Source organism: Niallia sp. FSL R7-0648, assembly GCF_038007005.1.
Classification (GTDB): domain Bacteria; phylum Bacillota; class Bacilli; order Bacillales; family Cytobacillaceae; genus Niallia; species Niallia circulans.
Map to the genome: position 1 here is coordinate 3,516,161 of NZ_JBBOWE010000001.1, position 461,373 is coordinate 3,977,533.

The following is a 461,373-nucleotide window of genomic DNA, read 5'->3' on the forward strand; positions in this document are numbered from 1 at the left end:
TTTCCTCTAGTTTCTTTCATTTTCCGCATCTCCCCTTTGCATTTAGCGTATGAAAGCAAGAGATTGTCCGATGTCCTTAATTAATTTCAAGCGATAATCTTAATGGCAAAATAAAAAGTCCAAATCAAAAGTGATTTGAACCTTTTACCTATCTATCAGCCTAATATACTACTGAAACTAAAATTGAACTTTCACAGTAATATCGATTATTTTGCCTTTACATATTCAGCAGACTTCACACCAGCCTGACGACCAAAGATAATTATTTCTGCAACAGAATTACCGCCAATTCTATTTTCTCCGTGAAGTCCACCGGTAACTTCCCCTGCTGCAAATAAGCCTGGGATTGGTGCTCCTTCTTTATTAAGGACTTCTGTGTTTGTATTAATTTTTACTCCCCCCATTGTATAATGGATACCTGGGGCAATTTTAATAGCATAGAATGGAGCTGAAGATAAATCATTGTCTATTCCTGTTGTTCTTCCGAAAGCTTGATCATCCTTATTCTTAACGGCACTATTCCATGTTTCTAGCGTTGAAGTTAACTCGTCAGCAGAAACATTCATCTTTTCTGCTAGAGCCTCGACTGTTTCTCCTTCTAATACAAATCCCATTTTTTTATACTGATCAGTAGCTTTTACACGAGATTTCACCCCAGCATCAAACACTAAAAATGCCGCTTTTTCTGGAAGCTCATTGATTGCCGCAGTAACTTTATCACGCGTGTCTAATTCGTTTGTAAATCTTTTTCCTTCTGCAGAGACCATTATCCCACCTTCTCCACGAACCGCTTCTCCTATTAAATAGGATTCATCTTGCTGTACAGTTGGATGGACTTGGATTTGATCTAAATCAACGGTTGTCCCACCTAATTTTTCAATCATTTTAATTCCGTCACCTGTACTACCAGCTTGGTTTGTTGTCACATAGTCCCCTAAATCACTTCTTACTTCTTTAATCATTTCCATATTGGCGCCGAATCCACCAGTAGTGATAACAACGGCTTTTGCAGCAATTGCTTTTTCATCTGTTTGATTGAATAATACACGGACACCATTTACATTCCCGTCTTTTTCTGTTATTTCTTTCACATCTGCATTAACGAATAGTGGTATATCCTTTTCTTGCACATTTTTCAGTAATCCATCTACAATGTACTGCCCAACTGCTGAGCCATCTTCAGGACGATGTGTACGTTTTTCGCTCATTCCTCCTGTAATCGTTAAATTATTCAAACGGATACCAATGGAATCTAACCAATCAATAGCACTCGCTGAATGATCAACAAAGAATCGTAACATCTCTTTATTATTCGTTCCATGACCACCCTTTAATGTCTCTTCATAAAAACTATCATTATTATCCTTAATGCCTTGCTCTTTCTGAAATTTTGTTTCTGATGCATTCATTCCAGAAGAAGCCTTTGTTGTATTTCCTCCTGCAACCGGCATTTTTTCAAGGATAACCGGATTTAATCCTTTGGCCTTCGCTTCCAATGCAGCAGTCATTCCAGCTCCGCCAGCACCAACAATGATAATATCATAGCTCTCTTTAAGTTCTTCATATGGCGTATAACTAGTTTTTGATGCTCCTGATACCGCTTCTGCTTCCTTATCCTTTTTTTCTTGCTTTTGCGTGTTACTTGCTTTGTCGTTTCCACAACCAGCAAGGACAAGCACTAGGGAAAAAACTAAGATAAGCATAGATGTTATTCTTTTTTTCATCTTATTACCTCCATATAGCACCTACTCTATTCATTACTCCGGTACTTTCATCTACCAAAGTATAGCATCAAAAACATAGTTTGTGCATAAGTTCACAAAAAAGTTAAAAATTCATTTTACCTGTTACAATTAGGTATATCAAAAAGGCTGCCGATACTCTTACAAAAAGCATATCGACAGCCTAATTTCATCTTTTTATCGTTTTATTAATACAGATAATTCCCCTGCAAATACTTGCTCTTCTTTATCATTGTACGTCTTAAGCAATACAGTAAGAATACCGGTAGCACTTTTATTAGCTTTTTTTTCAAGAACTTTTACAATCGTATACAACTTATCACCGGGATATACAGGCCTAATAAATTGTATATTGTTCATCCCGGTACCGGCAATAACATCCTCACCATATTTCTCTTCTTCGACCCATAGTTTAAAGGAAATAGCTAAAGTATGAATACCTGAAGCAATTATGCCATTAAATCTTCCTTCTTTCGCCTTCGCTTCATTTACATGCAAATATTGCGGGTCAAATTCGCCTGCAAACTTTATAATCTCTTCTTTCGTTAATGTAAGCGCCTTTGTCCGAAAAATTTGTCCGATTGTAAATTCATCTAGTTTCATCGTTACTTACCTCTTCTTCTAATAAATACTATTTTTTCTCTAAACCAACGTACTGGATTCACAATTAATAATGATTATACTAATTTTTATCAATTGAAATTACTGATCTTATTCTTTTTATGAATATCTTCTGTCCCTGCTTCGATAGCTTTCCTATAATAATTGCATTTATGATTAACAACTTCCATGGTCTGTTTCAACTCTTCTATCTGTGCTTCTACTGCAGCTTTTCGTTCCAGGAACATCTCATATCTTTGCTGTAAAGTGGAATCCCCTTCCGAACACCAAGCGATAAAATCTTTTATCTCCTTAATCGGCATTCCTGTTGCTTTTAAACATTGAATAACTTTTAATGCCTCTATATCTGATTCTTTAAACAATCTGTTTCCATTAGCATCACGAGTTACAAAAGGCATCAGTCCTTCCTTGTCATAGTATCGTAAAGCATATATAGTAAGATTTAATTTTTTGGCTGCTTCACTGATCGAATATGTTTTCATTCGCTTTCCCCTTTCCACCTACGGATCAAGATTTTGCATTAACTCTGTGATTTAAGCAGAATCCTATCATGACAGATGACCCCTGTCAAAGATTTACGAAGAAAGAACTATTTATATAACTATTGATACTTTTCACTTGCCCTAGAGTTAACTATAGGGGCTATGCTAATTTTGTACGGAAAAAAGAGAAGGAACTTTTATCTACTATCAAATTATTGGAGGTTTTAGAATGATTTCAGCTAAAGCAAGAGCAGTATATGGTGCAGATAAACCATTTCAAGCAACCGAAATTAAAAGACGTGACCTAGATTTACACGATGTTCTCATAGAAATTAAGTATGCAGGCATTTGTCATTCAGACATCCACACAGCTCATGGGGAATGGGGACCTGTTAATTATCCTCTTGTACCAGGGCATGAAATTGCAGGAATTGTTACAGAAATCGGACCGGAAGTAACAAAGTATAAAATCGGCGATCGTGTGGGTGTCGGATGTATGGTGGACTCATGTGGAGAATGCGAGAACTGCCTAAAGGGGGAAGAACAATACTGTCTTAAAGGTAATATTCCTACATATGCTGGAGTAGACAAATACGGAGAGCCTACACAAGGCGGCTATTCAACCCATATTGTTGTAACAGAGGAGTTCGTAGTAGGAATCCCTGATAACATCGAACTGGATGCTGCGGCACCATTACTATGTGCAGGTATCACCACTTACTCTCCATTAAATCGCTGGGGAGCTGGTCCAGGTAAAAAAGTAGCGATTGTCGGAATGGGTGGTCTTGGCCATATGGCTGTTAAGATTGCACATGCAATGGGAGCAGAGGTAACGGTCCTGTCTCAATCATTAAAGAAAAAAGAGGATGGTTTAGAATTTGGAGCGGATCATTATTACGCTACAAATGATCCAGAGACATTTGAAAAACTTGCTGGCTCCTTTGATTTAATTCTTAACACTGTAAGTGCAAAAATCAATCTTGATGCGTATTTTTCTTTACTTACCCTTGATGGTACGATGGTAAATGTCGGTGCTCCTGGGGAACCATTGTCATTAAATGTGATGTCATTGATTGGACACCGCCGTTCCTTTGCCGGTTCCCTGATTGGAGGCATTCGGGAGACACAGGAAATGCTGGATTTCTGCGCGAAGCACGATATTGTACCAAAAATAGAAGTAATTTCCGCAGACCAAATTGATGAGGCTTATGAGCGTGTCTTAGCTTCTGATGTAAAATATCGTTTCGTTATAGATACGAGTACTATGTAGCAGATGAAAAAGTGGGGGAGTGGATATTACCCGCAGACTGAATCCTATAGTATTCAATCTGCTAATTCCCCCTCATCTTTACAAAGTTTCAAAACAAATAACTTTTCATTTTTTCCTTAAAGCAAGCTTTCTTCTAGTACCTTCATTTGATAAAAATAACCTTTCTTTTCCATTAAATCCTTATAAGAACCGTACTCCATAATTTCGCCATGATTCATTACAATAATTTGATCCATAGACTCTAAACCTTTTAAGCGATGGCTGACCATAATAAATGTATCCTGATCGGCATCTTTAAAAATTTCTTTGTAAATAGTTTGTTCTGTCTGTGCATCAAGTGATGAGGTTGGCTCATCTAATAACCATAGATGTCCTTTTTTCAAAAATGCTCTAGCAAGTGCTAAGCGTTGTTTTTCTCCGCCTGAAAGATTTTCTCCTTTTTCTAACACGCGATGATCTAGGGAAAAATGTTCTAGCTGCACCTTTGCTAATGCTGCTTCCATTTGTGTGTCATTAAGTTCTGATGCTGCTAATTGAAGATTTTCACGAATTGTTCCATAAAAGTAATAATTCTCCTGCAAGACAACTTTCGTTTGTTCCCATATAGCCTCAGAAGATACAGACGATGTGTCCAAATCTCCCCAATAAATCTTTCCGGCATCAACTTCTTGCAGCTTTAAAATCAGCTGAAGGACAGTGGATTTTCCAGAGCCACTGGCACCGACAATTGCCGTCTTTGACCTAGCTGGTATCGTAAATGATATGTTAGGAATCGTGCTGCGCCAATCCCCCATGTAAGTGAATTGTACATCTTTAAATTCTAATGACGGCGGGAGACTAGATAACTTATTAATATCAGGATCACTATGATTCTTTGTATAACTAGGATCTTCTACCACTTCATATAAGCGTCTTGATGCATCTCTACTTTCTTGCATATAAATAGGAAATACAGCCATTGACGCTGCAGACTCGAAGACAGTTAAAGAAATCATAACAAGCATTGCTAAAAATATCCCTTCAAGCATGCCATTCGCAACTAAATAGGCTCCAACTCCTATGACAAACCAACTTGTAACCAACGTGATAAAACCATTAAATGATTGACTCGATACTTTATTTAAATTTTCTCGTTTTTGTTCATTAATATACGATTCAGAACGATTTAATAGCTGCTGTTGTTTATGTGGTAATTGATGGAACAGCTTTAATTCACGAAACCCATACATCATCTCTGTAATATGGGTGGATAAATCACCACGCTCCTGCCTAACTTTCCCTTTAATGTTGACTTGCTTTAAGGAAAATAGTGCTGGAATGATAATCGTCGTCAGGAAAAAACCAAGTAATAGAATCAGCGCAATGGCGATGGAATAAAAACTAGTAAATAAGATCGTGCTGACAAAAACAAGTAAGAGCACAAGCGGTGGGTAAAACACTCTTAAAAAGAAATTTTGCAAACTTTCTACATCTCCAACTACACGCGCAAGCAGGTCCCCGCTTCTATATTTATGAAATATTTGCGGAATAAGCGGCGTCAATTTTTCAAAGAAAGCCACTCGCAAATTACTTAAAATCGTAAAAGTAGCTCGATGTGATGAAAGGCGCTCTCCATATTTTGCTCCTGCTTTCACAAGACCAAGTAACTTAACGGTTGAAGTTAGTATAATTAAAGTATAGAAGGGAGGAATTAATGCAGACTTAGATATAAGATAACCACTTGCAGCAAATAAGCCGACACTGCTAATTCCAGCAATAAAACCACATACTACAGCTACGCTAATGTCTTTTTTCTCTATTAACATTAATCTCATTATTTTCTGCAGTGCACTCATTATTGTTCCCTCCCTTTTTGAATCATTACTAACTCCTTATATGCAGGTGAAATTTCTAATAATGATTCATGTGTCCCAACAGCCTGGAGTCTCCCATTTTCTAAAAAAAGAATTTGGTCGGCATTTTTGATCGTATGCAAACGATGGGCAACGGTAATCACCGTAGCTGTCTCCTTTAATTTTTGAATCGACTGCTGCAATATTTTTTCAGTAGCTAAATCAAGCCCGCGCGTTGGTTCATCCAACAATACAATGTGAGGCTTTTTAAGAAAAGCACGTGCTATCGAAACTCTTTGTTTTTCACCGCTAGAAAGCCCTCTGCCAGCTTCGCCAATTCGAGTATCAAAGCCATGTTCTAATGAAGCAACTAGCGGTGCAATTCCCGCTAATTGTGCTGCCTTTTTAATTGCTTCCATCCCAACTTTCTCTGTCGTTCCCATCGCAATATTCTCGCCAATCGTTCCTGAAAAAATATAAGGAGTTTGCGATATATAAGAAATCCTTTCTAACCAAGCGGCTTCTGCAAATTTAGTGAGTGCTTCTTGATTAATATAAATCGTCCCTTTTTCAGGAGTAATCATACCTGCTAATAAGTGAAGCAAGGTTGTCTTTCCAGCACCACTTGCGCCTACAATGGCAATTTGCTGGTTAGGTAAAAAAGTTGCTGTGATCGACTCTAATCGGAAATTAGTATTCGTATAAGCAAAGTCAACTTGATGAAGCTCAATCGTTGGGGGCACTTTCCACTTAGGAAAGGTTTGTTTTCCCCATAAAGTAGGTTCATCTTCCTCTTCAAACACCTCTAATACCTTTTGTGCAGCTCCCATGCTGCTTCTGCCATTATGAAACGTTACACCCAGTTCTTTTAGGGACGTATAAAATTCTGGAACCAATATTAAGATCAAAAAAGCCGTGAAAAAAGAAATACTTTTATAAATAATTAATTGAATAGCAAGTTCTAAAGCCACAATTCCAATACTTAGCATTGATATAAGTTCAAGTGCAAAGGATTGTGTAAAAGCAATCTTCAATATTTCTAGTGTTGTATCACGAAAGCTTAAACTACTTTTTTCTAATTCTCCTTTTTGCCGATTTGTTTGAGCAAATAGTTTTAAAGTTACTAGCCCTTGTAAAGTTTCTAAAAACTTACCGGAAAAAGAAGCTAGTTTTTCCAGCTTCTCCTCCGATTTTTTTTGGGTTCTGATTCCAATTACGATCATATAAATTGGAATAAACGGGGCAGAAACCATTAAAATAATCCCTGAATTTACATGCTGAGTAAGAATAACCAGCAGCATTAAAAGCGGTACAAATGTACTCTGCATAACCTGTGGAATAAACTGGCTATAAAAACTATCCATCTCATCCACACCATCAAGTAGCATACTTACTTTTTCGCCTGTCTGTCCTTTTTCATTCAGCTGGACAGAATTAGCAGTATATTTTGCCAATAAATTCTTACGTGTTTCCCCTTTTACCTTGCTCGCAATCGAAACACCAATCCGTTTACTTATATAATCGGTACTAGACCTTACAAATAGGATAACAAGCAGCAGCATCAACCACGGTATAATCGCTGAAAACGACTGTTTTTTTAGGAAAACACCGTCGACAATGGACGTCATCACATAGGCCTGGGCAACAATTGCAAGCCCTAGTATCAAGGTTAGTCCAAATAACCAATAAATCTTTTTCTTATGCATCCAAACTGTTTTCTTTATATTTTGCATAATGATTCCGCCTTCTTATTTTTTTCCCTTGGCATAATCTGCATCAAATAAAAACAGGCGCATCAATAAGATTAGGGACGGAATTAGCAGTAAGAGTCCCCCTATGAAGGCAATGATAAGCGCCATTGCCATGGATGGATTTGTGGCACTATCCTCAATATTGATGTATGGATAGAGCAAATAAGGATATTTAGCCATTCCGTATCCGAAAAAGGCAAAGAGAAACTGCAGCATAATGGCAATAAAAGCAATCCCATAATTCCTGCCTATATATAATAGACCAATCCCAATAATAAAAAAGCCCATTGATAAGCCAAATATCCACCATAAATCCAGCATATTTTCGTAATTAACTTGGTTTCTCTGACTTAAAGCAATCATCGTTGTCAACGCCATAATAATGGTTGGCGTTGCCCAGAATAATGCCCATTTACGTACTAACTGAAGTGCAGCTATATCTTTTGCCCTTGATGCATAATAAGTAATAAAGCTTGCACTAATAAATAGAACAGATACAATCGCCAGCGCAACAATACTCCAAGCTAACGGGCTCGTAAATAATTCGAAATACTTTAACGAAACTTGGCCGTTGTGTTCAGAAATATATCCTCCTTCTGATATCGTTAAAGCGACCGATAATGAAGCTGGGATAAATAGGCCTGTCGCTCCATATAGAAACATATAAACATTACTTTGCTTAGAACCATAGTTTTCAAAAGCATAAAAGGAACCCCGAATAGCTAGCAAAACGATCGCAAAACTTGCAGGTACCAGCAATGCGGAGCCATAATAATAGGCTGAAGAAGGAAAGAAACCAACAATACCTACAAAAAAGAAAACTAAAAATACATTTGTTACTTCCCATACTGGTGATAGGTAACGCGAAATGATTTGATTAATGATATGGTCTTGCTTGGTAATCTTTGCATAATATGCAAAAAATCCTGCGCCAAAGTCAATCGATGCTACAATTAGATAACCGTACAAGAACAACCATAGTACCGTAATCCCGATTACCTCATAACTCATTTTTCAATCCCCTCTTTCCATTCAGGGTAATTCTTTTCTAACTCCAATTCTGCTGGATTATCTTTAAATAATTTTCGTAAAGTGATCGTAAATAGAGTGCCAAGGACTATATACAGTGCTAGAAATAGAAAAAACATATGCAGAATATAAGGAGATGATGTAGCTGCCTCGTCTACAGTCATATATCCTCTTACTATCCATGGCTGTCTTCCCAACTCTGCAAAAACCCACCCAAGTTCTACAGCTAACATTGCTAATGGCCCACTTATTGCGATTAACCATAGCATTAATCTACTATGCTGATTCCAGCGTTTAAACCTAGCTAATACAATATATATAAACGAAATTCCTAAAAGGAAGAATCCAATAGATACCATCGAATCAAATAAATAATGGATAACCAATGGCGGTCTTTCTCCTTCTGGTGTAACTTCTAACCCCGTTACTTCGCTTGTAAAATCACCATGTGCTAAAAAGCTTAAAAAGCCAGGTACTCGAATCGCTCCCACGACCTCATTCTCATCATTCAACCATCCAAATAGAAGGAGATCTGCATTCTCTTCTGATTCAAACAGCCATTCTGCAGCAGCTAACTTTTCCGTCTGATGTTTCGCTAAATATTTGGCTGATACATCCCCTGCTAATGCTGTAATCACGGAAAAGACAAACATAGCGATAACCGTCATCTTTAATGCTTTTTTATGATATTCCCGTGCACCTTTATTTCGCAATAACGCAATCGCAGCAATCGTTGCTAATATAGCTGCTACCGTCAAATAAGAACCTCCTAAGACGTGAAAAATTCTAGTCGGCGATGATGGGTTTAACATTGCTTTTAACGGATTAACCGCAGCAAATTCTCCATCAACCATGCTAAATCCATTTGGCGAATTCATAAAAGAATTTACTGTCGTTATAAAAACCGCAGACATCCCTGCACCGATTACAACTGGTAATGTTAATAGCCAATGCGTATATTTTCCTTTAAAGCGATCCCAAGTATATAAATAAATTCCTAAGAAAATAGCTTCAATGAAAAACGCAAATACTTCCATAAATAGCGGCAGTGCTATGACATTACCTGCAAGCTGCATAAAATTGGGCCATACTAAAGATAGCTGTAAGGCAATGGCTGTTCCTGTCACTACTCCAATTGCAACCGTTATCACAAATCCTCTAGACCATCTTTTGGCTAGCAATTCATAGTGCTTATCTTGCTTTCTAATACCGATGAATTCAGCAATAGAAATAAACAATGGTACTCCGACCCCTAAGGTAGCAAAGATAATGTGAAAGGTAAGGGTCATTGCTGTAATCATTCTGCTAATGGTGACTGTATCAAACTCCATGTTTCTCCCTCCTGTTTTTCTTAGTGAAATATTGAGCAAGTTTAAGCTATATTTTTAACTATTTTGGAATTTAATACACAGGTACTATCTATACTTCTTTATTAATACCCAAATTATTAAGTACTTATGTACTTATCCAAAATATACGAATACTAATATTAACACTACGTTTATAATGTTAACATAGAAGAATAAATTAATATGTGTACACTTTTAGAAGGATTTTTTTCCCATTTTCCCAGTGGCATTTTTACATAAAAAAGAACCAACTCCATTTTAGAATTGGTTCTTGCTGGCTTATTTATTTTCTTCTACTTGAAATGGTTAGTAAAATTAATTTGCTTGAACATTCAGCAGGCGGTACACTTTTACACTGCTTCATTCCCATGAACTTTTTCATCTGGAATCAATAACAAACCTAATTCATGGTGATCGCCCTCAAATAGAGCTCTTTGCACGAAACGAATTTCGCCATGAGTATCAAAGACCTCCAGCTTACAATGGGCAGAATTCTTCTGTAATGCTTTGTATAATTGAATTTTATCTTGAACTGGAATGCTATTTACTTTCGAAATCATTTCTCCGATTCTAAGTCCCATTTTATCAGCGGGCGAATCTGGTACAATTCCCAAAATTACTACCCCATTATTTTTTCTAGAAAAATAAAAAGATCTGTTTTTTTCTTTATTTCTCTGTTTTAAAGTAATCCATTCCCGACCGATAATGGCTACAATCACTAGGGCAAGCGATGCAAGCGGGTATAAATAAGCTGCCGCTCCACCTACTATGACAAAAGAACCAAGAATAATTAGATTTCGTCCCACATTTCTAATAGCAATAATAGGGTGCTCTCCTTGTACTTCTAGTTTTGCACCAATCAAGAACGGAACGAAAATTAAAGAATAGGTTTGATTTGCAATAGTAAACATTGGCCACCATTCAAATGGAATCGTCAGTACGCCTGATGGGATAAATAAAAATACCGGCATAATCCATGCTCTTTCAAGTAAATGAACACCTATAACTTGACCTCGCTTACTTTTCTTCAATCGCGGCGAAGTCCCCTTTACTCCGTTTCCACGAACAAATATTCCCTCGGAAATAATCAATAAGCCTAATAAAATAATGGCAGTTGGAAAAATATACTCAGAAGGCTGAAGATTGCTTTTAGAAAACAAGAAATAATCCAAGCCAAGGAAAACAGATACACTACTTGCGATAATGCCTAAACCAGCCGTGTATACAGGTGATAATATTCTTGTTTTTCCAATTAAAGCAAATATTATGGTGAAAATTCCTGTGAAAATAATAAATTCCATTGGAACTACTAAAACAAGGCCAATTGAAAGAACAGAAACACATAGCCCTACAATTATCCCTCGTGGAAGTAATTGTTTCAGTTCAAAATAAGCATCCTGTGCTCTTACTGTGAAATTTCTTCTTTCCTTTTTCACTCTAGAAACCCCTAAAAAAGCGGCAAATAAAAATGATAAATAAAAAACAGGATTTAAAAATAATTTACCAAATCCTTTTAATAGTTCAAGCAGCCAATCTTGCCACATAAAACTTCCCCCATCCTTACAATAAGCTTTCAATCTATTCATTCCTCGAAATAAAGGAATTTAATCTTTTTGCTAATATAAATCTATTATATTCTACTAATATGGTAATAGAAAGACTATGTGGAAGAAATATCTATCTTTTTATCAGTATTTCTAATTATATACTAGTTTTTTCATACTAAAAAAGCTAACAACTTATTACAGTCGTTAGCTCGTATTCATTAGTGTTTAGTTTTTTGCCATGGAAGCTTTCACCTTAGCAACAACATTTTCCACCGTAAATCCATACTCTTGGAAAAGTTTATCTGCCGGAGCTGAAGCACCAAAATGATCAATTGTGATATGTTCCCCTTTTGCACCGATATATTCTCTCCAGCCAAGAGAGGCCCCAGCCTCGATAGCAACACGTGCTTGAACGCTTTTCGGCAGTATTCTTTCTTTATATTCAGGAGATTGCTTTTCAAAAAGATCCCAGCTTGGCATACTTACCACATTTACAGAAATTCCTTCATCTGCTAAAGCTGCTTGTGCCTTGATTGCAAGAGAAACTTCTGATCCTGTTGCTAAAATTAATGCCTGCGCTTCCTCTGAAGCCCGGGAAATAATGTATGCACCTTTTTTTACCCCTTCGTATGCTTCTTCTTTCGTTATGTCGAGAGTCGGCAGGTTCTGACGTGTCAATACTAGCGCTGTTGGTGCATCTGTACTTTCTAATGCCAGCTGCCATGCAGCAGCTGTTTCTTTGGCATCTGCTGGACGAATAATCGATAATCCTGGCATTGCCCGTAGGGAAGCTAATTGTTCAATTGGCTCATGGGTCGGCCCATCTTCTCCGACAGCAATACTATCATGTGTGAATACATATGTTACTGGTAGTTTCATTAATGCTGCTAGACGCATAGCTGGACGTAAATAATCAGAGAAAACGAAGAATGTTGCGCCAAATACTTTTACTCCGCCATGCAGTGCTAATCCATTTAATGCTGCACCCATTGCAAATTCACGTACACCAAACCAAATATTTCTACCAGCATATCCATCGATGGCAAAGTTCTTTTCAGCATTCATTAACGTCTTATTGGATCCTGCTAAATCAGCTGAGCCACCAAATAAAAATGGAAGTTCTTTTGCTGCTGCTTGAATTGCTTTCCCTGAAGATTCTCTTGTTGCCATCGATTCCCCTACAGTAAATTCAGGTAGCTTTGCTTGCAAATCAGCTGGTAACTTCCCTTTGATTGCGGATTCTAATTGGCCAGCTAATTCTGGATAGGCTGCTTTATACTTTTCATAACGTTCATTCCATGCTTTCTCTTTTTCTGCGCCTGCTTGCGCTAATGCCGCAAAATGATCCGATACTTCTGCTGGAACGCAGAATGCTTCTTCATATGCCCACCCATACGTTTGTTTTGCTAATTGTGTTTCTGAAGCTCCAAGTGGTGCACCATGCGATGCAGATTTTCCACCTTTATTTGGAGAACCGTATCCAATTATGGTTTTCACCTCGATGAGAGTAGGAATCTCTGATTGTTTCGCCTTTGTAATAGCCTTATGAATTTCTTCTATATTATTTCCATCTTCCACACGGATAACTTCCCATCCATATGCTTCAAAACGTTTTTGAACACTTTCAGAGAAAGAAAGATGCAAATCACCATCTAACGAGATATCATTGGAATCATATAATACTACTAATCTACCTAATTTTAAATGACCTGCAAGCGATGCTGCTTCTGCAGATACGCCTTCCATTAAATCGCCATCACCGCAGATGCTGTACGTATAGTGATCTACTACTGGATAATTTTCTTTATTATAAGTTTCTGCCAAGTGTCTTTCTGCCATTGCCATTCCTACTGCCATCGCAATTCCTTGTCCTAATGGGCCAGTAGTTGCTTCCACACCTGGAGTATGGCCGAACTCTGGATGACCTGGCGTTTTACTTCCCCATTGACGGAAATTTTTCAAATCATCAATGGTTACATCATATTGAAATAAATGTAATAAGCTATAAAGAAGCATGGAACCATGTCCTGCTGATAAAACAAACCGGTCACGATTAAACCAATTAGGATTAGCTGGATTATGATTCATTTCCTTTGCCCATAGTGTATATGCCATTGGTGCTGCCCCCATTGGCATACCTGGATGACCAGAATTTGATTTTTCAATGGCATCAATGGATAATGTTCGAATTGTATTTACTGCTAGTTTTTCTACGTTTGCAACAACTGTATTAGTCATACTATCATTCCTTCGTATTTTTTATTTAAATAAAGAACTCCCTCTTTTTTCACTGCTATTTCTCCTGTCGGATTATCATTTTTTATCCATAATAATATGGTTTCCGCTATTTCATTTGCTAATATTCGATCAATTGTTGTTGGATTGGTTCCCATGCATAGAGCTTCATCAATTTCCGTGTATTTCCAATCCACATTTAAAGAGCGAATCAGCTTCTTCTCTACACTTGCTTTATTTAAATGGCTGTATACTAGTACTGAAGAAGTTTGAAGAGAATTAAAACTATTATCGATTTTATTACATAAAAGCTCTACTTCTTCTAATTCAAACGTATTTGCTAAAAAATGGCCATCTACCGCCATGGAAATATCTTGGAGCATATGATTCGAAGGGTATCCATTTATAGCAATGCCAAACAATCTTGGTTTTTCGTATTTCAGAGAATGAATGGTATCTTTTACCTTCAGAACCATTTGTGTAATACTGTTAATAGCGGTGTCATAGCCTAAAGACCAATCTGAACCTTTGATATTGTTATAAATAGAAACGGGAACGTATAAGGAATGAATCGTTTTGCTCATTGCAAATGTCTGCGCCCACCGTTTTTTTGCCTGTGCATCGCCAATAAAAATTATACTATCCATCGGGGAACAGATTTCTTCCCATCTAATATTGTCTAATAATGGAGTTGGCTTCAATACAGAATCACTTAAATAGGGAGAATCATTATTAACAATAAATTCAAGATAGTCCGCTTTCCCTGTTTCTTTATTCACTTCAATCCCAAATAATTGGTGAGTTGGAGTCAATTCATTAAATATTTTATAAATAATCTGCTTTACTCCCCCAGGCAGTACTCCTGCAATCATGATACCTACCTTCAAATTGGATGCCTCCTGTTTCCCCTTATTTAGTCTTATAGATTTCTATTTGTTAGCTGTTTTACATCCTTTTATCTTTATACTCTTTATCTATCAACATAGATATTTTTCTAATTCCCCAATAGCTCCGACTCTTCTTTCATGTCTTCCTCCTAAAAACTTCGCCTGAAGCCATGTTTCTACTATTAGCAAGGCCAACCCTTCTCCTGTCACTCTCTCTCCTAAACATAGAACATTACTATTATTATGTTCCCTAGTAGCTTGCGCGGAAAAAACATCTCCAACTACAGCTGCTCGAATTCCTTTTATTTTATTTGCCGCAATACTCATTCCAATGCCAGTTCCACAACAAAGAATTCCTAAATCATTTTGACCTCTAACAATCGATTCTCCCACTTGTTTGGCGTAGTCTGGAAAATCTACACTTTCTCGACTGTGACAACCAAAATCTTCTACTTCAACTTCTTGTTCTAATAAATATTTCTTCACTGCTTCCTTTAGCAAAAATCCACCATGATCACATGCAATGGCTAACTTCATGCTCTTCATCCTCTCTATTAGTCAACTCTATTAATCGGGAAAAAACGTATTATTTCCTTCCAGGAAGAACCAAATAATAGAATCTATCATGAAACAATCAACTCTCATGCCCATTACATTTTGTTAGTTCCTTTTTGGCATGTTCATTTTATCACATAAACCCTAGTTATCTGTATACGTTTTCATCTTCAATATTGTTATTTCTTTTGTGCCATCTAGTGATGAAAGATAATTAATAATAAAGTAAATAGATAAAAATACCCCGCTTTATGATGTAAGTGGAGTATTCTTATCTGACAGCTGCTTAAGATTCAATTAAAACTTTTATCTCATCACCAGCCATTACTTTTTCAAAACCAGTGCGCCATTCAGCGAGTGATACGATCTTTGTAATCATTTTATCTGTATCGATTTTTCCATCCTCTAGTAATTTCAGTGCAATATCCCAAGAACTAGGTTTTTGAGAACGACAGCCGATATAGTTAATTTCGCGTTGAATAATGGACTCTTGATCGATTTCATTTGCTTTCTTTGCAAATAATCCTACTTGAACGAATGTTCCTTTTTTCTTTGTTAGTGCAAGACCTTGGTTTACAGCTGGAACCGCTCCCGAACAATCGAATACTTTATCCGCACCATAGCCATCCGTATATTGGTAAACCATTTCGTTCAAATCTTCTTTTAAAAGATCCACGACAACATCTATTCCTAATTCCTTTGCAAGATCTAATCGCTTTCTATCTTTTGTAATGCCAGCCAATATAACGAAGGCGCCTTGTGCTTTTACTACTTGACTTAATAACAATCCAATGGGACCAGGACCAAATACTAAAACAGTATCGTTTTCTGCAATCATTGTTTTTTCTAACGCAGCATGAACACAACAAGCTAATGGTTCTGTTAAAGCAGCTGCTTCTAAACTAACCTTTTCGTTTAATACATGTATGCTCTCTTCCCTAGCAATCACATATTCTGCCATACTACCATTTACTTGTGTACCAAGACCTGTTCTATTTGGACAAAGATTATAGTCCTTTTCTTGACAATAGATACATTCTCCGCAAGTTGTAAAGGTCGTTTCACTTGTTACTCGATCTCCGACTTTTACTCTTGTAACATCTTTGCCGACCTCCACTACTACACCAGAAAACTCATGTCCTAATACTACTGGAGTATTTTTACTATTGTATTCTCCTTTAAAGGTGTGAATATCTGATCCACAAATCCCTGTGTATGCAACTTTTATTTTTACTTTATCGTCATATGCAGAAGGCTCATCGATTTCGATTAGCTCCATTTCATCATAACCAGATTTTAATTTTGTTACAGCTTTCATTTAATTCTCACTCCCATTTGGTAAAATTAACACTTTTCCATAGTTCTCCTCACGATTAATAATTAGATTAAAAGCCGCTTGAGTATCTTCTAAAGAAAATCTATGAGAAATTAAATCTTTTAACTTAATTTGTCCCTTTTGTAAAAATGAAATGCTTTTTGTCCATTCTTCACCAGGGAAAGGAGCTGAATAGGAATTCCAAAATCCCTTTAAGGTTAACTCTCTTCTAAAAATATTTTCGAATGCTTTCTGTGATAAAGTTACATCAGAATATGCAATGCCTAAATATCCGATCTTTCCCTTCTTACGTGTAATCAATAAACATTGTTCTTGTGTAATTTTTGAACCTGCACATTCTAAAGCTATATCTACACCAAGGCCATTGGTATATTCTTCGATTTTTTGATATAAGTCTTCTTTTTTTGCATTAATAGTTTTTTCACAGCCAAATGCTCTTGCTTCTGCTAACTTTTCATCGGAAATATCAATAGCTATTATTTCTTTAACCCCGGCTATTTTTAACCACTGAATAACGAGCATACCAATTGTTCCTGCACCAAAAACTGCTACTACATCACCTAAATGCGGCTTAATATTTAATACTCCATGTAAAGCAACTGCCAGTGGTTCAATCATTGCTGCCTCTTCAAAATCCATTTCGCCAATTGATAAAATATTCTTAGCAGGAACATTACAATACTCTGCAAATCCTCCATAAGATTTTGATCCTATCATTCCATGATTTTCACACAATGAAAATTGTCCCTTTAGACAATATTCACATTCGTTACAAGGTATAAAAGGAATGACAACAACTCTTTCACCAACTTTCACATTTGTAACCTTAGATCCAATTTCAGTAACAATTCCTGAAAATTCATGTCCCATTATTGCTGGTAATGGATATTTCCAAACACTTGTCATTTTATGTGTATCAGATCCGCAGATACCAGCAGCCATTACTTTGACCTTAACTTCTGTGGCATTACAAGATTCTAACTCTATATCTTCATAAATTATTTTGTTTTCAGCGTGGAGAACTGCTGCTTTCATCGTTTAAACCTCCATTCATTATTTTCATTTCAAAATAAAAGCAGACGCACCAGCCTAATTGCTTAAATCATCTGCTTTTATTCATTAAGTTCTAATTATTTTCCAAACAAAAAGGCAACCGCTTCAGAGAATTTTAATATTAACCAGTTAAATAAGTTACCTCCTAGATCTAAACTAGAAATTTTGGTAGCACCCTCAGGTAAAGTAAATTGTGCACCAGAAATCATCTGAGTATGAACCTCCGCAAAATTAGTAGCCATATATAGTGATAACGCTACCATTACGATTCCAGCTAAAACAGAGTGAATGATATTTCCTTTACGAGATCCTACAACAAACGCAATATAAAATGGAATTGTCGCTAAATCACCAAATGGCAGCACTTTATTACCTGGTAAGATTACAGCTAAAAACAATGTAATTGGAACTAAAATAAGTGCAGTTGCCATCACTGATGGATGTCCTACAGATACTGCAGCATCCAATCCTATATAAATCTCTCTATCACCATATCTCTTTTGCAAAAACGACCGTGCTGACTCTGAAATTGGTATTAAACCTTCCATTAAGATCTTAACCATACGCGGCATCAATAACATTACTGCTCCCATTGAAATACCTGTTTGTAATATTTTTCCGATATCATAACCAGCAAGTAATCCAATAAGTGCACCAAGGATTATTCCCATCATCATTGGTTCACCAAAAATTCCAAAACGCTTTTGAATGGTTTCAGGGTCTGCATTTAATTTATTTATTCCGGGAATTTTTGCGATAGCCCAGCCTACTAATATACCAATTGGTCCGAAAGCCGCTGTAGAACCAGTTGGTAATGAAATTCCATCAAGCCCATAAAATTTTTGAACCATAGGAGCCGTTTTATCAGCAACAAACAGTACTGCATATTGATAAATAATTGCACATAAAATTGCAAACCACCAACTATCTGTTACAATATAGCCAGTTGCACCAGCTGCAATAAAGTGCCAGTAGTTCCAAATATCAATATCCAAAGTTTTTGTCATCTTTGTTAATAAGAAAAAGATGTTTGCAAATAAACAAATCGGAATTAAAATTGCTGCAACAGGTGATGCCCAAGATAGAGCTGCTGCTGAAGGCCACCCTGTATCAATAACTGTTAGATTTAATCCAAAACGCTCAACCATCTGCTGTGCAGCTGGTCCAAGAGTACTAACAAGCAAATCAATAACTAAGTTAATCCCTACAAATCCAATCCCAATAGTTATTCCCGCTTTTAATGCCTTTTTAAAGCCTGTCTTAAATGCAAGACCCAATAGAATGATAGCAATAGGTAAAATTACAGTTGGTCCAAGATTTAGTACATACTGAACGCCATCTAATAGCTTTTGCATATTTTTCCCTCTTTTCTTTTGTTATATATTAGAATTAATTACTGTTTATTGTTATATAACAACAAACAGTAATTTCACCCAAATTCACTTAACTTCTTTTCATTATTGCAAGTGATCAAGTATTTTTTTATCTAAACTTTCCATTCCAATTCCAGTGATATAAGCCGTAGCTATAATTGCTGGTATCTGATAAGTTGTAGGAAGAATAGTAGTTGAAACGATAATATCTGCCTCACTTTGTTTTGAAGCTACTTCTGCTATTTTACATTGAATAACTTCTGCATTAATATTGTTATCCTTCACCAAATTCTCCACTCGATTACAAACTACAGTTGAAGTTGCGATACCTGCTCCACATGCTACTAAAATTTTATATTTTTTCATTTTTAAAATCCCCTTCCATTCTTTTAACTTATTAATTGGCTTGTATTTAGATTGTTTTGTTTGTTTTTTCAAAATAACTTAGAATCTCTTTATCTAGTTTTTCTATACCTAACCCACTAATATAAGCAGTAGCACTGATTGCTGGGACTTTATATTTTGTCGGCAAGATAGTAGTTGATATAATTAAAAACGCATCATCTTGTAAAGATGCCACTTCTGCTATTTTACATTGAACAAGCTCTACCTTTAGATTTTCTCGTCTAAATAATTCTTCTAAATGATCTAAAACAACTGTTGATGTAGCAATCCCTGCACCACATGCCACAAGTACTATTGGCTTGTTCAATCTACTCACCACCTTTCATAAAATTTTAATGCTTTCAAATAATGCTGTTATATCAGATTTATCCTTTGCATGAATAAGCTTTTCAAGATGCTCTTCTACTTGGATGACTTGCATTAATTCCTGAAGAACTTCAATTTGGCTATGTGGCTGATTTAAGCCAAGCATTAATACAGCTTGCACCTCCGTTGTTTTTGTATTATCTTCCATTAAATGAAAGGATACTGGTTTTTCTAAAACAGAAACGGCGATAAATTGCTCCACTACATGTTCCGGATCTGTATGAGGGATAGCGATACTATAATTATTGACACTGAGCCCTGTTGGGAAGATCGATTCTCTCTCCTTAATTTTCGGTAGAAATGTTTCTTTTACAAACCCCTGCTTGTATGCCTTTTCGAACATTGCGTTGAAAAGCTCATCTTGATTTTCTACCTTTAATCCGACGTTTATTAAGCTTTCTTTAATAAATGAAGCAACTGCCATTTTAAACTCCTCCACTTTCACTTAACTTTAAGAATATTTTTTAATGATTTCATATATTTGATTGGAATCATTACTGTTTTTTAAATTGCTGATATCTTCTTCATTTTTCGATAAACTCATCAGCTGTCTTAATGCATAAAGATGTTTATGCTTATCTGTAGATGCCAGTACCACGATAAAATGCACGCAAATATTATCATTAAATGGGATACCTTCTTCTATTTTTAATAAGCTCATGCCAACTTTATTTACACCATCTTCTGGACCTGCATGAGGAATGGCTATCACGTTTCTTAGTAAGATATGCTGGACCATTGTAGGATACTGTTTCACCATTTCTGCAATATAATTTTCTGTGATGCTGCCATTATTCAACAGCTTTTCTGCTGCAAGTTGGATTCCTTGCTGCCAACCTTCTATTCTTTTCACCACGGTAATCATATCTGGTGCTAAGAGAGAGGAAAGGGATAAATCTGTCTTCGCTATTGATTCTTGTGAATCAATAGTTGTTGTAATAGAGAAATGTTCTTGTAAGGTACTGCGCAAAGACTCTTTATCTTTTATTGAAGCATATTTCTCAATTTTCCCCATTAACTGTTCAATGTTGATCACACTAGTATTTAAGTCAAATATTTCTCTTAATACTCGTTGTCTAAGCTGAACTTTTTCAAAATCTGTTAATATGCGATTAATGACAAATTGCTTTGTATCCGTTTGTAAAGGTACTGGTGAAAAAATAATATCCACTTGGTAATTAAGTTGTTGAAATTCCCGAATAGATAAAGCTTGATAAAAGTAAAATTCAGGGAATAACTCACGTAATGTGCTTTCCATTAGGCGTGATATAGATACACCATTTGGACAAACAACTACCGCTTTCTTCTTCTTCTGGATTGTTTCTCCTGAGCTGATTAAATGGCCGCCAATGAAGATGGTGATGAACATTAATTCGCTTTCTGGTATGGGACAGCCGATATATTCTTCTACAGGAGAAATCGAATCCTTTACAATAAAATGAATCGTTTCAAATTCTTCGCTTACTTTTTCCATCATCGTGTAATTCGTCGTTAAATTATATTTCATTCGATAATAAGCAGGCTTCATATGAAGAACCAATCTTTCAAGTAATGCCGCTTTATCTTTGAAGGTTATACACGCTTTATATTCAAAAGTATGAAGAAAGTGTTCCAAGGTCCTCGTCAGCTCTGGTATTTGATGATCAGCTAAAAACTGGGCTGATAATATCTTGGATGTAAGCAGCTGCAAGGTTAAAAACAGATGCTCTTCTTTCGGAATAGATTTCATGTCTTTAATTAAGATTTCTGCAGCAATAAATTCTTTCGTATCAGACAAGGCTCGATAATCAATATGGTAAAAATCTTGAATTACTTTCCCTTGTTGAATACGCTTTAGTATGACTGCTAAAATATATGGCAAAAGATTAATTCGTTCATCAATAAACTGAAGGTGTAAACTGCTTTCGACTTCTGCAAGTCTTTCTTTTATCGTTGTCAGATTGTCTTTTGATATATCAATAAACTTTTGAATATAAACTTCGCCATTATAAATCGATAAGATATTTTCCAATACTTCCACTAATAATTTTCGGACATCCCATTCCTTTCCTTTTAATTCATATCCTTTCATTCTTGAATAACTAACCTCAAGTTCGTATGGCTCAATCATTTGCTGAACATTTTTCATATCACGAAGGACCGTATTTTTACTTACACCTAATGCGGTAGTAAAATGCAGTAGGGAAAGCTCTTCACTGCTACTAATAATATATAATAGAATAAATTGAGCTCTTTCCGTTTCAGATGGAATATAATGTTTATCTACTTGTTCGTCTGTCTTTTCAGCAAATAATTCCATAATGACTGGGCTAATAATGAATTTTCCGCCATTTGTTCTTTTGATAGCTGGATAATTATTCGATTCAAGCCAATCATTAATCTTCTGAAAACTGTAACTAACTTGCCTTCTAGATAACTGAAATTTTTTCTCTAGCTTTATGTTAGAAGTATCCGGATTGCTCAATACTTCCTTTAATAAGATATTACTTCTTTCGTCAAGATACATTATCTATCACCTCTTAACTTGATTTCATTGTAGCATGTAAAAATAAGATATTGTATCCGTTTTCATTTCCATTACTAGTTTGTGAATTGTGTCACTAAGTGATTAACTTGCACAAATCCCAATCTATTCTCCTTCTTTCCTAAAGACAAACTTGTTGCCAAGATTAATCTGATTATGTATGTACAGCATAAAGCATATTTCTTTATTGTGACTGTATTTAACTACTTTTGCTACTTAAACTAATGATAAAGTTGACACCGATTCCTAAGACAAAATTTAACTATTCTATTTTTTCTTTGGTGCCTACTTCTTTTTCTTTGTACAAAAAAGAAGCTAATAACCATCTCACATGGTTATTAGCTTCTGCCCTTTTCACCTAGAACTTTCGGATATTATTTTGCTTTTGCGATAGATGATTTTACTTTTGCTACCACATTCTCAACAGTAAATCCATACTCTTGGAATAGTTTATCTGCTGGAGCAGATGCCCCGAAATGATCAATTGTAATGTGCTCTCCTTTAGAACCGATGTATTCTCTCCAGCCTAGAGATGCACCAGCCTCAATTGCAACACGTGCTTGAACACTTTCTGGCAATACACTTTCTTTATATTCAGGAGATTGTTTTTCAAAACGATCCCAGCTTGGCATACTTACTACATTTACAGAAATTCCTTCTTCTGCTAAAGCTGCTTGTGCCTTGATTGCAAGAGATACTTCGGAACCAGATGCTAAGATTAAGGCCTGTGCAGCTTCTTTACCAGCTGCAACTGTATAAGCACCTTTTTTCACACCTTCATATGCTTCTGCTTTTGTTAAATCTAATGTTGGTAAGTTTTGACGAGTCAACACTAGGGCTGTTGGAGTATCTGTGCTTTCAATTGCCAGTTGCCATGCAGCAGCTGTTTCTTTGGCATCTGCTGGACGAATGATAGAAAGCCCTGGCATTGCACGTAAGGAAGCAAGTTGTTCAACAGGTTCATGTGTTGGACCATCTTCCCCAACTGCAATACTATCATGTGTAAATACATATGTTACTGGTAATTTCATTAATGCTGCTAAGCGGATTGCTGGGCGTAAATAATCAGAGAACACGAAGAATGTTGCGCCAAATACTTTTACTCCACCATGCAGTGCTAATCCGTTTAATGCCGCACCCATTGCAAATTCACGTACACCAAACCAGATATTTCTGCCGGCATATCCATCGATGGCAAAGTTTTTCTCACTAGTCATTAATGTTTTGTTCGAACCAGCAAGGTCTGCAGAACCACCGAAGAAAGCAGGAACCGCACTAGCAATTGCTTGAATTGTTTTACCAGAAGAATCTCTTGTCGCCATAGAATCTCCAGCATTAAATTCAGGTAATTTTTCTTGTAAATCAGCAGGTAGTTCTCCTTTAATAGCTGTTTCTAATTGAGTAGCTAATTCTGGATATGCTGCTTTATAATTTTCATAAAGCTCATTCCAAGCTTTCTCTTTTTCTGCACCTTCTTGTGCTAATGCCGCATAATGCTCCGATACTTCTGCTGGAACGTGGAATGCTTCTTCATATGCCCAACCATATGTTTGTTTTGCTAATTGTGTTTCAGAAGCTCCAAGTGGTGCACCATGTGATGCAGATTTTCCGCCTTTATTCGGAGAACCATAGCCAATAACTGTTTTCACTTCAATTAATGTCGGTACATCTGATTTTTTCGCTTGAGCAATTGCCGCTTGAATTTCAGCTAAGTCATTGCCATCTTCTACACGAATAACTTCCCATCCATATGCTTCAAAGCGCTTTTGAACACTTTCAGAGAAAGAGAGATTTAAATCACCATCTAAAGAAATATCATTGGAATCATATAATACTACTAGTCTTCCTAATTTTAAATGACCTGCAAGAGACGCTGCTTCTGCAGATACGCCTTCCATTAAATCACCATCACCGCAAATGCTGTACGTATAATGGTCAACAACTGGATAATTTTCTTTATTATAGGTTTCTGCAAGATGTCTTTCTGCCATTGCCATCCCAACAGCCATCGCAATACCTTGTCCTAATGGACCAGTAGTAGCTTCCACACCTGGTGTGTGTCCAAATTCTGGATGTCCTGGAGTTTTGCTTCCCCATTGACGGAAGTTCTTTAAGTCATCTACAGTAACACCGTAATTGAAAAGGTGCAGCAAGCTATATAGAAGCATAGAACCATGTCCAGCTGATAAAACGAAACGGTCACGGTTGAACCAGTTAGGATTAGCAGGATTATGATTCATTTCCTTAGCCCATAATGTATAAGCCATTGGCGCTGCCCCCATTGGCATTCCTGGGTGACCAGAATTAGATTTTTCAATTGCATCAATGGATAAAGTACGGATTGTGTTAATAGCTAATTGTTCGATATCTGTTTTTACTTGATTACTCATTTTCCTCATCCTTTTTTGATTTATTTAATGCTAACCCTAAATTAGTAAAAGAATTTATTCATTTTGGCTTAGCGTTTATTTAAATTGAATTCCATCCTTTTGAACGGTGAGTTCACCTGTTAAACAATTATTTTTTATCCATCGCAAGATTTCATCCGCAAGTTCATTTGCAAGGATTCGATCGATGGCTGTTGGGTTTACTCCCATACATAGTGCTTCGTCAATTTCTGTATATTTCCAATCTACCTCTAGCTTACTAATAACTGAATTTTCAATTACCTCTTGTAAAGCTTGGCTATATATTAGAACATTAGAAGTTTTAGTATATGTATAGCTTTTCTTTATCGCATCACATAAAGTGGTAATTTCTTCTTCCTCGTAATCTACTGCTAAATAGTTACCATCCACCGCAAGAGAGATATCCTGCAGCATATTAGTCGATGGGTTCCCCTCTATTGAAAAACCAAATAATCTTGGCTTATCATATTTAAGAGAATGAATGGTATCTTGCACCTTTAACACATTCTGAGTAATACTGTTAAGTGCGGTATCATATCCTAGAGTCCAATCATTTCCTTTAATATTATTGTAAATGGAAACTGGGACAAATAATGTACGCAGCGCTTCTTTATCGGCTATAGAAGTCTGCCATATTTCTTTTGCCTGCGCATCTCCCAATACAACAGTCATATCCATCGGAGCAAGTGTTTGTTCCCATTGATTATTTACTGGTGCAGCGCTTACCTTTAAGATAGTATGGCTTAAGTATGGTGAATCACTCACTTCTTTTATCTCCGTATAATTGACTTCACCGGACCCTCTATCTATTTCCATTCCAAATAGTTGATGCTTAGAAGATAACTCCTCATATAATCGATGAAGAATTTGCTTTACTCCCGAAGGCAAACAACCTAAGACAATTACACCAACCTTCAACACCTTACCCCCTAACCTTTACAAGCTATAAGTAACTAATAATATACAGAAAAAAAGTACATACTTTTTGAAGAAAAAGGACTAATTTTCCCTTTTCTTCTCCATGATATATTTTTCCAAAACCATTATAGCATACAACTTCCCAAGAATAAACCATACATATTTAGTATAACCTATTAATAGTACGTACAAGTTATAATATGTTTCATTTAACAAATTCGAGGTTAATTTGTCCTACTATTAACGATAATATGATTCTAATTCTTTAATTCCACTGATACGCTTTTCATGTCTGCCGCCTAGAAATTCTGCATTTAACCAGGTATCTACTATTAGACACGCTAATCCTTCCCCAGTCACTCTTTCTCCTAAACAAAGGATATTACTATCATTATGCTCTCTTGTTGCCTTTGCTGAGAAGACATCACCAACAACCGCTGCACGAATTCCAGTGATTTTATTGGCAGCAATACTCATGCCTATTCCTGTTCCACAGCATAAAATACCTAGTTGGTTTTCACCATTCACAATTGATTCACCAACACTTTTTGCATAATCCGGAAAATCCACACTTTCTCTACTATAGCAACCAAAATCTTCTACTTCCATCCCCGCATTATGAAGATGGGCTTTTACTGCTTCTTTTAACTGATATCCACCATGATCACTGGCTATTGCAATTTTCATAAACTCATCCTTTCTAGATAAGATGGTTCTATTTCAGATGTATTCTAACATAAAAACTACTATTTGTATTCGGTTGCATGTGAAAACTTTATTAATTTTCAGCCACAAACTAATGGGAATAAGATCTATACCTAAACAATTCCCAGATCATATAGAAATTTGTGTGATAACATACTTTAGTCAACCCAATGTATTTAGTAATATTTAAAAACAAACAAAGAACGATGAATTTTAAAATTCTCTCGTTCTTTGTTTGGATGTTTTCTTGTGAACTAAATATATTAGTTTACAAGAAAGCATTACAGTTATTTATTCATAGGATAGCTGAACTAGGAATGTCTTGTTCTTTTACGAATAAAATAAAACCAGATTAATTGGACTATAAGGATAAATACAAATGGAACAGCCAAAATTATAAATGTAATAATTCTGATTTCAGGAGTTTGCACAGCCCCCGATCCATCTATTTGCCTTGTTGCGATGATAATCGATAGTATTGAAAAAACGACTACCCAAAAAACATTTGCAATCCACCAGAGTTTCACCTTTTTTCTCCTTCCTCCATTACTATTTTCTGCACAAATTGTATTACGGTAATTCGAGAGAAAGGTTACATTTTTTTTAGATTCCCACCATGATTTTAAAATATAAGTAAGTGATATAATGACTTATTAGCTGTTATTATACTAATTTGGTTGCGAATTTATTTGTATGAATAAGACGAACAATCTCTAATTTAGTGGTGAAACCAATTCATTCCATTACACTCCGTTTTTAAAGATTATTTGTTTTTCAGCAAACTAAAATTACTAGGAAAAAACAGAGCAGCCTGAATACACGTAGACTCCTATGGGAGCTGCGAGGAAGTCCAAGACCCCGCAGGAACGTAGTGACGCTCGCCCCATGGAAAGCGAAGTGTATTCAGGCTGCGGGTGATTACCTCAAACCTTCTTTCCTAAATTTAATTAACCCCCGAACAATTATACGAATATTTTTTAGTGTGTACATATAATTGTTCGGGGCTATATTTGATTGAAATACTTATGGCCCACCCTTTTGTACTACTTCTATTTGTTTCTTTTCAGAAATGGGATTAACGCTCCATTAAAAATCGAAATTATCTGGATCAGGACCAACTCGTTGATCCAAATTTAAGGCATCAATTTGTTCCATTTCGTCTTTTGATAATGTGAAATCAAAAACATTTCCATTTTCGATAATACGGTGCTCTTTAACGGATTTAGGAATCGTAATAATACCATTTTGCAAGTCCCAACGAATAATTACTTGTGCAACAGATTTCTGATGTCTTGCAGCTATTTCCACTAATTCCGGCTGATCGAATAATTGTCCTTGCATTAACGGAGACCATGCTTCCACTTGTATACCTTTCTCTTGGCAATAAGCTATTAACTCTTTTTGTGTAAGCCTTGGATGCAATTCGATTTGATTAATCATTGGTTTCACTTCCGCATCTTTCATCAAGTCTTCTAAATGATGGATTTGAAAATTACTTACTCCAATTGCTTTAACCCTGCCTTGTTTATATAGTGTTTCTAACGCTCTCCATGCGTCTTTATATTTTCCTTCTTTTGGCCAGTGAATAAGATATAAATCTAAATAATCGAGTCCGAGCTTTTCTAAACTTACTTCATATGCCTTTATTGTTTCTTCATATCCTAAATCGTCTGTCCATACTTTTGAAGTAATAAATAAATCATCTCTTGTAATGCCTGCTTCTTTCATGCCTTTCTTTATTCCTTCGCCTACCCCTGCTTCATTAGCATAAATAGCCGCTGTATCAATACTACGGTAGCCATTCTTAATTGCAGAGCTTACAGCATCCACAAGCACTTGCCCTTCCTCCACTTTAAATACACCTAATCCTAGCCAAGGCATTTTGATTCCGTTTGTTAGTTGAACTGTATCTTGTAAGTTTTTCATCGTGAAATAACTCCTTTTTTCAATGAATTTTTTTCTAAAATTAAGCTGAAACCAGTTAGGAGAATAGCGGCAATAACCATGATTCCGCCTACCCACGAAGTATGGATAAGCCCTAGTGAATTGGTCACTATCCCTCCCAAGTAAGAACCGATTGCTATTCCTGCGTTAAAAGCTGCAATATTTACAGCAGAGGCTACATCTACTGCACTTGGTACATAACGTTCTGCGAGCATTACTACATAAACTTGCAGCCCCGGAACATTCATAAATGCTAATAAGCCCATAAAAAGAATACTTATTAAGCCAATTACCTTAAATGGAAGGGTAAAGGACAAAACAAATAGGATAATAGCTTGGATAATAAACATAAAAAATAATGCCCGAAGCGGGTTTTTGTTTGATAACTTGCCGCCAATCATATTACCAATGGCAATTGCTACACCATACAATAGTAAAATTCCTGCTACTGTATTTTGCTGAAAGCCTGTTACTTCATGCAGTAATGGAGAAAGATACGTGAAAACCACAAATGTTCCTCCATAGCCTAATGCTGTAATTAAAAAAAGCATTAGTAGTCGTAGGTTTGTAACTAACTGCAACTGATCTTTAAAGGTTGCACGGCCACCTTTCGATAAGTTATTTGGCACAAGCAAACTATTGGCGATAAACGCAATGATTCCAATAATAACAATGGTGATAAATGCTAATCTCCAGCCAAAGTGCTGACCGATAAATGTCCCAAAGGGAACACCTGTTACAGTGGCAACCGTTAATCCGGAGAACATGATAGAGATAGCACTTGCTCTTTTTTCTTTCGCTACTAGATCTGCTGCAATCGTGGAACCAATCGACATAAATATACCGTGAGCAAAAGCTGATACAATACGTGCAATCAGTAAAATAGTGATATTGGGAGCAAATGCAGCCATACTATTACCAATAATAAAAACAATCATGATCCCCAATAATAAAGATTTTCGTGAAATATTAGAGGTAATAGCTGTCAAAACAGGTGCTCCAAATGTAACGCCTAGTGCATAAATAGAAACAGTTAATCCTGCTGTTGTAATCCCTACCCGAAAGTCATCGGCAATCAAAGGTAATAATCCAACGCTTATGAATTCAGTAGTACCAATAGCAAAAGCACTAACAGCCAAGGCTATTAACGCAAATGTATTCATATTTTGCTTCAACTTCCTTTTCCTCCTCTTACATATATCGCTAACCACTAGTGGTATTTTTTGTAGTTTTGCATTTTAACCGGCTAGTGTTATTATGAATCATATAAGATAAATAGAAAAGTACGTACTTTTTTGTAATGTAGGAACCTAAAGGTAATATAGGTACAAAAAAGTTCCTATAAAAAATGGAGGATATTATGGAAAATAAAAAATACAATATATCAGTTGAAGCCACTTTGGAAGTAATCGGCGGTAAATGGAAGTGTGTAATTTTGTGCCACTTAACACATGGCAAAAAAAGAACAAGTGAATTAAAACGCTTAATGCCAAATATTACGCAAAAAATGCTTACACAGCAATTAAGGGAATTGGAAGAAGACGGTGTTATCAATCGTATAATCTATCAACAAATACCACCAAAAGTAGAATATGAATTAAGTGACTATGGAAAAAGTTTAGAGCCCATTTTAAATGCTCTTTGTGAATGGGGAGATACTCATATCACAAAAATATACGGAGATAAGAACTTAATGCTGGAAGATAGTGTGTTAAATAAATAAAACATTATTGAGACTGTGGACAAAACAAAATATAAAATGAGTAAAAATGAACATCCTCTAACTTAGTAGGAAAACCATTTTTTCCATTGCGCTGCAACCACTCTATGCGCCGGAGAGCAAGTTTTAGAACGCTGTATTCTTTAGGTGAAGAAGACAGGCTATTTCTTTATTATTTTGGTCAGCATGAGGGGGTTTTGCACTTTTTCTTCTGGGAGCGGGCACAGCTAATGTTCCTCTGTTACTTTTTTGCTCTGCTCCTCTTCCTTTTTGGCACAGAGCACGTTCCTCTGTTACTTCTTCCTTTTATCTATGTAAAATACTTACTTCTTTCAAATTTTCTTCTTTCCTCTTTATTATGAACCTACTTTTTCATCATGCACAATGCAGTGATAAAGAAGTTCAAGCGCAGCCCCATGGAAAGCGAAGCATATTCAGCCTGCGGGTGATTTCCACAACTCTTCTTTCTTTAAATTAAATAACCCGAACAATTATCCGAAAAACCTAATAGTATCTTAAGGATAATTGCTCGGGTTTATCTGGTTGAATTCTTTGTGCCCTACGTTTTATTAATGAACTAAATAGCGGATAGCTGTTTGTAATTGAATATCGTTTTCGTCCTTTTGTTTTTCTATCCTAACTGCTTCCTCCATCTTTGCAGCTGTTTTTCCATCTATCACACCAGTAACCTCCAGTGCATTTTTGCTTTGAAATGCTCTTACAGCTACTTCTGTTTGCGGACTATAATAGCCATCTTGCCTATCTGTTGTGAATCCTAAGCTTGTTAAAATTTCTTGTGCATATTGGACCTGTTCATCATTATCCTCAGGCTTAAGTGAATCTACAATCTGCAATGGGTGGGTATGATATAAGTCCGTTTGCTCGACTTCGATAGTGGGCTTTATTCCTTGTCTATGAATCCAATTTCCATCAGGAGTAAGCCATTTAGAAACCGTTAGTTTGATTTCACTGCCATCATCCATTAATATAGGCTGTTGGACGGTTCCTTTTCCAAATGAATTTTCGCCAATTAGCGGATATCCAGCTCCCTCTTTTAAGGCAGCAGCTAAAATTTCGGACGCCGATGCACTTCCATTATCAATCAATACTACAACTGGATATTCCTTTTGTTTCTTCAAATCAGAATAAAACTGTTCACGATCTCCATTTCGATTCTCTACTTGCACATAAGGTTTTTTATTTGTTAAAAATTGTTCTACGATCGCATTTACACTTGTTAGCAAGCCACCAGGATTACCACGTACATCTAAAATTAGACTTGAAATACCATTTTTCTCTAATTTGCTTAATTCCTTTTCAAACTCACTTGCTGTATCTTTAGAAAATGATGTAATTTCTATATAACCAATCTTTTCTCCACCGTCTTTTATGATATTAGAATAAACCGTGATTTGAGGCACTTCATCGCGGACAATTTCCAATTTTAATGGTTTATCGACTGTTGCTCGCTTTATTTCTAATTCTACCTTTGATCCTTTTTCCCCTCTGATTTGGCTGATAACGTCATTAAGATCTTTTCCTTCTACGTTTTCTCCATTTACTGAAATTATTTGATCTTGAGGTTTAATACCTGCTTTTTCTGCTGGAGACCCTTTTATTGGTGACACAATGATCATTTTATCTTCTTCTATACTAATTTCTGCACCAATTCCTTCAAAAGAAGAATCAAGAGCTTGTTCAAATTGCTTTGCGGCTTCTTGATCCATGTAAACAGAGTATGGATCCTCCAATGTAGCCAGCATCCCTCTTATTGCACCATCTTCTAACTTTTGCTTGTCTACATTTTCCACATAGTTTTGCAAGATTATTTGATAGGCTTTATCCAATTTATCAAGCGAACCAGCCTCCATTGATTGATTATTTAATTGTTCCTCCTGTCTTTTTTCCAACACGTTTATTCCTATATATGTCATTCCTGATCCTGCTAATAAGGAGCCTGCCATATAAATAGCCAACCACTTCCGATTCATTGCAATCGTCCCTTCTTCTGCCACGATGTATTTATCCTTTTTTTATGTATATGAAGGGCTCGGACAACTTATGATTGAAACTATTTTTCAAACTGGACACGTACCTATAAAGAAAGCATGCATAGTATATAAAGAATTATGAGGAGGGGAACCAATGTTTTTTCACATCAAAGAGCTGGCCTATGAAGCAAAACCTGAGAGGCCGGATCCCGTTTTCGCTAAAAATTTACAGGAACTAATCGGTGGACAATTTGGAGAAATGTCGGTCATGAATCAATATTTATTCCAAGCTTGGGGAACAAGAAAAAATGATAAATATCGTGATTTATTATTAGATACTGGAACAGAAGAAATTGGCCATATTGAATTACTATCAACCATGGTAGCAAGGTTATTAGATGATGCCCCCGTTACCGAGCTTGAAACAGCAGCTGCAAGTAATCCCGCAATGGCGGCTATTATTGGTGGAACTAATCCACAGCATGCGATCGTTTCAGGACTTGCCGCAATGCCAAAGGATAGCGTAGGTGTACCTTGGAATGGAGGATATGTGGCTGCAAGCGGAAATCTACTCGCTGATATGCGCGCAAATTTAAATGCAGAATCGCAAGGCAGGCTCCAAGCAGTCCGGTTGTTTGAGCAGACCGATGATCGAGGCATTAAAGATATGTTATCGTATTTAATTGCACGGGACACGATGCATCAAAACCAATGGCTTGCCGCTATTTACGAATTAGAGCAACAAGAAGGCGTAGTTGTACCAAACACTTTCCCTAGAAAATTAGAAAAGACAGAAGTATCTTATCTCTTTCTTAATCATTCAATGGGAGATGAAAGCAGTAAGGGGAGATGGGCATCGGGACCAAGCATGGATGGTATGGGAACATTCCAATATGTCCGAGATGTACCACCATTTGGCTCTGCACCTAAATTAAAGCCTGCTCCTCCAGCTGAACATAATACTCCTCCTAATCTTAAATAGGGGTCAATTTCATTCAAATAAAAACGGAGCCAGTGGTAAGTATACTAGCTCCGTTTTTTCTTTGGAAATGAGTCCCCTCTCGGAAATTCTCTCTTTATAACCCTTTCACATGCAATACTCTCATTGCATTAAGAACGGCAAGAACAGTAACACCTACATCAGAGAAAACTGCTTCCCACATCGTTGCAATCCCAAATGCGCCTAGTAGTAAAAAGATTGCTTTAACTCCTAAAGCAAATATTATGTTCTGCCACACGATTCGGCGTGTCCGTTTTGCAACAGACAGTGCTGTTGCTATTTTAGAAGGCTCATCTGTCATAAGGACGATATCTGCTGCCTCTATTGCTGCATCAGCACCTAAACCTCCCATTGCCATTCCCACATCTGCTCTTGCCAGAACAGGTGTATCATTTATGCCGTCTCCAATAAAGAGAATTTTTTCCTTTGCTTGCTTATGCTGATCAAGCTTTTCGATTTCTTCTACTTTGTGCTGTGGCAATAATTTTGCATGAACTTCATCTATTTTTAAAAGAGTCCCAATCTTAGAGCCAACCTTTTGAGCATCACCAGTTAACATCACCGTTTTCTTAATTCCTTGTTCTTTTAATAGTTGGATGGCTTTCTCTGCATCCTCTTTTATCTGATCAGAAATAACAATAGAACCGATGAATTCTTGATTTGCTGCCACATAAATAACTGTTCCGACTTCTTCGTTTGGTAAATAGCTGATATTTTCTTTTATCATCAGTTTTTGATTACCTGCTAATACTTTTTTTCCATCTAGCTCTACCATAATTCCATGACCCGATAATTCTTGATATTCTCCTATGCGTTCCTCCATGATCTGTCCCTGATATGCTTTGCGAATGGATTCAGCAATTGGATGATTAGAATGCACTTCTGCATATGCTGCATATTCCAGCACTTCTTTTTCTGCAAATCTAGGTGCTGGGTGAATGGAATCTACTTCAAATACTCCTTTTGTTAAAGTACCAGTTTTATCAAAAACAACATACTTCACATCATTTAAAGCTTCTAAATAATTGCTTCCTTTTACTAAAATTCCTTTTTTAGATGCTGCGCCAATTCCACCAAAGAATCCTAATGGAATAGAAACAACAAGCGCACAAGGACAAGAGATAACAAGAAAGACAAGGGCCCGATACAGCCAGTCTGAGAAAGTAGCACCACTTATTAAGAGTGGTGGTACGATAGCTAATAATGCAGCTGTTATTACTACTACTGGTGTATAATATCTTGCAAATTTAGTAATAAAATTTTCAGTAGGAGCTTTGCGGTTACTGGCATTTTGAACAAGCTCCAGTATTTTCGTAACAGTTGATTCTCCAAAGTCCTTTGTTACTTCGATTGTTAATACACCCTGATTATTAATATAACCACTAAGCACCTCATTGCCGATTTCTATATCTCGCGGAATGGACTCTCCTGTTAAAGCGGATGTATCGACAGAAGAGCTTCCTTCTATCACTCGCCCATCAAGCGGAATTTTCTCTCCAGGCTTTACGATAATAATATCTCCGATGTTCACTTGCTCTGGAGATAGCTTCTTCAGTTCAGAGCCAACTTTTACATTGGCATAGTCTGGTCGTATATCCATTAAGCTAGTAATCGATTTTCTAGAACGATTGACAGCTATCCCCTGAAATAACTCGCCTATTTGATAAAAAAGCATAACAGCTACGCCTTCAGGATATTCCTGAATAGCAAAAGCTCCTAATGTAGCGATAGACATAAGAAAATGCTCATCAAATACTTGCCCACGTAAAATATTTTTTATCGCTCTAAATAAAATGTCTCCTCCAACAATTAAATAGGCCAAAAAGAAAAGAGCAAATTCCGATATTCCGGTTAAAGGAGCAAAAAATCCAATTGCTGCTACAATCGTTCCAGCTGCTAATCTTCCAACTAATCTCTTTGTATTCCCTGTACCATGGTCATGGGAATGCTCATGACCATGAGCGTGATCGTGGTAATGCGGATGATCAGGAGATGGGGGGGAAGTAGCTTTTTTCCTCTTTTCTACCATCTTTACATGTGGCTCTAGTCTTGTAATTGTTTTTTCTGCTTTTGCTAATATACTCTTTTCGTCTATTTCATCCATCTGTAAATGTAATGTTTGTGTAGCAAAGTTAACCGTGCATTCTCTGACTCCATTAATGGCTGCTATTCCATTTTCTATTTTCATTGCACAATTTGCACAGTCCAAGCCTTCTAATATAAATTCTTTTTTCCGCAGCTGCTTCTCTTCCTCCATTTCTTTCCCTTCTTTCCTTTAATTTTGATCTATTATATACAATTACTTCTACTTTTAATATATGCACAAATATTCATATACTCATATTTATATTATATGAATAGTCTAATAAAAGTGTCAATCCACTTTCAGATTTTTTGTATAAAAAATACCATTAAAATTTAGAGTAAAAACACTTTAATCAGAAATGGCTATAAAAAAACTGTAGAATTCATCTATCTATTATAGAAGCTTCTACAGTCCATCTAATTGGTATTTTTTTAATGATGTCTTGCGTGATCAATCATTTGTTTTAACACGCCCATTACATGCTCATCATCACATGAATAAATCATAGTAGTTCCTTCGCGTTTATATTTAACTAAACGCAAATTCTTTAGAAAGCGAAGCTGATGAGAAACCGTGGATTGAAGCATACTTAGGCTTTCTGCTATTTCATTAACTGAATGTTGTTTTTTTGATAATAGATGGAGAATTTTTATTCTGGTAGGGTCTGATAATGCTTTAAATGTTTGAGAAACAATAAATAATGTTTCTTCATCCAATTCAAACTTATTTATGGAACTCATTGATTCCTTTTTCTCATTAAATTCGCTCATCTCTATTCTTACCCCTTTATTATTACAAACCTTTCCATCTATTATAGCATAGAAATGATTGCTTTCTGTAGTAACATGATTCTTGCTAAAATCGGTTCTAACAACAAAAAACAATGGCGTTCATTTAAAATGAACGCCATAAAGTCAGGTTTCGGAGAACAAAGAGATTAGGTTTAACTCTCCTTATTTCGGATAAACTAATACTATACTATTCTATTACAATGGAACAATTCCAACTGGGTTAATAGCATTGGATTTCGCTTGATTCCAAGGCCCTTTATGCAATTCGAAATGTAAATGCTGACCAGTAGAATCACCTGTATTACCCATTGTACCGATTTGTTGTCCTTTAGAAACGACATCACCTGCATTTACTAAACGGCTGCCTTCTCTCATATGTGCATACACTGTTGTGTATTGTTGACCATTAATATAATGACTAATAAAAATAACTTGTCCATAACTGCTTGAAGGATATGATCTAATAACTACTCCATCAGCAGCTGCGTATATTGGAACTGTTCCAGTCGCTGCAATATCAACACCTGCATGGAAAGTCCCCCAGCGATGACCTAGCCCTGAAGATAAATATCCTCCACCTGCTGGACGGGTAAAGCTGCCAGATGATACAGAAGTTTTTGGCTTGGATGCAGGAGAATTGCTTCCGCTATTAGATGAAGCAGTTGTTTTTGAAGCTGCTTGAGAAGTAGCTTTTGTATTATTAGCCGCTTGCTTTTGTGCTGCAGCTCTTTCAGCCGCTGCCTTTGCTTCTGCTGCTTTTCGTTGTTTTTCTGCTTCTGCTGCTTGTCTTGCTAATTCAGCTTGTCTTTCCTTCTCTAACTTGATTGCTTTTTCCATCGCCACTTGTTGATCCTTCAATAGCTGTTCTTCCTCTTCTAAAGAGAGCATTTCTGCATGAACATGATTTTCTTCTTTTTCCAATTGAGCCATTAATTTATCTTTTTCTTTTTTCTCTGCGTTCAATTGAGAACTCAGTGATTCAAGATCAGCAAGCATGGTTTCAAGTGCATTTAATTTTGACTTTAGCTCAGCTTTGGATTGTTCCAATAACTTTTTATCTGCTTCTTGTTCTTTAATGATTGTTTGATCAGCTTCTACGATTGTTGCTACTGCACCAACTCTATCAATAAAATCACTGATGCTTTGTGAACCCATTAACACATCTAGGTAATTAACCATACCACCTGTTTGTTGATAAGATCTTGCACGTTCCTTCAATAATTCATTTCTTTTTTCAATTCTTGCTGTTACTTCTTCAATTTGCTTCTCTAATTTTTTTACTTCTTCTTTCGTAGTGGAAATTTGTTCTTTTTTCTCTGTAATTTTGACTTGTGTACTAGAGATAGAAGTATTTATTCTTTTAATCTCTGTTTCTACTGAATCTTGTTTAGAATGGATATCATCTAATTTATTGGATGAATCATCTAGTTTTTTCTTTACGTTACTATGCTTATTTTCAATATTACTTTTTTCCTTATTCAATTCACTGAGTGAACCTTGGGCAGATACTGGTGATGCCGTAATAGATGTATAAGCGATCATACTACTTACACTTAGTGTAGATACAAGTGTTAATTTTGCTAGTTTCTTTTTCATTTAGTACAAGCTCCTCCCCCGTATACCAATCGTAAAGTTGGTAAACCTGATGCTTTCTCTCTTTTTTATTACTTAATCCCCAAGTCTAAACAATAGCCAACAAATCTTTAGAAAACAGCATTTTTTCCAATATAATAGCTTGAAGCACTGTAGTTCTCGCTCTTCAAGCTATTGACCATAAGACTAATTTATTTAACGACAACTACTTTACACTCTTAAAAACTTGCGGATACTCATTACGGAACCCCATATTCCAATCACCGCTCCCATTACTAGAAGTAATCCGGATACTTGGAATACAAATGGAGTATAATCCAGAATTTTAATATAGCTTCCTGCTAATTTTGCAATTAAGAACTGATATGCATAGTAATATATTGCGCTAACTGCAGCTATCGGGATAATCGACCCTAATAGGCCCAGCCACATACCTTCTAAGAAAAATGGCCAGCGGATGAACCAGTTAGTCGCTCCTACTAAACGCATAATTTCAATTTCTTTTCTTCTTGCTACAATTGTAATCTTAATTGTATTAGAGATTAGGAACATCGCTGTAAATAGCAATCCAATAATCAGGACAATTCCTACGTTTCTACTCAAATTAATTGCGCTAAACAACTTTTCAACCGTGCCTTGTCCATACCTTACTTTTGCAACATGTTCAAATTTCTCAATCTTCTTTACTACAGCTAATGTATCCTCCGGATCTTTTGTTTTCACCACAAATACGTCATTCAACGGGTTATCCTGTTCAAAAAGTTTAAAGGCATCCCCATCTTCTCCTAGACTAGTGATTAAGTTGTCCAGTTCTTCTCCTTTAGGTGAGAAGATAACACTACCAACTTCAGGAATCCCCTTAATTTCTTCTTCTAGAGCGCTTTTCTCTTCTTTCGTTGCTGCCACATCAATATGCACTCTGATCTCTACATTTTCTTCAATGGAAGTCGCTACATGATTTAAATTCATCATAATAACGAAAAAAACACCAACAAGAATTAATGTGATCGTTACCGCACTGACAGAGGCAAATGTCATCCAACCATTACGAAGAAGGCTTTTAAAACTTTCTCTTGTATGTCTCGCTACTGTTCTAGCCTTCATAGCCGTATTCACCTCTCGTTTCGTCCCTTACAATTCTGCCGCCCTCAATAGCAATAACACGATGCTTAATCGTGTTAACAATTTCACGATTATGTGTTGCCATTACAATGGTTGTTCCTCTATTATTTATCGTTTCAAAAATATTCATAATATCCCATGACGTTTCGGGATCCAGGTTACCTGTAGGTTCATCTGCAATTACCAGTTTAGGAGAATTAACGATCGAGCGTGCAAGCGAAACACGCTGCTGCTCTCCTCCAGATAATTCTGTTGGCAGCATTCTTGCCTTATGCTTTAATCCAACTAGCTCTAAAGTATCCATGACTTTTTTCTTTATATTTTTTGGGTTTTCTTCAATAACTTCTAATGCAAAAGCCACATTTTCAAAAACAGTTAACGTGGGAAGAAGTTTAAAATCTTGAAAGACAACTCCCATGTTTCTTCTTAATAACGGAACTTTCTTATCTTTTAATTTTTCTAAATTAATACCATTTATTCGAATACTTCCTTGTGTGGGCTTTTCCTCACGATACATCATTTTAATGAACGTAGACTTCCCTGCACCACTTGGTCCTACTACATAAACAAATTCACCTTGATTAATCCTAACATTTATTCCATTAGCGGCTATTACACCGTTCGCATACTTCTTCATTACATTTTTCATTTCTATCATCTATTATCACACCTGAATTATTTTTTGTATGGATTATTGAAAAGCGAAGAAGGTACATATGAGTTTGAAAACATAAACGAATCACTGAAGAGTTATGATAGAAGTGATTTGGTTTATGAATTTATCCCCTAGCAATAAGTTTTATTTCTTTCACTTATTCCTTCCACTTTTCCATATGATTCAAAAACCAAAATTCGACAAGTTTCAACCGACTAAAAGTGACAATCTGCAATCTCTGCAGGTTGTTCCTTTTCTTACTTAAATTATTATATCATCATAATACGACAAATTAATGTAAAAAATTATTACATTTTCTTTTCAAACATAACATAAAGTACTATTGATTTCAGCACATACCAGCATTTCCTATTAATATAGTACTACAAATCGACCTATTTCCCCTTTATTTTTGTAATTTTCCTTGATAAATAGTATTATATACCTAAAAACACACATTAATATATCCAGTATTTACATAATGAAGGGATGCTTTTAGGCGGCAAAAAAGTTCATAAAATTAATTTTGTCTGCTTTTATAGGAGCAAAAAGAAAAATTCGACAAAAACAGGTCAGCTTTTTTCCCTTTCTCTGTTAAAATCAACATAAAAAAATATCTTTTTTAGTCCAATTCCTATTTCACGAATCAAATCTAAAAAAGATACTCTCATTTACTATTTATTTAAACCCTCTCCCGAGAACCTCTGAAGCGTCTGTTACAACAACAAAAGCTGTTTCATCGATTGATTGTACTAATTGCTTGAGCTTGATAAATTGAGATTGGTCTACGACACACATTAAAACAGGTCTTTCTGAATCTGTATAACCACCATGCGCTGTTAATCTTGTTACGCCACGATCAATCTTATTTAAAATCCCTTCTCTTACTTCTTCTTGCTTATCTGTAATGATTAAAGTCATTTTGGAACTGCCAAAGCCCACTTGAACCAAATCAATGGTTTTGCTCGTTACAAATAGGGCAATTAAAGCATATAAACCTTGTTCAATACTGAAGACGATAGAAGCGGTGATGACGATTACGCCATCGATCAGAGCTACACACTTTCCTAACGAAATGCCTGTATATTTGTTGATAATTTGTGCGGCTAAATCTGTGCCGCCAGTAGATGCTTTGCCTCTAAAAACAATACCAATCCCCAGGCCAATACCGATTCCGCCATATATCGCAGCTAATAAAGGTTCATTGGTCCATGGCTCCAATCCTCTAGAGAGATACACAACAAATGGCAAAAATACGGTACCTATTAATGTTTTCACTCCAAAGTTTCTTCCTAATAATATAACCCCTAACACAAATAATGGAATATTAAAGGCCCACTGTACATAGGCTGGCTCCCACTTGAATACCGCCTTCGTAATAGTGCTTATTCCACTTACACCGCCAGATGCAATATTATTAGGTAATAAAAATAAATTAAAGGATAAAGCGACAATAGCCGACCCTATTAGCACATAAATATATTCGCGCCATTTCATTTTTTTACACCTCTATTTTCTTGTCAGTTTATGTCATATTTACTTGGTGTTCGTATTCGACAATCTTTTTTATGTTAAAAAGTATAATCAAGAATATGACATGGTTTTACTATTCAGCTTATTCTATAGAAAAAATCCACATAAAAAAGAGGAAGCGATGTGCATTTCCCCAGTTTTCTGCTTCTAAAAAACAAAATGATTCTTCCAAGCAGAGAGTATATCATCTATTATTTGAAGTGTAAATGGTGGCAAATTAGCGTGGTAAAGCGATGAAATAATGAAAATCTTCTTCAGAGGGGTTTTGTTATTTGCCGTATTTCTGTATGAAACTAAACAGACCTTTACGAACAGTTTGGATAGAAAAATGGGACCTCACAACAAAAGTACTGCGAGGCCTTTCTTCCAGCTTATAAAATAAAAATCCAAAAGAGGAAGGCAAGTACAAAACGATAATAGGCAAAGGGTGCAAGTTTAATTTTATTGATCAGTTTCAAAAAGAATTTGATTGCTAATAATGCAACAACAAAAGCAGTGATAAATCCAGTCAAGAAAAGAGGAAGATCCTGTGGGGATAAATAGTTCCAGCTTTCGAATAAGTCTTTTCCTGTTGCTGCTGCCATAATAGGAATGGCCATAATAAATGTAAATTCAGATGCTGCTTTATGGCTCATACCAGCAAGAATTCCGCCAGATAAAGTCGCTCCAGAACGAGAAAATCCTGGTACTAACGCAAAACACTGAAACATTCCAACTGTAAAGGCTTGCTGATACGTAACCTGATTGAGTGTTTCTGCTGTAGGGCTACGGGGCTTCCATTTCTCGGCTACAAGCATCAGTAAGCCGCCAATTATAAGGGTGATCACGACCGTTCCTGACCGAAAAAGCACTTCCTTAATAAAATCATAGAACAGGATGCCACCTACCCCAAACGGGATAATGCCAATTGCGATATGAAAAATACTTAATGTCCCAACATCCTCTTCTGCCTGCCATTTTTTTATTCCAAGAATACTTAAAATTCGTCTCCAAAATACAAATACAACAGCAAGAATGCTTCCTAGTTGAATAATAATCTCAAATGTTTTTGCTTTTTCCCCTGTGAATTCCAGTAAATGTGCTACCAATATAAGATGTCCCGTTGATGAAACAGGTGCAAACTCGGTTAATCCTTCCACTATTCCTAATATAATAGCAATCATAATCTCCATGAAGCTCCTCCTATAAGAAAGGTATGTGTAAAAATGCTTATTAACGCCTGTCCATTTTAATATATTTTTTTAAATTCCTATCTAGAATCAAAAATAAAAAAATGCCTGACTTCTTCTTGATAACGAGAAGTCAGACATTCTTTTACATCACTTTATATAAATAAATATGCCAATTGCTATTTTTGGATTCGAAGTCCTTCATAAAAGTGAGATTAGTTTCTGCTGCATTATTTATCGGAACGGCTGAGAGAATATATTGGCCACCCATCTCTTTCAACGCCTCAACATTTAGTTGTAAATGATTGATTTCTTTATTGGACCGCTTCGAGTATTGATAATTCTTACCCAATTCATCGACGAAAATATAACATCTTCCACCCCAGTCATCATAGTAGGTTCTCAATGCTTTATTTTTATTAAGCTCTGGCTCTATTATTTTCCTGAATTGAAGCTTGTAATCTAGTGGATAAATATTGCTATAAGAATCAAGAGTATACAAGCCATTGTATTGTGCAATATTCGGATGGATGCCGATGCTCACTACTCTATATTGGTCGAGCGGTTTTCCAATATATTTCTTTATGTCAGTAAACTGTTCTGTAGCAAAGTATGCTTTATAGCTTGGTTGATTTTTGTACATGATTTGTTCATTTGTCGGTACTAAAACAAGTAATTGACCAATAATCAGCACATAGACTAACTTTCGGCCCATGTTACGGTACTTCCATAACATTTTTAAGGTAAGAGCAAATAAAACATAAATAATCATTGGGCGCAGATAATGGAAGCGCGCAAAGTTGAAGCTTGTTAAAATACCAAACTTCTCTTTTAATGGCTGCCAGCCTTCAAAAAACCAAAAAGCATACCATGTGGATAAGACAATATTCAATAGGTGAAGACCGATGTATAGTTTATTTTCTCGCCACTGTTTTTTCAAAAGAACAAAGAGTAATCCAATTAAAGTCACCGGTAAAATAATAAATTGGTGAATAGTTCTATCTTGATTATGACTGTATACATAATTTTTACCTACAAGCTTTAAGGTTTGTACAAAATTCAACTTTGACTGGTAAAATACATCTCTGTTCGTTAATTCATCGGATATCGGGGCAATCATCGAAACAACAAGACGATAATCGATTGCCAAATAAACCATTGTCATATACAAAATGGCGAAAAATAATGGCCAGTTGCTTTTTTTATTCCGCACGAAGTCATATAGCCAGAACAACCCCAGAGCAGCTAGGAAATAGAAAAAGCCGATCACAAAGGTGGAAAAGAAAGGAAGCAGCGTTAAAACAGCTAGATCTTTCCAGCTTCTTTCCCCCTTATAAATATTCAGCATACTCCATAAAGCAAGAGGCATTCCAAGAATACTAAGCATTCCTGATGGCCAATAAGGTGTTAAGCTAAAGGCAAGCGCCACCCCAATAGTTAGGATATAAGCTTTATTATGCTCTTCTTTCATCACATATTTTTTCAATAATAGATACATGCCAATAAAAGCAACAAAATGTGTTATTGCTTGGCAAAGGCCATAGGCAATAACAGGTGGCAAGAATTGAAATAGAAACACCATTGCATAATACTCTGAATAATAGGTGTCTCTCAAAAATTCCCCATTCATAATTTGTTCCACTGGTGCATGTAATGGCGAGAAGGCAATTCCGTTATCTTTCATCACCTCATACCAGCCCAAATTAGAATCTAGATTATCATGCACACGCATATGTGCATCTTCATTTAACACAAAATAAGGAAGTACCCATACGAAAATAATGGCAATTGCTATATAAAAAAACGTTCTTTCTCTTTTTAGATAATTCATTTGACGCTCCTAGCATTTTGTTGATATCTTTTTGGAAAAACAAAATATTTTTGTCCAGCATAATTTAACAAGGTATAGAAGCCACTTCCAAACAGAACGGCGATTTCATCTGTATAGGAAGCGAAAATGTTCCATTCACCAAGCAGCATTTCAACCAGCACTAACCCAGCTTTATATGCCAGCAGATAAGAGGCTAAAATTACGGCAATAAAGCGAAGTCCACTGCTTCCTAGAGCGGCATTGCTTTTGAATGTAAATCGCTTATTTAAAAAGTAGCTCACACATGCTCCTACAGCATTACCGATAAAAGTTGCGGCCCAATAGTCGAAATGAAAGGCGTTTAAGCATAAATAAATCATCGTTAAACCAATAAAAGTATTCATAAGACCAACTACTAAAAATATAAGAAATGATTTATCCTTCATCTAGATTGTACCTTTGATCTATTTTCTATTTTTTTGCATAGGTTGCTTTCAATAATATAACGGGGCCGCTGCTTCACTTCTTCATAAATTTTTCCTATGTACTCACCGATTAAACCGATACTCATAAGCATTAATCCACCAAGCAGCCAAACAGAAATCATTATAGAAGTCCATCCCGATTCTGTATGCCCCATGAATTTTTGGACGATGGCATATACACCAGCAAATACGCTAATAACAGAAAATAAGAAACCTAGTATGGTAATAAGACGGATTGGCTTGACACTAAAAGAAGTGATTCCATCTAAAGCAAAAGCAATCATCTTACGGAAAGGATATTTGGATTCTCCTGCCGCTCGTTCCTTTCGCTCATAATAAACCTTTGTTGATTTAAAGCCTAGTAAAGGGACAATCCCTCTTAAAAATAAGTTAGACTCTTTAAAGCGCAGCATTTCCTCAATCGCTCTTTTACTTAACAATCGGTAGTCAGCATGGTTATAAACAAGGGATAATCCCATTTTCTCCATTAAACGATAAAAGCCCTGGGCAGTATTTCTTTTGAAAAAAGTATCTGTTTCTCTCTTACTTCTTACCCCATAAACTATCTCATTGCCTTTTAAATACTCTATTATGAAATCTCTGATTACACTCGTGTCATCTTGAAGATCAGCATCGATGCTTATTACACAATCTGAAAACTTCACAGCCTCCTCTAAACCAGCTAATAATGCCCGCTGATGACCAAAATTTCTAGATAGCTTAATTCCACTAACTAACGGGTCAAACAAAGTAGCATTTTCTATTTTCTCCCATGTCGCATCTTTACTGCCATCATCAATAAACAATAATTGGCTTTGTTCACTGATTAAATTTTCTTCCATTAAATCGCGCAAAACAGTACGTAAATTCCCCATTGTCTGCTCAAATACCTCTTCCTCATTGAAACATGGTACTGCAATGGTTAATATTGTTTTTTGCATTTGTACTACCTCTTTTCTTTCCGTTTATTGCTCAAAATAAAATATCCCTTTTAAATTATCCCACTTAAGTAAGACGAACAAACTGTAGAATAGTTTCATAAATTGGAAAAAATTATATGAAAAATATGTAAAAAATAGTGAATAGCTAGTGATAACGGATACATTTTCCTGAACTCCCAATAAAAAAGGCCAAATTCTAGGATAGATTAGCACATACTAATCCATCCAGAATTTGGCTCCATTTATTAAGCATTAATTTTTGAACGAAGATAAGCATTAATAAAGATATCAAGGTCACCATCCATAACAGATTGTGTATTCCCGACCTCTGTATTTGTGCGGTGATCTTTCACCATGGAATATGGATGGAAAACATAAGATCTGATTTGGCTGCCCCAACCGATTTCTTTTTGTTCTCCACGGATTTCCGCAAGCTTCTCTTCTTGCTCTTCAATTTTACGTTGATACAATTTCGCTTTTAACATCTTCATGGCTGTTTCTCTGTTTTTTATTTGGGAACGTTCTGTTTGACAGGAAACAACAACCCCTGTAGGAATATGTGTAATACGTACAGCAGAGTCCGTGGTGTTAATGTGCTGACCACCTGCTCCACTTGCACGGTACGTATCAATTTTTAAATCTTCTGTGCGCACTTCGATTTCGATTTCATCATTAAACTCAGGCATTACATCACAAGAAACAAAGCTTGTATGTCTGCGTCCAGATGAATCAAATGGGGAAATACGAACTAAACGGTGCACCCCTTTTTCTGCTTTTAAGTACCCATAAGCATTATGGCCTTTAATTGCCAATGTTACACTTTTAATCCCAGCTTCATCCCCTGGCAAATAGTCCAAAGTTTCCACCTTGAAGCCTTTTTTCTCTGCATATCTTGTATACATACGTAATAGCATGCTGCCCCAGTCTTGAGACTCTGTTCCACCAGCTCCTGGATGAAGTTCCAAGATGGCATTGTTTTTATCATATGGTCCACTTAATAATAAATTTAATTCGAACTGGCTTAAACGACCAACTAATTCTGTAAGCTCCTCTTCTAACTCCGCACGAAGTTCAGCATCGTCTTCTTCTTTCACCAATTCATATGTTAACTCAAGATTTTCAAAAGTTTCCACTAATTTATAGAACTCATGAACTTGATCTTTTAATGCATTGCTTTCTGATATGACGGTCTGAGCAGCCTGCTGATCATTCCAGAAATCAGGATGAAGCATATCATCTTCTAACATAGCAATACGTGCCTCTTTGTTTTCTAAGTCAAAGAGACCCCCTAAAGTTTTCTAGTGTTACATTTATCTTTTCTAACTCATTGCGAATATCTGCTAATTCCATTCATGTCACCCTTTATATAAATTATAGTACTAGGTAGTTTACTACTTCCTTTATGTATTATATGGCTTTTTGCAAAAAAATGCATGTTTTCCTGTTAATTTCATGGTGGATAATGTTTTTACTGGAGGAAAAAGAGAAATAGTTGTGCGTTTTTTTTATATGCTTGCGGCTTCTCCACCTTTACTTGCGACTCTCCCTTTCACCTACAAACTTGCTCCGCAAACCAAAACCAAGAAAAAAAACCTATCCTTCCTTAAAAGGAAAGATAGGCTGCTCACGAAATTCTTTTATAAATTTGCTCCATGGCAATTTTTATATTTCTTGCCGCTTCCACAGAAGCATGGTGCGTTACGTCCAATATCTAGTTGTTTTACTGCTGGCTTTTTCTTTGGTTTCTTGTCGCCGCCTTCTTCTTTCGGGTTTACTGCTTGGCCTTTTGCCACTTCTTCCCTTTCCAGATTATTGCGGATTTCTGCTTTCATGATATATTTAGCGACATCTTCTTCAATGGCAATAACCATTGCTTCAAACATAGCAAAACCTTCTGATTGATATTCACGAAGCGGGTCGATTTGTCCATATGCACGAAGGTGAATACCTTGGCGTAACTGATCCATTTGGTCAATATGGTCAATCCACTTGCTGTCTACTGCACGAAGCACGATAACTTTTTCAAATTCGCGCATTTGCTCAGGAGAAAGCTTCTCTTCTTTTTCATTATAGCTTTGTAGTACTTTCGCAAAAATGAATTCAACGATTTCATCGCCTTCTTTTCCGCGAAGATCACTTACTTCTACTTCGCCTTCGTTAAGAAGATTTCCACTTACATAATCCACGATCGCTTGTAAATCCCAGCTTTCTCTATCAGCATTATCTGGAGTATGCGCTTGGATATTTCTCTCTAATGATGATTTAATCATATTTTCTACAATAGAGCGCAGATTTTCCGAAGTTAATACCTCGTTACGTTGTGAGTAGATAATCTCACGTTGTTGACGAAGAACATCATCATATTGTAGCAATTGCTTACGTGAGTCAAAGTTATTTCCTTCAACACGTTTTTGGGCAGATTCTACAGCACGAGAGACCATTTTACTTTGAATTGGCTGAGAATCATCCATGCCTAGTCTTGTCATCATATTTTTCATATTATCGGAACCAAAACGGCGCATCAATTCATCTTCCATCGAAAGATAGAATTGTGTTACCCCTGGATCTCCTTGACGACCAGAACGACCACGAAGCTGATTATCAATACGTCTACTTTCATGACGCTCTGTACCGATAACGGCTAATCCGCCTAATTCTTTTACACCTTCACCAAGTTTAATATCCGTACCACGACCTGCCATGTTCGTTGCGATTGTGACGGAACCTTGTTCTCCGGCAGTTGCAATGATTTCCGCTTCTCTTTCATGGTTTTTCGCGTTCAAGACATTATGTGGAATGCCCTTTTTCGTCAAATATTTAGAAATAATTTCAGACGTTTCAATCGCAACTGTACCGACAAGTACCGGTTGGCCTTTTTTGTGGCGCTCTGCAATGTCCTCCACTACTGCTCTAAATTTCCCATCCATAGAAGCATAGATTAAATCTGCGCGGTCATCACGAACGATCTCACGGTTTGTTGGAATAACAACAACATTCATATTATAAATGTTGCGGAATTCTTCTTCTTCTGTTTTCGCTGTACCAGTCATCCCTGCAAGCTTTTCGTACATACGGAAATAGTTTTGGAATGTGATGGTTGCAAGGGTCATACTTTCATTTTGAATCTCTAAGTTTTCCTTTGCTTCAATTGCTTGATGCAAACCATCGCTGTAGCGGCGACCTTTCATCAGACGACCTGTAAATTGGTCAACAATGACAATTTCACCATCTTGAACCACATAGTCTACATCCTTATGCATACTTGCATGGGCTTTTAACGCTTGGGTAATATGATGATTAATCGCAACATTGGAAACATCAAAGAGGTTTTCAATTTGGAATACACGCTCTGCTTTGGACATTCCTTCTTCTGTTAATTGAACACCCTTTGTTTTTTCATCATACGTATAATCTTTTTCTGGTTTTAAGCTGCTGACAAAAATGTTGGCACGAACGTACAGCTGTGTTGATTTTTGCGCAGAACCGGAAATGATAAGCGGTGTACGTGCTTCATCAATTAAAATAGAATCGACTTCATCGATTACGGCATAATACAATGGTCTTTGTACCTTCTGCTCATTATAAAGAACCATGTTATCACGCAAATAGTCAAAACCAAACTCATTATTTGTTCCATAAGTAATATCTGCATTATACGCAGCTTGCTTATCTTCTCTTGAAAGGCCATTTAAGTTAAGGCCCACGGTTAAACCAAGAAAATTATATAATTGTCCCATTTCTGCCGCATCACGAGTAGCAAGATATTCGTTGACTGTAACAACATGGACCCCTTTACCGGAGAGAGCATTTAAATATACAGGCATTGTCGCAGTTAACGTTTTACCTTCCCCCGTTTTCATCTCTGAAATATTACCTTCATGAAGGGATGCTCCCCCCATTAACTGGACAGGGTATGGATAAAGTCCAAGCACACGCTTTGCTGCTTCTCGAACAACTGCAAATGCTTCTACCAATAAGTCGTCTAATGTTTCCCCTTTTTGGAATCGCGCCTTGAATTCTTCTGTTTTTCCCTTTAATTGCTCATCCGATAATGCTGCTGTTTCATCTGCAAGCAATTCAATCTTATCCGCAATTTTAGTTAATTTTTTAATATCGCGTTTGTTTTGATCAAATACTTTATTTAAAATTCCAAGCATTAAAAAACGCTCCTTTTTCTATTATAATGAGAAATCGCACTAGTTATTGGGAAGATTATCTTTTTATCATTAAAAACAGATGAAAAATATTTGTCTTCTTTGTTAACTTATCCTGTGATTTCATCCTTTAAAATCCATTTTTTGATTATTTATCTATAAGACTGACGTAATACTATATATTATAGAAGAAAAATGATCGCTAAATACCCATTTTTCTTTAAAATGAAACTAGTATCATCTATACATCTTACCATTTCCACAATAGCGTGACAACTTATACCTAGTAAAACAAAGCACTCTATCAAGCAAACGGACACAAAACAAATAAAACGAGAGGCATGAATATTATTCTGCACTCTCGTTTTATTTGTTTTGGCTATCGCCAATTCACTAACACTCTTTTAATCGACCTATTCGATTTTTATCGCTTTTTCCTGTGCTTCAATACATAATGCCGCAGCAGTAAAGGCATGTTCCTGTGTCATCGCATTTTCTGTGCCATTTATGCAATCTAAAATAAATTGACCGAAAAATGGATAGCCTACTTTACCGCTTAATTGATAGTATTTTTCTCCTTCTCCATTTACCAAAAATAAATGATTCCCCTCCTTGCTGCGTGCTATATCAATATACTTTCGCACTTCAATATAGCCTTCTGTCCCAATAATTGTCACACGGCCATCTCCCCAAGTTCCCAGCCCATCCGGAGTAAACCAATCGACACGGAAATAAAAGGTAGCGCCATTATCTGCCACCAAGGTTGCATCCCCATAATCCTGAAATTCTGGGTATTGCTTATAGTGATAGTTAGCAACCGTACTATGGAGGACTTTCGCACTTTTCGCATTTGCATAATGCAAAAATTGCTCGATTTGATGACTGCCAATATCCGTTAAAATTCCGCCATATTGCTCTGGATCAAAGAACCAGTCAGGTCGGCTATTTACATTAGCACGATGTGGCCCTGTGCCCATTACAGAAATAACCCGGCCAATCGCTCCTTCTTCTATTAATTGACCAGCAAATACGGCACTTTCTACATGTAATCGTTCACTATAATAAATCCCCCATCTTAGACCTGTCTCTGCTACCTTTTGCTTTGCTTGCTCGACTTGTGCCATTGTAGTAAAAGCAGGTTTATCCACAAAATAGTGTTTCCCAGCATCTAATACTCTTAACCCTAGTGGGCCACGCTGGACTGGAATATTCGCACTTGCTACAAGCTGAATCGTTTTATCTTGGAGGATTTCCTCTTCTGACGCTGCTGCCCTTGCTTGTGGATAGATTTGGATAAATTTTTGCACTTTTTCAGCATATAGTGATAGGTAAACCTTTGAGGCCATCTCCAGCTTTTCCCCCACTTCACACCGTGCATGAGACTTTCATCTCACACGGCGTTCCATTGAAAATTCCAAAAGAATCGTGTGTTATTTATTATGTATCTAGCATTCTTGGAAATTTCCAACTAGAGCCTATCCCTCCCCCATTTATTATCATGGTTTCATAGGTACTGTGACTCCACTCTCACGAAAGGCTACTCTGTTTTAATAGGTTAGATTCTTCCCCTTTATATACAGAACTGCTTCATAAGCAGGTTAATGCCTCCACATCCTTCCGCTTTCCACGTTCCAATTTCTCTATCCTTCCCATATATCCTTAGGTCTCTCCTATGGTCCTGTATGTATAACTTGCCTGTAACAAGCTATGGGCTTTCATAATCCAGATTCTTACTTACCCACCCATACGATCGCAATTTTGCCACCTGCTGCATTTCTACAGCATTTATGTCTAGAACCGTACATTCGGAGATTTGTCAGTATATCCCTATTCATTCTAACCATAGATACTTTATGGACTCCCGGCATATAGGATACACCATCTACCGCTAGACAGCTTTCGTGATTGACAAGGAATGCCCCTTATCAACTTACGGTATCTCTCTGCCGACTTCACCGAGCTTCATACCAATCTATTTAACCATAGAAATGGCATGTCGGAGTATTAGAGTAGGCGTTTCAGAGCGTTACCTCTTCATTCCACCTATCGAGAAATTAGTTCTCCTAAGGTGATTAAAGTACCTTAGTGTCTAACCTTTTCCGTTAGAAACGTGTCGCACCTGGATCATAAACAGCTACTAACGTGCCGCCTGCTTCTATTAATCCATTACACATCCCATAGATATGCCCATGGTCTAAGCCAATCGCAGCAAACAGAAATTCCCCTTCTGCGACTACCTTATTTACTTGACCTTTCGGCGCATAATTCATTCCATCATTTTTATTCACATTTTTCTCCTCCTTCATATTACTCATATTTACCGCCTACCGTAATATCATTATCTTCAAAATTTTCAATGGCTGTTTTCTTTTCGTAAAAATGAATTGCATTTGTCTGTGTACCTTCTCTTGTGTAGAATAAATTATCTTTTGTTAATGGCAGCTTAATGGTTTTCCCTGTACTCGCAGATTCATAGATTGCTGAAATAAGCTCAAGTGTTTGTCTGCCTTGTTCTCCATCTACTAGCACTGCTGTTCCTTGTTCCAACGCTGTTAACACATCATCGATTTGCCCATGGTGCCCTTCATATGGAATATCATTTCTGCCGCTGCATTCATAGCATCACACTCTTCTAAAGAAGAAGCCATTGGTTTTTCCACCAATACATTTTTTCCAGCATCAAGAAAATCAATGGCAATTTTTGCATGAGTATAAGGCGGCGTACACACCGAAACTAAATCAATGTCTGTTCGCTCCAGCATCATTTGATAGTCTTCGTACACGGTTGCATTCAAATGGAATTCCTCGGCCTGTTTTTTTGCCTTTTCAGGATACAAATCACATAAGGCAACAATCCTACAGCGCTCAGGAAATTGTTGATATGCTTCAATATGAGCAGATGAAATGGCTCCTGAACCGATAATAGCTACGTTTAGCACAAAACCCTCTCCTTTTCCTTAATCTATTTATTCTTGTTAAAAGAGATTTAGAATCGTTAATCTCCTAGAAATACCTTCTTTACGTTTCATATAAGTCTAGCAGTCTTCTTTGTTTGAAATGCTTCTAAGTAATTCTATGCGACTATTTCACATAAATATTTTTTTCGGAATCAGCGAATTATCATTTTATTTTTTACCAAGCCGTCTTTGGGTAAAGCTGGAAATCCATAAACTAATAAAAGCAAATAACAACAATGGAAACATTAATGTTAATGCTAGTGAATTAAGCATAGGCTGCGGCTGGGAACCTGCTCCTTGAAGGACACTGAATACCATAACACTTAGCGTCTGTGTCTTCGGTCCGGAGATTAATAGGATAATGGTAAATGTGCTAAACATACGAATGAAAATATTAATGGCAGAAGCCGTTAACCCAGGGACTAATTGCGGGATAACAATTCTACTAAATAATTTAAATTTAGTTGCACCTAAGGATTCAGCAGCCCATTCCAATCTTGGATCCAGCGATTCCATAAATGGCAGCAAAATGAAAACAGAAAACGGAATACCGACAATTAAGTTAACTAATATTAAGCCAGGAATTGTTTCCGCTAGACCTGTTGAATAAAAAATGGAAGCAACAGGTATGGCATAAACAAGTTCTGGTAAGGTAAAAGGCATCTGAAAGAAACTAATCAAGCCTTCTTTAAAAGGAAAGGACTTACGCCCCAATACATATGCAGTTGGAATACTTAGCAACAATGATATAATGGTCGCAGTTACAACAATTTGTAAAGTTATTTTATAAAAGTGACCTATTTCATAAACCTGCCAAGCCTGAACAAACCAGTCCACTGTGTACCCTGCTGGAAGGAAAGTACCATACCATTCTGTTCCGAAGGCAGTTAGTAATACAGCGATCGTCATACCAATAATGGAGGTGATACATACTATTATTAAAAGCCATGTTAGAAATTTATAGAGCAGTTTTAGTAATCCTGCCACTTTACTATTCTTAGGTACACTTGCTTCCGTAGGATTGTTTATACCACCCTTAATGGTATTCTCCACAATTCTCACTACATTTCACCTCTTTGTTATTTAAATGTACTTGCTGAACCGACGAATCCTCTTTTACGTAAAGCAAACACAATTGCCAGAATTACTAATTGCGTAATTGCCATTACTACAGCAACTGTATTAGCCATACTGTAGTTAAAGTTTCGCATTGCTTCCTCGAAAGCAACTACAGCAAATGTCCTGGTTGCCGATGCAGGATTACCTACAATCACAGCAGAAGTATACACACCAATCTGCATAATAATATTTAAAGCAAATACCCTTAAAACCCCACCACGAATAAGTGGATAAAATACTCGTCTAAATGTAACCCATTCGCTGGCTCCAAGCGATCTGGAAGCTTTTTCTAAATTTGGAACAATGGAATCCATCATCCCAATGAAATTAGTAGCAAGGAATGCCACACCCAAAATAACACAAGCAATAAATGCACCAGTATCGTATTATAAGGTCAGCCAGAGAATTCTGGTTGACTATTTTTTATTCAATTTATAGATTGATAGTAGCCGGGGAAGAACGGACGCACCCGTGGGACTTGATCCCGACAACTAAACTGTTCTCCCTCTACTTGTTAACACATGATTAGGCTGGTTGGGACATGATGATCCCGTATAACAAGCGAAGATATGAATGACAAGCTAGATAGAGGTTACCGGTCAATCCACTACACTAGGAGGAGATAATTTATGAATCCAGTTGTTGGTCTGGATGTCGCTAAAGGTGAAAGTCAGGTTCAAATGTTCTTGGATAAAAAAATGCCCTATAAAAATAGTGTGAAAGTTGAACATACGGTGGATGGTTTAAAAGAGTTATACTCTTATTTACTAGATTTAGAGCATCAAACAGGGATGAAACCACCAGTTGTCTTGGAATCAACGGGTCACTATCATGCCCCAGTTGTACAGTTTTTAGAAGCAAGAGAGTACATTGTCATTATCGTAAATCCATTGGTATCTTACCGAGCAAAAAGTTCTAGTTTAAGAAAAACCAAAACAGATGCCATTGATGCTTATCACTTAGGCGAACTGTATTACAAAGAGGATTTAGAGCCGCAGAAAAAGCGTGGTGTTCAGTTATTAAACCTTCGGCATCTGACAAGACAACATGAAAATATGACGGGAATTATGGTTCAAACAAAGCTTCAATTTCAATCTGTATTAGATCAAGTATTTCCAGAGTATAAAGGTGTTTTTGGCGATCTGTATGCCGAGGTTTCATTAAGAACTTTACAAACTTTCTCTACCTCGGAGACTGTCTTAAAAACTTGTGTGGAGGAAATTGCACAATTTATTGATAGGCATTGTAAAGCAAGATCGTTTAATTGGGCGCTTGAAAAAGCAGAGGGATTAATCGCAGCTGCAGAACGCAACCCATTTCAGTCAACGCGTTATCAAAGCCTTCTTGTCAGTCTGAATATGTATATTGATTTACTTCAAGTGTACCACCAACAGCTTTCTACGTTGGAGGGTGAGATTGATCAGTTAGCAGTACAGCTCGAAGAATATGAACTACTCCAAACAATTCCCGGTGTAGGCGAAAAAATCGCTGCAACGATTATTTCTGAAATCGGGGAAATTGATCGGTTTAGTCATCCCAAAAAGTTAGTTGCCTTTGCAGGACTTGATCCTAGTGTATTTGAATCAGGTCGCTTTAAAGGCACGAAGAATCATATTACTAAACGAGGCTCTGCAAGGCTTCGCCACATGCTTTTTACAGCAGTTCGGTGTTCCATTCGAGATAGTCGTAAAAAGAAAACAACTGAAGAAACCATTGCACGAAATATGCGATTACGTGCCTTCTACGATTTAAAACGTGAAGAAGGTAAGCCTTATAAAGTAGCCATTATTGCATGTGCTAATAAGCTTTTACACTGGATTTATGCGATGTTAAAAACGAAAACACCATTCCAAGAAACTATTTAGTAACAACATTTTCCTATACAACTAAAACCTTCCAAATTGAATCAGGAGGGTTATTTGAGTTATGCATTTTTAGTATAGCATTTAGTAATTATAAATTTAAAATATATTTATTGACAAACTATTAGCTGGTTTAGTTATAGACAAGTCTGATTGGCTCATCAATAAGGCCAATTTGTAAAAGAATCGTGTTGAACCAGCCTGTTGGCTTGAAAAATGAAATAATCGCCATATCAATAATTAAGGAGCCTAATGTAAGGGGGAAAATAATTAATCCGGCTATTATTCCTTTGCCCCTCATCTTTCCTCTTATATAATAGGTAATCGCGAAGGCAATAAATAACTCCAGAAATGCTGCTGGAATAATTAAAGCAAGTGTTCGAAAAATGGTTTGATAATAATCTGGGTTTGTAAAAAACTCAATATAGTTACCCATCGTGAAATTAGAGGTTCCATTTTCTTGGAATGTCATCATAATCCCTCTTATTAATGGATAAACAAATATCAAAAGTACTGGGAGCAGACTCGGGAGAAGCATTAAATAATCACTTTTTTTCGGTTTTGCCTGTTGATTCATGTTTTCACCCCTCATCCAAAATAATAATCTTATCGGGATTCAAATAAAGCTTTACTTTTTGGTGTGCCGTATAAGGATCCAGCCCTAAAACACTAGTCTTTAAAACAGAACCATCCTTGATTTTAATTTCATAGCCAGTAGTGCTTCCAACATAATCCCCAACCAATATCTCCCCTTCTATTACATTGGCTCCAATTCGATCATTTGAGACAATTTCAATCATTTCTGGCTTAATTGTTAGAAGTACACTATCGCCTACCTGGTGGCGACCATTTCCTTTTATCTCTAAACGAAGCTTGGAATCTGACTCAAAAATAAGGTAATCATTATTTTTACTGACAATCTTTCCTTTAATAAAGTTAGCGTAGCCTAAGAAATTGGCAACAAAGTGATTTTTAGGCTTTCCGAAAATTTCCTTAGGAGTGCCTAGCTGTTGAATTTCTCCTTTAGACATTACTGCTATTTTAGTGGAAAGCGACAATGCTTCTTCTTGATCATGTGTTACATAAATGGTGGTGATCGCTAGTTCATCATGAATTTTTTTTATTTGAATTCGCATATCTTTACGAAGCTTTGCATCCAAATTACTTAATGGTTCATCTAATAATAGAACCTTTGGACGAATAACTAGTGCTCTTGCAAGGGCAACACGCTGCTGCTGTCCTCCACTTAACTCTTTAATAAATCTATTTTCCAGCCCATTTAGCTGAACCATCTCCACCGCCTCTTGCACTCTGCGCCTTTTTTCTTTTTTTTCTACTTTGCGCATATCTAAACCAAATGCGATGTTTTGAGAAACGGTCATATGGGGAAATAATGCGTAGTTCTGAAAAACCATGCCAATATCTCGCCTATTCATAGCAATATGATTAATCGGAGAGCCATTAAATAGAATATCTCCTGAAGTCGGCTCAAGGGTTCCTAATACCATCGATAAAATAGTTGTTTTCCCACAGCCGCTTGGACCAAGGAATGTCATAAATTCGCCGCTCTCAATTGTCAAATTTGCATTATTCACAGCTGTTGATTCACCAAATTGTTTCGTTAAATTCTTGATTTCAACCTTTGTACTTGTCGTGTTCTTGACTGCTTTAGATACTGCCGACTCCGTATTTGCCAATACTGATTGTTCCATACTAATTCCTCCTTATCTCCCTAGTCTCTAGTAAACAAGAGACTAGGGAAAATACTTCCTATTTGAGTGCTTGAATTTTTTCTTCCCAAAGACCGTATAATTCATTGGTCTCTTCTAAGTCTGGGAATAGTATCCATTCTCCGTCTGGAACTTTCATTTTGTCGCCTTCTTTAAACTCAGGCATTACGGCTTCCACGAGAGTTTCATATGATTTTTGATATTTAGGTTCTAGCATATCAGGTGTTGCTAGACTATTTGCTGGAAGGAAGCCTCGAACATATCCTTGTGCCTGTATTTCCTTCGATGTAGCAAACTTTAGAAACTCGAGCGCAGCATTTTTGCGATCTTCTGGTAAATCTTTTACCATTACATAAAATTGAGAATCGATAACTTGTTTGGCATCCTCCAATTTCACAGCTTCAATATGCGGCGGGATAGTTTTAATTGCTTTATTATCCGCATACCAGAATGGGATGTGCGGTACAATATCTACTGCTCCCTCATAGAGAAGATCAAACGAGTCAGATGTTTTTGCTGGGTAGGATTCAATCGTTTCTCCAATTTCTTCTAAATAACTCCACGTTTTATCTAATGAGCTTGGGTTATTTAAATCTTCTCCCATTGCTTGAATAAGACCAAAGAAGAATCCTCGTGCTGGACCACTAGATGGAACTGCAGGGTATGTAAATTTTCCTGGATTTTCTTTAATCCACTCTCTTAATTCTTCATATGTTTTCGGTGGGTTTTTAACTGTTTTTGTGTTATACATCAAGATAGGACCACCAGAACCAGTTGTAACTGGTGCACCATAGCCTTCGAATTTATCAATATACTCCTGACCAATTTCATTCCATTCTGCAGAATGAGTCTCTTCTGAGTATTCGGGTAATATCTTTTCCCATAAGCCTTCTTTAATGCCAAGTGGAAGACCATCTAAACCAGTCACCACTAGATCAATGGTTCCATTTTTACCTTGCGTTTTTATTTTGTTGATTACTTCTTGGGGTGTACCTCGACCATATTCCACGTTGTATTTTCCATCTGTTGCTTCTTCAAACATCGGTATAACAATATCCTTATAGTATTCATCTCCACCAGCGGCCGAATAAATCGTAAGCGTTATTTTACCGTTTTTACCTCCAGAACTTTTTTCAGCTCCTCCGCATGCAGATAGTAATAAACTAATTGTCATGATTATTGTTAAAAAAAGCCATCTATGCTTTTTCAAAATAATCCCCCCAATTCTCCTGTATTATTAATGCTCGCAAATAAAAATGCAGAATTGTTACTGGACTAAGATGTATTTTGTTTTGCTTCTAAAAACCACCTCCTTTAAGTAGCAACGGCACCGTATAGTGCTTAAATAATTGCAAGCGATTACAATTATACAAATTCAAGATATTCGTTCTATATCCTTCTTTCATTCAACAAGAATATACTAGTATGGTAGTTAGAAGTTTAATTGTTACTTATCGTACGATTTATGCTTAAAGTTTACTATTCTATTTTGAAAGATCGATGCACTGGTGTGAACAATGGGAGAAATGATTCGTTTTAAAACTACTGTTAAATGAATCTATTTTATTCAAAAGGAGTAGGTTCTTTGGATGATTTTGCTTTCACGATTTAACTTCTACTATTAATCATGATCAATCAGAGGGGTTGTTCCAACCCCCCACTTATTGAAGGGTGACCGAATTGGTCTTTTAAGCGCAGCTGTTCCTCCACCCTGGTTTTCTTTAAATGTAAAAAGTCGATTTTACTGTATAATGCGGGGATGAGAGGTACTAATTAATAGATCGTTCTATTTTTTTCATCGACAATTCCTGATTTTCTATAAAAATACGTATTAATACGGTCACGCCATTCTTTCGCATTTTCTAACTGCAGCTGTAAACGTTCTTGTACATTTTCAAAAACCCAATCTTCTACTTTTCCTTCTAATTCATTCCATTTCTTAATAAACATCTCCACTTCTTCTACCCCTTGAAAATGGGTGTTATAAATATGCTGAATGACTGTCTCTCCAGAATGAAGTTTATGTAAGTATGGGACATGGTGGAAAAATAGCAGAAGCTCATCTGGACAATCATCTAATGAGTTGTATCGTTGTGCATTTGGTCCAAAATATTGCCCAGTGTAGCCAGTTCCCGTTTCCATTGTACGATCTACCCCAATTCCATCACAATCTGCAAAGTGATAGGTACCCCATTTGGAATATTCGTATCCGTCAACATTTGGACCATAATGATGATCTGGATTAACCATCCAGCCAACACCAAGGGGTGCCGTATAATGCTCATATGTTTTCCAGGATGAAAGTAAAATATCTTTAACAACACTTGCAACTACTGGATTATTCCCAAATGTTAATTGAATCCATTCATTTGTGATTGTTTCTGTCGTTAAGTCAGGATTCCAGGTTAATCTGCCAAAGCCATAAAGATTGGCCTGTGCTAAAGTATTCCCAGTCCAATTTATATCATTACCAATATTGGAGACAGCAGCAATACCACTATGGCTATAGTTATAAAGTCTGCCAGCTACGATTGATTTTACGGTCGATCCTTCTCCATCCGAATAGGTATCGAACTCTAGCACCTCTTTCCATTGTGGTACTAAATAGCAAACATCCTTCTGTTGACCGGTATATTCCTGCGCAATTTGAAATTCTACTACTTGATTCGTTTCCTTCATGGCGCCTATTAATGGAGAGATTGGTTCCCGTACTTGAAAATCCATGGGTCCATTTTTAATTTGTAAAATGACATTATCAAGGAACTGCCCATCAAGCGGCTTAAAATGATCGTACGCAGCTCTGGCACGATCTGTTTTTCTGTCACGCCAATCCTGTAAGCAATTATAGACAAAACAACGCCATACTACTTTTCCATTAAAAGGCTGTAATGCTCGTGCTAAAACATTTGCCCCCTCGACATGGCCTCTGCCATAACTGAATGGTCCCGGTCTGCCCTCTGAATCCGCCTTTACCACAAAACCGCCGAAATCAGGGATATAGCGATAAATTTCTTCTGCCTTTCTCGCCCACCACTTTTCTACCTCTTGATCAAGTGGATCAGCAGTCGTCAAGTTTCCTAACTCTATTGGACTAGCAAAGTTTATACTCAAATAGGTAGTGATTCCATAAGACCTTAAAATATTTGCTACTTCTTTTACTTTAGGTAAAAACTCTTTTGTAAGCAGTTTCGTTTCTACCTTCCACACATTGACATTATTAATGGAAATAGCATTGACACCTACAGATGACAAAAGGCGAGCATAATCCTTTACCCTTGTTAAGTCCTCATTGAAGTCATTATCATTAAAAAAGATCGATTTTCCAGAATAACCACGTTCAATGGATCCGTTCATGTTATCCCATTGATTCATCATCCTCAACTGATTTTTCGGTGCTTCCTTTATTTCTAAGCCAATTAGCGGTTCTTCTTGCTGTAAAATCCTTAAGAAATGAAAAGCTGCATATAATGCGCCTCTATCTGTTTTTCCGATTAGTAGCATCTGTTTATTATCATCAGTGGTTTTTAATACATAGCCTTCATCATTTAAGTCATCAAATAACGTGGATGAGATGCCATAATCATTTAAGTTAACGCTTTCATTTGTACCTAAAATAATAGAGCTTTTCTTTGAATTATATGGTTGAAGAGTTGGATTAACGTCTAGCATGGATTTAAATCCATTCTGGAGTTCCCTTGCAGCAGAATTAATCATGGCTGTATCTCCTGCTATTCCAATCGTAGAGGTGATATTACTGTATTGATGAGCGTTTTCTATTTTACGATACTGCAGCCAACAATGATAACTATTGGTTACGAATTGTTGATTTTCTTTATCCACCATTTTTTCCATTTACATAACCCTCCTATAATTAACCAATACAGCTTGATTAAAATTCTGTGAAAAGGCTAGATTAGATCCTGTTAATTTTAACGAAAATAATCAGGATATGTCTTCTTTAGTTCCTCTTTTTCAAAGTTAACTAAGTTTAAATGTATCCCTATTAGTTTTTCTGCTTCGTTTGTTTTCTTTTCCTTTATAAAATGAAAGATATCTTTATGCTGAGAAACAAGCATATCCCATTCCAGATTGGATTCCAATCGAAGAACACGCAAGCGGTCAAAGTGACTATTCATTTTTCTAATCATCTTCCAAGTTCTCAGCTTGTTGCATCCTTCAAATAATAAACGATGGAACTGATCATCCAATTCCAATAATTGATGGCAGGATTGATTTTTTAAGCATAATTCCTGCATGGCAATATTAGATTCCAATTTAAATAACTGCTCTTGTTTAAAAACCTGACAAGCTTCTTTCACAACTGCTTTCTCCATATTTTCCCGGACAAACCTTGCTTCTTCCACAAGCTCTAAATCAATCAAGGAAACAATCGTACCAATTTGCGGATATATCCCCAGCAAATCTTCTTGTGAGAGCTTTAAGAAAGCTTCTCTTACCGGAGTGCGACTTACATTTAACTCACTTGCGATTTCTTGTTCAGAAATCTTTAGCCCTGGTTTTAACTCTAATTCTGTAATTCTATTTTTTAATGATTCATACACAAAATCCCTCGTAGAGATATTTTCCTTTTTCCGAATCGTAACGATTATACTCACCTTTTCCTCGGTATCCTAATTATACTAGTATGGTAGTTCGTATTTTCATTATAGAAGGTCTCCACTGGAATTTCAATCCCCTTTATTAGATTAATTTTTCATTTCTGACTATTTTAACTTTTATGGATAAAGGGAAAATAGGCGGTTGCCATTTTGAATCAAGAATTAAAATTTTTTAAAATCATAATTTATCACTAGTGTTGCGTAAATAGTGTCATAATTTTCAGTTTAATTGTTTACTCTACTTAGAGCCAAAAAAGTAATTACCTTTCTAAAGGCGGCCCCTGTCCATTTGGAAATTTATTTACAATTAGACCTGTGCAACGACAACAATTTGTTGATTAAGGAATGGCTTTTCCTTCAATTTTGCGAAGCCAGACATGTGCTGGTTTCCACAATGCTGCCCTTAAATAACGGCTAATTTGCAAGGTTTTCCGCTTACTTTTTGTTTCGAGTTGTACCAGAACATGAAGACAAAAAACAATAAGTGCGATAAACACTTGATTTTGAATCGCCCATTCACTTTGACCGTAGAATTTCTTGATATTGAGATGTTGTTTAATCCATTTAAAAAACAGCTCAATTGCCCATCGTGATTTATACATTTCCGATATTTCTTCGGCGCTTAAGTCAAAACGATTTGTGATTAAATGAAGTTCATTACCTTTTGAATCTATTATTTTTAGAAGTCGAAAATAGTTTTCAGCTCGGTTTTGAGTTGTACCAATCAACACCATTTGATCCGACAAAACAGATGAATCTTTGGGTAGTTTAAAATCATAAACCTCCCGTACGACTGCGTTTTTTCGTAGCCTAGAAAGAAAAAAGTAGCCTTCATCGGTCATGCGATCAAAACGCTCGTAGTCTAGATAACCTCGGTCAAACACATACATGCATTCTTTATCGTCAACCATAATCTCAAGTTGACCACGATCGTGTTCGCTTGCCGTTGTCATCACGGCTTTTTCGGGATAGGATTCTCCCTTTTCCATAAATACAAGGCGTAAGTGTAACTTTACGCCTGCCTTAGTTTTGCGGAACTTCGCCCATTTATGATTGGTCAAATTTAGTGGCAAAGTACTTGAATCAATAATTTTTAACGGCATGACAAGTTTTGTGTAGTGTGTTTTGGCGTGAATTTGTCCGACTAAATCAAGGAAAAGTCTTTGAAACAAATCTGGATTTAGACCATTTAAACGGCGCGAGAGCTGAGAAATGCTTATAGAATCAAGGTCGATTTCCTTTTGAAGATGATCATCAAAAAGGCAATCACTTAACGCATGAAGACTTTCAACTTCTTCTAATTGTGCAAAAAGTAATAGTTTTAGGAATGATTCTGTCGTTAACTTTTTCGTATAGCAATCTAATTTCAATGTTTTCACCTGTTCTTCAAATAATTGAAGATTAATTGGCGAAAACCATTGTCCAAATGAAGTTTTTCGTGTAATCTTGTCCATGAGATTGGTCCTTTTTTAGTGGATTTGGACGGGTTACCACCTGACTTATCCATTATAAAGGACTTTTTCTATGCATAAAATCACTAGTGTTGCAAAGACTTTTTAACCCATCAAAAGCCTAATACAAAGCTATCCAAACGCAAAAAAGTCCTTTATACTGTTCTCGGATGACTTATCCAAGACCAATAAAAAGGACTCACGCATGGATAAGTATAACGTAAAAACCTCATTTCAGAAATGGTTTTCTGCAATAAATTTTTCTGGTTTATCAGAAAACTCTCAAAGCTTAATTAGCGACTTTGATTTCTACAGTAAAAAACTAGACTTCCAAACGACGCTTAAAGTGTTACTTCATGCGGTTTATGAAGAATTGCCAAGCTATCGCGAGATTGATCGCGCCTTTTTAGATCAGCGCCTCTGCAAGGAACTTGGCATTGATTCCCTGTGTTACAGCTCGTTATCTCGTAGAGCGCCAGAAATCAAGCAAGAAGTATTGATGGAAATTTTTACGCAATTAGTCGCCAGAATTTCTGTTCAGCAGCCAAGCTCAAAAACAACCAGTCTACAATTGATTGATTCAACGACTATTCCGTTGAACAAAGCATGGTTTCCATGGGCCAAGTTTCGGAAAACAAAGTCTGGCATCAAGCTACATTTGAATCTCTGTTATCTTGATAAAACCAATCAGTATCCTGAAAGTTTTACGATGACAAATGCGAGTGAGCATGACCGTAATCACCTTGAAGTTCTTGTTGATAAAACGCAAGCAACGTATGTGGTGGATCGCGGCTACTTTGATTACAAGTTGTTAGACAAACTAAATCGTGACGGCTATTTCTTCGTTACACGGACAAAATCTAATACAAAAATTACCATCTTGGATCAAATTGAAGTAGCAGATACAACAACCCGTGATGGGACGATAATCAGTGACCAACAAGTGATTCTTGGCGGCGGTGTCAACCATGTGACAGAGCGTTTTAGGTTGGTAACGGTTCTTACCAAGGGACAAAAAATCCTGCGAATGGTGACCAATCGCTTTGATGTATCGCCAAACGAAGTGGCCGACATGTATCAAGCCCGTTGGCAGATTGAATTGTTTTTCAAACACTTAAAACAAAATCTGACCATTAAACGACTATATTCACATAGTGAACAAGGGGCGATAAATCAAGTCATCCTCACCTTAATCGCAACGCTTCTCACTTATGTGATAAAAATTGAGTTGAATACGACAGCGACGCTGTTTCAATTGAAACGTACCTTCCATTACTTAATGTTTGAGCCCGCAGAAGAGTGGTTCAAACGTTACAGACCTGGATGAGGATGTAGTTAATAGCTGTTGTCACGTTTGATTTTTGAATACATACTAAAATTTTCTGGAAAATAGTCATCCGCTGCGTCAGCACTTGACTTTTTTGAAATTTTTAGCAAGAAATAAATGTCAGACTATTCTGACGATATGTTCGCAACATTAGTGATAATTTATATTCTATTTTGCTCATTAATGGCTTTTTTCAGTTGCTTTAAACTATGATCGGTAGCATTAAAACAACTCCCATATTAATAGGGAGTTCTCTACCATCTTATTTTTGCTTTTTCATATACTCCAATACTTCTTTATCAATTAGACCTATCTTTTGTTCTCTTTCTTCAAAATTCTCCGTATGAATATAGCTTTTTAGTGCGTCTAATATTTTTGTGGTCGTTTCGTTTAGATAGCCTAATCTTTGTAAGTGAATCGTAAGTTCTTCTTTGGTCTTTCCTTCTATCGATACAATATTTTCTGGTTTAGATGGGGCGAAATAGAGCTGTTGTAATTGGTAGATACGTGTAAGTTCTTTAATTGGCTCTTCGTGATCTTCTACTCGCAAGTCAATATAACGATCATTGAAGCCGCCATAGCCGCCTTTTTCCTTTACAACAAGAAGTGCTGCTGATTGCTGTCCTCTGCTGTCGCCGCCTGCATCCTGACCTGCTTGCAATGCTGCAAGTAGTCGCACTGCCAAGCTTCCTTCCGTTTGTTGAAAAATAGCCCCCATGTCCTTTACTGTATTTTCATCCACGAGAATATTTCCTTGGGCTGCAAAATGAGGACCCGTTACTCCTCCTGCCCAGTCATAACATTCGCTTCCAGTGAAGGTTGCCGCATTGCCATTTGCATCAATAAAACCAACCTGTCTTTGTTCTCTTCCAGGATCTTGTGCTAATAACGCATGCAATGCCTCCTCTGCCGACCTTCCTTCCTCCATTAAACGCAAGCCTTCTGGACCAAAGGATGTGTTTGCATAAGATTGCGTTGCTACTGCTCCCGCGCCTGCTTTTGCCCATGGAACAACGGCTCCAACACCAAGAAACTTAGATTGGACTGCAATCCCCCATTCCTTCTCCTCTGGATCAAAGCCAACAATCGAAAATGTCATTATACAACCTCCTCCTTCATTTAAGCCAAGAATATTGCTCCATACACTAGGGAACCCGCTATTACATATGCTGGATGAATCTTTACCTTTTCCAATAAAATCAAGCTGATAGCACCTATAAATACAGTTTGCAAGATTCCTATTCCATGATAGGAATTCTGAAAAAAGCTAATCGTCATCATGGCAAGTAAGACAGCAATCACAGGTCTCACTAAGTTTGTCAGCAAACTCACTTTAGGTGAATCTTTAAAATTCATTAACAGCCGTAATAAGGCAATCATTAATAATAAGGACGGGGCAACCGTTGCAAAGACCCCAATACTCGCACCAATTATTCCACCTTCTTGAAATCCAATATAGCCTGCCATTTTAGTCGCAATCGGACCTGGCAATGCATTTCCCATTGCCAGTATTTCACTAAATTCATTTTCGGTTACCCAGCCATACCGATCGACCACTTCGTTTTCCACTAAGGGGATCGATGCTGGTCCACCTCCATAGCCGAGAATACCTGGAAGAAAGAATGCCCAAAAAATATGCCAATAGATCATGATGCCTTCACCTCTTTAACTTCCTCTTTCTGCTTCTTGCTAAGTAAAGAAACGACAATGACAATTCCTATGACAATCGCAGGATGGATTTGGAGAAGGACTAAAAGAATAAGACTTGCGGCCATCAACCCAATCGTCAGCGTCAGCCGAAAATGACTATTTACTTTCTTTAGAAAATCTACTGTCAATACTCCTAGCATTACACCAACCACAGGAACAACAGCCTTTGTCATTCCTAATACCCAAGGCTTATCTTTAAAGGAATTTAAAAAAGTTAATAATACAATCATTAATAGTATCGTCGGAACAACCGATGCAATAATAGCGTTTATCATCCCGAATACACCCTTTACTTGCCAGCCAATATAACCAGCCATTTTGGTGGCAATTGGGCCTGGCAACGCATTTCCTAATGCCAAAACATCAGAAAACTCATCATCTGTCATCCATTTATATTTATCCACTACTTCCTTTTTCACAAGAGGAATTGAAGAAGGACCACCGCCATATCCTAAAATCCCTACCCGAAAAAAAGCAAGAAATAGATGCCAATGTGTCATAAACTCAACAACCTTTCTGCAGCTTTACCAGGAGGCAATCGTTCCATCTGTTCTTGATTCTGTTCCTCCAATTAATACACCTGTTTCTTCATCTCTCCAGATAATCTGTCCTCTGCCGAAATGTCCAAACTCTGTAGCCGTTTGAATCTCATGTCCCCTCCTTGCAAGTGCTTGAGCTAAATAGTTAGGAAAATGCGGCTCTACTAGTATCTTCTTCCCTTCCGTCCACTGCCAGCGCGGTGCATCTAAAGCCGCTTGTGGATTCAAATGAAAGTCGATTGTATTGGTGACAATTTGAAAATGACCTTGTGGCTGCATATAACCGCCCATCACCCCAAAAGGTCCGATTGGCTTATTATCTTTCGTAAGGAATCCAGGGATAATTGTATGATAGGTTCTTTTCCCCGGTTTTAATGCATTGGGATGGGCTGGATCAAGGGAAAAATCATGCCCCCTGTTTTGCATGCTAATCCCTGTTCCGGGAATGACAATTCCTGAGCCGAAGCCCATGTAATTACTTTGAATATAGGAAATCATATTTCCTTCTTCATCTGCTGCGGCTAAGTAAACCGTTCCTCCCTTTGGAGGTGATAGTGGTTCAGGAGTAATAGCTTGATCGCCAATTTTTTCTCTTCTTAAAGCAGCATATTCTTCGCTTAATAATTCCTTTACTGTATGAGGCATTTCCTTTTCATCGGTAATAAATGCTTTCCCATCTGTAAATGCAAGCTTCATTGCTTCTATATGTTTATGGTATGTATCAACGGAATCCTTCTCTGTTAACTTGAAGCCTTTAGCAATATTAAGTGCCATTAATGCAACCAAACCTTGTCCATTCGGCGGAATTTCCCAAACATCATAGCCTTTATAAGAAACAGAAATTGGCTCCACCCATTCAGGATAATAGCGCTCTAAATCTTCTTTTTGAAGATAGCCATTATGCTCTTTCATAAACTGTGCTATTTTATCAGCTAATTCTCCACGATAAAAGCTTTCTGCATTTGTTTCTGCAATAGAGCGCAATGTAGAAGCATGACCTGGTGATGACCAAATCTCCCCGATTTGCGGTGCTTTTCCATTAGGAGTAAACGTATCAAACCAAGGCTTATATTCATCACCTTGAAAACTTTCTTTAAAGCGATTATAGGAAAGATCCCAATACTTTCCGAGAGTCGGGCTGACTGGATAGCCTTCTTCAGCAAGACGAATAGCTGGTGCCAATGTTTCTTTCAAAGGTAATTTTCCAAACTTTTCTGAAAGTGATGCCCAGGCAGATGGAGCACCTGGCACTGTTACCGGAATAACACCATGGGTTGGTATCTTTTCTAGCCCCTTTGCTTTTAACGCATCAATGGATATGGAACTTGGTGCAGGTCCACTTGCATTTAATCCATGCAGCTTATCCTTGACCCATACAAGCGCAAATGCATCTCCCCCGATTCCATTAGAAGTTGGTTCCACTACTGTTAATGCTGCGGCTGCTGCAATTGCTGCGTCAATCGCATTTCCGCCCTTTTGTAAAATCTCTAAACCAGCTTGAGCAGCAAGAGGCTGCGATGTAGCAACCATTCCCTTTTTTGCAAAAACAGTATTTCGCTGGGAAGGATAAGGGTGATACAAGTAATCTAGTTTCATCTTAATTCAATTCCTTTCCGACATAATGACAGGCAACAAAATGATCCGCTTCTGCTTCTTGCCACTTTGGCTTTACTTGTTTACATAGATCTGTTGCTATCGGACAGCGTGTATGAAATGGGCAGCCAGAAGGAGGATGAGCCGGATTAGGAATTTCTCCTGTTAAGCGAATTCTTTGCCCTTTTGCTCCCATTTTAGGACGTGGAATCGAGGATAACAACGCTTTAGTATAAGGATGAAGCGGATTTTCGTATAATTTTTCCGAAGAAGCAAGCTCCACTGTATTTCCTAAATACATAACTAAAACCCGATCACAGAAATAGCGAACAACCCCTAAGTCATGTGAGATAAATAGATAGGTTAATTGATATCCACTTTCATCTTTCACAAGGAAATCAAATCACTTTATTTGATTAACAAACGAAAGCAAATGATTAATATTCATGATTATAAGACAGTTACAAACAGAATTCTAGTTATTTTTCTAAAAAATTTAATAATTTTATATATTCAATATTTACAGAAAACGAGAAAACCTTTTCGTATCTCTAAAATTTATTTTATCGAAATAATAATATGTTTTTCACAAAGTAGTGGAGGGAAATTACTATAAGCATAAGAGGTGAATTAATTTAATAATCATTCGTTTTTTAGTATTTTTATACTTCCATTATTTTCTTATAGTAATTTAATTGCTTGAATTCTTCTTAATCTAGTAGAGATATAAAAAGATTAATACTATTTCAAGAAAGTAAATACGTTTATATTTTTTGTTGGGGATTTTTTTTAAAGAATTTGTAAATTTTCTTGGAGAGAATTGGTTGAGCTTTCTATTATTATACAATTAAGCTATATAAAAAGGTTGATTGGCTAGAAAACTTCTATAGTGGCAAGCAAGTGTTTTTACATGTAGTTCATTTATGTGAATTGGTTTGAAGGAGGGTTTATGGTAATTATCCGTTATACTCTGTTTTCGTCGGGGAGCGGAGGACACTAGACAAGTAGAAGAAAGCCAATGCCCCACCATATTTCTTTTCTTATTATGGTGCAAAGTCAATTTGCCCAGTAAACAATAGGATAAAAATGATTATCCAAAATATAAACAAAGAGGAGGAAAGTATTAAAGATATAACAGGGAGTATCTTTTTCTCTGTCTTCTTCAACAGGGCAATTATCGATAATAGGATTCCTGCACCCGTAAGAAAAAATGTGATATAGTCGCCAGCCACATTTCCGTTATTAGCTATTCTTGTCGGTGTGACAAAAACAATAAAGACGCAAATAATACCAATGGCAAGAGCAATATAACTAATTATACTGTACTTTATTGGTGTGTTAATTTTATTTTCCAAATATAAACAACCTTTCTAATTTTTATAATATACATGTATTTTATCATTAATTTCCTTAATTATGGAAATTAATTCGGAGAGACGTTGGAAAAAAAGAGGACAATAAAATACCAAACAAAAGATTAACATAATAAATTTGATCTTTGTTTGGTATTTGTATCAAATTTTTAAACCATTTCTACTTTTAAACCTTCTTAAAAGAATATGACTTTCTACTCTTGTGATACCTTCTAAGGAATATAATTCGTTGTTTGTAAAGCTTTCTAGTGCTTCGAAGTCTTCAACGAGAACATGCATATGTAAGGTGCTTGGACCCGTCATTTGATAGCAGCTGGCCACAACAGGATTTTCTGCTAGTGTTTGGGCTACTTGAATGAGGGAAGCTGGTTCGCAGTCTACTTCAAAAAAGGCAGAAACTGTTTTGCCTACTTTTTCCGAATTGATAACAGCACTGAATTTTTCAATCACTCCATTTTCGATTAGTTGGCTGACTCGCTCTCTTATAGCCACGCGGGATAATTGCAGCTCTTTGCCAATTTCCACATAGGAAAGCCTGCCGTTTTCTGTAAGTAATTCTAATATTTTTTTGTCTATTGCATCTAATTTCATTTAATCACCACGCATCTTCTGTTTTAAAATATGCTTCATTATAGCTTGTAGATTGGAAATAAGGAAGTTCTTTTTAGAATTTTCTAACCTTTAAAGGGGATGACAAAATCGGATGAAATATTTGGTTGAAATGTCTATTGACTTATGGGGTTTTAACGGATTATTCTCGTGTATTATATAAACAATAAGGACCACCCGTGAGAACGGGTGGTTTTCTCTGCGGCTGAAAGCCTTTATTACTGACCAAACCCTAAAGGGCTACTGAAAGGTTCGCCAATTGTACTACTTCTACTGGCCAGACCTCAAAGGCCTTCTCTCCTAATTTTTTCGTTTCTTTTTCTTCACTTCTTCCCCTGTAAATGGATCAATATATTCCATCATTGTTAATTGTTCTGCGACTATATCATCTTGTATTTGATTACGGATATATTCTTCAATTACCTTTTTGTTTCTTCCTACCGTATCTACATAATATCCTGTACACCAAAATTTTCGATTTCCATACTTATATTTCAATTGTGCATGTCGATCAAATATCATCAAGCTACTTTTCCCTTTTAGATAGCCTACGAATGCTGATACACTTAATTTTGGCGGAATACTCACTAACATATGTACGTGATCCTTACACGCTGTTGCTTCTATTATCTCCACGCCTTTCCTCTCACATAAGGTACGTAAGATTTGCCCAATATCTTTCTTTATTTTCCCGTAAATTATTTGTCTTCTATATTTTGGTGCAAATACTATGTGATACTTACAATTCCAAGTTGTGTGTGCTAAACTATTATTGTCTTTTGACATAAGGACTTCCTCCTGGCTATTTATTTTCGGTTGGCGAACCAAAAAATATTTTAGCACCAAGAGGAAGTTTTTTTAATACCACGCTGTAAGCTTTTTGGAACCCTAGGCATAGCCCAGGGTTTTCTTTTCTATAATAAAATAAAGCCTGCAATGTTTTAGACTGACCTAGCAATATGGGACAGTAATAAAACACCTTCTTAGGCTGCCATATTACCAAACTCTATTGGTGTGTAGTAGCCTAATTTTTCTTGAATACGTTCTTCGTTATAATATCTCATAAATTGATCTACACGCTCTTTTACTTCTTTTAAAGATAAAGAATGGAATTTAACATACTGAAATTCCTCTGATTTTAGATTAGAATGAAAGGACTCAATGACGGCATTGTCCCAACAGTTTCCTCTGCGTGACATACTACTGACTAAATTTTGCTCTCTGACCCGACTTTGATACGCATAAGAAGCATAGACACTGCCTTGATCGGAGTGGATGATTATTCCTTCAGGATTCCCTCGTTTTTCTAGTGCTTCATCCAAGGTATCCATTACTAAAGAAGTTTGTTGATGGGGATAAAGCTTATAGGCAACGATTTGATTGTTATACAAATCCATGATGGTAGATAAATATAAAGTATCTGGACCATATTGAATATAGGTAATATCCGTTACCCATTTTTCGTTAGGATTGCTTGCATAAAATTCTCGCTGTAATAAATTGGGCGCAACAATGACCGATTCCCCCTGTGATTTCCACCTTCTCTTTTGCTTTATTCTACACTGAAGATGATATTTTTGCATAATCCGTTGAACAGTATTACGGTTTAATTTAATTTGATAATTACGCTTTAACAGCTCTTTGATCTTCCGGTGTCCATATCGGTACTTTGTTTCTTTGCAGAGGGAAATAATTGTTTCCTCCTCCTTAGATAACTCCATTGGTTGCGAAGATGCCCAGCGATAATACGTAGATCTTGGAACATGTAAAGCAGATAAAATAGCTGATACAGTATATTTTTTTCGTAATGTCTGTACTAATTGGAGGACAATTTCCTTTTCAACTCCTTTTCGATTTCCAAATACTTTTTTAAGATTTCATTTTCCTGCTTTAAGTGATTCATTTGACGTTCTTTTTTATCTTCATCACTTGAATTATCTGGACCATGCCCGTATGAATACTGTTTTCCTATAGGTTGATCGAATCGATGAACTTGATTTTCCCGATACCATTTCATCCACGTTTTGATTTGAGAAACATTTTTAATTCCATATTTCTGCATGATTTCTTGATTCGTAAACTGACCACTCATCTTATCTTTAACAACTGCCCATTTAACCTCACTTGAATATATGTTTTTGCCCACGCAAAACACCTCCGAGTTAGTACTTTGTTTAAGTGTACCATTCGAAGGTGTTTTATAGTGTCTCATTTATTTAGGTTAGTCTATTTCACTGCAGGCTTTATCTTTATTATTGAGCTTCAATTAGACCGTATTTTCCATCTTTTCGTTTATAGACGATATTGGTGTTATTTGTTTCTGCGTCTGTATAAACGAAAAAGTTATGGCCTAGTAAATCCATTTGCAGGATTGCTTCTTCACTATCCATTGGTTTTAAATTGAAGCGTTTTTGGCGGACAATTTCTAGCTCCTGTTCTTCTTCCTCCACATTTGGTGTGCTTTCGTAAGAACCAAATAGTTCATTCAGATTTCCTTTTTCTCTATGCTTACGATTTACTTTTGTTTTATGTTTTCTTATTTGTCTTTCTAATTTATCAGAGATTAAATCAATAGCTGCATACATATCCATATGATCTTCTTCTGCACGTAACAGCAACTGGGACATTGGAATTGTAACCTCTACCTTGGAAGTTTTATCATTGTACGTTTTTAAATTTACATTTACTTGTGCATCTGGTGATTCAGAAAAATATCTTTCTAATTTAGAGATTTTCTTTTCGACATACTCTCTAATTGCTGGAGTTACCTCAATGTTTTCTCCTCTAATGTTGAAATTCATAAGTTACTCCTCCTTTATAGTTTCCAGTGCAAGTCTTATTTTTTCCTTATAGTAAATGAAAATATACCATATAAGGAATCATTTTGACTATACTATCTATTTCTATCATACCCTGGCAAAATCCTGCTAAAACGATAAGAAATTTCGACAAAATTGTGAACTTTTTAAATACAAACGCTTACTATTATTCTATCGAAAATTATTTTCAGCAAATTTTTATGTTAGAAAATGTTTCAAAACGATTAACAGCGGTTATATATACACCATAATCAAAACGTATAGCTCGTACGATAATAAAGTAACTGATTACTTAGTAAAAGAACTAGTTCTTTGAAAAAAGAAGATAGGCAAGTGTTAGTATAACCATTATTTTCTATTTCAAAAGTAGAGGCTATTGAAGTTAAATATCTATACAAAGATTCTCCCTTTTGAAAAACATTTCGACATAATGTAAGAGAAGAAGCCTATATTCCTAACAATAGATGGAATTATGAGTATTACTTATTCGGTCGGTGTCGAGTTTTAGCGAAATTAATCAAAATATTTTTACAATTCAATGTTTTATATTTGCTACAATGAACACATTAAGAATTTAACCTGGAGGTAAAAGAATGAGTGAAGCAATATTACAAAATCAGCCTGAATTAGAATTAAAAGAAATGGAAGAGGAAGAGTACTATTACAAGTTGTGGGAAGACGATCGTTTATAGGCCGAAATAGATCTACTTGATACGAAAAGGAAGAACATTTGCTTTTTTAAGAAGTGTTCTTAAAATTTGAAATCTTCCTGGTAAAATAAGTAATAAATTACTTTCTTTTGAATTTCTAACAAATGAACTTTGATAACGCATACTGGAGGGATCTATTTTGAATAAAAAATGTATTGCAATGCTATTGGCTGGCGGAAGAGGGACAAGACTAAAAAAACTAACAGAAGAATTAGCAAAACCGGCAGTACCCTTTGGGGGAAAATACCGTATTGTTGATTTTACATTAAGTAATTGCCGTAATTCAGGAATAGATACTGTTGGTGTATTAACACAATATCAGCCGCATGTACTGCAAAATTACATTAAAGACGGAAAAGATTGGGATTTGGACAGCAGAGATGGCGGACTAAGCATCCTCCCTCCATACCAATGTGGTACAGAAGAACGCTGGTATGATGGTACAGCCCATGCTATCTATCAAAATATATCCTATATTGACCAGTATAACCCGGATTATGTTCTCGTTATTTCTGGTGACCATATTTACAAAATGGATTATAATTTAATGCTGCAGCAGCATATCAAAACAGGGGCAGATGCAACAATTTCTGTTACGGAGGTTCCTTGGGAGGAAGCAAATCGTTTCGGTATTATGAACACAGATGGCACCAATAATCGAATCGTCGACTTTGAAGAAAAGCCATCTAATCCTAAATCAAATCTAGCTTCCATGGGTGTATATATTTTCAAATGGAAAACGCTTAAATCCTATCTACAAAAAGAAGAAAAGAACGAATTATCTTCTAAGGACTTTGGAAAAGATATTATTCCTGCCATGCTGACAGATAACCGCAAACTACATGCTTACACCTTTAAAGGTTATTGGAAGGACGTTGGGACAATCGACAGCTTCTGGGAAGCAAATATGGACTTATTATCAAAGGAAAGCAATATCTTTCTAAATGACAAAGACTGGACCGTATTTACCCACGAACAGTGCTACGCCCCGTCCTATATCGAATCTTCCGCTACCGTAAATCGCTCCATTATCAGTGAAGGCTGCGAAATTTATGGAACTGTTGAAAACTCTGTTATCTTCAATGATGTCATTATCGGAAAAGGAGCAATCGTCAAAGATTCCGTACTCCTGCCTGGAACCGTTATCGGCGAAAATGCTGTCATTGAAAAAAGCGTAACAGCATGCAATGTAACAGTGGGTGATCACAGCATTATTGCACCAAAGGACGCAGATTCAGAAATTATTTTGATCGGTGAAAGTATGGAGAATAAGCAGACCCGTGTTGGATTGTCGAGAGTGATTTGAATATAATATCAAATAAAAATGTTGTTGCCTTAATTGGCAACAACATTTTTATTTTTTCTTATCATAAAACATGCCATCTATGGAGATATTTCCACCATACGGATCATTATATTGATTAATCCTTTTCTTTCTCACTTGCTGCTGCTTTAAATCTGTTTTTATTTTCCCTTGCAAAGAAACCATCTTGTCATTCAGAAGTTTCTCTGAAGCGATCATTTCTTTTTTATCTGCTTCATTAATTTTCGGCCATAAAGGAAGCTGATTTAATAATTCTTCCCTCTTCTCTAATAACTCATTTATTTCCTTTATAACAGCTTCTCTTTCCTCTATCGTTCCTTCCTCTATCGTAAGAAGTCCAAGCAGCTTTTTCGTACACTCATTATAGTCAGTTAATAGACTCATTATGCTAATCCATTGGAAGGTCCAATATCTTTTTTCGCTATTTTTATTACTTCCTTCCAAGTATCACGAAATTCGATAACATAACCTTCGACTTCATTTAATATATTTATATCATTCTTAGTATTAGCTTCCACTAATCTTCTGTAAATATAATCGTACATTTGGAGCATATTTTTAGAAATATCAATCTCTAAATTTAATGTAATCATCAACTCATTAATGATATTTTGGGCTTTACCAAGATTTTCATTTCGTTTTTCAATATTTTTATCCTCAATAGCTCTTTTGGCTAATGTAATAAATTTCAAACAACCATTATACAGCATAAGAGTCAAATCACCGGGAGACGAAGTATTGACTGCATTCTGCTTATAGGTTTGGTATGGTTGATTAATTGCCATCTACTTACTCACCCCTAAGTTATTATGATCCATTTTGTGCAAAAAAGCCTGCTAATTGCGAAGATTGATTATTTAATTTCTGTATAGCCTTTTCCATTGCATTATACTGTGACCAATAACGATCTTCTATTTGCTTTAATCGATATTCCATTGATTCAATATTATCATCAATTCGCAGCATATCTTTACCAATGGTATAATTATATTCCGTTTTAAACGTATTACCAGCTTTTTCTTCAATTTGTTTCATAGTATCTGATATATCCGTTCTTAGCCTTCTCGCTAATCCTTGTTGATCAGTTGTTGGGCCATCCGCCATAAATAACTGGTATACCGCTTCTGGATTATCTTCGATTGCTGCTTTTAATTTATCTTCATTAATCTCTAGCTTACCACGTTCTAAATAGTCCTTCGAAGTAGTAATCCCAATTTCAGCCAACTGATTATATTTTTCAATTGTTTTTGTTTTATCATTAACTGTTACAGACGCATATAAGGAGTTTCTCATTTTATTTAAACCAGAGGTTAAAAGGGGATCTCTCTTCAGTAAGCCACTTTTCGCCTTTTCCTCCCATTGCTCAATCTCCTTTTCACCCATTGCCGCCTTCTGTTCTTCTGTAAGAGGCTGAAAAGCTGAATAACGCTGAGCAGTAAGTTCTGTATTAACAGCACCGATTGTTTCATTATATTTATCGACAAAAGATTTTATCGTATCAAAAATACTATCTGTATCAGTTTGAATATTTACATTCACACTTTCACCAGCAGCAGTATTTTTATTTAAATTAAAGGTAACATCGTTCATGGTAAAGGTATTGGATTTTCTAGATGTTTTTAATCCATTAATGGTGAATTCAGCATCAGACCCAGCCGTTTTTTCAGTTAAATTTAGAGTTTTAGTAAAAAATTCGGCATCCTTTCCCAAAAACTCAATTTCTTCTGCCCCATTATTTAGTATGCCAGTATCTGTGCGTTGTGCGACCACTTTATCAGTACCAGTGTCATAAAACATACTGATCCCTACATTAGAACTATTAATTTTACTAAACATACTATTTAATGAAGTGGAACCATCAATTTTAAAACTTTGCTTATTTTTTGTACCATCTTCATTTGTTGTTTGAATATCAAACTCAATGTAGCTGTTCTTCTTAAGATTGTCCCCACTCACTGTTACCGTGCTATTTTCTGGAAGAATTTCACCAAATGTCATTTTTCCAGTGGCTGGATTAACATATACAGTATCAGCTGCTCTAGTACCTTTCTCTGGAGCATCTCCTTCTATCAGCTGAACTTTAAACGTTTTATTGGTTCCTCCTGTTACAGTTATTGAATCAGGAAATCCAGATAAGGAAGTACCGCTTAGATATATTTCATCACCTTGTCCTGTTAAAGTCTGTGAAAAACTTTCTCCCTTCCATTGAATTCCAGAGTCATCAGAGAGTTTGCTTTGCTGGGAAAGTAAACTCTTGGTAGGATCTAGCGTACTATTACTAATTTTATCTGCACTTTGTACTTTAGCGGACTTTGCCATTACAACATCGGAGATATTATATGAAACATTCCCTGCATTCGCTTTTGCACTTACTGATACTATATCCTTGTTTGAAGAAACAGCAGTTCTTTTCATCATATTTGATTGTTTGGAAATACCTTCAAATATAAAAGTATCGAACTCTTTTAATTTTGCATTCATTGTTCGGTAATTATCACGTTGCCATTCTAAAATTTGCTTTTGTTGTTTTAGTTTGTCTAGAGGCATACGCTGCACTTTCATTAATGAATCGACAATCGATTGTGTGTCAAGTCCACTGGCAAGACCGGTGAATTTTATTGAATTTACACTCATTATAAATCCTCCTCTAATTTAAAGCTTTTTATCGATAAATATTCCGATAAACTCTGTCATTTTTGCATAGATGTCTAAAAGTTCTTTAGATGGAATTTCTCTTATAACCTTCTCTGTAGCTTTATCAACGACTTCTATATAATAGCGTTCTGTTTCATCATGGACCTTAAAATTTATAGAAGTATAATGTGGCTTTAAAAATTCATTGATACTCGTTACTATTTCTTCCGCTTTCTCTTTTTTCAGAATGTTAGTCGATTCTTCTGAAAGAGTATCCACCAATTTGGTGTAGTCCCTATTATTTAAGCTAATTTCATTATCATTTCTGGTTGAGTTCACTAAGTTAGATATAGTCGATTGTTGTTGATTCATCTCCAATTTCATCCATATAACAGCTCCTCTATCAGATCCTTTAATTTTTATATCGGATACTCTAAACATTTATTAACAAAAAGTTATTTCAATTGTAAATAAAATGGGATAACTAAGGAAAATTACCTTGCTTTCGAAAAATAGCCTATTACTTTCTGCACAGCTTTTATTACAGATCGCACATCTTCCTCTGTCATTTTCGGAAATAAGGGAAGTGTAATCGCTTCTTCATAGTAGAGTTCAGCGTTAGGACAAATCCCCTTCTTATATCCTAAGTTTTGGTAATAAGCTAAAGTATGGACTGGGATATAATGAACATGTACACCTATATTTTCAGCACGTAAAGCTTCAAATATAGTCTTTCTATCTACACTTAAACTGTCTAATCGCAATCGAAGCATGTATAAATGCCAACTTGATTCACCAGCTGCCTCTTGAAAAGGTACCACTACATTCGGAATGTTATGAAAAGCAGCTGTATATTGTTTAGCAATCTCTCTGCGTCTTTTTACAAAACTATCAAGTCTTTTTAATTGAGAACATCCTAAACTAGCTTGTATATCTGTCATTCGGTAGTTCATACCTAAATCAACCATTTCATAGCTCCATGGTCCCTCATTCTCTTTTAAAGTATCCTTCGTGATGCCATGTGATCGAAATAATCGAAGTTTTTTTGCATATTCTTCTGAATTAGTGACAATAATGCCACCTTCACCTGTCGTTATATGCTTGACAGGATGAAAGCTGAACATCGTCATATCAGCTTGAGAACCAACCTTTTCTCCCTTATAGGAAGCACCAATCGAATGTGCACCGTCTTCTATAAAAACTAAATGATGCTTTTTACATAACGCTTTGATTCCATCTAAATCCGCCGGCTGTCCTGTATAATCTACAGCAATAACTGCCCTTGTTTTAGAGGTAATCAGTTTTTCGATATTAACTGGGTCAATGTTATAAGTTTGTTTATCAATATCTGCAAAAACTGGTTTTCCTCCCATATAAAGAACACAGTTGGCGGACGCTGCAAATGTCATTGGGGTTGTAATGACTTCATCTCCATCACCTATGCCAGCTGCATAACAAGCACCATGCAGAGCAGCTGTGCCATTTATAAAAGCAACGGCATATTTTGTGCCGACATATTCTGCTATCGCTTGTTCAAATTGATCAATTTTAGGACCCTGTGTTAAATAAGGACTTTGCAATGTTTCTACAACTGCCTGTACATCTTCTTCTGTAATCCATTGTTGGCCATATGACAGAAACTCCTGTCTTACTGGTTGGCCTCCATACAATGCTAATTCCATTTCATTTTCCTCCTTTGGAAAAAAGCCACCTTACATCAGGTGACTTTTAATCCATTCTTCCGTTTCTCTTAATCCTGCTTCTAACGTATACTTAGGGCTCCAATTTAATAATTGTTTTGCCTTATCATAATTGCATAAAAGCTTTTGAATCTCACTTTGCGGATGAATATGTTCAATGTGTTTAATACGGTCCGAATCTCCAACAATTTTAAGGGCCAGTTCATTGATAGAAACGTCTCTTCCTAAGCCAGCATTTACAATTTCTCCGTTTACAGCATCTGAATATCCAGCATTCACAACAAACTCTGCACAATCTTCCACATATAATAAATCTCTTGTTTGCGTTCCCTCACCATATATATGAAGCTGCTCTCCAGCTATTTTTTTCTTCAGAAAAATGGCTACTACGCCACCTTCTCCTCCAGTTTTCTGAAAAGGTCCATATGTATTAAACGGACGGATTACAACAGTCGGCAAACCGTAAGCATGATAATAAGACAATACCATATTTTCCGCTGCAATTTTACTTCCTGCATAAGGAGAAGCTGGTTTAATTGCATGCTGTTCTGTAATCCCTGTTTCATCGGTACATTGATCATACACCATACATGTACTCATAAATACAACCTTTGTGTTGGTTTTTCTACACTGTTCCAATACATAGAAAGTCCCGATAGTATCGTTGTTAAAAGTTGTTCGAGGATCATCAATCGAATCTTGGACATTAATCGATGCTCCAAGATGATAGCAAATATCAAAGGATGTTTTAGCAAACAATTTCTCTAACAATGCCTCATCCTTAATATCGCCAATAATGAATTCCTCTAGTTGATCTTTAAATTCCTCAATATTTTTCTCACTGCCATTAGATAAATCATCTAAAATCCAGACTTTTTGTCCATCTGCCAGCAACTTCTTTGCTACAGCTCTGCCAATAAAGCCTGCTCCGCCTGTTAATAGAATATTCATAATGTCCCCTTTCTAAAGTAAATCCCATTGTAATGGAGTTCCTTTTTTTAAAGAACTCTTCGCTTTTTTTCCTAAAATAGTTTGTAAGTGTTTTGGGGGTAAACCGTACCCTGGACGGATAGGTCGGATGTTATCTTTTGTAAATAATTCTCCTTCTTCTATATCCTTAATAATATAAAGAGATCTTCTATCTTTTAATGATGGCAATTCATCTTTAGTGGGTCCATAACTAATCTTCCCTAAGCTTTTCCATGCTCTTTCAGTTTCTAAAACCAACGCCTTCATTTCATCAGGTTCCATTGAAAACGCAGCATCAGTTCCACCAGAGGATCTTGAAATAGTAAAATGTTTTTCAATGACTGTTGCTCCCAAAACTACACTTGCTACTCCTACTCCTATTCCCATCGTATGGTCACTCAAGCCTACTTCACATTGAAATAAATCTTTCATATGAGGAATCGTTAATAAATTTGAATTATCAGGAGATGCTGGATACGTACTTGTACATTTTAATAAAATTATATCTTTAGCTCCTGCATCCCTGGCAGCCTTTAACGTATCATCTAATTCCCCAGCAGTTGCTAAACCAGTAGAAATGATTATTGGTTTACCTGTCTTTGCAACCTTTTGGATAAGTGGAATGTCAGTATTTTCAAAAGATGCTATTTTATAACACGGGACATCTAGCGTTTCAAGAAAATCAACTGCTGTTTCATCAAACGGTGAACTAAAAGCAATTAATCCTAACTGATGACATCTTTCAAAAATCTCTTTGTGCCATTCCCAAGGAGTGTATGCTTTCTTATATAGATTATGGTAAGTTTGGCCTTTCCATAAACTTTCTGGATTATCAATCATAAAATCACTGTTATCTACATCTAATGTCATAGTATCTGCAGTATAAGTTTGCAGTTTTAAAGCATCAACTCCCGCTTCTGCTGCAGCTTCTACTATTTGAAGTGCCTTTTCAAGAGATTGATTATGATTGCCGGACATTTCAGCTATAATAAATGGTTTATGATTTTCCCCTATCATCCTGCCAGCAATATTTATTTCATTGTTCATGATTTTTCCTCCATAATAGCCTCAATTACAGGTTTTTTTACATATGTTTCATTAACATTCATCAGATTTCTTGCCTTTTCCTTAACTTTTCCCAACTTTTCTTTTCCTTTTAAAATATTTTCTAGCATGTGAGATAAATCATTTTCTTTGACTTCAGTATGCCACCCCATATTCCAAATTGCCCCATACTGAGAAGCCGCAACTACCGACGCTCTTTGATTTTCTTCTACTATAGTGACAATTGTTGGCAGACCAAGATAACATCTTTCCCACATGGTTACTCCTCCAGCTCCTAAAGAAAGATCTGCTTGTCTCATTAAATCAGCTAAGTAGTCAATTTGTAAATAATAGTAATAACCATTCATCTCACATTTTTCTCTAATATGTTCCTTATTAATATTTGATTGTCCGGTAACTACATGCACTTTTATTTTTGAAGTATCTAGATCAGATAAGGCATTAATAGCTTTATCTGTTTCATTTGTTGGATCAGAGCCTCCATAAAAAATTAATATATCATGAACTTGTTTATCTTTTTTTTGTTTTCCAGTGCCTTTTTTATAAAATTCTGGTCGTAAAAGTAAATATTTCGGACCTAATAACTGTTTGCATTCCTTTGGAACTAATTTTACATATCTGTTCGTAAAATCCTTAACATAGTTTTGATCAAGTAAGATATCACAATCATGCTTTCTATTTGCTAAATCATCAATTACCATAATTTTTATGTTAGGGAAGTTACAACGAATTTCTTTTTCCCATTTTATATCAATTTGATAATGATCAATTATTAGTAAATCACAATTTATTTTTTTTAATATTTTTACAACATGATCCGTTTTCTTACTATCATCAATAAGATTTAAATATACATTAAATCCTTGCTGAATAATTAATTCAGACAAATCCCCTTCTGCCTTATTGCATATAAAGGAAACTTTTATTCCTTCTTCTCTTAGCATATGGGCTAAAGTAAGGCAACGCATAACATGGCCAGAACCAATTAGATAAGATGCATCAGCTCGAATAACAACATCTTCTATCATATTAAATAACCGGCTTTTGTTTAATATGAGAATTAATTTTTGCAATATCTGGATGTTCTTTGAGGTATTTCACGACATCTGTTGCTGATATTAAAGTGTCATTGTAGAAATAATCGGCAATTTTACAACAAAGTTCATAATCCTCATTCGTATCCAAGGTTATTCTTAAGGATGGCTCTTGAATTGTTTTCAAAGCTTCTATCTCAGTCCATGTAAATTCAGATGAATTTTCATAAGCATAGTAGGTGACATGTTCTCTATGTCGTTCTTCCCTTCCATGCTGGTGTATATATAATAATGAAGAATAAGAACATAACTCTACAGCTAGGCCTCTCGGTAAGTTACCATTAATCCGTATAAAGTCTTTCCTATCCTTTGTCATTTTCTCAATCATTTTACTACCTAGATTATAATCAACAAAAGGACAATCCGCAGTCACTCTCATTACCATATCTGGCTGATATGGTTGTGCTGCCTTTACATATCTATCAAGCACATCCGTTTCAGATCCTCTATAACATAAAACATTTTGTTTTAAACACCATTCTTCTACAATATTATCTTGAGCAAGTGTTGAAGTCGCAATAATAACTTGATCAATTCCTCTGATTCTTTTACATCTTTCAACTACATAAGTTAAAACATTTACTTCTCCAAGAGGTTTTAATATTTTCCCGGGTAATCTTGATGATCCCATACGAGCCTGAATAATTACAATCGTCTTCATTTTTTACCACCTTACAATTATTGTTACAGAAAAAACTTTAAGTCCTGCAAAGTTTTTATCCGATCATCAGCCTCATATTCTTCTGGCATCTCAATATGCTTATGCTGTCCTGTCATTATACGAATTGTTTTAAAGCCAAGGGGCTTTATGCCAACAAAGTCTTTTCTCGGGTTATCTCCTACATAAACAATATCTTGTGATTCTACTTTTTCTTGTCTCATTATATGTGTAAAGCAATATGGCGAAGGTTTCGCATTCTTTTTTCCATATCGATGAGTTACATAACAATGCTTCATTATCGGATAAAGACCTAACGCTTCTAACTTATTATGCTGTACAATTTTATTTCCATCAGTCACAATATAAAGAGGATAATTAGAAATACTCTTTAAAAATATCAAAGTATTATCTGGCAAGGAAATATTAGGTTTATGAGTTCTATAAACCGATAGGCATTCTTTAGCAACTTTCTTTGTATAAATTCCATAATGTCTTAACACATCATCAAAAATACTACCTCTTCCGTGTGTTTGAAGACGTGACCACATCCATTTATTGGTTTCTACTTCAGCCACATTATATTTTTTTGCGATAAAAGAAGCAACTTCATGAAAACCACTCTTTACGTATGATAGCTCATCATAAAGCGTATCATCTAAATCAAAAACTATCACCTTCACATAATCAAATCCTTCTTATACCTAATTAATGTCAAGTCCTTGCTACATTGTATAAACGGATAATCATCTAAACTCTCGTTATTTGATTCTAAAATAAACCATTGAAAACTAGTTAAACCTGCTCTAACACTTAATGTTGAAGCACCACCTATTCTAGGATTACATTCAATTATCTGTGGATTATTATGCGTATCCAGTAAAATTTGAAACATAACATGACCACTTAACCCCAAATCTTCAGCTAAATTCATCGACAAATTAGTTAACTTTTCATTCTCTATGGTACGTGTAATTTGTGATTCACCGTCCACAACCATTACTCTTTCTCGTGCTATTGCTCCTTTACTTTTACCATTCCTATTAACATATACATCTACGCTATACTCCTTACCTTGAATAAAAGGTTGATAGATAGGACTTTCCAAATAATTTGCTCCACTTATGGCATCTTCTTTATTTATATTTATAAGCATATTTTTAGCCCCTGATCCATATCTCTCTTTCACTACAAATCTAGAGCATTTTAAAGCATTAATATCCCTTGTTGTTTCTATCACTGGATACCCCATCTTGCGTAACTCTTTAAAAAAAAGGAATTTATCTTGCGTTATTTCAATGCTTCTTTTATCAGAAACCATCACACTGATATTATTTTGTTTAAACTCCTGATAATGTTCGGCAAAGTATTTCAATTCACCATCTCTAGTAGGAAAGATTATATTCACACCTTTTTTTTTGCAAAAATTAAGTATTTCGTTTACAGACATATCTGCGAGTTTAGGCATATGCCAAAACTCATCAACGAAGTGACTTCCTACAACATGTTTATTTATATCAGCACCAATAATATATATTTCTTTTAAATTGGCAGAATCTCTGATTGAACTTATTAAAGGTACTTTACTTGAAATACTTGTTATAAGAATCTTATTCAATATATATCACATTCCTAAATTTAATTTCTTAAAGTTTTTTCCTTCTATAAATTATGGAAGTTTTTACACACTCCCATACTCTGTAAATCCAATCTATATTCTTCAAAATTATTAATAGATAGATAAGTATATCTAATTCATTCATTATCGCAAACAAAGAAATCAAAAAATAAATAGTAAATATATCAAAGGAAGGGATAACCCCTCTAGTTAAAAACCACTGTTTCCATTTCGACCGAATTACTCCGTATTTTCTAATAAATGGCAATATATAGGTTTGAACTGCTAGATGATCAATAATAAATGTCAAAATTAATAATCCATCTATCCACATAGGTTCATTTGTTGCTAGAATAATTCCAATTAAAACAACAGCTCTTACAAGCCGATCTGTATATGCATCTAATTTTGCTCCAAATACTGTACATTGGTTAGTTAATCGTGCTAAATTCCCATCAGCTCCGTCAATAATGTGGTGTAACTGCAATAGTATACCGGCCAATATTAAGTGTTGGAACATCATTGATATTCCTGATCCAACACCTAAAAGGCCCGATATAATCGTCACAGTATTTGGTTTTAACCGCAAATCATATACAAGCTTTGTAAAGAATGGATCAATTAAATGAGCGTAGTATTTATTAAAAAAATATTCTTCTGGTCTTCTTTTCTGAACTACATACCGAGATCTAAACGTCCTGTAATTACTGACTATTTTCATTACTATTTACACTCCGAAATACTGAAATAAAATCTTCTCCACTTCTTAAACCAGCGTTTTCTAAAAAAGAGATTATTTCTTTTTGATGACTCGCAACAGTTATTAATATCTTTCCTTTTACTTGCGGAGGAATGACCTCAGTGTTCTGCACCAATTTCCCGTGTTTATTTATATCTGAATCATAAATGCTAGAAATATTGAAGCCTTTTGCTGTGATCCAAGAATACAGAACCTGTCCAATTTCTCCAGCTCCCCAAATTGTTAAATGATCATTTTTATTGCGAAGAATAAAATGATCAATCTTTTCATCATCTAATATATGAAAATCTTTAGCATCCTTCGATTGTATTTCAGTAGAAGCCAATATCTCTTTCAATGCATTTACCGCTCTTTTAGGAGCTTTACTATCATTGAAGCTATATAATTCTTTTAAAAGACCAGAATAAGGAACTTCTTCATTTTTCATAGAAGTTTCTATCAAATCTTGTAATCTATTTATATCTTGTGTATGAGGAAGTATGTTTCTGACCTTTATATCAAGACTTTCTAAGTTACTTTCATCCTCTTTTTCTTTTGTGTATACCGCTATATTTTTCATATTTTGCAAATTGGTAAATCCAGTATTCACCTTATTTTGATAAGGGTCTAACAATACTATAGGCTTCTTAAAAAGCATTGCATCAAAAATTGCTCCACTATGATCACTGATTACAGCATCACATTGACTCAACAAATCAAAAAGGTCATACTGTTCATCAAATATAAAGACATCTTCTGACTTTAGAAATTCATCCATTTTTATCTTATTATCGGAAAGCACATTACCATGGTGCAATTTTATTAAAACTGTATAATTTTCTTTTAGTTTCTCAAGCGAGGTACTAAAAAGGTTTAAAGATGATAAATCTGCCCATGTAGGACAATAGACCACAACAGGCTTTTTTACTAGTTTTCGACTAAATAACTTACCCTGGATATCCAAGATTTCTTGTTTATAATTTACTCTATTTCTTGGATGACCTATGTTTATAACTTTGCTGAATTTTGATAATCTTTTTTCAGCATAGGGTCCATAACTTAAAATCAGATCAAATCCTTTATTCCATTCAGCATAATTCCAACGGTCCTTAGCATAACCATAAAGACATCTAACTTTTATTATCTTATTATCCAATAATTGAAATCCTGGTAAAAAATATGGGGCAATAATCATATCGAATGAAATTTGATTACCAAACACCTCTTCAAAGCTACAATAATTTATGTCATTATTCTGAAAGTACTCTTCCAGCTTTTCAAATCGACCATTTACGTGTCTAGGTGTATAAATGATAAACATTACTTCCATTTCATTTTTCCTAAGCTCTATAGCAATCCGTTTAAGATGTATATAATGGAAAATGTTTGTGCAAGCTATTCCTATTTGTTTCAAAATATAATCTCTTCCTTTTGTATTTATAATATTCTTATCTATATACCATGAAGTCCACTTCTGATTGATAATCAAATTGTTGAAGATAATCAATAATTTGAAACATTCCTGGCTGAGAAGCAACTATTACTTTATTAATTTTTTTATTATCGATAATATCGGGTGAATACACTTCCATGCCATCAATAAGCTTCCCTTGTAATTCAGGGTTCGAATCAATATACCCCCGTAAATGCCAACCTCGCTTAACTAATACCTCATTTACTGACTTTCCAAATTCTCCAGATCCCCAAATATAGATTGACTGATTATTTTTAAATCGATTTAATTGCTTTTCTTTGATTAAAAACGCACATTCATCTAATGTGTATTTTTTTCGGACAGTGGTAGAATTTAAAGATACTCTTATTTTAACTAAAAATTCATTTAAACTTCCCATTAACAACTTGTCCTCATTAAGTCGATAAAATAAATCATAATCCTCAAACAATGGAAGATTACGATAACGATACTTTTTTAATACCTCCAATTTAATCATCATTGTTGTATGAGATATACAACAAAACCACTTTAATCTTTCAGCTATTTGTTCTTCATTTAAAGTTGAATTTTTATATGGTTCTATATATTTTTTAAATGTCTTGTATCTTTGACTTTTTTCTATTTCCAAAGTATCTGGGAAGTACTCACAAAGAGTTTTAGATAGGGTCATTTTTGGAGTAGTTAACATAAAAGATAACTGCTTTTCAAATCTTTCTGGATGCTGAACATCATCGGCATCAATTTTCACTACATAATCTCCGATACTTTTATCAATACCAAAATTCAACGCTTTTGGTATACCAACGTTTTTTTCCAGAAAGAAAACTTTCATCCGATTATCCTTATAACTTTTGAGGATATCAACTGTTCCATCATTGGAGCCATCATCCACAACAATAAATTCAAAATCGGTAAAAGACTGGTTTAAAACACTATCAATTGTCTCTTTGATATGTTTTGCACCATTATATACTGACATAAGAGCTGTTAATTGTACCAATTAGCTTCACCCTCTTTTTATAGATTCAAAGGCTTTTTGCCATTAAGTATTCATCAATACTATCCCATACTCGCTGACTAGCTTTATTATCCAAAAACTTAAACACTAAATTCCTTATTCTCTCTCTATGATCAATATATGGATCAATACCATCTATTAAGGAATAAATATTACTCTTAAGCTCTTCAAAACTATTAACTGTAGGACCAGGAGTAAAATATTGATAAGGCTCTAACATGAATCCTCTATTTTCTGTATATTCATCCAAATCTGTTGGTGCAAAAATTACTGGTAAATCAATTAGTAAAGTGTCAAAAAATATGGATGAATAATCTGTAATTAATAGTTTTCCACAGCCTAATAATTCATATAGATGTATTTTATTCATCTTCAATATATCTTCTGAAAGTAGAAATATCCTTTTTTCTTTAAAAATCTCTAAATCTTTAAATTGGTTATACTCATAAGGGTGTAGTTTAACTATTAGAAAGAGATTTTTTTCTTCTAACATTTTAATTAGTTTCTTTTTACTTTCATCTTTAAACCCTATTAGCTTTTTCCATTCTTTATTAGTTTCAACTTGTGAATTTTTACCTTTCCGCCATGTTGGCAAATAGAAAACTATATTAGCAAAGTCTAAATTCTGCTCTACTACTTTTTCCAATTTTCCCAAACTGTTTTTTTCAAAAAGCAAATCATTTCGCGGCATCCCAGTTATCTTATATTTGTTAGAATTAGTTGGAAAACAACTATTAAAAAAGGTACTATAAAGTTGGGAATAAGACATAATTAATTGAATTTGGTCTGATCGTTGCTTTATATGATTAATTAAGTCTTCTGTTACTCCACTTTCCTGAAGATATCCCATTTTTTTCAGAGGAAACCCATGCCACATTTCAATATTTATATGACTTCCATCATACAAACCATCAAAGTGAGAAGAGCACAAAACATCAAAGTCCATAAGCTCTCCCACATTTTTTTCTTCAATTAAAGATACATCGTATTTCCCCTTAAATTCTATAGGCATATACTTATATAAAGCATATCCATTATAATTTGAATAATTGTAATTTATAATGCCTATTTTTATTTTTCGACCATTAGGTTTGTTATCGAGAGTAATAGACTTTAAGATTTCATTATAGTTTTTAGTCATATTATAATGATGGACAGCTATATCCATTGGAACTATTTTTTTATGATGGATTCCCATATCTAATAATTGGCTATATATCTCGCTTGAGAATTGACTTGCAATAACGACATAATCAAAATTTCGCTTTACTATTTCACTAGCTGAGAAAACAACATGGTTTCGAAAGGTCAAATTATGCTTACTTTCGTTATTATCACTAAAGCCAATAATATTCACTTTAGCAAAATCAAGAATCTCCAAGAGCTTCTCTGAACTACTACCAGTTCCAAAAATAATAATATTAAGTTTCATACATACACCTTCACTATTAATATAACGTTTAACGTATTTATTTTAAGGATATGACTTATTCAAGCAACTATTTCGTAATTAAAACACTTCCAAAATAATCACTAATTGGAGTATAACTGATGTTTTCATTTTCACAATAATCTCGCACAGCACTTTTTACACCCTTATATTTATCAAAATTATAGTCATGAATTAAAATATAGCCACCTTTTGATAAACGCTTATAAAAATATTTTAGCCCTTCTAATGTAGGCTGGTACAAATCTACATCAATGCTGACAAAGGCAAAGCATTCATCCTCTAATCCAATAGTAGTCTCAGGAAAGTAGCCTTTTCTTACAATAATATTGTCTGGATTTTTAATTTTTTTCAAAACAATTTCTAAATTAGTATCCTCAAATCTTCCAGCTTTAGCTATAGAATAATTATTTATTTCTTCCAAATGTATGTCTTTTTCTGAAAAGCCTTCAAATGTATCAAATAAATAGAATTTTTTTTGAGGAAATAGATCTCTAATAATTTTTGTAAAGTCGCCTTGATATACTCCTAATTCAGCTATGCTTCCTTTTACTTGCTTATATTCAAGTTCACGTGATAATAATTCAAGAGTAGATAAACGAACATAATCATTTCCCTTTAAGGCATAGTCTGGATATTCCATTAAATTGATCTTTCGACTTTCCCTAATACCTTGATTTATGGAGTATAGGCCAAAGTCATTAAATATCTCAGGCAAATATTCAGGTTTTAAGGCCTTTTTATATCTCTCATATTCTTGATTTTTTTTTACATAAAATTCTCTAAACTGTTTTTGCTGCATTGTTCGACGCAAAGGGATGATTATTTTTTTATTATCAATTCCCAATTTCAGCAATTGATTTTGCATTTCTTCAGCGTAAGTAGAACTTCCAATAATGATAAAGTCAAAATCATATAGCCCTAAATCGTTTGGTGATATGATTTGTTTATTATTATATTCCACTTTTTCAACTAACTTTTTATTATCAATATATCCTTCAATTGATACTTGATCTGTGTTGATATACTTTAAGATTTTTTCGGCTCCCAATCCTGTTCCGAAAATAAACACTTTGATTTTTTCCAATTGGATTACCATCTTTCATATTATACTTTTATTTTTTTATAATTAGCGCTGGTCTAAAACCCAATAGTCTCTGAATATCTTTTTCATCAATTTTAAAAAGGGTATTTTCTTTAATAATATTCATTTCGTTGTTTGTATAATAGCTATATGCAGCTGCTTTACCTTCCTCATCTATATAACTATGTAAACCATATGACTTATCTACATTTCTTTCATGATTCCAGACAGTTTCATCATTGGCTACGATAGTATTACTCAAATTTGAATTTTGGATATATAAAACCCATTCATCAATATCTCTAGTAACTTGGGGCAACCGAATTCTTGTATTCAATAAATTATCAATATGAACATTTTGATTCAGACCTTCTTTCAGCCTTTTAAAACTTACATAGTTTTGTATATTTCGATCAGCAATTAATTTTTTATTGGCCCCATCTTCATCTACCATAATAAAATAAAAATCTCCATTCGGATTTCCCATTGACTCATTTGAAATAAAATCAACTGTTTCTTTTCCAAGATTATCAAATGTTCCAATTCTATTATATGTTGCAGTATAGTGGCAGCGAATTTTTTTACCGATTTCTAGTTCGTCTATCGTAGTTACTTCATTTACATGTAGTACTCTTTCGTTTTCTTCCACTTCTACACCTAAAAACCAGAATATAGATCTCTCTAATAAACGGATCTCAACCTGATGCTCTTGGTTTTCAAGATTATTAATCTCAAAAACACTAGCTTTAATTCCGCTACTATTTTTAGTATTGCTATTAACAACCTCTCCATCAATTAATACTTGTATACTGTTATTGTCCGTTACTTTTCTACCTATAATTCGCAGATACTTACCGGTAAATCTAAACTTTATTGTGGAGTAATCAGTATTCATTTCTTCTTTAAATAAGTAAATTCCACTATTTCTATATCTCTTTTCTACATGCCCTGTAAAACTAAAACACCCATTATATACATCATAATATTTATAACACTTATGATTTATATTTTTATATAACTGGTAATGTTCTCTTAAAATAAGTTCAGTAATCCGCTCAATTGTTCCGTTACATCTCTCTAAAAACGGTCTAAAGGACTCAATTAAAATTTTTGCTTTTTCTATAACATTACTTTGTTTTCTTATATTTGCAGCTTTTAAGCTTAGTGATTGAAAATGAGAACGATTTATCGGATAAATATAAGTAACATAACACTCATTCATAATGATTTTTTTCATTATTTTATCAAATTTTTGGAATTTTTTTGGAAGTTGTGAAATGTTTTTCTTCACTAGTTTATTTTCAATCTCACTTAAAACTACTAAAATTTCCTTATATAACTTTTGAAAATTCTCCATGGATTGTTCCATTTTGTTAATATACTTCAATAAGTGTCCATCACTATATTCATTTTGTATAGTTTGAAACCAATTTTCTTGCACCACAGCAGAACACAGTCTATTTTTAATGAAATCTTTTAATGGTATAAATTCAGTACCTGCGATTGCAGCTCCACCATTTGTTGTATTTATTACCTCGACATTTTTATATTTTGCAATATAGTACTCCATATTCTCCAGCATATTAATGAAAGAAGGAGTGGATTCTATATCCCTTCCATATACATCTTTTACAATAATAGTGTTCGCTCGATCAGTTTCTTGTAATTGAAAAGACCTGCCTAGACCTTTGTACTCAACTTCTTTAGAATAATATTGATTATTTCTGAAAGCTAAATTTTGACCAACGAATACCACTGGAGAACATCCTAACTTAGCTGCTAATTGGAATGTCACAGAAGCAATTGTTGGAGCATCTTCGATAAATTCAAAGTTCATTCCATTTTGATTTTGCAAATAATATTTACTTACTGTATCTTGGCTTGTAAACATATGCAACTTCGGGCCACGATATAAATTTAACGTTTCAAAACCCACGCTCGTACCATATATCATGGGAATAGATTCAATCCCTTTTTCTATAATACTTGAATACACATTATGGTTATGGCCTTGTGGATCATAAGTAGTTACTGCATCTGGTATGATATCTTGAGCAATTAGAGCTTTATTAGCGGAACCAACGGCAAAAATATAGGCTAGTTTATGTTGTTTTATATATCTTAAATTTTCATATTCTTCTTCTAAAGACGGACCAGCTGAAACAATAATTAAAGGTTTTTGCTTAAAGAGTTTTTTATATGCCTGATTTAAGATATTTGGAGAATTTACCGTTGTAGAAAGATTTGAAAGACTATTTATTGTCCACCTTGTACTAAATTTAGTATCGATATAAAGTGATTGTTTTTTATATTCAACCGCCATTTTAAAGTCTTCCATAAAATCTGCAAATTCATCTTTAAAAATTTGTTGATAACTCGGTAAAATAATTAATAAAATTCTTTCCTGTATTTCTTCTGTTAATTTTATTAAAAAATTTTGGCCCGCTTCTCTGGATGTTTCGACAAATATATTCTTTATTCTGTATAAAGGTATTTCTACATGGTCAGCATATAATTTAAATATATTGATTTTAGGCTCATAAATAGAGAAATTAAACATGGGATTACGCTTTGTAAAAGCCTCAATATGATAACCTAAGCCAACACCATAGAATAATACATGGTCATAATCACCCATATTCTCTTGGAACTGCTCAATAAATTTTTCCGCTTCACTTTTCGGGTCATATTTGCTATGAAGAAATCGTGAACGGTCATCTTTATTTACTTGTATAGTAGGCATACCCGTTCGTGTTTCAATTACTTGATAACTGGTATCATCTTCTTCTATTGAATCTATTTTTATTAAATTGAAAAGACTTGGATTGTATTCTCTTAAAATAGATAAATTTTTGCTTTTCAAATTATCATATCCTTTATTATTAATTATTAATTAAAAAGTTTTTCATTCACCAAATCAGAGAATCATTTCCTTTAATATCCAATTTCTCAATATTTCTTTTTCTATTGCTTTTTCTTTTGAAACAATAGGTATTTCTTTCATTAGATAACTATCATGATTTGCCTTGTATTTGGTATATGTTGGAGGAATAATATACATATTATTTGTTTCATATGCAATTCTTATTTCATCTTCTGTCATGAGTTCTTCATACATTTTTTCCCCTGGCCTTAAGCCGATTTCTTTTATTTCAACTATATTGTTTAATTCGAATTTATTCGAAATTTCTTCCATTATAATCTCAGCTAGATCACCTAATTTAATTATTGGCATTTTTAATACAAAAACTTCTCCACCAATTGCTTTTTCATTTGCTTCGAGGATAAGGGAAATGGCTTGAGATGGAGTCATCATATAACGAAGCATTTCTTTATTGGTAATAGTTATATACCCTTTTTCCAAAATCTGCTTTTTAAACAACGGGATAACTGACCCCCTTGATCCCATTACATTGCCGAATCGAACCGAACTAAAAATGGTATTTTTAGGACCCTTTTGATAGTTGGCTGCAGAAACAAGCCTTTCAGCCGTCAATTTTGTGGCTCCATAAGCATTAGTAGGGGCAATCGCTTTATCTGTACTTGTAAACAAGACTCTTTTTACACCAGCATCTAATGCAGCTTGAATGACATTTTGTGTTCCGATGACATTTGTTTTCACTGCTTCAAAAGGATTATACTCGCACGCAGGTACATGTTTCATTGCTGCTAAATGAAACACAAAATCAATATCTTCCATTGCCATTAACAGCCTCTGCTGATCTCTCACATCACCAATTAAATACCTAATATTAGATATACTTCCCAACTCTTGCTGCAGTTCAAATTGCTTATACTCATCCCTGCTAAATATCCGAACAACTTCCGGCTCACATTTAAGAATTTCAATCAGCAGCTGTTTGCCAATTGTCCCTGTTCCGCCAATAATTAAAATCTTTTTACGATAGTATAGATTATTATCCATTTAATTAACTCTTTTCTATTTATTTATAACCTGAAATGTCTTTTCAGTGACTGATCCAATTGATTCAAATTGTGGAAGAATTTCATAAGAAATAATATCTCCAATTAAGATGTAATCATAATTTTCAATTGCATCCAGCAGGTTAGGCAATTCAACTTCGAAATGATTAGCGATATTCAATAGATTTTCCTTATACTCATTTAACTCCGTATTGCCAATACTCTTTATCGTACTATACACCCAATTTAAGCCTTCCAATAAATCTTGAAGCATGCCCCATGCTTCTTCTGTTGGGGTTTGATAAAATTGCTCTGTAAGCTGTTTAATACTTGGGATAGCACGATTACTATATTCGTTTAATGATACCGTTAAATCGTTAATAAATTCATCAATTGTTTTTGTTACTAATTCTATTTTTTCAATTGTATTGATTTGCTCCATAATTTGTTCTTCAAAATCACTATAAACTTCTTTTCCATTAATAATTAAGTGACTAAAGTATAATTTGTTTTTTTCTAAGTCCTCATTAATTTTTTGAATAAGCATATCTATATTTTCAACACTATTTTCATAAATAAGCATTTCACCGGATAAATATAATTCCATTTAGTAACCCCCAAAAACGTATTCTACTTACTATATCGGTATTATTTCAAAGAGTTGAATAAGAAATAGAAGATAAATAATGGAAGGAAAGGTATCGAAGAAAAATTAAGACAAAAAATGACTACCGAAATCTCGGTAGTCATTTGCCATTATTATTAACCTAATAATTGTAATACTGATTGTGGACGTTGGTTTGCTTGAGCAAGCATAGATTGAGATGCTTGAGAAAGGATGTTAGACTTAGTCATTTCCATCATTTCTTTCGCCATGTCTACGTCACGTACACGAGATTCAGCAGATTGTAGGTTCTCAGAAGAGTTACCTAAGTTGCTGATTGTATGCTCTAGACGGTTTTGGAATGCTCCAAGTTTAGAACGTTCAGCAGAAACTTGGTTAATAGCTGCATCGATAGTTGAAATTGCAGAAGTAGCTTTTTTATGATCACTGATATCTAAAGCATAAACTTCAGCACCAGTAGCATTACCAGCATCTGTAAGTTTATTTGCAGCACCTGAAGCAAATTTAGCATCAGAAGATTTTGCAACAAGCTCCGCACCAACAGTAGTTCCATTTTCTGTTAGTACTTTGTTTGCTCCTGTAACTTTTGCACCACTAGCTGAATTGTAGTCTTCAGTTCCAGCTGCACCGCCAGTTACCCATGCATTTTTTTGACCAGCTTGAGCTGATTGACCAATTTGAGCTGTAGATCCAGCTGTACCAGCAATTCCAAGTGCTTCTGCACGCATATCAAAAATATCAACAGTAAAGTTTTGTTGTGAGTTTGCACCAATTTGTAAGTGTAAACCATTTCCACTAGCTGTATTACCAGCAGTTGCAACTCTATTACCACTGCTTAAGCTTTGTGAACCATTCAATAATTTCTTTTGGTTAAACTCAGTGTTGTTACCAATACGGTTAATTTCAGAAGTTAATTGGTTTAATTCTTTTTGTAATTCTTGACGGTCTTGATCTGTATTTGTATCGTTCGCTGCTTGTGTAGCAAGTTCACGCATACGTTGTAGAATGGAATGCGTTTCGTTTAAAGCACCTTCAGCTGTTTGGATCAATGAGATACCATCTTGAGCATTACGTTGTGCTTGGTTTAAACCGCTGATTTGTCCACGCATTTTCTCAGAAATTGCTAGACCAGCTGCGTCGTCTCCTGCACGGTTAATACGTAAACCAGAAGATAATTTCTCCATAGATTTAGAAGCATTTGCTTGGTTTGCACCCATTTGGCGATATGTATTCATCGCTGATAAGTTATGATTGATAATCATTGTTTGTTTTCCTCCCTGAATATAAATAGTTCCACATCCATGTGGTTAGCCGGTCATTTCAAGTAGTCGGCCGCCTTCTTGAATTGCCGTTCTATTAAATATATCGTCAGGCAATGATTTATGTTTAGTATATTAACTATAAAAATCTAATTATTTTTTCCTAATTTGATTAGTAAGATTTTTTATAAACTCAACGGAGGCATCTCCAGCTTCATTATTTTCATTTTGAATAGCTACATAGACCTCTTTTCTATGTATTTCGATATTTTTGGGAGCCTCGATTCCGATTTTTATTTGCTCTCCTTCAATTGCAAGGATCGTAATTTCAATATCATTTGCGATTTTTATCGATTGATTTACTTTCCGTTTTAATACAAGCATTATTTAGAACCCTCCTTTTGTTCCTTAAAAAGAAAAAGTTCATGTTTTGTTTGGTAATCTGAATCTACTAATATGACTTGTTTTCCTCTTTTCAATCTATCGTTTATAACAATAGGGCCTTGAAGATTAGCTGTAATGCTTTTCAATTCTTCTTTAATAGTTAATAGAGAAAAGATAACTACTTCCTTTGTATCTTGTATATTCAATAACTCTTTCACATCTTCGGGAATTTTTACTGCGTATTCTTTAAAATACAAAAATGGATCAATCATTACAAAAGCTGATGAGGGGGTTGCTACTGATTGAAGTACAAAAAGGTCTGCTCCTCCTTCTAAAGGTAATATATAAAATTCCTTTTCCTCTTCAAATCCAGGTAATCCTTGTTCAAATCGAATTATTTTATCTTTTTCTATAGCAACATTCCCATGAAATTTCGTTTTAATTTCCACTTTATAACCACCATTCTTATTTTCAATTTATTCTTTGCATTTGCTAGAAGAAAAATTCCGTTTGATATCCTATCTATAGTTACTTCTATTATAAACGAAAAAAGCTATCCAATCGGACAGCTTATCGTAAGAAGTCTACTAATGATCTTTGAATAATTTGCGCTCCTACTTGAAGTGCTGCATTATGAACCATTTGCTGTGTTAAGTAGCCCATCACCGCTTCTTCAAAATCCATATCTTCATTCTCAGAAAGGGTTTTATTGGCAACAACTTCTTGCTGCTTCAATCTACTCTCTACCATTTCAGCACGATTCAATTGTGCTCCTAATTGGGATTGTGTAGAAACCACATTATTTATATATCCATCAATAGCATCTAATGATTTAGTTATTTCCTTCCCTGTTGCATCTGGATCCGAGATCATTTTCTTAATGGCCTCAATCCCGCCGAACATATCTAATGAAAAAGCTTCATTTGAAACGACATTAACAGGAATGGATACACCTTTCGAAACTTCTAATAGCACACGATTTGAATTCGTCGAAACAGCAGTATCTTTTGAAATAACGATACTTTCACTATCTAAATTCTTTTCTACAGCAACTGTTTCTCCATCTTTATATGCTAATTCTTCTTGATAGGTATACGTGATTTCTCCCGTACTTTCATCGATTTTAATCGAAGATCCATTTTTATCTTTATACATATTATCTGTGCTATCATAGGTGTAATTATTCCCTTGATAATTTATTACATATTCAGAAGGATTAATAGATCCGTCTGCTAAGCCAGCCTGGAATCCACCGAATTCCATATTTATTTGATTTAAATTCATTGGAGAAGACGCTGTATCAGTGCCATTAAAAATATACTTATCCCCTACTTTTGTTTCTGCCAACGTAACCAGCTGTTCTTGTAATGTTGTAATTTCATTTACGATATTCTTGCGTGCTGTTTCATCATAGGTATCATTTGATGCTTGTACTGTCAATTCTCTAATTTTTTGTAAAATTTGATTCGCGCTATCTAGAGCGGTATCAGCATTTTCCATCCAGTTATATCCTTCATTAAGGTTTCGCTGATATTGTTTTATCTCCGCTACTTGTGTACGATAACGCATCCCTTTCATGGCTACAACTGGATCATCAGAGGGTTTTGTTATTTTTTTTCCCGTTGTAATTTGATCAGAAAGTCTTTGTAAATCCGAATAGCTGTTACTAATGTATTTCAAATTATTATTAGTAAGCATTGATTGTGTTACTCTCATTTGCCCATTACACTCCTAGTTTTAATTAGTTAGGAAATGGAAATTTTTATCTTCCTCCAACACCCATTCCATTAATAACTTTATCAAGCATTTCATCCACGATTGTAATCATTCTTGCCGCTGAATTATATGCCTGCTGGTATTTGATTAAGTCAATCATCTCTTCATCAATTGATACACCACTTACAGACATTCTTGTTTGTTCAACAGAATCTCTTAATATTCCTGAAGTTCTTTCCATCCTATTTGCTTCAGAAGCTTGTTCCCCTAATTTACCGATAATCCCTTGATAAAAGGCTTGGACATTTGTTTTATTTCCGCCAAAATCAAGAATAGAATCTTTTACTTTCGCAAGGTTTAGTGCATTTGTTCCATTTCCAGCAGAGGCTTCTGTAGCAGCTGCTATATTCTCTACATCCTCTAAAATTTCCTTAGACAATACAATACTAGCAGCTGCACCTTTCGGGTTATCAGCTGTTATATTACTGTCTGTAAAACTAAAGAAGTCAATATCTTTTGCTACTCCATCTTGTATTTCATTTAAACTATATCCGCTTCGGTGAACTTCATTAAAGGCAGTTGCAAACGTATAGACCATTTCATCTAAATCGTCAAACATAGAATTATATATGCCCTTTATTTCTCCACCTTCCATGTAACCGTAACCCTCAATTACGCCTTTCAGCTTACCTTGACTATTTAAGGCCTTGAAATCGTTTAAAGTGTACAGGCCATTTACAGCATCCGCATCCGAATCTGTTTCTATTCCGTCAAACTTGCTTTTAGCAGTTGGATCATCATTCAGTTTAAAAAATTTAATAGAGGTAACAGGACTGTCTAATTCATCTCTACTATCAAATTGAATATGGATTCCATTTGCTGTTTTTGTTGAGGCATCTATAAGTTTTATAGGCTGGCCATTTGAATCTGTTAATATGTCACCTTCAGGCGTTGCCATGTATACATCATATAATCCCTCAGCACTTGCCCGAGCTAATCCGCCGCTTGACTTAGCTTCTACTTTAATATTCATCATGGTAGAAAGAGAATCTAGCAATCTATCACGTTCATCGTATAAATCGTTAGGCAAATAACCATTAGGCTCCACAGCACCTATTTGCTGATTCAATTGGTTAATTTGTTTTAACACACTATTAATATTATCTTCCGTATTTTCTAATTCACTTCTGTTATCTTTTTGAATTGCTTTTAATGAAGAATACATATATTTAAACGTATCCACAAGAGCAGAGCCGCGTTCTCTAACAACTCTTCTTGCCCCTTCATTTTCTGGCTCTGTCGCTAAATCCTGTAAGGAATTCCAAAATTGATCCATACTATTCGAAATTCCTGTTCCAGATAACTCATCCATAACATTTTCCATTTGTGATAGCATTTGTGCCTTTGAATCCCAATACCCCAATTTACTAGACTCTTTACGATATTGCATATCTACAAAGCTATCTCTTATCCGTTCGATCTGATCAGCTTGAACACCAGTCCCCAAATGACCTGGCATCACTGGACTATTCTGACCAACTGCTGGATATCCTTGTGTAGCAGCTAAACTTACTCTTTGTCTTGTGTAACCTAATGTATTAGCATTTGCAATATTATGCCCTGCTGTAGCAATAGCCGATTGCTGTGTAGTTAGAGCACGCTTTGCAGTTTCTAAGCCCATAAAGGTTGAAACCATTGATTCTCCTCCTAAACCTTTGATTCAAATATCGAATATCTTTCTTTTTCATAAGATGTTTTCGATTCTGAACGATTGTAATTATAGGTGTCTATATCGGGTTTTAATAAGTCAAGCGAGACCTCAATAAATTGCAGAGATTGATTAATAAGTTGTTGATTTGTCTCATTTTGCGTTTTTATTAACCCCAGCACTTCTACCAGTTTCTGTTTTATTTCCATTAATATATCTTTCGTTTGATCGTCAACCGTTTTTATAACATCATCTAATGTCGTCTGCTTTTGTTCACTACCTATAAAGCCATTACAATTCCATTGCAATTCTTGATCCTTTTTTTGAATAGCTTTTATTAACTTTTGTTCTTTTCCTGTTATTGCTCGTAATTGATCTGTATCCCCTTTAATAAGTATGTCTTTTTTTTCAAAAGAAAGTTTCAACAGATCTTCATGCAAGGAAAGTATGTCATTTAATGAAGCTTCAATCGTTTCGATCTGCATCCGAAATTCCACCTATCTTTCCTCAGCCCTTTTTCCAGAATGATAGAATTTTTTCGGCAACTTCTTTTGAGTCTACTTGATATGTTCCGTCACTAATTTGTTTTTTTAGCTCCTGAATTTTTTCAAGTCTAACTTCATCTTGTGTACCTTGCAGTTCTAACGCAGCTTTTGATATTTCCACTTTATCTTCTTTTTTAATATTTTGTGCAGCAGCATTTTTTTCCATTTGTTTTTTATATGGGTTCATATTTACTGGATTAAAATTATTAATTTTCATTTTTACACTCCTCTACAAAAAATTCGACCTTCCGTTTCATATATTGAATTTTAACTATAATCATCTTTCAGTTCTTGTTCTTCTATCTTCTATATCGGTCAAAAATTTTCCTTTTAAAGACTAAAACTTGTTTTTATAAAAATTAGACTGATATTCCTATTTCTATTCTAACCAGCCTATTCTTATTTCATGTTCTATTTAGGTAAATATCCCGATATAATAAAAAAGCAGCATAGAATCCCAGAGAATTCACTTGCCGCAATAGTTCTAAATACTTATTCAGGTATAAATATTAATTAAAAGCCCTTGAATTTCTCCGACTGATTGTAATATATCTAAACCGTTTTTTTCTTTGTCTAATAAGGTATTGGTTAATTCCAACAACTTTTTATCCACTTCTTTAACGATCTTGTATACTTTCGTTCTTCCTCTGCGATTAAAACCACTTTGCTCTTCTAATTTCAAGGCATTGTTAACTGCTTCATCCATAAAATCTTTTACCATTTTTTTATATCTACGCAAATCATCTACCGTACGATGTTCCGATAATTTCTTCCCTTGTCCCTCAATTTCTTCTACTAATTTTGATAATTTTTCATAAACAGCCTGCTGACGATTTTTAGAAATAACTTCTTGAAAAGAAATACTTTCCGCTGGCAAATTATCTTTACTTTTTATTTTATCCGTAGTTGTCCTCGAAACTCTCTGAACTTCCAAATATATACCTCCCTTTAATAATTATAAATATATTTAGATTTACAAGAGATGAAAAATTGTAATTAGGTTTATTGTTTTCCTTCTATATTATCATAAAACCAAAAGAAGAAAGCTAGTCCATCTTTTACCAGGACTAGCTTAGATTTAATAATTACGATTGTAGAAGCTGTAAAACTCCATTTGGTAATTGATTTGCTTGAGCCAACATCGCTTGCGCTGATTGATTCAAGATATTATTTTTTGTAAACTCGGTCATTTCTTGAGCCATATCTGTATCACGGATACGTGATTCAGCAGATGTTAAGTTCTCATTTGTTACTTGCAGATTGCTAATTGTATGCTCTAAACGGTTTTGTGTAGCACCTAGCTTAGCACGAATAGATGAAATCTGATTAATTGCTTGGTCAATATTGAAAATTGCTTTGCTTGCACTATCATTTGAAAGAATACTTAAATCATTTATTCCAAGTTTTACTGTGCTTAATTGCGGGATATCAATATTTAAATTCTGATTTGTATTGGCACCAATTTGGAATGTTAGGGCTTTGTTTGTTAAATCAAATTGCGATTCGCCTTCTTTAACATTTGCTCCAAAAGATAACTTCAATCCGCCGTGCTCTACTTCTCCATTTCTTGTAATGAGCTCTTTCGAGAAAGTAATTGGCGTTGTAGAATCATCTTCATTTACTTTAGATACAGATAATGTAACTTTAGATTCTATTTGAACTTTTGCTGTACCGTTTCCAGTGATTTGTGTTGTATCTATCTTTATTTGCTTGCCAGTTTCTGTTCCAATTGTCTCTTCTGCACCATCTTCACCAACTACTGCCGCAAGCTGTCCAATAGAAAATCCGCTTGGATCAAAAATTTCAATATTGGCGCTTCTTTTTGTTCCATCATCCTGATATCCTGTAACTACAACAGAGTATTCTCCTAATGCTAAGTCACTGTCTGAATCCATTGTAAGAACATCTGAGGAACTGATTCCAGCACCTGGCTGATTTAACGTATTAACAAATTGTGGAGTTCCCGAAACTGCCACTTCATATTTGCCAGTTGCTAAGGTAGGATCTACTACTGTCGGAACCTGCTTTAAATTTGTTTTATCCTGTTCTCCTACAAGGAATTGTGTATCTACCGCACTAGAACCATCTAATAGCTTACGCGTATTAAATTCAGTTTTAGCAGCAACACTATCAATCTCTTTTAATAACTGATCAATTTCTAATTGAATAGACTCACGATCTGAATCTGTATTTGTGTCATTTGCTGCTTGCACTGATAATTCACGCATACGTTGAAGCATGGAGTGTACTTCGTTCATTGCTCCTTCCGCTACTTGCATTAAAGAAACGCCATCAAGTGAGTTGCGTTCTGCCATAGATAAACCTTTAATTTGTGAACGCATTTTTTCTGAAATTGCAAGCCCTGCTGCATCATCGGCTGCACGATTGATTCTTAAACCAGAAGATAGTCTTTCTAGGTTTTTGGAAGTATTGAATTGGTTTTGATATAGATTACGGTAAGCATTTAGTGCCTGAATATTGTGATTAATTTTCATTTTAATATACTCCTTTTGTTTTAATTTTTATCATATGTCATGATATTTTTTTCGTATGCCAATGTTTTTTGGCGAAGACCAGTATTTATCTTAGGTGTTTTTTCTTTCATGCTTACAGACCAAGCTGCAAGTAGTTCTTCTATTATCGTTTTGACTTCTTGGATAATGGATATATCTTTTTTTAAATTGGCATCAATAAGTTTTCCTGCAATATAGTTATATAACATGTCTAGTTGATCGGCGATAATTCCTGCCTCATAGTTAATCCCAGCGCCAAGTCTCCAGACAATGTCATTAGCTTTCTTTAATTTTACATTCGCGAGGATATAATCCTTATTTTCTATGTTTTCAATTGCTTCTTCTAAATTATTTAGACATGCTTCATATAATAATGCTGTGAGTTCTTGTGGAGATTTTTGATAGAGTACTTCTTCTGAAATAAGGTTAGCCATGATTTTCCACCTCCAAAATGCTCCTGTTTTTTTTATCGGAACATCTTTTAATTTCTTTAATATTTTTTATTCATTTCTTCAATTAATAGAAGAATTTCTGCTATTACGGAATATAATTGAGGAGGAATACTATCTCCTAAGTCCATATCTAATAGATTGGCAACAAGAGAGGAGTCTTCTTGCATATGGATATTATTTTTCTGGGCCAATTCTATTATTTGTTGAGCAACTGCTCCCTTCCCTTGTGCAACAACAGAAGGGGCAGTGCTTTTATCGTCATATTTTAATACTGCTGCAACTGGTCCATTTCTTTCAAAGCGATTTTTTTGATTATAATATCTTGTCATGCTCATATTTGTAAGTTAACTCCTTTCTCTTGTATGAAATCATTAACGCTGGCAAGTCTTTTATTATCTTTTTTCTCTATTGTATCAGCTGAAGGATTTGTAAGATGCGTAAAATGGATATTTTGTACTTGATAACCAATCTCTTGTAAACGATCTACCGCAATTTTAGATAGTGGCGACATTTTCTTTTCAAAATCTGCTGAATCATTTTTTACGGTGATGGATAGATTGCGATCTGTTGCATTCAATAAAATTCCAACATCTCCTAATTTCTTCGTTTCTAAAAGAAAGTAAAGATTGCAATTTTCCCAATCTACTTGTTCCCCTTTTGATTTTGAATTGATAAATACTTGTATGTTCTCATTTTTCTCGCCTAACAGCATGGGCAAATTAAAGAACATACTTTGCAATTGGCTAGATGAATCTTGCTTATTTAATAATTGTTGTCCGTTAATATTGTTTAGTGCCTGTTCCGCCTGCCTGCTTACTGTTTCATCACCTAAATTTTCACTGCTAGCCAATTTTAATAATGTTGTCTTTAGATTATCTTCTTGTTCTTTGGTTGGTGTATGACTTGAAACAAGTTTATTGGCTACATCACTCTCTCGATTTAAACCGAGTGAGCGGATTTTTTCATACATTTGTCGCGAAGAAGGCTCTTCTCCTTCTAATATATAATTCCTTCCAATATCTTCAGATTGTCTTACCAAACTTTTCAATGGAGATACTTCTTCTAATAACGCACTACTTTTTGAAACATAGTGGACAATTTTTTGTTCAGACGGCTTATATTGAATACTATCAACCATCTTTTTCACCTCTGAAACAATTTCAGTTGCTTTTGCAGTATTTCCATTAGAGAGATATTTTTTTGCCTCTGCTAATTGAGAGCTCGCTTGGAGTAATCGTTTTTCGGTACGCATATCCGCATATAACATTAAATCACTTTTTAAAATTGTTTGATCTAATTTAGCGATTGTACTTTCAATTATTTTGGATGCTTGCGGAATACTTGAATCCTTATACTTTTCCATTAATTTTTGCGCATTATCTAAATTCCGATAGATTTCTCTCTTTATATCTCTAAACTCATGTGTTGCCTCTGCTAATTTTTGTGATATTTTTGTTACCAATATATCCTTTGAAGAGATGCCCATGGCTTGCAACTGACTATCCCATCGTTTTTCTTCCATCTCCACTTGTTTTAGAGAACTATCTTCTCCATAATTTTTGTTTTCTTGTTGTATTGCTGTTTCTACTTCCTGTAAAGCTTTAGAAATGTTTTGTCTTGATGCCATCTCTCTGCCTTTACTATTTAACTCTAATGAAGTATTAATTGCTTTTTCTATCTTTTCTTTTTTATCTGGACTTAAGTTTTCATTTTTACTAAGCTCAGATTTTAAATCATTTAGTGCCTTTTCTAGGATAGGCTCTTTTTGTATTTGTTTAGCAGCTTGTTTGATACTCTCCATCTGTAATTGAGTCGTGTTAGTCTTAGCAGCTTCTCTATTGCTCTCATTTTGTTGAACTTGACTTTTTAAATTATCCATATCGATAATCTGATTAAGTGCAGTTATTATACGCTCTTTGGCTGCTGCATTTAATTGATCTGCTTGATTAATAACCTGTACCACTTGCTTTACTACTTCCTGTGGCATTTTCGAATTGTTAATAATCGACTCTTTTACCGTTTCGATTGCTTTTTGTAGATTAGGCTCTTGCTTTATTTGGTCTTTCGTTTGAGTTAATTGATCCTGCACGGCTTTGCTTTGGTCTGTTGTTATTGGTTTGGATTGTTGGGCTGTTACGTCTTGTTCTGCTTTTGTGAGTGCTTGCACTAATTTCTCTCTGCCCGCATTTTCTTGGCCTAAACGCTGGCTTATTGTCGCTTCTCTTACCGCCTGTTCAACTTGTTTTACTACTTCCGGCGGCATTTTTGGATTGTTTATTATTGTTTCCTTTACTGTTTGGATTGCCTTTTGTAGATTAGGCTCTTGTTTTATTTGGTCTTTCGTTTGAGTTAATTGATCTTGCACGGCTTTGCTTTGGTCTGTTGCTATTGGTTTGGCTTGTTGGGCTGTTACTTCTTGTTCTGCTTTTGTGAGTGCTTGTACTAATTTCTCGCGCCCAGCACTTTCTTGGCCTAAACGGAGGCTTATTGTCGCTTCTCTTACTGCCTGTTCTACTTGTTTTACTACTTCCGGCGGCATTTTTGGATTGTTTATTATTGTTTCCTTTACCGTTTGGATTGCTTTTTGTAGATTAGGCTCTTGCTTTATTTGGTCTTTCGTTTGAGTCAATTGGTCTTGCACGGCTTTGCCTTGGTCTGTTGCTATTGGTTTGGCTTGTTGGGCTGTTACTTCTTGTTCGGCACGAGTCAGTGCTTGCACTAATTTCTCTCTGCCCGCATTTTCTTGGCCTAAACGCTGGCTTATTGTCGCTTCTCTTACTGCCTGTTCTACTTGTTTTACTACTTCCGGCGGCATTTTCGGATTGTTGATAATCGTTTCTTTTACCGTTTGGATTGCCTTTTGTAGGTTAGGCTCTTGTTTTATTTGGTCTTTCGTTTGAGTCAATTGATCTTGCACTGCTTTATCTGTTGCTATTGGTTTAGATTGCTGAGCCGTTACTTCTTGTTCGGCACGAGTCAATGCCTGCACAAGCTTCTCTCTGCCCGCACTTTCCTGGCCCAAACGCTGGCTTATTGTCGCTTCTCTTACTGCCTGTTCTACCTGTTTTACTACTTCCGGCGGCATTTTTGGATTGTTGATAATTGTTTCCTTTACCGTTTGGATTGCCTTTTGTAGGTTAGGCTCTTGTTTTATTTGGTCTTTCGTTTGAGTCAATTGGTCTTGTACGGCTTTGCTTTGGTCTGTTGCTGCAGGTTTGGATTGTTGGGCCGTAATTTCTTGTTCGGCCTTTGTGACTGCTTGTACTAATTTCTCGCGGCCAGCACTTTCTTGGCCTAAACGCTGGCTTATTGTCGCTTCTCTTACTGCCTGTTCTACTTGTTTTACTACTTCCGGTGGCATTTTCGGATTGTTGATAATTGTTTCTTTTACTGTTTGGATTGCCTTTTGTAGATTAGGCTCTTGTTTTATTTGGTCTTTCACTTTATTCAATTCCGTAGCAGCCTCTTGTAAATCGTCTAATTTTATATTTGTCAATACATCCATTATTTTTGTTTTGGCTATTGATTGTAGTTTTTCAGAATCTTGTATAGCTTGTGTAATACTTTTTATATGCTCTTTCGATATCCGTGGATTTTCGTTTAATTTTGTACGTAATAACTCTATTCCCTTTTGAATATCCTCTTCCGTTTCCATTGCAGAAGATAATTCACTTATTAATTTACTTAAATCATTATTTTGTTTTGAACTGGCTGCATTTTTTAAATCATAGACTGTATTATGATGTTCTACTTGATTTTTCGATACATTTTTTTGAAAATTAGGATCAATTACATTTGCTATTTTTGTAATGATATCATTCAACGGCTCTCCATTAACTGCTGCATGGATAGAACGCAAATTAACTGCTGATATCTCCAGATTTTTGCTTGCCAGAGCACGTAATGAAACTAATTTTTCTTCTATTGTCCCTGTTTCATTTTCTAAAAATGTATTTAACTGGACTAATGTATCTCTATTTATGGTAGTTTTTTTTCCTAAAATAGCCGTTGCCATTCTTAATTCATTTTTACTTTTTTCTGAAATGCTCATATCTTCTATCATTTTTTCTGATGAAGGATTTGATGGTAAGTCAGGAGCAGTAGTGGTGATTGTTTTAACCTTTATTTCACCACCATCCATATCACTAATTTGGACAGAAACTCGATTTTCCTTTGGAATCGTTTCTTCAAATTTCACATTAAAGTCTTTTCCTTTAATTTGGACAACCGCTTCATTTTCTGAAATCCGAGATTTAATTTGTGCATTATATGTTTCATTTTTTAAAAGCTCTAATTGTTTTTCATTGGTTGTTACATTGGATAGTTGGGTTTTATTAGATATTTGCATAATAACACTCCCATAAAATACATTCTTCTTACTATATCGGCCCAATGCTTTCTAACTTTATTTATTCAATAAAAATGGTAAAATTTAATTAAAAAAGTTTAATAGAATTACAATTCTATTAAACTTTTTTAATTATTCTACCTTTTATCTAATACTCGATAGGCTGATTTATTTCTTTCTTCCATTTCTCTTTTTCTTTCTTCTTCCTTTTCCATCACATTTAGATCATTCTGTATTCCTGATAAACAAGAATGACACAGCTTCCCTTCTCGAATAATCGTTCCACACTTGGCACAGGGATATCCAAGATTAGGGAATTGGGCAAGCTTGATTCTGCCTTTTTTGATAAATTTATATATCAATGTTCTTTCTACACCAGTCGCTTCGACCACATCATCCATCTGCGCTGTGCGATTCTGCTTTTTGCGAATATATTGGTATACTTTTTCATAATCTGCTTCTTCTTGTTTATAGCATTTCAAACACACATCTCGAATGTTATTTATCACATATATATCGCCACAGTTTGGGCAATTCCCTAGTTCAGCCATCCATGATTCCTCCTCATCTTGCAATTGTAAAGGAAGTGATGGACTTTGCTCCGGCTTCCTTTAGCACTTTCGCTGCATTTCGTAGCGTTGCACCTGTAGTATATATATCGTCAACCAGAATAATATCTTGAGCGATAACAGCCTCTTTTTGCTCTATTTTAAAAATATTTCCTATCTGTAATCGTTGTTTTCGTGTTTTTTTCGATTGTTTTTCACTATGTATGCGCACAAGACCATTTACATAAGGAACTTTTGCATAAAAGAAAACTGCCTCTACTTGATTAAAGCCTCTTTCGTACAAACGTTCGTCACTTAATGGAATAGGCATCACCACTTTATTTTTTCCGAAATCCTTCGGTAAAAAAGAAACAAAGGCTGCAGCTATATTATAGTCCCCTCTATATTTAAACCGCGCAATCGTTTCTTTCAAAAAATCATTGTACAAAAATAACGATTGGTTGGATTGCAGTATTCCTTTCCATTCCTCTTCGTCTTCCCATTTTTGACAATCATGGCACATGCCCTCTTTAACATGAACGGACTCCAAGAACTGAAGAGATCGGCCACAAATTCGGCAAGTATCTCCCTTTATTACTGCTAACTTCTCCTTACAGCCCGCACATAAATAGCATTCTGGTGCTTTCGAGAAAAGATAGGTCCAATTAAATTCCGGTATAACTGGTGCTAAGCAAATCACGCAAATCATAACAGTAGCATCCCCTTCTCTCCTGCTTCTTGATTGCTTCGCTTAATTTGCTTTCGCGCTAATACCATATTATTTGTTTTTCCATAATGAAAAAAAGTTATCGCTCCATCTGGAAATTCCTTTTTCCTCCCTACTCTTCCCGCAATCTGTACAAGAGCACTCTCTGTGAAAATCCGATTTTCCGCTCCTAAAACAGCAACATCTACATTTGGAAAAGTAACGCCCCTCTCTAAAATCGTTGTTGTAACAAGCAAATCCACTTCTTTATTACGCATTTTTTGTACCTTTTCCTTTCGATCAGGATCTTCAGCATGAACGGCTTCAACCTTATCAACAATTGGTTGCAACAGCTTTTTCACTTTTTCCATATAATGAATTTTGGGCACGAATAAGAGCATAGGTTTATTTTGTGGAACTCGTTCTCGAATCCAATCAACAAGCATGGCAGGGAGCTTGTCCTTTTTCAAGCCCTTTTCCCAATTCCCACACCATTGAAAATCTGGAACAGGCAACGGATATTGATGAAAGCGTGCTGGAATGGTCACAAAGTGAACTTTGCTATGCTTACACTTTTCTTGCCAGTCTTTATCGGGAGTCGCCGTTAAATAAATAAGTGTCGATTGTTCCTTCTTGGCTTTTTGCACAGCATATTGAAGCGATTTATCAACGGAATATGGAAATGCATCCATTTCATCTAAAATAATGAGGTCAAAGGCTTGGTGGAACCGAAAAAGCTGATGGGTCGTGCTAATCGTTAGCGGACTATACAGATGACGATCTTCACTACCACCATAAACAGGCAATACCTTTATTTCTGGAAAAACCTCCTGTAATCGAGGGGCCAATTCGAGGACAACATCTGTACGAGGAGTAGCAATACATACACGTTGATTATCACGCAATGCTTTTTCAATTCCTTTAAAAAGAATCTCCGTTTTCCCAGCGCCACACACTGCCCAGATAAGAAGCTCCGATTGTGCCTCGATGATTTGCTCCATTTTGTCTGATGCCTCTTGCTGTCCTTGTGAAAGACTGCCGTTCCATTGTAATGTAATTTTTGATGTTTCTTGATCCAGTTCTGGCCCACTCCATTTAATTAATGGGGTACATTCACTTATTCTCCCCATCATGATGCAATTTCGACAATAACTGCAGTTTTCTTTACATCGTGCACAAGGAAAAGTAGCAAATAACTCCTGATTTTCATTTCCACAACGCATGCAAATGTACTTATTGCGAGCTTTTTTCTCTATCCCTTTCCTATACGAGCAATAACCATTTTCGTAATGTGCTTGGATTTCTTGTTCTGAAAAAGGGAGCTCAGCTAGTAGTAAAGTTTTACCTTGGAGGGAAGCTTGGAGTTGCGGATTAAATGGATAAGCTTTATTAAGTGGCGGCATTATCAGTTGATTTTGGGAAGCATTGGAGATTCGGAAGGAGTGAGAGAAATTACTTTTCGTGGGGAGTAATATATTGTCCTTTTGATAAAATCGCATTATTTTCCTCCTAGTTCTGATTTAAATAGAGTTAAGGTTAAATGATGAATCGTCTTTTTTCCACAGCCTGTTCTTTTCAGTTTCAAATTTGCTAATATCCTTGAAGCTATATAAATAGAGTCAACTTGCATGAACTGTCTTAGTTGTGAATTGCTTATTTCCTCTCCAAAAAGCAGGTAATAATCCTTCAAAGTGGGGAGTATAGCGTTTTTTGACTTATTGCTACAGCTAGGGCAATACCAATAGTGCATTTGTTTACACATCAAAAATTGGTTACAGCTTTCACATTTCACTCCAGAAATAATATCTCTTTTTTCCACCTGATACTTTTGCAAAATATCCGTATCTAAAGGAGTATTCTTTCTTTTAAGACATTTGATTAATCTCTTTCTTTCCTCTGTTAGAAGAAAAGATTTTTTATAGGAAGAAGTGAGTTTGGGAATCAATTCTGGTAAATATTCTTTATGAATGATAGTGTTTTTAAAGGTTTGAATTTGAGGAGAGGATAACCGCAAAATTGATTTTGGGTTACTAAATACAATGAGAGCGTAAATTGGAATAGCAGGAAATTGATTTGCTAATAGCCAGCCTTCAAACTGTCGCTTTAATCTGTTCACTTGAATAATAGGATCAGGAAATGCCTCTTTTTCTTCCTCCTTTATTCGTATCATTTGGTGTAAATCAGTATCAAAGTATAGCTCGCCAACGATATTTTTCACTTCAAGGATTAACGCATATTTCGCATGCAGAATTAATACATCAATTTGAAAAAAACGTTTTCCGTCCCATAGGCGTAAATCATGCAGAATAAAGTATTCATCATCTGGCAAAAAACTAAGTGGGAAATCCACTGCCTTCTCTCCCCTGTATCCTGCCAACTTCCGTTGATAATCTTGATTTATCAACGAAATATTAGGATGATTAGTTCTAATCCTCGAGAGCAAGGCCTCTAATTGGAGCGCTTGATGTGGATATTCAATTGGTTTTACGATCAACTGCTCACTTCCTTTCTTTTTCATACTGAATTTATTTCTATATAGCCATTTGAAATTCCTGCCTATTTGATTAAAAAGGCTAATGTTAATAAAATCCGTGCTTTCTTGAGAGGATAGTAGTAATTTTTGTTGCATATTTAAGGCTTTTGTTTGTTGCCTTGTTGCGTTTTCTTGTGTGTATTTTGGCTTTACTTGCGGCTTTTTTACTTTTTACTTGCGATTTCTCCACTTTTCCTTGTGACCTCCCCACTTGCTTGCGACTTTCTCACATTTACTTGCGACCTTTCGACCTTTCCTTGCGCCCCCCTCACTTTTCCTTGCGACCTTTCGACCTTTCCTTGCGACTCCCACAAATAAATCCCGATTCTTTTCCAAGAACCGGGATTCCAAACAGCATTATTATCTTTTCTTTATCCAGCCAAGTCCCATTGATCCTTCTCCTAAGTGTGTACCAATAACAGCACCAAAGTAACTTAATGAGAATTCAATATTGGGGAATTCTTGTTCTAGTTCTGCTTTCCATTCTTTTGCTTCTTCTTCGCGATTAGCATGGATGATGGCAGCGTAGTAGCTGCCTCCATTCGTTTCTTCGCGGAGAAGTTCGACAATTCGCCTCATTGCTCTTTTTTTTGTGCGGATTTTTTCAAATGGGACAATTATCTTATCCTTAAAATGCAGCAATGGCTTAACCTGCAGAAGACTGCCGATGATTGCTTGAGCACTGGATAGTCGTCCACCTCTTTGAAGATTTGATAGATCATCTACCATAAAGTAGGCGTTGCTTGTTTGTTTTAATTCGTCAAGAATGGGAATAATTTCTGCTGCGCTTTTCCCTTGTTGAGCTAATTTTGCTGCTTCTATAGCATAGAAACCTTGAACCATGCAGCTTATTTCTGTATCAAAAGCAAATACTTTAATGCCCTCTACCATATCTCCAGCAGTAATGGCTCCTTGATAAGTGCCGCTGATACCACTTGATAAATGAACACTTATTACTTCATCATAATTTTTAGATAGTTCTTCAAATAGCTCTACAAATTTTCCAATAGATGGTTGAGAGGTCGTAGGCAGGTCCATTTTTCTAACTGCTTCATAAAATTCAGATGCGGTTAATTCTTTTTCCTCCTCATATACTTCTGACCCTAAGAAGACTGTCAATGGGATCATATATATATTGTACTTCTCCCTCACCTCTTTAGGAATATAGGCCGTACTATCTGTAACAATAGCTGTTTTCATGCAATTAGTTACCTTCCTTATCTATTCGTTTGTATACATATTTTAACTATAAAAGTTAATTAGCATTATCGATTAATTCTATTATAATGCACATAAAGAGGAATTTATATGGAATTTTAAATGGCAAGGAAATATTATAACAGATTTTTCACTTTAGAGGTTGATTAGGATGGCAATATTTCTTTACTTTCACTTCCTCCAATTTTATCGCATTTTCATATGATTGCAATTGCAACGAAAACACCAACCTCACCAAATAAAACAATTCGTTAAAAAAAGGAGTTTCCTCAAACCAACAAGTGATTTAGGTAACCCCTTTTTTCTTAACGAACTTCTACCCAACCGTTTTTAATAGCAACAACTACTGCTTGTGTACGGTCGTTCACATTCATTTTTTGTAAAATATTACTTACATGGTTTTTAACCGTTTTTTCACTAATAAATAGTGCCTCTCCGATTCCTCGGTTACTTTTTCCATCAGCAAGAAGCTGTAAAACTTCACACTCACGTCTTGTTAACAAGTGCAATGGTCTTCTAATTTCTACTACTTGGACATGATGTTCATCCGAGTTTGCATTCTCTATTGCTAAACGGCGATATTCATTAACGAGATTATGGGTTACTTTCGGGTGTAAATAAGACCCTCCATCTGCTACTACCTTAACCGCTTCAATTAATGCATCTGCATCCATTTCCTTAAGCAGATAACCGCTCGCGCCTGTTTTAAGGGCATGGGTTACGTAGTTTTCATCATCATGTATAGATAGGATGATGACTTTTGTTTCTGGAAATTTCTCTAGTAATTGTCTTGTTGCCTCTACACCATTAATGGTAGGCATATTTATATCCATGATTGTTACGTCGGGTTGGTATTCTTCGATTAGCTGAATAGCTTGTGTACCATCGTCTCCTTCAGCTACTACTTCGAAACTTGATTCGAAGTCGAGAATTCTTTTTACCCCTTCTCTAAATAATTGGTGATCGTCAATAATAACTATCCTTGTAGTCAACTGCTCCGCCTCCCTTATTTTCTTTAAGCTCTTTTCGTCACAATGTTATTTTTGGCAGGAAATGAACTTCTTGCTTTTCTCTCCACACACTACTTGATAGGAGTCAAGCATCCTCCAATCCATTCAACACAAAAATGTTAAACTTCATTTTGGTTAAAATAACATACTTCTCGAAAACAGTCATTCTTATCATCTAATAGGAACGTTGATCATAACAATGGTTCCAACTCCAAGTTTGGAATCAATGGTTAATTCCCCATCCAGTAGTTCTACTCTTTCTTTCATCCCAATTAAACCAAAGGATTCTTCTTTTTTCTCATTCTTATCGAATCCTTTTCCATTATCCTTAACTAAGACGATAATTTGCTCCATTCGTAATTCTACTTTTACGGAGATATTAGATGCTTCTGCATGCTTTAAAGCATTTTGGACTGATTCTTGAACTAAGCGAAAAATTGCAACTTCATATTTGCTTGGAAGTCTTGTTTCTTTTCCGATGGTGGCAAACTCAATTTTTATTGAGTCATGATACTCTTCTGTTGTTTTCAAATATTTTTTTAGCGTCGGAATAAGGCCAAGATCATCTAAAGCCATTGGACGAAGATCATAAATAATTCGTCTTACCTCATATAATGCACTTCGTACCATCACTTTTAAATTTCTGATTTCTTCAAAGGCCTCTTTCGCCCCACGCTCTTTATATATTCTTTCCACTAAGTCAGAGCGCATCATTACATTTGCCATCATTTGTGCAGGACCATCGTGTATTTCTCGAGAAAGTCTTTTCTTCTCTTCTTCCTGGGCACCAATAATTTTCAGTCCGAAATCCTGCTTTTGTTTGGCGTCTTCGATTACTTCGCCAACTTGCTTTAAATCACTAACCAAATAATTCATCACGACAGAAATTTGTGTGACCAGATGTTCTGCCCGCTTAATGGTTTCATCTAGACCTAACAATCGACGCTCTAAATCATCGCGGCGTTCTCGATACTGCTTTTCTAAGTGCCGATTCACACTTAAATCCATTTGCAGTGTATGTGCTCTTTCATAAGCCTCACGTACTTCTTCTTCTGAGTATTCATTAAAGTGCTTACTGACTTCTGATAAGCGTTTACGAGCAAACCGAGACTGGATTTCTAGCTTGTCTCCTTTTTCTATCGTTTCTAATACAAGAACTTTCATTTCTTTTAATTCTTCGGTAAGGGTTTCATAATCTTGTCGACATTGTTCTCCAATACGAAAAATTTCATCTTTGCTTGAACCAACGGTTTTAATCATTTGTTCTACAATATAATCTAACGTTTTTGTGTCAAATTTCCTTATCAACATATTTAATTCCTCCAAAAAGGCTAAAACCCTTCCAACATCCATTATTATTTTAGCTTGAAAGTTAATAATATGTTTAATTCATCGAAAAATAAATTAAAATCGTTATTTTGACATATATCACCCTATATGAAACCATGTCCGAAGACCTATTAACATCAAGAATCACTGTGAAAAAGTATGTAAAAATGCAATAATACAATTTTATCCTATTCTAAACAAAAAACAAAGTAAAAGAAAATAGATTGATAAGGCGCCTGTAATCCAAGATTCGTAACCCTCTGCATGAAATATAGCCTATACCATATGTAGCGGGTCTTTTCGAGCATGGAGTTTTACTTATTATATCATGCTTGCTAAATCGCTATATTAAGATTTGATTACAAAGCGAACAATAATTGAAGAATAAACAATGTCGAATTATAATGAAATAAGACTAATTATCGATTTTCTACTAATTTTTTATAGAAAATGGTTACAAAAAATGACTTATATAACGAACAAATAAGATGAAATCGCCAATATTAGTGGAAAGAGATACAAAGAAAGGAGCTGCCAATATGCTTCCTTCCTATCTTACTGTACCTAGCTACGGAGAATATGAACTAATTATTCAAAAATCACGCTTTATTGCTCATATCGCTCGAACAGAAACAGAAGAAGCAGCACAGGCTTTCATAGGAGAAATCAAGAAAAAACATAAAGACGCAACACATAATTGTTCTGCTTACTTAATCGGAGAACATGATCAAATTCAAAAAGCAAACGATGATGGGGAACCGAGTGGCACAGCAGGAGTACCAATTCTTGAGGTCCTGAAGAAAAAAGGTCTGAAAGATACAACAGTTGTTGTTACCCGTTATTTTGGAGGTATTAAGCTTGGTGCAGGGGGGCTTATTCGTGCTTATGGAAAAACAACCTCTGAAGGATTAGCAAATATCGGTATTGTTGAAAGAAAGTTGAAACAAATAGTCAGTGTATCCATCGAGTATCACTTACTTGGTAAAATAGAAAATGAATTACGTTCATCGAACTATGAAATTAAAGATATTCATTATTTAGAAAATGTCGAAATTGATGTCTTTGTGGATTCTGATGAGGTAGAGACTTATACGGATTGGATAACTGACTTAACAAATGGACAAGGTATTATAAAAGAAAAAGACACCTTGTACGCAGAAACCCTCATTTGAATTTTTTACAATTAATACAAAAATATACCTGGAATAGAAATAAACTACTAATTTACGTTAAAGAGAGATAGAGGTAAGATAGTATGTATGTTTTCATTCCGTTATTTCTTAATTCAAAAAGGAGAACTTATGGCAAATAATACAAGAGAAACTTTAATAAAGGATACAAAGAAAAAGAAACGAAAAAAAATTAAGCTATTTATTTTTGTCCCATTGCTGGTTATTATCTTAGCCGGAATTGGTTATGGAGCTACCTTATATTCAAAGGCAAAATCAGTGGTAGATGATTCTTATGAGCCAATTGACCGTGATTCTAAAAGGGATGCAAAAGTGGATCCAAACATCGATGACGTTTCAATTTTATTCATTGGAGTAGATGACAGTGAGAAAAGATCGAGCAAATCCGGCACAACCCGATCTCGTTCCGATGCTCTCATGCTTGCTACTTTAAATGAGAAAGAAAAATCCGTTAAATTGCTGAGCATCCCACGTGATTCTTATGTATATATTCCTGAACGCGGCTATTCTGATAAAATTACTCATGCCCATTATTTCGGCGGGGTTTCGTCAACCTTAGACACAGTGGAAGAATTGCTAGATATTCCTGTTGATTATTATGTAAAAATGAATTTCGATGCCTTTATGGATGTAGTAGATGCATTAGGTGGAATTGATGTCGATGTTCCAGTAACATTTACAGAACAAAACTCAAAGGATAAAGCAGGCGCCATTCATCTTGAAAAAGGCTATCAAGAATTGGACGGCGAACAAGCACTTGCCCTTGCAAGAACAAGAAAAATTGATAATGACATTGAACGTGGGAAAAGACAACAATTAATCATGCAAGCCATTATGAAAAAAGCAGTCTCTATCGAGGGAATAACCAAGTATTCAAAAGTGATGGAAGCGATAGGAAGCAATATGACAACAGACTTATCATTCAGCGATATACAATCTCTAATTGCTTATGCAACTGCAGATAATGGTTTACAAGTGGAGACACTAACGCTAGCTGGAACCGACGGTCGTGTCGATAATAAATACATTTATCAATTAGATGAAACAGCACTTGCAGAAACAAAATCGATTCTGCAGCAGCATTTAGGAATCACTAAAAGTCTTCAATCTGACTCCAACAGTACAACGGATACAGATACAACAGTAGACACTGAATCAAATACAAATACTAATACAAGTACTACAACAGAAACTTCTACTTTAAATTAATCTTTATACCTGACATACACTTATCTTCTGGTGTATGTCTTTTTTTTGCAAAAAAATTTATACTTCTTCTGCTTACATCTATATTTGCCTTCACTCGACTTCTATCAAAACTATTTACCTCTTAAAATACCAGTATTACCCACGAAACATTAGTATAAAAGTATGATAGAATCATACTAGCTTCATGATGAAAGAAAGTTTTACTCTTCTCTCGTTCCAATGGTTTCAATTAAATTACAGATCTACATCAATTAAATAAAAGGAGCAACGATATTGAAAAAAACATTCTCATTGTTGTTATCATTCATCTTATGTATTTCTCTATTACCTACATTTGGACAGCCTACTTATGCAGCAAGCGGCAGTGAACCACAAGTACATGTTATGCTAAAAAATTATCTAGGAAACAAAACTCAAATTAGCATTGCACCATCAGGAACATATAAAACGACAGATGGAAAAATTTCCTTAAACAATACAACAGCCTATACCCTTAAAATAGAACAAGCTAAACTTAAGCTATATAAAGGAAGTACTTATCTTTATGAAGCTGATTCATTAACATTTGCTCCATCCAGTCCTGATGATTATCTAACAATTAACAATAGAAAATACAAAGGTTCTTTTACCTTTATGATGGAAACGATAAATGGTTCTAATTATATTCGTCCAGTTAACACTCTTGGGATGGAAGAATATCTTAAAGGCGTTGTTCCGAGTGAAATGCCAGCTTCCTGGAATATAGAAGCTTTAAAAGCACAGGCAGTGGCAGCAAGAACATATTCTTGGAATTATGGCGGCAAAACCATTACAGATACAATCAGCCATCAAGTATATGGTGGCTTAAATGATTCCCATCCTAATTCAGATCAAGCAGTTGAAGCAACAACTGGCCAAGTACTAAAATTTAATAATCGTTTAATTGATGCTGTTTTCTCTGCAAGTAACGGCGGGGTAATGGATTCGGCGAAAAACGTGTGGGGCAATGATTTTGCTTATTTAGTAAATGCACAAGATTCGTTTGATACAAGCTATACATGGAGCTTCAATGTTCAGAAAGCCCAAATAAATATGCAAGATTATGATGTAGCAAACCCAGATGCTTGGTGGAATAAAGTTTCTGAAAAAGACAGCACCATTACAACGAATATAAAAAAATGGTTAAATGATAATGGATATAAGGATAAAGACATCAAAATTGTTGCTGTTCCTACCTTATCTTTTGATAACCCTTCTACAACGAAAAGAGTAAGCACAGGTTCTATCTCCATTCAATTCTATGTAAAAAATCAGAGAGATTCAAAAGGAGCACTCCTTTTACAAGAAATAAAACAGGCAAATGTGGCAGCATCAAAAGTAAGAGCAATCATCGGCATAAATAATGTAAAAAGCTATCTCATTACAAAGAGCTCTTCTACTGTTGATACACACAGCATCGCTGGAAGAGGATATGGACATGGTGTTGGTTTAAGCCAATATGGAGCAAATAACCGTGCAAGTGCTGGACAGAAGTACAATACAATCTTAGCGTTTTATTATCCTCGAACACAATTAGTTACAGAATACAGTAAGACTGCTGCAATTACAGTTCCTGAACTAAAAGAAGGAAAAGCTGAATTTAATCAAGCAAACAATACGGTTAAAGTGGGCTTTACCCTAACAAAAGCAGCTAGTACGGTTGTAACAATTAAAGATAACGATGGAAACAGTATTGCTACACTTTTAAACAATGGAGCCTTGCAAGCTGGTAGTTACGATTATACTACTAATGCTTCAAGCTGGAATAATGGCAGTTACACAGCTGAAATAACAGCAACAGACATTGCGAATAATAAAGTGACAACGAACATTGCCTTCCAGGTCGCAAAAATAGAAGTGCCAACTATTAGTATTAGTTCCATCAAAACTGCATATGATCAGAAAGGCAATACTATTAATGCATCCTTCGCTATCAATCAACCATCTAAAGCAACGGTGACGATTTCGGACAGCAAGAATAAAGTAATGAAAACTTTAGCTAGCAATAAGTCTCTATCTGCCGGTACGTCCTCCTATAAATGGGATGTCCGTAGTGTAAAAGATGGCACCTATACGCTAACGATAAAAGCGATTAATAATATAGGAAAAGAAAAAACAGAGAAACAAAATTTCACGCTTAAAAAAGCTGTTGCACCAACAATAAAAGATGTAAAAACAAGCTATGATACAGCAGGTAACAAGATAAAGACTAGCTTTAATATCAATCAATCAGCAACGTCCACAGTAAAAATCTTGAATAGTAAAGGCAAGGTAGTTAAAACTCTAGCCTCTAATAAATCATTAAAGACAGGAATCCATTCTTTTACTTGGAGTGTTGGAAAAGCAGCTGACGGCAGCTACACTGTGTCTGTAGAGTCTGTAAACGGAAGTAAACTAAAGAGTACAGTTACGAAAAAGTTCACCTTATATAAAGTAAAGACAGGGACTGTAAAAGCTTCTAATCTTAATATTAGACAAAAAGCTACCACCTCTTCCAAAAAGGTTGGTTCGATCCCAAACAATAAGAAAGTCACCATATACGCGAAAAGCGGTTCTTGGTACAAAATTAAGTATGGGAAAGTCACTGGTTATGTATCAGCACAATATGTGAAAAATGTGAAATAGCCAAAAAGGTAATTATCATATAGTGCACGGAGCATAGTCTCTGTGCTCTTTTTTTATTCCCTCCCTTAAATGGATAGAAAATCGAATTAAAAGCTTGCAAATTTGTACATACTATTTTTATTGGTATTAAAGTAGTTAAGCGAGGGATTGAAATGAAAAAGTTAAATATTTTCAATAAAGTTACTCCTGAACACTTAAAGCATTATGATAGTGAGATCTTTCATCTTGATGATGAAGAAGGAGAAGAAATAGATTCATTTTCTCTCAAGAAAGAGAATGAATGGATGTAAATGCATAATAATAAAAGTCGGGAATGTCTCCGTTATTAGAGACATTCCCGACTTTTATTATCATTATTTTTTTTCTGCTGAATATCTTATATCATTGATAAATTTTAAGATAGGTTTATAATTCTTCCCTACTAATCCAATTTTCTCCACGATTAATTCAATAATCAACAGTACCGTAACTATTAATAAAATTGCTCCCCACACTTTTGCTTGTGAAAAGATAACAGCAACTAAGCCAAAGAAAGAGGCCATTGCATAAATAATAATTACTGTTTGTCTATGAGTAAAACCTACATTTAACAAACAATGATGCAAATGCGATTTATCAGGCGCCATTAACGGCTGCTTATTCACTAAACGACGAATGATCGCAAAAAACGTATCGGAAATAGGAACCCCTAAGATAATCACAGGAATAACAAAGGAAATTAACGCTACATTTTTAAATCCGAGTAATGACATAACTGCTATTATATAGCCGAGAAATAATGCCCCCGTATCCCCGAGGAATATCTTAGCAGGATAAAAATTAAAGAATAGAAAGCCTAATGTGGCCGCCAAAACGATAGAGGAAATAGCAATTACATACCCATTCCCCATAATCATAGCCATTCCAGTAATCGTAAATAATGCGATACTAGAGACTCCTGATGCTAGACCATCTAATCCATCAATTAAGTTCATAGCATTGGTTATTCCTACAATCCACAGAATAGTGATCGGAATATCTAAGAACCCAAACTCCAATTTACCTCCAAAAGGAAGATTAATGAATTCTACCTGTACTCCACCCCAAACAACAACAATCACGGCTGCTAATGTTTGCGCTAGAAATTTCACTTTCGCTGAAAGATTATAAATATCATCCAGCATTCCAGTTACAATAATTACCGCACTACCAAGTAAAATAGGATAATGATAATCTTTATCCGGATTAATAATTAATGCTCCAATTAAAAAACTTATATATATTGCTAAACCACCCATACGAGGCATAACTTTCTGATGAACTTTACGTTGTTCTGGTTTATCCATTGCTCCTAATTTAAATGCAAGCTTTTTCACTACAGGAGTAAGCAAGATAGAAGCGATAAAACATACAACAAGCATTATATAAATCATATAGATCCTCCCTAATGCCTTAATAACGCACATTTGTAGGCATCCGTCTTTCCTTACAATATCGAGATTTATTATAGCACATTTATGAGATACTTGGTCTCTATAATTTACTATCTTTTTTTACAATTATATTACATAAAAATAATTGCTTTGTTTACTATCATAATATAAGACGTATAAAAATCCAGAAGGTTTCAACTGATTAATACATTTTTCACCAATTATCGTTCGTTCAATAGAGTTAGTATACGATTTTTCATGTAAGAAAACAGTGACTTAAAAAAGCCACTGTTTTCTTTCTATTTTCCAACATTCAAACCTAAATTAGAGTTAACGGTTGTATAAAAATGAAAAGATTTTTTATCTAACACTTTTTGATGAGGATCTATTCTGCTTATACTTACTTTTTGATAATCATTATATTTAATAAAGATTCCATAGCTTCCTTTTGCTAGTTGTATTAATGCAGAGTTAGGTAAAAATGTTTCATAGAGATACTCTTCAGCTTTCGAAATAGAGAAGGAATATTGATCGTCTGGATTGCTTCGATTTCGAAAAATTAATTCATTTAAATTCTCCGTATAATCTCCATATACATAGAATTTAAATGTATAACCATCTTCTTGGAAACTTCCGTCCTTAAAGAAAGCTGCCATTGATACTCTTATATGTTCATACCCTTCAACAGGAGTGATCATATATGGTAAGTTATCATTAACGATAACTTCCTTCACTTTTTGGCTTTTATCCCACATAAATAATTTTGCTATTTTGTCAAATTCACCATTTAGGTACATTTGATAAGCAGATTTATTGATATGATGGAAAAATTGATTTGTTATATCATATTTTAAATCCTTTGTTGTTTCGACTACCTCTGCAAATTTTTTAAAATAGGCACTCTTATTTTTGCTTTTGAAAAAATGCTGTCTATTAAAAAATCTTGTAATACAGTCAAACTCATATAATCTATTTAAAATCATTTTTTCTATTTGTTCATCCAATTGCTTTGCTTTAACATAGTTAATAACTTTAATATTCGTATCCATTTTATGCATGATATCTGTTTGTTTCGTTAGTGAAGCATTATTTTCATCCAAACGATTTAAATAGTAAATCGTTTTGGTTGTAGTGGAGATGGCACTCGCATGGACTAAAACATCGATGAAAAACTGCTTGTCCTCAGCAAATTTCATTTCTGGATACTTAATATTATTTTCCTTTAATAAAGATGTTTTTACCATTCTTGCTCTTGGTCCTAAATGTTGAAAGATATGGGGAATTGAAGTAGGAAGTACACTTCTTCTTTCCATGCATGATTCATGTTCTCCAACAATCTTTGTTGATTTGCTTTCGACCTGAATCGTTTTCCCCACCACATAATCATCATTTGTTTCTTTTAAAATAGAATACAATGTCTGTAAACCATCTTCTTCTAACCAATCATCTGCATCTAAAAATGTCACATATGGAGAAGTAGATAATTCTATTCCTAAATTCCTTGGATGTCCAGGCGTACCGGTGTTCTTTTCCAGAAAAACAACTTTAATACTATTTGGATATCTTTTAGCATAATCTAGCAGAATAGGTCGTGAATTATCAGTCGATCCGTCGTCTACAAGGATATATTCCACTTGATTAAAATCCATTGTTTGATTAATGACAGATTCAACCGTTTTCTTTATATTTTCCTCTGCATTATATACCGGTGTAACAACTGTAACTAATTTGTCCATTTTCTTCTTAAATATTCCTAAAATGTTTGCTTTTTTTTCATATACATAGTATCCATCCGTGTTGTAATGAATATTATTCTCTCTTTCAAAGCTATTTCGGTTATAGGATTCAGTCATTCCATTAACCTCCCCAATCCATATGTATTTTCCAATATATAAATTACTATTATATCTATCATTCATCATATACCAAGAAAAAGTAATTTTCCATTATTATTCCACATATTCTACGAACTAAAACAAATTTACACAAATAAGAAACCGCCTTATCTGGCGGTCTATATTTTTCCAATATATTCGGGATCACTTTGCTTTTTAAAGCCCTGTTCTCTAAATTCCCTTTTTTCTTTATCATTCATCTTTTTATACTTAGCTAAGAATTCTTCATAGGCAGGGATAACTTCATCAATTTTCCCTTCCATTTTCAGTTGACCATGTTCTAACCATATTCCTTTTTGACAGAATTTTTTCATCTGGCCAATCGAATGACTGACAAAGAACATCGTTTTTCCATTTTTTTTGAATTCATCCATTTTCGCTAAACACTTTTCAGCAAAAGCTTTATCTCCTACAGATAATGCCTCATCAATTATTAAGACATCTGGATTTGTATTTACCGAAATGGCAAAGCCTAGACGTGATTTCATCCCACTAGAGTATGACTTTACAGGCTGATCAATAAATTTTCCTAATTCAGCAAATTCAATAATTCCTGGTTCCAGCTCTTTTATTTGTTCTTTCGAAAAACCAAGCATCAAACATTTCAATTCAATGTTTTCTCTACCCGTAAGTTCATTATTTACACCAGCAGCTACAGCAATTAAAGAGGCTTGCCCATCGATTTCTACTGTTCCCTCTGTCGGTGGAACAATCCCTGCAATAATATTCGATAGAGTAGACTTACCTGATCCGTTTACTCCTACAAATCCAATAACATCGCCATGATTTGCCTCAAAGTTGATATCTCTTAAAGCATAAAAAGGTTCCCCATAACTTTTAGGCAAGAAAATATCCTTTAATTTATCGCTGCTATTTTCATATAATTTATACCGTTTTGTTAAATTTTTAACAATAACTGATTTCTCCATTAAACCACTTCCAATTTTATAAAAAGTCAATAAAGTGTTTTCTAAATCTAACGTGCATATATGTTCCAACAAAAAGTAACACAAGTACTAAACTCCAGAAATAGATCGTAATTCCTAAATGCTCTGTGACAAACCAGCCTTGTCCTAAAAGGGCATAGCGATAACCCTCAATTAAATAATAAACCGGATTTATCTGCATAACTTTCTCAAATTTCTCTCCTAGATGATTAGCAGGCCACAAAATCGGAGTTAGATACAAAAGAACCCTCATTAAAGATTGTAAAAGCATTTGAAAATCTCTTACAATGGTAGAAATAGTTGAAGTTATTAATGCAAGCGCAAATAAAAACATAACTGCAGCAAATAAGAAATACGGAATCTGCAAATAGTATATGGAAATTGGATACCCAATAAATTGATATATAATCATTACTAGAACCATTAATAATAATTGTGGATACAATAATGACATAATGACATAAGAAGGTATAACACTTAATGGAAAATTCATCCTTGATACCATTCTTAAACGCGTGTAAATGGATTTAGAACTTTTCGTTATGGCAGGATATATAAAGAACCAAATCAAAATACCTGCAAGCATCCATATAAAATAGGGATAGGTTTCTCCATTAACACCTTTTACATCATGCCTTTTTTGTACAAATCCGAATACAAACCAATAAATCGAAATTTGGATTGCCGGATTGATTATTTCCCACAAGATCCCTAAATAGTTATTGCGATTAGCACTTTTTAACTCATAAAGGGATAATCTTCTAATTAAATGAAAATGATTAACTTGCTCTTTTAATACTTTAACAATAGAAGCCATTATCTTATAGAACCTTTCTTTAAGCTGTTCCCATTATCTATTCTCACCAAAATTAATGGGATTACACTATATATATTTATTTTGAGGAATACAATGTTTATTTCTTGTTTAAATTAATCATACGTTAACATAAATTGCAATGCCTATATTACTATACATCCTTTCCGCTAATTTTGAAATGAAATATTTCAACCTAGATCATACAATCTATCAAACATTATATAAAGAAAAAAGATAGATTTCAAACCTTATCATAAATACATTTCATTCCACTACCGATAGAGGTAGTGACAGCAAGGTATTTATACTATCTTTACTACCCTATATTTTGAAAGTTTTAACCAATAAAAGGTATTGGTTAAAACTACGATTCACACCCTCAGCTTCAGGAGACCGCTGAAACAACCTTCTTATCCATAAAAAGCCAAACAATCAACATGTAATTGTTTGGCTTTGACTTTAAATCCGGTTGGAACACTTGTATTCTGACCTTGTTAATTCGCTTTTTATTTGTATTTAGGTATCTCTAAATCCATACGATAAGAAGTTAACATATTATATAAATTATACATACTGCTTACTTGTTTGCTTGCCCATCCTATATCTGTAGCATATTGATGTACACCAGGTTTCCCCGGATTCCAGCGCATTTTATAGAGTGTGTCTTGTTTATATGTTGCATTATTAATATAATTCTTCCCTATAAACTCTGCTCCACCTATGATTGCTTTTTCTGGAGTATCCCAGCCCATCTTGTATGCATATTCAGATCCGCTCTTTACTGCAGAGCCATCCACTGCCCCGATACCATACATATTATATACCTTTTTCGGTGTAACTTTCTTTCCACCGACACTAGAAACCTTTATACCAGTTGCCAGACTTGAAGTTCCATTTCCAGTTTCTAATAGAGCATGGGAAATCAAATAAATTTCATTAATACCATATTTTTCTCCCGCTTTATTGAATGAACTTCCTTTTCCAGCTAAAATCCCTCTATTTTTGAGTATTTTATCATTTACTTCTTTTGAATTTAGATTCGCACTAGAAGATAATAATAAAAATTGTAGTTTCTGCTTGTTGTCATTCTCAAAATTACTTGGATTCATATAATATTTTATGTCAGTTGGACTAGCGTTTACCCACGTATTATATTTAACTGTATATTTTGGTGTTATATCTGGTTTAACTTTCCCTACTGGCACCGAATATTTATAAAAGTCAACTTCATACCAATACATCCCGTCACTGTCTTTCTTAGCTGTTTTTGATAGAATAGTAACTTTATAATCCCCTTTAAAGGTACCTATAATCCAACTATTTTTGTTGGTCCCACCTCTAACATTCCACGTACCGCTCTTAACAAAACCATAATCATTCTTGCTACTTACATATTCAAAGGCATCTTCTCTCATATATGCTTTATACTTTTTATCTGTTTGCGCATTTTTGCTAAGTTGAATATTCACGGCATCGTTTAACGAAGTTTTCAAGTCATTATAAGTTTTTGTCACTACTTTTGATTTTTCCATATCAAAAGAAAGATGCGCATCGCCGCTTCCCTCATAATATTTAATCACAAAAGTATGCTTCCCTTTTGGTAGATAGTAACCAATTACTTCTTTTGTTTTACCAATATTTCCATTCCAAGCATCGATTAGTACTTTTCCATCAACCTCAAGTACTGCTCCGTTATCTGCTTTCAGTTTAAAATTGTAATTACTGTTCTCTGTAACATTAAGCACTTTCTTGTAAACAGCCGAAAACTTGTTAGAAGGAATGGCACTATCAGGAGACCCTTTCTTCCAATTAAAATCGATGTTATAGATTTTATTTAAAGAATCTTTTCCGCCAATAACAACATTTCTCTTTGAATCTGTTACCTTGTAAGAAGGTAATTGATTTTTGTTTATTACCTCTGGATAATACTCTGCATACCAAGTACCATCAAGCATGTTTTGTTCATTATATGGCTGGATAGAGACTTGGAATTTAGCTGTTGATTTATTGTCATAGTATCTCACTTCAATCCAGTGAACATTATCGCCATTTACATTATCTATTTTTACCTTTGTTGCTTTTTCACGATAAGAACCATTTTTCCAATTATCAACGACAAGTTTTCCATCTATATACACTCTTACACCATCATCTGATAATCCTCTAATAACATATTCGCCTGCATCCAGCCTTTTAGCAGTCACATATTTTGCTGAAAAATTATCTTTATTAATTTTTGAAATCGGCGCATTTTTCCCATAATCCTTGGTAAGCGTATTAGAATTAGAATTAGAATTATTGATTACATTTGATGTAACCGGAGCTCCAGAGAGATTTTTATTATTATAATAATAAGCCACCCAATTACCTAAAGGCTGGATATCAGCAAACGCATAAGCATTTCCTGTTTTCTCCATATAATCTGTTTGAATGATATGTTCTCCCTTTCCTGCTCCTTTAATAATTGCCTTATCAAATGTCCCACTAGAATTCTTCCAACGATCGATTACCGTCTTATTATCTAGTTTTACACGAATGCCGTCATCTGCAAAAGTGGAAACAAAATAATCATTGCTTCCCGAAACTTTACGTAAAAAAGAGGCTGAGAAATTATCTTTTGGCATCCCTACAAGAGGAGCATCTTTTTTCCAAAGATACTGGATGCTTGAAACTTTATTCTTTGAATTTAATCCACCTATAACTGTTCCATTGCCAGATAAACTGGTGTTAGGATAAAAAATATTCATCCATTCCTGGTTTGTAACTACTTGATTAATAGGCTTAATATCAAAATTCAATTTCGCGTTTCCCTTTTTCTCAAGATATTCCACTCTTATCCAATGAATGTTTCTTTTCGATGAATCTGCTTCATTAGTTCTATCGCTTATATTAATCTTATATGCGTCTTCCTTTGAATTCGCAGAAGTCCAACGGTTGATAACTAATTTATCATCCACATAAACACGAATGCCATCATCTGCGACAGAACGGATTACATACTCACCTTGATTAAGCCTTAAGGCAGTTGTAAAGCTTGCTGAAAAATTATCTTTTGGTATACCAGACATTGGGGCATTCTTGCCATAATTAAAACTAAATGCTCCTTTGCCATCCCCTTTTAAAATGGTTTTATTTGCAGGGGCACCTTTTAAGCTAGTATTAGAATAATAGTAGCCAAGCCATTGTCCTAATGGAAGAACATCTGCATTTACAAACGCCTTACCTGTCTTTTCAAGATAATCTAACTGAAACACATTATTATTCTGATTTAGATTGGTGATTAATGCCTTATTGGCTTTACCTGAGCTACCTGTCCAGCGATCAAACAAAATAGAATTATTTATTTTCGCTCGTACACCATCATCCGCAAATGTATAAACAAAGTAATCCCCTTTATTTAAAAGCTTATAAAACGATGCTGAGAAATTGTCCTTATTGGTTGAAGCATTTGGCGCGCTTTTCCCCCAATTGTATTTAATATCTTTTATTCCTGTTGAAACAAAAGCGTTCCCTGAAACGTTTGTATTATTAAAATAGGACGCAAACCAAGTGGATGTTGATAATGCTTCTTGAACTGGTTTTAGAGAAAATTGCAAATAACTTTTTCCTGTTTTCTCTACATATTCAATTCGAATTTCATGGACATCCTTTCCTTGGCTATTCTCAATCTTTATTAGTCTAGTATCTTGAGAAACTCGATCACTATCGAGAACTAATTTCCCATCAATGTAGATACGTGTATCATCGTCATGCTTTGTTTGTAAAATATAATTTCCTGCTGGCAATTTTTTATAGGTAAAAAATTTAGCAGAAAAATGATTAGATCCAATTCCTTTAGCATTAGGCTTACCATACTGATAATCAAAGCTTAAATTGCCATTTTTATCTGGTGTAAATACTAAGGCATCTTCCGGATTGCCACTGAATTTTTCATTATTGTAAAAGTAACCAATCCATGAGCCGAAAGGAAGCATATCTGCAAATAATACAGCATTTCCTCCGCCTTCATAATATTCAGTTTTTACGGTGTGATTGCCCGCAGATAAATTAGTCATTGGTGCTGCTGAGTAATTTCTACTTGAACTTGTCCAACGATCGATTTTCTTTTGATTATCCAAATACATTCTCACACCATCATCTGCATAGGTATGAAGAAAATAATCTTTTTGTGATTCCGAAATAGTTATATTTTTTTCAAAGCTAGCGGAAAAATTATCTTTATTTATTCCGGCTATAGGCTCGTTTTTCCCCCAATTAAATCTTATATTGTTATACGATTTAGAAATAGGTGTTTCTGATAAGTTTTTATTATTGTAAAAATTGGAGGACCATGTATTTTCTGCTGCTTTTATGTTCGTTTGGGGTGACATTAACAACAAAAGAAAACATAAAAACAAAGCTGTACCTGCTATTCTCCAAAATACTCGAGTTTCTATTTCCCACTCACTCCTATCTATTTTTTCTATATTCTATTATCTAGTAAAATGGTAAATATGTTAAGAGGATTCGACGAAATTTTGTAGGTAATATTATCTATTTTTTATCGATTCTTGTCAAAATTGCTATTTTTATAAAAATTCACCCATCCACCAGAACTAGTTCATAAGACTTATTCATAGTGTATTATTTAACTATACGACAAAAACTGCCTCCTATTAAGGAAGGCAGTTTTCTCTATTTTTCATTTTATTTCCCAAAAACTATCTAAAAGTTATTACTTAGAAAGTTTATTCATTTCTTGTTCTTTTAGTCTTTCAGCAAGCTCTAATATATAACTTCTTAATTGTGAATTAATATCGGTGCGTTTTAACCCCAACTCAATCGTTGTTTGAATGAAACCAAATTGTTCTCCCACGTCGTAACGATTTCCTTCAAATTCATATGCAAAAACACGCTGAATTTTGTTTAACTTCTCAATGGCATCTGTCAGTTGTATTTCTCCTCCTGTGCCAACTTCTTGTGACTCAAGAAAATGAAATAGCTGTGGTGTAAATATGTATCTTCCGATAATCGCTAAATTAGAAGGTGAAGTTCCTTGCTCAGGTTTTTCTACAAATTTCTTTACTTGATATCTTCTCTTTGTATCCGGTAAAGGGTCAATTATCCCGTAACGATGGGTTTCTGAGTCAGGCACTACCTGTACACCAATCACAGAAGAAAGTGTTTGGTCATATTGATCCATCAATTGCTTTAGACATGGTTTGTCATTATCAACAATATCATCCCCTAATAATACAGCAAATGGCTCATCGCCAATAAAGTTTCTTGCACACCAAACAGCATGTCCTAATCCTTTTGGCTCTTTTTGCCGTATATAATGAATGTCCACATTAGAAGATTCCTGCACTTTTGCTAATAAGGCAAATTTTTCTTTTGCAATCAAATTTTCTTCTAATTCTAAGGCATTGTCAAAGTGATCTTCAATCGCTCTCTTACCTTTCCCAGTAACAATAAGAATATCTTCAATCCCAGATGCTATAGCTTCCTCCACAATATATTGAATGGTTGGCTTATCCACAATTGGCAGCATTTCTTTCGGCATTGCTTTCGTTGCTGGTAAAAATCTAGTTCCTAATCCTGCAGCAGGGATAATCGCTTTCTTTATTTTACTCATAAAAAATTACCTCTCTTATAAATAAATTTTTGTGCGTCTCTTGCTACTAACTTTAGTATACTGCAATCCAAATAAAAGCTCTATGACTACACTTCTTTAAATGTACCCCTATTATTTCGCCCTTATTTCACATAAATAAACAAAAACCTAATTTTTTTGCAACTTTTCTCCTTTAAAGGTCGTCTATACATTCAGGGATTAGTGTATCATCTTCTATTATAGAACATTTATCATATACTTTTCGTTTTTTAAACAATCTTTACGAAATGTTACGCATGGAAGATTAGCTTTGCCGGATAATAATTTCTGCATGTTGTCATAATAATAGGGTTCTTTGCTCTTTTTCATGACTTTATTGTATACGAAAAGTTTATCCATAACATTTAATAATCATTCCAAAAGACCTGTGATAAACAGACGACTATAAATTTGCTAATTATTACTGATTGAAAGGCAATGTTGCTTTTCTTATTGTTACTAAAAAAGATGTTCAGTAGAGATGATTTCTGCTATTCTTGAAATAAGTTTACTATCATTTTTTGTCAAGATATGGAGGATATTGTTAAATGAGTAGAAATAAACCGAAAAAAAAGAAAACATGGTTAAAGGTTACGGGTATTGTGCTTCTTCTCCTTATAATTGGGATAGGAATATATCTGTATACTGTATGGAATTCCCTTTCGACAGCTGTTAATAATATGCATGAGCCGATTGATAGACAGACGACAAAAAGAACGGATACTTTAAACCTTGGCAGCAAGGAGCCATTTTCCGTTTTAATGTTAGGTGTCGATGAGCGTGATGGTGACTCTGGAAGATCGGATACAATGATTGTCCTTACGGTAAATCCTGATAAAAAGTCAGTTAAAATGCTAAGTATCCCGCGCGATACTCGCACTGAAATAGTTGGACATGGTACTACAGACAAAATTAACCATGCATATGCCTTTGGCGGTGTTGCAATGTCGATGGATACGGTAGAAAACTTCCTCGATATACCAATTGATTACTTTATGCAAATCAATATGGAAGGCTTTAAAGATATTGTTGATTCTGTTGGCGGAGTTACGGTAGATAATGATTTAGATTTCACTTATGAAGGAGTTCACTTTGCAAAAGGGCCGGTTAATTTGGATGGAGAAAAGGCTTTAAAATTCTCCCGTATGCGTTATGATGATCCAAGAGGTGACTTCGGTAGACAGTTAAGACAGCGAATGATTATCCAAGCTGTTATTAAAGAAGGAGCTAGCTTAAGCTCTTTAACAAATTTTGATTCAATCTTTGATGCGTTAAGTAAGAACATCAAAACAAATATTACCTTCGATGAAATGATTGATATTCAATCTAAATACAAAGCAGCAGCTGGTAATATTGAGCAGCTTACAATTAAAGGCACTGGACAAACAATCGATAAAGTATGGTATTTAATTGTAGACGATGCAGAAAAAACAAAAATTCAAAATGAGCTAAAAGAACACTTGGATGTAAAATAAAGAGAAAAAGAATAAGGCAATAAAAAAAGACCTAAACTGGTCTTTTTTTATTGCCTTAAAGTTTTACTTTTTAATGATTACCTTTTGTTAAAAACCTCTTCTACTACTCTTTCAGCAGATTTTCCCTCTTCTAGATAGCAAAACTTGTCATAGAAGGTATTGAATTTATCACTTATTGGGTTAACTTCCGCCTCTTTGATAGATTGAATAACTTCTTCTGTCGTTTTCACTAGTGGACCCGGGGCTGTTTTTTCAAAATCAAAATAGAAACCACGTAAATTATCTCGATAATCTTCAATATCATATACAAAGAAAATCATTGGTCTTCTTAAATTGGCATAGTCAAAAAATACGGAAGAATAGTCTGTTACCAAAATATCCGACACTAAATAAAGTTCTCGAATATCTTCATAATTTGAAAAATCAAAAGCAAAGCCAGTGTATGGTGTTAAGTCAAAGTTTTCAGCTACTAAGTAATGCATGCGCAATAAAACTATATATTCATCGCCAAGCTGATCACGAAGCATATTTAAATCTAATTCTAAATCAAATTTATATTTTCCTCTTCCATAAAATTGATTATCTCGCCATGTCGGTGCATACAGAATAATCTTCTTATCCATTGGTAAAGCAAATTTTTGTTTTAATGCTTCCATGTTTTCTGTCGTATTATCTACATGTAACACGTCATTTCTAGGATATCCAGATTCAATCATTGTTTTATTAAAAGCGAAAGCCCTTTGAAATATTTCCGTAGAATACGCATTAGGAGAAATTAAATAGTCCCAATTAGATGCTTCTTTTAAAAAGTTGTTCTTATATTTAACTGTATTTGTACCAGGCATATGCACTTCATCCATATCGGCAGCCAATTTTTTCAGTGGCGTGCCATGCCAAGTTTGCAAATAGGTTGTATGGTTTGGTTTTGGAATCCATAATGGTAAGCGACTATTACTCACCCAATATTGGGCTCTAGCCATTATAAATAACCACTTAATAGAGAAGCGTGGCACTATATTTAAATTTCTTCCTTCGAAATTTTTCATGTACTTTTTATCAACACTCCAGTACATTTTATATTCAGGATTAAAATCCTGCATATATTCAAAAATCGCTCTTGGATTACAGCTAAACTGCTTTCCAGCAAAACTTTCAAATACAACGGATTTTTTTCGAACCGGTGCATATCCCATCAACTTAAATGCTTTTTTATATAACGCTTTGATCTTTCGACTTCTCTTAATATCAGTCAATTTTCTTCTGATTCTACTTTTCCATTCTTTCGAACGATTGTAAACATATACTTTGACGGAAAGATAGCTCTTTACCTTGGTCTTTTTAATAAAAATTCTTCTATCTATTCCATCTATTTTGATCACTTTAGCTCTTCTCGATTGCAGAGGATTAAAAGGATTGAATGTTAATCTTGGACTGACCTTTACTATCTCTTCGCCATTATCTATATAAGAAAGCTCTATATAGAATCGGAAATAGATTAATTCAGATGTATGTAAATATTCTTTTATAGAAAAGGTGCCTTTAAACCCAATATCATCATAATTTCTGATTCCATCCCCGTATAATTCGGTTAAATCCGTTCTAGTCACACTCTCTAAAGGAAGACGATATTGCTCATCATCTAAATGATTCGTAATGATTAGTGTTTTTTTCATATCATGTTTAGCGCCCATAAGCTTTGTATCTAATACATATCCGCTAATATTTAATAAACCGTCTTTACTAAGATAAGCATCTTCTACTTTCGAAATAAAAGACCTTTTCGTTGTTTTCAGAGAAAGATTCATTTTATTAGTTGTATATGGATAAAAAACAGTGCCCATATCAGCATATTGATAGTAGATCAAATTTAATTCTTGGCGATTACTTACGATACGATATCGTTTGTATTCATCCTCTTCAGACTCAACAACAATATAGACATCCCATACTCCAGATTGTCCAAAAAAATCTTTTTCTTTATGTAAATCAATAGTAACTTCATAACTTCCAATCGTATTTTCATCGTCCAATGTATGAAATGGCAGATATTTTTCACTTTCCGTCTTTCTATTTAAAATGAGGAACGATGCTTTATTATCCTCTAAGATACTTGTTTTAAAACCAAATTGAATACTGAGCATATTGTGGATAATGCTGATCGTTTGTATTTGTTTATGATTAAATCCAGATTCACTCATTAAGAATCCCCTCTCCAAAATGCAAATTCCATTAAATCAAGTTATTGAATTATAAAGTTTATCCATTATCCGACAAACTTCTTATTCATCCATTCTCTTATAAAACACCTAACCAACATTATATATAACAATGTGCCGGAATTCAATCAACCATGAGAGCAACATTTATAAAGGTTGTAAAACTTCAAATAATGGCAGAGAGGAATAAATAAAAAATCACCTTTTTTCGCTATTCTAAACAAGGATAAAATGCATTCATTTGATAAATGATAAGAAAACATTCTTTACTATTATTTTAAACAATTTTTGCATAAATATTTCATTTTATGACAAAGCAATGATGATACTTGTCAATAAGCGGAAAAAGTTTTAAAATAAGATAATTAGGGAAAGCTAAAAAAAAGTTTTTCGATTTCACAATCATCATTCAAACATGGAACAATTATTATAGGTGTTTCAAATGACACATCTTAAATAATTAGCCTTTTAATAATTCTATCCTTATTAAATTTTCTATAATTGTAGGAGGAAAAAAATGAAGAAAGTTATTACCTATGGTACCTTTGATTTATTACATTGGGGCCATATAAATATTTTAAAACGAGCTAAAGAGTTGGGAGATCACTTAACTGTTGCACTTTCTAGTGATGAATTTAATGCCATTAAGAACAAACAAGCATATCATAGTTACGATAATCGCAAAATGATTTTAGAAGCAATCCGTTATGTGGATGAAGTAATTCCAGAGCATGATTGGGATCAAAAAATCAGAGACGTTGTGGATCATAATATTGATGTTTTCGTTATGGGAGACGATTGGGAAGGAAAATTTGACTTCTTGAAAGATTATTGTGAAGTTGTGTATCTTCCAAGAACCGTTGGAATCTCTACAACAAAAATTAAAAAGGACCTATTTAAAGTAAATGGTTAGAGAGTTAGCCATTTACTTATACTTAAAACTATTTTCTTTTCTATTTGAGATAGCAAAACTATTTCCTTTACAGAAGAAAATAGTTTTTTGTGTGTCTTTTGTTGAAAATACAACTCATCTCTATGATGAACTGAAGAAGAACAATCCAAACATCCCATGTATTTTATTAGTTGACTATAAAACCTATCGATTTTTCAACGACAAAATGATAACAGATCCGATTCTATTATTTTCTCCCAAGTATCCTTTATCTTTTCTGAAAGGAATTTTTCATCTAGCAACATCTCAAGTGATTGTGCTGGATAATTATTACGGGTTCTTATCTTCTGTATCATTCAAGGAAAATGTTAAAAAACTTCAAATTTGGCATGCTAATGGTGCTATTAAAACATTTGGGTGGAAAGACTTAAGTGTCAAAGATCGTTCCAAAAATGCTAAGGAAAGATTTGCAGCCGTTTATAAACAATTTGACTATATTATCTCTGGATCAGATAAAATGTCTGCTATCTTTTGCGAAGCTTTCTCTGCTTCCACCCAGCAAATTTTAAATACAGGAATACCTAGAACTGATATTTTCTTTGATAAAGATCATATGGAGAAAATAAAAACTAGTTTTTATAACAAATATCCTAATCTAAAAAATAAGAAAATCATTCTTTATGCTCCAACTTTTCGCGAAAACGAAGAAGAATCAGCTAATCAAATTCGATTAGATCTTTCCTATTTAAAAGACAATTTAGAATCCGATTATATACTTCTCGTGAGACTTCATCCCAGTATAACTAATCAGATGGATTTTAGTGAGTACAATGGTTTTGTTTATAATTTTTCTGATTATCCTATTTTAAATGAATTGTTATTTATTACGGATATATTAATAACCGATTATTCTTCGATTCCTTTTGAATTTTCCTTTTTACAAAAGCCCATGATTTTTTATCCATATGATTTAGATGAATATAGAAAAACTCGAGGCTTCTGGGTTCCTTATCATGAACTAGTTCCCGGTCCTATTGCCTATTCAACGGAAGAAATTGTGCAATTTATTCAGCATTCATCTTTCAAAATGGAAAAAATAGCGAAGTTCCATCAAGAGTGGAATACGTATTCAATTGGTAATTCTAGTATAAATGTAGTTCAAACTATAAACAGCTGGTTAACAAAATAATAATATATATAAAGAAGTGACAGATTAACAATTGTTAATCTGCCACTTCTTTATAAGCCGACATTTCTCGGGAAATACTTGTCAGCATTTGTTGATAATTTAGTGTTTTCAATAAATACAAACGCGGTATATATAAACTATAAGAAAAAGAGTAGAAAGGATGATAAATATGAAAATAAAAGCTGGTAGCTGGAGATTACTAAGTTCTCAGGATAAGCAATTTATTTTACAAACTGTTTGTACCCTTTCTCAATATAAGGGAAAAGCACATTCTAATTAAGCCTCATATAATTCAATTGGTAACCCATCAGGATCCGCAAAAAAAGTAAACTTTTTGTTCGTAAAAGGATCGATCCGAATATCTTCCACTGTAATATTATTCGATTGTAAATACTGTACAGTTTCTTCTATATTATTCACTTCAAAGGCAATATGACGTAAGCCGGCAGCTTCAGGATAACTTGGTCTTTCTCTTGGATTAGGAAAGGAAAATAGTTCGATTTGATAGATATTGTTTACTAAAAGGTCTAGCTTATAAGAATCTCTTTCTTCTCTGTATACTTCATTTATAGGCTTAAAGCCTAAGAGTTCCACATAAAAATGTTTTGATACTTCGTAATTGCTGCAAATAATCGCTATATGATGAACCTTATTTATATTAAACATTTTATAACTCCTTTTCCGTTAAAAATAAACATCGTTATGCTAGAAAAAAGCGAAGAAACTGTTTGGATTCCTTCGCCTTCTATCTATTATTTATTGTGCCATTTCCATGCACTTTCAATAATTGTCTCTAAGCCTCTTTCTGCTTTCCAGCCTAGTTCGCTGAATATTTTCTCCGAGGAAGCAACTAATCTTGCAGGGTCGCCTAATCTTCTGTCACCTAAAATCACATTTGCCTTTGTGCCAGTAACCTTTTCACACATTTCAATTACTTGTTTGACAGAATAGCCTACTCCATTGCCTAGATTGTAAGTTTCTGCTTTCTTGTTTCCATTTAATAGAGCGTCTAGCGCAGCTATGTGAGCATTTGCTAAATCTGTCACATGGATGTAATCACGAATGCATGTCCCATCCTCAGTTGGATAATCTGTGCCAAAGACAGAAATAGACTCTCTCTCTCCTAATAATTGCTGAAGAATAATAGGAATTAAGTGTGTTTCTGGATCATGATTTTCCCCGATTTCACCAGATACATGAGCACCAGCAGCATTGAAATAGCGTAAAACCACATAATGAAGACCATATGCTGCATGAAAATCAGCTAAAATTTGCTCTACCATTAATTTTGATCTACCATAAGGATTAATAGGTGCTGTTTCTGATGTTTCTACAATTATTTCTTCTTTTGGAATTCCATATGTAGCCGCCGTTGAAGAGAAAATAAAGTTTTTCACATTATGTTTTAACATAACATTTAATAACGTTAATGTATTGGCTACATTATTCTCATAATATTTATATGGATCTTGAACAGATTCTCCAACTAGACTATATGCTGCAAAATGCATAACTGCTTTAATTGGATATTTAGAAAAAATTGCTTCTAAATCGTCTGCATTTCCTAGATCTCCTTTTACAAAAATAGCACGGGAATCTACTGCTTCCTCGTGACCTGTTGCAAGATTATCTAATACGACCACTTCTTCTTTCTCTACTAATTCTTTAACCAAATGACTGCCAATATAGCCAGCCCCACCTACTACTAATATCATAGATAATTCTCCTTTAAGTAACAGTTTATCCTCCCTTCTATTTTATCACATTTTTTGTAATTTTTTTTACTGTAAGATATTAATCGTAAATTGACACTAAAAAAGGAATAGACTATTGTCAAATAGACAAAATCATAGTATCTTTAAATAGACTTAAAAAAGAAACCGCTTTCAATTTTTCTTGTCTATCATTCTAACAACAACGTCTTATTTTGCTATTTCGCGCAAACGTTTTCACGAATACCCCATCATGAACTCACTTTGTTAATAAATCACCTTTATGCTATTAGGGCAATCGTTTTCTTTGCAGTACATAGGTAGTAACAGAAGTCTTTCTGTTCTCATAAAAAAATGGAAAGGAGAATGTTTTTTGAAAACAAAAAATCATCCTTATCTCGTACTATGTTTAATTTTTCTTCTTATTTTCAGCAGCTATGGAGGCTATCTTCCAAGTAAAAAGGCAAAAGCAGATAATTTACCAGATTCTCCTATCGTCAATGCTGATAAGTCTGTGCAATTCTCCTATGATAATGCATCGGCACAAGACGTGAAAGTGGCAGGAAGCTTTACTGACTGGCAAAATGGAGCATTAAGCATGAAAAAGGACAAAGACAATCGCTGGTCCCTTTCTATTTCAAATCTAGCAGCTGGCGTCTATCAATATAAGTTTATTGTTGATAATGAATGGATAACAGATCCAGCCAATGAGATTATGGAAGATGGCAATAGTCGCTTTGTTGTTCCCGGCTTAAACCTTGATTCTATACCGGTGAAGGTTGAAAAAAATAAATCATACCCATTAGAAGCGACGCTAGTTAATAAAGATGGCAGTACACAAAAAGAAACAGAGCTTACGTGGTCACTTAAAGAGAAAGTAGAAGGGATTAACATTGTTGATGGCCAACTAACAATACAGGACAATGCAAAAGCTAATGAATCCTTTATCCTGCTTGCTGATAAGGATGGGGAAAAGGTAGAAAAGAAAATTGATATTGTTGGCAATATGTATTCATATACTATTAACTATTATCGTCTAGATGAAGACTATACGAAATGGGATTTATGGATTTTTAACAGTGGGGTTCCTGATAATGGCTTTCCATTTACAGAGAAAGTGACAAATGATTATACGTTTACAAGTGGGAACTATTCTTTTCCAGAAAATGAAATAACGATTATTCCTCGCAAAGGAAATTGGGAAGCGCAAGATATACAGAACTCTATTAAAATAGCGGATGGCAAACAAGCTGCTGAAGCATGGATAATTGAAGGGGTAGAAACTGTTTTCTATACAAAAGATGATGCTATTAACGCAATAAAAGATTTAAAAGGAGGGGATTATGTAAGGCGCCATATTCAGTTTATGTATGATCGTCCTGATTTGGATTATAAAGACTGGAATATATGGGTATGGGGGACTGGTGTGAAAGATGATCAAATCGATTTTGATCAAAACCTTCACGGGAAGGCGACTGCAACAATTAATGTAAGTGAAGCATCCCAAAGCGTTGGATTTATTTTACGAAAAGGCGAAAATTGGGATACAGCTGTTAAAGAAGGAAATGGAGATCGCTACATATCTCTAAATACATCGGATTTAATCACAAAGGTTTATGTTACAAGTGGGCAAGAGGAGCTATTTATTGTGCCTGAAGTTACTGGACCCGTTTTAGAAAACGGAAATGCTACCTTCTACTATAGAGACAAAGATTTATATGCAAAGAATGAAATGGATAAACTAGAAAAGGTAGAACTTCAATTTAATGGAAAGCGTTATAATATGACGAATGAAGCAAAAAATGAGCGTTTTTCCTATACAATTGAAAATATCCCAGAAGGAAAGCATCCCTATTCTTTCTTTGTAACAATCGATGGGATCGAAACAGAAGTAACTGATCCCTATAATACGGAAAATGGCACATCCATGCTTGTTTATGAAAAAGCAGATTTTAACTTGCTTACGGATATCACTCCAAAAGAAGCGACTTATAACGACAATGCCGTCCTTTCCGTTGATTGGCAAACAAACAAAAATACAGCTATCCGTGAAGTGTATGCTGATTTAAGCGCTATTGGCGGAAAAGGAAAAGTAGCAATTGATCCACAATTAAAGGAACTTACCATCGCTATTGACCAAAATACAACTACAGGAACGAAAGAAATTCCGGTATATATTACTGATCAGTATGGCAACATTCATACCGAGCAAGCAAAAATCACAGTTAAAGCAAGACAATCAGTGGGAAAAGATGATTTTGACTGGGATGAAGCAAGGATTTACTTTATGCTAACAGACCGATTCTTTGATGGAGATTCATTGAACAATGATCCATATGGCATTGGCTATGATACAAGTAAACCTGGAACCTATCATGGTGGAGACTTTAAAGGAATTACAAAAAAGCTAGATTATCTCGAAAATCTAGGCATCAATACAATATGGATTAATCCTATAGTAGAAAATATTAAGTATGATGTTCGCTATGAAAATCCAGATACTCCTTATTATGCGTACCATGGATATTGGGCTAGTAATTTTGAAAAATTGAATCCTCATTTTGGAACAATGGAGGATTTCCATGAACTAATTGATGCAGCCCATGAGCGTGGAATAAAAATTATGGTGGATGTTGTCGTAAATCATGCGGGCTATGGGTTAAAAGCAAGTGATGCCGTAAAGGATGGAAAAATCGCTAACTTCCCTACTGCTGATGATAGAAATCGTTTTGCTGGAATGTTCCGTAATGGAGGCACAGATACTGTACAAGGAGAGCTATCAGGACTGCCTGATTTCTTAACGGAAAATCCAGATGTAAGGAACCAAATTGTAGATTGGCAAACTAGCTGGATTGAAAAATCAAAGACAGCGAAAGGAAATACCATTGATTACTTCCGCGTGGATACCGTAAAACACGTTGAGAATACAACGTGGTCTAGCTTTAAAAATGAATTAACAAAAATTTTGCCAACCTTTAAATTAATTGGAGAAGCATGGGGAGCTCAAGTGAATGATGACCAAGGCTATTTAAATAGCGGTATGATGGACTCCTTATTAGACTTTGACTTTAAGAATTTAGCACGTGACTTTGCAAATGGTGATATAGAACGTGTCCAAAGAGCATTAGAAGATAGAAACAATAAGCTTTCAAACACAGGTACATTAGGACAATTTCTAGGTAGCCATGATGAAGACGGCTTTTTAGAGTCTGTAGATGGTGATATTGGAAAGCTTAAGCTTGCAGCCGCATTGCAAATCACCTCTAAAGGTCAACCTGTCATTTACTATGGAGAAGAGCTTGGTCTGTCAGGAGCAAATAATTATCCATACTATGATAACCGCTATGACATGGATTGGAATCTAACGGAAAACAATGAGGTTCTGGAGCACTATACAAAACTATTAAATGTTAGAAAAGAATACTCCAGCATATTTTCTAAAGGGACTCGTGCTCACATAGCAGGTAGTGATGCGGAAGGTTATTCTGTATTTAAACGAGAATACTCAAATCAACAAGTTTTTGTTGCCTTAAATACGAAGGAAACAGCGACAGAAGCTGCCATTGAAGTTCCATTTATGAAGGAAGCAGTAGATTTATATTCTGGTAAAACATATTCTGTTAGTGAAAATAAAATTACGATAACTATTCCTTCTAGAGAAGACGGCGGAACTGTTTTATTAGTAGATGCGGAGCAAGCAGAGCAACCTCAACCAGAGGTACCTTCTACTCCTGGAGAAACGGATTCAAAAACACCTCCAACATCTAATGATAACGGAGTGAAAAAGCCTGAATCAGATGGTTCCAAAAATCAAGGTTCTCATCAAGCAGCAGAAACACACAGCATTCCAAACAAAGGAAATGGAAAAGCTCTTCCTAATACTGCAACTGACTCCTATAACCATATTTTAATCGGTTTAGGTCTGCTAGTAATTGGAATTGGAACGGTAATATTTATTCGAAGAAAGAAACACACAGCAGATAAATAAGAAAATACCAGATAAGGGTTTCTCCTTATCTGGTATTTTCAGCTTGTTTTTCTTTGCTTATAAATAGAATAGAAAAAGGAGACATGCCCAACGACATTGCGTTTCCATAATCTTCTAGGTTCTTTTCCCATTCGATATAACCACTCAAGACGGAGATCGCGAAAGATTTTAGGAGCTCTTGTCACTTCACCGGAAGAAAAATCAATAAAAGCACCTACTGCCATCGTTATCGTACACTTTAGCTTTGAACGATATTCATTAATCCATTGTTCCTGTAACGGCATCCCAAATCCTACTAAAAGGATATCTGCTTTACTCTCATTAATCTGACTAATTATATTTTCCGTATTCTCTTTCGGGAAATAACCATCCTGGTTCCCTACAAATAAAATATTCTGATATGTTTGCTGCAGCCGCTCTTGAGCCTTTTGTGCGACACCAGGTTTAGCTCCCAAAAGAAACACTCGAAATGATTGGTTATGCTTCTCTTCATTTAATGACTCAAATAAAGCCGGAATAAAATCTGTCCCATTTAAATTTTCCTTAAAAGAGAAGCCAAAAAGCTTAGCACCCATTTCAATACCAATTCCGTCATTTAACAATAAATCAGCATTATTCAGCATATCACGATATTCTGCATCCTTTTGCGCAATATTATATCCATGATCATTTAGAAAAAAAACATCCGTTGCTTTTCTTTTGTCTAGTTTTTCCTTTATATACGTAATAGCTTCTTTTGAGCTTATAACATTTACTTTTAAATTTCCTAGCCATTTCTTATCCATTTTGTATCCCCTAATGAGAAATTTTTTAAAAAAGCCCTTTTCTATTATATAAAAATTGTCTACTAGAAACAATTCATGCTAGTAATACCTCTCTCATTCTATACTGTACAATTTACAATATTTACTATTTTTCTTTTTTTAAAAATATTTACTATGCCGATGTTGGAATATGTCGAAAGTTTTCATATGAAAATGTTTTTAACTTTTGCATAATAGTGATAAAATTTTACTGTACAATTAACAGATAAAGGCAAACCATCTGAAAGGGTGGGACGCAAAGCTTCAGGTCTAAGGTAGATTTTTTTACTATGATGGCTGGGCCACCTTATATTCTATAAGGAGGTTAATTATCATGATTAATTTGTTTCCCACCGAAATTCAAACTGAAAGAAATTTAGACAGTGAATGGTTATCGCTTATCTCGGAGGCAAAAAAGCAGGGCTTAACGCAAGAAGAAGTCCGTGCAGTGTTAACAATACTAGAAAATAGCAACGAATAAATTTTTAGAATATTTTAAAATATGATAGCGTTTCAACCTTAATAGCGAATCTATTAAGGTATTTTTTCTCTTTTATGTCACCCGCAAAAAAAAAGTGTCACATTGGACACTAAATAATGGGGAATAAAAGCGAAGTGTGTATTGATTTTTTCTAATAAAGGATGGATGTTTCAAAGAAAGAGCTTTGAAACGGAAAGATAATTTTGGCGTGAGTAAGTGTATAGAGTGAAAGCCTTAAGATGTTGGGGAAGTACGAGAGATAGTTTCCATCTGAATAATATGTTCTAGCTGTTTTATTCTTACATTACATTGTTCTAATTTTTCATTAGTCTTGGCCTGCATTTTAATTAATGTAACCATTAAATCTGGTACATTATTCACCTTGTTTTCCTCCTTTAAGGAATGGTTTGTTCTAGTTTTCTAGGATCCAAGAAACGTACGGATTCGGCAATAACTTCTGTTACATAGACCTTTTTCCGATCCTGATTTTCATAGTTTCTTGTTTGTATTCGGCCAACGACTCCAACCAGAGAGCCTTTATGACAATACTGGGCTGTATTTTCCGCTACCTTATTCCAAAAGGTACATTGCACAAAATCTGCATCGTAATCACCAGCTTGATTCTTGTAGTTTCTATTTATTGCAACAGTCACATGAACAATGGAAGTTCCTTCTTGCGTTACTCGCAGTTCTGGATCTTTCGTTAGCCTTCCTACTAAAGTAACTTGATTGATCATCTTCTCCCTCCCTTCTCTCTTAAATTAGTAAAATCATACTATAAATTAGAGCAAAGGCAAAATGTCGAAAATTCAAGTTTTGAGCGTATATGTATAAAGAAAACGAAGATTTCGCCTAAGCGATTTTTAAACTTCGGAGCAGAAATAGCGTTCAAATTTTAAGTTTTGCCTTTTTTATTTTATTAATAAAAAAACTCCTTCAGGAATGTCTAGAAAAGGAATATCACTTCGCTTTTCCCAAACAATCTTGAAGGAGTTTTGGTAGATTATTTATTATATCCGTCGATTACTGCATTCACTTGCTCCATTACGTCTAGCTTCAGTGCTTCTAGCTTACTTGTGCTTTCTTCTAAAGAAGAACTATTTACACTAAAGTAGAATTTCGCCTTTGGCTCTGTTCCAGATGGACGCAGACAGAACCATGAACCATCTTCTAAATAATATTTAATTACATTAGACTTTGGTAGATCAATCAATGTTTCTGTTAGACCTTCTGAACGTTTACTTGTTAAATAGTCTTCCACTGCTACAACATTTAAGCCCTTAACTTCTTTGATTGGAGCTTTACGGAAAGTATCCATAATATATGCAATTTGCTCTGCTCCATCTTTTCCTTTTAATGTTAATGATTCTAAACCTTCTTGATAGAAGCCATACTTTTTAAAGATTTCTAGTAAACCTTCATATAGCGTTAAACCTTTTGCTTTATAATAAGCAGCAACCTCTGCAGCAAAAATGGCAGATTGAACAGCATCTTTATCGCGCACGAAATCACCGATTAAATAGCCATAGCTCTCTTCATAACCGAAAAGGAACGTATGCTCATGTGTGTGTTCAAACTCTTTAATTTTCTCTCCGATAAACTTAAATCCTGTCAAAGTATCAATAGTTGGAATGCCATAAGATTCTGCAATCACACGGCCAATTTCAGAGGTAACGATTGTTTTAATGACAACACCGTTTTCTGGAAGTGTTCCCTTTGCCCTTTTCTCAGACAATAAGTATTCAAGCATTAATGCACCTAATTGATTTCCTGTAAGAACTGTGTATTCGCCACTTGCATCCTTCACTGCAACCCCTAGTCTATCTGCATCTGGATCTGTGGCAAGGAGAACGTCGGCATTGATTTCTTTGCCGTAACGAATCGCAATTTCAAAAGCAGCATGCTCTTCTGGATTTGGTGATTTTACGGTAGAAAAGTTAGCATCAGGTAATTCTTGTTCCTTCACAACTGTTACATTTTCAAATCCAAACGCTTCTAAACCAGCACGGACTGGCTTGTTTCCAGTACCATGTAATGGAGTATAAACAATTTTTAAATCTTTTGCTTCTGGCAAACGATTTAATTGGATTGTTTTTAGTTGTTCTACATAGGCAGCATCTACTTCTGCACCAATATATGTTAATAATCCTTTTTCTAATAACTCTTTTTCATCTAACACTTCTATTGTAAGCTCATCTTCTACTTCATTTACATATTTAATAATGATATCCGCAGCCTCAGGAGGAAGTTGTCCACCGTCTTCTCCGTATGCTTTAAAGCCATTATACTCAGGAGGGTTGTGACTAGCGGTAATCACTACTCCAGCAAATGTATTTAAATAGCGTACAGCAAAAGATAATGCTGGTGTAGGACGAAGCTCTTCAAACACATAGGATTTTACTCCAAGCTTACCTACTACTTTCGCAACTTCTAGGGCAAATTCTGGAGATTGATGACGAGAATCATACGCTACAGCTACCCCGCGCTTCATCGCTTCTTCTCCTTGCTCTACTATGTACTTCCCTAATCCTTCTGCGGCTTTACGAACAGTATAAATATTCATGCGATTAATACCAGGTCCTAGTTCTCCACGCATACCGCCTGTACCAAATTCTAAATGTTTGTAAAAACTGTCCTCCAGCAACTTATCAGATGTTTGTAATTCTGTTAGTTGCGCTTTTAAGTTCGCTTCTAGTCCTGCAAAACTTGTCCACTTTTCTACGATCTCTTTATAAGCCATTGTCGCTGTTCTCCCACCTTTAAATTAATTAACCATATATCTTAACATTACCTAAAATATGTATATAAGTAAAGATTTTTTCAAACACCTTCTTGTGGAACCCTCCTCACCAATCAGGTCTTAATTCCTATGTCAATAAGGTTCACAGATCAATTTCCACCTAAATCATTTTTGTCTCCACATCTTTGACAGTGGACCGTCTTCTCCATAGACTGGATCCGCAGCTGGAAAAAATGCACTTTCGATCTCTTCCTGTACACCGTCTAAGTCTTTCTCTACATCTATTTTTATATTATAATCTTCTCCATTTGGGTATGCACCGATCACTTCAAATTCTGGAGAGGCAGATAATTTCTTATGACCAGTTCCCGCAGGAAGCAATAAGACATCACCACTCTTTACAATAAGCTTGGATCCACCTTCTCCACCTATTTGTAATAAAGCGGAGCCTGTTTTTACACCCAGAACTTCATGGGTGTTGCTGTGATAATGATGATAGGAAAATACTCCTCCTGACCAGGTATTTTTCCAATTATTTTGCTGAAAGACCTTTTCCATTTCGTCTTCCTTATTCTCCATTGCCCTTTTATAATGAAGAGCCGGTAGATACGGATGATTGGGTATATATCTATTCTGTTCGAAATAATACATTGTAATATCTGGATTACCCATGGATACACACCTCTCTGTCAGTTGATATTACTGTATACCCCTCTTCTTCCTAAATCATTCCTACGATTATTTATTGAATTCTTAAAAACATCCATTCAAATAATTACTTCTTTTCTTCCAATTCTGACTTTTGCATTTTTACTAAAAATAAGAAAGTTTCCGTCGATAATATTCAAGGTATCTTTTAATTTTGCTAAATAAGAATTATTAACATTTAAAAAGGAAGGCGAACAGTATGAAAATTTCCATTAAGTATAAATTATTAGCAAGTTTTCTGATTGTTTCTATTTTATTTATGCTTCTGTCCTATTATTCTTATAAAAGTACAAAAGAAACAGTAGAAACTTATGATTATGTAATTGAAACCGTCACAGAATTACGCTCTATTTCTGAACAAATACAGACAAATACAGCTAGAGAAATTTCAAACTTAAGGGGTTATTTTGTTTATAAAACCGATGCCTATAAAAATAGAGTAAATGGCGCAAGCACCAATATTGATACGCTTGTTAACAGTGGGATAGAAATCTCTACTGAGGCAGAAACAGTAAAGCGATTAAAGGATATACAGACTTTAAACAAAGAACTTACTCATAAGGCGAATGCATTGATGAATAGTAATAATCCTTCTCGATCTGCTTTAGATGAGATTACGACATTGTCTGACAGCTTATCTGATCAAACGGAAGCTTTTAATATTTGGCTGAGCCATGATATTTTGAATCCAGAAGTTGAAAAAGCTCATACAGATTCTGAACAAAGAATGATGCTGGTAATTATTTTTAGTGTGTTAGTCACGATGATATCTGTCGTTATGGGGGTCCTACAATCAGCTCTTATTATGAAACCAATTCAGTATTTAAAAACAAATATGCAAAAAGTAGCAAAAGGGAACTTACACACAGCTAAATTTCCTATAAAATCAAAAGATGAAATTTATCAACTAAATGAAGCTTTTGAACAAATGAAAGAGAATTTAGCAAAAATGATTGTTAACATGACAGAAAGCTCAAATCGGGTAGCGGCATCTGCGGAGCAATTAAATGCAAGTGCAGAGCAATCAAGCAATGCATCTGCAGCAATTGCTTCCTCTATTCAGGCAATTGCTGCTAGTAATGAACATGCAATTGTTAAAATATCTGGCAATACACTTGCCTTAGATTCCATTTTAACCGGAGTAGAAGCGATTAAAGATCGTTCTTTGCATGTGTCTTCCTTATCGCAAGCTGCATTTACCTATGCAGAAAAGGGAACAAAACAAATCGAAGATAATTTAACACAAATGAAATTCATTTATGATTCTGTACAACGTTCCAATTCGATTATCTCTTCTTTAGCTGATCGATCAAAAGAAATAGGAAAAATGATTGAGTTAATAAGTAATATTGCCGAGCAAACAAATTTATTAGCTTTAAATGCGGCTATTGAGGCGGCTAGAGCAGGAGAAAACGGCAAAGGCTTTGCCGTTGTAGCCGATGAAGTTCGTAAATTAGCGGAGCAGTCTCAAACTTCCGCACAAGATATTTCCCAATCTTTACATGGAATTCAGCAGGATACATCTGATGCAGTCACCATGTTAAATGAGACAATGGATCGAGCGAAGAACGGGGTAACTATTTCAACAAATACGGTTGAATCCTTCTCCACCATTGTGTCCAATACTCAAAAGGTTGCTCCAGAAATAGATGAGGTTGCCCAAACAGTTGCTGCCATCACAACACAGATTAAAGATGTGGTTGGGGCTGCAAATGAAATTACCCTTCTTGCTAAAGAAAATGGGAATAGTACAGAAGAAGTTGCCGCTTCTACAGAAGAACAATTAGCATCGATGGAAGAAATTAAGGCTTCTGCTGAATCCTTATCCAGCATGGCAGACGAATTAATGGAAATTGTGTCTCAGTTTAATAGTGAAACCTAAATGTGAAGTAAGAGGACCCGAAAAGTTAGCGTGACAATTACTTTTCGGGTGTTTTTTAAGGAGAATGAATAATAATTTGTTGTTTGGCTGATTTCTTGGCGCGGTTGGCTGATTTTTTCTACTTTGGCTGATTTCCTGGCGCGGTTGGCTGATATTTTTCTACTTTGGCTGATTTCTTGCCCCGGTTGGCTGATTTTTCTTTACTTTGGCTGATTTCTTGGCGCGGTTGGCTGATATTTTTCTACTTTGGCTGATTTCCTAGCCCGGTTGGCTGATTTTTCTTTACTTTGGCTGATTTCCTAGCCCGGTTGGCTGATTTTTCTTTACTTTGGCTGATTTTCTGCCCCGCTTGGCTGATATTTTTCTACTTTGGCTGATTTCTTGCCTCGGTTGGCTGATTTCCTCCTGTTTTTCTGATTTCCCAGTGCACTATGGCTAATTCTCGATACTTTCAGCCAAAATCATCATTCACTTCACCAATTATTCCCTATAAATATTAATTTTTCATCCTTCCTCCCACTCCTCCTTCTTCTTTCTTCGAACAGAATAAACGAAATAAATAGCAATCAATACTAAAAGAGCGAATAAAAGCAGAAATAAATAATGAAAGCCTAACATTACTGCCTCAAAATCTGAACGTCTTGTATCATTCATCCAATCCGTAATCGTTCCATCTAACCACATATTCATAAAAGTAATAGCTAGCGCTGTCCCGATTACCATTCCAATATTTCGAAGTAAGGCAATAGTACTGCTCATCATTCCTAAGAATTGTAAGGGAACATATAGCATCATAATGCTGTAATTGGGTGATGTTAAAATCCCCATCGAAAAACCCAATAAACAAAGCAATGCAATTAATATAGGTAAGGATGTCCCAGGAGATAGGAAACTCAGACCAAGCATCGTTATACATAAAAGCCCTAAGCCAACTAAGACTACTTTCTCTCCCCCAAATCTGTCTGCTAACGATCCACTAATAGGTCCTAGTACTGCAAGAAACAATGGATAACACATTAATAAAAGTCCTGACTGCTCGGCAGTAAAGCCTACAACTCCCCGTAAATAAAAAGGTAATATAACCGTTGAAGCAAATGCAGCACAATAGCTTGTCATTAAGATTAATCCACCTGCTTTAACAATCGGTGAAGAGAAAATCGATGGCTGGATAAACGGATGCTCCTCCTTCTTACTATGAAAGAAAAAGAAAAGAAAGCAGGCAACACTCATACACGCAATCCCTAATAAATAGATCTTAAATGCTCCCTCACCAATTGAGTTAAGAACAAAAACAAAGGAAACAATACCGATTCCAAAATAGATGCTGCCTTTGTAATCAAAGCTAGAATTTTCAAAATGGCGGTCAATTGGCACAAATCTTTGTGCTAAAAAATAGGCTCCCAAACTTATTGGAACAACGGTCCAAAATAAGATATGCCAAGAAAAGGATTCGATAAAAAATCCACCAACAGAGGGACCTAATAATGCTCCGATTCCCACAGATGTGCTGATAATCCCAAGAGCTTTGCCTCGATGTTTCTCAGGATAAACATCTGTCACAATTGCCATATTGACTGCTTGAAGCATTGCTGCCCCACCGCCTTGGATTACTCTAGCAATAATTAACATAGGAATATTGAAAGACAGGGCGGATCCGCATGCTCCCACTGCAAAAATAAGATAGCCAAGATTATGTATACGCTTCTTTCCAAACTGATCTGCTAGTTTCCCCATCAAAGGTAAAAACAACATAATTGCCAATAGATACCCATTGACAATCCATTGGGTAACGGAAAGCTTTGCCGAAAAGTCAATGGATATATCGGTTAAGGCAATATTGACAAATCCAGCAGAAAAGTGGGACAAAAAAGCCCCTGTACAAACAGATAGCAAAAAAAGTATGGACTGGAATTTTTGACTCGAGGTTGATGCGCCTTTTCTTACTTCTAAATAACTTAGCTTGTTTTTTGTCATTTAAATCATCCTTTATGGTGATGAACATATGCATTCTCTCTACTACGGCGAAATCTAAAGAGGAGGATGAGAGTATCAGAAGCTTCTCACACTTTCCTCCTATCAAACTAATTCGTATCTTACTGCAGAGCATGAATAGATTTAACTACTTCTTTACTGGTGGCAACTGTACCAAAGAACTGGTTGATGGTTTGCAAGGTCATATCATGTGCCTCTTTCGAGAAGGCTGCCGTACAATCTGATAAGAAAATAACATCGTAATCCAGCATAAAACCATCTCTTGCTGTTGATTCCACACATATATTTGTGCTAACACCAGCCATTAACAGCGTCTCAATTTTTAATGCTCTTAGAACAGAATCCAATCTTGTATTAATAAATGCACTATATCTATGTTTTATTACGATAACATCATTCTTCTCTGGTTCCAATTGATAAAATTCTGCTCCCCATGTATTCTTTCGGCAAAGCCCCTTCTGATTTTTTCCCTTTAGTCGCTTAACCCACGTTTCTGAATCTGTGCTGTCCTCATGAATCGTTTGAATATAAATAATCGGTACATTTATGTCTTTCATCGAAGCAATCATGCTTTTTAGATTTGGCATCATTTCATCTACCATAGATACATCTAAATCCTGCTGAGCTAAGCTTCCTTCTTTATGACAATAATCATTTTGAACATCAACAATTAATAATGCAGTATGTTGGGGATTCCATTCTAATTGATTCATTAGCCTCATCCTTTCGTGTTAAATTTATACCTTCCTGTATCCTTTGCATTCCCATCAAAATGATCCATATTATTTAGAAAGCTCATCCACAAATTGCATGTCAATTAGCTTATCGTATTGATAGCCATTTGTATAAACTCCAGTTTTTTCGACAACTTCCATTGGTTTTGCAAGTGCCTCTTCGGAAATAAAGCCATCCTTACTCCAAAGACTATCTGCATAAGCCCGATCAAGCGAAGCCTGCAAGCTTTCCTCCGCAGTCGAAGGGAATTCTTGTTTTAAAATTTTCATCGCCAGCTCATGATCCTCATCAATCGTCTTAAGTCCTTTCATAACCGCACTGACAAAGCTTTTTACTGTCTCTGGCTCTTCTTCTATTGTTGACTTTTTCACGCTTAATACCGAATATGGGTAGTCACCAAGACTGGCAAAGCTGTAAAACGGTTCTGCCCAAACTCCTTTATTTATTCCTTCGGTAATCTGTGGTTCTGCGCCATTCGCTATATCAGCTTGACCCGATTCAACTAATGAAACGACAGCACTTGCATCAGCTGGTTCTTCTAGTTTGACATCTTTATCAGGATCTAAACCGACATCCATTAATAACCACCGTGTTAATAAATTGGGACTTCCGCCAAAGCGCCCTGCTGCTATGGTTTTTCCTTTTAAATAATCAGCAAGTTTCTCCTTACTAGTATTGGCTATTGTTTGCTCTGTATCCGTCATTAAGTACACATTGGCTCGGTTTACAACATTTACTACAGAAACAATAGGATCAGCATTTCCTGTGTTGGCCATTTGATTCGATTCTGGACCACCAATATTTCCCCATGCATCCCCACTAACTACAGAAGTAACATGGGCACCGCCTGTAGCTGTAATTATTTCAACCTCTAGTCCCTCTTCTTCAAAAAAGCCTTCCCGAATCGCTGCATATAAAGGCAGATAGCCAATTAAATGTACTGGTTCGGCAATAACAAGCTTCTTTGTTCCATTCTCAGACTCTTTTTTACTACTGGTGCCGTTTGCGGAGGAACACCCGCTAAAAATAATTAAAAGAAGTACTAAATAAACACCAATTTTAAAATAGCGACTTTTTTTCATGTAAACTCTCCCCCTATTGCATTATCTAAACTGGCTAAGACTCTACTCTCTCAGTCTTTTTCCTTTTAACAAGCGCTTTTCCAGCCAAACAGTGCCTATATACATCAACACTGATAATATGGATAAAACAACAACTCCTACCCATACTAAATTTATATTCATAATTTGTCCTGCGTACAAAATCATTCTGCCAATTCCTTGTCGCGAACTAATAAATTCCCCTACGATTGTTCCCGCTAAGGCTAAGGCAATATTAATTTTCAAACTGCTGACAATCCACGGCATAGCAGAGGGAATAACGACTTTTGCAAAAATATGATGTTTTTTTGCGCCAAGAGAGAAAAGCATTTTTTCTAAATCAGCATCCACACTTTTCACCCCACTATGTGCAGCAATAGCTGTTACAATCACAGTCATCATAAATGCCAGAACAACTTTTGAGCTGAAGCCAATCCCAAAAAGAATAACTAAAACCGGAGCTAATGCAAGTTTAGGAATGGCGTTAAAAGCAATTAAATATGGTTCTGTGATTCGGGAGTAAAAATAGGACCACCAAAAGGACAATCCAAGCAATGCACCAAAAAATGTGCCAAAAAGAAAGCCGATTATAGTAGCACCTGAAGTGTATAGAAGATCGCTCCATAAAGTTCCTTCTGTAAAAGCAATAATACCCGTTTCCCAAATAATCGTCGGGCTGCTCCAATAATAAGAATCGATTATTTTCCACTTTGTAAGTAGTTCCCATAAAACAAAGAAAAGAATACCAATTAAAACTTGCCCAATTAGCGTTATTCGCTTCTTCCTTCTTTCCTTTAATTCCTCATCCTCTATAATCGGCAATATACCTACCTCTTGCATTTTCACCTTATGCGGCAAAATAATTTGCTCTGAATTGTCTCTCATCTATGTTCCTCCTCTTTTCTAGAATCTTATTTTTCTAAAGCTGCTTCTTCCTTTAATAGTGCAAATAAGTATTTTTTCAAAGCAATGAAATCCGGATGCAATAATGTTTCTTGATTGCGTGGTCTTGCTAATGGTACGTCTACCTTTTCCTTTAATCGGCCTGGTCTTGGGGATAAGACATAAATTTCATCTGATAAATAGATAGCTTCATCAATATCATGGGTTACAAACAAAATGGTTTTCTTAAAATCAGCCCAAATATCTAACAGCCAAGTTTGCATCAACAATCGTGTCTGGGCATCTAAAGCACCAAATGGCTCATCGAGTAAAATAATATCTTGGTCATATAACAAGGTGCGTAATAATGCTGCTCTTTGTCTCATTCCACCAGATAATTCATCTGGATAATGCTGTTCAAATCCCCCTAATCCGTATTTTTGAAGAAGTGGTTTAGCTCTTGCCACAGCTTCTTTCTTACTCACACCCTTTATTTCTAGTCCTAATATGACATTTTGCAAAATACTTCTCCAAGGTAGAAGCAAATCTTTTTGAAGCATATAGCCCACATATCCATTCTTGCCAACAATGTTCTTACCATCGAGGATTACCTCCCCAGTAGTAGGCTTCATTAGACCTGCGATTATATTAAATAACGTTGATTTACCACAACCACTCGGTCCAATTAAGCTGATAAACTTGCCTTCTTGGATTTTTAAATTGGCATCCCTCAATGCTACTACTTCTTTTCCTTCTTTTTTAAAGATCTTATTCGTATGGCGAACTTCTAGTTTATACACCCTAAAATCCCTCATTTCATAAAATATTACTTTTAATAAAAAAAACCGCCAGAATTTCCTGAGTGTTGTATCTCAGTCTAATTCTGACGGTTTTCCTGCTCTCTTCCAAAGAGTTCATTTAACCAGCCAAATAGGATTCAATTTTCTTGTCTAACATAATAATTGTTCCACTAATCTCTCTCATGGAATCATAATCCTTTAATATTAGCTGCACCTTGAAATGCAGTTTTTCTTCTAAATTGCGTAAAAGCATTTCCTTGTATTTATCAATTAATAGACGATCAATAATCTCCGCAAGGTTATCACTTGAACTTTCTATAATTTCCAGTACAGGAATACGCTTATGCTTAGCAATAATGATAATTTTATTATCGATTAAACTAATCTGCTGTTCAGTTAGCCCAACCTTAAAAATCAATTGATTGACAAGATTGTTTTCCTTCATGATACTTTGCTTCAATTCTCCGAGAGTTCTTGGTAGCTGATCAACTAATATAATTATCACCCCCACTAAAGATAGCAGAACGAATAAGCCATTCTATAACCTATCAAAAGCTCGCAGCACACAAGCAAAACAAATCTACCTATATAAAATATAGAATATTCTGTTTATTGGATCATATCATATCTTTGTACGACTTTCTTCTATTTTGTCAGAAATTCTAACTCTATTTTTTAGAAAAGGTTTAGATATCTAATTCCAATGAAAGAAATTTATACTCTAAATAATCTTCTAATCCATACTTTCCACCTTCGCGGCCGACTCCTGATTCTTTTACTCCGCCAAATGGTGCTTGTTCAGTGGTTGGTACCGGATCATTGATCCCAATTATGCCATATTCAAGGCCTTCTGACATTCTAAATACACGAGAGATGTCTTTTGTATAAAAATATGCTGCTAATCCATAGGAAGTATCATTAGCAAAATGTAAGGCTTCTTTCTCTGTTTCAAATTCAAAAATTGGCGCTACTGGTCCAAATGTTTCTTCCGTCGCAATTTTCATCTCATGAGTAGCATGTAATAAAACTGTTGGTTCATAGAAATGGCCATTGTCATATTCTTCGCCAGCTGGTTTTTTTCCTCCATAGATGACTTTAGCGCCTTTTTGGATAGCATCTTGAATATGCTCTTCCGTTTTGGCAACAGCTGCTTCGTTTATAAGTGGCCCAATGGTTACTTCAGGATACAAGCCATTTCCAACAACCAAATTTTTCATTTTTGTTACTAAAATATCGGAAAAGCGTTCTGCAATTGTTTTCTGAACATAAATCCGATTCGTGCATATACATGTCTGTCCTGCATTGCGAAACTTACTTGCAATAACGCCTTCAGCTGCTCTTTCTAAGTCTGCATCCTCAAAAATGATAAAAGGAGCATGGCCCCCAAGTTCCATCGAGATCTTCTTCATGGTAGCAGATGCTTTTGCTGCAAGCTCTTTCCCTACTTTTGTTGAACCTGTAAAAGTGATTTTTCTTACTTCTTGTCTTTCCATCATCGCATCTCCGATTGGAGCCGCATCACCATGAACTAAATTTAACACACCTTTTGGCAGTCCTACTTCATGAAAAATCTTCATTACTTCTATTGCTGTTAAAGGAGTGGCTTCCGCTGGCTTTAAGACAACTGTACATCCAGCAGCAAGCGCTGGAGCAATTTTTCTAGCAAGCATGGCGATTGGAAAATTCCATGGAGTAATTGCTCCGACTACTCCTACTGGCTGTCTTAGCACAATGATTCGCTTTGTTTCTGAACTTGCAGGAATGGTATCACCATAGATACGTTTTCCTTCTTCCGCATACCATTCCAAATAATCTGCTGCTAAATTCACTTCCCCCTTAGCCTCTGCAACTGGCTTTCCCATTTCAGTTGTAATAATTGCTGCGAGATCTTCTATTTGTTCGCGCAGCTTATCAGCTACTGTTTTTAAATACATAGAACGTTCTTTTGCAGTTTTTTTCGCCCATAAAGGCAGCGCATTTTGAGCTGCATCAATTGCTAAATGCCCGTCTTCCTTTCCTCCTCTTGCCACTTCTTCAATGACCTCTCCAGTTGCCGGGTTATAGACAGAATAAGTTTTTCCTGAAACGGAATGACGCCATACCCCATTTATATATTGCATTTTCATACTCCTTTCATAAGTGTTTTTCCCCTATCATAACAAACATTTTCGATAATTCCACATAATCCGACTTGCTTACTCCTATAAAAAACGGAGCATCTTATTAAATAAAGACGCTCCGTTTCTCTTAATTCACATAAAAATATCCTATAACTCCAAGAATGATTAAAACGATTATAAGAATTCCATATTTGCGAAAAAACTTTACACCTGGATTCGCCGTTTGTTCACGAACTTCCTTTAGAAGTTTTTTCAAAGATTGAGATCGTATACTAGCTAATTCTCTTTTCCGTTCTTTCTTCTTCCAAATAGAATTACGATCCGTAATTAAGTAATCTTTTAAGGCATAGTTGAACCTTGGACTCGTCCCAAATTTTTTCAAGGACCATTCAATATAATCAAGCATTTCATCTTCGGAACCATATATCGCTATATACGAAAAGACTTGACGATGTTCGACCCCCTCCATTCCTCCTGGAAACAGAAGGAGAAATCGTTCATATGGTTTAAAAAGACCATTGTCTTTCGTAATCTCTTGGGCCAAATCGGTTGCTTTGGCTTTAATTGGTTCACTTGCCATACGAAAAACGTTTTGTGTTTGTTCCTGAGATAGGTAGAAATAGGTATACAGTAATTCTAATACTTCAAACTTCTCTTTTTCCCAACCCTTTATCTCAAAACTACGTTCTTCTTTGTCTTGTAAAAATATCTCTCCAAACTGCTTAACATCGGCAAGCTCTACTTTTTCTAACTGTAATTGTACTAAAATCTGTGCTTTTACATCCGGCAGCACCAACCTCTTATATGATTCAAATGGAATAAATCTTTGAAAATAGACGATTATTTCAAAGACAATTGCCATAGGATGGCTGCTTTTTTTCACTTCATACACTAGTCTATTTTTGGTTGTTTTTAAGAATGTTGCATTATGCTCAAAGGAAGAATTTACATGCAATAGATTTTTGATATTAATTAATACTTTGGTTAAAGAATGTTGAAAGCTGAATTCATGCTTTAGATAATCTTCAATAATCTCTGTGTAAGAAAAAATATCACTCATATAAGAAAGAACTTGCTGATACGTTTCTGGATATTTTTCGAGAATTTCCCATAGTGATTGGCAGATATCTTCCCCTTCATAATAGGCAATTGTTTTAACTATAAATTCTACAACATCTACATGTTCAACAACCTTTTGGATTTCCAAAACAAATCTTAGATAATCTGGAACAATGGAAGCATCCTTCATCCGCTCTTCTCGATAAAGCACTTGTTTGAAAATATGCACAAGCTCGAGCTTTTCTCGATGATTTTTTTGGAGAAAAGTATACAGCATTTTCAATGTCGCTACTTTATCGTTATCATAAAAATAATAATCTAGTTTTTCCATATAGAATAGAAGAAATAAGTCATTGTATGTTTGAATAGCAAGTTTCTTCTGTTTATCCAATCCTTTCAAAGCCCGTTCACAGTAAACAAAAAATTCATCTAGCTCTGTGGCAGTTTCCAGTGCTTCAAAAGCAAAGTGAAGGTAATCATGTTCTTCTTCCTTAAAACTTAAGACATTTCTTTTATCCTGACTTAAGTCAAAAGTAAATTGGTTTTCCACAGCTCTATTTCGGAGACGAATGGATCCCTGCTCTACAAACATTACATGGATATTTTCTAACATTTCTGGTTCGTTATGAAAAGTAGATGCACCAAATAATCTTCTTGTTTCATAGGGCATATATATAAATAATAATTCCAATAGCCACATTGCATATTTATGCTGCTGATGAGAGGGGGCCTGAAACGAAATATACACTCTTTTCTTTTCCGCAACCGCCGTAATACAAGCAAATAATAACTCTTTAAACTTCTTTTCATCCAGCTGTAAAACATAAAACAGCTCTTGCTTTTTGGTAAAGATATTCTCTTTCGTATATGAGACATGTTCTATTTCTTCTAGTTCTTCTCCTAGGTTCTCAATATCTTCCAAGCTATAAAAATGTTCAATATGAAAAATTTGAGAAGGTTTATGGATCCATTCCTCTTTTCTACTTGGAGGAATAATATAATTATGTACAAACAGCTGGTTCTTTCGTTTTGGGCTTTCAGCAGGCGCAAAACTAGATTTCCCTATCACCAATTCTCCCGTTTCAGGCTGCATTAAAGTAAATTGCGGCGGATAATTCTCTATTTCTTTGTCACTGCTTTTCTTTAATTCACTCGGCATATGATAAGTACTAATTGGAATTAGGTATTTCTTGATGAAGCTTTCCTCCACGTTAGGGGAGACAGCTATAGTATCAGACTCATCACCTGAAAGAAAAAGACCTTTACCATCTCTAGTTACTATTTGCTGCTGTATCAGGCTTTTTCCCATTGTCCTCTCTCCTTTCTTTCCTTGTTTTTATAGATAAATAAGGTTTACATTAATGCTTCTATATTCATCACTATAATTACAAATATAAAAAAAACAGCTAATATCTGTATTATACAGGCATGCTGTTTTTTTAAAAACTAACTTCGCTGCACTTTTCTAATAAATATAGAAATTCTTCCTGCTTTTTTACGAAAATTCTATATGTGATTGCCTATTCTAGAAAAGTTCTGGAGTCTGTATCCTTTTTCTTTTTTGTTTCTTGCTTTTGGTAATTGAGCGCTCCTCTCTGTTCCCCTTTTCCTTTCTGTCTCTTGCTTTTGGGCATAGAGCGCTCCTCTCTGTTCCCCTTTTCCTTTCTGTCTCTTGCTTTTGGGCACAGAGCGCTCCTCTCTGTTCCCTTTTTTCCTTCTATCTCTTGCTTTTGGGCACAGAGCGCTCCTCTCTGTTTCCTTTTTTCTTTCTGTCTCTTGCTTTTGGGCACAGAGCGCTCCTTTCTGTTCCCCTTTTCCTTTCTGTCTCTTGCTTTTGGGCACAGAGCGCTCCTCTCTGTTTCCTTTTGCTCTTTTTTCTCTTGCTTTTGGGCACAGAGCCTTCCTCTTTGGTGCCTCTTATCGCAATTTTTCTAAAAGAAGGTGTTCACGCACGCTCTTTTCTTTTATTTCAGCTTACATGTTATTAACTCGATTATAAACTACTCAAAATAGCTCCAACGGTTGACTCCAGCTAGCTTAAAATGTTTTACTAATATTCTTCTTATTCTTTTTTTGGAATGAATGATTCTACACCAATCATATAATAAGAGGGTTGTTATTTTTTCATTAGGAAAAAGTAATTTCAGTTCTTCTACATTGCGTAATACCGCTGCTTCGACTGTTTCTGCCTGTCTGCATTCTTCACAAACTACCTTCATTCCTATTTCTACCACTTTAAATGAATGACATGTTTTGCAAAAGATGCCTTTCTGTAATTCTTTATATTCATAGATTGGAATTTTTGAAAAAGGAGATTTGTCGATGTGCAATGCTGTTAGTTTTTCAGCCAATTGCTTCTGAAACTTGTTCAGCTTTTTAGAAGGATGACCCATCCTTTTTAAATATCGCTGGACTTGCGTTGGAAAAATAAATGGTAAAGATAGTGGAGCTTGGTATAAGGTAAACTCGGGATTAACAAAAACAACAGAAGAAGTAATTGATTTATTTTCCCAACCATGCTTTTGAAGTAACTGTTGAAATAATGATTCATTCCTCCTTATTTGATTTAGCGGATTACTAATTTCTTTATGCTTCATTGTATAGATACGATCATTTTGATAGTAATAATCTCCTTCATAATTCTTTATTTCGAAAAGATGAATTTCATCAGAGTTAATAATAGTGGAATCGATTTGAAAAGTAGTGTTATTTATTTGCAGTAGTAGATCATTGATTATATAACAGTCGCTCAAAAAAGTTTCTGTGAAGGAATCAAATAATTTTTCTCCTGCCAAGCCTTTTTTCAGATGAGCTAAGTACTTAAATCTAGTACCATACGTTGATCCAAGGATTGTAAAACGAGGATTTCTGGAGAAAATGTCCGAGGTTTATAGGGCATACTAATTTGTTTCATCCCTTCTTTTTTTATTAAAAAAGGCCATTCTATAAGAACAGCCTCTTTTTTTTATTCAACAGCAACAATCATTCTGCCTGTTATGCCGCCTTCTAATATTTTGGGTAACTCTTCAGGTAATTGCTGCAAAGATACCTCTTTATAAACAAAGGAAGAAAGGTTTTTTGGTTTCAAATCAGTTGCAATACGTTCCCATAGCTTTTGTCTAATTCCCATTGGGCAATAGACAGAGTCGATTCCAAGTAGATTCACTCCTCTAAGTATGAATGGAAATACACTTGTCGGCACTGCTCCACCACCTGTTAAGCCACTTACTGCGACCGAACCGCCATAGATTATTTTACTAATAATTGCAGCCAACGATTCACCTCCGACTGGATCAATTGCTCCTGCCCATTCTTGCTTATCCAGTGCCTTTACTTTGCCATTATAGACGTCTTCTCTTCCGATAACACGGGATGCTCCAATGCTTGTTAAATAGCCCTCTGCTTCTTTCTTTCCAGAGCTTGCAATAACGTTAAACCCTAATTGGGAAAGCATCGCTACACCGAAGCTGCCAACTCCACCAGTAGCACCTGTCACCAATACAGATCCATTCTCTGGCTTCAGACCATTATCCTGCAATCTTTGTATAGAAAGAGCTGCGGTAAAGCCTGCTGTTCCAATAATCATCGCTTCTTTCAAGCTTAATCCTTCTGGCAGCGGAACAATCCAATCAGCAGGAATACGAGCATATTCACTATAACCTCCAGAATGAGATACACCTATTTCATAGCTGGTAGCAATAACAGAGTCTCCTTCTTTAAAGCGACTGTCTTCTGAAGACACAACTATCCCTGCCATATCAATTCCTGGAATATGGGGATACGAACGAACAATTTTTCCATCTGGAGTACCAGCAAGCCCATCTTTATAGTTTACGCCAGAATAATGAACTTTTATGACTACTTCACCAGCAGATAAATCCTCTAAGCTAACATGCTTTGTTTCCACTGAAAAATTACTATCTTTATTATCAACTACAACTGCTTGAAAACTATTTTTCATTATTAAGTCACCTCGTACTCATAGTATCAATTTAGTAATAACAGGTCAAAGCAAAGAAATTACCCTATTATTATAGTATGAATGCGAATTTTCACTTACAGAAGTGCAATTACTCACTGTGATTCTTTTCAGCTGGGTATAACTTTTGATAAAATGCTATTGCAAAATCAAAAAAGTACATAAGTCCAAAACGTTCTGAGGAGAAGCCTGTTCGATCATATGTTTGTCCATGAAGTCTATAGAAAAGATTAGCTTTATTGACAATAGGAAGGCTTTCATTATGGGTAATAACGATAATTTTGGCGTTGCTTTTCCGAATAAGTTGGATCAACTCTGTATTTCCTTCTATGAATCTGCCAGAAGGGCTTGTGATAATGGCTACAGATTGTTCGTCCAATTCTGCTATATCTTTCATTTGCTCTTGGATATCAGAAAAGGCATGAACAAATTTCCCAGACTTTACTAATCGGTATTGAAAATCTTGAGCCATCGCTTGAGATAATTGTGTTCCGAAGAAAGAAACCTTCTTTGCTTCATAGATAATTTCTAAAATATTTCGTACATCACCAACATTTATCCTAGCTTCCATTGTATGCAGCCACCCTGCCATTTTTTGATAAAGCACTCTTTGCAATTGCTCGCCTACTTCATTTTCTTGTAAGCCACTTTCAATATATTCCTCCACTGGATTTTCCAACTTGTCCATTTGGGCAATATCTTTAAATTCCTGAAAGGAAGCATAACCTATTTTTTTACAAAATCTTGTAATCGCTGCAGGGGATGTATAACAAGCTTCTGCTAAAACAGTAATGTTCATATTGGCAATATGACGCACATCTTTTAATAGTGTCAAGGCAATATAGTAATTCGTATCCTTTGTTTTATTGTTATTAATAAAGTCTAATAAACGAAAAATAATATCTTTCAATTTCATCACCAAAATTCATTGATTTCTTTACTTAAATAAGCTAATTTCCTTTAATTTATTCCATAATCTATCCGTTCTTTTTCTAAATGGATTTCTTTTATCTTCTTTTAAATTTAAGCCAATAGCCTGCGCAACTTTTTCGATGACTTCCTCGATACTTAAACCATTTGTATCCACATGCTCCCTAAATAATGATCGTTCTAACTGCTTTAATCGAGATTCAGCTTGCTTATATGCCCAAGAATCTTCTCCTTCTAATCTGCTTCGTAATCGTTTTTTGATCGTAGCTTTTGACGCCATCAGTGTAACATGTTTAACTATAATCTGATCATTCTTTAATCGCGAGATAATTTCATGAAAATATGCTTCATTCGTAATGGTCATTGGTACTATAATGATTCCATCGTAATCGCGAGTGATTTGTTTTAATAATGAATAGTTTGTCTCTCTCCAAAGAGGAAAATCTTGAAAATCATCCTTTTGTAAAGCGGGTGGAATATTTTTCATTAAGACATATCCAAATCTTTCTGGATCAAATACAAATGCTTTTTCTAATCTTTTCACAAGCTCATAAGCAGTTGTTGTCTTCCCTGCACCAAATGTTCCGTTGATCCAAATAATCATAAGCTTCCCCCCATAAGGTATTTTTCTTTTACTATAGCAAATTTATCACTCTTTCTTTTTTTCTCACTCCAAATGTTTGATTTTTTTGAAAAAACACCTACTTTTCGCTTTCCGAAAGTTGTATAATTTTTAGAATAATATAATTTATTTACAGAGGCTATCTCTAAGGAGGAAAAACAATGCAAATTCAACCAGAGGACATCGTTAGAAGTGGTCCTAACCAATATATTTGTAAAGAAGGAATTCTAAAGGAATTAGACAGTTTATTGTCTCCCTTTCAAGCTCCTGCCATCATAACTGGCAATAAATCATTTGAAGCCTATACTAAATATGTCGCTTCCATTCCTGAACACTGGAAAATTATTCAGCACGCAGGCTATAGTTCTCAACAGGCGATAGAGGAGCTCGCCCCATCATGTGGAGCAGCTGATGTCATTATTGGTATAGGAGGCGGCATTATATTAGATACTGCCAAGGCAGTTGCAGATAAATTAAATATCGAAGTTGTTTTAATTCCAACTGTTGCTGGAACATGTGCTGCAAGCACACCATTAAGTGTCATTTATTCACCAGATGGGGAATTTGAAAGAGTAGCATATCATAGACGCTCTAGTTATTTAACGGTTGTTGATCCAGCATTTTTAATTCACGCCCCGATTGATTATTTGAAAAGTGGAATTGGTGATACCTTAACAAAATGGTATGAAGCAGAAGCGATTATCCGAAATGCGAATGATGAAAGAGCTCACTCTTTATTTGTCCAAGCTGCATTAAGCCAATCTGTTTTCATCCGTGATATTTTATTAAAGGATAGTATAAAAGCAGTTCAAAGCAGTGAAGCTGGAAAAGTTACACCGAGCTTTACTAAAACGGTAGAAGCCGTTATTACTTTAGCAGGAACAGTAGGAGGATTCGGTGGAAGATATGGGAGAATGTCTGGATCTCATGCCATTCATAACGGATTAAGCTTTGTTGAAGAAACACACACCATCCTTCATGGACAAAAGGTGGCTTATGGCATATTAGTCCAGCTTGCCTTAGAAAACCGCATTGATGAAATCGAAGCATTGTTGCCATATTATCAGCAGCTCGGTTTTCCAACCAATTTAGCAGACTTACATATTGTAGATAATCAAGCAATAGCTCTACAAAAGGTTGCAGAACATGCTGCTAATCCAAAAGAGTCGCTTCAGCTGATGGGTTCCTATCGAGCAGATGAAGTAATTGCGGCAATGAACGTCCTGGAAAGTATCACAACTAGCAAATCTGTATAAAAAATGAAAAAGGAGATAGAATTCAACATCGCTTATAGCGATGTTGATCCATCTCCTTTTAACTCTTTTAAAACAGCCATTACATCGAATTCTCCTAATCCATTTTCAAGAGCGGATTGATATGTTTTATAGGCTGATGCTCCAATCGCATTTAATTCTGCCGTTTCACTTGCTAGTCGTAAATCTTTTGCCATATGCTTAAGGGCAAATGCTGCTGGAAAATCATCCTTTAAAATAGACGATGATTTCATTTTTGAAATTGCTGTTCCGACTGCACTTTCATTAATAATAGTTAACATGTCTTCTTTTTTTATTCCTTGTTTTTCTGCAAAAAGAACGGATTCGGCAATTCCTTGTACTGTAATTCCCAATAATAAGTTAATGGCAAGTTTTGCATTACTGCCGGCTCCAGATGGACCAAGATAAATAGAAAGCTTGCTCATCGGCTCCAATACAGCTTTCACCTGTTCGTAAACTTCTTCTTCGCCGCCAACTAAAACAAGTAAATTTCCTTCCTTAGCCGGTTGAACACTTCCTGAAACTGGGGCATCAAGAAACTTCACTCCATTTTCTAAAGCAGTATTATAAATGAATTGAGACGTTTGTGGGGAAACGGTACTCATATCAATAAATACTTTTCCTGATTTTGCATGTGACAAGATTCCATTTTCAAGATAGATGCTTTTCACAGCATTATCGTCTGAAACCATTGTAAAAATGAGGTTACTGTTATCGACTAGTTCTGTTAACGATTCAGCCTGTTTGGCACCAACAGCAATTAATTCTTTTCCTTTATCGGGTGTACGATTATAGAACGTTAATTCATAACCAGCCTTGATTAAATTCAAAGCCATCGGAATCCCCATATTTCCTAATCCTATCCAACCTATTTTCATACAATCATTCCATCCTTCCCATCCAATAGTCATACACATTTTACCATATTATTTATCACAATACGTCAATGTGGATATAGGATAGGAAGAAGAATTACCGTTTATAATCTTCTAAACAATACATTGTTCTCGAGATGAATATGATCAAATGTTAAGCTCTCTAATTCTTCTAGTTTTAAATAGGTTAATCGGTACGTATTACATGCATGCAGCGGCAGTTCATAATCATTCGTAGCTTGGCGAATTTTCTTCAATATTTCCCCTGCACCTTCATGTTCCTTTTCCAATATTGCGATTTCAGCACGAGCCTTTTCAAGACTTTCTACTTCCTTACTCGCCTCATATTCTATCACTTTTGGAAAAATCCGCTGCTCTTCTCGAAGCAAGTGTTGTTCTAAATCGTCCTTTAATAAATAAAACTGGGTATACATATCTTTCAAATGTAAATCGCGCTCCCCATGCACACGATAGACTTTACTAACAAATCCATCTAATTCTTCTAATAAATCTCTCGTATTTGCATGGTAATGATCGATAATATATTTCACTAAATCAGTTAATGACCTATTCATCCAGTCAATTTCTTCGGTTGTCTGCATCTGTTCATACATAATATTGAGTACTTTTACTAAATCCTTATCTTCTAAATGTAAAGATTTAATTGCCTCTCCTATTGGGCGATTTCCCCCACAGCAAAAATCAATTTTATATTCTTTAAATAGTTTACTTGCTGCTGGAAACTTAATAATGATATCACCTGTTTTCGTCTCTTCCGTAAAAATGGCATTCATATGAACACTCTCCCTTATTAGAATAGCTAAAGTATAAAAGATATGGACAAAGTAAAATAGGATTGAAATCACAGATTAAAGATTGTTATAATTTTAATTAGATAATCATCGTTTTAATTGTGAAAAAATACACAAATTGACTGGTGGTGTTAATAATGAAACAACAAATGGTTAGCCCATGTCCTAAACGAGTTCCTATATTTTACTCTTTATCAGATTTAGAAATAAAAAAAATAACAGATGTGGTTCATCATAAACTATTTAAAAAAGGCGAGATGATTATAGAGGAAGGAGATATTTCCACCTCTCTTTATATTATTCATAGTGGCAAAGTCAAGCTATCTAAGTTAACTATTCAGGGGAAAGAACAAATCGTTCATTTATTAACGACTGGTGATTTCTTTGGAGAGAGCAATCTTTTTCATGATGACATGGTTATGAACTTAAGCTGCCATGCTTTAGAAGATACAAAGATATGTGTATTAAAAAAACAAGATTTTGATCAAATAATGTTAAGTAATCCTGAAATCTCTTTCAAACTGTTAAAAACGATTACCAAACGCTTATCTCATACAGAAGATCTAGCAAGAACGTTAGCAACGAAAGATCCCGAAGTGAGAATTGCCGATATGCTTTTAGAATTCTGTGAGAAATTCGGGACAGAACATCAAAATACTGTTCTTATTACCCTCCCTATCACAAGAGAAGAAGTCTCCAGCTATGTTGGCCTTACGAGAGAAACAATCAGCCGAAAACTTGCAAAACTTGCCGACAAAGACATTCTTACCTTAATCGGTAACAAACAAATTCTCATTCATAATAAAGGGAAGCTTCAATCAATAGGGGGATAACTTCCCCCTTTAATAATGAAAACAAATAAATATTCATCGCAGCTATTCCTTCTCCTTTTCCAAGCAGGAAACACTTTTACATAAGTAACTTCTTATTCTCCTAAGCTTCCGCGCAATGGCCAAATTTGATAAACCATCATTAGTGATTTTAAAATTGTTACGTAGGTTAATGTTATCCAGCCTCCCATTAAATATTTCCTATTCGTTCCTTATATAGAACAACTCTTCTTGCTAATTAACAGAAATGTACTTCAAAAAATCATCCCATTTCTATTCTTTTTGCTTCTTTTGAATTAATCTTCTCCACAAAGATATCTGTTTAAAGATCTAGTGAATTACTTCTTGAGAGAAGAAAACCATCATGAAGTCAAAATTTTTTTAAAATTCACTTGAAAAACATTTTAATTCGAATTACCTTATCTAAGAAGGAGGTTACAATATGAATATAACTATTGAAGAAATACCTAAATCAAGGATTGCTTATTTTCGAAATGTTGGGGAGTATGGAGAAAAACAAAATAAAGAATTGATGGAATCCTTTAAAAAGTGGGCAAAATCGAATGGCTTATTTGATAATTCTATTATTCTTGGCATACCTCGAGATAACCCAGAAATCACACCTAAGGAGGAATGCCGTTATGATGTTTGTATTGTGATAGAAAATAATTTTAAAGTAGCAAAACCAGCTCAAGTTGGTGAATTTCCCGGTGGAAAATATGCTGTTTTCTTGCTCGACCATACAAAAGAGGCAGTCAGTGAATTTTGGGGAAATATTATTTCTGAGATAGAAAGACATAATCTATCATTAAGAAAACAACCAATTATAGAAAGATATAATTCACAAATGATTGAAAATCATTTGTGTGAAATACTAGTTCCTATACAGTAACCGAGCAGTGGCACAGCGAGGAGAAGGGGTATCTGTTACCTTTTTGCACTTTTTCTTTTGGATTTCAGTCACAGAGAACTCTTCTCTTTTACTTTTTCTCTATTCCTCTTTCTTTTTGGGGCACAGAGAGCTCTCCTCCTTTACCTTTTTTCTCTGTTCTCTTCTTTTGGGGCACAGAGACCTTGCTCGTTTAAATGCTTCACTTGTCTCTCTTTATAATGGCTGCTTTCCCTCTGCTCCCTTTATAGTTTCTACATTGGACTTTCTTCATTCACACTAAATATCATTCATACTACACCACTTTGTATTCCACAATAACTCTGTTTCATTATCAACATAGGAGATCTTTCCTTGCTAGCTTAAATACACTGAAAAAATCGAATACGGTTAATATCTGTTCCATAATACATCCAACGGTTTATTCGCCAACGATATCCTGCAATAGAATGACGCCCAATAAAGGTTGGATAGAACCAAAATCCTTTGCCATTTTCTAACCAAATAAAAGTAAAGCGGTACATACAAGGGCGGATAGAACTAGATTCAACAGTAAAAGTGCTTAGTTGCGACTGATTTAATTGTGGTGTAAAAGATGGCGGTGGTGATATCGGCGGTCCAGAGTCAGTCCCACCTCCAATCTGCGGTGCATCTGGAAATGCTGGAGGTCCTGCTGGAGGAGGCGGTTGTTCTCCACCTGGAAACGGCGGCAAAATCCCACCTCCGATTGGCGGCAAATGAGGAACTGTTCCTCCACCATTCGATGGAGGGGTTATTCTAGATTCTCCACCTATTTGCGAACTAATCATTCTATGATGAGGTAGAAAAGAATGGTGTCCACAATAAGAATAAAACGGCTGAAAATACATTATTATTCCCCTTTCGAGCTTTTATATTACTCTATGTAAATAGCCCATTTGAGGTGCAGTAAACAGTTTTTAAAACAAGTCCTACAGGAATGATAACTGGACGATGATCTTTTCTTTCAGAAGGCAATGAATGAGTAATGGAAAATCATCATTGTAAAAATAGGTAACACAAAAAGAAAATTATAATTATTTCATAACAATGGATAAATAAACCCATTTGCACTTCGCGCCATTTGCCATAGAAGAAACAATATACTTTGCTGCTACCTCTACCCCAAAATGAATGGCATATTCACCGATAAGGAAAGCTGCTAAAAGAATAAAAAGGTCGAAGCTTCAGCCAAAGAATAATCTTTTTAATGGATAAACAAATGTTGACATAATACTTCCACATGCACCGATAAAAAGTAAATACAGAAATAGCGACAAGTTTCCCGGGAAATTATCCTAAAACACGGCAATACTGATCGATTAAATCTCCTTCCGACATACGTCTTATCACTAAAACAACTAGAACAATTAAATTACTCCTTGAATAATGGAGAAGAACGTCGAAATCCACTGTCTTCTTTTACCGTGGTAACTTCTCTATTTCTTAAAAAATATTTTTTACTTGACGTTTGTTTAAAAATGGGATGACTGCTTAATGGCTTTTGTGGATAATTATTGTTTTCCTATTTATTTTTTGCCCATTATTATAGGAAAAATAATGAATGGACAATCAATTAGCAAAAGGAGAAAGTATGAGGAAAAAGAAGTTCTGATGTCTAATATAGTATAAATAACCTATAATTCCCACAAAATATTTGATATAATTTCCTTATAAAGGTGTTATAGGCCTTTTGATGCTGGTACTTCGAACTAGCAAGTACTAATCTTAAACTATAATAATCTGACTAATCGACGAAAGGGCAAAATCATTGAAAAGTGATGACGCAAAGCTATAGGGGCTTAGGGGTAACGAAGATTGATTTTTTCTACATGATAGCAAAAGTTATGACATTCATTACGCTTGCCAGCCAGTTACCGAATCCACCTTCGACGATTTAGATGAAGGGAAAAAAGAAAATGAGACAAAAAAATAATGATGAAATACTAATCAAGCGATCAATCGTTGTAAGCGATCAAAACTATTATTTACCGGAAACAGGAAATTTTGGGAAGGGACTATTTTTCGGTATGCTTATTAGTACCCCTTTATGGATTTCCTTTTTTGGATGGCTTCGTATTTTCCTTACTTTTGTTGGTAAATAGACTAGGCAAACAGTAAATATTTTACTTATACTATACAAAAGCATATAATCATTATATGAATAGGCGCGAAAACCATTAGGAAAGGAGCTTTCATAATGGCCGAATCAAAAGAAAAATTAGAAAAAGAACTTGCTGATGCAGGAAAGCATTATTCCGAGGAAAAATTTTGGTTCAAAATTGCCAAGTTTGGAAAAAAGGCAGGTTCCTCTGTCGTTTATGCGGTGCTTTTGTTGTATTACACTTTACAAAAACCAAATGTACCTAAAAAAATCAAAGCAACTATTATTGGAGCATTAGGTTATTTTATCCTCCCTCTTGATTTAATCCCTGATTTTCTTGTTGGTATAGGTTATACAGATGATTTAGGGGCACTAGGACTTGCATTATTCCAAGTTGCTATGTATATTGATGAGGATATTAAATCAAAAGCAAGATTAAAACTCACAGAGTGGTTTGGCAGTAAAGTCGATACAACTGAAATAGATAAAAAAATAAAGTAGAAATTGCTTATAAAAAAAGGGACTAGCAACAGTCCCTTTTTCATTTATTAAAGAAATAAACCTACGATTGTAGCGGTTAATACAGATGCAAGTGTGGCTGCTAATAACATTTTCAGTCCGAATTTTGCAACGATATCTGCTTTTTTGGCATTAATTGCTTGAATCGATCCAGCAATAATTCCAATACTAGAGAAATTTGCAAAAGATACAAGGAAAGTGGACACAATCCCTACTGTTTTGTCTGAAAGATCTCCAAGTAATGGTTGTAATTGCAGCATTGCTACAAATTCGTTTGCAGCTAATTTCGTCCCCATTACAGAACCAGCCGTTACTATTTCACTGCCAGGTATCCCCATTATCCAAGCAATTGGAGCAAATATATAACCCAATATACCGGTAAAACCGATGCCGAAAATACTTGTAAAGAAACCGTCAATTAGAGCCAGTAAACCAACATAAGCAACTAACATCGCGGCAACAATTAAGGCAACACGACCACCATCTAAAGCTCCTGCTGAGATTGCTCCAAAAACAGAATTCGTATTGGAGACATCTTTTATGTTAATTTTCTCATCTTCATCTTTTGAAATTGGTGCAATAAGTGTCGCAATAATTAAAGCAGATAATGCATTTAAAATCATAGCTGCTAATACATATTGGGGAGGAATCATTTCCATGTATGCCCCCATAATAGATGCAGAAACAGATCCCATAGCAGAGGTACATACAATAAATAATTTATTTGCGTTTATCGTATCTAAATGCCCTTTGATCGCAAGAAGTGCTTCCGATTGTCCAAAAAAGATAGAGTTAATGCTGTTAAATGTTACAACCGTTGATAAACCAGTAATCTTAGCCAATGCACCACCAATATATTTAATTGCTAGTGGCAATACTTTGATATGGGTTAATAAAGATAATAAAGTAGAAGTAAAAATAATGATCATAAGAACATTAATGAAAAAAACACTTTCGCCTTCTGGTACTAATCCCCCAGTAACAAAATTTACCCCTTCATACCCATAGTTAAGGACTTTAGAGACACCGTTAGATGTAGCTTCTACTATTTTTAGTCCTACTGTAGTTTTAAACATTATTAGTGCTACAATAAATTCAAGCACAAATAATACGAGAATAGCTCTGAAGTTAATCCTTTTTTTATCATTTGATAGTAAAAAGGCAATAGCTATCGTCACGATGATACCTAATATCCCAACTAAAATCGACATAGAAAATTCCTCCTAAATATGAAGCAGTAACAACCTTCCTCTTCTCATAAAAACTATCTTAATATAGTTAATATAACTTCAGAAAACATTGCTAATACATTAAAAACGATATACAGTTTTAGATATTACCTTATATTTGGGTTAATGTCATCCTTTAATTGAAGAATAAGTTAAATTAATAAAATTTCAACCTTTCTAAATATTATCTAAATATATTTAATTCATATCATTATAAATACTCACCCAGGTAAATAAAACGATAAAAAGCAATTTCAGGAACCATCTCCTAAAATTGCTTTTTCCATTTCTTTATTCTTTTGAAATTTCCAGTGACAAAAATAACTATTTTAAATGGAGTTTACTTTTTCTTTTTTCGCTGCTTCAAATGCTTTATTCACACGATTTAAAAGCACACTATCTGAAAGCAAACGATAGCCTGTTTTTGCAAGGACTTGTGCTCCTTTAACAAGAGCGGCATCTCCAGTTGGTGATTTTGCGGCTTCTCGAAATTCGTTCGTATGGGCAATTAAGTCGTCTGGTCCTATTTTAATATGAGGATGCGCAGTTGGAACTTCATAGCTAATATTTCCAGCGTCTGTTGATCCTTTTCCGCGAGATCTTTCCGTTACAACTGTTTCTCCAACTGCCTCTAATTCTTCTTTTAAGATTCCATCTAAAATTGGGTTTAATACAAAATCCTTCACTTCATTTTGAAATCTTTCCACTTTAACAGTCGCACCAGTGGCAAGCGCAGCTCCTTCAGCGATCGCACGAACTTTTGCTGCAACCTCTTCTGTTTTTTTCCATGTTTCGGCACGTATATAGAATCGTGCTGATGCATATTCTGGTATGATATTAGGTGCATCTCCCCCGTTTGTTATAATCCCATGGATTCTGATATCATCAGGCAGCTGTTGTCTAAGCGCATTGATGCCGACAAACAATTGTATAACTGCATCAAGTGCGTTTATCCCTTTTTCAGGTGATCCGGATGCATGTGCTGCTTTTCCGTAAAAATGAAAATCTAAGGGATCCACAGCAAGTGTTTCACTAGTCAACGAGGTTTGGCCGGAGGGATGAATCATTAAAGCGACATCCACATCCTTTAAATAGCCATGTTTCACAAAGCTTCCTTTTGCACTCCCATTTGGACCTCCCTCTTCTGCAGGTGTGCCAAGAACAACTACTTTCCCACCAGTTTTAGACAGTACTTGAGATAAGGCAATACCAGCTGCAACACTTGTTGTTCCAATAATATTGTGACCACAAGCATGCCCTAGACCAGGCAGGGCATCATATTCAGCAAGGAAGGCAATGGTTGGACCAGATATCCCACTGTCTTTTACTGCATAAAAAGATGTTTCATGTCCAGCAACAGCAATTTCCACTTTAAATCCCGCGTTTGTTAGAATATCTACATGCCTTTTACTTGCAAAAAATTCTTGATTGCCAATCTCAGGATTTGCATGAATTAATTGACTCGTTTCAATATAAAGATCCTTATTTGTTTGAATGGATTCATTAATTAAATCAAGACCAGATAACGTATTACTCATTTTCTCTCCCCCTTATAGTCCTTTAAATTGTTTTGCCAGCTCATCTTTTGCAATATTTACTACAATCGAACCACCATTTGTATCTGCTTCTACCGCTTTCACAACTTCTTCTTCATGATAAAGTTCAACAATTTTCTGATAGGTTTCATTATTCGCATCCTCTGTACGAGCCGCAAAGATATTTACATATGGTAATACGTTTTTATCCTCTGCATCTTCTAGATAAATGGGATCTTTAACAGGATCAAAGCCTGCTTGACCAGCGACACCATTATTGATAACAGATGCTGCAACATCTGGTAAGACTCTTGGTGTTTGTTGAGCTACAATTGGCAAGATATCAAGTTTCTTTGGGTTTTTTACAATCTTAGATGGATCTCCAAATAATCCAAAGTCATCAGCTAAGGTAATTAACCCTGCAGATTCAAGTAATTTTAAAGCGCGCGCTTGATTAGATGGATCGTCTGGAATAGCAATTTTGTCACCCTCTTTTATTTCACTTACATCTTTCACTTTTTCTGAATAGATTCCCATAGGAGCAATCACTGTTGTTCCGATGGGTGTTAAATCCGTTTTGTTTTCTTCATTAAACTGACTTAGAAAAGCAATATGCTGGAAGGAGTTAATATCAATATCTCCATTCTCTAAAGCTTGGTTTGGCAAAGTATAGTCTGAAAACTCGACTAGCTCGATTTCAATTCCTTCTGCTTTCGCCTTTTTCTTCAAAGTCGGCCAGACTTCTCCATCGGATCCTGTTACCCCTATTTTCACCTTCACTGTTTTATCTTTACCTGATGCACTATCTGACCCGCAGGCAGCTAGTGCCCAAATAGTTGTTAATAATAGTAAAATAGCAAAATATTTTTTCATCTCTCATTCTCCTTAATTAGTAATTTTTGTTATTTTTTAACTTTATAAAGCGGTAAATATCCCATCGTTAAAGTTTTGTCTTAACGTCTCATTATTTTTCTTGATAATGTATTTCCAATCCATTGAGCAATTTGTACAAGTATAATCAGTATAATGACGGTAACAAGCATAACACTGCCATCAAAACGCTGGTAGCCATATGTCATCGCCACATGTCCCAGTCCGCCTCCGCCAACGGTACCAGCCATAGCAGAAAAATCAATTAAGCTGATCGTTACAAAGGTTAATCCTAGAATCAGTGGTCCTAATGCTTCCGGAATTAGTACAGTAAAAATGATTTGCAAAGGGCTTGCTCCCATCGCTTTAGCAGCTTCAATAACTCCTGGGTCAATACTGACTAAATTATTTTCTACTACTCTCGCAATTCCGAATGAGGCTGCAATAGTCATTGGAAATATCGCTGCCCAAGTCCCAATCGTTGTACCCACAACTGCTCTTGTTAACGGGCTGATTGCTACTAAGAAAATAATAAATGGAATAGGGCGGATAATATTTATTAGAATATTGAGCAAACGGAAAACTAGTTTATTTTCCAAAATATTTCCCTTCCTTGTCACAAAGAGAAGTAATCCAATCGTAATGCCTAAAATAGATCCTAAAATAAGAGTGGTAATAACCATTAATATGGTTTCTCCGGTAGATTCCACAATGCGCGGCCAAAAAGTACTCCAATCAACCTTCATTAAACAAGCACCTCCTCAACTGTTACTAATGCTTCTAATTCATGCAGAACCGCTTTAATATTTTCCTTGCTGCCTTCAAAGGATACGAGAAGATTCCCATAAAACTTCTCTTGCAATTCCCGAACAGATCCATAAACAATATTTACATCGACATTAAATTTTCTTGTGACCTTTGAAAGAACTGGATCACTTGCAATTTCCCCTTTAAAAATTACTCTATATAACTTGTCGCCGCCCTTATTCCTCCATTCAGCCAATAAGGAAGCAGATGGACGATCCTGCTGTACAGACTGAATAAAGCGTTGTGTAGTCGAGTGTTGGGGATTTGTGAAAACTTCAAAGACAGATCCATTCTCTATTACTTCGCCATTTTCCATCACAGCCACTCGGTCACATATTTCTTGAATAACATGCATCTCATGTGTAATTAATAAAATCGTAATGCCTAAATCCTTATTTACTTTTTTTAATAAACGCAGTATTTCGCCTGTTGTATCTGGATCAAGCGCAGAAGTTGCTTCATCACAAATCAATATATCCGGAGAAGTAGCAAGAGCACGTGCAATCCCAACCCGCTGCTTCTGTCCTCCTGACAATTGTTCAGGATAGTCGTCTGCTTTATCGGATAAACCGACAAAGTGCAAGAGCTCTGCCACTCTTTCTTTTATTTCCTTTTTCGATACACCAGCTAGCTTTAATGGATAGGCTATGTTTCCGGCTACCGTTCGAGATGTAAAGAGATTAAAGTTTTGAAAAATCATGCCGATTCTTCGGCGAAGCTTGCGAATCTCTTTTGGTGATAGGGAGGCTACATCTACTCCTTGTACTTGGATATTTCCGTTTGTTGGTGTTTCTAATAAATTCACAAGTCGTAATAAAGTACTTTTTCCAGCTCCACTGAAACCAATAATCCCAAAAATCTCTCCTTGTGCAATGGAGATAGAAACGTCCTTTACTGCGTTTACTTCGCGACTGCCAAGCTTAAAGGTTTTGGCTACCTTTTGAAATTCAATCATTTGCCCTTCCACTCCTATACTAGGTTAATAACATACGTATCTTGTCAAGAAGAAGCAGGCTATTAGTGAATGCAAAAAGGCCCTGCTTCTTCTTTCCAGAAAGAAAAAGCAGGGCCTTTATAAGACAAAGAAACTACTTTTTCTCATCTTTCAAATGCACAAGCATTTGCAGGAATTGGCACGGTGTTTAATTAAATCCGCTGCCGAGACTTCTTCGGGCCTGTCCCTCCGTCTCTCTGGATAAGAAAAATGTTTTATGTAATTTTGTAAGATTTGATAACAACTATAAAACTAGATAAATAAATTGTCAACTATGTTTTTTGCATTTTTTTATTTTCAAATATGCTTCGTTATAAAAATAAATTATTCTTATAAAACATCCACTTGATAATCGTTTTTATATATAGGATAAGAAACTATTCTTATTACCCATAAAATTTCTTTAACTTCGACTTCAATCAATACTCTATCTATTCCTATAACCATTAACAAAAAATATTCTGATATAACAAATAAATACAATTAAACTTATCGGAATAATTTTTATAAAAAAGTGTAATTTCTCGATTTATTCTTATTATTGGATTACTTTTGCTTTTTTGTTTAAACAAAATAAGACTTCCCGTTTTCTGCGGAAAGTCTTAGTTATCTGTTTTTAGCATCGCAAATTTAGGCTGCTGTCTTTTCTTCCATTTGTACTGTTTTGGCACGTGATCCGGGAATTATGTTAAATAAAATATTTAAGATAATTGCAGTTAGCCCACCTGCAACAATACCGCTTTGGAAGAGGATGCGGATGCTTTCTGGAAATTTCATAAAGATATCTGGAACAACGGTTACACCAAGCCCCATTCCAATCGAGCAAGCAAGAATGAGTAAGTTTCCTTGGTGATTAAAATCCACCTGTCCTAGCATTTTAATACCATAGGACACAACCATACCAAACATTGCAAGCGAAGCGCCCCCAAGTACAGATGTTGGAATCAATGTTGTAATGGCTGCAATCTTAGGAATAAAGCCTAAAATAACTAAAATTGTTCCTGCTGCATAAATAACATTCTTTGTTTTTACACCTGTTAATTGAACTAAACCAACATTTTGTGAATAAGCTGTGTAAGGGAAGGAATTGAAAATCCCGCCAATAACAGAAGCTATCCCTTCTGCTCGATATCCGTTTGCTAAATCTTTTTCTGAAACCTTTTTATTAGTTATATCTCCTAATGCTAAATAGACACCTGTTGATTCAATTAAACTCACAATGGCAACAAGAGTCATCGTGATAATGGAAGTGAGATCAAAGGTTGGCATTCCAAAATAAAATGGAGTGATTCCATGTATCCAATCAGCTTCACCCACTTTAGCAAAATCAACCATTCCCATCATTGCAGCAATTAGCGTTCCGATAATAATTCCAATCAGAATAGAAATTGTCTTGATAAATCCAGTTGTAAATTTATTTAGCAATATAATGATAGCAAGTACACCAAAAGCAAGTACGACGTTTTTAATATTACCGAAGTCTGCACTTCCCTGCCCTCCTGCCATATCATTAAATGCTACAGGAATTAAAGTAAGACCAATTATTGTAACAACAGAACCAGTTACGACTGGTGGAAAAAATTTCACAAGCTTGCTAAAGATTGAAGAGATAAGAACAACAATAATACCAGAAACAATAATTGCACCATAAATGGCCGTTATTCCATGCTTACTTCCAATCGCAATCATTGGACCAACTGCAGTGAATGTACAGCCAAGCATAACAGGAAGACCAATTCCAAAAAATTTATTTTTCCAAACCTGCAGCAACGTAGCAACACCACATGTTAATAGATCAATCGATATAAGATAGGTTAATTGTTCAGGTGTTAATTTTAATGCTCCACCAACTATTAAAGGTACTAGCACAGCACCAGCATACATTGCTAGTACATGCTGCAGACCTATAGACCATGTTTTTACTGACATTTTTTCCATTTTAATATCCCCCTGCATAAATGCCATCATGTATTCGCTGTTCGGCAAATGTTACTTTTCCACCCTTTAAAGAGGCAATTCTTGCTAGAGATTCTACTCGATAGCCTTTTGCAATTAAATCATCTGCCCCTTGCTGGAATGACTTTTCGATTAATATCCCAATTCCACTAACAGTTGCACCAGCCTGCTCGACAATATTTGCTAAGCCTAAAGCAGCCTGTCCATTAGCTAAAAAGTCATCAATTACGAGAACATGATCATCTGAATGCATATACTTTTTGGAAACTGTAATTTCATTTGACTCTTGTTTTGTAAATGAATAAACTGTTGCTGTATATAAATCGCTTGTTAAAGTAAGGGATTTTCTTTTTCTTGCAAAAATAACCGGAGCATCTAATGCTAGACCTGCCATTATAGCTGGTGCGATACCAGATGACTCTATTGTTAAGATTCTTGTAATCCCAGCATCTTTAAACAATCTAGCAAATTCCAGGCCAATTTCCTTCATCAGCTGAGGGTCCATTTGGTGATTAATGAATGAATCTACTTTTAAAACATGATCACTTAACACAATACCTTCTTCTTCAATTTTCTTCTTCAATAACTCCATTAACTAGACTCTCTCCTTTTTTGGAGGATAGCTAATAACAATAAATGCTCGAACTATCCTTACATAATACAAAAAAACACAGCTGCTTACTCTATGAGTAAGCGGCTGTGTTTTTAAAGCAAAAATAGACTGCCCTATTTATGTATAGATCAGTATATCTCCATTTTATACGCTTACCCGTAGTCAGATGATTAACGGTCATCTGGTAGAAACTTGCAGGCCATATTCCTGCTATTATACGAGTGTATATATCGATTGATTATTTGACAACATAATGGATTATAACGGATTTTCTCGGAAATGAAAACTAAATTTTTTTAAAAGGAGAAAGTTTCCAGCTTAGCGATTGAATAGTTAATGGATAATAACCTCTAAAAAAGACTAATTCTCTAGCTTATTAGAATAGTCATTTATCTTTTTAGCCATCTTTAAAACTTCTTCCATAAAGATGGCTGTATGTTCAATGGAATCTGCTTGTTTTTCCCGATAGCTGCAATTTTTCCCATCGATTCGGCTTTAAGTTTTTTAGGCTGAATTGTCTCTCTCAACGATTCACCAGGCTGTAAGGGCTGATTTGATTTGATATGTAAATTAATAATCTCTCCAGGAAAAGAAGCGATAAATTTTCTTTAACACTAATGGCTATCGAAAGATTTGCTGGTATTGCCGCTTCTTTAATAATTGGCACAATGGGAATAATCTCTTCTAAAGATTCAACATGTTTAATCACTGATGCTGCACTCCAATCTGTCAAAATCACTTTACTATAACAGCAGACATCTTCCATATATTCACAATTTTTTAATTTTCGCTTCTATATTCCCCTTTGTTAGGAATTAAAATGATATAATGACCATAGTTCTCTTCTTATTATTCATATAAAGAAGTGAATAATAACCTAATTATGATGTGGTGATTGTCCTGTTTAAAATACTTTTAATCGAAGATGATCAAACTTTGTTCCGGGCAATAAAGGAACGTTTAGAGCAATGGTCTTACGAAGCGATTGGGATTCATGATTTTAATAAAGTGATGCAAGAGTTTACAGAAAAGAAACCCGATTTAGTTATTATCGATATTCAGCTTCCTAAATATGATGGGTTTCATTGGTGTCGAATGATTAGAAGCCACTCTAATGTACCAATTATTTTCCTATCTTCTCGTGATCATCCAACCGACATGGTGATGTCGATGCAGCTAGGAGCCGATGACTTTGTACAAAAGCCATTTCACTTTGAAGTCTTAATTGCAAAAATACAGGCAACCTTGCGGAGGGTTTATAATTACAACATCGAGCAATCTTCTCTGAAAACTTGGTGTGGTGCCACCATTGATTTTGAGAAAAATACAGTGACCTCCGTCAATGGGGAAATCGAGCTATCGAAAAATGAAATGTTCATTTTAAAAATATTATTAGACAAAAAAAATAAAATCGTATCAAGAGATGATCTTATCAATGAACTATGGAACGATAAACGCTTTGTTAGTGACAACACGCTAACAGTAAACGTAAATCGTTTGCGAAAAAAACTAGATGAACTTTCTCTCGGAAGCAATATAGAAACAAAAGTTGGACAAGGCTACATGGCTATTGAAGAGGATGCATTATGATCAGACAATTTCTAATAGAAAAAAGAAGCTGGATTCTCTTTATTCTTTTTTTACAGCTGTTTCAATTATTTATGGCCATTATTGATGAGACAATTTCTTTTTATTCAATGATATATGTTAGCTTTATAAGCATCTTATTGTTTCTGATTTTCTGCTTTATCCGCTATCAAAAAGAGACTAAGTTTTATAAAAGCCTTTCTGCTCGAGAAGATGATTTAGACCTAACATCCTTAGCGCCAGCAAAAACACCTTTTGAAAAAATAATCGCGGATAGCTTTACAACCCAAACTCGCATGTTAAAGACAGAAAGATATCAAAATCTTCAGCAGCTTGAACTAGAGAAGGATGAACTGCTTTCTTGGATTCATGAAGTAAAAACGCCATTAACAGCATTACGTTTACTAATAGATGCTATTGAAAATCAGAAAATGAAGACATCCTTGACATTTGAATGGTTAAGAATTCACCATCTCTTAGACCAACAGCTGTACCAAAAACGTTTTTCATTTATTCAAAATGATCTCTACATAGAAAATGTTGATCTCGAAGTGGTTCTTTTCGAAGAAATAAAAACATTACAGTCATGGTGCATCCAAAAAGGAATCGGTTTTGATATTGAACTGCAGAAAAAGATGATATTAACAGATGGAAAATGGCTTTCGTTTATTATTAGGCAGCTATTAAGTAATGCCGTTAAATATAGTTATGAATCAGATATTATCATAAGAAGCTATGGCAATGACGGATATAGCTTTTTAGAAATAACCGATAATGGAATAGGAATAAGCCTGCAAGACTTACCAAGAATCTTTGAAAAAGGCTTTACTTCCACCTCCAAGCATCAAAATAATTATGCTACAGGAATGGGATTATATTTATCCCAAAAAATTGCAGAAGTACTCAAAATCAATATTGCCGTCCATTCCAAATTAAATAGAGGTACGACCTTTACCCTTACTTTCCCAAAGAACAATGAATTTAATCAAATTCATTACTAAAACATGTTGACTTCGAGGCATCGTGACAAAAATGTCACATGCTTCTTTTATTTGTTCGTCAAATCGAGGGATTGGATGAAATTCTTTTTGTATACTTAATCTATCATTTAAAGGAGTGTGGAGTATGGATATCTTAATTGCTTCAAAGGTCCATAAAAGTTATGGCAATAAAACAAATCGTCAAGAAGTGCTGAAGGGCGTAAATTTACACGTCCAAAAAGGCGAATTTGTCAGTATTATGGGGGCCTCTGGTTCAGGGAAAACAACCTTGTTGAACGTTCTTTCTTCTATCGATCAAGCAAGTGGAGGAACTATTCGAATTGTAGAGAAGGAAATTACCCGTCTTAAAGAAAAGCAGTTAGCAGAATTCCGAAAAAATCACTTAGGATTTATCTTTCAAGACTATAATTTACTAGATACTTTAACTGTTAAAGAAAATATTCTTTTACCACTATCAATTACAAAAACGCCCAAAAAAGAGGCACATCAGCGTTTTGATACTTTAGCGAAGGAATTAGGTATTTACGAAATAAAAGATAAGTATCCAAATGAAATATCAGGTGGTCAAAAGCAAAGAACATCTGCAGCCAGAGCTTTCATTCATGAACCAAGTATTATATTTGCAGATGAACCAACCGGAGCTCTTGATTCTAAGTCTGCCTCTGATTTATTAAATAAATTGAGTCATCTAAACCAAACAAGAAACGCAACCATCCTTATGGTAACCCATGACCCAGTCGCTGCAAGCTATTGTAATCGAGTTGTTTTTATTAAAGATGGGCAAATTTATACACAGCTTTATAAAGGAGACCAGGATAGACAGCGTTTTTTCCAAGATATTATCAAAACACAGGGAATTTTGGGTGGTGTGCAAAATGACCTTAAGTAATCTTGTTATTCGTAATCTCAAAAAAAATATAAAATACTATTATCTTTATATTTTTGCCTTAGTATTCAGTGTATCTCTTTATTTTTCCTTTGTAACCTTACAATATGACCCATCGATGAATGAGGTTGAGAATTCAGTCAAGGGTGGCGCTGCGATTAAATCGGCCTCTATTCTTTTAATAGCAATTGTTGCGATATTTCTACTATATGCCAATACGATTTTTATCAAGCGCCGCGGAAAAGAAATTGGACTTTTCCAATTAATTGGGATGACCAAAAGCAAAATTTTCCGTTTGTTAACACTGGAAAATTTCATTTTATATTTTTTATCTATTGTTATCGGTATTTTTATTGGCGTTTCTTTTTCTAAAATAACCATCATGATTCTATTCAAAGTTACCGGAGTCCAAGCCATTGCGAAACTTCACTTTTCGCCAGAAGCCCTCGCCCAAACAGTCATTGTCTTTTGCGCCATATATGTTCTCATTATGTTAATGAACTATATTTTCATTAAGCGTCAAACAATTCTTTCCTTATTCCGTGTTGCGTCTTCAACAGAAGCACGAGTTAAGAAAATGTCTGTATGGGAAATGATTCTCGGTATTATAGGAATCATTTTTATCATAAGCGGCTATTACATCTCGTCCCAGCTTTTTAATGGCGACTTTCAATCCATGAATGAATTGTTTTTCGCTATGATTTCTATTCTCGCTCTAGTCATAATTGGGACATATCTCTTTTATAAAGGATCTGTCAGCTTTTTGTTTAACCTTATTCGTAAAGGGAAAAATGGCTACATTAATATTAATCAAGTGCTTTCCCTGTCTAGTATTATGTTTCGGATGAAATCAAATGCTATTTTATTAACAATTATAACAACCGTTTCTGCACTCGCATTAGGCTTTCTTTGTTTAAGCTATATATCTTACTACTCTGCTGAAAAAACAGCCAAACAAAATGTTCCAGCCGATTTCGCCTTTGACAATGTCCAAGATGCAGAAGCTTTTACAAGTCGACTGGAAGAACAAAGAATTGCTTATAAGGAAGAAAAAATTCCTGTTATTCAAACCATCTTTGATATAAAGGGAGTCCTCGATAATATTCCAGATGGATTCACACAAGATACCAGCGAGATACAGATGCCTGTTATTAGTGAAGACTATGTAGAAGATGTTCATCTATCTAAAAAGGAAGTACTTTTTGATGGATATAGTTCTACCTTAGAAAAGTTTATCAAATTAAAATCTACGGGCTCAATTACCATGGAGTTAAACGGTCAGTCCATCCCATTAAATTATTTAGGAATGAAGGAAATAAACATTCTTCCTTATAATTTTTCTAATGGCGGACTAATGACCGTAATCGTCGACTCTTCTGTCTTTGATTTAGTACAAAAGAATATGGATAAAAGTCTTCAGTCTCCTTCTTCTCTTTATATTGGGATTAATATTAATAAGAATCAAGAAATTGTAGAAGCTGATAAAATTTATCAAAAACTAACTTTTGAAAGTCAGGAAACTTTATCACGTTATGAGACAAGCCAGTCTCAAAAAGAATTTATGGGATTAGCGATGTTTATTGTCGGTTTTCTTGGGCTCACTTTCCTTATCACATCAGGGTGTATTCTTTACTTTAAACAGATGGATGAAGGAGAAGAAGAAAAGTATAACTATACCATTCTTCGTAAGCTAGGCTATACACAGAATGATTTAATAAACGGCATTAAATCAAAACAACTATTTAACTTTGGGATTCCGTTACTTATTGGCCTGCTTCATAGTTATTTCGCTGTCAAATCTGGCTGGTTCTTCTTTGGATCGGAATTATGGGCACCAATGTTCATTGTAATGGGGCTATATGCATTGCTGTATTCCATCTTTGGAATTCTCTCCGTTATTTATTATAAGAAAATCATTAGCGAGGCATTGTAAAAGTGCATCATCGCTTATCCGTCAAATAAAAAAGGGAATCAGACAAACAATAGCCTGATTCCCTTTTTTTAGTTTGCTTCTTGGTTCCAGCCAAAAAGTTCATCATCTCGCTGTTCGGATTCTAAAATGGCATGATGAAAGGCTTTAAAATCAATAGGCTGATCTTTTTTCTCCGTAATCGCCTTAATATATTCACCAATCTTCACCTTATTCTCCGGTGAAACTTGCCCAAATGGAATTTCTGCCGATCTGCCATAGTAAACATCAGCTGTTTTAGTCGCTAACTTTACTTTCTTGCTATTAATTAAATAACGGGAATTAGGAATCGTATAAACAGTCTCCCAATCACTTTCTGTTTCCAACTGAATTTTTGAGAGATGTTCTCCTGCAACTGAAATGAGGATTACATCAGGCTGTAAGTATTCAATAAGATCATGCCATAATTTCACGCCTTCTGCTTGAAGGTCTTTCTTTGCTTCTTTGCTTAAACTATCCCAGGTAGGATTAGTTGCAAGCGGTGAGCAAATATCTGTATGCAATGCCGTATTTTCTTTGTTACCATAAAAGCTTGCATTCATTCCATTCAATAACGGTTCAAAAGAAGGCTCATACCATGCTTTATATGGGTCTTTTTCAAAATACTGGTCAAGTGCAGTAATGTACTGTTGATTGAATTGATAGTGATGGTCTCGTTTCATCGATTGAAACCTTTGGAAAGGGTCAGGGTCAGGGAAATCACGTCTAGACGGATTTAGACCTACAGTAATGATGCGGATAGGGGATTCAAAATATTTCTTACTATTACCAAAATACATAATTGGCATCGAGGGCTTTACAATATATGTCCTCTCTTTCTTACTTTCATACATTTCCCAATACTTTTTAATTAGTTCGGTTTGTACTGCCTGTTGAATAACAATAAAAATCATCCTTTCAATTTAGTAAAAAATAATAGCAAGTCCACTAAAAAGGGACTTCCTTCCTCTCTATTATATATTATCCTTAGGCTATTGGTAAAGAATACGTCATCTTTTATAAAAAATCTTTTTAAAGGATTCCGTAACAAAATATAACTATTAGAAAGGGAAGAAAAAACACTTTCTAATAGTTATATCCTTCTTCTCTTGAGATTTTAATTACTTACTGACTACCTTGGATAATCGCTTAAATACCTGCTCCTTTTTCTTGAAAATCCTTTCCATTACAATTGCTACTAAATTTTCTTTCGTAATTAAAACTTTGCTTCCATTTTTTTGACTACTTTCTAATGGATAGTATCTCTCCCATCGTTCCACCATTTCCTCTAAGCTACATCCACTTACTGGTTTCACTGGTGGTTGGAGCTGAATATCTGCTAGCTTCTGATCTAACGGAACAGTGGAGGGTGTTACTGTGTTTATATATATATGCTCTAATTGATTCTTATTAAGAAAATCAATAAAGTGGTCAAAATTCCTACCTTGTACTTTAACAGGAGACTGAAAATCGCTTTTCTCTATTATTTCTAATAAGCTAGTCTTACCCGTTATTTTATTTGCCATTAGATTGGTTAATTGATGGTATTCTGCTAATTCTCTCATTCGGGCATCCTTTGGAATAATTAAACTAGGTGTGCCCGCAATGGTAGCTGCAATATTTCCATGGAGACGGGCACCAAAGCTTAAATCAGCATCTTTTATAAACTCTAACCATGTTGGTACATTTAAAAAGAATCGAACTCTATTATTCATATATACAGGGTCTGACATTTTTATTGGATATTTTTTGCTTATTTCTGCAATGGAGGGTGCTCCTAAATACGTTAATTTCAATTCTTTTAACCATTGAGGAATAAAATAGTGATTCGGATATTCTGCCATACCTCTAGCGATGAAGTCTAATACTTTCTTTTGGGAACGACGGGAGGAGTTAACGCAGATTTTTGACTCCTTCGTTACGCGCGTATTCCGTATAGATAATTCTCTACCAAACGTATACATCGATGGACAGCCAATTACTACATGATCTATTCCTTCACGAAATCCTAAACGAGTTAAATATTTTGCCGTAATTTCTCCTCGAACTCCAATAATAGAAGATTTTTTTAATACGGCCTTAACAAAATTCTTTACATCTTTATCAAAGGGAAATCCTTCGTTTAACTTTGGTTCAAAGGGAGCCCTTAAGCCAACGCCAATGACGACAACGGGAATTTTCAATTTATTAATCAGCTTAGTATATCTTCGTAAAGATGGAATAAATTCATTTCGAAAGGCATCTGCTAAGGGGATGATATAGCAATCATAATTCTCGTTTATTTCATCTGCTCTATCTGGGCCATATGTATAATAATCTGGTGTAATAATTGTATCTTTAGTCATCAATGTCCGAAATACACTGTATTGATAGATTAGATTTCCGATATTCCCACCAAATGTATTGTCCATTATCATTTTTGCTGCATCAAAAGGTTCTAAAGGTGACATACCTGCTCTTATTAATATTTTTTTCATCATGCTTCTTCCCTATCATGTTTTTTCAACACTTTTTCTTGATTTAACCTTAGTCTTCATGAAATCAGCTTTTTTCATATTTTTGACAGGATGAATAGCTTTTAAACCTAATACTTATACATAATCCACTGCTGCTAGAATGATAAAAAAGCACCTTTATGGAGCTTGGTGCTTTTTTACATTTTTATATAAGCAAGCGATTCAGGGAAGATTAGCCTTATTCCTTGCCCCTTTTTTATAAGAGAAAAGTGCATGCTTCCTTTCATTCTCCATTAATTAAATACGTTTGCTGCTTTTAAGACTAGTTTGACAGATTTTCGATTTAATTGCCCTTCTAGCTTTTTAATTTTCTTTTTCAACTCCATGATTTGTGGAGCTTCTCCTGAATGGAAATTATGCCATCTTGCAACTGCTTCTTCTATACTGCATACACTTATTGGCACTTCTATTGGCTTTAATTGTACATCCGTCAATCTTTCTTCTAATGGTATTCGTTCAGGATGATTTGTGTCTTTATAAATATGATCTATTTTATTTTTATTTAAGAAATCAATATAATGATCGAAATTTTCACCTTGTCGCTTTGCAGGCTGTTGGAAGTCTACCTGCTCAATCAAATCCGATAATCTTGTTTTCTCATTAATTTCCTTTGCCATTACATATGTAAGTTGATGGTATTCTGCCAATTCTCTCATCCGAGCATCTTTTGGAATAATAATACTCGGTGTTCCAGAGATTGTTGCTGTTATGTTTCCATGTAATCTTGCTCCGAAGCTCAAATCTGCTTGGCTTATAAAATCAAACCAAGTTGGAGCATTCAGAGGGAAACGAACTCTATTATTCTTATAGGCTTGATCAGAAATTTTCACCGGATAGTTTGTGCTGTCTTTTGCTATTGCAGGCGCACCTAAATACACTAATTTTAATTCTTTAAGCCACTGTGGAATAAAATAATAATTCGGAAACTCTTCCATCCCTCTTGTAATGAAATCAAGGACATTTTTTGGAGAGATTCGAGAGGAATTCACACAGACCATTGACTCTTTCGTTATAGTTGTTTCTCGAATGTTCAATTCTCGACCAAAGGTATACATGGAAGGACAGCCAATAACTGTATGGTCTACTCCTTCTTTAAACCCTAATCCAGTTAAATATTTTGATGTAATTTCACCACGTAACCCAATGATTGTTGACTTTTCTAAAACAGCCTTAATGAATGCTCTTACATCCTCATCGAATGGAAAACCTTCATTTAATTTTGGCTCAAAAGGAGCACGCAGTCCTACTCCAATGACATAGACTGGAATCTTTAATCTTTTGATTAACTCTGTGTATTTTCGTAAAGTCGGTACAAATTCCTTTCGAAATGCATCTGCCAAGGGAATGACATAACAATCATACTCTTCATTGATTTCATCTGCTCTTGATGGATCATAATCATAGTAATCTGGCGTAATGTTTGTATCCTCCGTCATTAATGTACGGTAAACACTATATTGGTAAATTAGGTTTCCAACATTTCCTCCAATCGAATTGTTGTTTAGTATGTATGATGCATCAAAAATATCAAGTGGTGACATCCCTGATCTAATCAATATATTCTTCATTTTCCTAACCCTTTCTGTAACCACAAATTAAAAAATATGGAATTTTATTATGAGCCTATCATAAAAATTCTATATTTCTGATTCAACTGAAAGCCCTGTTTTACTCCAAAAATTTGTATTGCCACATCTTACAATGACTACTAACCTATTCAAGTTAAATATATAATATCATCATTGGCACTTTTTTAAATTCTATACAGCAGTAACATTAATAAATGATTAATAATAAAGAATCATTATCAAAATACTAGGTTCTTTTGTTAAAAATCAAAAGAAATAATACTAACCGATTATTTCTTACCCTTTCCTATGCCTAACAAAACTTTACAATATAGTCCAAACAAAAAAGAATCTGATTAGAAAAGAAACATTTTTTCACTTAAGGTTAAAGTAGTTGCTCTTCCCTGCAGTTGAAATATATCTTTTCTTCATTAGATTCTTTAGTCAAAACGGATCTTTATATTAAATCAGCGAACTCTCTTGCAATTCTTTCTATAGCTTCTTTTATAATCGGTCTTGGGGAAGGAATACAAATTCGTTGATGATTAATTCCTTCTTCTCCAAACATACTGCCATCTTCTAGTAAAACATTGGCTCTATGATAAATACGCTCATGTACTTCTTCTGGTGTTATTCCATATCCGCTGAAGTCCATCCACATGATATAGGTTCCTTCTGGTATTGTCACTTTCACTTTTGGCATATGTTCATCGATGTAGGCTTTTACCCATTCCATGGTTCCGTCAATATATTCCTTCAATTCCTCCAGCCATTCTTCTCCTTCCTTATAAACCGCAATAAGCGCAGAAATTGTAAAAGGAGATGCCAATTGGTGACCCATTTCCTTATTAAACGCATTGCGCAGCTTCACATTTGGAATGATTAAATTAGTGCAGTGAAGTCCTGCCACATTAAAAGTTTTATTAATTGCCGTACATGTAATCAAATGATCCTGATTATCTGCAACCATCGCAATTGGAGTAAATTTCTGTGTACGTCTAATTAAATCACCATGAATTTCATCTGCAATAATTAACACATTATGTTTTACACAAATCTCATTTAAACGACTTAGTTCTTCTACTGTAAAAATGCGACCAGTTGGATTATGGGGGTTACAAAGAATAAACAGCTTCGTTGATTCTTCCTTTGCTTTCTCTTCAAAATCAGCAAAATCGATGGTATAATACCCTTCTTCGTCTTGAAGTAACGCATTATTCCGAACCACTCTGCCATTTCCTTCAATTGCCGAAGTAAACGGCGGATAAACTGGGCGTTGAATAATTACACCATCGCCAGCTTCTGTAAAAGCACGCACTGCCATATTAATTGCATGAACTGTTCCTGGACTATAGACAATAGATTCTCTATCTATCTCCCAATTATGTCTTTTTTTAAACCAATGCTGAATTGCTTCATAGTACTCATCAGGAAAAATAGAATAGCCATATATGCGATTATCAACCGTTTTATGTAATGCATCTACTAATGCTTGTGGTACAGGCAAATCCATATCTGCTGTAAATAAGGGGATTGTCTCTTCATCATATCGCTCTGTAAGTCCCATCTCCTTAATAATTTTTCCACCGTCCCATTTAATCGAATAAGTATTTCGTCGATTTACCACTTCATCAAAGTTATTAATCACTACATCCACCATCCTTTTGCTATTTTGAAGTCATTATAACATGGAGCGTTAGAAAAAAACTCGACTGGAATCTTTAACATCTACAGTTTTCCCTTTTCAGTCAAACTTACTTCCTTTATCTAAATAAACCCCCACTATTTTTGCGGAGGTTTACATCTGCTTTTATTATCCTTTAGAAACTGTACCAAGTAATGTATCTTGTGTAGCTGCTGGAAAGACGATGATTGCCTTTGTTCCTTTGTCTAATTCGCTTTGGAAGCTCAAACTGCCATTATGACTTTCAATGATTTTGAAACAGGTCATTAAACCAAGACCAGTCCCTTTTTCCTTCGTTGTAAAAAATGGTTCACCTAATGTTTCTAATCTCTCGTCCGGAATACCTACTCCCTGATCCATAATTTCTATCGAAATATTACCATCCTGGAGAGACGTACCCTTAATAGAAATATATCCACCCTGTGGCATAGCTTCTATAGCATTTTGCAGCAAGTTAATAAACACTTGTTTTAGGCGCTTTTCCTCACATAAAATCATTGGAATATCCCATTCATATACTTCTTTAATTTGAATATTATGTAAGCTTAATTGAGTATGTATTAATGTAATAACGTCTTTAATAATATTACGAATATCTTTAACTAAAAAAACATCCGCCGTAGGTTTAGCGAGAAAAAGCAACTCGCCAACAATCCCATTAATTCTTTCGATTTCTGACAATACAATTTCAAAGTATCTATTTTTAAGATTTTCTGCCTTCGCTAGCTGAATAAATCCTTTAATCGAGGTCAATGGATTTCTAATTTCATGAGCAATTCCTGCAGACATCTCTCCTAAAATCGCTAATTTTTCTGACTTTTGGAGCAAATGCATCGTTTTCTCTTTGCTAGCTGTAATATCTTTTCCTATCGATAATATCACATCTTCCCCATTTAACATTATCGCTAAACAGGACGCCTCATAGAAAAAATCATTTCCATCCACATGTTTCATTTTGTATTCAATAGGAGAGAGCGGTTTCTTTTTCTCTAAGGCAATATTCAGACGCATTTTCCACCGTTCCATATAATCTGCTGTGACAAACTCTCCAAATGATCGATTAATTAACTCTTGGCCGCTAGATGCTCCCATCATTTTAACAGCAGCATGATTGACATAGACTAACTTGTTTTCTCTTAAGGATTGAATAAATATGGATTCTGGTAAGGAATCCATTAGGAGTCGATAGCTTTCTTCACTATCCTTTGCCTTCTTCTCATAGTATTTGGACAGATCATACCTCCAGCCAACAATCCATGCTAAGATCGTAAACAGGAAAAAATCAATATTGAAAAAAGGTTCATGCTTTATAACAAATTGATAAGTAGTAAATAATATAGAGATCGTTACTAACGTAATTTGTCCCCATGTTTTTATTTGCCTATTACGATTCCAAAGCAGCATAGACATTGCCCCTTCAAAGTATAATTTCTATATACGTTCGTCTTAATGAACATCTTTTATCCTATCTTACCATTTTTTAACTAGAAGCGCATTTGCTAATAATAGAATAATTGATTGCTTGTTTTATTATTTTCTATCGTCCAGTATAATCTAATGAAAGGAAACATTAAAGGGGAGGGACACAATGGGAGACTTTTTTAAAATTACCGCAGAGATTGTTAATATTCTTCATGATATTATTATGGATGCTGCTGCCATTCTGGGTTGGCAAGCCTCAGACAAAGATTTACATTTATGGATTATCGGCCTTATTGGGATTATTTCATTCTTTATTGTTCAATTTATTTTTAAACGGTTAGCTGCTTGGAGCATCAAGAGCATTTCTTTTATATATACGTTTACACTCATCCTTGTATTGGTATTTGCAATTGAAATCCAGCAAGGAATTACGGGGCGGGGAAATATGGAGTTTGCAGATGCAGTGGCCGGAATTAATGGATTCCTCCTATTTTTCGGAATATATTTAGTTATTACCTTATTGTTTAAAGGAATTAAAAAAATCCTTCGCAAAAAAAACAATCATGTGGATACGAATAATCATTCAAACGAAAATACCAATCTTCCATCTCGCCAATCACGTTATCATAAATAATAGTCTTCATAACTCGTTGGTTACATTTTTGAAGATAAAGGAAGGATACCTATGAATCGCTTGATTGCTTTTAGTAAGAAACATTCTAAAATTAATTATTCTGTTTTACTTGCTATTATTTTTGGCGGGTTCCTCATTTTCGGATTATCAGAGAACGTTAAAGGACCCGCTATCCCTATCATTCAAGCAGATTTTCTTTTAAGTGAGTCACAAATAGGATTTTTGCTTGCTATCAATTCACTTGGCTATTTAATTGCTTGTACCTTTACTGCCGCTTTAGCCAATAAAATTGGCATCAAATGGACTGGTATTGTTGCTTTCGCAGCAATGGCTCTTTCAGGTATTTGTCTTTATTTTTCCGAAAAATATTTCACCCTTTCTTCCTCTTATTTCCTTTTATATATTGGAAATGGGATGCTTGAAATCGGACTGGGGATAATGGCAGCGCGAATTTTCACAAAAAATACTGGATTTATGATGAATCTCGCTCATTTTTTCTATGGATTAAGCTCAATGTTTGCGCCGATTATCGCCTCTTGGATGATGAAATGGACAATAGCTGGCGAGGAACTAAGCTGGCGAGGAATGTACTTCATTGTGCTGCTTTTAGCCCTTCTCCCTATCATCCCTTCTATCTTCGGCAAATTTCCTGAAGAGGAAACTAGTGATGATGAATCAGTGTCATATCGATTTTTACTTCGCGATCCAGCTGCATGGCTTATCGTCATGATACTTTCCTTTGGGGTGGTATCTGAATTGGCTGTCGGAGGCTGGTTAGTAAACTTTTTAATTAAAGCGTATTCATGGAATGTGGAAACAGCTTCAGGTATGTTATCTATGTTTTTTCTATTTTTTATGCTTTCAAGGTTATTCCTTGGCCCACTAACAGATAAAATCGGCTATACACTATCCATCATGATCTTCGCTGCCTTTTCCGGCATTTGCAGTTTTGCTGGCATTATCATTGGCGAAAAAGGTGCGATTCTTTTTGCTATCGCTGGAATAGGAATTGCCCCCATTTACCCAACTGTAATGGCATTACTTGCCAAAAGGTATCCGAAGGGAACGGGTACAGCCATTACCTTTACTGTTACTCTAATGGGAATTGCAAGTGTGTTGGGAAACCTGCTAATTGGAGTCATAATTGATGGGATAAATCGTTTGTTTTATACAAGTAATGGTGTTATTGGACAGCAGGCAGGCTATGGGTTTATCGCATTTTTATCATTATTATGCTCCATTTGCTGCATCATTTTATATTATTATTTACGTAAAAAGCAGGAAATTATTTAATCCTTAGATAAATAGATTTTATCGATATTGTTGTCAAGATAAGCAGTAAAAAAAGGATGCAGCATCCAATATAAAAGAGTGCATTTGGATAATGCTTCCATTGGTAGAAGTAATAAATAGATATTCCTATTAACACTATAAGAAATAATTCAAAAAGAAATGCAGTAATCATAAAAACAAAATAAGGATAAATAATTCCTTTATGATTGACATTAGTCAAAGTTATGCCGTCCCAAAAACGATCAGCTAGTCTAGCAAAACGCATATAATCCTCTCCTTCAAAAAAGATATATATTAATCTATGAATATCGTTTGAAAGTCATGCCATACTTTTTGACGAGAAGGATTTGAAGAGTGGCTGGTACAAAACAAAATATATAATAGATAAAATAACAATTTCTAATTTAGTGGTGAAACCAATTCGTTCCATTACACTACAGACACACGATACCTCGAGGAACAACCTAAGCCTCCCCGGCTAAAGTCAACTGCACCTCCAATTGTAGATAGTGTCTAACACTTGGGATGAGGCTTGGCGCTCGCCCCATGGAAAGCAAAGTCTATTTAGGCTGCGGCTGATCACCATAGACCTTTTTTCTTAAAATTAATTAAACCCCGAACAATTATACGAATATTTTTAGTGTGTACGTATAATTATTCGGGGTTATATTTGATTAAATGTTTATTTAGCCAAACCGATAATCAAAAAGACTGTTGAAACCTATTATCCCTGCTCTTTTCGATAGATATCTCTGCTTTTATAACCAGATTGAAGAATCATCCTCATTTCTGCTTTTCTTTTTTCTCTCGTTGCTACTTGTTTTGCACTATAGACATATCTTGCCCATTCCTTTTGATAACCTGGTGTGAGGGATTGGTAAAAGGCTAATAACTCGGGAGTATTTATTAAATCATCTTCGATAGCTTGAATCTTTTCTATATAATCATCGACACGTTGACTCGCTTTGGAGGAAGCGGCCTTTAATGTCCTTTTTTCCTCTTCTTTTAAACCTATCACAGTGAATACTTCATCCAATCCAACCATACGCGCAAATTTTATTGTACTCGTTCCCACATATCCATCTGAATCCGTATCTAGCCCCTTAAACAATTCATCCCGATGAATATAAGTGGGGTAGACTTTATTTCCTTTCTTTGGATATGCTAAAAAGATGTATCCCTTCTTGTTCAGCGAATCTGTTCGTATAATCTTATCAACCGTTTCTCGCATTGCAACCATGTCTAGCACAAAGGCGAATATAGCATCATATTTATCTTGAAGCTCTGTATCATATGCTTCCAATTCTCCAAAGTAATTCAATTCATTTGGTTGATTTAGAATCGCCATTTTTTTGTATTTTTTTAAATTTAATTTATCGACAATTGTTTTTACCATAGGATTCTCCTTCTTATTCATTTAAGTATTTTATTTAAATAGTTTAACAATATACTACTTATCTGTCTTACTCTTTCAAAAATAATAAATACCGATGGAGTTTATTTATTTCTAGCAGGTATATTTTTTTCCAGAAAAAAGATAATAAACAGGATATTAGGCAAAATTAGTTCGATGGCAAGAATCATTCTAATTGGAAACAAGGAAAAGGGAAATTATATGAATGATAGATAATAAATCTTTTCTCTAAGCGGCTTTCTTGCTAATACCTGCAGAAAATCTTAAAATAGACAAAGTATTATTTACTGAACAATGATTGGAAGGAGTTGCTTTTAATGGCACAATCTTTAAAAGGAAAAGTAGCTTTCATTACGGGAGCTGGAAGAGGGATAGGAAAAGCAGTAGCAGTTGCACTAGCAAATGAAGGTGTAAATATTGGTTTACTTGCTCGTACAGAAGGCGCATTACAAGAAGTAGCCAAAGAAGTGGAAGCACTTGGCGTAAAAGCTGCTTATGCAACAGTTGATGTATCCTCTTTAGAAGAAGTAGAACAAGCAATTTCTACTTTAACAAACGAACTAGGGAAAGCAGATATTTTAATCAATAATGCTGGAATTGGTAAATTCCAATCTCTTTTAGATATGGACCCAGAAGAATGGAAACAAATCATCGACGTAAATTTAATGGGACCATATTATGTAACAAAGGCAGTTTTACCACAATTAATCGAAAAAAATGGCGGAGATATTATCAATATTTCTTCTACAAATGGCTTAAATGGCGCTGCTACTTCCAGTGCATACAGTGCTTCTAAATTCGGTTTAATCGGAATGACAGAATCATTAGCACAAGAAGTACGCAGAAATAATATTCGTGTTACTTCCTTAACACCAAGTACAGTTGCAACAGAGCTTGCTGTTAAAACAGATTTAATCAAAGGTGATGCAGAGAAATACATGCAGCCAGAGGATATCGCAGAACTGATTGTTTCTCAATTAAAGCTGCATCCAAGAATCTATGTAAAAACAGCTACAGTACTAGGAACAAACCCGTTCTAATACCAATAGATATAACTGGAAAAGGGAATAGTGCTGCTATATTTAATAGCAGCATTATTCCCTTTCTTTCCTTATCGGTTATTCATATCATTTGGGTGTGGACCTTTTCTTCTATTGCGGTTTAGCTCATTAATTTGTTTCATTTCTTCCTCTGTTAATTCAAAATCAAACACATGGAAATTTTCTTCAATGCGAGATGGTGTCACTGATTTCGGAATAACAATCGTATTATTTTGCAAATGCCAACGCAGTACTACTTGTGCTGGTGACTTTTCTTTTGTTTCTGCAATTTGTGTGATGACTTCATCCTGAAGAACTTCTCCCCCTTGATCAAGCGGGCTCCACGCTTCTACAAAAATATCATGCTTTGCGCAAAATTCCTTTAACTCATTTTGCGCTAAATATGGATGACATTCTACCTGATTCAAAACAGGTTTAACCTCACATTCATTTAAAATGCGCTCTAAATGTTCAATTTCAAAGTTACAAACACCAATAGCCTTGACTCTGCCATCTTTATATAATTTTTCTAGTGCTCTATATGTATCCACATACTCATCAAATTGTGGGGTTGGCCAATGAATCAAATAAAGATCGACGTAATCAAGCCCTAATCTTTCTAAACTTTCATCGAATGCTCTTAGTGTATTCTCATAGCCCTGATCACTGTTCCACACTTTTGTTGTAATAAACAACTCTTCGCGTGGAATAGAAGATTCTTTAATTGCTTTTCCTACACCTGCTTCGTTTTGATATACCATCGCTGTATCAATGGAAGTATAGCCTACTTTAAAAGCAGTGCTGACAGCAACAGCCGCTTCTTCATCTGGAACCTGCCATACGCCAAACCCCAGTTGAGGCATTTTTAAGCCATTATTTAATGTAACAACATTCATCTTTCCACACTCCTTTTTCGAATTCTCTTTTAGTTTAGCGCGAATAGAAATAAATTACAAAAAGTACGATTTCCTTATCCTTTAAAGATTCACAAATTCTCCACATACTTATGAACTTATTTTGAACATTATTATTTTGATAGCTAGTAGTTGAGCATGTTCTTTATGATAGACATTGTGAAATAATGAACAATATATATAGAGAGAGGGGAAAATTTTTATGAAAAGATCTTCTAGTATAGCATTTGTTCTTCTAGCTATATTTATGCTGATAATAGCAGGTTGTAGTAACAATACGAATACAGAAGAAAAAGCAAAGTTTAAAGCGGGAACATACGAAGGCATTTCCACTGGTCATGGAGGAGAAATTAAAGCTACAGTAACAGTTTCAAAAGATAAGATTGAGAAAATTGAAATCAGTGCAGACGGAGAAACAGGCAGTATTAGTGATGGGGCAACTACTCAATTAACCAATGATATTATCTCCTCACAAAGTTTAGCAGTGGATGTTGTATCAGGCGCAAGTGAATCTAGTAACGGAATTATTGAAGCTGTTACAAAGGCGTTAGAAAAGTCGGGAGCCGATATGAAAGCCTTAAAAGATGCTGCAAATAAAGTCATTGTAGAAGAGCAAAAGCAGGAAGACTTAGATGTTGATGTCGCTATAGTAGGTGCAGGTGGTGCAGGACTTGCAGCAGCCGTGAAGGCTAGCGAAGCTGGTAAGTCTGTTGTCATTTTAGAGCAAATGCCTATCATTGGTGGAAACACAAATAAAGCAACAGGTGGAATGAATGTGGCAGGCACCAAATACCAAGAAGCGGATGGAATTAAAGACGACAAACAAACATGGTTTGACGATACGATGAAAGGCGGCAAAAACTTAAATGATCCAAAACTACTACAAACACTAGTAGATAATGCTCCTGATGCACTGAAATGGCTAAATGATATGGGAGCAGGTTTAACAAAGGTAACATTATCTGGTGGACAAACAAACCCAAGAATTCATCAGCCAGCAGATGGATCACCAGTTGGTCCTGTTATTGTAGAGGTTCTATCCAATAAATTGAAAGAATTAAATACTCCCATTTTATTAAATACTACAGCTGATAATTTAATAAAAAAAGATGGAGCAATTGTAGGAGTAAAAGCTACCGATAAAAATAGGAATTCATTCACGGTTAATGCAAAATCTGTTATTTTAGCAACAGGTGGTTTTGGGGCAAATGCTGAAATGGTTATTAAATACAATAAAGATCTGAAAGGTTTCTCAACAACAAATCATGCAGGAGCAACAGGATCAGGAATTGTTATGGCAGAAAAGGCTGGGGCTGACCTCGTAGATATGGATCAGATACAAATACACCCAACAACCGATCCAGAAACAGGCTATTTATTTACAGAAGGATTACGCGGGGACGGAGCCATTTTAGTAAATAAAGAAGGAAAAAGATTTACCAATGAATTATTGACACGTGATGTTGTTTCGAAAAATATTTTGGCACAGGCAGATAAAGTTGCATATCTCGTCGTAAACCAAGAAATGGCTGATGAAAACGCCTCATTAGCAGGATATATTAAAGATGGCTATGCTACAAAAGGAGAAACAATAGAAGCTTTGGGAAAGACAGCAGGAATAGATAGCAGTACCTTTGCTTCTACTTTAAAAAATTATACAAAATACGTTAAAAATAAAAAAGACGAAGAATTTGACAGAGTCCATCTAACTCAAACGTTAGAACAAGGTCCATACTATATAATTCCCGTAACTCCAGGTATTCATCATACTATGGGTGGATTAAAAATTGATACAAAAACTCATGTTTTAGATAAACAAGGAAATATCATTAAAGGACTGTATGCTGCAGGTGAAGTTACTGGTGGTGTTCATGGTGGAAATAGAATTGGTGGAAATGCTGTTGCTGACATTATCGTATTTGGCCGTATAGCTGGTGAAACCTCTGCAATCGAAATAAAATAACAAAAAAGTGCCTTCTTTCTTTTTAGAATCAAGGCACTTTTTTCTCTCTCAATCAGTAAAATTTCGCAATTTTTTCTATCGGCATTCTGCTAGTATTAAAAGCTGGTGCAGCTGCTTTTCCTATTGCAATAAGGGTAATCGGAAATTGGTTTTCTGGTAACTCAAAACGTTTCGCAAATGCATCTTTATCAAAACCGCCCATTATAACGGTATCATACCCTCGTTCTTTTGCTAGCAGTAAAATCTGCATGGAAATTAAGCCTGCATCATAGCTAGCAATTTGTGCTAATGTTTGTTTTGGTTGATTGGGATATAAACTTAGCGTATTATTAACCGTTCTATCTGCAATAGATTGATCCATATAGCCAAGGGAAACATTTTTTTCATAGATTTCTTCCACATTTCTATAAGCTTCTGTATCTCCTAACACAGCAATAATCGCTGAGGAATCTTCTATTTGCGCTTGGTTATTGCCAATTTCTCTTAACTCTTTTTTTAGTTCTTGATCTTGAATCACAATAAATCTCCAAGACTGCAAATTACTAGAAGATGGTGCACTTGTTGCTAATGTTAAAATTTCTTCCAGTTCCTTTTTTTCTATTTTATGAGCTGAATCATACACTCTTACCGATTTACGGCTTTTCATTATTTCTTCTAAATGAGACATATTCTTCCTCCAACTAATTAGTTAATTGTTTTCTAGAACCAACTTACCATTAGTAAGTAAAGATTGTCAAAGATGATGATTTTATTCTTTTTCAATGGGATATAGGCTATTAATAAATGTTTTATTAACAAAATAATTTACTAACGCATACAGATAAAATTAGACGCTATACTGGTCCACAAAAACACCCATTTATCCTTAGTATCCGAAATTTTTTTAAAAAATTTAATTATTTAGTTAATTGGCTTCGATATTAGTAATAACAAGGGATACATATCATCCCAAAAATTCCCTTTTGTGTTTTTTGACAGTGATAATGGCCAATTTTATTTGACAGGACCAACATTTTTCGAGATAATCGAAACCATAAAATTTTGGGGAGGGGTTGCGTGAATATTATTGAAAAGTTAATCGCAAGTGGAAATACAGTACTGTGGGGGTATGTTTTGATAGTCGTCTTGCTCGGCCTCGGAATATATTTCACCATAGGATCTAAATTTGCACAAATCAGGCATGTAAAGGAAATGTTCCGCTTACTAAAGGTAAAAGAGAAGCCACCTGAACACACAGAGAAAAAACAAATTTCTTCTCTACAAGCATTTTTCGTAGGGGCAGGTACTCGAATTGGTACAGGCAATCTTGCAGGAGTAGCCATTGCCTTAGCAATTGGAGGACCTGGAGCAGTATTTTGGATGTGGATGGTAGCTATTCTCGGCAGCGCTAGCTCTTTTGTAGAGAATACGCTAGCGCAAATTTATAAGGCAAAAGACAACGGACGGTTCAAAGGTGGTCCTGCCTACTATATGAAAAAACAACTGAACAAAAAGTGGATGAGTGCACTTTTTGCTGTCATGATGATTCTTTCATATGGTACTACCTTCAATGCCGTACAGAGTAATACCATTGCAGTTGCATTAGAAAACTCATTTGGCATCAGTCCTGTCATTGCCGGAATTGCTTTAGTCATTCTCACAAGTTTAGTTGTATTTGGCGGTATTAAACGTATTGCTGATATTTCATCTCTTATCGTTCCCTTTATGGCCTTAGGCTATATTCTCCTTGCAGTCTTTGTAGTAATCACCAATATTACAGAGATTCCTCATGTTTTAGTATTAATTTTTAAAAGTGCATTCGGTATTGAACAGGTAGTGGGTGGCGGAATTGCTGCTGCTATTATGAATGGCGTGAAAAGAGGTCTATTCTCTAACGGAGCTGGAATTGGTGGAGATCCAATCGCTGCTGCAACAGCATCTGTATCCCACCCAGCAAAACAAGGGTTTATCCAGGCCCTCGGAGTGTTTTTTGACACTTTACTCGTTTGTTCTGCAACAGCGTTTATTATTCTTACCTCAGATGCGTATGGGTCAGGTTTAACAGGCATTGAATTATCACAAGCAGCAATGGCAGAGCATTTTGGTGCTTGGGGTGGAGTATTTCTCGGCATTGCCATATTTCTATTCGCCTTTACTTCCATCATTGGCTGCTACTACTACGGGGAAGCTAACCTGTCGTTTATTAGTAAAAGCAAGGGGTTCTTAATCTTCTATCGCGTAATAGCTCTAGGAATGGTGATGTTTGGTGCTGTAGCTAGTTTGCAAATTGTTTGGGATTTAGCTGACTTCACGATGGCAATCATGGCTCTTATTAATCTTGTTGCCATAGCAATTCTTGGGCCAATTGCCTTTAAAGCACTTGATCATTATATGAAACAACGAAAACTAGGAAAAGAACCTGTATTCTTTCGAGATGATATTAAGGGGCTTAGAGGAGTAGAAGCATGGCCTTTGCGAAAGAAAAAATCGATAAAACAAGTCATTTAAATATTAAAGATAAATAGACTAGGCTGTCAAAATTGGCAGCCTAGTTTTGATTCTCGGTTTTAAAGATTTATAGTTTAAATTCATTGCAAAAAGAAAGTTACTATCATAAGAATATATCTTTTCTCTTCCACATATTTTGTATTAATAACCCATATGTAAGGAGAGTAAGAGATGCCATCAAATAATAAATGGGAAGAAATACAGAAACTCTTGAATCAATGCCATTCTGATTTAAAGGAGATCCAAAAAGATCTAACAAAATTAGAGAATGCCTTAAAAATAAGGAAGAATGCTCTACATTAACACCATTTAGGTATCCTCACATGATAGATTAATAGAAAAGTAAAAAGCAGATCCTTAATTGTCGAGGCTAACAAGTGGGGTCTGCTTAAATCATTTAGATTTCCACTAAAAACGTTTTAACTTCATAAGGCTTTATGGCAAATGTTATTATTTCATTTTCTTGTTTCTCTCCATTTTTTTCTTCCAGAAGATTACATTCCTGCCATCCTTTTATAGGAGCATCTGAGGTTAATTCTACTGTTCCTCTTTTCCCCATAAATTCATGTAAACGAACAATGACTTTATCCTCATCCTCTGCCTTTTTCACTGCATCGATCAAGCAATGATCAGATGCTATTTGGAATAAAGAAAAATCTTGTGATTGTAGCTTTCCTGCCAAACTTTTTAATGGCTGATTTAAATCCCATGCCTCTTGGACTGTTCTCCCTTCTCTCCAATCACCCTGATGCGGCAGAAGAGAATAAGTAAATGTATGTGCTCCTTGATCTTGTAAATAATCTGGGTAAGTACCAGCCTTAATAAGGGACAGACGCATCACGGAATCTTTGATGTCATAGCCATATTTACAATCATTTAAAAGACTTATTCCATAACCTTGCTCCGATAAATCTGCCCATTGGTGTCCAACCGTTTCAAACTTCGCATAATCCCAGCTTGTATTCCAATGAGTTGGTCGTTGTACATTTCCAAACTGAATATCATAGGTTGCTTGCGTTGAACGAATTTCAACAGGAAATGCCACTTTTAATAGCTGATGCTGTTCATGCCAATCAACAGATGTCTTAAAGTCTATTCTAGGATTTTCAGCATAGAGAATTACCTCCTGTTCTATCTTCGAATGGTGATATGTCCACACAAATTTTATTACTGCTCGTAAGGAGTTGTTTTCAATTATTTCTATCTTCTCTAATGTAGAAATCTCTTTATGTTTTTCTTGATAAAAAATATCAATGTCCCAAGCTTCCCATCTTAATGGCTTATCTTCAAATACTTGCAGGACATTTCCTACCTGACTTTCTTTTAACACATTTCTTTGTGCCTTTTTATCAAATATACGAGTTAATTGTCCCTTTTCATTCCAAAGAATTTGATAAAAAGGTGTCTCTATTCCATTATTATTTATCACAAAAGCAGACTGCTTATTTGCACCTTGATTTTCAGACGATTTAAATAAAAGATTAGCTAATCCATGTGATGGAACGTCTTCCACTAATATAAGCCACTTTCCATTTACTTTTTCAACTTGCAGTACTTTTCCATTTTCTGATGACCATTCTCCCTCTTCTAGTCCAGGTTTAACTGGCACCTCCACCAATCCAGAACGTATCCATGACGAGTCATTTATCACGGTAAACTGATCAGAGACATCTGAATCGATTATTCTCGTTAATACTTGCTTTTGTGCTTTATAAGCCAGTCCTTCTGCTTCTTCATATTCTAATAGACTATCTTCATATACTTCACGAATCGAAGAACCTGGAATGATATCATGGAACTGATTGCGTAATAAAATCGTCCAGCCTTTATGCAGCTCTTCCTGCGGATAAATGGTCCAATCAGAGGATAATACACCAGCTAGAACACTAAGCAGTTCTGTCTCCCGGTATAATAATTCTTGTTTGCGATTGCTTCTTTTATTATAAGCTTGGCTGGTATAGGTTCCTCGATGAAATTCTAAATAGAGCTCTCCATCCCATGTATGAACATATTCATCTGTGGTCTTCACTTTTTCATGAAGGGCATCAAAATAATCGCCTGCTTTAGTTGATTTAACAGCAGGCAGACCAGGAATTCGGTCAAACCGTCTTCTCATTTCCAGCATATCCCGATTTACTCCCCCTCCGCCATCTCCATAGCCATAAGACAATAGTAAATCCTGCGTAATATTTTTATCCTTATAATTATCCCAAGCTCCCTGCACCACATCTGCCTGCATTTCTCCATTATAGTCATAAGCCCAGCCTCTGCTGTTCGGATATGGTGTGGTCACAAAGTGGGTCAAAATTTCTGTTCCATCAATGCCTCGCCATTGAAAGGTATCATGCGGCATTCGATTGTACTGATTCCAGCTAATCTTCGTCGTCATAAAAGTTTCTATTCCTGCTTGTTTAAGAATTTGCGGCAATGCCCAGCTATAGCCAAAGACATCTGGCAGCCATAGATACTTACTCGTTACCCCAAATTCCTCTTTCAAAAATCTCGTTCCATGCAGTAATTGCCGAACCAAAGATTCACCTGAAGGCAAATTACAATCAGGCTCCAGCCACATTCCGCCTTCTGGTTCCCATCTTCCTTCCGCTACTCTATCTTTCAGCTGGGCATAAATTTCCGGATAATCCTCTTTTAAATAGGCGTATAGCTGAGGCTGTGACTGCATAAATAAGTATTCTGGATATCTTTCCATTAAACGCAATACGGTGGAAAAGGAACGTGCCGCTTTTTCTCGAGTATGCTTTAAGCGCCATAACCAAGCAACATCAATATGGGTGTGGCCAATTGCATGAATCGTTACAGCTGCATGCTTGTCCATCTTTTCTAATGCTGCATTTAAATAGTTATTTGCCTTGTTAATAGATTGATAAAATAAATCCGATCCTGGTTCTGTCCAGTCTATTTCATAAAATGATCGATTTAATGCTGTTAGGATGGTCTGATACTCTGGTCTGTTTTCATCTAAAATATGTATGGTTTGGATCATTGCTTTGGCTGTATAGTATAAATCATCTGTTGCTTCGTCTAGCCAGGCAATCTCTGCCTTCTTTATCTTATGCTCCTGAATACGCGGCTTACCGCCACCCTCTAAGCCAGACCACAAACGAAAAATCAAGCTGACATTTGTGCCGCAATGTTCCTCTTTGAGAAAAACTTCCCGATGATTCGCATCTACACCTTGATAGATTTTCTTATTTACATACAAAAGAGACTCAAAGCCTGAATTCGTTCCACCATCTGTTATGCCAAAATCAAAATAGCCCAATACCTGTTTCCCTTTCCAGCTCATAGGGATTGCTACCTCTGTCTTTAACCAAGCATAATGATCCCTTCCTGCCCAATGATCTCCGACATGAATAGTAGCCCATTCCCCATTTTCTGGTGGTCTCGCACCAATCTCTCCTTCTTCATCTAATTGCATCGAAAAGGAGTCCAAGGAAATTGATTCTCGATAGCGATAATTTTCTAGTTCCTTGATTCGTGCATCCAATTTCTTTTCTGTCCAGAACATAAAAGCCCTCCATATTAAGATAATTTTCAAAATTTCGATTATCTTTATTATCTAACAATAAGAGCTTTAGTCAATGCAAAAAAATAGTTTGGGGCGGAGATGGGGTTATCAAGCTGTTTGAATTCGCCACACTCCCTGTCCTAAATCATTTACATACGTGCTTTTATACAACAAACAAAAACCCTCCTTAGAAAGGAAGGGGTTTGTTTGTTGTTATTCTATTTCTTTTATTCCTCACACCGTTATCTTCCTGCTGCTCTTCTAATCGGTTCAACCTCTATCTCTCTAACCTCTGGTCGGCCAATGGAGAAATAATTAATACCTGCCTTACTTGCTTCCTCAAGGGAAAAGCAATTTCTTCCATCAAAGATAAATGGTACGTTCATTTTGTTTTTAAAAATAGTTAAATCTATTGATTTAATTTCAGCCCATTCTGTATAGATAAAGCAAAGATCTACTCCCTCCAGCGCTTTCTCTGGTGTTTGTTCATAGACTACCTCTGTAGGAAAGTGCTTTTTAAAGTTATCTCCCCCTACTGGATCATAGACATGTACTTTTGCTCCTTCGCTTAATAATATGCGAACATTGGGAATAGAAGGAGCTTCACGCAAATCATCTGTTCCAGGCTTAAAGGTCAGCCCTAGTACTGCTACTTTCATTCCATTGAAAGAGGAAAATTCATTCCGCGCCTTTGAAATCAGCTTAAATTTTTGCTTCTCATTGACCTCAATTGCAGCTTTTACTGTCCGTAAAACATAGCCTTCTTCTTCTGCAAGCCAATGCAGGGCTTTCGTATCTTTTGGAAAGCAAGAACCACCATACCCAATGCCTGGATTTAAAAATTTTTTCCCAATACGCTCATCATAACTCATTCCACTTGTTACATCCTCAATATTCGCACCAACTGATTCACATAAATTAGCAATGTCATTAATAAAAGAAATCTTTAAAGCCAGAAAATCATTCGATGCGTATTTTACCATTTCTGCACTGCGACGATTCATTGTTAAAATCGGCTGCTGAAAAGGTTCATAAATAGAAGTTAAAATCTTCTTAGCCCTTTCGCTTTCTACCCCAATGACAATTCGTGAAGCATGCAGTGTATCTTTAATGGCACTTCCTTGGGCAAGAAATTCAGGATTAGAGGCAACCTCTATCGAAACCTTATGTTTTAAGTGATTTTTTATGTATGTTTCAACACGGTCATTTGTCCCGATTGGAACGGTTGATTTAATAACAATTAAACAATCACGCCTTACACTTTCGGCAATTTGCTTTGCGACTTGAAATACATAGTTTAAGTTAGCAGACCCATCTTCATTTTCGGGCGTCCCGACCCCGATGAAAATAACATCTGATTGCGCATAGGCTTTGTTATAGTCAGTTGTAAAAGTTAATTTTCCTGCCTGTGAATTTTTTTCTATAAGTTTATCTAGCTCTGGCTCATAAATAGGCGAAATCCCTAGATTCAGAAGAACAATTTTCTCTTGGTCTTGATCTACACAAATTACCTTGTGACCAACCTCTGCTAAACAAACACCTGTTACTAATCCAACATATCCTGTACCTGCCACTGTGATATTCATTTTGACAAAACTCCTTATGTAAAAGATTACAAATTCGGAAGATTTAAATAGTAATATAGTTAGTATAATGGTTGATTATTTCATCTCTATTTAATCTTTTTATATTTTTGGTAAAGGAATGTAAATTTTCTAACTAATTTATAAGGAGAAAATAGGAAATTTATGCTAAACTATAGCTAAAATAGCAATGGAGGAAGGATCAGTGGTCATTATCTTACTATTTATATCTTTGTTGTTTTCTGCAGTCCTCTCTATTTTTACACTCACAAAAACACAGAAGAAATGGGTGGCACTATTCGTTGCGTTCTGTGGGAATAGCGTTGTGTTAGCAGGTTTAACATGGATTATATATATTTCTAATGAAGAAGTGAGATTATTTGGTTTTGGTCATTCGCCTCTATCCTTGCTGCCACTTTTCATTCCTGTTATTACATGGATTAACTACTTCATTCTTGAGCTAATTAAAAAGTTTTCCAACTGGTCTGACTCATCTTGGATGGATTCAAATAAATAGCTGACTTTTATTAAAATTGTAATCGAAGTATTTTAAGAAGAAAGAAAGCCAGCTTTTTAAAAGCTGGCTTTCTTTCTTCTTCTGTTTTATCACTTTGCTTTTTATTCCGTTTGTTTCCTTTACTATTATCCTCACTAATACTAGACTGATGTCCCTTAAGGAAGTTTTGATTTTTACTTACAATAACAAAGAATAAGTATGGTGAACCGTATCTGTTATTTGAATCGAGATGTTAAGAAATGACAAACGCCATCTTCATCACAGCTTAACTCTGTTACTTCTGCTGCTAATTCTTTAATATGGTCTGGAGCATTTTGCATAGCAACCGGCATAGAAACAAATTGAAGCATTTGGATATCGTTATCACTATCGCCAATTCCCATAGTCTCCTCTGCTGAAAGATTAAATCTTTCTAACATCTCTTTAATACCAGTGGCTTTATTTACGTTAGCAACCATTACTTCCACATTATGTGCAGATGAAGTAGATGCTGTAAAGTCGATTTCTTTTCTTAAGTCTTCTAGCACCTGTTTCCATTGATTAATATGTTCTTTTGTTCGAGCAAAAAAATAGAACTTGGAAAACTCTGTTCCTTCAATCGTGTCCTTCCAAGCAATCTTTCTACTGATTGCTTCTTTTCGAGAAAGCCATTCATTAATACCTACGCTTTCTGGTTTCGGTTCTCTGATCTCTTGTATAACATATTCTTTATCCTGACTTAATGTCATTCGAGAGTCCCCATATGGAAATAACTCATAATATACTTTATTCTCTCTTGCCTTTTTAATAATTGTTTCGACTAGCTCTAAAGGTAGAGTATGCTGAAAAATAGGTTCCTTTCCTATGTAACCAGCCATGCCGTTTGAAGTAACATATCCATCCACTTTAAATCCTTCTGGCACGACGGATTCAATTTCATCAAAAGATCTTCCTGTAGCTATAAATACGAATAGACCATCCTTGCGTAAATCATCAATAATCTCCTTTGTCTTCACGCTTACTTGATTCTGGTGATTTAAAATAGTACCATCCATATCAAGAAAAATAGCCTTTGGCTTTTGTAACAAAATAATTCCCCCTTTAACATTCTTCATTGGCAAGTATACACCTCGTTGCGTTTTCTCTCAAATGCATTGTCTACAATTAGTTTGTTTTCCTGGAATGTGAGGAGGGGTTAGCTGTTAACTCTCTTTTGGTAGCTCTTCGGTGATATTGGGTTTTCATCTTGTTGATGAAAACCTTTTTGTTCGCTTCTCCCTTCCGTTTTGGCTTTCATCTTGTTGATGAACGCCACTTTTTTCACTTCTCCCTTCCGTTTTGGCTTTCATCTTGTTGATGAACGCCACTTTTTCGCTTCTCCCTTCCGTTTTGGCTTTCATCTTGTTGATGAACGCACTTTTTCGCTTCTCCCTTCCATTTTGGCTTTCATCTTGTCGATGAACGCCACTTTTTCGCTTCTCCTTTCCGTTTTGGCTTTCATCTTGTTGATGAACGCCACTTTTTTCACTTCTCCTTTCCGTTTTGGCTTTCATCTTGTTGATGAACGCCACTTTTTCGCTTCTCCCTTCCATTTTGGCTTTCATCTTGTTGATGAACACCACTTTTTCGCTTCCCCTTTCCGTTTCAGTTTTAATCATAGTTTTCCATAGCGCATTTCTTGCTACTCTCTCTATTTTTCCACTTTCCTATCTTCTTCTGGACATGCAAAAAACTAGCATGTGCCTTATAAATACATGCTAGTAATAAACTTTATTGCTGCTCGTCTTTCTTGAGGATTCTAAATTTCAACAATAACCTAGTAAACCAATATGCTACAAATACAATAAATAAATCCAAAAGGAATAAATGGATAACATTAACTCCTCTATGAAACGTTACCATGCCCATTGATTTTTCAATATTAGCGCATATAAAAGTATACACAGCACTCAATAGCACGGTTAGAATATAAAAATTTTTCTTGCGATTCGTTGCATATTGATACACTAGCATAAACCCTACTGGTAGAAAGGAACCTGTAATATTTAATCCACTCGGCAGGACGGGAGAAAGGAAATGTGTATGTATTAAATAATTCCCGCTACTGAGAGCATGATCTATGTAGGCCCAAAGTATATGGACAGTATAACCAAAGAATAATATTTCAAATAATCTTCTTCTGTCCACCACAAAATATAATATGATTAATGGTACTAATAAAGATAAAAGAATGATCCAAAACTGCCATGTAGTAAAATCTGAATATTTATCCCAATAGGAAGAATATAGAGAATGCAATTGTCCATTTATCTCATTAATTTTCTCCCAATATTCCTGATAGTTCATTTTATTCATCTCCTCCTAAAAAAAGTTTCCATTATTGAAGGTAGAGGCATGTTTAAGAATCTCCAATAATCGAAGTTAAAGAGACCTATTTTTGTCCGCTCATTATCATGAGTTATTTCTCTACTTTAAATAGTTTGTACAGTATATTGGTAATTACTCATAAAAAATGGAAAAAGCTTATTCGATTTCCCGCGGCTTTAATTGTTCTAAAAAGAGTGAAATAAATACAGAACTACCTATTATTTCATAGAAAAAAGGCCAAGTGCATTTTCCACTTGACCTTGTTATATATGTGCTCTATAATTCTGCTTTCAGCTTTTTTATATAGGAAGGAATTAGATTTTCTCGGCTGCAATTGTTGCAATAGAATTGTTTTACCATGTCATCACATAAGTACGTTTTTAGCACAAACGCTGGAATACGTTGAGGCAATCCACAGTGCTGGCAGAAAAATACATATCCAACCTCTTTCTTCATGGACCTTACTCCATTCATTCATTTTCCACACTTACTTGATTCTGATGATGCTGTACTTCTATACAATTTGCCCTTTTATTCCTAGTTTCTTCTATTATACTATTAAAATATAGGTAAAGCATGAGTATTAGAACTTAATTTTCTTACTAATTTCACCTAACGTAATCTTCCATTACACTGATTTTATTTATTAATATTTCCAGCACTTGTTTTGTTTCCATTTAAAAATGCTTCCCATTCTTCTTTTAATAATCCCATCCGTATGGAGTCATAATATACGCCGTTATAGTAGCGGCACTTTCTCATGCGTCCTTCCATTGTCATGCCCAGCTTTTCTCCTAACTTTATCATTCGCTCATTCCCTGACCATGTTGTATATCCTACTCGAACTAATGGCAAAGTCTTAAATAAATGGGCGATCCATAGCTTCAATACCCGCGTTCCATATCCACCACTCCAGTAGTTTGGATTATAGATAACAATTCCCATCTCTAACCATTTGGACGGTTCATGTTCCCAGTAGTAGCCAACTGTTCCTATTAGTTCTTTCCCAACAATAATTGCCCAGTAATCATCGCTTTCTAAGAAGCGCTCTTTTTGAGTTTTTAAGAATCCTTCATAACTTAATGCTTTATGTGCATAATACGGAGCATCCCATTTTTTCCATTCAGGATTTTCTTCTTTAAACGCCAGTGTCCAAAGCTGATAAAGATCCTCCTCTTTAATCGGTCTTACTGTCAATTCTTTATCTTGGTACAATCACTTCACCTCTCCTGTCTTTGGGAATCTCTAAAACCTTCCCTTCGTTTTCCTCTTTTTAAAAAATATAGTACCTATAAAACCAATGACTAATCCTAATATAACGCCAGTTCCGTCGATAATGATGGCGTCTTGCCAATGGCCTGTTCTTCCGGGGACAAAGCTTTGGTGCCACTCATCTGTTAATGCATAAGCAATAGAAAGAGCACCACTTAGTAGATAAACCCATGGTCGTTTGATTTTCGTTTGCATCAAGGTGAGAAATAGCAGTAAAGTTAAGAAACAATAACCAATTACATGCCCTGCTTTCCGAAATAAAAATTCGATAAAACCATATGGGTCAGAATCCGAAGAGATAATCTGGCCATCGTACTCAAATGTAATAGAGGGAAATGGAATATTTGTCAGGTCTATCTTATCTCGTAAAAATGGCTTAATATCCTGTTCTTCATACGGCATATGGGAGAACATAAAAATGATAACCATGGAGACAATGCAGATAAAAAATAATAAATAAAATCTTTTTTTTCGTGAAAACTTTAAGGGCAATTTCTTTTCATTCCTTTTTGTTTATTCCAATTTCAGCATTCATTCTTTTACCTTAAAATGTAAAATTTGGCGAAATGGTGAGTTTTAACCATTATACAATTATTTATCATAAGAAGCGTAGTTTTTTATCTTTATCTTCTACAAATTATCATTAAAAAATATAATAAACAAAATATTCCTATAGTTCAATTTTTTATTGTATAATCAAACTAATCGTTTCGAAAAACGAAATAAATAGGTGGCAGAGGAGAATGTTTATGAATAAAGAAATGGAAAAAACACTTTATCGTTCCGAAGTTCCTTTCGAACAAACCTGGAATTTGCGCGATTTATTCGAAAGCGAAGCAGATTGGAAAAGGGAAGTAGAAGAGATCGAAGAAGATATTCCTACTGTAACACAATTTAAAGGGAAGCTTCACCAAAACGCTAAAATCTTGCTAGATTGTCTAAAAGCTCGAGATGCATTGGATGAAAGATTAGTAAGAGTTCTCACTTATGCAAACCTTAAGCAATCTGCAGACGGATCTAATCCTTCTAATCAAGAGAACGATGCAATTGTTTCTTCCCTCTATGCAAAAGTAAGCTCAAGCCTTTCTTTTATTAATTCAGAGATTCTTACCCTTACAAACGATAAAATAAATACATACCTGAACGAGGAAGAAGAACTACAGCTTTTTTCCAAAACACTAATGGACTTAATGGATTTGAAGCCACATATGTTAACACCTGAAGCAGAGGAAGTATTAGCAGCATTTGGTGAAATCCAGCGTTCTCCTTATATGATTTATCAAAGAAGTAAAACATCAGATATGGAGTTTTCCTCCTTTTTAACAAGTGACGGGACAGAATATCCATTGACATTTAATTCTTTCGAAAAGTACGAAGAATCGGCAGATAAAGAAGTAAGAAGAAAAGCATATGAAGCCTTTTCGGCTGGCCTTAACCGTTATAAAAATACATATGCGGCTACCTATGGAACAGAAGTTAAAAAACAAATAATAGAATCTCGTTTACGAAACTATGAATCTGTAACAGACATGCTTTTACAAGAACAACAAGTCACAAAAGAAATGTACCATAACCAATTGGATACCATTCTTACAGAATTGGCTCCTCATATGCGCAGATTCGCCAAATTAAAAGAGCGTGTATTAGGTTTAGAAAAAATCCATTATTGTGATTTAAAGGCTCCGCTCGACACATCCTATGATCCTAAAATTACATACGAGGAAGCTTCCAAGCTTATCTTAGAAGCGCTTAATATTATGGGACCGGAATATATGGAAATAATGGAAAAAGGCTTAAAAGACCGCTGGGTAGACTTAGCAGATAACTATGGAAAACGATCAGGCGCCTTCTGCTCCAGCCCGTATGGAGTACATCCATACATTTTAATGACATGGCATAACTCAATGCGTAATACGTTTACCTTAGCACATGAACTTGGACATGCTGGACATTTTGCTCTTGCTGGCAAAAATCAAATTATTTCAAATACCCGTCCATCTAGATACTTTATTGAAGCTCCATCCACCATGAACGAAATGCTTTTGAGCAAGTATATTATGAAACAATCTTCAAACAAACAAATTAGAAGATGGGTAATTCTCCAATCACTAGGAACGTATTATCATAATTTTGTTACCCATATTTTAGAAGGGGCACTCCAAAGAAAAGTTTATGACTTAGCAGAACAAGAAACTCCGATTACAGCTAAAGTATTATGTGAACAAAATATCGATGTCTTAAAATCATTCTGGGGAGACAGTGTGGAAATAGATGAAGCAGCAGGCCTAACATGGATGCGCCAACCCCATTATTATATGGGTCTTTACCCATATACGTACTCCGCTGGGCTTACAGCTTCAACTGCCGTATCAGCAATGATTGAGGAAGAAGGACAGCCTGCTGTTGAGCGCTGGTTAAAAGTTTTAAAAGCCGGCGGCACTTTAAAACCATTCGATTTAATGAAACTAGCAAATGTAGATATGTCCAGCCCCGAACCAATCCGAAAAGCAGTTGCCTATGTTGGAAGCTTAATAGATGAATTAGAAGCAAGCTATTAATAGAAAAATACAAAACTGTTTCTCGTAAACTATTTAACTTCATTAAAAATAAAGTTTACTATACACAGAAAGGAAGAGGAAAATATCCCCTTCCTTTTTCTATTACAGCTTTTCCCCGTTTGACTTAATCACTTCTTGATACCAATAAAAGGAGGCTTTTTTCGAACGGTTCATAGTTCCTTTCCCTTGATTATCTCGATCTACATATATCATTCCATAGCGTTTTTTCATTTCTCCTGTTGTAAAGGAAACAATATCAATAATTCCCCATGGCGTATATCCAATTAAATCTACTCCATCATACATTACCGCTTTCTCCAATGCTTCAATATGCGCCTTTAAGTAGGCAATTCTTTCCTTGTCATGGATAGAGCCATCAGCTTCGACAGTATCAATAGCGCCAAATCCATTTTCTACAATAAATAATGGTATTTGATAGCGATCATATAGACGATTTAACACATAGCGCAGACCTGTCGGATCAATGGACCAGCCCCAGTCACTTGCTTTGATGTACGGATTTTCAACCGCATTTGGCAAGGCGCCATTAACAATATCGCCTGTATTATTATTTTTCACATCACTCTTTACCGTAGTGGACATATAATAGCTAAATCCTAAATAATCAACTGTCCCATTGCGTAAAATCTCAGCATCCTTTGGCTCCATTGTAATTGAATAGCCTTCTCGTTCAAATTCCTTTAAAGCATAACTAGGGTAATATCCACGAACTTGGACATCTGGGAAGAAATATCTTTGTCTCATTTCTTCTTCCGCTAGCATCACATCTTCTGGATTAGAAGAAAATGGATAGATAGGAATATGGGAAACCATTGCTCCAATTTGGAAATCAGGATTTATTTTTTTGCCAATAGATACAGCTAATGCACTTGCAACTAGCTCATAATGAGCAGTTTGATACATCACTTCTTTCGCATTTTCTCCTTCTTTGACGGTTACTCCAGAATTTGTCCACAAAAAGAGCGGATTAGAAACATCCATTTGATTGTTGATTTCATTAAAAGTCATCCAGTATTTTACTTTATCTTTATATCGATGGAAGCATGCTTCGGCAAAGCGGACAAAACAATCAACTACTTTCCTATTTCTAAAACCGCCATATTCTCTTGCTAGATGTAACGGCATTTCAAAATGGGATAAGGTAATAACTGGCTGTATTCCGTATTTAAGTAATTCATCAAATACTTGGTCATAGAAGCGCAGTCCTTCTTCATTCGGTTCTAATTCATCCCCTTTTGGAAAAATTCTGCTCCAGCCAATGGAAGTTCGTAAACACTTAAGCCCCATTTCAGCAAACAAGGCAATATCCTCTTTGTAACGATGGTAAAAATCAATTGCTTCATGATTTGGATAAAATTGCTCTTCTTCAATCAAGTCTGTTATTTTCCTAGGTACTCCATGAGCACCTGCTGTCATAACATCTACTACACTCGGACCTTTACCGCCTTGATTCCAGCCACCTTCAAATTGATGTGCAGCTAATGCTCCACCCCATAAAAAATCTTTCGGCATTTTGCTCATTCTTGTTCCTCCTTTTTAATGCTATTAAATTATCTTTTCTTTTAATTTTTTGGATTACACTTATATTATAATTGTATCGGTATAATTTAATAAATACAATATAATATTTTTATACCTAATTAATCTAAATGAGTTTTTTTCCTATATATGCTATAATCCAGCTATAACGTTTAAGATAATCGAGGTATATATATGTTAAAATACCAGCAAATCGCAGAAGAAATAGAAAAATATATTGAAGAGCACGGCTTAAAGCAAGGCAGTAAGCTGCCAGTTATTGAGACATTAATGAAGCAATTCGAGGTTAGTAAAAGTACGATTACGAAAACGCTGGAGCTTCTTGAAAAAAGGGGGATCATTTTTCAAGTAAGAGGCAGTGGAATTTTTGTAAGACGACAGAATCGAAAAGGCTATATCAGCTTGCTTTCCAATCAAGGATTTAAAAAAGATTTAGAGGATTATTCTCTAACATCCAAAATAATCGAATTAGAGATAAAAAAACCGACTGAGGAAATTGCCCTAAATTTAAATATGGAGCCTCACGAGGAGGTTTATTACGTAAAGAGAATTCGCTATATTAACGGCCAAACTCTTTGTTTAGAGGAATCTTGGTATAATAAAGCCTTCATTACGTATTTAAATAAAGAAATCGTAGCAGAATCTATTTTTCATTACATAACAGAAGGCTTAGGGCTAAAAATAGGCTTTTCAGATGTGTATTTACATGTTGGGAAGTTAACGGCAGAAGAAGCTGCTTATTTGGGATTAGAAAAAGATGATCCTAAATTATTGGTAGAAAGCATCTTTCATCTAACTAATGGGCAGCCTTTTGACTTTTCGAAGGTTACCTATAATTACGAGCAATCCCAATTCTTTATCCAGGCGAATAGTCATTTCTTTTAACGGAGGTAACACATAGCTAATCAGGAAAAGTTTCCTAAATCTGAAAAAATATATAATTATTGAAACATTCCTATATTTCCTTTCGTATAACAGGTAGTACATAATTGAAAGGTTGGAATAGTTAATGTTAATGGAATTGAAGGATGCTTTTCTTTTCTTAATGGACATCTTTAAAGGAAAACTCCCATTACATGATTTATATTTATTAGTATTCATTATAGTTGTGACATCAATTGCTGAAACCATTCAGGAAAAGAGAAAACAGTCAAGCAGGAGTAAAAACACCATTTTTATATATTTGAAATGGATACCTATCTCATTTTTGGCTAGTTCTATTTATCTAACAAGTTTTTATTTTATCACCAATCTATTTACAAAATTCTTATTTACAGCAGAAGTGTTCCATCAAGAACAAAACGTTCGCTCGATTGCGATAATGTCTTTGGCTATGACAAGTATCGTTTCGCTAATTATTGCTATTTGGAAGTTATATTCTTTTTTCATTGTAAAAAAAGCCCTATTAACTTTGATAAGTAATTCACTGTTAATAGCCATGGGTGTATACTTTATTAATATGTTTTGGTATGAAGCTATCATAATGCCGATATGGTGTTATGGAATAATAGGATTGATTAATACAATCTTTATAAGCTTTTTACTTTTAAAAGAGAGAGAAAACTTGCAAAGCAATTCATCTCCTATTAACGGAGTAGATTAATAGATGAAGCAGCTTGGTGCTCGCCAACTGGAAAGTTTATTGCAGTCTTGCGGATAATTACCACTTATACCAAATAAAAAACGAACAATTATACAATATATATGCATAAAATTGTATAATTGTTCGCCCTATATTTATTCGGAACCTTTGGGTCCTTGCCTCTTAATTTTTTGATCTTTTTTAAATTGGATCTAGAAAATCTCACATAGTTTCTCTTTTTTTACATTCTTTCTTAGATTTTAAATCGGTGCACTAGTTCTTGAAGCTCCTCTGCCATTTTAGATAATGCCATGCTTGAGCTTGTTATTTCTTGGAATGAGGCAGTTTGTTCTTCTGTTGCTGCTGCAACACTTTCCGTTCTTTCTAAAGTTTCGCGAGAAGTATGAGCTATTTCTTCCACTGAATCTTGTACCTCTTGTACTTCTGCCGTAATTTCTTGTGCTGTTTCTGCCATCTTTTTAATATGATCTGCAATGGATTCAACACGATTTAATATTTCCTTAATATGTTCATTTGTAGTATCAGATAATTTCGTACCAGCATCTACATTTTCTATTACAAAAGACATATTTTTTTCTGTCGTGTTTGAGTGGTCATGAATAGAACTTATCAGATCGTGTATTTGATTTACAGAAGTACCTGTCATTTCTGATAGCTTTCGAACTTCCTCTGCTACAATCGCAAATCCTTTTCCATGTTCTCCTGCTCTTGCTGCTTCAATGGATGCATTCAATGCTAGCAGATTGGTTTGATTGGATATATCTTGAATACTTGCAAGTACCTCATTAATTTCATTTGTACTTAAAACAAGTGATTTTAATCCATCTCCTGCTAAATCAACAGATGCATGAATTGCCTCCATCTGCATTTGCATTTCAGTCAATGCCAATTCCCCTTCTTTTGCTTTTTCTTTAATAAGCAGAGATTCATTTGCAACTTCGCTGGCAGTATGGGCCACATCCTTAATATTTTTCAAGGAATTATTAACTTCTATTAAACTATTCTGGGTAAGTGAATCTTGCTTATTTCCATTCTCTGCAATGGTTTGAACAGCATCCGCCACTTGCTCTACCGCTACAGTCGATTGTTCCATACTGGAAGCTAATTCATCTGAAGCTTGTGCAACATTTTTAGACGTCTGCCCTACACTTTTTATCATTATTTGAAGAGAATCGACGAATGCGTTAAACGAATGTGCTAATTGACCAAATTCGTTTTTCCCATTCACATTTACTCGCTGTGTTAAGTCCCCTTCTCCAGAAGCAATACTTTGAAGTTGATTATTAATTTTATTTAATGGTCGTAAAATAGACTTTAATAACAGAAAACCTAAGACAATACTCAATAGTGCTGCCACGATGATAATTACGATTAATACCGTTTTTGTTATTTTATTATTTTTTTGATTTTGTTCTTCCAACTGAATAACATCTTGATTAATATGTTCCACTAATTCATTAACTGCCGGATCTAAAACTTCTTTCCTTAATGTCCGTAAATCCCCAAAATGGAGTTTTTCTGCAGCAGATGGATCTTCGATATAAGCCCCAGGCACTTTGTCACTTGTGGCTAAGTACGTTTGTAGACTGGATTGAAACGTTTGGATATCTTCTTTATACTCATAATAATTAGATAAAGTCTCCATTGTTTTCAAAGTATCATGAATGTCTGACTCTTTCTCATTAATTCCGTCACTATATTCTTTATTTCCGGTAAGAAGAAAGCCACGCTCGTCATTAGAAATTCCAGCAATTCGATATTGCAAATGAGTAACTAGACGCTGCATTTCTTTTGCCTCTGTCAGTTCTTTACTATTTGCAATTAACGACTGCAGACTCATATTGCTAAATCCGCCAATCCCCAACAAAGAAATAATTAAAATGAAGAAAATGATTGCCAATTGATATTTTATTTTCATTCTATCCCCCTGAATGCTTCTAGCTTTATTCTTTTGTCCATTTACTTTCTATATATCGGAGGCTTTTATTTTTTATATAGTTTGAATGCGATACCAAATTTTCTTTTCACAAGAAAATTTATATTTATATCGGCAGATAAAAAAGACAGCTTAAAAAAGCTGCCTTTTTTTAATTTCCCACCCTAATTTTCCCATTATTTGTTTTCAGCTTTACTTTATTTTCTCCGTTTCCAATCACGGTACTTCCTTTGTATTTATCTAAAATATTGATGCTGCCATCATCAACTTGAACATCGAATGTGACATTTGTTGGTTCCTTATCTGTTACAATTTCGATACTGCCATCATCTGTTTCCAGCTGTATCGCCTGATCCAATGTGGCAGTTTTCATCGAAATTCTCCCATTATTCGTTTCTCCTTTCACGCTGCCGCTTACATAATCCAGCGATACTCTTCCATTGTCAGAGTTTACTTCTACACTTCTGGATTGAATATTTTGCAGATGGATGCGACCATTATTACTTTCTGCCTGTACTTGCTCAACCATTAGGTTCGCTAAATCAATCTTTCCATTATCATTATTTATGCGAAGGGATTTATATTCCTTCACAGGTACAAGAATTTTTAAGGTAAGTGATTCATCTATAAAATTCATCTGAAAAAAGCTAATTTGTTTTTCATTCCAATTTACAACCAGTTTTTCCCCAACTACCTTGGCAGTAAAACTTCCCTTCGTTTCAGAGGAACCTTTTCCTTGCAACACAACCTTTGTTTCCTTCTCTGCTGTGGGAATAATTTCAATCCCTGCATTATTGGAATCTACTTCAATTCCAGTAATATCATTTTCCTTAAATACTTTCTCTTCATGAATATCTATACTGTTATCGCGGAATGTTAGGAATGCCCCTATGCCGCCAATTAGAACAAGAATAAGTCCAGTGACCATTAATTTTTTTAGACTAATCATGCTTTTGGCCTCCCTTCACCAATTTTGCATTAAATTTCAAATAATTGATAAAGCCTTTTGAAGAAATTCTTGTAATGTAATACATACCAATTACAATAAAAATTCCTAATCCCACTAGCAAAATGGTCATAAATAATTTAAAAAATGCAAAACTACCTGGATGAAAAACACTGTCCACAAGAACCAGTAGTGGGGAGAGTATAAAAGACGCACCAACTATCCACCCTGATAGAATAAGGGATGCTATCACAAGAAATGGTCCAAGTACAATAACCAAATTAAAGAATCCTAAACCAATAACCGCCCATACTGCTCGAAGAATATTTCCCGTTGTTCTGCTTTTTTCCACCTTTTCAAGGTGATAGGCAGCTATTAATTCTTTCGTAATTTGCTGAGGAGATCCTAAAGACTTGGCTATTTCTTCCTCTGTTTTTCCATCTTCTTTGCCTATAAAAAAATGTTCTTCATAATCATGGATGATATCTTTTCGTTCCTCTTGCGGAAGCTTTTTTAATCCAGCTTGGAGCTGTTTTAAAAATTGCTCTTTAGTCATTATTTACACCTTCTTTTATTAATTGATTGACACCATTAGAAAATTCATTCCATTCCGTAATAAGTTTATTAAGATAGGTTCTTCCTTTATCGGTTAACTTGTAGTATTTACGCGAAGGACCTTCTGTTGACTCTTGTAAATAAGTTGTAAAATATTCTTCTTTTGTTAATCTTCTTAAGAGGGGATAAACTGAACCCTCTGAAATTTCAATTTGATTGGATATCTTTTGAACGAGTTCATAGCCATAGCGGTCCTTTTTATCTAAAAGAACAAGTACACATAACTCTAAGACACCCTTTTTAAACTGTACATTCATCTCTTCCACCTGCCTTTATTCATCATCCAGTACCTTATAATAAACAGTACTATAATAAAAATAATACCTATTGCCATTAATATACCATTTAGTATTGTTCATTGCAAGGTACTGATAAAAAAATACATTTAGATTTCTCTTTAAGTCGATTAAAAATAGCACAGAAACCTATGTCTGCACCATTTAATGAGGACATAAAAAAATAATTCGCTTATAAAAAAAGAGAGGATTATCTCCCCTCTTCCTACTGCTTATAACCATTCTCTACGCCAAGCCGTCACATTTTCTTCTCTGTATATTTCAGCTTTTCCAATGGATTGAAATAAATTCATTTTATATTTTACTATTTCTTTAGCTGCATCAATGCATGCTGGATATATTGCGTTAGGATCCCAAAGCTCTGTTTCAGCTAAAATCTCACGGCATTTTTTATAAAATGCGTACTTATAATCTGATGAGATATTCACTTTATGAATACCAATCTGAACAGCCTCTGCAATTTCTTCATCTGGATTAGCTGAGCCGCCATGAAGCACAAGAGGAATGTCGACCGTTTCTTTAATTTCCTTTAAAATATCCATTCTCAACTTTGGCTCCATATCTTTTGGATAAATACCGTGACAAGTACCGATTGCAATTGCCAATGTATCTACCCCTGTTTTCTCTACAAATTCTTTGGCGTCTTCTGGTCTAGTATAAATTACCTCCGATACCCCGCCCTCTACTGAGGTACCTGTATTTCCAATTGTTCCTAATTCTCCTTCCACTGATACTCCCAGTGAATGGCTCACTTCTACTATTTGTTTCGTTAACTGAATATTTTCTTCTAAAGAAAGCAAGGAGCCATCAATCATGACGGAACTAAAGCCTGCATGAATCGCCCGCATTATATCAGCCATATTTCCGCCATGATCTAAATGCAGAACAAATGGGACATGGCTATTTTTAATTCTTGTTAATACATAAGAGAAAAAATCATCTTTGACAAAATCTAATTCAGTTGGATGTACTGCAATTATCGCAGGAGAATTATTGCTTTCTGCCTCCTCAACTACTACTCTCAAAAAATTACTATCTGCTACATTGAATGCTCCAACGGCAAATTGATGTTTTTGTGCTACTTCTAATAACTGCTTCATATTTAATAACATAATATATTCCTCTTTTCTTTAAATTTATAATGACTTTCCTTCAGAGCCTGCCAGTTCAATATAATATTTAACTAAGTCTTTTCCAGCCTTAATCGTTTGATGAATAATATCAAAATAATCTATTTCGTTTCTAACCATGTTTTCTTTTATACTATTTACCTGTGCTTTAAAAAAATCCGAGCCTACATTAATCTTATTAATACCTAATGAAATAGACTTTCTAATGTTTTCTTCTCCACATCCAGATCCTCCATGGAGTACAAGCGGGATACCAGTTTCGCCTTTAATTTTTTCTAAAATATCAAATCGAAAAGCTGGAATATAACCATCTGGATAATCCCCATGACTAGAGCCATAAGAAATAGCCAGCGCGTCTATCCCTGTTTCTTTTGCATATCTAATGGCTAAATCAGGATTCGTATACATTTCATCATCTGTCATCTGGTTCCTAGAAACAGAACCGATATTACCAATTTCCCCTTCGACGCTCGCATCATAGCTTTGCGCAAATTCTACCATTTCTTTCGTTATTCTTATATTCTCGTCAATTGGATAACGAGAAGCATCCATCATTACACTAGAAAATCCATCTCTTAAGCATCTCTTCACAAATCCAACATCCTGCCCATGGTCTAAATTAATGGCAACTTCTACACTTGCTGCATTTGCCATTTCTATAATTGGCCTTGTTAATAACTTACTTCCCAAATGCTGCATTAAATGATCTTGTAATAAATCTACAATGATAGGTGCTCTCAATTCTTGTGCCGCTTCAATCACTGCCTTAGCTGTTTCTAGGTTAAAGCAATTGATTGCCATTAACGCATATTTCCCTTGGTTGGCACGTGCAAGCATTCCCTTCATCGAAACATACATTCTAAGTCCCCTCCTTTATTGACTTACTCTAGCAAAATAAGCGTTCTTTCCTTTAGGTTAAAATGTAATCTTCACATCTGATAAATCTACTTCTTCCTCTTCACTCGATGTTTCTTCTATTTCTGCAGCTGGTTCCTTCTTCCATAAGAACAGCATAACTCCGGTAATGAGTGACCCGATAAGTAATGCCACACAAAAAAGAAGTGGATGTGTCATCGCAGGTACAATAAACATTCCTCCTGATGGAACCGGAGATCCTACCCCCCACATCATAGAGAACCCTCCTCCGACGGCTGCTCCAATAGTGCAGGAAGCAACAACTCTTACAATATCTACTGCTGCAATCGGGATAACGCCTTCTGTAATCATGCATATTCCCATCGGTAGAGCTATTTTGATGTTATCTTCTTCCGATTTTGTATATCGTTTCTTCTGAAATAATTTAGAAAGTCCCCAAGAAATGGCTACACCAAATGGGGGAACCATTGATGCCAATATTTTCACAGCTTCTGGCTCGTATATGCCCTCTAATAGCAAACCATCCGCAAACAAGGAAGCTACTTTATTAACAGGTCCGCCAAAATCAAATGCTGCCATTCCCCCTAATATTGCTCCAAAAACAAATCTCATCGATCCCTGCATACTTGTTAGAAAAGAAGTTAGCCCTTCTGTTGCCCATACAATCGGAAGGCCAAGCACAAAAAACATAAGTAATCCGATAACCAAACTCGATATTAAAGGAATAATCATCATTGGCATTAAGCCTTCTGCCCACTTTGGTACTTTTAAATTTTTTCTTAAAAATAAAACAAAGTAACCAACAATAAAACCACCTAGCATCCCACCCAAAAAACCTGCTCCAATGGCATTTGCGATCAATCCCATTAATAGCCCTGGAGCAATACCTGGACGATCTGCTATCGAATATGCTATCGCTCCTGAAATAACAGGAGCTAATAACCCCATTCCAAGTACTCCTAACGAAACAAGTGCTGAGGGAATATCAAAGGAAGCTTTATAATCTTCAATGACCGAACCACCTGTAAGATTCCCAATTGCAATTAAAAGTCCTGATGCCACAACAAGTGGCAACATATAACTAATGGCTGTTAAAGCATGCTTTTTTACTTGCATTTTCTTCAACATCTAGTAGACCCCCTCACTGTTTATTTAGCTCAGCGTCAATCTTTTGGTAAAGCTGTTTCGATGCCTTTATAGCAATATGTGTAGGTATCTCCACAATTTTCTTCCCAGCAAAACGTTCTTTTCCACTAACCTTGATATCTGCAGCAATTATGACCAAATCAGCTTCCTCTATTTCCTTAGTTGTTAACTCATCCTCAATCCCAATAGTTCCTTGTGTCTCGATTCGAACTTTATGTCCCAGCTCTTGACCCGCTTTAATCAATTTTTCTTTCGCAATATACGTATGAGCAATACCAGATGTACAAGCTGAAATCCCCACAATATTCATCATGATTCCCTCCAAATTGGTAAGTTTTTAACAACATTCCCTTTAATCGTTTTTCGTTAATAGCTTTAAAAATTCTTTCTTTGTCTGCAGTGTTTGGAACTTACTAATTGTTTCTTCATCTGCTAATAAGACAGCCACCTTTTGTAATAATTTAATATGGATAGTGGTTTTATCTGTGTCTTTAACTGCAAATAAGATAATAATATTGATAGGATTTCCATCAAGCGATTCCCATTCTACAAATGATTTGGTTCTTCCAATTGCAATGGATGTCTTTCGTACATGCTTTGATTTACCATGGGGGATAGCTACCCCCTTTTCCAATCCAGTAATACCTTCTTCTTCTCGATACATCACATCCTTTATAAATCCTTCTTTATTCGATATACAACCGTTTTCATATAAGAGGTCGGTTAACTCATTCAGTACTTCTTCCTTTGTAGTTCCTTGTAAATTTAACTCGATAAGATCTTCTGTTACAACCTTATGAAAATCTAATTCTTCTATTTTCATGTCCACTTTAAACTCTCCTACCTTTCTATTTTTCACCGATAATACTCTGCTGATTGTAGTAGTCCTTAATAAATTGATCTATCTTAAACTTATCCTTTTGATTTAAAATAGGACTCACAAGAATAGTAGGCTTATCAATGATACTATGTGTTTTCACAGTAGAAATAACTAATTCTACATCTTCATAATCTGTCTGTTTTATTCGTTGCTGGGCAATTATTTTCTTTATGTGGATATCAGGAAAAGTTCTTCTTATTTTTTCACTTAATAAATGCGAAGTGCCAATTCCACTTGTACATTCAATTAATATAGGAATCTGATTAGCAAAATGATCATCATACGAAATTTGAAAATACAAAGTAATATAGCCAATTTCTTCATCGGTTATATACTTTTCATAATGTCCTTCTTCTACTAACTGTTGAATGCTAGTCTTTACTAAGCCAAATATATTGGAGAAATTGGTTACTATGGATTTTATGATTGGATTAACTATATAGATTCGATGGCTTAATCGATATAACATTGCATGCATATGCAATGTTAGCCTTTCTAATAATTCATCATCTGTATCGAAGCGATATCCGCTATTTTCTGTCACTCTTGCTATTAACCTCTTTGTTAAAAGAACAACCTGATCATTTTGATATGGCTCAGTACCTTGGTTTAATAAAAATCGTGAATTAAGTTTATACGCTTTCAAAATATAATAAAGAGAATAAATATCATATTGTTTTAACGAAAGAGAAAACTGATTTTCGATTTCCTCAATCATATCTTTACAAATACAATAAATAGCGGAATTGCCATCTATTTCTTCGTACACTACTTCTTCTTCATTTAATGAAAGCCTATTATTATGTTTTTCTATTATCGAAAGAAGAGAGCAGAATAAGGTTAAATAATAGGGCTGATCTAAGCTTAGATCATGCTTCACTTGGATATCATGCAGCAGCCTCTTAATTTTTATTAAATGATTATTTTTCACTTTTACTTTTTTGATAGAATCAGGAATATCATATTGACTAAAAGGGTCTCCCATTTGAATTAAGTAATTCTCAATAATTACGGCCATCAAACGATAAATAGATAGTTTATCTCCCTTAATAAAGGTTCCTTCCTTTGTCCTTAATAGTCTTAAATGGTAGGCCCTTAATTCTTTTTCAATATGTTTAAAATCATTGAGAATAGAGCTCTGACTTACGATGTACTTTTCCGATATTTTTTGAATGGAGGTCTTACCGGGTGCAATGGCTAAAAGATATAATAGTAAATTCAAACGTCGTTCGTCAGGATAATCAAATATAATCGTTTCCGTTTCTAAAGGTTCTTTATGGTTCTGGAAGTAATAACCGAAGTTTTCTTTTTTTATTATCCTAAACGGCATTGAATTCGAATCAACTATTTGTTGGATATCTCTATATATTGTCTTCTTAGAAACTTTAAGTGATTGTGCTAACTCTGCAGCTGTCACATACCGTTTCTCCCTTCGTAAGATAGTAAGAATCATCTGATGACGCTCATTTATGACTTGACTCACAAAATCCTTCACCTCTTTTCTTCTTTCTATGGTAATATCTTATCCGACTGAAAGCGGATACACAATTACAAAATAATGCTGATTGTTATGTCCCTATTAAAGTAAGCACTCCTTATTTCTGATTTTTCGGTTGCGTTAAGAACTTGGAATTTTACAATAAAAGCTTTTTCCTTTCTTTTTGAAATAGCCGTCATAAAGACAAAAAAAGCACAATAGCTGTCCTATTGCACTTTTCTTCTTTGTCTATTATTCTCTTTATAATAAGTAAGTTACCACTAACAATATCGTTCCAACGATAAAGCAATAATAAGCAAAATATTTTAAATTACCTTTTTCCATTATCCCCATTAGCCATTTCATCGAGAAATAGGTAAAAATAAGGGCTGTGATAAAAGCAATGAAATAAGGCCATGCCAACGTTTTTATATCTGGGCTGTTAACCATATCCGTTACTCCAAGAATAGCTCCTCCAACACTTACTGGAATATAAAGCATAAAGGAAAATCGCAGTGCCGTACTTTGTTTCATCCCCAATGCAATGGACGCTATAACAGTGGAACCTGAGCGGCTGATACCTGGTATAAGTGCAATCACTTGAGCACACCCAACAATTAGAGCATCTCGCCAAGATAAATCCCCATCTCTTTTTACACCACGCATATTTCGAATGATCCATAAAGCCATACCTGTAATTAGTAGTGTAATGGAAACAGTATAAAAAGAGGTGAAATAATCAGCAATATAATCGCCAAACAGTACGCCGATCACACCAGCTGGAATGGTTCCAATAATAACATACAGGGAGAATCGAAAATCAGCTCGATACCTTTCCTTTCGCGTTTTTAGATACAAAAAGCTATGTGTTATTAATTGCTTGATATCCTTTCGGTAAATGAAGACAATCGCAATTAATGAAGCTGTATTTGTAATAATCTCGAACGATAAGCCTCTCTGTTCAATTCCTAGGAGCCTTTGGCCAATAATTAAATGGCCACTTGAGGAAATTGGAATCGGCTCGGTAATACCTTGGATGGCTCCTAAAATAAAGTACTTTACCATTACTAAAAAATCATGCAAATCCACTACTTAACCTCCAACTTATCTACTTTTTTCCTAGTATACTGGAAAGTGAGATGGAAATATAGGGGATCAATTTGTTCTATCTCTTATTCTACTAAAATGTAATCGTTTTAAAACCTTTTATATTCGGAAAACAGATATTTTTTTAGATAAAATCTACTTTACATCTGACTTCGTAAAAAAAGCATAAGGCTCTCCCCTTATGCTCTTACTTTAATATTTTAAAATCATAAGAATAAATAGAAGTTCCTTTTACGGATGATAAGATGTCATCTAATCCTGCAATTTTTTTCTCTTCTACCTTCTCACCATTTTCCAAAGAGTAGCTCTCCAGATAATACTTCTCTTTTTGCGAATCGTCATATCTTAATGCAAATAAATAATCCCCTGCAAAATATACTTCTTCATTATGACGAGCTCCGTTCTGCGGAAAATCCTCCAGCAGGAATTTATTCTGTTCTTTTCCATCTTTACTTACCGCAACAACTTCTCCTAATCCGTTAACATAGAAAAAAACATCCCGCCATAAATAAGCTGCATTTTTAGAATTCATGGAATCAGCTGCAGGATCATTGGCAACATATCCTGAATTTAACTCCACTTTTGTTTGTTCCAACGTTACCTTATTAAGGAGAAATAAAACAGTATTTTGGCTCTTATCTTTAGTTATCTCTGAGAGTAAAACATAATAATGGAGTTCGTCACTTAAGATAGGAGCCAATGCTGAATACTCATATCCTTTTTCCATTTCCAAACCCTTAATGTCATTTATTTCTAATTGGTTATTTTCCAAAGACGCTTTCCTTAAGACATATTCCTTTTCTTCTTCATCATTGGTCAAAATGAGAATTTCATCCTTAGTGGAACCCGAAGCCATTATAGAATAAGGGATATTTCCTCCTTTAAACCCTTTATGATTTCCCCAATAAATATGGGATATAACCCTTTCTTTATCATTACCAGAACGATAAATAGAGAAAAAGACATCCTGTTTCTCCAAATAGCCTGTTCGTTCTCCGTTTTGTTGGTATTTCAGATCGATTACAGCATTCTTTTCTCCAATCAACCTTATAGTATTTTTATCCTCTAGCAACAGCTGATGGTTATTTAGCGCCATGCTTCCAAATTCTAAACCACCCATTTGAAAACCACTCGCTCTTCCTTTATCATCAATAAAAACAGCGTAACTAATTCCTTCATTATTCCTATCTTGATTAGTTGTTGTGGAGAAATAGACAACTGCCTCTTTATCATGTAGAAAACCTGGCTGATTAAGCTCTTCCATCGTAAGGTTATTTTCTGAATGGCCAATTTTAGTAGTGACAGTAATCATTAGAACGATAATTAGAAATAGAGCTATACCAAATTTCGTTTTCATACTATCCTCCTAAAGTAAAAAGGCGGTATGCTAATAGTGCAAACTCGCCTTATAATCACTGATTTCCCACTATGAAATTAACGAATCTCTGAAACTATCTGTGGCATATAACCACTGAACGAAAATATAAGGAGGCAGCAATAATTTTCTCTCTTGGTGTTCGGATAACAACTCAGCAATCGCAATGGTAGATTCCACGCCTCCATGCAATGATAAAAAATAATTCAGCTTTTTCATCACCTTAATTAACTTATCCAATGTCTCTTTATCTTTTCTTAACAGTTTATATGATATCCCTAAATCTGATTTTATTCCAAGCTGCTTTTGATGAACTTCTATTTCTTGATATTGATTATCGGCAAGCTGATCAAGTTGCACAAAGATTTCATTTTCGGCATCCAACTTATAAACACCATTATGAGGTATTCCTGTCACAACATCTGGATTTAATTTAATAATTAGAGGAGAGATATCATTAATAAACTCTGGTTCAAACTTATCAAACACCTCAAACAATACTTGAGCAAGCGTATTTTTATGAAAAAGTGAATTTATTGTGTTCAATTTTTCTTTTTGATGTTTTTCAATCGAACAAGCAACGATATGAGAAGTTGATGGCTGTAAATAATCACGATTCATTTGATCTTGATAAGTTACAAATATCCGTTGCATCAACTGATTATTCATCTCCACCATTTACAATTCACTCCGTGGTTACCTTAATAATACTCAACGGACCAGGTTGTGCCTCAGCCTCTGCAAATGCTTTATCTAAATTAGTCCCTAAAGTTAAGATTACAAGAGCGAGAATAGCGAAAACTACTTTTTTCAATATAAACAACTCCTTTTCATAAAGTTTTATTACTATTACTTTAACGCAAAGGAATTGTTTAGTGAAAGCAGTAAAATTCTATTAAATTTTCTAGTATTTAAATAGTTTTTTTCTTTAACTATTTAACAAACTAGCTATCATGATGGTATTTCTTTATTAGTTTTCGTAATCAATTGCTTTCATTAATAGATCAGCTGCCTTTTTATAGGCCTTTTTTTCATAAAAATGACTTCCAAGTTCTTTCGTAATTCTTCGAATTAATGCACCTTGATTTAATTGCATAGCTGTATCAAGAAGTTTCTGCATTCCCTTTTCATAAGAACTTTCATTTCCCTGCAACTTTTTCACCGAAAACTTTATGATATTAAGTAGAATATAATCATACTTTAACCGGTGTTTTTCTGAAATGAAAATTGCCTTTTCTAAATATTTATCTACTAGAACCCAATCCTTTAACTCTATATAAATCTCTACTAATCTTTTTAAAGGATAAACATTTTGTTGTTCTGAAGAATGATTTTCAAATATCTCTATGCTTTTTAAATAATAGGTAACAGCCCCCTGATAATCTCTTTTCCTTTCAAAGATTCTCCCCATGTTATGTTGAATCATAGCAATATAATTTACAAACTTCTCACTCTCTTTATCCTCCACTATAATCGCTTCCGCCTTTTTCAAGCAATCCATCGAAGTATCTAATTCATTATTCAATTGATATTGTACTCCAAGAGTAATTAATACAGTAATAATGTATTTTTTCTCTCCATATTTTTTAAAAATTTCATAAGCCTTTTGTGAATAATAAAGACTTACTTCCTGATTATCATATGTTCTTTGTTTAACCAAGCTGAGATTATAATATAGTTTCGCTGCATCTAAATTATCTCGATCAATTAGTAAGCTTTCTGCTTTTGAATAATAGTGATTTGCACGCTCAAAATCTTGGAAGTAATAAAAGTAGTTACCACATGCTAAAAAATAGTAAAAATATTCTCCCTCTAATCCATCACTTATTTCTCCAGAAATAAACCTTTTAGATAAATTAAAAATACTCCTAGCCTGCTCTATTTCTCCTTTGGCCGTATAATATCTCAACAGAACACCATAAAGGTGCAGATTAATTTTAGTAGAATTTAATTCATATGTCTGAACAAGCAGATAAGAAAGATCTTCATCCGATATTTTTTCGCTTTGCTTATAGTTTTCTACAATCTGTAATATCTTTTCATCTCTATTCGGACTACTCAATTCTGTTAAATCATAACCCAGTCTTTTGGACACTTTTCTTAAAAATTCTGCAGATGGATTGATTTGCCCATTTTCAATCCGGCTTAAATAAGTGATAGAACAAATCCCTTCCGTTAATTCCTTTTGCGTCAGCTGTTTATGGATACGTAGTTGCCTTATTCTTTCACCAACCATTATTTCTCCCTTCTCTCTTGTTATTTCCATTTCTCCGTATTGATATTACAATTATAGCGCTAATGTACCATTTATTAGAAAATATATGAGAAAATTCACCAATTTTTTTCAAATAACAGGAGTACTTCGACATATTTTTCATCAATAGAAAAAAACAATAAAAAACTTGGCCTTAGATAAATAGGCCAAGCTCTCTTTATTTACTTATCGTTTTTTAATATTGCTCATAATAAATCCACTCTTCGGCAATGTTGGCATCTCACTTAAGTCATAATGTAAATCTTGATTTGGTACATCATAGTCCATTTTCGTTGCGAGAGTTCGCAAAACAACCTTCATTAATTCGACTGTAACTCCTTCTCCGGGACATCGATGTCCTTTTGCTGGATCTCCTCCGCCATGGGGAATAAAATCATACAATCCTCCTTGCCAATTTTCAAATCGACTTGGATTAAATTGATTTGGGTTTTCCCATAAACGTGCATCATGATTAGTCCCATAAATATCTAATAAGACTAAAGTTCCTTCTTTAAATTCTTGGTTCTTCCACATAAAATTAGTTCGAACACGAGCTCCAAGAAAAGGGCCAAACGGATAATATCGCCTTACTTCATGGACAAACATATCGAGATGTCGGTCATCAGCTGTGCGAAGCTTTTCTCTTTCTTCTTTATATTCATGGAAAGCTAAAGCAGAAAATGTAATGAAAGTGGCAATCGCAACGATTGGTCTTAACACATTTATTAACTCAATTGCCGCCATTTCCGGATCAAGCCTTGCTCCATCGATTTTCTTATAAAAAGCCATTTCATGTAAGGCAGTTCCTTGTTCTGTTTCCAGTTTACCCTCACGAACTACTTCGATCACTTGTTTAATCCACCGCTCAGCTCGATTACGAGCTATTCTGCCTTTCCAGTGCTCAGGGCCCAAGGTGCCAAATGCGTACACCATCGCAATAAAATCATCAGCACGCTCTGATATTTCTTCTTCCGCGAGAGGTACTCCTGCCCATTGACAGGCAACTTTACATAAAATATTCTTTATTTCATCAAATAAAACAATTTGATCCCGTTGTTCCCACTGTTTTATTGCTTCTTCCAAATAGACTGTTGTAAGATTCGCCAGCTTTTGTTGATGTTCAGGAGTCAATAAGGACATAAATAGAAGTTTTCTGTGAAGATGTTTTTCATCATCCATCGTTTGAACAGCATTCTTTCCAAATAATGATTGCTGAATCCGATTAGGGGCTGCACCATTGCGCTGAAATTTCTCAGAGTCGTAGAAAATCTTTACAGCCTCTTCACCTTTTATACATATCACATTTTGCCCTAATAAACGCACTGTGAATATATCAGAATTAAATTTATCCATTCTGTTATTAATAAAAAGATATCCTTCCTTTAATAAGGAAATGGTTTTATCTAATCCTTTTTCTGAAGGTACGTTTGAATTGGTCGGCATCTCTGACTCTCCTTTCTAAACTGCATCATCACTCACAGAGGAAAAACAAGTATTCTGCTTCTTATTACTTTGATTTTTTACTTTTAGCCAAAAGGATAAATCCAATACTGACGGCAGCTGCAGCTGTAAGAATAGGATGCTTGCTTATTTTTACGTACATACTTTGAGAACGAATCCATCCCTGATTAGTTCCTCTTTCATGTAAACCATATCCTGGCTGATATAAATTACTGTCTTCACGGCTGTTAGATGGTTGATCTTTATATTGAGTGGGTGGAATCCATTTCTCCATTAACCTGTCTGTAAATCTTGGTAATAATGTACCTAGTAGATTTAATAGTTTTGCTTGAGAACCAACATACATATCTCTCTTCGGATTTTCTGCCGCATATAATATTGCCTCTGCTACAGCATCAGGAGGATAAATCATTCCTTTATGAGTGGGCTGCTTATCCAAATAACTTCTAGCATGTTCAGCATATGGCGTATCTATTCTTCCAGGATGAATCAAAGTAATAGATACAGGAATTTGTTCCTTTTCCGCTTCCATTCGAATGCTTTCCGTCCAGCCATGGACAGCGAATTTCGAAGGTGCATATGTCGACTGGATAAGTGTTCCTCTATCCCCGAACAGGCTCCCTATATTAATTAGAGCACCAGCATTCCCTCGCTCTTTGAAATGGTTAATCGCAATCCTTGTACCGTAGACAACACCCCAATAGTTAGTATCATGCATTCGTTTCATGTCCTCAATGCTTACATCCATGGCATATCCGTATATCGTCACTCCTGCATTATTAACCCAAGTATCAAATCCCCCGAATGTTTCTAGCGCCGTATCGGCAATTTTTTTTACTTCTTGTTCTTTTCCCACATCAGCCTTTACATAAACGACGGAAGCTCCTTGTTCTTTTAACTCAGCAGTCAGTTTTTCTAAGGCATTCTCATTTCGTGCTGCTAGCACAAGCTTTGCACCTTTAGCAGCAGCCATTCTCGCTGTGACAAGCCCAATCCCACTAGAAGCTCCTGTAATTACAATGACTTGTTCATTGATTTCCTTTAATGTCCACTTGCCCGTTGAATCATCTTGTTTCTGAAACTTTCTATCTTTTAATTCCTTTAAGCTCTCTAAATGAAGTACTTTCTTATTGTATTCTCTTTCCTTGCTGCTCATCATCATACCTCCCATATAATAGTAATAAGCTTAGTATTTAGTAATTCAGCAATAATAATCAGAAAAAGAATGGAAGTGACATATAGAAGATATACCCGTAAAAGCAATAAAAAAAGAATGAAAAATATCCCAAAAAGGATACTTTCATTCTTTAGATTACTTTTTAGCTCATGGCTTCAGATAATATTTTTTTTCCTTTTTTCAGATGCACAAGGAGAGCTAGCATTGGAAAAGCTATCGCCAAAAGCAAGGCTGTATCCGGACTGAATTGATAATAACTATAGCTTCCGATCCATGATCCAAAAGCTCCTCCTAAGAAGAAAATGGTCATATATAACCCATTTAATCTATTTCGAATGGTCGGGTTTAAGCTAAAAATTACCTTTTGACCTAACAGCATATTTCCTGATACACCGATATCTAGTATAATCCCAGAGATTACAATAAGTGCAATACTTAAGATAGAATGATCTTTTACAAAAAATAAAAGAAAAATCGAAACAACTACTAGAACCATTGATACATTCGTCATCGAGTAAATATATCCCTTATCTCCTAACTTTCCAATATATGGGGTTAACAATGCACCCGCAATGGCAACAAAGCCAAATAGGGCAATTTCGTTATTAGTAAAATGCAGGGACTCGGATCTTAATAAGATGGGCAAAACTGTCCAATACAAACTAAAGGTAGCAAAGATACAAGCATGGTAAAATGCCCTTTGTTGAAGAGGCTGCGTTTCTTTTAGGACACTTAACATCGAGCGCAATAAAGCAGGATACGTTATGCCAAGATTAGATTCTAATCCAAAATCCGGTAAAAATTTTAATAATAATAGCAAAATAGTAACTAATATAAGGCAAGAAAAAAGAAAGACCATCCGCCAGCCAAGCCAGTCAGTAACGGCGATTGAAAATGGTCGCGCCACCATAATTCCAATAAAAAGCCCACTCATTACTTTACCGATATAATTCCCAGCTTGTTCTTTAGGAACAATCTTCATCGTTAATGGCACTAACATTTGAGCAGCACTTGCTCCAATCCCGATGAATGTAACAACAAATAAAAAGATCATGCCATTTGTCGAAAATAAAGCACCAATTAAAGAAAGAATGGTTAGCCCTATTAACAAGACAATGATTCGTTTACTTTTATAAAGATCCGCAAGGGGCACTAAGAAAAACAAACCAGCACCATATCCAATTTGCGTTAAAGTCGTTAACAGCCCAGAGATATTTGAAGCAATATGTAAATCAGCAGAAATAAATTGAATAATCGGTTGGGTATAATATATATTAGCTACTACAGCTCCACAGCTTACCGCCAATAAAAAAATGAGAAAATTTGTTTTCGTGTTCATTATCAACACTCCTTTCACCAACCAAGATGATATATAATTATAACATAAGGACTACATCTGGAAATGTCTAAAATCATTAATACTTGGCTAGTTGGTACTATATTTCCTAACCCTATCCAAAGACAAGCTATATAAGAAACCTATATAAAAAAACAAGGAGTGTTTCCCCCCTTGTTTTTCACTGCTAAATTACTCCCATATAAATGTACAAATCTCCGCTTCGTTCATTTGATTGGAATCGAACATCTCTCCGTTCACTTCTTCCAGTAAATTAGATTTTCTTGGGTATTTCCCATTATATTTCAACGTTAAAGGCTGTTTTTGCTCCGTTAAATTATAGCCTCGAAGAACTATTTCTTTGCTGTTTTCTTTCTGCTTAAATGCTGTTAGTCGAAAAGCTTTTCCGTCCAATTGAATAAATTCATATATGGACGGATATGCACCTTTATGGATATTTGTTTGCACACTAGAAAAAGGAATTTGAAAGTTAATTGCTGCATGATAGGATTCCAGCTTGTTTGTGCTATCGTGAAATCCTACGGCATATTTCACTGTTTGATTTCCTATACACTGAGCTTCTGGAGTTGGGAAGTAACCCCAATCTCCTAATTCCCCAACCGCTCGAAGCAAAGTAACGGCAATGGTATCTTCCATAATTTCATACTCATTCAGTCCATAATTCGCAACAGTCACCCCTCTGTTCTCATCATGTAAATTAACAAATGCATGCTGATGCTGTGGGTTAGTTGGATTTTCCCAGTTGGAACTTACCTTATTTGCTCGCTTCACTACTTCGAAAATACTGTCAGCTTCATGCTCATCTACATGAATACCCGTTGGAAAGAGCACTCGTATGCGATGGTCCTTCATTTGGTTAGCAAATGACGTTTCGAATAAAAGCTGATTACTGTTTCGCTCTAATCTTATTTTTGTTTTCAGCTCCAATGTTTTCAGCTTTTTCGAACGGCCTGCATGACGACCACGAAATTCAATTAATCCTTTCTGCTCTTCCAATAACCTTTCATCTGCTGATTCTGGAATCAGCATTTTTTGTGTTAAAAGCACTTCTCCATACGCAAAAGTATCAGAAATAATCTCTACCTCTGCTGTTCCTGCTGATGATAAAATGGGCTGATCTCCTTTAGGCATTTTGTAAATATACTCATTGCCAACATCGCCCGTATTCTCAAAAGTGAGGAAGTTTGTGTAGATACTATTTGTTCCTTTATCCAAAACAGTCAATGTACCATTTTGTTCTATTTGAACTTTTAGATGGATATTTTCTAAAAGCTGCCCTTGATGCTGAACAATTTTTTTGTGTTCTTGCTGCTGGGATTCCCCTTCTATCAACGCATAGGTTTGCCATGATAATGGACTCATTTCGTTTAATGGGAGCTCAACAGTCACATAAGCACCGATAAACGGCTGACGAAAACGATCCTCTGGAAGATCATATCCAAACCGGATATCTGTATAGATAACCCTTGCTGGAACTTCCACTCCCTCTTTATCGATTACTTTCATTACTGGAAACTCTTCGGCTTTTAGCTTGCGATACAATTCATCTGGACGTCCGCTCGAAAAGGGAAGTCTTTTCCACTCTATCTCTATTTCAACCAAACCTGTTTTTGTACTGCCAGCAGTATTAAAGACAATAAAAGGGCGGCTTCCAGCTGGAAATTCACTCGTGTCAATTTGTTCTGCAAGCATAGTTAAAGCTTCTGTTTTTATAAATTGACCTACTTCCTCTGCTTTATGAAAGCGAGTCATCATTTCACGATGCACCTCATCCACACTGCAGCCGCAAATACTGTCATGGGGATGGTTTTGCATCAATTGTTTCCATGCAAACTGAAACATTTCATGGGGATATTTTCCGGCCTTTTGATAGGCCATTGCAGCCAATGGTTCCGCAATATTTTCTAACAATCTACTAACATCTGTATTTCTTTGTTTCAGATATATTCTAGAGGAAGCGGTATTTGCTAAAGTATACCAGCCATCTGTCTCCTGACTAGTTAATTCTCCTTTCACTGTATGTAAATTTTCAGGAATGTCTTGTTTTATTATTTTCATATACTCATCAAAACTACTATGAATGAAGGTTATGTCAGGATATAAATTATTGGCAGCTTCAATGGCAGCTGTAATATTCTTTTGAACTGGCTGATGATCACAGCCATTCATAAACAATAGATGATCTGTAGATGCATATTGAAGGGCATCCTTTAATTTCTGATCCCAAAATTGCTTTGCTTCCACTTCATCCACAGGAATTTCATTCCCATTACTGTACCAATTGGCAAAAAGAATGCCTAAAACAGTGGATTTATCAGGGCCTTCCCACCACATTTCTGAATATGGTGAACTATATTGATCATCATTGATAACAATATTATTAAACCCCGTAGGTTTAACCCCGCGCCCAAACGCCGCCACATCCATGCCAGACTGTTTAAGAATTTGTGGTGCCTGCCCCATATTCCCAAATGTATCTGGGAAATAGCCTAACTTAACTGGTGCTCCCCATTTTTGGCATTCTTGCAATCCAATTAAAAGATTTCGTACATTTGCTTCACTACTAATTAAAAAATCATCTTGCAGAATATAGAAGGGACCAATTTTTAATTTTCCTTCTTGAATATATTTTTTGAGCTTCCATTCGTTTTGCGGCTTTATCTCCAAATAATCATCGAGAATAATTGTCTGCCCATCTAAATGAAAACTATTAAAATGAGGGTCTGTGTCAAACAACTCTAATAAATCATCGATTAACTGAACCAATCGCATGCGATGCTGTTCAAAAGGCAAATACCATTCTCGATCCCAGTGACTATGGGATATTATATACACTTTTTTCATCTTCAGGTACTCCTCTCTAGTTCCTTTACTGTCCTGTCATTATTTTTTCTTTACTCGAATATCAAAATAATCCATTACTAATTCGCAAAACATCATATTCGCCCATGAAAACCACTCTCTCGTATATTGAGAAGGATCATCCACATTAAAGCCTTCATGCATTAAATGTGTTCCTCCATCACAGGCTACAAGCAAATCTAGTATTCTTTCTTTTTCCTTTTTATCCTCTGCCGTTAGACCTTCCATCGCAAGAGCAATCGGCCAAATATAATTTTCCGGTGTATGGGAGCTTCCAATCCCTTCCGCATATTTCCCTTTATAAAAGTAAGGATTCTCTTTACTAAGTATTGTCTGCCGTGTTGCTCGGTATCTTTCATCATTTTCCTCCACATATCCAAGATAGGGGGCAGATAGTAGATTAGGTATATTAGAATCATCCATAATGGTAAAGTTACCTTTTCCATCTACTTCGTAGGCATAAATTTCTTCACCGTTTTGATTGCGTACAACGGCAAACTCCTCAATCCCTTTTTCTATCTCCTCTTTGAGTTTTTGAAAGACAGGAACTTGCTCCGTTATCTTCAAAACATCTTCATAAATCTCGATTAGATAACCTAGCACTACACTAGCAAACATATTCGAAGGCACTAAATAACCATATGTACAAGCATCATCACTTGGTCTAAATCCTGACCAGGTCATGCCAGTAGGCACGACGTCTGCCCCTCTCCCTTTGTTTATTAACGTATCCTCTTGTCGATCGGTCACTCTTTCAAATGTATAGGAGGAATTCGTATGATCTTGCTCTATCATCCATACCTCAATTATTTTTTGGACCGCTTCCTGAAACGACTGATTAAAATGATTTGTTCTCCCTGTTGCCTTCCAGAACAAATAACTAAGCTGGATTGGATAACACAGTGAATCAATTTCATACTTTCTTTCCCATATCCATGGATTCATTGTCGTTAAATCGGTTTGATGTCCTGCCCCATTCGCTTCTTTATTGAAAGCGTTCGCATAAGGATCCAAACAAATATACTGACATTGTCGCTCAATAAGACCGGCAATCATATTAGCCATTTCTTCGTCCTTTTCAGCCAATACTAAATATGGTCTTACCTGTGCAGTGGAATCTCGCAGCCACATCGCTGGTATATCCCCTGTAAGGAGAAAAGTAGTTCCATCCTCCAGCTTTTCAATTGTTGTTTCTAATGTATTAGCAAAACAAGTATTGAAATTAACAGCCCAATTCGCATGTTCATCCCCACATTTTTTTGTAATCCATTTCATAAATTCTTTTACCGAAGACATCGTTGTTTTTTGATATGACATTTTTCGAACCCCTCTCAATATTTGATATATCATTTAAACCCATTTTAATTTCAATCGCCTTTATTGTCTAGTGTTTCTTTTTCTTATTTTAATGAAAAATTGTCTGTCTATAAATCGGGAAAACTTCTCTCATATTTATATTCATAAAATTTGCTTAGCTTTACTCTTTACGGAAAGCAATTTCATGTTATAATAAATTTGATATATCATTTAAGGAGTTTATGATGAAAAAAGAACCACTTTATCAAAAAATTGTCACAGACATACTAGCCAAAATCCAAGCTGGTGATTTAAAGCCAGGCGATCAAGTACCGACAGAATTAGAAATTTCTAAGCAATACAACGTCAGTCGAATCACATCAAAGAGAGCATTAACCGAGCTAGAAAACAAAGAACTAATCGAACGAATCCAAGGGAGAGGAAGCTTTGTTGCCGAACAAAAACAGTTTCCTTCTGATGTTATTCTCTTTATTCTTCCTTTTCCTAATAATCCTGGACTAGGAGATTATGCTCAAGGAATTAGCCGTTTTATTGCGAACACATCCTATACGGTGCAAATTCAGACAAATGCTTACTTAAGTCAGCTTGATGCCAAAAAAATATCATCTATGTACGCAGGTCTCCTCCTTTATCCAGAGGCTGGAACATCGCATTTAGATATTCTTTATACCTTATATCTCGAAAAATTTCCGGTAGTGGTGCTCGATAAGAAAATCGAAAGCATCCCATTTCCTTTTATTACATCTGATAATATGCAAGGTGGTTATCTGGCAGCACAGTATTTAATTAACCAAGGACATAAGAAAATCATTTTTTATGCTACACAAAATTTAGAGAGAAGTTCCACTATTCGAGAAAGGTATTTAGGTTATTTAAAAGCAGTACACGAAGCAAATATTGCGTATCATGATTCAAAAGTAGTGCATTCAGCTGAGGACAACAGCGCTTTTATCCGTCAGCTAAAAGAAGAAGAAATTACTGGCCTGATAGCAGAGAACGATATTAATGCGATTCATTTAATGAAAGAAATCAAAAGATACGGCTATCAAATCCCTAAAGACTTTTCGATTATTGGCTTTGATAATATACAAGCAGCTGAACTTGTCGACCCCGCATTAACCACGATTGCCCAAAACTTCGAGGAGATCGGATATCAAGCAGCTAAACAGCTTATTCAATTAATTGAAAACAAAGAAGCAATTCATTCCGTAGTAATTCCGATTGAAATGATCATTAGAGAATCTACTAATTAAAAAGTAAGGAGAGGTGTCTATGTTAGAATTAATTGATACAAGACAAGGTACAGAAAATCAACATAGCTATTCAAACGGGAATACGCTTCCCTATACAGGCTTTCCCTTTGGCATGAATTTCTTTGTTCCGCAAACAAAACATACGAATGGAAGCTGGTTTTTTCATCCGCGTGATCGGGTTTTTCAAGGCTTTCGGTTAACTCATCAGCCGAGCCCGTGGATGGGGGATTTCTCCCATTTATTATTAACACCCCTTTCAGGCGCTGTTCACCATGACGATATTTACCACAATCAAAGTTCCTATCGACCTGAAAATGCCGTATATCAGCCACATTATTTACAAATAACGCAAGCACGCTATCAAATTAAGAATGAATTGGTTCCTACTACATATGGCTCCATACTTCGTTCTGCCTATAGAGATTTCAATCTACCAGGTTTATCCCTACATCTTCCTGGCAAAGGAAACGTTTCACTAGATATAGAGAAAAACAAGCTAACTGGATATGTTTCCAATTTTGCTGGCTGCGAAGATCCTGATTTTAAAATGTACTTTGTCATGACCTTTAGTCATCCCATCGATCAAGTGCATACTGGCTTTTTCCAAGAGGATAAGACGTTTACTTCCGCTTTTTCAGCAACTGGCGAAGACCAGCACTTTTTGATGCGCTTCTTATTAACCGAAGACAAACCGCTAGAAACTCGTCTTGCCACTTCTTTTATAAGCAGTGCTCAAGCAGAATGGAATCTAAGTCAAGAACTATCACCTTTTTCATTTAATGCTCTCAAAGAAAGGGCAGAGGAAGCTTGGGAACATTACTTAAATAAAATTGAAGTGAAGAATAAAGATTTTTCTACAGTTAAGACATTCTATCACTGTATGTATCGGATGTTTCTTTTTCCGCAAAAATTCTATGAAATAAATCAACAAGGTGAGCCGATTCATTATGATACAACAAGCAAAAGTGTAAAACCTGGTGTCCTGTATACAAATAACGGCTTTTGGGACACATTCCGAACCGTCTATCCTTTCTATTCTCTTCTTATTCCAGAAGAATATGAAGAAATGCTGAGAGGCTTTCTGAATAGTTATAAAGAAACGGGATTTCTCCCTAAATGGCTGTCTCCCGATGAACGTGGACTTATGCCGGGTACGTTAATCGATGCTGTTATTGCAGATGCGTCGCAAAAAGGAATTGCTGTTGATATCATTCCTGAGTTGTTTGAAGCAATGGTGAAAACTGCTTCTACCGTAAGTTCAAAGCGAACCTATGGCCGACAAGGAATCGAAGATTATGATACATATGGCTACATTCCTTCCAGCCATCATGAAAGTGTAAACCATACACTTGATTACGCATTTAGTGATTTCTGCATTAGCAGAGTAGCCCAAAAATTAGGACAGGATGATCTAAGGAAGACCTTCGAAAAGCGCGCTTATAATTATCGCAATATCTTCCATAAAGAAACGGGATTTATGCGTGCCAAAGATAAACAAGGCAAAGTAGAAGAACCCTTCAATTCCTTTAGCTGGGGGCAGGATTATGCAGAAGGAAGCGCTTGGCAAAGCAGCTTTGCGGTTTTTCACGACTTCGCTGGATTAATAAATGCTTATGGTGGAAAAGAACCTTTTCGAAACAAATTAGTAGATCTGTGCAATCAAGAACCGATTTTTGATACCAAAGGCTATCGATTGGAAATACATGAAATGAGCGAAATGGCTGCAATTGATTTTGGCCAAGTTGCCATATCCAATCAGCCAAGTTTTCATCTGCCTTATTTATTTACCTATGCTGGTGATCCCGCTTCGTCTCAAGTTTTATTAAAACAATTAATGACCCAGTTATTCTCTAGTAGTCCAACTGGCTATCCTGGTGATGAAGATAATGGCAGTATGTCTGGCTGGTTTATTTTTAGCAGTATGGGCTTTTATCCTATCTGCCCTGGTACAGGGGAATATGTAATTGGAATGCCGATTTTTGATGAGATTACAATACATCTACCAAATGACAAAAAAATCGAAATTTCAACTGCATTCAACCAGCCACAATTTAATTTTGTTCATCAGGTTACTGTCAACAATGAAATTTACAACAAGCTATTTTTAAAGCATGACGTACTTATAAAAGGCTGCACCATCGACTTCCAGCTTGGTATTGTGCCGCCAAATAAAGACTATGCAGAAACAGATTTACCTTATTCCTTGTCGACAGACAGTGCCTCCCTCCTATAAATAAAAGCACACCAAAAACCTACCCGCGCCGACCAAGCCAAAGGGTAGGTTTTCTTTATATTCAAATCCACTTCCTCATTCATCAATCGGCTCAAATAATTGCTGATAGCTGTCCCTAAACTCTTTTGGAGAAATACCACAATATTTTTTAAAGTTTTTATAAAAGTAACCTGGACTCATATAGCCAATTTTTTCGGAGATTTCATTTATATTCAGCTCTGAATTCAGCAATAGATTCTGCGCTAGCTTTATGCGATAGTGATTTAAATATTGAGAAAAACTCTTATTGGTTTCTTTCTTAAAAATCTGCCCTACATACATCACATTTAAGTGGAGCCTTTCGGCAATTGCTTTTAATGTTAAATCCTCGTGATATTCTTCTTGGATGATTTTGAGGACATTTTGAACATTCATGCTGTATTCTCTTCTAAACTTCTTATACTTCAGATTGTCCAACAGATCTTTAATGATCATTTGCAGCTCTTTAAAAGAACAAGCTTTATTTATTTTCTCCACCATCTCTTCATAGATGAATTCATCCTGAACCTCAAGTTCGCGATAAATATCCATGAATACCAGGAAGATAATATAGCGAGTGTATGCAGGTGAAGCGGCGGATTCCATTAACTCCGCAAAGATTTGTTTAATCTCCGTTTGAATTGTTTCTATATTTCTTATTCCTAATGCCTTTTTAAACGCTGTGAACGATATATTCGGTACATTTTCATTTAAAACATTGGCGGTTGCCGTGTCCATAAATTGTTGCTGTCTTTCATAAAAAGAACTAAGATATAAACTACTCTTTGCATGTTCATAGCTTAAGGAAACATCAGCCATTTTCTTTACTTCTTCCCCGATTCCAAAAGTCACTTTATTTTGGCAGTATAGCACTTGGATTGATTTCATTAAGCTCTCCAGTCCCCATCTTCCACCAAAATAGATAACGACCCATTGGTCTTCTTCATAATGATGAAAAAAATATAAATCTTTATTCGTATGTAACAGCTGATGAACTTGGTCATGGAGTTTCTTTTTATAGGTAAAGATCAGCACTTGATACCTTTTCATCTCCGTACTTATATCAAAGGCAGCAAGCATCTTTTTTAAATCCATATAATCAATATCATCATGTACCCAGCGTTTGAGTAAATGTGCAAATAAATATTTTTCGCCTTGGATTCGCAGCTTTTCCTCTTCAAACTCCTTGATACACTTTTTTAACGTCTCGATTAATTCCTCTTTGTTTATCGGTTTAATTAAATAATTCTCTGCTCCCATCTGGAGACTTTCTTTCACATATTCAAACTCTTGATAGCCAGACAACACAATAAAACGGAAAAAGATGGACGCTTCTTGTGCTTGTTTTAGAAAGTCAATCCCAGAAAGGATCGGCATGGTTACATCGGTTATCACAATATCTACCTTTTGTCTTTTTACAAATTCAAAAGCCTCTTGCCCATTACCTGCTGTGCCGACAATTTCAAATCCAAGATTCTCCCAAGGAATCAACTTTTGCAAACCTCTTACAATCATATATTCATCATCAACAAGCAGAACTTTATACAAAGCTATCCTCTCCTTTTAAAACAAGATTTCGATTGTTAATCCGCCTAATGGATTGGTCTTTAACCTCATGCTGTATGTATCTCCAAAAAAGGATCGCAATCTTGCATTTACATTATGTATGCCGATAGAGGACTCTAACTGATTTTCTGAAGAAGGCGTTTTCAATAATTCGTTGATTTTCTTTAATTTATCTTCGTGTACTCCTGTTCCGTTATCTTTGATTAAAATGCAGGTATACCCATCTTGCTTTGAGACCTTTACACTAATTGTATTGTTTTTCCTTGTATGATCAATCCCATGTATAAAAAAATTCTCCACCAGCGGCTGAATAGAAAATTTAGGGATGCTAATTTCTCCAAGCTCCTTTTCTATCTGAAACCCGTAAGCGATGCGATCCCGATAGCGCATTTGATACAAATAAGCATATTTCTCACAAAATTCGAGCTCGTGTCTGATTGTAACTACTTTCTCTTGGGTGATGCTGTTTCTTAACAAGCTTCCAAAAACATAAACAACATTCGATAATTCATCGGCCCCTTCACTTACCGCATACATACGAATGTACTCAAGTGTATTATAGAGAAAATGCGGATCAATTTGAGACTGAAGCGCCCGCATATTAGCATCCTTTTGTTTGATTTCTAAGTTATAGATATCCTCAATATTGCGATTAATGCTATCTAACATCTGATTGATACTATGAGAAATATCCTTTAGCTCCCCTTGCTTCGTCTTTTCTTCAATGCGTACTTCCATATTCCCGTTTGAAACTTGATTGGTTCCTTTTTGAATATCTTCTACTTGAATCACATATCGTTTAAACGTTTTTCTGAGCCCAAAAAGGAGAATACCGTCTAAAATAGCACTAACAAATAAAAAGAAAAACAGACTTTTCATCGATTCGTTATTTACTTCCTTTTTACTGATGAAAGCGAGCACCTCAAAGTCATTGCTTGTATGAACACTTTTAATATAATATTGTTTTTCTAAATCCTTAAGACTAATAACGGAAGACTCTTCTAAATTTGCTGCAATCTTTTGTTTGAGCACAGAGTCTTGTCTGTATTGTCCTTGATAGTATACTAGTTTTTTTGTATCAGAAATAATTGCTGCTTGAAGAGACGTTTTCTCTTTGTCATTATCTAAAATCCGTTCTAATTCTTTATCATTAAAAACAATTGATACAATTCCAATTTGTGATAAAGTATTGGGATCCTTTATTGCTTTTTGGTAGACTACTTGATTGTTGCGGATAGGAGTATGGAAATACTTCTTGCCTCCCTTGTTTTCCTTCGTTGAATAATAGACTTCTTTATAATCATTTAATGAAATGGTTACCGATTCAATATCATCATCCAAGTAATACATCTCTGTTACGATTCGCGGAAGATAAAGAAAGGCATTATTTTTTTGCTCACTTAACGATTTTTGTAAATATGCTGCTGGTTCTAACTCAAAATACTGATACATACTTGTGATCATCTCTGAGCTGGCCATTAAATTAGCAACTACTTTATCTAACTTTTTCTCATTGTCTGTCACAATATTTTCTAATTGATTAGCGACCCTCTCAACAGAATCGATTGCGGTCCTTTGCTTATCCTGGCTTGTATTATAGCTGACTAATAAAGCAAAAAGAGTAACAGCAGAAATTAAGATAATAGAATATGTTTTTAATAGTGAATTAATAAAATACTTACTTCCCAATTAGCATCATCCTTAAGATACATATACGAGTTTTTGACTAAGTCTTATAAATAGCTTATTGGAAATAAAGCTAGCTAGTATGATAAACAGCGAGATACTTCCGAATAAAATTAGGGCAGGATTAAAATAGGTAAGAACAGAAATGCCAGCGAGCAGCCCTCCTAGTTTAAGGAGTGTCCAGAAGTCCATAAAGAACAAGAGAAACGACAGCTTCCATACATCTTTTATCGCTGCTTCATATTGTGCCTCAATAAAGAGCGAAAACAGGAAGCTGATAGCCATTAAAAATAGGGCAAAGATAAGCAAGAAGTCAATGATGAGAAAGAGCAAATGATTAATTTGAAGGGAAAAATAAAGATTATAGCTTAAAATGACACCTAATAGCAAAAATCCGTAAAAGGAGAAATTGCCACGTTTATAGCTAGTCTTAAAGGTAGAAAAAACATTCTTCCATGTTAATTCCTGATGGTCCCAGCGGTACTCTAAAGATAGCTTTACAATCGTTAACAATGCAGGGCCAATACCAAAAATAATCCCCCCCATTATAGTCAGCAGCCAAAAATACAGATTCAGTTTTACTACTACATAAAATCGGTTAAAAAAAGTAGTCAAAAAAGAGGCAATCATATCGCTTTTCTCCTTTCTATTATATGATGAGAAAAGGCACGTTAACTAGAGCTAACGCACCTTTTAAAGATTAGTTTTTAGAGGCTTGAAATGCATCAAATTGCTTCTGCATTTCTTCGCGGACTTTTTCATACCCCGCGCCTTCTAATTTCTCATTTAATTCAGGGATTGCTTTATCTGGATCTAATGTTCCTGTGTTTAATCCATCAAGGTATTGGCTCATTACATTCGAAATATTGGTGATTTCTGTTTTCACGGAATCTGTATTAAAGGTGAAGCCTAGAATTGGAGAGCTTGTAGCATTGGCAATATTTTCATCTCGCTCTTTGATCTGTTCGTCAGTAATAGAATCTTGAACATAAACAATCTTATTATTGCCTGTATTCCAAGCTGCCATATGATTATTTGACTTATAGCCATCTAATAATTTTACTTTGTTTTCTCCGGCCTTCTCCCACGCTTTTCCTTCTTCCCCATAAATAAGACCATTTAATAGTTCTGGATCAGAATTTAGAAGACCTAAGAACTCTACTGCTTTTTCTTTATTCTTTGAGTTACTAGAAACAACAAAGTTTGCCATTTGCGCTTGTGCTGTAGACTTAATCGGATCTGTAATCGGCATGGAAACTATTGGCTGCTCTGCAACTGTTGATAAAAGGGTATCACCATAGTCATACGGTCCTTGTGTCTCTTGGCGAACAAACCATGTACCACTATTTAATGGGTATTCCGTATTGCTTGTTGCTGCATCCTTAGCAATATATCCTTTATTGTAGTATTCATGCATAATTCGTAAGTTTTCTTGCATTTGATTATTCTCATACTGATTAATAATTTTGGCGGTATCTCCATTTAAATCCACTGCAAAAGGCATGCCATTTCCTAAGACAAAATCCATATTAGGGAGAACGCGGAATCCTTGCCCAACAGAAAATGGCATGACGTCTTTTTCGTTTTCTTTTATCACTTTCAAAAGCGGCTCAAGATCTTTGTATCCTTTCACATCAGAAATATCTAAATTATATTTATCAATATATTGCTTATTAAATGAAAACATCGTCTGTGCGTACACATTACCATTTACCGGGAACGCATAAAGCTTTCCATTCACTGTATTCCCTTCAATATAAGCTGGATCCAGCATGTCATAGGCTTCTTTCGCATATTTTGGAAGTAATTCCGTTAAATCTGCATAAGCACCTTTTTGCGCATTTGTTACATAGTTATTGGCATAGGCAATATCATAATTTTCACCAGAGGATACGATAACGGACATTTTTTTCTCATAATCGCCCCAGCCAATATACTGTAAATTAACACGAACGCCAATTTCCTTTTCCGTTTTCTTGTTAACATTCTCCATTAATGTATCAAAATTTTCCGGTTTATCACCAATTTGATACATTAATAAGGTGGTTACACCATCTTTAGAACTGTTATCTGCTGTTGAATTTCCTTTTAAACTACAGCCAGCTAACACAGTGCCAATCAGTAACATCAAAACAAGTAGAAAAGGAACTTTTTTCTTCATTTTCATATACCATATCCCCCTTTTATTTACTTACTCTTTTACCCCGCCAATTGTTAAGCCGCTAACAAAATAACGTTGAAAAAATGGATAGCTGCATGCAATCGGTAAGGTAGAGATCACAACCATCGCCATTCGCGTAGCCTCTTTTGGAATAGCGGCAAGGCCACCAGATAAGTTTCCACTTAAGCCCGCATTTTGGGTCATAAAATCAATATTGCTTTGGATTTTCATCAATAAGTATTGCAGTGGAATTAGATTATCACTTTGAATGTATAGCAGTGCATTAAACCAATCATTCCAATATCCTAGTGCGGCAAACAGGCTTATTGTTGCAATTCCTGGCACCGCTAATGGTAAAACAATTTGTGTAAAGATCCTCATTTCACTTGCCCCATCAATACGGGAAGATTCAATAATCGATTCTGGCACCTGTCTTCTAAAGAATGTTCGCATCACGATGATGTTAAACGGACTTAAAGCCATAGGAAGAATAAGAGCCCACACGGTATCTTTTAACTGTAGCATATTCGTCATCACAATATAGCTTGGTACCATTCCAGGACTAAATAACATCGTAATTAAGGCAAAGATGGTGAAAAATCGCTTATAACGAAAATTCGGCCGAGAGATGGCATAAGCATAGGTTGATGTGAATGCAACATTGATAAAAGTTCCGACAACTGTTACAAATACGGTAATAAATAAGGATTGAATAATTTGCGTTTTTAAATCAGCTAAATATGTGTACCCTTGAATACTCCACTCACTTGGCCACAATGCATATCCATTTGTTATTAAGGCTGTTTCACTTGTAAACGATATAATGATTACGAATAAGAAGGGAAAAATACAAGAGAAGGCAAACAAGCCTACCATGATATTAAAAAAGATATTTGTTTTTCGACTAAAAGTTCGGACACGAACATGCTCTATTTTTTTCTTTTTCACTGTATGATTTGGACCTCCTTTCCTCAAAACAATGCAGATTCTTCATCAAATTTGCGAACAATGAAGTTAGCCAGAACTACTAAAATACAGCCGACAACTGATTGATAAAGACCTGCAGCTGCTGTCATCCCAATATCACCTGTACTTGTCAGTCCGTTATAGATATAAGTATCTAAGACACTTGTTACTTCATATAAAGCACCTGAGTTTCTCGGGATTTGATAGAATAATCCAAAATCAGCTCTAAAAATATTGCCGACAGATAAAATAGATAGAATAGATATTAAAGGTACTAACTGCGGAATCGTGATATTTTTAATCTGCTGCCATTTCGATGCTCCATCAACCATCGCAGCTTCATAATAATCCGAGTTGATTCCCATTATACTCGCAAAATAAATGACACTATTATAGCCGACACCTTTCCATATTCCTAAGACGATTAAGATAAATGGCCAATATTTTTGCTCGTTATACCAATTAATTTCTTCCCCGCCAAAAAGAGTAAGGATACTATTCATTAATCCTTTATCTGGACTTAAAAATGCAAAGACAAAATAACTGATAATAACCCATGATAAAAAATAAGGGAATAGCATCGAAGTTTGATAAATCTTAATCATTCTTTTTGAACGCAGTTCACTGAGTACTATTGCCAAGAAAACAGCAAAAATCAACCCTAACACAATAAATGCCACATTATATAAGACAGTATTTCTTGTAATCAAGTAAGCATTATTGGAAGAAAATAAAAACTTAAAATTATCAAACCCAACCCACGGGCTTTCCCGCAAGCTTTGAAAAAATCCGCCACTTGAATAGTGGAAATTTTTAAATGCCACAACATTCCCGAATACCGGAATATAAAAAAATAAAATAAGCCAAATAGTTCCAGGCAATGCCATTAACAAAAAGGCCTTATTTCTCCACAAATTTCTTAACATGGCCATTTTTCTATCCCTCCTTTCTTTAGAAAACGCTTTCTTTTCGGTATAGCTAAATTATAATATCGAAGAGAGTGCTAACCAATAAACAAATTATAGGAAAAACTAAACGAATTATATGTTTTTTTAGGTAAAATATAAATATGATAAACAAAATCTTAAATAAGGTTACATCCTTAATATGTACTCAATCATAACGCACTTTTGAAAACTTAATGATTGTCAGCATAAAAAGAAAAACCTGCCATTTGTGCTCCAAATAGTAGGTTTTCCTTATTTCCAATTATCTTGTAATTTTTTCACATCACTTTTTGGCGGCAATCCAAACAATCTGCTATATTCTCTGCTGAACTGCGACGGACTTTCATACCCAACTTGAAAAGCTGCTTCCGCTGCTTCTAATCCTTCAGCTATCAATAACCTGCGCGCTTCCTGTAAACGAATCATTTTTTGGAACTGCAAAGGAGACATACCCGTAATCACCTTAAAATTATGATGAAAGGAAGAAAGACTCATATTCACAGCTTTAGCTAATTCCTCTACGCGAAGCGGCTCGGCATATGCCTGATTTATCAATTGAATGGTTTCTTTTATCGCCTGGGCATGAGTTCCTAAAATGGCAAATTGCTTTATCTGATCACCATCCTCCTTCTGTAAAATCCGATATAATATTTCCTTTTGATATAATGGTGCAAGAACAGGGATATCCTTTGGAGTATCAAGCAGCCTTATTAATCTAAGTAAGGCATCTGTCATTTCAGAGGTGGTTTTATTTACAAGCATCGCTCTTTTAGGAGGATCTGAAACTACTTCCTTATGATTAGCAACTGCTTCTAAAATCTGTTCTGTCGTAAATCCAAGTCTAATACATAAATATGGCTTTTCCTTCATAGCCTCTGTTATTTTCCCGCGAATAGGCAGATGCACAGATATAACTAGATACTGGCTGGAATCATAGCGAAATATCGCCTCCCCCAACATCACTATTTTGGAACCTTGTATAATGAAACAAACAGAAGGCTCGACAATAGAATGAAGCGGTTCTGTTAATGTGGATGCTCGGACAATGCTTAGATGGTTAATTTCTGTTGCGTGTGTACCATCTGTTTTAAAGTATTTTTCTACCAGTTCCGTTAACTCATTTTTATTATTCACCATATCCCCCCCTACTTTTCATACATTTTACCTCTTATTTGGAGAATTAGGCAAAGATTATACAGAAATCTTCTATCACTCTTGCTGAAAGTTTTCTTATCATTACAGTATGTTATCTAAAGACTAATAATTAGCTATGGGAGGAAGAAATGAAGCATTTACAAGATAAAGTCGCTATTATAACTGGTTCATCGAGAGGAATAGGAGCAACTATCGCAGAAGAACTTGCTCAATTAGGGGCGAAGGTGATAATTAACTATTCAAGTAGCTCAAAAAAAGCTAAAGAAGTTGTTGCAAGCATCGTGAATAAAGGTGGAGAAGCTATTGCAGTTCAAGCAGATGTCAGTAAAGTTAAAGAGGTAGAACGTTTATTTATAGAAACCCTTCAGCACTTTGGAAAAATAGATATTCTTGTTAATAACGCTGGCATAATGCACACTATACCATTAAAGGCTGTAACAGAAGAAGAATTTGATTTACATTTCTCCATCAATGTAAAAGGAACTTATTTTGCTTGCCAACAAGCGCTTCAGCATATGGAGGCAGAAGGAAGAATTATTAATTTTTCCACCTCTGTAGCAGGAATGATGTTCCCTGGTTACAGCCTATATGCAGCAACAAAAGGAGCTGTCGAACAAATTACAAGACAGCTGGCAAAAGAATTTGGTCCCAAAAAAATCACTATAAACACGATTTCACCTGGTCCTACAAATACCGAGCTGTTTATGGATGGCAAAAGCCCTGAACAATTAGAAAACCTAAAAAAACTAAACGCCTTCGGCCGCTTCGGAGAAACGGACGATATCGCAAAAGTTGTCGCCTTTTTAGCGAGTGAAGATGCTCGTTGGATTACAGGTCAGACTCTTCGCGTTAATGGTGGAATGGTTTAATTGTAAGAAAAAAAATCGATTGAAAGAATGGGATTCACACTGAAAAGTGCAAATCGATATTCCTCCAATCGATTTTTCATTATATTATTTTGCTATTAATGAGATGGATGGTCTACTTTCACTCGTTTGATAAAGAACGATAGAACTAGACCAATGATTGCAACAATAATCGCAAAGCTAAATGATTTCTGTACACCAGCTGTAAAGGCAAGCAATGGACTTAACGGGTTGGTTAAATCGGTCGCACCACTATCTATATATTCCGCTGACCCTGAAGCTAAAAGAGAAATAGCAATTGCTGTTCCGATAGCTCCACCAACTTGCTGCAACGTATTCATAATTGCAGTTCCATGTGGATATAATTCAGGCGGCAATTGGTTTAAGCCATTTGTTTGTGCCGGCATCATTACCATAGAGACACCAATCATTAATACAATCAGCAAAGCAATAATAAAACCTGATGATGTATCAATATCAATGGTAGAGAATCCAAATAATGCAAGAGTTGCTAGTGCAAGACCAGGAATAACTAACCATTTTGGACCAAATTTATCAAAGAGACTTCCCATAATTGGCGAAAGCAATCCATTAATTAAACCACCCGGCAGAAGAAGTAACCCTGCTGTAAATGTGCTTAATGCTAGCACATTTTGTAAATATAGCGGCAATAAAATCATGGATGAAAGCATAACCATCATAATCATGATGACAAGTACTAAACCTATAACAAACATTGGATATTTAAAAGCACCTAAATTCATCATTGGCTGCTCACTTCTCACTTGAAGAATAGCAAACAAAATTAATGATATTAGTCCAATGGCAATAGAAATAATTACTTCTAAGCTGCCCCATCCGCCGCCTTCTCCAGCATTACTAAACCCGTAAACAATACCACCGAATCCAATTGTTGATAAAATAATCGATAAAATATCAATCTTTGGCTTCGTTAATGTCGTTACATTTTGCATAAATATACTGCCGAAAACAAGCGCAACCACAAGCAGTGGCAGGGAAATCCAGAAAATCCAGTGCCAAGTAAGAGAGCGAAGAATTAATCCAGAAATAGTTGGCCCTACTGCCGGAGCAAAACTAATGACCAACCCCATCATCCCCATTACTTTTCCCCGTTTATGCGGGGGAATTAACACAAGAATTGTGTTAAACATAAGCGGTAATAATAGTGCTGTACCAATTGCCTGAACAACACGAGCAACCATTAAGATTGTAAAGGTCGGCGCAATTGCTCCTATAAGCGTTCCCGAAATCGAAAAAATAAGGGAAGTAATAAATAACTGTCTTGTCGTAAACCATTGTAGAATAAGTCCTGACACAGGCACTAAAATTCCAAGTGTTAATAAATAACCTGTTGTTAACCATTGTACGGTTGTTTCGTTAATACTAAAATCCGTAATAATTGTTCTTAATGCCATATTCAGTGCCGTTTCACTAAATAATCCAATAAAGCCCGCAATTAAAAAGGAGGCAATAATCGGCACCGTCTTAAACTCCGTTTTCCCAATTGTTTCGCCTTTAGCGGGAATATCCATTGTCATATTTCTTTTCCTCCTTTAAATCCAAAAAATCACTGTTTTAACAGCACTGCTATTTGATTCGAAATGCAACGCAGGGGGTTACTGCTCTTATTCGTGAGAGCAAGCATGCACCCACCTTCTATCATTGCATTTAACGTAATACCCAGTTCCTTTGCCAGTGGTTCTGCAAAGCCAAAGTCCTCTAGCCTATTTGTATAAAGCGCCTGCCAATCGGTAAAAGTAGCATCACATGCCAAGCGCAGCGTTTCATGTGTTAACGCTGTTTCAGAAGCAATCAGACTAATTTGCAAGCCTTCAAGTGCACTGCAGCCCATCTGATCAAATTCATTTGCGATAGAATTCACATGTTGTTGAAAGGCAGCTACAGGTGTTTCCCCGCTATATAAGTCTGCTTTCATTTTCTCTACTACTAGCTCTCGCATTCGCTTAATTGCTTCTAATGCAATTTCTTCTTTCCCGTTTGGAAAGTGATAATACAAGGAGCCTTTTGGAGCACCACTCTCATCAATTATTTGATTAAGACCCGTTGCATGGAATCCTTGCAGTTGAAATAGTTTCGTTGCAGTAGTTAGAATTGCTTCTTTTTTATTGTTGCCTTTTTTCATTCGATCATCTCTTCTTAAAAGTATTATAACAACTGGTCTACATAATATTAATGTGACATTCTAGAAGTGTCAAGAAAATAATAGCTGATTTTGCTTCTTTTTATGCAAAAATTACTGATTCTTTATCTATTTTTTACAGTAAAGGGCTTTCATTTATATTCTTCACCAAGATGCCTTCTGCTGCAGTTATTTCATCAAAAAAAATACTGGAATAAGTATTCCAGCCAAACAGCCCTTAGAACAATTATACGGACATATTAAATCCATTCGTCTAATTATAATGGGGCTATGTTTTTTTAAGAAAGATAAGTTGGTGGCAATCTCCCGCAGACTGAATACTTATCCTGGCTTATTGTGGTAGGAAGTCGTAAACGATTAAAGCCATTGATAAGAGGCCCACTGTCAAGAATACTAATAAGTTTCCAACAATAGAAAGGTATTTCAAGCGACTTTTTTCGCCTTTTAATCCGAATATCAGTCCGACTAAAGGGATGATAGATATACTTGCTAATATGCTATAACCGAGATAATCGTTCCCAATTCCAATGCTGAATCCTGTTTCATCATATAACTTCCCCATCATGTTAGCTAGAATAAAGACAACAATAGAAGCTAAGAAGCAATAAAAAGATATGCTAGTGTTCTTGCTTTTCATTCGCCTACTCTCCCCTTTTCCGTTGTAAATTAATGGAATTTTATATATATCATACACAAATAATGGATATATATGAAGAGAAATCAGACTGTTTTACCACAATAATTTCCTATGCTATACTCATAAACAAATTGGTTACCTTAAAGAAATACGGGGTAATGCAGATGGTTATAAGAAGGGAGATAAATTATGCGCAATAAAGAAGAGTTAAAACAAGAAATTCTTGCTGCCTATCATTTTCGTCATGCTACAAAAGAATTTGATCCAGAGAAGAAGATTCCAGAAAGTGATATGAAATTTATATTAGAAACAGCTCGTCTTTCTCCAAGCTCATTTGGTACTGAGCCTTGGAAATTTCTTGTGATTGAAAATCCAGAATTGCTGAATAAAATCAAACAATCGTCTTGGGGAGCGTATACAAAGATTCCAGCCGCCAGCCATTTTGTTATTTTATTAGCTAGAACAAAATTAGATACAGCCTATGATTCCGCCTATTTAAAAGAACAGTTTACCAATGTATCCAAGCTTCCTGCTGAAGTGATTCCAAAAATGATTGAACGGATAGAAGAATTTCAAAAGGAGGATTTCCGCTTAGACACCGATCGTTCTTTATTTGACTGGGCTTCTAAACAAACCTATATCGCACTTGGAAATATGATGACCGCTGCTGCCCAAATCGGCATCGATTCTTGTCCTATAGAGGGCTTTCATATGGAAAAAATGAATCAGTTATTAAATAAAGAAGGACTTTTAGAAGATGGCCATTTAGGAATTTCCGTCATGGTAGCATTCGGTTATCGTGCGAAAGATCCATATCCAAAAACACGCAGAGAATTTGATGATGTGGTGAAGTGGGTATAAGTTTTGTTTAAAATTGCCTAACGGAAAACTCTCCCCGCTTTAGTGACTATAATTAATGCGGGGGAGAGTAAAAAAAGGATAACTAGTTCTTTATTTATACTGTCTCCATGCTTCTTGTCTTTATGCTTCCTTTATACTTCTAGACATAAGACGATATTTTCTAGGGGTCATATGCTTAACTTGTAAGAACTTTTTTATAAAATAATCGGGATTCTGAAAACCTATGTTTGTCCCTATTTGATAAATGCGGTCATCAGTTTCTTCTAAAAGCCGGCATGCTTTTTCTATTCTATATTCATTTAAGTAATCTTTAAAGGCTACTCCATATTTCTTACTGAATAATTGGCCTAAATATACACTATTTATATTATATTTATCTCCTAATTTTCTTAAACTCAATTTTTCCATATAGCGCTCTGCAATGTCACTTTCGATTTTAACTAAGATGTCTTTTGATGAATAATTCCTGATACTATATAAATAGTTTGCAAAATGTAATGAATAGGTTAAAAACTCATCCATTGAAATTTTTCCAGATAAAATATTCTTCTGATCATGAATAAAAAGGAGGGGTTCATCATTAGAAAAATTCGGTTTATTATTCTTATTCCATAGGTCTGCTAATTGATAAATTAACAGAGTAAGATTGTTTTTTATTAATTGAGGATGCAGACATTTCTGTTGAAATTCTTCGTATATTTCTTTAACAATAATGTTTATTTTTTGCTCATTATTTTCTGATATACTATCAATATATTGATTTATCCGTTTTTGAGATAAGTGATATTGCTCTAAAGAAAATACTGGTGTGTTATCGCAATAAATTATTGATTTATCGACACAATAAAAATATTCATATTCTTTCCCTAAAACTACTTTATTATAGGAATCAGTTATTTCTTCTATTTTCTGTACTGTATTTCCGATATATATTTTCACCGTGAACGGCACTTCACTAATTAATCTTCTGTGAAGTTTCTCTATATAATTTGCTCTATAAACCTCCGAGCGATTGCATTGCCAAACAACACTTACTGAGTATTCCATGTTTGTATTTTCTATATCATAAAGAATAAGGAAATTCTCTTCCTGTACCATTTTTTCTATTACTTTATAGAGCATTTTTCTCCATTTCTTTTTTTCATCTGGCATAACACGTTCCTGCCTATTTTCTTGTACAACATCCATATTAATAAAGGTATAGTTTCTAAAATTCCCATACCTTTCTTTGACAAATTCGATGTCCTTTGAGGTAAATTTATCATATAAAATATTTTTTAAATGATAATCAATAATTGCCTTGTTCTTTTTTTCTTCCTCTTTTTCTTTTCTCTTTAGTACTATAAATCGTTTGTTAATGGTTTCTAGTAAATCGATTAGCTCCTTTTCCTGTATTGGTTTTAACAAATAATCAGTGACCCGATATTGAATAGCTTTCTTCGCATATTTAAATTCATAATATCCACTTAAGATTACAAATCTTATTTCCTTATCCATGCTCTGCTTTACTTGTTTAATTAATGCTAATCCGTCCATAACAGGCATTTTTATATCGGTAAAAACAATGTCAACATCATAGTCTCGAATAATTTGAAGAGCATCTTCCCCATTTCCGGCTTCATAACAAAGTTCAAAACCGTATTTTCCCCAGTCAATCATGACTTTAATTCCTTCCCGAATATATGGCTCATCATCAACAATAAGGGCTTTTAACATTATCTATTCCTCCTAAATGACCTTTCTCCTATTCAAAATGAATTTGTGAAAGAAACACTAAACGAAAAAGTAATTAACACCTGTATTGGAAATATGCTGCCAAGCTTAATCTCTATATAATGGGTAACTTAATGTATACTTCTGTTCCAGTGTAATTCTGGCTTTCAATTTCTAATTCCCCCTCCTCTTGATAGTGCATTTTTATCCGTAAATAGGCATTTAAGATTCCTGTGCTTTCTTCCCAATTGGATGTTGTCACATCATTTTTCTCAAGGGACTCTCTTATTTTCCTTAATCTCTTTGCATCCATCCCAACTCCGCTATCTAAAATTTCAATATAAATAGCATTCTCTTGTGCAGAGACGATGATGCTAATTTCTCCTCCATTTTTCTTTTTCTCAATCCCATGAATACAGGCATTTTCCACAAAAGTTAATATCAGCATCTTTGGAATATAATGCTCCTTGCATTCCTCTTCTACATAGATAGAAAAGTTCAATCTATCTACAAAACGATATTTTTGAATATTTAAGTATCTTTGAACATATGCTAATTCTTCCTCGACAGTAACAAAATATGAATCACTCCATTTGGTCATTCTTCTAAATAACTGTGCTAATTCATTAATAACTGTTGCACTTTCTCGATCTCCATTTAGTAAATTCCTCATTCTGATGCTATCAAGCGTATTATAAAGAAAATGTGGATTTACTTGACTTTGAAGCGCATTAAGCTCTGCTTTTGTTTTGGCTAATTCTATTTTCTGCTGTTCTCTTTCTTTTTTGTACACTTCACCTAATAATTCATCGATTTTAACCACCATGAAATTATAACTCCTTATTAAATCACCTATTTCATCTTTCCCTTCATTTATATTGATTCTTTCGAATATCCCTTTTTCTACTTTCAATAAATGCTGCTCTGTTAGAGCAATTCTATCTTGAAAAGACTTATTAATAAGCAAAATAACAAGTGTGGGAAATAGAAAATTAAAAATTATTAACACAAGTAGTACGGTTTTCTTGTTCTCAATGAGATCAAAAATATTAGTCTGATTATTAGATATATAGATATCCCATCGATCATTGATTGCTAGAAAAGAATCAGATAGATTAAATTTGGATTTTTCTTTTGATTCTAACTTTCGGAATATAGTATTCTTCTTCTCTGAACCATGATTACTAAAAATAACCTGATCATTATACGCTATTACAATATTATTACTCGTATCTTCATTTTTGATATTTGCCAATAATCGATAATAATTAATATTTATTTTTACAATACTTTTATATCCGTTGCTTCCATTTGGTAATTCTCTTATAAAACTGATCGTTCGATTCGACTCTAACTTTGGTGGGAATTGTTTATTCTCTTCATAATATGGATATAAAACCATGTTCTGATTATTCTCTTTGTAAATTCTATACCAATTCGTATGCTCGACCGCTCGCAAATTCCAAAAAACCCCACCGTTAATAATAGTTGGATTAGTAGTGTATATTTCAATACTTTCCAATGCTTGGGATACATAAAAATTATTAATGATGTTTTCTTGAACAAGTGAAATATAGTCACTATAATAATCTACATTATCCTTATACTCCTTTTGGAGAAATTCATTGATCTTCAAATCTCTACTAATATAATTGGATACTTCCGTAATCTCGTTGAAGCTCTCATTAAGATGATATTTCAGCCGTTCTATCGTAATCTCCATTGATTTATTTTTTTGGATATCCTCATTTTCTCGAATGGAATGGATAATGACTAAATTAGTAAGAACGATAGGAATCACTACAGCTAATAAATAAATTAGAATCATTTTTTTCTTTATTTTAATATTATTCAGAAGCAGAGCAAGCAAGTTTTTTCCCATCCTTCCAAACTAAGCTCTACACAAATAGTAAAGCTAAAGGCTATTATCTATCATAATCAGAAAGAAATAATAAACAACAGCGACTGCTAGCCTACTAATTGTAAACGTTTTCTATAATGTGTATTCTACCATTTATTTACTGTTACTTTATAGATTTTCTCATAAAATCATTATTGCTATGTTTCTTTGAAGAATTAGTTATAATCTGAACTTGATCCCTCTCCTTTTTACTACAATCTCCTATTATTTTTCTTTCAAATAACTGGAGAATATATTTTCCATATAGCGACTTATCATATAGGAGAAAAAAGCAGGAATGATTACAACTAAAATTGGTAATAGCCATATACTAAATATAAAAAGCACTAGAAGTGTTAATAGAAATAGCGATTTAGGCAAATGGCTGATGGCTAAAATGGCCGCGTTTTTCCAAACAATTTTTAATGGGGACTGAAATCTCGCTATATAGGAGATAGCATAGATAAAACAACAACATGCCAAAGGGATAAGTAGAAGAAATATTGTCTGCCCTATTATAGATACAACACTCCCATTTGCTTGTGCCCCTAAAAACAGGCTATTGTAGTAAAACACAGAAATGACAGCTACAAAAAATATCCAAGTAATAGTAGCCTGGTTAAAGCTACTTTTCATCGCTTTCCAAAATTGCTGAAATATATATCCCTCTTCCTCTCTAATTGCATAGTGGGCTGCATAATATAATGCAGCCGTGGATGCCCCAATCGTAATGATAGGTAACGAGAATACTGTCCAAAGAAGACTTAAGTATAATAAATTGGCTACCTTTGTCAATCTCCTCATATATATTCCATTCATTAATCTATTCATACAGTTTCACCTTTTCTGTTATACGCATTTCTACTTCCTCGTTTACTTGCTCCAGCCATTGAAAGTCTGCATAACAAATGTTTGTAAGATCCGATTTACTAGTTACATAAACTCCCATTGTACAACCAACAAATCCTCCTGCCACTTCCGTACTTAGGATATGTGCATCTATATTCTTCACCACTTCTATTTCCTCGCCATCTTCTTGAGAATAATAGAAGTGAAGTTTTTGACAATCGCCTCTTATTTTTAAGGTTAAATTACGAGAATCCTCTACTATACGTTCTTCCAGCTTCTCTTCCCCATTATAATTTGTTATGACTCTCAATTCTCTTTTTCCATCAAACAATCCTGAGACAAAGCGAATAGAATAACGATCATTTTGCAGAATGACAAGCCCGGCTTCATCCCCATTTTGTTGAGGTATAAAATCCAGCCTCGTTTTAAGCGTATACCACATGGATTGTTGTCTAATCCCTATATAAGAAGGGGATGCAATATCTGCGATTGTATGTGGGGAAGCGTACATTCTTAACCAACCGTCTCTTTCATCAAAAACATACTTTTCTATATCAGGATTTCTTAAAAATAATAACCGCTTATCTAAAGGTTGTTCAAACAGAATTCGAGGATTTACTGTTTCTGTTGGAAAAAGTGGCAGCCTGTGCATCTGCTCTCTTGCTAACCTTCCTAATCCCGGATTAATGACTGGCCAATCACTCTCCCAGACTACTTCTGCTAGAAATGTCTCTCTGCCTAAATTGCTATATCCGTCAAAAATACGACTTGCAAGACAAGTCATATACCATTGCCCATCCGCTGTTTCCACTAAGTCGCCATGCCCTACATTACATACAGGATAATCACGTCCAAGATGCCTATGTGTAAGAATAGGGTTACATGGATTTCCTATATACGGACCATCAATTTTTTCACTTCTCGCAATCGTGACACAATGTTCAAACGAAGTGCCACCTTCTGCAATCATTAAATAATAATAACCGTTCCGCTTATATAAATGTGGTCCTTCTGGCCAGATTGCCTCTCTTAGAGCACCCTTCCAAAGTTTTGTACTGACTCCAATCAGTTTCATGGATTGAAGATCTATTTCCTGTAGCCATACCTCCCAGTCTCCATTGTAGCGCACTCCTTTGGGATTTGGCCTTGTCCCTACATAATAGCTTTTTCCATCTGTATCAAAGAATAGACTTGGATCGATTCCTTCTGCTCCTTCTAAATAATATGGATCAGACCAGGGTCCTGTTGGATCAGTTGCTGTCACAATAAAGTTTCCACCCTTCGGAACATTTGTCGTTATCATATAGAAAATTCCCTTGTTATACCTAATAGAAGGTGCAAATATTCCTTGAGAATGTGTAACATCTGATAGGGGAAGCTGCGATTTTCGGTCCAATATATTTCCGATTAATTCCCAATTAACAAGATCCTTACTATGGTAGATCGGAACACCAGGAAAATAAGAAAAAGTGGACGTAACCAAATAATAATCATCTCCAACTACACAAATAGATGGATCAGACGAAAATCCTTTTAAAATTGGATTCTGAAAAGTCTGCACTGCCAATCATCCCTTCTTCTCAAAAATAGCACTACCATATTCTATAATTTCCGCTTAACGATAAAAACGCAAAGCTATAAAGAAAGTTATCATAATATCTTCGCTCTCCCGTTCTAAGTGGGGTATTCCAAAATTTCTCTACACACTCTTTCGCATAATCAAACTTTCCTGCTGTTGCAAGGGAACCCATCGCATTTGCTGCTAATAGTCCAACAGGATGTAACACCTTCTGCTCCACCTTTGTTCCATCTATAGCATAAACGTAATCCTCTTCCCCTTTGACTGTTTCACAAAAGAATTTTTGAATCTTTGCCACACAATTTCTTAATTCTTCGTCTTTGCCAAACCATTCGTAATCGAGCCCAATATTAGCCGCTACCCGATACGAATCACTATAAAAGTAGAAATGTTCGCTGTCATAGTAGGGGTTTCCATCATAATCGGCATATTCTGCCGTAAGCCCCGTAACTGGATGGCATGCTTTTAGCAAATAGCTTCTACTCGCTTCAGCTGCTTCCTTCCAAAAATCACGATCCTCTTCATTTGCCCATAAGGAAAAGAGTTCATAAAAGTGTGGCAAATGATAAGATGGATCAGAGTATTCTACTTCTGGAATAAATTTAATAAGCTTATTTTCAGGATTCCACATCGGGAAGCCATCATTGTTTTCTCCTTTATGAATACAATAGTGGAGAATATCTTTCGCTTCTTTTGAATACTCAAAAATTCCGTCTCCATCTCCCCAGCGATGCGAAGCAAAAAATAATGCCATTGCAAAAAATTCTTCTCCGTCGGGAGCTGGTCCATAGGAATTTTTTACTCCTTCGGGTGAAACAGACCATGCAAAATAGTTAGCATGGAGTCCAGAATCCATCCACATATATGTTTTTGTCCATTTCCATAACCGATCAAATACTTCCTTTTGATCTAATTGCACACTTAACATCATTGCATAGGACATACCTTCTGTCCTTACATCGTTATTGCCCGTATCTACCACATATCCCATCTGGTTATCTGTTTCATAATAAATTCGTTCCTCTTCCTTTCCCAAAAATAGCGTTTGCCAAATGAGCGCTAAGCGATTGTTAATTTCCTCTTCTTGATAGCCATATTTTTTAAATAAATTAGTATATTCTCCCGTCTGAAATGCTTTTACCATATTAATCTACCGAACTATCACTTCCTGATAGTAAGGCAGCTCACCTCCATCATTTATTTTTAACATCTTTATTCTTTTACTCCACCTATTGTTAGTCCACTCATAAAATACTTTTGTAAAAAGGGATAGAGACAAACAATCGGCAATGCCGTAATAATTGTGGTTGCGGCTCGTATTGATGTAGGAGTGACCATAGAAGACGAGTTTTTCATGGAATCCACATTTGCACCTTGATTCGTAACAGAAGAAAGCAGTTTCATTAATTCATATTGTAATGTAGTTAATCGATCATTAAATCCGTTGTATAACATCGCATCAAACCAAGAGTTCCATTGATATACTGCTATAAATAACGCAACTGTTGCTAAAACTGGTTTACATAACGGCATTATAATACTTATAAATATTCTAAAATGAGATGCACCATCCATTTTGGCAGATTCCACTAAACTTTCCGGTAATCCATTAATATACGTGCGGATAACTAACATATTAAACGCACTTATCATTCCCGGAATAATATACACCCAAAAGCTATTTAACAATCCTAACTTACTCATCAAAAGGTAATTCGGTATCAAACCCGCATTTAAATACATAGTAAAGATATAAAGTAATGTAATAGATTTTCTAAATACAAATTCCTTTCTGCTTAATATATAGGCTAAAAGAGCAGTTAGAAATAATTGAACGATTGTGGCAATTACCGTTCTCGCAACAGTAATAATAGAAGCTTGGATAAGCGTATCTTTTTTTAATACAGTTATATAGTTTTCAAGTGTTAATTCTCTTGGAAAGAGGTAAATTCCTCCTTTAATAGAATCTAATCCATCATTAAAGGAAACTGCTAGCGTATTTAAAATGGGGTACAGTGTTGCAAGAATAAAAAACAGTAAAAAAATCCATTTTAAAATATCAAAAAGTACATCAGAATAATAGACCTTTCTCATCACTCTCCATCCTCCTTTAGAATAGTCTTTCTTCTCCCGCTGCTTTCGCTAAGTGGTTAGCAATGAAGATTAAGGTAAGACTAATTATTCCATTAAATATTCCAGCAGCTGTAGCTAATGAATAATTATTTAAGCTAATTCCGTATTTTAATACAAAGATATCAATTGTTTGCGATACTCCTTGAACTAATCCATTGCCTAATAAATATTGAACTTCAAATCCAGCATTTAATATATTTCCAATATTGATTAATAAGAGAATAAAGATAGTTGGTTTAATTCCCGGCAGTGTAACATGCCATATTTTTCTTAAGCGATTTGCTCCATCAATAGATGCTGCCTCATACAGTTCTTCATTAATCGATGCCATTGCCGCTAAATAAATAATGCTCCCCCATCCAGTTGATTTCCATACATTTGCAAAGCCTACAATCCACCAAAAGTATTTGGGATCTGCAAAAAAGTTAATAGGTGCATCAATTATGCCAAAGACTAACAATAATTGATTAATAATGCCTGTTTCCGGAGACAAAACTTCCATTACAATTCCTGTCACGATAATCCAAGATAAAAAGTGAGGAAGATACGATACGGTTTGCATAAACTTTTTGACTGTTTTATTTCTTACCTCATTTAAGAGAAGTGCAAATCCAATGGAAAAAATGAATCCTAGCACTAGGTTTATCATACTCATTGCTAATGTATTACGGACTACATTAATGAATGTAGGATCAGAAAAGAGAAATTTAAAATTATTTAACCCCACCCATTCTTGTTCAAATATTCCTCTTCCTGGCCGATAATTTTGAAAAGCCATTAACCAGCCACTAAGAGGAGCATAATAAAAAATTAATGCATAAATTACAAATGGGATAGATAGTAACACTAATTCCTTTTGCTCTTTACATTTTTTAAATAATTTTTTTAAAGAACTTACCTTTTTCGGAGATGGCTGTACGACAGTTTCTAACATTACCGGTTTCTCCTGCTGCACCTTTTACACACACCTTTCTTTAATACGAAAGGGATTGGGAAAACGTCCTATATTTCAGGGCGCATCCCAATATTTCGTTAAATAATCATTACCAGCCTTGTTAATTAGTAGATTCAGAGACTTCAATTCTTCGTTGTACTTCCTTTGTTAAGGCATCTTCATAGGCCTTTACATCAACTTGAGAATTATAAGCATCCATGTAATCACTCCAAGCACTTTCAAACTTATCTGGTGGTGTCATAATAACTTTTGGTAACCACTGCTGCTTTACTTCCGTCATTTTTTCTTTTGAAATTCCTTCTGGTGTGCTGGCAGTCCATCCATTTGTCGCTGAATAAATAGGATACCAAGGTGCGTTTTCCTTCACTGGTGTTAAGAAATCTGTCCATTTTTTATAGCCATAAGCATCAAGAATTTTTCGATCCAAATCAGATAAAGTAGCATAGAATTCATCTGGCTGTTCACCTGGAGATACAGCATTGATTCCGTCTTCCATCATTCCAGTGTATGTCGGGAAATAATTATAATCAGAAAAATTATTCGTTACATAATTCTGGTTTTTTGCGTTTTTACGTTGTTCTTCGGTTCGATAGAATAAACCTTTATCATCTACTTCATAATCAACACCCTTTTCTCCCCAAGTCCTCATAACCATAATCTCTGGATCAAGTAAGTCATTTAGGAACTTCAAGGAGCCCTCAACATCCTTATTACTAATGCTGATGCCAAGGCCATTTGCAACATTTAATGTTGGCGGGCTAAAATATTGCGGTGTAACATTTTTATCTAAGACTAAATCAAGCGGAACATAAGTTAGATGATCTAAACCTTGTGATTTAAGAGAAGTTTCTGCATCTTGGAATTGCCAATATTGATCAACCATTCCTAATACACGCCCTGAAGAAATTTTTGCAATATATTGATCATAAGACATCGTAAAAGTTTCTGGATCAACTATTCCTTTGGCAAATTTCTCACTTAGGATTTTGTAATACTCTTTTGCTTCTGGAATTTGATCATAAACTTTTGCTTCCTTTGTTACAGGATCAATAACCGCAGCTCCGTCATTAGGATATCCCGCTAAAAATTGCGGTGGGTTTTCTAAACAGAAATATCTCCAATCATCAGACAAAATGGAAAATCCAATATTCTTCTGGCCATCCTCTGAAGTAGGATTTTCTTTAAGATAGCTTTCAATTAGATCAAAATATTCATCTAATGTGGTGATTTCAGGATAATCAGCCCATTCCAAAATACGCTTTTGAATCCAAAACGCTTCATCACTATGGTTAACTGCCATATTCTGCCCTTTAACGACACCAAATTGCGGAATAATATAAATATGGCCATCCTCATTCCTAATTTGATTCCATTGAGCATCCGTATACAAGTTTTTTATATTGGGATAATCATCTAAATAATCCTCTAATGGGATTAATGCACCAGCATTGATTAATGCAGCTGTACCATCTGATCCATCAATAAAATCAGGATATTCTCCTCCTGCAATCATTACACCGATTCGCTCGGAAGCCGTTTGTCCTGTTAACCATGTAACATCTGCTTTCGCTCCTATTTTTTCAGCAATTTTATTCATCATTCTATTATCATCCGGTAATTCTTTACCAGGCACAGCCATAAATGCAGTAAAAGTTTTTATTCCATTTTCATCCACATTTGACGATGTTTCCTTATCTGATTCGCAGCCCGAGAGCACTAATAAACCTATTAAAAACAAAGATAAAACGGATAGTATCTTCTTCATCTGTACACCTCCGGATAATTGTTCAACCAATAAAAATAAAGATGTATTTACTCCCTATAAATTAAAGATAGCAAGGTCCTTCTTATCCTCCCCCCTTTTCACTCCAAAAAAGAAAACGCTTTCTTAATCAACCATAACAAATGTAACCAATGTTTTCATCCATACATTCTAAAGAGATTACTCAAAAAAGCCATGATTTATTTAATTTGTCTTATTTTTTTGGATTTTTCATCCAAAAATATAGAGGATTTTAATGATATGGTGAAGGAGGTATGGAAGGTTGTTTTATTGATATACAAATAAATGGGAGATTTTAAAGTACTTACAGTTTGTCGACAAAAAGATATGGAAGAAGTAGAAACCCATTTTCATGCGTTGCTTGGAGCAGAGGGGGGTGAGATAGCGAGGCAGCCTGAGACCCTGCAGGCTGAAGGCAGACCGCGGCTCAGCGCGAACCCCCGGAGCGGAAAACAACACCCTAATTCAAAGACATTAATAATCTATACTTTACTCAAACTTCTATTTCCAAAATACAGGAGTTTATCTACTGTCTGAAGGGACATTGTTTACAGTCCCTATTCCTTTGGAGGAAAAAAACAAATATTTCCCCCTAATTCTTCCTATACTGATGACTATATGGATTAAATGGAGTGAAATAAGAAACGGAGTAGTCCAAATTTATCATCTCACTATATTCAAAAACGGTGCCATTCTGCAGAATTCCTCTATTAAAAATCTTCATAGCAGCTGTACCTTTTTTGCAATTAAGCAGCTCGGCATCTTCTTTACTGACATTTATAGCACTATAGGTAGTAATAAAATGAGAGATTTGATAGCCACATTGCTGGACATACTCATGAACGGAGTTTTTTACTGCTTCCTCCTCTAAATCTGGGAAATAGGCACAAGGAAGTCTTGTTGTTTCTATTTGCATTTTTTGAAAATCCACAATACGAACGCGTTTATACTCCCATACTTTTGTTTTTTTACCACTTAAGTCAAATATTTTTTCTAATGCATGATCTGCCTCTATTTTTTTAAAATAGATAATTTTTGATTGGATATCTTTAAACTTTCTTTCTGTGAGTGAATTATATATTAAAGGGCTTTTATATCGTGTTTCCTTTACAAAAATTCCTGAACCCTGAATAACTTTTACACACCCTATATTCACAAGCTTTTTTAGTGCTTCACGAATAGTGTATCTTGATACATCATAATGTTTTGCCAGTTCTCTTTCCGTTGGGATCTTTTCGCCGGCTTTGTATTTATTTTGATAAATCTTACTTAAAATATCTTCTGCTATAAAGTCTCTTTTTTTCATCATTATTACCTCTCAAACAGAATAGGTTTCATCCGCCCCATCATTCTAACATATATTTATTTCTTAAAAATAAAAGAAAGAGACAGATCCCTTTTACTAAGACCTCTCTCTTAACTTCTATTATGGTGTATGAATAGCACCGTTTGGTATTCGTGCTTGTGTCCACTCATGTTTACGATAGATAACAGGGTATTCCTTCACCATTTCCTCATCAAATTCTACGCCAATTCCCACTCTTTCAATTGGGTAAATATAACCTTCATGCACTTTTACCGAATGCGGGAACATTTTCATTGTCGTTTCATCTGGTTCCTGAATCTCTTGAATAGCCGCGCTATGAAGATGAATATTTAAATGCGTATTTACCGCCACCCCAATTGGCGTCATATCAGAAGGCCCATGCCACGCAATGCGTACACCAAAATTTTCACAAAGAGCAGCTAGCTTAAGTGCTGGGGTAATTCCACCAATTTGGGAAACATGACATCGTATATAATCAATTTGTCGATTAACGATTAGATTTCTCCATTCCATTGGATTATTAAAAAGTTCTCCCGTCGCAATAGGTGTCGTACATTGTGCTTTTAGTTGGGAAAGCCATTCATTTTGATCAGGCGGCAAAATATCTTCTAAGAAATAAAGCTTATATGGTTCCAGTTCTTTTGCCAACTGAAGGGCTTGATTTGGAAATAACCGTTCATGAACATCGTGTAAGAAGTGAATAGAATAGCCATATTTTTCACGAAGTGCCTTAAACATGGTAATGACATCTGTCATATAAATATCTGGATCAAAATATTCCCCTTCACTTAGTTCGTTCGTCAAATGCATTTTTTGATTTTTCCCACCATATTTTCCTAACTGGCAACGAATATGACGATATCCTTTTTGGATTAACTCATCTACATTGGCAAAAAGTTCATCGAGTGTTAATCCGTCAGCATGGGTATATGCGGCAATCGCATTTTTAGATTTTCCGCCTAGCAATTGATAAAGAGGCATATTAGCAAGCTTTGCTTTTATATCCCATAAGGCCATGTCGATGCCGGCAATCGCATTATTCATTACCGGTCCATTGCGCCAATAGGAATTGACCATCATCATCTGCCATAAATCTTCAATATGATTGGCATCTTTATTTAATAGTAAAGGTTTAAGATATTCGTCAAGAATGGATTGAACTGCTAAAGGCCGCTGCTGAAAGGTTGCACATCCAAATCCGTAAATCCCTTTATCAGTTTCCACTTTCACGACAACTAAATTATGCCGATGTGGATTGGTTACAAAAGATTTTATATCTGTTATGATTGTCGGTTCCACCAAAATCTCCTTCTCTCTTTGCTTCTTCTTGTCAAATCAAAGCCAATTAATACTTAAATTTAAACATAGGAAAAATGAAGCGTCAATTTGGTTAGGCAAGTCATAATATAGCGTTAATTTACCATACCAATTTTATAAAAAAATCGAATAAACGCCTTATTTTATAAGGATTTCTTCATTTTTTTGGTTTTTTTAAACCGTTTTCAAAAATGAAAGAGCTGTGCTATGATTTCCTTGTCAAATCAAAGTGCAGTTATACGTTTTCCGCATTTATGTAAAAGGAAAGGATGCTATGAAACTATGAGGGAAAAAGACACGATTTCAAAGATCATTGAATACGTTGGCGGTAACAGTAATATTAAAAAAGTTTGGCATTGTATGACTCGTTTACGCTTCGATTTATATGACCAGTCGTTAATAAAAAGAGAGCAAATAAAACAACTGGATGGAGTAATCGGAGAACAATTACAAAGCGATCAATATCAAATCATTATTGGTACGCATGTGCAAAAATTTTATACAGCAATCATCGATGAGTTAGGAATAGATGAGGATAAGTCAGAAGCACAAGAGGGTGACAAGAAAAAAGGAGTTTTTGGCAGATTACTAGATGTTGTTTCAGGTGTTTTCGGACCAATAGTTCCTGCTATTGCCGGAGCTGGAATGATAAAGGGGATATTGGCTGGACTCATTGCTTTAAATATTCTTTCCAAGGAAAGTGAAACTGTCACTATTTTAGATTTAGTTGCAAGCGGTGTCTTTTACTTTCTACCATTCTTTTTAGCAGCATCAGCAGCAAAAATCTTTAAAACCAATCAATACTTAGCTATTGCCATCGCTGGAGGATTGATGTATCCAACCTTATTGGATGCAGCTAAATTAGGAGAAATAAGTCAATTTCAATTTATCGGGTTACCGATTCCAGTTATTAATTATTCTGGTACAGTTATACCTGTTATCCTTTCGGTTTGGGCGTTAAGTCATATTCACAAATGGGTGGATCGTTTCATGCCAAATGTTTTACGCACGGTATTTACACCTACGTTGGCTCTATTTATTGCTATTCCTTTTTCTTTAATTGTCACAGGACCATTGGGTGGTTATGTCGGTAAGGCATTGGCTTATGTTATCGAACTTTTATTTGATATTTCGCCTATAGTAGCTGGTGTTGTAATGGGAGGAGCAAGACCCATTGAAATTGTATTCGGCGTGCATCATGCTATCACGCCAATCGCCCTGCAAAACTTCGCCGATAAAGGCTATGATATGTTAATGCCAATGATGTTTATGACCAATATGGCAATTGCTGGAGCAACCTTTGCTATGTTCTTTAAAGCAAAAAATAAAATGGAGAAATCGATTATCATTTCTGCAACTATATCAGCACTACTCGGCATTACAGAACCTGCTTTATTCGGTGTATTAATTAAAAATAAAAAAGCATTTATTGCATGTACAATCGGAAGTGCCATTGCTGCAACCTTCTTTGCCGCTGCTGGAGTGAGAATATATGGCTATATCCTTTCTAGTATCGTAAGTCTAGTTGCCTATGTTGGTCCTTACTTCCCATATGCGATAGCTGGAATTATTATTGCCATCGGAACCGCTTTCTTGATTGCCTACTTTACGATTAAAAAAGCTGATACTAATGATGTAAATGAGCCTGTTTCTGATACACAGAAGCTTTAAATGCTAGCTACTAAAATAGCTGTCTCTACAAAGAGACAGCTATTAATCATAAGAATGTATAGTACAATTAAAATATGTATCAATTAATGAAAGATTTCTTATCTCTCACAAGCATACCCATCCTTATCCCTATCCATTTTAGACTGATAAGCAGGATGAGAGCTTGGTACCCCATTTGGATAGACAGACCTTAATTCCGTACAATTAGCAAAATTATTATTGCTTGAATTAACAGTAGAAGCAGTTGCATTATTATTTTTTGAACTAGCAGTACTGCCAGAATTCGAAGCTTTCGTTGAAGAATTTGATGGTGTATTCGCCGCAGCCACTTTGTCTTCTAAGTTATTTACTTTTTCTTCAAGCTCCTTCTTTTCACTTTCTAAGTTAGCAATTTTTTCTTCTTGTGATTTTTTGTATTCTGCAAATTCCTTTTCTTGATTCTTGCTATCAGAGAGCTTAGCTTTTGTATCACTTAGCTCAGTTGTAAGTTTTTCTTTATCTGATTCAAGTTCTACGACTTTATTTTCAAGCTCTTTTGCTTTTGTTTTTAATTCCTTTACTTTTGACTCTAATTTGCTATTCTTTCCATTTGCCTCTTGTAATTGTCCTTGAGTTCCTGTATCAAGAAAAGAAGCCGAAAGAATCATTAATAAGAAACCACCAATTAAGGAAAAATAAAATATTTTCTTTGAAAGAATTGGATTTCTGCCTCTCACCTTGTTAAGTAAATAGATAACGAAATAAATAAGCGCAAATACCATTAATAATAATCCTATAAGTCCTAAGCCAATCATGCTGTCCTCCAAAAAATTATATTTAGGAGTCTCTTCCTATAACTTGAAAAGTAGTCATTAAGAAGTAAATCCCACCAATTTACTATCGGTAGTTTTTCCTATATTTCTATAAAATTCTTTCGACAAAATCTGCATATTCCTTTTAATTTTACTATCTCAATACAAAAAACTCCGATCTCACAAAACCAATATAACGCAGATTTGATGAGATGGGAGCCTCTTTGATTTGCATCTACTTCTCTTAAACAACTACTCGTTAATCTATAGGCAAAAGTTATAGCGTAATACTATCATTTTTAGATACTTTCATAAATATTAAGAGAGAGAGAACTGTTATTATCGTTAATATTGTAGACAGTGCTGCTGCAATACCATAATTCCCCCGAATTACCTCCGTATAAATTGCTACTGTCATTGTTTTGGTATTCACCGTATATAGCAATATGGACGTAGAAAGCTCTGAAAGCATGGTAATCCAGCTCAATATTGCTCCAGAGATAATGCCAGGCAACATCATTGGAACGGTTATTTTGATAAAAGTATTTAACCGGCTACTGCCTAAACTTTCAGCCGCTTCCTCAATAGAAGGTGGAATTTGCTGTAAGGAGGCTACTGATGATCTTATCGTATACGGCAATCTTCTAATAGATAAAGAAATAATCATAATAAACGCTGTACCAGTAATTGCGATTATTCCACTTCCACCTATTCCCGTATTAAATGATGCTAATAAGGCTATCCCTAAAACAGTGCCAGGAACAATATAAGGAATCATACTTAAACTATCAATCAATGATGTAAATAGGTTACGTTTCCTTACCGCTAAATAAGAAATAAAGATAGCAAAAATAACTACTATTACTAGGGCTAAGAAAGGTATCCTTATCGTGTTAATTATCGCTGATCCCATTCTATCCCATGCTTCTATATAACTATTAAAAGAATATCCCTCTTGAAATACCATCCCTTTTGTATTTAAAAACGAGGTATACATCAGGTAAAATTGTGGCAGCATCGCAATAAATACAATGCCATAAACTACTATATAAACAAAAAGTTTCTTAAATCCTTTCATACTTTTGGGCTGCACAGGGTGAAGCGAACTCATACTAAAAGAATTTTTATTGGACACATACTTCTGAATTAAAAATATTACTAAGGCAATAACAATTGCAATAATAGCTAAAGAAGCTGCAAATGCTGCATTTCCTCCTACCTCACTAATGAACTGCGTATAAATTAACACCGGGAAAGTTCGATAACCTTCTCCAATTAACATCGGGGTTCCAAAATCAGAAAACGCCCGCATAAAAACTAGTAAAGCTCCTGCTAAAATGGTAGGAATCAACAGTGGTAATAACACTTTGAAAAACCGAGCTATTCCTGTACATCCCATACTCTCAGCTGCTTCTAAAATCGAATTATCAATACTCTTGAAGGCACCCGTAACATATAAGAAAATCAGCGGGAACAACTGCAAAGTAAAAACTAGGGTTATTCCAGAAAATCCGTAAATATCAAATGGAGGAAAATGAAGATATTCCACTAAAAATTTAGTAATGACTCCATTTCTTCCTAATAATAGGATCCATGAGTAGGCACCAATAAAGGGTGCTGACATGGAAGCTATAATAATTAATACTTGCAGCACTTTTTTTCCTTTAAACTGAAACATGGAAAATAAATAAGCTAAAGTTATTCCAATTACTAAAGCAAAGAACGTTGCAGAAATAGAAACTTTAAAACTATTGATTAATGTTTCCGAGTAGTAACTTTTAGAGAAAAACTCAACAAAGTATTTTAATGAAAAGGAACCATTTATAAATAACGCTTGTATTAAAATCATTAATACCGGATATATAAGGAAAACGGTATACGTAAGAAGGATAAATAAGGAGGATCCGGTCCAAATATTAAATTTAAACTTGTTTCTCATTATTTACACCCCCAATAAATTACGTGAACCATCATCAGTAAATATATTGATTTTTTGTTTATTTATCGCCAGCCAGACTTCATCCCCAGCCTTCAAATCCTCTTCAAATGTTGACTCTTCACTTACTTGAATATTTTCTCCTGTATCCAGATGAATGAAATATTCCGTATTCATTCCTAGGTAGACACTATCAGTTATTACGCCACGAATAGTATCAGGATTTTGCTTTGTTCTTACATATTCCTCTGGTCTAATACTCACTCTAACTCTTTGACTATGTTCGCTGGCTAGTTCATCAAAGGGAAGATTAAAACCATTTTCGAACTCTATTGTGGCACTATCTCCAGTGGAAACTAGTTTCGCTTCTTGTATATTAGTTCTCCCAATAAAGGTAGCAACAAATTCATTAGCTGGGCGGTGATATAATTCTTTCGGACTTCCAATTTGCTGAATTACTCCATTATTCATAACTGCAATCTGATCTGAAATTGCCATGGCTTCTTCTTGATCATGGGTAACATATACGGTTGTTATTCCCACTTCTCTTTGGATATCCCTAATAGCTTGGCGCATATCAAGTCTTAATTTAGCATCTAAGTTACTTAGCGGTTCATCCATCAGTAGTACATCAGGATTTATTGCTAATGCACGTGCTAGCGCAACACGCTGCTGTTGTCCACCACTTAATTTTTCTGGTTTCCGCTCACTATATTGCTCAATTTGCATTAATTTCAAATATTGAGTCGTCCTCTGTTGGATTTCCTCTTTCGTAAGTTTTCTTTGTTTTAAACCAAATTCTACATTTTCTCTTACCGTTAAATGAGGAAAGATTGCGTAGTTTTGAAATACCATTCCAATATTTCTTTTACTTGGTTCTTTATCATTTATTCTGTTCTCATTAAAATAGAAGTTTCCTCCTTCTATTGAATTAAAACCAGCTATCATTCTCAGTAAGGTTGTTTTCCCACATCCAGATGGACCTAATAGGGTAAATAATGATCCATCTTTTATGTTCAGGGTTAGATCTGGAATTACCGCTACTCCTCCATATTCCTTTTTGGCATGCTCTATATTAATAAAACTCATTCTCTTTCACCTCCTGGCCTCTCATTATTTAGATTGAATATCAACAAATATTTCATTATAATGTTGGACAATTTCATCCTTATGCTTAATAACATATTCATAGTCTTCTGTTAATGTCTTAATATCTGCAAGCGGCTTCATATTTTCTCCGATTTCTACATCATCTCTAACTGGTCTATTAGTTGTTGATTTTGCTAGTACCTCTTGAACATCTTTAGAAATAATGAAATCAAGGAATTTTTTCGCATTATCCATATTTTTGGCATTTTTCACAACCGCTGAGTTTGCAGGTAAGAAAACCGTACCTTCTTCTGGATAAATAATTTCAACATTCGCTCCATCATTCAATAACTTCACTGTCGGATCTTCATAAGATAACCCAACTGCCATCTCTCCATCTGCCACTGTTTTATATACATTACTAGAACTAGAGTTGATTTTTCCATCTATATTTGTAAAGAGATCTTCTACATAATTCCAGGCATCATCTGAATCATATCCGCCCTTTGCAAGTAAAATATTCGTTAATTGAGAAAATGCACTTGATGAATTAACTGGATCAGCTGTAGAGATTTTTCCTTTTAACTCGGGATTCAATAAATCAGCATATCCTTTAATATCCATTCCTTTTGTCAGATCTTTATTTACAACAAGTACACTTCCATCTAAAGTAAATGGAGTAGAATATCCATTAGTATTACGATATTCCTCTATTACGTTTTCGTTTTCAGCAGAAACATATTCTTCGAATAATTCTCCATGAAGAGCATAAGTAGTATAGGTTCCTCCAAACATTACATCCGCCACTGGAGAGTCTTTTTCGCTTTCCAACTTTTTAAATAACTCTCCTGTACCAGCTTGAATTAACTCAACCTTGATTCCATATTTTTCTTCAAATGCAGGGATTGTCGCATTAATTAACCCTTCTGAATTTGGTGTGTAAATAACTAATTTATCCGATGCTCCTTCTCCCGCTTTCTCTTCAGATGAACAAGCAGTTAGTGCTAATACACCCACAACTACTAAAATGAACATTTTCCAATATCTTTTCATTTATTATCCTCTCCTTATCATTGATATGTTTAGGATAATATATAAGCAAACGCTTTCAAATGGTACTATTCTATAAATTCAGAGAAAATTCTACACTACTTTCTCTCCAAAAATTCAGTACAAGTATATCCTGTGTATTTCTTAAACACTTGATTAAAATACTTATAATCAGTGAAACCAACTTTTTCAGCTATTTGATAAATTTTATACTCTCCGCGTTGAACCTCTTCAATTGATTTTTTTATTCGATATTGATTCAGGTATTCATTAAAAGTTTGTTTGGTTTCCTCTTTAAATTTCTTATAAAGAAGAGATGAGCTATATCCCAGTTCATTTGACACTGCATTAAAAGTAAACTTTTTTGCGTAATTTTTCTCAATATATTGAATCATCTGCTTAACTAAATGATCATAATGACCCTCAAAAGATGAATGTGCTAACCCCTTAATCATATCGTCTATTTTCTGCTTTTCCTTTTGTTCCAGTTTCAATATATCTACCATTGACCCTGCTTTTCTGATAGCTTCTTTTAATTCTGATTCATTTATCGGTTTTACAATAAATTCAACTGCGTCATAAGAAATTGCCTTTTTTGCATTAGGAAAATCATTATATCCCGAGACAATAATTTTTGAAAAAATAAGATATTTTGTTTCTTCAAGCATTTGAAAGGCATTTTTTCTTGGCATATTAATATCTGTAATGACAATATCAGGCTTTAGTTCATTTATAAGTTCAATTCCTTCTTCCCCATCACTTGCTTCTCCAATTACTACGCAATTAACTGATTCATAATCAAAACCATAACGCAGCCATTTTCTTATTAACTTTTCATCTTCAATAATGAGAACTCTGTACACTTTTCTCTCACTCCCTGATTTTCATAATTACAGTCGTATGTTCCCCAGGACTTTTTACTTTGAAGTAAGAATTTGGGTACATTAATAATAATCTTCTCTTTGCATTATATAGGCCATGATGGTTCCCACTTTTCTTAAATACATTTGAATTTACTTTAACTAACGTACTATCATCTATACCTCCTCCATTATCGCTTATTTGTATCGTCAAACTTTCCCCAGTTCTGAGGATATTAATTGATAAATGTAAATCTCTTCTATCTCTAAATCCATATTTCATACTATTTTCTACTATTGGCAAAATTAACAATTTCGGAATGAGGAATTCCTCTGTTTGTTCCTCTATCGTTATGTCAAACGTAAATCGCTCAAACCGTTCTTTGCAAATTTCCAAATAGTTTTTAATATAAAGCATATCGGTTTTAATGGCTGCTACTTCATTCATTTTGGAAATGCTATATCTCAAAATGGTATTTAGATTTAAGATTAATTTGTTAGCTAATTCTGTATCATAATAAGTTGCTACTCGTATCGTTTCCAATGTATTATACAGAAAGTGAGGATTAAATTGCGCCTCTAGCATTTTGCGTTCTGAGATGACATTTTCCTTTAGTAAAGAAATGTTATTTTGATTTAATTCCTCTAATTCATCGAGCATTTGATTTATATTTTCACTCAAAAATTGGAATTCATCTTTTGACTCTATCTTAAAGCGATAGTTTTTATTATTTGTTACTTTTTTCATTTCATTGGATATAAATTCCACATATCTAGAATTATTGTAAGCAATCTTTTTAGAGGAATAACGAGAAAAAAGTAATAAAAAGAAAACCAAAATCATGACGATGCTAAACGAAAAGCGCCATAATATGTTTAGTGATTCTAATTTTTTATAAACAATTAAATTCATATTTGATTCCAGCAGTCTATGTTTGGAGTAATAGTTCCCTTCTTCACTTTGGAAATTTCCATCCCTTACTTCTGAACTTACTTTTTCTAAAGATCCTTTTAAAAATTCGAATGAGCTACTGGAGAAAACATTATGATAATTATCATACAGTAGATATTGGGTTCCATTTCCTGAAGAGTTTTGCAGAAAATCATTTCCATTCATTAAAAAAGCAGCATATCCAATCGTATAGGAATCCTCCTTTATCTTTTTTAAAGATAATAAGGTATGCTCTCTTTGAGGAGTCATAAATATCCGACGTATAACTTTTTCCTCTAATGGATTATTATCTACTACCGTATTTAAGAAATAGATCAACCTTATATCTTCTTTCTTCTCGCTATCAAATAATAAATTTTTATTTTTATCCAATAATAATAACCGAATTCTTATATTCCTTTCCTTTCTGCTTAGAAGGTGATAATACTCTTCATATAAATCTCTATCAGTTAATTTTCCATCTACATATCTTGCAAATATGGTTTCGCTGTACATTTCTAAATTTTCATCAAGGTAACTAGTTATACTTTTATACTGTTTAGTAATCCTTTCCCTTTCTTCTGTTATTTCTTGGTTGATTGAATAGTAATAGTAGCCAAATAGTCCTCCAAAAATCACCAAGGAAGCCAGCGAGATAGTAATAAGCGAACTTACCATAATTTCCTTTCGTAATCTATCTTTAAATTTAAACGTTTTCAAAAAATGATTCACCCACCTTTCTCTACTAACTCCTTATTGTTACGACTACTTTACCAAGATAATTAAAAATTGGAAAGGTAATTTGAAAAACGATTCTCACAAACTATTAAATACCAAAAACAGCAGAAGAAACAATTCAAGATAAATAGGATTGTTCTATGCGAATTATATGACTTTCAGGATCATATTGTAAGTCGCATATTAATGAATTCTTCACCATATAAGATAAAAAGAAGCATAGATTTCTTTTCACTTTTTTGCTTAGTCATTTATGTAAATAAAAACAGAAGATATCAATATGAATCATTGATACCTTCTGTTATAAATACTCTACTATTTATTGCGCCTTGCGCACTTTTGCAAATAATATTGTTAAAAGGAATGGGACGATTATTACAATGGCCATTCCAATAAAGAATGCTCCCCAATTATTAGGGAAAATGGACAGGAATCCTGGCAAGCCGCCTACTCCTATTGAAGGTGCTTTTACTGCTTGGATAGAAATAAAAGCACCAGCTATAGCAGAGCCAATAATGGCCGAAATAAAGGCAAAGCGGAAGCGCAGATTAACACCAAACAACGCTGGCTCCGTAACACCAAGATACGCGGAGATAGCTGAAGTTACTGACAAACTCTTTAATTTTTCATCTTTTAATATAAACAACATGGCAAGTGCTGCTGACCCTTGAGCAATATTGGATAAAGCAACCATCGGCCATAGAAATGTTCCTCCAGTGCTTCCGATCAACTGCAAATCTACTGCTAAGAAGGTATGATGCATACCAGTAATAACAAGCGGTGCATATAATCCGCCGTATATTAATCCACCTAAAATTGGCGCAAAATCAAAGATTGCTACAACTCCATCTGTAATCATGTTTCCGATAAAAAATGTGATTGGACCTATTGCAATAAATGATACAAAACCAGTTACAAGTAAAGCAATAGGTGCTACGAATAACATTTGAAAGGAATCTGGGATTCTGTTTCTTAAGAAAATTTCTAACTTAGCTAAAACATAGGAAGCAAGCAGGACTGGTAAAACTTGACCTTGATAGCCAACCTTTTCTACTTCTAAGCCAAAAATGTTCCATGTCGGTATTTCTTCTGCCTTTCCATATCCCCATGCATTCAATAAATCAGGATGAACGAGCATTAATCCAAGCACAATCCCTAATAAAGGACTTCCGCCAAATCTAGTCATTGCAGACCAGCCGATTAAACCAGGTAAAAAAGTAAACGCTGTATTAGCTATTAAATTGATAATACTAGCAAAGTCTGCCCATTGTGGATATGCTTGAACCACCGATTGCTCAAAAAAGATACCTTCACCTGTTAAGACATTATTGATTCCCATTAGTAAACCAGCTGTTACAATCGCAGGCAAAATCGGAATAAATATATCAGCTAACATTTTTACAGCACGCTGTAATGGATTTAAATTTTGTTCTGAGGCTTTTTTGACATCATCTTTCGACCCTTCGGATGCACCAGTTTGATTGATTAATTCTTTATAAACCTTCTCCACCGTACCTGGACCAATTACAACTTGAAATTGTCCATTTGCCGAAAACGACCCTTTCACTAAATCTATTGATTCAAGCTTCTCTTTATCTACTTTTGCTTCATCTGCTAATGCAAATCGTAATCTGGTCACACAGTGCGTTGCAGCAGAAATATTCTCTTTGCCGCCAATCGCTTCAATTATATTACTAACCTGCTGTTTATCTATGCTCATTTCTTACGTCCTCCTATTCTATGATGAAAGTAAATTCTATTCCAATACTAATAAAAACGTTTGCAAATCTTGTCGAATCTTGTATATACATGTCATAAAACTAATGATATAGATGTATATACAAGTTGTCAATAAAAAGGATAATACGTTTACAATAGTATTTTTTTCCATTAGATTAGAGAAATAAATCCTATTAGTAGTCCTAACACAAGCAGAAGATTAAGTAAGTAGAATAGTATTTTATTTGTTGATGATATTAAAACCTGCCAACCTTCCATAGCTGAATGGAGAAGATATTAATTCTTTTCTGTAGTATTTCAGGTATGTTTCAATAGTTTGAGTTTGGAAAGCAAATACTTACAATGGACCATTAGCCATCAGCTGTTTATGTCAAAGGAGTAGTAAAATATAGGAGAAATTACTGGAAAAAGGCTTCCCATTATGGCAAAGATGAGAGGATTCTAGCCTAAATGGGGTTTTATCAGTCAAATCTGTTGGGTTTTCAGGTAAACTTCTGTTTTATCAGCCAAAGTTAGGGACTTTTCAGCCAAACTTCATTTTTATCAGCCAAACCCGCTCGCTTTTCAGCTAAAGTCGAATTTTTTCAGCCAACATCAGTTTTCCTTGAAGCTTACATAATTAACATAAACACTTAATAAGGCTGATTCCTTCCTTCTTTAACCCTTTTCGGCATTACATTATTCTTAAAAATAAAAGCAAAAAGACTGTTCTATCATGTAGAAACAGTCCTTCGCTTTCCATAATGGGAGATTCCTTATCCACGTAGTCCCTATTAATGTATAATCTCGCTTGCTTTTGCCTTTTCTGTCATTTTTCTTGTTCCATTTGCTAATGGCTTTTTTAAAAATAGAGCAATAATCAAAGCAATTACACTAAAGACTATAAGCATACTGATTGAAAATAGTACTTTTTCCTTTACCATCCCACCTACGGTTTCTCTTAACAGGTTGATCGCATGTGTAAATGGTAGGTAAGGATTAATTTTTTGGAAAAAAGGTGGTGCAACCTGAATAGGAAAAGTCCCTCCAGAACCAGATAGCTGCAATACAAGAAAAATAATCGCTAATCCCTTACCTAAGTTGCCAAAAACAGAAACTAATGTGTAAACAATTGTCATAAATACTAAGCTGATAAACATGCTGAACAATACGAATGCAACTGGTTCAGCTACATATGCCTTTAAAATAAACATATCTCCTAGTGTCACAATCAAGCTTTGACATAATCCAATTGTGACAAAGGTGAGCCATCTGCCAAAGTATACTTGGTTCGGTGTGTAAATCCCCTCAGGATCTCGAACATCCACGCGTAATAAAGAAATGAGCAGCAAGGCACCAACCCATAAACTCAAGGTTGTATAAAAAGGCGAATTCGCTGATCCATAATTAGGAATAGGAAATAAAGAATTTTCATTTAATACAATCGGATTTGATATAAAGTCACTTTCTTGTTGTATATCATTTTTCAACAAGGAAATAATTTCCCCTAAATCATATTCATCTTCAAATTTCCGAATAGAATCTGCCGTTTTAGTCAACGTCGCTTCTAAATTTGGCAATTCATTTTGTACCATATCTACCGCTTTATGAACAGCATCTTCCACTCTAGGTAAATCCGTCTTAATAAATGCAGCTACTTTAGAAATATCTTGTTCAGCCGCGGGAAGATCATTACGAACAAAGTTTGCTGCTGCATGAATCTTCTCTTTCAGACTCGGAAAAGATTTTTGATAAAATTCTGCGGCATCATTAATACCTGCTAAAACTTTGTCCATATTTTTCTTGATAAGGTTTGTTGCTTCATGAATCTTCTTTTCTATTGTAGGTAAGTCAGAATGAAGCTTTGTTAATTCTTCTTGCGCAAAGGCAAGTGACTCATCCGTATTTTTTAATATCTCTTCTAGCTTTGGTATATTTGCCTGTGCACTTTCCAAATCATTCATTGCATTTTGAGCCGAATCCTTTATCCCCTCTATAGCACGATGTATAGCTGGCTCTGTTTGCTTGTCATAATGATTCATTAGAGTAGTACTAAGCTCAATTGCCTCTTGCGACAACGCCAATAAACTGGATGCTTTCTCCTTATCCTCTGCTTGAATCGTATGTAGCAGCTTTTTTTCTTGCTGAAAATTGGTTTGTAATGCCTGTAAGTCTTTAATTTCAGACAAAAGAGCATCATCTCCATTTGGAGTTACACTATTTAGAGTAGTAAATAATGCAACGGAACGTGTTAAACTATCGATACTAGTTTGCACTTGTGCTTGCAAAGCTACTGCATTTGTTTTTGCTTCCTCTTCAGTAAGATTACCATTTTGAACTAATGCAGCAAATTGGTGAACAGCATCAGCCGTTTTCTGATGGAGAAGAAGATTTTGTTTATATACTGGCCCTACTGCATCGAGCGCTTGCCCATTTGCATCGATAAACGCCGGCAGTGTATCTGCTAATTGCTTCCCGTTATTTATCCCTTGTTCGATTTTCTCTAATGAACCACTTGCTGTTTCCAAAAATGACTGCATGTCTTCTACATTCGATAATGCTTTTGTTACCATTTCACTAATGTCAGAAAAATGAGCATCTAGCTCCATCACGCCATCCGCTAACTTTTGAATTTCTGGCGCCTTTTCCTGTAAGACTAGAATGCCTTCACCAACCTTATCTAGTTCCGGAAGCTTTTCTTCTAATAACAGGATATTTTTACTCGCTTCATTAATATCTGGAAAAGCTGCTTCTAATGTTAAAATTTTTTGTGCTTGCTTATTGATTTCAGGCAACTTACCTTCCAGTGTTACTACTTTTTCTCCTAATTCATTTATTTTCGGAACTTCTTTTTCTAATGCGAAAATTTTCTCTTCTATATTTCTAATCGTCGGCAATTCTTCTTCCAGCTTAATTCCAGCATCATTAAATACACTCAATACGGATTCACTTACCGTATGAATAAAGTTTTCCTTTACTTGCTGCACAATCGTCGAGGCACCAGTAGAAGTCATCTTTGGTGCGATTGCATTTAACTTTTCATTTACACTATAATCAATCTCTGGTTTTACTTGTTTGTCCTCTAAAATAGTTGCAATCTTAGCGGAAAAATCATGAGGGATGTACAGGCTTGCATAATACTCTCCTTTCGTAACACCCTCCTTCGCTTTTTCTTTACTTACAAATTCCCAGCCAAGCTTATCATTTTTCTTTAAGCTTGAAACAATTTCATCGCCAATATTGACGGAGGAATCGCGAATAACTGCTCCTTCGTCTTCACTTGTTACTGCAATTTTTATCCCACTCGTATTCGAATATGGATCCCATGAAGCCGCCAAATTAAACCAAGCATATAGAGATGGCAGCACCATTAAAGCCACAATTAGAAGTGCCGCAACAGGCGCCTTAAAAATACGAATCCAATCATTTCGGTAAATAGTAAAAACATTCTTCAAAAAAATCACCCTTCGTTAGTTTATGAAGATGAATAGAAAAGCATTCAGAGGAGCGATTCTTATAAAGTCTCAAACAAAAGCTTCCTCCTGAAATCCTTATCATCTTAATAACGGCAGTCATCTAGAATCCATCCTCTTTTTTCTTAGTATATATTGGAAAAAACCTAATATTTCTCTATGATACCATTTCAAGTGATTCAACTAAACATAAATGAAGAAAGGAATTCACACAAAGCGCAAGTAATCAAAACACAACAACCTGCTAAGAAAAAACACCGGAGTATCATCAGAACTTTCATTTCTATTCCACCATTTCCGTTTCTTTTTCATGCTCACCCCAAGTTATACAGAGCAATAAAACTTTGTGTTAAGACCAGTCAGTATGCTTGCTCATACTCTTTTAGAGAGTTACTTATCCCATGAAACTTTTCCCCATCATCTCCGTAAACATAGTTAAAAGGAGTGAATGGGAATGTTGGAAGTCAAAGTAACAAAGAACAATAACAAGTTACAAATAAAATGGCAGCTAAGTACCATTGAAATACTCTTATCAGATATAACAGCAGTAACAAATGATGAAACATATGCCGGGAAAGAAATAAGCGGAATACGAATTGGTCTCCCTTATGGAAACACTGACAGGATCATCATACATACCAAAACAGATAATTATATTATTTTTACAAGTATCGGAAATTTGAAGGATAAGATTTTGGATTTTATGAAGGGAAGTTAAATTTCTTTACCACCACAATATTGGCTGATTTGTGGTGTTTATTCCTATTTGAACACGCTATCATTTAATGATATAGTTTATTTTATTAATAAGACTATACAATAAATATTAAGGATTGAATCTAACTATGCTTTTGATTAACGAACTTCCTATTGAGGTAACCAAGATTTATCCGTCAAGCAGCTTTAAGGGACTGGAAATTTTATTCCGCATAGAAAATCATGATTATCACTTTCTAATTGGAAATTCTACTGAACCTTTTCCCTTGAATGTAAAACACATATTCAAAGAAAAGGATGTCTGCCCGTTTTGCCAAAAGAATATTTATGCCGCTCCATTAGGCCAGCAGATTTGTTTAGAGTTTCAGAAAAATTTACCCGTTCTTTTAAAGTATTTTCAAAAAAAGTATCCAGATATTTTTTAGAGTACTGAATTGTTTTGGTTTTCTCTCTACTTTTAATTTCCATTAAATGAAGTGCTTTCGACTATTCCTTTGCAATATAAAAAATCAAATATCTAATTCTCATATATACTATATAATAGCAAGTATTTTTCTTTCTTATTTAAAAGGTGGTGAGCCAGTTAAAATGTATGAATTAACACCCAAACAGGCACAAAAAATTGTAAATAAAATGATGAAGGATATTCCATATAATATTAATATTATGGATAAAACAGGCATTATCATTGGCAGTGGCAATAAAGAAAGAATCGGCACGCTCCATCATGGTGCAGTTGCTGCCATCAAACAAAAAAGAATAGTTCCTATTGAAAGGGATGAAGAATTTGTCAAGAAAGGAATTAATCTGCCTATTGAATGGAATAAGTCTATATTAGGAGTAGTTGGTATTAGCGGGGAGATAAAGGAAACCAGCCCTTTTGGAAAACTAGTGAAGTCAACCGTTCTGCTATTAATTGAACAGAGCATTGCTTCGGAAAAAGAAAATAGGAGAAAGAATGTAAAACAGGAATTTTTCAACTTATTAATAGACTCAAATACTATTTATACAAAGGATTTAATAGACCAGGCATCCTCCTATAATGTTCAGCTAAATAAACCAAGTCAACTAGTCTATATCGAATTTCAGAAAAACGTTGATGAGACTATAGTCAAAGATTTTCCTTTCTTTCAGCCCTATCAAACTACACTATGTGTGGTTGTGCAAGAGCCAAACAACATGGAAGAGCTGCTAGAGAATCTAGCTAAATATCAAGATATCTTTATTTCCGTTAGCAAAATAAATGATAAAATCGCGGATGGTTTTCTTCAGACAAAATTGGCATTAAAAGTACTAAAAGGGTTGTTTCTTCATCAGAAAATCATATTTTATGCTGATTGTGAGTTTATTGCCGATTTATCTTATTCTTTGCAAAAAATAAAAAAAACAGCCCTTCAGTCAGACTTGCTGGAAACAAATGATGAACTTATCAAGACACTCCAGGCTTACCTTAACTGCAATATGAATATGAATGAAACAGCCAGCCAGCTGATTGTACATAGAAATACATTAAATTATCGATTGAATCGTATTCATAAAATTACAGGGAAAGATCCTAAAAATATATTGGATCTTGTAGAACTAATCTTTATGTTAATTAATCGTATCAAGTGAAGAAGCTGCTCCTAAGTCAAAGGAACAGCTTCAGCTATATACTCGTATGAAATCAAGCAATGCTATTTTAATAGTCTTGCAATACTCTCTGCCGTTCTTGCAAGATTTTCTTTTCCTTGAGCCAGCAAAGTGTCAATCGAAGCTGCTCCAGGGACAATCCCAAAAATGGCATCAAAACCTTCTTCGTACAAAACTTCCACATCCTGACCAATACACCCTGCCAGTGCGATTACTTTAATGTCACGGTTCACACTTTTAGCTGCTTGTGAAACTCCATATGGGGCTTTGCCAAACTTTGTTTGAAAATCAATGCCGCCTTCTCCTGTAAAACAATAATCTACTGCTTTTAACTTTTCCTTTAAATTGGTATATTCGATTACGATATCTATTCCTTTCTTCATCGTTGAATGAGTGAAAGCAAGTAAACCTGCCCCTAGGCCACCTGCAGCACCTGCACCAGCTGTATCTACTATATCGATTCCAAGATACTCTTTCACCTTGTTAGCGTAGTGACGTAGGTTTCTATCTAAAATTTGGATCATCTCTGGAGTAGCACCCTTTTGGGGACCAAAGACAACCGATGCTCCATTTTCTCCACACAATGGGTTTGTGACATCCGATGCAACCAATATATGCACATTTTTCAACTGTGGGATAACATGAGAACAATCAATTGTATTAAGTTCATTTAAATAACCGCCGCCAAACAACAATTCATTTCCATCTTTATCTAAAAATTTATAGCCAAGCGCAGCGGCCATACCCGTTCCGCCATCATTTGTTGCGCTCCCGCCAATTCCCAATATAATATCTGTAATGCCTTGCTCTATACATTCCCTTATTAATTCCCCTGTTCCAAAAGTTGTGGTAATAAGGGGATTTTTTGTTTCTTTGTTAACATGATGGATTCCGCTTGCAGATGCCATTTCAATGACAGCAGTCTTACCGTCTCCTAAAATACCATACTGTGCTAAAACTGGTGTATGAAGGGGTCCTGTAACTTCCTTTGTAACTAGTGTACCGCCTGTAGCGTCTACTAGTGATTGAACCGTCCCCTCTCCGCCATCTGCCATTGGAACATGGATACATTCTGCATCAGGGATTGCTCTTTTTATCCCTGCTTCCATAGCAACACATACTTCTTTTGCTGTCATACTTTCTTTAAATGAATCAGGAGCTAATAAAAATGTTTTCCCCATTGCTTCCACCTCTTTTTATAAAATAAATCCATATAGGATAATTGCTACAATAGTCATGCTTAAGCCAACAATACTTTCATAACCTGCCACTTTCATTCTGTCTGCCATACTCATATTCATAGCGTTGCGAGTAACATGAAAATAAGTTCCATGTGGTAAGTGGTCAATCACCGTAGCGCCAGTATGTGTCATCACTGCTGCAGCTATAGGTGCGACGCCAGTATTCAAGATTGCTTCTGAGAATGAACCAGTTGCCAAAATAACCCCTGTTGAAGTAGATGCTGTAGCGGCTGCCATTAAAGTTCCTGCAATTGGAGCAAGGAATGTGCCAGAAATGCCAGATGATTCTACTAAGGCAACTACTTGTGAAGGCAAGTCTGAAGCAGTAATCAATCCACCAATAGCACCTGCACCAATAATAATTAAAATGGTTGGTGTCATTCTATTTAAGCCAGCTGTACAATAATCCAGCAGCTTTTCTTTTTTCCCTAACGCCAGCGTACCGACAACTGCCGCAAAAGGCAAAATAAACAAGGAGTCAATGTTCAATTTTGTAAGTACATCTATTCCAAGCAATGCTCCTATTGGACTAATCATCAATAGAACAATAGCAATAATTGGAGTTATTAAAGCTTTAGATAAAGCCGGTAAATTGGAGACGTTTGCATTTTCTAGTTCTTCCGCCTCCTGATCTGTCACTTTCGTTCCTTTATACTTAATTAGCGATGCAAGGAATACTGTGACAATTACACCAAAAATAGCTGGAATAAGTCCCCCTATCATTACCTGGTTAACGTGAAGCTCAAATCCGCCTGCTGCAGCAATTGTATTAGGATTAGGAGATATAATATTTCCTGCTTTTCCCCCTCCGGATAAGGCAACTAAGACAGCAATCTTAGAATAACCCATTTTGTTTGCCACAGACAGAGCAATTGGTGCGACAATTAATACCGCTACGGGAATGAATACTCCTACCGCTGTAATAATCATCGTAGCTAATGCTAAAGATAGCATAGCCTTTGTCCCACCGAGTTTATCAACAATAAACTTGGCAATTGTTTCTGCTGCCCCAGATTCCATCATGACACCTGCAAAAACCCCTGCAGCAATAATACGGATAACTGTTCCTTGAACACTTTGAGTCCCTGACACTAAAATCGTAATTGTCTCTGAAAAATTAGCACCACCAATAAATGCTCCAACAATCGCCCCTAAAATAAGGGAATAAGTTGGGGCTAACTTAAACAAAATTAAAATAATTGCCAGCGCCAAACCACATAAAGCTCCAATCCAACTAATCTCTAACCCAGCTGCCATAAATAATCCTCCTAATCTATTAATCTTGACAATAACGGTCTATTACATTCGAATCTTCCAAAAATCATCCTTTGTTCTGCCCTTGTTTGGTAATATTACTAAAATTGGTGTATACCCCTTATAAACCATTTGCAAATAGAACCATTTGAATACGGTTTCATTCTATTTCATTGTAAGCCCTTTAACAATTGATAAACCAACCAAATTTCCTTGTTCATTTGCACAAAAACTTAGTTAGGAATATATAAACAGTTTCTTTATCACCGTTATAAAAAGAAGAATTTTCTTCATGCAACATTACAATCTATCATGACTACTCTCTCGCTTACACTAAAATAATGTAAAAAAATCTTCCCTCCTACTAGAAAAAGAAAAGAGAATATACTAAAGTTAGGAATATATAAAATTTTATCAATATTAAAATTAATTTCCCTTTAGCTGTTCCTGCAAAGATACTCTATAGAGAAACTGTAGAACACATTTCACAAATCTCTCCATAGTTCGTTTTTTACCATATTATCCCCTCCAGAAACGACAAAATTATATTTTTTTCGCCAAAATCCGCACATTCTATTGAATTATTTAAAAATGATATGTATAATAACCAATATCAATAGTTTGGCAGGTGATTTATCATCGATGCAAATGAAATGAAGAGATTTCTATCTCAGGTATACAATAAGATTTCAAAGGATTTGTTTGGTGCTGGAACGACATTATTGAAGGTAACGATTGATCAGAATGTGATTACACTTCAAGCGAAGCATCCACGTGCCCCCCGCTCTGCTGCTCTCGAAGGAGAAGTACCGAGCCTTAAACAAGAGGTTGACTTTCATCTGTCCTTACTTTTTAAGAAAAAGCTAAAAGAACAACTAGAAGAAACGACAAATTGGAATATTGAAGCGATTCTTAGGGATTATGATTCTTTCACACAGCTTGCTTTTACAAACATTGTATTAACTAAACATTAATCTTGGATTTCTTCTTGGATTTATCTAAGCAGAACGCCACTATATACAAAAGATAAGTTTAATCTTTGTTTACAAAGAAAAGACAATCTTAAGTAGAAGGATAATTCTATTTAAGCTTGTCTTTTTTTATTATTTAATAGCTTGCGAGAAAGATCGTTTCTTAAAGCCTAAAAAAACAAAATCATTCGGAGGGTTCTAAAATGAAAATGAAAAAATTAGTTAGTGCAGTAGCCGCATCATCCTTTTTATTATTAGCAGCATGCAGTTCCGATGGCGCATCAGACAGCAAAGAAAAAAAAGAAAAGCTAGTTGTTTCCACTTGGGGATTTAATGAAGATTTCTTCCGCAGTGAAATTTATGCACCATTCGAAAAAGAGAACAATGTAGAAATCGTCTTAGATACAGGTAATAATGCAGACCGCTTAAATAAAGTGAGACAAGGAAATTCAGATGTTGACGTCATCTTTTTATCCGACTATTACGCCCAGCAAGGAATTGAAGATAATGTTTTTGAAACGATTGATCGCAGCAAGCTGACTAATCTAGACAATATTTATGAAACGGCTAAAGCTCCACTTGGTGAAGAGTACGGACCTGCCTATACCATAGCGCAATTTGGAATTGCTTATAATCCAGATGAAGTAGCAAAACCCGTTACTTCTTGGAAAGACCTATGGAGTGCAGATTTAAAGGGAAAAATTACGATCCCTAGCATTACCTCTACAACAGGGCCAATGATGGTAGACGTGGCTTCTTTAGTTAGCGGTGAACAAACTTTTAGCGAAGATAAAGCCTTTGAACAATTAAAATCCTTAATGCCAAGCGTTGTAAAAGAATATGGTCAAACTTCTGAATATGTAAATATGTTTGCTCAAGGAGAAATTGCCGCTGGGCCAATCATGGAAATGTACTTTGCTGATTTAAAAGAAGCAGTCCCTAATGCTGAATTTGTTACACCTGCTGAAGGTGGATATGCCGTTATGAATACAGTAAACATCGTAAAAGGTTCAGACCAAAAAGAACTATCAGAAAAATTCATCAACTATATTTTAGGAAAAGAAGCACAAGAAAAATCAGCTAAAAATAAAGTAGATTCACCGGTTAATACGCAAGTCGAATTAACAGAAGAAGAAGCACAAGGGTTAACATATGGCGAAGAGGTAATCACCAGCTTGCACACATTAGATATGAAATTTATCAACGATAACTTAAAGGGCTGGATTGATCGCTGGAACCGCGAGCTAGTTCAATAATAGAAAAGAGGGTCATCATGAAAGAGAAGCTGATATTGGATGTAGACACTGGCATTGATGATGCAATTGGTATTCTACTAGCTGTAAAAAGCAAATCATTTGATATTCTAGGGATTACAACTGTTAATGGAAATGTCTCCCTGGATCAAGCAACAACAAACACATGCAAAATACTAGATTTAGTAAAAGCAAATCATATTCCAGTAATAAAAGGAGCTGCCACTCCCCTCGTACGAGCACCATTCTTCGAACATCTCATACATGGAGAAGATGGTTTAGGCGGAGCACTAAAGGAGACAGCTGTCACTCATCCAGTGAGTGATGGCTTCGCTCCTGACTTTTTAATCAATTCCATTTTAAGCTTTTCGGGCGAAGTAACATTAGTGTTTACTGGCCCCTTAACCAATTTAGCTTTAGCCGTTAAAAAATGTCCGCAAATCACGAATCACGTGAAAGAAGTTATTTTTATGGGCGGGGTTGTAAAGGGACCAGGTAATGTAACGCCAACTGCTGAATTTAACAGCTATGTTGATCCCGAAGCTGTAAAAATTGTTTTACATGCAGGCTTTCCTGCTATCACGCAAGTCGGATTAGATGTAACAAGAAAAGCATTATTAACGAAAGATCATCTTCAGTTAATAACGGATAAATCTTTACAAGATTATATTGCTCAAAGTACAAATGACTATCAACAAAAATATTTTAACCGGTACGGAGTCCATGCTTGCGCTATGCACGACCCGCTCGCTGTAGGAATTGCCCTCAACAAAGGCCTAGTACAAACAGAAAAGTATTTTGTCGATGTTGAAACAAGAAGTGAATTATGTGATGGTCAGCTCGTCTGTGATTTTCAAAATCGTCTACAAAGAGAAGCGAATTTGCATATTTCCCTACAAGTAGATGCTGATGCCTTCTTCCAGATGTTTATTGATATTTTGAATGGTCACTTTGAGGAAAGGGAGTGACGTCTTGAAGAAACGATATTTATATTTACTTTTACTGCCAGGAGTATTATTTTTAACGATATTTTTAGTAATACCTATTCTTTCAATGATGGGGACAACCTTTAATGAGGGAGGATCCTTTAGTTTGCAAGGATATATCGACTTTTTTAAGGATAAATACTTTATCGATATCCTTCTTACTACTTTACGCGTTAGTTTACTCACAACTTTTATTTGTATTTTAATTGGCTTTCCAGTTTCCTATTATATTGCGAAGCTTCCTAGCAAAAGAAAGGCGGTTCTCCTGTTATTCACGATTTTTCCATTGCTGACAAGTCCTGTTGTTCGTTCCTTTAGCTGGATGATTATTATTGGGAAAAATGGTGTGTTAAATAAAACGTTATTGAGTCTAGGGCTTATCCAAGAACCTTTAAATATTTTATATACGCCTAATGCAATTATTATCGGTTTAGTTCACCTTTTTCTTCCATTAATTATCGTAACGCTTGTTGGTGTAATGGAGAATATCGACAGTGATTTACTGCGTGCAGCAGAAAGTCTTGGTGCTTCCAAAATGGCATCCTTTATGAAAATCATTGTGCCATTATGTGTTCCCGGTCTTGTAATTGGAAGTATTTTAGTATTTGTGGGCAGCTTTACCGCATATACTACGCCTGCTTTGCTCGGTGGAAAACAACGGGTTATCTCCACTTTTCTTTATCAAAATGCAATTACCTTAAATGACTGGAAACTTGCCTCTATTGTGGCAACTATAATGATTATTTGTACCTTTATCATTATTACGATCATGAATGGTGTTGCGAAAAAACTAAATCCAAAGGGGTAAACGTGTATGCAGGAAAAACATAGAGGATTGGCCCTGTTTACGATCCTTGTTTTTATTTTTTTACTTGGGCCGCTTGTAATAATATCGATTACCTCTTTTGAGAGTGGAAGTATTCTGAAATTCCCTCCAGAAGAGTTTTCCCTTAGATGGTATGAGAATATTTTTAAAGTGGAAATGTTTTTAAGCACCTTTAAAACATCCATTATTGTATCCATAGCAGGAAACATTTTAGCATTACTACTTGGTGTACCAGCAGCCTATGCGCTTAGCCGCTTTAACTTTGCTGGCAAAGGGATCATTAATGCTATCTTCGTTTCTCCGATTCTTATTCCAGGAATCGTTCTAGGTTTCTCTTTTTTGCGTTATATTGTTGTGACCTATAACCTTCCTATTTATTTATCCTTATTTATCGGTCATACAGTCATCATGCTGCCATTTATTATTCGCGTCATTTCTTCTAGTCTGGCAAACTTTGATTTTTCCATAGAAGAAGCGGCACTTAGTCTTGGTGCGAATCGAATTGGTACATTCTTTCGTGTCGTATTGCCGAACATTAAATCTGGCATTATCGCGGCTGTCATGATTGCCTTTTTAGAGTCCTTCAACAATGTGGATATTTCGGTTTATATGACTGGACCCGGTGTCAGTACGTTCCCTATTCAAATGCTGCTTTATGTAGAGAATTATTTTGATCCTACTGTTGCAGCCATCTCTGTTCTATTAATGTTCTTAACTGCTATCTTTATGTTTGTAGTGGAAAGATTAATGGGATTGTCTTATTTCACGAAAAGATAATGGAGGATAAAAATGGCTTTATTTACTTTAGAAAATGTATCTGTTGCATATGAAAAGAAAAATATATTAGAAGATTTTAATTTAAGTATTGAAAAAGGACAGCTTGTTTCCCTGTTAGGTCCAAGCGGCTGTGGAAAAACAACGACATTGCGCTTAATTGCAGGATTTTTAGAAGCAAGTAAAGGAAAATTTATTTTTGAAGGTAAAGATTATACAAAGGTTCCTGTTAACAAACGAAATTTCGGCTTTGTTTTTCAAAACTATGCGCTCTTTCCTCATCTATCTATTTTTGACAATATTGCATTTGGCTTGCGATTACGAAAAATCAACAAAAAGGAAATCGAGAAACGCGTTTTAAATATGCTGGAGATCGTAAACTTAAGGGGATTTGAACAACGATTTCCCAGCGAGCTATCTGGTGGCCAAAGACAACGTGTGGCAATCGCAAGAGCTTTAGTAATCGAACCTGATATTCTACTATTTGATGAACCACTAAGTAATCTTGATGCAAACCTTAGAGTCAATATGAGAGTAGAGATTCGCAGAATTCAGCAAGAACTAGGAATCACTACTGTTTACGTCTCCCATGACCAAGAAGAATGCTTCTCGATTTCAGATCAAGTTGCCATTATGAATAAAGGAGTCATTGAACAGCTGAGCGACCCAGCGACCATTTATCAATATCCCGAAACAAAGTTCGTTGCTGACTTTATCGGCTTTAAAAACTTCATTCCTTTTGATAAACGAATAGATCATGAGGATCATATCGAGCTTGAAAAAGCTGGATTGATCTTCAAGGTTGATCGACATGCACATATGGAAAATCTCAATAAAAAAGTTGGCGCCATTCGTCCCGATGATTTTATGATGGAGCCAAGCATAGATGCTATCCCAACGAATGGAATGAAGGGAATCATTAAAATTACGACATTCCTTGGCAGAAGCTATCAATATGTGGTAGAAACAGCCCTCGGTGATTTCACGATTAATAAAGAAATGGTTCAGCCATTTAAAAACGGACAAGAAGTAACGGTAATTATTCCACAGAATCAAATGGTACTAGTGGAATAGAGGAGGGTTTTTCGTGCAAGTAGATACACTCGTTTTGAACGGAATTGTGTTTAATAGTTATTTTAAACAATTTAGAAAAGAAAATATCGCGATTAAAGATGGAAAGTTCTTTTATATCGGAAAAAAGGGAAGAGAATTTTTCCAAGCAAAAGAGACGGTTGACGCTGATGGAAAATATATCATTCCAGGCTTAATTGATATTCACTTGCATATTGAAAGTACGATGGTTACACCTGCAACCTTTTCCTATGGATTAATAAAGAATGGAGTAACAACTATCGTTCCAGAACCCCATGAAATGGCCAATGTTTTTGGAATTGCTGGGGTAAAAGAAATGATTAAGGCAAGCAAAAATGAAGTGGTCGATATGTTTTATGGCATTCCGAGCTCTGTTCCCGCTACTGCAATGGAAACGACCGGCGGCGCAATTGAAATAGAGGATATCGAAGAATTGCTGCAGACAGAGTCCATCAAATGCCTAGGCGAAATCATGAATTACTATGATGTTCTCACAAAGCCAGATTGCAAAACCAATCAAATTCTCGACTTTGTTCGCAACAACTATCCTGAACTAATAATTGAAGGCCATGTTCCTAAACTATTAGATGATGAATTACAAGGAATTGCTTTTGCTGGCGTCGGCTCCGACCATACTCACCAGACTGTGGAAGGAATGATGGAAAGAATTGCAATTGGCATGTTTTTAGAAATTCAAGAGAAATCGATGACAAAAGAAGTAATCGACTATCTCAGTGCAAATCCAGTTAAAGAACATTTTTGCTTTGTGACAGATGATGTAATGGCAGATTCTTTTCAAAGAAGAGGCCATTTAAATGTCTTGCTGAAGAAAGCTATTGCCATGGGGATGTCCATGGAGGATGCCATTTATGCTTGCACCTATACTCCTGCACAGCGGATGAGAATGTATGATAGAGGCGTTATCGCCCCAGGAAAAATAGCTGATTTTGTAATGGTGAGTAATGTCGCAGACTTTTCCATTGATGCTGTATATAAAAACGGCCAAAAAGTTTTTGAGCGAGACCTCCCTTATGTGCAGAGAGCGGTCTCCAAACAATTTCCTGCCCCTTTCTATGAAAGTGTAAAGCTTGCTCCCTTAAAGGCAGAGGATTTTGAAGTACCTATCGAAACAGAGAAAAAGAGTGTCACTGTTCGAACGATCCATGTACAAAATGGCTCTACTTTTACAGAAGAAAGACAAGATACACTTGCAGTGGAAGCAGGAAAATTACAATGGATGAATAGCGCTTATTGTTTAGTCAAAACATTTGAACGCTATGGGAAAAATAACAATCAAGCACATGGCTTAATCGGCGGTGATATTTTAAAAAAGGGTGCTGTTGCCACCACCTACTCCCATGATAATCACAACTTATTAGTAGTCGGGAAAAATAAAGCAGATATGCAGCTAGCTGCAAATGAAGTCATCAAAACCCAAGGCGGCATCTGCTGTGTCTATAACGGAAAAATTCTCTCCATGGTGCCACTACCAGTTGGAGGCATTCTATCGGAAGAACCTTTAGAAGTCATAGCATCACAAGTAGAAGAATTAACAGATACTTTAAAGTCATTAGGTTACGAACATTATAATGTCATCATGTCATTAAGCACCCTGTCCCTGCCAGTAAGCCCAGCCCTAAAAATAACAGACCACGGCTTAATTGCAGTAAACGAAGGCAAAGTTGTTTCCTTTGAAGTACTGGGGAGATAGAAGGAGTTTTGGTATAAGAGTGAGTTGGATTTCTATTGCATTTTGGTGAATTTAAATAGATTAGGCTTCTAAAAAAGACCTATAAACCCTTTTTTAGAAGCCTCATTTTACAATTAATAATATTGATATAATAGCATTAATCTCATGAAATTAAAGTTTATACCTCTTGTGATTTTTTATCAAAAAATAAATTTAGATCGGTTTTATCTGTATCTTCTGCTAAGGCATTATGTATACTATTCTGTAATAATTGCATCTTTTGTTTTTCAAAGAAAGGAACACTAATAACATTGGTTGTCCCTGATTTTTCAATTGTAAGTATAGTTTGTACACCATTCCCAGCAATCCCTATACCTATTAGGAGTATAATCAATCCAAAAATACTGGAACTTAAAGAACCTAATCCTATAAAAAATATAAATAGTCCTAAAATAATGCGTTTAATATGATATTTTGATGATAATATAGCCCCAGAAATATTTTTTAATGGAATGCTTTGTTGATCTTTTCCTGCTGGAATAAATCCTAATATTGTGTTTGATAGATTTGTTTTCACAAACCTACTATCAACTTCGACTTTTCCCTTAATCCAAAAGAATAATAAATTCATCGAGAATACTACTTCTTTCATTTTCCCATCTCCTCTTATTAATTTCTAACAATAGTACAATATTATCATAAAATGAAATTAAATAGTATTCACTTCGGGGATTATAGTTAATTATACCCATGTAATTAGACTTATTATTTTAAATAAATTGAATGGAGGTTACAAAAACATTCGAAATAGCTCCGGAAAGCATGATAATTAACTGGAAAAATCCAGTGCAACGTCGCATTTTAATGATAGACCATTTTCAACTCATTACTTTAAGTCGTACTTTACTAGTTTCGAACGTCCCTATGTTTCCTACCAAGAACTTGCTATAATGGAAGTAAAGTTAAAGATTACTTAAATTATACATGTATTGGTGATGATTTTTATGAACAGGATATTATGGGCTACTTTTATTTTTGTTGTGTTATTTGCGGGACTGGCAATAGGCAGTTCACTGGAAGTGTTAAATCAAACCACTATCAATGGCATTTTCTCCATCCTTCTTTCTGTTTTTATTATGTTTCTATTAGATAGCTTCTTGCATCTGCTGTCTAATGGTGAAACAAGCTGGAAAAAGAAGCATTATAAAAGTTTGTTAGAATGGGTTGATGATGGAGGAAACGGCGGCAGAAGGCTGGAACAAAATCTTTTGAAAGACATTAAACCGAAGTATAATCTTATAGACAACCTTGAGCTTATCAAACAGGCATTCACTAAAATCGAGAAGGAAAAAAGAGAACTCTTACTAGCTTACTTTAAGGCACAAAGAAACTCAGTTTCCCTTCCTGCCACCATTATGGCCATTTTTTCTACTCTATTCGCTGGTATCTTGTTGTATTTTATTCAACACCCAGAGATATTCCGTATAGAAATTAGCGTAAATGCTGACTTTGCTTTCATTGTACAGCTATTTACTTGGATTTTCTTTTTTATCATTGTGATGTATCATCTTGTCAAAATGAATAAAAGAGCATCCACCAAAAATGAACTATTTATCAAAATATTGGAGAAACTAAAGGACTGATTGTGAGAACGGGGGAAATATGGATACTATTACACATACTTTATTTGGTATAGGAATCTATAAAAGTGTTAATAAAGAAAAAAGGACTAGAAAAGAAAAATATGCCCTGATTGTTACATCAATAGGTGCCAGCCAAATCCCTGATATTGATGTTATCTCCCAGCTCTGGGACACTACAGGGCAGTATCAGATGTGGCATAGAGGCATCACCCATACTATTTTTCTAGCTCCTATATGGGCTTTAATCTTTTACATGATCAATCGTTTCGCTTTTAAAATAAAAGGAATTCAATCATATTATATTGCACTTCTCGCCGTTTTCATCCACAATACTAGTGATGTATTCAACGCATGGGGAACAGGTTATCTCGAACCATTTTCATCTGTTCGTTTAACTTTTGGAACAGTTCCAATTGTTGATTTAGTGATATGGTTTATCTTTTTATTAACCTTTATTGGTTCCAAAGTGTATCCTAAAATAAAGCCACATGTATTATTCCGTATTGGCTGGATTCTAATTGTACTTCATATCGCTATCCAATCTCTTCAAGGTGCTGTTTTATATAAAAACTATCAAAAGGATTATCAGGATGTTGCCCTGTCTGCCAGCTTTATCCCTTGGCATTTTACCATTATCGGAAAAAATGCTGAGACGGTCGATATCATGAATGATTCCCTTCTAACAAAAGCTAATTTTGTGGATAGACTTACTTCAAGCGATGAAGTGGACCTTGATTACCTATTTGCAGAAAATCCTGCAGCTGCAACATTATACAGATGGTCACCATTTGTAGTTGTAGTAGATGACGACAATAGAATCGGCATTTATGATCCGCGCTTTTACCGAAATGAAGAATCTTTTTTGGGAGAGTATTTAGATAAATAATGTTTTCCATTGATAGCTATCAAAATAATACTATTCCAGACCAGAAAAAAGACCAATTGGTGGTATTTCCCATGATTGGTCTTTTGATTCGTAATCCAAACAGTATGTGTTTTCTACTCTTCTTTCGTTACATTTCCCATATCATTACTTGCATATACTTGTACTTCTACTAACCCATTAGCCCAGTTCCCATTACTATTATCATTCACACGCTTTATTGCAGATACAGAAAGACGAACGTACCTAAATTTTCCTTTTAAAGGTGTTGATTTAAATCCTGCCCATGTGTTTTGGGACTCATCCGCTATTTCAACCCAATTCTCATTATTATTAGAACCATACAACTTATATTGATAATACATTTCTGATCCGTTATATAATCGGAATGCAATATCTATTCTAGAAAGGTCATATGCTTCTTCTAAATCGACCGTATAATCAAATGGGGCATTACCCGGACGGTACCAATGAGTATCATCTCCTGAAGTCCTTAAATTAAGGTCATACCCATCATTCGCTAATTCAATTGGTCTTTCTGGATCTTCTTCATTTGAACCATAAGCATTTTTCCCCTGTGAAACTAATGATATTCCCTCTGGCAAACTGATATTTCCATCTTCAGCATTTAGTTTCCAGCCAGTGGCGTATTTCATGGATGCAGTATGATTCTCTCCGTCAATGGTTAATGGCAGCCACACATATCTAGAATCGCCCAATTGCTTCGAATTCCAACGATCTCCCATATATACATATTGTTTTGTTCCATCTTGTTTAGTGATCGTCATAATATTGGTTGATTGACTATAATACGTACTATTGTTCCCAAGTGCAGCATGCTCTAAGATGAGTCCATCGCTTCCTTTTAGCGATGTCCACCCATCGGGATTTGTTATATCGTTTGTATATCCAACCGTTGACTGATTTGGCAGCCACCCAGATTGACCAGATGTCACTAGATAATATCCATCATTCTCCACATGAACGATTGCAGGCGCTTCTCTGCCAACTCCTTCATAGAAGTTATAAGATTCAAAAGCAGAATCCTTACTATCTGATGATGAAAATGGATATGTTGTAAAGTCTACATCATCAAAACGGTCATTTAATCGGTGGATTCTCATCGAATGTCCTTCAGAAGAAATCAAGTATGCGGTATCTCCTTCTTGAAATACAGTGAAATCTCTCGAAACATAACCATATTTCTGTGAATCGTTTTGTTCAGAGACTGGTATTTGCTCCCTATCTCCAGCTTTAAAATATTCTTCATCTGAATACCATCCATTATTACTTCTCCAATTTCTTTCGGTTCCTCCTGGACGCCAATGCCCTTGAAACACATATGGGCCTTCAGGTTTATCAGCTGTTGCCACCATTATTTGACTGGAGGAATAGCCACTTCCATCCTCCCAGTGTCCCCATAATACATATTTCTTTGTTTTTTCGTTATAAAGGAGCTTTGGCCGTTCCACCTTGCTATACTGTAATCCTAATTCAGCACCAGGTACTGTTTCCGAAAATTGGTCCAAGATATTCCCTTCATTTTGCCAATTAACCAAATTTCTTGATGAATATAAACTCACTGCAAAAAAGTTTGCGCTATTGTGTATTTTATTCTCTCCAACCCAATAATAGATTGGTTTACCATCCGGGGCTGTTTGTTGTAAGAAGCCTCCTCCATGTGCCTGAATATGATTTCCTTCTGTATCCAACCATGTATCTCCTACAGGGATTCCGAGTTCCGAATAATCAACTGTTTCTCGAACGTGCGCTGCATATTGAAAAGCTTGCTCTATTTGTGTTTTAGCCATATTTAAGTCTTGAATGGTTATTTGCTCTTGTGCAAGGAGTGCTTCAGCATTTGTTAAAGCTCGAGTTATATTATTCCAAGTGCTTTCCGTAAAGGTTCCCTTCTCTGTATTCTTATATTCGTTATAAATTTCTACAAGGCTTTCTTTTTCACTTGCTAGATAACTCATTGCAATTTCTTCCTCTGTTAGAGCTCTTGAATAAATTTTCACATCATCAATTAATCCTTGAAAGTACTCTCCATTGCCCCAATTCGCTTTTCCTAATTGAATGATTCCTCCAGTCTCCGATAAAATATCTTTTAGCTTATACGTACTCTCCTTCGTATCCTGCTGCACTCCATCTACAAAAATAGTTGTTCTATTTTTGTTCACCACTAAATCAATATGTTTCCAAGAGGTACTGGATGGAGCACTTAGATTATTCCCTGGTCGAGCACCTGTATTATTATATCGTTCCACTGTGACACCACTGGTTTTATCCATTATTCCTAAATAACGCTCCTGTTGATAAGATTGTGTTTTTTCATCGCTGGAGGCATAAAATACCCAACCATTTCCTCCTTCCGGTTTGCTATTATAAGAAATAGTTATTTCGTCTTTACTTTTTAGCAATGGCTTTCCATTTTTCTTTTTGACTTGAAGCCAAAAGGTTTCACTAAGCTTTGCTGCTTTTCCATGTGGGGCATCTACATAGACAGGATTCCCTTGAACTTCAGCCTTTGCCCCTGAACCAACAATCCCATTCACCGGATCATCAAAATGAAAGCTTGCGATCAATGCATCATCAATGGAATTCTCCTTTGCTAATACTTCTTGTCCAATAAAGTACTGAGAAAAAAGTGTAATGAAAGTCAGAGCGGCAATTTTCATGAAATTGTTTGAGTTAATTATCATTGTTCCCTCCTAAAGAACTTTAGTTTTATAAAAAGTCGTTTCCAAACATAATCACTTAGTCTTTACTAAGTTTAGGCAAATCTGTTAATGTAATCGACTCTCCAACCTTACCTTCTGATTCAAAAACAATAATTTCATTAATACCTTGCTTTAAGAGAGGACCTGGAATATAGAGACGCTGCTGCGGTCCTTTTTCCCAAAATCGGCCTATATTGAACCCATTAACGGTTATAAAGCCTTTACCCCATCCTTCTATATCGATAAATGTATCTCCAATAGTCGAAGCATTAAATGTAAACTGATAGAAAGCTGGCTGCCCGGATTGCCAGGGTGCTTCAAAGTCTAATTTGTTCAGATTATCCATGGGTAAAGAATAGATATCCCATTCACTTTGAAAAGCTCCATTGATGATTACCCCATCCCGAATTCCCTTTTCTTGATGATTCATTTTTACGGAATAATTGACTCTCCCCATATTTTCCACTAGAATACCTAATTGATTTTCAGGTTCTGTTAATTCAAATTCTAACTTCCGTCCTATTTCTAAATCATATTGCGTGGCTATATGGTTCTCATTAATAAAAATTTGTGCACGATCCATACATTCAATCAAGCGAAAATCTTCAATTGGACGTGCCTTACCAATTTGACTTTGATAATAAATATATCCAGTCCCTTGATTCAGCTCCTCCATTGTCAGTGGATAGTTATGGTGGAACCTCTTGCTCAATTTATCAAGATTATGGAATAAGGATGTTTTAGCCTGTACCTTTAATTTACCATAAGCAATCTTTTCGATTTCTGTTGAAAAACGTACTTCAGGTATAGTGGTAAATTTCGCAATTACTTCTTGAAATTTACGATACTTCGGTGTAATATCGCCCCATTCTGTTAATACTGCATCATAATCATAACTTGTCACATCTGGCGCCAACTTCTCATAATAATTGGCACCACTTGTAAAGCCAAAGTTTGTCCCCCCATGGAACATATAAATATTTACTGATCCTTCTTCTAAAATATCGGCTAATTCGTGTGCAGATTCCTCTGCATCTGTCGTATGATGAATGACATCTCCCCATGCATCAAACCAACCAATCCAGAATTCCATCACCATTAGTGGTTTTTTTGTGCCATGAAATGCTCTAAGTCGTTTAAAATGTTCCTTCACTTTGGAACCACAGTTAATAGTTGGTAAAGCCGTTTCCGGGATAGAGCCATTTTCTAACATATCTCCCCAAGGTCCATCAGAGGTGACTAACGGAACATTTACGCCATGACTCTTCATCATGTCCGCCATTCTCTCCATATAATTTTTATCATTGGCATATCCACCATATTCATTTTCTACCTGCATCAAAATGATAGGGCCGCCATTTGTAATTTGCAAATCTACAACTTGAGGAAAAAGATGCGCAAAATAACTATTAATTTTCTCCATAAATTTTGGATTCTCAAAGCGGACTTTCACACTTGGATCTTTAATCAGCCAGTAAGGTAATCCCCCAAATTCCCATTCCGCACAAATATATGGAGCTGGACGAAAAATCACATACAAGCCTAAATCACCAGCTAGTTGAATAAATTTACGTACATCCAATCTTTTTTCAAAATCGTATATTCCTTGATGCGGCTCATGTAAATTCCAAGGAACATAAGTTTCAACCGTATTACAGCCCAATGCTTTTAATTTTTCTAAGCGGTCTAACCAGTACTCTGGAACCACCCGAAAATAATGGATGGCACCTGAGATAATTTTGAATGCCTGATTATCTAGATAAAAATCATCCTTTATTTCAAACCTCTTCATTTTATACACCTCTCTATTTAAGTAGTAAAATATTGTATTTGTCCTTTTATACTTCTCTATTTCTTTTTACAAATAGGAGGGAATATCTAAAAACACACAGTGGCCAAGATGCAGGAGATGTTTCTTCATGAATTCTCTGTCAATCAAAAAGTGATTTGATTCTAGTTGAATTTCAATCATCCAGTAAACCGATTTGTGACTGGTGTGGCAGGCATGATAGAGCTGCGGCAATTGCTGCTTGTAGGTTACTTAAAATGGTAGAGTTAATAGGAAATTCAGAAGAACCACCTTAAAAACTATTAACTGTTTTAACAGTGTAAGGCTGTAATTTTACTAGAAATGCAGACTGTTCAGCAGTTTATAGAATTTAAGATGACAATGATATGCAGACATTCCATGTTGCTACTTACTAATTAATATTGCTCCATGAGCATTTACTATTTGTTTTTCCAAGCAAGTATCCTTTTTTCCCCATAAATCTCGCACTACTTTATTCGCTCCAATAAATCTATTAGATAGTTCACTAGGAATCTCAAGGTTAGAGTTACCTACATTAAAGAGGGCAATATATTCATTATGTTCACTTCGCCCTTCCCAAACGATCCAGTTATCATCTCGATAAGCTTGACGACGATATGTCAGCGTTCGATACATATCTAGTACTTCTTCATTTGTAAATAAGCTTAAAGTAAAATCATCAATATCCGGCAATGTTCCACCATACATTAATGGGGATTGGAAAATGGTCCATAAACTCATTAACAAATACTGTTCATCCTTTGTGAACCTTGTCCAGTTATCTCCCCCGCCTCCATCCACAGCCCGAATTCCAATATGACCCAATGGTAACATATCGCAATCTGGCCAATTTCCCAGACGAACATAGGAAACCCACTCAGCTGCTCGATCGAACATTCGATATAACGCATCCCAATGATCCCAAAAATCATCCGTTAACCTCCACATATTGGCATGATCCTGCAAAAATGTTCCATTTTTCAACTGTGCAGGGCCAGGAGATAAAGAAAGAACTATCGGACGTTTAGTTTTATCAATCGCTTTACGAATTGCTGCAATTTCTTTTTTATGGGCATCATCATATAATCTTGAGTAAGCGATATCATCCACTTTAATGAAATCTACACCCCAAGAAGCATAAAGTTCCATGAGAGAATCATAGTATAGTTGCCCTTCCGGTAAATCAACGTTTACCCCATACATATCCGAATTCCAAGGACAAATATTATTCAACGCAATATCTCTAGCTCGTTTATCCGTTCCTTTAATAGCAGTATTTTGATGAACTGCCTGTCTAGGAATTCCCCGCATGATATGAATGCCAAACTTCAATCCTAATTGATGAATATATTCCCCCAAAGCTTTAAAACCTTGTCCATCACTAGAAGAAGGAAAGCGATTCTCTGCCGGAATTAATCTAGAATATTCATCCATATTCAAAGGGAAAAATTGATTATATCTAGTCGATTTGGCAGCTGGCTCTGCCCATTGAATATCTACTACAATATACTCCCATCCAAATGATTTAAGATGCTTGCTCATAAATAAAGCATGCTCTCTCACTTCTTCTTCTCTAACAGACGCACCATAACAATCCCAGCTGTTCCACCCCATCGGTGGAGTATTAGCAAAATGTAAAAATGTCATAAAAATTTTCACCTCAAGTATATCGATAACGTTTACATTAGTATGATAGAAGAAAAAACAACCACTTCCAATATACTCTATGTAAAAAAGACCTTGGATATCCCATTTCCGCAGATAAACAGTACTTCCTTCTTCAGATAATCTTTTTCTAAGCCGCTTCTTCTATTTCTCGATTTACAAAGTCTATTACTGGTTTAAAATTTATCATACATAACAGAATAGCTACTGATGCCCCAAACATCAGTAAATAGATTGGAAATAGTTTCAATAAAATAAAGGTTCCTATCAAAATTAAAAAATTCAGATTACTTCTTATAGACTTTACTATTGCTAATTTAATAGTCAAGATGGCTGTTTCTTTCATGGTCTGCTTCCAGTTCGCCATTACAATTAGGAAGTTAATCGTAAATGTAATAAGAACTAATAAAAAAAGGATGTTTAACCAAAAAAGTACTTGGAGTCTTGGCAGTTGTGCAGTAATAAAGATATTTCCGACCATCATCCATAAAAAAAACATCAATATTAAAGACAGCTTCAAAAGTCTTTTATATCCTATTTTTAAATGAATAAAGAAATTCTTCATAATCTTCGACTCTGTTGTAACATCTTTCAACGTACTAATAACAGCATAGATGGAAGGAATGAGCGTCACCGCTGAAAGATAAAGGATAGGCAAAGTCCCTAGGCGTATATCCAAAATAAAAATTAATACTGCGAATGGTAAGTTCATGAGCAAAAAGAGCATATTCACTTCAAATAACCAAATAATATAGTTAAAGTAACTAGAGTAATGATAGAGTCTGTATAACCACTCGTCTTTTTTCATAGGTGACTCCTTTCTTATTTCGTTCCACTGCTACCTACACCCAATTTCAATTGGAACAAATATTTCTGGCCAAAGAAATACAACAGGATTTGTGGTATTGATAAAAGCAATGATAAACACATAACAAGAGACGTATTAAGTGTACCTGTAGGGTTTGTGGATGCTGATAAATTCGCAGCACCTAAAGCTAAGGTAAATTTACTTGAATCGGAAATATAAATTAATGGGCCCATTACATCTCCCCAAGCATGATTAAAAGTAAAGATGGCAATTGCCGCCAAAGCAGGCATGATGAGAGGTAATACTATTTTCCGATAGATACCAAAATTATTTAATCCGTCCATCTCAGCTGCTTCATAAAGAGAACCAGGAATAGCAGTCATAAATTGCCTTGTAAAGAAAACGTTATATGCTGAAGCAAAAAATTGTGGAATAATTAACGGCCACAACGTATTATATAAACCTAAATTTCTAAAGATAACAAAAACTGGAATCAGTGTTATTTGAGCAGGAAGCATCATTGTTGCTAACAATAATAAAAAGTATTTGTTCTTATGCTTATATTTCATCTGAGCAAATCCGTATGCTACCAATGAACTTGAAAATATCTGCCCGATAATACTTAAAATAACAACAAACATAGTATTTAAGAACCATAACCCAATCGGACGAGATCCTCCAAATATATTAGAAAATAGTTCTGTGAAATTTCTCCAATAAAATTCCTTTGGAAAGAAGGTGAAGTTTTGTATGATGTTTGTCTCCGGAGACGCAAGCGATATCGAAACCATATATAGAAATGGGGCAAATAATATGAAACCAAAGAAACAAAGTACAAGGTACACCACTATTTTCTTTGGTAAATTTAAATGTCTATCTAACATATTATTTAACCTCCTCTTCGTAGAATACCCACATCTTGGATGATCTTAAGACAATCAAAGAGAGAACCAAAATGATCGCAAATAAGACCCATGCCATCGCGGAAGCATATCCCATTCGATAATAGGAAAATGCATTTTTATAAAGATAAGGAACAATCATAGAACTGGCGTTATCTGGTCCACCATCTGTTAATAAGTATACTTGGGTAAATGTTTGTAAGGATCCAATAATCCCCGTAATTAAATTGAAGAAGATAACTGGTGAAATCAGTGGTATTGTAATGGCTCTAAACATTTTCATACGGCTTGCTCCTTCCATCATTGCCGCTTCGTACATTTCATCCCCTATACTGTTAATTGCGGAAAGCAATAAGACCATCGTACCTCCCACACCCCAAAGTGCTAGTAAGACAAATCCATATAGCACAGCTCCTTTTTCAAGTAACCAAGCTGGACCTTCAATACCAACGTAATCCAATACTTTATTTAACAATCCATTTGCAGCTAAAATATTGGTAAACAAAATAGAGCTGGCTACGATAGGAACAATTGCAGGTAGATAATATAAGGTTCTAAAAAATCTCATCCCTTTTAATTTAAAGCTAAGTAAATATGCCATACCAAGCGAAACTAATAAGCTTACTGGAACACTCATAAGTGCATAAATGAACGTATTCTTTATGCTTAGGAGAAATATTTGGTCTTTAAAAAGATTTATATAATTCTCCAGTCCAACAAACTCCATTTTCGTTAGCATATCCCAGTCTGTAAAGCTCATAATAAACGAATAAATCATCGGTCCTACTGTTAATCCAAGAAACCCAATTAACCATGGAGAGATGAAAATAAAGAACCATCTCCTATTCATTTTCACACGGTGCTCTTTACTAGATACTTTGGACATTGTAGATTCTGCCAATTTCACTTCCATCATTCTGGCCTCCCTCATGAGATATGTGTGAGGATTTCCTACTGAAATCACTCACACATAGTAATCACTCTATTAACTTAGTATTTTGCAACAATATCACTTAAATTCTTTTGCAGAGTTGAAAGTGTCTCTTCAGGGGTTAAGTTCCCTAATAGCATCTCTTTAATTTTCGCACGCGCTTCTGTTGTTACTTCTGAATACCAAGGACCAGTTAATAATTCATCAATCACGACACGTTCTTGGGCAACCGGAATCGCACTTAAATCAATCTCATGACCTTCAACCTTTTGATTTAAGAACTCATCGGAATTTAAGGTTTTTAAGTTTGCAGGACAGTCATACAAACCTTTTCCTACTAATTGTTGCGCTTCCTCACTAGCCATATATTCAATAAACTTCCAAGATGCTTCTTGTTCTTTCTCACTAGATTGAGTAGAAATAGTTAATGCACTACCAGTTGACCAAGATGTTTTTTCTGTCCCAATCGGCATAGGTGCAATTCCGTAATCAAATTTGTCTCCAATTACTTTTGCATTACTATTCATATCCCAGAATCCTGTCATATTCATTCCGACAAGCCCTGCCTGAAAACGGTTAACTTTATCTTCGGCAATTTGATAAGAGACACTCCACTTTTTAAAAGCTTCATCATACGCTTTGATGGTTGCTTGGTTTTCTGCTGAATCAATTACAACTTTGCCATCCTCGATTACAGCTCCGCCATTTGCCCGCAGAAAGTTGCCCCAAACTAATTGGTAGTCACCTGCTGTACTTCCCCATTGTTCAATTTCACCATCACCATCAGTGTCTTTTGTCAAAGCTTCTGCAGCCTTATAATAATCATCGATTGTCCAATTTTCATTTGGATATTCAATTCCCGCTTCATCAAATAAAACCTTATTGTAGTATAAAAGGGAGGATCCGCCACGATCTGGTATACCAAAAATTTTATTTTCTAATGTATAAAGATCAATAGCACTTCCCCATGTTGCTGCAATATCGATATTTGCTTCTTTAATTTTATCGGTCAAATCTATAAATGCATTTTTGGAAGCAAAACCAGAACCGTTTTCTGCTACTTGCGCTACATCCGGTGCTTGTTTACCAGCAATCATGGTCTGTAACTTTGTATCATAATCATCGGCAACTGTTATCGTTTTTACTTTGATATCAGGATTTTCCTTTTCAAAATTTTCAATTCTTTCTTGGTAAACCCCTTCAAAAGTTTCATCTCCGCCCCAATGCATAAATTCAATTGTCGTTTTGCCGTCGCCTGAGTCTACATCAGAATTAGCGGCGCCTGCACAGGCAGTAGATAAGAGAGTAGTGGAAACAAGCAATACTATGAATCCTAGTTTTTTCCATTTTTTCATTTGTTAAGACCTCCCGATTTTTATTATTTCTCCTTACTCATACTGAAAGAATAACTTTTTTACTAAAAAAATAAACGAATTATGATTTCGGACAACAATATATCTTTTGATTTGATAATATTGTTTCCGCTTTCATATTTTTTATGATAAGCTTTTACCAATTAAAAGTAAATAGCAAAAATAATAATTTTTTAGTAAAATAATAGGCAAAGATTAACTTTTTCTGACACATTACTTTAAAAGATAACTATTTTTTCTGTATTATCGAATAATCCTTGTGATTGATTAGTCTTACTACTAACTTTTTTCGGGAGAAGAGGAAAACAAAAATGAAAATAACCTTATCAGAAGAATCGCTGCCCATACTTGAGGCTATCGCTAGCTCTGTTCGCATTAAAATTATTAAACTACTTTCTACCAAACGTATGAATGTTAAGGAATTAGCACACGAGCTTGGTTTGAGTAATCCAGTTGTTGCAAAACATATTAAAATCTTAGAGGAATCCGGTGTGATAAAAACCGAAAAAATCCCTGGGAAGGCTGGTCTACAAAAGCAGTCGATATTAAAAGTCGATTTAATAGAAATAGAATTTCCAAAGAAAATATTTCAGGCTTTCGAATTTTACGAAACCTCTATTCCTATTGGACAATATGTCGATTACCTTATTACCCCTACTTGCGGAATCGCCAGTATAGAACATCTTATCGGGGAGTATGACGAACCTAAATACTTTATGGATACTGATCGATTTAGCGCAGCAATATTATGGTTTACAACAGGCTTTCTCGAATATAAAATCATTAATCCTTTAAAGAATACAGATAAATTAGAAATGGTTGATATAAACTTAGAAATCTCCTCTGAATTTCCTGGGGGAAATAATGTCTGGCCATCTGATATAACATTTTCCTTGAATAATGTGGAAATTGGTACGTGGACAAGCCCTGGTGATTTCGTTGACACGAAAGGAAAGTACAATCCAGACTGGTGGTCACCAAAACTTAATCAGTATGGTACGAATTTAAAAATTAGAATTACTGATTATGGAGTTTGGATAAACGGAAAACAGCTTACATGGATTTCTTTTAATCGCCTTGCTCTTGAAAAAAGCGTATGGAGTCTTCGGATAGAAGTCAAAGAAGATGCCGAAAACGTTGGTGGATGCACACTATTCGGTAAAGGCTTCGGAAATTATAATCAGAACATTGATTTTAAGTTTTACTATACAGATAAAGAAGAGCCCTTTTAATTTAAGGTTTGGTTACATAATGAACAATAGACGACTAAAAAAGGAGAGGTGAAAACCTCCCCTTAAAAACGTTCATCAAGTAAACGCAAATATTGCGAACAATCGTTTACCGTTCGTTTTGACTCACTCTAATCTTCTAAATGCTATGATCAATCGCAACCTCTTTCCCTTGCCATATTTTTTTACTACTCCATTCTTCATCCTGATCACTCCAAAAAGCGTCTTCCTCAGATAATCCCAGTGGTAAAAACACTGCTGAACAGAGATATAAGCTTCCAATGCCAATATAAGATTCCGCTAATGCAGGTTGATGTCCATATACTCCGGGTAACAACCACCCTTTTTCATCAAACGTTCCAGGTGCTTGCATTCCTTTTTCCATTATAGCTGTTAACCCACATCTGACTTGAGCAGGAGTGACTGCAGCAGGCAAGGCGTGTTGCAATGCTGATTGAGCTAAAGCTTGAAATGCTCCAAATCGATATGTACTAGATCGACCAATCACAGGATAAGTTCCATCAGGTCCTATCATTCTTTCTTGAATTGCTGCATAACGAATGAACCTTGGCAACATTTTCTCCCGATAATTTTCTAGCTCTTTACATTGTTGATAAAATAAGTTTAATAAATCTATTGCCATTGGCTGCATAACAAAGCTGTTGTAATAATCCCAATGAAAGGCTGGACCATCTCCATAAACACCATCCCCTACATACCAATCTTCTAATAGTCTAATAGCATAAATTACTCGAAGCAAATCGTACTCCTCCTCTCCTAGAACATATAATGCTCCTTCTATCATGGCAGAAAAAAGGTTCCAATTCATATTAGGAGGCATTGTTTTTCTCGTTGACTTTAGTGCTAGAATAATATTCTCTCGCACATACTTTGGAAGCGCGTCTCCAATTTGTTTCGGTGCACGAATAATCGAATGAGCTAAAAAAGCAGCATCAACTAGTGGCTGACCCGGGTCGGTAAAGTTCATGTAGTCCTTAGAATATGGATTTGTTGCTTTATCTAAACACAGAAGAACCATTTGCCGATATTTCTTTTGTAACTTTCTTTCTGACGATTCCGAGATAGAGTCTAGCTCAAGCCATGGAGCGATACCAGTCATCGTTCGTCCAAAAGCTTCTAACATTCCATATGATTTACGATCGGGATGAAAATTTGTTGGCAATTCTTGATGTAATTTCTCTTCACTTAATGCCTTGATTACTGGAAGTGCGATCTTATTCATTGCTTCTAACCATTTTCTTCTCGTCATAAAGCAAAACTCTCCATTCCATTAAAAGTTTTCTATCATTGATCTGGCTCAGAAATCGATAAAACCAAATCCTACTCCTTTTTGACTAAATAAACAGAAAACATCGTAGTTTTTTTCCTAAAGTTCGGATATTATTATAATAAAAGAATTACTGAAAGGAATTTACATATGGCTACTATTACAGATATTGCCGAAAAAGCTGGTGTCTCCATTTCCACCGTCTCTCGGGTACTAAATCAAGACAAAAATTTATCCGTAACGGAGGACACAAAACGTAAAATATTTGAAATTGCGGAAGAATTAAACTACACAAAATACAAACAAAAGAAAAAGAAAAATACTGAACAAAAAACAAAGCAAAAAAGCATTGCCATTATCCAGTGGCGTATTGGCGAACAAGAGTTAGATGACATTTATTATATGTCTATAAGAATAGGAGCCGAAAGAAAAGCCCAAGAACTTGGCTATTATTTAATGAAATACTCTGATCTAAATGATTCTTTAAGCAATGTTGATGGAGTACTCTGCATCGGAAAATTCGATAAAATTACGATTGATAAGATACTATCAAAAAATGATAATGTGGTTTTTGTCGGCACAAATTTTCCTTTAAACAACTTCGATACTGTTAATAGCGATTTCTCTCATGCTGCTGAATTAGCTTTACAGCATCTGCTCGAACTTGGACATAAAAAAATAGCCTTTATAGGTGCAGAAGAAAGTAATAATTTATATGGCTATCGTACGTACCGCACTCCAGTAACGAATACTTACATAGACATGATGAAACATTTGGGATATTATGACGAAAAATATTTTTTCGTCTCAACAAATACTTACCTATCAGCTGAAACTGGTACAGATCTAGCTAGACAAGCTTTGGCAAAATGGGGAAAAAATCTTCCTACTGCTATCCTTGCTGGTAATGACGCTATGGCTATTGGCATTATGAACGTGTTAACTGCAAATAATATAAAAATACCGGCGGATATCTCTATTATTGGCATCAATGACTTAGCGTTCAGCCAATATACCAATCCTCCCCTTTCAACCGTACGAATTTTCACAGAAGAAATGGGAGAAATCGGTATGGAGACATTGAATCAAAGAATTTCCGCTCCAAAAATAGATCGCAGAATCATATTAACTACTGAATTAATCAAGAGGGCTTCCACCGCTAAACCTCGTAAATAAGAAAAATTGCTTCCTTATAATTTATTTATTCCATATACTTCAAATTCGGTCAAAGCAGGAAACGGTGACTCATCCTTAGCTTTGACCAAGTTTGTTAATTGAATATATGTTACCACTCTCTTTTTAAAGCAAAAAAATTGCGAACTTGTGTTTTTTTGCAAGCTGAATGTTTCGCTTGATGCGTCTGAAAATAACAAGGTAACTTCGGTCCAATAACTATCGTGGGGGAAATCCGCTCTGATTGTTATACCAACCTTATCTACCTCAACCAATCTACCAAAATCAATTGTCAATGTTGCATCAGACTGCCGATTTATTCCCCAAGATTGGTACGGATAGGACCCATGACTATTATTTGCATATATTCCGTTTATTGCATTGCATGCAAAGAATGTTGCATCATTTCTAGTTTCTACATTTGCACTCGCATGAGGATAAGCTCCTGAAAACTCCTTTTGATCATGAGGATTTAATGCCCAATTCTGATATCTTCTAATCTCTTCATTTGTCGCATATCTAACACTTAAATAATGTCTTTTGCTCTTAAAACGATGATCTGGCATCGCCTCTTTTGCGGTTTGCTCCATGTTTATTCTGTACGTCCAGCTATGATTTGGAATAAATACAATTGTACTATCCAGACTTTCATCTAGCTTAACCATCAAAAATTGATTTTTCTGTGCTACAAATATATTAATCTCATCCCCCTCTTCAAATATAAAATCTTGGGAAGCAATATAACACATAGTATCTCCAGCACTTTCTAAGTTGTGACTTTCCTCTTCATAATCATTCCTCCCCTTTTTTATATTTCCATATTTATCACTGATACTTAATTTAAGCATTACACCCACCTCCATTGATTCTTTTTTTGAATTATAATGTTTTTTTAGTACAAATACTACAAAAATCTCTGTTTTTTACTTTTGCTTATTACATAAAAAATCCTAATAATCAGATTCAACCAACAATTATCATTGATAAATACAGGTTTACTTTAAAATCACGCTTTGTTTTTTTTAGTAAAAATAGTAAACTATCATTATAACAAAATATTTACATTTTTCTTATTTTGAGCAAACACCTCTTCTTCCACTTGAAACAAACTAGAATTTCGAAAGGATGTACAATTTCCCAATATGCACCTTTGGAGGAAAAAAGATTTTACTTAGCTTTCGGAAGGGACTTATTAAAACGACTATACGAACACGCCGCAACAATAGAAGATAATCAAAATCAAGCACTCATTATTCACGGAACAAGTCATTGGACCGAGAAAAAAAATTTAGATACTGGCTTAATTTACGGAGATTACTTCTTTACGCAAGGTATCTATGCACTTAATGGTATTAACAATAACTTTTGGTTAGGAGATTCTTGGAATGAACTTTAATACAATTTAATTTAATGCTTAAGCTGTTGAAAGAACAATTTTTGATCCTGTGCCAAACCTATATAGTATTTACTAAGACAATTCTTCCTGCTCTTTGCAGAATATATTTAGGTTTAAAAAAAGCATAGCAATCCTGTAACACGAGAATCGCATGAGAAATCATACTCTTCCTATCATTATGGGGGAAGAGTAAAAAGAAAACACTTACTCACTTGAAAACTAGTAGTCTATTAGAAAATAGTTTAAGAAAAAGTATCAATAAACAAATTATATTTATTTCGAAAGAGAGTGTTCATAATATGAGAAACTATAAAATTTCTAACTGGTTATTCTTTCAAGGTGATGATTCTAATGCTTGGCAAAAAGATTATGAGGATAAATCTTGGCAACCCGTAACCGTCCCACATGACTGGAGCGTTTCCATGCCATTTAGTAAAAATAACTCTAGTGGTACTGGTTATTTACCAGGAGGAATTGGCTGGTACAGATGCCATATCCAATTAACGGAATTTTCCAATACCGATAATAGTGTTGTTCAATTGACATTTGACGGTGTTTATAAGAATGCTCAAGTGTGGATTAATGGATACAATCATGGCATTCGACCATCTGGATACTCATCCTTTACCTTTGATTTAACAGAAATTCTTCCGTATGCACCAGATAATGAATTAGTCATTGCAGTAAGAGTTGACCATTCAGATATCGCTGATTCTCGTTGGTATAACGGATCTGGGATTACTAGAAATGTTTGGCTGGAAATACATGATTCTATTTATATCCAAAAATACGGAACTACTTTTTCTACATTAGAGACCAAAACAGATGCCTCCAATATTCGAATTCAGCATTTAATTGTAAATACATATCCTGCTTCTAGTGATGTAACAGTTGTGAACGAATTAGTTTCTATCGATGGGGCACAAACCTATTGTTTTGAAAAGAAAATAAAGCTAAACCCACTTGAAACGTCGAATATTACATTTAATGAAAAACTAGATAATCCTAAATTATGGACAACCGATGAACCAAATCTATATGTGCTCCATACTCACCTATATTATGAAGTCGATGATAACAAAGTCCATTCAACCTATACTAATCACGTGGGGGTTAGAACTTCTCAATTTGATGTTAATAAAGGGTACTTCCTTAATAACCAAAATATGAAATTAAAAGGTGTGTGCCTTCATGAGGATGCTGGCTGCTTTGGGACTGCTGTGCCTGTAAGTGTATGGGTAAGAAGGCTTTCTAAGTTAAAAGCAATGGGATGTAACGCAATTCGCATGGCTCACAACCCCCATGCTCCTGAACTGTATACCTTATGTGATATTCTAGGTTTTCTAGTTATTGATGAAGCCTTTGATGAATGGGAAAACCCCAAAAACAAATGGTGGCAAGGACATAATGTCTACCCACCAAAAACTGAAGGCTATGCTCATCATTTTCCGAATTGGCACCAAGAGGATTTAAAAAATATGATCATCAGAAATAGAAATCACCCCTCCATCATTGCATGGAGTATTGGTAACGAAATTGATTATCCTAATGACCCATATGCAAATCCTTTATTTGAAGAAATGACAGGTAATAATGATGCGAACAAACCAGCTCAAGAAAGAATTTATAATCCAAATAGGCCAGATACCACTAGACTCACAACAATCGCCAATAGATTAATTAAAACGGTTAAGTCGATTGATGATACAAGACCTGTAACTTTAGCTGCGGCTTTTCCTGAATTGTCCAGCCAAACTGGCTTATTAACTGAAGTCGATTTAATAGGATACAATTATAAAGAGCATCTTTATGAAGAACATCATAAAATTTTCCCGAACCAGCCAATAATAGGCAGCGAAAATGGACATGGGTATTCACAATGGAAGATTGTTCGAGATACTTCTTATATATCAGGACAGTTCTTATGGACTGGTATCGATTATCTTGGAGAAGCTCATGGATGGCCCATACATGGATCCGCAGCAGGAGTATTAGATTTAGCCGGAAATGAGAAAACTCGTTATTTTCTTCGAAAAAGCTGGTGGACAGAGGAACCTATGATTTATTTGGTTACTCGTCCGTTAAAAATTAATACGAATAATCATTCTCAGTTAAAGGAACTATCGAAAAAGTGGGATTACTGTATAGGTGAAAAAGTAGAGGTCATCTGTTTTTCCAATTGCGATCAAGTTGAAGTAGAGCTAAATGGAAATAGAATACCATTAAAGTTTGATGAAGACTATGGTTATTTTGTTACATATGTAGCTGCAACAGAGTCTCCTATCAAAGCTTTGGGATACAAAGGAGATAAAGTAGTCGAGGAGGAATTAGTCCCTGTTTTATCCCCTGCACAATTAAAATTAGATATATGGGAAATACCAGAAATATATATGAATGTCTTACAATCAGTGTTTCCTAATATAACTCAGGACGTCATCCAAATAGAGTGCTCTCTTCTAGATAGAAGTGGAAAGTTATCAGATTATAGTCAGAAAGTAGCCGCTTCTGTGCAAAATGGAAGACTCTTAGGAATAGAAAACGGAAAATTAGATGATGTAACCGATTATACCGAGCCTTTTAGAACATCAAATCGTGGTAAATTAGTTATCTATGTCCAAAAAAATGGGGATAGTGAAACTCAAGTAAAAGTGGAAACAGATGGAATCAGAGATACTTTATTTACTTTTAAAACAATTAATTAGCGATTAATATATTGCTGAAGCTCTAGTGCAACATAAATACTGGATTTCCGCTTGCAGATGTCCTCCTATTATTCCAGTAGTTTTAGTACTGTATGGTTAAAATCAAGAAATCGCCAGTTTAACCGGCGATTTCCCTTTACTTAAAAGTATCCTTTTCTAATTTCTATTGATAAAGTCAGAAGTCCTCCATTGTCATCTGCTAATATTCCTAATTACCTCTTCTATCAAAGCTCCGCCCCATTACTCTTAATTACTTTTTGGTACCAGTAAAAGGAATCTTTTTTAATTCGTTTGTAGCTTCCATTTCCTAGATCGTCTGCATCGACATAGATGAAGCCGTATCTTTTGCTCATTTGGGAGGTAGAGGCACTTACGATATCTATGCAACCCCAAGATGTATATCCCATCATCTCTACCCCCTCTTTGCATGCCAGATTCATTTGCTCAAAGTGTCTACGGAAATAATCAATCCGATAATCATCATGTACCTGACCATCCACTAGTTCATCAATTGATCCTATGCCATTTTCCACTACAAATAATGGAAGATGATAACGATCATATAAATCAATGAGGGAAATTCGCAAGCCGACTGGATCTACTTGCCAGCCCCAATCGCTAATATCCAAGTATGGATTTTTCACACTTGTTATTAAGTTACCACCAACCTTTTCCATCGATTCCTCATTAACACTTTTAATCATCGACATATAATAACTAAACGATACGAAATCTACTGTATGCTGTTTGAGAATTTCTTCGTCCCCCTCTACCTTTTCTATGACAATATTATTCTCTTCAAAATATCGTTTCATAAACAACGGATACTCGCCAAACACTTGAACATCGGAATAAAAATAATTTTCTCTATTATGCCTTTGGGCAAGTACGACATCTTCAGGATTAGAAGTTAGTGGGTAAGCAAGGGTCCTCGTTAACATACAGCCAACTTTTGCGTCTTTGATCATTTCATGCGCATATTTAGTAGCTAAACTGCTGGCAACAAATTGATGATGAAGAGCCTGATAAATGGCATTTTCTGCTTCTTTTTTGCTAGAATACTTTTCTTCTACTACACCGACAGTAGTAAAAGGATGTCTGAAAACACTATCGATTTCATTAAACGTCAGCCAATATTTAACATACTGTCCAAAGTGGTCGAAACAAACTTTCGCATAATTTACAAACATATCTACCACTTCTCTTGAGACCCATCCATCATAATGGTTGACTAAATACAATGGCATTTCATAGTGAGACAAAGTAACAAGAGGCTCAATATTTCTTTTTCTCATTTCTTTAAAAAGACGAACGTAAAAGTCAATTCCTGCTTGAATAGGTTCCTTTTCTGTACCGTTAGGAAACAATCTGGTCCAAGCAATCGATACACGTAAACATTTCATGCCCATTTCTTCGAATAATGCCAAATCTTCTACATATCGATGATAAAAGTCAATTCCTCTTCTTTTTGGATAATAGACTGTATCATCTGTTTTCATTGCTTCTTCAATTTGCTTTGGACTTACATGCCACTGGCTGACATAGTCCTTTTTATCAATGTTTGGTTTATACTTGGCCACATCTGCAACCGACATCCCTTTCCCGTTTACATTCCAAGCTCCTTCTGCCTGATTGGCAGCAATTGCTCCACCCCATAAAAAATCTTTCGGAAAATAACTTTTCATTGCCATTTATCTCTCCACCTTTTCTACTGATTGAAGAAGTTCTAAGTCTTCTCCATTTGATTCAATGATTCTTTTATAATAGTAGAAACTTTCTTTTCTTATTCTCTTCAGGCTGCCGGTTCCATCGTTTTGCTTATCGACATAAATAAATCCATAGCGCTTTTCCATTTCTCCTGTTCCTGCTGAGACAATATCAATTGGTCCCCACCAAGTGTAGCCTATAATTTCACAGCCATCTTTTATTGCTTCTGCCATCATTTCTACATGTTCCTTTAAATACTGCATTCGCTCCACATCCATAATGCTGCCATCTTCCTCTACTTTGTCATGTAATCCAATTCCATTTTCCACGATAAATAGCGGCTTTTGATATCGATCTGTTAGTTCATTACAAACATATCGAAGTGCGAGTGGGTCAATTGGCCATCCCCATGGTGTTTCTTTTAAATATGGATTTTTCTTTCCTAGCAAACCACCAGTATTCCCTAGAATTTTCATCCCAGCCTCGTGAAGAGAACTTCGATAAAAACTAAATCCTAAATAATCACATGTTCCCTCTTTTATTACCTGTAGATCCTCTTCTCGAATATCAAGGCTTAAATGGTTCTCCTCTACAATCCGTTTAAAATAGGCAGGGTATTTCCCTCTAATATGGACATCACTATAAAACAACGATCTTCTTCTTAATTCGTTTGCTTCGAAAACATCTTTCGGATTACAAGTTGCTGGATAAATAGGACTTAAGGAAAGCATACAGCCGACTTGTAAGGACTTATCAATACCGTGCGCAATTTTTACAGCCTTCGCACTAGCGACAAACATATGATGGCTAGCCTGATACATATCTTGCAATTTCTGCTGCTCATCCTCTCCTTCAATATAAAGACCTGCAGCTAGCAAAGGAAGTGTATGTGTATGATTAATTTCATTAAAAGTCATCCAATATTTCACTAAACCATGATACCGTTCAAACACAACTTGAGCATATTTTTCGAAAAAGGCAATTAGCTGTCGATTTTTCCATCCTCCATATTTTTTTACTAAATGAAGAGGAGTTTCAAAGTGTGATAGAGTCACAACAGGTTCTATGTTGAAAGAACGCAAAGTTTGAAACATATCTTCATAAAAGGCTAAACCTTTTTCATTCGGTTCTGCTTCATCTCCTTCTGGAAAAATACGGCTCCATGCAATAGAGGTTCGGAAACATTTCAATCCAGCCTCTGCTAATATAGCAATATCCTCCTTATACGTATGGTAAAAATCAATTGCATCATGACTTGGATAAAATACACCATCACGAATCTCTAATGTTAAGTTATCAAAACGATTTTTTCCTACAGGTAAAATATCTGCTATGCTCAGTCCTTTTCCATCCTTTAAATATGCACCTTCCGCCTGATTAGCAGCAATAGCTCCTCCCCATAGAAATCCTGTTGGAAACTTACTCATACTGTTGCACCTCCACTATTTTTCCATTTCATTAAATGAATCATTTCTTGATCATTTGCTGTAATGATCTCCTCTTGAACTTCAGCAGTTAAGTTAGTGAAAATCATCATTGTTGTCGGATCATAACCAGCATTTTTTATTGCTTCTAGATCAAATTCACCCAGAATCTGGCCTTTTTCAACTGAATCTCCCACTTTTACTTTTGCATTAAAACCTTTCCCATTTAGCTCCACCGTATTAATTCCGATATGCAATAACATCTCTACACCGGTATTCGATTTTAAGCCGAAAGCATGACCAGTTGGGAATGCAACCTCAACTTTTCCATCAAACGGCGAATAAAGAATTCCTTTTGTTGGAACAATGGCAATACCATCTCCCATTGCTCTTGATGAAAATACCTCATCGTTCACATCATCTAAAGAAATTGCATGTCCAATTACCGGCAGCTCCATTTTACCTTCAGCTGCTTTTTTATTGATTGTTGAATCTTGCTCCTCTTCTTTAATTCCAATAAAATATGTCAAAACCGCACTTAATATAAATGCACCAGCTATACCTATTACATAATAGATGAAGGTATCACCAAGAAAAGCTGGTAAAGTAGTCAATGCGGGAAACACATAGACAATTGCTTTTGTTTGCATGGCTCCCATGAAGGCTCCCATGATTCCTCCTGCTATTGCTTGAGCGATGAGCGGCCGTTTATATCTTACGGATAAACCATATACTATCGGTTCTGTTATTCCCCCTAACAATGCAGGTACAAGGGAAGTCAGTGCCAAGCTCTTTGTTCCTTTATTTCTGCTTCTTAAGTACACACCTAGTGCAACACCAGCACTGGCAAAGGTTGCAGCAGCAATCATCGGACGTAAAGTATCAAACCCATATGTTGCAAGATTATTAATCATGATTGGAACAATACCCCAATGAATCCCTAACATTACAAGGAATGTCCAACCAGCTCCAATGATAAGACCAGCTAGTAAACCACTCTTACTGCTAATTAAATTCATCATGCTTCCTAATCCATTACCTAATCCTACACCTATAGGACCAATGACCATCGCTGTAAGTGGTACCATAATTAGTAATGCAACCATTGATAGAGCAAATATTTGAATACTTTTTGGAATAAACCTCTTCAAAATTTTCTCTAAATGAGAATAAACGTAAATAGCTACAATTGCTGGGATTACCGTCCCAGAATAAGTCATTAAAACGGTTGGTATGCCTAGAAAATCAACAGTAGTTCCATTTTCTGTTACGAGTCCTACAAAGTTAGGCTCTAATAGAGAGGCCACAATAGCTAATGAAACAAATTGATTTACTTTAAAAACCCTTGCAGCACTAATTGCTAGAAAAAGTGGTAAAAAGTAAAATACACTATTCCCTGCTGCTGATAGTATTTTATACGTACTACCATCTGCATTTAATATGTGATACTGTGATAATAAAACAAGAAGAGCCTTGGTCATCCCAGCACCAGCGAGGGCAATGATGATTGGATTAAAGATAGAAGAGATTACATTAAAAAATCGAATAAGGATATTGCCTGATTTTTTCTCTTCTGCCTCTCCCTCATTAGGATTATCCGAATCAGATCCTAAAGCACTTTTTATTTTGTATTTATCCATGATATACTGATACACATCTGCTACTTCATTTCCAATTACAACCTGGAACTGACCATTGGATTCTACAATGGAAAGAACTCCGGGTAATTTCTGAATCTTTTCTTTATTGATCTTTGCAATTGTCTCATCTTTTAATTTAAAGCGTAGTCTTGTTACGCAATGATATAAACTAATAATGTTTTGCTCTCCACCAACGCCGTCAATGATTTCTTGAGAAAGCTTGCCATAATCTTTTGACATTTTGAACGCTCCTTTTAATTTTTATGAAGTTTTCTAATTACACATTAAATATAGCAACATAGTTAACGTTTTCATTAAAATTTCGTTTTTTGGAAACCGTTACATTTCAGGAGGGATTATTAGGTGGGGCAGCTAATTGTACGATTGCTTACTATTCTTAACAACGAACGACTAGATTCAACTAACTATCATATCGCCATTACTCTATTAAATCATTATAATGAAATCTCACACTTAAGCATCTCTGAAGTGGCCAAGCTTTGCAATGTTTCAAAGTCTACGATCTCTAAGTTTGCCCGTTCTATTGGATTTGATGACTACTTTGATTTGAAGGATGCAGCCCCTTTTATAGAGAATCGCTATCAAAATGATTTGAATTACGTCTCCAATATTTTGTCTTCTATTGAAAAATTAGGGACGGAAAGCTACTTTGATGCCATTATCAAAGATATAGAAGCATATAAAAGAGAAATTGATTTAGAAGCCATTGACAGACTGGCTAAAGATATCCTACATTTCAAAAATGTTGCTTCCTTTGGCTTATTATTTTCAGAATCAGCCGCCTTTGATCTGCAATATAAATTAGCTTATAACGGGAAATTTATTGTCACTTTTCAAAGTGATAGGAAACAAGAGGAGTATATCGAAGAAGCGGAAGAAGATACATTAATTATCATTTTTTCTAACTCAGGAAACTTCTTAGAAAAACAACAGCTTCGGGCAGGAACACCAAAGAAAAATGTTTTTAAAAATACGAAAGCAAAAATCGTTGTAATCTCCTCCAATCCAAAGGTGAATGATTACGATTTCGTTCAAGATTCTATCCTCTTCCCACATCAAACAGATATCCAAACCCACTCCTTTATCTATCAAATCGTAATGGACATGCTCGTTTCAAGATTTAGATACTATAGAAGAAAGGAATCATAGGGACGATTCATATGAGGATAAATTATTTGTTTTTTAAACATATTTCTAAAAATAAAAGGCCAAGTAAAAGTATTTCCACTTCTACTTGGCTTTTTTATGGAGAAAGTCCTCGGAAGAACCATCCCTTTGCTTATTTCACTAGACTTTCTACTACGTCGTCAATGATTTGTGTATTGGCGATTGGACCAGAGTATAGCCAGCTTGTGTCTGGACCGTATTCATAAATGTTTCCTTTTTTCACGGCTGGAATATTAGACCATAAGGAATCTTTTAGCACTTCTGCTCCTTCACCGTCACTATTGATTAGGAATAGATGATCGGCATCCAATTGAGCTAGTTTTTCTAATGAAATAGCTGACCAGTTTCCTGTTGCGGTAGCGGATATTTCTTTTACTACTTCTGGAACCTTCAAGCCTAAATCGCCATATAGAACCGCTCCGCTTGATACATTTTCTCCAACAATAAATAATTTATTCGATACAAGCCAGATTGCTGCTGCTGATTCATCCTTAATAGATGCTTGAATCTTCCCTTTTGCATCTTCTGCCTTTTGGTCATAGTCTGCTAATACTTTTTCTGCCTCGTCCTTTTTTCCAATTACTTCTCCAATTGTTTGAAGTCTCTTGCGCCAGTCGTTATTATTTTCCTTTGAAACAACATAGGTAGGAGCAAGTTTCGCGTATTGATCATATTTCGCCCCCTCTACTTGTGCGCCCGATGACATTAATACTAAATCAGGAGCAAAGCTGGACACTGCCTCATAAGGCAATGAAGAGTCAATGGTTGGAACATCTTTTAACGAGTCTTGCAGATAAGCTTGAACCCCTTTTCCCTCTTTAATGGACCATTGAGCAACTGGAGTTACCCCTAATGATAGTAAATCATCTTCTAAGTATGAACCAATAATTCTTTTTGGCTCTGCCGGAACCTTTACTTCATTTCCAAGTGCATCTGTTAATGTACGTTCCGTTGCATCTTGGGAAGTGCCATTCTCTTTATTGTTATTTTCTTTACTACTATTATTTCCACATGCCGCAAGAACAGTGAAAACTAGTAGTAAACAAATAAATAATATCGATTTCATCTTTCGGTTATTCATTATGTATCCTCCTAATAGGTTATATTCCGATTATAAATGATAACGATTATCACTTTCAATAATAATATCGATTTTCAATTAATTTTATAGTAAAATTAATTGAAATGTTTCCTATATCGATTATTATTTAACCATTTACATACTATTATTTACTATTTTTCTCTCTATTTTATTAGAAAGTGGGTTCCTCATGAGTAAAAGTAACTCTTTTGAAAATGATAAAGCTGCTATATTTAGACCAAAAGCTGCCACTTTGGTTCTCTTAATTGGTCTTATAATGCTTTTCTTTTCTATTTGTATGTCCATCATTTTAGGAGTAGCCGATATTAACCTATCAACAGTTATACAAGGACTATTTCATTTTGATAGTACGTCCACCGCTCATCAAATTGTTTATCGTTTACGCCTCCCACGAGCACTTGCTGCTACCTTTATCGGAGCAAGCCTTGCCGTATCTGGTGCCATCATGCAAGGGATGACGAGAAACGCACTCGCCTCTCCTTCTATAATGGGGGTAACTTCTGGAGCTATGTTTGCCGTATCGATTGCCTTTGCTTTTCTGTCTGCTGTTTCCAATATGACTATTATGCTCTTTGCATTCATTGGCGCAGGTTTAGGGGCAGCTTTAGTCTTTTTGATTGGCGCACTCTCCAAAAGAGGATTAACACCAATGAAATTAGCGCTCGCTGGTACTGCTATCAGTGCCTTCCTTAGTTCCATTTCAACTGGAATTGCCCTTCGCTTTGATGTAGCTAAAGATATTAGCTTTTGGTATGCAGGAGGAGTAGCTGGAGTACAGTGGATTAATGTAAAATTACTTATCCCTGTGGCTATACTAGGACTAATTCTCGCTTTTTTCATTAGTAAATCTATTACTATTTTAAGTTTAGGTGAGGATATTGCTGCTGGTTTAGGCCAAAAGGTTGGTCTAGTGAAATTATTAGGTACGATTGTCGTTTTGCTTTTAACTGGGGCTGCTGTGGCAGTCGGGGGAACTATTGGATTTGTAGGACTCGTTGTTCCCCATATTGTTCGTTTTATTGTAGGATCGGATTATCGATTAATTATTCCTTGTTCGGCAGTTGTTGGTGCACTTTTGTTAGTGCTGTCAGATATCGTTGCACGCTTGATTCATCCTCCTTTTGAAACACCATTAGGAGCCATAACAGCGGTAATTGGCGTTCCTTTCTTTCTATATTTAGCACGTCGAGAAGGGAGGGGTCTGTAATGTCTTCTTTAAAATTAACGAACAAAAACATATATATTGTTAGCACTGCCTTACTTACGGCTATCGTTTTAGTCTTTGTTCTAAGTCTAAATATGGGAACCATAAAAATTAGTCCGATGGAAATGATAGAAGCTTTTACCGGTAAAGGCACCGTTCAAAACTTTAATATTCTATATAACTTTCGACTGCCTCGATCTGTAATTGCCGTTTTAATAGGAATGGGAATGGCAATTGCTGGAGCGATTTTACAAGGGGTTTCGCGTAATAGTTTAGCCGACCCAGGTATTATAGGCATCAATTCTGGAGCTGGCTTTGGCGTTATCCTTTATATCTTCTTTATTCAAGGAAGTGCTTTTCAAGCAGGTTCATTATCGGTTTATATCATGCCATTTTTTGCACTTGCTGGAGCTCTAATGGCTGCTGCACTCATCTACATCATTGCATGGAAGGATGGGGTTACGCCTGTTCGCTTAGTATTAGTCGGTATCGGCATTAACGCTGCGTTCGGTGCTTTAATCATAATTTTTCAATTGATGATGGATCCCCGGGATTTTACCCAAGCGACTATTTGGCTTTCCGGAAGTATTTGGAGCGCAAGTTGGAGTTATGTTCTTGCCCTTTTACCTTGGATTCTTATTCTTGTTCCGATTGCAATAAGCAAATTCCAATCCATTAATTTACTACAACTAGGTGATAATCTGGCAAAGGGTCTTGGTGTTTCGATTGAAAAAGAGCGAGGATTACTTTTGCTGCTTGCTGTCGGACTTTCAGGAGCATGTGTATCAGTTGGCGGAGGAATCTCCTTTTTAGGGCTTCTTGCCCCACATTTAGCAAGAATGCTAGTTGGTCCAAAACACCAACGACTCCTGCCGATAGCGGCACTAATAGGAGCACTTCTCCTGTTAACATCTGATATCATCGCCAAAAGTCTCATGGTTGGCTCAGAAATACCAGTTGGGCTCGTTCTATCCTGTTTAGGTGCTCCATATTTTATCTATCTTCTAATTAAAGAATAAGGAAGCAGAACCACGGTTCCTGCTTCCCTTTTTTATGGAAAAAGAATATCCCCCCTCTTATTGAATCAGCAAGGAATGGACTTCTCGTATTTTTAATTTTGATATGTTTGCACGCTTATCCGTTCCAGAAAAATAGGCTAAATAGGATTCGCCGAATAATTCAATGCGAACAATTTTCTTTAAATTAACAAGAAAGGAACGGTGGGTACGATAAAAATACCACGGTAATCGATCTACGAAGGAGAGAAAGGTTTCTGTCGTTTCATATGATTTCTTGATTGTATGTACCATTGTTTTTCGTGCGATTATTTCTATAAACAAAATTTCTTCTATTGGGATATAAACAAATCGATTACTTAATTTAATTAAAATCCGATTCCCCTTCCCGGTATGAATCTGTCTTCTACTCTTAGTATAAGATTCTTTTATTTTATATAAAAGGGATAGGAATGGTGATTCCATAATAGGCTTCTGCAAATACCCAACTGCTGAATAATTAAATGCTTCAATCGCCTGTTTTTTATCCTTGCCTACTAAAATAAGCTGGAAATCGGGGAGATAGTCTTTATAGGCACTATTAAAAATAGTGGAATGGATAGATGGTAAGTCATAATCAACAATTATAATATTAGGCTTCGCTCGATAAATTAATTCTAATAATTCTTCTCCAGTCTTTGCTTCTCCTATTATTTTAAAACTAGAATGGATAGCAATCAAATTATGGATAGATGAATTAATAGGTGAATCGATACAAGCTACCGCTATCGTTAGCGTTTCCATTCTTTCTCCTTTCTATATAAGACAACTACCCCCTGATGATCCATCTCATTAACTCCCTATTCACTGATGAAACTAACGGATTCACCTATACAGGAAGATTCAAAAAAAAGTATCGCATACCCTGTATTTTTCCTGTAATAGATATTCATCCAATAGCCCTTAATTTAAATGCCTCATATAACCTTATGTAAATATAACTTTATTTTATTCTTAATTTCAATGTCATTCTAATGATTCCATCCGACTTTTTATGATTCTCTTATATAAAAATAGCTGCCATAAGATGTTTGATCACATGTAAGTAATTGAGATCTAAACACAATGATACGGCAGCGTGCTTTTTCTATAAAAAACAATTATATTACTCCTTGTACTTAATAATTCATTAAAAAACTTTTTAGACCAGCATCTCTGGTTTTCCTAACAAAAATCCTTGGCCAAAAGGAACCTTCAATGCTTTAGTCATCGCTAAATCTGTCTCCTCTTCAATTCCTTCCAAGATAATTTTCATCTTTTCATCTGCAAAATCCATTAATAGATGAACTAGTTTTTGTTTTTCAGTGGAAAAAGCTAAATTGTTGGAAAAATAACGATCTAGTTTAAGATAGCTAGGAGAAATCTCTAAGATTTTCTCAAAATTTGCTATGCCTTTCCCAAAATCATCTAAAGCTATTTGAAACTGATTGTCTTTTAGAAAGGTAATCTTCTCCTTAAATAGAGGGGAATCCCATAGCTCTTCCTCTAATACTGTTTCATTTAATTCAAAGATAATCTTCCCTTTCATGGCTGGGAATTTTTCAAGTAAAGATAGAATCAGCGAATCAAATGATTCATGTATGATGGTTGATGGAAATATATTGATAAATAGTGGCTTCTTTCTTCTTGATGAAAGTATCTGGTAGTGTTCAATCGTATTGTTAATAAGAAAGGTATCTAATTCAGATAAATAATTCTCTTTTCTCGCATCAGCGAAGAAAGCTTCTAACGAGATGTCTGGCTCTTGGGATATACGCAGCAATGATTCATATCCGATAATCTTCCATTCTTTTATATTCCAAATTGGCTGATATACATGATAAAACTTTTTGCTTTTTAATCTTGTTATTATATCCACTTAGGGTATCCTCCAAAATAAACGAAAAGTCCTGATTTTTCAAATTTATCTAATCATACAAGTAAATTTACCGATTCTGTCAGTATTTGTCTATTGAACTTAACGCCATTTAGACATAATTTTAGTCATTTCTGTATGAAAAAGATACTTTTTAAACAGAACTTTAGCCATTTAAGAGTATCTACATAATATTCCATGTTTCGACATATTTATTTTTATTTAGGAGATATAAAAGTACTAGCTAACTTATAAAAGCATAGATACTCTTTCCTTTACCTCATTAATTTTCAACTTTGATATTTTCGCTTGTCTGTTTACTCCATCAAAATAGGCAATATACGTTTCCTTATAGGGACTAATCTCTGTCACCTTTTCTAGATTGATAATATAAGAACGATGCGACAGAAAAAATGTATCATCTAATTGAGGTAATAACTCTCCAATATTTTCCCGAGTCTCCACTATATCTTCGGCCGTATATATAACACATTTCTTGCCTATTTTCTCAATAAAATATATTTCTTCCTTTTTAATATAATACATGCCTTTATGATATTTAACTGGTAAATTATTAAAAGAGAACCTTTCTCTCTTGCTCGCTATCACTCGTTTTGCTTTTTCAATAGCTTTAGATAATCGAAAACTTCTGAATGGCTTGACCAAAAAATCAATAGCATCTAATTCCAATGCTTCTAATGCATCCTTCTCACCTTCTGCTAAAAAAATAAAATGAATTTCTCCCCCTAATTGGTAACATTGCTTCATGACTTCCAGTCCGTTCATAGATGGTAAATCTACTTCTGTTATTATCAAATCAGGCTTCCACTTCTGATATTGATAAACTAAATCATTGCCGTTATCACACACAGCAATAATTTCTATATCCTTATGATCCTTTAAATAATAACGAATACGAGCGATCACTCGTTTATCTTTATCGGCTATCATTACCCTAATTAACATAGTAACTCCTTTCTCTATGTTTCTATTAAATGCAACAGGATAGACTTATTTTCTTAAAACTTCTTATCAAAAATGAATGTTTTTATCATTACAAATAGGCAGATAAATAGTTAAATGACTGAACTATTTTAACATGTTCCTTTTCTTTAAACCAAACAAAAGTCATTAGTGAATAAACCTACTTTTGCCATAAAAAAAGGGCGACTATAATAGTGACCCTTTCCACTTCGCTTATGAATGTTTTTCCAACCCTTCAATAAAAGTAGAAACCAAATAATGAAAGCTTTTATCCAGCTCTATCGGCATGCCAAATCCTTTTTGATTTTCAATAGAGGCAAATCCATGAAGAATGCTCCTTAGCCCGCGAATGGCATGAATGGTCTCTTCTTCGTTTAAATCATATGGCTTTAATACTTCTATTAATAATTGAATTATTTGATTAGCAGCTGTTTGAATTTCCTCTCCTTTCTTCGATGCCGATTCAATAGTTAACATGTAGAGCCCTGGCTGCTCTCTCGCATAGGTTAAGTAGGCGAAGCTTAAATTATGGATAGTCTCTGCTTTTCCACCTTCCATTATTGCGTTCTTTAATAACTGATATAGACTTTCTAATGCTCGCAATGTTAACAGATTCATGATATCGGGAAGCCCATTGATATGATTATATAGGGATGGAGATTTAACCTGAAGTCGCTTTGCTAGATTAGCTATCGTTACTTCCTTTAATCCTTCCGTATTGGCAATTTCGATTGCCATGGCAATAATATCATTATGTGTTATTCCTGCTCTTGGCGACATATTTATCCTCTTTCTTTTTTAAGTAATGATTCAATAGAAGGCTGAGCATTTTCCAGCAGATCTCCATGCCCAGTGGCTAAAAGACTAATATTTAGAGACAGCACTTTCTTCGCACTCTCAATGGCTTTCTCCTTATTCCAGGTTGCCAATGCTGGAAAAGGAAAGAAAGTCCGAAATTGACCACTTATAGCAAAGCCTCCTCTTGTATGAAAAGCATCTCCAGTAATCAAACTATTATCTCGTTTATCGAGAAAGCCAAAGCTCCCTGGTGTATGTCCTGGTAAAGAAATACTTATTAGCGAACCAATTTGATCCCCATCTTTTATTAGCACATCTGGATTCGTCTTGATATTTTTAGGTAAACCCCCTTTTAAAACAAAGGGTTCCTCTTGCTTGTCAATAGTATGATCCCCGCCTAATATGCGAGCATCTCGTACAGATATATAGACTTTCGCATCTGGTAATCTTTCTTTTAGGGCATCTAATGAGCCAATATGATCTCCATGGGCATGAGTAAGAATAATCTTCGTAATCGGTTTATTCAGTTTTTCAGCAAATAAGAGAATTTTTTTATAGCTGAAAGGCAAAGCTGTATCAATTAATGTTAATTCTTCCCCTTCCTCGACGAGATAGCAGTTCACTGGAAAAATTCTTGGCAAAAAAGTCAATTGATATAAATAATTATGGTGGATAATTCTCAATAGTCAAACCTCCTGATTAAAAAAACTAATGGTATTAGTTTCATTTTAACTAATGCTATTAGTTTTAGCAAGTCATTGTTTTTTAAATAAAAAAATACTCTTCATGTCCGAGAGTATTTTAAAAAACACCTTATTATTTGTTATCCTTTTAAATCTCTCTTTTTTTGCCGCAACGCACACACTTATTGGAGTAATAACTAAATTTATGGCGTCTTTTAAAAAAACAGATAATGGAACCTAGTCTCACTTTATCATCTCCATCCCCAATAAATAATTTGAGTATCCAATTATCTTATTCTGTGATGTTGCGCCTATGAAAGATTTAAGCCGCTCTCTATATATTGTATTCATTATATAACAACATATTAATAAGATAAAAGGTAATACTGTTAATTTACTGTATATTTTTAATATTTAAATAGTAATTTGTGCAATTACATTTCTCTTTTCTTATTTTATTTTTATCATGGATGAAATATGTAAGATTTCATCTATTAAAATAAATATTTTTTATAACAATCGATAGGATTTATTTTCAGCATCTTGTACATAATAAATCATTGGTGAAAGCATAATATTTGAATTAAATAGCGGCTGGTGGTAAGTTTTTAGACAAACATATATTTTATTGATGAAAGAAGGCAAAAATATGAAGGATCTATTTTCTCCTTTTTCTTATAAAGGATTAGAATTAAAAAACCGAGTGGTAATGCCTCCAATGTGTCAATATTCAGTGGAGAAGAAAGATGGAATTGCAACAGATTGGCATTATGTTCATTATGTAAGCCGTGCGATTGGCGGTGCTGGATTAATTATTATTGAAATGACTGATGTAGAACCAGATGGCCGTATTACAGATAACGATTTAGGTTTATGGTCTGATGAGCAAATTGCACCATTGAAACGTATTGTCGATGCTTGTCATCAATATGGCGCAAAAGTGGGTATACAAATTGCACATGCTGGTAGAAAAGCAGAAGATGCTCCACAACCAGTATCAGCATCTGCTATTCCATTTGATGATAAATCAAAAACTCCAAGAGAATTAACAACACATGAAGTAAAAGAAATGGTAGAAAAATTCCGCCAAACAGCTGCCCGTGCAATAAAAGCTGGTTTTGATACTATCGAGATTCATGGTGCACATGGATATTTAATTCATCAATTCCAATCTGCCTATACAAATAAACGTACAGATGAATATGGTCAAGATTTGACGAAGTTTGGTGTAGAAGTCATTAAAGCGGTGAAAGCAGAAATGCCGACTGACATGCCACTAATCATGCGTGTTTCTGGTAAAGAGTATGTAGAAGGCGGATACGATATTGAAGACAGTGTTGCTTTTTCTAAAAAATACGAAGAAGCTGGAGTAGATATTTTCCATGTCAGTGCAGGTGGAGAAGGCCCAATTGCAGCTGCTGGCAGACCTGGGACACATGTTGCCTACCAAGTTCCTCTAGCTCGTGCATTTAAACAAGAACTAAATGTGCCCGTTATTGCTGTTGGAAGACTGGATTCAGCAGAACTAGCAAACTCTGTTATTGGGAACGAGGATGCAGACCTTGTTGCTGTAGGAAGAGGAATGCTTCGCAACCCATATTGGACTATCGAAGCAGCGGCGCAATTGCGCAAAGAAACAGAAATGCCAAAACAATATGCTGTTGCCTTTCCGAAGAAATAAACGATTCAAATATATCTAAAAGGGGAAAAGCACCAAAAGATATAACTCTATGGCGCTTTCCCCTTTTTATTAATCCTTAAAAAATCGACAGCCTCATAACTGTAAATTATCGTTCCTCTTTTACTTTTATTTCTCCCAATGTTCTTGAATAAATGTAGGCTAATCTTTCCGCCATTTCCTCTGGCGTACTTTGAAAATCTGTTTTTATCCAATAGATGAATAATCCTAACAGTGCGTATGTTTCATATAAATTTAAAGCCTCTGTATCAAACCATATTTCTTCCTTTAAGTCCAATTCCTCACGGCTAATATTTGCAATAGTTTCACAAAAAATATTTTGAGAACCAGGGATAACCTCTCCCATTAGCATTAATGAAAAAATGAAGGGATTATCGTGTATAAATGTAAATAGCGAAATTGTCCGAGATGGATCAGATAATGAAAAAGTCTTTTTACCCGCAAAACTTTGTTTAAAATTCGTAGTCAATTGATCTAAATAATCTCTAAACACATCTTCCAATAATTGTGAACTATTATCATAATGAGAGTAAAACGTTACTCGATTACACTTTGCTACTTCTGCTATTTCCGTGATAGATATATCCTTAAATTCCTTTTTCTTTACTAACTCCAGCATGGCCCTTTTCAAATTATTGCGTGTTCTCACTATTCTCCGATCTGCTTTTACCACGACTATAATACCACCTTACAAATTTTTATAAATTATATCATACTAATTTTTGATTATCCTCTCTAATTTACAGTTAAACTATTAATAACATATTATCTTTGACAACAGTTAAAAGTTCTGTTAATTTACATATGTAGTTTATTTGTTTGATTATCATTATTTTTTTACTATTGACCGTTAACAAGGAGGATTAATCATGTCTCGATTAGAAGGAAAGATTGCTATTATTACTGGGGCTGCTCAAGGTATGGGAGCTGCTCATGCCCGTCGTTTTATAAAAGAGGGCGCAAAAGTTGTTTTAACAGATTTAAATGAAGAAAAAGGACAAGCACTAGCGGAGGAATTAGGAGATTTCGCTTTCTTTCTAAAGCATAATGTTACGAAAGCGGAAGAATGGGAGACTGTAGTTACAAATACAGAAGCAAAATTTGGATCTGTTGATATTTTAGTAAATAATGCTGGGATAACAGCGGCAAAATCTATCTTACAAATGACAGAGGAAGACTATCGCAGAATTGTTGATATTAATCAAGTATCTGTATTTCTTGGGATAAAGACTATCATTCCTTCCATGCAAAAAGCTGGTGGCGGATCGATTATCAATATATCTTCTATCAATGGAATAGTCGGAGGTGCGGTAGGTTATACTGATACAAAATTTGCTGTTCGAGGAATTACGAAAGCAGCCGCAGTAGAATGCACTCATTATGGGATCCGCGTAAATTCCGTACATCCTGGAGTTATTGCGACTCCTATGGTTGTACAAGAAGATACAAAAACCGCTGTAGAAGAATTTTCTAAACATATACCACTTAAGCGAGTAGCTCAGCCAGAAGAGGTAACAAACATCGTCCTATACCTAGCATCAGACGAATCCAGTTACTCAACTGGGGCAGAATTTATTGTTGATGGCGGCTTAACAGCTATTTAAGCAATTTACTATAAGGGACGGTTTCTTGTTTCCCTATTTTGGTTCAATGCCAAAATAGGGAAACAAGAAACCGTCCCTCTGCATTACATACCAGTTTTATACTTTTTTTCACTTGAAGATGTATTTTTGGTGTCATGTTTTGCCTTTTCTTCTCTTTGTTCTTCTTTTAAATCTTCCATTGGAATGGGATCAACTGTCTGCTCTATCTCAAACTTATCAAATAAACTTTCATTTTCTGTAGGATACTGTTCTGGATTATCCATATTCAGCTGCGTCTTATTCGAGGTAGATTTCCCTTTATTCTCAGCCATCAGCGTCACCTCCCTATTTATATTATTTATACCCGAGTTTCATAGAAAGTACTCCGAGGTTCTTCTGTTTCCCATGGTAATAATGGGGAACACAACCTTCTCTCTGTCTGCCATTAATCTCCTATTTATTTAAAATAATTATTAGTTTATAATTATTTTAAAAGGAGGCTGAATAATGGCTAAACAAGCACTTATCAATAAACAAAAACGTACTGCTAAATATAAAGTACAAGAATATACACGATGTGAACAATGCGGAAGACCTCATTCTGTATACCGCAAATTTAAATTATGCCGGATTTGCTTAAGAGAATTAGCCTACAAAGGCCAAATTCCTGGACTAAAAAAAGCAAGCTGGTAATATAGAGGAGAATCATGGGGATGGTTTTTACTGTTTCCTTTTCGTGTGTCTCTTCAAAAAAAGAAATGGTAGGACTGTCCCCTCGCTTCTCTCCTCTTTACTGTTCCTTTCTTACTGCCCATCCTAAAAATCCACTTACCAAATACCCAAATAATCCCACTTTTTCCTATTACTTTACCGTTTAATCTGCTTAAAATCGTCTATATATAAGAAAAAAGGAGGCGTTATAGATGGTTAATAATGAAGATTTAAAGAACAAAACAGTGGATCGTGATTTTAAAATAACAGAGGAACAAAAAGAGAAACAGCAAGAAAAGAAAAAAGAGGATAAAGAGAAATAATAATCATAAAAAGGGTACTTGCTTCAGGAGCTAGTACCCTTTTTATGATTTAATTCTTTGCTGAACTTTTATTTTCCCTCTACTACTTCTCTCAATATTTCATAAGAGCGTTTCTGTTTTTCAGGATCAAAAATATAAGAAACTGCCATGATTTCATCGACATTAAAGCGTTCCTGAAAAGCTGTAAGCTGGTTGCGAACGGAATCTTTGCTTCCTAAAAGAGTCACGCTAGACATGGATTTGGCCATTTCTTCTTCCTGTGGATTCCAAAGACCATCTAAACTATCCACTGGTGGCTGAAGCGGCATTTGTGTTCCACGCACAACATTTAGGAAAAATTGATGAGTAGATGTCTGTAAAACAGCTGCCTCTTCATCTGTTTCAGCGGCAATCAGATTTAAACAAACCACCATATATGGCTTATCCAAATACTTCGAAGGTTTGAAACGCTCACGATAAATCTTGATTGCATCTGCCATATATCTCGGTGCAAAATGAGAAGCAAACACATAAGGCAGTCCTAGACTTGCCGCTAAGTAAGCTGAATCAGTAGAAGAACCAAGAATATATATCGGTACATTTGTACCAACACCTGGATGTGCTTTTACATAGCCTTGATCCTCTTCAGGTCCAAAGTACGTTAGAAGAGCATTAACATCCTCTGGGAAGGTATAGACGGAATCCTTTTGCGAACGTCTTAATGCACTCGCAGTCAGCATATCAGTTCCAGGTGCTCTACCAAGTCCTAAATCTACTCGATTTGGATAAATCGTTGCCATCGTTCCAAACTGTTCGGCAACAACTAATGGAGAATGGTTTGGAAGCATCACGCCGCCAGATCCTACAATAATGCTGTCTGTGTGTTCAAGCGTATGCTTAATAAGAATTGCAGTTGCCGAACTAACAAGTGTAGATGTATTATGATGCTCTGCAATCCAATAACGTTTATAGCCCATTTTCTCTGTTGCTTGAGCTAAATCCACCATTGATTCAATAGCTTCTTTAGAAGTTTGTCCCTCTCGAATCGGGGCAAGGTTTAATACGGATATAGGTATATTTAAATTTGCCATTTTGCAAGATCCTTTCTTATTTAAGTCATTCTTAATCATATCAATTGCCTTACAGGAAAAAAAATTATTTGCTTGCGGAGCACCACAGGAATAGAAAAGGAAGGATAAATAGCCATATAACTCATGAAAATATTGTTCCCTATTCAGTCACAAACATCCTTATGATCCACTCTAAAAGAAGCAGAAGATACTCCCCTCTGCTTCTTTTTATACCATTGGATAGTTTGGGCTATACCGGTTTGAAATGTAAAAGTTGGCTGCCAGCCTAAAGCTGTTATTTTTGTTGGATCGATGGCATATCGTTTGTCGTGGCCGAGGCGGTCAGGGACGAATTCGATTAGATCTTCTGACTTACCTAGTATGTTTATAATGGTTCTTACTACTTCTATGTTTGTTCGTTCATTATGTCCACCAATGTTATAGACTTCTCCATTTTCACCTTTATGGAGCACTAAATCGATGGCTGCACAGTGATCAAATACATGTAGCCAGTCACGAATATTCTTCCCGTCTCCATATATAGGAATCTTTTGATCGTTTAAAACACGAGAAATCGTCAAGGGGATTAATTTCTCAGGAAATTGATAGGGTCCGTAATTATTCGAACAACGGGTAATATTAATTGGCAAACCATATGTTTGATGATAGGCACGAACAAGCATATCTGAAGATGCTTTACTTGCACTATAGGGACTATTGGGATGAAGTGGGCTATCTTCCGTAAAGAAAGAAGTGCAATCGAAGTCTAATTCTCCATATACTTCATCGGTTGAAACATGTAGAAACTTTGTTACGCCAATTGTTTTTGCCGCATCTAATAATACTTGCGTGCCAAGAACATTTGTCCTTACAAAAATTTCCGGATTTGTAATAGAGCGATCAACATGGCTTTCTGCAGCAAAATGTGTTACGTAGTCGAACCTCTCTTTTTCAAAAAGAGCAAGGATGGTATCTTTATCTACAATATCTGCCTTAATAAAATGATAATTCTTCTTTCCTTCTATTGTTTTATGCTTTATTAAATCACCTGCATATGTTAGTAAATCCAAATTATAAATTTCATAATCCGGATATTTATTCACCATATATTGAACAAAATTTCCTCCAATAAACCCTGCCCCACCTGTTACTAAGACCTTCTTTCTCGCCATTTCACTTACCTCCTTCTCTTTTATATATAAAGCTTTCTCTCTCTCTACTATTGGAATACAGTATGTCTATATTTATTATAGTGAAAATTTTCCTGCCAATATAGATAAACAAAAAAACACTGCTTTCTTCAGTTTTTTGTTCATCCATTAAGAAAGAGCGGTTGGGTTATAAAAATAATTCCTATACTTGTAATTTGCAATTCATTGCATTCTTTTAGCAAAGACAGAGACAGGAGAATTGTCCCCCTAAAAAAGGTACTAGCTATTTTCAGCTAGTACCTTTTTATCCTTCTTTATTGTAAATTCTCACTCAACATATCATGCACTTTCGTTTTTTCTTCTTCTGGAACATTTAAATAATAAGTTTGTCCAGGAGGAGTGCCTTGTCCTTTTACTTCATATTGCTCTACGGATTTTCGCACATCACGGTAATTTTTCTGTATGGTCATCATTTGATCAAACGTAATGTTTGTTTTGACATTTGCTCCAAGTGCATCTAGTATTTCATCAAAATGAGCTACTGTTGATATTCCTGTAGCCTTATCAATAATAGCCGTAATGACTTCCCTTTGTCTATCATTTCGACCAAAATCACCATTTGGATCTAGATGACGCATTCTAACAAATCCCAATGTTTGGGGACCATCTAATGTTAAAGTTCCCTTTTTATAATGATAGCCTTTTTTATAATATCCTTCATCAATCCAATCCAAGTCATTTTGAACAGTAATCCCGCCAATGGCGTCAACCAAATCACTTAGTGCTTCCATATTTACTTGGATATAATAATCCATTTTAACACCTGTGAAATTTTCTACCGTATCCTTAGCCATTTTCACTCCGCCATAAGCATAGGCTGCATTAATTTTTGTTACGCGCCCATCCCCAATGATTTCTGTTTTCGTATCACGAGGAATACTTACCATCTGCATTTTATCTTTATTTGGATTCAAAGTCATAACGATGAGAGTATCCGATCTTCCTACATCACCTTTTCTTTCATCCACACCCATAAGCAAAATAGAGATTGGTTTTGTATTATCAAGCTTTTCTTCTCTTGCCTGTTTTTCTGAATTCGAATCATCTTCAAGAGGATTATACATTTTGTTTGCTGTCTCTTCTACGCTATGAAATAGATAAAACACGTAAGACCCTAATCCAATAACAAGTATTCCAATAATTACTCCTAAAGTAATCCATATCTTTTTCTTTTTGCTTTTCCTTGTTTTCATTCTCGCTCTCACTTTCCTTGTTAAATTTTCGCTCATCCATTTTATTATAAAAAAATGAGAAAATGATGAAAATAAGGATGATTCTCCTAAATTTTCTAACAAGAAAGCAGGAGAACCGTCCCTCTCTATCCTTAATAAACTCGGTTGGCTCCAACGTAATACTGGGACCAATAGGAATTATCGATGAAGTAGGCAATCCTTTTGTAGTTGAAGCGGAGATAGATTGGTTTATTCCCCCTATAAAATCCTACATAGGAAATGATCTCTGTTGAATTAACTATAAAGAATGCTAAATCGTATAGCCGTAAATTAATCTAATACTTAACTTCCATCCTTAGTATGTATTCAAAAAGACTATTCTACTGCGAACAGAACCAACCAATTCATGGTAATTATCACTCTGTATCCCTCTAATTCCCATATGTAATTTTATTTAAAGGTGAAAAAATAAAAGGGTAAAAACTTTATATACAAAAGGAGAAAATATAATGAAGATTAAAAATACATTTTCTGTCCTTGCATGCATGAGTTTTCTTGTGCTAGCAGGATGTAATAATAATGATCATGAAGCTTCAGATATGAATATAGATCGTTATAATGACTCTACAATTTCTAGCTTAAAAACAAATGTAAATAGTAAGAAATATCCGCATACACAACCTGTAAAAATACAAAATGCTAAATACGAATTTCGAACAATTGTCGGAACGTATGATTCAAATAATCCAAATGCAACAAATAAACAACAAGTGCAAAAAGCCACTCCACAACAGCAACAGGCTACAGAGCAGCAACAAGCAAATCAAGGTGCACAACCAGGTGCTCAATCTGCTCCGCAAACAACACCTAATAATACAGCAAAAAAAGAACCAAGTAACTTTGTGTCGGAAGTTATCGACTTAACAAACGCTGAAAGAAAAAAACAAGGACTTCCTGCTTTACAAGCGTATCCGGAATTAAACAACGTAGCAGATATGAAAGCGAAAGATATGAATGACAAGGGATATTTCTCCCATACAAGTCCTACTTATGGATCGCCATTTGACATGATGAGAGACTTTGGAATTACGTACGAGTCAGCCGGTGAAAACATTGCACAAGGACAACGTTCACCGGAAGAAGTAGTCAACGCTTGGATGAATAGTGAAGGTCACCGTGCCAATATCCTAAATGATAAGTACACACATATCGGTGTTGGTTTTGATGAAGGCGGTTATGAATGGGTGCAAATGTTTGTTAAAAAGTAAAGAAAGCAAATGATAAAACATTATCATTTCTAGGAAAGCAAAAAAGACACAATTAGCAAGGCTAGTTGCGTCTTTTTTGTTATAAATTATACTTTCTGATTAAATAGGTTGGTGTGCAACTCCAAGCATGGCAGTAGCTATTGATTAGATAGCCTCCATAAGGTGAGAAAGTTTTATCTTTTGGATTATAGAGTTCCCAAAATGTATCTGCTCCATCTTTTAGCATTTCTCCCCAATATTCTTTAATTTTTTCCACAGCGGTTTCTTTTTCTCCTGCAACTATGTATGCCTCTACAAGATGATGATACATATAAGGAGTCGATGGCTCAATAGCAGAGACAGTTGATAATTTCCTTAAAATACATTGTGCCTCCACTGTCGAAGGAACACCTGCAAGAATCATCCATACCTGACTTGCGTAGGATATCTGCTTATTTTCACCACTAATAAATAATCCAGTATTTGAATCCCACAGATGTTTTTTACTTGCCTCTACTAATAGAGGAATTTTATCCTCTAAAAACATTGCGTGTTCTTTATTAACTATCTCTGCAATCGAAAGTGCCTTTTTCATTATATATATAAGGATGCCTTGAGCAGCTGTTTCCTTTTCCAATCCTTCAGCCCAATCAATAAAAGCAAAGAAGCCTTCTCCTTTTAAAAGATTATTTGTATCTACAGACTTTAATGCATTCTCTATTTGTTTAAAAGCAATTGGCCATAGTTCTATCAGCGTCTCTGTATCTTTTGTTTCTTTATAGTAGTCTACTAATGTATCCATAAAAAAGAGAGAGTAATCAGTAAAATAAGTATCATCTGCAATAACAGCCGGTTTGATAAATAAATTGGCAGCAATCCTACCTTTATCGTCGGGTGTGCCTGCAAAAAGATATAGACAGCGTTTTACTAGGTCATTATTTGTAACTGTTGCATAATTAGCTAACGCTTGAAGGCGGAGATCTCCTAGCCATAGACGGCGATCACGTTTCGGACCATCTTCAAATACCTCCTGCATACAATCAACAAGTGTCTTTATGCTGACTTCGTCAATTCTCTTCAGAAGCAAATCTGAATTCTCCAGTTTGCTAACAACTGCTGTGTCTGCTGAACTTACACTTTTACAAACTATATTATTAAAACAAACCTTGTATTTGGGTGAGGTAGCTAGTACTTCTATTTTTACATATCGAAAACTATAGCGCCTCTCTAAATTAAGAATTCCAGGCAATACATCCATATGAATAAATTCTTCTTGTAACCAAGCACTGCTTATAATTCCATTGTAGGTTGAAAAATCCTCCGCAACTTCAACTGGCATTTCTCCAAAAGTGATTTTCAGATGAAGCGGCGCATCCGGTGGGCTCCCCACTGGTTTAATGTGTAGGGATAAATAGCCTACTTGATGATTATCAAAATCAAGGATAATTTGATCCTTTTTCCCAAAAGTTAAATCCGGTAATTTCTCTATGGAATGAATATGTTTTGTTTTCCACCCATGTATGATTTCATCATCAGGAACTACATCTACTATTTGAACGGGATGAACAATTGTTTCTTTTAATCTAGGAAGTAATCTCTCTGCCTTTTGTAAAAAGTTCTTATTCTCGATAATCCTTCTATCTTGATTTTGTTGAAAAATCATTTCACTCATACACGATTTCCCCACCTTTTTTCATACCTTTTAAAAATTGATACAGGGCTCCATACAAATTAGCATCACTAAGAAACTTGCAAGGAACTACTACTGGTTTTGCTATGTGGAAAGGGTTTTCTTTTCTTAATTGCTCCATTGCCCAGTGGATTCTCTCATGTAGAATAGGTTGCGAACTAATCCCACCCCCTATGGAAAATAGCTCTGGATCCAAAATATATTGTAAATTCATTATTTGGGCAGCTATATAAAGACAATATTCATCAAAAATCTCGTTAGCCACTTTATCACCAGAGTTAATATAATCAAAAACTGCTTCTCCGTCTGTTAAATCATGCAATTGTTTTGTTTCTGCAATATGTTTTATCATTTTAACAGCTGAACAATCATTCCCTACAAACCTTCCCTTTTTTGTTGATGTATCTATATTACTCATCACATAGCTGAGCTCACCTGCAGATAAATTTATCCCACGATGAAGTTGTCTATTAAGGATAATACCTCCCCCAACTCCACTACCGAGAATCAAAACAACTGCATCATTTACTTCCTTTAAACTACCTTGCCATAGCTCAGCTAATGCTGCACATTTCCCATCATTCTCAATGGTCACCTTTTTTCCGTATTTCTTCTGCAAATCGCATGCCAAATTTACTTTATGCAAAAAAGGATAAGAGCCACCATAATAAATCATCCCTGTATTCACATCAATTGTTCCTGGACAACTAAGGGCAATTCCCTTTATATTCGTTAGGCTATGTGCTTCCACAATTTCATAAAGAATATTTTTAAAAGCAATTAAGTTTTCTGTTGTCGATCTTTTTTTACTTTTGCAGTGAAGATTACCTTCCCTATCCATTAATCCATATTTTATAAAGGTTCCTCCTATATCAATCACCAAATACATCTACTATGCTCCTAACTTATTTTTTTAAATACCTACTGTGTAAAATGAGGAAATAACTCCATCTTACTCGAGATTAACTAATCGAATTGATTTCGTATTAGCTCTAAACAGAAAGTAGAGAAAATATAAAGCTGTACTGAAAATAAAAAGGATAAACATAAAAGAAATTTTCTGAACAGCAATAATCAGTGCTGCCATCAAAACAATCATTAATACACTTAATGGAATTTGTTTTAAAAAATTTATCATACAAAATAGTAATAATTTTTTTCCTTCATACTTTTGAGCATTGCCAATCATTATGATTACCATTAAAACTTCTATGCAAAAGAAAATAACATTCATCATTGTAAATACATTGGTTACATAGGATGCTTGCAAAGGAACATATAAAGTAGACAATGTTAGAAATATGCAAAATATACATGCCATCCATATTTTCCACTCATGTTTTACTGTATAAATTAGTTCCTTACAAAATGTATAAAATATTCTTGTTGATTCATTTTTTAATAGCTTATTCAAGCATCTTACACTTGCAACGCAAGAAGGAATAATAGTTTGACTTACAAGAAAAAACAAAGGGAAAAAGATAAGCTTAAAATCAATCGCAAAAAAGAATTGAAAAAACAATACATTTGTTATTAAAAACAAACTATTCAAAATAAAAAACTGATAAATATAATTGGAATAGCTCAAGCCCTTCTCCATAAAATTTCTCATTTCATCTCTATCCCTTCACCGCACCTGAGGATATACCGCTTACAAAATGTTTTTGTAATAAAGAGAAAGTGATAATTAACGGAATAGCACATAGAATACAAGCTGCAAAAAGCACACTCCATTGCGCTGGGTTTTCTTTATCTCCTAAGAAATTAAGCATCGTAACCGGGAGACTCATTTCCGCTTGTTTGCTGACAAAGATTAATGGATAGAAGTAGTCGTTCCAAATCCATATACCTTGAGTTATCACTACCGAAACAGTTGCAGGAGATAATAATGGAAAGACAATTTTAAAAAAGCGAGTAAATAAATTTGCCCCATCTAAATAAGCTGATTCTTCTATTTCAGCTGGAATCGTTCGCATAAATCCAGTGTATAAGAATGCTGAAAATGGAATGCTACAGGTAATAAACATAATCATTGGTGTAAATCGATTACTAGGCACACCTAATGTATTAAATACTTGCGCAATAGGGATTACCACCATTTGTCCCGGAATAATCAAGCCAGAAATAAACAGAATATATAGTAATTTACTCCATTTATTTTGTATTCTGCCGAGTGGGTAAGCAGCCATTGAAGCCAGCAAAACAACAACAAATACGCTACCAAAAGTAGTAATAATACTATTTATAAAGGAGGTGCCAAAGTTCATTGCCTGAAAAGCTGTCTTATAACTTTCAAAAGAAAACTCCGTAAACAATTTTAACGGAGAAGAAGTATCTCCAGGCGGTTTGAAAGAAGTTGACAACGCTATCGCTAATGGTGCCAATGTTACTATTAAAAAAATGATGAGCCCAAAGTGAATTCCCATTTTTCCATATTTTATTTTCATTCCATTTCACTCTCCTTCTTATTCATGATGATCAATAAGAGGGCTGTAATAATAATTATTACAATAAACGAAACGACAGAGAATGCTGCTGCTTTCCCAAACTGCTGCTCTGTAAATGCCATCTTATAAATAGAAAACATCAATGTATTAGTTGACTCACCAGGACCGCCATTAGTCATAATAAACGGATAGTCAAATGCTTTTAAACCATTAATAACGGATAATACTATGTTTATAGTAATAGCCGGAGCTAATAAAGGAATTTTCACATACCGAATAAGTTGTAATTCATTACACCCATCCATACTTGCCGATTCAAGCAAAGAATCATCAATTGTTTGTAACCCTGCTAAATAAATAATCATCGTTTGTCCAATGTTCTTCCATATATCAACTACTGTTATTCCATATAAGGCATTTTGGTAATCACCTAAAATATTAAATGTACTTGCATCGATTCCAATCAAATTCATAACGGAAGGGATCATACCCGATTGAGGCATATAAACATAGCTCCAAATAAAGCCAATTACTATTGCGCTAAATAATGCAGGAATATAGGCTGCTGAACGATAAAATCCCATTCCTTTTATCTTGGTATTTAAAGCCATTGCCAAAATAAGAGCCAAAATATTTCCTACTATAACTAGTAAAACGGTATATATTAAAGTATTTTTTATTGAATTTGTTAAAGTTCCAGACTCGATAATCGATTTAAAATTATCGAACCCAACATTATTATAATTCATGTTAAAACCGTTAAAATCAGTAACACTAAAAGTAAACAGTTTTAAAAATGGCCATATCCAAAAGACAGCAAATATTAATAAAGCTGGGATTACAAAAATAAATAATCGATTATTCATAACGAGAGACTGCTGTTTCATCAAGTTATTCTTTTTCGGTTTTCTAGGTCTATTCAACTCTGCTTTAATTTCTTTAACAGTTTCCATGAAAGATGACTCCTCCTCCAAAAGAGGATAAAGGGGATTTCTACCCCTCTATCATTTTCTATATTACTCACTCTTCAACTCATCGAACTTCGCTTGCATCGCCTTGGCAACATCTTTTGGATCTAGTTTACCAGTACCAATCATTTCACTAAACTTCGCTTGCATTTCCGTTTCTGTTCCTGATGGCCAGGCTTGATTACACCAATAGAAGGAGCGTCCTGCTTCGAATGCAGGAATAACATCATTAAATACAGGATTGCTTAATTCCACTCCTTTATAGGTTGTGAAAGAAGTGGCAGTTTGAATCCATGCATAATAAAACGCAGATTCACCATCTGACATTTTATTAAAAATTTCTTTCAGCATCTCTTTATGTTCACTTTTTGAACTTATTGCATATCCAGCTGCAGTTGCCGCAGCGATATAAGAATCTCCAGTATCATTTGCCGGTAATCCCATAAAACCTAATTCAAAATGATCATTTTCTAGTGCAGGAAAGCTAAAATCTCCGTCAAAAATCATTGCTGCTTGTTGATCTTTAAATATTTGCTGTGCCTGCGGCTGACCTAATCCCAATGAATTACTAGTTACATATCCCTTATCATAAAGCTCTTTGTACATTGTAATTGTATTAACCCATAAAGTGTCTGTAAAATTGGTTTCCCCTGTGTATAATTGATTATCAAAATCAGGATTGTTTGGATATACTTGGTTAGCAGCGATTTGATACATTCCAAATTGAATCATAAAAGAATCTTTATCCCCCATTACAATAGGAGTAATACCAGCTTTTTTAAGTACCTCACACGCATTTAGAAATTCATCCCAATTTTTAGGGATTTCAAGATTATTCTCCTTAAATACATCTTTGTTATACCATGTTCCTAATACACCAATCCCACTGGATAAAGCATACGGTTTACCCTTATAAGACATATCCTCTTTCCCTTGCTCAACAAGTTTGTCCCAATTTTCTAGGTCAGACAAATCTTCAATGTACCCTGCTTTTGCCATTTCTTCTACCGAACTTGCACTAGCCTTTTTGGGTTGAACTAGGAACATATCCGGTGATTGCCCTGTAGATAATTTACTTTTTAAAGCTGTATAGTATTGATCATCAGGTAATAACGTATATTCAACCTTTGTACCTGGATATTCTTTTTCTACTAACTCTTTAAATCGTTCTAAAAAAATGCCCTGTGTACCATTTTTCACACCAGATGCCATTACGGTAATGGTATTACTATTTCCTGTACCACCAGAACTCTTATTGCTTCCACAAGCAGTTAAAAGTGTCATTATTAAAATCATAGTAATAATCGTTGTTAAAACCTTTTTCATCATTTATCCCCCTTTTCATTTCTATATGTCCATAATAAAATAGGTGAAGTATATTTTTTTTTACTGTTATGGTATACTTTTTTTAGATTATTCATGTTAGGGTGACCGTTTTGAAAATTCAAAAAAAGCTAATGCTATATACTTTAGTGATTACTGGTCTGTCCTTGTTGTCGCTCGGATTTTATTCTTATACTTTCTACTACAATAATTCTTCGAAAGAAATGAAAGCGAATACAAATTCTGTTATGCACCAGGCTATAGATACCCTCAATAATCAAATAGACGAAATAGACATTCTAACAGAAAAAGCACAATTTTATTCAAAAAGTTCCTATAATCTAATGAATGATTTGCGTAAATATAAATCAAGTAACTATTCGAAAGAGGACCTATATTACACTAATGAGGAAATAAAAGGAATCTTTTCTACATTGCTATATCGTACAAGCAATATTAATTTCTTAGCAATCATCACACCTAACGGTCATATCTTTTCCTATTCCAATACATATAAAGATTTTTCCTATGGATTTAATCCGCTTGATGAACCTTGGTATAAGGAAGCATTAAAAGCGAAAGGTGATCTGGTTATCAGCATACAGCAAGAAAATAACTACATCGTTAACGGCTATAACGAATCTACTATCTTTTTTACAAGAGCAATCTATGATTTTTATTCTAAAAAACTATTAGGAGTAATGCTAGTTAACTGTGAGCCCGACTTTTTTCGTTTTATTTCGGAAAATTCCTTGCAGAATATGGTTGGGTTTCAAGTAATCAAATCAGACTCATTTGAGACGCTTTATGAAAATTTAAATAAACAGATGGATACAAACCCATATATAAAAAATCAAACCTTGGCTTCAACAGAATATCCCATTCAAATTCGTGCCTTTATTGACTTTAGTGATTACCACAAGTTACTTTTCAAGACATTCGTCACGGTCATACTTATTTTGGGCATTGTGCTTGCTGTATCTTCTGTTATTTTTTACTTTTTTTCAAAAAAATTCACTTTACCGATTATTAATTTATCAAAGGTAATGAGAAAAAACTCCATGAATAATATTTATTGTTTGGAAGACTCTTCTTTTTCTAAACAAAATAACGAAATTGGAACCCTTTATCGAGAATATCAAAAAATGTTGACTACACTTAATCAATATCTTACTGAAAAAATAGCATTTGAGAAAACTCTATTAACAACAGAAATGAATGTATATAAAAACCAAATTGATTCCCACTTTCTTTACAATACATTAGAATCCATCAATTCTTTAGCAGAACTCGAGGATATTGAAGAAATATCCATCATAACTATTGCTCTTTCAGATATGTTTAAATATGCGTCCAACGGTTTTGTAAACGACGCTCAACTTTCAGATGAGCTTAAACATGTAGAAGATTATCTTAAAATACAAGAAATTCGTTATCAGAAGAAATTTGATTACGAAGTTAAAATTCAATCTGATGAACTCTACCATTCAATTGTTCCAAAATTAATACTCCAACCATTAATTGAAAATGCGATAAATCACGGTTTTAATAAAGGACATCTAGACGGAAAAATTCAGATACACATCAGTTTACATGGTGATAATCTACTAATCCAAGTTTCTGATAATGGAAAGGGAATGAATAACGCAGAATTACTTAAATTGAGAAAGAAACTTAAAGATGCAGTTACAATTATTCGGCATTTAGAATCTCATATAGGCCTAATCAATATCCAAACTCGACTGGTACTTACTTTTGGAAAGGAATATGGCTTAATTATGGAAAGTGCGCTAGACCAGGGTACGAATGTAACCATTTTAATTCCCTTGATGATTAGGAGGACAGAAGATCTTGTATAATTTTATTATTGTTGATGATGAAGAAATAATCCGAAAAGGAACATTAAAAAAAATACAAAAACTCAACTATCCGCTAACCTGTATTGGGGAAGCATCTAATGGACTAGAAGCCTTAGGTTTACTAAATAAACTTAAACCTGACTTTATTATCACAGATATGGATATGCCCTTAATGGATGGCACCCAGCTTTTAGACAATCTAATAAAAAATCACCCTAATCTTAAAGTAATGGTTATTAGTGGATTTGAAAATTTTTCTTATGCCCAAAAGGCTATCCAAGCAAAAGCACTAAGCTATATTTTAAAACCCTTCAGTCGAGAAACTATTGGTACGGTCCTCACCCAAATAATGGAGACATTACAAGAAGAGAAGGAGAAGAAAAAGAAAAATAACACATCGAATATAGCAGAATGGAATTTATTAAGCCATTTTATTATAGGGAACATAACGATTAATAAACTTCCAATACATTTAATCAAAGAATTTTCTAATAAGCAATTAAGATTAGCAACTATTTACTATGAGCAAGCAATCCAAGCAAAAACGCTAACAGAAAATTGTATCTTTTTGCCTCATCCACAGGAGGATAACATAGAATTTGTCATTCTAGAAGAGGAGGATAAACTAAATTTTTGTGACAGACTTTCCAGCTTATCTTTTACATCCAATTCATTTCTATGTGGGATCAGCGAAAAAGTGGATAACCCAACACAGCTTTTCGAAGCATATAAACAAACCATTACAGCAATTAATACAAAACAGAATAATGAAATAAAAAATATATTTCATTATAAAAGAAACGAAGAAAAGCGTATAATCCACTTTGAAAAAATAGATGAGATTATTTTCTTTATTGAATCTGGAAAAAGCAATGTATTGAAAGAGAGATTGACAGCTATCCTTACAGACATGATAAAAACAAATAACTTAACTTTAGGAGAAGTCAAACAAATCGGTATTTTTCTTCTAGAGCAAACAAAAGGTATGCTAAACAATTTTTATAATACAAATACAAACCATACATTACCTGATATCTATAAAACAGTTTATGAAACAATATTTTCCTTTGAAAAATTAATAGAATACTTCATAAACTTCCTTTCGAATATAGCTGAAAGTATGAGCTATGAAAAAATTTATGCTTCTAAGGATACTATTGAAAATGTGAAGAGTTATATTTCAAAATATTATTATAAAGATATAAAATTAGACTTTTTATCAGATATATTCTTTCTCAATAGTACTTATCTATCTACTCTTTTTAAAGAAAGAACAGGCCAAAAATATATCGACTTTTTAAATTCAGTACGTATTGAAAAAGCAAAAGAACTATTAAATAAATCCGATCGAAAAATATATCAAATTTCAAAAGCAGTAGGCTATGATAACCCTAAATATTTCTTTCGCGTTTTTAAAAAGTACACTGGAGTTTCCCCAGAACAATATAAAAAAGGACTTCAGGAAGAAGGATCTTCAGCTTTCATTTAAAGACGGTTACTGGATTGGTGATAACAGGTCTTTTTAGGATAATTTTTACCATTCAACCAGACATTATTGATTATTCGGAGGACAAAAATAATAAAAGTATTGTAACTTTTTTAAGGTTTTGCAGATAAAAATACGCTTCATCTAGGTACCAAAAGTAATCTGATTACTAATTGGTATAACCAACCATGATATTCTACAAACTCGATGGCAAACAAAGCATAATGGATACTGAGCTAAACCGAAGACCAGCCTATAAAACAATAATGTGAAAATCTCTAAAGTATAGAGATAGTTCTTGTGAAGGCACATATTAGGGAATCAGTAGAATCTGATTCCTTTTTCTTTACTGTAAGTTTAAGAACACGTTCCCTCCAAGCATCTCTTCATAGCGTAGCTGCGCTTTTTCTCCTTTTTTCACTAATCCAGAGATATAGCCTTCTTTTTCGTTTCCTACATACATTTCATAACTAAATTCAGGGTCAGTTGTACCGAGAATGTCACCACTATATATATCCCCATTTTCACTAACCATTTCGAAATTCATTATTCCGTCAATATAAAGGGACAAATCTTTTGTAGCCGATTCAGTAAACTTCACTTTTGTTTTCGCTAAAAGCCATTCATATCCATCTGGCGCAGGCTCATTGAATTCATTCATAGATTTCAATTTTTGATAAGCATCCTCTCCGCGTGTCACTTCCAATACAGTTAAATCAAACTTTATGGGAAAGGACTCCCCTTTGTCATTATATAGTTCATCTTCAACCGTTACTGTCTTCTTCAATGGGACTGGATTGCTTCGAGAGCCGAGCTTCGACTTTGCTTCTTCTTTCTTATCTGACTTTTTTGTCTGCACTTCTTCTTGAGCTTCATCACTCTCTTTCATTTTTACATCCTTGGTATCTTGTCCACATCCTCCAAGAATAGTGATAATAAATAAACTAGTTAGACACAGCTTAAATGTATTTGGTAGATTCTTTTTCATGTTCATTCTCCTTACTTTTCTCTATGTAAAAACTCCTTCTATTTATCCGAATCCTCTTCTAAATCATCAGGATAAATGGTTTCATCCAAAACTTTCTTTGTAGCCTCGTCTTTTGTCCAAATCTTGACTTGATAATCATCTGGGTCTACGCCACTATACACTTGATACATCATGCCTGTTATTCCAAGGGTAAAAATAGCAAAACTATCCATACTATCTTCATATTTCTTTTTATCAACCACTAACGTAAATTCAGAAAATGATTTATTATGCGTGATATCCTTAATAGATACATAATCATCACTCTCTTTTATTTCCTTAATGGATTCTTCTAACGAGGTTTCCATTTCCTTCATCATCTCTTTATGTTTTGCCTTAGACATTTTATAAGTAAGGGAACCATCTTCATTTTTAGTAACTTTAATGCCCTCTTTTTCTACATCCGCAATTACGGAATCAATATCTTCCCCTTCAAACAAAGAGGCTGGCAGTGTGATTTCAACATTTAAAAGACCTTTATCCACATTCACCTTTTGTTCATCTGCTTGTTTGTTATTATCCGTATTTTCCTTTTTATTCTTATCTGCTGAACAAGCAACAAGCAATATCATACATACTGCCAGAAAAGCATACGTAAATTTCCTCATAAAAAATCCCCCTCCAAATCATTTTTGACAGAACCATTTCCATTATTATTCCTTTTTCCTATTTTCCAATACATCTAAAAAAGAAGCAGAGAGATGGCTCTTCCGAATACATAACTTCAGATGAGCCGTCCCTCTGCTTCCCTTAAACGAGCAATAATTCCTTCATTTCTTTTTCCTCTTTGCTCAAACTACTTAACCAGCTTTCCACAAACTTAACACCGTCGATTAATTCAACATTTAATCCTTTGGCATATTCATAAGCTGCAGATGTAAAGCTGCCTGTTGTAATAACATATCCACCTTGAGCTCCTCGTTTGATTATATTCGAATGAATCAGGGCAATTGAATCAAATGGTAAATCTCCTTGATAACATTTTACTTGTCCAAGAAACAATCCTTTTTCTGTTTCATGTTCAAAGTCTACTCCAAAATCACCTGTCGGAGGAGTCACCCATGTCGATCCGCCTCTTGTCTTCTCCATAATTTCCGCAGCAAACCTTTCAAATTGGCGAGGATCTTGTTTTAAATAAATAGATGAATAGTTATTGTCTTTTTCCTCTTTACAAAACCTTAAATAAAGCCCCATTGCCAATGTCTTTTTTAACTCGTCACTTGACTCGATATGATTAGCCAGCAGAGTAGTCTGATAATCATTTTCTTTTTTGGTCCATAAGTATTTCATAAAAGCCAAGATTAAAAGAATCGCTACTATAATTTCTATGTAGAACATTTCACAACACCCCTTGCATTATTAAAGGGTAGGCAGGAATGCTGTATTTTATACCGAAATTAGGTATTCAAATCTAATCTTCGTTACTTAGTTTGCGCTATTTTTCCGTTTAATAACATATCAATATGAGGAATATTGTCTTCTAAATATACTTCTGATATGGCTTGAAAGCCAAAAGACTGATAAAAGTTCCGCAAATAGTCCTGTGCCTGAATTTTTATCCTCTCTTCTTTTAGCTCTTGCTTGATATAATCAATCCCGCGACTTACAAGCTCTTCTGCAAATCCTTGTCCTCTATATTCTTTCTTTACAAAAATTCTCCCTAAAGAGGCCTCTGGATATGACACCCCTGGAGGTAAAATTCTTAAATACGCAACAATCTCCCCCTGTTTTTCAGCAAAAAGATGAAACGATTCTAAATCCTTTCCATCCACCTCTAAATAAGGACAATTTTGCTCCACCACAAAAACAGCCGTTCTCTCTTTCAAAAGCGTATATAATTCCACGTTTGTTAACTCATTAAATTTCTTTATATGCCATTTCACCTGTATATTTCCCCCTCTTTAGTCCTCAGAGGAACGATTGTACTGAAGACATACCTCAGTAGTACCGCCCCTCTGCTTCCGCCATTTTCCTCCTCAGCTCAGCTGCCACCTCTGTTGGATTTTCAATTTGGAAAATGACATAGCGATACTTCTCATGGTTATCCAATTCGATGATTACGACTGGAATCCTTCCTTCGTAAGATAAAAAATACCATTCATCTTGGTATTTATAAGAGCCTTCATATATATTTAACGGCGAAATAGAAGTTCCAGGCATACGAATCATCCATTTCGGTGGATCAAAATAATCAACAAATACACTCTTAATCATGCTATAGGGCATCTTCACTTTATGCTTGAAAGTGAACAGCATCATAAATCCTCTTATCTTCAGTACAGCAGCGTCCTCTTCAAAAATAATTTCCCTGTTCATTTAACTCCCTCCTAAAGAATGTCTCTAAGTATTTACGAATTAGCAAGGATTATGTTTCACCTACTATTGTATTGTCCTAGATAACATTTTCCAAATTAAACGGAAAAAGCATAGCTGTAGTTTATAAACAGCTTGAACTAAACTGAATAGTAAAAAGATAGTTGAAAATGTTTTAGCAAAAGGGAGGTGGTCCAGTAAGAGTGCTTTATTCATTCCTATTTTTTAGTTTAGTATTGCTATCATACAGATATTTTTTACAAACAGGCTTTCGTTAAAGCTTCATTCTTTTTTGTAAGCGTTTAAAAAATATTTAGAGGAGTGTTGTTAATGGATAAATTCACTACCTTTTTAGAAAAAATATTATTGCCAATAGCCCGGAAATTAAATACAAATCGTTATCTTGGTGCACTGCGTGACGGATTTATGAGTGCTTTACCTATGATTATATTTGGATCAATCTTTGTTGTTTTAGCTAATTTGCCCTTTTTAGATAAAATCCTGAATGAGGGTGCTGTTACCTCTTATAAAAATGCGCTAGGTCCAGCTTCTGCATCTACATTAAGTATTATGGGACTATTCGTAATATGTGGGATTGGCTTTAAATTAACGCAATATTATAAAATGGATGGGCTATATGGCGGTTTCGCATCGATTGCGGCATTCATTATCTTAACTCCACAAGTATTGGAAGGCGTTTCTGGTGTTATTCCTTCTGCAGCATTAGGTGCACAAGGTCTGTTTTTAGGAATTTTCACCGCTTTCTTATCGGTTGAATTATATCGTTTCTTTTTACAAAAAAACTGGACCATAAAAATGCCAGATGGTGTGCCTGAGGCCGTATCGAAATCTTTCAGTTCTTTAATTCCTATTACCTTCACCTTAACAATATTTCTCTTAATTCGTATCCTATTTAGCTACACATCCTTTGAAACGGTACAAAATTTTATTTTCACTGTGATTCAAAAACCTTTAACCTCTCTTGGAAGCGGGCTTGCCGCAACCATTATCGCCGTTTTAATCATTCAGTTATTTTGGTTTTTTGGACTGCATGGCCAAATCATTGTGAATTCCATTATGGACCCAATTTGGATGACTCTTTCTTTAGAAAATCTTGAAGCCTTTAACGCTGGTTTAGAGCGGCCCAATATTGTTAATAACCAGTTCATTGATACGTTCATCGTTGGAATGGGCGGAACTGGAATGACAATGGCCGTTATTCTTGGTATCTTTTTCATTACCAAAAGTAAGCAATTACGACAACTTGGGAAGCTGGGGGGAGGACCATCGATATTTAACGTAAATGAACCGATTATTTTTGGTTTGCCAATTGTTATGAACCCTTTAATTATCATTCCATGGCTTTTATCTCCAGTTGTTGTAACAATCGTTACCTATTTCTCCATGGCAACAGGGCTTGTCCCCGTATCGACAGGGGTACACGTCCCATGGACTACGCCCATATTTATCGGTGGGATGCTTGTTACTAATTCAATAGCAGGTGGAATTCTTCAACTCGTTAATTTAGCAATCGTCGTAGTAATCTGGATTCCGTTCCTTGCCATCTTAGATAAACAATACTTTCGTTCTGAAATTACAATTCCTGCATCCAAAGAGAAGAAAATAGCAAACTAGAAACAGATAGACGGTTTAAGGGGAGTGAAACAGTCTTCTTTTTTAATGAGAATGTGTGAACAAGCTTCAAGATGAAGTAGCACCAATAATTTTAAAAAATAATAAATGCAAAGAGGATAGTATGGCCGCTATCCTCCTAAAAGGTCTTGAAATATATAGTTATCCTACTTAGCAGATACTTCAAAATAGACCCTTTATTTCCAACTTCAGTTAACGGTTCTTAGTTCTTGCCTCCATTCAATCATTTCTGCAATGAGCAATTTAATTGTTTCTGTACTCATAAATTGATCTTCTGCATGCATTAATAAAATAGAGAATTCTGTTTTATTACCCGCAGCCTCATTTTTGATTAATTCACCATGAACTTTATGGCCTTCAACCAAAAGGTCTGATCCTTCCTTCATCAATGAAGCTGCACTGGAAAAATCACCGTTTTTCGCTTGAGCTAGTGCTTCTATAAACTTTGTCTTCGCCATCCCAACATTCCCAATGATTTGAAAAGCAATTAGTTCTGTTCCTTCCATTTCAATCCCTCGCCTCTTATAAACTATTTTTCTATCATTTCTAATGCGGTCTTAAGAACTGCCGCTCCGTTTACTCTTCCATAATCAACAAAATCAATGACAGTAACAGGAATACTATTACCGACTACTTTCTCTGTATTGCTTTTTAAATATCCTACCTGTGGTCCCAATAAAACAATATCTGCTTTTTCCCAGTTTTCATGTAATTCTGCATCTGAAACCGCCCAAATATTTACCTCTATGCTTTGCTCTTTTGCTGCCTGCTTCATTTTTTCTACTAAAAAACTCGTAGACATTCCTTGATTACATACTAATAAAATATTTTTCATACAAACCACTCCTCCTATAGAATAGACTGTTTTTATTCCTTATTTATTCTGCATCGCACTTACTCTCTCATCTACTTTTAAAAATGGCAGATACATAAATACTGTTATTATGATGATCAATAATTGTAAGACAGATGCTCTCCAGTCACCTCCTGTAGCTAGGAATCCTGAAATAATCGGTGGTGTAGTCCATGGGGTTTGAACAACCACGTGATTTATTAAACCTAAAGCTGTCGCAAAATAGGCAACTGATAAAGAAAAAATTGGAGCAAGAACAAATGGAATAATTAACATTGGGTTAAATACAATTGGCAGCCCAAATATAATTGGCTCACTAATATTAAAGATAGAAGGTGTTAAGGACATTTTCGAAATATCTCTATAATCCTTACGTCTGCTAAAGATAAAAATGGCAATTAACAATGCAATCGTATTTCCAGAACCCCCCATAACAGCGAAGGTATCTTTAAAGGCCATATTAATTATATGGGGTATCTCTTGATGATTAGCGTATGCTAACATATTATCTTGCATGTTTTGTAATAAAAAGGGATCCAAAAGCGCTCCGGAAATAACTGCCTGATGGATACCGAATCCAAAAAACAAATTAGCGATAGAAGTAATTAATAAGAACCCTGGTAAACTGGTTGTCACATAGCTTAATGGCTTAGTAATAATGGTGGATATTAAAGTATTAAAATCCATATTAAATACTTGATTTAATAAAAAGGATGCAACTGCAAAGATAATAACATTCACCATAATCGGAATTAACACATTAAAAGATTTAATAACTGCCGGTGGTATATTCCCACTGATATTGATTTGCATTTTTTTATTTGAAGATAATTTTATAAATAAATCGGTTGCAAGCAGCCCTACGATAATTCCAACAAACATTCCTGATGCGCTTGTATAACTCACAGGAATCACATTAGAAATAAGAAAGCTTTCGGTTGATCCTTCTGGTGAAAAAGTCGTTGTTAATGGTGTAACTACTATCATTGTAGAAAGAACAACTAAGATCGGAGCTATTACATTTTTATATCCCCTATTTACACATAGATGATAAGAAATGGCAACAGCTACTAAAAGTGTCATGATATTCAGTGTACCGTTAGCAATTGATACCCCAATAGATTGCCAGGTTGTTAAAGTATCAGGATTAACCAAATTCCCCATAAATCCAGCTGGCTCTAATATGACATAATTAATCAGAGTCATAAATCCAGCTAGTATCATAAATGGCATAATCGATGCAAAGGCATCGCGTAGACTTCTTAGATGAATCTGCGCTCCTAATTTTTGTGCAACAAAAGCAAACCGATCTGCAATACCTTGCTTTGTTGAGTTATTCATGATCTATCCACCCTTTATATTTTATTTATCCCAATTTACTCGTTTCGTACTCAAATCCATTGTCCATGCTCATTTTTTTATAAAATTCTCCACTTTTCTTGATTGTTCTTTCTTGTGTCTCTAAATTAAGAGAAACTAGTCCATATCGATTTTTATAAGCATTAATCCATGACCAGCAATCAATAAATGTCCATAAATGATATCCTTTGATATGGCAGCCTGCTTGAATGGCTTTATGGACATAGGCGAGATGATCTTTAATAAACTCAATTCGATAATCATCTATAATTTGTCCATGCTCATTAAGAAATCGTTCTTCATTCGCTACTCCCATACCATTTTCAGATATAAAAGCTTCTATATTGCCGTAATTATCTCTAATGTCTATACATAAATCATAGATACCTTTTTCATAAATTTCCCATCCGCGGTACACATTCATTTTTTTCCCTGGCATATTATGAAGTTCAAAAAACCATTCTGGTAAAAAAGGGCTTTTTTTATTAATTTCTGTCAGGCGTGCCTTAGCTCTTCTTGGTTCATAATAATTCAACCCTAAAATTTGAGAAGTATTTTCCGCAATTACTTTTAAATCGTTTTCTTCATATGATGGCATCTGATTATATTCCTGCAATATTTTTACCAATTTCTTTGGAAATGTTCCTTTAACCATGGGGTCTAAAAAGCTTCTTGTATAAAAGGCATCCGCAATTTCAGCTGCTTCTACATCAAACTCATTTTGGCTTCTCGGATAAGTTGGACTTAAGTTTAATATTACTCCTATCTTAGAAGGCAGTTGCTTTTCCTTAAAAGATTGAATAGCCTTCGCATGTGCCAATATAGTATTAAATGCTGCCTGTGCGCCACGCTTGAAATCTACTAAATTTGGATAATGAAAATCTTCTAAATAACTTCCTAAAATTGGCCCTAACGGCTCATTAAATGTGAACCAATGATAAACCAAATCACCAAACTCTTCAAAACAAGCAGTTGCAAAGTTCACATATGCATTAACCACTTCACGTGATTCCCATCCTCCCTTTTCTTGAAGTACATACGGCATATCAAAATGATAAAGATTAGCAAAAGGTTTGATACCGTTTTCATTCATTTCAGTCAAAAGGTCTCGATAGAAAGAAATTGCCTTTGGATTTCTTTCTCCTACTCCACCATCTGGAAACATCCTTGCCCATGAGATGGAAATGCGGAAAGAATTATGCCCTGTTTCCTTCATTAATTGAATATCTTCCTTGTATCGATTTATATGATCAGTTGTTACTTCAAGTCCAATCCCCTGATAAAAACGTGATGGTTCCGTTTTAAACCAATGTTCCCAAACTGTTTCAGCTTTTCCTGTATTACCTCTACCTTCTGCTTGCTCAGCTGACCAAGCCGTTCCCCACCAAAAATCACTCGGAAACGTTAACATTTCTTTCATAATAAATGCCTCCTTCATTCCTTTACGAACAAACTATATCACTCTTTTTAATATAAGTAAATACCTTTAATAAAAAGTATATATCTTTAGTGATTTATATACTTGTTTTTAACTATATGGTATACTTATTAAATGTAAAACCGTTACAAAATGGAGGATTTAACTTGAGCCAACTACCTAAATATATGGAAATATATACAGATATTAGAGATAAGATAAATAATAATGAATATGAGATAAATGAAAAGTTACCTGATGGGGATACGCTTGCTGATTATTACAAATGCAGTAAACTGACAGTAAAAAAAGCATTAGATATTCTTGTTAAAGAAGGAATGGTTGTTAGACGTAGAGGTTCTGGAACTTATGTGAAAGGGGTTTCTACTAACGGTGAAGCTATTGCATTAGGTCCATCAGAAGGCTTATCTAACATTGTTGGAAAAGAGAACATTTCCTCAAAAATCATTCTTTTTTCGATCGAAAAACCTTCCTTAGAAATTGCCAAAAAACTTGAGATTGATGACGAATACATTTATCGAATTATTCGAACAAGGCATATTAATAATAAACCTTATTCGCTGGAACATACATACATGCCCTTATCTATTATTACTGGATTAGAGCCAAAACATCTAGAAGGATCTATCTATAATTATATTCGCGAGGAATTAAAGCTGAAAACGCATAGCACCCATGTCTGGATTAGAGGAGACAAAGCAAATAGCGAAGATACTTCTTTACTAAAGATTCCAGACAACTCCTTCATGATGGAAATCGAAAAATTAGCCCAGTTAGAAGATGGAAGAATATTCGAATACTCGATCACACGCCATCTGCACGAGAGTTTTGTTTTTGAAACAGTTTTTGTTCATAACTAAGAAGGAATTAAAGAGGAGAGCAACCCGGAAACCTATTTTCCCAAATCAGATGAGAAGAAATATCCCCATCTTTATCCAATTAACTGGAACTGAGGACTATATTCATTAATAAAATAATAAAATAGTTTATATCCATTTTATTAATGAATAAGGGAGAAGAAAAAATGGGAATAGTGAATGGAAAGACATATTTATCACGAATCAGCGGTCTATCTACAGAAATTTGGTTAGATGGGGAAAAAGTCCAGGACCTCTCTAACCATCCTGCCTTTAAAGGGATACTACATTCAAAAGCTTCTCTTTATGATTTACAATGTCAGCCTAACTTAAAGGAGGAAATGACTTTCTTATCCCCACTATCCGGGGACTCTATAGGTATGTCATACTTACAGCCGAAGACAAAAGAGGATTTGCGAAGAAGAAGAAAGATGATCGAACGGTGGGCTAAGGAAACAGCAGGAATGATGGGACGGAGCCCAGATTATTTGAATACAGTAATCATGAGTTTTGCCACTTCTGCTTCCCTTTTAGAAGGAAAGGAAAATTGTTACCCTAAGCATATCCAATCCTTATACGAAGCGGCAAGAGAAAAGGATCTTAGCTTCACCCATACTTTTATAACACCTCAAGTTAATCGCTCGAGTATGTATCTAGAATATTCCAACGAGCCAATCTCTGCTCAAATAATCGAGAAAAATAATAAGGGACTAATCATTAAAGGGGCGCGGCTCCTAGCCACACAGGGTGGTCTCACCGATGAACTGTTGGTTTTCGGAGCACCCAGATTCGCGAAAGAGGAAGCATTTGCTTTTGCAATACCTTCAGACACTAAAGGAGTAAGGTTTCTATGCAGAGAATCCTATGTGGGAGGAGAATCTACTATTGATTATCCATTAAGCTCGCGATTTGAAGAAATGGATTCTATTGTTGTATTTGATAACGTCCTTGTTCCATGGGAACGTGTTTTTTTCCACGAAGATCTGGAAACTGCAAATATGTTTTTAAGCCAAAGTTCTTTTAATTCATTTGCTTATCATCAAGTTATTACTAGACAAATTGTCAAAACAGAGTTTATTTTAGGCTTAGCGGAAAATATGATAAACACAATTAATGTAGGCGAATATCAACATATCCAAGAAAAAATGGCCGAAATCATTATTGGATTAGAAACGTTGAAAGCACTAATAGAAAAGGCAGAGAACGATGCTCTTCTAAATGACCAAGGATTTATGATTCCAAACAAAACCATCCTGCTAGTTGCTAGTAATATTTTCCCAAAAATTTATCCTCGTTTTTCCGAAATCCTTCAACTAATTGGCGCCAGCGGTTTAGTATCGCTGCCAACAGAGAAAATGTTTCACTCAGAAGTTGGGAAAGATTTAAATCAATATCTCCAAGCAACGTGCAGATCTGCAGATGAACGCAATAAAATCTTTCGATTAGCTTGGGATTTAACAATGAGTTCCTTCGGCACAAGACAGACACAATATGAGCGATATTTTTTTGGCGATCCTGTCCGCCTTTCTGGATTTTTATATAATAACTACCCCAAAAGTGATTATGTGGAGAGAATTAATGAATTTTTGACAGAATGAGTTATCAACGGCTGCCCAAATGGCAAGGACTACATATGGGCAGCCCTTCTACATAAGGTTAATAACTAATGAGCGCCCCTCTCTTTTCCTCCTAAATTCAGCCGTCGCATTTTTTTTGTCAATAAATCCTTCATACATTAGTCATACTTTTTACTCAGGAACAATAAAGGAATATTACAGATGGCAATCGAATATTAAATTTTAAAAAAAGGAGGAATGGAATCATGCAAAAGGTTGTGGAGGGAATAAATTATTGGATAAAAAGATTACCAGAAGAATTCAAATCTATGTCTGAAAATAGTTCTTCTCATCGTCCCATGCCAAACAAATGGTCAAAAAAAGAAATTTTAGGGCATCTTTGTGATTCAGCGATAAATAATATAGAAAGGTTTATCAAAATTCAATATGAAGAACCAGTGTATGCTATCCAATCATATGACCAAGATCATTGGGTAAAGATGCAAAATTATCAGGATAGACCACTTGATGACATAATAGATCTGTATCAAGCACTCCATAAACAAATGGTTCATATTGTGAAAAATGTTCCGCACGAAAAGCTTTCCTATCTTTGCGACATAGGAAATAATCAGCATAAAACACTAGAGTGGCTGATACAAGATTATCTTGAGCATATGGAACACCATATTCACTCTCAAATCTTAATCGAAAAATCTTATTAAAAGAAAAGACACACATCAAAATCTACATGCTATATTTATAACCCCGTTCTCCTTTTAGAACGGGGTTATAAATAGGAAGTCAATCTAAAAAAGTCATATTGTCATTTTATCAATAGAAATTTTTTACAAAGAATAATAATTACTTAAAGAAATAGGCTCTCCATTTTCATGAGAATCATTTGCAGCAAGGGTAGCAGCTAATGTTTGAACACCATTTTCATAGGATGACAGGATTAATTCTGGCTGATTGGCAGCAATCGCTTCCATGAAAGCTCGATCCTGGGCCTCATAATAATTCAACTTTGGTCGATACGTAGTAGTTGAAAATTCATCTGTAATCGTTATATTGGAACCGTTAAAAGCAATACGGAAATTCTTCCCTAAAATTTCTAGACCCATCCGGTGATCTGGTTGTATAAAAGAGCAGCCTAATTGGCCGATTGCCCCGTTCCTTAAAGTGAAATTGACCGAAGTGACATCTGGTATATCAATATGAGGAATATCCTTTGAAACCAATAGATTCATATTTGCATAGATTTTATCTATATCTCCTGCTAAATAGCGAATTAAATCCAAAATATGTGTGGGTTGTTCTACTAATTGTCCACCTGATTTCGATTGTTCCCGATACCATGGAGTTGGAACAAATTTTGTTAAATAATAGCTGTTAACCATCGCAATTTGTTTGCCTTGTAGATACTCTTTTGCTTTTGCCACTGTATCTAAGTACCGTAAACAGTATCCTGTAGCACAAATAATCCCAGAAGCTTTAATAACCGCAGATTTTCTCTTTACATTATCCAGATTTAATCCAACAGGTTTTTCTACCATAATATGAATGCCCTTTTTAGCAGCCTTTTCCTCGATATCCCCATGGGCAAATGGAGGGACACATATAAAAAGTGCATCCAATGCGGTCTCTTCCAGCATCTTGTCTACATCTGTATATGCTGGAATATGATATTTCTTCCCTACAGCTGTTGCTTGGTCTTCGGATATATCACATACCGCTGCCATTTCTGCCTGTTCAATCAAAGCAATATTCTTCAAATGTACGGATCCAATCCCCCCGACACCTATAAAGCCTACACGAACTTTTCTCATACCGGACACTCCTCTAAGGGCTAACCTTTTTCAGATTTAACACGACATCCAGATGCTTGGATGTGTCTTGGGCAAGATACTCTGGCCCAAATGCATAGGCTGGTATTTCAGCGGTTACTGTATCCTTATAGCCTATGTTCTTTAATGCTTGGTACACTTTTTCCCAATTTACATCCCCTGCTAATAATGGAACAAAGCCAGTAATATTCCCAACGTTCAGTTTAAAATCCTTAACATGAACTTTTCGGATTCGCTCCCCTAATATGGCAATCCATTGTTCTGGATAGCCATATTGTAATGTATTGCCGACATCATAATAAGCTCCAATATAATCGGAGCAGAACTCATCAATATACCTTGCCATTTCTAAAGGAGAAAGTAGAAATTTATTCCATACATTTTCGATTCCCACATGAATATTGTGTTTTTCAGCTAATGGCAGAACTTTTCTTAACTCATCTTGACTGCGCCTATAACAATCAAGGTAAGACGTTTCTTCATTAACTACCCCTGGGACAACTAAAACAGTGTCTGCCCCAATATATCCGGCTAACTCTATTTGTTTTTCTACCACTTTTCTCCCTTGTTCCCGCACCTTTTCATCTCGATGGGAAAGAGGGAACTTCCATAATAGATTCGTAGAAATACTGCTTAAACGTAAACGATAATGCTCAGCCATTTCTCGAATTTGTTTTGCTTCTTCCCTAGACGTATTCATTGTAAGCCCAATGCCATCTATACTTACATTGAGCTCTACTGCATCAAAGCCAGCATCATGACTGTACTTAAATACCATCTCTAATGGTGTATCATCGGGATAGCACCACTGATTAATCCCCTTTAGCATCTTTATTCCTCCCTAAATAGCATCCCTTCATACAGCTATATCTATTGATTAATTGATTCCATTCTTTTCTATCAAAACAGGCCTTTTGCTTTTCGCAGATTCATAGCCTGCAAGAGAAACCACCATTGCTTTCAGGCCATCTTCCCCTGTTATAGTGGGTGCAATTCCCTTTTTCACATTTGCAACAAAGTCTTCTACAAGATCTTGGTTCATATCATCTCCCCAATAATCCCATTTTGCTCCCTCTGCACTATACACCTCACTTTTCTGCGCAAAGGCATCTACTGACAATGTTCCCTTCGTCCCGATTATTTCTAATGTAACGTCTCCCCATGTTGGGAATGTCTTATTTCTTGACCAGCTACAATCAATAGAAGCAAACACATTGTTTTCAAATTCCATTGTGACGATTCCGCAATCATCTATCTCATAATCAGAAAAGAGATTATCTACTTCCGCATAGACTTCTTTCACATCTGAATTCATATACCATCGCATAATATCCACAAGGTGAACCGTATGATCCATTACAGCACCGCCGCCTGATTTTTCTTTGTCTACGAACCAGCCGCCTGGGTTAGTACCGCGATTCGTTCCTTTTATAGCAATAATACTGCCAAGTTCCCCTGTCTCGATTATATGTTTCGCTTTTGCTATTGGTGTACTAAAGCGTACAGGGAAAGCAATTTGCAGGAATACATTATTTTCTTTGCAAACTTCAATCATTTGCAATACGTCCTTCCTATTTGTCGCAATCGGCTTTTCACATAAAACATGTTTCCCCTTCTTTGCTGCAGCAAGCACATGTTCATGATGCTTATAATTTTCGGAAGTAATGATGACAGCATCTATAGCTTGGTCTAATAGATCTTCATAGTTTGAGTAGTAATTGGTACTGTATTTCTTTGCTGCTTCTGTACCACGGATTTCCTGGTCATCTGCGATTCCTGCTAACTCTACTCCATCGATTTTCTTTAATGCCTCTGCATAGGCGTACGCATGGCCATGAGCAAAACTAATAATTCCTACTCTCATCGTCTTACCTCCATTTCTTGTTTACGCAATTCTACTACTTTTCCTTCCTTTAGTGACTCGATAGCAGCTAACGCAATTTCCATTGCTTTATACGCATCTAAGGGAGTCACAATCGATTCCTCCTTATTCTTGATGCATGAAATAAAATGTTTTAATTCTGTTATATATGGATTTTCTTTTAATGGACTTTCCGGCACGGCGACCCCAGCTGAACCTGTATTATTGTGATTAATACCTTTTACAAGCGGAGTTGATTTCGAGCTATCATAGTGAATAATTCCTTTTTTTCCAGCTATTTCAAATTTTGTTGCGAAATTTTGGTGAGCCCAAGTTCCTTCCAAATGAGCAATTACTCCGCTTTCAAAGCGCAGTGTCACTAATGCATAGTCTAATTTTGCCATCGCTCTTCCTTGGGCACTTTTGGCATAGACTCGCTCTACCTCACCGAAGCACCAGCGTAAATAATCAAAATCATGAATCATTAAGTCTAGCACTAATCCACCACTGCTGTTATAGTCTGCATACCAATCTCTAGAAGCAGATGGAAAGCCTCCGCCTCTTTTCGTATTTACAACACCTGGCTTGCCAATTTTCCCTTCTTCTATCATTCGCTTTGCGCGCTGGTATTCCGGAAAAAACCGCACGACATGACCTACAAAAAGCTTCACGCCCTTTTCCTTGCAATAGTCGATCATTTCTTTGGCGTCCCTTAAATTGCGAGCCAATGGTTTCTCACAAACAACTTGGAAACAATCATCTGCTGCTTTTATGACATATTCCTTATGAGATGGAGTAGGAACACAAACAGACACAACATCAACAGCACCAAGGCTTTCGATCGCTTCCTCATAGCTTGCAAATGCCTGAACTCCTATTTTTCTTGCCAATTCTTCCGCTTTTTCCAGGTTTTTGTCCACAATTCCAGCTAATTGAACATCATCCATGGTTGAATAAGCGAAGGAATGAGTACTCCCCATTGTTCCGGCGCCAATAACTAATGCTTTTAACATATACACACACTCCCTATTCTATTTATCAATTCTTTCTCCTTCTAACTAGCTATCTTCTAACTCCTCCAAGTGCAATCCCTGCCAGTAAATGCTTTTGCAGAAAAATAAACATGAACAACATGGGAATCGTGGACAAGACAGCACCAGCCATTAACAGCGGATAGTCTGTAGAATATTGTCCTGAGAAGGTGGAAATCCCAACAGACAATACTCTCATTGACTCAGAGTTTGTCATAACAAGCGGCCATAAGAAATCATTCCATGCTGCGAGAATCGTAAAGATTCCTAAAGCAGTAAGGGCGGGTGTCGAATTTGGTAAAATAATTCTCCAATAGATTCCAAAGTACGAACAGCCATCAATTTTAGCTGCTTCATCCAACTCTTTTGGAATGCCCATAAAGAATTGGCGCAGCAAAAAGGTTCCGTAGGCACTGAAAATGCCTGGAACAATCAAAGCGAAGAATGTATCAATCCAGCCCAGCTGTGTTAATGTTGCATAATTTGGTATTAAAATTACTTGAGCAGGTACCATAAGCACGGATAGCATTAAAATAAAGAGAACATTTTTCCCAGGAAAATTTAAACGTGCAAAAGCAAATGCAGCTAAAGAACATAAAATAAGTTGACCAATCGTTCTACCTAAAGTGAGAATAATCGTATTCAGATAATATTTTAAAAAATCCACAGCTTCAAAGACGTTCCCGTAATTCTCGAAATGCCATTCCTTAGGGATAATCGTCGGCGGAACTTGCATAGATTCTCCAAAAGATTTCAGAGAGGTAGAAATCATCCAGAGAAATGGCACAATCATGATAAAAGCTCCGATAATGAGCAGTAAATGTCTAGAAACCCGCTTCAAGCAAATCCCCCCTTATTATGAATCGTAATAAACCCATTTCTTTTGGAAAATAAATTGAATAATGGTCATCAATAGAATGGCAAGAAACAAGATAAATGCTTGGGCAGAAGCAATCCCCATTTCACCATACTTAAAGCCTGATTCGTAAACGCCATACACAATCGTACGCAGTGGTTCTAGTAGCGCTGTACTATTACCAATCATGACAAATAATAAGTCGAATACTTGTAAGGAACTAATCATTCCTGTTATAAAAACAAAGAAAATAGTAGGTGTTAATAGTGGTAAGGTAATGCTAAAAAACTTCCGAGCCCTTGAAGCACCATCAATGTCGGCCGCTTCATAATACGTTTTTTCTATTCCTTGAAGTCCCGCTAAGATTAAAATGATATTATTGCCGACACTCATCCATATGTAGACGATAATAACGGATATTAAGGAAATCTTCGGGTCAAATAACCACGATGGCTGCGGAAGATGAAAGATACCTAGAATGTAGTTAATTAAGCCATAATCGGTGTTATATAGCCATTTCCATACCATCCCAACAGCGACCGGCATCGTAACTACCGGCAAGAAATACAAGGTACGATAAAAGACAATGCCTTTTATTTTTTGATTCAGCATGACTGCTATAAAAATCGCTATAATGACAGTAAATGGAACGGAAATAAAGGTAAATACTGCTGTATTAATGATCGAACGAAGAAAGGAAGAATCAGTAAATAATTGGATCAAATTTTCCAACCCTACATATTCCGGCGTGGAAATACCATTCCATTTTGTAAAGGACAAAGCAAATGAGGCAAGTGCAGGAAAAATATAAAACATAAACAGCCCTAACATGGTGGGAGCAATAAATAAATAGGCAGCAATGGCTTCACGATTAAATTTCTTTCTCTTTCTTGCCACAGTCTCTGGGCTCTTCTTATTCACTACCATCGTTTCCAATCGTAACTCTCCCTTCTTTCTTGAATTTCCCCCCTTCCCTTTCCATTAGGAATCAATGAAAAGGGAAATTACATTTAAAACCAGCTTAATCCTTCTGTTCTTCTTCCAAAATCGCATTCATTTCAGCAGCAATTTTTTCTAAAGCCTCATCAATCGATTTTTGTCCTAAGAAGGCACCTTGGATTTCCGTTGTTTCAATATTTTGCCATTCTGATGTTTTTTCGGAAACTGGATATGGGACTGCTTTTTCAAGCGCATCTAAGAATATTTGTAAATCAACATTCGGCAGAGAATCTAACCAAACCTTACTAATTTCCATATGGGCTGGTGTAGCAAATCCTGTCTCAGCCATCACCGTTGTTCCTTCTTTATTAGATAAGCTTTTAATAAGTTCCCAAGCTAAATCTTCATTTTTTGTTTTGCTATTCATTGCCCATCCAATACCATGGACAATGGATGTATCTACTTTTCCTTTCGGCAGGGGCGCTACCCCTAAATCCTCTCCAAGAACCTCTTCATACTCAGCTACATGAACAGAATTTTCTGGAGTCATAGCCACCTTCTGAGACATGAACCACTGATCTGCATCTGTTTCGATTTGTGCCTGCACGGTCGGAGAAATCTTCTTTTCAATTAATCTATTCAAAAATGCAAATGCTTCTTTTGCTTCTGGTGTGTCAAATCCAGACTTTGTTTTGTCTTCACTGATGACATAACCACCTGCTTGATGCATTAAGTTATAGTAGCCTGATTGATTTCGCACAACTTGATTTAAATAGCCATAGACTCCTTCGTCCGGTTTTGTAAGCTTTGCACCAACTGTCTCTATGTCTTCCCAAGTCCAAGTTTCATCAGGGTAATCTACGCCTGCTTCATAAACAATTTTTTGTTGTAAAATAGGCCAATAGAATCTACAAAATATGGAGCAGCATATAGTTTATCTTCATAGGAATAAAGATCCACAACGGCTGGATAATAATTTTCCTTGGCGAACTCTTCGTCTCCTTGAAGAAATGGTTCTAAATCTTTAATCAAATCAGAAGTTACATATTGATAAAAGTTGGGGCCATTCATCCAAAAAATATCTGGACCACTACCACCTCCCAGACTTGTTCGCAACTTTGTCCAGTACTCCGCAAACGGAGTATAAGTAACTTTTACATTCACATCAGGATGTTCTTTTTTGAACGACTCAATCGATGCATCAACAGCAGCACTAACATTTTCATCCCATAATGCAACTTCTATCGTTTTCTTTCCATCACCCGATGACTTCCCGCTACATGCCACAAGCATGATGGAGATCAACACAAAGATACAAAGGCTTAATAACTTTTTCATAATACCCCTCCATTTTCCCTCTAATAATGACTGAATATTCTTTTAATACCTTTCCACTCTTTATAATTGAAAACGAAATTTCCCTTGAAGAATGACCGCTGCCGCTCCCAATAAGTCGAAATCCGAACCCAAAGAAGTACTTTGAATGTTTATGTCCTCTTTTAATATAGGAATCACCATTTCAGATAATTTCTCTCTTATCTTTTTGATAAATAAGGGATTATCCTGTACGACTTCTCCACTTATTATGATTATTTCTGGATTTAGTAAGTGAATCGTATTAGAAATTGCAATCGATAAGTAGCTGATAATTTCATCAAGAATTTCGATACTTAACTTATCATTCCGTTTAATTGCTTCAATAAAAATTTCAGGGGTAAGTTTTCGGACGTCATTTTCAATTAAATTTTTTATTAACGTATCACGCCCTTTAGTTAGGATGGAGGAAACGATACTAGAATAAATAGCTGGCCAGTTTACATAGTTTTCTAGACATCCATTGTTTCCACATTCACACTTTGAACCACCTGGGACAACAGTTGTATGCCCAATTTCTCCAGAGCTTCCTTTGAATCCACGATAGATGGTCCCATTAATCATCAAACCAGAGCCTACACCATCTCCTATAGTGAGATACATGATATCTTTATAGCTGTTAAAAGAACCAAAATAATATTCTCCCACCGCAAATGCATTTACATCATTATCTAAAAAGGTTGGTAAGTTAAACTTTTCTTCTATCATTTCTGTTAACGGAACATCATAAAGCTTAAGTTTGGTGTTATAACCAATCATCCCGTTATTGGAATCTACAATGCCAGGAGTTATGATGGAAATCCCTTCGCAAAACTTTAATCGGTCATTCCCTGCGACAAACTGTTCCAATAAGTCTATCAAAAGCAAAATAATATCATCACCTTGAAGCTGATTTACTGGATGAACGTTCTTCCTTAAAATTTTTCCTTCTAAGTCCATGTCAGCCATTTTGATATAAGAATTAGTGATAGATATAGCTATAATGGAATGCTTACTCGGGTTAAAGCGAAGTAATACCGGCTTTCGCCCGCCACTGGAATGACCAACACCATCTTCAATTACCATGCCTTTACGAATTAAATCATTGACAGCTGATGTAACGGTAGTAGGGCTTATTTTTATTTCTTTTGCAACCTGACTTCTTGAAATCGGTCCTTTTTTTCGGATCGTATCTAAAATAATGGATCGATTTAATTCTTGTATGAGCTTTAAATCCCCTGTTCTTTGCACAAATGAAATCCTCTCCCTCTACTTACTTTTACCAATGACTTTAAAAAGAAATGAAAATGCTACTTGAAATGAAATATAAATTAGTTCGACTAGGATGAGTATGGTAGGAAATGAATGGAGAATCGTGGTATAGGGAAAATTCTATCAACTTACTTTTTCTAGTGTCGTTATTAAGTATGGAAAATAAATATCTTGTGTTGTAAATATGTTTTTCATAACCATCTAAATATTCGATTTTTCAAACGATAATTGTTTTTATTTCTTTTGACCTCCTTTTATAACCGTAAGATTTTAATGAAGAGCGAGATAAGTAAGGGAGCTGAAAGGTTAATATTCGTGAAGATAGTGTAGATAATTCCAATATATTATTATCATATTGAAAATAGTACATTTTATAGTTAAAGAGCGATAGTTTTAATAAATAGATTCTACCGCTCTTTATTGTTATTGATAAATGATTATTAGAATTCCCTGTAGTTAAACCGTAAATAGGAATAAATGGAACCAGATCCTATATTTCTCTACGTATTCTACTCCAGTAAGCAACTACCATTCCTCCAATTAATAACACTAATCCTACCAGCATAATTGTATAATTTGCTGTAGCTGTATTCGGGAGTATGCTGGACTGATTATTTTTTGGTTCACTTGGATTGGTAACACTTGAATTCGGCTGTGTTGGCTCTTCACTTCCTCCATCATTTCCTCCTGGATTCGGCTGTGTTGGCTCCTCGCTTCCTCCATCATCTCCCCCTGGATTCGGCTGCGTTGGCTTCTCGCTTCCTCCATCATCTCCTCCTGGATTCGGCTGCGTTGGCTCCTCGCTTCCTCCATCATCTCCCCCTGGATTCGGCTGTGTTGGCTCCTCGCTTCCTCCATCACCTGGTTCTGCTGGAATTTCTGGTGCCGGCTGGCCTTTGGCAAAAGACCAAATATCGGAAGTTACTGACCCTGTATAATGATCAGAAGCTACTACGTACCAATCATATACTTGCCCTTCTTTTAGATTCTTCCATGCTATTTCAGCAATCTCGCCACTTGCTACATTTTCTTGCTTGCCGATTTCTTCCTTTGTATAAACATTTACTGCAAAGTAATCCGTAGCGACTTGTTTCTCTTGGACTGTTAAATCTAAATCAATAGCCAATTCATCTTTCAATGGATACTCTATTGGATCATAGAAATTATAATCATCTAAATATGGTGAATACGTATTAATAAGAATTCTATTATTCTTTTGATCAAAATGAAGTAGTTTCATATAGCCTTGCCCGCCTTCTGGACCACCTTGATAGTCGCCAAGCATTTGGTAGACTTTTCTATCGGCTTTTCCGTCCTGATCATCATCCACTTCACTGATTAATGTCTCCGAATCATGATAATGTCCACTTAATACAAGAAAGACATTTTCATTCTTCACTACTATCTTCTGGAAAATTTCTTCCCCAATCGGGCTTCTATTTCCGGAAACTAATAAGTATTCATGAAAATTAAGAATGGCTTTACGATCTGGATATTGTTTTAGTACATCATTTATCCATTTCATATCCTCGTCGTTTACTCCCCAGCCCATATATACCATGATAAAGTCATTTCCACCCGCAGAAATCAAATCATAATGACCACGATTATTCTTGTAAGATTCTCCGTAAAATGGCTTATCTTTAAACCGATATTCTCCGAACCATTTAGAGAATTCTTTGTAGTCATTAGATAATTGGTTCACATCATGGTTTCCGGCAAGCACGCCATAGGGAATTTTATTTTCTTCTAACGTTCGCATATATTCATCTGCATACACCCATTGTTTCTCATCATCAAACTCGTCGACAACATCACCAGTATGCATGACATATTTAATTTTCATCTCTTCTTGTTTTTCCGCAATCCATTCTGTTTGTCGCTTATAAATATATGGATAGCTCTCTGCATAATATTGCGTATCTGACATCCAAACAAATGTATAATCATATTCATCTGGTGTGCTTGGAATTTCATCTTGAATTAACACATTAACTTTATTCGCCTCATCAGCAAATGCCCTGACATCGACGTTTGCTTTTAATGTGAAATCTTCAGGACCCGCAATTTTATATGTTAGTAGCTTCCATTTATTTTCTTGAATGCTCCAAGCATACATGGAAACCTTTCTTCCTTGCAGTGATTTTCCGTTCCACACTAGCTCCACTTTATCTTGATTACTAATAGAAGGATCGAGCGCTACTTCAAAGCGATGATAAGGGAATTTAGTACTTGAATTCGTTGTTAGATACTTTCCGTCTAAGGAAGAAATCGCTGAAACATCCTTAGCAGTTAATGCCTTTTCCCCTGCTGGTGCCAGCTCAACTGGTGGTTCTGTGTCACTAGCATTTTCAAATGATTTTACTTTACTATCCGATGCTTCATATTTATATCCTTTATAGTACGTAACATCCATCGAATCATTTGTTGGATCCGTTACCTTTACCTTCAATTTCGGATTGCCTTCGACTGGTGCTGCTGTGTTATTAGCTGGTGCAATTAATTCTGGCTTATTGGGATTTTCATTTGTCACAGAGAAGGAAATATCGGATTCTCCTTTATTGCCTGCCTTATCTACTGCGACCATTTTTAAGGTATGCTTTCCTGGAGCAAGCTTGGAAGAAGCCGTATCGAATGGTACCTTTATCTCCTCTTCATCAAGGGTTACTTCCAGTGATTCTACACCAGCAAGTGTATCTTCTGCACTCGCTTCAATGGTAAAGACACCCTTATATTCTTTCTCTGCTTCTATATTTGTTTTAATTACTGGGGCTGTATTATCTACTTTTACAGTAGCAGCTGCTTCCCTTTTTCCATCTGTTGCTTTAATAATATAAGCTCCATCAGAAACAGACGTAGTGTCCCAGACATAGGCTTTTGCTTTTGACTGCTCTTCTGTTATCGTAAAAGTAAAATCTTCGAATGGACGATATGTGCCATCATCCCCCATATCGAATACTTGAAAAGGATCCGCCTTTTGAGGGTCTCTAATAACAGTACCATCAGCTAAAATTAACCTTACATTTCTTAGATTATAATCATCTCTATTTTCTTCACTTTCTTCTAATTGGAATGGAGAAGCCTTATTCCCCGAGCGAACGGTAATAGTATTTTCTCCGACGGCTAATTTATTAGGGTCAATCGGAATCGTAAAAGTTTTCCAATCAGAATTATTATCCTTATCCAAAAGGTGGATTATTTCCTCTCCCATTGTAATAGCATTTTTGAAATACATATTCAAACCGCTAATATCAACAGCAAGATAAGCTTGTGTCTCTAATGTGCTGTAGGTGCTTTCCTCTACTTTTTTCCCATCAATAAAAAGTTCTACATCTGCAGCGGCTGTTTCTTTGGATACTGCTTTTAAGATTGCTTTTCCAGTTAAAATATCATCATCTTTAACATTTAAATAGATAGGTGCATTGCTTATTTCATTTTTAATAGTAATGACATATCTTTCGGATGTTACCTCATTTTGCCCATCTGTGGTAACGAAATAATATTCGATTTTCTCTTTCGCAATAAAGTTAGCTGCCGATAAAATAGTGGCATAATATTCGCTGTCGCTCGCATCTACTGTTAATAATATTTTTTCATAATCTGTTTGATCATTTGTACGATAATACAAAAGCACAGATTTAATTCCCTTATCATCGGTTGCTTTTGCTCGAATGGTTAAATCATTCATCTGCTGAATTTCTTGAACATTCGTAGCGTTGATGAGAGTTGGCGGAACCGTATCATCCTCTACATGAACTGGCTCGTTCGGCACTTGTGACGGTTCTATGGAGCCAGGTGTTCCTAATTTTGTTTTCGAACTAATTTTGACCGATTGCGTGGAGCCATCCTCCGGGAATTTATAAAGAACGCCCATATTCATTGCCGTATCTAATTGCGCTGCCTCATCATTATAATAAGCAACATTTATCTCTTCTTTTGTATTCGTGGCAATTACTAGACCACGCATACTTCCATTGGCCATGCCATCACTTTTAATACGAACAATATCTTTATTTTCGACAAGGTTTGTCCCATAATTCGCATTAAAATCAGCTACTGTTTTATCCCCATTTTGAGAATTAATCACCCAGAAGACAAGAGTGCCTTGCGGTTCGATTATCGTATCATCTGGTACAGATGGCCAAATCATATCTGTATTAGGGTCTGCATTATAGCGATATTGAATTTTATAATCCTTGAAGTTTATTGCCTTATCGGTATTATTATAGATTTCGATGTATTCATAGCCATCTGCAGTCCCGACATTAGCACTATCAGGCACTATTTCTGTAATAAGCAATTTCGGAACTTTGGTAAAATCAATATCCGTTTTCTCCACCGAAATTGTATATTCTTCGGTTTTGCTTTCGTTGATTCCATCACTAGCTGCCAAATAATAAATAATGTCTCCATCTATATCTGCTGCTGGTATAGTTGCTGAGTATTTCCCTTGCGTATCCTTTAAAAGAGATACAGATTTAAAATTTTCATCCGCTGATTTTTTATACTGTAAAGTCACAATTGGGTTTGCTGTCTCATTATCCGTTACCTTTGCTTCTACTGTAACAGCCGTAAATGCTTTTGCTGTTTTCATTGCTTGATGAGAAATGACCGGTGGTTCCGTATCTTTCGGAACATCAGGTAGATCCACTATATTAGTTGGAACTTGGTCTGCTTCTATTTTCCCAGGTGTAGGATCTGCTAATACTTTATACTTAACCATTTCCGTTCCCGCTTGAGGAAATTGATAATGAACCACTTTGCCATTATTATCATTTTCAGAACCTAAATAACTAGCTGAAATCGTGATATTCCCTTTGGCATCTTTGATTTCAAGAGCACGATTACCCCCATTTGCGAAACCTGGGAATGTTTGATCTGTAAACATTACTACTTCGTTACTTGTAAGATTTGCCCCATACTCTTTATTAAAATCAGCTAATGTTTTATTTCCGTTATTAAACCAGAATACAAGCCTCTCTTTTGATTTTATTTCAGTTGCTGGTAATGGAAAGAGAATCGGCTCTCTCGAATTATCTGTATATACATAGTAGAAAGAGTAACTTGCTGTGTTCAATGTTTGGTTGGAATTATTATATAGCTCAAAGTATTCGTAATAATCTGTGCCTCCTCCCATTGAATTAGGAACAAGTTCTGTGATTAAAAGGGGGCGATCGCTATATGTATCTTGCACTGGTTCCTTCTCTAGTTCTTTTTCTAATTTGATTGTATATTCGGATGTTTTTGATATATTCATGCCATCTGAAGCTTCCAGATAATAGACTACTTTGCCCAATGCAGCCTCTTTAGGTATGCTGGCTGTGAATTTTTGTGGTTGGCCTGAATCTTGTTTCATCTCTAATACCTTTAACTCTGTGTCTGTTTTACCTTGATAATACAAGGTAGCTGTTGGATTTTTTCTATCATCTACAATAGTGGCTTCGATAGAAATTGCCTCTCCTGCTTTCATGGTTGTTTTTGCTTCATGCGTTATGACAGGAGCTTCTGTATCTTTAGTTTCGGGATTCACTGGAACTTGCTCTGCTGGTACTTGTCCATCACTTAATGCACCTGGTGTTGGGGCAGCCTTAACTTCCTGCTTTACCATCTCTGTACCTTCAGTTGGAAAAGCATAATGAACATCTGCACCTGTATTGTCCGTTTCACCTGGTAAATAGTTTGCTGATACTACTTCCTGCCCTGCAAGGTTTTTTATTAGGACACCTCGATTACCACCATTGGCAAAACCTGAAAAATCCCCTTTAATGGAAATTACTTGTTGTTCTGTTAATGAAGTACTAAAATGCTTGTTGAAATCCTCTACTGAAAGTTCCTTGACATTAAACCAAAGAACAATGGTTTCTTGGGGTGCTAGTGTGGCTGCTGGAATAGACATTATTTTATCTGCTGTATTACCGCCTATGTATTGGTAATAAAAATAATAGCTATTTAAGTCTATTGGCTGATTAGTGTTATTATAGACCTCAATAAATTCGAAGTTATCGGTTCCTTTCGAATCAGGAGCTAGCTCGGTAATAAGTAATGGCGGTAGTTTTGTGTAATCAACAGATTCTTGTTGATTCTCTGCTTTCTCCTGATTTTGTTCCGTATTATTTGTTATTTCCTCTTTTGCTGGTTCCTTCTCTTCCGTTTCCTGAGGCTTATCCTCTTCCTCTATTACTGATTCTTCCTTTTGTTCAGCAGTCAGAGTTGATTTCTTCTCTTTGGAAGTAGATGAGGATTCATTTTCATGCTGATCCTTTTCCTCTACTTTTTCTTCTTCGACTGTTTCTCCCTTCTCTTGGTCGGTTGTAGTCTCAGGTACTTCTACCGTGTTATTTTCTACTGTCTTTGGCGGGTTTTCCTCTACTTTTTTACCAGTTGGTTCTGCCGCATACATCGTTAAACCTTGAAAAGTAGGAAAATAGGTTGAAAAGAAAAAAACCCCCATCACAAAGATGACAAAAGCCCTCTTTGTTATCCTCTTTTTTATAGTCACAAGCTCATTCCTCCCTTAAGGTGATTATCCTACTCAGTCAAATCATAGAGGTCCTATTTTAAGGAACCTTTAAGCAAGTATTAATAAACATAAAATTTATGTAAAGAAAGGGAAATCAGAAATTTTTAACATTTTTACTTCACCTGTCGTAGTATATATGGTAAAGTATAATTACTACGACAGACATAGTATGATAGATGAAGTATTTGGAAGGGGTGATTTTTTGATTAGCAGTGATGTCATTCGCGGATATAATGACACCATCATTCTTTTTTTACTATTAGAAAAGGATTCTTATGGTTATGAAATTTCAAAAGATATACGAACATTAACTAACGAAAAATACATTATTAAAGAAACAACCCTTTATTCTGCGTTTAATCGATTAATCAAAAATAACTATATTCATTCCTATTACAAAGAAGGAGAATTTGGAAAAAGAAGAACTTATTACACCATAACGTCAGAAGGCAGAAAATATTATCAGGAAAAATGCCAAGAATGGTTCGTAACCCAGGAAGTAATTAACTTATTTATTAAGGAGGGATATAATGAATAGCATTATAAATTATTTAGACAATGTCTTTGCCAGCTTACCAAAAACTTTAGAAATGGAAACACTGAAACAAGAAATGCTCTCAAATATGGAGGATAAATATAATGAATTAAAAAAGGCTGGAAAAATGGAACATGAAGCAATTGGGATTGTCATCTCTGAATTTGGGAATATGGATGAACTGTTAAGTGAGCTTGATCTTCCCTTAACCGAGGAAACATCATTAGAACGCCAACTTACTGAAGAAGAAGTAACAACTTTTTTACAAAAAACAGCAAAGGCAATGAATTTTATCGGTATCGGTGTGATGCTGTGTATACTTGGTTCCGCCCTGCTAATTCTCAGCCTTCAAATGTATGATCAAGGATTGCTGAACGGCATAACCGAAAACACAGCCACTTTAATCGGTGTTGCTCAATTACTTTTATTCGTAGCAATCGCTGTTAGTTTATTCATTTATAGTGGCCAGCTGTTAGAAAAATATAAATTTATGGAAAAAACAGCTAGTTTTGAGCTTTCCATTCCTTTAAAAAAGAAAATAACGGCAGAAAAAGATGCTTATCAACCAATCTTTTTTCGTTCCGTAACTATCGGTGTAGCATTATGTATTTTATCCCCAATTGCAATACTAGTAACCTCTGGTATCAGTGATCAAGCAGCGGTTTATGGGGTCTGTCTTTTATTAGCCTTTATTGCAATAGCAGTATATCTATTTATTATTAGTGGCGGCAAAAAAGATGCATATGAAAAGCTGTTAAAAGTTGAAGACTATTCCTTCGAAAAAGAAAAAGAGGATAAAGTAATCGGTGCCTTTGCAGCGGTTATCTGGCCACTAGCTGTTGTCATTTTCTTAATTACTGGCATCGTGTATGGAAACTGGCATATCAATTGGATTATCTTCCCAATAGCTGGACTGCTAATGGCCATGTTTAGCGGTGCGTACACCATTATTAAAAAAGATAGATAGAAAAACGGTTATTGTGAAGTCATAGCCTCACAAAAACAGGTGGATATCAGCCAAACTTGGGGGCTTATCAGCCAAACTCGGGGGTTTATCAGCCAAACTCGAGGGCTTATCAGCCAAACTCGAGGACTTATCAGCCAAACTCGAGGACTTATCAGCCAAACTCGGGGGCTTATCAGCCAAACTCGGGGACTTATCAGCCAAACTCGAGGGCTTATCAGCCAAAGTAGAGAGACTATCAGCCAAAGCAGCATCCAAAAATGTCTCTCTGCTTCTTTACAATCTTCGCACTTCCAAGTGAATACCTCTACTACCTCATTAAAATTACAATTAAGTACATTAAATAAAAAAAACAAACACATATTAATGAATAACGGAGATCTTTACGGAGGTATTTCTTATGTATGTTCATTTTTTACTCGGAGTGCTGCTATTTTCTCATTCTGTACTTTTATCAGGTGATTTTATTAAAGCAACAGAAAGTATATCACAACCTAAAGTTAAGAAAGAAGAAAATTTTTTATGGAAGTCCCCTGGTTTACCTGTTATCCATACAGATGAGTTCAATAAAGTAATGGATGAAATAGATAAAAAAGTGTATATCGCACCAAAAGATGCTGCCGTCAATAAATATGGAGGGATTGTCCCTGAAGAAGTTGGTTATCGTCTGCATCGAGTTAAATTTATAGAGCAAATGTATGCACATTATTTTAATGATACTTCTAGTAACAAAGGGTACCCCCTAGAAGTGATTTATCCTAAGGTAGATAGTGAACTGTTAGAAAGTATTCGCCGCAAAAAAATAGGCAGATATATAACATCTTTTAACAAGGGGAATAAAGAACGGAGCATGAATATTTCCCTAGCTACAGAAGCGATTAATAACAGTGTCATTTTTCCAAATGAAAAATTTTCCTTTAATCAAATTGTTGGGAAAAGGACTGTGGAAAAGGGATATTTACAGGCTCCTGTAATTATTCATGGGAAATTTTCAGAAGATATTGGCGGTGGAATTTGCCAAGTTTCCTCTACCCTTTTTAATGCTGTAGATAATGCGGGATTAAATATCATTCAACGATATTCACATAGTAGAAAAATCTCTTATGTTCCGCCCAAGCGAGATGCCACCGTCAGCTGGGACGGACCAGATTTTGTTTTTGAAAATAACTACGAACTTCCCGTCCTTATTCAAGCCAAAATGTTAGGACATCATTTACTCATAGAGATCTATTCAGCAGAAACTATTTCTTATCAGCCTAGAAAAGTTCCCTATCTATAAAGGGCAAGCACAGGGACGGTTCTTGTGAGAAGGATTCAACTCTACAAGAACCCTCCCTTCATTTCCTTTAATCTTTTTTTGATCTTCTTTGTCTGATAACATCTACGAATACTGCTGCTATAATAACCACCCCAATTACGGTCATTTGAAAGTCTGCTGATACGTTCAAGAGGTTTAATCCATTGCGGAGAACGGCTATAATCATGGCTCCAATTAAGGTTCCCCATACGGTTCCAACTCCACCAAAGAAGCTGGCGCCGCCTATAATTACTGCTGCAATGGCATCTAATTCATACGAAAGGCCTGCAAGTGGAAAGGCAGAATTTACTCGCCCCACCATTACTAATCCTGCAAGTGCGGCCATAAAGCCACTTATGGAATAAACAATGATTAGGACTCTGTTTACATTAATTCCTGATAAGTGTGCAGCTTCCTTATTACCGCCAATTGCATAAATATATCTTCCTGTTTTCGTACGGGTTAAGAAAAGATGGAAGATAACATACATAATAAGAACCAATACGAAACTAACCGGAATAGGACCGACAAACTCTCTCCCCAAAAATTGAATCAAATAAGGAAAACCAGCGATTGGAGCTGATGCTGTGATAATAAGGGCTAACCCTCTCGCTATATTCATTGTTCCTAAAGTGGATATAAACGGATGTGGTAAACGCAGCTTTGTCAGCATAATTCCGTTTAACCAGCCAAAGAATCCCCCCACTAATAAACATACTAAAATTCCAACTACAGGAGGAACTCCCATATTCACAACCACGACTCCCATTACCATAATGGATATAGCAAGAATAGACCCAACAGATAAATCAATGCCCGCTGTTAAGATCGGCAGCAGCATCCCGAGTCCTAGTAAAGCATTAATAGAAGATTGACGAGCAATATTCATTAAGTTATTTAGTGTCAAAAATCGATCGGATAAAAACGTTAAAATAATGCTTAGTGCAACTAAGCCAATAACCGCACCAAATTTATCTAAATAATATCGGAATGATTTTTTTCTTTCCTGGGCCTTAATTTCTGCCTGCACATCATTTATCGCTGCTTTTGACATACTATCACCCTCCTGTAGCTGCTTTCATAATCGTTTCTTGTGTCGCTTCTGTTCGATCTAAAGTAGCAGTTATCTTTCCTTCATGCATGACAATAATACGGTCACACATACCAAGAATTTCAGGTAAATCTGAAGATATCATTATCACAGTCGCACCGTTTTCTACCAGCTGATTCATTAACCGATATACTTCTACCTTCGCTCCAACATCAATCCCTCTCGTTGGCTCATCAAAAATAAACACCTTTGCTTTCGTTTCCAGCCATTTTGCAATCACAACTTTTTGCTGGTTTCCTCCACTTAGTTTTCTTGCATTTAGCTCCACATTATTCGGCCTGACCTGAAGCTCTTGAATATATGAATTGGCCACATTTCTAATTTGCTGAAGATTGATCAACTTTGATTTTTTTCCTTGAAAGCCCTTCATATTAGCTAATGCGATATTAAAATCAAGCGGCTGATCCAATAGCAAGCCTTCACTTTTACGATCTTCTGTAATAAAGGCAATTCCTGCATTGATAGCATCTCTCGGTGTTCGGATGGAAACTTCTTTTCCTTCTACAAAAATCTTCCCCCCATCTTTTGGATCGGCTGCAAAGATCGCCCTTGCAAGTTCTGTTCTGCCCGCACCCACCAAACCAGAAAATCCAACAATTTCTCCGTGATTAACATGAAAATTTATTGGATGAAGAGTCCCTTTCACTGTTAAATTTTCAACTCGGAACCCCTCCTTTCCTAATGGAAAATTCTTCTTCGGATATTTTTCATCTAATGACCTTCCAACCATTAACTCAATCCATTGATCGCTACTAGTTGTTTTTACAGGCAATGTCTCAATTTTATAGCCATCTCTTAAAATGGTTACTCGATCCCCTATTCGCTTAATTTCTTCCAAGCGATGGGATATAAAAACGATTGCCATTCCCTTTTTCGTTAAATTCTCAACTGTATCATATAATTGTTCTACTTCTGCCCCGCTTAAACTCGATGTTGGCTCATCCATAATGAGTAATTTTGCATCCAAAGTTAGGGCCTTCGCAATTTCAACAAGTTGCTGCTGCCCCATTCCTAATTCACTTACTTCTTTATCCGCAATCGATGGGTCCTGCCCAAGCATTCGTAAATATTCCTTCGCTTTTTCATGCATGCTTTTTCGATTTAAAAAAGATAATTTTCCCTTGTTTTTCAATTCTCTCCCTAAAAAAATGTTTTCATATACTTTAAGCTGTGGGATAACGTTTAACTCTTGATAAATCGTGGCAATGCCTATCTTCATAGAATCGACAGGGGAATTGATGGAGACTAATTGATTCTCCCAATATATTTCTCCGCCATCTTTCTCATATGCACCAGTCAAAATTTTAATTAATGTTGATTTTCCGGCACCATTTTCTCCTAATAGAACATGGACTTCTCCCGCCTTTATTTCGAGATCAATCCCTTTTAGGACATGATTGTTTGAGAAGCTTTTTTTAATCCCTTTCATCACAAGCAATTGTTTCCCATCTTCCATACTTGTTCTCCTTTCTAAGCTTCTATTTCCATGTTTTCTAGTTACGAAGATATCTGTTATAAAGAACATTTATACGAATTCATCCTCAAATAGACAGTAGAACTCATATAGTTACTTTCATTATTTTGCGATTCCTTCAAGGAAATCTAATTTCTCCTGCGCATTGTCAGACGTAATGATATCAATTCCACTATCGATTCTTGATTCTACTTTTTCCCCCTTCATTGCTTTAACAGCATTTTCCACCCCTTTATAGCCCATTTCATATGGATTTTGGGCAATAGATCCAGCTAAATCTCCATCTATAATCGATTGAATTGCTTCAGCAGTTCCATCTGTTCCAATAATCGGAAGTTTAATTCCCTTCGACTCTGTCGCACGTAACGCCCCTATTGCCATATCATCATTTGCCGAAAATATCCCTTTAATATTAGGATTATTTTGCAAAATATTTTCCACTACTGAATTAGCTTTTGTTTTATCACTATCTGCAGGCTGCTCAGCCACAATAACCATTCCTGCTTCTTCTAGAGACTCTTTCGCACCTTTAATACGTTGATCCATTGCTGTATTTCCTAACGCTCCACCAAGCAGAGCAACTTCATCCCCTTTTTTTAGGAAAGAAGCAAGCAGTTTTCCGCCCTCTTTCCCTGCTGTTAAATTATCTGTACCAATAAAAGAAGTTTTTCCAGAAAAATCGGCGTCCGTATCAATAAAAAGGACCGGCACATTCGCTTGCTCTAACACTGGTACGACAGTATCTGGTTGGGTTGGAGATACAACAAGTGCACCTATCCCTTGGTTTAAAGAATCCTCAATCATGTTAACTTGTTCCATAATTTGTGACTCAGAAGCAGGTCCCACAATAGTAACATCCACACCTAAGTCTTTTCCTGCTGCCTTCGCTCCTGCTTCTACATACTTCCAGTAAGGACTACTCAATGTTTTCAATACAACCGCAACGCTTCCATCTTCCCCGCTTCCGGATGCACTCTTGCCACATCCCACCATCGCAATTACTAAACCAATAATCGTAAGCAACAAACCCAATTTTTTCATAGCATATACCCCTCTATTCTCAATTATTTTTTTTAAATAGTAATGACAATAAAGATGAGCTGAACCAATTAATCTATATTTGCTATGGCACTTTCTTCCTTTGCTAATGAGACCGGTTGTTGTGTTAGATAAGAAGATCTTGCTGCATAAGAAATTTGAAGCGCTTTCAATCCGTCGTAAGCTGTAACGGAAGCATGTTTATTTTCTCGAATGCCTCGAAAGAAATCATCTAATTCTAAATAGTAAGCATCTGCGAATCTTTCTGGAAAATGAGGGAGAATATTATGTGTCTTACCTGCCTTTGTAAAGATATGAAGATTATGCTGCTGTAAGTTATCTCCTACCACTATGGTTCCTTCTGAACCAATAATTTCGGCGCGAATATCATAGCCATAGTAAGCATTTCTGCTAGCTTCAACATCGCCAGCTTCACCTGATTCAAACTCTATATAGGAAAGCGCTTGATCAATATCGTTATATTTTTCCACAAAAGGATATTTAACTACTTTCCCATTAGCGGAAACCTTGCTGATTTCGGATGCTAATAAATATCTTGCTATATCAAAATCATGAATAGAGACGTCCACAAAAATTCCGCCGCTGTTCTGAATAAAGCTTTCGTGAGGACAATCTGGATCCCTTGATATGCCTTTGAAGTAAAGCGGTTTCCCAATGTCTCCAGCAAGTATCCTCTTTTTGGCTTCTGCGTATGCCGGGTCATATCTTCTCATAAAGCCTAATTGGCAATATGTATGATTCTTATCCATTAAACTAGTAATCTCTTTTGCCTCCTGTATATCAATGGTCAATGGCTTTTCCACAAAAATCTTTTTATTAGCAAAAGAAGCCTGCTTTAAAAATTCAAAATGGGTACTTGTTGGCGTAGCAATGATAACGGCTTCTATCGTCTCATCTTGAAATATCTCCTCTGCATTTGAAGTGAATTTAGGAATCTCTAACTCCCTTGCTACTTTCTCCGCTCGGATTATATCAATATCAAAAATAGCAGCGACTTCTACATGTTGAATTCTTGTTGATGCATTTACAGCATGCCAATATCCCAATCTGCCAATTCCCATAACAGCACATTTTGTTTTTTTATTCACCTAATCACTCCCTATATACTGTTTAATCTTTGAATCCCCTTAGTTCTTCATTATTGAACAGATACAACCATAAAGTATTAGAGTTATAAATCCCCTCCTTTTTCTACTTTAGATTTGGTAGTTACATAGATGATTGGTCATACCAAAACCTTTTGGTAAAACGCTTTCTTTTGCAGCTAGGTTCATTTTAGCTGATAATCCCATTTATTGCAACATGATTTATTAAAAAAGTTCTCATGATTTTTTCATTATTTGAGTAACTATTGAGCAACTTTGATGTCAACTCATTTTACATTTCGTATCACAACGTAGAATCGCGAATGATTAATTCGGGAGTAAATAGTAGACGCTGTTTATATTTACTTGGCTGCTCCATTTCTTCCATAAGCAAATCGACTACTTTCGAAGCCATTTCCTGAACAGGCTGTGCTATAGTCGTTAATGCCGGGGTAATAACCGTTGATAAAATAGTATTATCAAAGCCAACCACCGAAAGTTTATTAGGAACTTCTATGTCTGAATTCTTCGCTGCTTTAATAATACCTGTTGCTAATAAATCATTACTTGCAAAAATAGCTGTTGGTCTATTCTCCAATGAAAGAAGCTTCATCGCAGCTTCATAGCCCCTTTGATGAGTAGCCTCTGTATAGATAACATATTCATCATATAAAGGGAGATCATATTCTCCTAAAACATCTTTATAACCTACTACCCGTTGATGATTACTTCTAATTTTCTCGGCTATCATGGCAATTCGCTGATGTCCTAGCTGCACTAAATGAGAAGTGGCTAAATAACTCCCCTGATAGTCGTCAACTCTGACGGAATGAATGGGAAGCTTAGGAATATCAGAAGCAATCAGTACAACTGGCAATTGCTGATTTTCAATCACTTCTGCCAATATATCCGTATTATGAAACTCAGAAGCTATAATTAATCCATCGACACGCTGTCTAGTTAACAAGGATAAATAATTTTTTTCTTTTTCTTCTTCATTATCAGTACTGCACATCATGACATGAAAGCCAAGTTCTCTACTTCTATTTTCTACTTTCCGCGCAACTTCTGCATAAAAGGGATTGGATATATCAGAAATAAGAAAACCAATTGTTTTCGTCTGCTTTCCCGTTAAGGCAGAAGCGACCACACTTGGTTGGAAATTCAATTCCTTCATAATGCGTTTGACTTTTTTCCGCGTTTCCTCACTAATACGTCCCGTATTATTTATAACTTTCGAAACAGTAGAAATAGAAACCCCAGCTTTCTCTGCCACTTGATAAATCGTCGTTTTCATTACACTAACCCTACTTTCCTCAAACACTATAAATTTAAATATAGTATAAGATAATCCTATTTGCCAGAGTGATGGAACTTGTGAGGACAGTAAATATATGATTCTAAATATAAAAAAGGATGGTTCTATTGAAGTCATTAACCTCTATAGAACCATCCCTCTGTTTGCTTTACAAGTATTCTTTCTTGATTTCTGTATTACTGCGCACGGTGTTTATTGGTCTTACGAGCTTTTCAATTTTTTCACGGTTTGGTTCGAGAAATGGTGGTAAGGATAATTTTTCTCCTAATGTTTCATATGGCTCGTCTCCCATAAATCCAGGCCCATCTGTTGCTAATTCAAATAAGATTTGCGGTGCAACATTGGAATATAAAGAACCAAAATAATAGCGCTCTACAAAACCGGAGTTTGGCAATTTAAAACTGCTCAAACGTTCTTGCCATTGATCTAATTCGCCACGATCTTCTACTCGGAAAGCAGCATGGTGAACGGTACCAAACCCTTGTCTTGCTTGTGGAAGAATGGTGTTAAATTCTACGATAACTTGGGCACCATTTCCTCCTTCACCCATTTCAAATAGATGGAATGAACCCTCTTGAGAAGCTTCTTTCATTAAAAACACTTTTTCTAATACTTCCTTAAAGTAATCCAAGTAAGCAGTCCGAACAAATATTGGTCCTAATCCTGTAATCGCGAATTCTAATGGAACTGGTCCATTTTGCCACGGAGTCCCTGATGCAACTCCTTCATTTTTTTCATCTGAAATCAGTTGATATTGCTGGTCATCAAAATCTACGAATGACAATGTCTTTTTCCCAAACTGTTCTTGAATTCCTTTATGCTTCACTTCATACTTATCAAAGCGTTTTACCCAATATTCTAAAGCTGCATCTGTCGGCACTCGGAATGATGTTTTGGAAATCTCATTTGTGCCGTGCACTCCTTTTGGTATTCCAGGAAAATCAAAAAATGTCATATCCGTACCTGGACTGCCGACATCATCCGTGAAATATAGATGGTAGGTTTGAATATCATCCTGATTTACTGTTTTCTTAACTAATCTTAGCCCTAATACATAGGTAAAAAACTCATAAATTTTTTCGGCACTGCTTGTAATTGCTGTAATATGATGAAGTCCTTTTAACTCATTCATTATTTATTCCCTCCTATTAATTATCTCGAAATTGAGATATTTATATAAAAAAATATAATTAATTAAGATATCTTTAATTCGAAATAATTTTATCACTTTATTACTTTTTGGTCAATAGGAAAGAATTTCTATCGTGAAAAGTAAAAGTCACTTCTTCTTTTGTTTATAATAATGGAGGTATATAAGGATGTTTGGATATTATGACAGAAATTATTGCAGACAAACTGTTATTTACTGCGCCCTCTAAAAGTTAAAAAGACAATAAATACATTCTGTAGAGGTGCTTATGGATTATATCAGGATGGTCCAAGTGTAGAAGAGTATAGTCAACATTGTCAGGGATTTGCTATTTTAACTAAAACAGTTGGGAAAGAAAATAGTTAGTACTACTGATTTATGAAGTTCACTGTTTTATCCTCCTCCCTTAGTAACTCAAAAAAATAGATTCAATTCGATAAAGAACTGTTTCATTAATAAGTATAGTAATGTTGGAAATACTGTTGCTTAAAAGATTTGGCAGCCCATATTGCAACCAAATCTTTTAGGCATAGTATTTATTACTTTTTCCAATTATATACTTCAAAAAGTAAGCGGAATTTCTTTTGCTCCGCGAATAATAATCCCAGGTCGCCATTCAATTGTGTTTAAATCCTCTTTTAATTTTATTTGCGGTATTTTTTTCAGCAGTTTATTAATCGCAATTTCACCTTCCAGTCTTGCGAGTGGAGCTCCCAGACAGAAATGAACTCCTTTACCAAACGCGATATGGGTATTAGCTTCACGGGTTATATCAAATGAATCTGGTTCAATAAAGTGATTATCGTCACGGTTGGCAGCTGCTAATGCTATAAATACCATATCCCCCTTTTTAATATGCTTTCCTTCAATGATGACATCCACTGTTGCAAAACGGACATTGCTAACTTCGGCAGGACCGTTATATCTCAATATTTCTTCAATTGCACCATGAATAAGCTCAGGGTGAGATACTAATTTTTCTTTCTGTTCAGGATGTTCTAATAAGGCAAGAATACCATTCCCAATAAGATTAACAGTTGTTTCATGACCGGCAATGATTAAAACGAAAACAAGTGCATATAATTCATTTTCACTTAATACATCTCCTTCATCCTCCACACGCAGAAGATCACTAATTAAGTCATCTTGAAGATGCCTTCTTCTTTCGGCAATTAATTCCTCTAAATACTGGATAAAGGAAATCATCGCGTTTTCAGTCTTTTGAGAAAGCTCTGGATTACTAACTCCTTCCATGATCACATTCGACCATTCCCTGAATTTTTCCTGATCTTTTAAGGGAACACCCAACATTTCGCATATAACAATAATAGGAAGCGGAAAGGCATAGTCCTCTATCAAGTTGATTTCTTGTTTATGCTCAACTTGAAAAAGTAACTCTTCTGCAATTTCTTCTATTCTTCCTCTAAGATTCTCAACCATTTTTGGTGTGAAAGCCTTTTGGATTAAACGTCGTAATCGGCGATGATCTTTCGGGTCTACACTAAGTAAGTTTCTTGAAATTATTTCTTGGTGTGGAGGCAGATTTCCTTTAATAGAAGAGTGGACAGGATAATTTGTAACAAAACGAGAGTCAGCTAACAGTTTGGCGGCATCTTTATATCTTGATATAATCCAGGCAAATTGTCCATTTGGCAATAGAAATCGATGTACTGGATCATTTTTACGAATCTCAGCATAGGCTGGATATGGATTATCGATAAATTTTTTGTTTAGGAAATCAATTTTTGAATTATTGCCATTATGGTTCAGTATAGTCATTAAATGTTCCTCCTCATTTAATTAATCTTATAATTGATTTTAACTTTTTACCCCAATTAACAAAGAAAGAAAGAATGCTGCTCGGACGATAAAGCCCATCCCCTATTGTTTGTTCTGCAACGAAACTTAAACAGCATCATAATTCCCACAACTTTATTCGTCCAGGTTAATTTCATTTCATATGAGTTTTTATTGATGACTTCTAAATTAGTGTAAGTAAATATTACCTCTAAATTCAATTTTGTAATAATATCAGTATGTTTAATATTCCTCTATCACTCTATTTAAATCTCATTACCATTCTGCTAGAACAGGGCGATTCTTATACCACCATAATTCATTATCATCAATCGATCTGCTCAAAATAGTTGCCGTATCATTTGATACATTCCAATCACAAAAATTTAAGATAAAAAATACAAAATCGTTTTTTGTATCTTCATCGAGTTTTTGTAAAAATAAATTGGCTTTATATGCAATATCTTGCGGTTTTTGATCCAGTTCGCTGAGCGTGGAAATTAATCCCTTTTGACAAGGAAATAGTTTCTCATTGTAAGTTAGTAACATTCTTGAACCAAACAAAACAATGTCCGTGGCCGCTCTTGTTTTTAAATAGACATTATTTGTGATGATAGCCTGTTCCCAAAAATAAAAGTTATTTAGCATGAGAGCACTGTAAAATGATATTATTTTTTCTTCCTTTTCCCAGACTGGATAAATAGGGATTTTCTTAATTAGCTCAACTATTTCAGAATCATGGGTAAATATACATTGGGCTCCTACGAAGGCATTTCGAGTAGGTTCACTTCCAACTTTAGAAGCTTGGATGAGATAATCTTTTGTAAAGTATTTTATGTCAAAATAACCCTTCTCATAAGTGCAGTTATCCGTAATTACTTCTGAAAGCCTATTCTGTTTTGTAAGTTCCTCATACTTCTCATCACTAACAATTAACATGATATCTACATCAGAATCTATTCTTTCTTTACCTTTTGCAACCGATCCTCCTAAAATGGCAGCTATGATTTCTAAATTATCTTTATATATATTAATGAAATTGTTAATGGAATCTTGATGAAGTTTGTACATACAATTATCACTCCCTTTTTTATTTTTTACTAACTATATTCCATCAAAGTATATGTAGTTCTTGCTGTTTTAGAAATTCCAGGAAAAAACGCCCTTTCAGTAGAAGAAGATCTTATAACATTTAGCTTCATGTTATCCTGTCCTTTCTAATCTCAAATTAATTGATTGTATTGGTAAAAACACCAATAAGGAATTCGAAATATAATGTTAGCGCTTTCTTATATGTTATAACATTTTATTATTTTTCAATTAAAAAATATGGTGTTTTCATTTTATTTTTAGAACTTCTTTTTTATCATTTATATTATTATTGCAATTTTTATATAAGCTTTTATACGTGCTTAAACAATGCACATAATTTTTCTGGCGAAAATATGGACTAACTAGAGCTCTAGCGAAATGGACAAACGATTTTCAATTACTTTCTGAATTAGCTCCATTGCATTTAACACAACGCTATCTGATTGGATTCGATTTACTCCAATCGTGATTTTATGAGCTCATGACACATCGAATAAAAGAGAAGGCTTATACTTGCTTCCTACTTTTTCAACAAATGGCAGAAGTGAAACTCTCTGGATTTCCTGCATGTCATTTAAATACTTTGTATACACATCTGTACAAACCGAATCCTTAGAGCTTTCATTTTGGGATATCCAATTAAGCTTTTTTTCATTAATTAATCTCTTAGAATCTCAAGGAATTGCAAAAGATAGCAGCTATGTGATCGCAGAAAAGGTTGTTCAGTTTTTACGAGAAAATGATCATCTTCCTCTAACAAACGATACATTAACCGCTCATTTTAACATACATGAAAATACAATATCTAAATACATGAAACGATTTTATAAATTCACCGCATTAGAGTATTTAAATTCTTATCGGTTAGAGCAAGCAAGAATCTTACTATTAAAAACAGATAACACCATTCAAACAATTTCAGAAAAATGCGGCTTCACATACAGCCAATACTTCTCAAGCATCTTCAAGAAAAAATATTGCATTTCTTCTTTAAACTACCGAAAAAAACATTTAAAAAAAGAAGCAAAAAGACGGTTCTAATGAAGATATCCCTCACTAGAACCGTCTCTCTGCTGTTCTCATCTCACCAACTGCTTGGCCAATTTCCGTTCTTCTTTATCTTTTGTTGTGCTGATTATAGTTCTAAGGCTGTGTTGTATTTCTGGTAACTGCCTTATAGCTGGGGACCATTCTGCCAACACGCTTAATCCCTGCCAGCGTAAGCTCTCATTTTTAGTTTCCAGTGCTGCGCGGACTAATGGAGCCCCTACACCCTCAAATTCATGTAAATCTTGAATAATATACTCTAGACAATACTGTTCTTCCAGCGATAAACTGGATAAAGAAAAATGTGTTTCTGCGAAGGCACAAAGATCTTGAATAGACTGTAAATCCCTTGTTTCCATGATAGCACCATACAATATACTGTTTGTCGGCTCTTTCTTCAGCTTTTCAAATAATAGTGCCGTAATGTCTAATTGATAGAATCGAGCTATCTCCATTGCTCGGAAATCTACCTTCTCGCTCGATTGTAATACATCCAATGCCAGCTGTGACCATTTAGGGTTGTCTATGAACGGTTGAACAGCTTCTTGAATTGCCCTGCGTTCATGCGGCTTCCATTGTCCATTTAATCGCTCTTCCCAAATGTCATCTTCGGCATGAACAAATTCGCTTATTTTCATTATCGGATAAAAATCCTCCAAGCTTTCACAGTGGGTTGCGGCGTGGTGAAGGAAGCGAGTCATTACAGCACTGGCGTAAGGATATTGATCCATGCCGTCTTGATTTTCATCGTCTAATAAGCCTTCTATAATCATAGCCGCTCCCGTGTATAGCTCCTTGGAAATATTCACTTCGTAGAGCGCAACATCTAGCTCTCCCTTTACTGCACAACGATGCGCTAGGAAATCAGCAAATTTCCTATTTTCACATCCTTTTGTAAGCAGCCAATACTTCATTTCTGGCGTTTTCGCTTCCACTAGCTCAATCGCTGTCATTTTACCAATCCCTTGGACAGATTGAACTAGTTTCCATATTTGATCATTTACTCCCTTCCCTCCGCTTCTTATAGCGAATATAGCATATGGGGTAAACTCATCGTGCAAGCCGATTGTATATAAGAGCTCCTGATATTCCTCACAGTTCGTAAACCCGAGAACCAGAATAGCAAATTTAACAACATCTCTATGTGCAGCATGCTCTAATAGCCATAATGCCTCTTGCTGTGCCATGTGTTCATCCAATTCTGCTTGCCCTAACTGGTCAAGAAGCTCATCTCGATAGATGGCAATATGGTCAAAAATAATTTGATCATATGTCGCCTTTCTTGTTTTTATAGTGGGTTGTTCCAGCTGTTCTTTAAAAAGCTTCATCAGCTTACTCACAAAAAATGGCGTTTTCGGTTCATTCACGATTATATCAAATAACCCTGGCTCCAATGGTGGATTATCTTCTCCAAAAAAGTACGTATCATCTGGTAGAGTATTTTCTACTATTCTATTATTTTCTAGAACTTGTCGTTGAATAAACGGAACTATTTTCTCTTTATGGTCCCAGGGCAGAAATTCAAGTTTTTCGGATTCCTGCAGAACAGTCTCATTATCAATTTTGATGCTGCAGTTTAAACTTACGTAGCCACCAATTTTTACAGAGACTTTATGCTTTTTCCCATCTTCCAAAGTGAGGACTCCCGATAGCTTTGTATAAGGAATAATATGCGATAGTATTGATTTCCGTTTATTTTGGGCTACCGTTATCCCGTCAATGATAAGCAACTCTTCTTTCATTTGATTGATCACTTCTATCACATGTCCTTTATAATGAACGGTCCAACTCTTTTGAACCTCTTTCTCTATATCCTTTTTTAAGTTCCGCATTTCATGTTTTAATTCATCTTTAAAGCCCATGCCATTCCTCCTCTTTTTTGAACACAACAAAAATGGATAGTTTAGTATATTCACCCATATCTACCCATATTTCTATTAAATACTATCTTTCCCTTTTAGGAAAGACTTTCAGTAAAAAAAGACACAAAAGGACAGTTCCCCTCTCGTCCTATTATTTGGTATAGTAAATTTATATTTCCACTCCACATCCCTAGCATTTATCATGTTTAAACCAAAAAGGAGATAGAAAATGAGTCGAAAAATACTACTTGTTGAAGATGAAGAGGATCTGTCGAAATTATTAGAGCTATATTTAAGAAATGAGGGATACATCGTTACAACCGTTCATGATGGGCAGCTTGCCTTAGAGTATATTGAAAATACAGAGTACGATCTAGCCATATTAGATGTAATGGTACCTAATGTCGATGGGTTTGAATTATGCCAGAAAATTCGAGAAAAATACTATTATCCCATCATTATGTTAACAGCCAAAATAGAGGATTTCGATAAAATTACCGGTTTAACAATTGGTGCTGATGATTATATTACGAAACCTTTTAATCCTCTCGAGGTAATGGCTAGAGCGAAAACTGTTTTGCGTCGTTATACGAGCTACAACGAAAAAACAGGAAAACAGCAGGTCGAAGAGCATGATATTAGAGGACTAAAAATAAACAAAGCAACCCACATCTGCTCTTTATTTGGGGAGCCAATCGATTTAACTCCAATTGAGTTTTCCATCCTGTGGTATTTAGCCGAAAATCAGGGCAAAGTCATTCCCTCTGAAGAACTGTTTGAGAATGTTTGGGGAGAGAAGTTTTTAGAAAACAACAATACGGTTATGGCACATATTGCGAGACTGCGAGAAAAACTCAAGGAGCCTGTCAAAAAGCCGAAATTTATTAAAACCGTTTGGGGAGTGGGGTATAAAGTTGAATAAACAAGCAAAGCAAAAGCAAATTAGCCATTATTTAAGAATTCGTTTTTTTATACTTGCACTTTTCTGCTTTGCGGTTATATTCCTCCTCTCTTTTCTCATCCTAAAAGCAGATAGTGAGCAACTCTTTAATGGGATGTTAGGGACCGCGCTAAAATGGCTTAGTAACCGAATTTTAACCCTCGCTCCACTACTTTTTATCTTTTGTATTATTGCTATTATTTATTTTCAGCGAAGACAATTAATAGCTTATTTAGCTACCCTTTCAGCAAATTTTGAGACAATAAGCTTGGAAGAAGATCAAGAGAAAGACCGTTTCCCGCTACCAGGCATATTAAAAGATACGGAAGAGAGCATAGAAAGATTGCAATTAGCATTACGGGAAAAGGAGCAGGCCAGGAAAGAAATTGAGCAGCGAAAAAATGATTTAATTGTTTATTTAGCACATGACTTAAAAACACCTATTTCCTCCATTATCGGATATTTAACACTGTTGCGGGATGAGAGAAGCATTTCAGATGAGATGCATCAAAAGTTTATCCAAGTTACACTCCATAACGCAGAGCGGTTAGACGATTTAATCAATGAGTTTTTCGAAATTACCCGCTTTAACTTAGCTAATGTCTCGTTAAATTACAGCAAAGTGAATATTTCCTTTATGCTCGAGCAGTTACTATTTGAGCTGCAGCCAGCCTTAAAAAGGAAAAATGTAACGTATCAGTTGGACGGAAGCAAGGATGTAGAAATCATTTGTGACACAGAGAAGATTCAACGAGTATTTGATAACCTCCTTAGTAATGCTGTGCATTATAGCTTGGAAAATAGCAGCATCATTGTTTCCGTTACGCAGGATAACGGTAATGCTGTGATTCAATTTAGCAATCAAAGTTATCCAATCGAACAAGAAAAATTAGATCGGATTTTTGAACAATTCTTTCGTTTGGATACCTCTAGATCCTCTAGAAATGGCGGCACAGGATTAGGATTAGCAATCGCTAAGCAAATTATCGAACAACATCATGGTACCATTACGGCGAAAAGCGAAGACCAACATATTCTATTCAAAGTCATCATCCCTCTCACCGTATGAATTTCGTAAGAATTTTAGAAGAAAAAAAGAAGATAATTGTTAGATAGAGCAAATAAAAAGCAGCTTATTATTCCGTATGATTAAAGTACGAAATAATAAGCTGCTTTTTATTGTTGGAGGTATGATGATGGAAATTTTACAAGTGAAAAAGGTCAAAAAAGTTTATAAACCCCGGCTTGGCGCAAAGGTAGAGGCATTGGCAGATATAAGCTTCACTGTTCACAAAGGGGAGCATATTGCTATTATGGGGGAATCCGGTTCAGGGAAGTCAACATTACTCCATATATTAGCATCATTAGAGGATGTCACAGAAGGACATGTAATATTACACGGGACAGATTATAAACAAATCAAAAATGATGAAATGGCAGCATTCCGCAGAGAACATTTAGGATTTGTCTTTCAGGATTTTCAATTACTCGATCAATTTAGTCTAAAAGATAATATTTTTCTACCGCTTGTATTAGCCAATAAGTCTGTAGCAGAAATGAAAGAAAGACTTAAGCCGTTGGCGAAAACATTAGGAATCGACTCCATTTTAGAAAAGTACCCTTATGAAGTATCTGGGGGACAAAAACAAAGAGCTGCTGTCGCAAGGGCGCTTATCACATCGCCAAGCTTAATTTTAGCAGATGAACCAACCGGGGCATTAGATTCTCGCTCCGCAGATGAGCTATTGGATTTATTTCAGTTATTTCATGAAAAAGGTCAAACAATTATTATGGTCACACACAGCGTTCATGCAGCAAGTAAGGCAAGCCGTGTGTTATTTATCAAGGACGGAAAAATGGAACAAGAAATTCGCAAAACACATTCCGAGGAAGATATGATACAGAGAATCTTCGAAGTACAGGCAGCAAAAGCTGCTAGAGGTGACATTTATGGGTAAAAAAGTCTTTATCAAATTAGCTGTAACTAACATTACAACAAATCGGAAAATGTACCTTCCCTATCTACTAACCTGCACGGTTATCATCTCTTTGTACTATACCATCAATAGCTTAGTGACAGACGAAACATTAAAGTCTATTTCCGGAGGGAACTTCACCATAGACGTTATGAAATTTGGCAGTCTATTATTTACGGTTCTTTCTGTCTTTTTCTTACTGTACACAAATAGCTTTATTTTGAAATGGCGGAAGAAGGAATTTGGCCTCTATCATTTATTGGGACTTGAGAGAAAACATATCCAAAGACTATTGCTGCTAGAAAATAATATCATTGCAAGCTTAACAATTACGAGTGGTATATTAATAGGCCTTATTTTCAATAAATTGGCAGGATTAGCCATGTCGGCCATCATGGATGTTCCCCTGACTGTAAGCACTATATCATTAGGAGCATGTTTCAAAACAATCGCTACGTTTCTTGTTATCTTTTTTATCCTATACTTGTTTAATAAAAAACAACTCCTTTCCGTTCCTATAATCGATTTAATGAAGGGTGCCGAAGCTGGCGAAAAGGAGCCAAAAACAAGATTAATAGCTGCTATGCTTGGTGGAGTGCTTTTAATAGTTGGATATATTCTATCCTTTACCGTAAAAGACCCGAAAGATGACTTATATTCCATGCTGCTAGCTATCGGATTTGTAACGATAGCTACCTATTTGCTTTTTATAGCTGTTAGTATTGCCCTGCTAAAAGCCCTTCGCAGTAAGGAAAACCTTTATTATAGCAAAAATAATTTCACGTTAATTTCTACCATGCTTTATCGAATGAAACAAAATGCAGTTGGCCTCTCCAATATTACGATTTTAAGTACTGGAACATTGATGGTTATGACCATAACACTTTCTTTATATATGGGCATTAACACAATACTAACGAACAGTTTTCCGTATGATATAAAAATTAGCAGCAGTGGAGAATCCAATACGGAACAAACAAAGCTGAAAACCTTTATAGAAAAAAGTGCAAACACTTTTAAAGTCAAGATTACCTCTATTACTTCTTATCAAGGAGGAAAGTTTGCTGCTGATCTAACGGGTGATGGGAAGGACGACTTTGTGTTTATTTTACCCTTGAACGACTATAACAGGTTAACAAACCAACAGGTTTCCTTGGCTGATGATGAGGTACTGCTTTTAAGGAATGAGAAAACAGCTCCACTACAAAGTATTCACTTAGCTGATCACCAATTCAAAGTGAATAAACTCATCGAAGAGCTTCCAATAGACACCTCCTTATCTACTAACCCGGAGAATAAATGGATTTATGTTATTGCACCACTAAACAGCAGATTCACAAACCAAATTGGATTGCCCGATTCTGCGGAAAGCTTCCAAGACATCGCTTTACAAGGAGATCCAGATGCAGTGAATAAGCTTTCCCACGCAATCACTGACGAGGCAGAATCCATCGAAAATATCTATGTCGAAGCAAAATCCATTTATAAAGAATCTTTATTAGTACGATTTGGCGGCCTATTATTTCTCGGAATATTTATTAGTACTGTTTTATTCGCGGAAACAGCATTAATGATTTTTTATAAGCAGATTTCCGAAGGCTACGATGATCGTACGCGTTTTGTCATTATGAAAAGGGTCGGAATGAGCGATAGAGAAATGACGAAAACGATTCGGCAACAAACTTGGATTATGTTTTTTACCCCGTTAGCAGTCGCTCTCTTGCATCTTACAATGGCTTTGCCACTAGTAATGAAATTAATAGGAATCGCAGCCATGGATGACTGGCTTGTGGTGATAGGATGTGGTCTTTTTGCGGCCATTGTTTTTATAATTATTTATGAATTTCTCTTTATTTTGACAGAAAAAAGCTACAAAAAAATAATCAGGCAATAGGAGAATAGAAATGAAAAAGCTAAAACCTTTTTGGGTTATAATGACAGCACTCACCTTGTTAATTATAGGAATTATTTGGGATAACAATCGCGTGGTAGTAGATAAGGTAACGATTGTCAACCACCGTTTGCCAGCAGCATTTGATCATTTCAATATTTTACAGATTTCTGATTTGAAAGGAAAGGAATTCGGAAAAGATCAGCAGAAGCTGATTCATTTAATAAAAAAGCAACAATATGATTTAGTTGTTTTCACAGGGGATTATATTTCCGAAGAAGAAAATTTACAACCACTCGAACACCTATTACAAGGAATGCCACAAAAGAAAGAAATGTACTATATTTTAGGAGACAAAGATGCTGATAATAGTACAGCAGCACTGACAAAAAGCAACCCATTTTATAAATTATTTATGAAATATGGAGTGAAGCCATTATATCCTGGTCAGGAACTAAAAAAAGGTGATGAGTCTATTTGGTTAAAAACCAATCCATATGCTGGAATAAATGAAGTAGGGGCAGATAAAATCCCCTATCACTTAATAGAAGCAAGGAAAGAATTTGAGCTTCGTTACCTACAGCAGAACGAGCCTTTCACCATTGAAATCTCGCATCGCCCTACAGAAATTGATAAAGAAAGCACTACACTCCATGATTATCGGATAACCTCTTTAAAGGATACCGATAAAGAATGGAGACATTGGGATTTGAGCATTAATGGTCATACACATGGCGGCCAATTCAAACTACCAATTATCGGTCCTCTCTATGCACCGAATTATGGATTATTTCCAGGAAAGGTAAATGTAACAGGGGTTCATACTGTAAAAAATCATACACAATATGTAAATGGTGGGTTAGGGGTAACTGGTCCATGGTTTGCTTCATTTCGATTATTCAATACTCCGAGCATTGGACTAATCACTTTAAAAACGAAATAGCTTATTTTGCAAATATAGTAAAGCTCTCCCTTTCCCCAAAATGGTTAATTACTTATATATTCCCCCAGTCCTTTTCCTTTAGGGCTGGGGAACCTTTTTGCGTGGAAACCGCCACTCTGCATCCTATATCAGACCTTTCACTGTTTCTCCTTGGATGAGTTCTGGTTGATAATAGTTTTCGTTTTTCAAATCTTTTTTGCCTTGTAGTTTCTTAATGATCCATTCTGCTGCATCGTGTCCCATTTTTTCTTGCGGATGTGTTAAAGTAGTCAACTTGATATTAGCGTTTTTTGCCATATAGGAATTGTCCTGACCAATAATCGATAATTGGTCTGGAATGGCGATGTTCAGTTTTCTGCATACATGAACAACCTCTAACGCTACCTCATCGTTATAGCAGACAATCGCTGTCATTCCATCCATGTTTTCCTGTAGAAATTCCTTTAATTTTACATTTAAATCAGGCTTTGTTTCGGTTGTAAAAGAATAAACATGCTCTGCTTGAAAACGCAGCTTTGCTTCTCCTAATGCTTTTATGTATCCCTTCATACGAAACTTTCCTTGTAAGTCATCCATTTTTGCTATAAGGCCAATTTTTGTATGCCCTTTTGCGATTAATTCATTTGTTGCAAGATAGCTAGATTTCACATCATCAAGACAGAAGAATGGCACTTCTAGTTCTTCATAATAGGCATTGACCATAATGAATGGAACATCTTGCTCTTTAAAGGATAGATAGTAAGCAATATTTGGATTGTATAAATTACTTTTTGTCGGCTCAACAATTAAACCGTCTACTCCAAATGCCAGCATCATTTCTAATGCCTTCTTTTCTTGTTCCACATCATTGTTTGTGCTTGCTAATAATAAAGAATAATCTTCTGCATTTAACCGACTTTCAATTCCTCGAATAATGGAAGGGAAGATATAATCAGATATATAGGTAGTAATAACACCAATTGTTTTCCTTTTGGATTTTCCATTCCCTTTTAATTGATAGTAGTTACTTACATAGGTACCAGATCCTTTTTCACTTCGGAGAAATCCGTCATTAGACAATTCCAAGATTGCTTTTCGCACCGTATGACGGCTAACTTTATACATTTCCTGCAAGATTGATTCAGTAGGAATTTGTTCTCCAACCTGATAATCTCCAGAAAGAATTTTACTTTTTATATCATCAATGATGATCTGATACTTTAATTTCATTTAATGCACTTCCTTCAATGTAATGACGATCCGGTATTTGTATGGTCATATTTTAGCATAACTGCTACAGAAACAAAACAATGCATATTAGTGCATACAAATTAAACACAGCTAATGCCATTTTACTTTTCCGACAATTTTTTATACGAATATACATAAATTTATATTCAGGCTAGTATTAATAGTAATAAGGCTATTCATAATTCTTTTTATTTGTATGAACATCTATAAATATATTTGACAAAGGTACGTACACATTATAAAGTATAGGTATAAAAATGATATTAATAAAGACCATTATCTCCACTGATTACGAAACCGCTGTCAAGGAGGGAATATATGAAAAATAATCGAGCAAATACCAAACAAGATATTGTTGAGGGGGCAACCTCACTTGGAATTGAATTCGGTTCCACGCGAATCAAAGCTGTCTTAATTAACAACCGTTTTGAAACCATCGCAACTGGAAGTTATGAGTGGGAGAATCTTTTAGAAGATGATTTTTGGACGTACAATTTAGTAGACATTATTACTGGTTTACAAACAGCTTATAGTGAAATGAAACAAGAGGTTGAACGAAATTATGGGGTAACTATTCGCACAGTTGGTTCGATCGGGTTTTCTGCGATGATGCATGGCTATTTAGCCTTTGATCATACTGGTGAACTACTTGTTCCATTTCGAACTTGGCGCAATACTACCACAAGTACTGCTGCAAAAAAATTAACTGATGTATTCCAATTCAATATTCCAGAAAGATGGAGTATTGCACATCTTTACCAAGCTATCTGGAATAATGAACAGCATATCCCGCGTATCGACCATATTACTACTTTATCTGGATATATTCATTGGTTATTAACTGGTCAAAAGGTCATCGGCATTGGCGATGCTTCCGGTATGTTCCCAATTGATGAAACAACGCAAGATTATAATGAATCAATGATAGAACAATTCGATGCATTAATTGCTGCAAAAGAATACCCTTGGAAACTGAAGGATATCCTTCCAAAAGTCGCTATAGCCGGAGAACAAGCCGGAAAATTAACAGAAATCGGCGCAAAAATTCTGGATCGTTCACGGAATTTACAACCAGGTATTCCCCTATGTCCTCCAGAAGGAGATGCCGGTACAGGGATGGTTGCAACCAACAGCGTGAAGAAACGGACTGGAAACGTCTCCGTTGGAACTTCTGTTTTTGCCATGATTGTATTAGAAAAAGACCTTTCAGCCGTTCACCCAGAAATTGATATTGTCACAACTCCAGATGGATCTCCAGTTGCAATGGTCCATGCCAATAACTGTACGAGTGATTTAAATGCCTGGATGCGCCTATTCCGCGAATTTTCAGAAGCAATGGGACAAAAGGTAGAAATGGACAAATTGTTCCATGTTTTATTAAACACTTCTTTGAAAGCGGATGCAGATGGTGGCGGATTGCTAAGCTACGGCTATTTTTCAGGTGAAAATATCACTGGTTTAGAAAGTGGCCGTCCCTTATTCGTCCGCTCGCCAGAGAGCAATTTTAATTTAGCAAACTTTATGAGAACCCATCTCTTTACGGCCTTTGGAGCTTTAAAAATTGGAATGGATATTTTGACCAAACAAGAAAATGTTACCATAGACAGCATCTTAGGACATGGCGGTTTATTCAAAACGCCTGTCGTGGGACAAAAAATTGTGGCAGCTGCAATGAACACACCTGTCTCTGTCATGGATACTGCTGGAGATGGCGGCGCATGGGGAATCGCTATTCTCGCTTCTTATATGTTAAATAATAACGAGCATGATAGTTTAGAAGATTATCTCGACAAAAGAGTATTTAAAGAGATAGATAAGCAGACGATTTATCCAGACCGCTTTGACGTAGAAGGCTTTGAAGAATTTATCGAACTCTATAAAAAAGGGCTAGCAATCGAAAAAGCTGCAATCGAAAATTTGATTCTTTAAAGGATAATTGGAGGGATTTACATGTTAGAAAAGCTGAAAGAGGAAGTTTTTCTCGCAAATTTGGAATTACCTAAGCAGGGACTCGTGAAATACACATGGGGAAACGCCAGCGCCATTGATCGCGAAAGTGGTTTATTCGTGATTAAACCTAGCGGGGTTGATTATGAAACAATGCAGCCAAGCGATATGGTCGTAATAGATTTAGAGGGAAATGTTGTAGAAGGAACGTTGAATCCCTCCTCTGACACAGCTACTCACGCTGTTCTTTATAAACATTATCAAGAAATCGGCGGAATTGTCCATACTCATTCCACTTGGGCAACCATTTGGGCTCAGTCAGGACTTGATCTTCCCGCTCTGGGAACTACACACGCTGATACTTTTTATGGTGCTGTACCATGTGCTCGCTTTTTAACACAAGAAGAAATTGATCGTGGTTATGAAGCAGAGACTGGTAAAGTAATCATTGAAACTTTCGAAGAACGGGGATTAGACATCTTAGCAATCCCTGGCGTTTTGCTGCATGGTCATGGTCCCTTCACTTGGGGAAAAGATGCTAAATCAGCTGTTATGAACAGTGTCGTGTTGGATGAAGTGGCCAAGATGAATTTATTTACAAGAGAATTAAACCATTTTTCCAAAGAATTGCCGCAGCGTATTTTGGATAAACACTATTTACGAAAGCATGGAAAGAATGCTTATTATGGTCAAAAGTAATATTAAGCTACTAAACTATTATTAGAAAGAGGGAAATAGCATGTCAACTAATAAAGTATTTTGGTTTGTTGTAGGATCCCAGCATCTATACGGCGAAGAAGCGTTAAAGGAAGTCAAAGCCCATGCACAAACAATGACAGACACTTTAAATGAAAGTGGTCTGCTCCCTTATCCGCTTGTTTTGCAAGATTTAGCAGTGAGCGCAGATACCATTACAAAGATGATGAAAGAAGTTAACTACCGAGATGAAGTAGCTGGTGTTATCACCTGGATGCACACTTTCTCCCCTGCGAAAATGTGGATTCGCGGCACCAAGCTATTACAAAAGCCCTTGCTTCATTTAGCAACACAATACAATGAAAGCATTCCATGGGATACAATTGATATGGACTTTATGAATCTAAATCAAGCAGCTCATGGGGACCGAGAGTACGGTTTCATTAATGCACGTTTGAAAAAACAAAATAAAGTAGTGGTTGGCCACTGGCAGCGCGCAAAAGTACAGCAGCAAATTGCTGATTGGATGGACGTAGCTGTCGCTTATAACGAAAGCTTTCAAATTAAGGTTGCGCGATTTGGCGACAACATGCGTAATGTCGGGGTGACAGAAGGAGATAAAATCGAAGCACAAATACAATTTGGCTGGACCGTTGATTATTTTGGAATCGGCGACCTTGTTCAATATGTAAATGAAGTAAACGAAAATGAAATAAATGATTTATTTGCACAATATGAAGAACTATATGACTTTGACTACGGAAGCTATAATAAGGAAGATTGGGAAGCTAGCGTAAAAGTGCAGGCAAGCTATGAAATTGCCATTAAACGCTTCCTTGATGAAGGTGGATACAACGCTTTTACCACAAACTTTGAGGATTTATATGGCATGAAACAGCTCCCTGGTCTTGCTGTCCAGCGTTTAATGGCGCAAGGCTATGGATTCGCCGGCGAAGGCGATTGGAAAACCGCTGCACTTGATCGCCTTCTAAAAGTAATGAGCCATAACGAGTCAACAGGCTTTATGGAGGATTACACCTATGAATTAGCAGTTGGTCAAGAAGCCGCACTTCAATCACATATGCTCGAAGTCGATCCAACTTTAGCAAGCAATAAACCGAAAATTATTGTATCTCCATTAGGAATTGGCAATCGCGAGGATCCAGCTCGATTAGTATTTGATGGAAAAGCAGGAGATGGAGTTGTTGTTTCCATGGCTGACTTCGGTACTCATTACAAGCTTTTAATCAATGAAGTATCCGCATTCGAACCAACCGTTCCAGCCCCAAATCTTCCAGTAGCTCGGGTATTATGGAATATCAAACCAAATTTTCAAGACGGCGTAAAGGCATGGATCGAAAACGGTGGCGGCCACCATACAGTCGTTTCTCTAAACCTAACAACCGATCAAATTATCACCTATGCAAAACTAGTTAATTTAGAATATGTCGTGATTAAGTAATGACCTCGGAGGGACGGTTCTAGTACTCCCCGCCCTCCACTTCACAAAAAGGACGGTTCTTGTGATTATTATAAATTCTCACAAGAGCCGTCCTTTTGCTTCTTCTACTCTCATTTATTCAACTATTTCCTCCTGGACCACTACTTGAATTAACTCGATTATAATGGACTATTTCTCCTAATTTATCAGCTTGTTTATTTTCGTCAGGTGCAGTCATTCCAGATTTCTTTGCGAAAAATAGTACAAGTCCCACCACAATTACCACTGGGGCAAATAGCCATAAAAATATCATTTTTACACCTCCACATCTATTGTTTAACAATTGCTACTTAAGAATACGTTTTAAAGAGCTAATTAGTTTCATTTATTTGGAAAAATATTTTATAGTCGATTCTTGTATTTTTTCCACCTATGCCGTCGGTTAGACTTATATATTTTAACTCCCAAAAAAGCCACAACTCCATTTAGAATAGCTCTTTTTCTCCATTTCACTTTTCCTTTATTTTCTTACTTTACTTTTTCGATGCTTATTATTTCTGTTAAAGAAATCAATATGATTTGATGCTCTCCGTTGCTATAATAAACCAAAGCTCCCTCTTGTTCTCCCTTTTTCCAACCATATGATTGTATGGCTTTTGCATATCCAAAGGGAATACCATGTTCTTCTGATGCGCTTGACCATTTATAAGTTTTTGTCGTTTCATTTCCTCTAATTATTTCAGCATTTCTAGGAACGGGGAAGCCGAAAAAATCTTTGGAAGATTGATAAGGAAAATAGATAAATAAATAATAGCAGCCTCCTATTAACAGAATTACTAAAGCAAATATCAAAACTACTTTTTTCTTCAACATGCTTTCCCTTTCTAAAGCATTTATTTTAAAATCCTAATATTTATATTCATCATAATATTAACAAAAAAAACTTTACTTATTAAAAGTACTAAAAAAAATCAGATTAATCGATAGTTCTTCAACTACTGCTTAATATGTATGCATAGCACCATTCTATCAAGAAGAGCCCTTTTATTATTAGCGATCCCTCTTGCATACCGTAACGAATTTTTGACGAAAAAGAGTCACTTCCCCATTATTGATCAATCGGATTTTCTTCTATTGCGACTAATTCTCCATCTGCTCCTAAGCCTTTCAAATGGATCTTGCCACTTCTTCAGCCGTTTCTTTAATACCTCGATTAGCTACACTTGGCTGCTTACCAAAGTTAAGCAGCCATTTAAGATTTTATTTACCTTTCTCCAATAGTGGAGCGGTAACCTGTTCTAATCCAACTAAGCCGAGAATTGTTAATAATATTTTTTGTGCCCCAGTATAAGCGCCGGCAGGGTTATAATATTCCTGCAATGTATGGAATCCTCCACCTTCCCCACCGCCGCCGAGCGTTAAGGCTGGAATCCCTAAATGAATAGGAACGTTCGAATCAGTGCTACTCGCCTGATCTAGAATCGGTTCAAACCCTAGCGCTGCTGTCGCACATTGAGCAGCTTGCACAATGACACTATTTTTATCTTGTGATCCCGCTGGACGATCACCTACCTTTTCTATCTGAAGACTAACTTGTGCTTCCACATTCCAGCGAGCATTTTCTTCTTCTTTTGCTTGCTCCATCAAATGTAAAAATTTACTTTCGATTATTTCAAGTTCTTCTTGTGAATTCGAACGTAAATCAACTAGCATTTCCGATGTTTCCGCAATCGTATTAACAGATGTTCCTCCCTTTATCATGCCTACATTAAACGTCGTCTTTGGTTCAATAGGTGTCGCTAGGTCAGAAATTTTGGCAATTGCTCGCCCTAATGCATGAATGGGACTTGGAATACCGAAATTCCCAAAGCTATGCCCACCAGGTCCTTTAAATAAAACATTAAATCTTTTGCTTCCTGTGCCTAAATAAGTGATACGACTTGGATCCCCAGGCTCAATCGAGATAAAACCATCTATATCTTGACGACTTTCAAATAATGATTTCACCCCTCTTAAATCTCCCAGTCCTTCTTCCCCCACTGTGGCACCAATAATAAGATCCCCTTCTGTCTTTATCCCCGCCACAGCAAGCGCTCGAATAATGGTTAAAACAACAGCTAACCCTCTTCCATCATCACAAATCCCCGGAGCATAAATTAATCCGTTTTTGCGGACTGCCTTTACATTTGTCCCTCTTGGAAACACGGTATCTAAATGAGCACAAACAACTAAGGAAGGACCTTTCCCGCTTCCTGGCAGCACACCAAAAACATTTCCTACTTCATCTGTAGTTACTTCCCTAACACCTAACGCTTCTAATCTCTTTTTATACCATTCTCCTTTTTCCTTTTCTTCAAAAGTTGGTGCCTCTATTTCCGTCAGTTCAATTTGTTCCTCAGTTGTTGCTTCATTATCCTCTTCTAAAAACTCTAGTGCTTTTTGGACTTGCTCATTCTCAGCAAGTAGTTTATATACTTGCCCCACCTTCTTGGTAACCCCCTCTGTTTTCTGCTCAACATTTGTCATGAAATCTGCACTCCTCTCTCACTTTTTAATCAATCATATAAATGAAAAGCAACAACATGTTTATCGTTAATTTGTAATTTCCGAAGGCACTTCCTGCTTACATCGATCCATTCTAAATGGACATCTTATATTGAAATACACTCCTTATTAAGAACTTAAAAGCTTTTTCCTCTATTTTAAAAATATTCTGTCTTTTTAAATTGCGGTTGTATGCTCTTTTAAACGAATGATCCCTATATTTCCTTCTAGATTGATTTGCGTACCATATGGCTCAGAAAGTTTAGCAAGTCTTTGCAATATGTCCTGATTATCGGATAGAACCGGCCAGCCTCTTTCATATCTTTTCTTCCCATAGCCTAATTCCACTGGGTAGAGCTTTAGTTCTGATAATTCACCTTTTTCCATTGTCCAAACTGGAATAACCGATTCCCAAATTTTATGATTTGTCCCAAACCCAATTGTGTTATTTTTACTTCTTTTATCTAGTGCATCTGCGACATTATCCGTATGACTTAATTGATACTTTTCATAAAAGTCTGTTGGTAAATAAGGTACAGTGTCATTTTGAAAAATAAAATTACCTAAGCTGTAAAATATCGGACGATTTTTATAAATTTCTATTCCTCTTAATACATGCGGACCGTGACCAATGACAGCATGTGCTCCTTCATCAATGCATCTTCGAGCAAACTTCTCCAAAAACTGAGCAGGTAGTTCCTTATCTCCTTTTCTCATTTCGTGAGCATGAATACTTACAATAATATAGCGAGCTTGTCTTTTGGCCTGTTTAATACTTCTTATGATCCGTTCCATATCTCTTTCATCCGGTGTAGTCGTTTGTCCTTCTTCTTTGCTTTCTTCGAATAAGTAGTCTCCAAAAGAAAAAATCCCATCGGTTCTTCTTAAAAGAAAGCCTTCTTTAATGGATAATTCTTGAGCTGCATTTATATAAGTGGTTGAGGCTATTTGCTTTAAAGTATTCATATTTTCAGGTGTAATCTGGTGGGTGGTTTTATAACGTAGTGGATTAATGCCAGGTCTTCCTATCATATCTGGGCGTTGCTCTCCTGCTACCCATGACTCATGAAAGGTGGATGTGGCTGATATTAAGGCAACTCTGCCAGGATCTGTCTCTAGATATCTGGGTTCACTCGCATAGGCCAAATTCTGTCCAGCACCTGCATGTACAAAGCCTGACTTATTTAAATATTTTTCTGTCGCTTTCAATCCATCAATAGAATAATCCAAGGTATGATTATTCGCCCATGCAAGGGTATTAAATCCATAATTCTTTAAATCAGACAGAAGTTCTGGAGACCCCATCGCCCAAGTACCTCCACTTTCTGCTCCGGGAATACCTTCATTATGATGAAGTGTGACTTCTAAATTCGTAAATCGAAAATCAGCTTGATTAATAATTCCAGCAATTTCTTTATAGGATGCAGTTTTGACTGGAAGCTTACGTGTGATAAAGGAATCACCAGTCGCGGCAAATGTAATGATATCTTGCATTTTTCCTCCCCCTTTATTCTTTTGTTAAATTCGGAATATTTCCTTAATTAACCCTTAAATTAAAGTATAGAGAGACAAAATATCAAAGTCAATAACACATGTTAAAAACCCTGTAAGATTATCTGACATAATTTTTCTCTCCAATTATTACAGAATTATTACGGAAATTCAGTTTGCTCATTATTTATTTCCTATAGTATACTCGAGGAAAAAATAGTCGGAGGCAATGCAATCATGAAAGCAAAAGCTGGGCTGCTCGGCCCAAAAGACTCGGTCCAGAAAATAATGAATATCGCTAAAGAATTCCAGCCCACTCTAGAAGTTATTCCATGTATTTATAACGAACCAAGTGACTCGGTAGCAATTGTAGAACAAAAGCAGCAATTTGTTGATTTTTGGATATGTACAGGATATACCCCTTACCATTTGACGAAAAAATTTCACCAGCAGCAATTATTTTTTTATCCACGGTTTAATCAAGGCGCTATTGCCATCATCCTATTAAATATTCTTTATAAGGATGGAAAAAACATTGAAAAAATTAGTATCGATAGTTTTTTTAAACAGCAATTTATCGACCTTTATCAGGAAAACCATATTCCTTTAGACCAATTACATTTATTACATAATGTCGGACTCTCATCCAATGACATTGTTGAATATCATACTAATCTCTTTCGGAATAGGAAAGTAGATATTTGCATCACCTCCCTTCGCTCCGTTTATGACAAGCTTGTTTCGCTGAATATTCCTGTCTATCGAGTGACTGCCACAAAAGAGAATATTAAACAAACGATTAGCGAAGGGTTTGAAAAATGGGAAAAACTTCATTTCCGTAATTCCCAAATTGCAGTCATGATGATAAAAATTGGGGAAATGATGGATACAGCTGCAAAGGATTCGATTTCCTATGATTTACATCGATTAAATTTAAAAATCCAAAATTCCGTATTAGATTTTGCTGAATCTGTTTCAGGGTCTTTTATTACGACAGGTATCGGCAGCTTTATTATTTTCTCGACAAGGGGCTCGATTGAAAGAAACGGTCAACAAGGAATTTCCCTTCTTTCTCAGATAGAGCTGCTTACAGATTCTAAAGCAAATGTCGGAATTGGTTATGGGGACACCGCCATGATTGCGGAGAAAAACGCCATTCTAGCACTGGAACATGCAGAGGCATATGGAACCTATACCGGTTTTCTTGTCGATGATAAAGGAAATATTACTGGTCCACTTCAGCAAAATCAAACCATAGGATTTAATTACAGGGTGACAGATGAAGAGCTTAGCAATAAACTCAAAAAAGCAGGAGTGACTATTAGCACCTATAACAAATTGATCTCTATCCAAAAAAATACTGGAAAACATGCAATAACTGCATCAGACGTAGCTGAATGGCTCAAAATGACACCAAGAAATGCTAGAAGAATACTGACAAATTTAAAAGAACAAGGACTAGCCAAAATAATCGGCGAAGAAGTTCCTCTTACAAGAGGAAGACCAAGAAAGATATATCAGATTGGTACATAAAAGGACGGTTCTTATGAGTCGGATGATCTCACTAGAACCCTCCTTCTGCTTCCCTTAATTACTGATCACTTCTAAAAGTTTGTTAATATCTTCTGTAGAAGCCGCATAGAGATGGACATGATTATTCGATCTTACTGCGAAATAGACATTGTTCTTTTTACCTGAGTATCCGTATTTTAATAGATTTGAATATTGCTTGGAACTTAGCTGCACTTGCAGATGTATCCCATTTGAATAATCCCCTCCCGCTCCATAAAATTAGTATTCTGTACCTGATTTACATGAAGCTCATTTACAATTCCATCAACACCTGAAAACGCTTGATCATCAGAACACATTTCAATTCACTCCTCAAATTCTTTTTCTCCCCTTATTGTACTCCACATAGATTCGAAAAAACCTTATTTGTGTACTAATTCACATACATTTCATAAAGGGAAGCAAGAGAAGTTCTTCCGTTTCCCTTTTTAGCTAAAAAAGATTATTTTGAATTTTTCTCTTAACAGGTTTCTTGTTTTTATCCTTAGTTAAATGCCCACGCTAGAACTTATTCTCTGTTTCTCTTTCTAACCCTTTGACAACGAGCAGGCTTGTTCTTATAATAAATGAGGAATGTAATAATAAAACCTGGTGTAGGACGTGGATTTTTCTAGAGGAAACTCTATTTTCGCCACACGATTGTCTTTTGACAATTGTGTGGCTTTTTATGTTGAAAAGGAGGAAATTTATTTTGGCAAAATGGAATTATGCTTTAATCGTTTTTTTAGGTGGCTGCTGTTACGGAATTTTGTCTACATTTGTTAAACTTGCCTATGCTGCTGGATTTTCGGCAGCTGAAGTAACAGGTGCACAATATTTATTTGGTACAGCCATTACATGGATTCTTGTATTACTTACAAAGAAATATAAAGTAACGTTCATGCAAGCTATTAAACTCTTATTATCTGGTATTCCGTTTGGGATGACAGGAATTTTCTATTATCAATCCTTACAAACAATAAATGCTTCCCTTGCAATTATTTTACTGTTTCAATTTGTTTGGATTGGCACGCTTTTCGAAATGGTTATTTATAAGAAAAAGCCTACAAAGGAGAAGGTCATCTCGATTATTATTCTTCTATTCGGCTCTGTCCTCGCAGGAGGCATTTCTTTAGAAGGGGGCATGGATATTTCCTGGCAAGGTGCCGGTTGGGGATTACTTTCTGCCTTCACCTTTGCTACTTTTATTTTTCTTAGCGGATCTGTCGGAAAGAACACTGCTCCTCTCCTAAAGAGCGGCCTTCTTTCCGTAGGTGGCTTATTCGTTGTTTTTCTAGTATTTCCACCGGTTTATTTAATGGATTTCTCCACGTTAATAGGGGTAGCACCATATGGATTGCTGCTTGGAGTTTTCGGTGCAGTTCTTCCGCCTCTGCTCTATTCTATTGGAATGCCACAAATTGGACCGGGACTTGGCACTATCTTAACAGCTTCTGAGCTTCCTGTAGCTGTCTCGATGTCTGCACTCGTTTTAGGAGAACAGGTTGGCATGCTGCAATGGATCGGTGTTGCCTTAATATTAGGAGGAATCGCTTTTAGTAATGTTCGACTATCCAAAGCAAAAATAGCTTCCTATTAAGGGACATTCTACCGATTCCCTCTAAAAACCTATTAAAACGAATAAGAGGATATATCTTTATAAAAGTAATTAATGGGTATTAATTACTCCTATGAAATCGAGTGTCGGGAAAATAGCACAGAAGGAATCCCGCTAAAGAGAACTTACATCGATTAGATGGTTGCTATCTCTAGCACACTAAAAAAAGCAGCTGACAATTCAGCTGCTTTCTCTATTATTAGCTTACGTTGAAGATAGTAGATTTCTGTTTCTTAATTTCCTCTTTTTCTAATTCTAATTAAAACAGAAAAACCTATTAAGAGCACTCCTGCTAAAATGTAATTGAAGTAACTTGTTGCTGTATCAGGAAGCGTCTTTCCAGGGTTATTTTTCGAACCAGAAGAATCTTCCCCTTTAGTACCACTCTCATCGTCAGACTCTTTCGTTGGTTTCTGTTCTCCGGAAACGACCTTTTCGTTTGCTACTATAACAACAATTGGTTCTTGCTGCCCTTTGGTAATTTCAAACATGATTGGCTCTGATAATTTCTTATAGCCATTAGGTGCTTTCGTTTCAAATAAGAGATATTCACCAGGCAATAAATCTATTAATTCTAAACTGCCATCTCTTCCGCTAATTCCCTCTTCCATGATGATATTACCTTGTTTATCAGTTAACTTGAAATGTGCATTTTCTAATGGTTGATTTGTTTTCTCGTCCACCTTCTTCACTATTGCACTTCCCAATATTAACTTATTAGTGACCATAAGTTCTAATGTCTTCGCCTGTCCTTTTTCGATAGTGAAGTCAATCGGATCACTATTTAACTGATAGTAAGCTGGCGCTTTTGTTTCTACCATTTGATACTTCCCTGGTTTTAAGCCTTCGATAAGGATTTTTCCATCCTCATCAGTCTTTAAGCCTTCTTGGAGTACTTTTCCTTCTGTATCTTGAAGAACAAACTCCGCTCCTTCTAAGACAAGGTTTTTATCATCTGCATCGACTTTCGTTAATTCTACCGAACCTGGTATTAAGCTATTCTCGGCTACTACTTCCAATGCTTTTGCTTGCCCTTTTTCAATGGTAAAGGTAATCGGCTCACTGTTCAATTGATAGTAAGCTGGTGCTTTCGTTTCTACCAATTGATACTTCCCTGGTTTTAAACCTTCGATAAGGATTTTTCCATCCTCATCAGTCTTTAAGCTTTCTTGGAGTACTTTCCCTTCTGTATCTTGAAGTTCAAACTCCGCCCCTTCTAAGACAAGGTTTTTGTCATCTGCATCAACTTTTGTTAATTTCACTGCTCCTGCTGTTAATTCATTAGTTGCTGTGATTGGTACCATTTTTACATCAGCTAATGTTTTACTCTTGGAGATAGTAAAAGGGATTGGCTGCTTATTTAAATCATAGTTTTTCGGCGCTTTCACTTCCACAAACTGATAATCACCTGGTTTTAAATTTTCTACCAGAATTTTACCTGCTTTATTTGTCACTAAGCCTTCGATTAAAACATTCCCTTGGCTATCTTTCAGCACAAATTCCGCATTACTTAATGGTAAGTTTTGTTGATCGGCATCCACTTTTGTTAGTTCCACCGAACCAGGTATTAAGCTATTCTCGGCCTTCACTTCCAATGTCTTCCCTTGCCCTTTTTCAATCGTGAAGACAATCGGATCGCTGTTTAACTGATAGTAAGCTGGTGCTTTCGTTTCCACCAATTGATACTTCCCTGGCTTTAAGCCATCGATGTGGATTTTCCCATCCTTATCTGTTATTAACCCTTCTAGAAGGTTTTTCCCTTCCATATCTTGAAGCGCAAACTCTGCTCCTCCAATAACAAGATCGTTCTTATCTGCATCTACTTTTGTTAACTCTACTGCTCCTGGTGTTAATTCATTTGTTGCTATAACTGTCACTTTCTTTACTTCTGCTGCTGTACTGCTTTTTGAGATTGTAAAAGGAACAGGCTTTTTATTTAAATTATAATTTTTTGGTGCCTTTACTTCTACAAACTGATAATTTCCTGGTTTTAAATTTTCAACTAGGATTTTACCTGATTCATTTGTTACTAAATTCTCAAACAGGATATTGCCTTTATCATCTTGAAGGACAAACTCAGCCCCACTCAGATATTGCTCTTGTTGATCAGCATCTACCTTCGTTAATTCTACTGAACTAGTAATTAAACTGTTCTCGGCCGTTATTTCTAATTGTTTTTCTTGTCCTTTTTCAATTGTGAAGACAATCGGATCACTGTTTAACTGGTAGTATGCTGGTGCTTTCGTTTCTACCAATTGATACTTCCCTGGTTTTAAGCCTTCGATTCGGATTTTTCCATCCTTATCTGTCTTTAACCCTTCTTGCAGTACTTTCCCTTCTGTATCTTGAAGTGAAAATTCTGCCCCTTCTAGGACAAGATTCTTATTGTCCGCATCTACTTTTGTTAATTCTACTGAACCTGGTATTAAGCTATTCTCCGCTACTACTTCCAATGGCTTCGCTTGTCCTTTTTCAATCGTGAAGACAATCGGATTGCCGTTTAACTGATAGTCAGCAGGTGCTTTCGTTTCTACCAATTGATACTTCCCTGGTTTTAAGCCTTCGATTCGGATCTTTCCATCCTCATCTGTCTTTAACCCTTCTTGCAGTGTTTTTCCTTCTGTATCTTGAAGTTCAAACTCCGCTCCTTCTAAAACAAGGTTCTTATCGTCTGCATCTACTTTTGTTAATTCTACTGAACCAGTTATCAAGCTATTTTCAGCTTTTACTTCCAATAACTGTTCTTGCCCTTTTTCAATCGTAAAGACAATTGGGTTATTGTTTAGTTGATAATAAACTGGCGCTTTCGTCTCTACCAGCTGATACTTGCCTGGCTTTATCCCTTCAATTAGAAGTTTTCCATCTTTATTTGTTTTTAAGTTACCTAGTATCGTATTACCTTCGATATCCTGCAGCGAAAACTCAGCGTTTTCTAAACGAAGGTTCTTATCATCTGCATCTACTTTTGTTAACTCCACTGAACCAGTGATTAAACTATTTTCAGCTGTTATTTCCAATGCTTTCGTCTGTCCTCTTTCAATGGTGAAAACAATTGGTTTTTTACTTAATTGATAGTAAGTTGGTGCTTTCGTCTCTACTAGTTGATACTTCCCTGGTTTTAAGCCATCGATGTAGATTTTTCCATCTTTATCTGTTTTTAATCCTTCTTGCAGTGTTTTTTCTTCCGTATCTTGAAGTTCAAACTCCGCTCCTTCTAAAACAAGATTCCCATCGTCTGCATCTACTTTCGTCAGCTCAACTGAACCTGGTGTTAGTTCGTTAAATGCAGAAACGGTTACTACTTTTACATCTGCGGCTGTTTCGCTTTTAGAAATAGTGAAAGCTACGGGTTTCTTATTTAAAACATAATCTTTCGGCGCCTTCACTTCTACAAACTGGTAATTTCCTGGTTTTAAATTTTCTACTACAATTTTTCCTTCTTTATTTGTTACCAATTTTTCGAACAAGATATGACCGTTATCATCCTGAAGGACAAACTCGGCTTCACTTAAATATTGATCTTGTTGATCAGCATCTAATTTCGTTAATTCTACCGATCCAGTAATAAGGCTATTCTCGGCAGTCACTTCCAATGCTCTCTCTTGTCCTTTTTCGATTGTAAAAATTATTGGCTTTTCATTTAATTGATAGTAAACTGGCGCTTTCGTTTCAACCAATTGATAGCTGCCTGGTTTTAAGCCGTCAATGCGAATTTTCCCTTCTTCATTTGTCTTTAATCCCTCTTGCAGCGTTTTTCCTTCCTTATCTTGAAGTTCAAACTCCGCACCTTCTAAGACCAGATTGTGATTGTCCGCATCTATTTTTGTTAATTCGACTGAACCCAATGTTAGTTCATTCGTTACTACCTTCAATAGTGGTTTTTCTTGTCCTTTAACAATAACAAAACTAATTGGGCTTTCCACTTTTTTATAGCCAAATGGCGGTTTTGTTTCAACGAATTGATAGTTGCCTGGTTTTAAGCCATCAATGAATATTTTTCCTTCTTCATTGGTGATTAGTCCGCTTTTGATGCTATTACCTTCTTGATCTTGTAATTCAAATTCAGCGTCCTTTAATGGCATCATATCATTATCCGCATCTACTTTAAGAAGTTCAACCGCTCCAAGAATTAATTCATTTTCAACTTGAATGGATAGTACTTCCGTTTGCCCTCTTTCTATCTCGAAAATAACTGGTTCCTTCTCCAATACATAGCCAAAAGGAGCCTGTTTTTCGATGAATTGATAAGTGCCTGGTACCAGATTTTCTACTAAAATTTTTCCTTCTTCATCTGTTATAAGATCAGACTTGATTATATTTCCATCTTTGTCTTGTAGCTCAAATACAGCATCTGCTAAAACAATCGAATGATCATCCTTCTCTACTTTTGTCAGTTCAACAGAGCCTGGGATCAACGTATTTGCTGCTGTCACTTTTACTTGTTCTGCATCAGCTGCTGTCTTACTCTTGGAAATCGTAAAGCTGATTGGTTCACTATTTAATTGGAAATCAGCTGGTGCTTTTACCTCTATAAACTGATATTTTCCTGGTTTTAATTGATCAACCGTTATTTTACCAGATTTATCTGTTACTAGTTTTTCCGCAATTAGTTCCCCTGCTTCATTGCGGAGTTCAAACTCTGCTCCTGCTAATGCTTCCTTTGAATCAGCCTGATTCACTTTTGTTAATTCAACGGAACCCTCAACTAACTCATTATAGGCTGTTACCTTAACTGGATCTGTTTTACCATCTTCAATCGTAAAGTCAATGGGCTTAGAATCCAGCTTATAATAATCAGGTGCTGTAGTTTCTATAAACTGATAAGATCCAGGTTTAAGATTTTCTACAAAAAGGAGCCCTTTTTCATCTGTTGTAAGATTCGAGGTTAAAAGCTCCCCGTCTTTCCACAACTGGAATACAGCATTCGCTAACGGCGTTTGCTTGTCATCCATATCTAGTTTCGTTAACTCTACAGAACCGAGTTTTTTATTTTTTGCTACTAGTTCTATCGCCTTCGTTTGATCTTCCTTAATAGTAAAAGCTATCGGTTCCTCATTAAGCTCATATCCATTAGGTGCTTTCGTTTCTATAAACTGGTATTCTCCAGGCTCTAGGTTGTCTCTAAATAACTTGCCTTCCCCATCTGTTGTCAATGTTTCTAATTCAACAAACTTATCGTCAACCTTCTTCAACAACTTAAAAGTAGCTCCAGCCAATGTAGTATCTGTTGAGGCCATATCCACTTTCGTTAACTGTACGGCTTTGATTATTTTTTGGTTCTTTATCGTTATTTCGCTATTCTCTTTTTCAATTGTTATATTTTGTTCTCCATTAATGCCTGCTAAATATCCTTCTGGTGCTTTATCTTCTTTTAAGACATAATCACCAAAAAGCAGTTTGTCAAAAAGGATTTCTCCCTTGTCATCAGTGACCGCTGTTTTTAATGTAATGCCACTCTGCTTATCAACAAGTGAAAAAGCAGCTCCCTGTAATTTTTCCTGACTGCTTGCATCGATTTTAACAACTTTCAAGTTTGCAAGCACTCCAGTTCCATCTCCCATACCAGCTGTTCTTTTGACTATAACAACTTTCTCTGTGGACGAGATTTGCCCTGGTTCGATGTTTTCTCCTGTAATAGAAACATCATTACTAACTGCATCATTTACATTCGCCTGGATATATGACTGATACTCAAGTATATGAGGTTCATTTATTTCTTTCAGAAACACTAGTTTAAATGAACTTGGATCTTCCTCAAGCTGAAGAGAATAGTCCTTTCCTTGAACCAGCTCTTCCCCCTTTGTTACATTCCCTTTCGAATCTACATTAGTTGAATAAAGGTGAAAAGAGTCCTTTAATAACATTTGGTTTGGACTAGGAATATCCTCAATGCTCGCATTCATTATCTGAGATTGGGCAAAATTGATATTTACTTTCCAATCAATTAGTTTTCCGGATTGCGTTCCATCCTTCGTAATATAAGTACCACCATGCGGGATACTAACAGATGCAGATAATTCGGTTTCTTTTGTTTCTCCATCATATAAAACTGCTTTATTATCATATTTCGAACTTACTAACGCTAAATCCTTTAAACTAGTTTTATAGGTAATATAATAGGCGGATTGAATTTCCTCTTTAAATTCAATTCTAAATCCTTTATTACCATTCTCATCTTCCTTGTTGGATATAGAATAGTCTTCACTTGGAACTAGTTCCCCTTTCCCTATTCCATTGGAACCACCTGTTAAATTCATTTTAAAGACTTCAATGGAATTATCTACTAAGCGCTGGTTTCCTAAAATATAATCCTCTACTACCGCATTGCGCAGCAGCTTTTCATTATAATTAATTCCAACGTTCCACGTAATTTCTTTCGTAATTGCATCATAATTCCCATTTTTAAAGCCATTGGATTGAGTAAAACTGTCCGGAGTAAACCTAGATACTACTTCTTTTTCCGCTTCTTCACCATTTTCATCAATCCATGTCAATACACCCTTATTTTCAAGGTAATTATGCGTTTTGTCTTGTCGTTTTTCATAGTCGAAGAATGTCTTGTATTTTATAGTCGTCATGTGATCGATCTGATGCAAAAGCTTAATGGAAAATTTTGCATCACTTGTTTCAGCAAGCGTATAGTCTTTGCCTAATTCTAATGTGTTTTCTCCACTTTTTATAACTAGACTATCCTTGTCTAAAGTCAATCCTTCATTTACAAATATATCTACTAAATTAACATTGTTCATCTCATACTGATCGTGATTAAATGTTATGGTCCAGTCAATACTCTTATCTTTGTAATTAGGTGTTCCATGTGATTTAAATAAGATACGCTGCCCAATATTCCTTGAAGCCTCTTTTGTTTCATTGGGGGATATAACTGTATTTTTAATCGTTTCTCCCTCAAATACACGGTCAATCGCTTTAGTCTGATATACTATTTTGTAAGCTGTCTGGATATCGTTGTTAAAACTTAACTTGAACCCATTTTTATTATCTTCGTTTATTTCTTGTAGCGTGTATGATGATGCGGGAATTTCTTCTCCCACACTTTCTTTGCCGTCTTCATCTATTGTGACATTGTAAATCTTCAATGATTCCTTCATTAAGGATTGACTATTTGTAAATAGATCTTTTAAAATAGCTTGATCCTTCTTAATTGCTTTTTCGTTGTAATTATATTTGATTTCCCAACTAATGCTTTGCTTATCTGCATCATAGCCAGTCGAACTTTTCTCTAGATGACTTCCTCTATTTACACTTACAGATGCTGCTGCTTCACCCTTCGGATTATTATTTGAAAGAAGGATGGCTTTATTATCAAATTTCTTCTGATTTTCATCTGTAATAGTAGTTTCATAAACTAATCGATAAGCTGTTCCTATTGTATTTTTAAACTTAATAGTGAAATCTTTGTTATCCTCTGCTTTTCCTATTTCATATAAGGATGGATCTACTTCATCCCCTAACGTCATTTGACCATTCAATTTTGTATTAAAATGAAATAATTTTATAGAACCAGCTTTTAATTCTTGGCCTGTTTGAATGGGATCACTTAAAACAACATTCTCCAGATTTTCTAAAGATTTATTAAAATCAACCGTCCATGAAATGCTATTAGCATTATATGCTTTATTTGCGAGCCCGCTTTTTGTCACTGTTGGTCCATTCGGAGTGTATTCAATGGGAATCTTTATTGAGTTGCTGTCTTTAATAGGTGTAATAGTGACTGTTTTTTCTTCATTGACAACAAGCTCTTCACTTAACTTTGTCCATACTTTAAGCGTGCCTTCTATATTAGAATATTGTTCAATAAATTCATTAAATACAATAGTTGCTGTTCCATTTTCCGCTACCGAAAAATGACCAATAACTTGATTATTGAATCGTATTTCCTCTTTATCTACTATATTATAAACCTCTAGCTCCTCAGGTAATGTAAACGTGAAGGTAGCCCCATCCTTATAACCATGGCCATTTTGAAGTTTCCACGTATAATCAACACCAATGTAGGAGTTCTTATTAGGCCTTTCTAGATTGTTTCCATTCTCATCCTCGTAAGTAAGCTCTGCTTTTACAAGGATGTTCTCTTCTATATTTGAACTTTTAATTTCCCTTATATTTACTTCTTTTCTTTCATTTTCTAGTGGTAAATCAGTTATATCCTTTTCTTGTTGACCACTATCACTAGGTTGCTCTTCTTTTAACGCTTCTTCTGTTTCAGGAGCTTTCTCCTGACCTGAGCTATCCTTTTCTTCTTGGCTTTGGATAGATTCTAAACCAACCTCAATAACTTTACTTCCTTCCCTTAAAGTAAATGGAATAGAGAGAGACTTCTCGTCACCCTTTATCTTTTCTGCATTTAGCTTTACTGGTACAGAAAGCAATCCGTTATAAGCCTCTGTAGTTTCTTCCTCTGCGTTAATATGGAGAGTGACAATCCCTTGGGTGGTGATACTATATTCTCCAACTGATTGATTATCACTTGTTACTAAAGGTCCTTGCTTCTCTTCAGTCACTGTTAGCTCTGAAGGTATTTGAAATGATAATGCTTTACCCTCTGATACATCGATATCAGCAAGAGACCATTGATATTTCAAATCCAGTTTGGAGTCTAACGTAACTTTATTTGCTAGATTAACAGCATTCCCTTGCTCATCCAATAGATTCACATCTATTATCGGATTATCATCCAGTTCTATTGCTAATACTGATGAAGGTAAAAGAATGCTGCTCATTACTGTTTGCATAATAAAAACAAACAGTAGAAAACTAATACTTATCCTCTTCAACCTATTTTCTCCTTTCAATATATATTGCTAGATAAACAAATACTCAAGATTAGCTTTAATTCTTATCTATAGGAATAATAAACTCTCAAATGTATTAATTTTTATTTGTCTATCTAAAACCTTATATATATTATCAGGACCTTCTGAACAAATTCTGAACAATAAAAAGGATATCCCATCCATTCGGGACATCCTCTTTTTCTAAAGCTTCACTATATATTGCTGATACAAATCAAATAACTCCTTGGGTAAAGGCAAATCTAGATCACTCGACCACTTTTCTTGAAAATATTCAAAAAAGCGAATTAGCTCCTGCTTACTTTCTTGTTCCCCCAAATATCTAATAGCATATGCGAGATATTTTTCACTATATGGCTCCATCTCTACTAATTTTTCTAAAGATTTTATAATAATGCTGCTTGATTTTTCTACACGCTCAAGTTTTCCCTCAATATATTGTTCTAAAAAATTTACAAACTGGGATTTTATTTGCTTTTGTTTCCCGATGGCCCATTCGAAATCTTCTTCCTCCAAGTAATCACCTTTATAGAGAGAGAGAACTTCTTCTATCATTTCCTCTGATACCACTTTTTTAGCAAAAATCTCTAACAACCGATCTATATCACTTTTAATAATGCAATCAAATTTATAATGATCATTTAAAAAGACGATGGGATCTTCTAATCCTAATATTTTGAGTGTTTTCCTTAATTGATAGATAGAAGTGTGCAATAATGTTAAGGATTTATCTATTGGAATATCTGTCCATAAGTTGTCAATAATTTTTGTCTTATGCACTAATATCCCCTTGTGCTGCCAAAGATAAATAAACAGCTCCTTAACCTTTTTGGTCCGCCACTTCACAACACTTTCATCCTGATCAAGCAGTTGAAATCCTCCCATCACGTTTGCATATAGGGATCTCTGTTTCTTATCAGTTAAAACTTGTGAATCTGCTCGTCCATAAATACGCAGTTTATCAAAAGTTTTTTTCAATCTAGCAATAGTGACAGGTTTTATTAGATAATCTATTGCATTTACTTCAAATGCATCTAACGCATACTGATTATAGGCAGTAACGAAGATAATATCCATGTGTGTCGGCAAAGCGAGTAGCTTTGCTGCAAATTCTAGACCATCCACTTCTCCCATTTCAATATCAAGAAAAACTACATCCACATTTAATTTCGGTAGCTCCCGATAGGCTTCAAGCGGATTGGTAAATGTCTTCACAATATTTACATTCGTTAATCTATTAAGTTGGCGTACTAATACTTCGATCGCCCACTTTTCATCATCAATTATTATGACCCTCATTCCTTCTCACCTCTGGAAGTATGATGATTATTTTAGTACCCTGATGTTCTGTAGACTCGAGTAAGAGTTTTGAGTTTTTAAGCAGTTTTAGCTTCTTTAAAGCGTTGGAAAAGCCCATCCCATTACTCTTACCTTGAAGTAACCTATTCCTTGACTCTTCGTTCATTCCTTTTCCATTATCACTTATAATAATGTTAACTATTTTTGGTTCCACTCTTTTTATTATGATAGAAATCACACCTTTTTTCTTGTAAGAAAATCCGTGCTGAACTGCATTTTCGACAAGAGGCTGAATAGTTAAGGCCGGAATTTCCATCTGAATATCTTCTTCTATATCAAACTTCACCTGTAAGTCTTCGCCAAAGCGCAATTGTTCAATTGCTAGATATGCCTGAACCAATTCCATTTCTTCTTGTATAGAGATCAGGGTTGGTTTTCGATATAAATCAAGTTTTCCGCGGAAATAAGTGGATAAATGATATAACCCTTCTCTGGCTCTTTCCATGTCCCTATAACTTAAACCGATGATACTATTTAATGTGTTAAATAAAAAGTGTGGTTTTATTTGGGCATAAAAGTAATTAAGTTCATTGTTTACCGCCTGTTCTGCGGCATTTTTCATCGTTAAAAGCGATGTCACTCTTGCATTTAATTCTTCTGGCTCAATAGGTTTTCGCAAAAAATCATTGGCTCCTCTGATAAAGGACTTTGTTAAATCTGCTATTTGCCCTGAAGCCGTTAAAATTAAAATTGGTAATTCGACTAAATGATATTCTTCTCGAATGATGTTACAGAGGTCATAGCCATTTATTTCGGGCATCATTAAATCTGCCACCAATAAATCTATTTTTCTTTCTTTGATTATTTCCAATGCCATGTTTCCATTATCTACTGCAATTATACTATGGTTAAGCAGTTTTAACAGATTAACAACCACTTTTAAATTTGCATGTTCATCATCGACAACAAGTATGGTATAAGGACTTTTGCCATTTTCGATTAAAGGCAGCGGAAGTTGTAACTTTTCCTTGTTTTCTTGAGATTTAACGATAGACTCCTCTGGACGGACTAGTGTTTCAACTGGCAATTTCTCCCCTGTACTAGCTAAAGGAAGGGTAAAGGAAAATTGAGAGCCCTGTCCCACTTTTGATTTCACAAAAATTTCGCCACCGGATTTTAAGACCAGCTGCTTCGTAATAGCCAGCCCTAATCCCAGTCCATCTGTTCCTCGGTTGATTGTTCTTTCACTTTGGTAAAATGTCGTAAAAATTTGCTCTAGCTCTTCTTCTTTTATTCCCATTCCTGTATCCGTAACAGTGATTTCCATTTTATTATTAATGACATCTGCCGTGATAGTGATTTCACCATTGTCCGTGTACTTAATAGCATTCGAAATTAAGTTATAAAAAATTTGGATAAGCCTAGCCTCATCGACATACACATTGGGCAGATGGGCATTTATCTTGTTGGAAATCGTAATATTTTTATTTACAGGAACCAAAAGATACATCTCTTTTATGACTTCATCTATTATTTTTAAATTTAAACTTTTTGGGAATAATGCAATATTATTTGTTTTTATATCAGAAGCATTTAATAAATCTTCCACTAAATTTGCTAAACGCTTCCCAACATTATGGATCAGTGCTAGGCTCTCCTGATGCTTTATAGAAAGTGGTCCTTCCTTGCCCTCTAGCATCAGCCTAGATAAATTTAAAATTCCATTCAAAGGAGTTCTAAGTTCATGAGAAGTTTTTATTAGAAACTCATCCTTCAATTTATCCTGTACTTGCAGACTCTCTGATAGTTTTTCTATTTTAATAAAAGCCTGATAAAATCGTAGTCCCATATATAAAGCAAGGCCAATCGTCATAAATAAAAATAGAATAAGAGGGATTCTGCCTATTTCTGTAGCAAAGAGAAAATTAACCCCAAGCACAAGACCATAACTGATAAACGATGACACAATGATAATAAGATACTGGGAACCTTCTGATTTATTTACTAGAGCCTTTATCAAAACAAATCCTATATACACATAGGCTGGTGCTACTAATAGGACAATCATTATTTGTTTGGTGAAAATAGGAAGGAACCATAATAGATTTGCACTAACACCTGGAACGCCATATAATAATCCGTCTATCATAAGCAGAATGCTGATAACCTGAATCACCTTTTGACTAGTAAACTCCTTAAAACACCCATGGATAAACCATAAAAAGAAGAGCAAAGCACTATGAAATAATAACAGCTGTATATTGGATAACAAGTAAACACTTATGCTAGGAATAACTAGCTCGATTATCTTTTCATTGATAAAAGCTACATATACCCCTTGAAGAATACAAAAAAGACTAAAGTATAATTGATGGATATCCCTCATTCGATAAAAAAAGCTAAAAAGATAGAATACCCCTAAGACTAAATAACCGCCTAATAATAAAGTTTCAATTGTTCTATCACTTTCTCTGCTTGTTAATATTTGAGTTGCCGATCCAAATTCTATTGGTTGTATTACTCCGCCTCGCAGCGGTTGATTATGACTTGCTGCTTGAATAACAATTTCGATCTTATGATTTTCGCTTCTTCCTATACCGATATATTTTCGAATATATGGACGATAGTCTGATTTATCTTTCGATGGGTTGCCACTCTCTCCTGCTTCTATCCCATTGATAAATAACTTGCTGGCATGATTGACAGCATTTACTTTTATACCATAAAGACCATCTTTCGGAACTGTAATTGTAATTCGGTAAGTTCCCGCAATAAAAGGAGCCTTACTCTTATTATCACTCCATAATCCAGGGACGTATCTTAACTCCCTCTCATATGAATCAAATATATTCTTGTTTGGAATTGGAGTAATCAGTTGATTTTTATAAAATTCCCATTCCCCATTTAAGTGAATGATATCTTTATTATCAAACGATACAGATGTAAGATTTATTTGCCCATTAGAGATTTTTGCTTCTCTAGTATGATTCGACCAACTAGAATAGACAATGCTTATAATAGAAAGGATAAAGATACAACATGCTATAATAATTCCAATTGATTTTTTCATTTAGTCACCTCAAAATTCTAGTTCTATTATACCTTGTTATTCTTTCATGCAGCAGCCACCTGGACAAATTTCTAAAATAAAAAAGGTCCCTAAAACATTGGGACCCATTGCATGTTCAAAGAGGGAAAAGAATGAATTTTATCTCTTAAAGATATTCTCCTGCTCAAAAAGACAGTTCTTGATGGCCAAATGACCTCACAAGAACCGCCCCTCTGTTACCAGCCTTCTATTCCTGCAGCATAGTACTTATTTAAAGTATTGGCTTGTTCGCCTAATAATGTGTTTGCTTTATTGGCTAAATCCTTCATTTTAAGCGGCTTAGCTGGTGAGCCTGTTGGTGCATCTACTCTAGATACCAACTGTTGACCATCTTTTAACATTACTTTAGCTATACAATATCTTCCTTTTGGATAACTAATTTCTTTTACGGGAATTGCAGGATCATGCTTTCGATGAATTTTTTTTATTCCTTCTTGAATATCATCGGCAATTTGATTGACAGAAAAATTTTCAATAGATAATGCTTCACCCCGCAATAATAAAGCTGCACAGTATTCTACACTAAAACGCCCCTGTTCTCCATTCTTCGGGCGCGTGTAAACTAATGCAGCATCACCATTGGGAGGGAAATACAAATCAACAGAAGCAACCTCATCAATGGAAAAATTTCTTTGTGCCTTTATATTCTGAATGGCCTCAATGGCATGTGCATTTGCAGAACAACATGGATATAATTTGAACCATAATCCAGGTTTATCTATAGTCCAAGGTTCTCCCCATTTTTCAAAAACCTCGTATGGATTTCCTCTCTGCTCCACATACATAGAAAGTAAACCATTTTTTGCTTGAATGGTATTATTACTTCCGGCGATTCCCTTATCAACAAAATGAAGAATCTGCCAAGCACTTTGGGCAGTTAGACCAGCATGCAGCGGTTTCACCATTGTTCCAAATTGACTCCGAGAACCACTTAATTTGGATACGCATAAATTAATAGCTTGCGAAAATTTCTCTGTTTCGAAATGTAAATAATGGGCTCCAGCTGCAACTGCTCCGTAAATTCCCGCAGTCGCAGTTGTATGGAACCCTTTTTCATAATGCTGGGCACCTAATAGTTGAGCAAAACACTTCATCGTCTCTATTCCTATTAAATAGGCTTCATAGAAGCGGTCTCTATCACGCTTCTTTTCTATTAGGGCATGTAATAAGCTCAAAATAATCGCAGACGGATGTCCTCTAATCTCAGAATGAACATCATCTAAATCTAATGCATGTGCAGAATACCCATTAATTAAACAAGCATCAAAAGGGTGAACCTTTGAATCCGTGCCGATTATTGCTGCTCCCTCTCCAGCAGGATAAATAGCAGTACGTAAAACAGTGGAAAAGTTTATATCGAACCTCACACTGGCAAAACACGCCAGAAAATAATCGAATACTCCCTTTTCCAAATTCTTTTTTGTCTCATTAGTAAGCTCCTTGTAAGACGGGGAGGATTGAATCAAGTCAACTATCGCTTTTGTTAAATCAGTCATTTTTCAAAAGGTTCTCCGCTAGCTTAGCAAAAAATTCAGCAGCCACTTTAATGGCCTCTTCCTGTAAATCAAACTTAGGGTGATGCCATTCTTGGGGTCCATCCACTCCCATCCAAACGAAAAATCCCGGAATATAATTTTGATAAAACGCAAAGTCCTCTCCACCGGCACTTGGCACAGCATCGACGACATTATACCCTGCATCCAAAACTGTGGCTCGGACAATATCTTCATAATCTTGATGATTGTTTACCACGGGAAGATAATCATCCCAAACAAATTCAACCGAACCACCATTTCCCTCTGCAATAGACGCCGCTAGCTTTTTCATTATTGTCGGAACTGCCTCACGAGCTTTAGGCTGAAATGTTCGAACAGTACCTTCTAGTTTGACTTCATCTGGAATGACATTCCATGTATTTCCTCCATGGATGCTTGTGATACTGACTACTACATTATCAAACAAATCCATTCTTCTTGCGACAATTGACTGAACTGCTGTTACGTATTGACTAGCCATAACAATCGGATCAATAGCACGATGTGGTATACCAGCATGACCTCCGACACCGATAAACCTTAAACTAAATTTATCTACACTTGCCATAAGTCCACCTGATTTTACCCCTATCGTTCCTACTGGCAAATCAGGTTTGTTATGCATTCCAAAAATTGCTTCTACTCCTTCTATTGCTCCTTTTTCTACAAATTTCTTTGCACCTTGAGCAATTTCCTCGGCAGCCTGAAAAATAAATCTTACATTTCCATGTAATTTGTCCTTTTGACTATTGATTAGAATCGCTGCTCCTAAAATAGCAGTTGTATGGAAATCATGACCACAGGCATGCATTTTCCCTTCATTTTTTGATTTAAATGCAACATCTGTTTCTTCTATTATCGGCAAGGCATCAATATCTGCCCGAATAGCAATGGTTGGTCCCGCAAACGCTCCCTTTATTTCCGCAACAACTCCTGTTTCTAGACCAAGTTCAACAATGGCAATACCCTGTTCTGTTAACCATTTTTTGATTAATTCCGTTGTATGAAATTCTTCAAAAGCTAGCTCTGGATGCTCATGCAAATATCTTCGTTTGACAATTAAATCGTTTAATAGTTCAGGAGACATGTTCATGATTTATTATTCATCTCTTTCTAAAGTTTTTAAAAATTGTTTTGTTCTTATATTTTGTGGATGATGAAATAATTCTTTCGGCTCATTTTCTTCAATGATATTTCCATCTGCCATAAAAATCACTCTGTCAGCCACTTCTTCCGCAAATTTCATTTCATGGGTCACAATAATCATGGTTGTATTTTGTTGTGCAATATCTTTTATAACTTGCAGCACTTCTGAAACCCATTCTGGATCAAGTGCTGAGGTTGGTTCATCAAATAAAATGGCATGTGGCTTAACAGCGAGCGCTCTAGCAATGCCCACACGTTGTTGCTGTCCGCCTGATAATGTGGCAGGGTATTGGTGAAACTTATCCTCAAGCCCTACCTTCACTAAAAGTTCTTTCCCTAATTTCTCTGCATCTTGTTTATTCATTTTCTTAGCAACAATCAAGGATTCCGTAACGTTTTGCAAGGCAGTTTTATTTTTAAAAAGGTTATAGTTTTGAAACACCATCGCTGTTTCCTGGCGAAGCTGATGAATATCTTTCCGCCCCATTTTTTGTACATTTACATTTGTCTCGCCTATTTGAATAACCCCTTCATCAGGCAGCTCTAATAAATTCAAACACCGGAGCAATGTTGACTTTCCAGATCCAGACGGTCCGATAATAGCCAACACTTCTCCACGGTTAACTTTTAAATTAACACCATCTAATACTATATTCTCTCCAAACCTCTTTTTTAGATTTGTAACAGCTATCATCCTACTACTCCTTTATGATAAATACGGTTTTTCCATTCTTTTTTCAATAGCCCGCTGAACGAAAGTAACAAGAATAATTAACACCCAGTAAAGCAGCGCTAAAGCCAAATAGGTTTCAAAAAATTTAAGAGAACTAGCAGCAATTATTTTCCCTTGGGCGAAAAGCTCCACTACTCCTAAAGTAAACGCTAATGAGGTTTCTTTAATTAAACCAATAAAAATATTACTTGTTGCAGGAATAGCATTTCGCGTCGCCTGAGGTAGAACAATTCGACGAAAGGCTTGCACTTTTGTCATTCCAACTGATAAACATGCTTCCACCTGTCCTTTATCAACCGAATTCAGTGCAGCACGGAATATTTCTGCTAAAAATGCTGCTTGTTTTAAACTAAGCCCTAAGATCGCTGCTGTTATAGCCGTCATCGCACTTAGAGCTGGAAAGATTTGTGGCAGCCCATAATAAATTAAAAATAATTGAACCAGTGTTGGAATGGCACGAAAAAACGAAATATATACAGCGGCAAGCTGCTTTAATACTGGGATATTCGATCTGGATATCACAGCTAAAATCAATCCGCCAATGATGGCAAAAACCATGGATAGAACAGCAAGAAATAAAGTAAGCGGTATGAATTCCAACAGTTCTGGTAATATATCAACTAAATATGGAAAATCTAAATTAAGATTCATACTGGTCCTCCAAACTATTCCTTAACGGTGATATCCTCGTCTGCAAAATATTTCTTCGATATTTCTGTTAAGGTACCATCCTCACGTAATTTTTTTATTTCAGCATTAAATGCTTTTGCCAAAGCTTCTCCATCTTCATTTTTAAGGAACGGAAAAGCAACATCTTCATACACAAATGGCTCCCCTACAAACTTCAATGGCAAATTTCCTTTTTCAATTTCTGCGATCAAAGAAGATTTAGAGTTAACATAACCATCGACACGTTTATTAATCGCATCATTCATTGCACCATCACGGTTTTCATATGTTTTAGGGATGATGTCAGGATCGAAATTTTCTAAGTTCTTCACATTATTCGAACCTAATACTCCGGATACTGTTTTGCCCTTTAAATCATCTAAACTATCATATGCATTGTCTTTATTTGTAACAATGGTAGCACCTGCATAGGCATACGGCTCTGAAAACTGATACTTTTCTTTTCTTTCATCTGTAACAGCAACAAAGTTTGCCACTGTATCAATTTTTTTGGTTTCTAATTGCCCCATTAAACCTGCAAAGTCTGATCTAACCCACTCCACTTGATAGCCTAAATTTTTTGCGATTTTCTCTAATACTTCTATATCAAAACCTACTAATTTACCATTTTCCTCATATCCATTTGGATAACTTTGTGCGGTTGAACCTACACGGAGTGTTTTTTGCTCCTTTGAGGATCCCCCATTTTCTGTTTTATTATCGTTTCCGCTGCAAGCAGATAATAATAATAAAAATGCTATACTCATGATTACAGTCAGTTTCTTCCACATTATCAATTCCTACCTTTTCTTATATGATTTTGCTAAAAGTAATTTTTCTAAATAGATGGTAATATGACCTTTCCCTAAATCCGTTTCTCCAACCTTTTTGTATCCCCGTTTTTCATACATTTCTCTAAGCCAAGGATGCTCCTTCGCCGTGCCCAGCGATACAGATGGACAATGAAGTGTATCTCTTAAAAAACTTTCCTCCACATAATGAAGGATTTTGCTTGCGTATCCTTTTCTTTTTTCTTCTGGAGCAACAGCAACCCACCAAATATGGGGAATTTCAAATGGACCAGGATGACTGCTCCATGGCATGCGAACAGAAGCAGTTGCAACCATTTTGCCTTCATCTCGTAAATAGAAGCATATATTTTCCTTGATATTCTTTTCTACCAATTCTGCATCTGCTGTTGCAGCAGCAAAGTGAATTCCCAGCTCTCGAATAGAGGCATATCCTCTTAGAGATAGATCAAGTAATTCGGGAATATCTTTGGAAGTTGCTTGATGAAAAGATAAATTACTCACTTAAAAGTCCCCCATTTCTAATCGAAGCAATTACTTCATCTACCTTCTCACTAGCTAAGCCAATATATTGACTTGGATCTAATAACTGATTAATTTGTTCTTCTGTCAATACAGCAGCCACCTTTTCATTCTGACCAAGCAATCTTTTAAATGGAGTTTTTTGTTCAGCAGATTCCATTGCGATTTCATATATAAGATGATGGGCAGTTTGTTTACCTATTTTTTCTGATAAAGCAAACATGACACGTTCTGATAAAATCAGTCCACCTAATCGCTCCAAGTTTTTCAGCATGTTTTCAGGTTTCACTACAAGCCCTTCCAGAACGGTTAGCATACTTTTCAATTGAGAGGATAAATATAAACAAATTTCTGGTAAGGCTATCCATTCACTTCTCCAGCTCATCGCATCCCTTTCATGTTCCATCACTAATGATTCATGCAGCAAGGCAACACTATGTAAGACAGGTTTTGTCAGACTGGCAATTCCTTCAAAAATAGCTGGATTACGTTTATGCGGCATCGTAGTTGAGCCCACATTTCCTGCTGAAAACGGCTCTTCCACTTCGTCAATTTCTGTCCGCATTAAGTTATAGAATTCATTTCCTAGCTTTCCTAACGAACCACTTATTAGTCCTAGCACTGAACCATACTCCGAAATTCGGTCACGTGAGGAATGCCAGCAAATCGTTGGCGCATTAAGTTCTAAAATCTCCAATGCCCGTTCTTCAATTTTTGGTCCTATGCTTCCTAAAGCGGCATATGTACCAACACCACCAGCAAGAACACCTGTAAAAATCCGTGATTGGACGCTATTTAATCTATCTAGGTGACGTTCAAACTCACTTAAAACGACTGCGAGCTTAAAGCCAAATGTGGTTGGCAGTCCTTGCATTCCGTGTGTTCTTGCTGGCATCGGCGTTTTCTTATATTTGGATGCTAAACCAATCAGAAGCTCTGCTACTTTTTTTGTATCTCTTCTTATGATTTCATCTGCTTCCTTCAATTGAAGAATCATCGCTGTATCTGTTACATCCTGTGTTGTTACGCCATAATGAACATATTCTCCATAATCACCTGATAGTTTCTGCAAATGGTTAACTGTAGCCATTAAGGAATGTTTTAATTTAGCAGACTCTTTTGCAATTTCTTCAATATCAAAATTTTCTACTTTTGAAGCGTGCTTTATGGCTCTTCCGGCTTCCTTTGGAATGATCCCTAACTCACTTTCTGCTAATGCTAAAGCTGCTTCTACATCCAGAATCTTCTGTAATCTATTTTTATCATCCCACACAGAACGCATTTCTTCTGTACTAAAATTGTTCTGCAGCATTTTTAAAGCTACAACATGTGAACCCATTTCCTATCCTCTCCTAATACCAATATTAATACTATTAAATTATTAAATTATCAAAATATTAATTCCAACAAAACTAATCTGAATTATTGACTATTCTAACATATTCCAAGTGGTTAATCCCATACTTTTTTCTTTTTTTTATAATTTTCATTTGACAGCGTTTATTAAGTTATTATTTTTTAACGTTCCACACATTCATAATTGAGGAAAAACAGACGTTCTAAACTCGCAATTTAAAAGGACAAAATATAATTAGGCTTCTTCTACACGAAGAAGCCTATACACTATTTAATAGAAAACTTTTCTTCCACTACTTAATTAATCAAAAATTCAATAAATTTCTCGTTACTCCTCAGAAGTAATATCATCTCCATAATACTTTTCCGAGATTTCAGCTAGTGTTCCATCCGCTCTCAGCTTTTCTATTTCTGCATTAAACGCTTTTCTTAACGCATCCCCTTGTTCTGTTTTTGCAAACGGGAAACCAATTTCTGATTTCTTTAAGTCATCCTCTAATATTTTCAGAGGTAATTTCGATTTATTTATTGTTGCTTGCAAAATAGGTTTTCCTTGGACATAACCTGCTACGGCACCCTTAATTGTATCCGATTGTGGACCATCTCTTGTTTCATATTGTCTGACTTCAATATCTAATCCATTTTTCTTCACATAATCTTCCAATACATTAATTTTATTAGACCCTAATACTCCAGCAACTGTTTGTCCATTTAAATCCTTTACAGAATCATAAGGACTATCTTTAAGAACAGCAATCCCTGTACTTGTATAAGAATAAGTTGTCGAATAATTATATTGTTCTGCCCTTTCCTCTGTATATTCAAAGGCATTAGCAATCGTATCAAGTTTTCCGACCCCTAGCTGCCCTACTAACCCTTCAAAGCCTGCTAATGTCCATTGCACTTTATACCCTAAATTCTTTGCAATCGTTTCAAGTACTTCCACATCAAAACCGATTAATTCTCCATCCTCTTGATAAGAGTTTGGAAAACTTTGACCAGTTGCGCCAACGCGGATAACCTTTTTATCTGACGTTTCGCTTTTGCTAGCAGTTTTCGTCGATTCTTCTTGTGAATTAGCAGAATTACTACAAGCAGCTAATAGATTTATTGAAATAACAACAATAAGAAGTGCATTAAGCTTTAGAAAGGTTTTCATTTTCATTCCCCCGCTTCCTTAGTAAAAATCTCTTTATTCGCTCAAATGATTCTTTCAACTGTTCCAAAGAGGTCACCAAACTAATGCGAATCCATCCCTCTCCGTTTTTGCCGTATATACTGCCCGGAACCACTGCTACCAACGCTTCTTCTAGTAATTGTTCGGCAAATTCAACCGAATTCATTGGTAACGGAACCTTAGCCCAAAGGAAAAATGTTCCTTGTGGGGCAACATACTCCCAATCTAGCGTTTCTAAACATTTTTCAACTAACAATTGCCGCTCATGATATAACTCTCTTAAGGCATTACGTTCTGCCTGTTGATGTAATAGAGCAAACACAGATGCATCCTGTATTCCACCAAAAACACCGCCAACTGCATTTTGTAAATAGGCACTTAAATGTTTGATAAGCGATTCATTCCCTACTGTAAATCCACTCCTCCAACCAGCCATATTAAATGTTTTGGAGAAGGTATAAATTTCAACTCCTACTTCCGCTGCCCCGGAAATGGATAAAAAACTGATTGGCTTTTCCTCTGTATAGTAGATATCTGCATAAGCAAAATCATGAATGACAGCAATCCCATATTTATTGGCATATGTAATCGTTTCTTCGAAAAATTCCCTTGTGGCATTTGCACCTGTTGGATTGTTCGGATAATTTAAAAATAAAATCTTTGCTCTTTGACTGACCTCTTCTGGGATGCTTGAATAATCAACTAAAAAATGATTATTCTCGCTAATCGGAACAAAAAATGGTTCTCCACCTGCCAACTCAACAGCCGCTTGATATCCAAAGAAACCAGGATCAGGAACCAATGCAATATCCCCAGGATTTAAGAGGGCCTGTGCTAATCCAGATAAGGCTATTGTAGAACCATTCATGATCGCAACCTGATTAGACGAAATATTTGCTCCATACTCCTTTCGATAAAAATCCACAATAGCTTTTTTAAAATCTTGTTTTCCGCCATAAGGTGGATAACCATGGTTGTTCTTATCATATATGGCTTCTTGCAGGCACTCCACAATACGGGGAAAAGTTGGCTGATCTGGATTTCCTCTTCCGAGATTAATTACCTGCTTATCTGATTGCTGAAGTTCTTTTATCCGTTTATTTTGAACGACTAAATATTTCGGCTTTAATTTACCCAGACGTTCAGAGCAATCAAAATGCATTTAACCCCACCTCATTTTCTGTAATAAATGATTCTAATTTTTCCAGGCCATCTATTACCTTTTGCTTGGTTAGCTCCATTGGCAATGCATAAATTCTAGAGGATGGTCTTAATATTTGATCAGCCATGTTTTCAAGGTCACCTTTCTCAGGGGATAAATGTAAATCTCTCCAGCATATTGGCAACTTCAATTTTTTATATAAAGGAACTAATTGTTTTATTTCTTCATAATTTTCTTCCAAACTCAACTGAAATAATATTCCGTACGCAACAAGGCTGCCATGTAAATGTCTCTTTTTCCCCAAACTGACATATCCGTAATTAAAGGCATGTGCGCCAACGCTTTGCCCAAATTTCCCTCCCAATCCTCCAACAAGGCCGGCTACGGCATAAATCGTATCAATCATGCGAGAGAAGTCTGCATTGCTTTTTTTAGCTTCAGCAGCTATAACAGCAGCTTCACCCCATTTTAAAATATTATCTCGACATTGCTTAGCAGCAGTATGAGACAGTTCCAATGGAATGGATATTTCTTCACTTGTTAATTTCTTAAAACGAATTTTACTTTCATACCATTTAGCCAAGGTATCGCCAATTCCAGAAGTCAAATGCTCGATTGGTGCTTTAACTAATAATTCTGGTTCAACCATTACCATATAATTTGATTGACTATGTCGTATTGTACCAAGATGGTCTCCTTCAGCAGAATAAACAATACTGATGGGGGTAAAGCTAGCACAATTTGAAGGCAATGTAGGAATTAAGATACAAGGTATTTTTGCTTTACTTGCCACCGCTTTTACCGTATCTAAAACTTTCCCTCCACCAACTCCTATTATGGCATCATGCTGGTGGTGCAAGGCTTCGTTCCATATTCGGTCTATTTCTTCATAGCTGCATTCACCAGCAAACAAAATTTCTTTATAGGGATTCTGAAATTCAGTTTCGGGCCAATAAGGTTGAACAGCCTGCCATGACTTTTCCCCATGAATTATTAATGGAAATTGTATGTGGTTGTCTTCCAAAAACTTCGGTAGTGTATTAATTACTCCAGCATAATGATAATAATTTTGAGGGCCAAAACGATACACTAAATCGATCAATGATTAACCTCCTGAACCTTCCCTTTATCTTTGTAAAGAGTTTAATTTTCTATTATTCTAATACACTTACTCGGAATTAGCAACCACACTTTTCTGAATCTTCTAATCTATATAAATTTTAAAAATACAGGTACTATTGGCGACTAGCAGTTTTAAAAGAAAAGAGCTCCTACTCTTTCCTTCTTTTACAATAGCGTTGCGCAAAAGGAAGAAAAAAGAGGTGCTCTTTATAAAATAAATTGATTATTTTCTTAGAAAATGATGCCTAAACCCATTTTTGTCAAAAGCTAGCCAGCCTAAATTATTCCTTGTATCAATCAATGATCCACTTGCCAATACTTGATGGGCGATTATTTCTTTCCACAGAAAAGGAGCACCTGCTTCCTTTTCTTGAATTACATAATCATGTCCGCAATAGCGTGACATTTTCTTTTCCTTCGTACGACTTTGTCTAAGCATAAGAATGCTTTTTAAAGCAAAGCCTGATAATCCTTCAAAAGACTGATTTTTAATGGGGCTGCTTGTAAATTGATGTATAATTCGTTTTTGTTCTTGCTGGAAATAAACTTCTACTTCGATGGCAGAGGCCATATGAGCATCACCAGAAAGAATAAGGCATTCACTTGGGTTCCATTCTGCTATTTGTTGATGAAAAAAAGAGAATCCTCTGCCGTTAAATTTCCACCATTCTAAATCTAAGCTTTTTTGCAGAGAAGGAAGAACCGCTGTTAGGGGCATGACAACATTTTTTAAAAAGGATTCAATTAAATGAACCCCATATAAGGGGGTAGCAGAGATAATGACTAACGGTGTTTGCGGCTGCCATCCGCTTGAAAATAAAAGCTCCGATAAATAATCCCATTCTTTTTTGCGGATTAAATTCGGGCCATTTGTCCGCTGCTTCAACATACTACCCACAACATAGGTTCGTTCTTGTGGATAGGCACGTTTTGTCCGAGTGTCTAATACAAGGCTTCTTGGATTGGTTGGCGCAGCAAAGCTCCATGCACGAAAAGTTAACATCATATGCAGCCATTCTGTATGTGTCAGTGTATTTACCGTTAGTCTTTTGGTATACTTGCTGATTTTGCGAGAAAAAGAAGCTGGGAAAGCATCTGGATTATTCCCCCATCCTTGAAAAGCCCAGTAGGCTGTTAATGCATTAGCGATAACATGGTTTCCAAGCGGAGAACAAGCTACTTTTTCCCGCCATTCTTTCGTTATATTCCAATCATCTGTTACATCATGATCATCGAATATCATATAGGTGGGAATATTCGCCAACATGCGGCGTATCTTTGGCAGAGATTGTTGGAATGAGGTTATGTCTTTTTGCTGCTGACCGTATACTCTTTTTAAGCTGCTTACTTTTCTTTCATACTCTTTTGCCTGATCTGCCCCTGTCTCTATATGAATCTGGTTATCTTCTAAATAGTTATCGAAGTCTTTTAGATACCCTGCCTCTTTTGCTATCTCCCATATCTCCGTATTCCAGCTTAAGATATACATCGCTGCATACTCGCCCATGGACAGAAGGTGATTATCCGCTTTTCGCGAAGTAAATTGGCAGTATTCCTTTACCATTTCTCGTCTTCCATTTATCTGGCTGATGGTAATATCAAAAGCATTATTTTTATCATCCACTGCCTCGCACAATTCCTTTAATGGTTCTTCTTTTCCCATTAATAGCTTGCCTAATGCGAATAAAATGAGGGCAGCTGGCGCTGGAACATCATCGGCATAAATTTGATCCCCTGTCAAAAAGAGGGCACTCGGCCTTTTTTCTAACTGAAAGTATTCCTCCTGTAGTTTGGCATCTCCAAGGCTAAGAGCATCCTTGCCATTTCCGTGCAGTTTGCGGCAGGAACCATATAAGAAGTTTTTTTCAACTGTTGCTGGAATGAAGAAAGTGGGATATTGTAAGTTTCCATAACAAATAGAGACTGGACTATCAGATGATAATAATCCAAAATCACTTAAGTCATAGCTTGTTTTGTCTTTTTGAAACCCTAGATTGTATCCTAACAATGTTTGGGTGGGAAAGTTTTGGGAGATAGGCTGAAGTTTGATTAAATAAATATATAAGTTTTTTCCTAATCGGCATACTTGTATATCTGACTGAATGTCAAACGGCTGATATTCATGCTCTTTTGTCGTTTGATTGAAGTGAATCACATATAGATTGGCGTTCAATTGATATTCTCCACTTAAAGCTATCCAAAGATAAGCTGATGTTTTCTCCACTCTGCGCACCAATGGCCCAGCTAAAATAACCGGCAGATCCATCGTTACCACCATCCATTCCTGTTCTCCTACAGCCTATTCACAAAAAGAAGAGATTATGTTTGCAGAAAAACTGTCCTTCTGAGGTGAACACCCTTTGGCTTCTGTCTTTTTATGGTGCCTGACACCCAATTGATGTTATGATGAGGGAGTAACCTTATTTCGATAATAATGGAGGAAAAATCCGTGAACGATATGAACAACGATATGCAGACAAAGGAACAAGAAGGTAAAAAGAAAATTAGCTTACAAGAAGCCATGAAGCAGCAGCTGGCAAATAAAGCACAGCAAGGACAAGGCGGAAAAGCAAGTTTGAGCGGCAATCAAAAAATGCAAAAAATGAAAAGCCAGTTAACCAAAAAGCCAAATAACCAAAGAAAACGCATGGGTGTATAATGAACGGTCAGAATCGCAAAGACATAACACCAGGCACACCTGTTGAAATAGTACTAAAACAAGATCAAAGAACCGGGAAACGAACAGCAGGCATTGTAAAAGATATATTAACCAAGTCTTCCTTCCATCCCCATGGAATTAAGGTTCGCCTAGAAGATGGACAAGTAGGTCGTGTACAGTTAATTAAGGAAAAATAAAAAAGGGAAGGGGGTGTCCCATATGCTACAAATGAAAAAAAGGTACAAAAAACATCCCTGCACAAAATTTGCATGAAAAGTGTCGAATAAAAAATGACCGCCCTGACTGGTCATCATTTTGATACTTCTTTTGAATTTATAAAGGATGGGAGCTTCATCTAGGCTAAACCGTTACCGCAGGGTAACGGTTCCTTCCCAAAATAAAACAGCCGCTTTGAATACATAAGAACCTTCTATCCTAAAGCCGCAAGCATATATACAAAAAGAGGGTGCATTAATTACACCCTCATCATTTATTAAGTTATGGCGGCTTTGATTTAGCTCAAAAATGCCATTTGCTTTTAACACGCAGTGATCCGACTTCCCAATGCGGAATCCAAGCGTGTATTAAATGTATTAAAGACAATAGATATTGAGGACTTCTCATAAGTTCTTAGTGCCATATCTTTTTAAGCCACAGATTATAGTTCGGCAAAATATTTAATAGTTCTAACCATTTGGTTTGTATACGAATTCTCATTATCATACCATGCCACAACTTTCACTAAAGACTTCCCATCAGGAAGTGAGGTAACCTTTGTTTGTGTAGCATCAAATAATGAACCATATGTTATACCAATTATATCTGAGGATACCAACTGTTCTTCTGTATATCCAAATGAATCGGAAGATGCCGCTTTCATAGCAGTATTTATATCATCTTTCTTTACCGTCTTATTGACGACAGCGACTAACTCTGTCACCGAGCCAGCCGGTACTGGCACGCGCTGAGATACACCGTCTAAATTGCCCTCTAATTTTGGAATGACCAGTCCTATTGCTGTAGCTGCACCAGTAGAAGTTGGTACAATATTTAAAGCCGCTGCACGTGCTCTTCGCAAGTCACCCTTTGCATGTGGGCCGTCAAGGGTCATATGGTCACCTGTATAAGCATGAATCCATGCTCTCCATTTTTTTCTTTATAAGTGGAATTTCAATACATATTTCCACCAGCTACTTTCGGATAGAATCAACAGAATAGAAAAGCAAGAGGAGAAAAACGAGCCTTTTTCTCCTCTTGCTTTATATTAGAGACTTTTCGGACAGCCTCTTCTATTTATTATTATTTATATAATAATACTTTTCCTACTGTACCGTCTTTGCTCTCACCAACTATACGAATTTTCAAGCCGGTGGATGGAATATTGCGTCCTGCTTCTAGATTTCCTTGGTTGCTGTAGTCAGCACTATCATCAAATAGTGGAGTTCGTTTTGTAAAATTATCTTTTAATGTAGTTCCGTTAATAGCAGCATAATCTAAAAACATTTTATTAGATTTAGCTAAACTAAAGGCAGCATCATTTAATTGATATCGGGTAGCTCCTACAGTTCCATCACTCCAGTAGTTTGTATGCTGGTCTGCATCGACTACTCCTAAATATCCGTCTCCAGGATGCGCCCCCGTCCAGTTATCACTATATGATTCATCCACATACCAAACGACAAGACCTGGATCATAACTCATGAGACTAGCACCACGGCGAATATGCGCAAGACCCTCATCTACTCCATTTTGTGATCTCCATTCTAATAAATAATAATGTTTTGAATAAAATTTTCCTTCATCTTTCTGAAAGCCTTCTAATGCAAAGGAAGAATCCCCTTCTGCATTATCTGTTAATATTTCCGCTCCATTAGCTGTCACTTTAATATCATCCACATAGAAACCAGGATTAGCAACTGCCACGTCGGTCCAATAATTAAATTCAATTTCGACCTTTTGTCCCGCATATGCACTTAAATCAAAGACTCCATCCACCCATTCACCATTGGTACTGCCTGTAATCCCATTTCCTGGATTTTGGTCGTTGGGATTTTCGCTTGTGGTAATATTTCCTTTAATCGTCTCGCCATTTACCTTAATAGATGCATAATCCCATTCAGCCTCGATGTCGTACCATGTTTTAAAGGTCAACTCGGCACTTGTGGCATTAGTCAAATCTACTGCTGTCTTCATAGAATGATCGATATTATTTCCACTACCACTAAAGTATTCATATTTCCCGCTTGCCGGTGTGTTTACATCTGTTGTTTTATCTGGAAGATTAATACGCACTGCGTCATTATTTATTCCTTTTGTTACCGCTTCGTCCAGCAGTAGTTCTGTTCCTTTACTTGTAATTTCATCCGCATTTAACGTAGTGCCGCTTAACCAATTTCCCCCATGGGCACCTTGCAAATATTCCTTAGCATATGCACTAAATCCACTCGGCTCCGTACCTGGAATATCTCCGGCCCAGCTGCCACTAGCCATGATAGACCAGTAAGCCACAGCCTCACCGCCGCCAGTATATTGCGTATCATATTCATCTGGTAATCCTAAATCATGTCCGAATTCATGCGCAAAAACACCTGCCGCACCATCTTCTGGTTCAATGGTATAATCATATGCACCAAGCAAGCCACCGAAACGATCGCTATTAGATGTAGCTCCTGGCACTGCAACTAGGTTTCCTAAGTTCCAACGATGAGACCAAATAGCATCTCCCCCTAAGGCTCCTCCACCAGCTTCTTCACCAACTCCTGCATGGATAACCATTAAATGATCGATAATTCCATCTGGTTCGTTATATACACCATCGCCATCATAATCATCACGATCCCATACATCGTACTCACTTAAGTCTACATTTGGATCTTGTGCAGCTTTTGATAATGCTTCATAGACTAATTCACGAGGACGTGCATCACTATCATCTGGCCCAGGATAATTTCCTCCATAATAAGCGGCCTCATGATCTGCTGTGTACCAGCCAGCAACTTCCCCTTCTACCGAATAACTGCCACCAGATTGCTCTTCATAAAATTGTTTCATGGAGACAAGATTTTCGCCGTTCGGACCTTCATAACCATCTTCGCCAAAAATCATATTTTGAAAGTGCTCATGTGTGTAATCTTCATAGAACATATCTGTCTCATCTTTTGTAATCGAGCTTTTTTTATAATCTGGAAAATCTATCGCTAAAACGAGAACCTTATCTTCACGAACTTCCCCTTCATACGCTTCCTCTTTGACAGAATCAACTGTATTTTTCTTTGCCTGTCCTAATTTATTTCCTTTTCCCTTTTGGAGACTATGATTAGATGTTTCATTTTCTCCCTTTGTTTCTAATTTTGATAAGGCTTTCGGCAGTTTATCCTTTGTTTCTTTTTTAGCTCCTTCTGCTTTGCCTTGTAAATACTTTTGTAAGGCTTTTTCCGTTTCACCGGTACTTGCATTCTTTGCTAACTTTCCCTCTTTTTTCAGCATTTCAATAATCCGCTCATCATTGGCAATGCCTAAATCAATAGGAGCTCCACCGTAACTGGAGACAACTTCTTTATATGCTGCTTCTGCAGCGGCTTTCTCAGGAGGACCATATAACCCTAGTGAGAGAGTACTAATTCCAAGTACTGCTGCTAGTGCTGTTTTTTTAAGTTTCTTCTTTACCACCAAAAAATCCCCCTCTGATCACAATATGTAATATTACGAGACTTAATATTCTAAATTGATAGTCAATTCCCCTTTTTATTTTCTCAAAATAGTACTTTTATATCAGAAAATTAATTATTTTCAAACTTCAAATCCCGCACTAATCCCCAATGGTGCTTCCCCTATATATCAGAGCACTTCCATAACTAAGGAATATCAACATTAAATCTCCAGCAAATAATCTTCTTTTGCTTTTCAAACTATATAAAAATATTAATAAAATAGACATAAAGGAACCTCTCTCTAACGGCCCTATAAAAATCATACAAAAAACGCAAATAGCCTCCAATTACACTTGTCTCCCAATAGAAAAGGGGAAGGTGAAAATACCTTCCCTCTTAAGCAAGCACTTCTTTTTCCAAATGCCTATTCTCTTATTAAATCAGTCATATATGAACATTCATCGCAGACTGATTATATTTTTTTAATAACTTGGCAAAAGTCTCACGGTCTTCTTCTGTCCAACATTTAGTAACTTCTTCCACTCTGCTTTTTCTAAACTTTTTTTCCTTTTGAAATTCTTCTAATCCTGTTTCGGTTATCTGGAGCGTATAAGCCCTTCCATCTGTTTCATCAGGAATTCTCAGCAAAAAGCCCTTTTGCTCCAACGCAGCCGCCTGTCGACTTACAGTAGAAACATCTAATTGAAATTCAGTTGCTAACGCTTTAACACCGGCAGGTCCTGATGTCACTATTTCATGCAATAACAGGTATGCTGACCGATCCAGACTGCCAGTTTTTTTATGAGAAGAGGTATGGGTAACCCTTCTTATCAGTATAGATAATTCCACTTCAAGTTCTTCCAGCGATTGTTCATCCATTGATTAACTACCTCACCGTTTCCAATATTTCTATAAGATATGATAGCATACTTGATTAAAGATTTGTAAGGAGGAAGGAATCCATCTGACTATAAAAACATTTGACGTTTCATCATATAGTTGTATAATACAATTATATAGTTTCCTTATACAACTACTTGTCCAAAAAAGGGGGAAAGATAAATGTTAGCCCATGATATTATGGTAAGCCAAGTATATAAAGTGAAGGAAAACGACACCGTCCGTTCTGTCATCGAAAAATTCATTCAATATAAAATTAGCGGTCTTCCTATCGTTAATGACCGCAATGAGATTGTCGGTTTCATCAGTGATGGAGATGTACTGCGATACATTGGTAAACATGATGATCATATTATCGACAGTATTTATTATACGGTTGTCATTAAAGGGGATGATGAAGACTTTGAACATAGATTGCAAAGTCTCTTACATTTGAATGTAATGAAAATTGCGAAAAAAAGGGTTATTAAAGTGGCTTGGGATGAAAATTTAGAAAAGATTGCTGCTCTGTTAGGTAAAAAGCAAATAAAAAAAGTCCCCGTTGAAAAAAATGGAGTTTTAGTAGGCATTATTAGTCGCGGTGATGTTATAAGGAATTCTTTTAAAGAATTAATCTAGTCTATAAAAACAAAGGGAATAAAAAAATAAAGGGGAGAATGAAATGTCATCTTCACAATCTGTATCAGCAGATTCAACCAAAAACAATTTAAATACGAAAACAGAAGCTAGTTTATTAAAACAGCCTAAAGCAGTATGGGCTGTATTTTTTGCGGGGATTATTGCCTTTATGGGGCTTGGTCTCGTAGATCCGATCCTTCCTGCTATTGCCGAGAAACTTCATGCCTCCCAAAGCCAGGTAACGCTGCTTTTCACTAGCTATAATGCCGTGATGGCTGTAGCAATGCTAGTGACTGGGATGATCTCCTCCAGACTTGGAATTAAGTGGACACTTATCTTGGGGATTGTTATCATTGCTATTTTCTCCTGCCTAGGCGGACTATCAAATGGGATTTGGTCGCTTGTTGGTCTTCGCGGAGGTTGGGGACTTGGTAATGCCCTGTTTGTAGCAACTGCTTTAGCGGCAATTGTGTCCCTATCAAACAGTGGTACTGCTAAAGCAATTATTCTTTATGAAGCAGCGATTGGACTTGGTATCTCTGTCGGTCCACTACTAGGCGGATGGTTAGGAGCCATGAGCTGGAGAGGTCCTTTCCTAGGGGTAGCTGTTTTAATGATCATTGCCTTTTTCGGTATTTTCATTTTAATGCCAAAAAATACTTCCATGAATACAACGAATACAGTTAAACCTAAAACTTCCCTGGCAGATCCGTTTAGAGCATTAAAACACCGCTCCTTACTAGTTTTAGGGATTGCCGCAGCATTATATAATTTTGGATTTTTCACGTTGTTAGCCTATGCACCGTTTGTAATGGGCTTAGACGAACATGGACTTGGCTTTGTATTCTTGGGCTGGGGTATTTTATTAGCTGTCACTTCTGTTTTTATGGCACCAAGATTGCAGGAACGTTTTGGAACCGTAAAATCAATGTGTGCAATGTTAACCTTGTTTGCAGTTGTATTAGTTGCTATGGGAATTTGGACAACAACCCAATGGGTTATCATCGCAGCAGTTATTTTCGCTGGTGCCTTATTAGGAAATAACAATACGCTTATTACAACTGCCGTAATGAATGCTGCTCCTGTAGAACGATCTACCGCTTCAGCAGCATACAGCTTCTTGCGCTTTATAGGTGGAGCCATTGCACCTTTCACAGCAGGAAAGTTAGCAGAAATATTTAATCCATCTGTCCCATTCCTTGTTGGAGCTGGATTTGTATTAGTTTCCGTATTATTTATCTGGTTTAATAGCAAACATGTCCATCATGTGGATGCAATGGGTTCTGGTCATTAATCAACATCTACCAATAATCATAAATAATTCCCATCTGTCTAAGTATAGATGGGAATGGCAGCAGAGGGACAGTTGTACTACTTCCCTCTGCTGCTTGTGATCAGCCTTTAATCAAGTTTGTCTAACTGGAAAAACTTCTTTTCCACTTCCCCTTACTTCAACCCCGTCAACGTTATCCCCTTAATAATATGGCGTTGGAAGATTAAGAAGACGATGATTAGTGGTACAACAGCGATGGTAGCTCCTGCCATGACGATTTCCCAGTAAGTTTGGTTTTCACCGGAGAAAAAGGCAAGGCCGACTGGCAGTGTTCGCATTTCTTCTGTCTCGATAACGATTAACGGCCACAAATAGGCATTCCAGTTTCCTAAAAATGTGAAAATACATAGCGCTGCTAATGCTGGATATACTTGTGGAATGGCGATTTTAAAGAAAATTTTAAACTCATTTAAGCCATCAATTCTTGCAGCATCGAGTAAGTCATCTGGAATAGACTCCATAAACTGTTTCATAAGAAAAATACCAAAGGCAGAAATTACGCCTGGAAACATAATCCCCCAATACGTATCAACCCAGCCTAAGTCAGTAGACATGATATACCAAGGAATAATCAGCATTTCGGTAGGAATCATTAAGGAACTTAAGATGAATAAGAAAATAATACTCTTGCCAACAAAGGAAAATTTAGCAATAACATAACCAACAAGGGTATCAAATAATGCAACACTTATAGTAGTAATAACTGCCACGATAAAACTATTTAAAAACCATTTACTAAACAGGGTATCCACCATGATCTTCCGATAATTCTCTAATGTAGGGTGGTCGGCAAGCAGCTTCAGTCCATATACTTCCGTCGGCGGCTTAAAGGATGTGGATACCATCCAAATAAAAGGGAACAGCATAAAGATAGCCCCAACGGTCAAGAGAATATAGACGATTGATTTTTTTAAATAGTTTCTTTTCTTCAACTCCTCACCCCCATAAAAAACTAGTACTCAAATTTCTTTGTCAAAACTTTCATTTGAATGATTGTGATAACTAAAATAATCAGAAATAAGATAACTGTTGCAGCAGAAGCGAGACCCATATCAAAGTGCTGGAAGGCTAATTCATAAATATAAAGAACAACGGATATAGTAGAATGAAGTGGTCCACCCTGTGTCATATTTTGCACTTGGGTAAAGGTTTGTAAGAAACTAATACTGCCAATGACTGCGGAAAATACAATGGTTGGATTTAGTAAAGGCAAGGTAATATGAATAAATTTTTTCCAACCATCTGCCCCGTCAATTTCCGCAGCTTCATAGAACATTTTGGGAATATTCTCAAGTCCTGCTAGGAAAATAATCATTTGAAAACCTAGCCCTTGCCAGATCATCGTTAAGATAATAATATAAATTGCTTGATCAGGTGATTTAAGAAAGAGCTGGGCTTCCAAGCCAAACTTCATGAGAATATCATTCACAATGCCGTTGTTCATTAGAATCCATTTAAACACCCAGCTTACCGCAACAATACTTGTCACATAGGGAATGAAATAAATAGCGCGAAATACCCCGACAAATTTATTAATCCTTTGCAAAAGCAGCGCTACTCCTAATCCACACATCAGCTGTCCTACTACACCAAAAACGACATAGATAAATGTATTTATTAGTGATTTACGAAAGACTTCATCTTTAAAAAGGGCTACATAATTATCCATCCCTACAAATGGTTTATCCTCTGATAGAATATCCCATTCCCGAAACCCGATATTGAATGTATAAAGTGTTGGCAAAAACCGAATCGAAATAAAAAAAAGAAGAGGTATCAGCAAGCATGTATATACAAAGATATATTTTTGTTGCTTTAACGTAAATCTAGCAGTCTTTTTGGAGACGGCAGAATGGTTCTTCCCAGACATGAAAACCCTCCTTTCTGAATAAAGAAAGACGATTACCGCCTTTCTTTATTCCAGTATCTTTACTTTTTACTCCAATAATCATCGTATAGCTTTTGTGACTTAGCTGCGAAATCATTGTAGGCATCTTCAATTGAAACTCCATTTAGCAACACTTCATTCACTGCATCAATAACATATTGTCTTTGTGCTGTTTCGTCGACATAGAATTGTGCATTAGCATATGGAAGCTGTTCGATGAATGGTCCGTATAATGGATCGTTTACATATTTATCTTGTGTTGCGACCGCTTCTTTTGCTGGCAATTCTCCTACCTCGTCAATCCAGCGTTCCATCACTTCATCACTTGTTAAAAACGCTAAGAATTTTTTAGAAGCTTCTAATTTCTCTCCTTCTACTTTAGCCGTAATGCCATTTGCCCAGAACGAAGATTGTGTAGCCTTTTCTTTATAAGATGGCAGTGGCGCAACCCCATAATTTAAGTCAGGTGCATCTGTCGCCAATGTACCTAAGCGGAAGGAACCGTCAATATTCATCGCCGCATTCCCTGTCTTAAATGCTGTTACATCATCTGTATAAAAACCACTTTCGCCAACTTTATGTTTGGATCCGAATTCCACTAAATACGTAAATGCTTCTAAACCAGCAGGTGTATCATCCCAAAGAATTTGCTTACGATCCTCACTCAATCCTTGACCGCCAGCTTGATAGACAAGAGCATCATAAAACCAGTTGTTCAGCTGTGCACCAATTTCATACGCCATCCCCTCTGTTACAAGCTTTCCGTTTTCTCTTACTGTCAGTTTTTTCGCATAATCTACTAATTCATCCCATGTTTTTGGCGGACTATTTGGATCCAGGCCTGCTTTTTCAAAAAGATCTTTGTTATAAAATAGGGCAAGAGTACGAACCGCAGTCGGAATGGCCCAATATTTATCGTCCAATTTTGCTGCATTTACTAAGGAGAAGTATTCACTTTCGATTTTATCCACTGGAAATGTATCCTCAGGAAGAGGCTGTAAATAGCCTGAATCAATATATTTTGGCAGCCAGCCATAATATAAATTGATAACATCGGGACCTCTTCCAGCTGGAACTAGTGTAGCAACCTTCTCATTGTATTGCTCATATGGAAAAGTTGTCTGCTTTACTTTAATTCCTGGGTTTTTATCTTCAAACTCTTTAATAAGCTCATCCATTAAATCCACTTTCGCCTTATAGGCATATTGCCAATATTCAATTGTTACCGTACCATCTGCTTCCCCGCTAGAATCCTTTCCCTTCGAACAACCAACAATAACCATTGCTATGGCTAGAAAAAGAAATACACTTAAAAACTTTTTCAATAGAACCCCTCCTATTAAACAAGTTAGTTATTATTGCGAAGCAGCTGCTTATAAGAAGTAAATTTGTTTCTATATATTGCTACTTCTTTTGAAAAGTCAGCAAGCTTTTGAATGGACTTTATTCGCTGTCTCTCTGTTTCTTTTGGGTTAGGACCTCCAAAAGCAGAGCGAACCATAACAAAATGAAAAGGATTAATCGCAGTTTGATATTGTTCTTCTGTTAAAGGAAGATGTGTTCCTAATATCTCCTGAGAAATTTGCTTGACTAGTTCAGCAGAACCATCTTTTATTTTTTTCCTAGAACTAGCTAATCGCTGAACCAAAATGCTGACAATCTGATGGGCATCGCGGAAGGATAATTGGCACTCCCTAACCAGTACATCCGCTAATTCCGTTACGGTGGAAAAGCCTTCTGAACAACGGGTCAGGAGTTTATCTACATTCACCTCCATCGTTTTAAGAATTTCTGTCAGCAATTCGATAATTTGATAAGAGTGAGAAAAGCCATTGATAAGAATAGGCTGGATATCATCCCCAATATCGACGATGTCCCCAAAAGGTGTGTTGTGGGACATCATAAAAGCAGCATTTACTTCCCCAATTGTCCGACTAATGAGAGATTTCGTATGTTCTAAAGATGAAGGGTTGCGTTTTTGAGGCATGATGCTCGATGTTTGCACTAAGCTTTTATCTAATCTGATTGCTTCTACTTCATTTGTCGTAAAAAACAAGAGATCATGAGTAAAACGCGATAAGGTACTTAAAGTAATCTTGATCACACTAGCTATTTCCAGCATATAATCAGCAGCACTAATAGAATCATAGGAATTCTCCATTGGTTTATCAAAAGCTAATTGGGTTGCCACAAATGAACGATCAATTGGAAAACCAGAAGTCCCTAAAGCAGCAGCTCCCATTGGGGACTCATTGATTCTTCTTAAAAGCGTGAAACCACGTTCCAAGTCCCTTTGTAAACTACAATCGATGGCTAACAGATAGTGGGCTAAGGTAGTCGGCTGTGCTTGCTGATTATGGGTATAGGCTGGCATAATCGTTAGTTCATGCTCTTTTGCCAAACGTAACAATACCTTTTTTAACTCTACAAGTAAGGTAAGAAACTGCAGGAGCTTTTCTCTAGATACCATTCGATACATGGTTGCATCCATATCATTTCGACTAAAGGCAATATGCATATTTCCAACAAGCACCTCGCCGATTTCCTTTTTCAAATCTTCTTCTAGCATAAAAAATAAGTCTTCATAAAGAGGATTATAGTTTTTGGGATAACCTTTTGCTAATATCGCTTGATTCGCTTTAATGATTTTTTGGGTATCTTCTATTGTTAAGATTTTTTGGCGGGCTAGCATAGTAGCATGGGCGATGTTAATCTCTAATAAATAGGGAAGGTAATGTTGTTTCGTAAAATCATAGATGGGTTCTAAGATATGGTTTACATAGACTTGGGATCTACTGTCTGGCATTATACTGCTTCACTCCCTTCTCTAAATGGAGTAAACGGCGAGCATTATTTTCAAATATAGTTTCGATAGCATCCTCCTGCATATTAATCTCTCTACATACTCTTACTTGTTCTTGTAAATACCGATTGGAAAAGCCTCTCGGAAATCCATTTGAATCTGTTCCAAATAAGATTCTTTCTAATCTTTCTGCATTGTATTGATCGCCCGTTTTTGATCTTTTGATAAAGCTGCTCCCTTCTTTAGCTGGCAAATGACCATGTATATCAATCACTTGAAAATCATTTTGAACGAGCATGTATATCTCCCTTCTAATCTATTTTTTCAACTAGATAATAATTCATGTTTTTTCATACCTAGAACCGCTGCACCTAATAAGGATGCTTGAGGCAGCTTTGTCAGCATAACCTCTGTCCTGCTTTGAATGGGTAAATAATGGTTAATTTTGGCTTGTAATTTAGGGAGAAACCAATATCCTGACTTCGATATTCCTCCCCCTAGAATAATGCATTCTGGATTGAGCAATGCTGCTATGTTAATTAAGGAGACAGCAATATGATCTAATGCCTCATTTATGACTTTCTTTGCAAAAGCTTCTCCTGCGATAGCCTTCTCAAATATTTCCTCTGCACTATACTCCTTTTCTTGCTTAATCTCTAGACCTCTTTGATACTGCTTTACTATAGATGGGCCGCCAGTATGATTTTCCAGAAAACCATAGCCTTCGAAAATGGATTCAAAGCCTTCGGTTGCCTGGTCTTTATTGGTAATCATATAACCCATTTCTCCAGCGGCAAATTGACTGCCGCGAAATAACTCTCCATTTATAACAATTCCACAGCCGACTCCTGTACCTATTGTTACTAAAACAACATGTGCTTTATCTTTAGCCGCTCCTTTCCAGCATTCACCTAGTACCGCCATATTCACATCATTTTCTATGTATATTGGGAAAGAAAAATGTTCTGTCATCTGCTCCCTTAATGGATAATGCAGCCACCCTAAGCTTGGTGCTTCGATCACTATTCCTTGTTCAGAATCCGTCATACCCGGTGCACCAATCGCTAAAGACAACACCTTCGTATGACTAATATTCTGGTCTGATAACATGCTGTTTACTTGATCAACAAGCAATTGGACAAAATTCCTCTTCAACGCTTCTTGCGTGTCGATTTTGCGGTGAAGAATAAATTTACCATCTAAATCCATAATTGCTATTTCGGTCGTCGTTCCTCCAATATCAATGCCAATCGTATATTTGTATTCTTTGGCAAACAATAAATGGACAGGTTTTCTCCCCCCTTTTTTTGCCGCCTTTTTGCTTTCTTTTTCAATAATCCAGCCTTCTTCCACCAGCTCATCTACCAATGCTGATATAGTCGGTTTACTCAGCTTCAATCTTTTTGCCAAACTCGCTCTTGAATAAAGCTTATTTCCCTCAATAATTTCTTGCAGCACTTTTCTCTTATTGATTATCTTCAAGTAGGTGGGAGTTCCTGATTGCAAAATACTCATTCATTCCTCCAATCATGACAGTTAGTAAACCTTCCTTACTTCTTAAATAGCTTATGATTGACTAGAATGTAATATGTTTTAAAGTATTCCGAAATTTTTTGTGAACTTTCCCTTATTTTAGTTAAGGTGCTTTTAAAGAATCGTTGTTTTCCTCGTTCCTTTACTTGAATATTAGAAAAACACCATTTAAAAAATGGCGTTTCATTTCGTAAATATATATATTACTTTTCTTATGACCAATCCAACGATTACGCCTGGTAACACAAAAAGCATTGGTAAAAAAATAGGGCCGATTAGATGCCCAAATAAGAAAACCTCTGATGAATAGATTAATCCTACTGTTACAAAATAAGCTGCAAACACAAACGGAAGAAATAGTAAGGGAGAATTTTCTCCTTCCTCATCAGCATCCTTTACAGCATCCCACATCGCAAAAAAATAAAGACATGGATAAAACATAAGCCATTTCAGATTAACTTCCTCTAAAGATGCGGAAGTATGTCCATGAAAGCTTAAAATAATGGCTTTATTAAAGTTAGCTTGTATGTTCACAACTAACTCAAGTAAGATAAAAATAATTCCTTTTATATATTTCTTATTAAGTAGTTGTCCAAAGCCAGGCAAAGCGATGGACCATAAAAGTTTTTCAAATGAATTCTTATTCACATCTTTCCCCGGCCACCTTTTTAATAGATAAAGTAATTGAGCGTACAGCTTAGTGATCTGCATCTACTGAGAATATAATCCATGGTTTTGCGAAAGAGTTTGAAGTTAGTATTTGCAAAAAATATAAATTTTAGCCATCAAAGTCCCAAAAGTGAGATTCTCCTGCTTCCTTCATAAAGAGTATAAAAAAAGGGACGGATGAGAACCGTCCCCTTTTTTTTCCTATATTGTAAATTTTGTGATCGTTTTTTCTAATTCAGCTGCTAAGTTTTTGAGGCTTTGGGCAGCTGAGGAAATTTCCTCTATTCCTGCTAGTTGTTCTTCTGAGGCTGCGGCAACTTCTTGTGTGCTTGCCTTTGTGTTCTTAGTAATAGTAGAGATTTGATTAAAGGAAGCAGATACCTCTTCTGCGCCTGCTGAAATCTCTTCTGAAGTGGCAGACATATTGGTAATATTATCAGAAACTTCATATGTCAATTCTAAGATTTCCATAAATAGTTCTCTTGAATTATTAGCAATCAATACACCGCTTTGAACTTCATCCATGACTGCATTCATTGATTCGCTCGTTTGTTTAATCTCCCCTTGAATTTTCGTTACTATCCCAGCAATTTCTTGAGAAGAACGCTGTGATTCTTCTGCCAGTTTCCGAACTTCATCGGCAACTACTGCAAATCCTTTCCCATGCTCTCCAGCTCTAGCTGCTTCAATTGCCGCATTAAGCGCAAGCAGATTTGTTTGATCAGCTATAGAAGTAATAACTTCCAATATTTTTACAATATCCTGTGATCTTACAATAAGTGATTTCGTCAATTCATCTGAGTTTTGAACCGATTGTTGAATTGTATTCATCTGGGTAATATTTTTTTCAACAGATTCCTTACCAGTTTGGGCTTTATTCAATGTTGAGCTCGCCTTTTCAGAAATAGTCGCCGAAGCCTCTGCAATTTGCTGTACTCCTTGTGCCACTTCATCAAGCGCTTCTGTGCTTTCGGTCACCATTTCCGCCTGATCGGCTGCTCCTTCAGCAACAGTTTGAATCGATTCCGTTATTACTACACTTGTTTGATTGGATTGATCTGCACTCACAGCCAATTGCGCAGATGTTTCTGCTGTATGTTCAGAGCTTTCCTTCAACTGTTTAATCAATTCCCGCAAGCTATGTTTCATCGAATTCGTATTTTCCGCCAACTGGCCAATTTCATCTCTAGAGTGAACAGCTAAATCCTTGCTTGTAAGATCTCCCGCTGCAACTAAACGAAGCTGAGCAACAATATTTCGGATTGGTTTTGTCATCCCGTTTGCAATCCAAATTGCTACACCAATTATCAGCACAGAAACCACTGCGAAAATAATGGTCGTAATGTTCTTAATACTACTAGTAATTTCTAATATATCATCCAAGGAAGTAAATAAATATGTCCCTAAACCAGCACTTTTTAGTGGAGCATAAGTAACTAGTTCTTCTTCTCCGTTAACATTTGCGTTCTTATTACCACTGGCTGTTTTTCCCTCCTCAAATATATCCATTACTTTTTGGGAAAATCCTGCTTCCTTAATTGTCTTACCGATTAAATCTGCATTAGGATAATATTGGATGATATCATTACTATCAATTAAAACAGGATATGTGCTACTATTTTGAGAAGTCTCATTTTGGAAAAATTGCTTTATAAGACTTTCAAAGTTAACGGTAGCAGATACAACTCCCACTACTTCTTTATTGGCATTTATAATCGGAGTGGCTATTGCAAGAACCCGATTTCCTGTTGAATTGGATACAAGTACATTCGAAACACTTTGTTCGCCTTTTATCCCTTTAATAAAATAATCTCTTTTTGATAAGTCTAGTTTACCAACTAGACTAGGGTCTGTATGTGCTTCCACCATCCCATTTTTTCCGATAACTACAACTGATTCATAAGTTGGATCTTGCTCTTTAACTATATTAATTTGTTTACTCCGAGCTGCAAGATCTCCATTGATAATGGTATCTGATTTCGAAATAAGCGTAAGTTCATCCAAACGTTTTTGAATCCATTCCTCCATGTTTTCAACAGTAGAAGCTGTTTGATTACCAAGCCATTCCTCTTCCTTGTTTAACGCATTATTACTACTTACATAATAAATAATACTAGAAGCTATTATTACTGGTATAAGACCAATTAATAAAAAATACAAAATAAATTTTTTATCGATCTGTCTTTACTTTTTTTCATCCTTCCTCGTCTCCTTTATGCATCTCTATTTAGCATCATAAAACATATAACTATACTGCTTAATATACATATCGACAAAATTTGACGTATATCAATACTTTAGACAACCGTTTTCGACATTTTTCTACCGAATTAGTCTTCAGAGAGGCTGTTCCACCTATTCCCTATTATTTTCGAGAAACATTCAACCATATAACGCTTATTCTCTTCTCGATGATATTACTTCCCTGAATGAGAAATTACTTTCATATTAGCTTTGGCCCGACATTCATCAATCGCGAGAAATGTCCCTAAGTAAACCAAAAAAGAAGCATAGGAAGACTCCTTAGCTTCTTTAATCTTTAATAAGGGAAGCAAAAAGACTGACTGTCCCTACGATTCCATTTATTCATAAGCATCTACTTCAACTGGCAGTTTAACATTATCCTTCGGGAAAGTCGCATACCATACCCAGAGATTATCTTGAAGGAAAAACTTATTTGGCTGGATATTGCCCTCACTAGTAATAATGATGGTTTTGGCGCTATCTTCGGCAAATCCATAAATAATGGAAAAATTCTTTTCGAGCTTATTATTTGCCTGCCAGGTAATAGTACCTCTCTCTTGTCTCTCTTCTTGAAACTCCTGAAATTCTAATATAGGATAAATAATTTTTTGAAAGTCAGTAAATTCTTTATTAGTAAGTACAGGAACAATCCCCGACCTATTTTCCGCAAAAACGATACGGGACTGCGCATCAAACAACAGGATTCGTTTGCAATCACCAAATTGTTCCGATACTTCTTCACATACCCTTTCTTCCAAAGATGATATAGGAGGAATAAAGACAGTTTTAGTTGGATTTGGATGCATCGCAATAAGGTAAATAACAAAAATGGTCAGAGCTAGCGCAACTATCAAAAGAATGTTCTTCATTACATGTTGCCCTCCCTTCTTCCTTCCTTATTACTATGTCTCGTGAAAATGAAATACACATTTATACAGAGTACTCTTTCCATTAATCCTAGTATATGAACAAAAAGAAGCTGACTTCAAAAGTTGTTCTTAAACGACTTTTGCGTCAGCCACTACTTGCTATATCATGCGATTAAAAAGCAATAAGAACCGTCCCTCCGATTCCCTTATTGCATAGAAACCCATACACTCTTTACTTCTGTGTAGTTGTTTAGGGCATAGGAGCCCATTTCACGGCCGATCCCTGATTGTTTGTATCCGCCGAATGGAGAGGCTGCATCGAATGTATTGTAGCAGTTGACCCAAACTGTTCCTGCGCGGAGTTTGCTGGCGATGTAGTGGGCATTAGCAACATCTCTCGTCCAGACGCCTGCTGCTAAGCCATATTCACTGTTATTTGCACGTTTAATCAGCTCATCTAAATCGTCATATGGCATTGCCGAAATAACAGGTCCAAAAATTTCTTCCTTGGCAATCGTCATCTCATCTCGTACATCGGCAAAAACAGTTGGGGAAACAAAGTATCCTTCCTCACGTGGATTAAAACCACCTGCGACTAGCTGCGCGCCTTCGTTTAACCCTCTTTCAATATAACCAAGAACTCGTTGTTGCTGTTCAGCGGAAACAAGCGGTCCAATTTCTGTATCAGCGTGGATACCAGCACCTTGCTTCATTTTTTTCGCTTGATCTGCCATATCGGCAACGACATTATCAAAATGTTTCTTTTGAATAAAAACTCTAGATCCGGCACAGCATACCTGTCCTTGGTTGAACATAACACCATTAAATGCACCTGGAATAGCTTTTGTTAAATCTGCATCTGGCAGGATAATGTTCGGTGATTTCCCACCAAGCTCCAATGTAACTCTTTTCAATGTTTTAGAGGCATTCGCCATAATCATTTTTCCAACTTCCGTAGAACCAGTAAAAGCAATTTTATCTACTAAAGGGTGATCAACTAGCGGCTGGCCAGCTGTTTCCCCAAATCCAGGAACAATGTTCACAACCCCATCCGGGAACCCCGCTTCCTGGATTAATTCTGCTAAATAAAGAGCAGATAACGGCGTTTGCTCAGCTGGTTTTAATACCACTGTACATCCGGTTGCAAGAGCCGCTCCGAGCTTCCACATTGCCATTAACAGCGGGAAGTTCCAAGGGATAATCTGCCCAACTACTCCCACCGCTTCATGGCGTGTATAATTAAAGTATGGACCATTAACTGGAATCGTTTGTCCTGTAATTTTTGTACACCACCCCGCATAATAGCGCATATGCTCAATGGCTAATGGAATATCCGCATTAGTTGTTTCGCGAATCGGTTTCCCATTATCTAACGTTTCTAATTGGGCAAGCTCCGCACTGTTTTTCTCCATCAAATCGGCCAGTATGTACATAAGACGACTGCGCTCCGAAGCACTCATTTTTGACCAAGGTCCTTCGTCGAAAGCTTTCCGTGCCGCTTTCACCGCTAAATCAATATCTTCTGGACCTGCTTCATATACACTTGCTAAAACCTCATCTGTCGCTGGATTATAACTGTCGAATGTTTTTTGTGTTTGACTCTCCACAAATTCACCATTAATAAATAACTTTTTCTTACCACTTAGGAACTTTCCAACCTTTTCTTTCAAAACTACAGTCTGTTGGTTCATCGAATTCCTCCTTAAAAAGTAGATAATTTAATGGTCAGGCACCAATAATGGAAAACGCTTACAAAATAATGTTAACACTGTGGAAACAGAGATACAACTAATAAAAGAAGAAATATTTCGAGGATTTTTGACATGTTTGACGGCTTTTGACAAGAAATGACAGACATAGAGGAACAGTTCTAGTTAGGCATGTATTCACTAGAACCGTTCCCTCTGTGTCCCTTATTCCTTACGGTAAATACTTTTGACTTCGCAATAATGATACTAATGTGAATGAATCGAGGATTTCTCCGTCAATTGCCATTTGGATAGCTTTCTGAAAATCTAATAATTTTATTTTATGAATACCTTCTTCTTCTTGGAGTTTATTTTCAATTAGATTCGCTCCAAGACCTAAATATAAATCGATCTTACTTTCAATAAAACCAGAATCAGGGTACATTGATCCCAAGGATATAATATTCCTGCATTCACATGAGATTTCTTCATATAGTTCTCTTTTTGCAGTTACTAAACTATCTTCTTTGTCCTCTTTAAATCCTCTTGGAATTTCTAGTGAATAAGCATTTATAGGCTTTCTGAAAATCTCCATAAGAATGACTTTTTTATCGTTAGTTACCGGAAGAATAGACGCTCCATTTTTTAAATTTCTTAAAGATAAAATCTCTCGGTCGTCAAGAAAAACTTGATAGTAGTCGTTTGCATATACAATTTTTTTCTTCATTTTAATCTCCTTTTTACTGACGTAACGAGTTCAGAGAGAAAGATTTCATGACATCTAAAATATTTGTGTCATTTTCCATATCCTTCACTATTTTCTTCCCTTATAACTCTAAATGCTTTATCCCCGTCTCTGTTTTTCTAGAAAAAGGACTAAGGGCAATTTTTACAGCACTACCAATAACTTTACCGCCAATAAATTCTTGAACTCCGTCTAGTACTAAACCAATGGTTTGACTTAGGGTTCCCATTCCTACTCCCACTCCATCCCCAGCCACAGCTTCTGTCCCCAACGTTTGTAGGAATAATTTTCTTTTCTCTTTATTTAGTTTTTCTTTAATATCATGAGAGATAATTCTAGATAACTCACTATCAAACATATAAATAAAGTTGGTTAAGCTATCTTCCACTGAGGCAATATGATTTTCTCCCTTTCGAAAAGCCCTTTGTAACTTTATGTATTCCTTCTGCTTTCTCATGTGGTCTATCTGCTCAGCGTTCAATGATTTTAAAATACCTTCATTAAAAAGATTTGTATGAATAAAATAATCACTTGTTATATGATCAAACTGGCTTATAGAAGCGCTTGTTTGAAAAAACACCTGTTCAGGCGTTAATGTTTGTCTTGATGAACGGACAAGCATATCTGGATAAGCAGCTGAAGTCTTATAAAAATTAGGGATATTAAAGTTATAAGTAATATCAATATACTGACTAAGTAATTTTTTCGTATTTTCCTCATTAAATTGTATTTCTTTTAATAAATCATAGAGCCTTTTTCTGGAAAGATTATTATCTGAAAGGGCATAAATCTTATCCTCCCAATACTTTTTGTCCTCTATATTTATTTCAAGTGAGGTTAAATTTTCAGCAATATTTTTTGTGAAATGACCAGATATTTCATCAATACTCCATGTAATAGATTTACTTAAATCTATTTGTTCTAATGTATTTAAAACTTCCAATTTTGAAAGAGAAGACTTTTGTAAGGTACCATTTTCTTCAAAACTCTCATATGTATGAACTAAGCTTATTGTACCTATCCGAGCAGAAGGAACAATTATTCCTTTTTCAATATATTTTAGCCCCTCTCCCGAATGAAGAAAATTTAATAAATGACTGTTATTTATAAAAAATGTATCTGGAATAATTATACGATTATAAAGAAGGGCATAAAAGTTAATCAACGCCCTAAAACTATCCGTCGTTATGTATTTCTCATAAACATTATCAGCAAAAATAAAATATAAATCCGATAAATCACCCTTTGCCTTCGACAAAATGACCACCTCAGCCTGTACTATTTTTTATGAATTATACTTTTACCTATCCTTACAATAAAAAATATCTGATTTAAAATCTCCCCTTCATCCGAACCAAATAATAACCCTCAGCTGGATCATCCGAATCCTTTTCAAAAAATAATTCATAATCTCCAACCTGATAATACATATAATAACCATTATCCACTTCGCTAAATTCTTTACTGATTGGTTCACCTAAAGATTGGATAATTTCTTCTTCTTTTAAATAAATCGGTAGATGATAAGAATGAATGAGTGATTCAGGATACTCCTCATAATCATAAGGAACACCAAATCCAGCCTGATAGTCTTTATACATGAGGATATATCCACCTTCTGAGCCTATTCTCCAGTCAGGTTGACCTATTTGATTTTCTATAATTGGACCAATTGGCCCTTTTAAAGAAATATTGATTCCCGCTATAACTCCATTTTGGGCGTTTGGCAAAAAGTCTGGATGTTTAATCTTTTCATTATTGGATGCTATAGCAGCTTCGTCAAACTCCTCTCCTATTGGTGCATTCATTTCAGTATTCGTGTATTCACTTGCTTCCCCATTATCAGAATTCGTTTCCTCGTGAACGGATATAGTCGCTTCATCGTCTGAAATTTGTCTACTACTCATTAGATTATTAAACTCATAGTCTGTCATTAAGGAAACTTCTATATTGTAACTTGGTGCATCATCCTTTTTTGATTCTTCAAATAACTCCGAAACTCTATTGGATACCACAATTGTCGCAATACCTTGTTCCTCGGGCAGGCGATAATAGTAACTATCTTTATACTCTATCGATGTATAACGAAACGTATCATTCTTTTTCTCTTCTTCCTCATGATTTTCATCTAAAAAAGAACTGCCTGTTGGTAGTAACTTCTCCCCTAAAACTTGAAATTTATCCTTATCTCCTTTCACAAAAAAGTCAAAGGATTCTATTTGATTTTCTTCATTATGTTTTATGTATATCTCTTTATTTTCTTCTTTCTGCAGCACAAAATCCTTTTGATTTATGGATTCATACTTTGGTTTGCCATACATAGTATAGGCTACTTGCAAGTCGTCCCCAAGCTTCGGATACTCTAGCTCCAATAATACGGAGACCTCATCCTTGCCTAGTATCTCTTTGCTTTTTTCCACTGGTGCCGCTACATTGACGTAAATTACATCTATCTTCCATAACACAATCAATGTAACCAGCACAGTTATAATCGATGTAATGATAATAATGAATATCTTTTTCACTGCTTCCCCTCACTACTTTCTATATCTATTAGACTATTTTAGTCTAACATATTTGGAAGAAAGTTGAATAATCATATTGTTTTATTCCTATTTCCTTTCCCATTAAAATAGCTATCTTCCGTTCATCAGAAGATAGCTTGATTGTTAAATATATACTTCTGAACTTAAAATACTCTCACAAGAACCGTCCATCTGCTTCTCTACTTCACAATCGCTACAAACTTTTCTGCTTCGCGGGTTACTGCTTCGTAATCGCCTGTGGCTGCTCCTTTTGTTAGGCTGGAGCCTGTTCCTATAGCATAGGCGCCATTTTTGATCCATTCAGCTGCGTTTTCGACAGTAACGCCGCCGCTTGGCATAAAGTTCCCTTGAGGAAGAGGTCCTTTAAAATCTTTCACAATACTTGGTCCAAAGGCTCCACCCGGGAATACTTTGATAACATCTGCACCAAGTTCTATTGCTGTTAGTGCTTCGGTTGGTGACATAACGCCAGGCATAACAGCAACTCTGTAGCGGTGGCACATCGTAATGACTTCCGGGGACAGATTTGGTCCTACTATAAATTTTGCTCCTGCCAAAATAGCAAGTCTTGCTGTTTCCGGATCTAATACTGTTCCAGCACCAACGATAACATCCTCTCCTGCATATTTATCAGCTAGTTTTTTGATCACATCCAAAGCGCCAGGAATTGTCATGGTTAACTCTAAAAATTTAATGCCGCCTTGCCGGATCGCTTCACTTACATGCAGCCCTTGTTCTATATTTTGCGCTCGAATTACTGCTACAATCTTTTCCTCTTTCATTTTTGCTAAAACTTCTATTTTATCCATAAAAGATCACCTTTTCCTTTTATTTAAAATTAGCAAGGATATTTTCAACTGCCATTAAGCTCATTTTATTGACTGCATCCACACTAGAGGCAGCAGCATGTGACCCGATAATCATATTATCCAGCTCCAGCAGTTCCTTCTTTTCTGGTGGTTCCTTTTTGAAAACATCTATTCCAGCTCCCCAAATTTTCTTATCCCGCAGAACATTATAAAGGGCATCTTCATCAATCAGTTCTCCACGAGCTGTGTTGACCAATACAGCCGTTTCCTTCATCATGCTGAATTCTTTCTCACTAAATAGATTGGTTGTTTCTGGAGTTGCTGGTAAGTGAAGAGTTATAAAGTCACTTTCTTTCACAAGATGTTCCAGTTCCACATAAGTCACCTTGTATTTTTTAGCAAACTCATTATCTGGGCAAACATCGTAAGCTAGAATATCCATGTCAAAGCCATGGGCTCTCTTAATAACGCCCTTTCCAATGGCACCAGTCCCAATCACACCAAGTGTTTTTCCGTATATACCAATACTTGTTTTTTTGCTCCAATCCATTACACGGCATGATTGATCGATTTCTACTATTCTTCTCGCAATCGCTAACATTAGAGCGAAAGTAAAATCCGCAACAGAGTCAGCGTTGGCATTTCGAGTAATCGTTACTGGAATGTTGTTGACTTTGCAATAGTCGACGTCAATATTATCTGTTCCAACGCCATATTTTGAAATAACCTTTAACCGTTTCGCCTCTGCTAGGACATCAGCATTCAATGGATCCACGCCAACAATAACTGCATCTACATCCACTATTTCTTTTTTCATTTCTTCTTCCGTCATGATTCTGCCATATGGGTTAGTAACCACTTCAAAGCCATGAGCAGTTAATATTCGGCTAGCCTCTTCACTGTGTTTTCCAAAAGATCTGGGAGTAATGAGTACTTTCGGCATTTGTCTCCCTCCTCCTCTCGTTTCCTAAATTTAGGTATTATACGAATCGTAAATATTGTTCAACTTCCACTAAATCCCGAAAAATTTTTGGCTTGAGCTTACGAATAATAGCTGTTTCCTTCACAAAATCAGGGATAAAAAATGCTGGAATACCCGCAAGATAGGCCGCTTGAATACCTGCTGGGGAATCTTCCAATACAAGTGCCTCTTTCGGACTCACCTTTAATCGAGTACAGACTTCAAGGAAAATATCAGGACTTGGCTTTCCATTTGGTACTTCCTCTCCCGAAACATATAAATCAATGAAAGGAAGTGTGTCTGATAAAGTTAGAAATCGATGGATTACTTCTCTCGCACTTGATGAAGCTACAGCCATCTTTATGCCCTGAGACTTTAAAAAGGAAAGTAATTCGTCCAATCCTGGCTTTTTAAAATGAGGTCCTCTACTAAACGAGTATTCTAATTCATGCTTTTTTAAACGCATATATGCCCGCCACTCTTGCACAGGTTGATCTGGACCATAATAATCAGCCATTTTTCGAACAATATCTTGATTCGTTATGCCGATAAACTGTTCAAATAGAGTCCTTTCAAAAGAAAAGCCATAATGGGCAGCTGCCATTTGCCACGCTTGATAGGCTAACTTTTCCGTATCAAACATTAAACCATCCATATCAAAAATAACTAACGATGGAATCTCCAAACTAATTCTCCTTTCAATCAATACAACGCTTAGGACAAAATCATCCTTGAAACAACTCCACATTGACCACATTGTCCGGTCTCTCTTTTTTAAGCGTTCTTTCTATGTCTGACACTACTTTCTCTCCCATTCCTCTTAAGCATTCCATTGTATAGGCGGAAGTGTGCGGGGTCACCAGAACATTTTCATATTGGAAAAAGGGATGGGTTTTATCCACTGGTTCCCCTTCTAAAACATCTGTTGCGAGCCCTGCAATTTTGCCGCTCTCCAATGCCCGCAATACAGCATCCTGCGCCCACAATTCGCCACGTGCCGTATTAGTGAGATACACCCCTTCTTTCATTAAAGAAAATTCGTGATCAGACAGAAGATGGTAGCTTTCCTCATTAACAAATGCATTTAATGAAATAATATCGGACTGTTTTAATAATTCTTCTAAAGAAACACTTTCCGCACCTTTTTGTTCCAGTTCCTCTTTTGTTTGATAGGGGTCATATGCTAGTAATCTAGCATTAAAGCCATCCTTGAAAATCTCGCCAACTCTGCTTCCTATATTCCCTAATCCAATTACACCAACTGTTTTCCCATTGATTTGATGTCCAACAAATTGAGCCCGATCTGCCCAACGGCCTTCTCTTGCTGCCGTTGCTGCTGGATATGTTTTTCTCACTACTGCTAAGAGGTTAGTAACTGCATTTTCCGCTACAGCATCTCTTTCTACTAATGCAGATACAATGGTCACAATCGTCCCTTTTTCTGTTGCAGCTTCTATATCAATGTTGTTATAGCCAATCCCATGTCGGGAAATAATCAGTGTTTCGTCCTTTTGTTCAAAGAATTCCCTCGTAAAAAAAGGAGTAACGCTGGATATAATGATCGTAAATCCCTGCAATTTTTCAGCTAGCTCTTTTCCCGAAATATTTACAGGGAAGGTAAATATTTTTATCTCTCCAATGCTTTCAAGACGTTCTATTTGATCAGGGAATCTTTCTCCAAAACTACTTGAATTTACAATTGCAATTTTGTTTGCCATTGCTTTGTTCCTTTCCGCTTAAATTGTGCATTACTGAACATATGGGGAAGGAATGAAATCACCTTTTAGAAAACGGTACTTTCATTCCTTGAGAACTATTTCTTAATCGTTTTTAACCCATCCATCAATGGAACTTTTTTGCTGTCTGGAACCGTTTGGAAAAATATTTCGATTCCTTTGGCATCTAACGACTTTAAATGATCAACATCTGTTTCTGTTAACGCAACGGTAGGGATAACAAATTGTGCCTCTCCCTTTTTTGAAACGCCTCCTATATTGAGCCTAGTAACAGGTAACCCCTGTTCCACAACTTCTTTCACACTAGCAATATATTTAAAAAGTAGGACAACGTTATCTTTTCCAAACTGATCGCTATTCCATTTTTCAACTACTTCTTGATTGCTGTATACCTGAATCTTCAATCCAGAAGAAGAGTTTGTATTTATATAAATATCTTTCATAAATTCATCAGATGCTGTTTCGTTGTCAATAACATAAAGGGCATTAGTCCCTAAACCTTTTGACCATTTTGTCATTACTTGTCCATGAATTAAGCGATCATCTACTCTTACTAAATTGATTTTCCCCATGCTGGCCTCCTTTTTCATATTAGATATTTATTTCTTTAAGAAATTCCGATTCAAATGATGAATTCCACTTGTACCTGTTCCCTGCACTGTTTCGATTAAATTATTGGTATCTTCTACTGTTTGGTAGAAAGTTAATAATTCAATTAACATCGGCATATTGATACCGGTTAATATGTGGAAGTCATACTTGCTTAATAACGATAAAGATACATTAGAAGGGCTGCCGCCCAATAAATCTACAAGTAAAATGGTTTCCAAGCCGTTTTTCTCATTCTCTTCCATTATTTTACTTGCATCCTCACGCAAATCATCTACTGATTCACCTGGTCGCAGTGCTAAAGCTCGTAAATTTCGCTGAGGTCCCATAATCATTTCTGCACTTTTAATGAGCTCGATGCCGAATTCCCCATGTGTAATCACCAAAATTGCTCGATTTTCCATACACCTGCTCCTTTACTTTGGGATAATCTTATCAACTTTTTCCTTACCTATATAATCACTTCTCAAAAATAATAGATTTATAAAACTTTGATTGCACCGAGTACAATTAATGTACCAGTTAGCCATAATAATCCTTTGGTAATATTAAAGCCTTTTTTATCGAAGTATAAGTAAACACCTAATACGGTTAATAAAGGCAGTAACCCTGGTAAAATCGAGTCTAAAATATCCTGCAGCACGAATTGTTTTTCTGATAGAGTAAAGGATAGTGAGCTGCTTACTTTTACATAGGACCCTGCCAAGATGCCCATCATAAACAATCCAAGAACAGATAATGCGTCAATCATCGTTTTAATACGGCTTCCTGCTAAAATTTCTTTGGCTGCATTACGTCCCAGCCCGTAGCCCATTC

383 protein-coding genes, 6 pseudogenes and 4 riboswitches (2 of these 393 only partly in view) are annotated in these 461,373 nt (G+C 35.6%); of the genes and pseudogenes, 85 read left to right on the forward strand and 304 right to left on the reverse strand.

All coding sequences use genetic code 11. The annotated features are described in order from the left end of the window. From NSQ89_RS17325 to NSQ89_RS17340, 4 genes are all read right to left on the reverse strand, one after another. On the reverse strand, positions 1-20 hold the start of the coding sequence (locus NSQ89_RS17325) for a hypothetical protein (protein ID WP_095322087.1). 190 nt of this gene lie to the left of the window's left edge; only the first 20 of its 210 coding nucleotides appear in the window; it begins with the start codon at positions 18-20; the stop codon falls past the left edge of the window. A gap of 186 nt (positions 21-206) precedes the next feature. Next, entirely contained in the window at positions 207-1,724 is a 1,518-nt protein-coding gene (locus NSQ89_RS17330; protein WP_341132946.1) for a flavocytochrome c, read from the reverse strand. 195 nt (positions 1,725-1,919) lie between these two features. Further along, positions 1,920-2,345, reverse strand: coding sequence for a MaoC family dehydratase (locus tag NSQ89_RS17335; protein WP_047944884.1), 426 nt, complete (start codon positions 2,343-2,345; stop codon positions 1,920-1,922). 89 nt (positions 2,346-2,434) lie between these two features. Then, positions 2,435-2,845 (reverse strand): MerR family transcriptional regulator, encoded by a 411-nt coding sequence (locus NSQ89_RS17340; protein ID WP_047944882.1) that lies wholly within the window; start codon positions 2,843-2,845, stop codon positions 2,435-2,437. A 229-nt stretch (positions 2,846-3,074) separates the two neighbouring features. On the opposite strand from NSQ89_RS17340, the gene NSQ89_RS17345 reads away from it, so the two are divergent. After that, positions 3,075-4,115: an NAD(P)-dependent alcohol dehydrogenase gene (locus NSQ89_RS17345; RefSeq protein WP_251688309.1), complete on the forward strand. Its 1,041-nt coding sequence runs from the start codon at positions 3,075-3,077 to the stop codon at positions 4,113-4,115. Positions 4,116-4,231: 116 nt separating this feature from the next. Here NSQ89_RS17345 and cydC read toward each other — a convergent pair whose 3' ends face one another. The 21 genes from cydC to NSQ89_RS17450 all read right to left on the reverse strand — a co-directional run bounded on the left by cydC (position 4,232) and on the right by NSQ89_RS17450 (position 29,495). Continuing rightward, positions 4,232-5,950 (reverse strand): thiol reductant ABC exporter subunit CydC, encoded by a 1,719-nt coding sequence (cydC, locus tag NSQ89_RS17350; protein WP_251688307.1) that lies wholly within the window; start codon positions 5,948-5,950, stop codon positions 4,232-4,234. After that, complete coding sequence (gene cydD, locus NSQ89_RS17355) at positions 5,950-7,680, reverse strand: thiol reductant ABC exporter subunit CydD (protein ID WP_251688305.1); 1,731 nt, start codon at positions 7,678-7,680, stop codon at positions 5,950-5,952. The genes cydC and cydD overlap by 1 nt, the downstream gene beginning before the upstream one ends. Positions 7,681-7,695: 15 nt before the next feature. Then, a complete protein-coding gene (locus NSQ89_RS17360; protein WP_047944877.1) occupies positions 7,696-8,709 on the reverse strand; it encodes a cytochrome d ubiquinol oxidase subunit II in 1,014 nt (337 codons plus the stop codon). Then, entirely contained in the window at positions 8,706-10,058 is a 1,353-nt protein-coding gene (locus tag NSQ89_RS17365) for a cytochrome ubiquinol oxidase subunit I (protein WP_341132947.1), read from the reverse strand. The genes NSQ89_RS17360 and NSQ89_RS17365 overlap by 4 nt, the downstream gene beginning before the upstream one ends. A gap of 368 nt (positions 10,059-10,426) precedes the next feature. Then, a complete protein-coding gene (locus NSQ89_RS17370) occupies positions 10,427-11,620 on the reverse strand; it encodes a PDZ domain-containing protein (RefSeq protein ID WP_061800407.1) in 1,194 nt (397 codons plus the stop codon). A gap of 228 nt (positions 11,621-11,848) precedes the next feature. Then, positions 11,849-13,861, reverse strand: coding sequence for a transketolase (tkt, locus tag NSQ89_RS17375; RefSeq protein ID WP_341132948.1), 2,013 nt, complete (start codon positions 13,859-13,861; stop codon positions 11,849-11,851). Beyond that, positions 13,858-14,745, reverse strand: a complete 888-nt coding sequence (locus NSQ89_RS17380) for a 6-phosphofructokinase (protein WP_061800411.1) — start codon at positions 14,743-14,745, stop codon at positions 13,858-13,860. Before NSQ89_RS17380 ends, tkt (NSQ89_RS17375) begins: the two co-directional genes overlap by 4 nt. Positions 14,746-14,835: 90 nt before the next feature. Then, positions 14,836-15,282 carry a ribose 5-phosphate isomerase B gene (gene rpiB, locus NSQ89_RS17385; RefSeq protein ID WP_082138413.1) on the reverse strand — a complete coding sequence of 149 codons (447 nt, stop codon included), beginning with the start codon at positions 15,280-15,282 and terminating at the stop codon, positions 14,836-14,838. A gap of 304 nt (positions 15,283-15,586) precedes the next feature. Next, the gene (locus NSQ89_RS17390) at positions 15,587-16,618 is read right to left on the reverse strand and encodes a zinc-binding dehydrogenase (protein WP_341132949.1); all 1,032 of its coding nucleotides are present in this window, start codon (positions 16,616-16,618) and stop codon (positions 15,587-15,589) included. Continuing rightward, a complete protein-coding gene (locus NSQ89_RS17395) occupies positions 16,619-17,671 on the reverse strand; it encodes a galactitol-1-phosphate 5-dehydrogenase (protein ID WP_047943925.1) in 1,053 nt (350 codons plus the stop codon). Positions 17,672-17,766: 95 nt separating this feature from the next. Continuing rightward, complete coding sequence (locus tag NSQ89_RS17400; protein ID WP_341132950.1) at positions 17,767-19,044, reverse strand: PTS galactitol transporter subunit IIC; 1,278 nt, start codon at positions 19,042-19,044, stop codon at positions 17,767-17,769. Between the two features lie 102 nt (positions 19,045-19,146). Continuing rightward, entirely contained in the window at positions 19,147-19,428 is a 282-nt protein-coding gene (locus tag NSQ89_RS17405; protein WP_047943943.1) for a PTS sugar transporter subunit IIB, read from the reverse strand. A gap of 46 nt (positions 19,429-19,474) precedes the next feature. Continuing rightward, the gene (locus tag NSQ89_RS17410; RefSeq protein ID WP_047943923.1) at positions 19,475-19,774 is read right to left on the reverse strand and encodes a PTS sugar transporter subunit IIB; all 300 of its coding nucleotides are present in this window, start codon (positions 19,772-19,774) and stop codon (positions 19,475-19,477) included. A 15-nt stretch (positions 19,775-19,789) separates the two neighbouring features. Beyond that, the gene (locus tag NSQ89_RS17415; protein WP_047943922.1) at positions 19,790-20,257 is read right to left on the reverse strand and encodes a PTS sugar transporter subunit IIA; all 468 of its coding nucleotides are present in this window, start codon (positions 20,255-20,257) and stop codon (positions 19,790-19,792) included. Positions 20,258-20,284: 27 nt separating this feature from the next. Next, entirely contained in the window at positions 20,285-22,339 is a 2,055-nt protein-coding gene (locus NSQ89_RS17420; RefSeq protein ID WP_336044401.1) for a BglG family transcription antiterminator, read from the reverse strand. A gap of 392 nt (positions 22,340-22,731) precedes the next feature. Then, positions 22,732-24,747 carry a transketolase gene (tkt, locus tag NSQ89_RS17425; RefSeq protein ID WP_061800415.1) on the reverse strand — a complete coding sequence of 672 codons (2,016 nt, stop codon included), beginning with the start codon at positions 24,745-24,747 and terminating at the stop codon, positions 22,732-22,734. Positions 24,748-24,822: 75 nt separating this feature from the next. After that, the gene (locus tag NSQ89_RS17430; protein WP_235844536.1) at positions 24,823-25,686 is read right to left on the reverse strand and encodes a 6-phosphofructokinase; all 864 of its coding nucleotides are present in this window, start codon (positions 25,684-25,686) and stop codon (positions 24,823-24,825) included. A gap of 237 nt (positions 25,687-25,923) precedes the next feature. Further along, entirely contained in the window at positions 25,924-26,370 is a 447-nt protein-coding gene (rpiB, locus tag NSQ89_RS17435) for a ribose 5-phosphate isomerase B (protein WP_341132951.1), read from the reverse strand. A 329-nt stretch (positions 26,371-26,699) separates the two neighbouring features. After that, complete coding sequence (locus tag NSQ89_RS17440; protein ID WP_053215769.1) at positions 26,700-26,915, reverse strand: DUF3923 family protein; 216 nt, start codon at positions 26,913-26,915, stop codon at positions 26,700-26,702. A gap of 559 nt (positions 26,916-27,474) precedes the next feature. Continuing rightward, positions 27,475-28,314, reverse strand: a complete 840-nt coding sequence (locus NSQ89_RS17445) for an aldo/keto reductase (protein WP_047943916.1) — start codon at positions 28,312-28,314, stop codon at positions 27,475-27,477. Further along, entirely contained in the window at positions 28,311-29,495 is a 1,185-nt protein-coding gene (locus tag NSQ89_RS17450; protein WP_095258565.1) for an MFS transporter, read from the reverse strand. Before NSQ89_RS17450 ends, NSQ89_RS17445 begins: the two co-directional genes overlap by 4 nt. 197 nt (positions 29,496-29,692) lie before the next feature. On the opposite strand from NSQ89_RS17450, the gene NSQ89_RS17455 reads away from it, so the two are divergent. Beyond that, a complete protein-coding gene (locus NSQ89_RS17455; RefSeq protein WP_047943915.1) occupies positions 29,693-30,055 on the forward strand; it encodes a winged helix-turn-helix transcriptional regulator in 363 nt (120 codons plus the stop codon). 566 nt (positions 30,056-30,621) lie between these two features. Here NSQ89_RS17455 and NSQ89_RS17460 read toward each other — a convergent pair. Further along, positions 30,622-32,043 carry a S41 family peptidase gene (locus NSQ89_RS17460; RefSeq protein WP_047943941.1) on the reverse strand — a complete coding sequence of 474 codons (1,422 nt, stop codon included), beginning with the start codon at positions 32,041-32,043 and terminating at the stop codon, positions 30,622-30,624. A gap of 154 nt (positions 32,044-32,197) precedes the next feature. Between NSQ89_RS17460 and NSQ89_RS17465 the strand changes: the two genes are divergently transcribed. Beyond that, entirely contained in the window at positions 32,198-33,025 is an 828-nt protein-coding gene (locus NSQ89_RS17465) for a manganese catalase family protein (protein WP_095258525.1), read from the forward strand. 94 nt (positions 33,026-33,119) lie between these two features. Here the strand turns inward: NSQ89_RS17465 and NSQ89_RS17470 are convergent, their stop codons facing one another. The 17 genes and pseudogenes from NSQ89_RS17470 to NSQ89_RS17550 form a co-directional block, all read right to left on the reverse strand. After that, a complete protein-coding gene (locus NSQ89_RS17470) occupies positions 33,120-35,300 on the reverse strand; it encodes a heavy metal translocating P-type ATPase (protein ID WP_341132952.1) in 2,181 nt (726 codons plus the stop codon). Positions 35,301-35,560: 260 nt separating this feature from the next. Beyond that, entirely contained in the window at positions 35,561-35,899 is a 339-nt protein-coding gene (locus tag NSQ89_RS17475) for an ArsR/SmtB family transcription factor (protein WP_047943913.1), read from the reverse strand. A 216-nt stretch (positions 35,900-36,115) separates the two neighbouring features. Continuing rightward, positions 36,116-37,516 (reverse strand): murein hydrolase activator EnvC family protein, encoded by a 1,401-nt coding sequence (locus tag NSQ89_RS17480; RefSeq protein ID WP_047943912.1) that lies wholly within the window; start codon positions 37,514-37,516, stop codon positions 36,116-36,118. 207 nt (positions 37,517-37,723) lie between these two features. Beyond that, entirely contained in the window at positions 37,724-38,617 is an 894-nt protein-coding gene (gene ftsX, locus NSQ89_RS17485; protein ID WP_047943911.1) for a permease-like cell division protein FtsX, read from the reverse strand. After that, the gene (ftsE, locus tag NSQ89_RS17490; protein WP_047943910.1) at positions 38,607-39,293 is read right to left on the reverse strand and encodes a cell division ATP-binding protein FtsE; all 687 of its coding nucleotides are present in this window, start codon (positions 39,291-39,293) and stop codon (positions 38,607-38,609) included. The genes ftsX and ftsE overlap by 11 nt, the downstream gene beginning before the upstream one ends. A gap of 675 nt (positions 39,294-39,968) precedes the next feature. After that, positions 39,969-40,787, reverse strand: coding sequence for a YitT family protein (locus tag NSQ89_RS17495; protein WP_047943909.1), 819 nt, complete (start codon positions 40,785-40,787; stop codon positions 39,969-39,971). Between the two features lie 407 nt (positions 40,788-41,194). Then, positions 41,195-41,995, reverse strand: a complete 801-nt coding sequence (gene bacA / locus NSQ89_RS17500; protein ID WP_341132953.1) for an undecaprenyl-diphosphate phosphatase — start codon at positions 41,993-41,995, stop codon at positions 41,195-41,197. A 142-nt stretch (positions 41,996-42,137) separates the two neighbouring features. Then, positions 42,138-43,823: a DUF6044 family protein gene (locus NSQ89_RS17505; RefSeq protein ID WP_341132954.1), complete on the reverse strand. Its 1,686-nt coding sequence runs from the start codon at positions 43,821-43,823 to the stop codon at positions 42,138-42,140. After that, positions 43,820-44,248, reverse strand: coding sequence for a GtrA family protein (locus NSQ89_RS17510; protein WP_095258518.1), 429 nt, complete (start codon positions 44,246-44,248; stop codon positions 43,820-43,822). The genes NSQ89_RS17505 and NSQ89_RS17510 overlap by 4 nt, the downstream gene beginning before the upstream one ends. After that, the gene (locus tag NSQ89_RS17515) at positions 44,245-45,228 is read right to left on the reverse strand and encodes a glycosyltransferase family 2 protein (protein WP_047943905.1); all 984 of its coding nucleotides are present in this window, start codon (positions 45,226-45,228) and stop codon (positions 44,245-44,247) included. Before NSQ89_RS17515 ends, NSQ89_RS17510 begins: the two co-directional genes overlap by 4 nt. Before the next feature lie 245 nt (positions 45,229-45,473). Further along, positions 45,474-46,578, reverse strand: a protein-coding gene (prfB, locus tag NSQ89_RS17520; RefSeq protein ID WP_123258225.1) for a peptide chain release factor 2 whose coding sequence is annotated in 2 segments (ribosomal slippage) — positions 45,474-46,505 and positions 46,507-46,578 — 1,104 coding nt in all. Because the reading frame shifts where the segments join, the coding sequence is not laid out codon by codon here. A gap of 287 nt (positions 46,579-46,865) precedes the next feature. Further along, entirely contained in the window at positions 46,866-49,385 is a 2,520-nt protein-coding gene (secA, locus tag NSQ89_RS17525) for a preprotein translocase subunit SecA (protein ID WP_341132955.1), read from the reverse strand. Positions 49,386-49,795: 410 nt separating this feature from the next. Continuing rightward, positions 49,796-50,728, reverse strand: coding sequence for a Gfo/Idh/MocA family protein (locus tag NSQ89_RS17530; protein WP_095330301.1), 933 nt, complete (start codon positions 50,726-50,728; stop codon positions 49,796-49,798). A gap of 774 nt (positions 50,729-51,502) precedes the next feature. After that, a pseudogene (locus NSQ89_RS17535) lies at positions 51,503-51,670 on the reverse strand (Gfo/Idh/MocA family protein); the annotation flags it as partial. A 19-nt stretch (positions 51,671-51,689) separates the two neighbouring features. Beyond that, positions 51,690-52,321 (reverse strand): annotated as a pseudogene (locus NSQ89_RS17540) (Gfo/Idh/MocA family oxidoreductase). Between the two features lie 186 nt (positions 52,322-52,507). Continuing rightward, positions 52,508-53,401, reverse strand: a complete 894-nt coding sequence (locus NSQ89_RS17545; protein ID WP_047943901.1) for an ABC transporter permease — start codon at positions 53,399-53,401, stop codon at positions 52,508-52,510. Positions 53,402-53,418: 17 nt separating this feature from the next. Then, complete coding sequence (locus NSQ89_RS17550) at positions 53,419-53,826, reverse strand: ABC transporter permease subunit (protein ID WP_341133170.1); 408 nt, start codon at positions 53,824-53,826, stop codon at positions 53,419-53,421. A 261-nt stretch (positions 53,827-54,087) separates the two neighbouring features. On the opposite strand from NSQ89_RS17550, the gene NSQ89_RS17555 reads away from it, so the two are divergent. After that, complete coding sequence (locus NSQ89_RS17555) at positions 54,088-55,323, forward strand: IS110 family transposase (RefSeq protein WP_341132437.1); 1,236 nt, start codon at positions 54,088-54,090, stop codon at positions 55,321-55,323. A gap of 130 nt (positions 55,324-55,453) precedes the next feature. Here NSQ89_RS17555 and NSQ89_RS17560 read toward each other — a convergent pair whose 3' ends face one another. The 6 genes from NSQ89_RS17560 to NSQ89_RS17585 form a co-directional block, all read right to left on the reverse strand. Next, on the reverse strand, positions 55,454-55,897 hold the full coding sequence (locus tag NSQ89_RS17560) for a hypothetical protein (protein WP_341132956.1): 444 nt from the start codon (positions 55,895-55,897) through the stop codon (positions 55,454-55,456). Positions 55,898-55,901: 4 nt separating this feature from the next. After that, positions 55,902-57,032 carry an ABC transporter ATP-binding protein gene (locus NSQ89_RS17565; protein WP_053215768.1) on the reverse strand — a complete coding sequence of 377 codons (1,131 nt, stop codon included), beginning with the start codon at positions 57,030-57,032 and terminating at the stop codon, positions 55,902-55,904. Between the two features lie 58 nt (positions 57,033-57,090). Next, a complete protein-coding gene (locus tag NSQ89_RS17570) occupies positions 57,091-58,260 on the reverse strand; it encodes an extracellular solute-binding protein (RefSeq protein ID WP_061800930.1) in 1,170 nt (389 codons plus the stop codon). A 563-nt stretch (positions 58,261-58,823) separates the two neighbouring features. Beyond that, positions 58,824-60,902 carry an alpha-glucuronidase family glycosyl hydrolase gene (locus tag NSQ89_RS17575; protein WP_341132957.1) on the reverse strand — a complete coding sequence of 693 codons (2,079 nt, stop codon included), beginning with the start codon at positions 60,900-60,902 and terminating at the stop codon, positions 58,824-58,826. A gap of 77 nt (positions 60,903-60,979) precedes the next feature. Beyond that, positions 60,980-61,666 (reverse strand): GntR family transcriptional regulator, encoded by a 687-nt coding sequence (locus NSQ89_RS17580; protein ID WP_235844546.1) that lies wholly within the window; start codon positions 61,664-61,666, stop codon positions 60,980-60,982. Positions 61,667-62,007: 341 nt separating this feature from the next. Beyond that, a complete protein-coding gene (locus tag NSQ89_RS17585; RefSeq protein ID WP_169188410.1) occupies positions 62,008-63,123 on the reverse strand; it encodes an IS4 family transposase in 1,116 nt (371 codons plus the stop codon). Positions 63,124-63,325: 202 nt separating this feature from the next. Here NSQ89_RS17585 and NSQ89_RS17590 point away from each other — a divergent pair, with 202 nt between their 5' ends. Next, positions 63,326-64,447: an IS4 family transposase gene (locus NSQ89_RS17590; RefSeq protein WP_341132958.1), complete on the forward strand. Its 1,122-nt coding sequence runs from the start codon at positions 63,326-63,328 to the stop codon at positions 64,445-64,447. 262 nt (positions 64,448-64,709) lie between these two features. Here the strand turns inward: NSQ89_RS17590 and NSQ89_RS17595 are convergent, their stop codons facing one another. The 10 genes and pseudogenes from NSQ89_RS17595 to hpf form a co-directional block, all read right to left on the reverse strand. Then, positions 64,710-65,546: a DUF1028 domain-containing protein gene (locus NSQ89_RS17595; RefSeq protein WP_341132959.1), complete on the reverse strand. Its 837-nt coding sequence runs from the start codon at positions 65,544-65,546 to the stop codon at positions 64,710-64,712. Between the two features lie 20 nt (positions 65,547-65,566). Next, positions 65,567-66,097, reverse strand: a complete 531-nt coding sequence (locus tag NSQ89_RS17600; protein WP_047943897.1) for a chromate transporter — start codon at positions 66,095-66,097, stop codon at positions 65,567-65,569. Beyond that, a complete protein-coding gene (locus tag NSQ89_RS17605) occupies positions 66,094-66,657 on the reverse strand; it encodes a chromate transporter (RefSeq protein ID WP_047943896.1) in 564 nt (187 codons plus the stop codon). Before NSQ89_RS17605 ends, NSQ89_RS17600 begins: the two co-directional genes overlap by 4 nt. A 24-nt stretch (positions 66,658-66,681) precedes the next feature. Further along, positions 66,682-68,292 carry a gamma-glutamyltransferase family protein gene (locus NSQ89_RS17610; RefSeq protein ID WP_047943895.1) on the reverse strand — a complete coding sequence of 537 codons (1,611 nt, stop codon included), beginning with the start codon at positions 68,290-68,292 and terminating at the stop codon, positions 66,682-66,684. 1 nt (position 68,293) lies between these two features. Then, positions 68,294-68,662 (reverse strand): annotated as a pseudogene (locus tag NSQ89_RS17615) (oligopeptide/dipeptide ABC transporter ATP-binding protein); the annotation flags it as partial. A 670-nt stretch (positions 68,663-69,332) separates the two neighbouring features. After that, entirely contained in the window at positions 69,333-69,644 is a 312-nt protein-coding gene (locus NSQ89_RS17620) for a hypothetical protein (RefSeq protein WP_341132960.1), read from the reverse strand. A 159-nt stretch (positions 69,645-69,803) separates the two neighbouring features. Next, positions 69,804-70,253, reverse strand: a complete 450-nt coding sequence (locus NSQ89_RS17625) for an Lrp/AsnC family transcriptional regulator (RefSeq protein WP_061800934.1) — start codon at positions 70,251-70,253, stop codon at positions 69,804-69,806. A 318-nt stretch (positions 70,254-70,571) separates the two neighbouring features. Beyond that, positions 70,572-71,057, reverse strand: a complete 486-nt coding sequence (gene tnpA / locus NSQ89_RS17630) for an IS200/IS605 family transposase (protein ID WP_047944525.1) — start codon at positions 71,055-71,057, stop codon at positions 70,572-70,574. A gap of 197 nt (positions 71,058-71,254) precedes the next feature. Further along, positions 71,255-72,417, reverse strand: a protein-coding gene (locus NSQ89_RS17635; protein WP_341132941.1) for an IS3 family transposase whose coding sequence is annotated in 2 segments (ribosomal slippage) — positions 71,255-72,141 and positions 72,141-72,417 — 1,164 coding nt in all. Because the reading frame shifts where the segments join, the coding sequence is not laid out codon by codon here. Positions 72,418-72,523: 106 nt separating this feature from the next. Then, positions 72,524-73,072: a ribosome hibernation-promoting factor, HPF/YfiA family gene (hpf, locus tag NSQ89_RS17640; RefSeq protein ID WP_047943892.1), complete on the reverse strand. Its 549-nt coding sequence runs from the start codon at positions 73,070-73,072 to the stop codon at positions 72,524-72,526. Positions 73,073-73,936: 864 nt separating this feature from the next. On the opposite strand from hpf, the gene NSQ89_RS17645 reads away from it, so the two are divergent. Next, on the forward strand, positions 73,937-75,106 hold the full coding sequence (locus tag NSQ89_RS17645) for a glucose-1-phosphate adenylyltransferase (protein ID WP_336044407.1): 1,170 nt from the start codon (positions 73,937-73,939) through the stop codon (positions 75,104-75,106). A 48-nt stretch (positions 75,107-75,154) separates the two neighbouring features. Here NSQ89_RS17645 and NSQ89_RS17650 read toward each other — a convergent pair whose 3' ends face one another. The 38 genes from NSQ89_RS17650 to NSQ89_RS17835 all read right to left on the reverse strand — a co-directional run bounded on the left by NSQ89_RS17650 (position 75,155) and on the right by NSQ89_RS17835 (position 115,409). After that, positions 75,155-75,508 (reverse strand): hypothetical protein, encoded by a 354-nt coding sequence (locus NSQ89_RS17650; RefSeq protein ID WP_328282790.1) that lies wholly within the window; start codon positions 75,506-75,508, stop codon positions 75,155-75,157. Further along, positions 75,508-75,909, reverse strand: a complete 402-nt coding sequence (fliS, locus tag NSQ89_RS17655) for a flagellar export chaperone FliS (protein WP_047943890.1) — start codon at positions 75,907-75,909, stop codon at positions 75,508-75,510. Before fliS (NSQ89_RS17655) ends, NSQ89_RS17650 begins: the two co-directional genes overlap by 1 nt. Positions 75,910-75,931: 22 nt before the next feature. Next, entirely contained in the window at positions 75,932-77,758 is a 1,827-nt protein-coding gene (gene fliD, locus NSQ89_RS17660; protein WP_341132961.1) for a flagellar filament capping protein FliD, read from the reverse strand. Positions 77,759-77,776: 18 nt separating this feature from the next. After that, positions 77,777-78,130, reverse strand: coding sequence for a flagellar protein FlaG (locus NSQ89_RS17665; RefSeq protein ID WP_161798407.1), 354 nt, complete (start codon positions 78,128-78,130; stop codon positions 77,777-77,779). 122 nt (positions 78,131-78,252) lie between these two features. Further along, the gene (gene pseC / locus NSQ89_RS17670; protein ID WP_341132962.1) at positions 78,253-79,440 is read right to left on the reverse strand and encodes a UDP-4-amino-4,6-dideoxy-N-acetyl-beta-L-altrosamine transaminase; all 1,188 of its coding nucleotides are present in this window, start codon (positions 79,438-79,440) and stop codon (positions 78,253-78,255) included. 30 nt (positions 79,441-79,470) lie between these two features. Next, a complete protein-coding gene (locus tag NSQ89_RS17675; RefSeq protein ID WP_341132963.1) occupies positions 79,471-80,409 on the reverse strand; it encodes an SDR family NAD(P)-dependent oxidoreductase in 939 nt (312 codons plus the stop codon). A 12-nt stretch (positions 80,410-80,421) separates the two neighbouring features. Continuing rightward, positions 80,422-81,474 (reverse strand): pseudaminic acid synthase, encoded by a 1,053-nt coding sequence (gene pseI, locus NSQ89_RS17680; protein WP_341132964.1) that lies wholly within the window; start codon positions 81,472-81,474, stop codon positions 80,422-80,424. Continuing rightward, positions 81,471-82,520: a UDP-2,4-diacetamido-2,4,6-trideoxy-beta-L-altropyranose hydrolase gene (pseG, locus tag NSQ89_RS17685; protein ID WP_341132965.1), complete on the reverse strand. Its 1,050-nt coding sequence runs from the start codon at positions 82,518-82,520 to the stop codon at positions 81,471-81,473. The genes pseI and pseG overlap by 4 nt, the downstream gene beginning before the upstream one ends. A 1-nt stretch (position 82,521) precedes the next feature. Further along, complete coding sequence (locus NSQ89_RS17690; protein ID WP_095258494.1) at positions 82,522-83,247, reverse strand: cytidylyltransferase domain-containing protein; 726 nt, start codon at positions 83,245-83,247, stop codon at positions 82,522-82,524. Between the two features lie 23 nt (positions 83,248-83,270). Then, positions 83,271-83,927, reverse strand: coding sequence for an HAD family hydrolase (locus NSQ89_RS17695; protein ID WP_095258493.1), 657 nt, complete (start codon positions 83,925-83,927; stop codon positions 83,271-83,273). Beyond that, positions 83,924-84,862 (reverse strand): ATP-grasp domain-containing protein, encoded by a 939-nt coding sequence (locus NSQ89_RS17700; RefSeq protein ID WP_095258492.1) that lies wholly within the window; start codon positions 84,860-84,862, stop codon positions 83,924-83,926. Before NSQ89_RS17700 ends, NSQ89_RS17695 begins: the two co-directional genes overlap by 4 nt. Positions 84,863-84,890: 28 nt before the next feature. Then, a complete protein-coding gene (locus tag NSQ89_RS17705; RefSeq protein WP_341132966.1) occupies positions 84,891-85,583 on the reverse strand; it encodes a CDP-alcohol phosphatidyltransferase family protein in 693 nt (230 codons plus the stop codon). Continuing rightward, a complete protein-coding gene (locus NSQ89_RS17710; RefSeq protein WP_142300794.1) occupies positions 85,567-87,015 on the reverse strand; it encodes a CDP-glycerol glycerophosphotransferase family protein in 1,449 nt (482 codons plus the stop codon). The genes NSQ89_RS17705 and NSQ89_RS17710 overlap by 17 nt, the downstream gene beginning before the upstream one ends. Before the next feature lie 34 nt (positions 87,016-87,049). Then, entirely contained in the window at positions 87,050-88,057 is a 1,008-nt protein-coding gene (locus NSQ89_RS17715; protein ID WP_251688243.1) for a glycosyltransferase, read from the reverse strand. Positions 88,058-88,082: 25 nt separating this feature from the next. Further along, positions 88,083-89,507 (reverse strand): CDP-glycerol glycerophosphotransferase family protein, encoded by a 1,425-nt coding sequence (locus NSQ89_RS17720; RefSeq protein WP_341132967.1) that lies wholly within the window; start codon positions 89,505-89,507, stop codon positions 88,083-88,085. Positions 89,508-89,574: 67 nt separating this feature from the next. Further along, positions 89,575-90,612 (reverse strand): TylF/MycF/NovP-related O-methyltransferase, encoded by a 1,038-nt coding sequence (locus NSQ89_RS17725; RefSeq protein WP_341132968.1) that lies wholly within the window; start codon positions 90,610-90,612, stop codon positions 89,575-89,577. A gap of 28 nt (positions 90,613-90,640) precedes the next feature. Beyond that, positions 90,641-93,472, reverse strand: a complete 2,832-nt coding sequence (locus NSQ89_RS17730; RefSeq protein WP_341132969.1) for a 6-hydroxymethylpterin diphosphokinase MptE-like protein — start codon at positions 93,470-93,472, stop codon at positions 90,641-90,643. A gap of 54 nt (positions 93,473-93,526) precedes the next feature. Then, positions 93,527-94,534, reverse strand: a complete 1,008-nt coding sequence (locus NSQ89_RS17735) for a UDP-N-acetylglucosamine 4,6-dehydratase family protein (RefSeq protein ID WP_341132970.1) — start codon at positions 94,532-94,534, stop codon at positions 93,527-93,529. Between the two features lie 15 nt (positions 94,535-94,549). Then, entirely contained in the window at positions 94,550-95,140 is a 591-nt protein-coding gene (locus NSQ89_RS17740) for a hypothetical protein (RefSeq protein ID WP_095258480.1), read from the reverse strand. A gap of 155 nt (positions 95,141-95,295) precedes the next feature. After that, positions 95,296-96,420, reverse strand: coding sequence for a flagellin N-terminal helical domain-containing protein (locus tag NSQ89_RS17745; protein ID WP_341132971.1), 1,125 nt, complete (start codon positions 96,418-96,420; stop codon positions 95,296-95,298). Between the two features lie 150 nt (positions 96,421-96,570). Continuing rightward, positions 96,571-96,801: a carbon storage regulator CsrA gene (gene csrA / locus NSQ89_RS17750; protein ID WP_047944779.1), complete on the reverse strand. Its 231-nt coding sequence runs from the start codon at positions 96,799-96,801 to the stop codon at positions 96,571-96,573. Continuing rightward, a complete protein-coding gene (gene fliW / locus NSQ89_RS17755; RefSeq protein ID WP_341132972.1) occupies positions 96,801-97,250 on the reverse strand; it encodes a flagellar assembly protein FliW in 450 nt (149 codons plus the stop codon). The genes csrA and fliW overlap by 1 nt, the downstream gene beginning before the upstream one ends. A gap of 121 nt (positions 97,251-97,371) precedes the next feature. After that, the gene (flgL, locus tag NSQ89_RS17760; RefSeq protein ID WP_047944775.1) at positions 97,372-98,517 is read right to left on the reverse strand and encodes a flagellar hook-associated protein FlgL; all 1,146 of its coding nucleotides are present in this window, start codon (positions 98,515-98,517) and stop codon (positions 97,372-97,374) included. Between the two features lie 46 nt (positions 98,518-98,563). Continuing rightward, a complete protein-coding gene (gene flgK / locus NSQ89_RS17765; protein ID WP_341132973.1) occupies positions 98,564-100,213 on the reverse strand; it encodes a flagellar hook-associated protein FlgK in 1,650 nt (549 codons plus the stop codon). Positions 100,214-100,224: 11 nt separating this feature from the next. Continuing rightward, positions 100,225-100,710, reverse strand: coding sequence for a flagellar protein FlgN (locus NSQ89_RS17770; protein ID WP_047944772.1), 486 nt, complete (start codon positions 100,708-100,710; stop codon positions 100,225-100,227). Between the two features lie 22 nt (positions 100,711-100,732). Next, entirely contained in the window at positions 100,733-100,987 is a 255-nt protein-coding gene (gene flgM, locus NSQ89_RS17775; protein WP_047944771.1) for a flagellar biosynthesis anti-sigma factor FlgM, read from the reverse strand. A gap of 279 nt (positions 100,988-101,266) precedes the next feature. After that, a complete protein-coding gene (locus NSQ89_RS17780) occupies positions 101,267-101,704 on the reverse strand; it encodes a YaaR family protein (protein WP_047944770.1) in 438 nt (145 codons plus the stop codon). Between the two features lie 151 nt (positions 101,705-101,855). Then, a complete protein-coding gene (locus tag NSQ89_RS17785; RefSeq protein WP_047944769.1) occupies positions 101,856-103,265 on the reverse strand; it encodes a flagellin N-terminal helical domain-containing protein in 1,410 nt (469 codons plus the stop codon). A 20-nt stretch (positions 103,266-103,285) separates the two neighbouring features. Then, positions 103,286-103,717, reverse strand: coding sequence for a flagellar export chaperone FliS (fliS, locus tag NSQ89_RS17790; protein ID WP_047944768.1), 432 nt, complete (start codon positions 103,715-103,717; stop codon positions 103,286-103,288). A 56-nt stretch (positions 103,718-103,773) separates the two neighbouring features. Next, positions 103,774-104,070 carry an EscU/YscU/HrcU family type III secretion system export apparatus switch protein gene (locus tag NSQ89_RS17795; protein ID WP_047944767.1) on the reverse strand — a complete coding sequence of 99 codons (297 nt, stop codon included), beginning with the start codon at positions 104,068-104,070 and terminating at the stop codon, positions 103,774-103,776. Beyond that, on the reverse strand, positions 104,067-108,083 hold the full coding sequence (locus NSQ89_RS17800; protein ID WP_341132974.1) for a hypothetical protein: 4,017 nt from the start codon (positions 108,081-108,083) through the stop codon (positions 104,067-104,069). Before NSQ89_RS17800 ends, NSQ89_RS17795 begins: the two co-directional genes overlap by 4 nt. 137 nt (positions 108,084-108,220) lie before the next feature. Next, positions 108,221-108,634, reverse strand: a complete 414-nt coding sequence (locus NSQ89_RS17805; protein ID WP_047943677.1) for a TIGR03826 family flagellar region protein — start codon at positions 108,632-108,634, stop codon at positions 108,221-108,223. 13 nt (positions 108,635-108,647) lie between these two features. Next, positions 108,648-109,340 carry a ComF family protein gene (locus tag NSQ89_RS17810; protein ID WP_341132975.1) on the reverse strand — a complete coding sequence of 231 codons (693 nt, stop codon included), beginning with the start codon at positions 109,338-109,340 and terminating at the stop codon, positions 108,648-108,650. Next, the gene (locus tag NSQ89_RS17815) at positions 109,337-110,836 is read right to left on the reverse strand and encodes a DEAD/DEAH box helicase (protein ID WP_341132976.1); all 1,500 of its coding nucleotides are present in this window, start codon (positions 110,834-110,836) and stop codon (positions 109,337-109,339) included. The genes NSQ89_RS17810 and NSQ89_RS17815 overlap by 4 nt, the downstream gene beginning before the upstream one ends. Beyond that, a complete protein-coding gene (locus NSQ89_RS17820) occupies positions 110,836-111,831 on the reverse strand; it encodes an NERD domain-containing protein (RefSeq protein ID WP_186325633.1) in 996 nt (331 codons plus the stop codon). Before NSQ89_RS17820 ends, NSQ89_RS17815 begins: the two co-directional genes overlap by 1 nt. A 399-nt stretch (positions 111,832-112,230) precedes the next feature. After that, positions 112,231-113,070, reverse strand: a complete 840-nt coding sequence (locus NSQ89_RS17825; protein ID WP_047943672.1) for a DegV family protein — start codon at positions 113,068-113,070, stop codon at positions 112,231-112,233. Positions 113,071-113,393: 323 nt separating this feature from the next. Further along, positions 113,394-114,080, reverse strand: coding sequence for a response regulator (locus tag NSQ89_RS17830; RefSeq protein ID WP_047943671.1), 687 nt, complete (start codon positions 114,078-114,080; stop codon positions 113,394-113,396). A gap of 189 nt (positions 114,081-114,269) precedes the next feature. Further along, a complete protein-coding gene (locus NSQ89_RS17835; protein ID WP_047943670.1) occupies positions 114,270-115,409 on the reverse strand; it encodes a sensor histidine kinase in 1,140 nt (379 codons plus the stop codon). Positions 115,410-115,966: 557 nt separating this feature from the next. On the opposite strand from NSQ89_RS17835, the gene NSQ89_RS17840 reads away from it, so the two are divergent. From NSQ89_RS17840 to NSQ89_RS17855, 4 genes are all read left to right on the forward strand, one after another. Continuing rightward, the gene (locus tag NSQ89_RS17840) at positions 115,967-116,599 is read left to right on the forward strand and encodes a YigZ family protein (protein ID WP_061797935.1); all 633 of its coding nucleotides are present in this window, start codon (positions 115,967-115,969) and stop codon (positions 116,597-116,599) included. Between the two features lie 129 nt (positions 116,600-116,728). After that, positions 116,729-117,826 (forward strand): LCP family protein, encoded by a 1,098-nt coding sequence (locus tag NSQ89_RS17845; protein WP_341132977.1) that lies wholly within the window; start codon positions 116,729-116,731, stop codon positions 117,824-117,826. A gap of 273 nt (positions 117,827-118,099) precedes the next feature. After that, positions 118,100-120,469 carry a SpoIID/LytB domain-containing protein gene (locus NSQ89_RS17850; protein WP_341132978.1) on the forward strand — a complete coding sequence of 790 codons (2,370 nt, stop codon included), beginning with the start codon at positions 118,100-118,102 and terminating at the stop codon, positions 120,467-120,469. 152 nt (positions 120,470-120,621) lie between these two features. Further along, positions 120,622-120,759, forward strand: a complete 138-nt coding sequence (locus NSQ89_RS17855; protein ID WP_163186423.1) for a hypothetical protein — start codon at positions 120,622-120,624, stop codon at positions 120,757-120,759. Positions 120,760-120,822: 63 nt separating this feature from the next. On the opposite strand, the gene NSQ89_RS17860 is transcribed toward NSQ89_RS17855, so the two are convergent. The 6 genes from NSQ89_RS17860 to galU form a co-directional block, all read right to left on the reverse strand. Continuing rightward, positions 120,823-121,881, reverse strand: coding sequence for an MraY family glycosyltransferase (locus tag NSQ89_RS17860; RefSeq protein WP_144544706.1), 1,059 nt, complete (start codon positions 121,879-121,881; stop codon positions 120,823-120,825). 299 nt (positions 121,882-122,180) lie between these two features. Continuing rightward, complete coding sequence (locus tag NSQ89_RS17865) at positions 122,181-123,734, reverse strand: glycosyltransferase family 2 protein (RefSeq protein ID WP_095334297.1); 1,554 nt, start codon at positions 123,732-123,734, stop codon at positions 122,181-122,183. 161 nt (positions 123,735-123,895) lie between these two features. After that, a complete protein-coding gene (gene tagH, locus NSQ89_RS17870) occupies positions 123,896-124,705 on the reverse strand; it encodes a teichoic acids export ABC transporter ATP-binding subunit TagH (RefSeq protein WP_095334310.1) in 810 nt (269 codons plus the stop codon). 16 nt (positions 124,706-124,721) lie between these two features. Next, on the reverse strand, positions 124,722-125,540 hold the full coding sequence (locus tag NSQ89_RS17875) for an ABC transporter permease (RefSeq protein ID WP_144544704.1): 819 nt from the start codon (positions 125,538-125,540) through the stop codon (positions 124,722-124,724). Positions 125,541-126,046: 506 nt separating this feature from the next. Then, positions 126,047-129,937, reverse strand: a complete 3,891-nt coding sequence (locus NSQ89_RS17880; RefSeq protein ID WP_144544702.1) for a PA14 domain-containing protein — start codon at positions 129,935-129,937, stop codon at positions 126,047-126,049. A 317-nt stretch (positions 129,938-130,254) separates the two neighbouring features. Further along, positions 130,255-131,154 (reverse strand): UTP--glucose-1-phosphate uridylyltransferase GalU, encoded by a 900-nt coding sequence (gene galU / locus NSQ89_RS17885; RefSeq protein ID WP_144544700.1) that lies wholly within the window; start codon positions 131,152-131,154, stop codon positions 130,255-130,257. A 566-nt stretch (positions 131,155-131,720) separates the two neighbouring features. On the opposite strand from galU, the gene tagU reads away from it, so the two are divergent. Next, the gene (gene tagU / locus NSQ89_RS17890; RefSeq protein ID WP_144544698.1) at positions 131,721-132,647 is read left to right on the forward strand and encodes a polyisoprenyl-teichoic acid--peptidoglycan teichoic acid transferase TagU; all 927 of its coding nucleotides are present in this window, start codon (positions 131,721-131,723) and stop codon (positions 132,645-132,647) included. A gap of 77 nt (positions 132,648-132,724) precedes the next feature. On the opposite strand, the gene NSQ89_RS17895 is transcribed toward tagU, so the two are convergent. After that, positions 132,725-134,845: a CDP-glycerol glycerophosphotransferase family protein gene (locus tag NSQ89_RS17895; protein ID WP_186325632.1), complete on the reverse strand. Its 2,121-nt coding sequence runs from the start codon at positions 134,843-134,845 to the stop codon at positions 132,725-132,727. Positions 134,846-135,380: 535 nt separating this feature from the next. Between NSQ89_RS17895 and tagD the strand changes: the two genes are divergently transcribed. Together tagD and NSQ89_RS17905 are read left to right on the forward strand one after the other, a co-directional pair. Continuing rightward, positions 135,381-135,776 carry a glycerol-3-phosphate cytidylyltransferase gene (gene tagD, locus NSQ89_RS17900; protein ID WP_095334292.1) on the forward strand — a complete coding sequence of 132 codons (396 nt, stop codon included), beginning with the start codon at positions 135,381-135,383 and terminating at the stop codon, positions 135,774-135,776. Further along, positions 135,769-136,944: a CDP-glycerol glycerophosphotransferase family protein gene (locus tag NSQ89_RS17905; protein ID WP_144544696.1), complete on the forward strand. Its 1,176-nt coding sequence runs from the start codon at positions 135,769-135,771 to the stop codon at positions 136,942-136,944. Before tagD ends, NSQ89_RS17905 begins: the two co-directional genes overlap by 8 nt. A 276-nt stretch (positions 136,945-137,220) precedes the next feature. On the opposite strand, the gene gloA2 is transcribed toward NSQ89_RS17905, so the two are convergent. Beyond that, positions 137,221-137,610 carry an SMU1112c/YaeR family gloxylase I-like metalloprotein gene (gene gloA2, locus NSQ89_RS17910; protein ID WP_095329942.1) on the reverse strand — a complete coding sequence of 130 codons (390 nt, stop codon included), beginning with the start codon at positions 137,608-137,610 and terminating at the stop codon, positions 137,221-137,223. Positions 137,611-137,696: 86 nt separating this feature from the next. Beyond that, positions 137,697-138,659 carry a UDP-glucose 4-epimerase GalE gene (gene galE / locus NSQ89_RS17915; protein WP_144544694.1) on the reverse strand — a complete coding sequence of 321 codons (963 nt, stop codon included), beginning with the start codon at positions 138,657-138,659 and terminating at the stop codon, positions 137,697-137,699. A 370-nt stretch (positions 138,660-139,029) separates the two neighbouring features. On the opposite strand from galE, the gene NSQ89_RS17920 reads away from it, so the two are divergent. After that, positions 139,030-142,644 carry an alpha-amylase family glycosyl hydrolase gene (locus tag NSQ89_RS17920; RefSeq protein WP_341132979.1) on the forward strand — a complete coding sequence of 1,205 codons (3,615 nt, stop codon included), beginning with the start codon at positions 139,030-139,032 and terminating at the stop codon, positions 142,642-142,644. Positions 142,645-142,682: 38 nt separating this feature from the next. Here the strand turns inward: NSQ89_RS17920 and NSQ89_RS17925 are convergent, their stop codons facing one another. Then, entirely contained in the window at positions 142,683-143,429 is a 747-nt protein-coding gene (locus tag NSQ89_RS17925) for a WecB/TagA/CpsF family glycosyltransferase (RefSeq protein ID WP_095258457.1), read from the reverse strand. A 239-nt stretch (positions 143,430-143,668) separates the two neighbouring features. Then, positions 143,669-143,757: riboswitch (cyclic di-GMP riboswitch) on the forward strand. 24 nt (positions 143,758-143,781) lie between these two features. On the opposite strand from NSQ89_RS17925, the gene NSQ89_RS17930 reads away from it, so the two are divergent. After that, a complete protein-coding gene (locus NSQ89_RS17930; RefSeq protein WP_095258455.1) occupies positions 143,782-143,928 on the forward strand; it encodes an anti-repressor SinI family protein in 147 nt (48 codons plus the stop codon). Positions 143,929-144,162: 234 nt separating this feature from the next. Here NSQ89_RS17930 and NSQ89_RS17935 read toward each other — a convergent pair whose 3' ends face one another. The 4 genes from NSQ89_RS17935 to NSQ89_RS17950 form a co-directional block, all read right to left on the reverse strand. Beyond that, complete coding sequence (locus tag NSQ89_RS17935; RefSeq protein ID WP_163186436.1) at positions 144,163-144,309, reverse strand: hypothetical protein; 147 nt, start codon at positions 144,307-144,309, stop codon at positions 144,163-144,165. 14 nt (positions 144,310-144,323) lie between these two features. Then, on the reverse strand, positions 144,324-144,665 hold the full coding sequence (locus NSQ89_RS17940) for a single-stranded DNA-binding protein (RefSeq protein ID WP_047943656.1): 342 nt from the start codon (positions 144,663-144,665) through the stop codon (positions 144,324-144,326). A 266-nt stretch (positions 144,666-144,931) separates the two neighbouring features. Beyond that, positions 144,932-146,668 carry a phospho-sugar mutase gene (locus NSQ89_RS17945; RefSeq protein WP_341132980.1) on the reverse strand — a complete coding sequence of 579 codons (1,737 nt, stop codon included), beginning with the start codon at positions 146,666-146,668 and terminating at the stop codon, positions 144,932-144,934. Between the two features lie 165 nt (positions 146,669-146,833). Beyond that, positions 146,834-147,340, reverse strand: coding sequence for a cupin domain-containing protein (locus NSQ89_RS17950; protein WP_341132981.1), 507 nt, complete (start codon positions 147,338-147,340; stop codon positions 146,834-146,836). A 235-nt stretch (positions 147,341-147,575) separates the two neighbouring features. Here NSQ89_RS17950 and NSQ89_RS17955 point away from each other — a divergent pair, with 235 nt between their 5' ends. After that, a complete protein-coding gene (locus NSQ89_RS17955) occupies positions 147,576-149,258 on the forward strand; it encodes a methyl-accepting chemotaxis protein (protein WP_341132982.1) in 1,683 nt (560 codons plus the stop codon). 504 nt (positions 149,259-149,762) lie between these two features. Here NSQ89_RS17955 and NSQ89_RS17960 read toward each other — a convergent pair. From NSQ89_RS17960 to NSQ89_RS18015, 12 genes are all read right to left on the reverse strand, one after another. Next, positions 149,763-151,232 (reverse strand): MFS transporter, encoded by a 1,470-nt coding sequence (locus NSQ89_RS17960; RefSeq protein ID WP_047943652.1) that lies wholly within the window; start codon positions 151,230-151,232, stop codon positions 149,763-149,765. A 119-nt stretch (positions 151,233-151,351) separates the two neighbouring features. Beyond that, a complete protein-coding gene (locus NSQ89_RS17965) occupies positions 151,352-151,963 on the reverse strand; it encodes a cysteine hydrolase family protein (protein ID WP_053215751.1) in 612 nt (203 codons plus the stop codon). A gap of 69 nt (positions 151,964-152,032) precedes the next feature. After that, positions 152,033-153,067 (reverse strand): ABC transporter substrate-binding protein, encoded by a 1,035-nt coding sequence (locus NSQ89_RS17970; RefSeq protein WP_095258441.1) that lies wholly within the window; start codon positions 153,065-153,067, stop codon positions 152,033-152,035. A 42-nt stretch (positions 153,068-153,109) separates the two neighbouring features. Further along, a complete protein-coding gene (locus tag NSQ89_RS17975) occupies positions 153,110-153,925 on the reverse strand; it encodes an ABC transporter permease (RefSeq protein ID WP_047943683.1) in 816 nt (271 codons plus the stop codon). Positions 153,926-153,996: 71 nt separating this feature from the next. Next, entirely contained in the window at positions 153,997-154,767 is a 771-nt protein-coding gene (locus NSQ89_RS17980) for an ABC transporter ATP-binding protein (protein ID WP_412973379.1), read from the reverse strand. A 118-nt stretch (positions 154,768-154,885) separates the two neighbouring features. After that, positions 154,886-155,227, reverse strand: a complete 342-nt coding sequence (locus NSQ89_RS17985; protein ID WP_141232339.1) for a Na-translocating system protein MpsC family protein — start codon at positions 155,225-155,227, stop codon at positions 154,886-154,888. 226 nt (positions 155,228-155,453) lie between these two features. After that, complete coding sequence (locus NSQ89_RS17990) at positions 155,454-156,887, reverse strand: NAD-dependent succinate-semialdehyde dehydrogenase (protein WP_095258438.1); 1,434 nt, start codon at positions 156,885-156,887, stop codon at positions 155,454-155,456. A gap of 127 nt (positions 156,888-157,014) precedes the next feature. After that, on the reverse strand, positions 157,015-159,255 hold the full coding sequence (locus NSQ89_RS17995; protein WP_095258437.1) for a GAP1-N2 domain-containing protein: 2,241 nt from the start codon (positions 159,253-159,255) through the stop codon (positions 157,015-157,017). A gap of 691 nt (positions 159,256-159,946) precedes the next feature. Then, positions 159,947-160,699 carry a nuclease-related domain-containing protein gene (locus NSQ89_RS18000; protein WP_341132983.1) on the reverse strand — a complete coding sequence of 251 codons (753 nt, stop codon included), beginning with the start codon at positions 160,697-160,699 and terminating at the stop codon, positions 159,947-159,949. A gap of 212 nt (positions 160,700-160,911) precedes the next feature. Further along, positions 160,912-161,907 carry an acrylyl-CoA reductase family protein gene (locus tag NSQ89_RS18005; protein ID WP_061798006.1) on the reverse strand — a complete coding sequence of 332 codons (996 nt, stop codon included), beginning with the start codon at positions 161,905-161,907 and terminating at the stop codon, positions 160,912-160,914. Between the two features lie 109 nt (positions 161,908-162,016). Continuing rightward, positions 162,017-162,835, reverse strand: coding sequence for a MurR/RpiR family transcriptional regulator (locus NSQ89_RS18010; RefSeq protein WP_172864983.1), 819 nt, complete (start codon positions 162,833-162,835; stop codon positions 162,017-162,019). Positions 162,836-162,862: 27 nt separating this feature from the next. Further along, on the reverse strand, positions 162,863-163,459 hold the full coding sequence (locus tag NSQ89_RS18015) for an AAA family ATPase (RefSeq protein ID WP_095258432.1): 597 nt from the start codon (positions 163,457-163,459) through the stop codon (positions 162,863-162,865). A 185-nt stretch (positions 163,460-163,644) separates the two neighbouring features. On the opposite strand from NSQ89_RS18015, the gene NSQ89_RS18020 reads away from it, so the two are divergent. After that, the gene (locus NSQ89_RS18020; RefSeq protein WP_341133171.1) at positions 163,645-164,733 is read left to right on the forward strand and encodes an iron-containing alcohol dehydrogenase family protein; all 1,089 of its coding nucleotides are present in this window, start codon (positions 163,645-163,647) and stop codon (positions 164,731-164,733) included. A 32-nt stretch (positions 164,734-164,765) separates the two neighbouring features. Here NSQ89_RS18020 and NSQ89_RS18025 read toward each other — a convergent pair whose 3' ends face one another. Continuing rightward, positions 164,766-165,629: an NAD(P)-dependent oxidoreductase gene (locus tag NSQ89_RS18025; RefSeq protein ID WP_047943681.1), complete on the reverse strand. Its 864-nt coding sequence runs from the start codon at positions 165,627-165,629 to the stop codon at positions 164,766-164,768. A gap of 101 nt (positions 165,630-165,730) precedes the next feature. Then, entirely contained in the window at positions 165,731-166,420 is a 690-nt protein-coding gene (ric, locus tag NSQ89_RS18030) for an iron-sulfur cluster repair di-iron protein (protein ID WP_095320750.1), read from the reverse strand. Positions 166,421-166,575: 155 nt separating this feature from the next. On the opposite strand from ric, the gene NSQ89_RS18035 reads away from it, so the two are divergent. Next, positions 166,576-167,271, forward strand: coding sequence for a cyclic nucleotide-binding domain-containing protein (locus NSQ89_RS18035; protein WP_144579410.1), 696 nt, complete (start codon positions 166,576-166,578; stop codon positions 167,269-167,271). A gap of 439 nt (positions 167,272-167,710) precedes the next feature. Next, entirely contained in the window at positions 167,711-168,160 is a 450-nt protein-coding gene (locus NSQ89_RS18040) for an AraC family transcriptional regulator (RefSeq protein WP_341132984.1), read from the forward strand. A 359-nt stretch (positions 168,161-168,519) separates the two neighbouring features. Here NSQ89_RS18040 and NSQ89_RS18045 read toward each other — a convergent pair whose 3' ends face one another. Beyond that, a complete protein-coding gene (locus NSQ89_RS18045) occupies positions 168,520-169,026 on the reverse strand; it encodes a hypothetical protein (RefSeq protein WP_144579411.1) in 507 nt (168 codons plus the stop codon). 900 nt (positions 169,027-169,926) lie between these two features. Then, a riboswitch (cyclic di-GMP riboswitch) is annotated at positions 169,927-170,028 on the forward strand. Positions 170,029-170,094: 66 nt separating this feature from the next. Between NSQ89_RS18045 and NSQ89_RS18050 the strand changes: the two genes are divergently transcribed. Both NSQ89_RS18050 and NSQ89_RS18055 read left to right on the forward strand, forming a co-directional pair. Further along, a complete protein-coding gene (locus tag NSQ89_RS18050) occupies positions 170,095-170,280 on the forward strand; it encodes a hypothetical protein (protein WP_047943638.1) in 186 nt (61 codons plus the stop codon). 95 nt (positions 170,281-170,375) lie between these two features. Then, positions 170,376-170,780, forward strand: coding sequence for a YkvA family protein (locus NSQ89_RS18055; RefSeq protein ID WP_341132985.1), 405 nt, complete (start codon positions 170,376-170,378; stop codon positions 170,778-170,780). Positions 170,781-170,827: 47 nt separating this feature from the next. Here the strand turns inward: NSQ89_RS18055 and NSQ89_RS18060 are convergent, their stop codons facing one another. From NSQ89_RS18060 to NSQ89_RS18095, 8 genes are all read right to left on the reverse strand, one after another. After that, positions 170,828-172,009 carry a NupC/NupG family nucleoside CNT transporter gene (locus NSQ89_RS18060; protein ID WP_341132986.1) on the reverse strand — a complete coding sequence of 394 codons (1,182 nt, stop codon included), beginning with the start codon at positions 172,007-172,009 and terminating at the stop codon, positions 170,828-170,830. A 347-nt stretch (positions 172,010-172,356) separates the two neighbouring features. Then, entirely contained in the window at positions 172,357-173,565 is a 1,209-nt protein-coding gene (locus NSQ89_RS18065) for a M20 family metallopeptidase (RefSeq protein ID WP_047943635.1), read from the reverse strand. A gap of 12 nt (positions 173,566-173,577) precedes the next feature. Beyond that, a complete protein-coding gene (locus tag NSQ89_RS18070; RefSeq protein WP_144544674.1) occupies positions 173,578-174,435 on the reverse strand; it encodes a MetQ/NlpA family ABC transporter substrate-binding protein in 858 nt (285 codons plus the stop codon). Positions 174,436-174,515: 80 nt separating this feature from the next. Beyond that, entirely contained in the window at positions 174,516-175,178 is a 663-nt protein-coding gene (locus NSQ89_RS18075; protein ID WP_047943633.1) for a methionine ABC transporter permease, read from the reverse strand. Next, the gene (locus NSQ89_RS18080) at positions 175,178-176,194 is read right to left on the reverse strand and encodes a methionine ABC transporter ATP-binding protein (protein ID WP_144579415.1); all 1,017 of its coding nucleotides are present in this window, start codon (positions 176,192-176,194) and stop codon (positions 175,178-175,180) included. Before NSQ89_RS18080 ends, NSQ89_RS18075 begins: the two co-directional genes overlap by 1 nt. Positions 176,195-176,334: 140 nt before the next feature. Continuing rightward, positions 176,335-176,441, reverse strand: a riboswitch (SAM riboswitch). 422 nt (positions 176,442-176,863) lie between these two features. Beyond that, complete coding sequence (locus NSQ89_RS18085; protein WP_341132987.1) at positions 176,864-178,171, reverse strand: nucleobase:cation symporter-2 family protein; 1,308 nt, start codon at positions 178,169-178,171, stop codon at positions 176,864-176,866. 1 nt (position 178,172) lies between these two features. Next, positions 178,173-178,781 (reverse strand): xanthine phosphoribosyltransferase, encoded by a 609-nt coding sequence (locus NSQ89_RS18090; RefSeq protein ID WP_341132988.1) that lies wholly within the window; start codon positions 178,779-178,781, stop codon positions 178,173-178,175. A 160-nt stretch (positions 178,782-178,941) separates the two neighbouring features. Beyond that, positions 178,942-179,043: riboswitch (purine riboswitch) on the reverse strand. Positions 179,044-179,325: 282 nt separating this feature from the next. Next, on the reverse strand, positions 179,326-179,511 hold the full coding sequence (locus NSQ89_RS18095; RefSeq protein ID WP_141232341.1) for a hypothetical protein: 186 nt from the start codon (positions 179,509-179,511) through the stop codon (positions 179,326-179,328). 191 nt (positions 179,512-179,702) lie between these two features. Here NSQ89_RS18095 and NSQ89_RS18100 point away from each other — a divergent pair, with 191 nt between their 5' ends. The 4 genes from NSQ89_RS18100 to NSQ89_RS18115 all read left to right on the forward strand — a co-directional run bounded on the left by NSQ89_RS18100 (position 179,703) and on the right by NSQ89_RS18115 (position 184,209). Continuing rightward, the gene (locus NSQ89_RS18100; protein WP_144579682.1) at positions 179,703-180,392 is read left to right on the forward strand and encodes a response regulator transcription factor; all 690 of its coding nucleotides are present in this window, start codon (positions 179,703-179,705) and stop codon (positions 180,390-180,392) included. Then, positions 180,389-181,390 carry a sensor histidine kinase gene (locus NSQ89_RS18105; RefSeq protein ID WP_336045267.1) on the forward strand — a complete coding sequence of 334 codons (1,002 nt, stop codon included), beginning with the start codon at positions 180,389-180,391 and terminating at the stop codon, positions 181,388-181,390. The genes NSQ89_RS18100 and NSQ89_RS18105 overlap by 4 nt, the downstream gene beginning before the upstream one ends. 124 nt (positions 181,391-181,514) lie before the next feature. Next, entirely contained in the window at positions 181,515-182,279 is a 765-nt protein-coding gene (locus tag NSQ89_RS18110; RefSeq protein ID WP_144544671.1) for an ABC transporter ATP-binding protein, read from the forward strand. Further along, positions 182,266-184,209, forward strand: a complete 1,944-nt coding sequence (locus tag NSQ89_RS18115) for an FtsX-like permease family protein (protein ID WP_172864972.1) — start codon at positions 182,266-182,268, stop codon at positions 184,207-184,209. Before NSQ89_RS18110 ends, NSQ89_RS18115 begins: the two co-directional genes overlap by 14 nt. 68 nt (positions 184,210-184,277) lie before the next feature. On the opposite strand, the gene NSQ89_RS18120 is transcribed toward NSQ89_RS18115, so the two are convergent. From NSQ89_RS18120 to NSQ89_RS18140, 5 genes are all read right to left on the reverse strand, one after another. Further along, positions 184,278-185,138 (reverse strand): hypothetical protein, encoded by an 861-nt coding sequence (locus tag NSQ89_RS18120; protein WP_144579418.1) that lies wholly within the window; start codon positions 185,136-185,138, stop codon positions 184,278-184,280. Positions 185,139-185,345: 207 nt separating this feature from the next. Continuing rightward, complete coding sequence (locus NSQ89_RS18125) at positions 185,346-186,701, reverse strand: polysaccharide pyruvyl transferase family protein (RefSeq protein ID WP_341133172.1); 1,356 nt, start codon at positions 186,699-186,701, stop codon at positions 185,346-185,348. 272 nt (positions 186,702-186,973) lie between these two features. Beyond that, complete coding sequence (locus NSQ89_RS18130; RefSeq protein ID WP_061798074.1) at positions 186,974-188,308, reverse strand: polysaccharide pyruvyl transferase family protein; 1,335 nt, start codon at positions 188,306-188,308, stop codon at positions 186,974-186,976. A 457-nt stretch (positions 188,309-188,765) separates the two neighbouring features. Next, entirely contained in the window at positions 188,766-189,956 is a 1,191-nt protein-coding gene (locus NSQ89_RS18135) for a MalY/PatB family protein (protein WP_095258414.1), read from the reverse strand. A gap of 165 nt (positions 189,957-190,121) precedes the next feature. Next, a complete protein-coding gene (locus tag NSQ89_RS18140; protein WP_341132989.1) occupies positions 190,122-191,396 on the reverse strand; it encodes an ATP-binding protein in 1,275 nt (424 codons plus the stop codon). 184 nt (positions 191,397-191,580) lie between these two features. Between NSQ89_RS18140 and NSQ89_RS18145 the strand changes: the two genes are divergently transcribed. Then, a complete protein-coding gene (locus NSQ89_RS18145) occupies positions 191,581-192,048 on the forward strand; it encodes a hypothetical protein (protein WP_047943620.1) in 468 nt (155 codons plus the stop codon). A 51-nt stretch (positions 192,049-192,099) separates the two neighbouring features. Further along, a complete protein-coding gene (locus tag NSQ89_RS18150; RefSeq protein ID WP_341132990.1) occupies positions 192,100-193,341 on the forward strand; it encodes an MFS transporter in 1,242 nt (413 codons plus the stop codon). Here NSQ89_RS18150 and NSQ89_RS18155 read toward each other — a convergent pair. Together NSQ89_RS18155 and NSQ89_RS18160 are read right to left on the reverse strand one after the other, a co-directional pair. Next, on the reverse strand, positions 193,334-193,606 hold the full coding sequence (locus NSQ89_RS18155; RefSeq protein ID WP_095320756.1) for a hypothetical protein: 273 nt from the start codon (positions 193,604-193,606) through the stop codon (positions 193,334-193,336). The genes NSQ89_RS18150 and NSQ89_RS18155 overlap by 8 nt on opposite strands. Positions 193,607-194,065: 459 nt before the next feature. Continuing rightward, positions 194,066-194,737, reverse strand: coding sequence for a YdeI/OmpD-associated family protein (locus NSQ89_RS18160; RefSeq protein WP_251688198.1), 672 nt, complete (start codon positions 194,735-194,737; stop codon positions 194,066-194,068). A gap of 335 nt (positions 194,738-195,072) precedes the next feature. On the opposite strand from NSQ89_RS18160, the gene NSQ89_RS18165 reads away from it, so the two are divergent. After that, complete coding sequence (locus NSQ89_RS18165) at positions 195,073-195,795, forward strand: 3-ketoacyl-ACP reductase (RefSeq protein WP_123258284.1); 723 nt, start codon at positions 195,073-195,075, stop codon at positions 195,793-195,795. A gap of 71 nt (positions 195,796-195,866) precedes the next feature. Here NSQ89_RS18165 and NSQ89_RS18170 read toward each other — a convergent pair whose 3' ends face one another. Further along, positions 195,867-196,691 carry an aldo/keto reductase gene (locus NSQ89_RS18170; protein ID WP_095329875.1) on the reverse strand — a complete coding sequence of 275 codons (825 nt, stop codon included), beginning with the start codon at positions 196,689-196,691 and terminating at the stop codon, positions 195,867-195,869. Positions 196,692-196,911: 220 nt separating this feature from the next. Here NSQ89_RS18170 and NSQ89_RS18175 point away from each other — a divergent pair, with 220 nt between their 5' ends. Continuing rightward, a complete protein-coding gene (locus tag NSQ89_RS18175; RefSeq protein WP_341132991.1) occupies positions 196,912-198,672 on the forward strand; it encodes a flavocytochrome c in 1,761 nt (586 codons plus the stop codon). 52 nt (positions 198,673-198,724) lie between these two features. Here the strand turns inward: NSQ89_RS18175 and NSQ89_RS18180 are convergent, their stop codons facing one another. After that, the gene (locus tag NSQ89_RS18180) at positions 198,725-199,339 is read right to left on the reverse strand and encodes a nitroreductase family protein (protein ID WP_047943867.1); all 615 of its coding nucleotides are present in this window, start codon (positions 199,337-199,339) and stop codon (positions 198,725-198,727) included. A 389-nt stretch (positions 199,340-199,728) separates the two neighbouring features. On the opposite strand from NSQ89_RS18180, the gene NSQ89_RS18185 reads away from it, so the two are divergent. Both NSQ89_RS18185 and NSQ89_RS18190 read left to right on the forward strand, forming a co-directional pair. Next, positions 199,729-201,159, forward strand: coding sequence for an amino acid carrier protein (locus NSQ89_RS18185; RefSeq protein ID WP_144544651.1), 1,431 nt, complete (start codon positions 199,729-199,731; stop codon positions 201,157-201,159). 171 nt (positions 201,160-201,330) lie between these two features. Further along, entirely contained in the window at positions 201,331-201,462 is a 132-nt protein-coding gene (locus NSQ89_RS18190) for a hypothetical protein (RefSeq protein ID WP_321198261.1), read from the forward strand. Between the two features lie 94 nt (positions 201,463-201,556). Here NSQ89_RS18190 and NSQ89_RS18195 read toward each other — a convergent pair whose 3' ends face one another. Continuing rightward, positions 201,557-204,685 (reverse strand): alpha-mannosidase, encoded by a 3,129-nt coding sequence (locus NSQ89_RS18195; protein WP_341132992.1) that lies wholly within the window; start codon positions 204,683-204,685, stop codon positions 201,557-201,559. A 242-nt stretch (positions 204,686-204,927) separates the two neighbouring features. Beyond that, the gene (locus NSQ89_RS18200) at positions 204,928-206,271 is read right to left on the reverse strand and encodes a UDP-glucose dehydrogenase family protein (RefSeq protein ID WP_341132993.1); all 1,344 of its coding nucleotides are present in this window, start codon (positions 206,269-206,271) and stop codon (positions 204,928-204,930) included. Positions 206,272-206,473: 202 nt separating this feature from the next. On the opposite strand from NSQ89_RS18200, the gene NSQ89_RS18205 reads away from it, so the two are divergent. Further along, positions 206,474-206,785, forward strand: coding sequence for a hypothetical protein (locus NSQ89_RS18205; RefSeq protein ID WP_095329869.1), 312 nt, complete (start codon positions 206,474-206,476; stop codon positions 206,783-206,785). 215 nt (positions 206,786-207,000) lie between these two features. Here the strand turns inward: NSQ89_RS18205 and NSQ89_RS18210 are convergent, their stop codons facing one another. The 6 genes from NSQ89_RS18210 to NSQ89_RS18235 all read right to left on the reverse strand — a co-directional run bounded on the left by NSQ89_RS18210 (position 207,001) and on the right by NSQ89_RS18235 (position 210,895). Next, a complete protein-coding gene (locus NSQ89_RS18210; protein WP_341133173.1) occupies positions 207,001-207,852 on the reverse strand; it encodes an HAD family hydrolase in 852 nt (283 codons plus the stop codon). 153 nt (positions 207,853-208,005) lie between these two features. Then, positions 208,006-208,422 carry a hypothetical protein gene (locus NSQ89_RS18215; protein WP_341132994.1) on the reverse strand — a complete coding sequence of 139 codons (417 nt, stop codon included), beginning with the start codon at positions 208,420-208,422 and terminating at the stop codon, positions 208,006-208,008. A 112-nt stretch (positions 208,423-208,534) separates the two neighbouring features. Beyond that, the gene (locus NSQ89_RS18220; protein ID WP_341132995.1) at positions 208,535-209,110 is read right to left on the reverse strand and encodes a hypothetical protein; all 576 of its coding nucleotides are present in this window, start codon (positions 209,108-209,110) and stop codon (positions 208,535-208,537) included. A gap of 297 nt (positions 209,111-209,407) precedes the next feature. Next, on the reverse strand, positions 209,408-209,587 hold the full coding sequence (locus NSQ89_RS18225; protein ID WP_095329860.1) for a hypothetical protein: 180 nt from the start codon (positions 209,585-209,587) through the stop codon (positions 209,408-209,410). 183 nt (positions 209,588-209,770) lie between these two features. Further along, positions 209,771-210,346 carry a GNAT family N-acetyltransferase gene (locus NSQ89_RS18230; RefSeq protein ID WP_341132996.1) on the reverse strand — a complete coding sequence of 192 codons (576 nt, stop codon included), beginning with the start codon at positions 210,344-210,346 and terminating at the stop codon, positions 209,771-209,773. 30 nt (positions 210,347-210,376) lie between these two features. Continuing rightward, positions 210,377-210,895, reverse strand: a complete 519-nt coding sequence (locus tag NSQ89_RS18235) for a VanZ family protein (RefSeq protein ID WP_341132997.1) — start codon at positions 210,893-210,895, stop codon at positions 210,377-210,379. A 257-nt stretch (positions 210,896-211,152) separates the two neighbouring features. Here NSQ89_RS18235 and pepF point away from each other — a divergent pair, with 257 nt between their 5' ends. Further along, positions 211,153-212,961 (forward strand): oligoendopeptidase F, encoded by a 1,809-nt coding sequence (pepF, locus tag NSQ89_RS18240; protein WP_341132998.1) that lies wholly within the window; start codon positions 211,153-211,155, stop codon positions 212,959-212,961. A 102-nt stretch (positions 212,962-213,063) separates the two neighbouring features. On the opposite strand, the gene bglA is transcribed toward pepF, so the two are convergent. After that, entirely contained in the window at positions 213,064-214,503 is a 1,440-nt protein-coding gene (gene bglA / locus NSQ89_RS18245; RefSeq protein WP_341132999.1) for a 6-phospho-beta-glucosidase BglA, read from the reverse strand. Positions 214,504-214,695: 192 nt separating this feature from the next. Here bglA and NSQ89_RS18250 point away from each other — a divergent pair, with 192 nt between their 5' ends. Continuing rightward, complete coding sequence (locus tag NSQ89_RS18250) at positions 214,696-215,406, forward strand: GntR family transcriptional regulator (protein ID WP_341133000.1); 711 nt, start codon at positions 214,696-214,698, stop codon at positions 215,404-215,406. Between the two features lie 124 nt (positions 215,407-215,530). Next, positions 215,531-216,124: a hypothetical protein gene (locus NSQ89_RS18255; protein ID WP_341133001.1), complete on the forward strand. Its 594-nt coding sequence runs from the start codon at positions 215,531-215,533 to the stop codon at positions 216,122-216,124. Positions 216,125-216,356: 232 nt separating this feature from the next. Here NSQ89_RS18255 and NSQ89_RS18260 read toward each other — a convergent pair whose 3' ends face one another. From NSQ89_RS18260 to NSQ89_RS18355, 20 genes are all read right to left on the reverse strand, one after another. Beyond that, positions 216,357-218,042 (reverse strand): methyl-accepting chemotaxis protein, encoded by a 1,686-nt coding sequence (locus NSQ89_RS18260; protein WP_047943855.1) that lies wholly within the window; start codon positions 218,040-218,042, stop codon positions 216,357-216,359. A 169-nt stretch (positions 218,043-218,211) separates the two neighbouring features. Beyond that, positions 218,212-219,009, reverse strand: a complete 798-nt coding sequence (locus NSQ89_RS18265) for a DUF4097 family beta strand repeat-containing protein (RefSeq protein ID WP_341133002.1) — start codon at positions 219,007-219,009, stop codon at positions 218,212-218,214. Next, the gene (locus tag NSQ89_RS18270) at positions 219,002-219,562 is read right to left on the reverse strand and encodes an HAAS signaling domain-containing protein (protein WP_047943853.1); all 561 of its coding nucleotides are present in this window, start codon (positions 219,560-219,562) and stop codon (positions 219,002-219,004) included. Before NSQ89_RS18270 ends, NSQ89_RS18265 begins: the two co-directional genes overlap by 8 nt. Next, positions 219,555-219,878 (reverse strand): PadR family transcriptional regulator, encoded by a 324-nt coding sequence (locus tag NSQ89_RS18275; RefSeq protein ID WP_047943852.1) that lies wholly within the window; start codon positions 219,876-219,878, stop codon positions 219,555-219,557. The genes NSQ89_RS18270 and NSQ89_RS18275 overlap by 8 nt, the downstream gene beginning before the upstream one ends. A gap of 251 nt (positions 219,879-220,129) precedes the next feature. Beyond that, positions 220,130-221,029 carry a ketose-bisphosphate aldolase gene (locus tag NSQ89_RS18280; RefSeq protein ID WP_341133003.1) on the reverse strand — a complete coding sequence of 300 codons (900 nt, stop codon included), beginning with the start codon at positions 221,027-221,029 and terminating at the stop codon, positions 220,130-220,132. Between the two features lie 24 nt (positions 221,030-221,053). Beyond that, positions 221,054-221,905: a class II fructose-bisphosphate aldolase gene (locus NSQ89_RS18285; protein ID WP_328283182.1), complete on the reverse strand. Its 852-nt coding sequence runs from the start codon at positions 221,903-221,905 to the stop codon at positions 221,054-221,056. Between the two features lie 57 nt (positions 221,906-221,962). Next, positions 221,963-223,048, reverse strand: a complete 1,086-nt coding sequence (locus NSQ89_RS18290; RefSeq protein ID WP_172859467.1) for a PTS fructose transporter subunit IIC — start codon at positions 223,046-223,048, stop codon at positions 221,963-221,965. Between the two features lie 16 nt (positions 223,049-223,064). Further along, on the reverse strand, positions 223,065-223,379 hold the full coding sequence (locus NSQ89_RS18295; protein WP_341133174.1) for a PTS fructose transporter subunit IIB: 315 nt from the start codon (positions 223,377-223,379) through the stop codon (positions 223,065-223,067). A 42-nt stretch (positions 223,380-223,421) separates the two neighbouring features. Next, positions 223,422-223,892, reverse strand: a complete 471-nt coding sequence (locus tag NSQ89_RS18300) for a PTS sugar transporter subunit IIA (protein WP_172859466.1) — start codon at positions 223,890-223,892, stop codon at positions 223,422-223,424. 25 nt (positions 223,893-223,917) lie between these two features. Continuing rightward, complete coding sequence (locus NSQ89_RS18305) at positions 223,918-225,432, reverse strand: BglG family transcription antiterminator (protein WP_341133004.1); 1,515 nt, start codon at positions 225,430-225,432, stop codon at positions 223,918-223,920. Positions 225,433-225,687: 255 nt separating this feature from the next. After that, on the reverse strand, positions 225,688-226,491 hold the full coding sequence (locus NSQ89_RS18310) for an undecaprenyl-diphosphate phosphatase (protein ID WP_412759313.1): 804 nt from the start codon (positions 226,489-226,491) through the stop codon (positions 225,688-225,690). A gap of 229 nt (positions 226,492-226,720) precedes the next feature. After that, the gene (locus tag NSQ89_RS18315; protein WP_328283179.1) at positions 226,721-227,890 is read right to left on the reverse strand and encodes a hypothetical protein; all 1,170 of its coding nucleotides are present in this window, start codon (positions 227,888-227,890) and stop codon (positions 226,721-226,723) included. Between the two features lie 69 nt (positions 227,891-227,959). After that, positions 227,960-228,586, reverse strand: a complete 627-nt coding sequence (locus NSQ89_RS18320) for a hypothetical protein (protein WP_163186497.1) — start codon at positions 228,584-228,586, stop codon at positions 227,960-227,962. Between the two features lie 7 nt (positions 228,587-228,593). Further along, on the reverse strand, positions 228,594-228,722 hold the full coding sequence (locus NSQ89_RS18325; protein ID WP_268876242.1) for a hypothetical protein: 129 nt from the start codon (positions 228,720-228,722) through the stop codon (positions 228,594-228,596). A 156-nt stretch (positions 228,723-228,878) separates the two neighbouring features. Then, positions 228,879-230,174: a helix-turn-helix domain-containing protein gene (locus tag NSQ89_RS18330; RefSeq protein ID WP_163186499.1), complete on the reverse strand. Its 1,296-nt coding sequence runs from the start codon at positions 230,172-230,174 to the stop codon at positions 228,879-228,881. A 174-nt stretch (positions 230,175-230,348) separates the two neighbouring features. After that, positions 230,349-231,605: a cytochrome P450 gene (locus NSQ89_RS18335; protein WP_172859461.1), complete on the reverse strand. Its 1,257-nt coding sequence runs from the start codon at positions 231,603-231,605 to the stop codon at positions 230,349-230,351. Positions 231,606-231,669: 64 nt separating this feature from the next. Further along, entirely contained in the window at positions 231,670-232,779 is a 1,110-nt protein-coding gene (locus NSQ89_RS18340) for an SDR family oxidoreductase (protein WP_172859460.1), read from the reverse strand. Positions 232,780-232,942: 163 nt separating this feature from the next. Next, a complete protein-coding gene (locus NSQ89_RS18345) occupies positions 232,943-234,139 on the reverse strand; it encodes an MFS transporter (protein WP_341133005.1) in 1,197 nt (398 codons plus the stop codon). Between the two features lie 189 nt (positions 234,140-234,328). Then, positions 234,329-237,001, reverse strand: a complete 2,673-nt coding sequence (locus tag NSQ89_RS18350; protein WP_341133006.1) for an alpha-mannosidase — start codon at positions 236,999-237,001, stop codon at positions 234,329-234,331. A 39-nt stretch (positions 237,002-237,040) separates the two neighbouring features. Beyond that, positions 237,041-238,336, reverse strand: a complete 1,296-nt coding sequence (locus NSQ89_RS18355) for a glycoside hydrolase family 125 protein (protein ID WP_341133007.1) — start codon at positions 238,334-238,336, stop codon at positions 237,041-237,043. Between the two features lie 224 nt (positions 238,337-238,560). Between NSQ89_RS18355 and NSQ89_RS18360 the strand changes: the two genes are divergently transcribed. Then, entirely contained in the window at positions 238,561-239,589 is a 1,029-nt protein-coding gene (locus NSQ89_RS18360) for a GntR family transcriptional regulator (RefSeq protein ID WP_047943838.1), read from the forward strand. A 19-nt stretch (positions 239,590-239,608) separates the two neighbouring features. Continuing rightward, entirely contained in the window at positions 239,609-241,822 is a 2,214-nt protein-coding gene (locus NSQ89_RS18365; RefSeq protein ID WP_047943837.1) for a GH92 family glycosyl hydrolase, read from the forward strand. Positions 241,823-241,897: 75 nt separating this feature from the next. Here NSQ89_RS18365 and NSQ89_RS18370 read toward each other — a convergent pair whose 3' ends face one another. The 7 genes from NSQ89_RS18370 to NSQ89_RS18400 form a co-directional block, all read right to left on the reverse strand. Further along, positions 241,898-243,388, reverse strand: coding sequence for a response regulator transcription factor (locus NSQ89_RS18370; RefSeq protein ID WP_047943836.1), 1,491 nt, complete (start codon positions 243,386-243,388; stop codon positions 241,898-241,900). A 15-nt stretch (positions 243,389-243,403) separates the two neighbouring features. Then, the gene (locus tag NSQ89_RS18375) at positions 243,404-245,095 is read right to left on the reverse strand and encodes a sensor histidine kinase (protein WP_341133008.1); all 1,692 of its coding nucleotides are present in this window, start codon (positions 245,093-245,095) and stop codon (positions 243,404-243,406) included. Positions 245,096-245,107: 12 nt separating this feature from the next. Then, a complete protein-coding gene (locus NSQ89_RS18380; RefSeq protein WP_341133009.1) occupies positions 245,108-245,722 on the reverse strand; it encodes a DUF624 domain-containing protein in 615 nt (204 codons plus the stop codon). A gap of 70 nt (positions 245,723-245,792) precedes the next feature. Continuing rightward, a complete protein-coding gene (locus tag NSQ89_RS18385; protein WP_047943833.1) occupies positions 245,793-247,259 on the reverse strand; it encodes an ABC transporter substrate-binding protein in 1,467 nt (488 codons plus the stop codon). 24 nt (positions 247,260-247,283) lie between these two features. Further along, the gene (locus tag NSQ89_RS18390; RefSeq protein ID WP_047943832.1) at positions 247,284-248,201 is read right to left on the reverse strand and encodes a carbohydrate ABC transporter permease; all 918 of its coding nucleotides are present in this window, start codon (positions 248,199-248,201) and stop codon (positions 247,284-247,286) included. A 23-nt stretch (positions 248,202-248,224) separates the two neighbouring features. Continuing rightward, positions 248,225-249,151 (reverse strand): ABC transporter permease, encoded by a 927-nt coding sequence (locus NSQ89_RS18395; RefSeq protein ID WP_047943831.1) that lies wholly within the window; start codon positions 249,149-249,151, stop codon positions 248,225-248,227. Positions 249,152-249,418: 267 nt separating this feature from the next. Then, positions 249,419-250,303 carry an AraC family transcriptional regulator gene (locus NSQ89_RS18400; protein WP_341116491.1) on the reverse strand — a complete coding sequence of 295 codons (885 nt, stop codon included), beginning with the start codon at positions 250,301-250,303 and terminating at the stop codon, positions 249,419-249,421. A 146-nt stretch (positions 250,304-250,449) separates the two neighbouring features. Here NSQ89_RS18400 and NSQ89_RS18405 point away from each other — a divergent pair, with 146 nt between their 5' ends. Next, entirely contained in the window at positions 250,450-251,190 is a 741-nt protein-coding gene (locus NSQ89_RS18405; protein WP_341116493.1) for an SDR family oxidoreductase, read from the forward strand. 95 nt (positions 251,191-251,285) lie between these two features. Here the strand turns inward: NSQ89_RS18405 and NSQ89_RS18410 are convergent, their stop codons facing one another. The 3 genes from NSQ89_RS18410 to NSQ89_RS18420 form a co-directional block, all read right to left on the reverse strand. After that, complete coding sequence (locus tag NSQ89_RS18410; protein WP_412973641.1) at positions 251,286-252,740, reverse strand: DHA2 family efflux MFS transporter permease subunit; 1,455 nt, start codon at positions 252,738-252,740, stop codon at positions 251,286-251,288. A gap of 35 nt (positions 252,741-252,775) precedes the next feature. Beyond that, entirely contained in the window at positions 252,776-253,351 is a 576-nt protein-coding gene (locus NSQ89_RS18415; protein WP_047943829.1) for a TetR/AcrR family transcriptional regulator, read from the reverse strand. Positions 253,352-253,700: 349 nt separating this feature from the next. Further along, positions 253,701-254,006: a hypothetical protein gene (locus NSQ89_RS18420; protein WP_095258372.1), complete on the reverse strand. Its 306-nt coding sequence runs from the start codon at positions 254,004-254,006 to the stop codon at positions 253,701-253,703. A 189-nt stretch (positions 254,007-254,195) separates the two neighbouring features. Here NSQ89_RS18420 and NSQ89_RS18425 point away from each other — a divergent pair, with 189 nt between their 5' ends. Continuing rightward, the gene (locus NSQ89_RS18425) at positions 254,196-254,867 is read left to right on the forward strand and encodes an NAD(P)H-dependent oxidoreductase (protein ID WP_047943827.1); all 672 of its coding nucleotides are present in this window, start codon (positions 254,196-254,198) and stop codon (positions 254,865-254,867) included. Between the two features lie 120 nt (positions 254,868-254,987). Here NSQ89_RS18425 and NSQ89_RS18430 read toward each other — a convergent pair whose 3' ends face one another. From NSQ89_RS18430 to NSQ89_RS18475, 10 genes are all read right to left on the reverse strand, one after another. Next, entirely contained in the window at positions 254,988-256,583 is a 1,596-nt protein-coding gene (locus NSQ89_RS18430; protein ID WP_047943826.1) for a response regulator transcription factor, read from the reverse strand. A 112-nt stretch (positions 256,584-256,695) separates the two neighbouring features. Next, a complete protein-coding gene (locus NSQ89_RS18435) occupies positions 256,696-258,462 on the reverse strand; it encodes a sensor histidine kinase (protein ID WP_047943825.1) in 1,767 nt (588 codons plus the stop codon). A 243-nt stretch (positions 258,463-258,705) separates the two neighbouring features. Next, positions 258,706-259,311, reverse strand: a complete 606-nt coding sequence (locus tag NSQ89_RS18440; RefSeq protein ID WP_047943824.1) for a YesL family protein — start codon at positions 259,309-259,311, stop codon at positions 258,706-258,708. Then, complete coding sequence (locus tag NSQ89_RS18445; RefSeq protein WP_341133010.1) at positions 259,304-260,890, reverse strand: glycoside hydrolase family 43 protein; 1,587 nt, start codon at positions 260,888-260,890, stop codon at positions 259,304-259,306. Before NSQ89_RS18445 ends, NSQ89_RS18440 begins: the two co-directional genes overlap by 8 nt. Before the next feature lie 31 nt (positions 260,891-260,921). Continuing rightward, positions 260,922-262,052, reverse strand: coding sequence for a glycosyl hydrolase family 8 (locus NSQ89_RS18450; RefSeq protein ID WP_047943823.1), 1,131 nt, complete (start codon positions 262,050-262,052; stop codon positions 260,922-260,924). A 68-nt stretch (positions 262,053-262,120) separates the two neighbouring features. Next, entirely contained in the window at positions 262,121-263,002 is an 882-nt protein-coding gene (locus NSQ89_RS18455; RefSeq protein ID WP_341133175.1) for a carbohydrate ABC transporter permease, read from the reverse strand. A gap of 16 nt (positions 263,003-263,018) precedes the next feature. Then, positions 263,019-263,975: an ABC transporter permease gene (locus tag NSQ89_RS18460; protein ID WP_047943822.1), complete on the reverse strand. Its 957-nt coding sequence runs from the start codon at positions 263,973-263,975 to the stop codon at positions 263,019-263,021. Positions 263,976-264,096: 121 nt separating this feature from the next. Next, a complete protein-coding gene (locus NSQ89_RS18465; RefSeq protein ID WP_095258369.1) occupies positions 264,097-265,761 on the reverse strand; it encodes a sugar ABC transporter substrate-binding protein in 1,665 nt (554 codons plus the stop codon). A gap of 610 nt (positions 265,762-266,371) precedes the next feature. Next, a complete protein-coding gene (locus tag NSQ89_RS18470) occupies positions 266,372-267,088 on the reverse strand; it encodes a GntR family transcriptional regulator (protein WP_235844466.1) in 717 nt (238 codons plus the stop codon). A gap of 117 nt (positions 267,089-267,205) precedes the next feature. After that, positions 267,206-268,405 (reverse strand): enolase C-terminal domain-like protein, encoded by a 1,200-nt coding sequence (locus NSQ89_RS18475; RefSeq protein ID WP_047943818.1) that lies wholly within the window; start codon positions 268,403-268,405, stop codon positions 267,206-267,208. 300 nt (positions 268,406-268,705) lie between these two features. Between NSQ89_RS18475 and NSQ89_RS18480 the strand changes: the two genes are divergently transcribed. Further along, a complete protein-coding gene (locus NSQ89_RS18480) occupies positions 268,706-270,094 on the forward strand; it encodes a PTS transporter subunit EIIC (protein ID WP_061798088.1) in 1,389 nt (462 codons plus the stop codon). A gap of 98 nt (positions 270,095-270,192) precedes the next feature. On the opposite strand, the pseudogene NSQ89_RS18485 reads toward NSQ89_RS18480, so the two are convergent. The 8 genes and pseudogenes from NSQ89_RS18485 to NSQ89_RS18520 all read right to left on the reverse strand — a co-directional run. Continuing rightward, positions 270,193-270,306 (reverse strand): annotated as a pseudogene (locus NSQ89_RS18485) (excalibur calcium-binding domain-containing protein); the annotation flags it as partial. An 856-nt stretch (positions 270,307-271,162) separates the two neighbouring features. Next, a complete protein-coding gene (locus NSQ89_RS18490; protein WP_186325630.1) occupies positions 271,163-272,824 on the reverse strand; it encodes an ABC transporter permease in 1,662 nt (553 codons plus the stop codon). Positions 272,825-272,827: 3 nt separating this feature from the next. After that, positions 272,828-273,910: an ABC transporter ATP-binding protein gene (locus tag NSQ89_RS18495; protein WP_047944412.1), complete on the reverse strand. Its 1,083-nt coding sequence runs from the start codon at positions 273,908-273,910 to the stop codon at positions 272,828-272,830. A gap of 24 nt (positions 273,911-273,934) precedes the next feature. After that, positions 273,935-274,963: an ABC transporter substrate-binding protein gene (locus NSQ89_RS18500; protein WP_047944413.1), complete on the reverse strand. Its 1,029-nt coding sequence runs from the start codon at positions 274,961-274,963 to the stop codon at positions 273,935-273,937. A gap of 95 nt (positions 274,964-275,058) precedes the next feature. Continuing rightward, positions 275,059-275,823, reverse strand: a complete 765-nt coding sequence (locus tag NSQ89_RS18505) for a response regulator transcription factor (RefSeq protein ID WP_047944414.1) — start codon at positions 275,821-275,823, stop codon at positions 275,059-275,061. A 7-nt stretch (positions 275,824-275,830) separates the two neighbouring features. Next, positions 275,831-277,471, reverse strand: a complete 1,641-nt coding sequence (locus tag NSQ89_RS18510; protein WP_341133011.1) for a sensor histidine kinase — start codon at positions 277,469-277,471, stop codon at positions 275,831-275,833. A gap of 337 nt (positions 277,472-277,808) precedes the next feature. After that, a complete protein-coding gene (treP, locus tag NSQ89_RS18515; protein ID WP_095259506.1) occupies positions 277,809-279,209 on the reverse strand; it encodes a PTS system trehalose-specific EIIBC component in 1,401 nt (466 codons plus the stop codon). A gap of 793 nt (positions 279,210-280,002) precedes the next feature. Beyond that, a complete protein-coding gene (locus tag NSQ89_RS18520; protein ID WP_341133012.1) occupies positions 280,003-282,663 on the reverse strand; it encodes a YhgE/Pip domain-containing protein in 2,661 nt (886 codons plus the stop codon). Positions 282,664-283,135: 472 nt separating this feature from the next. Between NSQ89_RS18520 and NSQ89_RS18525 the strand changes: the two genes are divergently transcribed. Both NSQ89_RS18525 and NSQ89_RS18530 read left to right on the forward strand, forming a co-directional pair. Further along, positions 283,136-283,399 carry a SunI/YnzG family protein gene (locus NSQ89_RS18525; protein ID WP_047944418.1) on the forward strand — a complete coding sequence of 88 codons (264 nt, stop codon included), beginning with the start codon at positions 283,136-283,138 and terminating at the stop codon, positions 283,397-283,399. A gap of 587 nt (positions 283,400-283,986) precedes the next feature. Next, positions 283,987-285,012, forward strand: a complete 1,026-nt coding sequence (locus NSQ89_RS18530) for a CdaR family transcriptional regulator (RefSeq protein ID WP_341133013.1) — start codon at positions 283,987-283,989, stop codon at positions 285,010-285,012. A 62-nt stretch (positions 285,013-285,074) separates the two neighbouring features. On the opposite strand, the gene NSQ89_RS18535 is transcribed toward NSQ89_RS18530, so the two are convergent. Next, on the reverse strand, positions 285,075-286,211 hold the full coding sequence (locus NSQ89_RS18535; protein WP_341133014.1) for a glycerate kinase family protein: 1,137 nt from the start codon (positions 286,209-286,211) through the stop codon (positions 285,075-285,077). A 15-nt stretch (positions 286,212-286,226) separates the two neighbouring features. Beyond that, positions 286,227-287,528, reverse strand: coding sequence for a GntP family permease (locus tag NSQ89_RS18540; RefSeq protein WP_095259512.1), 1,302 nt, complete (start codon positions 287,526-287,528; stop codon positions 286,227-286,229). 650 nt (positions 287,529-288,178) lie between these two features. Between NSQ89_RS18540 and NSQ89_RS18545 the strand changes: the two genes are divergently transcribed. The 7 genes from NSQ89_RS18545 to NSQ89_RS18575 all read left to right on the forward strand — a co-directional run bounded on the left by NSQ89_RS18545 (position 288,179) and on the right by NSQ89_RS18575 (position 295,138). Next, positions 288,179-288,499, forward strand: a complete 321-nt coding sequence (locus NSQ89_RS18545) for a Na-translocating system protein MpsC family protein (protein ID WP_047944423.1) — start codon at positions 288,179-288,181, stop codon at positions 288,497-288,499. Positions 288,500-288,705: 206 nt separating this feature from the next. After that, positions 288,706-289,752, forward strand: a complete 1,047-nt coding sequence (locus tag NSQ89_RS18550; protein ID WP_172865630.1) for an ABC transporter substrate-binding protein — start codon at positions 288,706-288,708, stop codon at positions 289,750-289,752. Between the two features lie 17 nt (positions 289,753-289,769). Further along, positions 289,770-290,717, forward strand: coding sequence for a nucleoside hydrolase (locus NSQ89_RS18555; RefSeq protein ID WP_341133015.1), 948 nt, complete (start codon positions 289,770-289,772; stop codon positions 290,715-290,717). 4 nt (positions 290,718-290,721) lie between these two features. Next, on the forward strand, positions 290,722-291,543 hold the full coding sequence (locus tag NSQ89_RS18560; protein WP_061798090.1) for an ABC transporter permease: 822 nt from the start codon (positions 290,722-290,724) through the stop codon (positions 291,541-291,543). Positions 291,544-291,549: 6 nt separating this feature from the next. Further along, positions 291,550-292,338, forward strand: a complete 789-nt coding sequence (locus NSQ89_RS18565) for an ABC transporter permease (protein WP_047944426.1) — start codon at positions 291,550-291,552, stop codon at positions 292,336-292,338. A gap of 12 nt (positions 292,339-292,350) precedes the next feature. After that, positions 292,351-293,409 carry an ABC transporter ATP-binding protein gene (locus NSQ89_RS18570; protein ID WP_095322740.1) on the forward strand — a complete coding sequence of 353 codons (1,059 nt, stop codon included), beginning with the start codon at positions 292,351-292,353 and terminating at the stop codon, positions 293,407-293,409. Between the two features lie 13 nt (positions 293,410-293,422). Further along, on the forward strand, positions 293,423-295,138 hold the full coding sequence (locus NSQ89_RS18575) for an adenine deaminase C-terminal domain-containing protein (RefSeq protein WP_251688145.1): 1,716 nt from the start codon (positions 293,423-293,425) through the stop codon (positions 295,136-295,138). A 157-nt stretch (positions 295,139-295,295) separates the two neighbouring features. Here the strand turns inward: NSQ89_RS18575 and NSQ89_RS18580 are convergent, their stop codons facing one another. After that, positions 295,296-295,769 carry a hypothetical protein gene (locus tag NSQ89_RS18580; RefSeq protein ID WP_047944429.1) on the reverse strand — a complete coding sequence of 158 codons (474 nt, stop codon included), beginning with the start codon at positions 295,767-295,769 and terminating at the stop codon, positions 295,296-295,298. A gap of 352 nt (positions 295,770-296,121) precedes the next feature. Between NSQ89_RS18580 and NSQ89_RS18585 the strand changes: the two genes are divergently transcribed. Next, positions 296,122-296,760 (forward strand): hypothetical protein, encoded by a 639-nt coding sequence (locus tag NSQ89_RS18585; RefSeq protein WP_251688143.1) that lies wholly within the window; start codon positions 296,122-296,124, stop codon positions 296,758-296,760. Positions 296,761-296,779: 19 nt separating this feature from the next. Beyond that, entirely contained in the window at positions 296,780-297,646 is an 867-nt protein-coding gene (locus NSQ89_RS18590) for a metal-dependent hydrolase (RefSeq protein WP_341133016.1), read from the forward strand. Positions 297,647-297,759: 113 nt separating this feature from the next. On the opposite strand, the gene NSQ89_RS18595 is transcribed toward NSQ89_RS18590, so the two are convergent. The 7 genes from NSQ89_RS18595 to NSQ89_RS18625 all read right to left on the reverse strand — a co-directional run bounded on the left by NSQ89_RS18595 (position 297,760) and on the right by NSQ89_RS18625 (position 307,837). Then, the gene (locus NSQ89_RS18595) at positions 297,760-300,348 is read right to left on the reverse strand and encodes a LamG-like jellyroll fold domain-containing protein (RefSeq protein ID WP_341133017.1); all 2,589 of its coding nucleotides are present in this window, start codon (positions 300,346-300,348) and stop codon (positions 297,760-297,762) included. 55 nt (positions 300,349-300,403) lie between these two features. Continuing rightward, entirely contained in the window at positions 300,404-302,158 is a 1,755-nt protein-coding gene (locus tag NSQ89_RS18600) for a glycoside hydrolase family 35 protein (protein WP_251688137.1), read from the reverse strand. Between the two features lie 402 nt (positions 302,159-302,560). Further along, positions 302,561-303,823 (reverse strand): glycoside hydrolase family 27 protein, encoded by a 1,263-nt coding sequence (locus NSQ89_RS18605; protein ID WP_251688135.1) that lies wholly within the window; start codon positions 303,821-303,823, stop codon positions 302,561-302,563. Positions 303,824-303,971: 148 nt separating this feature from the next. Beyond that, entirely contained in the window at positions 303,972-304,649 is a 678-nt protein-coding gene (locus tag NSQ89_RS18610) for a hypothetical protein (RefSeq protein WP_251688133.1), read from the reverse strand. A 14-nt stretch (positions 304,650-304,663) separates the two neighbouring features. Next, positions 304,664-305,533 (reverse strand): carbohydrate ABC transporter permease, encoded by an 870-nt coding sequence (locus NSQ89_RS18615; protein ID WP_251688131.1) that lies wholly within the window; start codon positions 305,531-305,533, stop codon positions 304,664-304,666. 1 nt (position 305,534) lies between these two features. Further along, positions 305,535-306,467, reverse strand: a complete 933-nt coding sequence (locus NSQ89_RS18620) for a carbohydrate ABC transporter permease (protein WP_341133018.1) — start codon at positions 306,465-306,467, stop codon at positions 305,535-305,537. Between the two features lie 74 nt (positions 306,468-306,541). Next, positions 306,542-307,837, reverse strand: coding sequence for an ABC transporter substrate-binding protein (locus NSQ89_RS18625; protein WP_341133019.1), 1,296 nt, complete (start codon positions 307,835-307,837; stop codon positions 306,542-306,544). 329 nt (positions 307,838-308,166) lie between these two features. Here NSQ89_RS18625 and NSQ89_RS18630 point away from each other — a divergent pair, with 329 nt between their 5' ends. Further along, positions 308,167-309,087, forward strand: a complete 921-nt coding sequence (locus NSQ89_RS18630; RefSeq protein WP_251688125.1) for an ArsR/SmtB family transcription factor — start codon at positions 308,167-308,169, stop codon at positions 309,085-309,087. Between the two features lie 136 nt (positions 309,088-309,223). Here the strand turns inward: NSQ89_RS18630 and NSQ89_RS18635 are convergent, their stop codons facing one another. Continuing rightward, positions 309,224-310,354, reverse strand: coding sequence for a DUF2264 domain-containing protein (locus NSQ89_RS18635; protein ID WP_251688122.1), 1,131 nt, complete (start codon positions 310,352-310,354; stop codon positions 309,224-309,226). Between the two features lie 168 nt (positions 310,355-310,522). Here NSQ89_RS18635 and NSQ89_RS18640 point away from each other — a divergent pair, with 168 nt between their 5' ends. Next, a complete protein-coding gene (locus NSQ89_RS18640) occupies positions 310,523-311,548 on the forward strand; it encodes a LacI family DNA-binding transcriptional regulator (RefSeq protein ID WP_251688121.1) in 1,026 nt (341 codons plus the stop codon). Positions 311,549-311,562: 14 nt separating this feature from the next. Here NSQ89_RS18640 and NSQ89_RS18645 read toward each other — a convergent pair whose 3' ends face one another. Then, a complete protein-coding gene (locus NSQ89_RS18645) occupies positions 311,563-312,393 on the reverse strand; it encodes a hypothetical protein (RefSeq protein WP_328282928.1) in 831 nt (276 codons plus the stop codon). An 847-nt stretch (positions 312,394-313,240) separates the two neighbouring features. Between NSQ89_RS18645 and NSQ89_RS18650 the strand changes: the two genes are divergently transcribed. Next, positions 313,241-315,643 carry a glycoside hydrolase family 2 TIM barrel-domain containing protein gene (locus NSQ89_RS18650; RefSeq protein ID WP_341133020.1) on the forward strand — a complete coding sequence of 801 codons (2,403 nt, stop codon included), beginning with the start codon at positions 313,241-313,243 and terminating at the stop codon, positions 315,641-315,643. A gap of 224 nt (positions 315,644-315,867) precedes the next feature. Here NSQ89_RS18650 and NSQ89_RS18655 read toward each other — a convergent pair whose 3' ends face one another. Genes NSQ89_RS18655 through NSQ89_RS18665 form a run of 3 tightly spaced genes read right to left on the reverse strand, consistent with a single transcriptional unit; the run spans position 315,868 to position 320,654 of the window. Next, positions 315,868-317,334 (reverse strand): glycoside hydrolase family 1 protein, encoded by a 1,467-nt coding sequence (locus NSQ89_RS18655; RefSeq protein WP_095322744.1) that lies wholly within the window; start codon positions 317,332-317,334, stop codon positions 315,868-315,870. Further along, positions 317,335-318,777 (reverse strand): family 1 glycosylhydrolase, encoded by a 1,443-nt coding sequence (locus NSQ89_RS18660; protein ID WP_341133021.1) that lies wholly within the window; start codon positions 318,775-318,777, stop codon positions 317,335-317,337. Further along, positions 318,774-320,654: a beta-glucoside-specific PTS transporter subunit IIABC gene (locus tag NSQ89_RS18665; RefSeq protein ID WP_341133022.1), complete on the reverse strand. Its 1,881-nt coding sequence runs from the start codon at positions 320,652-320,654 to the stop codon at positions 318,774-318,776. Before NSQ89_RS18665 ends, NSQ89_RS18660 begins: the two co-directional genes overlap by 4 nt. Before the next feature lie 123 nt (positions 320,655-320,777). Between NSQ89_RS18665 and NSQ89_RS18670 the strand changes: the two genes are divergently transcribed. Then, positions 320,778-321,584, forward strand: coding sequence for a MurR/RpiR family transcriptional regulator (locus tag NSQ89_RS18670; protein ID WP_095322745.1), 807 nt, complete (start codon positions 320,778-320,780; stop codon positions 321,582-321,584). 130 nt (positions 321,585-321,714) lie between these two features. Here the strand turns inward: NSQ89_RS18670 and NSQ89_RS18675 are convergent, their stop codons facing one another. Continuing rightward, positions 321,715-322,683, reverse strand: coding sequence for an iron-hydroxamate ABC transporter substrate-binding protein (locus NSQ89_RS18675; protein ID WP_336044734.1), 969 nt, complete (start codon positions 322,681-322,683; stop codon positions 321,715-321,717). A 190-nt stretch (positions 322,684-322,873) separates the two neighbouring features. Between NSQ89_RS18675 and NSQ89_RS18680 the strand changes: the two genes are divergently transcribed. Both NSQ89_RS18680 and NSQ89_RS18685 read left to right on the forward strand, forming a co-directional pair. After that, positions 322,874-323,911, forward strand: coding sequence for a FecCD family ABC transporter permease (locus tag NSQ89_RS18680; RefSeq protein WP_095259525.1), 1,038 nt, complete (start codon positions 322,874-322,876; stop codon positions 323,909-323,911). After that, the gene (locus tag NSQ89_RS18685) at positions 323,911-324,927 is read left to right on the forward strand and encodes a FecCD family ABC transporter permease (protein WP_095259526.1); all 1,017 of its coding nucleotides are present in this window, start codon (positions 323,911-323,913) and stop codon (positions 324,925-324,927) included. Before NSQ89_RS18680 ends, NSQ89_RS18685 begins: the two co-directional genes overlap by 1 nt. A gap of 57 nt (positions 324,928-324,984) precedes the next feature. On the opposite strand, the gene NSQ89_RS18690 is transcribed toward NSQ89_RS18685, so the two are convergent. From NSQ89_RS18690 to NSQ89_RS18710, 5 genes are all read right to left on the reverse strand, one after another. After that, positions 324,985-325,707 (reverse strand): LytR/AlgR family response regulator transcription factor, encoded by a 723-nt coding sequence (locus NSQ89_RS18690; RefSeq protein WP_047944438.1) that lies wholly within the window; start codon positions 325,705-325,707, stop codon positions 324,985-324,987. A 397-nt stretch (positions 325,708-326,104) separates the two neighbouring features. Further along, the gene (locus NSQ89_RS18695; protein WP_047944439.1) at positions 326,105-326,821 is read right to left on the reverse strand and encodes an EAL domain-containing protein; all 717 of its coding nucleotides are present in this window, start codon (positions 326,819-326,821) and stop codon (positions 326,105-326,107) included. Between the two features lie 246 nt (positions 326,822-327,067). Beyond that, entirely contained in the window at positions 327,068-327,784 is a 717-nt protein-coding gene (locus tag NSQ89_RS18700; protein ID WP_061798094.1) for a LytR/AlgR family response regulator transcription factor, read from the reverse strand. A gap of 231 nt (positions 327,785-328,015) precedes the next feature. Beyond that, positions 328,016-328,582: a TetR/AcrR family transcriptional regulator gene (locus NSQ89_RS18705; RefSeq protein ID WP_047944441.1), complete on the reverse strand. Its 567-nt coding sequence runs from the start codon at positions 328,580-328,582 to the stop codon at positions 328,016-328,018. Positions 328,583-328,584: 2 nt separating this feature from the next. Further along, a complete protein-coding gene (locus tag NSQ89_RS18710) occupies positions 328,585-329,283 on the reverse strand; it encodes an MBL fold metallo-hydrolase (protein ID WP_047944442.1) in 699 nt (232 codons plus the stop codon). 649 nt (positions 329,284-329,932) lie between these two features. Between NSQ89_RS18710 and NSQ89_RS18715 the strand changes: the two genes are divergently transcribed. After that, positions 329,933-330,964, forward strand: coding sequence for an NADH:flavin oxidoreductase/NADH oxidase (locus NSQ89_RS18715; RefSeq protein WP_095259535.1), 1,032 nt, complete (start codon positions 329,933-329,935; stop codon positions 330,962-330,964). 106 nt (positions 330,965-331,070) lie between these two features. Here NSQ89_RS18715 and NSQ89_RS18720 read toward each other — a convergent pair whose 3' ends face one another. Beyond that, complete coding sequence (locus tag NSQ89_RS18720; protein WP_095259528.1) at positions 331,071-331,655, reverse strand: TetR/AcrR family transcriptional regulator; 585 nt, start codon at positions 331,653-331,655, stop codon at positions 331,071-331,073. Between the two features lie 196 nt (positions 331,656-331,851). Between NSQ89_RS18720 and NSQ89_RS18725 the strand changes: the two genes are divergently transcribed. After that, positions 331,852-332,586 (forward strand): glucose 1-dehydrogenase, encoded by a 735-nt coding sequence (locus NSQ89_RS18725; protein WP_095259529.1) that lies wholly within the window; start codon positions 331,852-331,854, stop codon positions 332,584-332,586. Between the two features lie 83 nt (positions 332,587-332,669). Here NSQ89_RS18725 and NSQ89_RS18730 read toward each other — a convergent pair whose 3' ends face one another. Continuing rightward, a complete protein-coding gene (locus NSQ89_RS18730; protein WP_123258326.1) occupies positions 332,670-332,897 on the reverse strand; it encodes a hypothetical protein in 228 nt (75 codons plus the stop codon). Between the two features lie 175 nt (positions 332,898-333,072). On the opposite strand from NSQ89_RS18730, the gene NSQ89_RS18735 reads away from it, so the two are divergent. After that, a complete protein-coding gene (locus NSQ89_RS18735; protein WP_047944445.1) occupies positions 333,073-333,258 on the forward strand; it encodes a type Z 30S ribosomal protein S14 in 186 nt (61 codons plus the stop codon). Positions 333,259-333,667: 409 nt separating this feature from the next. On the opposite strand, the gene NSQ89_RS18740 is transcribed toward NSQ89_RS18735, so the two are convergent. The 3 genes from NSQ89_RS18740 to NSQ89_RS18750 all read right to left on the reverse strand — a co-directional run bounded on the left by NSQ89_RS18740 (position 333,668) and on the right by NSQ89_RS18750 (position 337,052). After that, positions 333,668-334,669, reverse strand: coding sequence for an LLM class flavin-dependent oxidoreductase (locus NSQ89_RS18740; RefSeq protein ID WP_144544569.1), 1,002 nt, complete (start codon positions 334,667-334,669; stop codon positions 333,668-333,670). A gap of 143 nt (positions 334,670-334,812) precedes the next feature. Beyond that, entirely contained in the window at positions 334,813-335,820 is a 1,008-nt protein-coding gene (gene rfbB / locus NSQ89_RS18745; protein WP_144544567.1) for a dTDP-glucose 4,6-dehydratase, read from the reverse strand. A 293-nt stretch (positions 335,821-336,113) separates the two neighbouring features. Beyond that, the gene (locus NSQ89_RS18750; RefSeq protein ID WP_144544565.1) at positions 336,114-337,052 is read right to left on the reverse strand and encodes an LCP family glycopolymer transferase; all 939 of its coding nucleotides are present in this window, start codon (positions 337,050-337,052) and stop codon (positions 336,114-336,116) included. Between the two features lie 488 nt (positions 337,053-337,540). Here NSQ89_RS18750 and NSQ89_RS18755 point away from each other — a divergent pair, with 488 nt between their 5' ends. Then, positions 337,541-338,299, forward strand: a complete 759-nt coding sequence (locus NSQ89_RS18755) for a CAP domain-containing protein (RefSeq protein WP_144544563.1) — start codon at positions 337,541-337,543, stop codon at positions 338,297-338,299. Positions 338,300-338,378: 79 nt separating this feature from the next. Here NSQ89_RS18755 and NSQ89_RS18760 read toward each other — a convergent pair whose 3' ends face one another. The 6 genes from NSQ89_RS18760 to NSQ89_RS18785 all read right to left on the reverse strand — a co-directional run bounded on the left by NSQ89_RS18760 (position 338,379) and on the right by NSQ89_RS18785 (position 344,712). Then, complete coding sequence (locus NSQ89_RS18760) at positions 338,379-339,950, reverse strand: alpha-L-rhamnosidase-related protein (protein WP_341133023.1); 1,572 nt, start codon at positions 339,948-339,950, stop codon at positions 338,379-338,381. Then, positions 339,943-340,857 (reverse strand): ROK family protein, encoded by a 915-nt coding sequence (locus NSQ89_RS18765; protein ID WP_144544559.1) that lies wholly within the window; start codon positions 340,855-340,857, stop codon positions 339,943-339,945. The genes NSQ89_RS18760 and NSQ89_RS18765 overlap by 8 nt, the downstream gene beginning before the upstream one ends. 63 nt (positions 340,858-340,920) lie before the next feature. Continuing rightward, on the reverse strand, positions 340,921-341,289 hold the full coding sequence (locus NSQ89_RS18770; protein WP_144544557.1) for a hypothetical protein: 369 nt from the start codon (positions 341,287-341,289) through the stop codon (positions 340,921-340,923). Between the two features lie 298 nt (positions 341,290-341,587). Continuing rightward, the gene (locus tag NSQ89_RS18775; protein WP_144544555.1) at positions 341,588-342,415 is read right to left on the reverse strand and encodes an ABC transporter permease subunit; all 828 of its coding nucleotides are present in this window, start codon (positions 342,413-342,415) and stop codon (positions 341,588-341,590) included. Next, the gene (locus tag NSQ89_RS18780; RefSeq protein ID WP_321198260.1) at positions 342,412-343,368 is read right to left on the reverse strand and encodes a carbohydrate ABC transporter permease; all 957 of its coding nucleotides are present in this window, start codon (positions 343,366-343,368) and stop codon (positions 342,412-342,414) included. The genes NSQ89_RS18775 and NSQ89_RS18780 overlap by 4 nt, the downstream gene beginning before the upstream one ends. Before the next feature lie 63 nt (positions 343,369-343,431). Then, positions 343,432-344,712 carry an ABC transporter substrate-binding protein gene (locus tag NSQ89_RS18785; protein WP_341133024.1) on the reverse strand — a complete coding sequence of 427 codons (1,281 nt, stop codon included), beginning with the start codon at positions 344,710-344,712 and terminating at the stop codon, positions 343,432-343,434. Positions 344,713-344,819: 107 nt separating this feature from the next. Here NSQ89_RS18785 and NSQ89_RS18790 point away from each other — a divergent pair, with 107 nt between their 5' ends. Both NSQ89_RS18790 and NSQ89_RS18795 read left to right on the forward strand, forming a co-directional pair. Further along, positions 344,820-346,565, forward strand: coding sequence for a histidine kinase (locus NSQ89_RS18790; RefSeq protein ID WP_144544552.1), 1,746 nt, complete (start codon positions 344,820-344,822; stop codon positions 346,563-346,565). Then, positions 346,558-348,054: a response regulator gene (locus NSQ89_RS18795; protein ID WP_144544550.1), complete on the forward strand. Its 1,497-nt coding sequence runs from the start codon at positions 346,558-346,560 to the stop codon at positions 348,052-348,054. Before NSQ89_RS18790 ends, NSQ89_RS18795 begins: the two co-directional genes overlap by 8 nt. Positions 348,055-348,397: 343 nt before the next feature. Here the strand turns inward: NSQ89_RS18795 and NSQ89_RS18800 are convergent, their stop codons facing one another. The 5 genes from NSQ89_RS18800 to NSQ89_RS18820 form a co-directional block, all read right to left on the reverse strand. Continuing rightward, positions 348,398-349,039: a hypothetical protein gene (locus NSQ89_RS18800; protein WP_341133025.1), complete on the reverse strand. Its 642-nt coding sequence runs from the start codon at positions 349,037-349,039 to the stop codon at positions 348,398-348,400. 38 nt (positions 349,040-349,077) lie between these two features. Next, positions 349,078-349,686, reverse strand: a complete 609-nt coding sequence (locus tag NSQ89_RS18805) for a hypothetical protein (protein ID WP_061798122.1) — start codon at positions 349,684-349,686, stop codon at positions 349,078-349,080. 142 nt (positions 349,687-349,828) lie between these two features. Further along, positions 349,829-350,416, reverse strand: coding sequence for a restriction endonuclease (locus tag NSQ89_RS18810; RefSeq protein WP_061798124.1), 588 nt, complete (start codon positions 350,414-350,416; stop codon positions 349,829-349,831). A gap of 83 nt (positions 350,417-350,499) precedes the next feature. Further along, positions 350,500-350,961, reverse strand: coding sequence for a GNAT family N-acetyltransferase (locus NSQ89_RS18815; protein ID WP_095259284.1), 462 nt, complete (start codon positions 350,959-350,961; stop codon positions 350,500-350,502). A gap of 55 nt (positions 350,962-351,016) precedes the next feature. Next, on the reverse strand, positions 351,017-351,394 hold the full coding sequence (locus tag NSQ89_RS18820) for a hypothetical protein (protein WP_095259283.1): 378 nt from the start codon (positions 351,392-351,394) through the stop codon (positions 351,017-351,019). Between the two features lie 327 nt (positions 351,395-351,721). On the opposite strand from NSQ89_RS18820, the gene celB reads away from it, so the two are divergent. Next, positions 351,722-353,026, forward strand: coding sequence for a PTS cellobiose transporter subunit IIC (gene celB / locus NSQ89_RS18825; protein ID WP_095320890.1), 1,305 nt, complete (start codon positions 351,722-351,724; stop codon positions 353,024-353,026). Positions 353,027-353,232: 206 nt separating this feature from the next. Here the strand turns inward: celB and NSQ89_RS18830 are convergent, their stop codons facing one another. Genes NSQ89_RS18830 through NSQ89_RS18845 form a run of 4 tightly spaced genes read right to left on the reverse strand, consistent with a single transcriptional unit; the run spans position 353,233 to position 356,676 of the window. After that, complete coding sequence (locus NSQ89_RS18830; protein ID WP_341133026.1) at positions 353,233-353,550, reverse strand: PTS lactose/cellobiose transporter subunit IIA; 318 nt, start codon at positions 353,548-353,550, stop codon at positions 353,233-353,235. Positions 353,551-353,573: 23 nt separating this feature from the next. Beyond that, a complete protein-coding gene (locus NSQ89_RS18835) occupies positions 353,574-353,879 on the reverse strand; it encodes a PTS sugar transporter subunit IIB (protein WP_047944463.1) in 306 nt (101 codons plus the stop codon). 39 nt (positions 353,880-353,918) lie between these two features. Beyond that, the gene (locus tag NSQ89_RS18840) at positions 353,919-355,238 is read right to left on the reverse strand and encodes a PTS sugar transporter subunit IIC (protein ID WP_047944464.1); all 1,320 of its coding nucleotides are present in this window, start codon (positions 355,236-355,238) and stop codon (positions 353,919-353,921) included. Between the two features lie 25 nt (positions 355,239-355,263). Next, positions 355,264-356,676, reverse strand: a complete 1,413-nt coding sequence (locus tag NSQ89_RS18845; protein ID WP_341133027.1) for a glycoside hydrolase family 1 protein — start codon at positions 356,674-356,676, stop codon at positions 355,264-355,266. Between the two features lie 164 nt (positions 356,677-356,840). Between NSQ89_RS18845 and NSQ89_RS18850 the strand changes: the two genes are divergently transcribed. The 3 genes from NSQ89_RS18850 to NSQ89_RS18860 all read left to right on the forward strand — a co-directional run bounded on the left by NSQ89_RS18850 (position 356,841) and on the right by NSQ89_RS18860 (position 359,832). Then, the gene (locus tag NSQ89_RS18850) at positions 356,841-357,554 is read left to right on the forward strand and encodes a GntR family transcriptional regulator (protein ID WP_047944466.1); all 714 of its coding nucleotides are present in this window, start codon (positions 356,841-356,843) and stop codon (positions 357,552-357,554) included. Between the two features lie 164 nt (positions 357,555-357,718). Then, positions 357,719-359,149 carry a 4-hydroxyphenylacetate 3-monooxygenase, oxygenase component gene (hpaB, locus tag NSQ89_RS18855; protein WP_047944467.1) on the forward strand — a complete coding sequence of 477 codons (1,431 nt, stop codon included), beginning with the start codon at positions 357,719-357,721 and terminating at the stop codon, positions 359,147-359,149. Between the two features lie 224 nt (positions 359,150-359,373). After that, complete coding sequence (locus tag NSQ89_RS18860) at positions 359,374-359,832, forward strand: DinB family protein (protein WP_047944468.1); 459 nt, start codon at positions 359,374-359,376, stop codon at positions 359,830-359,832. A 123-nt stretch (positions 359,833-359,955) separates the two neighbouring features. On the opposite strand, the gene NSQ89_RS18865 is transcribed toward NSQ89_RS18860, so the two are convergent. From NSQ89_RS18865 to NSQ89_RS18910, 10 genes are all read right to left on the reverse strand, one after another. Further along, positions 359,956-360,936 carry a Gfo/Idh/MocA family protein gene (locus NSQ89_RS18865; RefSeq protein ID WP_341133028.1) on the reverse strand — a complete coding sequence of 327 codons (981 nt, stop codon included), beginning with the start codon at positions 360,934-360,936 and terminating at the stop codon, positions 359,956-359,958. 13 nt (positions 360,937-360,949) lie between these two features. Continuing rightward, on the reverse strand, positions 360,950-361,783 hold the full coding sequence (locus NSQ89_RS18870) for a sugar phosphate isomerase/epimerase family protein (protein ID WP_047944470.1): 834 nt from the start codon (positions 361,781-361,783) through the stop codon (positions 360,950-360,952). 48 nt (positions 361,784-361,831) lie between these two features. Beyond that, entirely contained in the window at positions 361,832-362,818 is a 987-nt protein-coding gene (locus tag NSQ89_RS18875) for a Gfo/Idh/MocA family protein (protein ID WP_341133029.1), read from the reverse strand. Beyond that, a complete protein-coding gene (locus NSQ89_RS18880; protein ID WP_047944472.1) occupies positions 362,815-363,828 on the reverse strand; it encodes a Gfo/Idh/MocA family protein in 1,014 nt (337 codons plus the stop codon). Before NSQ89_RS18880 ends, NSQ89_RS18875 begins: the two co-directional genes overlap by 4 nt. A gap of 49 nt (positions 363,829-363,877) precedes the next feature. Next, positions 363,878-364,639: a carbohydrate ABC transporter permease gene (locus tag NSQ89_RS18885; protein WP_082138436.1), complete on the reverse strand. Its 762-nt coding sequence runs from the start codon at positions 364,637-364,639 to the stop codon at positions 363,878-363,880. Positions 364,640-364,702: 63 nt separating this feature from the next. After that, a complete protein-coding gene (locus NSQ89_RS18890; protein WP_095259295.1) occupies positions 364,703-365,629 on the reverse strand; it encodes a carbohydrate ABC transporter permease in 927 nt (308 codons plus the stop codon). Positions 365,630-365,723: 94 nt separating this feature from the next. Continuing rightward, entirely contained in the window at positions 365,724-366,572 is an 849-nt protein-coding gene (locus NSQ89_RS18895) for an ABC transporter substrate-binding protein (RefSeq protein ID WP_341133176.1), read from the reverse strand. Continuing rightward, positions 366,500-366,979: an ABC transporter substrate-binding protein gene (locus NSQ89_RS18900; protein WP_341133030.1), complete on the reverse strand. Its 480-nt coding sequence runs from the start codon at positions 366,977-366,979 to the stop codon at positions 366,500-366,502. The genes NSQ89_RS18895 and NSQ89_RS18900 overlap by 73 nt, the downstream gene beginning before the upstream one ends. Positions 366,980-367,039: 60 nt before the next feature. Continuing rightward, positions 367,040-368,245, reverse strand: a complete 1,206-nt coding sequence (locus NSQ89_RS18905; RefSeq protein WP_341133031.1) for an ROK family transcriptional regulator — start codon at positions 368,243-368,245, stop codon at positions 367,040-367,042. Positions 368,246-368,756: 511 nt separating this feature from the next. Then, positions 368,757-374,765 (reverse strand): lamin tail domain-containing protein, encoded by a 6,009-nt coding sequence (locus NSQ89_RS18910; protein WP_341133032.1) that lies wholly within the window; start codon positions 374,763-374,765, stop codon positions 368,757-368,759. Between the two features lie 223 nt (positions 374,766-374,988). Between NSQ89_RS18910 and NSQ89_RS18915 the strand changes: the two genes are divergently transcribed. From NSQ89_RS18915 to NSQ89_RS18925, 3 genes are all read left to right on the forward strand, one after another. Next, complete coding sequence (locus tag NSQ89_RS18915; protein ID WP_047944476.1) at positions 374,989-375,324, forward strand: PadR family transcriptional regulator; 336 nt, start codon at positions 374,989-374,991, stop codon at positions 375,322-375,324. After that, positions 375,317-376,288 carry a permease prefix domain 1-containing protein gene (locus NSQ89_RS18920; RefSeq protein WP_047944477.1) on the forward strand — a complete coding sequence of 324 codons (972 nt, stop codon included), beginning with the start codon at positions 375,317-375,319 and terminating at the stop codon, positions 376,286-376,288. Before NSQ89_RS18915 ends, NSQ89_RS18920 begins: the two co-directional genes overlap by 8 nt. 397 nt (positions 376,289-376,685) lie before the next feature. Next, a complete protein-coding gene (locus NSQ89_RS18925; RefSeq protein WP_341116553.1) occupies positions 376,686-377,564 on the forward strand; it encodes a VanW family protein in 879 nt (292 codons plus the stop codon). A gap of 67 nt (positions 377,565-377,631) precedes the next feature. On the opposite strand, the gene NSQ89_RS18930 is transcribed toward NSQ89_RS18925, so the two are convergent. The 8 genes from NSQ89_RS18930 to NSQ89_RS18965 all read right to left on the reverse strand — a co-directional run bounded on the left by NSQ89_RS18930 (position 377,632) and on the right by NSQ89_RS18965 (position 387,647). Next, a complete protein-coding gene (locus NSQ89_RS18930; RefSeq protein ID WP_341133033.1) occupies positions 377,632-378,636 on the reverse strand; it encodes an ABC transporter permease in 1,005 nt (334 codons plus the stop codon). 4 nt (positions 378,637-378,640) lie between these two features. Then, the gene (locus NSQ89_RS18935; protein ID WP_336045132.1) at positions 378,641-380,149 is read right to left on the reverse strand and encodes a sugar ABC transporter ATP-binding protein; all 1,509 of its coding nucleotides are present in this window, start codon (positions 380,147-380,149) and stop codon (positions 378,641-378,643) included. A gap of 120 nt (positions 380,150-380,269) precedes the next feature. After that, entirely contained in the window at positions 380,270-381,208 is a 939-nt protein-coding gene (locus tag NSQ89_RS18940; RefSeq protein ID WP_047942133.1) for a sugar ABC transporter substrate-binding protein, read from the reverse strand. 68 nt (positions 381,209-381,276) lie between these two features. Then, the gene (locus NSQ89_RS18945) at positions 381,277-382,314 is read right to left on the reverse strand and encodes a Gfo/Idh/MocA family oxidoreductase (protein WP_341133034.1); all 1,038 of its coding nucleotides are present in this window, start codon (positions 382,312-382,314) and stop codon (positions 381,277-381,279) included. A gap of 301 nt (positions 382,315-382,615) precedes the next feature. Next, positions 382,616-383,608, reverse strand: a complete 993-nt coding sequence (locus NSQ89_RS18950; RefSeq protein ID WP_341133035.1) for a LacI family DNA-binding transcriptional regulator — start codon at positions 383,606-383,608, stop codon at positions 382,616-382,618. 169 nt (positions 383,609-383,777) lie between these two features. Continuing rightward, a complete protein-coding gene (locus NSQ89_RS18955; RefSeq protein ID WP_341133036.1) occupies positions 383,778-384,761 on the reverse strand; it encodes a ring-cleaving dioxygenase in 984 nt (327 codons plus the stop codon). Positions 384,762-385,340: 579 nt separating this feature from the next. Continuing rightward, the gene (locus tag NSQ89_RS18960) at positions 385,341-386,558 is read right to left on the reverse strand and encodes a cytochrome P450 family protein (RefSeq protein ID WP_341133037.1); all 1,218 of its coding nucleotides are present in this window, start codon (positions 386,556-386,558) and stop codon (positions 385,341-385,343) included. Positions 386,559-386,852: 294 nt separating this feature from the next. Beyond that, entirely contained in the window at positions 386,853-387,647 is a 795-nt protein-coding gene (locus NSQ89_RS18965; RefSeq protein ID WP_341133038.1) for a nucleotidyltransferase domain-containing protein, read from the reverse strand. Between the two features lie 588 nt (positions 387,648-388,235). Here NSQ89_RS18965 and NSQ89_RS18970 point away from each other — a divergent pair. Further along, positions 388,236-388,709, forward strand: coding sequence for a helix-turn-helix transcriptional regulator (locus NSQ89_RS18970; protein ID WP_341133039.1), 474 nt, complete (start codon positions 388,236-388,238; stop codon positions 388,707-388,709). A gap of 38 nt (positions 388,710-388,747) precedes the next feature. Here the strand turns inward: NSQ89_RS18970 and NSQ89_RS18975 are convergent, their stop codons facing one another. Next, positions 388,748-390,577, reverse strand: a complete 1,830-nt coding sequence (locus NSQ89_RS18975) for a hypothetical protein (RefSeq protein WP_341133040.1) — start codon at positions 390,575-390,577, stop codon at positions 388,748-388,750. A 229-nt stretch (positions 390,578-390,806) separates the two neighbouring features. On the opposite strand from NSQ89_RS18975, the gene vanR reads away from it, so the two are divergent. From vanR to NSQ89_RS19000, 5 genes are all read left to right on the forward strand, one after another. Beyond that, on the forward strand, positions 390,807-391,499 hold the full coding sequence (vanR, locus tag NSQ89_RS18980) for a VanR-ABDEGLN family response regulator transcription factor (RefSeq protein WP_341133041.1): 693 nt from the start codon (positions 390,807-390,809) through the stop codon (positions 391,497-391,499). Beyond that, positions 391,492-392,586 (forward strand): sensor histidine kinase, encoded by a 1,095-nt coding sequence (locus NSQ89_RS18985; RefSeq protein ID WP_341133042.1) that lies wholly within the window; start codon positions 391,492-391,494, stop codon positions 392,584-392,586. The genes vanR and NSQ89_RS18985 overlap by 8 nt, the downstream gene beginning before the upstream one ends. 127 nt (positions 392,587-392,713) lie before the next feature. Next, on the forward strand, positions 392,714-393,475 hold the full coding sequence (locus tag NSQ89_RS18990) for an ABC transporter ATP-binding protein (protein WP_341133043.1): 762 nt from the start codon (positions 392,714-392,716) through the stop codon (positions 393,473-393,475). Continuing rightward, positions 393,468-395,387 (forward strand): FtsX-like permease family protein, encoded by a 1,920-nt coding sequence (locus NSQ89_RS18995; RefSeq protein WP_341133044.1) that lies wholly within the window; start codon positions 393,468-393,470, stop codon positions 395,385-395,387. Before NSQ89_RS18990 ends, NSQ89_RS18995 begins: the two co-directional genes overlap by 8 nt. Positions 395,388-395,397: 10 nt before the next feature. Continuing rightward, entirely contained in the window at positions 395,398-396,327 is a 930-nt protein-coding gene (locus NSQ89_RS19000; protein WP_047942120.1) for a metallophosphoesterase, read from the forward strand. A gap of 123 nt (positions 396,328-396,450) precedes the next feature. Here the strand turns inward: NSQ89_RS19000 and NSQ89_RS19005 are convergent, their stop codons facing one another. Further along, positions 396,451-397,536, reverse strand: coding sequence for a GntR family transcriptional regulator (locus NSQ89_RS19005; protein ID WP_095320877.1), 1,086 nt, complete (start codon positions 397,534-397,536; stop codon positions 396,451-396,453). A 339-nt stretch (positions 397,537-397,875) separates the two neighbouring features. On the opposite strand from NSQ89_RS19005, the gene NSQ89_RS19010 reads away from it, so the two are divergent. The 3 genes from NSQ89_RS19010 to araA are packed head-to-tail and all read left to right on the forward strand — an operon-like array spanning position 397,876 to position 401,662. Continuing rightward, a complete protein-coding gene (locus NSQ89_RS19010) occupies positions 397,876-399,486 on the forward strand; it encodes a xylulokinase (protein WP_341133045.1) in 1,611 nt (536 codons plus the stop codon). A gap of 21 nt (positions 399,487-399,507) precedes the next feature. Next, a complete protein-coding gene (locus NSQ89_RS19015) occupies positions 399,508-400,203 on the forward strand; it encodes an L-ribulose-5-phosphate 4-epimerase (RefSeq protein ID WP_047942116.1) in 696 nt (231 codons plus the stop codon). Between the two features lie 40 nt (positions 400,204-400,243). Beyond that, complete coding sequence (araA, locus tag NSQ89_RS19020; protein ID WP_047942115.1) at positions 400,244-401,662, forward strand: L-arabinose isomerase; 1,419 nt, start codon at positions 400,244-400,246, stop codon at positions 401,660-401,662. Between the two features lie 118 nt (positions 401,663-401,780). Here the strand turns inward: araA and NSQ89_RS19025 are convergent, their stop codons facing one another. From NSQ89_RS19025 to NSQ89_RS19040, 4 genes are all read right to left on the reverse strand, one after another. Next, complete coding sequence (locus NSQ89_RS19025) at positions 401,781-401,954, reverse strand: hypothetical protein (RefSeq protein ID WP_156485407.1); 174 nt, start codon at positions 401,952-401,954, stop codon at positions 401,781-401,783. Between the two features lie 215 nt (positions 401,955-402,169). Further along, positions 402,170-402,514, reverse strand: a complete 345-nt coding sequence (locus NSQ89_RS19030; protein WP_095259257.1) for a hypothetical protein — start codon at positions 402,512-402,514, stop codon at positions 402,170-402,172. Positions 402,515-402,901: 387 nt separating this feature from the next. Then, a complete protein-coding gene (locus tag NSQ89_RS19035; protein WP_341133046.1) occupies positions 402,902-404,167 on the reverse strand; it encodes a M20/M25/M40 family metallo-hydrolase in 1,266 nt (421 codons plus the stop codon). A 195-nt stretch (positions 404,168-404,362) separates the two neighbouring features. Next, entirely contained in the window at positions 404,363-405,679 is a 1,317-nt protein-coding gene (locus tag NSQ89_RS19040; RefSeq protein WP_341133047.1) for a CapA family protein, read from the reverse strand. Between the two features lie 234 nt (positions 405,680-405,913). Between NSQ89_RS19040 and NSQ89_RS19045 the strand changes: the two genes are divergently transcribed. Further along, positions 405,914-407,209: a hypothetical protein gene (locus tag NSQ89_RS19045; protein WP_341133048.1), complete on the forward strand. Its 1,296-nt coding sequence runs from the start codon at positions 405,914-405,916 to the stop codon at positions 407,207-407,209. Positions 407,210-407,412: 203 nt separating this feature from the next. Here the strand turns inward: NSQ89_RS19045 and NSQ89_RS19050 are convergent, their stop codons facing one another. Then, a complete protein-coding gene (locus tag NSQ89_RS19050; protein ID WP_341133049.1) occupies positions 407,413-407,547 on the reverse strand; it encodes a hypothetical protein in 135 nt (44 codons plus the stop codon). Between the two features lie 392 nt (positions 407,548-407,939). Here NSQ89_RS19050 and NSQ89_RS19055 point away from each other — a divergent pair, with 392 nt between their 5' ends. Continuing rightward, positions 407,940-408,827 carry an EamA family transporter gene (locus NSQ89_RS19055; RefSeq protein ID WP_095259256.1) on the forward strand — a complete coding sequence of 296 codons (888 nt, stop codon included), beginning with the start codon at positions 407,940-407,942 and terminating at the stop codon, positions 408,825-408,827. A 251-nt stretch (positions 408,828-409,078) separates the two neighbouring features. On the opposite strand, the gene NSQ89_RS19060 is transcribed toward NSQ89_RS19055, so the two are convergent. From NSQ89_RS19060 to NSQ89_RS19125, 14 genes are all read right to left on the reverse strand, one after another. Beyond that, on the reverse strand, positions 409,079-417,640 hold the full coding sequence (locus NSQ89_RS19060; protein ID WP_341133050.1) for a SpaA isopeptide-forming pilin-related protein: 8,562 nt from the start codon (positions 417,638-417,640) through the stop codon (positions 409,079-409,081). A 201-nt stretch (positions 417,641-417,841) separates the two neighbouring features. Continuing rightward, positions 417,842-418,957, reverse strand: coding sequence for a response regulator (locus NSQ89_RS19065; RefSeq protein ID WP_047942105.1), 1,116 nt, complete (start codon positions 418,955-418,957; stop codon positions 417,842-417,844). Then, positions 418,938-422,027, reverse strand: a complete 3,090-nt coding sequence (locus tag NSQ89_RS19070; protein WP_095320869.1) for a hybrid sensor histidine kinase/response regulator — start codon at positions 422,025-422,027, stop codon at positions 418,938-418,940. Before NSQ89_RS19070 ends, NSQ89_RS19065 begins: the two co-directional genes overlap by 20 nt. A gap of 215 nt (positions 422,028-422,242) precedes the next feature. Then, complete coding sequence (locus tag NSQ89_RS19075) at positions 422,243-423,562, reverse strand: MmgE/PrpD family protein (protein WP_095259253.1); 1,320 nt, start codon at positions 423,560-423,562, stop codon at positions 422,243-422,245. Continuing rightward, positions 423,555-424,697 (reverse strand): amidohydrolase, encoded by a 1,143-nt coding sequence (locus tag NSQ89_RS19080; protein WP_321198309.1) that lies wholly within the window; start codon positions 424,695-424,697, stop codon positions 423,555-423,557. The genes NSQ89_RS19075 and NSQ89_RS19080 overlap by 8 nt, the downstream gene beginning before the upstream one ends. Before the next feature lie 3 nt (positions 424,698-424,700). Next, positions 424,701-425,441 (reverse strand): amino acid ABC transporter ATP-binding protein, encoded by a 741-nt coding sequence (locus tag NSQ89_RS19085; protein ID WP_061798183.1) that lies wholly within the window; start codon positions 425,439-425,441, stop codon positions 424,701-424,703. Positions 425,442-425,453: 12 nt separating this feature from the next. Beyond that, positions 425,454-426,131: an amino acid ABC transporter permease gene (locus NSQ89_RS19090; protein ID WP_047942102.1), complete on the reverse strand. Its 678-nt coding sequence runs from the start codon at positions 426,129-426,131 to the stop codon at positions 425,454-425,456. A gap of 14 nt (positions 426,132-426,145) precedes the next feature. Beyond that, the gene (locus NSQ89_RS19095) at positions 426,146-426,943 is read right to left on the reverse strand and encodes an amino acid ABC transporter substrate-binding protein (protein WP_235844471.1); all 798 of its coding nucleotides are present in this window, start codon (positions 426,941-426,943) and stop codon (positions 426,146-426,148) included. A 6-nt stretch (positions 426,944-426,949) separates the two neighbouring features. Then, positions 426,950-427,462, reverse strand: coding sequence for a GNAT family N-acetyltransferase (locus NSQ89_RS19100; RefSeq protein WP_061798187.1), 513 nt, complete (start codon positions 427,460-427,462; stop codon positions 426,950-426,952). Next, a complete protein-coding gene (purB, locus tag NSQ89_RS19105; protein WP_176473344.1) occupies positions 427,455-428,819 on the reverse strand; it encodes an adenylosuccinate lyase in 1,365 nt (454 codons plus the stop codon). The genes NSQ89_RS19100 and purB overlap by 8 nt, the downstream gene beginning before the upstream one ends. Before the next feature lie 345 nt (positions 428,820-429,164). Further along, positions 429,165-429,995, reverse strand: a complete 831-nt coding sequence (locus NSQ89_RS19110; RefSeq protein ID WP_095322503.1) for a transporter substrate-binding domain-containing protein — start codon at positions 429,993-429,995, stop codon at positions 429,165-429,167. Continuing rightward, positions 429,973-431,175: an aminotransferase class I/II-fold pyridoxal phosphate-dependent enzyme gene (locus NSQ89_RS19115; RefSeq protein ID WP_251689161.1), complete on the reverse strand. Its 1,203-nt coding sequence runs from the start codon at positions 431,173-431,175 to the stop codon at positions 429,973-429,975. Before NSQ89_RS19115 ends, NSQ89_RS19110 begins: the two co-directional genes overlap by 23 nt. Then, positions 431,165-432,277, reverse strand: a complete 1,113-nt coding sequence (locus NSQ89_RS19120; RefSeq protein WP_053215661.1) for an iron-containing alcohol dehydrogenase family protein — start codon at positions 432,275-432,277, stop codon at positions 431,165-431,167. Before NSQ89_RS19120 ends, NSQ89_RS19115 begins: the two co-directional genes overlap by 11 nt. 243 nt (positions 432,278-432,520) lie before the next feature. Next, positions 432,521-434,575, reverse strand: coding sequence for a hypothetical protein (locus NSQ89_RS19125; RefSeq protein ID WP_341133051.1), 2,055 nt, complete (start codon positions 434,573-434,575; stop codon positions 432,521-432,523). A gap of 180 nt (positions 434,576-434,755) precedes the next feature. Here NSQ89_RS19125 and NSQ89_RS19130 point away from each other — a divergent pair, with 180 nt between their 5' ends. Together NSQ89_RS19130 and NSQ89_RS19135 are read left to right on the forward strand one after the other, a co-directional pair. Beyond that, positions 434,756-434,956: a hypothetical protein gene (locus NSQ89_RS19130; RefSeq protein WP_095259271.1), complete on the forward strand. Its 201-nt coding sequence runs from the start codon at positions 434,756-434,758 to the stop codon at positions 434,954-434,956. Beyond that, on the forward strand, positions 434,956-435,153 hold the full coding sequence (locus NSQ89_RS19135; RefSeq protein ID WP_047942094.1) for a YwbE family protein: 198 nt from the start codon (positions 434,956-434,958) through the stop codon (positions 435,151-435,153). The genes NSQ89_RS19130 and NSQ89_RS19135 overlap by 1 nt, the downstream gene beginning before the upstream one ends. Before the next feature lie 171 nt (positions 435,154-435,324). On the opposite strand, the gene NSQ89_RS19140 is transcribed toward NSQ89_RS19135, so the two are convergent. From NSQ89_RS19140 to NSQ89_RS19155, 4 genes and pseudogenes are all read right to left on the reverse strand, one after another. Then, entirely contained in the window at positions 435,325-435,501 is a 177-nt protein-coding gene (locus NSQ89_RS19140) for a hypothetical protein (protein WP_341133052.1), read from the reverse strand. Between the two features lie 113 nt (positions 435,502-435,614). Further along, positions 435,615-436,091, reverse strand: a pseudogene (locus NSQ89_RS19145) (type I glyceraldehyde-3-phosphate dehydrogenase); the annotation flags it as partial. A 164-nt stretch (positions 436,092-436,255) separates the two neighbouring features. Further along, positions 436,256-438,625, reverse strand: coding sequence for an immune inhibitor A domain-containing protein (locus NSQ89_RS19150; RefSeq protein ID WP_047942093.1), 2,370 nt, complete (start codon positions 438,623-438,625; stop codon positions 436,256-436,258). Positions 438,626-439,050: 425 nt separating this feature from the next. After that, a complete protein-coding gene (locus NSQ89_RS19155) occupies positions 439,051-439,485 on the reverse strand; it encodes a MarR family winged helix-turn-helix transcriptional regulator (RefSeq protein ID WP_047942092.1) in 435 nt (144 codons plus the stop codon). A 183-nt stretch (positions 439,486-439,668) separates the two neighbouring features. On the opposite strand from NSQ89_RS19155, the gene NSQ89_RS19160 reads away from it, so the two are divergent. Together NSQ89_RS19160 and NSQ89_RS19165 are read left to right on the forward strand one after the other, a co-directional pair. Next, a complete protein-coding gene (locus NSQ89_RS19160) occupies positions 439,669-440,124 on the forward strand; it encodes a CBS domain-containing protein (protein ID WP_061798199.1) in 456 nt (151 codons plus the stop codon). 43 nt (positions 440,125-440,167) lie between these two features. Beyond that, positions 440,168-441,418 carry an MFS transporter gene (locus tag NSQ89_RS19165; protein ID WP_047942090.1) on the forward strand — a complete coding sequence of 417 codons (1,251 nt, stop codon included), beginning with the start codon at positions 440,168-440,170 and terminating at the stop codon, positions 441,416-441,418. Positions 441,419-441,570: 152 nt separating this feature from the next. Here NSQ89_RS19165 and NSQ89_RS19170 read toward each other — a convergent pair whose 3' ends face one another. The 20 genes and pseudogenes from NSQ89_RS19170 to NSQ89_RS19265 form a co-directional block, all read right to left on the reverse strand. After that, positions 441,571-442,389, reverse strand: a complete 819-nt coding sequence (locus NSQ89_RS19170) for a carbohydrate ABC transporter permease (protein ID WP_235850138.1) — start codon at positions 442,387-442,389, stop codon at positions 441,571-441,573. A gap of 20 nt (positions 442,390-442,409) precedes the next feature. After that, positions 442,410-443,327 (reverse strand): carbohydrate ABC transporter permease, encoded by a 918-nt coding sequence (locus NSQ89_RS19175; protein ID WP_095259248.1) that lies wholly within the window; start codon positions 443,325-443,327, stop codon positions 442,410-442,412. Between the two features lie 59 nt (positions 443,328-443,386). Next, complete coding sequence (locus NSQ89_RS19180) at positions 443,387-444,670, reverse strand: extracellular solute-binding protein (protein WP_235844469.1); 1,284 nt, start codon at positions 444,668-444,670, stop codon at positions 443,387-443,389. 23 nt (positions 444,671-444,693) lie between these two features. After that, complete coding sequence (gene argH, locus NSQ89_RS19185) at positions 444,694-446,151, reverse strand: argininosuccinate lyase (protein WP_095259247.1); 1,458 nt, start codon at positions 446,149-446,151, stop codon at positions 444,694-444,696. Continuing rightward, positions 446,138-446,329: pseudogene (locus NSQ89_RS19190) on the reverse strand (amidohydrolase family protein); the annotation flags it as partial. The gene argH and the pseudogene NSQ89_RS19190, both read right to left, overlap by 14 nt. Before the next feature lie 143 nt (positions 446,330-446,472). Next, the gene (locus NSQ89_RS19195) at positions 446,473-447,663 is read right to left on the reverse strand and encodes an ROK family transcriptional regulator (protein WP_047942078.1); all 1,191 of its coding nucleotides are present in this window, start codon (positions 447,661-447,663) and stop codon (positions 446,473-446,475) included. 201 nt (positions 447,664-447,864) lie between these two features. Then, positions 447,865-448,329, reverse strand: a complete 465-nt coding sequence (locus NSQ89_RS19200) for a hypothetical protein (RefSeq protein WP_047942076.1) — start codon at positions 448,327-448,329, stop codon at positions 447,865-447,867. Positions 448,330-448,551: 222 nt separating this feature from the next. Continuing rightward, positions 448,552-450,510, reverse strand: a complete 1,959-nt coding sequence (locus tag NSQ89_RS19205; RefSeq protein WP_341133053.1) for a methyl-accepting chemotaxis protein — start codon at positions 450,508-450,510, stop codon at positions 448,552-448,554. 422 nt (positions 450,511-450,932) lie between these two features. Beyond that, on the reverse strand, positions 450,933-451,463 hold the full coding sequence (locus tag NSQ89_RS19210) for a hypothetical protein (protein WP_341133054.1): 531 nt from the start codon (positions 451,461-451,463) through the stop codon (positions 450,933-450,935). 206 nt (positions 451,464-451,669) lie between these two features. After that, on the reverse strand, positions 451,670-453,154 hold the full coding sequence (locus NSQ89_RS19215; RefSeq protein ID WP_047942072.1) for an aldehyde dehydrogenase family protein: 1,485 nt from the start codon (positions 453,152-453,154) through the stop codon (positions 451,670-451,672). 229 nt (positions 453,155-453,383) lie between these two features. Continuing rightward, complete coding sequence (locus NSQ89_RS19220) at positions 453,384-453,878, reverse strand: NUDIX hydrolase (protein ID WP_341133055.1); 495 nt, start codon at positions 453,876-453,878, stop codon at positions 453,384-453,386. A 100-nt stretch (positions 453,879-453,978) separates the two neighbouring features. Next, entirely contained in the window at positions 453,979-455,154 is a 1,176-nt protein-coding gene (locus NSQ89_RS19225) for a hypothetical protein (RefSeq protein ID WP_341133056.1), read from the reverse strand. A 73-nt stretch (positions 455,155-455,227) separates the two neighbouring features. Beyond that, positions 455,228-456,421 (reverse strand): hypothetical protein, encoded by a 1,194-nt coding sequence (locus NSQ89_RS19230; RefSeq protein WP_341133057.1) that lies wholly within the window; start codon positions 456,419-456,421, stop codon positions 455,228-455,230. A 200-nt stretch (positions 456,422-456,621) separates the two neighbouring features. Further along, positions 456,622-457,251 (reverse strand): bifunctional 2-keto-4-hydroxyglutarate aldolase/2-keto-3-deoxy-6-phosphogluconate aldolase, encoded by a 630-nt coding sequence (locus NSQ89_RS19235; protein ID WP_047942061.1) that lies wholly within the window; start codon positions 457,249-457,251, stop codon positions 456,622-456,624. A 19-nt stretch (positions 457,252-457,270) separates the two neighbouring features. Further along, positions 457,271-458,194 (reverse strand): phosphoglycerate dehydrogenase, encoded by a 924-nt coding sequence (locus NSQ89_RS19240; protein WP_341133058.1) that lies wholly within the window; start codon positions 458,192-458,194, stop codon positions 457,271-457,273. Positions 458,195-458,231: 37 nt separating this feature from the next. Further along, positions 458,232-458,897, reverse strand: a complete 666-nt coding sequence (locus NSQ89_RS19245) for an HAD family hydrolase (RefSeq protein WP_341133059.1) — start codon at positions 458,895-458,897, stop codon at positions 458,232-458,234. Between the two features lie 40 nt (positions 458,898-458,937). Then, entirely contained in the window at positions 458,938-459,930 is a 993-nt protein-coding gene (locus tag NSQ89_RS19250) for a D-isomer specific 2-hydroxyacid dehydrogenase family protein (RefSeq protein WP_341133060.1), read from the reverse strand. Positions 459,931-460,025: 95 nt separating this feature from the next. Beyond that, entirely contained in the window at positions 460,026-460,520 is a 495-nt protein-coding gene (locus NSQ89_RS19255; protein ID WP_095259239.1) for a PTS system mannose/fructose/N-acetylgalactosamine-transporter subunit IIB, read from the reverse strand. 27 nt (positions 460,521-460,547) lie between these two features. Beyond that, on the reverse strand, positions 460,548-460,961 hold the full coding sequence (locus tag NSQ89_RS19260) for a PTS sugar transporter subunit IIA (protein WP_341133061.1): 414 nt from the start codon (positions 460,959-460,961) through the stop codon (positions 460,548-460,550). 77 nt (positions 460,962-461,038) lie between these two features. Then, positions 461,039-461,373, reverse strand: partial view of a PTS system mannose/fructose/sorbose family transporter subunit IID gene (locus tag NSQ89_RS19265; protein ID WP_047942055.1) — the 3' end only. The gene runs 535 nt beyond the window's last position; 335 of the gene's 870 nt are visible here — the last part of the coding sequence; its start codon lies off the right edge, out of view; it ends in the stop codon at positions 461,039-461,041.

Bases quoted from the DNA above. Each gene is read 5' to 3' on its own strand.
- NSQ89_RS18645 (WP_328282928.1), bottom strand. From the start codon at position 312,393: ATGCTTAAATTAAGTATCAGTGATAAATATGGAAATATAAAAAAGGGG.
- NSQ89_RS18540 (WP_095259512.1), bottom strand. From the start codon at position 287,528: ATGGCAGCTGGGTTAGAGATTAGTTGGATTGGAGCTTTATGTGGTTTG.
- tnpA (WP_047944525.1), bottom strand. From the start codon at position 71,057: ATGTCAAAAGACAATAATAGTTTAGCACACACAACTTGGAATTGTAAG.
- NSQ89_RS18705 (WP_047944441.1), bottom strand. From the start codon at position 328,582: ATGTCGCCAAGAGCAGGAATAACACATAATGATATTATTGCCATGGCA.
- NSQ89_RS18285 (WP_328283182.1), bottom strand. From the start codon at position 221,905: ATGTATGTTTCGATGAAGGGAATGCTTGCACGTGCCAACCAAGGGAAA.
- NSQ89_RS18545 (WP_047944423.1), top strand. From the start codon at position 288,179: ATGAAGAGATTTCTATCTCAGGTATACAATAAGATTTCAAAGGATTTG.
- NSQ89_RS18120 (WP_144579418.1), bottom strand. From the start codon at position 185,138: ATGATTTTTATTGTTATTCAACAGGCAGTACAAACCGAACTAATTAAA.
- NSQ89_RS18130 (WP_061798074.1), bottom strand. From the start codon at position 188,308: ATGAAGAATATATTGATTAGATCAGGGATGTCACCACTTGATATTTTT.
- NSQ89_RS18015 (WP_095258432.1), bottom strand. From the start codon at position 163,459: ATGATTATTTGGATCAACGGAACATTTGGTGCAGGGAAGACAACAACT.
- hpf (WP_047943892.1), bottom strand. From the start codon at position 73,072: ATGAATTTCAACATTAGAGGAGAAAACATTGAGGTAACTCCAGCAATT.
- NSQ89_RS17460 (WP_047943941.1), bottom strand. From the start codon at position 32,043: ATGAATCGGAAGTGGTTGGCTATTTATATGGCAGGCTCCTTATTAGCA.
- NSQ89_RS18125 (WP_341133172.1), bottom strand. From the start codon at position 186,701: ATGAAAAAAATATTAATAAGAGCAGGTATGTCACCTTTAGAACCTTTT.
- ftsX (WP_047943911.1), bottom strand. From the start codon at position 38,617: ATGAAGGCTAGAACAGTAGCGAGACATACAAGAGAAAGTTTTAAAAGC.
- NSQ89_RS17335 (WP_047944884.1), bottom strand. From the start codon at position 2,345: ATGAAACTAGATGAATTTACAATCGGACAAATTTTTCGGACAAAGGCG.
- NSQ89_RS17845 (WP_341132977.1), top strand. From the start codon at position 116,729: ATGGCAAATAATACAAGAGAAACTTTAATAAAGGATACAAAGAAAAAG.
- NSQ89_RS18990 (WP_341133043.1), top strand. From the start codon at position 392,714: ATGGAAATTTTACAAGTGAAAAAGGTCAAAAAAGTTTATAAACCCCGG.
- NSQ89_RS18355 (WP_341133007.1), bottom strand. From the start codon at position 238,336: ATGTCATATCAAAAAACAACGATGTCTTCGGTAAAAGAATTTATGAAA.
- NSQ89_RS17365 (WP_341132947.1), bottom strand. From the start codon at position 10,058: ATGGAGTTTGATACAGTCACCATTAGCAGAATGATTACAGCAATGACC.
- ftsE (WP_047943910.1), bottom strand. From the start codon at position 39,293: ATGATAGAAATGAAAAATGTAATGAAGAAGTATGCGAACGGTGTAATA.
- NSQ89_RS17370 (WP_061800407.1), bottom strand. From the start codon at position 11,620: ATGTGGCAAGATTGGCTGCTTGAACTATTAAAAGGATTTGGTAAATTA.
- NSQ89_RS18075 (WP_047943633.1), bottom strand. From the start codon at position 175,178: ATGAAGGTTGATTGGAGTACTTTTTGGCCGCGCATTGTGGAATCTACC.
- NSQ89_RS18380 (WP_341133009.1), bottom strand. From the start codon at position 245,722: ATGATTGCCTCTTTTTTGACTACTTTTTTTAACCGATTTTATGTAGTA.
- NSQ89_RS18525 (WP_047944418.1), top strand. From the start codon at position 283,136: ATGTTGGAAGTCAAAGTAACAAAGAACAATAACAAGTTACAAATAAAA.
- NSQ89_RS18655 (WP_095322744.1), bottom strand. From the start codon at position 317,334: ATGGCAATGAAAAGTTATTTTCCGAAAGATTTTTTATGGGGTGGAGCA.
- tkt (WP_061800415.1), bottom strand. From the start codon at position 24,747: ATGAGTAATCAAGTAAAAACAGATATCGAACAATTAGCTATTAACACA.
- NSQ89_RS18360 (WP_047943838.1), top strand. From the start codon at position 238,561: ATGAAAAAAGAACCACTTTATCAAAAAATTGTCACAGACATACTAGCC.
- NSQ89_RS18680 (WP_095259525.1), top strand. From the start codon at position 322,874: ATGAGTAAAAGTAACTCTTTTGAAAATGATAAAGCTGCTATATTTAGA.
- NSQ89_RS17360 (WP_047944877.1), bottom strand. From the start codon at position 8,709: ATGAGTTATGAGGTAATCGGGATTACGGTACTATGGTTGTTCTTGTAC.
- NSQ89_RS18570 (WP_095322740.1), top strand. From the start codon at position 292,351: ATGGCTTTATTTACTTTAGAAAATGTATCTGTTGCATATGAAAAGAAA.
- tagD (WP_095334292.1), top strand. From the start codon at position 135,381: ATGAAGAAAGTTATTACCTATGGTACCTTTGATTTATTACATTGGGGC.
- NSQ89_RS17875 (WP_144544704.1), bottom strand. From the start codon at position 125,540: ATGGCTTCTATTGTTAAAGTATTAAAAGAGCAAGTTAATCATTTTCAT.
- NSQ89_RS18310 (WP_412759313.1), bottom strand. From the start codon at position 226,491: ATGGTAAAGTACTTTATTTTAGGAGCCATCCAAGGTATTACCGAGCCG.
- NSQ89_RS19215 (WP_047942072.1), bottom strand. From the start codon at position 453,154: ATGAACCAACAGACTGTAGTTTTGAAAGAAAAGGTTGGAAAGTTCCTA.
- NSQ89_RS18455 (WP_341133175.1), bottom strand. From the start codon at position 263,002: ATGAGAAAGGTCTATTATTCTGATGTACTTTTTGATATTTTAAAATGG.
- NSQ89_RS18735 (WP_047944445.1), top strand. From the start codon at position 333,073: ATGGCTAAACAAGCACTTATCAATAAACAAAAACGTACTGCTAAATAT.
- NSQ89_RS17795 (WP_047944767.1), bottom strand. From the start codon at position 104,070: ATGAGCATGACAAGATATTATAATCAAAAAAATCGCTTTGAAAGAAAT.
- NSQ89_RS18300 (WP_172859466.1), bottom strand. From the start codon at position 223,892: ATGAAAATAGAAGAATTAGATTTTCATAAGGTTGTAACAGAAGATCTT.
- NSQ89_RS19050 (WP_341133049.1), bottom strand. From the start codon at position 407,547: ATGTGTTCTGATGATCAAGCGTTTTCAGGTGTTGATGGAATTGTAAAT.
- NSQ89_RS18115 (WP_172864972.1), top strand. From the start codon at position 182,266: ATGACCTTAAGTAATCTTGTTATTCGTAATCTCAAAAAAAATATAAAA.
- NSQ89_RS18060 (WP_341132986.1), bottom strand. From the start codon at position 172,009: ATGTCGATTTTAGTTGGGATATTAGGTATCATCGTGACGATAGCTATT.
- cydD (WP_251688305.1), bottom strand. From the start codon at position 7,680: ATGCAAAATATAAAGAAAACAGTTTGGATGCATAAGAAAAAGATTTAT.
- NSQ89_RS19175 (WP_095259248.1), bottom strand. From the start codon at position 443,327: ATGTCTGGGAAGAACCATTCTGCCGTCTCCAAAAAGACTGCTAGATTT.
- pseC (WP_341132962.1), bottom strand. From the start codon at position 79,440: ATGGAATTAGCATTGTATGGAGGCCAACCAGTAAGACAGGAGTTTCTG.
- NSQ89_RS19210 (WP_341133054.1), bottom strand. From the start codon at position 451,463: ATGAAGAACATTCTTTTGATAGTTGCGCTAGCTCTGACCATTTTTGTT.
- NSQ89_RS18460 (WP_047943822.1), bottom strand. From the start codon at position 263,975: ATGTTAGAAACTGTCGTACAGCCATCTCCGAAAAAGGTAAGTTCTTTA.
- NSQ89_RS18555 (WP_341133015.1), top strand. From the start codon at position 289,770: ATGAAAGAGAAGCTGATATTGGATGTAGACACTGGCATTGATGATGCA.
- NSQ89_RS17345 (WP_251688309.1), top strand. From the start codon at position 3,075: ATGATTTCAGCTAAAGCAAGAGCAGTATATGGTGCAGATAAACCATTT.
- NSQ89_RS18535 (WP_341133014.1), bottom strand. From the start codon at position 286,211: ATGGGGAAAACATTTTTATTAGCTCCTGATTCATTTAAAGAAAGTATG.
- NSQ89_RS18145 (WP_047943620.1), top strand. From the start codon at position 191,581: ATGGGAGACTTTTTTAAAATTACCGCAGAGATTGTTAATATTCTTCAT.
- NSQ89_RS17905 (WP_144544696.1), top strand. From the start codon at position 135,769: ATGGTTAGAGAGTTAGCCATTTACTTATACTTAAAACTATTTTCTTTT.
- NSQ89_RS18170 (WP_095329875.1), bottom strand. From the start codon at position 196,691: ATGAATGTTGTTACATTAAATAATGGCTTAAAAATGCCTCAACTGGGG.
- NSQ89_RS17420 (WP_336044401.1), bottom strand. From the start codon at position 22,339: ATGTATCTTGACGAAAGAAGTAATATCTTATTAAAGGAAGTATTGAGC.
- NSQ89_RS17555 (WP_341132437.1), top strand. From the start codon at position 54,088: ATGAATCCAGTTGTTGGTCTGGATGTCGCTAAAGGTGAAAGTCAGGTT.
- NSQ89_RS18935 (WP_336045132.1), bottom strand. From the start codon at position 380,149: ATGGAAGATGGGAAACAATTGCTTGTGATGAAAGGGATTAAAAAAAGC.
- NSQ89_RS18955 (WP_341133036.1), bottom strand. From the start codon at position 384,761: ATGAATGAGTTAAAAGGACTTCATCATATTACAGCAATTACAAGCAGT.
- tagH (WP_095334310.1), bottom strand. From the start codon at position 124,705: ATGGAGAAATCAGTTATTGTTAAAAATTTAACAAAACGGTATAAATTA.
- NSQ89_RS18275 (WP_047943852.1), bottom strand. From the start codon at position 219,878: ATGAATGTACAGTTTAAAAAGGGTGTCTTAGAGTTATGTGTACTTGTT.
- NSQ89_RS18860 (WP_047944468.1), top strand. From the start codon at position 359,374: ATGCAAAAGGTTGTGGAGGGAATAAATTATTGGATAAAAAGATTACCA.
- NSQ89_RS18870 (WP_047944470.1), bottom strand. From the start codon at position 361,783: ATGCTAAAGGGGATTAATCAGTGGTGCTATCCCGATGATACACCATTA.
- NSQ89_RS17675 (WP_341132963.1), bottom strand. From the start codon at position 80,409: ATGAATATTCTATTAACAGGCGGAGCAGGCTTTATTGGCAGAGCTGTA.
- NSQ89_RS17400 (WP_341132950.1), bottom strand. From the start codon at position 19,044: ATGCAAAAGCTATTAGATGGCGTTCAGTATGTACTAAATCTTGGACCA.
- NSQ89_RS19260 (WP_341133061.1), bottom strand. From the start codon at position 460,961: ATGGAAAATCGAGCAATTTTGGTGATTACACATGGGGAATTCGGCATC.
- NSQ89_RS18405 (WP_341116493.1), top strand. From the start codon at position 250,450: ATGAAGCATTTACAAGATAAAGTCGCTATTATAACTGGTTCATCGAGA.
- NSQ89_RS19075 (WP_095259253.1), bottom strand. From the start codon at position 423,562: ATGACTGATTTAACAAAAGCGATAGTTGACTTGATTCAATCCTCCCCG.
- fliD (WP_341132961.1), bottom strand. From the start codon at position 77,758: ATGAGTGTAAATTCAATAAAATTCACCGGTCTTGCCAGTGGACTTGAC.
- tagU (WP_144544698.1), top strand. From the start codon at position 131,721: ATGAGTAGAAATAAACCGAAAAAAAAGAAAACATGGTTAAAGGTTACG.
- NSQ89_RS18430 (WP_047943826.1), bottom strand. From the start codon at position 256,583: ATGTTAAAAGCCCTTATTGTTGATGATGAGCCATATATTCGGGAAGGA.
- NSQ89_RS18365 (WP_047943837.1), top strand. From the start codon at position 239,609: ATGTTAGAATTAATTGATACAAGACAAGGTACAGAAAATCAACATAGC.
- NSQ89_RS17510 (WP_095258518.1), bottom strand. From the start codon at position 44,248: ATGAAGGATAAATCATTTCTTATATTTTTAGTAGTTGGTCTTATGAAT.
- NSQ89_RS17480 (WP_047943912.1), bottom strand. From the start codon at position 37,516: ATGAAAAAGAAACTAGCAAAATTAACACTTGTATCTACACTAAGTGTA.
- NSQ89_RS18220 (WP_341132995.1), bottom strand. From the start codon at position 209,110: ATGAACTATCAGGAATATTGGGAGAAAATTAATGAGATAAATGGACAA.
- NSQ89_RS17340 (WP_047944882.1), bottom strand. From the start codon at position 2,845: ATGAAAACATATTCGATCAGTGAAGCAGCCAAAAAATTAAATCTTACT.
- NSQ89_RS18765 (WP_144544559.1), bottom strand. From the start codon at position 340,857: ATGTATTTGGTGATTGATATAGGAGGAACCTTTATAAAATATGGATTA.
- NSQ89_RS18920 (WP_047944477.1), top strand. From the start codon at position 375,317: ATGAATAGCATTATAAATTATTTAGACAATGTCTTTGCCAGCTTACCA.
- NSQ89_RS18615 (WP_251688131.1), bottom strand. From the start codon at position 305,533: ATGTTAGATAGACATTTAAATTTACCAAAGAAAATAGTGGTGTACCTT.
- NSQ89_RS17785 (WP_047944769.1), bottom strand. From the start codon at position 103,265: ATGAAAATTAATCACAATATTCAGGCACTAAATGCTTACCGTAATCTA.
- NSQ89_RS18440 (WP_047943824.1), bottom strand. From the start codon at position 259,311: ATGAATAGATTAATGAATGGAATATATATGAGGAGATTGACAAAGGTA.
- NSQ89_RS17930 (WP_095258455.1), top strand. From the start codon at position 143,782: ATGATTAATTTGTTTCCCACCGAAATTCAAACTGAAAGAAATTTAGAC.
- NSQ89_RS18465 (WP_095258369.1), bottom strand. From the start codon at position 265,761: ATGAAGAAGATACTATCCGTTTTATCTTTGTTTTTAATAGGTTTATTA.
- galE (WP_144544694.1), bottom strand. From the start codon at position 138,659: ATGATATTAGTAGTAGGTGGGGCTGGCTATATTGGCAGTCATTTGGTT.
- NSQ89_RS18635 (WP_251688122.1), bottom strand. From the start codon at position 310,354: ATGACGAGAAGAAAATGGTTAGAAGCAATGAATAAGATCGCACTTCCA.
- NSQ89_RS17810 (WP_341132975.1), bottom strand. From the start codon at position 109,340: ATGATTTGCGTGATTTGCTTAGCACCAGTTATACCGGAATTTAATTGG.
- NSQ89_RS18690 (WP_047944438.1), bottom strand. From the start codon at position 325,707: ATGGAAACGCTAACGATAGCGGTAGCTTGTATCGATTCACCTATTAAT.
- NSQ89_RS17590 (WP_341132958.1), top strand. From the start codon at position 63,326: ATGGATAAGTATAACGTAAAAACCTCATTTCAGAAATGGTTTTCTGCA.
- NSQ89_RS18340 (WP_172859460.1), bottom strand. From the start codon at position 232,779: ATGAGCAGCAAGGAAAGAGAATACAATAAGAAAGTACTTCATTTAGAG.
- NSQ89_RS18610 (WP_251688133.1), bottom strand. From the start codon at position 304,649: ATGAAAAAAGACGAGTGGTTATACAGACTCTATCATTACTCTAGTTAC.
- NSQ89_RS17940 (WP_047943656.1), bottom strand. From the start codon at position 144,665: ATGATCAATCAAGTTACTTTAGTAGGAAGGCTAACGAAAGATCCAGAA.
- celB (WP_095320890.1), top strand. From the start codon at position 351,722: ATGGATAAATTCACTACCTTTTTAGAAAAAATATTATTGCCAATAGCC.
- NSQ89_RS17610 (WP_047943895.1), bottom strand. From the start codon at position 68,292: ATGAAACTAGATTACTTGTATCACCCTTATCCTTCCCAGCGAAATACT.
- NSQ89_RS17950 (WP_341132981.1), bottom strand. From the start codon at position 147,340: ATGGGTAATCCAGATATTACAATGTATTATTTCGAACAGAATAGATAT.
- bglA (WP_341132999.1), bottom strand. From the start codon at position 214,503: ATGAGCAAAATGCCGAAAGATTTTTTATGGGGTGGAGCATTAGCTGCA.
- NSQ89_RS17690 (WP_095258494.1), bottom strand. From the start codon at position 83,247: ATGAAGACGATTGTAATTATTCAGGCTCGTATGGGATCATCAAGATTA.
- NSQ89_RS18650 (WP_341133020.1), top strand. From the start codon at position 313,241: ATGAGAAACTATAAAATTTCTAACTGGTTATTCTTTCAAGGTGATGAT.
- NSQ89_RS18845 (WP_341133027.1), bottom strand. From the start codon at position 356,676: ATGAAAGAAATGTTAACGTTTCCGAGTGATTTTTGGTGGGGAACGGCT.
- NSQ89_RS18055 (WP_341132985.1), top strand. From the start codon at position 170,376: ATGGCCGAATCAAAAGAAAAATTAGAAAAAGAACTTGCTGATGCAGGA.
- NSQ89_RS17990 (WP_095258438.1), bottom strand. From the start codon at position 156,887: ATGCAATATATAAATGGGGTATGGCGTCATTCCGTTTCAGGAAAAACT.
- NSQ89_RS19220 (WP_341133055.1), bottom strand. From the start codon at position 453,878: ATGAAGAAAAAAATTGTATATGCAAACGACTACTATCAAGTTTTTCTT.
- NSQ89_RS18025 (WP_047943681.1), bottom strand. From the start codon at position 165,629: ATGAAAATAGGTTGGATAGGATTAGGAAATATGGGGATTCCGATGGCT.
- NSQ89_RS18350 (WP_341133006.1), bottom strand. From the start codon at position 237,001: ATGAAAAAAGTGTATATAATATCCCATAGTCACTGGGATCGAGAATGG.
- fliS (WP_047944768.1), bottom strand. From the start codon at position 103,717: ATGGCTAACCTTATTTCAGAAGAAGTACTCTATCAAAAATCTCCACAA.
- NSQ89_RS18590 (WP_341133016.1), top strand. From the start codon at position 296,780: ATGGATACTATTACACATACTTTATTTGGTATAGGAATCTATAAAAGT.
- NSQ89_RS18160 (WP_251688198.1), bottom strand. From the start codon at position 194,737: ATGGTAAAAACAATTGTCGATAAATTAAATTTAAAAAAATACAAAAAA.
- NSQ89_RS18105 (WP_336045267.1), top strand. From the start codon at position 180,389: ATGATCAGACAATTTCTAATAGAAAAAAGAAGCTGGATTCTCTTTATT.
- NSQ89_RS19045 (WP_341133048.1), top strand. From the start codon at position 405,914: ATGAAAGCAAAAGCTGGGCTGCTCGGCCCAAAAGACTCGGTCCAGAAA.
- NSQ89_RS19155 (WP_047942092.1), bottom strand. From the start codon at position 439,485: ATGGATGAACAATCGCTGGAAGAACTTGAAGTGGAATTATCTATACTG.
- NSQ89_RS18175 (WP_341132991.1), top strand. From the start codon at position 196,912: ATGAAAAGATCTTCTAGTATAGCATTTGTTCTTCTAGCTATATTTATG.
- NSQ89_RS19165 (WP_047942090.1), top strand. From the start codon at position 440,168: ATGTCATCTTCACAATCTGTATCAGCAGATTCAACCAAAAACAATTTA.
- NSQ89_RS18600 (WP_251688137.1), bottom strand. From the start codon at position 302,158: ATGAAGAGGTTTGAAATAAAGGATGATTTTTATCTAGATAATCAGGCA.
- NSQ89_RS19070 (WP_095320869.1), bottom strand. From the start codon at position 422,027: ATGAAAAAATCAATTGGAATTATTATAGCATGTTGTATCTTTATCCTT.
- NSQ89_RS18045 (WP_144579411.1), bottom strand. From the start codon at position 169,026: ATGTATTTTCAGCCGTTTTATTCTTATTGTGGACACCATTCTTTTCTA.
- NSQ89_RS17965 (WP_053215751.1), bottom strand. From the start codon at position 151,963: ATGAATCAATTAGAATGGAATCCCCAACATACTGCATTATTAATTGTT.
- NSQ89_RS17665 (WP_161798407.1), bottom strand. From the start codon at position 78,130: ATGAATCAACAACAATCGACTATATCTAACTTAGTGAACTCAACCAGA.
- NSQ89_RS18320 (WP_163186497.1), bottom strand. From the start codon at position 228,586: ATGGTGGAGATGAATAATCAGTTGATGCAACGGATATTTGTAACTTAT.
- NSQ89_RS19025 (WP_156485407.1), bottom strand. From the start codon at position 401,954: ATGATATTTTTATGGCTATTTGCCCCAGTGGTAATTGTGGTGGGACTT.
- NSQ89_RS17450 (WP_095258565.1), bottom strand. From the start codon at position 29,495: ATGAATACATTTGCGTTAATAGCCTTGGCTGTTAGTGCTTTTGCTATT.
- NSQ89_RS17995 (WP_095258437.1), bottom strand. From the start codon at position 159,255: ATGGGAAAAAGCCTGATACAGCAGCAAATAGTAACTAGAGATGGTAAA.
- rpiB (WP_082138413.1), bottom strand. From the start codon at position 15,282: ATGAAGTTAGCCATTGCATGTGATCATGGTGGATTTTTGCTAAAGGAA.
- NSQ89_RS18155 (WP_095320756.1), bottom strand. From the start codon at position 193,606: ATGCGTTTTGCTAGACTAGCTGATCGTTTTTGGGACGGCATAACTTTG.
- NSQ89_RS18625 (WP_341133019.1), bottom strand. From the start codon at position 307,837: ATGAAAAAATGGAAAAAACTAGGATTCATAGTATTGCTTGTTTCCACT.
- NSQ89_RS18760 (WP_341133023.1), bottom strand. From the start codon at position 339,950: ATGAGTGAAATGATTTTTCAACAAAATCAAGATAGAAGGATTATCGAG.
- NSQ89_RS17970 (WP_095258441.1), bottom strand. From the start codon at position 153,067: ATGAAAAAAAGTCGCTATTTTAAAATTGGTGTTTATTTAGTACTTCTT.
- NSQ89_RS19090 (WP_047942102.1), bottom strand. From the start codon at position 426,131: ATGAATCTTAATTTAGATTTTCCATATTTAGTTGATATATTACCAGAA.
- NSQ89_RS18180 (WP_047943867.1), bottom strand. From the start codon at position 199,339: ATGTCTCATTTAGAAGAAATAATGAAAAGCCGTAAATCGGTAAGAGTG.
- NSQ89_RS18595 (WP_341133017.1), bottom strand. From the start codon at position 300,348: ATGATAATTAACTCAAACAATTTCATGAAAATTGCCGCTCTGACTTTC.
- NSQ89_RS17405 (WP_047943943.1), bottom strand. From the start codon at position 19,428: ATGAAAAAATATAAAATTTTAGTAGCATGTGGAGCAGGTATCGCAACT.
- NSQ89_RS18805 (WP_061798122.1), bottom strand. From the start codon at position 349,686: ATGAGGAAATTTACGTATGCTTTTCTGGCAGTATGTATGATATTGCTT.
- NSQ89_RS18880 (WP_047944472.1), bottom strand. From the start codon at position 363,828: ATGTTAAAAGCATTAGTTATTGGCGCCGGAACAATGGGGAGTACTCAT.
- NSQ89_RS19250 (WP_341133060.1), bottom strand. From the start codon at position 459,930: ATGGCAAACAAAATTGCAATTGTAAATTCAAGTAGTTTTGGAGAAAGA.
- NSQ89_RS18965 (WP_341133038.1), bottom strand. From the start codon at position 387,647: ATGTACAAACTTCATCAAGATTCCATTAACAATTTCATTAATATATAT.
- NSQ89_RS17975 (WP_047943683.1), bottom strand. From the start codon at position 153,925: ATGCAAGAGGTAGGTATATTGCCGATTATAGAGGATGAGGAATTAAAG.
- NSQ89_RS18875 (WP_341133029.1), bottom strand. From the start codon at position 362,818: ATGAGAGTAGGAATTATTAGTTTTGCTCATGGCCATGCGTACGCCTAT.
- NSQ89_RS19115 (WP_251689161.1), bottom strand. From the start codon at position 431,175: ATGCATTTTGATTGCTCTGAACGTCTGGGTAAATTAAAGCCGAAATAT.
- NSQ89_RS18330 (WP_163186499.1), bottom strand. From the start codon at position 230,174: ATGGAAATAACAAGAGAGAAGGGAGAAATAATGGTTGGTGAAAGAATA.
- secA (WP_341132955.1), bottom strand. From the start codon at position 49,385: ATGCTTGGAATTTTAAATAAAGTATTTGATCAAAACAAACGCGATATT.
- NSQ89_RS17960 (WP_047943652.1), bottom strand. From the start codon at position 151,232: ATGACAAAAAACAAGCTAAGTTATTTAGAAGTAAGAAAAGGCGCATCA.
- NSQ89_RS18725 (WP_095259529.1), top strand. From the start codon at position 331,852: ATGTCTCGATTAGAAGGAAAGATTGCTATTATTACTGGGGCTGCTCAA.
- NSQ89_RS18265 (WP_341133002.1), bottom strand. From the start codon at position 219,009: ATGATTAGTCTAAAAAAATTAATGGTCACTGGACTTATTCTTGTTCTA.
- NSQ89_RS18830 (WP_341133026.1), bottom strand. From the start codon at position 353,550: ATGGAAGGAACAGAACTAATTGCTTTTCAAATCATTGGGAATGTTGGG.
- NSQ89_RS18110 (WP_144544671.1), top strand. From the start codon at position 181,515: ATGGATATCTTAATTGCTTCAAAGGTCCATAAAAGTTATGGCAATAAA.
- NSQ89_RS18960 (WP_341133037.1), bottom strand. From the start codon at position 386,558: ATGACTATACTGAACCATAATGGCAATAATTCAAAAATTGATTTCCTA.
- NSQ89_RS17455 (WP_047943915.1), top strand. From the start codon at position 29,693: ATGGAAAATAAAAAATACAATATATCAGTTGAAGCCACTTTGGAAGTA.
- NSQ89_RS18415 (WP_047943829.1), bottom strand. From the start codon at position 253,351: ATGAAAAAAGGCAACAATAAAAAAGAAGCAATTCTAACTACTGCAACG.
- NSQ89_RS19015 (WP_047942116.1), top strand. From the start codon at position 399,508: ATGTTAGAAAAGCTGAAAGAGGAAGTTTTTCTCGCAAATTTGGAATTA.
- NSQ89_RS19000 (WP_047942120.1), top strand. From the start codon at position 395,398: ATGAAAAAGCTAAAACCTTTTTGGGTTATAATGACAGCACTCACCTTG.
- NSQ89_RS18495 (WP_047944412.1), bottom strand. From the start codon at position 273,910: ATGAGTTTTATTAATATAGAGCATGCCAAAAAGGAATATGGAGGAGTA.
- NSQ89_RS18195 (WP_341132992.1), bottom strand. From the start codon at position 204,685: ATGTTCTGGACAGAAAAGAAATTGGATGCACGAATCAAGGAACTAGAA.
- NSQ89_RS19085 (WP_061798183.1), bottom strand. From the start codon at position 425,441: ATGATAGCTGTTACAAATCTAAAAAAGAGGTTTGGAGAGAATATAGTA.
- NSQ89_RS17475 (WP_047943913.1), bottom strand. From the start codon at position 35,899: ATGAGCGAATTTAATGAGAAAAAGGAATCAATGAGTTCCATAAATAAG.
- NSQ89_RS18270 (WP_047943853.1), bottom strand. From the start codon at position 219,562: ATGACTAAAGAGCAATTTTTAAAACAGCTCCAAGCTGGATTAAAAAAG.
- NSQ89_RS18080 (WP_144579415.1), bottom strand. From the start codon at position 176,194: ATGATTGAATTTCAAAAGGTAGCCAAAACCTTTAAGCTTGGCAGTCGC.
- NSQ89_RS18225 (WP_095329860.1), bottom strand. From the start codon at position 209,587: ATGAAGAAAGAGGTTGGATATGTATTTTTCTGCCAGCACTGTGGATTG.
- NSQ89_RS19010 (WP_341133045.1), top strand. From the start codon at position 397,876: ATGAAAAATAATCGAGCAAATACCAAACAAGATATTGTTGAGGGGGCA.
- NSQ89_RS18620 (WP_341133018.1), bottom strand. From the start codon at position 306,467: ATGATGGAAGTGAAATTGGCAGAATCTACAATGTCCAAAGTATCTAGT.
- NSQ89_RS18785 (WP_341133024.1), bottom strand. From the start codon at position 344,712: ATGATGAAAAAGGTTTTAACAACGATTATTACTATGATTTTAATAATG.
- rpiB (WP_341132951.1), bottom strand. From the start codon at position 26,370: ATGAAAATTGCAATAGCCAGTGATCATGGTGGATATCAGTTAAAAGAA.
- NSQ89_RS18820 (WP_095259283.1), bottom strand. From the start codon at position 351,394: ATGAACAGGGAAATTATTTTTGAAGAGGACGCTGCTGTACTGAAGATA.
- NSQ89_RS19240 (WP_341133058.1), bottom strand. From the start codon at position 458,194: ATGCCGAAAGTACTCATTACTCCCAGATCTTTTGGAAAACACAGTGAA.
- NSQ89_RS17330 (WP_341132946.1), bottom strand. From the start codon at position 1,724: ATGAAAAAAAGAATAACATCTATGCTTATCTTAGTTTTTTCCCTAGTG.
- NSQ89_RS18865 (WP_341133028.1), bottom strand. From the start codon at position 360,936: ATGAGAAAAGTTCGTGTAGGCTTTATAGGTGTCGGGGGGATTGGATCC.
- NSQ89_RS18900 (WP_341133030.1), bottom strand. From the start codon at position 366,979: ATGAAAAAGTTATTAAGCCTTTGTATCTTTGTGTTGATCTCCATCATG.
- NSQ89_RS17625 (WP_061800934.1), bottom strand. From the start codon at position 70,253: ATGAAATTAGATGCAATAGACAAAAAAATATTAGAATTACTTACAGAA.
- NSQ89_RS17945 (WP_341132980.1), bottom strand. From the start codon at position 146,668: ATGGCTTATAAAGAGATCGTAGAAAAGTGGACAAGTTTTGCAGGACTA.
- NSQ89_RS17505 (WP_341132954.1), bottom strand. From the start codon at position 43,823: ATGAATTATCTAAAAAGAGAAAGAACGTTTTTTTATATAGCAATTGCC.
- NSQ89_RS18975 (WP_341133040.1), bottom strand. From the start codon at position 390,577: ATGGGCTTTAAAGATGAATTAAAACATGAAATGCGGAACTTAAAAAAG.
- NSQ89_RS18640 (WP_251688121.1), top strand. From the start codon at position 310,523: ATGGCTACTATTACAGATATTGCCGAAAAAGCTGGTGTCTCCATTTCC.
- NSQ89_RS18165 (WP_123258284.1), top strand. From the start codon at position 195,073: ATGGCACAATCTTTAAAAGGAAAAGTAGCTTTCATTACGGGAGCTGGA.
- NSQ89_RS17600 (WP_047943897.1), bottom strand. From the start codon at position 66,097: ATGATCTATTGGCATATTTTTTGGGCATTCTTTCTTCCAGGTATTCTC.
- NSQ89_RS17860 (WP_144544706.1), bottom strand. From the start codon at position 121,881: ATGATTTATATAATGCTTGTTGTATGTTTTATCGCTTCTATCTTGCTT.
- NSQ89_RS18925 (WP_341116553.1), top strand. From the start codon at position 376,686: ATGTATGTTCATTTTTTACTCGGAGTGCTGCTATTTTCTCATTCTGTA.
- NSQ89_RS18470 (WP_235844466.1), bottom strand. From the start codon at position 267,088: ATGATGAAAAAAAGAGACTTTATAGCAGAAGATATTTTAAGTAAGATT.
- NSQ89_RS19040 (WP_341133047.1), bottom strand. From the start codon at position 405,679: ATGCAAGATATCATTACATTTGCCGCGACTGGTGATTCCTTTATCACA.
- NSQ89_RS17390 (WP_341132949.1), bottom strand. From the start codon at position 16,618: ATGAAAGCTGTAACAAAATTAAAATCTGGTTATGATGAAATGGAGCTA.
- NSQ89_RS18500 (WP_047944413.1), bottom strand. From the start codon at position 274,963: ATGAAAAGATATTGGAAAATGTTCATTTTAGTAGTTGTGGGTGTATTA.
- NSQ89_RS18260 (WP_047943855.1), bottom strand. From the start codon at position 218,042: ATGAAAATAAAATATCAATTGGCAATCATTTTCTTCATTTTAATTATT.
- NSQ89_RS18700 (WP_061798094.1), bottom strand. From the start codon at position 327,784: ATGTTAATTAGGGTAATGATAGCCGATAAAGATAAACGAGTGATCGCT.
- NSQ89_RS18660 (WP_341133021.1), bottom strand. From the start codon at position 318,777: ATGAGTAAGTTTCCAACAGGATTTCTATGGGGAGGAGCTATTGCTGCT.
- NSQ89_RS18490 (WP_186325630.1), bottom strand. From the start codon at position 272,824: ATGAGAAACAAGTTTAAATTTAATATTTGGACCGGATCCTCCTTATTT.
- NSQ89_RS17720 (WP_341132967.1), bottom strand. From the start codon at position 89,507: ATGAAACTTAATATTATTATTTTTGGAACTGGTAGTAGTTCAGAGAAG.
- csrA (WP_047944779.1), bottom strand. From the start codon at position 96,801: ATGCTTGTATTAAAACGGAAAGTAAATCAATCGATAAAAATCGCAAAT.
- NSQ89_RS17825 (WP_047943672.1), bottom strand. From the start codon at position 113,070: ATGAAAACAGCTATTGTTACAGATAGTACGGCCTATATTCCTAAAGAG.
- NSQ89_RS18565 (WP_047944426.1), top strand. From the start codon at position 291,550: ATGCAGGAAAAACATAGAGGATTGGCCCTGTTTACGATCCTTGTTTTT.
- NSQ89_RS19035 (WP_341133046.1), bottom strand. From the start codon at position 404,167: ATGACAAATGTTGAGCAGAAAACAGAGGGGGTTACCAAGAAGGTGGGG.
- NSQ89_RS19235 (WP_047942061.1), bottom strand. From the start codon at position 457,251: ATGGATAAAATAGAAGTTTTAGCAAAAATGAAAGAGGAAAAGATTGTA.
- NSQ89_RS19125 (WP_341133051.1), bottom strand. From the start codon at position 434,575: ATGGTGGTAACGATGGATCTGCCGGTTATTTTAGCTGGGCCATTGGTG.
- NSQ89_RS18150 (WP_341132990.1), top strand. From the start codon at position 192,100: ATGAATCGCTTGATTGCTTTTAGTAAGAAACATTCTAAAATTAATTAT.
- NSQ89_RS18630 (WP_251688125.1), top strand. From the start codon at position 308,167: ATGAAAATAACCTTATCAGAAGAATCGCTGCCCATACTTGAGGCTATC.
- argH (WP_095259247.1), bottom strand. From the start codon at position 446,151: ATGCCAGACAGTAGATCCCAAGTCTATGTAAACCATATCTTAGAACCC.
- NSQ89_RS18215 (WP_341132994.1), bottom strand. From the start codon at position 208,422: ATGATTAAAACTGAAACGGAAAGGGGAAGCGAAAAAGTGGTGTTCATC.
- NSQ89_RS18950 (WP_341133035.1), bottom strand. From the start codon at position 383,608: ATGAAAACGACGATTTATCAAGTGGCAGAGAAAGCTGGGGTTTCTATT.
- NSQ89_RS19065 (WP_047942105.1), bottom strand. From the start codon at position 418,957: ATGAGGGTCATAATAATTGATGATGAAAAGTGGGCGATCGAAGTATTA.
- NSQ89_RS19130 (WP_095259271.1), top strand. From the start codon at position 434,756: ATGAACAACGATATGCAGACAAAGGAACAAGAAGGTAAAAAGAAAATT.
- NSQ89_RS19160 (WP_061798199.1), top strand. From the start codon at position 439,669: ATGTTAGCCCATGATATTATGGTAAGCCAAGTATATAAAGTGAAGGAA.
- NSQ89_RS18385 (WP_047943833.1), bottom strand. From the start codon at position 247,259: ATGAAAATGAAGAAAAAAGTTCCTTTTCTACTTGTTTTGATGTTACTG.
- NSQ89_RS18250 (WP_341133000.1), top strand. From the start codon at position 214,696: ATGTTAAAATACCAGCAAATCGCAGAAGAAATAGAAAAATATATTGAA.
- tkt (WP_341132948.1), bottom strand. From the start codon at position 13,861: ATGACTAATACAGTTGTTGCAAACGTAGAAAAACTAGCAGTAAATACA.
- NSQ89_RS19005 (WP_095320877.1), bottom strand. From the start codon at position 397,536: ATGAAATTAAAGTATCAGATCATCATTGATGATATAAAAAGTAAAATT.
- pseI (WP_341132964.1), bottom strand. From the start codon at position 81,474: ATGAACAATGAAATAAATATTGCTGGCAGGATGATAGGGGAAAATCAT.
- NSQ89_RS17605 (WP_047943896.1), bottom strand. From the start codon at position 66,657: ATGACACATTGGCATCTATTTCTTGCTTTTTTTCGGGTAGGGATTTTA.
- NSQ89_RS18450 (WP_047943823.1), bottom strand. From the start codon at position 262,052: ATGGTAAAAGCATTTCAGACGGGAGAATATACTAATTTATTTAAAAAA.
- treP (WP_095259506.1), bottom strand. From the start codon at position 279,209: ATGAGCATAGATAAACAGCAGGTTAGTAATATAATTGAAGCGATTGGC.
- NSQ89_RS18730 (WP_123258326.1), bottom strand. From the start codon at position 332,897: ATGGCTGAGAATAAAGGGAAATCTACCTCGAATAAGACGCAGCTGAAT.
- NSQ89_RS18435 (WP_047943825.1), bottom strand. From the start codon at position 258,462: ATGGGAAAAAACTTGCTTGCTCTGCTTCTGAATAATATTAAAATAAAG.
- NSQ89_RS18885 (WP_082138436.1), bottom strand. From the start codon at position 364,639: ATGATTGTGCCATTTCTCTGGATGATTTCTACCTCTCTGAAATCTTTT.
- NSQ89_RS18675 (WP_336044734.1), bottom strand. From the start codon at position 322,683: ATGAATAACCGAAAGATGAAATCGATATTATTTATTTGTTTACTACTA.
- NSQ89_RS18005 (WP_061798006.1), bottom strand. From the start codon at position 161,907: ATGAAAAATAGTTTTCAAGCAGTTGTAGTTGATAATAAAGATAGTAAT.
- NSQ89_RS17575 (WP_341132957.1), bottom strand. From the start codon at position 60,902: ATGGAAAAAATGGTGGATAAAGAAAATCAACAATTCGTAACCAATAGT.
- NSQ89_RS18770 (WP_144544557.1), bottom strand. From the start codon at position 341,289: ATGGCATGTATATTTTGCATATTTCTAACATTGTCTACTTTATATGTT.
- NSQ89_RS17585 (WP_169188410.1), bottom strand. From the start codon at position 63,123: ATGGACAAGATTACACGAAAAACTTCATTTGGACAATGGTTTTCGCCA.
- NSQ89_RS17650 (WP_328282790.1), bottom strand. From the start codon at position 75,508: ATGAGTCTATTAACTGACTATAATGAGTGTACGAAAAAGCTGCTTGGA.
- NSQ89_RS18890 (WP_095259295.1), bottom strand. From the start codon at position 365,629: ATGGTAGTGAATAAGAAGAGCCCAGAGACTGTGGCAAGAAAGAGAAAG.
- NSQ89_RS18605 (WP_251688135.1), bottom strand. From the start codon at position 303,823: ATGACATTTTTACATTTTGCTAATACTCCACCGATGGGGTGGAACAGC.
- NSQ89_RS18715 (WP_095259535.1), top strand. From the start codon at position 329,933: ATGAAGGATCTATTTTCTCCTTTTTCTTATAAAGGATTAGAATTAAAA.
- NSQ89_RS18335 (WP_172859461.1), bottom strand. From the start codon at position 231,605: ATGCCGACCAATTCAAACGTACCTTCAGAAAAAGGATTAGATAAAACC.
- hpaB (WP_047944467.1), top strand. From the start codon at position 357,719: ATGGGAATAGTGAATGGAAAGACATATTTATCACGAATCAGCGGTCTA.
- NSQ89_RS17770 (WP_047944772.1), bottom strand. From the start codon at position 100,710: ATGCAGATCGAAACGATTGAAGCTTCATTAAATGACATACTTTCCTTG.
- NSQ89_RS17470 (WP_341132952.1), bottom strand. From the start codon at position 35,300: ATGGAGGAAGAGAAGCAGCTGCGGAAAAAAGAATTTATATTAGAAGGC.
- NSQ89_RS18140 (WP_341132989.1), bottom strand. From the start codon at position 191,396: ATGCTGCTTTGGAATCGTAATAGGCAAATAAAAACATGGGGACAAATT.
- NSQ89_RS17445 (WP_047943916.1), bottom strand. From the start codon at position 28,314: ATGAAAAACTTACAAGATACAGTTCAACTAACAAACGGAATCAAAATG.
- NSQ89_RS18810 (WP_061798124.1), bottom strand. From the start codon at position 350,416: ATGTTCTACATAGAAATTATAGTAGCGATTCTTTTAATCTTGGCTTTT.
- purB (WP_176473344.1), bottom strand. From the start codon at position 428,819: ATGGGTTCACATGTTGTAGCTTTAAAAATGCTGCAGAACAATTTTAGT.
- NSQ89_RS18780 (WP_321198260.1), bottom strand. From the start codon at position 343,368: ATGGAAACTGTTAAAGAAATTAAAGCAGAGTTGAATAGACCTAGAAAA.
- NSQ89_RS18085 (WP_341132987.1), bottom strand. From the start codon at position 178,171: ATGGAAAAAATGTCAGTAAAAACATGGTCTATAGGTCTGCAGCATGTA.
- fliS (WP_047943890.1), bottom strand. From the start codon at position 75,909: ATGGCAATTAATCAACCATACCAAACCTATAAGCAGAATGCAGTCAAT.
- NSQ89_RS18580 (WP_047944429.1), bottom strand. From the start codon at position 295,769: ATGAAAGAAGTAGTATTCTCGATGAATTTATTATTCTTTTGGATTAAG.
- NSQ89_RS17595 (WP_341132959.1), bottom strand. From the start codon at position 65,546: ATGACATTTTCGATTGTTGGCTTTGATCCAGAGGAGAAGGAATGGGGG.
- NSQ89_RS18800 (WP_341133025.1), bottom strand. From the start codon at position 349,039: ATGAAAAAGAATCTACCAAATACATTTAAGCTGTGTCTAACTAGTTTA.
- pepF (WP_341132998.1), top strand. From the start codon at position 211,153: ATGAATAAAGAAATGGAAAAAACACTTTATCGTTCCGAAGTTCCTTTC.
- NSQ89_RS17865 (WP_095334297.1), bottom strand. From the start codon at position 123,734: ATGACTGAATCCTATAACCGAAATAGCTTTGAAAGAGAGAATAATATT.
- NSQ89_RS18480 (WP_061798088.1), top strand. From the start codon at position 268,706: ATGAGGGAAAAAGACACGATTTCAAAGATCATTGAATACGTTGGCGGT.
- NSQ89_RS17395 (WP_047943925.1), bottom strand. From the start codon at position 17,671: ATGAAAGCAGCAGTTCTCCACGCTGAAAACAAAATAATTTATGAAGAT.
- NSQ89_RS17565 (WP_053215768.1), bottom strand. From the start codon at position 57,032: ATGGAACAATCAGTATTGGCAAATACGGAGTCGGCAGTATCTAAAGCA.
- NSQ89_RS17895 (WP_186325632.1), bottom strand. From the start codon at position 134,845: ATGAGTGAATCTGGATTTAATCATAAACAAATACAAACGATCAGCATT.
- araA (WP_047942115.1), top strand. From the start codon at position 400,244: ATGTCAACTAATAAAGTATTTTGGTTTGTTGTAGGATCCCAGCATCTA.
- NSQ89_RS18775 (WP_144544555.1), bottom strand. From the start codon at position 342,415: ATGAAAATAAAATATGGAAAAATGGGAATTCACTTTGGGCTCATCATT.
- NSQ89_RS17745 (WP_341132971.1), bottom strand. From the start codon at position 96,420: ATGATTATCAATCATAACTTATCAGCGATGAATACATATCGCCAAATG.
- NSQ89_RS17855 (WP_163186423.1), top strand. From the start codon at position 120,622: ATGAAAAAGTTAAATATTTTCAATAAAGTTACTCCTGAACACTTAAAG.
- NSQ89_RS18530 (WP_341133013.1), top strand. From the start codon at position 283,987: ATGTATGAATTAACACCCAAACAGGCACAAAAAATTGTAAATAAAATG.
- NSQ89_RS18295 (WP_341133174.1), bottom strand. From the start codon at position 223,379: ATGAATATTGTGGGGATTTCAGCTTGTACATCTGGTATTGCTCATACG.
- flgL (WP_047944775.1), bottom strand. From the start codon at position 98,517: ATGAGAGTAACACAATCAATGCTTACTAATAATAATTTGAAATACATT.
- NSQ89_RS18740 (WP_144544569.1), bottom strand. From the start codon at position 334,669: ATGGCAAATTTAAATATACCTATATCCGTATTAAACCTTGCCCCGATT.
- NSQ89_RS18255 (WP_341133001.1), top strand. From the start codon at position 215,531: ATGTTAATGGAATTGAAGGATGCTTTTCTTTTCTTAATGGACATCTTT.
- NSQ89_RS18685 (WP_095259526.1), top strand. From the start codon at position 323,911: ATGTCTTCTTTAAAATTAACGAACAAAAACATATATATTGTTAGCACT.
- pseG (WP_341132965.1), bottom strand. From the start codon at position 82,520: ATGATAGAAGATGTTGTTATTCGAGCTGATGCATCTTATCTAATTGGT.
- NSQ89_RS18040 (WP_341132984.1), top strand. From the start codon at position 167,711: ATGAATATAACTATTGAAGAAATACCTAAATCAAGGATTGCTTATTTT.
- galU (WP_144544700.1), bottom strand. From the start codon at position 131,154: ATGAGTAAAATAAAGAAAGCGATTATCCCTGCTGCAGGATTAGGAACT.
- cydC (WP_251688307.1), bottom strand. From the start codon at position 5,950: ATGAGTGCACTGCAGAAAATAATGAGATTAATGTTAATAGAGAAAAAA.
- NSQ89_RS18755 (WP_144544563.1), top strand. From the start codon at position 337,541: ATGAAGATTAAAAATACATTTTCTGTCCTTGCATGCATGAGTTTTCTT.
- flgM (WP_047944771.1), bottom strand. From the start codon at position 100,987: ATGAAAATTAATAATTTTAATCCAGTAAATATGAACCCATATAAAAAA.
- NSQ89_RS17740 (WP_095258480.1), bottom strand. From the start codon at position 95,140: ATGGAATTATATTTATCCGGTGAAATGCTTATTTATGAAAATAGTGTT.
- NSQ89_RS18090 (WP_341132988.1), bottom strand. From the start codon at position 178,781: ATGGAGTTATTGAAGAAGAAAATTGAAGAAGAAGGTATTGTGTTAAGT.
- NSQ89_RS18840 (WP_047944464.1), bottom strand. From the start codon at position 355,238: ATGAATAACTCAACAAAGCAAGGTATTGCAGATCGGTTTGCTTTTGTT.
- NSQ89_RS17415 (WP_047943922.1), bottom strand. From the start codon at position 20,257: ATGGCAGTTGCTTCATTTATTAAAGAAAGCTTAATAAACGTCGGATTA.
- NSQ89_RS17560 (WP_341132956.1), bottom strand. From the start codon at position 55,897: ATGAATCAACAGGCAAAACCGAAAAAAAGTGATTATTTAATGCTTCTC.
- NSQ89_RS19030 (WP_095259257.1), bottom strand. From the start codon at position 402,514: ATGTTGAAGAAAAAAGTAGTTTTGATATTTGCTTTAGTAATTCTGTTA.
- NSQ89_RS19110 (WP_095322503.1), bottom strand. From the start codon at position 429,995: ATGAAAACCTTTCTAAAGCTTAATGCACTTCTTATTGTTGTTATTTCA.
- NSQ89_RS18035 (WP_144579410.1), top strand. From the start codon at position 166,576: ATGAAACAACAAATGGTTAGCCCATGTCCTAAACGAGTTCCTATATTT.
- NSQ89_RS18835 (WP_047944463.1), bottom strand. From the start codon at position 353,879: ATGAAAAATATTTTATTAGTATGTAATCAAGGAATGTCTACGAGTTTT.
- NSQ89_RS17840 (WP_061797935.1), top strand. From the start codon at position 115,967: ATGCTTCCTTCCTATCTTACTGTACCTAGCTACGGAGAATATGAACTA.
- NSQ89_RS18550 (WP_172865630.1), top strand. From the start codon at position 288,706: ATGAAAAAATTAGTTAGTGCAGTAGCCGCATCATCCTTTTTATTATTA.
- NSQ89_RS18970 (WP_341133039.1), top strand. From the start codon at position 388,236: ATGTCATTTAAATACTTTGTATACACATCTGTACAAACCGAATCCTTA.
- NSQ89_RS17800 (WP_341132974.1), bottom strand. From the start codon at position 108,083: ATGCAAATATCTAATAAAACCCAACTATCCAATGTAACAACCAATGAA.
- NSQ89_RS18065 (WP_047943635.1), bottom strand. From the start codon at position 173,565: ATGAGTAATACGTTATCTGGTCTTGATTTAATTAATGAATCCATTCAA.
- vanR (WP_341133041.1), top strand. From the start codon at position 390,807: ATGAGTCGAAAAATACTACTTGTTGAAGATGAAGAGGATCTGTCGAAA.
- NSQ89_RS19135 (WP_047942094.1), top strand. From the start codon at position 434,956: ATGAACGGTCAGAATCGCAAAGACATAACACCAGGCACACCTGTTGAA.
- NSQ89_RS18050 (WP_047943638.1), top strand. From the start codon at position 170,095: ATGAGACAAAAAAATAATGATGAAATACTAATCAAGCGATCAATCGTT.
- gloA2 (WP_095329942.1), bottom strand. From the start codon at position 137,610: ATGTTTAATATAAATAAGGTTCATCATATAGCGATTATTTGCAGCAAT.
- NSQ89_RS18345 (WP_341133005.1), bottom strand. From the start codon at position 234,139: ATGAACACGAAAACAAATTTTCTCATTTTTTTATTGGCGGTAAGCTGT.
- NSQ89_RS17955 (WP_341132982.1), top strand. From the start codon at position 147,576: ATGAAAATTTCCATTAAGTATAAATTATTAGCAAGTTTTCTGATTGTT.
- NSQ89_RS18200 (WP_341132993.1), bottom strand. From the start codon at position 206,271: ATGAATATCACAGTGGCAGGTACAGGATATGTTGGATTAGTAACAGGT.
- NSQ89_RS18425 (WP_047943827.1), top strand. From the start codon at position 254,196: ATGCGCAATAAAGAAGAGTTAAAACAAGAAATTCTTGCTGCCTATCAT.
- NSQ89_RS18940 (WP_047942133.1), bottom strand. From the start codon at position 381,208: ATGAAAAAATTGGGTTTGTTGCTTACGATTATTGGTTTAGTAATTGCG.
- ric (WP_095320750.1), bottom strand. From the start codon at position 166,420: ATGAATGCCATTTTTACGGAAGAGACGAAAACAGGTGATATCATTATT.
- NSQ89_RS17465 (WP_095258525.1), top strand. From the start codon at position 32,198: ATGTTTTTTCACATCAAAGAGCTGGCCTATGAAGCAAAACCTGAGAGG.
- NSQ89_RS18665 (WP_341133022.1), bottom strand. From the start codon at position 320,654: ATGTCAAAAGATTATGGCAAGCTTTCTCAAGAAATCATTGACGGCGTT.
- NSQ89_RS17835 (WP_047943670.1), bottom strand. From the start codon at position 115,409: ATGTTGATAAGGAAATTTGACACAAAAACGTTAGATTATATTGTAGAA.
- NSQ89_RS17495 (WP_047943909.1), bottom strand. From the start codon at position 40,787: ATGAAATGGCGCGAATATATTTATGTGCTAATAGGGTCGGCTATTGTC.
- NSQ89_RS18280 (WP_341133003.1), bottom strand. From the start codon at position 221,029: ATGTTATTAAATATGAAGCAGTTATTAGAAGTAGCACAAAAACATCAA.
- NSQ89_RS18750 (WP_144544565.1), bottom strand. From the start codon at position 337,052: ATGAAAACAAGGAAAAGCAAAAAGAAAAAGATATGGATTACTTTAGGA.
- NSQ89_RS17805 (WP_047943677.1), bottom strand. From the start codon at position 108,634: ATGGCTGAACTAGGGAATTGCCCAAACTGTGGCGATATATATGTGATA.
- NSQ89_RS18190 (WP_321198261.1), top strand. From the start codon at position 201,331: ATGCCATCAAATAATAAATGGGAAGAAATACAGAAACTCTTGAATCAA.
- NSQ89_RS17705 (WP_341132966.1), bottom strand. From the start codon at position 85,583: ATGAAAATAGTCAGTAATTACAGGACGTTTAGATCTCGGTATGTAGTT.
- NSQ89_RS18315 (WP_328283179.1), bottom strand. From the start codon at position 227,890: ATGAAAACGAAATTTGGTATAGCTCTATTTCTAATTATCGTTCTAATG.
- NSQ89_RS18395 (WP_047943831.1), bottom strand. From the start codon at position 249,151: ATGGCCATGTTAAGAAATTTGTGGAGAAATAAGGCCTTTTTGTTAATG.
- rfbB (WP_144544567.1), bottom strand. From the start codon at position 335,820: ATGGCGAGAAAGAAGGTCTTAGTAACAGGTGGGGCAGGGTTTATTGGA.
- NSQ89_RS18410 (WP_412973641.1), bottom strand. From the start codon at position 252,740: ATGGATATTCCCGCTAAAGGCGAAACAATTGGGAAAACGGAGTTTAAG.
- NSQ89_RS18420 (WP_095258372.1), bottom strand. From the start codon at position 254,006: ATGAAAAGCAAGAACACTAGCATATCTTTTTATTGCTTCTTAGCTTCT.
- NSQ89_RS18070 (WP_144544674.1), bottom strand. From the start codon at position 174,435: ATGAAAAAATATTTTGCTATTTTACTATTATTAACAACTATTTGGGCA.
- NSQ89_RS19195 (WP_047942078.1), bottom strand. From the start codon at position 447,663: ATGAGTATTTTGCAATCAGGAACTCCCACCTACTTGAAGATAATCAAT.
- NSQ89_RS19255 (WP_095259239.1), bottom strand. From the start codon at position 460,520: ATGGGGAAAATCAATTTAGTAAGAGTAGATGATCGCTTAATTCATGGA.
- NSQ89_RS18930 (WP_341133033.1), bottom strand. From the start codon at position 378,636: ATGTCAAAAGCAGCGATAAATGATGTGCAGGCAGAAATTAAGGCCCAG.
- NSQ89_RS18585 (WP_251688143.1), top strand. From the start codon at position 296,122: ATGAACAGGATATTATGGGCTACTTTTATTTTTGTTGTGTTATTTGCG.
- NSQ89_RS18995 (WP_341133044.1), top strand. From the start codon at position 393,468: ATGGGTAAAAAAGTCTTTATCAAATTAGCTGTAACTAACATTACAACA.
- NSQ89_RS17515 (WP_047943905.1), bottom strand. From the start codon at position 45,228: ATGCAAAAAACAATATTAACCATTGCAGTACCATGTTTCAATGAGGAA.
- NSQ89_RS17735 (WP_341132970.1), bottom strand. From the start codon at position 94,534: ATGGATAATAATCTATACTATCGTAAAAAGATTTTAATTATTGGCGGA.
- NSQ89_RS17815 (WP_341132976.1), bottom strand. From the start codon at position 110,836: ATGCGATTTTATCAAAAGGACAATATATTACTCCCCACGAAAAGTAAT.
- NSQ89_RS17925 (WP_095258457.1), bottom strand. From the start codon at position 143,429: ATGGATAAGAAATGGCTAGGAAATTTAAAAGTAAATGTTATAAGCTCA.
- NSQ89_RS18400 (WP_341116491.1), bottom strand. From the start codon at position 250,303: ATGGTGAATAATAAAAATGAGTTAACGGAACTGGTAGAAAAATACTTT.
- NSQ89_RS17530 (WP_095330301.1), bottom strand. From the start codon at position 50,728: ATGGCCTCAAAGGTTTACCTATCACTATATGCTGAAAAAGTGCAAAAA.
- bacA (WP_341132953.1), bottom strand. From the start codon at position 41,995: ATGGAGATTATGATTGCTATTATATTAGGAATAGTGGAAGGATTAACC.
- flgK (WP_341132973.1), bottom strand. From the start codon at position 100,213: ATGGTTTCAACCTTTATGGGCTTAGAAACTGCAAAGCGTGCTCTAACT.